Origin of the sequence: Streptomyces sp. TLI_185 (assembly GCF_003814765.1) — a bacterium.
Taxonomy (GTDB): Bacteria; Actinomycetota; Actinomycetes; order Streptomycetales; family Streptomycetaceae; genus Streptomyces.
Genome location: NZ_RKRB01000001.1, coordinates 2517050 through 2974565, shown reverse-complemented (window position 1 = coordinate 2974565; position 457516 = coordinate 2517050). Strand labels below are relative to the sequence as shown.

Annotated in this window: 415 protein-coding genes, 1 tRNA gene, 3 rRNA genes, 8 pseudogenes and 1 riboswitch (2 of these 428 cut by a window edge); of the genes and pseudogenes, 251 read left to right on the top strand and 176 right to left on the bottom strand. The window is 70.3% G+C overall.

All coding sequences use genetic code 11. The features are described 5' to 3' along the window. Window positions 1-965, bottom strand: the 5' portion of a protein-coding gene (locus EDD92_RS13520) for an oxidoreductase (protein ID WP_123964542.1). 622 nt of this gene lie to the left of the window's left edge; the window shows 965 of its 1587 coding nt (coding positions 1-965); its start codon is at window positions 963-965; its stop codon lies off the left edge, out of view. Window positions 966-1123: 158 nt separating this feature from the next. Here EDD92_RS13520 and hisD point away from each other — a divergent pair, with 158 nt between their 5' ends. From hisD to EDD92_RS13475, 10 genes are all read left to right on the top strand, one after another. Continuing rightward, window positions 1124-2467 carry a histidinol dehydrogenase gene (gene hisD / locus EDD92_RS13515; RefSeq protein ID WP_123964541.1) on the top strand — a complete coding sequence of 448 codons (1344 nt, stop codon included), beginning with the start codon at window positions 1124-1126 and terminating at the stop codon, window positions 2465-2467. Continuing rightward, complete coding sequence (locus EDD92_RS13510; protein ID WP_185124004.1) at window positions 2464-3606, top strand: histidinol-phosphate transaminase; 1143 nt, start codon at window positions 2464-2466, stop codon at window positions 3604-3606. Before hisD ends, EDD92_RS13510 begins: the two co-directional genes overlap by 4 nt. Beyond that, the gene (gene hisB / locus EDD92_RS13505) at window positions 3603-4196 is read left to right on the top strand and encodes an imidazoleglycerol-phosphate dehydratase HisB (RefSeq protein ID WP_030932889.1); all 594 of its coding nucleotides are present in this window, start codon (window positions 3603-3605) and stop codon (window positions 4194-4196) included. Before EDD92_RS13510 ends, hisB begins: the two co-directional genes overlap by 4 nt. A 4-nt stretch (window positions 4197-4200) precedes the next feature. After that, complete coding sequence (locus EDD92_RS49810; protein ID WP_030932891.1) at window positions 4201-4365, top strand: hypothetical protein; 165 nt, start codon at window positions 4201-4203, stop codon at window positions 4363-4365. Further along, on the top strand, window positions 4362-5003 hold the full coding sequence (gene hisH, locus EDD92_RS13500; RefSeq protein WP_123964540.1) for an imidazole glycerol phosphate synthase subunit HisH: 642 nt from the start codon (window positions 4362-4364) through the stop codon (window positions 5001-5003). Before EDD92_RS49810 ends, hisH begins: the two co-directional genes overlap by 4 nt. Before the next feature lie 3 nt (window positions 5004-5006). Beyond that, on the top strand, window positions 5007-5732 hold the full coding sequence (gene priA / locus EDD92_RS13495) for a bifunctional 1-(5-phosphoribosyl)-5-((5-phosphoribosylamino)methylideneamino)imidazole-4-carboxamide isomerase/phosphoribosylanthranilate isomerase PriA (RefSeq protein ID WP_030932896.1): 726 nt from the start codon (window positions 5007-5009) through the stop codon (window positions 5730-5732). Next, complete coding sequence (locus EDD92_RS13490; protein ID WP_123964539.1) at window positions 5729-6121, top strand: RidA family protein; 393 nt, start codon at window positions 5729-5731, stop codon at window positions 6119-6121. The genes priA and EDD92_RS13490 overlap by 4 nt, the downstream gene beginning before the upstream one ends. Window positions 6122-6147: 26 nt before the next feature. Next, entirely contained in the window at window positions 6148-6903 is a 756-nt protein-coding gene (hisF, locus tag EDD92_RS13485; protein ID WP_123964538.1) for an imidazole glycerol phosphate synthase subunit HisF, read from the top strand. A gap of 115 nt (window positions 6904-7018) precedes the next feature. Then, window positions 7019-7609 carry a transcriptional regulator gene (locus EDD92_RS13480; RefSeq protein ID WP_123964537.1) on the top strand — a complete coding sequence of 197 codons (591 nt, stop codon included), beginning with the start codon at window positions 7019-7021 and terminating at the stop codon, window positions 7607-7609. A gap of 13 nt (window positions 7610-7622) precedes the next feature. Then, entirely contained in the window at window positions 7623-8873 is a 1251-nt protein-coding gene (locus tag EDD92_RS13475) for an MFS transporter (protein WP_123964536.1), read from the top strand. Between the two features lie 9 nt (window positions 8874-8882). On the opposite strand, the gene EDD92_RS13470 is transcribed toward EDD92_RS13475, so the two are convergent. After that, a complete protein-coding gene (locus EDD92_RS13470) occupies window positions 8883-9518 on the bottom strand; it encodes a TIGR03085 family metal-binding protein (RefSeq protein ID WP_123964535.1) in 636 nt (211 codons plus the stop codon). Window positions 9519-9602: 84 nt separating this feature from the next. On the opposite strand from EDD92_RS13470, the gene hisI reads away from it, so the two are divergent. The 11 genes from hisI to lgt all read left to right on the top strand — a co-directional run bounded on the left by hisI (window position 9603) and on the right by lgt (window position 18500). Continuing rightward, window positions 9603-10004, top strand: coding sequence for a phosphoribosyl-AMP cyclohydrolase (gene hisI, locus EDD92_RS13465; RefSeq protein WP_123964534.1), 402 nt, complete (start codon window positions 9603-9605; stop codon window positions 10002-10004). A gap of 11 nt (window positions 10005-10015) precedes the next feature. Further along, a complete protein-coding gene (locus EDD92_RS13460; RefSeq protein WP_123964533.1) occupies window positions 10016-11494 on the top strand; it encodes an anthranilate synthase component I in 1479 nt (492 codons plus the stop codon). A 72-nt stretch (window positions 11495-11566) separates the two neighbouring features. Continuing rightward, window positions 11567-12208, top strand: coding sequence for a TIGR02234 family membrane protein (locus tag EDD92_RS13455; protein ID WP_123964532.1), 642 nt, complete (start codon window positions 11567-11569; stop codon window positions 12206-12208). A 119-nt stretch (window positions 12209-12327) separates the two neighbouring features. After that, on the top strand, window positions 12328-12585 hold the full coding sequence (locus EDD92_RS13450; protein WP_123964531.1) for an HGxxPAAW family protein: 258 nt from the start codon (window positions 12328-12330) through the stop codon (window positions 12583-12585). Window positions 12586-12665: 80 nt separating this feature from the next. Then, window positions 12666-13115: a DUF2752 domain-containing protein gene (locus tag EDD92_RS13445; protein ID WP_123964530.1), complete on the top strand. Its 450-nt coding sequence runs from the start codon at window positions 12666-12668 to the stop codon at window positions 13113-13115. Window positions 13116-13270: 155 nt separating this feature from the next. Next, on the top strand, window positions 13271-14080 hold the full coding sequence (gene trpC / locus EDD92_RS13440; protein WP_123964529.1) for an indole-3-glycerol phosphate synthase TrpC: 810 nt from the start codon (window positions 13271-13273) through the stop codon (window positions 14078-14080). 21 nt (window positions 14081-14101) lie between these two features. Continuing rightward, a complete protein-coding gene (gene trpM, locus EDD92_RS13435; protein ID WP_123964528.1) occupies window positions 14102-14326 on the top strand; it encodes a tryptophan biosynthesis modulator TrpM in 225 nt (74 codons plus the stop codon). A gap of 79 nt (window positions 14327-14405) precedes the next feature. After that, window positions 14406-15689, top strand: a complete 1284-nt coding sequence (trpB, locus tag EDD92_RS13430; protein ID WP_123964527.1) for a tryptophan synthase subunit beta — start codon at window positions 14406-14408, stop codon at window positions 15687-15689. 11 nt (window positions 15690-15700) lie between these two features. Continuing rightward, entirely contained in the window at window positions 15701-16522 is an 822-nt protein-coding gene (gene trpA, locus EDD92_RS13425; RefSeq protein WP_123970376.1) for a tryptophan synthase subunit alpha, read from the top strand. Between the two features lie 108 nt (window positions 16523-16630). Beyond that, on the top strand, window positions 16631-17404 hold the full coding sequence (locus EDD92_RS13420; RefSeq protein WP_123964526.1) for a thioredoxin domain-containing protein: 774 nt from the start codon (window positions 16631-16633) through the stop codon (window positions 17402-17404). A gap of 82 nt (window positions 17405-17486) precedes the next feature. Next, entirely contained in the window at window positions 17487-18500 is a 1014-nt protein-coding gene (gene lgt, locus EDD92_RS13415) for a prolipoprotein diacylglyceryl transferase (protein WP_123964525.1), read from the top strand. Window positions 18501-18558: 58 nt separating this feature from the next. Here lgt and EDD92_RS13410 read toward each other — a convergent pair whose 3' ends face one another. Genes EDD92_RS13410 through EDD92_RS13380 form a run of 7 tightly spaced genes read right to left on the bottom strand, consistent with a single transcriptional unit; the run spans window position 18559 to window position 26544 of the window. Continuing rightward, window positions 18559-19386 (bottom strand): CoA ester lyase, encoded by an 828-nt coding sequence (locus tag EDD92_RS13410; protein WP_123964524.1) that lies wholly within the window; start codon window positions 19384-19386, stop codon window positions 18559-18561. Continuing rightward, window positions 19383-20573 (bottom strand): CaiB/BaiF CoA-transferase family protein, encoded by a 1191-nt coding sequence (locus EDD92_RS13405; protein WP_123964523.1) that lies wholly within the window; start codon window positions 20571-20573, stop codon window positions 19383-19385. The genes EDD92_RS13410 and EDD92_RS13405 overlap by 4 nt, the downstream gene beginning before the upstream one ends. Beyond that, window positions 20570-21463, bottom strand: a complete 894-nt coding sequence (rbsK, locus tag EDD92_RS13400) for a ribokinase (protein ID WP_123964522.1) — start codon at window positions 21461-21463, stop codon at window positions 20570-20572. The genes EDD92_RS13405 and rbsK overlap by 4 nt, the downstream gene beginning before the upstream one ends. After that, window positions 21460-22896 carry an ADP-ribosylglycohydrolase family protein gene (locus tag EDD92_RS13395; protein WP_123964521.1) on the bottom strand — a complete coding sequence of 479 codons (1437 nt, stop codon included), beginning with the start codon at window positions 22894-22896 and terminating at the stop codon, window positions 21460-21462. Before EDD92_RS13395 ends, rbsK begins: the two co-directional genes overlap by 4 nt. Next, window positions 22884-24050, bottom strand: coding sequence for an ADP-ribosylglycohydrolase family protein (locus EDD92_RS13390; RefSeq protein WP_123964520.1), 1167 nt, complete (start codon window positions 24048-24050; stop codon window positions 22884-22886). Before EDD92_RS13390 ends, EDD92_RS13395 begins: the two co-directional genes overlap by 13 nt. Before the next feature lie 8 nt (window positions 24051-24058). Then, on the bottom strand, window positions 24059-25438 hold the full coding sequence (locus tag EDD92_RS13385; RefSeq protein ID WP_260326525.1) for an ADP-ribosylglycohydrolase family protein: 1380 nt from the start codon (window positions 25436-25438) through the stop codon (window positions 24059-24061). Next, on the bottom strand, window positions 25435-26544 hold the full coding sequence (locus tag EDD92_RS13380) for an ADP-ribosylglycohydrolase family protein (RefSeq protein WP_123964519.1): 1110 nt from the start codon (window positions 26542-26544) through the stop codon (window positions 25435-25437). The genes EDD92_RS13385 and EDD92_RS13380 overlap by 4 nt, the downstream gene beginning before the upstream one ends. Before the next feature lie 275 nt (window positions 26545-26819). On the opposite strand from EDD92_RS13380, the gene EDD92_RS13375 reads away from it, so the two are divergent. The 3 genes from EDD92_RS13375 (at window position 26820) to EDD92_RS13365 (ending at window position 34002) form a co-directional block, all read left to right on the top strand. Next, window positions 26820-27551: a VIT1/CCC1 transporter family protein gene (locus EDD92_RS13375; protein ID WP_123964518.1), complete on the top strand. Its 732-nt coding sequence runs from the start codon at window positions 26820-26822 to the stop codon at window positions 27549-27551. 402 nt (window positions 27552-27953) lie between these two features. After that, window positions 27954-32546: a glutamate synthase large subunit gene (gene gltB, locus EDD92_RS13370; protein ID WP_123964517.1), complete on the top strand. Its 4593-nt coding sequence runs from the start codon at window positions 27954-27956 to the stop codon at window positions 32544-32546. Beyond that, window positions 32539-34002, top strand: coding sequence for a glutamate synthase subunit beta (locus tag EDD92_RS13365; protein WP_123964516.1), 1464 nt, complete (start codon window positions 32539-32541; stop codon window positions 34000-34002). The genes gltB and EDD92_RS13365 overlap by 8 nt, the downstream gene beginning before the upstream one ends. A 114-nt stretch (window positions 34003-34116) precedes the next feature. Here EDD92_RS13365 and EDD92_RS13360 read toward each other — a convergent pair whose 3' ends face one another. Together EDD92_RS13360 and EDD92_RS13355 are read right to left on the bottom strand one after the other, a co-directional pair. After that, window positions 34117-34788 (bottom strand): hypothetical protein, encoded by a 672-nt coding sequence (locus EDD92_RS13360; protein ID WP_123964515.1) that lies wholly within the window; start codon window positions 34786-34788, stop codon window positions 34117-34119. Window positions 34789-34844: 56 nt separating this feature from the next. Next, on the bottom strand, window positions 34845-35756 hold the full coding sequence (locus EDD92_RS13355) for a rhomboid family intramembrane serine protease (protein WP_123964514.1): 912 nt from the start codon (window positions 35754-35756) through the stop codon (window positions 34845-34847). Between the two features lie 134 nt (window positions 35757-35890). Here EDD92_RS13355 and EDD92_RS13350 point away from each other — a divergent pair, with 134 nt between their 5' ends. Further along, window positions 35891-36616, top strand: a complete 726-nt coding sequence (locus tag EDD92_RS13350) for a VWA domain-containing protein (protein ID WP_123964513.1) — start codon at window positions 35891-35893, stop codon at window positions 36614-36616. A 104-nt stretch (window positions 36617-36720) separates the two neighbouring features. Then, window positions 36721-38370 carry a cytochrome bc complex cytochrome b subunit gene (locus EDD92_RS13345; protein WP_123964512.1) on the top strand — a complete coding sequence of 550 codons (1650 nt, stop codon included), beginning with the start codon at window positions 36721-36723 and terminating at the stop codon, window positions 38368-38370. On the opposite strand, the gene EDD92_RS13340 is transcribed toward EDD92_RS13345, so the two are convergent. Further along, window positions 38345-39328, bottom strand: a complete 984-nt coding sequence (locus EDD92_RS13340; protein ID WP_123964511.1) for an acyl-CoA dehydrogenase family protein — start codon at window positions 39326-39328, stop codon at window positions 38345-38347. The two genes, EDD92_RS13345 and EDD92_RS13340, sit on opposite strands and share 26 nt — an antisense overlap. 208 nt (window positions 39329-39536) lie before the next feature. Then, the gene (locus tag EDD92_RS13335) at window positions 39537-40676 is read right to left on the bottom strand and encodes an acyl-CoA dehydrogenase family protein (protein ID WP_123964510.1); all 1140 of its coding nucleotides are present in this window, start codon (window positions 40674-40676) and stop codon (window positions 39537-39539) included. A gap of 48 nt (window positions 40677-40724) precedes the next feature. Here EDD92_RS13335 and EDD92_RS13330 point away from each other — a divergent pair, with 48 nt between their 5' ends. Genes EDD92_RS13330 through EDD92_RS13320 form a run of 3 tightly spaced genes read left to right on the top strand, consistent with a single transcriptional unit; the run spans window position 40725 to window position 43335 of the window. Beyond that, window positions 40725-41516, top strand: a complete 792-nt coding sequence (locus EDD92_RS13330; RefSeq protein ID WP_123964509.1) for an SDR family oxidoreductase — start codon at window positions 40725-40727, stop codon at window positions 41514-41516. 26 nt (window positions 41517-41542) lie between these two features. Further along, the gene (locus EDD92_RS13325; RefSeq protein ID WP_030933001.1) at window positions 41543-42154 is read left to right on the top strand and encodes a TetR/AcrR family transcriptional regulator; all 612 of its coding nucleotides are present in this window, start codon (window positions 41543-41545) and stop codon (window positions 42152-42154) included. 23 nt (window positions 42155-42177) lie between these two features. Next, window positions 42178-43335, top strand: a complete 1158-nt coding sequence (locus tag EDD92_RS13320) for an acetyl-CoA C-acetyltransferase (protein ID WP_123964508.1) — start codon at window positions 42178-42180, stop codon at window positions 43333-43335. A 519-nt stretch (window positions 43336-43854) separates the two neighbouring features. Here EDD92_RS13320 and EDD92_RS13315 read toward each other — a convergent pair. The 5 genes from EDD92_RS13315 to EDD92_RS13295 are packed head-to-tail and all read right to left on the bottom strand — an operon-like array spanning window position 43855 to window position 47894. Continuing rightward, window positions 43855-44496 carry an SIMPL domain-containing protein gene (locus tag EDD92_RS13315; RefSeq protein WP_123964507.1) on the bottom strand — a complete coding sequence of 214 codons (642 nt, stop codon included), beginning with the start codon at window positions 44494-44496 and terminating at the stop codon, window positions 43855-43857. After that, the gene (locus EDD92_RS13310) at window positions 44493-45560 is read right to left on the bottom strand and encodes a nitronate monooxygenase family protein (RefSeq protein WP_123964506.1); all 1068 of its coding nucleotides are present in this window, start codon (window positions 45558-45560) and stop codon (window positions 44493-44495) included. The genes EDD92_RS13315 and EDD92_RS13310 overlap by 4 nt, the downstream gene beginning before the upstream one ends. Continuing rightward, entirely contained in the window at window positions 45557-46276 is a 720-nt protein-coding gene (locus EDD92_RS13305) for a CoA-transferase subunit beta (RefSeq protein WP_123964505.1), read from the bottom strand. Before EDD92_RS13305 ends, EDD92_RS13310 begins: the two co-directional genes overlap by 4 nt. Next, window positions 46273-47109 (bottom strand): CoA transferase subunit A, encoded by an 837-nt coding sequence (locus tag EDD92_RS13300; protein ID WP_123964504.1) that lies wholly within the window; start codon window positions 47107-47109, stop codon window positions 46273-46275. The genes EDD92_RS13305 and EDD92_RS13300 overlap by 4 nt, the downstream gene beginning before the upstream one ends. After that, window positions 47106-47894, bottom strand: a complete 789-nt coding sequence (locus EDD92_RS13295) for an enoyl-CoA hydratase family protein (RefSeq protein WP_123964503.1) — start codon at window positions 47892-47894, stop codon at window positions 47106-47108. Before EDD92_RS13295 ends, EDD92_RS13300 begins: the two co-directional genes overlap by 4 nt. Window positions 47895-47994: 100 nt before the next feature. Here EDD92_RS13295 and EDD92_RS13290 point away from each other — a divergent pair, with 100 nt between their 5' ends. Together EDD92_RS13290 and EDD92_RS13285 are read left to right on the top strand one after the other, a co-directional pair. Further along, window positions 47995-48792, top strand: a complete 798-nt coding sequence (locus EDD92_RS13290; RefSeq protein ID WP_260326524.1) for an SDR family oxidoreductase — start codon at window positions 47995-47997, stop codon at window positions 48790-48792. Further along, window positions 48789-49694 carry an SDR family oxidoreductase gene (locus EDD92_RS13285; RefSeq protein ID WP_123964502.1) on the top strand — a complete coding sequence of 302 codons (906 nt, stop codon included), beginning with the start codon at window positions 48789-48791 and terminating at the stop codon, window positions 49692-49694. Before EDD92_RS13290 ends, EDD92_RS13285 begins: the two co-directional genes overlap by 4 nt. A gap of 6 nt (window positions 49695-49700) precedes the next feature. Here EDD92_RS13285 and EDD92_RS13280 read toward each other — a convergent pair whose 3' ends face one another. Further along, window positions 49701-50225 (bottom strand): MarR family winged helix-turn-helix transcriptional regulator, encoded by a 525-nt coding sequence (locus tag EDD92_RS13280; protein ID WP_123964501.1) that lies wholly within the window; start codon window positions 50223-50225, stop codon window positions 49701-49703. Window positions 50226-50358: 133 nt separating this feature from the next. On the opposite strand from EDD92_RS13280, the gene EDD92_RS13275 reads away from it, so the two are divergent. Further along, window positions 50359-51804, top strand: coding sequence for an MFS transporter (locus EDD92_RS13275; RefSeq protein WP_260326523.1), 1446 nt, complete (start codon window positions 50359-50361; stop codon window positions 51802-51804). Between the two features lie 76 nt (window positions 51805-51880). Here the strand turns inward: EDD92_RS13275 and EDD92_RS13270 are convergent, their stop codons facing one another. Both EDD92_RS13270 and EDD92_RS13265 read right to left on the bottom strand, forming a co-directional pair. Further along, window positions 51881-52762, bottom strand: coding sequence for a hypothetical protein (locus EDD92_RS13270; RefSeq protein WP_123964500.1), 882 nt, complete (start codon window positions 52760-52762; stop codon window positions 51881-51883). Between the two features lie 184 nt (window positions 52763-52946). Beyond that, window positions 52947-54695 carry a beta-galactosidase family protein gene (locus tag EDD92_RS13265; RefSeq protein WP_123964499.1) on the bottom strand — a complete coding sequence of 583 codons (1749 nt, stop codon included), beginning with the start codon at window positions 54693-54695 and terminating at the stop codon, window positions 52947-52949. Between the two features lie 139 nt (window positions 54696-54834). On the opposite strand from EDD92_RS13265, the gene EDD92_RS13260 reads away from it, so the two are divergent. The 6 genes from EDD92_RS13260 to EDD92_RS13230 all read left to right on the top strand — a co-directional run bounded on the left by EDD92_RS13260 (window position 54835) and on the right by EDD92_RS13230 (window position 62733). Further along, window positions 54835-55725, top strand: coding sequence for an AraC family transcriptional regulator (locus EDD92_RS13260; RefSeq protein ID WP_123964498.1), 891 nt, complete (start codon window positions 54835-54837; stop codon window positions 55723-55725). Window positions 55726-55736: 11 nt separating this feature from the next. Continuing rightward, window positions 55737-56087: a chorismate mutase gene (locus EDD92_RS13255; RefSeq protein WP_099928096.1), complete on the top strand. Its 351-nt coding sequence runs from the start codon at window positions 55737-55739 to the stop codon at window positions 56085-56087. Between the two features lie 139 nt (window positions 56088-56226). Continuing rightward, window positions 56227-56778 carry a two-component system response regulator gene (locus EDD92_RS13250; RefSeq protein ID WP_123964497.1) on the top strand — a complete coding sequence of 184 codons (552 nt, stop codon included), beginning with the start codon at window positions 56227-56229 and terminating at the stop codon, window positions 56776-56778. Between the two features lie 56 nt (window positions 56779-56834). Further along, window positions 56835-59330 (top strand): aminopeptidase N, encoded by a 2496-nt coding sequence (pepN, locus tag EDD92_RS13245; RefSeq protein ID WP_123964496.1) that lies wholly within the window; start codon window positions 56835-56837, stop codon window positions 59328-59330. 255 nt (window positions 59331-59585) lie between these two features. Further along, a complete protein-coding gene (locus EDD92_RS13235) occupies window positions 59586-61010 on the top strand; it encodes an aminotransferase class V-fold PLP-dependent enzyme (RefSeq protein WP_123964494.1) in 1425 nt (474 codons plus the stop codon). Window positions 61011-61290: 280 nt separating this feature from the next. Beyond that, complete coding sequence (locus EDD92_RS13230; protein WP_123964493.1) at window positions 61291-62733, top strand: lysine N(6)-hydroxylase/L-ornithine N(5)-oxygenase family protein; 1443 nt, start codon at window positions 61291-61293, stop codon at window positions 62731-62733. 218 nt (window positions 62734-62951) lie between these two features. Here EDD92_RS13230 and EDD92_RS13220 read toward each other — a convergent pair whose 3' ends face one another. Then, window positions 62952-64766, bottom strand: a complete 1815-nt coding sequence (locus tag EDD92_RS13220; RefSeq protein WP_123964492.1) for a bifunctional UDP-sugar hydrolase/5'-nucleotidase — start codon at window positions 64764-64766, stop codon at window positions 62952-62954. A gap of 150 nt (window positions 64767-64916) precedes the next feature. Here EDD92_RS13220 and EDD92_RS13215 point away from each other — a divergent pair, with 150 nt between their 5' ends. Next, window positions 64917-65636: an SIMPL domain-containing protein gene (locus EDD92_RS13215; RefSeq protein WP_123964491.1), complete on the top strand. Its 720-nt coding sequence runs from the start codon at window positions 64917-64919 to the stop codon at window positions 65634-65636. A gap of 143 nt (window positions 65637-65779) precedes the next feature. Further along, window positions 65780-67216, top strand: coding sequence for a pyruvate kinase (pyk, locus tag EDD92_RS13210; protein ID WP_123964490.1), 1437 nt, complete (start codon window positions 65780-65782; stop codon window positions 67214-67216). 8 nt (window positions 67217-67224) lie between these two features. Here pyk and EDD92_RS13205 read toward each other — a convergent pair whose 3' ends face one another. Together EDD92_RS13205 and EDD92_RS13200 are read right to left on the bottom strand one after the other, a co-directional pair. After that, window positions 67225-67983 (bottom strand): helix-turn-helix domain containing protein, encoded by a 759-nt coding sequence (locus tag EDD92_RS13205; protein ID WP_123964489.1) that lies wholly within the window; start codon window positions 67981-67983, stop codon window positions 67225-67227. 106 nt (window positions 67984-68089) lie between these two features. Further along, window positions 68090-68162: transfer RNA gene (locus EDD92_RS13200), tRNA-Leu, on the bottom strand. Between the two features lie 102 nt (window positions 68163-68264). Here EDD92_RS13200 and EDD92_RS13195 point away from each other — a divergent pair. Further along, entirely contained in the window at window positions 68265-68921 is a 657-nt protein-coding gene (locus tag EDD92_RS13195; RefSeq protein ID WP_123964488.1) for an ANTAR domain-containing response regulator, read from the top strand. Between the two features lie 81 nt (window positions 68922-69002). Here EDD92_RS13195 and EDD92_RS13190 read toward each other — a convergent pair whose 3' ends face one another. The 9 genes from EDD92_RS13190 to EDD92_RS13150 form a co-directional block, all read right to left on the bottom strand. Further along, a complete protein-coding gene (locus EDD92_RS13190) occupies window positions 69003-69719 on the bottom strand; it encodes an ABC transporter ATP-binding protein (RefSeq protein WP_123964487.1) in 717 nt (238 codons plus the stop codon). Beyond that, window positions 69716-70594 carry an ABC transporter ATP-binding protein gene (locus EDD92_RS13185; protein ID WP_123964486.1) on the bottom strand — a complete coding sequence of 293 codons (879 nt, stop codon included), beginning with the start codon at window positions 70592-70594 and terminating at the stop codon, window positions 69716-69718. The genes EDD92_RS13190 and EDD92_RS13185 overlap by 4 nt, the downstream gene beginning before the upstream one ends. Window positions 70595-70602: 8 nt before the next feature. Continuing rightward, window positions 70603-72396, bottom strand: a complete 1794-nt coding sequence (locus EDD92_RS13180; protein WP_123964485.1) for a branched-chain amino acid ABC transporter permease — start codon at window positions 72394-72396, stop codon at window positions 70603-70605. 5 nt (window positions 72397-72401) lie between these two features. Continuing rightward, entirely contained in the window at window positions 72402-73334 is a 933-nt protein-coding gene (locus EDD92_RS13175) for a branched-chain amino acid ABC transporter permease (RefSeq protein WP_123964484.1), read from the bottom strand. Between the two features lie 102 nt (window positions 73335-73436). Next, window positions 73437-74663 (bottom strand): branched-chain amino acid ABC transporter substrate-binding protein, encoded by a 1227-nt coding sequence (locus EDD92_RS13170; protein WP_123964483.1) that lies wholly within the window; start codon window positions 74661-74663, stop codon window positions 73437-73439. 295 nt (window positions 74664-74958) lie between these two features. Next, window positions 74959-75528: a Tat pathway signal sequence domain protein gene (locus tag EDD92_RS13165; RefSeq protein ID WP_123964482.1), complete on the bottom strand. Its 570-nt coding sequence runs from the start codon at window positions 75526-75528 to the stop codon at window positions 74959-74961. Beyond that, complete coding sequence (locus tag EDD92_RS13160) at window positions 75525-75983, bottom strand: hypothetical protein (RefSeq protein ID WP_123964481.1); 459 nt, start codon at window positions 75981-75983, stop codon at window positions 75525-75527. The genes EDD92_RS13165 and EDD92_RS13160 overlap by 4 nt, the downstream gene beginning before the upstream one ends. A gap of 52 nt (window positions 75984-76035) precedes the next feature. Then, window positions 76036-76524 carry a PaaI family thioesterase gene (locus EDD92_RS13155; RefSeq protein WP_123964480.1) on the bottom strand — a complete coding sequence of 163 codons (489 nt, stop codon included), beginning with the start codon at window positions 76522-76524 and terminating at the stop codon, window positions 76036-76038. Between the two features lie 51 nt (window positions 76525-76575). Then, window positions 76576-78879: an FdhF/YdeP family oxidoreductase gene (locus tag EDD92_RS13150; protein WP_123964479.1), complete on the bottom strand. Its 2304-nt coding sequence runs from the start codon at window positions 78877-78879 to the stop codon at window positions 76576-76578. 329 nt (window positions 78880-79208) lie between these two features. On the opposite strand from EDD92_RS13150, the gene polA reads away from it, so the two are divergent. Beyond that, on the top strand, window positions 79209-81935 hold the full coding sequence (polA, locus tag EDD92_RS13145) for a DNA polymerase I (protein WP_123964478.1): 2727 nt from the start codon (window positions 79209-79211) through the stop codon (window positions 81933-81935). Between the two features lie 453 nt (window positions 81936-82388). Then, window positions 82389-82769, top strand: coding sequence for a hypothetical protein (locus EDD92_RS13140; protein ID WP_123964477.1), 381 nt, complete (start codon window positions 82389-82391; stop codon window positions 82767-82769). On the opposite strand, the gene EDD92_RS13135 is transcribed toward EDD92_RS13140, so the two are convergent. Next, window positions 82735-83592 carry a DUF4184 family protein gene (locus tag EDD92_RS13135; protein WP_123964476.1) on the bottom strand — a complete coding sequence of 286 codons (858 nt, stop codon included), beginning with the start codon at window positions 83590-83592 and terminating at the stop codon, window positions 82735-82737. The genes EDD92_RS13140 and EDD92_RS13135 overlap by 35 nt on opposite strands. A gap of 343 nt (window positions 83593-83935) precedes the next feature. On the opposite strand from EDD92_RS13135, the gene EDD92_RS13130 reads away from it, so the two are divergent. From EDD92_RS13130 to EDD92_RS13120, 3 genes are all read left to right on the top strand, one after another. Beyond that, window positions 83936-85654 carry a lytic transglycosylase domain-containing protein gene (locus EDD92_RS13130; protein WP_123964475.1) on the top strand — a complete coding sequence of 573 codons (1719 nt, stop codon included), beginning with the start codon at window positions 83936-83938 and terminating at the stop codon, window positions 85652-85654. A 164-nt stretch (window positions 85655-85818) separates the two neighbouring features. Further along, window positions 85819-85953 (top strand): SPW_0924 family protein, encoded by a 135-nt coding sequence (locus EDD92_RS13125; protein ID WP_123964474.1) that lies wholly within the window; start codon window positions 85819-85821, stop codon window positions 85951-85953. Window positions 85954-85974: 21 nt separating this feature from the next. Next, on the top strand, window positions 85975-86967 hold the full coding sequence (locus EDD92_RS13120) for a DUF3068 domain-containing protein (protein ID WP_123964473.1): 993 nt from the start codon (window positions 85975-85977) through the stop codon (window positions 86965-86967). Here EDD92_RS13120 and EDD92_RS13115 read toward each other — a convergent pair. Both EDD92_RS13115 and EDD92_RS13110 read right to left on the bottom strand, forming a co-directional pair. Beyond that, window positions 86957-89857, bottom strand: a complete 2901-nt coding sequence (locus EDD92_RS13115) for an ATP-dependent helicase C-terminal domain-containing protein (RefSeq protein WP_123964472.1) — start codon at window positions 89855-89857, stop codon at window positions 86957-86959. The two genes, EDD92_RS13120 and EDD92_RS13115, sit on opposite strands and share 11 nt — an antisense overlap. 4 nt (window positions 89858-89861) lie before the next feature. Further along, the gene (locus EDD92_RS13110) at window positions 89862-90683 is read right to left on the bottom strand and encodes a class I SAM-dependent methyltransferase (RefSeq protein ID WP_123964471.1); all 822 of its coding nucleotides are present in this window, start codon (window positions 90681-90683) and stop codon (window positions 89862-89864) included. A gap of 398 nt (window positions 90684-91081) precedes the next feature. Between EDD92_RS13110 and rpsA the strand changes: the two genes are divergently transcribed. The 4 genes from rpsA to EDD92_RS13090 all read left to right on the top strand — a co-directional run bounded on the left by rpsA (window position 91082) and on the right by EDD92_RS13090 (window position 94935). Then, the gene (gene rpsA, locus EDD92_RS13105) at window positions 91082-92578 is read left to right on the top strand and encodes a 30S ribosomal protein S1 (protein WP_123964470.1); all 1497 of its coding nucleotides are present in this window, start codon (window positions 91082-91084) and stop codon (window positions 92576-92578) included. A 303-nt stretch (window positions 92579-92881) separates the two neighbouring features. Next, window positions 92882-93820, top strand: coding sequence for a PAC2 family protein (locus EDD92_RS13100; RefSeq protein ID WP_123964469.1), 939 nt, complete (start codon window positions 92882-92884; stop codon window positions 93818-93820). 45 nt (window positions 93821-93865) lie between these two features. After that, window positions 93866-94504: a dephospho-CoA kinase gene (coaE, locus tag EDD92_RS13095; RefSeq protein ID WP_123964468.1), complete on the top strand. Its 639-nt coding sequence runs from the start codon at window positions 93866-93868 to the stop codon at window positions 94502-94504. 50 nt (window positions 94505-94554) lie between these two features. Then, window positions 94555-94935 (top strand): tetratricopeptide repeat protein, encoded by a 381-nt coding sequence (locus tag EDD92_RS13090; RefSeq protein ID WP_123964467.1) that lies wholly within the window; start codon window positions 94555-94557, stop codon window positions 94933-94935. Window positions 94936-95087: 152 nt separating this feature from the next. Here EDD92_RS13090 and EDD92_RS13085 read toward each other — a convergent pair whose 3' ends face one another. Next, window positions 95088-95366 (bottom strand): DUF6343 family protein, encoded by a 279-nt coding sequence (locus tag EDD92_RS13085; protein WP_123964466.1) that lies wholly within the window; start codon window positions 95364-95366, stop codon window positions 95088-95090. A 78-nt stretch (window positions 95367-95444) separates the two neighbouring features. Here EDD92_RS13085 and EDD92_RS13080 point away from each other — a divergent pair, with 78 nt between their 5' ends. Then, a complete protein-coding gene (locus tag EDD92_RS13080; protein WP_123964465.1) occupies window positions 95445-96344 on the top strand; it encodes an acyltransferase domain-containing protein in 900 nt (299 codons plus the stop codon). Window positions 96345-96443: 99 nt separating this feature from the next. After that, a complete protein-coding gene (locus tag EDD92_RS13075; protein WP_123964464.1) occupies window positions 96444-96890 on the top strand; it encodes a DoxX family protein in 447 nt (148 codons plus the stop codon). 52 nt (window positions 96891-96942) lie between these two features. Here EDD92_RS13075 and EDD92_RS13070 read toward each other — a convergent pair whose 3' ends face one another. From EDD92_RS13070 to EDD92_RS13060, 3 genes are all read right to left on the bottom strand, one after another. Beyond that, entirely contained in the window at window positions 96943-97464 is a 522-nt protein-coding gene (locus tag EDD92_RS13070; RefSeq protein ID WP_123964463.1) for an RNA-binding S4 domain-containing protein, read from the bottom strand. Between the two features lie 83 nt (window positions 97465-97547). Next, entirely contained in the window at window positions 97548-97979 is a 432-nt protein-coding gene (locus EDD92_RS13065) for an SRPBCC family protein (protein WP_123964462.1), read from the bottom strand. 60 nt (window positions 97980-98039) lie between these two features. Further along, window positions 98040-98273: a hypothetical protein gene (locus tag EDD92_RS13060; protein ID WP_030933147.1), complete on the bottom strand. Its 234-nt coding sequence runs from the start codon at window positions 98271-98273 to the stop codon at window positions 98040-98042. Window positions 98274-98346: 73 nt separating this feature from the next. Between EDD92_RS13060 and EDD92_RS13055 the strand changes: the two genes are divergently transcribed. Both EDD92_RS13055 and pip read left to right on the top strand, forming a co-directional pair. Beyond that, a complete protein-coding gene (locus EDD92_RS13055; RefSeq protein ID WP_123964461.1) occupies window positions 98347-99039 on the top strand; it encodes a uracil-DNA glycosylase in 693 nt (230 codons plus the stop codon). Between the two features lie 38 nt (window positions 99040-99077). After that, window positions 99078-100046: a prolyl aminopeptidase gene (gene pip, locus EDD92_RS13050; RefSeq protein WP_123964460.1), complete on the top strand. Its 969-nt coding sequence runs from the start codon at window positions 99078-99080 to the stop codon at window positions 100044-100046. Here pip and EDD92_RS13045 read toward each other — a convergent pair. After that, a complete protein-coding gene (locus EDD92_RS13045; RefSeq protein ID WP_123964459.1) occupies window positions 100033-100719 on the bottom strand; it encodes a hypothetical protein in 687 nt (228 codons plus the stop codon). The genes pip and EDD92_RS13045 overlap by 14 nt on opposite strands. Before the next feature lie 127 nt (window positions 100720-100846). Then, on the bottom strand, window positions 100847-101518 hold the full coding sequence (locus EDD92_RS13040) for a GntR family transcriptional regulator (RefSeq protein ID WP_123964458.1): 672 nt from the start codon (window positions 101516-101518) through the stop codon (window positions 100847-100849). A 149-nt stretch (window positions 101519-101667) separates the two neighbouring features. On the opposite strand from EDD92_RS13040, the gene EDD92_RS13035 reads away from it, so the two are divergent. Genes EDD92_RS13035 through EDD92_RS13025 form a run of 3 tightly spaced genes read left to right on the top strand, consistent with a single transcriptional unit; the run spans window position 101668 to window position 104871 of the window. Then, on the top strand, window positions 101668-103143 hold the full coding sequence (locus EDD92_RS13035) for an NCS1 family nucleobase:cation symporter-1 (protein ID WP_123964457.1): 1476 nt from the start codon (window positions 101668-101670) through the stop codon (window positions 103141-103143). A 5-nt stretch (window positions 103144-103148) separates the two neighbouring features. Further along, window positions 103149-103913 (top strand): aspartate/glutamate racemase family protein, encoded by a 765-nt coding sequence (locus tag EDD92_RS13030; protein ID WP_123964456.1) that lies wholly within the window; start codon window positions 103149-103151, stop codon window positions 103911-103913. After that, window positions 103900-104871: an MBL fold metallo-hydrolase gene (locus EDD92_RS13025; protein ID WP_185124002.1), complete on the top strand. Its 972-nt coding sequence runs from the start codon at window positions 103900-103902 to the stop codon at window positions 104869-104871. Before EDD92_RS13030 ends, EDD92_RS13025 begins: the two co-directional genes overlap by 14 nt. A gap of 43 nt (window positions 104872-104914) precedes the next feature. On the opposite strand, the gene EDD92_RS13020 is transcribed toward EDD92_RS13025, so the two are convergent. The 6 genes from EDD92_RS13020 to EDD92_RS12995 all read right to left on the bottom strand — a co-directional run bounded on the left by EDD92_RS13020 (window position 104915) and on the right by EDD92_RS12995 (window position 108430). Continuing rightward, entirely contained in the window at window positions 104915-105385 is a 471-nt protein-coding gene (locus EDD92_RS13020) for a GNAT family N-acetyltransferase (protein WP_123964454.1), read from the bottom strand. A gap of 11 nt (window positions 105386-105396) precedes the next feature. After that, window positions 105397-105996: a gamma carbonic anhydrase family protein gene (locus EDD92_RS13015; RefSeq protein WP_123964453.1), complete on the bottom strand. Its 600-nt coding sequence runs from the start codon at window positions 105994-105996 to the stop codon at window positions 105397-105399. A gap of 8 nt (window positions 105997-106004) precedes the next feature. Beyond that, window positions 106005-106421, bottom strand: a complete 417-nt coding sequence (locus EDD92_RS13010; protein ID WP_123970372.1) for a RidA family protein — start codon at window positions 106419-106421, stop codon at window positions 106005-106007. A 162-nt stretch (window positions 106422-106583) separates the two neighbouring features. Continuing rightward, on the bottom strand, window positions 106584-106808 hold the full coding sequence (gene infA, locus EDD92_RS13005) for a translation initiation factor IF-1 (RefSeq protein WP_010981942.1): 225 nt from the start codon (window positions 106806-106808) through the stop codon (window positions 106584-106586). Continuing rightward, a complete protein-coding gene (locus tag EDD92_RS13000; RefSeq protein ID WP_123964452.1) occupies window positions 106805-107596 on the bottom strand; it encodes an N-acetyltransferase in 792 nt (263 codons plus the stop codon). Before EDD92_RS13000 ends, infA begins: the two co-directional genes overlap by 4 nt. 195 nt (window positions 107597-107791) lie before the next feature. Next, complete coding sequence (locus EDD92_RS12995) at window positions 107792-108430, bottom strand: class I SAM-dependent methyltransferase (RefSeq protein WP_123964451.1); 639 nt, start codon at window positions 108428-108430, stop codon at window positions 107792-107794. A gap of 113 nt (window positions 108431-108543) precedes the next feature. On the opposite strand from EDD92_RS12995, the gene EDD92_RS12990 reads away from it, so the two are divergent. The 3 genes from EDD92_RS12990 (at window position 108544) to EDD92_RS12980 (ending at window position 112687) form a co-directional block, all read left to right on the top strand. Continuing rightward, a complete protein-coding gene (locus tag EDD92_RS12990; RefSeq protein WP_123964450.1) occupies window positions 108544-109320 on the top strand; it encodes a nucleotidyltransferase domain-containing protein in 777 nt (258 codons plus the stop codon). Window positions 109321-109445: 125 nt separating this feature from the next. Further along, window positions 109446-110177, top strand: coding sequence for a hypothetical protein (locus EDD92_RS12985; protein ID WP_123964449.1), 732 nt, complete (start codon window positions 109446-109448; stop codon window positions 110175-110177). Window positions 110178-110788: 611 nt separating this feature from the next. Beyond that, window positions 110789-112687: an FUSC family protein gene (locus tag EDD92_RS12980; RefSeq protein WP_123964448.1), complete on the top strand. Its 1899-nt coding sequence runs from the start codon at window positions 110789-110791 to the stop codon at window positions 112685-112687. A 20-nt stretch (window positions 112688-112707) separates the two neighbouring features. Here EDD92_RS12980 and EDD92_RS12975 read toward each other — a convergent pair whose 3' ends face one another. Then, on the bottom strand, window positions 112708-113334 hold the full coding sequence (locus EDD92_RS12975; protein ID WP_123964447.1) for a response regulator transcription factor: 627 nt from the start codon (window positions 113332-113334) through the stop codon (window positions 112708-112710). Further along, complete coding sequence (locus EDD92_RS12970) at window positions 113331-114536, bottom strand: sensor histidine kinase (RefSeq protein ID WP_123964446.1); 1206 nt, start codon at window positions 114534-114536, stop codon at window positions 113331-113333. The genes EDD92_RS12975 and EDD92_RS12970 overlap by 4 nt, the downstream gene beginning before the upstream one ends. A gap of 167 nt (window positions 114537-114703) precedes the next feature. Here EDD92_RS12970 and EDD92_RS12965 point away from each other — a divergent pair, with 167 nt between their 5' ends. Beyond that, entirely contained in the window at window positions 114704-115477 is a 774-nt protein-coding gene (locus tag EDD92_RS12965; protein ID WP_123964445.1) for a class I SAM-dependent methyltransferase, read from the top strand. Between the two features lie 140 nt (window positions 115478-115617). Beyond that, the gene (locus EDD92_RS12960) at window positions 115618-116586 is read left to right on the top strand and encodes an SMP-30/gluconolactonase/LRE family protein (RefSeq protein ID WP_123964444.1); all 969 of its coding nucleotides are present in this window, start codon (window positions 115618-115620) and stop codon (window positions 116584-116586) included. A 6-nt stretch (window positions 116587-116592) separates the two neighbouring features. Here EDD92_RS12960 and EDD92_RS12955 read toward each other — a convergent pair whose 3' ends face one another. Then, window positions 116593-117546, bottom strand: a complete 954-nt coding sequence (locus EDD92_RS12955; RefSeq protein ID WP_123964443.1) for an endonuclease/exonuclease/phosphatase family protein — start codon at window positions 117544-117546, stop codon at window positions 116593-116595. A 137-nt stretch (window positions 117547-117683) separates the two neighbouring features. On the opposite strand from EDD92_RS12955, the gene EDD92_RS12950 reads away from it, so the two are divergent. The 3 genes from EDD92_RS12950 (at window position 117684) to EDD92_RS12940 (ending at window position 119837) form a co-directional block, all read left to right on the top strand. Continuing rightward, entirely contained in the window at window positions 117684-119036 is a 1353-nt protein-coding gene (locus tag EDD92_RS12950) for an amidohydrolase (RefSeq protein ID WP_123964442.1), read from the top strand. Window positions 119037-119161: 125 nt separating this feature from the next. After that, entirely contained in the window at window positions 119162-119377 is a 216-nt protein-coding gene (locus EDD92_RS12945) for a hypothetical protein (protein ID WP_123964441.1), read from the top strand. 274 nt (window positions 119378-119651) lie between these two features. Further along, a complete protein-coding gene (locus EDD92_RS12940; RefSeq protein ID WP_123964440.1) occupies window positions 119652-119837 on the top strand; it encodes a hypothetical protein in 186 nt (61 codons plus the stop codon). A 21-nt stretch (window positions 119838-119858) separates the two neighbouring features. On the opposite strand, the gene EDD92_RS12935 is transcribed toward EDD92_RS12940, so the two are convergent. The 3 genes from EDD92_RS12935 to EDD92_RS12925 form a co-directional block, all read right to left on the bottom strand. Further along, complete coding sequence (locus tag EDD92_RS12935; protein ID WP_185124407.1) at window positions 119859-121715, bottom strand: ABC transporter ATP-binding protein; 1857 nt, start codon at window positions 121713-121715, stop codon at window positions 119859-119861. Window positions 121716-121987: 272 nt separating this feature from the next. Further along, window positions 121988-122428, bottom strand: coding sequence for a hypothetical protein (locus EDD92_RS12930; RefSeq protein ID WP_123964438.1), 441 nt, complete (start codon window positions 122426-122428; stop codon window positions 121988-121990). Next, the gene (locus EDD92_RS12925; RefSeq protein WP_123964437.1) at window positions 122419-123057 is read right to left on the bottom strand and encodes an ATP-binding protein; all 639 of its coding nucleotides are present in this window, start codon (window positions 123055-123057) and stop codon (window positions 122419-122421) included. The genes EDD92_RS12930 and EDD92_RS12925 overlap by 10 nt, the downstream gene beginning before the upstream one ends. 229 nt (window positions 123058-123286) lie before the next feature. Between EDD92_RS12925 and EDD92_RS12920 the strand changes: the two genes are divergently transcribed. The 3 genes and pseudogenes from EDD92_RS12920 to EDD92_RS12910 all read left to right on the top strand — a co-directional run bounded on the left by EDD92_RS12920 (window position 123287) and on the right by EDD92_RS12910 (window position 125185). Further along, complete coding sequence (locus tag EDD92_RS12920; RefSeq protein ID WP_123964436.1) at window positions 123287-124147, top strand: helix-turn-helix transcriptional regulator; 861 nt, start codon at window positions 123287-123289, stop codon at window positions 124145-124147. Beyond that, window positions 124148-124402 (top strand): DUF397 domain-containing protein, encoded by a 255-nt coding sequence (locus EDD92_RS12915; RefSeq protein WP_030933216.1) that lies wholly within the window; start codon window positions 124148-124150, stop codon window positions 124400-124402. An 87-nt stretch (window positions 124403-124489) separates the two neighbouring features. Further along, window positions 124490-125185, top strand: a pseudogene (locus EDD92_RS12910) (SAM-dependent methyltransferase). An 18-nt stretch (window positions 125186-125203) separates the two neighbouring features. On the opposite strand, the gene EDD92_RS12905 reads toward EDD92_RS12910, so the two are convergent. Beyond that, a complete protein-coding gene (locus EDD92_RS12905) occupies window positions 125204-126676 on the bottom strand; it encodes a PLP-dependent aminotransferase family protein (RefSeq protein WP_123964435.1) in 1473 nt (490 codons plus the stop codon). Between the two features lie 47 nt (window positions 126677-126723). On the opposite strand from EDD92_RS12905, the gene EDD92_RS12900 reads away from it, so the two are divergent. Next, entirely contained in the window at window positions 126724-127203 is a 480-nt protein-coding gene (locus tag EDD92_RS12900) for a carboxymuconolactone decarboxylase family protein (protein WP_123964434.1), read from the top strand. A 16-nt stretch (window positions 127204-127219) separates the two neighbouring features. Here EDD92_RS12900 and EDD92_RS12895 read toward each other — a convergent pair whose 3' ends face one another. The 3 genes from EDD92_RS12895 to EDD92_RS12885 form a co-directional block, all read right to left on the bottom strand. Next, window positions 127220-128707: a glutamate synthase subunit beta gene (locus EDD92_RS12895; protein ID WP_123964433.1), complete on the bottom strand. Its 1488-nt coding sequence runs from the start codon at window positions 128705-128707 to the stop codon at window positions 127220-127222. Window positions 128708-128849: 142 nt separating this feature from the next. Next, entirely contained in the window at window positions 128850-129329 is a 480-nt protein-coding gene (locus EDD92_RS12890) for a DUF1772 domain-containing protein (RefSeq protein WP_123964432.1), read from the bottom strand. A gap of 879 nt (window positions 129330-130208) precedes the next feature. After that, window positions 130209-130904: a DUF2293 domain-containing protein gene (locus EDD92_RS12885; protein ID WP_123964431.1), complete on the bottom strand. Its 696-nt coding sequence runs from the start codon at window positions 130902-130904 to the stop codon at window positions 130209-130211. 122 nt (window positions 130905-131026) lie between these two features. Here EDD92_RS12885 and EDD92_RS12880 point away from each other — a divergent pair, with 122 nt between their 5' ends. From EDD92_RS12880 to EDD92_RS12870, 3 genes are all read left to right on the top strand, one after another. Further along, window positions 131027-131668 carry a uridine kinase gene (locus tag EDD92_RS12880; protein WP_185124001.1) on the top strand — a complete coding sequence of 214 codons (642 nt, stop codon included), beginning with the start codon at window positions 131027-131029 and terminating at the stop codon, window positions 131666-131668. Between the two features lie 98 nt (window positions 131669-131766). Further along, complete coding sequence (locus EDD92_RS12875; RefSeq protein ID WP_123964429.1) at window positions 131767-132180, top strand: PPOX class F420-dependent oxidoreductase; 414 nt, start codon at window positions 131767-131769, stop codon at window positions 132178-132180. Window positions 132181-132323: 143 nt separating this feature from the next. Next, window positions 132324-132752, top strand: coding sequence for a CBS domain-containing protein (locus EDD92_RS12870; protein ID WP_123964428.1), 429 nt, complete (start codon window positions 132324-132326; stop codon window positions 132750-132752). Window positions 132753-132770: 18 nt separating this feature from the next. Here EDD92_RS12870 and corA read toward each other — a convergent pair whose 3' ends face one another. Continuing rightward, the gene (gene corA / locus EDD92_RS12865) at window positions 132771-133898 is read right to left on the bottom strand and encodes a magnesium/cobalt transporter CorA (protein WP_123964427.1); all 1128 of its coding nucleotides are present in this window, start codon (window positions 133896-133898) and stop codon (window positions 132771-132773) included. Between the two features lie 253 nt (window positions 133899-134151). Between corA and EDD92_RS12860 the strand changes: the two genes are divergently transcribed. Together EDD92_RS12860 and EDD92_RS12855 are read left to right on the top strand one after the other, a co-directional pair. Beyond that, entirely contained in the window at window positions 134152-134946 is a 795-nt protein-coding gene (locus EDD92_RS12860) for a methyltransferase domain-containing protein (RefSeq protein WP_123964426.1), read from the top strand. 65 nt (window positions 134947-135011) lie between these two features. Further along, on the top strand, window positions 135012-135440 hold the full coding sequence (locus EDD92_RS12855; RefSeq protein ID WP_123964425.1) for a VOC family protein: 429 nt from the start codon (window positions 135012-135014) through the stop codon (window positions 135438-135440). An 81-nt stretch (window positions 135441-135521) separates the two neighbouring features. On the opposite strand, the gene fdhA is transcribed toward EDD92_RS12855, so the two are convergent. The 3 genes from fdhA to EDD92_RS12840 all read right to left on the bottom strand — a co-directional run bounded on the left by fdhA (window position 135522) and on the right by EDD92_RS12840 (window position 138342). Next, a complete protein-coding gene (gene fdhA / locus EDD92_RS12850) occupies window positions 135522-136748 on the bottom strand; it encodes a formaldehyde dehydrogenase, glutathione-independent (RefSeq protein ID WP_123964424.1) in 1227 nt (408 codons plus the stop codon). 117 nt (window positions 136749-136865) lie between these two features. Continuing rightward, entirely contained in the window at window positions 136866-137420 is a 555-nt protein-coding gene (locus EDD92_RS12845; RefSeq protein ID WP_123964423.1) for a methylated-DNA--[protein]-cysteine S-methyltransferase, read from the bottom strand. Between the two features lie 46 nt (window positions 137421-137466). Next, window positions 137467-138342: a glycerophosphodiester phosphodiesterase family protein gene (locus EDD92_RS12840; protein ID WP_123964422.1), complete on the bottom strand. Its 876-nt coding sequence runs from the start codon at window positions 138340-138342 to the stop codon at window positions 137467-137469. Between the two features lie 280 nt (window positions 138343-138622). On the opposite strand from EDD92_RS12840, the gene EDD92_RS12835 reads away from it, so the two are divergent. The 7 genes from EDD92_RS12835 (at window position 138623) to EDD92_RS12805 (ending at window position 147331) form a co-directional block, all read left to right on the top strand. Then, on the top strand, window positions 138623-139489 hold the full coding sequence (locus tag EDD92_RS12835; protein ID WP_123964421.1) for an MHYT domain-containing protein: 867 nt from the start codon (window positions 138623-138625) through the stop codon (window positions 139487-139489). A gap of 40 nt (window positions 139490-139529) precedes the next feature. Beyond that, entirely contained in the window at window positions 139530-141674 is a 2145-nt protein-coding gene (gene uvrB, locus EDD92_RS12830) for an excinuclease ABC subunit UvrB (protein WP_123964420.1), read from the top strand. Between the two features lie 160 nt (window positions 141675-141834). Further along, a complete protein-coding gene (locus EDD92_RS12825; protein WP_030933261.1) occupies window positions 141835-142413 on the top strand; it encodes a TerD family protein in 579 nt (192 codons plus the stop codon). Window positions 142414-142496: 83 nt separating this feature from the next. Continuing rightward, complete coding sequence (locus tag EDD92_RS12820; protein ID WP_123964419.1) at window positions 142497-144497, top strand: TerD family protein; 2001 nt, start codon at window positions 142497-142499, stop codon at window positions 144495-144497. 227 nt (window positions 144498-144724) lie between these two features. Next, complete coding sequence (locus EDD92_RS12815; RefSeq protein WP_123964418.1) at window positions 144725-145726, top strand: TerC/Alx family metal homeostasis membrane protein; 1002 nt, start codon at window positions 144725-144727, stop codon at window positions 145724-145726. Between the two features lie 131 nt (window positions 145727-145857). Beyond that, window positions 145858-146160 (top strand): hypothetical protein, encoded by a 303-nt coding sequence (locus EDD92_RS12810; protein WP_123964417.1) that lies wholly within the window; start codon window positions 145858-145860, stop codon window positions 146158-146160. Window positions 146161-146230: 70 nt separating this feature from the next. Further along, on the top strand, window positions 146231-147331 hold the full coding sequence (locus EDD92_RS12805; RefSeq protein WP_123964416.1) for a calcium:proton antiporter: 1101 nt from the start codon (window positions 146231-146233) through the stop codon (window positions 147329-147331). Here the strand turns inward: EDD92_RS12805 and EDD92_RS12800 are convergent. Next, window positions 147321-148592 (bottom strand): MFS transporter, encoded by a 1272-nt coding sequence (locus tag EDD92_RS12800; protein ID WP_123964415.1) that lies wholly within the window; start codon window positions 148590-148592, stop codon window positions 147321-147323. The genes EDD92_RS12805 and EDD92_RS12800 overlap by 11 nt on opposite strands. 227 nt (window positions 148593-148819) lie before the next feature. Here EDD92_RS12800 and aroQ point away from each other — a divergent pair, with 227 nt between their 5' ends. Next, complete coding sequence (gene aroQ, locus EDD92_RS12795; RefSeq protein WP_123964414.1) at window positions 148820-149293, top strand: type II 3-dehydroquinate dehydratase; 474 nt, start codon at window positions 148820-148822, stop codon at window positions 149291-149293. A 25-nt stretch (window positions 149294-149318) separates the two neighbouring features. Here the strand turns inward: aroQ and EDD92_RS12790 are convergent, their stop codons facing one another. The 5 genes from EDD92_RS12790 to EDD92_RS12770 form a co-directional block, all read right to left on the bottom strand. Further along, the gene (locus EDD92_RS12790) at window positions 149319-150071 is read right to left on the bottom strand and encodes an amino acid ABC transporter ATP-binding protein (protein WP_185123999.1); all 753 of its coding nucleotides are present in this window, start codon (window positions 150069-150071) and stop codon (window positions 149319-149321) included. Further along, window positions 150068-150985 (bottom strand): amino acid ABC transporter permease, encoded by a 918-nt coding sequence (locus EDD92_RS12785; RefSeq protein ID WP_123964412.1) that lies wholly within the window; start codon window positions 150983-150985, stop codon window positions 150068-150070. The genes EDD92_RS12790 and EDD92_RS12785 overlap by 4 nt, the downstream gene beginning before the upstream one ends. Continuing rightward, window positions 150982-151866, bottom strand: a complete 885-nt coding sequence (locus EDD92_RS12780; RefSeq protein WP_123970371.1) for an ABC transporter substrate-binding protein — start codon at window positions 151864-151866, stop codon at window positions 150982-150984. Before EDD92_RS12780 ends, EDD92_RS12785 begins: the two co-directional genes overlap by 4 nt. A 507-nt stretch (window positions 151867-152373) precedes the next feature. Further along, a complete protein-coding gene (locus tag EDD92_RS12775) occupies window positions 152374-153030 on the bottom strand; it encodes an MBL fold metallo-hydrolase (protein ID WP_123964411.1) in 657 nt (218 codons plus the stop codon). 55 nt (window positions 153031-153085) lie between these two features. After that, entirely contained in the window at window positions 153086-153772 is a 687-nt protein-coding gene (locus EDD92_RS12770) for a maleylpyruvate isomerase family mycothiol-dependent enzyme (RefSeq protein WP_123964410.1), read from the bottom strand. Window positions 153773-154001: 229 nt separating this feature from the next. On the opposite strand from EDD92_RS12770, the gene uvrA reads away from it, so the two are divergent. Further along, the gene (gene uvrA, locus EDD92_RS12765; protein ID WP_123964409.1) at window positions 154002-157031 is read left to right on the top strand and encodes an excinuclease ABC subunit UvrA; all 3030 of its coding nucleotides are present in this window, start codon (window positions 154002-154004) and stop codon (window positions 157029-157031) included. A 109-nt stretch (window positions 157032-157140) separates the two neighbouring features. Here uvrA and EDD92_RS12760 read toward each other — a convergent pair whose 3' ends face one another. The 3 genes from EDD92_RS12760 to EDD92_RS12750 all read right to left on the bottom strand — a co-directional run bounded on the left by EDD92_RS12760 (window position 157141) and on the right by EDD92_RS12750 (window position 160276). Beyond that, the gene (locus EDD92_RS12760) at window positions 157141-158052 is read right to left on the bottom strand and encodes a carbohydrate kinase (protein WP_123964408.1); all 912 of its coding nucleotides are present in this window, start codon (window positions 158050-158052) and stop codon (window positions 157141-157143) included. After that, window positions 158049-159161, bottom strand: a complete 1113-nt coding sequence (locus tag EDD92_RS12755; protein ID WP_123964407.1) for a LacI family DNA-binding transcriptional regulator — start codon at window positions 159159-159161, stop codon at window positions 158049-158051. Before EDD92_RS12755 ends, EDD92_RS12760 begins: the two co-directional genes overlap by 4 nt. Before the next feature lie 158 nt (window positions 159162-159319). Beyond that, the gene (locus tag EDD92_RS12750) at window positions 159320-160276 is read right to left on the bottom strand and encodes a hypothetical protein (protein WP_123964406.1); all 957 of its coding nucleotides are present in this window, start codon (window positions 160274-160276) and stop codon (window positions 159320-159322) included. Window positions 160277-160775: 499 nt separating this feature from the next. Here EDD92_RS12750 and uvrC point away from each other — a divergent pair, with 499 nt between their 5' ends. From uvrC to pgi, 12 genes are all read left to right on the top strand, one after another. Beyond that, entirely contained in the window at window positions 160776-162806 is a 2031-nt protein-coding gene (gene uvrC / locus EDD92_RS12745; RefSeq protein WP_123964405.1) for an excinuclease ABC subunit UvrC, read from the top strand. After that, complete coding sequence (gene rapZ, locus EDD92_RS12740; RefSeq protein ID WP_123964404.1) at window positions 162803-163759, top strand: RNase adapter RapZ; 957 nt, start codon at window positions 162803-162805, stop codon at window positions 163757-163759. The genes uvrC and rapZ overlap by 4 nt, the downstream gene beginning before the upstream one ends. Next, the gene (gene yvcK, locus EDD92_RS12735; protein ID WP_123964403.1) at window positions 163756-164823 is read left to right on the top strand and encodes a uridine diphosphate-N-acetylglucosamine-binding protein YvcK; all 1068 of its coding nucleotides are present in this window, start codon (window positions 163756-163758) and stop codon (window positions 164821-164823) included. The genes rapZ and yvcK overlap by 4 nt, the downstream gene beginning before the upstream one ends. Further along, entirely contained in the window at window positions 164814-165803 is a 990-nt protein-coding gene (gene whiA / locus EDD92_RS12730) for a DNA-binding protein WhiA (RefSeq protein ID WP_030933313.1), read from the top strand. Before yvcK ends, whiA begins: the two co-directional genes overlap by 10 nt. Window positions 165804-165969: 166 nt before the next feature. Then, on the top strand, window positions 165970-168924 hold the full coding sequence (locus EDD92_RS12725; RefSeq protein WP_123964402.1) for a M14 family metallopeptidase: 2955 nt from the start codon (window positions 165970-165972) through the stop codon (window positions 168922-168924). A gap of 228 nt (window positions 168925-169152) precedes the next feature. Then, window positions 169153-170163 carry a type I glyceraldehyde-3-phosphate dehydrogenase gene (gene gap, locus EDD92_RS12720; RefSeq protein ID WP_123964401.1) on the top strand — a complete coding sequence of 337 codons (1011 nt, stop codon included), beginning with the start codon at window positions 169153-169155 and terminating at the stop codon, window positions 170161-170163. 131 nt (window positions 170164-170294) lie between these two features. Then, window positions 170295-171506 carry a phosphoglycerate kinase gene (locus tag EDD92_RS12715; RefSeq protein WP_030933321.1) on the top strand — a complete coding sequence of 404 codons (1212 nt, stop codon included), beginning with the start codon at window positions 170295-170297 and terminating at the stop codon, window positions 171504-171506. 5 nt (window positions 171507-171511) lie between these two features. Then, on the top strand, window positions 171512-172288 hold the full coding sequence (gene tpiA / locus EDD92_RS12710) for a triose-phosphate isomerase (RefSeq protein ID WP_123964400.1): 777 nt from the start codon (window positions 171512-171514) through the stop codon (window positions 172286-172288). A 109-nt stretch (window positions 172289-172397) separates the two neighbouring features. Further along, window positions 172398-172634: a preprotein translocase subunit SecG gene (gene secG / locus EDD92_RS12705; RefSeq protein WP_078912428.1), complete on the top strand. Its 237-nt coding sequence runs from the start codon at window positions 172398-172400 to the stop codon at window positions 172632-172634. Between the two features lie 211 nt (window positions 172635-172845). After that, window positions 172846-173181, top strand: a complete 336-nt coding sequence (locus EDD92_RS12700; protein ID WP_003976875.1) for an RNA polymerase-binding protein RbpA — start codon at window positions 172846-172848, stop codon at window positions 173179-173181. 131 nt (window positions 173182-173312) lie between these two features. Next, window positions 173313-174581 (top strand): MFS transporter, encoded by a 1269-nt coding sequence (locus EDD92_RS12695; RefSeq protein WP_123964399.1) that lies wholly within the window; start codon window positions 173313-173315, stop codon window positions 174579-174581. 56 nt (window positions 174582-174637) lie between these two features. Beyond that, window positions 174638-176293 (top strand): glucose-6-phosphate isomerase, encoded by a 1656-nt coding sequence (gene pgi, locus EDD92_RS12690; protein ID WP_123964398.1) that lies wholly within the window; start codon window positions 174638-174640, stop codon window positions 176291-176293. A 106-nt stretch (window positions 176294-176399) separates the two neighbouring features. Here pgi and EDD92_RS12685 read toward each other — a convergent pair whose 3' ends face one another. Genes EDD92_RS12685 through EDD92_RS12675 form a run of 3 tightly spaced genes read right to left on the bottom strand, consistent with a single transcriptional unit; the run spans window position 176400 to window position 180364 of the window. Further along, window positions 176400-179060 (bottom strand): ABC transporter permease, encoded by a 2661-nt coding sequence (locus EDD92_RS12685; RefSeq protein ID WP_123964397.1) that lies wholly within the window; start codon window positions 179058-179060, stop codon window positions 176400-176402. 39 nt (window positions 179061-179099) lie between these two features. Beyond that, window positions 179100-179852 carry an ABC transporter ATP-binding protein gene (locus EDD92_RS12680; RefSeq protein ID WP_123964396.1) on the bottom strand — a complete coding sequence of 251 codons (753 nt, stop codon included), beginning with the start codon at window positions 179850-179852 and terminating at the stop codon, window positions 179100-179102. After that, window positions 179849-180364 (bottom strand): PadR family transcriptional regulator, encoded by a 516-nt coding sequence (locus EDD92_RS12675; RefSeq protein ID WP_030933343.1) that lies wholly within the window; start codon window positions 180362-180364, stop codon window positions 179849-179851. The genes EDD92_RS12680 and EDD92_RS12675 overlap by 4 nt, the downstream gene beginning before the upstream one ends. Before the next feature lie 121 nt (window positions 180365-180485). On the opposite strand from EDD92_RS12675, the gene EDD92_RS12670 reads away from it, so the two are divergent. The 5 genes from EDD92_RS12670 (at window position 180486) to EDD92_RS12650 (ending at window position 187127) form a co-directional block, all read left to right on the top strand. Next, window positions 180486-181757, top strand: a complete 1272-nt coding sequence (locus tag EDD92_RS12670; protein ID WP_123964395.1) for an ABC transporter substrate-binding protein — start codon at window positions 180486-180488, stop codon at window positions 181755-181757. A 135-nt stretch (window positions 181758-181892) separates the two neighbouring features. Further along, window positions 181893-183530 carry a glycoside hydrolase family 13 protein gene (locus tag EDD92_RS12665; RefSeq protein ID WP_123964394.1) on the top strand — a complete coding sequence of 546 codons (1638 nt, stop codon included), beginning with the start codon at window positions 181893-181895 and terminating at the stop codon, window positions 183528-183530. A gap of 64 nt (window positions 183531-183594) precedes the next feature. Beyond that, window positions 183595-184923: an ABC transporter substrate-binding protein gene (locus EDD92_RS12660; protein WP_123964393.1), complete on the top strand. Its 1329-nt coding sequence runs from the start codon at window positions 183595-183597 to the stop codon at window positions 184921-184923. Window positions 184924-184929: 6 nt separating this feature from the next. Beyond that, window positions 184930-186291 (top strand): ABC transporter permease subunit, encoded by a 1362-nt coding sequence (locus tag EDD92_RS12655; protein ID WP_123964392.1) that lies wholly within the window; start codon window positions 184930-184932, stop codon window positions 186289-186291. Next, entirely contained in the window at window positions 186288-187127 is an 840-nt protein-coding gene (locus EDD92_RS12650; protein ID WP_123964391.1) for a carbohydrate ABC transporter permease, read from the top strand. Before EDD92_RS12655 ends, EDD92_RS12650 begins: the two co-directional genes overlap by 4 nt. Window positions 187128-187349: 222 nt before the next feature. Here the strand turns inward: EDD92_RS12650 and pgl are convergent, their stop codons facing one another. Genes pgl through tkt form a run of 5 tightly spaced genes read right to left on the bottom strand, consistent with a single transcriptional unit; the run spans window position 187350 to window position 194014 of the window. Beyond that, the gene (pgl, locus tag EDD92_RS12640; RefSeq protein WP_123964390.1) at window positions 187350-188132 is read right to left on the bottom strand and encodes a 6-phosphogluconolactonase; all 783 of its coding nucleotides are present in this window, start codon (window positions 188130-188132) and stop codon (window positions 187350-187352) included. Next, complete coding sequence (gene opcA, locus EDD92_RS12635) at window positions 188129-189250, bottom strand: glucose-6-phosphate dehydrogenase assembly protein OpcA (protein ID WP_123964389.1); 1122 nt, start codon at window positions 189248-189250, stop codon at window positions 188129-188131. The genes pgl and opcA overlap by 4 nt, the downstream gene beginning before the upstream one ends. After that, window positions 189247-190770, bottom strand: a complete 1524-nt coding sequence (gene zwf, locus EDD92_RS12630; protein ID WP_123964388.1) for a glucose-6-phosphate dehydrogenase — start codon at window positions 190768-190770, stop codon at window positions 189247-189249. Before zwf ends, opcA begins: the two co-directional genes overlap by 4 nt. 4 nt (window positions 190771-190774) lie before the next feature. Continuing rightward, entirely contained in the window at window positions 190775-191893 is a 1119-nt protein-coding gene (gene tal, locus EDD92_RS12625) for a transaldolase (RefSeq protein ID WP_123964387.1), read from the bottom strand. A 33-nt stretch (window positions 191894-191926) separates the two neighbouring features. Then, a complete protein-coding gene (gene tkt / locus EDD92_RS12620; RefSeq protein WP_123964386.1) occupies window positions 191927-194014 on the bottom strand; it encodes a transketolase in 2088 nt (695 codons plus the stop codon). A 356-nt stretch (window positions 194015-194370) separates the two neighbouring features. Here tkt and EDD92_RS12610 point away from each other — a divergent pair, with 356 nt between their 5' ends. From EDD92_RS12610 to EDD92_RS12600, 3 genes are all read left to right on the top strand, one after another. After that, window positions 194371-195324, top strand: coding sequence for a heme o synthase (locus EDD92_RS12610; RefSeq protein WP_123964385.1), 954 nt, complete (start codon window positions 194371-194373; stop codon window positions 195322-195324). 117 nt (window positions 195325-195441) lie between these two features. After that, window positions 195442-195774 (top strand): hypothetical protein, encoded by a 333-nt coding sequence (locus EDD92_RS12605; RefSeq protein WP_030933377.1) that lies wholly within the window; start codon window positions 195442-195444, stop codon window positions 195772-195774. Window positions 195775-195830: 56 nt separating this feature from the next. After that, a complete protein-coding gene (locus EDD92_RS12600; RefSeq protein ID WP_123964383.1) occupies window positions 195831-196937 on the top strand; it encodes an amidohydrolase family protein in 1107 nt (368 codons plus the stop codon). Between the two features lie 194 nt (window positions 196938-197131). Here the strand turns inward: EDD92_RS12600 and EDD92_RS12595 are convergent, their stop codons facing one another. The 4 genes from EDD92_RS12595 to EDD92_RS12580 form a co-directional block, all read right to left on the bottom strand. Beyond that, window positions 197132-198142, bottom strand: coding sequence for a heme A synthase (locus EDD92_RS12595; RefSeq protein ID WP_123964382.1), 1011 nt, complete (start codon window positions 198140-198142; stop codon window positions 197132-197134). Between the two features lie 78 nt (window positions 198143-198220). After that, a complete protein-coding gene (locus EDD92_RS12590; protein WP_260327298.1) occupies window positions 198221-198937 on the bottom strand; it encodes an ABC transporter permease in 717 nt (238 codons plus the stop codon). 53 nt (window positions 198938-198990) lie between these two features. Beyond that, entirely contained in the window at window positions 198991-199914 is a 924-nt protein-coding gene (locus EDD92_RS12585; RefSeq protein ID WP_123964380.1) for an ABC transporter ATP-binding protein, read from the bottom strand. 10 nt (window positions 199915-199924) lie between these two features. Next, complete coding sequence (locus tag EDD92_RS12580) at window positions 199925-200785, bottom strand: aminoglycoside N(3)-acetyltransferase (RefSeq protein ID WP_123964379.1); 861 nt, start codon at window positions 200783-200785, stop codon at window positions 199925-199927. Window positions 200786-200957: 172 nt separating this feature from the next. Here EDD92_RS12580 and EDD92_RS12575 point away from each other — a divergent pair, with 172 nt between their 5' ends. From EDD92_RS12575 to EDD92_RS12540, 8 genes are read left to right on the top strand one after another with little or no spacing between them, the layout of a single operon-like run. Then, window positions 200958-201710 carry a metalloregulator ArsR/SmtB family transcription factor gene (locus EDD92_RS12575; RefSeq protein ID WP_123964378.1) on the top strand — a complete coding sequence of 251 codons (753 nt, stop codon included), beginning with the start codon at window positions 200958-200960 and terminating at the stop codon, window positions 201708-201710. Then, entirely contained in the window at window positions 201707-203128 is a 1422-nt protein-coding gene (sufB, locus tag EDD92_RS12570; protein ID WP_123964377.1) for a Fe-S cluster assembly protein SufB, read from the top strand. The genes EDD92_RS12575 and sufB overlap by 4 nt, the downstream gene beginning before the upstream one ends. 59 nt (window positions 203129-203187) lie before the next feature. Continuing rightward, window positions 203188-204369 carry a Fe-S cluster assembly protein SufD gene (gene sufD / locus EDD92_RS12565; protein WP_123964376.1) on the top strand — a complete coding sequence of 394 codons (1182 nt, stop codon included), beginning with the start codon at window positions 203188-203190 and terminating at the stop codon, window positions 204367-204369. Continuing rightward, window positions 204369-204686 carry a bifunctional 3-phenylpropionate/cinnamic acid dioxygenase ferredoxin subunit gene (locus EDD92_RS12560; protein ID WP_030933402.1) on the top strand — a complete coding sequence of 106 codons (318 nt, stop codon included), beginning with the start codon at window positions 204369-204371 and terminating at the stop codon, window positions 204684-204686. The genes sufD and EDD92_RS12560 overlap by 1 nt, the downstream gene beginning before the upstream one ends. A 7-nt stretch (window positions 204687-204693) precedes the next feature. Continuing rightward, a complete protein-coding gene (gene sufC / locus EDD92_RS12555; RefSeq protein ID WP_099927979.1) occupies window positions 204694-205458 on the top strand; it encodes a Fe-S cluster assembly ATPase SufC in 765 nt (254 codons plus the stop codon). Further along, window positions 205455-206711 (top strand): cysteine desulfurase, encoded by a 1257-nt coding sequence (locus tag EDD92_RS12550; protein ID WP_123964375.1) that lies wholly within the window; start codon window positions 205455-205457, stop codon window positions 206709-206711. Before sufC ends, EDD92_RS12550 begins: the two co-directional genes overlap by 4 nt. Window positions 206712-206727: 16 nt before the next feature. Further along, window positions 206728-207195 carry a Fe-S cluster assembly sulfur transfer protein SufU gene (sufU, locus tag EDD92_RS12545; RefSeq protein ID WP_030933411.1) on the top strand — a complete coding sequence of 156 codons (468 nt, stop codon included), beginning with the start codon at window positions 206728-206730 and terminating at the stop codon, window positions 207193-207195. Then, complete coding sequence (locus EDD92_RS12540) at window positions 207192-207524, top strand: metal-sulfur cluster assembly factor (protein WP_123964374.1); 333 nt, start codon at window positions 207192-207194, stop codon at window positions 207522-207524. The genes sufU and EDD92_RS12540 overlap by 4 nt, the downstream gene beginning before the upstream one ends. 60 nt (window positions 207525-207584) lie before the next feature. Here EDD92_RS12540 and EDD92_RS12535 read toward each other — a convergent pair whose 3' ends face one another. After that, window positions 207585-208415 (bottom strand): AbfB domain-containing protein, encoded by an 831-nt coding sequence (locus EDD92_RS12535; RefSeq protein WP_123964373.1) that lies wholly within the window; start codon window positions 208413-208415, stop codon window positions 207585-207587. Window positions 208416-208639: 224 nt separating this feature from the next. Between EDD92_RS12535 and EDD92_RS12530 the strand changes: the two genes are divergently transcribed. Together EDD92_RS12530 and EDD92_RS12525 are read left to right on the top strand one after the other, a co-directional pair. Continuing rightward, entirely contained in the window at window positions 208640-208960 is a 321-nt protein-coding gene (locus tag EDD92_RS12530) for a multidrug efflux SMR transporter (RefSeq protein ID WP_399182673.1), read from the top strand. Further along, on the top strand, window positions 208960-209508 hold the full coding sequence (locus tag EDD92_RS12525; protein WP_123964371.1) for a TetR/AcrR family transcriptional regulator: 549 nt from the start codon (window positions 208960-208962) through the stop codon (window positions 209506-209508). Before EDD92_RS12530 ends, EDD92_RS12525 begins: the two co-directional genes overlap by 1 nt. 281 nt (window positions 209509-209789) lie before the next feature. Here EDD92_RS12525 and EDD92_RS12520 read toward each other — a convergent pair whose 3' ends face one another. Further along, window positions 209790-210677 carry a winged helix-turn-helix transcriptional regulator gene (locus EDD92_RS12520; protein WP_123964370.1) on the bottom strand — a complete coding sequence of 296 codons (888 nt, stop codon included), beginning with the start codon at window positions 210675-210677 and terminating at the stop codon, window positions 209790-209792. A gap of 101 nt (window positions 210678-210778) precedes the next feature. Between EDD92_RS12520 and EDD92_RS12515 the strand changes: the two genes are divergently transcribed. The 3 genes from EDD92_RS12515 to EDD92_RS12500 all read left to right on the top strand — a co-directional run bounded on the left by EDD92_RS12515 (window position 210779) and on the right by EDD92_RS12500 (window position 214083). Next, window positions 210779-212053 carry an MFS transporter gene (locus EDD92_RS12515; protein WP_399185401.1) on the top strand — a complete coding sequence of 425 codons (1275 nt, stop codon included), beginning with the start codon at window positions 210779-210781 and terminating at the stop codon, window positions 212051-212053. A 249-nt stretch (window positions 212054-212302) separates the two neighbouring features. Beyond that, the gene (gene dapD, locus EDD92_RS12505) at window positions 212303-213292 is read left to right on the top strand and encodes a 2,3,4,5-tetrahydropyridine-2,6-dicarboxylate N-succinyltransferase (RefSeq protein WP_123964367.1); all 990 of its coding nucleotides are present in this window, start codon (window positions 212303-212305) and stop codon (window positions 213290-213292) included. 362 nt (window positions 213293-213654) lie between these two features. Continuing rightward, the gene (locus EDD92_RS12500) at window positions 213655-214083 is read left to right on the top strand and encodes a hypothetical protein (RefSeq protein ID WP_123964366.1); all 429 of its coding nucleotides are present in this window, start codon (window positions 213655-213657) and stop codon (window positions 214081-214083) included. A gap of 34 nt (window positions 214084-214117) precedes the next feature. On the opposite strand, the gene EDD92_RS12495 is transcribed toward EDD92_RS12500, so the two are convergent. Then, window positions 214118-214621 carry a hypothetical protein gene (locus EDD92_RS12495; protein WP_185123998.1) on the bottom strand — a complete coding sequence of 168 codons (504 nt, stop codon included), beginning with the start codon at window positions 214619-214621 and terminating at the stop codon, window positions 214118-214120. A 116-nt stretch (window positions 214622-214737) separates the two neighbouring features. Between EDD92_RS12495 and EDD92_RS12490 the strand changes: the two genes are divergently transcribed. Then, window positions 214738-215307, top strand: a complete 570-nt coding sequence (locus EDD92_RS12490; RefSeq protein ID WP_123964364.1) for a SigE family RNA polymerase sigma factor — start codon at window positions 214738-214740, stop codon at window positions 215305-215307. Continuing rightward, window positions 215304-216524 (top strand): WD40 repeat domain-containing protein, encoded by a 1221-nt coding sequence (locus tag EDD92_RS12485; protein WP_123964363.1) that lies wholly within the window; start codon window positions 215304-215306, stop codon window positions 216522-216524. Before EDD92_RS12490 ends, EDD92_RS12485 begins: the two co-directional genes overlap by 4 nt. 5 nt (window positions 216525-216529) lie before the next feature. Here the strand turns inward: EDD92_RS12485 and dapA are convergent, their stop codons facing one another. After that, complete coding sequence (dapA, locus tag EDD92_RS12480; RefSeq protein ID WP_185123997.1) at window positions 216530-217426, bottom strand: 4-hydroxy-tetrahydrodipicolinate synthase; 897 nt, start codon at window positions 217424-217426, stop codon at window positions 216530-216532. Between the two features lie 177 nt (window positions 217427-217603). Here dapA and EDD92_RS51070 point away from each other — a divergent pair, with 177 nt between their 5' ends. From EDD92_RS51070 to EDD92_RS12455, 6 genes are all read left to right on the top strand, one after another. Then, the gene (locus tag EDD92_RS51070; protein ID WP_260326522.1) at window positions 217604-217738 is read left to right on the top strand and encodes a hypothetical protein; all 135 of its coding nucleotides are present in this window, start codon (window positions 217604-217606) and stop codon (window positions 217736-217738) included. Next, the gene (locus EDD92_RS12475; RefSeq protein WP_123964361.1) at window positions 217735-218427 is read left to right on the top strand and encodes a hypothetical protein; all 693 of its coding nucleotides are present in this window, start codon (window positions 217735-217737) and stop codon (window positions 218425-218427) included. The genes EDD92_RS51070 and EDD92_RS12475 overlap by 4 nt, the downstream gene beginning before the upstream one ends. Window positions 218428-218499: 72 nt before the next feature. Continuing rightward, window positions 218500-218919 carry a phage holin family protein gene (locus EDD92_RS12470; RefSeq protein WP_123964360.1) on the top strand — a complete coding sequence of 140 codons (420 nt, stop codon included), beginning with the start codon at window positions 218500-218502 and terminating at the stop codon, window positions 218917-218919. Continuing rightward, complete coding sequence (locus tag EDD92_RS12465; RefSeq protein ID WP_123964359.1) at window positions 218916-219440, top strand: DUF3618 domain-containing protein; 525 nt, start codon at window positions 218916-218918, stop codon at window positions 219438-219440. Before EDD92_RS12470 ends, EDD92_RS12465 begins: the two co-directional genes overlap by 4 nt. Window positions 219441-219524: 84 nt before the next feature. After that, window positions 219525-220121 carry a helix-turn-helix domain-containing protein gene (locus EDD92_RS12460; RefSeq protein WP_030933455.1) on the top strand — a complete coding sequence of 199 codons (597 nt, stop codon included), beginning with the start codon at window positions 219525-219527 and terminating at the stop codon, window positions 220119-220121. Window positions 220122-220135: 14 nt separating this feature from the next. Beyond that, a complete protein-coding gene (locus EDD92_RS12455; RefSeq protein WP_123964358.1) occupies window positions 220136-220870 on the top strand; it encodes an SRPBCC domain-containing protein in 735 nt (244 codons plus the stop codon). A gap of 18 nt (window positions 220871-220888) precedes the next feature. On the opposite strand, the gene EDD92_RS12450 is transcribed toward EDD92_RS12455, so the two are convergent. Next, a complete protein-coding gene (locus tag EDD92_RS12450) occupies window positions 220889-222715 on the bottom strand; it encodes an endonuclease/exonuclease/phosphatase family protein (protein ID WP_123964357.1) in 1827 nt (608 codons plus the stop codon). Between the two features lie 278 nt (window positions 222716-222993). On the opposite strand from EDD92_RS12450, the gene EDD92_RS12445 reads away from it, so the two are divergent. Then, entirely contained in the window at window positions 222994-224439 is a 1446-nt protein-coding gene (locus tag EDD92_RS12445; RefSeq protein ID WP_123964356.1) for a hypothetical protein, read from the top strand. Window positions 224440-224498: 59 nt separating this feature from the next. On the opposite strand, the gene EDD92_RS12440 is transcribed toward EDD92_RS12445, so the two are convergent. The 3 genes from EDD92_RS12440 to EDD92_RS12430 form a co-directional block, all read right to left on the bottom strand. Next, window positions 224499-224945 (bottom strand): hypothetical protein, encoded by a 447-nt coding sequence (locus tag EDD92_RS12440; RefSeq protein WP_123964355.1) that lies wholly within the window; start codon window positions 224943-224945, stop codon window positions 224499-224501. A gap of 37 nt (window positions 224946-224982) precedes the next feature. Then, a complete protein-coding gene (locus EDD92_RS12435; protein ID WP_260326521.1) occupies window positions 224983-226143 on the bottom strand; it encodes a S1 family peptidase in 1161 nt (386 codons plus the stop codon). Window positions 226144-226216: 73 nt separating this feature from the next. Then, window positions 226217-226456, bottom strand: a complete 240-nt coding sequence (locus tag EDD92_RS12430; protein ID WP_260326520.1) for a hypothetical protein — start codon at window positions 226454-226456, stop codon at window positions 226217-226219. A 312-nt stretch (window positions 226457-226768) separates the two neighbouring features. Here EDD92_RS12430 and EDD92_RS12425 point away from each other — a divergent pair, with 312 nt between their 5' ends. The 4 genes from EDD92_RS12425 (at window position 226769) to EDD92_RS12410 (ending at window position 232020) form a co-directional block, all read left to right on the top strand. Continuing rightward, window positions 226769-228214 (top strand): alkaline phosphatase PhoX, encoded by a 1446-nt coding sequence (locus tag EDD92_RS12425; RefSeq protein ID WP_123964354.1) that lies wholly within the window; start codon window positions 226769-226771, stop codon window positions 228212-228214. A gap of 454 nt (window positions 228215-228668) precedes the next feature. Next, a complete protein-coding gene (locus EDD92_RS12420; protein ID WP_123964353.1) occupies window positions 228669-230249 on the top strand; it encodes a TROVE domain-containing protein in 1581 nt (526 codons plus the stop codon). Between the two features lie 86 nt (window positions 230250-230335). Further along, complete coding sequence (locus EDD92_RS12415; RefSeq protein WP_123964352.1) at window positions 230336-230983, top strand: GntR family transcriptional regulator; 648 nt, start codon at window positions 230336-230338, stop codon at window positions 230981-230983. Between the two features lie 20 nt (window positions 230984-231003). Next, window positions 231004-232020 (top strand): 1-aminocyclopropane-1-carboxylate deaminase, encoded by a 1017-nt coding sequence (locus tag EDD92_RS12410; protein WP_123964351.1) that lies wholly within the window; start codon window positions 231004-231006, stop codon window positions 232018-232020. Between the two features lie 216 nt (window positions 232021-232236). On the opposite strand, the gene EDD92_RS12405 is transcribed toward EDD92_RS12410, so the two are convergent. The 7 genes from EDD92_RS12405 to EDD92_RS12375 all read right to left on the bottom strand — a co-directional run bounded on the left by EDD92_RS12405 (window position 232237) and on the right by EDD92_RS12375 (window position 239915). After that, entirely contained in the window at window positions 232237-233454 is a 1218-nt protein-coding gene (locus tag EDD92_RS12405) for a TerD family protein (RefSeq protein ID WP_123970368.1), read from the bottom strand. A 269-nt stretch (window positions 233455-233723) separates the two neighbouring features. Then, complete coding sequence (locus EDD92_RS12400) at window positions 233724-234713, bottom strand: zinc-dependent alcohol dehydrogenase family protein (RefSeq protein WP_123964350.1); 990 nt, start codon at window positions 234711-234713, stop codon at window positions 233724-233726. Then, window positions 234710-235558 (bottom strand): carbohydrate ABC transporter permease, encoded by an 849-nt coding sequence (locus tag EDD92_RS12395; RefSeq protein WP_123964349.1) that lies wholly within the window; start codon window positions 235556-235558, stop codon window positions 234710-234712. The genes EDD92_RS12400 and EDD92_RS12395 overlap by 4 nt, the downstream gene beginning before the upstream one ends. After that, on the bottom strand, window positions 235555-236493 hold the full coding sequence (locus EDD92_RS12390) for a carbohydrate ABC transporter permease (protein WP_030933482.1): 939 nt from the start codon (window positions 236491-236493) through the stop codon (window positions 235555-235557). Before EDD92_RS12390 ends, EDD92_RS12395 begins: the two co-directional genes overlap by 4 nt. Then, entirely contained in the window at window positions 236490-237863 is a 1374-nt protein-coding gene (locus EDD92_RS12385) for a sugar ABC transporter substrate-binding protein (RefSeq protein WP_123964348.1), read from the bottom strand. Before EDD92_RS12385 ends, EDD92_RS12390 begins: the two co-directional genes overlap by 4 nt. Before the next feature lie 110 nt (window positions 237864-237973). Continuing rightward, window positions 237974-238753, bottom strand: a complete 780-nt coding sequence (locus EDD92_RS12380) for a DeoR/GlpR family DNA-binding transcription regulator (protein WP_123964347.1) — start codon at window positions 238751-238753, stop codon at window positions 237974-237976. Between the two features lie 352 nt (window positions 238754-239105). Then, window positions 239106-239915, bottom strand: coding sequence for an NAD(P)-dependent oxidoreductase (locus EDD92_RS12375; protein WP_123964346.1), 810 nt, complete (start codon window positions 239913-239915; stop codon window positions 239106-239108). A 231-nt stretch (window positions 239916-240146) separates the two neighbouring features. Here EDD92_RS12375 and EDD92_RS12370 point away from each other — a divergent pair, with 231 nt between their 5' ends. Next, on the top strand, window positions 240147-241088 hold the full coding sequence (locus tag EDD92_RS12370; RefSeq protein WP_123964345.1) for a 5-dehydro-4-deoxyglucarate dehydratase: 942 nt from the start codon (window positions 240147-240149) through the stop codon (window positions 241086-241088). Between the two features lie 13 nt (window positions 241089-241101). After that, complete coding sequence (locus EDD92_RS12365) at window positions 241102-242265, top strand: hypothetical protein (protein WP_123964344.1); 1164 nt, start codon at window positions 241102-241104, stop codon at window positions 242263-242265. A gap of 891 nt (window positions 242266-243156) precedes the next feature. Here the strand turns inward: EDD92_RS12365 and EDD92_RS12360 are convergent. Beyond that, on the bottom strand, window positions 243157-244392 hold the full coding sequence (locus EDD92_RS12360) for an MFS transporter (RefSeq protein ID WP_123964343.1): 1236 nt from the start codon (window positions 244390-244392) through the stop codon (window positions 243157-243159). A gap of 155 nt (window positions 244393-244547) precedes the next feature. Between EDD92_RS12360 and EDD92_RS12355 the strand changes: the two genes are divergently transcribed. The 7 genes and pseudogenes from EDD92_RS12355 to EDD92_RS12325 all read left to right on the top strand — a co-directional run bounded on the left by EDD92_RS12355 (window position 244548) and on the right by EDD92_RS12325 (window position 251619). Further along, entirely contained in the window at window positions 244548-245141 is a 594-nt protein-coding gene (locus tag EDD92_RS12355; RefSeq protein ID WP_123964342.1) for a TIGR03086 family metal-binding protein, read from the top strand. A gap of 211 nt (window positions 245142-245352) precedes the next feature. After that, window positions 245353-246143 (top strand): annotated as a pseudogene (locus EDD92_RS12350) (MBL fold metallo-hydrolase). A 173-nt stretch (window positions 246144-246316) separates the two neighbouring features. After that, a complete protein-coding gene (locus EDD92_RS12345; RefSeq protein WP_123964341.1) occupies window positions 246317-246985 on the top strand; it encodes a GntR family transcriptional regulator in 669 nt (222 codons plus the stop codon). After that, window positions 246982-247893, top strand: a complete 912-nt coding sequence (locus tag EDD92_RS12340; protein ID WP_123964340.1) for a dihydrodipicolinate synthase family protein — start codon at window positions 246982-246984, stop codon at window positions 247891-247893. The genes EDD92_RS12345 and EDD92_RS12340 overlap by 4 nt, the downstream gene beginning before the upstream one ends. After that, a complete protein-coding gene (gene araD / locus EDD92_RS12335) occupies window positions 247890-249620 on the top strand; it encodes an L-arabinonate dehydratase (RefSeq protein ID WP_123964339.1) in 1731 nt (576 codons plus the stop codon). The genes EDD92_RS12340 and araD overlap by 4 nt, the downstream gene beginning before the upstream one ends. 182 nt (window positions 249621-249802) lie before the next feature. Beyond that, window positions 249803-250738 (top strand): carbohydrate ABC transporter permease, encoded by a 936-nt coding sequence (locus tag EDD92_RS12330; protein ID WP_123964338.1) that lies wholly within the window; start codon window positions 249803-249805, stop codon window positions 250736-250738. Further along, window positions 250735-251619, top strand: a complete 885-nt coding sequence (locus tag EDD92_RS12325) for a carbohydrate ABC transporter permease (RefSeq protein ID WP_123964337.1) — start codon at window positions 250735-250737, stop codon at window positions 251617-251619. The genes EDD92_RS12330 and EDD92_RS12325 overlap by 4 nt, the downstream gene beginning before the upstream one ends. Window positions 251620-251825: 206 nt before the next feature. On the opposite strand, the pseudogene EDD92_RS12320 reads toward EDD92_RS12325, so the two are convergent. After that, window positions 251826-252971 (bottom strand): annotated as a pseudogene (locus EDD92_RS12320) (RNA-guided endonuclease InsQ/TnpB family protein). A 107-nt stretch (window positions 252972-253078) separates the two neighbouring features. Here EDD92_RS12320 and EDD92_RS12315 point away from each other — a divergent pair. The 12 genes from EDD92_RS12315 to EDD92_RS12255 all read left to right on the top strand — a co-directional run bounded on the left by EDD92_RS12315 (window position 253079) and on the right by EDD92_RS12255 (window position 268146). Further along, complete coding sequence (locus EDD92_RS12315) at window positions 253079-254227, top strand: Gfo/Idh/MocA family protein (RefSeq protein ID WP_123964336.1); 1149 nt, start codon at window positions 253079-253081, stop codon at window positions 254225-254227. Then, complete coding sequence (locus EDD92_RS12310; RefSeq protein WP_123964335.1) at window positions 254227-255072, top strand: PmoA family protein; 846 nt, start codon at window positions 254227-254229, stop codon at window positions 255070-255072. The genes EDD92_RS12315 and EDD92_RS12310 overlap by 1 nt, the downstream gene beginning before the upstream one ends. 176 nt (window positions 255073-255248) lie before the next feature. Next, window positions 255249-256763 carry a glycoside hydrolase 43 family protein gene (locus EDD92_RS12305; protein WP_123970367.1) on the top strand — a complete coding sequence of 505 codons (1515 nt, stop codon included), beginning with the start codon at window positions 255249-255251 and terminating at the stop codon, window positions 256761-256763. Window positions 256764-256796: 33 nt separating this feature from the next. Next, window positions 256797-258806 carry a pectinesterase family protein gene (locus tag EDD92_RS12300; RefSeq protein WP_123964334.1) on the top strand — a complete coding sequence of 670 codons (2010 nt, stop codon included), beginning with the start codon at window positions 256797-256799 and terminating at the stop codon, window positions 258804-258806. Between the two features lie 67 nt (window positions 258807-258873). Next, window positions 258874-260211 (top strand): sugar ABC transporter substrate-binding protein, encoded by a 1338-nt coding sequence (locus EDD92_RS12295; protein ID WP_123964333.1) that lies wholly within the window; start codon window positions 258874-258876, stop codon window positions 260209-260211. Between the two features lie 113 nt (window positions 260212-260324). Continuing rightward, complete coding sequence (locus EDD92_RS12290) at window positions 260325-261131, top strand: rhamnogalacturonan acetylesterase (protein WP_123970366.1); 807 nt, start codon at window positions 260325-260327, stop codon at window positions 261129-261131. A gap of 17 nt (window positions 261132-261148) precedes the next feature. Then, the gene (locus EDD92_RS12285; protein WP_123964332.1) at window positions 261149-262462 is read left to right on the top strand and encodes a polysaccharide lyase family 1 protein; all 1314 of its coding nucleotides are present in this window, start codon (window positions 261149-261151) and stop codon (window positions 262460-262462) included. A gap of 69 nt (window positions 262463-262531) precedes the next feature. Beyond that, window positions 262532-263698 (top strand): pectinesterase family protein, encoded by a 1167-nt coding sequence (locus tag EDD92_RS12280; RefSeq protein ID WP_123964331.1) that lies wholly within the window; start codon window positions 262532-262534, stop codon window positions 263696-263698. Window position 263699: 1 nt separating this feature from the next. Continuing rightward, a complete protein-coding gene (locus EDD92_RS12275; protein WP_123964330.1) occupies window positions 263700-264725 on the top strand; it encodes a pectinesterase family protein in 1026 nt (341 codons plus the stop codon). A 159-nt stretch (window positions 264726-264884) separates the two neighbouring features. Then, a complete protein-coding gene (locus EDD92_RS12265; RefSeq protein WP_123964328.1) occupies window positions 264885-266039 on the top strand; it encodes a dienelactone hydrolase family protein in 1155 nt (384 codons plus the stop codon). Between the two features lie 77 nt (window positions 266040-266116). Then, window positions 266117-267229, top strand: coding sequence for a right-handed parallel beta-helix repeat-containing protein (locus EDD92_RS12260; protein ID WP_123964327.1), 1113 nt, complete (start codon window positions 266117-266119; stop codon window positions 267227-267229). Window positions 267230-267348: 119 nt separating this feature from the next. Beyond that, window positions 267349-268146 (top strand): HAD family acid phosphatase, encoded by a 798-nt coding sequence (locus EDD92_RS12255; protein ID WP_123964326.1) that lies wholly within the window; start codon window positions 267349-267351, stop codon window positions 268144-268146. 69 nt (window positions 268147-268215) lie between these two features. Here the strand turns inward: EDD92_RS12255 and EDD92_RS12250 are convergent. Beyond that, window positions 268216-269271 (bottom strand): annotated as a pseudogene (locus EDD92_RS12250) (glycoside hydrolase family 43 protein); the annotation flags it as partial. Between the two features lie 240 nt (window positions 269272-269511). On the opposite strand from EDD92_RS12250, the gene EDD92_RS12245 reads away from it, so the two are divergent. Beyond that, window positions 269512-270666 carry a right-handed parallel beta-helix repeat-containing protein gene (locus EDD92_RS12245; protein WP_123964325.1) on the top strand — a complete coding sequence of 385 codons (1155 nt, stop codon included), beginning with the start codon at window positions 269512-269514 and terminating at the stop codon, window positions 270664-270666. A gap of 185 nt (window positions 270667-270851) precedes the next feature. On the opposite strand, the gene EDD92_RS12240 is transcribed toward EDD92_RS12245, so the two are convergent. The 3 genes from EDD92_RS12240 to EDD92_RS12230 form a co-directional block, all read right to left on the bottom strand. Further along, window positions 270852-272534, bottom strand: a complete 1683-nt coding sequence (locus tag EDD92_RS12240; protein WP_123964324.1) for a rhamnogalacturonan lyase B N-terminal domain-containing protein — start codon at window positions 272532-272534, stop codon at window positions 270852-270854. 139 nt (window positions 272535-272673) lie between these two features. After that, the gene (locus tag EDD92_RS12235; RefSeq protein ID WP_123964323.1) at window positions 272674-273513 is read right to left on the bottom strand and encodes a hypothetical protein; all 840 of its coding nucleotides are present in this window, start codon (window positions 273511-273513) and stop codon (window positions 272674-272676) included. Beyond that, the gene (locus tag EDD92_RS12230) at window positions 273510-274076 is read right to left on the bottom strand and encodes a SigE family RNA polymerase sigma factor (RefSeq protein WP_123970365.1); all 567 of its coding nucleotides are present in this window, start codon (window positions 274074-274076) and stop codon (window positions 273510-273512) included. Before EDD92_RS12230 ends, EDD92_RS12235 begins: the two co-directional genes overlap by 4 nt. A gap of 230 nt (window positions 274077-274306) precedes the next feature. On the opposite strand from EDD92_RS12230, the gene EDD92_RS12225 reads away from it, so the two are divergent. Beyond that, complete coding sequence (locus EDD92_RS12225; RefSeq protein ID WP_123964322.1) at window positions 274307-275758, top strand: NCS2 family permease; 1452 nt, start codon at window positions 274307-274309, stop codon at window positions 275756-275758. A gap of 110 nt (window positions 275759-275868) precedes the next feature. On the opposite strand, the gene EDD92_RS12220 is transcribed toward EDD92_RS12225, so the two are convergent. The 3 genes from EDD92_RS12220 to EDD92_RS12210 form a co-directional block, all read right to left on the bottom strand. Then, on the bottom strand, window positions 275869-277317 hold the full coding sequence (locus EDD92_RS12220) for a penicillin-binding protein 2 (protein ID WP_123964321.1): 1449 nt from the start codon (window positions 277315-277317) through the stop codon (window positions 275869-275871). A 78-nt stretch (window positions 277318-277395) separates the two neighbouring features. After that, a complete protein-coding gene (locus tag EDD92_RS12215) occupies window positions 277396-277866 on the bottom strand; it encodes a GNAT family N-acetyltransferase (RefSeq protein WP_123964320.1) in 471 nt (156 codons plus the stop codon). Between the two features lie 18 nt (window positions 277867-277884). Beyond that, window positions 277885-278658, bottom strand: a complete 774-nt coding sequence (locus tag EDD92_RS12210) for an IclR family transcriptional regulator (RefSeq protein ID WP_004002235.1) — start codon at window positions 278656-278658, stop codon at window positions 277885-277887. A gap of 155 nt (window positions 278659-278813) precedes the next feature. On the opposite strand from EDD92_RS12210, the gene EDD92_RS12205 reads away from it, so the two are divergent. Both EDD92_RS12205 and EDD92_RS12200 read left to right on the top strand, forming a co-directional pair. Then, entirely contained in the window at window positions 278814-280343 is a 1530-nt protein-coding gene (locus tag EDD92_RS12205; protein WP_123964319.1) for an aldehyde dehydrogenase (NADP(+)), read from the top strand. A 140-nt stretch (window positions 280344-280483) separates the two neighbouring features. Next, window positions 280484-281092 (top strand): DUF1349 domain-containing protein, encoded by a 609-nt coding sequence (locus EDD92_RS12200; RefSeq protein ID WP_123964318.1) that lies wholly within the window; start codon window positions 280484-280486, stop codon window positions 281090-281092. A gap of 78 nt (window positions 281093-281170) precedes the next feature. Here EDD92_RS12200 and EDD92_RS12195 read toward each other — a convergent pair whose 3' ends face one another. Beyond that, window positions 281171-282538, bottom strand: coding sequence for an MFS transporter (locus EDD92_RS12195; protein WP_123964317.1), 1368 nt, complete (start codon window positions 282536-282538; stop codon window positions 281171-281173). Window positions 282539-282608: 70 nt separating this feature from the next. Between EDD92_RS12195 and EDD92_RS12190 the strand changes: the two genes are divergently transcribed. The 4 genes from EDD92_RS12190 (at window position 282609) to EDD92_RS12175 (ending at window position 286368) form a co-directional block, all read left to right on the top strand. Further along, window positions 282609-283604: a GlxA family transcriptional regulator gene (locus tag EDD92_RS12190; RefSeq protein ID WP_260326519.1), complete on the top strand. Its 996-nt coding sequence runs from the start codon at window positions 282609-282611 to the stop codon at window positions 283602-283604. Window positions 283605-283938: 334 nt separating this feature from the next. Next, window positions 283939-284655 carry a DsbA family oxidoreductase gene (locus EDD92_RS12185; RefSeq protein WP_123964315.1) on the top strand — a complete coding sequence of 239 codons (717 nt, stop codon included), beginning with the start codon at window positions 283939-283941 and terminating at the stop codon, window positions 284653-284655. 100 nt (window positions 284656-284755) lie between these two features. Further along, window positions 284756-285805 carry an aminotransferase class V-fold PLP-dependent enzyme gene (locus tag EDD92_RS12180; RefSeq protein WP_123964314.1) on the top strand — a complete coding sequence of 350 codons (1050 nt, stop codon included), beginning with the start codon at window positions 284756-284758 and terminating at the stop codon, window positions 285803-285805. A 62-nt stretch (window positions 285806-285867) separates the two neighbouring features. After that, the gene (locus tag EDD92_RS12175) at window positions 285868-286368 is read left to right on the top strand and encodes a hypothetical protein (RefSeq protein ID WP_311736763.1); all 501 of its coding nucleotides are present in this window, start codon (window positions 285868-285870) and stop codon (window positions 286366-286368) included. A gap of 285 nt (window positions 286369-286653) precedes the next feature. Here the strand turns inward: EDD92_RS12175 and thpD are convergent, their stop codons facing one another. From thpD to EDD92_RS12145, 6 genes are all read right to left on the bottom strand, one after another. Beyond that, the gene (thpD, locus tag EDD92_RS12170) at window positions 286654-287541 is read right to left on the bottom strand and encodes an ectoine hydroxylase (RefSeq protein WP_123964313.1); all 888 of its coding nucleotides are present in this window, start codon (window positions 287539-287541) and stop codon (window positions 286654-286656) included. Between the two features lie 7 nt (window positions 287542-287548). Beyond that, on the bottom strand, window positions 287549-287959 hold the full coding sequence (locus EDD92_RS12165; RefSeq protein ID WP_030933607.1) for an ectoine synthase: 411 nt from the start codon (window positions 287957-287959) through the stop codon (window positions 287549-287551). Window positions 287960-287989: 30 nt separating this feature from the next. After that, window positions 287990-289261, bottom strand: a complete 1272-nt coding sequence (gene ectB, locus EDD92_RS12160; RefSeq protein ID WP_123964312.1) for a diaminobutyrate--2-oxoglutarate transaminase — start codon at window positions 289259-289261, stop codon at window positions 287990-287992. Between the two features lie 81 nt (window positions 289262-289342). Further along, the gene (gene ectA / locus EDD92_RS12155) at window positions 289343-289849 is read right to left on the bottom strand and encodes a diaminobutyrate acetyltransferase (protein ID WP_123964311.1); all 507 of its coding nucleotides are present in this window, start codon (window positions 289847-289849) and stop codon (window positions 289343-289345) included. Between the two features lie 318 nt (window positions 289850-290167). Beyond that, window positions 290168-290680 carry a DinB family protein gene (locus tag EDD92_RS12150; protein ID WP_123964310.1) on the bottom strand — a complete coding sequence of 171 codons (513 nt, stop codon included), beginning with the start codon at window positions 290678-290680 and terminating at the stop codon, window positions 290168-290170. 201 nt (window positions 290681-290881) lie between these two features. After that, a complete protein-coding gene (locus tag EDD92_RS12145) occupies window positions 290882-291982 on the bottom strand; it encodes an alanine--glyoxylate aminotransferase family protein (RefSeq protein ID WP_123964309.1) in 1101 nt (366 codons plus the stop codon). Window positions 291983-292170: 188 nt separating this feature from the next. Between EDD92_RS12145 and EDD92_RS12140 the strand changes: the two genes are divergently transcribed. From EDD92_RS12140 to EDD92_RS12120, 5 genes are all read left to right on the top strand, one after another. Further along, a complete protein-coding gene (locus EDD92_RS12140; protein ID WP_123964308.1) occupies window positions 292171-293028 on the top strand; it encodes an ABC transporter substrate-binding protein in 858 nt (285 codons plus the stop codon). 3 nt (window positions 293029-293031) lie between these two features. Next, window positions 293032-293868 (top strand): amino acid ABC transporter permease, encoded by an 837-nt coding sequence (locus EDD92_RS12135; RefSeq protein WP_123964307.1) that lies wholly within the window; start codon window positions 293032-293034, stop codon window positions 293866-293868. Further along, a complete protein-coding gene (locus tag EDD92_RS12130) occupies window positions 293865-294656 on the top strand; it encodes an amino acid ABC transporter ATP-binding protein (protein WP_123964306.1) in 792 nt (263 codons plus the stop codon). The genes EDD92_RS12135 and EDD92_RS12130 overlap by 4 nt, the downstream gene beginning before the upstream one ends. 21 nt (window positions 294657-294677) lie before the next feature. Next, window positions 294678-295769 carry an amidohydrolase family protein gene (locus EDD92_RS12125; RefSeq protein ID WP_123964305.1) on the top strand — a complete coding sequence of 364 codons (1092 nt, stop codon included), beginning with the start codon at window positions 294678-294680 and terminating at the stop codon, window positions 295767-295769. Window positions 295770-295946: 177 nt separating this feature from the next. Beyond that, on the top strand, window positions 295947-296858 hold the full coding sequence (locus EDD92_RS12120) for an SCO1860 family LAETG-anchored protein (RefSeq protein WP_123964304.1): 912 nt from the start codon (window positions 295947-295949) through the stop codon (window positions 296856-296858). Between the two features lie 157 nt (window positions 296859-297015). Here EDD92_RS12120 and cobC read toward each other — a convergent pair whose 3' ends face one another. Genes cobC through cobM form a run of 6 tightly spaced genes read right to left on the bottom strand, consistent with a single transcriptional unit; the run spans window position 297016 to window position 303342 of the window. Continuing rightward, entirely contained in the window at window positions 297016-298080 is a 1065-nt protein-coding gene (gene cobC, locus EDD92_RS12115; protein ID WP_123964303.1) for an Rv2231c family pyridoxal phosphate-dependent protein CobC, read from the bottom strand. Further along, a complete protein-coding gene (locus EDD92_RS12110; protein WP_030947978.1) occupies window positions 298070-298996 on the bottom strand; it encodes a sirohydrochlorin chelatase in 927 nt (308 codons plus the stop codon). Before EDD92_RS12110 ends, cobC begins: the two co-directional genes overlap by 11 nt. Continuing rightward, a complete protein-coding gene (locus EDD92_RS12105) occupies window positions 298993-299583 on the bottom strand; it encodes a precorrin-8X methylmutase (protein ID WP_123970364.1) in 591 nt (196 codons plus the stop codon). The genes EDD92_RS12110 and EDD92_RS12105 overlap by 4 nt, the downstream gene beginning before the upstream one ends. Before the next feature lie 5 nt (window positions 299584-299588). Further along, the gene (cobJ, locus tag EDD92_RS12100; RefSeq protein WP_123964302.1) at window positions 299589-301292 is read right to left on the bottom strand and encodes a precorrin-3B C(17)-methyltransferase; all 1704 of its coding nucleotides are present in this window, start codon (window positions 301290-301292) and stop codon (window positions 299589-299591) included. Next, window positions 301289-302527 carry a precorrin-6y C5,15-methyltransferase (decarboxylating) subunit CbiE gene (cbiE, locus tag EDD92_RS12095; RefSeq protein ID WP_123964301.1) on the bottom strand — a complete coding sequence of 413 codons (1239 nt, stop codon included), beginning with the start codon at window positions 302525-302527 and terminating at the stop codon, window positions 301289-301291. Before cbiE ends, cobJ begins: the two co-directional genes overlap by 4 nt. Further along, window positions 302524-303342 carry a precorrin-4 C(11)-methyltransferase gene (cobM, locus tag EDD92_RS12090; protein ID WP_123964300.1) on the bottom strand — a complete coding sequence of 273 codons (819 nt, stop codon included), beginning with the start codon at window positions 303340-303342 and terminating at the stop codon, window positions 302524-302526. Before cobM ends, cbiE begins: the two co-directional genes overlap by 4 nt. 112 nt (window positions 303343-303454) lie before the next feature. Here cobM and EDD92_RS12085 point away from each other — a divergent pair, with 112 nt between their 5' ends. Continuing rightward, complete coding sequence (locus tag EDD92_RS12085) at window positions 303455-304183, top strand: ZIP family metal transporter (protein ID WP_123964299.1); 729 nt, start codon at window positions 303455-303457, stop codon at window positions 304181-304183. Between the two features lie 11 nt (window positions 304184-304194). Here the strand turns inward: EDD92_RS12085 and cobI are convergent, their stop codons facing one another. From cobI to EDD92_RS12050, 7 genes are all read right to left on the bottom strand, one after another. After that, window positions 304195-304938 (bottom strand): precorrin-2 C(20)-methyltransferase, encoded by a 744-nt coding sequence (gene cobI, locus EDD92_RS12080; protein ID WP_123964298.1) that lies wholly within the window; start codon window positions 304936-304938, stop codon window positions 304195-304197. Further along, window positions 304935-306386, bottom strand: a complete 1452-nt coding sequence (locus tag EDD92_RS12075) for a cobyrinate a,c-diamide synthase (protein ID WP_123964297.1) — start codon at window positions 306384-306386, stop codon at window positions 304935-304937. Before EDD92_RS12075 ends, cobI begins: the two co-directional genes overlap by 4 nt. Beyond that, a complete protein-coding gene (cobO, locus tag EDD92_RS12070) occupies window positions 306380-306979 on the bottom strand; it encodes a cob(I)yrinic acid a,c-diamide adenosyltransferase (protein WP_123964296.1) in 600 nt (199 codons plus the stop codon). Before cobO ends, EDD92_RS12075 begins: the two co-directional genes overlap by 7 nt. Further along, entirely contained in the window at window positions 306979-308982 is a 2004-nt protein-coding gene (locus tag EDD92_RS12065) for a putative cobaltochelatase (RefSeq protein ID WP_123964295.1), read from the bottom strand. The genes cobO and EDD92_RS12065 overlap by 1 nt, the downstream gene beginning before the upstream one ends. A 169-nt stretch (window positions 308983-309151) precedes the next feature. Next, a complete protein-coding gene (cobN, locus tag EDD92_RS12060) occupies window positions 309152-312805 on the bottom strand; it encodes a cobaltochelatase subunit CobN (RefSeq protein ID WP_123964294.1) in 3654 nt (1217 codons plus the stop codon). Then, the gene (locus EDD92_RS12055) at window positions 312802-314349 is read right to left on the bottom strand and encodes a cobyric acid synthase (protein WP_123964293.1); all 1548 of its coding nucleotides are present in this window, start codon (window positions 314347-314349) and stop codon (window positions 312802-312804) included. Before EDD92_RS12055 ends, cobN begins: the two co-directional genes overlap by 4 nt. Then, on the bottom strand, window positions 314346-315377 hold the full coding sequence (locus EDD92_RS12050; RefSeq protein WP_260326518.1) for a cobalamin biosynthesis protein: 1032 nt from the start codon (window positions 315375-315377) through the stop codon (window positions 314346-314348). Before EDD92_RS12050 ends, EDD92_RS12055 begins: the two co-directional genes overlap by 4 nt. Before the next feature lie 99 nt (window positions 315378-315476). Further along, window positions 315477-315619: riboswitch (cobalamin riboswitch) on the bottom strand. A 38-nt stretch (window positions 315620-315657) separates the two neighbouring features. Here EDD92_RS12050 and EDD92_RS51065 point away from each other — a divergent pair. Continuing rightward, window positions 315658-316044, top strand: a pseudogene (locus tag EDD92_RS51065) (DUF397 domain-containing protein); the annotation flags it as partial. Window positions 316045-316125: 81 nt separating this feature from the next. Here the strand turns inward: EDD92_RS51065 and EDD92_RS12040 are convergent. The 4 genes and pseudogenes from EDD92_RS12040 to EDD92_RS12025 all read right to left on the bottom strand — a co-directional run. Then, window positions 316126-316665, bottom strand: a pseudogene (locus tag EDD92_RS12040) (helix-turn-helix domain-containing protein); the annotation flags it as partial. Between the two features lie 330 nt (window positions 316666-316995). Continuing rightward, complete coding sequence (locus EDD92_RS12035; RefSeq protein WP_030947947.1) at window positions 316996-317223, bottom strand: hypothetical protein; 228 nt, start codon at window positions 317221-317223, stop codon at window positions 316996-316998. 34 nt (window positions 317224-317257) lie between these two features. Continuing rightward, complete coding sequence (locus tag EDD92_RS12030) at window positions 317258-318508, bottom strand: inorganic phosphate transporter (protein ID WP_123964292.1); 1251 nt, start codon at window positions 318506-318508, stop codon at window positions 317258-317260. 153 nt (window positions 318509-318661) lie between these two features. Next, a complete protein-coding gene (locus tag EDD92_RS12025) occupies window positions 318662-319411 on the bottom strand; it encodes a lysozyme (protein WP_123964291.1) in 750 nt (249 codons plus the stop codon). A gap of 196 nt (window positions 319412-319607) precedes the next feature. On the opposite strand from EDD92_RS12025, the gene EDD92_RS12020 reads away from it, so the two are divergent. From EDD92_RS12020 to EDD92_RS11990, 7 genes are all read left to right on the top strand, one after another. Next, the gene (locus EDD92_RS12020; protein WP_123964290.1) at window positions 319608-320339 is read left to right on the top strand and encodes a class II aldolase/adducin family protein; all 732 of its coding nucleotides are present in this window, start codon (window positions 319608-319610) and stop codon (window positions 320337-320339) included. 111 nt (window positions 320340-320450) lie between these two features. Beyond that, window positions 320451-321569 (top strand): S9 family peptidase, encoded by a 1119-nt coding sequence (locus tag EDD92_RS12015; RefSeq protein ID WP_123964289.1) that lies wholly within the window; start codon window positions 320451-320453, stop codon window positions 321567-321569. Between the two features lie 192 nt (window positions 321570-321761). After that, a complete protein-coding gene (locus EDD92_RS12010) occupies window positions 321762-323162 on the top strand; it encodes a hypothetical protein (protein ID WP_185123994.1) in 1401 nt (466 codons plus the stop codon). 453 nt (window positions 323163-323615) lie between these two features. Further along, entirely contained in the window at window positions 323616-324281 is a 666-nt protein-coding gene (locus tag EDD92_RS12005; RefSeq protein ID WP_260326517.1) for a hypothetical protein, read from the top strand. 90 nt (window positions 324282-324371) lie between these two features. Next, complete coding sequence (locus tag EDD92_RS12000; protein ID WP_123964288.1) at window positions 324372-325970, top strand: ABC-F family ATP-binding cassette domain-containing protein; 1599 nt, start codon at window positions 324372-324374, stop codon at window positions 325968-325970. Between the two features lie 362 nt (window positions 325971-326332). Further along, window positions 326333-326554 carry a helix-turn-helix domain-containing protein gene (locus EDD92_RS11995; protein WP_004002281.1) on the top strand — a complete coding sequence of 74 codons (222 nt, stop codon included), beginning with the start codon at window positions 326333-326335 and terminating at the stop codon, window positions 326552-326554. Between the two features lie 129 nt (window positions 326555-326683). Beyond that, the gene (locus EDD92_RS11990; protein WP_123964287.1) at window positions 326684-327487 is read left to right on the top strand and encodes an enoyl-CoA hydratase/isomerase family protein; all 804 of its coding nucleotides are present in this window, start codon (window positions 326684-326686) and stop codon (window positions 327485-327487) included. Between the two features lie 129 nt (window positions 327488-327616). Here the strand turns inward: EDD92_RS11990 and EDD92_RS11985 are convergent, their stop codons facing one another. Then, complete coding sequence (locus tag EDD92_RS11985; protein WP_123964286.1) at window positions 327617-328330, bottom strand: nucleopolyhedrovirus P10 family protein; 714 nt, start codon at window positions 328328-328330, stop codon at window positions 327617-327619. 88 nt (window positions 328331-328418) lie between these two features. On the opposite strand from EDD92_RS11985, the gene EDD92_RS11980 reads away from it, so the two are divergent. The 5 genes from EDD92_RS11980 to amaP all read left to right on the top strand — a co-directional run bounded on the left by EDD92_RS11980 (window position 328419) and on the right by amaP (window position 330820). Then, window positions 328419-328916 (top strand): Asp23/Gls24 family envelope stress response protein, encoded by a 498-nt coding sequence (locus EDD92_RS11980; RefSeq protein WP_123964285.1) that lies wholly within the window; start codon window positions 328419-328421, stop codon window positions 328914-328916. Between the two features lie 62 nt (window positions 328917-328978). Then, a complete protein-coding gene (locus EDD92_RS11975; RefSeq protein WP_030947919.1) occupies window positions 328979-329164 on the top strand; it encodes a hypothetical protein in 186 nt (61 codons plus the stop codon). Window positions 329165-329169: 5 nt separating this feature from the next. After that, window positions 329170-329589: an Asp23/Gls24 family envelope stress response protein gene (locus tag EDD92_RS11970; RefSeq protein WP_185123993.1), complete on the top strand. Its 420-nt coding sequence runs from the start codon at window positions 329170-329172 to the stop codon at window positions 329587-329589. Then, window positions 329586-330236 (top strand): DUF6286 domain-containing protein, encoded by a 651-nt coding sequence (locus EDD92_RS11965; RefSeq protein ID WP_123964283.1) that lies wholly within the window; start codon window positions 329586-329588, stop codon window positions 330234-330236. Before EDD92_RS11970 ends, EDD92_RS11965 begins: the two co-directional genes overlap by 4 nt. A gap of 5 nt (window positions 330237-330241) precedes the next feature. Next, complete coding sequence (gene amaP / locus EDD92_RS11960; protein ID WP_123964282.1) at window positions 330242-330820, top strand: alkaline shock response membrane anchor protein AmaP; 579 nt, start codon at window positions 330242-330244, stop codon at window positions 330818-330820. A gap of 3 nt (window positions 330821-330823) precedes the next feature. Here amaP and EDD92_RS11955 read toward each other — a convergent pair whose 3' ends face one another. The 5 genes from EDD92_RS11955 to EDD92_RS11935 form a co-directional block, all read right to left on the bottom strand. Next, entirely contained in the window at window positions 330824-331579 is a 756-nt protein-coding gene (locus EDD92_RS11955; RefSeq protein WP_123964281.1) for an SDR family oxidoreductase, read from the bottom strand. Window positions 331580-331584: 5 nt separating this feature from the next. After that, complete coding sequence (locus EDD92_RS11950) at window positions 331585-333372, bottom strand: glycoside hydrolase family 15 protein (RefSeq protein WP_123964280.1); 1788 nt, start codon at window positions 333370-333372, stop codon at window positions 331585-331587. 69 nt (window positions 333373-333441) lie between these two features. After that, window positions 333442-334233, bottom strand: a complete 792-nt coding sequence (locus EDD92_RS11945; RefSeq protein WP_311736762.1) for an SURF1 family protein — start codon at window positions 334231-334233, stop codon at window positions 333442-333444. 49 nt (window positions 334234-334282) lie between these two features. Then, window positions 334283-334516: a hypothetical protein gene (locus EDD92_RS11940; RefSeq protein WP_078912882.1), complete on the bottom strand. Its 234-nt coding sequence runs from the start codon at window positions 334514-334516 to the stop codon at window positions 334283-334285. An 80-nt stretch (window positions 334517-334596) separates the two neighbouring features. Further along, window positions 334597-335586, bottom strand: a complete 990-nt coding sequence (locus EDD92_RS11935; protein WP_123964278.1) for a DEDDh family exonuclease — start codon at window positions 335584-335586, stop codon at window positions 334597-334599. Between the two features lie 181 nt (window positions 335587-335767). Here EDD92_RS11935 and EDD92_RS11930 point away from each other — a divergent pair, with 181 nt between their 5' ends. The 4 genes and pseudogenes from EDD92_RS11930 (at window position 335768) to EDD92_RS11910 (ending at window position 339547) form a co-directional block, all read left to right on the top strand. Then, window positions 335768-336565, top strand: a complete 798-nt coding sequence (locus tag EDD92_RS11930) for an acetoacetate decarboxylase family protein (protein WP_123964277.1) — start codon at window positions 335768-335770, stop codon at window positions 336563-336565. Between the two features lie 220 nt (window positions 336566-336785). Continuing rightward, window positions 336786-337635: pseudogene (locus tag EDD92_RS11920) on the top strand (amidohydrolase family protein). Window positions 337636-337659: 24 nt separating this feature from the next. Continuing rightward, window positions 337660-338373 (top strand): VIT family protein, encoded by a 714-nt coding sequence (locus tag EDD92_RS11915; RefSeq protein ID WP_123964276.1) that lies wholly within the window; start codon window positions 337660-337662, stop codon window positions 338371-338373. A 127-nt stretch (window positions 338374-338500) separates the two neighbouring features. Then, window positions 338501-339547, top strand: coding sequence for a zinc-dependent alcohol dehydrogenase family protein (locus EDD92_RS11910; RefSeq protein WP_123964275.1), 1047 nt, complete (start codon window positions 338501-338503; stop codon window positions 339545-339547). Window positions 339548-339550: 3 nt separating this feature from the next. Here EDD92_RS11910 and EDD92_RS11905 read toward each other — a convergent pair whose 3' ends face one another. The 4 genes from EDD92_RS11905 to EDD92_RS11890 form a co-directional block, all read right to left on the bottom strand. Next, a complete protein-coding gene (locus tag EDD92_RS11905; protein ID WP_123964274.1) occupies window positions 339551-340561 on the bottom strand; it encodes a CopD family protein in 1011 nt (336 codons plus the stop codon). 99 nt (window positions 340562-340660) lie between these two features. Then, window positions 340661-342025: a CoA transferase gene (locus tag EDD92_RS11900; RefSeq protein WP_123964273.1), complete on the bottom strand. Its 1365-nt coding sequence runs from the start codon at window positions 342023-342025 to the stop codon at window positions 340661-340663. Window positions 342026-342110: 85 nt separating this feature from the next. Next, window positions 342111-343637: a S8 family serine peptidase gene (locus EDD92_RS11895; RefSeq protein ID WP_123964272.1), complete on the bottom strand. Its 1527-nt coding sequence runs from the start codon at window positions 343635-343637 to the stop codon at window positions 342111-342113. Window positions 343638-343743: 106 nt separating this feature from the next. After that, on the bottom strand, window positions 343744-345270 hold the full coding sequence (locus EDD92_RS11890; RefSeq protein WP_123964271.1) for a S8 family serine peptidase: 1527 nt from the start codon (window positions 345268-345270) through the stop codon (window positions 343744-343746). Window positions 345271-345522: 252 nt separating this feature from the next. On the opposite strand from EDD92_RS11890, the gene EDD92_RS11885 reads away from it, so the two are divergent. From EDD92_RS11885 to moaA, 3 genes are all read left to right on the top strand, one after another. After that, the gene (locus tag EDD92_RS11885; RefSeq protein ID WP_030947878.1) at window positions 345523-345879 is read left to right on the top strand and encodes a DUF485 domain-containing protein; all 357 of its coding nucleotides are present in this window, start codon (window positions 345523-345525) and stop codon (window positions 345877-345879) included. Next, entirely contained in the window at window positions 345876-347501 is a 1626-nt protein-coding gene (locus EDD92_RS11880; RefSeq protein ID WP_123964270.1) for a cation acetate symporter, read from the top strand. The genes EDD92_RS11885 and EDD92_RS11880 overlap by 4 nt, the downstream gene beginning before the upstream one ends. A gap of 188 nt (window positions 347502-347689) precedes the next feature. After that, complete coding sequence (gene moaA, locus EDD92_RS11875; RefSeq protein ID WP_123964269.1) at window positions 347690-348679, top strand: GTP 3',8-cyclase MoaA; 990 nt, start codon at window positions 347690-347692, stop codon at window positions 348677-348679. A 15-nt stretch (window positions 348680-348694) separates the two neighbouring features. Here the strand turns inward: moaA and EDD92_RS11870 are convergent, their stop codons facing one another. Both EDD92_RS11870 and EDD92_RS11865 read right to left on the bottom strand, forming a co-directional pair. Then, the gene (locus EDD92_RS11870; protein WP_123964268.1) at window positions 348695-348913 is read right to left on the bottom strand and encodes a hypothetical protein; all 219 of its coding nucleotides are present in this window, start codon (window positions 348911-348913) and stop codon (window positions 348695-348697) included. 237 nt (window positions 348914-349150) lie between these two features. Further along, window positions 349151-349549, bottom strand: coding sequence for a DUF3099 domain-containing protein (locus EDD92_RS11865; RefSeq protein ID WP_123964267.1), 399 nt, complete (start codon window positions 349547-349549; stop codon window positions 349151-349153). A 246-nt stretch (window positions 349550-349795) separates the two neighbouring features. Here EDD92_RS11865 and EDD92_RS11860 point away from each other — a divergent pair, with 246 nt between their 5' ends. Next, window positions 349796-350074, top strand: a complete 279-nt coding sequence (locus EDD92_RS11860; protein WP_123964266.1) for a GlsB/YeaQ/YmgE family stress response membrane protein — start codon at window positions 349796-349798, stop codon at window positions 350072-350074. A gap of 112 nt (window positions 350075-350186) precedes the next feature. On the opposite strand, the gene tyrS is transcribed toward EDD92_RS11860, so the two are convergent. The 3 genes from tyrS to EDD92_RS11845 are packed head-to-tail and all read right to left on the bottom strand — an operon-like array spanning window position 350187 to window position 354426. Continuing rightward, the gene (tyrS, locus tag EDD92_RS11855; RefSeq protein WP_123964265.1) at window positions 350187-351455 is read right to left on the bottom strand and encodes a tyrosine--tRNA ligase; all 1269 of its coding nucleotides are present in this window, start codon (window positions 351453-351455) and stop codon (window positions 350187-350189) included. Between the two features lie 56 nt (window positions 351456-351511). Beyond that, on the bottom strand, window positions 351512-352906 hold the full coding sequence (locus EDD92_RS11850) for a metallopeptidase TldD-related protein (RefSeq protein ID WP_123964264.1): 1395 nt from the start codon (window positions 352904-352906) through the stop codon (window positions 351512-351514). After that, window positions 352903-354426, bottom strand: a complete 1524-nt coding sequence (locus tag EDD92_RS11845) for a TldD/PmbA family protein (RefSeq protein WP_123964263.1) — start codon at window positions 354424-354426, stop codon at window positions 352903-352905. The genes EDD92_RS11850 and EDD92_RS11845 overlap by 4 nt, the downstream gene beginning before the upstream one ends. A gap of 256 nt (window positions 354427-354682) precedes the next feature. On the opposite strand from EDD92_RS11845, the gene fabG reads away from it, so the two are divergent. The 3 genes from fabG (at window position 354683) to EDD92_RS11830 (ending at window position 356868) form a co-directional block, all read left to right on the top strand. Continuing rightward, on the top strand, window positions 354683-355387 hold the full coding sequence (fabG, locus tag EDD92_RS11840) for a 3-oxoacyl-[acyl-carrier-protein] reductase (protein WP_123964262.1): 705 nt from the start codon (window positions 354683-354685) through the stop codon (window positions 355385-355387). Window positions 355388-355392: 5 nt separating this feature from the next. After that, the gene (gene fabI, locus EDD92_RS11835) at window positions 355393-356160 is read left to right on the top strand and encodes an enoyl-ACP reductase FabI (RefSeq protein WP_123964261.1); all 768 of its coding nucleotides are present in this window, start codon (window positions 355393-355395) and stop codon (window positions 356158-356160) included. 360 nt (window positions 356161-356520) lie between these two features. Then, window positions 356521-356868, top strand: coding sequence for a hypothetical protein (locus EDD92_RS11830; RefSeq protein ID WP_123964260.1), 348 nt, complete (start codon window positions 356521-356523; stop codon window positions 356866-356868). On the opposite strand, the gene EDD92_RS11825 is transcribed toward EDD92_RS11830, so the two are convergent. Continuing rightward, window positions 356849-357538 carry a FadR/GntR family transcriptional regulator gene (locus EDD92_RS11825; protein ID WP_123964259.1) on the bottom strand — a complete coding sequence of 230 codons (690 nt, stop codon included), beginning with the start codon at window positions 357536-357538 and terminating at the stop codon, window positions 356849-356851. The genes EDD92_RS11830 and EDD92_RS11825 overlap by 20 nt on opposite strands. A 70-nt stretch (window positions 357539-357608) precedes the next feature. On the opposite strand from EDD92_RS11825, the gene EDD92_RS11820 reads away from it, so the two are divergent. From EDD92_RS11820 to EDD92_RS11805, 4 genes are all read left to right on the top strand, one after another. Continuing rightward, the gene (locus EDD92_RS11820) at window positions 357609-358907 is read left to right on the top strand and encodes a CynX/NimT family MFS transporter (protein WP_123964258.1); all 1299 of its coding nucleotides are present in this window, start codon (window positions 357609-357611) and stop codon (window positions 358905-358907) included. A gap of 43 nt (window positions 358908-358950) precedes the next feature. Next, entirely contained in the window at window positions 358951-359067 is a 117-nt protein-coding gene (locus EDD92_RS51055) for an SGM_5486 family transporter-associated protein (RefSeq protein ID WP_097262240.1), read from the top strand. A 170-nt stretch (window positions 359068-359237) separates the two neighbouring features. Beyond that, on the top strand, window positions 359238-359444 hold the full coding sequence (locus EDD92_RS11810) for a hypothetical protein (RefSeq protein ID WP_030947837.1): 207 nt from the start codon (window positions 359238-359240) through the stop codon (window positions 359442-359444). A 65-nt stretch (window positions 359445-359509) separates the two neighbouring features. Beyond that, window positions 359510-360028: a histidine phosphatase family protein gene (locus EDD92_RS11805; protein WP_123964257.1), complete on the top strand. Its 519-nt coding sequence runs from the start codon at window positions 359510-359512 to the stop codon at window positions 360026-360028. 109 nt (window positions 360029-360137) lie between these two features. Here the strand turns inward: EDD92_RS11805 and serB are convergent, their stop codons facing one another. Both serB and EDD92_RS11795 read right to left on the bottom strand, forming a co-directional pair. Then, complete coding sequence (gene serB, locus EDD92_RS11800) at window positions 360138-361352, bottom strand: phosphoserine phosphatase SerB (RefSeq protein ID WP_123964256.1); 1215 nt, start codon at window positions 361350-361352, stop codon at window positions 360138-360140. Window positions 361353-362167: 815 nt separating this feature from the next. After that, a complete protein-coding gene (locus tag EDD92_RS11795; RefSeq protein WP_123964255.1) occupies window positions 362168-364042 on the bottom strand; it encodes a streptophobe family protein in 1875 nt (624 codons plus the stop codon). Window positions 364043-364295: 253 nt separating this feature from the next. Here EDD92_RS11795 and EDD92_RS11790 point away from each other — a divergent pair, with 253 nt between their 5' ends. Further along, a complete protein-coding gene (locus EDD92_RS11790; RefSeq protein WP_123964254.1) occupies window positions 364296-366815 on the top strand; it encodes an FHA domain-containing protein in 2520 nt (839 codons plus the stop codon). 107 nt (window positions 366816-366922) lie between these two features. On the opposite strand, the gene EDD92_RS11785 is transcribed toward EDD92_RS11790, so the two are convergent. From EDD92_RS11785 to EDD92_RS11775, 3 genes are all read right to left on the bottom strand, one after another. Then, the gene (locus tag EDD92_RS11785; RefSeq protein ID WP_123964253.1) at window positions 366923-367666 is read right to left on the bottom strand and encodes a transglycosylase SLT domain-containing protein; all 744 of its coding nucleotides are present in this window, start codon (window positions 367664-367666) and stop codon (window positions 366923-366925) included. A gap of 341 nt (window positions 367667-368007) precedes the next feature. After that, entirely contained in the window at window positions 368008-369051 is a 1044-nt protein-coding gene (locus EDD92_RS11780; protein ID WP_123964252.1) for an S-adenosylmethionine:tRNA ribosyltransferase-isomerase, read from the bottom strand. Further along, window positions 369048-369746 carry an SDR family oxidoreductase gene (locus EDD92_RS11775; RefSeq protein ID WP_123964251.1) on the bottom strand — a complete coding sequence of 233 codons (699 nt, stop codon included), beginning with the start codon at window positions 369744-369746 and terminating at the stop codon, window positions 369048-369050. Before EDD92_RS11775 ends, EDD92_RS11780 begins: the two co-directional genes overlap by 4 nt. A 225-nt stretch (window positions 369747-369971) precedes the next feature. Here EDD92_RS11775 and EDD92_RS11770 point away from each other — a divergent pair, with 225 nt between their 5' ends. The 3 genes from EDD92_RS11770 (at window position 369972) to EDD92_RS11760 (ending at window position 372199) form a co-directional block, all read left to right on the top strand. Beyond that, window positions 369972-371150: a GAF domain-containing sensor histidine kinase gene (locus EDD92_RS11770; RefSeq protein ID WP_123964250.1), complete on the top strand. Its 1179-nt coding sequence runs from the start codon at window positions 369972-369974 to the stop codon at window positions 371148-371150. Beyond that, window positions 371143-371784: a response regulator transcription factor gene (locus EDD92_RS11765; protein WP_123964249.1), complete on the top strand. Its 642-nt coding sequence runs from the start codon at window positions 371143-371145 to the stop codon at window positions 371782-371784. Before EDD92_RS11770 ends, EDD92_RS11765 begins: the two co-directional genes overlap by 8 nt. 169 nt (window positions 371785-371953) lie before the next feature. Further along, the gene (locus EDD92_RS11760; protein ID WP_030947810.1) at window positions 371954-372199 is read left to right on the top strand and encodes a chaplin; all 246 of its coding nucleotides are present in this window, start codon (window positions 371954-371956) and stop codon (window positions 372197-372199) included. Window positions 372200-372434: 235 nt separating this feature from the next. Here the strand turns inward: EDD92_RS11760 and EDD92_RS11755 are convergent, their stop codons facing one another. Continuing rightward, window positions 372435-373223 carry a hypothetical protein gene (locus tag EDD92_RS11755; RefSeq protein ID WP_123964248.1) on the bottom strand — a complete coding sequence of 263 codons (789 nt, stop codon included), beginning with the start codon at window positions 373221-373223 and terminating at the stop codon, window positions 372435-372437. Window positions 373224-373363: 140 nt separating this feature from the next. On the opposite strand from EDD92_RS11755, the gene EDD92_RS11750 reads away from it, so the two are divergent. The 3 genes from EDD92_RS11750 to EDD92_RS11740 all read left to right on the top strand — a co-directional run bounded on the left by EDD92_RS11750 (window position 373364) and on the right by EDD92_RS11740 (window position 375754). After that, window positions 373364-374155 (top strand): ABC transporter ATP-binding protein, encoded by a 792-nt coding sequence (locus EDD92_RS11750; RefSeq protein WP_030947805.1) that lies wholly within the window; start codon window positions 373364-373366, stop codon window positions 374153-374155. 94 nt (window positions 374156-374249) lie between these two features. Then, window positions 374250-374681 (top strand): NfeD family protein, encoded by a 432-nt coding sequence (locus tag EDD92_RS11745; RefSeq protein WP_030947802.1) that lies wholly within the window; start codon window positions 374250-374252, stop codon window positions 374679-374681. A gap of 131 nt (window positions 374682-374812) precedes the next feature. Then, window positions 374813-375754, top strand: a complete 942-nt coding sequence (locus EDD92_RS11740) for an SPFH domain-containing protein (RefSeq protein ID WP_123964247.1) — start codon at window positions 374813-374815, stop codon at window positions 375752-375754. Window positions 375755-375817: 63 nt separating this feature from the next. Here the strand turns inward: EDD92_RS11740 and EDD92_RS11735 are convergent, their stop codons facing one another. The 3 genes from EDD92_RS11735 to EDD92_RS11725 form a co-directional block, all read right to left on the bottom strand. Further along, the gene (locus tag EDD92_RS11735) at window positions 375818-376324 is read right to left on the bottom strand and encodes an HNH endonuclease (RefSeq protein WP_123964246.1); all 507 of its coding nucleotides are present in this window, start codon (window positions 376322-376324) and stop codon (window positions 375818-375820) included. Window positions 376325-376468: 144 nt separating this feature from the next. Further along, window positions 376469-377008, bottom strand: coding sequence for a YbhB/YbcL family Raf kinase inhibitor-like protein (locus tag EDD92_RS11730; RefSeq protein ID WP_123964245.1), 540 nt, complete (start codon window positions 377006-377008; stop codon window positions 376469-376471). A gap of 42 nt (window positions 377009-377050) precedes the next feature. Next, on the bottom strand, window positions 377051-377833 hold the full coding sequence (locus tag EDD92_RS11725) for a sporulation protein (protein WP_123964244.1): 783 nt from the start codon (window positions 377831-377833) through the stop codon (window positions 377051-377053). Between the two features lie 137 nt (window positions 377834-377970). On the opposite strand from EDD92_RS11725, the gene EDD92_RS11720 reads away from it, so the two are divergent. The 4 genes from EDD92_RS11720 to rrf all read left to right on the top strand — a co-directional run bounded on the left by EDD92_RS11720 (window position 377971) and on the right by rrf (window position 384286). After that, the gene (locus EDD92_RS11720) at window positions 377971-378612 is read left to right on the top strand and encodes a DNA-3-methyladenine glycosylase (RefSeq protein ID WP_123964243.1); all 642 of its coding nucleotides are present in this window, start codon (window positions 377971-377973) and stop codon (window positions 378610-378612) included. 498 nt (window positions 378613-379110) lie between these two features. Further along, window positions 379111-380636, top strand: a 16S ribosomal RNA gene (locus EDD92_RS11710). Between the two features lie 306 nt (window positions 380637-380942). Beyond that, window positions 380943-384065, top strand: a 23S ribosomal RNA gene (locus EDD92_RS11705). Window positions 384066-384169: 104 nt separating this feature from the next. After that, window positions 384170-384286 (top strand): 5S ribosomal RNA (gene rrf, locus EDD92_RS11700). The 16S, 23S and 5S rRNA genes sit together here, the layout of an rRNA operon. Window positions 384287-384374: 88 nt before the next feature. Here rrf and EDD92_RS52405 read toward each other — a convergent pair. Then, complete coding sequence (locus EDD92_RS52405; RefSeq protein ID WP_221268306.1) at window positions 384375-385475, bottom strand: hypothetical protein; 1101 nt, start codon at window positions 385473-385475, stop codon at window positions 384375-384377. Window positions 385476-385535: 60 nt separating this feature from the next. Here EDD92_RS52405 and EDD92_RS52105 point away from each other — a divergent pair, with 60 nt between their 5' ends. Then, entirely contained in the window at window positions 385536-386303 is a 768-nt protein-coding gene (locus EDD92_RS52105; protein WP_221268258.1) for a tetratricopeptide repeat protein, read from the top strand. A 53-nt stretch (window positions 386304-386356) separates the two neighbouring features. On the opposite strand, the gene EDD92_RS11690 is transcribed toward EDD92_RS52105, so the two are convergent. After that, window positions 386357-387649, bottom strand: coding sequence for a DUF1015 domain-containing protein (locus EDD92_RS11690; RefSeq protein WP_123964240.1), 1293 nt, complete (start codon window positions 387647-387649; stop codon window positions 386357-386359). Window positions 387650-387721: 72 nt separating this feature from the next. On the opposite strand from EDD92_RS11690, the gene EDD92_RS11685 reads away from it, so the two are divergent. The 4 genes from EDD92_RS11685 to EDD92_RS11670 all read left to right on the top strand — a co-directional run bounded on the left by EDD92_RS11685 (window position 387722) and on the right by EDD92_RS11670 (window position 391821). Next, window positions 387722-388750 carry an HAD hydrolase-like protein gene (locus EDD92_RS11685; RefSeq protein ID WP_123964239.1) on the top strand — a complete coding sequence of 343 codons (1029 nt, stop codon included), beginning with the start codon at window positions 387722-387724 and terminating at the stop codon, window positions 388748-388750. A gap of 118 nt (window positions 388751-388868) precedes the next feature. After that, window positions 388869-389912, top strand: coding sequence for an iron ABC transporter permease (locus tag EDD92_RS11680; RefSeq protein ID WP_123964238.1), 1044 nt, complete (start codon window positions 388869-388871; stop codon window positions 389910-389912). Continuing rightward, entirely contained in the window at window positions 389909-390946 is a 1038-nt protein-coding gene (locus tag EDD92_RS11675; RefSeq protein WP_123964237.1) for an iron chelate uptake ABC transporter family permease subunit, read from the top strand. Before EDD92_RS11680 ends, EDD92_RS11675 begins: the two co-directional genes overlap by 4 nt. Then, complete coding sequence (locus EDD92_RS11670; protein WP_260326506.1) at window positions 390943-391821, top strand: ABC transporter ATP-binding protein; 879 nt, start codon at window positions 390943-390945, stop codon at window positions 391819-391821. The genes EDD92_RS11675 and EDD92_RS11670 overlap by 4 nt, the downstream gene beginning before the upstream one ends. On the opposite strand, the gene EDD92_RS11665 is transcribed toward EDD92_RS11670, so the two are convergent. Next, window positions 391805-392152, bottom strand: a complete 348-nt coding sequence (locus tag EDD92_RS11665; RefSeq protein WP_123964236.1) for an SCP2 sterol-binding domain-containing protein — start codon at window positions 392150-392152, stop codon at window positions 391805-391807. The genes EDD92_RS11670 and EDD92_RS11665 overlap by 17 nt on opposite strands. Window positions 392153-392194: 42 nt before the next feature. Between EDD92_RS11665 and EDD92_RS11660 the strand changes: the two genes are divergently transcribed. From EDD92_RS11660 to EDD92_RS11635, 6 genes are all read left to right on the top strand, one after another. After that, on the top strand, window positions 392195-392491 hold the full coding sequence (locus EDD92_RS11660) for a hypothetical protein (RefSeq protein WP_123964235.1): 297 nt from the start codon (window positions 392195-392197) through the stop codon (window positions 392489-392491). Window positions 392492-392498: 7 nt separating this feature from the next. Continuing rightward, window positions 392499-393314: a TlyA family RNA methyltransferase gene (locus tag EDD92_RS11655; protein ID WP_123964234.1), complete on the top strand. Its 816-nt coding sequence runs from the start codon at window positions 392499-392501 to the stop codon at window positions 393312-393314. Further along, window positions 393311-394216: an NAD kinase gene (locus EDD92_RS11650; protein ID WP_099927840.1), complete on the top strand. Its 906-nt coding sequence runs from the start codon at window positions 393311-393313 to the stop codon at window positions 394214-394216. The genes EDD92_RS11655 and EDD92_RS11650 overlap by 4 nt, the downstream gene beginning before the upstream one ends. A gap of 239 nt (window positions 394217-394455) precedes the next feature. Further along, window positions 394456-396174 (top strand): DNA repair protein RecN, encoded by a 1719-nt coding sequence (gene recN, locus EDD92_RS11645; protein WP_123970360.1) that lies wholly within the window; start codon window positions 394456-394458, stop codon window positions 396172-396174. Window positions 396175-396241: 67 nt separating this feature from the next. Beyond that, window positions 396242-397054 (top strand): hypothetical protein, encoded by an 813-nt coding sequence (locus tag EDD92_RS11640; RefSeq protein WP_123964233.1) that lies wholly within the window; start codon window positions 396242-396244, stop codon window positions 397052-397054. Between the two features lie 186 nt (window positions 397055-397240). Then, the gene (locus EDD92_RS11635) at window positions 397241-398377 is read left to right on the top strand and encodes a glycosyltransferase family 4 protein (protein ID WP_123964232.1); all 1137 of its coding nucleotides are present in this window, start codon (window positions 397241-397243) and stop codon (window positions 398375-398377) included. 10 nt (window positions 398378-398387) lie between these two features. On the opposite strand, the gene EDD92_RS11630 is transcribed toward EDD92_RS11635, so the two are convergent. Next, window positions 398388-400043, bottom strand: coding sequence for a PucR family transcriptional regulator (locus EDD92_RS11630; RefSeq protein WP_123964231.1), 1656 nt, complete (start codon window positions 400041-400043; stop codon window positions 398388-398390). Between the two features lie 393 nt (window positions 400044-400436). On the opposite strand from EDD92_RS11630, the gene EDD92_RS11625 reads away from it, so the two are divergent. Beyond that, on the top strand, window positions 400437-401180 hold the full coding sequence (locus EDD92_RS11625) for an LLM class flavin-dependent oxidoreductase (RefSeq protein ID WP_260326505.1): 744 nt from the start codon (window positions 400437-400439) through the stop codon (window positions 401178-401180). Here the strand turns inward: EDD92_RS11625 and EDD92_RS11620 are convergent. Both EDD92_RS11620 and EDD92_RS11615 read right to left on the bottom strand, forming a co-directional pair. Then, the gene (locus tag EDD92_RS11620; RefSeq protein WP_123964230.1) at window positions 401129-402511 is read right to left on the bottom strand and encodes an FAD-binding oxidoreductase; all 1383 of its coding nucleotides are present in this window, start codon (window positions 402509-402511) and stop codon (window positions 401129-401131) included. The genes EDD92_RS11625 and EDD92_RS11620 overlap by 52 nt on opposite strands. Before the next feature lie 66 nt (window positions 402512-402577). Next, window positions 402578-404380, bottom strand: coding sequence for a glycoside hydrolase family 15 protein (locus EDD92_RS11615; RefSeq protein ID WP_123970359.1), 1803 nt, complete (start codon window positions 404378-404380; stop codon window positions 402578-402580). Between the two features lie 508 nt (window positions 404381-404888). Between EDD92_RS11615 and EDD92_RS11610 the strand changes: the two genes are divergently transcribed. The 15 genes from EDD92_RS11610 to EDD92_RS11540 all read left to right on the top strand — a co-directional run bounded on the left by EDD92_RS11610 (window position 404889) and on the right by EDD92_RS11540 (window position 421901). Further along, entirely contained in the window at window positions 404889-406556 is a 1668-nt protein-coding gene (locus tag EDD92_RS11610) for a CTP synthase (protein ID WP_123964229.1), read from the top strand. 95 nt (window positions 406557-406651) lie between these two features. Next, complete coding sequence (locus tag EDD92_RS11605) at window positions 406652-407278, top strand: NUDIX hydrolase (RefSeq protein WP_123964228.1); 627 nt, start codon at window positions 406652-406654, stop codon at window positions 407276-407278. A 162-nt stretch (window positions 407279-407440) separates the two neighbouring features. Continuing rightward, a complete protein-coding gene (locus tag EDD92_RS11600) occupies window positions 407441-409516 on the top strand; it encodes a tetratricopeptide repeat protein (RefSeq protein ID WP_123964227.1) in 2076 nt (691 codons plus the stop codon). A gap of 144 nt (window positions 409517-409660) precedes the next feature. Beyond that, on the top strand, window positions 409661-410776 hold the full coding sequence (gene ald, locus EDD92_RS11595) for an alanine dehydrogenase (RefSeq protein ID WP_185124405.1): 1116 nt from the start codon (window positions 409661-409663) through the stop codon (window positions 410774-410776). 381 nt (window positions 410777-411157) lie between these two features. Further along, complete coding sequence (locus EDD92_RS11590) at window positions 411158-412333, top strand: ParA family protein (RefSeq protein ID WP_123964225.1); 1176 nt, start codon at window positions 411158-411160, stop codon at window positions 412331-412333. Beyond that, complete coding sequence (locus EDD92_RS11585) at window positions 412318-412902, top strand: hypothetical protein (RefSeq protein WP_123964224.1); 585 nt, start codon at window positions 412318-412320, stop codon at window positions 412900-412902. Before EDD92_RS11590 ends, EDD92_RS11585 begins: the two co-directional genes overlap by 16 nt. 552 nt (window positions 412903-413454) lie before the next feature. Further along, entirely contained in the window at window positions 413455-414453 is a 999-nt protein-coding gene (locus tag EDD92_RS11580; protein WP_399182576.1) for a segregation and condensation protein A, read from the top strand. Then, entirely contained in the window at window positions 414450-415103 is a 654-nt protein-coding gene (scpB, locus tag EDD92_RS11575; protein ID WP_099927829.1) for an SMC-Scp complex subunit ScpB, read from the top strand. Before EDD92_RS11580 ends, scpB begins: the two co-directional genes overlap by 4 nt. Continuing rightward, window positions 415103-416224: a pseudouridine synthase gene (locus tag EDD92_RS11570; protein WP_123964223.1), complete on the top strand. Its 1122-nt coding sequence runs from the start codon at window positions 415103-415105 to the stop codon at window positions 416222-416224. Before scpB ends, EDD92_RS11570 begins: the two co-directional genes overlap by 1 nt. Before the next feature lie 100 nt (window positions 416225-416324). After that, on the top strand, window positions 416325-417287 hold the full coding sequence (locus EDD92_RS11565) for a sigma-70 family RNA polymerase sigma factor (protein WP_123964222.1): 963 nt from the start codon (window positions 416325-416327) through the stop codon (window positions 417285-417287). Beyond that, window positions 417284-417838, top strand: coding sequence for a TIGR03086 family metal-binding protein (locus EDD92_RS11560; RefSeq protein ID WP_123964221.1), 555 nt, complete (start codon window positions 417284-417286; stop codon window positions 417836-417838). The genes EDD92_RS11565 and EDD92_RS11560 overlap by 4 nt, the downstream gene beginning before the upstream one ends. 54 nt (window positions 417839-417892) lie before the next feature. Then, the gene (locus tag EDD92_RS11555; RefSeq protein WP_123964220.1) at window positions 417893-419329 is read left to right on the top strand and encodes an MFS transporter; all 1437 of its coding nucleotides are present in this window, start codon (window positions 417893-417895) and stop codon (window positions 419327-419329) included. A 68-nt stretch (window positions 419330-419397) separates the two neighbouring features. Further along, window positions 419398-420129 (top strand): NUDIX domain-containing protein, encoded by a 732-nt coding sequence (locus EDD92_RS11550; protein ID WP_123964219.1) that lies wholly within the window; start codon window positions 419398-419400, stop codon window positions 420127-420129. Then, a complete protein-coding gene (locus EDD92_RS11545; protein ID WP_123964218.1) occupies window positions 420126-421148 on the top strand; it encodes an ADP-ribosylglycohydrolase family protein in 1023 nt (340 codons plus the stop codon). The genes EDD92_RS11550 and EDD92_RS11545 overlap by 4 nt, the downstream gene beginning before the upstream one ends. Before the next feature lie 3 nt (window positions 421149-421151). Next, window positions 421152-421901 carry a nucleotidyltransferase domain-containing protein gene (locus EDD92_RS11540; RefSeq protein ID WP_123964217.1) on the top strand — a complete coding sequence of 250 codons (750 nt, stop codon included), beginning with the start codon at window positions 421152-421154 and terminating at the stop codon, window positions 421899-421901. Here the strand turns inward: EDD92_RS11540 and EDD92_RS11535 are convergent. From EDD92_RS11535 to EDD92_RS11520, 4 genes are read right to left on the bottom strand one after another with little or no spacing between them, the layout of a single operon-like run. Next, window positions 421833-422570, bottom strand: a complete 738-nt coding sequence (locus tag EDD92_RS11535) for a DNA polymerase beta superfamily protein (protein WP_123964216.1) — start codon at window positions 422568-422570, stop codon at window positions 421833-421835. The genes EDD92_RS11540 and EDD92_RS11535 overlap by 69 nt on opposite strands. 22 nt (window positions 422571-422592) lie before the next feature. Then, window positions 422593-423000, bottom strand: a complete 408-nt coding sequence (locus EDD92_RS11530; protein ID WP_123964215.1) for a Rieske (2Fe-2S) protein — start codon at window positions 422998-423000, stop codon at window positions 422593-422595. After that, on the bottom strand, window positions 422997-423581 hold the full coding sequence (locus EDD92_RS11525; protein ID WP_030947501.1) for a DUF6529 family protein: 585 nt from the start codon (window positions 423579-423581) through the stop codon (window positions 422997-422999). The genes EDD92_RS11530 and EDD92_RS11525 overlap by 4 nt, the downstream gene beginning before the upstream one ends. Window positions 423582-423606: 25 nt before the next feature. After that, the gene (locus EDD92_RS11520; RefSeq protein WP_123964214.1) at window positions 423607-424263 is read right to left on the bottom strand and encodes a hypothetical protein; all 657 of its coding nucleotides are present in this window, start codon (window positions 424261-424263) and stop codon (window positions 423607-423609) included. Between the two features lie 230 nt (window positions 424264-424493). Between EDD92_RS11520 and aroH the strand changes: the two genes are divergently transcribed. The 5 genes from aroH (at window position 424494) to der (ending at window position 428967) form a co-directional block, all read left to right on the top strand. Continuing rightward, window positions 424494-424856, top strand: coding sequence for a chorismate mutase (aroH, locus tag EDD92_RS11515; RefSeq protein ID WP_123964213.1), 363 nt, complete (start codon window positions 424494-424496; stop codon window positions 424854-424856). Further along, on the top strand, window positions 424853-425938 hold the full coding sequence (locus EDD92_RS11510) for a prephenate dehydrogenase (protein ID WP_123964212.1): 1086 nt from the start codon (window positions 424853-424855) through the stop codon (window positions 425936-425938). Before aroH ends, EDD92_RS11510 begins: the two co-directional genes overlap by 4 nt. Before the next feature lie 133 nt (window positions 425939-426071). Further along, window positions 426072-426758: a (d)CMP kinase gene (cmk, locus tag EDD92_RS11505; protein ID WP_123964211.1), complete on the top strand. Its 687-nt coding sequence runs from the start codon at window positions 426072-426074 to the stop codon at window positions 426756-426758. Further along, the gene (locus EDD92_RS11500) at window positions 426716-427408 is read left to right on the top strand and encodes a lysophospholipid acyltransferase family protein (RefSeq protein ID WP_185123990.1); all 693 of its coding nucleotides are present in this window, start codon (window positions 426716-426718) and stop codon (window positions 427406-427408) included. The genes cmk and EDD92_RS11500 overlap by 43 nt, the downstream gene beginning before the upstream one ends. Before the next feature lie 80 nt (window positions 427409-427488). Beyond that, on the top strand, window positions 427489-428967 hold the full coding sequence (der, locus tag EDD92_RS11495; protein ID WP_123964209.1) for a ribosome biogenesis GTPase Der: 1479 nt from the start codon (window positions 427489-427491) through the stop codon (window positions 428965-428967). 67 nt (window positions 428968-429034) lie between these two features. On the opposite strand, the gene EDD92_RS11490 is transcribed toward der, so the two are convergent. After that, the gene (locus tag EDD92_RS11490) at window positions 429035-429385 is read right to left on the bottom strand and encodes a hypothetical protein (protein WP_030947484.1); all 351 of its coding nucleotides are present in this window, start codon (window positions 429383-429385) and stop codon (window positions 429035-429037) included. 61 nt (window positions 429386-429446) lie between these two features. Then, on the bottom strand, window positions 429447-430229 hold the full coding sequence (locus EDD92_RS11485) for a hypothetical protein (protein ID WP_123964208.1): 783 nt from the start codon (window positions 430227-430229) through the stop codon (window positions 429447-429449). 511 nt (window positions 430230-430740) lie between these two features. Here EDD92_RS11485 and EDD92_RS11480 point away from each other — a divergent pair. Together EDD92_RS11480 and EDD92_RS11475 are read left to right on the top strand one after the other, a co-directional pair. Next, window positions 430741-431379, top strand: coding sequence for a transglycosylase family protein (locus EDD92_RS11480; protein WP_123964207.1), 639 nt, complete (start codon window positions 430741-430743; stop codon window positions 431377-431379). A 112-nt stretch (window positions 431380-431491) separates the two neighbouring features. Continuing rightward, complete coding sequence (locus EDD92_RS11475) at window positions 431492-432133, top strand: transglycosylase family protein (protein WP_399182564.1); 642 nt, start codon at window positions 431492-431494, stop codon at window positions 432131-432133. Here EDD92_RS11475 and EDD92_RS11470 read toward each other — a convergent pair. Genes EDD92_RS11470 through EDD92_RS11460 form a run of 3 tightly spaced genes read right to left on the bottom strand, consistent with a single transcriptional unit; the run spans window position 432030 to window position 436145 of the window. Further along, window positions 432030-432743, bottom strand: coding sequence for an ATP-binding cassette domain-containing protein (locus EDD92_RS11470; RefSeq protein WP_123964206.1), 714 nt, complete (start codon window positions 432741-432743; stop codon window positions 432030-432032). The two genes, EDD92_RS11475 and EDD92_RS11470, sit on opposite strands and share 104 nt — an antisense overlap. Continuing rightward, window positions 432740-435658, bottom strand: coding sequence for an ABC transporter permease subunit (locus EDD92_RS11465; RefSeq protein ID WP_123964205.1), 2919 nt, complete (start codon window positions 435656-435658; stop codon window positions 432740-432742). Before EDD92_RS11465 ends, EDD92_RS11470 begins: the two co-directional genes overlap by 4 nt. A 10-nt stretch (window positions 435659-435668) precedes the next feature. Further along, window positions 435669-436145, bottom strand: coding sequence for a hypothetical protein (locus EDD92_RS11460; protein ID WP_123964204.1), 477 nt, complete (start codon window positions 436143-436145; stop codon window positions 435669-435671). A 134-nt stretch (window positions 436146-436279) separates the two neighbouring features. On the opposite strand from EDD92_RS11460, the gene EDD92_RS11455 reads away from it, so the two are divergent. The 4 genes from EDD92_RS11455 to EDD92_RS11440 all read left to right on the top strand — a co-directional run bounded on the left by EDD92_RS11455 (window position 436280) and on the right by EDD92_RS11440 (window position 440126). Beyond that, a complete protein-coding gene (locus tag EDD92_RS11455) occupies window positions 436280-436855 on the top strand; it encodes a hypothetical protein (RefSeq protein ID WP_123964203.1) in 576 nt (191 codons plus the stop codon). After that, a complete protein-coding gene (locus EDD92_RS11450) occupies window positions 436824-438125 on the top strand; it encodes an ABC transporter substrate-binding protein (RefSeq protein ID WP_123964202.1) in 1302 nt (433 codons plus the stop codon). The genes EDD92_RS11455 and EDD92_RS11450 overlap by 32 nt, the downstream gene beginning before the upstream one ends. Window positions 438126-438218: 93 nt before the next feature. Continuing rightward, window positions 438219-439028, top strand: coding sequence for a hypothetical protein (locus tag EDD92_RS11445; protein WP_123964201.1), 810 nt, complete (start codon window positions 438219-438221; stop codon window positions 439026-439028). 54 nt (window positions 439029-439082) lie between these two features. Then, window positions 439083-440126 (top strand): YafY family protein, encoded by a 1044-nt coding sequence (locus tag EDD92_RS11440; protein WP_123964200.1) that lies wholly within the window; start codon window positions 439083-439085, stop codon window positions 440124-440126. Here EDD92_RS11440 and ctaD read toward each other — a convergent pair. After that, window positions 440026-441693, bottom strand: a pseudogene (ctaD, locus tag EDD92_RS11435) (cytochrome c oxidase subunit I); the annotation flags it as partial. The gene EDD92_RS11440 and the pseudogene ctaD sit on opposite strands and share 101 nt — an antisense overlap. A gap of 460 nt (window positions 441694-442153) precedes the next feature. On the opposite strand from ctaD, the gene EDD92_RS11430 reads away from it, so the two are divergent. Next, window positions 442154-442369: an I78 family peptidase inhibitor gene (locus tag EDD92_RS11430; RefSeq protein ID WP_123964199.1), complete on the top strand. Its 216-nt coding sequence runs from the start codon at window positions 442154-442156 to the stop codon at window positions 442367-442369. Window positions 442370-442455: 86 nt separating this feature from the next. On the opposite strand, the gene EDD92_RS11425 is transcribed toward EDD92_RS11430, so the two are convergent. Together EDD92_RS11425 and EDD92_RS11420 are read right to left on the bottom strand one after the other, a co-directional pair. Beyond that, entirely contained in the window at window positions 442456-443478 is a 1023-nt protein-coding gene (locus tag EDD92_RS11425; RefSeq protein ID WP_123964198.1) for a phosphatase PAP2 family protein, read from the bottom strand. A 237-nt stretch (window positions 443479-443715) separates the two neighbouring features. Then, on the bottom strand, window positions 443716-444966 hold the full coding sequence (locus EDD92_RS11420; protein WP_123964197.1) for a glycosyltransferase family 39 protein: 1251 nt from the start codon (window positions 444964-444966) through the stop codon (window positions 443716-443718). A gap of 262 nt (window positions 444967-445228) precedes the next feature. On the opposite strand from EDD92_RS11420, the gene EDD92_RS11415 reads away from it, so the two are divergent. Both EDD92_RS11415 and EDD92_RS11410 read left to right on the top strand, forming a co-directional pair. Beyond that, window positions 445229-446830, top strand: coding sequence for an MFS transporter (locus EDD92_RS11415; RefSeq protein WP_123964196.1), 1602 nt, complete (start codon window positions 445229-445231; stop codon window positions 446828-446830). 176 nt (window positions 446831-447006) lie between these two features. Further along, window positions 447007-448197: an acyl-CoA dehydrogenase family protein gene (locus EDD92_RS11410; RefSeq protein ID WP_123964195.1), complete on the top strand. Its 1191-nt coding sequence runs from the start codon at window positions 447007-447009 to the stop codon at window positions 448195-448197. A gap of 49 nt (window positions 448198-448246) precedes the next feature. Here EDD92_RS11410 and EDD92_RS11405 read toward each other — a convergent pair whose 3' ends face one another. Then, window positions 448247-448687 (bottom strand): cell division protein SepF, encoded by a 441-nt coding sequence (locus EDD92_RS11405; protein WP_030947434.1) that lies wholly within the window; start codon window positions 448685-448687, stop codon window positions 448247-448249. A gap of 321 nt (window positions 448688-449008) precedes the next feature. On the opposite strand from EDD92_RS11405, the gene EDD92_RS11400 reads away from it, so the two are divergent. From EDD92_RS11400 to EDD92_RS11380, 5 genes are all read left to right on the top strand, one after another. Beyond that, window positions 449009-450181, top strand: a complete 1173-nt coding sequence (locus EDD92_RS11400) for a DUF5685 family protein (RefSeq protein WP_185123989.1) — start codon at window positions 449009-449011, stop codon at window positions 450179-450181. Between the two features lie 187 nt (window positions 450182-450368). Next, entirely contained in the window at window positions 450369-452684 is a 2316-nt protein-coding gene (locus EDD92_RS11395) for a nitrate- and nitrite sensing domain-containing protein (protein WP_123964194.1), read from the top strand. Further along, window positions 452681-453109 carry a roadblock/LC7 domain-containing protein gene (locus EDD92_RS11390; RefSeq protein ID WP_123964193.1) on the top strand — a complete coding sequence of 143 codons (429 nt, stop codon included), beginning with the start codon at window positions 452681-452683 and terminating at the stop codon, window positions 453107-453109. Before EDD92_RS11395 ends, EDD92_RS11390 begins: the two co-directional genes overlap by 4 nt. Window positions 453110-453123: 14 nt before the next feature. Further along, window positions 453124-453462: a DUF742 domain-containing protein gene (locus EDD92_RS11385; RefSeq protein ID WP_260326494.1), complete on the top strand. Its 339-nt coding sequence runs from the start codon at window positions 453124-453126 to the stop codon at window positions 453460-453462. Then, window positions 453446-454045, top strand: coding sequence for an ATP/GTP-binding protein (locus tag EDD92_RS11380; protein WP_123964191.1), 600 nt, complete (start codon window positions 453446-453448; stop codon window positions 454043-454045). The genes EDD92_RS11385 and EDD92_RS11380 overlap by 17 nt, the downstream gene beginning before the upstream one ends. A 96-nt stretch (window positions 454046-454141) precedes the next feature. Here EDD92_RS11380 and EDD92_RS11375 read toward each other — a convergent pair whose 3' ends face one another. Further along, complete coding sequence (locus EDD92_RS11375; RefSeq protein WP_123964190.1) at window positions 454142-455092, bottom strand: ABC transporter substrate-binding protein; 951 nt, start codon at window positions 455090-455092, stop codon at window positions 454142-454144. A 412-nt stretch (window positions 455093-455504) separates the two neighbouring features. Between EDD92_RS11375 and EDD92_RS11370 the strand changes: the two genes are divergently transcribed. Beyond that, on the top strand, window positions 455505-456362 hold the full coding sequence (locus EDD92_RS11370; protein WP_123964189.1) for an amino acid ABC transporter permease: 858 nt from the start codon (window positions 455505-455507) through the stop codon (window positions 456360-456362). Further along, window positions 456359-457516: the 5' portion of an FAD/NAD(P)-binding domain-containing protein gene (locus EDD92_RS11365; RefSeq protein WP_123964188.1), read on the top strand. It continues 621 nt past the right edge of the window; 1158 of the gene's 1779 nt are visible here — the first part of the coding sequence; it begins with the start codon at window positions 456359-456361; its stop codon lies off the right edge, out of view. The genes EDD92_RS11370 and EDD92_RS11365 overlap by 4 nt, the downstream gene beginning before the upstream one ends.

Genomic DNA, 457516 nt, shown 5'->3' with positions numbered 1-457516 from the left:
CGCTGCGGACGCTCCCCGAGGAAGCGCAGCTCGGGCGTCTGCACCCGGCGCAGCGACAGCTCCTGGTCGTCGGTGAAGGCGAACCGGGCCCGCTCCAGGTCGACCGCGTCCTCGAACCGCCCGTCGTCCAGGCGCATCCCGCCCTGGCACTCGAACCGCTGGATCCGCGTGCCGCGCGCGGGCGTCGCACCGCTCACCATCGAGGCGCCGACGCCCGCGGGCGTCAGGTACAGCGTGCGTCCCACGCTCAGCTGGGGCGCGTTCAGCGCGAGCCGGCCGTACGGGTTGGCCAGCCGGGCACCGCGCAGGCTCAGCGACACGCCGATCTTCGCGCTGCGCAGGCTCAGCTCGCCGTGCGACTCCAGCAGCTCGGCCTGCAGGTCCTGGCCCACCATCATGCCGTCGCCGGCGATCGAACGGCCGCTGCGGTCGCGGTGGACGATCGCCTGGTTGAGCAGCAGATCCGTACCGATGTGCGCGTCCGTCAGCCGGATGCCGTTGAGGAAGCGGCAGCGCGGGAGGTGCAGATCGCCCTCCGTGTGCATGCGCGCGGCCTCCAGGCGGGGCACCGAGCAGTCCACCATGCGCATGGTCGTGAAGTGGGCCTCCGGCAGCAGCACGTCCCGCTCGAAGCGGCAGCCGCGCATCTCGACGTACGGCACCACCACGCCGCCCGCGAGGTCCAGGGAGCCGCTGATCTGCACCCCGCGCAGCTTCAGCGAGGACACCCGGCCCGCGAGCGCGGGCGGGCCGTCCAGCAGCAGCCAGCACACGATGCGCGCCCGCACGGTCCGCTCGGGCCCCCAGGGGTGCCCGCCGTGCGGATCGTCGGCGACGGTGTCCCCGCTGCTCAGGTCGTACACACTGCCGTTGCGGAAGGCCTGCCACATGCCGGCCTCGGCGGCGGTCAGATCGTCCGGCAGATCTCCCGCGTCTCCGGCACGGAAGCCGGCCCCCTCAGTCACTGCTCCTCCAGTCCCTTTGCTCGCACAACCGTTCATGCCCGCTGGGTAACGCCCGAAGCACAGGACGTGAAGGTGATCTTCCGGGTTCCCGAGGGGTTCTGTATCAGCCATTGATACGCGCGGACGACGCCGGACCTCGGTCTGAGAGAATTGAGTCCGTGATCTCCCGAATCGATCTGCGCGGCGACGCCCTCCCCGAGGGTCCCGCCCTGCGCGACCTGCTGCCCCGAGCCGACTTCGACGTTCAGGCCGCCCTTGAGAAGGTGCGTCCGATCTGCGAAGCCGTGCATCATCGGGGCGACGCGGCGCTGATCGACTTCGCCGAGAAGTTCGACGGGGTCAGCCTGGACCAGGTCCGGGTGCCTGCCGAGGCGCTCACGCGCGCGTTGGAAGAGCTCGACCCGGCGGTCCGTGCGGCCCTGGAGGAATCCATCCGGCGCGCCCGTCTCGTCCACCGCGAGCAGCGCCGTACGACCCACACGACCCAGGTCGTGCCAGGCGGCTCGGTCACCGAGAAGTGGGTACCGGTGGAGCGCGTCGGGCTGTACGCGCCCGGCGGCCGCTCGGTCTACCCGTCCTCCGTGGTCATGAACGTCGTGCCCGCGCAGGAGGCCGGCGTCCAGTCCATCGCCCTCGCCTCGCCCGCCCAGGCCCCCGCTTTTGCAAATGACCCAGCCGGGGGCCTTCCGCACCCGACGATCCTCGCCGCCTGCGCCCTGCTCGGCGTCGACGAGGTGTACGCGGCCGGCGGCGCGACCGCCGTCGCGATGTTCGCGCACGGCACCGAGTCCTGCGCGCCCGCCAACATGGTCACCGGCCCCGGCAACATCTGGGTCGCCGCCGCCAAGCGCTACTACACCGGCAAGATCGGCATCGACGCCGAGGCCGGCCCGACCGAGATCGCGGTCCTCGCCGACGACACGGCCGACCCGGTGCACGTCGCCTCCGACCTGATCAGCCAGGCCGAGCACGACCCGCTGGCCGCCGCCGTCCTGGTCACCGACTCCGTGGCGCTCGCCGACGCGGTCGAGAAGGAGCTGGAGCCGCAGGTCGCGGCCACCAGGCACATCGAGGACCGGATCCGTCCGGCGCTCGCGGGCCGGCAGTCCGCGATCGTCCTCGTCGACGGCATCGACGAGGGCCTCAGGGTCGTCGACGCCTACGGCGCCGAGCACCTGGAGATCCAGACGGCGGACGCCGCCGCCGTGGCCGACCGGGTGAAGAACGCCGGCGCGATCTTCATCGGCCCCTGGGCGCCGGTCTCCCTCGGCGACTACGCCGCCGGCTCCAACCACGTGCTCCCCACCGGGGGTTGCGCCTGCCACTCCTCCGGTCTGTCCGTCCAGTCCTTCCTGCGCGGCATCCACATCGTCGACTACACCAAGGACGCGCTGGCCGAGGTCGCGCACCACGTGGTCACGCTGGCGGAGGCGGAGGACCTGCCCGCGCACGGCGCGGCGATCAAGGCGAGGTTCGGTTGGAAGGTGCCCGAGAGCAAGTGAGCGACGTGAGGATCGACGATCTCCCCGTACGGGACGAGCTGCGCGGCAAGTCCCCTTACGGCGCGCCCCAGTTGGACGTCCCCGTACGGCTGAACACCAACGAGAACCCCTACCCGCTGCCGGAGCCGCTGGTCGAACGCATCACGGAGCGCGTCCGCGAGGCCGCCCGTGACCTCAACCGCTACCCGGACCGCGACGCCGTCGAGCTGCGCACCCAGCTCGCCAAGTACCTGACGGACACCTCCGGCCACGAGGTCGGCCTGGCCAACGTCTGGGCCGCCAACGGCTCCAACGAGGTCATCCAGCAGCTGCTGCAGACCTTCGGCGGACCGGGCCGCACCGCGATCGGCTTCGAGCCCTCGTACTCGATGCACGCGCTCATCTCGCGCGGCACGGGCACGGGCTGGATCTCGGGTCCGCGCAACGCGGACTTCACGATCGACCTGCCGGCCGCCGAGCGGTGGATCGCCGAGAACAAGCCGGACGTCGTCTTCATCACCACCCCCAACAACCCCACGGGCAACGCGGTTCCGCGCGAGACGGTCCTCGCGCTGTATGAGGCCGCTCAGGCGGCGAAGCCGTCCGTGGTGATCGTGGACGAGGCGTACATCGAGTTCAGCCACGGCGACTCGCTGCTGCCGCTGATCGAAGGCCGGCCGAATCTCGTCGTCTCCCGGACGATGTCGAAGGCCTTCGGGGCCGCAGGCCTCCGCCTCGGCTACCTCGCCGCGCACCCGGCCGTCGTCGACGCCGTCCAGCTGGTACGACTGCCGTACCACCTCTCGGCGATCACCCAGGCGACCGCGCTGGCCGCCCTGGAGCACACCGACACGCTGCTGAAGTACGTCGAGCAGCTGAAGTCGGAGCGGGACCGGCTGGTGAGCGAGCTGCGCGCGCTGGGCTACGACGTCGTCGAGTCCGACGCGAACTTCGTGCAGTTCGGGCGGTTCGAGGACTCCCACACCGCCTGGCAGAAGATCCTCGACCGGGGTGTGCTGGTGCGGGACAACGGCATCCCGGGGTGGCTGCGGGTGTCTGCCGGAACCCCGGAGGAGAACGACGCGTTCCTGGACGCGGTACATGACTTGCAGTGTCTTGTGGGGGACACCCCCACACCCCCGAAGGAGTACAGCGCATGAGCCGCGTAGGACGCGTGGAGCGGGTCACCAAGGAGACGTCGGTGCTCGTCGAGATAGACCTCGACGGCAGCGGCAAGGTCGATGTGTCGACAGGCGTCGGCTTCTACGACCACATGCTCGACCAGCTCGGCCGGCACGGTCTGTTCGACCTGACCGTGAAGACCGAGGGCGACCTGCACATCGACTCGCACCACACCATCGAGGACACCGCCCTCGCGCTCGGCGCCGCCTTCAAGCAGGCGCTCGGCGACAAGGTGGGGATCTACCGGTTCGGCAACTGCACGGTTCCCCTGGACGAGTCGCTCGCCCAGGTGACCGTCGACCTGTCCGGCCGCCCGTACCTCGTGCACACCGAGCCCGAGAACATGGCGCCGATGATCGGCGAGTACGACACCACGATGACCCGGCACATCCTGGAGTCCTTCGTCGCCCAGGCCCAGATCGCGCTGCATGTGCACGTGCCGTACGGGCGCAACGCGCACCACATCGTGGAGTGCCAGTTCAAGGCCCTCGCGCGGGCCCTGCGCTACGCCTCCGAGCGCGACCCGCGCGCGGCCGGCATCCTTCCCTCCACGAAGGGCGCGCTGTAAAGCCATGAACGGACTGTCGACCGTCCTGATCGTCGTCGGCCTCTTCCTGGTCGGCGGCATCATCTCCTTCGTCAAGCAGCAGATGCCGAAGAGCCTGATAGTGCTGCTGTCGGTCAGCGCCGCGATGTGTCTGGTCGCGGGTGTCCTGAGGCTGGAGGTGTGGAATTGAGCAACTCCAAGAAGGTCGTGGTCTTCGACTACGGCTTCGGGAACGTCCGTTCCGCCGAGCGCGCCCTCGCGCGCACGGGCGCGGACGTCGAGATCACGCGTGACTTCGACAAGGCCATGAACGCGGACGGCCTTCTGGTGCCGGGCGTCGGCGCCTTCGCCGCCTGTATGCAGGGTCTGAAGGAGGCGCGGGGCGACTGGATCGTCGACCGTCGGCTGTCCGGCGGCCGCCCGGTCATGGGCATCTGCGTCGGCATGCAGATCCTCTTCGCGCGCGGCATCGAGCACGGCGTGGAGACCGAGGGCCTCGACGAGTGGCCCGGCTCGGTCGAGCCGCTGCAGGCCGAGATCGTGCCCCACATGGGCTGGAACACCGTCGAGGCGCCCGCCGACTCCGAGCTGTTCGCCGGCCTGGACGCCGACGCGCGCTTCTACTTCGTGCACTCCTACGCCGTCCACGACTGGTCGCTGGAGACGCACAACCCGGCGATGCTCGCCCCGAAGGTGACCTGGTCGACGCACGGCAAGCCCTTCGTGGCGGCCGTCGAGAACGGCGCCCTGTGGGCGACCCAGTTCCACCCCGAGAAGTCCGGCGACGCCGGAGCGCAGCTGCTCACCAACTGGATCGGAACCCTTTAGACCATGGCCAAGCTCGAACTCCTCCCCGCCGTCGACGTCCGTGACGGCCAGGCCGTCCGTCTCGTGCACGGCGAGTCCGGCACGGAGACCTCGTACGGCTCGCCCCTGGAGGCCGCCCTCGCCTGGCAGCGGTCGGGCGCCGAGTGGCTGCACCTGGTCGACCTGGACGCCGCGTTCGGCACCGGCGACAACCGTGAGCTGATCGCCGAGGTGGCGAAGGCGATGGACATCAAGGTGGAGCTGTCCGGAGGCATCCGTGACGACGCCTCGCTGGCCGCCGCCCTGGCCACCGGCTGCACCCGGGTGAACCTCGGCACGGCCGCCCTGGAGACCCCGGAGTGGGTCGCCAAGGTGATCGCCGAGCACGGCGACAAGATCGCGGTGGGTCTGGACGTACGGGGCACGACGCTCCGCGGCCGCGGCTGGACCCGCGACGGCGGCGACCTCTACGAGACGCTGGAGCGCCTCAACAAGGAGGGCTGCGCGCGGTACGTGGTGACGGACATCGCCAAGGACGGCACTCTCCAGGGCCCCAACCTGGAGCTGCTGAAGAACGTCTGCGCGGCGACCGACCGCCCGGTCGTGGCGTCCGGCGGCGTTTCGTCCCTGGACGACCTCCGCGCCATCGCCGAGCTGGTACCCCTCGGTGTCGAAGGCTCCATCGTCGGGAAGGCCCTGTACGCGAAGGCGTTCACCTTGGAAGAGGCCTTGGAGGCTGTGGCGTCATGACATCCGAAGCCGTACGGCGCGTGCAGAGCGGAAGTCCCTGGGAAGAGTCCTTCGGTTTCGCACGCGCCGTGGCGGCGGGCGACCGTGTGCTGGTGGCGGGCACGACGTCCTTCAAGGGCAGCGTGCTGTACGGGGAGGGCGACCCGTACGAGCAGGCCAAGGTGGCCTTCACCAGCGCGATCGAGGCGATCGGTGAGCTCGGGCTCGGCGTCGAGTCCGTGCTCCGGACGCGCATGTACCTGACGCACGCCCGGGACGTCGACGCCGTGGGCCGGGCCCACAAGGAGCTGTTCGACACGGTGCGCCCGGTCTCGACCCTTCTCGTGGTGGAGGGCTTCGTCGACCCGCGCATCCTGGTCGAAGTGGAACTGGAAGCCTTCCGAGGCTAGAGGCAATACAGAGGAGCCGTGGATTCATGACCCTGGCGGTCCGAGTCATCCCCTGCCTGGACGTGGACAACGGCCGGGTCGTCAAGGGCGTCAACTTCCAGAACCTGCGCGACGCGGGCGACCCCGTCGAGATGGCCAAGGTGTACGACGCCGAGGGCGCCGACGAGCTGACCTTCCTGGACATCACCGCGTCGTCGGGCAACCGCGAGACGACGTACGACGTGGTGCGCCGTACGGCCGAGCAGGTATTCATTCCGCTGACGGTCGGCGGCGGTGTGCGCACGGCCGAGGACGTGGACAAGCTGCTGCGGGCCGGTGCGGACAAGGTCGGTGTGAACACCGCCGCCATCGCCCGTCCCGAGCTCATCCGTGAGATCGCGGAGCGCTTCGGCCGCCAGGTGCTGGTCCTGTCGGTGGACGCGCGCCGTACTGCCCAGGGCACCTTCGAGGTCACCACCCATGGCGGCCGTCGTGGCACCGGCATCGACGCCGTCGAGTGGGCCCACCGGGCCGCCGAGCTGGGCGCGGGCGAGATCCTGCTCAACTCCATGGACGCGGACGGCACGAAGGACGGCTACGACCTGGAGATGATCGCCGCGGTCCGCAAGCACGTGACGGTCCCGGTGATCGCCTCGGGCGGCGCGGGCAGGCTGGCCGACTTCCCGCCGGCCATCGGGGCGGGCGCGGATGCGGTGCTGGCGGCGTCCGTCTTCCACTTCGGTGATCTGCGGATCGGCGAAGTGAAGCGGGCACTGCGGGAGGCGGGGCACCCCGTGCGTTAGCTCTCCGAGCCCCGGTCGCCCTGGGGGCGGCCGGGGCTTTCTCGTCCCCAAATGCGAAAGAGAAGTTGCGCAAAATAAGTTGTGCAACTTTTCTTGTTCATCTAACGTGGGGGCCATGCCAGACAAGAAGAGGGACCGCCGCATCAAGGACGTGGGCACGCTCAAGGCCCTCACGCATCCGTTGCGGGCGCAGTTGTACCGACTGCTGATCATTGCGCGGGCGGCGACGGCGTCCCAGCTCGCCGAGCAGGTCGACGAGGCCGTTGCGCTGGTCAGTTACCACCTGAGAAAACTGGCCGACCACGGGCTGATCGAGGAGGCCGAGCCGCAGAGCGGGGACGGGCGCGAGCGGTGGTGGCAGCCCGCCTCGGACGGCCTGAGCATCCGCGACGAGGACTTCCGGGACGCCCCCGAGAAGGCCGCCGCCCACACCGCGGCCAGCAGGCTCTTCTTCGAGCAACGCGCCGACATGTACCGGCGCTATCTCGACGAACGCGCCCACTGGAGCGACGCGTGGACGACGGCGTCCGACGACTCCGAGTGGCTGCTGCGGCTCACCTCGGACGAACTGGCTGAGCTGGCCAAGGAGATGGGTGCCCTGGTCCGTCGCTACGAAGAGCACGGCCGTGCGGCCGACGCCGCAGGCGACACCGAAGGCCGCGAGAACGTCGCGGTGCACACGTACGGCTTCCCCTTCCGCCTCTGAGAGGACCTCCCGCATGACCACCGCGCTCAACGGCACGGACACGGTCACCGCTCAACGGCCCGCCCACCGCGACGGCAACGTCCTGCGCTGGCTCGCCGCCTACACCTCGTCGATGGTCGGCGACACGGTCTACTACGTCGCCCTGTCCTGGGCCGCCGTACAGACGGGATCGCCCTCGCAAGCAGGCATGGTCATGGCGGCGAGCGCTGTGCCGCGCACTCTGCTGATGCTGGTCGGGGGAGTGATCGCCGACCGGTTCGGGCCGCGGAAGGTCGTCATCGGCAGCGACGCGGTGCGCTGCGCGGCCGTGCTGGCCGTGGCCGCCCTGCTGTTCGTGACCAGCCTCGGTCTGTGGCCGCTCGCCGTGCTCGCCGTGGTCTTCGGCACCGTCGACGCCGTGTTCATGCCCGCCGTGGGCGCCCTGCCACCGCGCATCACCAGCCGGGGCCAGCTCACCCGCGTCCAGGGCATGCGCGGGCTCGCGATCCGCTTCGGTTACGTCGTCGGCGCGCCGCTCGGCGGCCTGGGCGCGGCGATGGGCGGTGCGGCCGCCGCGTTCGGGCTGGCCGGGCTGCTGATCGCGGTGTCGATACCGCTCCTGATCTCCGTACGCATACGGGAGCTGCCTCCGGACGACGCGGTCGGTACACGGCGCACCGCCTGGCGGGACCTGCGCGATGGGCTGGACTACATCCGCCGCCATCGTGTCCTCGCCCCGCTGACGCTGGCCATCGCCCTTGGTGACCTCGGCTTCGTCGGCCCGCTCAACGTCGGCGTGACCTTGCTGGCCGACGAGCGCGGATGGGGCGCCCTGGGCATGGGCTGGGTGGTCGCCGGGTTCGGTGTCGGCGCGGGGGCCGCCTCGCTGCTGCTGGCGGTGCGGGGGCGCCTGCCGCACGCCGGGCACGTCGTCGCCTACACAGTCCTCGCGGGAAGCATGGCCATCGGCGCCCTGGCCCGTGTCCCGGACGTCGTCGCGGCCGTCGGAGTGGCTCTGCTCATCGGCCTGCTCGCCGGGCTCAGCGGGGCCCTGTGCAATGCCCTGTCGCAGACCCAGGCCGACCCGGCCCACCTCGGCCGGGTCACCTCGGTCACCGGAACGGTCAGCCTCGGCATCGCCCCGCTGACCATGCCGCTGTTCGCCGCGACGGCCGGCGCGTGGGGCACCGGTACGGTCTTCGTCGTCAGCGCGGCCGTGTGCGGGCTCGGCGGAGTCGTCGCCCTGTGCGTCCCCGCCCTGCGCCGCGCCGAACTGCCCCGCTGACCCGGGTCCCTAGATCCCCAGCTGCTTCGCCTCGTGCAGCTTCGCGACCGCGTCCTTGTCGCCGTCCAGCTCGACCTTGGCGGCGTTCTGCCGGCCGTAGGAGAACAGCAGCAGCTCCGAGGGCTCGCCGGTCACCGTCACCACGGGGGTGCCGCGGTGGGCGACCGCCGTCTGGCCGTCCGGGCGGCGCAGTACCAGGCCCGTCGGGGCGCTGCGGCCCATCAGGCGGGCCGAGCGTTCGAGGCGGGACCACAGGGTGTCCTGGAAGACCTGGTCCAGCTCGCGGGGCGTCCAGTCCGGCTGCGCGCGGCGGACGTCCTCCGTGTGGACGTAGAACTCGACGGTGTTCGACAGCTCGTCGACCTGCTTGAGCTGGAACGGCGAGAACCGCGGTGGGCCGGTGCGGATGAGCTGGATCAGCTCCTCGTACGGCTTGGCGGTGAACTCCGCCATCACCCGCTCCAGTCGCGGCGCGAGCTGCTTGATCAGGATGCCGCCGGCGGCATCGGGGCGGCGCTCGCGCACCACCACGTGCGCGGCGAGGTCACGGGTCCGCCAGCCCTCGCAGAGGGTCGGGGCGTCCGGGCCCTCGGCCTCCAACAGGTCGGCCAGGAGAAGTCGTTCACGCTTGGCGAAAGTCGACATGCAGGCCAGCCTACGTCCGCCCCGAGGGTCCGCCCAGTGGACACCACCCCGTCACTGTCAGTGGTGCGCGGCACAATGGCCCCTATGACCAGCACGCCGTCCCCCAGCAGCCTCCACCCGGAGATCGCCGCGCGCCTCAAGCGCAGCGCCGACGGGCTCGTCCCCGCCATCGCCCAGCAGTACGACACCGGTGAGGTGCTCATGCTCGGCTGGATGGACGACGAGGCGCTGCACCGCACCCTCACCACCGGCCGCTGCACGTACTGGTCGCGCAGCCGCCAGGAGTACTGGGTGAAGGGCGACACCTCCGGCCACTTCCAGTGGGTGAAGTCGGTCGCCCTCGACTGCGACGCCGACACCGTGCTGGTCAAGGTCGACCAGGTCGGCGCCGCCTGCCACACCGGCGCGCGCACCTGCTTCGACGCCGACGTGCTCCTCAAGGACGGCGAGGGCGCCGATTCCGGCGTACCGGCCTCGGATCAGTAAGGTCAGCCGCCATGGACCTCGAGACCTTCCGCAAGCTGGCCACCGACCGGCGCGTCATCCCGGTCACGCGCAAGCTCCTCGCCGACGGCGACACGCCGGTCGCGCTCTACCGCAAGCTCGCCGCCGAGCGCCCCGGCACCTTCCTGCTGGAGTCCGCGGAGAACGGCCGCTCCTGGTCCCGCTACTCCTTCGTCGGCGTGCGATCAGCAGCGACTCTGACTGCTCGTGACGGGCAGGCCCACTGGCTCGGCGCCCCGCCCGTCGGTGTCCCCACGGACGGGGACCCGCTCGCCGCCCTGCGTGCCACCATCGAGGCCCTGCACACCCCGCACCAGGAGGGCATGCCCCCCTTCACCGGCGGCATGGTCGGCTATCTCGGCTACGACATCGTGCGCCGCCTGGAGAAGATCGGCCCGGGGGAGCGGGACGACCTCCGGCTGCCCGAGCTCACCATGCTGCTCACCAGCGACCTCGCCGTCATGGACCACTGGGAGGGCTCGGTCCTGCTGATCGCCAACGCGATCAACCACAACGACCTCGACACGGGCGTCGACGAGGCCTACGCGGACGCCGTCGCCCGCCTCGACGCCATGGAGGCCGATCTCTCGCACGCGGTCGCCCAACCGCCCGCCGTGCTCCCGCCCTCCGAGCTGCCCGAGTACACGGCCCTGTGGGGCGGCCCCGACTTCCAGGTGGCCGTCGAGGACATCAAGGAGCGCATCAGGGCCGGGGAGGCCTTCCAGGTCGTCCCCTCGCAGCGCTTCGAAACGCCGTGCACAGCAAGCGCGTTGGACGTCTACCGCGTGCTGCGGGCGACCAATCCCTCGCCGTACATGTACCTGTTCCGCTTCGACGGCTTCGACGTCGTGGGCTCTTCCCCCGAAGCCCTGGTCAAGGTCGAGGACGGGCACGCGATGGTCCACCCCATCGCCGGGACGCGGCACCGCGGGGCCACGCCGCAGGAGGACCAGGCCCTCGCCGACGAGCTGCTCGCCGACCCGAAGGAGCGCGCGGAGCACCTCATGCTCGTCGACCTGGGGCGCAACGACCTCGGACGGGTCTGCGAGCCGGGCTCCGTCGAAGTCGTCGACTTCATGTCCGTCGAGCGGTACTCGCACGTGATGCACATCGTCTCCACGGTCACCGGCAAGGTCGCCGAGGGCCGCACCGCCTTCGACGTCCTGACCGCCTGCTTCCCGGCCGGCACCCTTTCCGGTGCCCCCAAGCCCCGGGCGATGCAGATCATCGACGAACTCGAGCCGTCCCGGCGCGGCTTGTACGGCGGCTGCGTCGGCTACCTCGACTTCGCGGGAGACTCCGACACCGCCATCGCCATCCGCACGGCCCTGCTGCGGGGCGGCACGGCATACGTCCAGGCGGGCGCCGGCATCGTCGCCGACTCCGACCCGGTCGCCGAGGACCAGGAGTGCCGCAACAAGGCGGCGGCCGTGCTCCGGGCGGTCCACACGGCCAACCGGCTGGGCAAGTAGGACCCTTCCGGCGACAAGTGGGGCGCTTCTCACGTGAACCCGGGTGACGGTTCGCCCGGGGTTCGGGCGATAGTGGAGTACGTGACTGCTGCTCCTCATCCCCGTTCCGAAGCCGACGGACCCGCACGGTCCGGTCGCCGGAGTCTCGCCCTTGCCCTGCTGTGCGGTGCGCTCGGCGCGGCCCTGGCGTTGCTGGCCACCCGTCAGCGCTGGTCGGAGGGGACCGCGACGGTGGCCGGCGGCGCCTTCCCCCTGACCGCCAAGGGCAGCGACGTCACGGGCGTACCGGCGGCACTCGCCATAGTGGGCCTCGCCGCGCTCGTCGCCGTCTTCGCCGTCCGCAAGGCGGGCCGCCTGCTGGTCTCGGCCCTGCTCGCGCTCTCGGGCGCCGGCACCATCGCCGCGGCCCTGCTGGGCGTCTCCGACAGCTCCGCGCTCGACGAGAAGGCCGCGCAGGCCGCCGGCGACACCTCGGCCACCGTGGACGGCCTCTCCCACACCGCCTGGCCGTACGTCGCGGCCGTGGGCGGCGCCCTGCTTCTCGTCGCAGGCCTGCTCGCCCTGCGCTACGGCCGGAACTGGCCCGCGATGTCCGGCCGCTACGAGCGCGACGGCGCCCCGAAGCCCCGCCGCAGGGCCCCGACCGTGGACCCCGACCGCCCCGAGGACCTCTGGAAGGCACTCGACCGCGGCGAGGACCCCACGGGCGCGTAAGCCCGCTCTCCCGCCGCCACGCGCAAGGAGCCACCCCCGAGCAGCGCACGCGTGCGCGTGCGGGACAATGTCCGTTGAGCGTCCGGCTCAGACACGTACACAGCAACGAGGAGCAAGTCATGGCGGGCAGCAGCCACGGTCACACCCCGGCCGCCTGGACCGGTGTCACGATCGCCTTCATCGGTTTCTGCGTCTCGGGTGCCTTCATGGTGATGGCCGAGCCCGTGGGCTTCTGGGCCGGCATGGCGATCGTGGTCGTCGGCGGCATCGTCGGCTGGATCATGAGCGCGATGGGCATGGGCCAGCCGAAGGACGCGCACGAGACGTTCCAGGACGCGCTCGAGCAGAGCCAGGCGGCCGTGAGCGCGAAGAGCTGACTCACACACGACTGCTGACTGAGGGGCGATCCGGCACCGGGTCGCCCCTCAGGCGTGCGTGGCGCCCGCCCGGGGGGACAATGCGAGACGTGAACGCCGAGAGCCAGCCCGCGACACCGTCCGGCACCGAATCCACGGCACTGGCGCGGCTCGCCGTCCCCGCCGGGGTGCTGGCGGCCGTCGCCGGTGCCTTCGCGTACGTGGGAACGGTCGACCCGTACCAGCCCGGCCACTACCCCGTCTGCCCCCTCTACCGGCTCACCGGCATCTACTGCCCCGGCTGCGGCGGCCTGCGCAGCGCGCACTCCTTCATCCACGGGGACTTCCTCGCGGCACTCCAGGACAACGCCCTCGCCGTCGTGGGCTATCTGGGCTTCGCCGTGCTGTGGACCGTATGGGTGGTGCACGCGGTGCGCGGACGGCGCGTGCGCATCGAGCTCGGGAGCCGGCAGCTGTGGGTGCTCGGGACGTTGTCGCTGGTCTTCACGGTTGTCCGGAACCTGCCGTTCGGTGGCTGGCTGCATCCTTGATCAATGGGCGAATGTCCAGGTACTGGGACCGGCGTCAACCGGATGTGAGGCCTACCCCTCCCTGCGGATACCATCGCAGTGACCATCTGTTTTTCCCTCGGGTCAGCTTGGCTCAACAGCTTGAACAGTCAACCGTCTGGAAGGGGGCCGCTCGCGTGAGTGTGCTCGACGAGATCATCGACGGAGTCCGTGCCGACCTCGCGGAGCGGCAGGCGCGCGTCAGCCTCGACGAGCTCAAGGAGCGCGCGGCGAAGGCTCCCGCGGCCAAGGACGGCCTGGCCGCCCTGCGCGGCGACGGTGTGAAGGTCATCTGCGAGGTCAAGCGCTCCAGCCCCTCCAAGGGCGCCCTGGCCGCGATCGCCGACCCGGCCGGCCTCGCCGCGGACTACGAGGCGGGCGGCGCCGCCGTCATCTCCGTCCTGACCGAGCAGCGCCGCTTCGGCGGCTCGCTGGCCGACCTGGAGGCGGTCCGCGCCCGCGTGGACATCCCGGTCCTGCGCAAGGACTTCATCGTCACCTCGTACCAGTTGTGGGAGGCCCGCGCGTACGGCGCCGACCTCGTCCTCCTGATCGTCGCGGCCCTCGACCAGCCCGCCCTCGAGTCACTCGTCGAGCGTGCCGTCTCCATCGGCCTCACTCCGCTCGTCGAGGTCCACGACGAGGACGAGGTCGAGCGCGCGGTGGACGCGGGCGCCAAGGTCATCGGCATCAACGCCCGCAACCTGAAGACCCTCGAGGTCGACCGCGGCACCTTCGAGCGCGTCGCCCCCGAGATCCCCGAGGGCATCGTCAAGATCGCCGAGTCCGGCGTCCGCGGTCCCCACGACCTCATCGCCTACGCCAACGCCGGCGCCGACGCGGTCCTGGTCGGCGAGTCCCTGGTGACGGGCAAGGACCCGAAGTCCGCGGTCTCGGACCTGGTCGCGGCGGGCGAACACCCGGCACTGCGGCACGGCCGCAGCTGATCACCCGCTAGGCTTACCCCGATGACTCTCACCGTGACCACCGTGGACCGGCACTCCCGCCTCGCGCGCGGCTGCCGGCCCCGTGGCTGCCGCGCGCCCGCACGCAGGGTGCACGGCCGCAGGGTCAGGTATGTCATCGGCGACGAACCGGGACAGGTCAACGGTCGGCGATGGCAGCGGCTTGTCAGGGGCGCGGGGCTCTATTTGATTTGCGGCTACCGCCGCGCGGGCGCGACCAGCCACTGACGGCCTGAAGTCGACCGGCAAATCCCTGCCCCCACGGCGATTAGTGTCTTCATTCACGCACTCACCGTGAGGTTTCCGCATGCCCAGCGAGTTCTTCATCCCCGACCCGGAGGGTCAAATCCCAAGTGCCGAAGGCTACTTCGGCGCATTCGGCGGCAAGTTCATCCCGGAGGCCCTCGTCGCCGCCGTCGACGAGGTGGCCGTCGAGTACGACAAGGCCAAGCACGACCCCGAGTTCGCCCGCGAACTCGACGACCTGCTGGTCCACTACACCGGCCGCCCCAGCTCCCTCACCGAGGTGCCCCGGTTCGCCGAGCACGCCGGCGGCGCGAGGATCTTCCTGAAGCGGGAAGACCTCAACCACACCGGATCCCACAAGATCAACAACGTGCTCGGCCAGGCCCTGCTCACCAAGCGCATGGGCAAGACCCGCGTCATCGCCGAGACCGGCGCCGGCCAGCACGGCGTCGCGACGGCGACGGCCTGCGCACTGTTCGGCCTCGAGTGCACGATCTACATGGGTGAGATCGACACCAAGCGCCAGGCCCTGAACGTGGCCCGGATGCGCATGCTCGGTGCCGAGGTCGTCGCGGTGAAGTCCGGCAGCCGTACGCTCAAGGACGCCATCAACGAGGCCTTCCGCGACTGGGTGGCCAACGTCGACCACACCCACTACCTCTTCGGTACTGTGGCCGGCCCGCACCCCTTCCCGGCCATGGTCCGCGACTTCCACCGCGTGATCGGCGTCGAGGCCCGCCGGCAGCTTCTGGAGCAGGCCGGACGCCTGCCCGACGCCGCCGTCGCCTGCGTCGGCGGCGGCTCCAACGCCATCGGTCTCTTCCACGCCTTCATCCCGGACGCGAGCGTCCGCCTCATCGGCTGCGAGCCCGCGGGCCACGGCGTCGAGACGGGCGAGCACGCAGCCACGCTGACCGCGGGCGAGCCCGGCATCCTGCACGGCTCCCGCTCCTACGTCCTGCAGGACGAGGAGGGCCAGATCACCGAGCCGTACTCGATCTCGGCCGGTCTGGACTACCCGGGCATCGGGCCCGAGCACTCCTACCTGAAGGACTCCGGCCGCGGTGAGTACCGCGCGGTCACCGACGACGCGGCGATGCAGGCCCTGCGTCTGCTCTCGCGCACCGAGGGGATCATCCCGGCCATCGAGAGCGCGCACGCGCTGGCCGGCGCCCTGGAGGTCGGCAAGGAGCTGGGCAAGGACGGCCTGATCGTCGTCAACCTGTCCGGCCGCGGCGACAAGGACATGGACACGGCAGCCCGTTACTTCGGCCTGTACGACACCGACGCCGAGGTCGCGGCCAACGAAGCCGACATCGCGGAGATCGAGGGGGACGCCAAGTGAGCGGCGCTGTATTGAACAGTAAAAAGGGCCAGCTGTTGACGGACACCCTCGCCGCCGCCAAGGCCGAGGGCCGTTCCGCGCTCATCGCCTACCTCCCGGCCGGGTTCCCGACCGTGGACGGCGGCATCGAGGCGATCAAGGCCGTCTTCGACGGCGGTGCGGACGTCGTCGAGGTCGGGCTGCCACACAGCGACCCCGTCCTCGACGGCCCCGTCATCCAGACCGCGGACGACATCGCCCTGCGCGGCGGAGTCAAGATCGCCGACGTCATGCGTACGGTCCGTGAGGCGCACACGGCCACCGGGAAGCCGGTGCTCGTGATGACGTACTGGAACCCGATCGACCGCTACGGCGTCGAGCGCTTCACCGCCGAGCTCGCCGAGGCCGGTGGCGCGGGCTGCATCCTGCCCGACCTGCCGGTGCAGGAGTCGGCCCTGTGGAGGGAGCACGCCGAGAAGCACGGGCTCGCCACGGTCTTCGTGGTCGCGCCCAGCAGCAAGGACGCGCGGCTCGCGCAGATCACCGCGGCGGGCAGCGGGTTCGTGTACGCCGCCTCGCTGATGGGCGTCACCGGCACCCGGGAGTCGGTGGGCGCGCAGGCCCAGGACCTGGTGGAGCGCACCCGCGCCACCGGCTCCGACCTGCCCGTCTGCGTCGGGCTCGGGGTTTCCAACGCCCAGCAGGCCGCCGAGGTGGCCGGCTTCGCCGACGGCGTGATCGTCGGCTCGGCCTTCGTCAAGCGGATGCTGGACGCGCCGGACGACGCGGCAGGCGTCGAGGCCGTCCGCTCACTCGCCGGCGAGCTCGCCAAGGGCGTGCGCGGACAGGCGTAACCGAGCAGTTCATTGCATGCAGGTCCGCTCATTTCAGGTGGGTCCTCCGAACGGGTGGATCTGGGGCCGGGGAGGCGCATTGCGCCTCCCCGGCTTCGTTCTGGGGGTGTGAGCGAGAAGAACCGTGACGGAAAGCGCACCGCCCGGGAGCGGCTGGCGGTCGAGCGTGAGAAGCAGAAGGCTGCGGAGAAGCGACGGCGGACGCTGATTGTGGGCGCGAGCGTCGTCTGCGTCCTGGGCCTCGCGGCGGTGATCGGGGTGGTCGCCGCCAATGCGGGCAAGGACAAGGACAAGAGCTCGGGCCCGGTCGTGGCGCCTTCCGGGGCGCAGGGCAAGGACGGCCTCGCGATTGCCGTGGGCAAGGACGGCGCCAAGCCGACGCTCACGATCTGGGAGGACTTCCGCTGTCCGGCCTGCCAGTCCTTCGAGACGGTGTACCGCCCGACGCTCCATGAGCTGACCGACTCCGGCAAGCTCAGAATCGAATACCACCTGGTCCGGCTCATCGACGGCAACCTCGGAGGCACCGGCTCGCTGCGCGCGGGCAACGCTGCCGCCTGTGCGCAGAACGCCGGGAAGTTCCGCGACTACCACGACGTGCTTTACGAGAACCAGCCCAAGGAGACCGTCGACACCTTCGCGAACAACGCCAAGCTGATCGACCTGGCGGGCAAAGTGGGAGGCCTGGGCACCGCGGCCTTCCGCAAGTGCGTCGACGACGGCAAGCACGACAGCTGGGTCGACAAGTCGAACGCCGCCTTCAAGGCCGGCCGTTTCAGCGGGACACCGACCGTGCTGCTCGACGGCAAGAACATCTACCAGGACCAGACGATGACGCCCGCGAAGCTGAAGCAGATGGTGCTGGCGGCCAACAAGGGGTAAGAGTTTCACGCCCGCCTGTTATGGACCCGTAGCCGGGCTGCCTGCCGTCGTCCGGGCCGGGCACGGTAGCGTCGACCCTGCCATGGAAGAACTTGCCTACATTCCGAGCCCGTCGCGCGGGGTGCTGTACCTCGGCCCCATCCCGCTGCGCGGCTACGCGTTCTGCATCATCATCGGCGTCTTCGTCGCGGTCTGGCTCGGCAACAGGCGCTGGATCGCCCGCGGCGGGCGGGCCGGCACGGTGGCCGACATCGCTGTCTGGGCGGTGCCCTTCGGCCTGGTCGGCGGTCGCCTCTACCACGTGATCACGGACTACGAGCTGTACTTCAGCAAGGGCCGTGACTGGGTGGACGCCTTCAAGGTGTGGGAGGGCGGCCTCGGCATCTGGGGCGCGATCGCGCTCGGCGCGGTCGGCGCGTGGATCGGCTGTCGGCGCCGGGGCATCCCGCTGCCCGCCTACGCCGACGCCATTGCCCCCGGCATCGCCTTCGCACAGGCCATCGGCCGCTGGGGCAACTGGTTCAACCAGGAGCTGTACGGCAAGGAGACCCACCTTCCCTGGGCGCTGCACATCACGTCCTCGGCGGACGGCCGTGTGCCCGGGTACTACCACCCGACGTTCCTCTACGAGTCCCTGTGGTGCATCGGCGTCGCGCTGCTCGTGATCTGGGCGGACCGCCGCTTCACGCTGGGACACGGGCGGGCGTTCGCGCTGTATGTCGCCGCGTACTGCGTGGGCCGGGCGTGGATCGAGTACATGCGCGTCGACGACGCCCACCACATCCTGGGCCTGCGGCTCAACGACTGGACCGCGCTGATCGTGTTCCTGCTCGCGGTGACCTACATCGTGGTGTCGGCGAAGAAGCGGCCCGGCAGGGAAGAAGTGGTCGAGCCGGGTGCCGCGGAGGAAGCGGCCGAGGCCGACAGCGAGGACGCCGTGTCCCTCGACAAGGACGAGGCGGACTCCTCGGCGGCGAAGCCGGATGCGGAGGGCTCCGCATCGGAATCCGAAGAACCCGCGGACGCCGAGAACGAGGCGGTGGACGGCGCGAAGAACAGCGCGAAGGACAGCGCCGAGTCGGCCAAGAAGAGCTGACTGTTCGGCAGTACGTCGACGAGGGCGCCCGGGCCACGAGGTCCGGGCGCCCTCGTCTTCAGTTCCGCCGTGCGAGTGACAGCGTGCGGTGCGCTGCCGCCACCACCGCCGCGTCGATGAATTTTCCGTCCGGCAGGGCCTGGGCGCCCTGCTGGTTCATCGCCGCCTTGACGATCGTCTCGGCCTCCTCGACCTCCCGCTCGGTGGGGAGGTAGGCCCGTTCGATGATGGGGAGCTGGCGGGGGTGGATGGCCGCGCGGCCCAGGAAGCCGAGGGTGCGGCCGTGGGCGCAGGAGGCCGCCAGGCCCTCCAGGTCGCGGATGTCCGGGTGGACCGACTGCGGCGACGGGGGCAGGCCCGCCGCCCGGGCGGCGACGACGATCCGGGAGCGGCACCAGTCGAGGCCGGCGTCCTCGCGTACCCCCAGGTCGGCCCGTAGATCCGCTTCGCCGAGGGCGATGCCGCGCAGGGCGGGGTGGGCGGAGGCGATGGCGTGGGCGTGCTCGACGGCCAGGGCGGATTCCAGGAGGGCGTACAGAGCGGGTGCGCGAACGGCGGGTGTGGAGCGTTCCGCGGTGCGGACGATCTGCTCGGGAGAGGTGACCTTCGGCAGGCGCAGGCCCGAGAGGCCGGGCCGGTCGGCCACCGCCTCCAGGTCGCGGGGCGCCAGCGGACCGTCCAGGGGGTTCACGCGGACGTGGACCGGGACCGGCTGCGGGGCGGAGAGGAGTTCGGCGGTGGCCGCGCGGGCGTACTCCTTGCGGTCCGGGGCGACCGCGTCCTCCAGGTCGATGACGACGACGTCGGCGCCGGCGGTCAGGGCCTTGGCGACCACGTGCGGGCGATCGCCCGGTGCGTAGAGCCAGGTGAGCGGGGGCGCGGTCATACGGCGCCCTCCTCGTGCAGGGTTGTCAGTTCGGCTGGGGTGAGGCCGAGACTGGTCAGTACCGTCTGTGTGTCGGCGCCGTGTGGGCGGCCCGCCCAGTGGATCGTGCCTGGGGTGGCCGAGAGGCGGAAGAGGACGTTCTGCATGCGCAGCGGGCCCAAGTCGGGGTCGTCGAGGGTGGTGATCGTGTCCAGGGCCGCGTACTGCGGGTCGGTCATCACGTCCCGTACGTCCTGGATGGGCGCGACCGCGGCCTCGGCCTTCTCGAAGGCCGCGAGGACCTCGTCGCGGGTGCGCGCGGCGATCCAGCTGCCGACCGCCTCGTCCAGGACGTCGGCATGCCGGGCGCGGTCGGCGCCCGTCGCGAACCACGGCTCGTCGATCAGCTCCGGGCGGCCCACCAGGCACATGACGCGTTCCGCGATCGACTGGGCGGAGGTCGAGACGGCGACCCAGGTGCCGTCGCCGGTGAGGTACGTGCCGCGCGGGGCGTTGTTGGCGGACCGGTTGCCGGTGCGCTGCTGCACGTATCCCAGCTGGTCGTACCAGGTCGGCTGGGGACCCAGGACGGTCAGGATCGGCTCGATGATCGCCATGTCGACGACCTGGCCCTCGCCGGTGCGGTCGCGGGCGGACAGCGCGGTCATCACGGCATAGGCGGTGGCCAGGCCGGCGATGGAGTCGGCGAGGCCGAAGGGCGGCAGCGTCGGGGGTGCGTCCGGTTCGCCGGTGATCGCGGCGAAGCCGCTCATGGCCTCGGCGAGAGTGCCGAATCCGGGGCGGTGCGCATAGGGGCCGAACTGACCGAAGGCGGTGACCCTGGTGAGGATCAGACGGGGGTTGGCGGCGGACAGCTCCGCCCAGCCCAGGTCCCATTTCTCCAGCGTGCCGGGGCGGAAGTTCTCGATGACGACGTCCGCGGTGGCGGCCAGGCGGAGAAGGGTGGAGCGGCCGCCCGGCTTGGAGAGGTCGAGGGTGATGGTCTGTTTGTTGCGGCCGAGGACCTTCCACCAGAGGCCGACGCCGTCCTTGGAGGGGCCGTGGCCGCGGGAGGGGTCCGGCTTCGTGGGGTGCTCCACCTTGATGACCTCCGCGCCGAAGTCGCCGAGCATCGTGGCGGCGAGCGGGCCGGCGAAGAGGGTGGCGAGGTCGAGGACGCGCAGGCCGGTGAGCGGGGCTTCGTTCATGACGCGAACTGCGCTTCGATCTCCGGGCGGCAGGGCATCGACGCCGACGCGCCCGGCCGCTGGACGGAGAGTGCCGCGGCCGCTCCCGCCCAGGCCAGCGCGGACCGCATCCGCCGCCCTTCGGTGAGCGCCACGGCGAGGGCGCCGACGAACGTGTCGCCCGCGCCTGTCGAGTCCACGGCGGTGACCTGCGGCGCGGGCACGACGAGCGGGTCGGCGCCGCGGGCCACGTACAGACTGCCCGCCGAGCCGAGGGTGACGACCACTTCCGGCACCTGGTCGAGCAGGGCCGTGGCCGCGTCGGCCGGGTCGGTGCGGCCGGTGAGGGTGGTCGCCTCGTGTTCGTTGGGGACCAACAGGTCGGTGGCGGCGAGGAGTTCGGGCGGGAGCGGCTGGGCGGGGGCCGGGGTGAGGATCGTACGGATGCCGTGGGCGCGGGCGGCTCGCGCACCAGCCAGCACTGCGGCCAGGGGGATCTCCAGTTGGAGGAGGAGGGCGTCGGCGGAGGCGATGAGGCCGTCGTCGCCGGGGACGAGGTGGTCGACGGTGCCGTTGGCGCCGGGGATCACGACGATCGAGTTGCCGCCTTTGTCGTCGACGACGATGTGGGCGGTGCCTGAGGGACCCTCGACGGTGCGGAGGAGGTCGGTGTCGACGCCCGAGTGCTCGAGGGTGGAGCGGAGGCGGGTGCCGAAGACGTCGTTTCCGACCGCGCCGATCATCGAGACGGTGGCGCCCGCGCGGGCCGCCGCGATCGCCTGGTTGGCGCCCTTGCCGCCGGGGATCGTACGGAACTCCCGTCCCGTCACGGTCTCTCCGCGCTGCGGGGCCTTCTCGACGTAGGTGACGAGGTCCATGTTCGTGCTGCCCAGTACGACGATGTGGGTCATGGGCGGGATGCCTCCCGGTGGGTGAGGTGGGCCAGGGTGTCGAAGCCGATGCCGTTGAAGTCGCCGACGGAGGTGGCCAGTCGGTTCTTGAGGGGGGTGGTCCAGCGGTCGGGGAGGGCAAGGGGGGTGCCGGTGAGGAGGGCGGCGATGCTGCCTGCTGTGGCGCCGTTGGAGTCGGTGTCCCAACCGCCCGACACGGCACGGCAGATGGAGCCGGTGAAGTCGCCGTTCGCGTGGGTGAGGGCGGCGGCGATGAGGGCCGTGTTGGGGATGGCGTGGACCCAGTGGTGGGTGGCGGCGTGGGTGGCGTGGAGCTCGTCCACGACGGTGTCGAAGTCGGTGTGTTTCTCGGCGAGTTGGATGGCGTGGCCGACGGCCTGGGCCAGGCGGGAGCGGGGCGGGATGACCGTGAGGCCGGTGCGGAGGCAGGCGTGGATGTCGTGGGTGGCGGCGGCTGCCTGCGCGATGGTGGCCGCCGTGAACATCGCCGCGTAGACGCCGTTGGCGGTGTGGGTGAGGGTGGCGTCGCGGTGGGCCTGTTCCGCTGCGGCGGCCGGGTTGCCGGGGTTGGTCCAGCCGTGCACGTCGGCTCGGATGAGGGCGCCGATCCATTCGCGGAAGGGGTTGCGGTGGCGGGCCGTGTGGGGTGGCTCCAGGCCGAGGAGGAGGTTGCGGTAGGCGATGCGTTCGGCGGTGAAGGTGCGGCCGGCCGGGAGTTCTGTGAGCCAGAGCTCGGCTACGTCGGTGGGGGTGAAGTGTTTGCCGTGGCGCCTGAGCAGGAGGAGGTTGAGGAGGGGGTAGTTGAGGTCGTCGTCCTCGGGCATGCCGTCGATGTTCTCGGCGAGGGAGGTTGGTGCCGAGCGGCGGTTCCAGGGGTGTGTGGTGAGGAGTTCTGTGGGGACGCCCCTGGCCGTGAAGTAGGTGTTCAGGGGCCAGTTGCCGGTGGATTTGGCCAGTTGGCGGATGGCTTCGAGGGGGAGTTTTTCTACGGGTTTGCCGAGGAGGCAGCCGACGGCTCTGCCTAGCCAGGCGGCTTCCAGGTGCAGGTGCGTGGGGGTGGCTGTGGGGGCGGGATCGCTGGCCCGCGCTTGCGGGGTGCCGCCTCTCTTTGGGTCGGGTGCCGCCCCAAGCGGCACGACTGCCCGCAGGCTGGGCCAGGCTGGGCACAGGGATTTGATCCTTGCCAGGTCCGTGGGTTCGGCGTCCTGCAACTTGCTTGGCAGGTCTGCCAGTTCGTCCAGCAGGTCCTTTGCCAGCAGCCGTAGGTAACGCGACGCCGGTTGTGGTGATGCGCCCGCCCGCAGAGGGGCCTCTGTACCGCCCGCCGCCCTCCACCTCGCCGCGATCGCCGACGGTTCGCGGCCGTCCAGGGCCGCCTGGCGCAGTTCGTGGCCGATCAGGTCCTCCGGCTGGACCCAGGTCAGTCGGAGCAACGTGGGCCTCCGATGTTCATGAAGGCCGACTCGTGGGTCCTGCGGCGGTGTACGTCCCGTTCGAAGATCTCGCGGGTTACGGCGGTGAGGGTCGTCGCCGGTTGCCACAGGTCCAGACGGCTTGCCTCCGCCACCTGCTTCGACCAGTCCTCCGGGACCGGGGAACCCAGGGCCCCGGCGAGCGCGCCGGTCATCGTCGCGATGGAGTCGCAGTCGCGGCCGTAGTTCACCGCGCCCAGGACCGCGTGGCGGTAGTCGCCGCGGGACACCAGCAACATGCCCAGGGCGACGGGGAGTTCCTCGATCGAATGGAGACGGGACGGGCGGCGGGCCCCGAGAGACGGGGCGCGGTAGTCCGGGCCCACCGTGTCGTAGGGGGCGACTGCTTCCCGTAGCGGAATCAGGGCCGATTCGAAGTCCGTGTGGTGGGACGCCGCTTCGCAGACCTTCTCGATCGCCGTACGGGTGCCGTCCTTCGCGAGGGAGAGGGCCGTGGTGACGATCGACTCCGGGGTTGCCCCGGGGGTGGTCGCCGCGGCCACCGCCGCCGCGAAGACGCCTGCCGCCTCGCGGCCGTACGACGACTGGTGGGCGCCCGCGATGTCGATCGCCTCGGTGTAGGCGGCCGTGGGGTTGGCCGCGTTCACCAGGCCCACCGGGGCCATGTACATCGCCGCACCGCAGTTGACGATGTTGCCGACGCCGGCCTCGCGGGGGTCGGCATGGCCGTAGTGGAGGCGGGCCACCAGCCATTTCTCCGCGAGGAAGATGCGGTGCAGGGGGAGGGCTTCCTGCTCCAGCTCCGGGATCCAGCGTGGGGTCGTCATCAGGTCGGGGACCAGGTGGTCCGCGATCGCGTAGGCGTCGAGGTGGTCGCGGACCTGGGCGTAGACCCGGATCAGGGCGTGCGTCATCAAGGTGTCGTCGGTGACGTGGCCGTCGCCCTTGTGGTACGGCGCGATGGGCCGGGCCGTGCGCCAGGCCTCGCCGTTCCAGGGGCCGACGATGCCGTGGACGCGGCCGCTGTGGCGTTCGAGGATCTGGTCGGGGGAGTAGCCCTCGACGGGGCCGCCGAGGGCGTCGCCCACCGCCGCGCCCACGAGGGCCCCGGTGATCCGGTCCTCGAGGCTGGTTTTGGGGTTTTTGGGCCTCATGGCCCGAATCATCCTCCTGGTGGGGCCGGTTGTGTGGCTTCCAGGAGTTCGGCGAGTTCCACCAGGTCGGTGCCGGTGAGGCGGGGGAGAGCGCAGCCGGAGAGGGTGCGGCAGGCCTCCCGCCAGGACGGCGGGATCGACGCGCCGCCGCCCAGCGCTCCGGTGAGGGCGCCCGCCAGGGCGGGGGCGGAGTCGGCGACCCGGGAGAGGCAGGCCGCGGCCGGTACCGCTTCGGCGATACGGCCGTGCGACGCGGCGGTCAGGGCCAGGGCCACCGGGACCGTTTCGGCTGCGGCGATGCCGTAGCTGTAGACGTGGTCGACGATCTGGTGTTCGAGGAGAGGGATCAGGGTGAAGGCGGTCTCGGCGTCGGCGGCCAGCTTGAGTGCGAGGCGGGCGTTGCGGCCGATCTCCGTGGTCTCGGGGAGTTCGGTGAGGGCCGCATTGACGCAGGTCTCGACGTCCGCGCCGGCCAGGGCCAGGGCGAGTGCCGCCGCCATGGCCCGGGCGCCGTGCACGCCGTCGCCGTCCTGGGTGTAGCGGGCGTCGAACTCGGCCAGGTCGGCGGCGAGTCGGGGGGCGCCGGGGTGGGCCACGGCGAGTACGCAGGCCCGTACGCAGGCCGCGTCGTCGAAGTAGTGGGGGTTGTCGTGGCCGGTGGCGGGCGGGCGCAGGCCGGTGGCGAGGTTGCCGAGGCCGGCGCGGACGGAGATGCGGGCGCGCAGGGGGAGGACGGCGGATTCCACCTCCGGGGCGCGGTTCGCTGCGGCGGCGACTTCGGCGGCGACGGCGTTCCAGGTGAGGTCGATGGCGGCGCGGGTGCGGCGGTCGCGGGGGAGGTCGCCGAGGGCGGTGTCGTCGCCGGCGCGCAGGAGTGCCTCTGCGGCGAAGGCCGCCCACTCGGCGTCGTCGGAGGGGCCCAGGCGGAGGGGCTCGGGGGGTTGGTTCAGGGCGATGGGGACGGGGAGGGTGGTGGTGGCGTTCTGTTCGGCGAAGGTGTCGAGTTCGCGGGTGAGACGGCGGGTCCAGTCGGGCATACGGGCGGCTCGGTGGCGGGCGGCGGGCCAGCCGGCGGCGTCGCCCGCGGCGAGGCCGAGCAGGAGCCCGACGGTTCTTCCGGCCCTGGCGGGCCCGTGCGGGAGCCTGGCGCCGGACGCCTGGGCGAGCCCCTGCGGGGGCCTGGCGCCGGACGCCTGGGCGAGCCCCTGCGGGGGCCGGGCGTCGCCGACCGCCTCGGCTTCGCCATCGGCGGGTTCGTTCCCACCCGCACCACCCGTGCGACTTTCGTCGTCGGGTGCGGGTGGCCCCTCCGGGAGGTGCCCGGTGTCGGCGGCCGCTGGTTCGGTCGGCTCTGCCTTTCCCTCGTCCCAGGGAGCGGGCGGGCTCATCGGGATGTCTCCGTCTCGTCGGTCGTGGCCAGGGTGAAGGCGGTCGGATCCGGCAGCGGGCAGGCCTCGCGTGCGAGCACGTCCGGGGCGGGTTCCCGCGCGGCCGCGCGCTCGACCGGCACCAGCAGGTCCGCCACCTCCAGCACGTGGTGGCCCGCCATGGCCGGCAGGCAGCTGCCCCGTGCCGGGCCGATTGCCGTTGCCCAGTCCGGTGGGATTGCCGAGACCCCGTGGGTGGCCCCGGCCAGTGCGCCCGCCACCGCTGCCGTCGTGTCCGCGTCCCGGCCCATGTTGACCGCCGTGAGGACCGCGTCACGGAAGTCGCCGTCCGCCGCCGCGTAGGCGCCGAAGGCCAGGGCGACCGCCTCGGGGGCCAGGTCGGTCCAGGGGTAGCCGCCGATGACGACCGCCGAGCGGACCGCCCGTTCGCCGCGGTGGGCCACCGCGACGGCCCGGCGCAGCGAGCGGGCCGTCCAGGAGTCGTCCGGGACGACGGCCAGTGCGGAGGCCACGACGGCGAACGTCGGTGCGCCCGCCATCGCCGCGGCCACGCCCGCCGCGACCGCCTGGCCGCCGTAGATGCCCTCGCCGTCGTGGCTCACCGAGCCGTCGATCGCCGCCAGCCGGGCCGCCTCGGCGGGGCGGCCCGCGGCGAAGACGCCGAAGGGGGCCGCGCGCATGGCCAGGCCGTCGCTCCAGGCGTGGCGGTGCTGCGCCGAGATGGGGGCGGCGAGGCCGCGGCGGAGGTTCTCCAGGGTGCCGCGTTCGCTGAAGCCCGCGCCCCGGAAGGGACCTTCGTCGCGGTCCGCGATCCACTTGTGCCAGGCCGCGTCCACGTGCGCCGGGGTGAGTGCCGAGCCGTGCCGGGCCAGCAGCAGGCCGGAGAAGATCGCGTACTCGGTGTCGTCCGTGCCCGCCGGCTTGTCGGTCACGTAACCCGTGATGCGGCCCCAGCGGGCGCGGATCTCCGACGGCTTCAGGTTCTCCGCCGGAGCCCCCAGGGCGTCGCCGACGGCCAGGCCCAGCAGCGCGCCCCGGGCCCGCTCGCGGAGGTCGGTGGCGTTCCCGGGCGACGGGACCGAGGGAGTGCAGGCGATCGATGCCATACGCGGCCTCTCCGGGAGGGGGCTCGCACAGGGCGCGAACCCTTTGCCCATGTGTCCCACCGTCGGCGGTTGACCTGCGCCTCGGGCGGAGCCATGTCACCCGGTCGACATCTGTGCGCAGCCGCGCACGAGTGAGCACAGAGAGGTAAAGGTGCAGGTTAGCCGAGCCTTTCCTTGCTGGCGGGAGGGGAATTCGGAGCGTAGGTTCTGCTGTTGTCGAAGAGTAGAACTTGTCCAAAGTTAGCTTTGGCTTAGCTTCCCTGGGGGACCCCGCAATGGCGATCATCGAGACCGAGGCCGCGCTGCACGTGGCGCACCGCGACAACCACACGCACCGGGACGTCAACGGTGGTTGGCTTCGGCCCGCCGTGTTCGGGGCGATGGACGGGCTGGTCTCCAATCTCGCGCTGATGACCGGTGTCGCGGGTGGGGCCGTGGGGCAGCAGACCATCGTGCTGACCGGGCTTGCGGGGCTCGCCGCCGGCGCCTTCTCCATGGCTGCCGGGGAGTACACCTCCGTCGCCTCGCAGCGTGAGCTCGTCGAGGCCGAGCTGGACGTGGAGCGCAGGGAGCTGAGGAAGCACCCGCAGGACGAGGAGGCCGAGCTCGCTGCGCTCTACGAGGCCCGCGGCGTCGAGCCCGAGCTGGCGCGGGAAGTGGCCAGGCAGCTGTCGAAGGACCCCGAGCAGGCCCTGGAGATACACGCCCGCGAGGAGCTCGGCATCGACCCCGGGGACCTGCCCTCGCCGCTCGTCGCCGCCGTGTCCTCGTTCGGTTCCTTCGCGCTGGGCGCCCTGCTGCCCGTACTGCCCTATCTGCTCGGTGCGACCGCGCTGTGGCCGGCTCTGCTGCTCGCGTTCTTCGGGCTGTTCGCATGTGGTGCCGTGGTGGCCAAGGTGACCGCGCGGACCTGGTGGTTCAGCGGCCTCAGGCAGCTCGCCCTGGGGGCTGCGGCGGCCGGTGTGACGTACGCCCTGGGCATCGCGTTCGGAACGGCCGTAGGATAGGGCGGCTGCAAGTTATGCGATGGGCCGCATAAGTAGCCGTTACTCGCTGGTTTCGAATGCTTAACCACCGGGCATGAGCCGTAAGCGCTGTGGGCAATGAGGCCTGCCGCGCACCCGCGGGAAGAGCGACGCAGCCCTCCCCGTCTTTCGGGCCGACGGACATCGATCTGTCCCGCTCGGTCCCCATAGCTTCCACCGCAGGCGCGGTACCCGCACTGCAGCCGCGCGGTGTCCGCATGTTGGAACGGAATATCCCGGTTCCCGAGAACCGCTCCATCATGTAACCTGCACGAAATTTTGCACCCAGCAGAGGGCCAACGTCGTCCCTCGGCACTTGCGCCCCCAGAGCTTTAAGAGCCTGGGAGGTGCCCCCAGCCACTTGAGACGACGACGGGAGAGCCGATGCGTACGCCGCGCCAGCCGTCCCAGCACTCCGCGGATGGCCAGAACTGGTCCTTCATGGATGCTCGCCCTGCTGCGCAGGGTATGTACGACCCCCGCAACGAACGCGACGCGTGCGGCGTCGGCTTCGTGGCGACCCTCACCGGCGAGGCGTCCCACACCCTGGTCGAGCAGGCCCTGACGGTGCTGCGCAACCTCGAGCACCGCGGCGCCACCGGCTCCGAGCCCGACTCGGGTGACGGCGCCGGCATCCTCTCCCAGGTGCCCGACACCTTCTTCCGTGAGGTGGCCGGATTCGAGCTGCCCGAGGCGGGCGCCTACGCCGTCGGTATCGCCTTCCTGCCGGAGGACTCCACCGAGGACGCCGTCTCGCAGATCGAGACGATCGCCGCCGACGAGGGCCTCACCGTCCTCGGCTGGCGCGAGGTGCCGGTCGCGCCCGAACTGCTCGGTGCCACCGCCCGTTCGACGATGCCCGCCTTCCGGCAGATCTTCGTCACCGACAACGCCTCGGAGGGCATCGCCCTCGACCGCAAGGCCTTTGTGCTGCGCAAGCGCGCCGAGCGCGAGGCCGGTGTCTACTTCCCGTCGCTCTCCGCTCGCACCATTGTCTACAAGGGCATGCTGACCACCGGCCAGCTGGAGCCCTTCTTCCCGGACCTCTCCGACCGCCGCTTCGGCTCGGCCGTCGCCCTGGTCCACTCGCGCTTCTCCACGAACACCTTCCCGTCGTGGCCGCTCGCGCACCCGTACCGCTTCGTCGCGCACAACGGTGAGATCAACACCGTCAAGGGCAACCGCAACTGGATGGTCGCCCGCGAGTCGCAGCTGGTCTCGGACCTGTTCGGGGACAAGGGCCTGGAGCGGGTCTTCCCGATCTGCACGCCCGACGCCTCCGACTCCGCGTCCTTCGACGAGGTGCTCGAACTCCTGCACCTGGGCGGGCGTTCGCTGCCGCACTCCGTGCTGATGATGATCCCGGAGGCGTGGGAGAACCACGACTCCATGGACCCGGCCCGCCGCGCCTTCTACAACTTCCACTCCACGATGATGGAGCCCTGGGACGGCCCGGCCTGCGTCACCTTCACCGACGGCAAGCAGGTCGGCGCGGTCCTCGACCGCAACGGCCTTCGCCCCGGCCGCTACTGGGTGACCGACGACGGCCTGGTCGTCCTCGGCTCCGAGGTCGGCGTCCTCGACATCGACCCCGCCAAGGTCGTCCGCAAGGGCCGCCTGCAGCCCGGCAAGATGTTCCTCGTCGACACGGTCGAGCACCGCATCATCGAGGACGACGAGATCAAGGCGACCCTCGCGGCCGAGCTGCCGTACGCCGAGTGGATCGAGGCCGGTGAGATCGAGCTGGGCGACCTGCCCGAGCGCGAGCACATCGTCCACACCCACGCCTCGGTCACCCGCCGTCAGCAGACCTTCGGTTACACCGAGGAGGAGCTGCGCGTCATCCTCGCGCCGATGGCCAAGGCCGGTGCCGAGCCGATCGGTTCGATGGGCACGGACAGCCCGATCGCCGCTCTCTCCGAGCGTCCGCGGCTGCTCTTCGACTACTTCACCCAGCTGTTCGCGCAGGTCACCAACCCGCCGCTGGACGCGATCCGCGAGGAGCTCGTCACCTCGCTGCGCAGCTCCCTCGGTCCGCAGGGCAACCTGCTCGACCCGACGGCCGCCTCCTGTCGCAGCGTCGTCCTGCCCTTCCCGGTGATCGACAACGACGAGCTGGCCAAGCTCATCCACATCAACGCCGACGGCGACATGCCCGGCTTCAAGGCCGCGACTCTCTCCGGCCTGTACCGGGTCTCCGGCGGCGGCGACTCCCTCGCCGCGCGCATCGAGGAGATCTGCGCCGAGGCCGACGCCGCCATCGACAACGGCGCTCGGCTGATCGTCCTGTCGGACCGCCACTCGGACGCCGAGCACGCGCCGATCCCCTCGCTGCTGCTCACCGCGGCCGTCCACCACCACCTCATCCGCACCAAGCAGCGCACCCAGGTGGGCCTGCTGGTCGAGGCCGGCGACGTCCGCGAGGTCCACCACGTCGCCCTGCTCATCGGCTTCGGCGCCGCGGCCGTCAACCCGTACCTGGCGATGGAGTCCGTCGAGGACCTGGTCCGCGCGGGCACCTTCCTCTCGGGCATAGAGGCCGAGCAGGCCATCCGCAACCTGATCTACGCCCTCGGCAAGGGTGTTCTGAAGGTCATGTCCAAGATGGGCATCTCGACGGTCGCCTCCTACCGCGGCGCGCAGGTCTTCGAGGCCGTCGGTCTCGACGACGCCTTCGTCGAGAAGTACTTCAACGGCACGGCCACCAAGATCGGCGGCGTCGGCATCGACGTCATCGCCAAGGAGGTCGCCGCCCGCCATGCGAAGGCGTACCCGGCGAGCGGCATCGCGCCCGCCCACCGCGCCCTCGACATAGGCGGCGAGTACCAGTGGCGCCGCGAGGGTGAGCCGCACCTCTTCGACCCGGAGACGGTGTTCCGCCTCCAGCACTCCACGCGCACCGGCCGCTACGACGTCTTCAAGAAGTACACCGAGCGCGTCAACGAGCAGTCCGAGCGGCTGATGACGCTCCGCGGTCTCTTCGGCTTCAAGTCCGACCGCCCGTCGATCTCCATCGACGAGGTCGAGCCGGTCTCGGAGATCGTCAAGCGCTTCTCGACCGGTGCCATGTCGTACGGCTCCATCTCGCGCGAGGCGCACGAGACGCTCGCCATCGCCATGAACCAGTTGGGCGGCAAGTCCAACACCGGTGAGGGCGGCGAGGACCCGGACCGTCTCTACGACCCGGCCCGGCGCAGCGCCATCAAGCAGGTGGCCTCCGGCCGCTTCGGTGTGACCTCCGAGTACCTGGTCAACGCCGACGACATCCAGATCAAGATGGCCCAGGGCGCCAAGCCCGGCGAGGGCGGCCAGCTGCCCGGCCACAAGGTCTACCCCTGGGTCGCCAAGACCCGGCACAGCACCCCGGGCGTGGGCCTCATCTCCCCGCCGCCGCACCACGACATCTACTCCATCGAGGACCTGGCCCAACTGATCCACGACCTGAAGAACGCGAACCCGCAGGCGCGGATTCACGTCAAGCTGGTCTCCGAGGTCGGCGTCGGCACGGTTGCGGCGGGTGTGTCCAAGGCGCACGCGGACGTGGTGCTGATCTCCGGCCACGACGGTGGTACGGGTGCCTCGCCGCTGACCTCCCTGAAGCACGCGGGTGGTCCCTGGGAGCTCGGCCTCGCCGAGACCCAGCAGACGCTGCTGCTCAACGGCCTGCGCGACCGCATCGTCGTCCAGACCGACGGCCAGCTGAAGACCGGCCGTGACGTCGTCATCGCCGCGCTGCTCGGCGCCGAGGAGTTCGGTTTCGCGACCGCGCCGCTCGTCGTCTCCGGCTGCGTCATGATGCGCGTCTGCCACCTGGACACCTGCCCGGTCGGCATCGCCACCCAGAACCCGACCCTCAGGGACCGGTTCTCCGGCAAGGCCGAGTACGTCGTCAACTTCTTCCAGTACATCGCCGAAGAGGTCCGCGAGATCCTCGCCGAGCTGGGCTTCCGCACCATCGAGGAAGCCGTCGGCCACGCCGAGGCGCTCGACGTCACGCGCGCCGTCGACCACTGGAAGGCACAGGGCCTGAACCTGGAGCCGCTGTTCCACGTGCCCTCGCTGCCCGAGGGCGCGGTGCGCCACCAGGTCATCGCGCAGGACCACGGCCTGGAGAAGGCGCTCGACAACGAGCTGATCAAGCTCGCCGCCGACGCCCTGGCCGCGGACTCCGCGACCGACGCCCAGCCGGTGCGCGCGCAGGTCGCGATCCGCAACATCAACCGCACGGTCGGCACGATGCTCGGCCACGAGGTGACGAAGAAGTTCGGTGGCGCGGGCCTGCCCGACGACACCATCGACATCACCTTCACCGGCTCCGCGGGCCAGTCCTTCGGCGCCTTCCTGCCGCGCGGTGTCACGCTGCGCCTGGAGGGCGACGCCAACGACTACGTCGGCAAGGGCCTCTCCGGCGGCCGTGTGATCGTCCGCCCGGACCGGGGCGCCGACCACCTCGCCGAGTACTCGACGATCGCGGGCAACACCATCGCCTACGGCGCGACCGGCGGCGAGCTGTTCCTGCGCGGCCGTACCGGCGAGCGGTTCTGCGTCCGCAACTCCGGTGCCACGGTCGTCTCCGAGGGCGTGGGCGACCACGGTTGCGAGTACATGACCGGCGGTCGCGCGGTGGTCCTCGGCGAGACCGGCCGCAACTTCGCGGCCGGTATGTCCGGCGGTATCGCGTACGTGATCGACCTGGACGTCGACAACGTCAACGTCGGCAACGTCAGCGCCGTCGAGGCCCTCGACGACACCGACAAGCAGTGGCTGCACGACGTGGTGCGCCGCCACCAGGAGGAGACCGGCTCCACGGTCGCCGAGAAGATCCTCGCCGAGTGGGACACCGCGGTGGACCGCTTCAGCAAGATCATCCCCAGCACGTACAAGGCAGTGCTCGCCGCCAAGGACGCCGCCGAGCAGGCGGGACTCTCCGAGTCCGAGATCACCGAGAAGATGATGGAGGCGGCGATCAATGGCTGACCCGAAGGGCTTCCTGAACCACGGCCGTGAGGTCGCCAAGTCCCGCCCGGTCGACGTGCGTCTGAAGGACTGGAACGAGGTCTACGTCCCCGGTTCCCTGCTGCCGATCATCAGCAAGCAGGCCAGCCGGTGCATGGACTGCGGCATCCCCTTCTGCCACAACGGCTGTCCGCTGGGCAACCTCATCCCCGAGTGGAACGACTACGCCTACCGCGAGGACTGGTCGGCCGCGTCGGAACGCCTGCACGCGACGAACAACTTCCCGGAGTTCACGGGCCGGCTGTGCCCCGCTCCGTGCGAGTCGGCGTGTGTGCTGGGCATCAACCAGCCGCCGGTGACCATCAAGAACGTCGAGGTCTCGATCATCGACAAGGCGTGGGAGACCGGTGACGTCGCCCCGCAGATCCCCGAGCGCCTGTCTGGCAAGACGGTCGCGGTCATCGGCTCGGGCCCGGCCGGCCTGGCCGCCGCCCAGCAGCTGACCCGGGCGGGCCACACCGTCGCCGTCTACGAGCGCGCGGACCGCATCGGAGGCCTTCTCCGGTACGGCATCCCCGAGTTCAAGATGGAGAAGCGGCACATCAACCGCCGTATCGAGCAGATGCGCGCGGAGGGCACCCGCTTCCGTACCGGGATCGAGATCGGCCGCGACCTCAAGGCGACCGACCTGAAGAAGCGCTACGACGCGATCGTCATCGCCGCCGGTGCCACCACCGCCCGTGATCTCCCCGTCCCCGGCCGGGAGTTGAAGGGCATCTACCAGGCGATGGAGTACCTGCCCCTGTCGAACAAGGTCCAGGAGGGCGACTACGTCACCTCCCCGATCTCGGCCGAGGGCAAGCACGTCGTGGTCATCGGCGGCGGCGACACCGGCGCGGACTGCGTGGGCACCGCCCACCGCCAGGGCGCGGCCTCCGTCACGCAGCTGGAGATCATGCCCCGCCCGAACGACGAGCGGAACAACGTCACCCAGCCGTGGCCGACGTTCCCGATGCTCTACAAGGTCACGTCCGCGCACGAGGAGGGCGGCGAGCGGGTCTACTCCGTCTCCACCACCCACTTCGAGGGCGACGAGGACGGCAACGTCCAGTGGCTGCACCTCACCGAGGTCGAGTTCATCGAGGGCAAGCTGACCCCGAAGCCGGGCACGGAGCGCAAGATCCCCGCCCAGCTGGTGACGCTGGCGATGGGCTTCACGGGCACCGACCGGGAGAACGGCCTGGTCGAGCAGTTCGGCCTGGAGCTCGACGAGCGCGGCAACATCGCCCGTGACGCCGACTTCCAGACCAACGTGCCCGGCGTGTTCGTCGCCGGTGACGCGGGCCGCGGCCAGTCCCTCATCGTGTGGGCGATCGCGGAGGGCCGCTCGGCCGCCCGCGGCACCGACCGCTTCCTCACGGGCGCCAGCGACCTGCCGGCCCCGATCCGCCCGACGGACCGGGCTCTGATGGCCTGACGGTCCCTCATATACGTCCCGTACAAAGGCGTACGGAACACTGACGGCGCCTGCCCGACTGTCCCCGACCGGACGCCTGGGCAGGCGTCGTTTCATGTCCGCCTCCGGCCGGGCCTACTCGTACCAGACACCCTGAAGCGGGCCGCGCTGGGTGACGGCCCGTGCCCCGGGTGGTACGACGGCCCTGCTCCGGTCGCCGCGGACGTGCTGGTAGAGCGTGGGCGTGGGCAGCCCGACGGTCTGGATCCAGCCCTTGCCGTGCACATGGCCGACCGCGATCAGCTCCTCCGCCTGACCTGCCGGAGCCAGGTCCTTGCGGTACAGCTGGCCGATCGTCTGGTCGTCGTCGGCATAGGCGAAGCGTGCCGCGTACGCGTATCGGTCGTCGTTCAGCCAGACGTACAGCACGACGGGCTTGTCCAGCACCGACCGGAACCACCCCGCCGACCGGTCGGCCAGCTCATCGACCGTGCCGGTGGCCTCCAGCGCCCAGACGGAGGGGCGGTCGGGCAGGAAGAACAGCTGGTTGTGCAGACGGTCACCGCGGACGCGGCCGCCGTAGAAGTGCAAGCCGACGTCGATCAGATGGAGTGGCGCCTCGGGGTCGCCGAAGGACAGGCAGGCGACCAGCGCATCGTCGGTCCGATCGAGCCAGCCGTCGACGCCGGCCTCGGCCCAACCGGCGGTGCGCTCGCGCAGCGCGGCCGCGAAGGCGCGGTCCTCGTCGGTCAACTCGAGCTCATCGTCGTCTTCCGGTTCGATGACGAACCACGGATGCTCAGGCATGGCCCGAAGCGTACGGTCGGCCCCGCCGGCCGGACACCCGGTTTTCCCGTGCCCCGTCAGGCCGCCAGTTCCGTGGCCTTCGCGACCGTCAGGATCACCAGGAGCGCCAGCAGGGCGACGCAGGCGCCCGCGTGGACGAGGTTGCGGCGCCGGTCGCGGGGCGCGTACGCGTAGGCGAGGGTCACCACGCCGCCGGCCAGCAGCCCGCCGAGGTGGCCCTGCCAGGACGTGACGAACGCGGAGATCACCAGCCACAGCAGCAGGCCGCCCATGAACTGGTTGACGGACCTCATGTCGGCGCCCAGCCGCCGGGCCATCACGTAGTACGCGGCACCGAGCCCGAAGATCGCGCCCGAGGCGCCGACCGCGGCCTGGTCGGGGGCGATCAGCAGGACCAGCACGGAGCCGCCCAGCGCCGACAGGACGTAGAGGGCGATGTAGCGGATCCGGCCGAGCTGGGACTCGACCACCCGGCCGATGTTCCACAGCGCGACCATGTTCATCACGATGTGCGCGATCCCGAACGTCCCCCCGGTGGGCGGCAGATGCAGGAACGCCCCGGTGAGCAGGCGGTACCACTCGCCGCCGACCACCCCTTCGAGGTGGAAGTCGGCGGGGTAGTTGGCCACCCATACGTAGTGGCCGCCGTCGGGTCCGAGCAGTCCTCGGCCCAGCATCTCGAACCTGTCCACGATCGACGGACGCACCAACTCGCCCAGGTAGGCGAGGACGTTCAGCGCGATGAGCACATACGTGACCATGGGCGCCGAGGTGATCCGGCCGCCGAAGGCCGTCCGCGCCTGCCGTACCGACCGTGCGCCCTCCTTCACGCACTCCACGCACTGGTGGCCGACGGCCGCCTCTCGCATGCAGTCCGGGCAGATGTACCGGTCGCAGCGGGTGCAGCGGACGTGGGACTCCACCTTGGGATGGCGGTAGCAGGTGGTGACGGTGGACTCGGATTCCACAGCCGGCTCCTCGGAGGGGGTGGGACGGGCGGCGAGCCGGTGGGGACGGCGGCGAACAAAATAGCGAACGCCTGTGGGTGGTGGGAGGAGTGGGGTCGGTGTGACGTAACCTCGGCACGAACGAAGGGGGGAGCATGGCCGCGATCAGTCTCCGCAAGATCGAAGAAACCGCGCCCGCGCTGGTCAGCCTGTACAAGAGCGCCGGGGTGTCGCTCCAGAAGCACGGGCTGGACGGGCTGCGGGCGGCGGTGTACCTCGTCGTCGACTACTCCGGCTCGATGAAGCCGTACTACACGGACGGCAGTGTGCAGGCACTCGCCGACCGGGTGCTGGGGCTGTCCGCGCATCTCGACGACGACGGTCGCGTGCCGGTGGTCTTCTTCTCGACGGACGTCGACGCCGAGACCGACATCGCGCTCGCCGGTCACGAAGGCCGGATCGAGAAGATCGTGGCCGGGCTCGGGCACATGGGCAAGACCAGCTATCACCTGGCGATGGACGCGGTCATCGACCACTACCTGGACAGCGGTTCGACCGCCCCCGCCCTCGTCGTCTTCCAGACCGACGGCGGCCCGATCAACAAGCTCGCCGCGGAGCGCTATCTGTGCAAGGCGGCCAGGCTGCCGCTGTTCTGGCAGTTCGTGGGCTTCGGGGATCCGGGCAGCAAGCAGTTCGACTTCCTGCGCAAGCTCGACGAGCTGGCGGTGCCGCACAAGCGGGTCGTCGACAACGCAGGGTTCTTCCACGCCGGATCGGATCCGGGGCAGGTGACCGACGCGGAACTGTACGACCGGCTGGTCGGGGAGTTCCCGACGTGGCTGGCCGCCGCGCGGGCCAAGGGGATCGTGCGGTCGGTCTGAGAGCCCGTGAGGGGCGCAAGTCACTCGTACGGCTGCTCTCACAGTTGGCTTACCCGGGACGCCGTGCCACCCTGAGGATGATCCGACGGGGAGGCGACGAACGTATGGACGGCGCACGATCGGGGAACCAGGCGGCAGGAGCCACGCGCAGGGAGCCGGCGGGCACGGGTGAGAAGCTGGCGGACTGGGCCGACGGGCGGCTGGGTCTGTACGGGCTGGCCAAGGCCAACATGCGCAAGGTCTTCCCGGACCACTGGTCCTTCATGCTGGGGGAGGTCTGTCTCTACAGCTTTCTCATCCTGATCCTCACCGGCATCTATCTCACCCTGTTCTTCGAGCCGAGCGGCGTCGAGGTGATCTACCACGGCTCGTACGTCCCGCTCAACGGCGTCCCGATGACCCGGGCCTACGAGTCCACGCTCGACATCAGCTTCGATGTGCGCGGCGGGCTGCTGATCCGGCAGATCCACCACTGGGCGGCGCTGGTCTTCGTCACCGGCATGCTCGTGCACATGATGCGGGTGTTCTTCACCGGGGCGTTCCGCAAGCCGCGCGAGCTCAACTGGCTGTTCGGCTGGACCCTGCTGTTCCTCGGCATCATCACCGGTCTGACCGGCTACTCGCTCCCCGACGACCTGCTGTCCGGCACCGGCATCCGCTTCGCCGACGGTGCGATCCTGTCCGTCCCGATCGTCGGCACGTACCTGTCGTTCTTCCTCTTCGGCGGGGAGTTCCCGGGGCACGACATCATCTCGCGGCTCTTCCCGGTCCATGTCCTGCTGCTGCCGGGGATCATGCTGGGCCTGGTCGTCGCCCATCTGATCCTGGTCTTCTACCACAAGCACACCCAGTACCCGGGGCCCGGACGCGACCAGAAGACGGTCGTCGGCATGCCCTTCCTGCCGGTCTACATGGCCAAGGCGGGCGGCTTCTTCTTCCTCGTCTTCGGCGTGCTGGCCTTCATGGGCGGCATCGCCAGCATCAACCCCGTGTGGGCCTTCGGCCCCTACCGCCCGGACCTGGTGACCACGGGAGCCCAGCCCGACTGGTATCTCGGCTTCTCCGAGGGCCTGATCCGGGTGATGCCGGGATGGGAGCTCAACTTCTGGGGCCACACCCTCGAGCTCGGCGTCTTCATCCCCTTCTCGCTCTTCCCGCTGCTGCTGCTCGCCCTCGGTCTGTATCCCTTCCTCGAGGCATGGATCACCGGCGACAAACGCGAGCACCACATCCTGGACCGGCCGCGCAACATGCCGGTCCGCACCGGGCTGGGCGCGGCCTGGCTGGCCCTGTACGTCGTGCTGCTGATCGGCGGCGGCAACGACATCGTGGCCACCCATCTGCATCTGTCCATCAACTCGATCACCTGGTTCGTGCGGGTCTCCTTCTTCGTGGCGCCGGTCGTCACGTTCCTCGTCACCAAACGGGTCTGCATGGGCCTGCAGCGCAAGGACCGGGACAAGGTGCTGCACGGCAGGGAGAGCGGCACCATCAAACGGCTGCCGCACGGCGAGTTCGTCGAGGTCCACGAGCCCCTCGCGCAGGACCAGCTGTTCACCCTCACCCAGCACGAGCAGAACCCGCCCTACGAGATCGGCCCGCTCGTCGACGCGAACGGCGTACGGCGGCCGGTGAAGCCGGGGCAGCGGGCACGCGCCCGGCTGGCCCGATTGATGTTCGGTTCGGAGTCGCACATCCCGAAGCCGACGGTGGAGGAGTTCCGGGAACTCACCAGCGGCGATCACCACCACTGAGGACCAGGGCCCGGCACTCCTGCGGCCCGCCCCACGCGGTGCGCAGGGCGCGGGCCTTGGTCAGCCACAGGGACAGGTCGTACTCCGCGGTGTAGCCGATCGCGCCGTGCAGCTGCAGTGCGGTACGCGCGGTGGCGTACGCCGCCTCGGATGCGGTGACCTTGGCGGCGGCGACATCGGCGGGAGCCATGGTGAGCGCGGCCCCGAACAACAGGGGGCGGGCGAACTCCAACGCGATCTTCGCGTCGGCCAGGTGATGCTTGACGGCCTGGAAGGAGCCTATGGGGACGCCGAACTGGGTGCGCTGCCCGACGTAGGCGACGGTTCTGTCCAGGAGCGCCAGTCCGACGCCGAGGCACTGGGCGGCAGCGGCGAGGCGACCCCAGGTCAGGCCATGGGCGGCGGCCTCGGCGACCTGCGGACCGACAGCGAGCAGTTCCCCTCCGTGCGCCGGCGCGAAGAGGCGGCGGGCGGGGTCGAGGGAGGGGTGCGGGCGGCCGGGCGGGGGAGCGAGGCGCAGTTCGGCGTCCCTTGCCGCCACGGTCAGCCGTACGTCCGCCATGTCCGCGTCCAGCGCATACGGTCCCGTCGCGAGCGTCGCCGCCGACTCGCCGGAGGCCAGCGCGGGCAGCAGGCGTTTGGCCGGACCCGTGTCGTCCAGCGCGGCGAGCAGGGCCGCCGCCGCGACCGTCTCCACCACCGGTCCCGGTACCGCATGCCGCCCCAACTCGACGAACGCGACGGCGAGTTCGACGGGACGGGGCCCCAGGCCGCCGTACTCCTCGGGGACCGCCAGGGCGAAGACGCCCGCGTCCGCGAGACGGGACCACAGCGCGCGGCCCCTCGTGTGCTCGCCGCGGCTCCAGTCCCGTACGACTGAAGGCGTGTCGGCGGCTGTCAGCATGGCGTCGAGGGAGGCCGCGAACGCGCGCTGCTCTGCGTCAAGGAGGAACCGCATCAGTAGCATCCCTTCGCAACCTCGGCGCAACGTCGGGTGGGCGAATTTGCGCTGCGGATCGGCCGCGCCCCAAAGGGGCGCGGGGCTGTGACATGTGCGGCACCGCCGCGCGGGCGCGACCAGCCACGACGGCGCCGCAGACGATGAACGACCCACCGTGGACCCGCGGCGGAGCCGCACACTGGCACGCCCAGCAGAGGGCAAGGCATCAGCGGCGCCCCTTCGGCAGGCCGAGCAGCCGCTCGGCGATGATGTCGCGCTGGATCTCGTTCGTGCCCGCGTAGATCGGGCCGGCGAGGGAGAAGACATAGCCCCCGGCCCACTCCGAGTCCGCCGCCTCGCCCTGCTCGCCGAGCAGGTCGAGAGCCGTCTCGTGCAGCGCGATGTCGTACTCGGACCAGAAGACCTTGTTCAGGCTGGACTCCGGGCCGATGGAGCCGCACTCCAGGAAGCGGGAGGCGGCGGCGAAGGTGAAGAGCCGGTAGGCCCGCGCGCCGATCAGGGCGTGCGCCACCTGGGCCTGGGCGGAGGGCGGGCATCCCTGCTGTTGCCAGAGACGGCGCAGCCGGTCAGCCGCCGCCAGGAAACGGCCGGGGGAGCGGAGCATCAGCCCCCGCTCGTTGCCCGCCGTCGACATCGCTATCCGCCAGCCCTCGCCGGGCGCGCCGATCACGTCCTCGTCCGGCACGAACACCTCGTCAAGGAAGAGCTCGGCGAACGCCGGTTTCCCGTCGAGGCGGCCGATCGGACAGACCGTGACACCGGGTGCGCGCAGGTCGAACATCAGATAGGTCAGCCCCTGGTGGGGCTTGGGGGCCTCCGGGTCGCTGCGGAACAGGCCGAAGGCACGGTCCGCGAAGGCGGCACGCGACGACCACGTCTTGTGCCCGCTCAGCAGCCAGCCGCCGTCCGTACGCATCGCCTTCGACCGCAGGGACGCCAGGTCCGAGCCCGCCTCCGGCTCCGACCAGGCCTGCGCCCACACCACCTCGCCCGTGGCCATGGGCGGCAGCACGCGCGCTCTCTGCTCCTCGCTGCCGTGGTCGAACAGGGTCGGCGCGAGCAGACTGATCCCGTTCTGGCCGACCCGGCCCGGGGCCCCCGCCGCCCAGTACTCCTCCTCGAAGATCAGCCACCGGATCAGGCCGGAGTCCCTTCCGCCGTACGCCGTCGGCCAGTTGACGACCGACCAGCGGTCCGCGGCCAGTTCCGCCTCCCACGCGCGGTGGGCCGCGAAGCCCTCCGCGGTCTCCAGGGACGGCAGAGGAGCGCGCGGCACCCGGTCCGCGAGCCAGGCCCGGGCCTCGGCGCGGAAGGCCTCCTCTTCCTGCGTGAAGGCGAGATCCATCAGCTGCCATCCTTCCCTAACAAGTGTTTGGTAGGTTAGCGTGGGGCTATGACAGTCGTCGAGAGTCCCGTGTACGAGCCGGGGCACGGGCTGCTGAAGGGGCGCACCGCCGTCATCACCGCGGCGGCCGGAGCGGGCATCGGCGGCGCGACCGCACGGCGCTTCCTGGAGGAGGGCGCGCGCGTGCTGATCGGCGACGCGCATGTGCGGCGCCTCAAGGAGTACGAGGCGGAGCTGGCCGGCGAGTTCGGGGCGGAGTCGGTGGGTGCGGTGGTGTGCGACGTGACCGACGAGTCGCAGGTGCAGGAACTCTTCGACACGGCCGTGCGGGAGCACGGGCGGCTGGACGTCGTGGTCAACAACGCCGGTCTGGGCGGCACTTCGGACCTCGTCGACATGAGCGACGAGCAGTGGACCCGCGTCCTCGACGTGACGTTGAACGGCACCTTCCGGTGCACACGGGCGGCGTTGCGGCTGATGCGGGCGGACGGACGCGGCGGAGTGATCGTCAACAACGCCTCGGTGGTCGGCTGGCGCGCCCAGGCCGGTCAGGCCCACTACGCCGCGGCGAAGGCGGGCGTGATGGCGCTGACCCGGTGCGCGGCGATCGAGGCCGCCGAGTACGGGGTGCGGGTCAACGCCGTCTCGCCGAGCCTCGCCATGCACCCGCACCTGGTGAAGGTGACGACGCCCGAACTGCTGGAGGAACTGACCGCACACGAGGCCTTCGGCCGGTACGCACAGCCCTGGGAGGTGGCCAACGTGATCGTGTTCCTGGCGTCCGGCTACTCCTCGTACATGACCGGAGAAGTCGTCTCCGTCAGCAGCCAGCACGCCTGAGGACCGGAGCGGACGACAATGGACCCGTGCCGACCAAGAAGAAGCCCCAGGTGACCGCCGCACCCGCCCGGCGCCGCGAACTCCTCGACACCGCCGCAGAGGTCTTCGCCGAGCAGGGCTACAACGCCACCACCGTACGCAAGATCGCGGACCACGCGGGCATGCTCGCGGGCAGCCTCTACTACCACTTCGACTCCAAGGAATCGATGCTGGAGGAGATCCTGCGGACCTTCCTCGACGAGCTCTGGGGCGGCTACGACACCGTCCTGGACGCCGAGCTGGGACCGCGGGAGACGCTGGAGGCCCTGGTCACCGAGTCGTTCCGGGAGATCGACCGGCACCGCGCCGCCGTCGCGATCTACCAGAAGGAGAGCAAGCAGCTGCTCGCGCAGGAGCGGTTCGCGTTTCTCGCGGAGTCGCAGCGCAAGTTCGAGAAGGCGTGGCTGTCCACGCTGGAGCGCGGGGTGGCCGCCCAGGTCTTCCGGGCGGACCTGGACGTCCGGCTCACCTACCGGTTCGTGCGCGACACCGTGTGGGTGGCCGCGTCCTGGTACCGGCCCGGCGGGCAGCACAGCCCGGAGGAGATCGCCCGGCAGTATCTGTCGATGGTGCTGGACGGGATCGCGGTACGCGAATAGCCCTTTCTGCTGAGGGAGTTGACATGGCCGAGGCCTACATCGTCGAAGCGGTCCGTACGCCTGTGGGGCGGCGCGGGGGCGGACTGAGCGGCGTCCATCCCGCCGACCTCGGTGCCCATGTGCTGAAGGAACTGATGACCCGCTCCGGGGTGGATCCGGCCGCCGTCGAGGACGTCGTGTTCGGCTGTCTGGACGCGGTGGGGCCGCAGGCGGGGGACATCGCGCGGACCTGCTGGCTGGCGGCGGGGTTGCCCGAGGAGGTGCCGGGCGTGACGATCGACCGGCAGTGCGGTTCCTCGCAGCAGGCCGTGCACTTCGCGGCGCAGGCCGTGCTGTCGGGCACGCAGGACCTGGTGGTCGCCGGCGGCGTGCAGAACATGTCGCAGATCCCGATCGCCTTCGCGACCCGCCAGGCCGCCGAGCCCCTGGGGTTCACCGAAGGCCCCTTCGCGGGTAGCGAGGGCTGGCGCGCACGGTACGGGGACCAGCCGGTGAACCAGTTCGTCGGCGCCGAGATGATCGCCGCGAAGTGGGGGATCAGCCGTGGGGACCAGGAGGAGTTCGCGCTCAGGTCCCATCAGCGGGCGCTGCGGGCCATCGACGAGGGCCGCTTCGACCGCGAGACCGTCGCCTACGGCCCGGTCGCCGTGGACGAGGGCCCGCGCCGGGACACCTCCCTGGAGAAGATGGCCGGGCTCAAGCCGGTTCTCGACGGCGGCACCATCACCGCCGCCTGCTCCTCGCAGGTGTCCGACGGGGCGGCGGCGATGCTGCTCGCCTCGGAGCGGGCGGTACGCGAGCACGGACTGACGCCACGCGCGCGCGTGCACCACCTGTCCGTGCGCGGCGAGGACCCGATCCGCATGCTCTCCGCCCCGATACCGGCCACCGCCCACGCCCTGAAGAAGACCGGCCTGTCGATCGACGACATCGACCTCGTCGAGATCAACGAGGCCTTCGCGCCGGTCGTCCTCGCCTGGCTGAAGGAGACCGCCGCCGACCCGGACAAGGTCAACGTCAACGGCGGCGCGATCGCCCTCGGCCATCCCCTGGGCGCGACGGGCGTCAAGCTGATGACGACCCTCCTGCACGAACTGGAGCGCACGGGGGGCCGTTTCGGCCTGCAGACGATGTGCGAGGGCGGCGGCCAGGCAAACGTGACGGTCATCGAGAGGCTGTGAGGGGGCGGCGAGCGCTCAGCCATCCACTCCGGCGGACGGAGTCCGGCGCAGCTCCCGAAGCTTGTGAGGCCCCTGGGCCGTGCGGTGCGAGGGGTCGTGGGGAGGGTGCCGGTGTGTGAGGGGGTGGTCAGGCGAATGTGATGGTCGTCGAGGGGCTGTGAGGCGGGGGCGAGTGCTCAGCCATCCACTCCGGCGGACGGAGTCCGGCGCAGCTCCCGAAGCTTGTGAGGCCCCTGGGCCGTGCGGTGCGAGGGGTCGTGGGGAGGGTGCCGGTGTGTGAGGGGGTGGTCAGGCGAATGTGATGGTCGCCGGGGGGGGGGGGGGGGCTGTGAGGGGGCGGCGAACGCTCGGCCAGTCACTTGGGTGGAGGGAGTCCGGGCGCGGGTGCCCGACGCCTGTGGTCCTGGGGGCGAGCGGTTCCAGGGGGCCGTCGGAGGGTGCCGGTGTGCGAGGGGGTCAGGTGAACCGGACGGTTGTCGAACGGCTCTGAGTATCGCTCTGCGGCGGCGGTCCGGGGTGTCAGCGGCCGAGCGAGAAGCCCAGGACCACGCCCGCGGACACCTCCACCATGCCCGGCGCGAGATCGCCCGCCGAGCTGCCGCCCCCGCCGCCGTGTCCCCGGTACTGGCGGAACTCGTGCGACTCGGAGTCCACGTCCTGGATGTGCAGCACTGTCCCGAGCGGTACGCCCACGGCCTCCGTGTACACCTCGGCTTTGCGGCGGGCGGCGGTCACCGCCTTGCGGCGCGCCTCGTCCCGCAGCGCGGGCTTGTCGTGCACGTCGAACTCGACGCTGTCGATGTTGTGCGCGCCGGCGTCGACCGCGTCCACGATCAGGTGCTGGAGGTCGTCGAGCGCCTCGGTCTCGATGACATACGAGGCCTGGCAGCTGTACCCGAGGAACTTCCGGTCGGCGCCGTAACCGGAGTACTCCGAGCTCAGCTTGAGCCGAGAGCCCGACACCGACGCGTCCGGTATCCCATGCCCGCGCAACACCTCACGCAGCCGCGCCACCGCGGCACCCGCCTCCTGGAACGCCTTGTCCGGCAAGGGTTCCAGCACATCCACGGACAGCTTCACCCGGACCAGTTGCGGCTCGATCCGCACACTGCCGGCACCAAAAACGCTGAGCCCCCAAGGCTCGCTGATCGTCTCCGTCATGCGCGCATTGAAGCACTGCCCTTGGCCAACTCGCCGATGATTTCCTCCGCTTGGGCCATCACCCCCTCCACGAGCTCCGCACACGACGGCAGATCCCCGATCACCCCGGCGACCTGCCCCGACGCCATCACCCCGAGGTCCGTACGGCCGTCCACCATGGCCGCCTTCAGCAGCATGGGGGTGTTCGCAGCGAGCAGGACCTGACTCCAGGTGAGGTCCTTGCCATGCTTCATGGCGAGCCCGTCGCGCACCATCTGCCGCCAGGTCAGCCCCGACAGCCGACGGAAGCCCGCCGCCCGGCGGACCGCGTGGAAGAGGGCCTTCGCGCGGCCGGAGTTCTCCAGGGAGTCCACCAGGTCCGTGCGGAGCATCCGGTGGGGCAGGCCGTCCACCGCCCTGGTCACCGTGACGTCCCGCACGGTCGCCGCCAGGTACCTCGCCTTCACCGTGTCCGGCACCGTCGAGTCCGCCGTCAGCAGGAACCGCGTGCCCATCGCGATCCCCGCCGCCCCGTACGCCAGCGCCGCGACCAGCCCCCGTCCGTCGAAGAAGCCGCCCGCCGCCACCACCGGTATCCGCACCGCGTCCACCACCTGCGGCAGCAGCACCGTCGTCGCGACCTCGCCGGTGTGCCCGCCACCCTCGCCGCCCTGCACGATCACGGCGTCCGCGCCCCACGCCGCGACCTTCTCCGCATGCCGGCGCGCGCCTATGGAGGGGATGACGATCACGCCCGCCTCCTTCAGCTCCGCGATCAGCTCGGCGGAGGGCGCGAGGGCGAAGGAAGCCACCCGCACGCCCTCCTCGATCAGGATCCGCACCCGGTCGCCGGCATCCGAGGCGTCGGCCCGCAGATTGACCCCGAACGGCGCGTCCGTACGGGACTTGACCTCACGTACCGCCTCACGCAGCCGGTCGACGGTCATGGTCGCGGAGGCCAGGATGCCCAGCGCGCCCGCGTTCGCCGAAGCGGAGACCAGACGCGGGCCCGCCACCCACCCCATGCCCGTCTGCACGATCGGATGCCGGACCCCGACCAGCCGGGTGAGAGCCGTCTCCCTCACGAACCGACCTCCCTGACGCGGCCGCCGGCCGCGTCGATCACCTCACGGATGAGCCGCAGCTCCTCGGCGGTCGGCTCACGCGTCGGCGGCACCTCGTACGGGACGGCCAGATCGAAGCCCGTCGCCTCTGTGACCTGCTCCACCGTGACACCCGGGTGCAGTGAAGCGAGCCGCATCGAGTGGTCGGGGGTGGCAAAGTCGAAGACGCCCAGATCGGAGACGACACACGGGATGCGGTGATAGCGCGCACCGGCCGCACGGTCGTATCCGACACCGCAGACCATGTCGACCTTCTCGACGAAGACGCGCCGCGAATGCCTCGGCACCCAGTAACTCGTCGGATTGTTCAGGGTGTTGACCGGTGCGCCCCGCACCCCGAGCAGCTGCCGTGCGGGCCGTTCCCAGTCGCCGATGCAGGAGATGTTCTGGTTGCCGAACCGGTCGATCTGGCTCGCGCCCATCATCACGTGCCGGCGGCCACTGGACACCAGGGCAAGATGCTGCCGGTACGGCAGCCACCCCTCCGGCGTCCCGTCCGGGCGGACCAGCATCGCCTCACCGTCGGTCAGCAGCAGGTCCGGGGAGAAGGTGAGCCGGGCGAGACGGGCTCCGATGGACGGGATCAGTCCCATGGGGCTGGCGAGCACCTCACCGTTGCCCCGCCAGGCCTCGGCGCAGGCGATCACGCAGTACTCGGCGCGGCTCACCTCGCTCATGTCGCCTCCCCGACCGCCGACTGGTAGGCCTGTTCGTCCCCGGCCAGGAACCGTGCGGCGAACTCCGGCCAGGGAGTGGACGCGTACTGCTTCTGGAAGGCCTCGTCCCGCCCGTAGTCGGGCGCGCAGGAGGTGAAGTGGGCGCCGTTCGGGGCCTCGACGACCCCGGTCACCGTATGGCGCTTGACGAGCAAGGTCTGCGGTGCGGCCTCCTTCGTCAACTCGGCGGTGTCGACGATCCGTTCGCACGACAGGTACGCCGCGTCCGCCGCTTCGCAGAACAGGTCGTCGAAGTACGGGTCGGGGCCCAGATACTGCCCGTTGCCCAGCCGGTCGGCGCGGCCCACGTGGACCAGGGCCGCGTCCATCCGCAGGGCGGGCATCGCCACGAACGTCTCCCCGTCGTCGTAGGGCGAAGTCACCGTCCGCAGCCCGGGGTTGACCCGCATCACGTCCGAGCCGATCCCGGCCCGCACCGGCAGGAACGGCAGCCGGTTCGCCGCCGCGTGCAGCCCCCACATGAACATCGCCTCGTCGATCTCCATCAGCTCCAGGGCACCGCCCTCGCGGGCTGCGCGGTAGTGCGGTTCGAGGGGGATGGAGTCGAGGGTGACGAAGGGCGCCACCAGTTTCCGGATCCGTCCGGCGGCCGCGAGCATGCCGACGTCCGGGCCGCCGTACGAGATGACGGTGAGGCCGTCGATGCCGGACCGCAGCAGCGCCCTGACCAGGGCCATGGGTTTGCGTCGTGAACCCCAGCCGCCGATGCCGAGGGTCATGCCGCTCTGCAGACGGGAGACGACCTGCTCGGCGGTCATCGTCTTGTCACTCACGCCTGTGCACCCTCCCTCTCATCCCTCTCGTCCCTCTCCTTGCCGAAGGCGTCACGCACCCGGTCACCCACCCCGACCGCGTTCGCCTCGTAGGTGAAGCCCTGCTCGAAGCGGTAGCTGCGGCGCACGTCGACCGGGTCGATGCCGTTGATGGCGGCCTTGGCCAGACGCAGCAGCTCCCCGTCCTTGGCGGCTATCTCGCGCGCCAACTCCAGGGCGGCGGCGTGCAGTTCCTCCCGTGGTACGACCCGCCACACCGAGCCGTGCGCGTGCAGCTCGGCGGCGGTCGCGGTGCGGGAGGTGTAGTACAGCGCGCGCATCAGGTGCTGCGGGACCAGCCGGGACAGGTGTGTGGCCGCGCCCAGGGCGCCCCGGTCCAGCTCGGGCAGCCCGAAGGTGGCGTCCTCGCTCGCCACGATCGCGTCCGCATTCCCCACCAGCCCGATCCCGCCGCCCAGGCAGAAACCCTGCACCGCCGCCACCACGGGCACCGCGCACTCGTACACCGCTGCGAACGCCTCGAAGCAGCCGCGGTTGGCGCCGGCCAGCGCGCTCGGCCCGTGTGCCTGTATCTCCTTGATGTCCACGCCCGCGTTGAACCCCCGCCCCCGCGCGGCCAGCACCACGCACCGCACCTGCGGGTCGCGGCCCGCGGCGCGCACCGCGTCGGCCAGGGCGAACCAGCCGTCCACCGGCAGCGCGTTCACCGGGGGGAAGTCGACCGTCACGACGGCGATGCCATTTTTTTCGGGCCCCTTTTCCGGGGGCGAGGTGGAGACACCCATGGGCACATCAGCTACCTTTCCAACCAACGCCTTTCCACCAAACATTTGTTAGGTGCGAGGCTTCGAAGCTAGCAGCCGTCGGATCGGAGCGGGAAGGCCTGTGGATAAGTTGCGCCGGCCGCAGCTGAGCGGCAGGACCGTCGTCGTCACCGGCGGCACCCGCGGCGTCGGGGCCGGGATCGCGCAGGCCTTCGCCGAGGCCGGTGCCGAGGTCGTCGCCTGTGCGCGCCGCCCCCCCGAAGTTCCGGTCGAGGGCGTCGAGTTCGCGCCCCTCGACCTGCGCGATCCACCCGCCGTACGTACCTTCTTCGCCGGACTCCCCCGGCTCGACGTCCTGGTCAACAACGCGGGCGGCGGGCCCTACCGCCTGCTGGCCGACGCGGAAGCCGAGCGGCACGCGCGCGTACTGGAGCTGAACCTCCTCGCGCCGCTGACGGCCTCCCTCGCCGCGTACGAACACCTCAGGCGGGCGCAGGGCGCCGTCGTGATGATCGGCAGCGTCAGTGGCAGCCGCCCCTCACCGGGTTCGGCAGCCTACGGGGCGGCCAAGGCGGGCCTGGAGAGCCTCGCCCGATCGATGGCCGTGGAGTGGGCGCCCGAGGTGCGCGTCAACACCCTCGTCGTCGGCATGGTCCGCACCGAGCTGGCCCACCTCCACTACGGCGGCGAGGACGGCATCGAGGCGGTCGCCCGCACGGTGCCGCTCGGCCGCCTGGCCACACCCGCCGACGTGGGCGCGGCCGCGGTGTTCCTGGCCTCCGACGCGGCCGCCTACATCAGCGGGGCGAGCCTGCTGGTGCACGGGGGAGGGGAGCGGCCGGCGTTCTTGGAGGCGGCAACTGCCAACAAAGACAAGCGAGATGGCCGGACACGTGAGATGGGCGGAGACGTGAGATGAGCGGAATCTGCGACGGGCGGGTCGTGGTCGTCACCGGCGCCGGCCGCGGACTGGGGCGAGCGCACGCGCGCGCGTACGCGGCGGAGGGCGCCCGGCTGGTCGTCAACGACCTGGGGGTCGGCCTGGACGGGGCGCCGGACCCCGGCAGTCCCGCCGGGCGGGTGGCGGAGGAGATCCGGGCGGCGGGCGGCCAGGCGATCGCCCACGGCGGCGACATCGCCACCACCGAAGGAGCGGCCTCCCTGATCGCGACGGCCCTGGAGACGTACGGCCGGCTCGACACTCTCGTCAACAACGCCGGCTTCCTGCGCGACCGGATGCTCGTCAACCTCGACGAGGACGACTGGGACGCCGTCCTGCGCGTCCACCTCAAGGGCCACTTCCTGCCGCTGAAGCACGCCGCCGCGCACTGGCGGGCCGAGGCCAAGGCGGGCCGCATGCCGGTGGCCCGCATCGTCAACACCAGCAGCGGTGCCGGGCTGTTGGGGTCGGTCGGGCAGGGCAACTACAGCGCCGCGAAGGCCGGCATCGTCGGCCTGACGCTGGTCGCGGCGGCCGAACTGCGCCGCTACGGCGTCCAGGTCAACGCCGTCGCGCCCGCCGCCCGCACACGGATGACGGAACGCACCTTCGCCGAGACGATGACGGCGCCCGCCGACGGCTTCGACGCGATGGCCCCCGAGAACGTCTCCCCGCTCGTCGTCTGGCTCGGCTCCGAAGCGAGCGCCGGTGTGAGCGGGCGCGTGTTCGAGGCGGAGGGCGGCCGGATCACGGTCATGGAGGGCTGGCGGCCGGGTCCGAGCGCCGACAAGGGTGCGCGCTGGAATCCCGGCGAGGCCGGCGAGGCGGCGCTGAAGCTGCTGGCGGAGGCGGCGGAGCCGGGCGCGGTGTACGGGGCCTGAGCGCGCTCAGCCGGTGAGACGGGCGGCGGCCTTGCGCTGCTCCTCCGTCATCACCTGCAGGAAGCGGATCACGGTGTCCAGCTCGTCCGTGCTGAACTCCTCGCACGCCGCTGCGATGTCGCGCGCCCACTCCTCGAAGAACGCGAAGAGAGGGGCGATCTTCTCCCGGTTCAGCTCGACGAGCACCCGCCGCTTGTCCGTCGGATGCTTGACCCGGCGTACGAATTCCTTGGCTTCGAGGCGGTCGACCAGGCCGGTGACGGATGCGGGAGCCAGGCCGGTGCGCTCGGCGAGGTCCTTCGCGGTGAGCGGGCCGTGCCGCTCCAGGAGGTCGAGGGCCTTCTCCTCGCTCGGGATCAGGCCCTGCCTGGCGGACACCGCGGAATGGAACATCACGGTGGCCCCACTGTTCTCCCGGCCCACGGCGAACAGCCGCAGCAGCGTCTCGGCCCGCCGCTTGTCGTCCATGGGGACGGCCGCCTCGAGGTTCGGCACCAGGGGCCGTTCGGATCCCGTCTCGCTGCCGTTCATGGCGTCAGCGTAGCAAATATTTCGTTCGGTCGAACTAAGTACTTGCGATCACGGCAGTGTCGGTGCAAGTCTTTCGTTCGTCCGAACGAAATAAATCTGGACTCGACGACATCCGGACCCAACGGGAGACGCCATGACCACCACCCTCGCCATGTCCCCGCCCGCCGAGGCGGATCCGTATCCGCGCCGCTGGGCCGCCGCCGCCGTGATGATGATCGCGGCGCTGATGGACCTGCTGGACGTGACGATCGTGAACGTGGCGATCCCGTCCATCGGCCGTGACCTCCACGCCTCGCAGAGCGACCTGCAGTGGCTGGTCTCCGCCTATCTGCTGGGCTTCGCCGCCACACTGATCGTCTCCGGGCACCTCGGGGACCGCTTCGGGCGCCGCGGACTGTTCCTCGCCGGCACCGCGGGCTTCGGCCTGGCGAGCCTCGGCTGCGGCCTCGCCCAGACGCCCGGACAGCTCATCGCGGCGCGAGCCGTGCAGGGCGTGCTGGCGGCGGTGCTGATACCGCAGGTGCTCGGCTCGTTCCGCACACTGTTCGCGGGCAAGGAGCGCGGCGCCGCATTCGGGATGTACGGGGCCGTCGCCGGGTTCGCCTCGGCGGTGGGGCTGCTGCTCGGCGGCCTGCTGACCGATGCCGATCTGTTCGGCTGGGGCTGGCGCTCGGTGTTCCTGGTGAACGTGCCGGTCGCGGTGGGCACGCTGGTCGCCGGGCTGGTGCTGGTGCCGTCCACGAAGGAGCGGTCGGCCCGACGGCCGGATCTGCTCGGGAGCGCGGTGCTGGCGGCCGGACTGGTGGCGATCGTGCTGCCGCTGGTGCAGGGCCGCGAGAACGGATGGCCGGTGTGGGGCTGGGTCTGCCTCGCCGCGGGTGTCTGCGCCGTCGCAGGGCTCGGGGTGTTCGAGGCACGCCGACGTGGTGCGGGGACGGTGCCGCTGCTGCCGGCGCGGGCCTTCCGGCTGCCCGCGTTCTCGGTGGGCGTGCTGGTGCAGCTGCTGTTCTCGGTCGGCATGCAGGGGTTCTTCCTGGTCTTCGCCCTCTGGCTGCAGGGGAGCGAGCGGTACACGCCGATGCAGGCCGGAGTGGTGAGCGTGGCCTTCTCGGTCGGCAGCTTCCTTACGGCACCTGCCGCCGACGCACTCGCGATGCGGTTCGGGCGCCTGGTGCTCGGGGCCGGTGCGCTGATGATGGCGGCCGGTGTCTGCTGGGTGTGGGCGGCGGTCACCGGAGCGTCCGCCGCGCACACCGGCGCCTGGCCGCTCGTGCCCGGGCTGGTGATCGCGGGGGCGGGGCTGGGCTTCCTGGTGGTACCGCTGGTGAACGTGGTGCTGTCCGCGGTGCCTGCTGAGCTGGCGGGCGGGGCGTCCGGGATCTTCTCCACGGCGCAGCAGTTCGGCGGCGCGCTGGGGGCGGCCACGGTCGGCACGGTCTTCTTCAACCACGCAGGCAACGGTCTGACGGACGCACTGACGGCGGCAATGCCCTGGGTGACCGCGGTGTTCGTGGCATGCTCGGCCCTGTGCGCCGCGCTCCCACGCCGGGCAGGAAATCCAAGCCTGTCCGGCGTTTGAGGACGAGGCCGTTCAGGCCGAACGGGGTCTGGGGGCGGAGCCCCCAGACCTCACTGCACCGCCTGGAGCAGCACCCCTAGGTGTCACATTCCAGCACCGTCCGGCACAGCGCACACCGCGCGCGGACGCGCCCCCGTACCGGCACCCGGATCTTCTGGTGGCAGGTCGGGCAGGGGAACGAGACACGCAGGCGGCCGCCGCCGTCGGGGGTGAAGGTGTAGGGCACACCGGGCTGGGGCCCGGGGGCGTGGCGGCGGTCACGGGCGTAGCGGCGGCGGCCCGCCCAGCCGGCGGCCGTCAGCGGAGGCTGCTGCTCGTCGTGGCGGGCCTGTGCCATACCCCTGGTGTACGCCTCGTAGGCCTGGGGGCTGGTGAACCAGATCGACGGGTCCTCGTGGAAGACCAGTGCGCGTTTCGCCAGGACGTAGCCGAACTCCTCGGGGGTCAGATAGCCGAGTTTCTGGGAGGAGGCCGAGTCCTCCCGGTAGGCGTCCAGCAGCAGCCAGCCCGCGCCCAGGTAGGTCGTCGCCGTGTCCGTGAGGATCTCGTTGTCGCGGGTGCCGGGGAAGGACAGGTCCAGGCGGTGCAGATACACGTGCATGATCTCGTGGGCCAGGGCGGCGCCGATGTCGCGGCGGTGGGTGCGGAAGCGGTCGTTCAGCTCGACGAAGTACTCGGGGCCCGCGGCGAGTTCGACGTTCGCCGCGTGCTGCATCTCCCGGAAGCTGACGATCAGCCGGGCGTCCGGCAGCCGGTAGTGGCGCACCAGCTCGCGGGCCACCCGCTGCGCGCCCAGATAGAGGTCGTCGGTGTCGCAGAAGGCCACATCGGCGGGCAGGACGCTGCTGGAGAAGGTCTGGATGGTGTCGTACGACAACCGTTTGTAGAGCGCGGTGATGGCGGCCCGCACCGTCTCCAGGTGTGGGTAGCCGTGCTCGACCGGTCCGCCGTTCGCCACGCCTGAACCCCCAAGACGCCCTGAACCCGATTCCACTCTACGGGGAGGTGGGCGGAAACTCCCTGGCCGGGTTCCAGCGCGCGTGCATGACCCCCGGCCTCGTCATGCAGGCCCCTTGATCTTCATGCTGTGGGCCGCTCCGCCCGCGCCGCCGGCCCGGCCCCCTGAAGATCGCCGCCGCTCTCTAGAGGGCCTGCAGGAGCGCACCCCCCGCTGACGCCTCCTCGAACTCCAGCAGCCACACCTCGTTGTCGCCCTCGCACAGCACCGGCCCGGGCACGTACAGGGAGCGCTGGGGGCCCGCCGACCAGTAGCGGCCCAGGTTGAACCCGTTGACCCAGGCGAATCCACGGGTCCAGCCCGGCAGTTCCAGCCGAGCGTCCCCGGCGCCCCGCACCGTGACGGTGCCCCGGTACAGCCCCGGCGCACCATCTTCGGCAAGCGGCTGGAAGGGGACGCCCCCGATGTCGTCCAGCGCATCCAGACGCAGCCCACGCGCGCGTACCCCGTGCACATACTGCCGCTCGTGCAGCAGACCCCCGGTGATCCCCTTGGGCTCACCGCTGCGCGGCCCGTAGTTGACGCGTCCCAGGGACTCCACCCACAGCTCCACGCGCGCGTGCCCGGCGACGGGCTCCTTCAGCTGCTCGTCGCCCTCGGCGAGAACCCCGGCCCGCTCACCGTCGACGTACACCACGGCCAGATCCCGCAGACCGCGCGCGGTCAGCGGATAGGGCTGCCGCGGCCCGGGCACCGTCACCGCGTACCGTACGAGCCCCCGGTCCACGTCCAGTTCCTCGAAGGTCGGCGGCACCGGAGCCGAGGTCTCCGGGCCTCCCCGCGCCTCCAGTACGGCGCCCAGCGGCGCCCACCCGTCCAGGCGCACCTCGGCCGGCGCCCCCAACCGTGCAGGCGCGGGCGGCAGTTCGGGCAGCGGCCCGTCGGCGTACTCCGCGAGGACCTCACGCAGCCGCCAGAACTTCTCCGTCGGACGGCCGAACTCGTCGATCGGTGCGTCGTAGTCGTACGACGTCACATCCGGCTCCAGCGGCCCCTCGTGCAGCGCGCCGCCGCCCCTGTTGGCGCCCGCCCAGCCGGCGAAGCTGGTCCCGCCGTGCGCCATGTACAGGTTGACCGAGGCCCCGCACTCCAGGACCTCCCGCAGGGCGGCCGCGGCGTCGTCGGCGCCACGGGTGATGTGCTCGCCGCCCCAGTGGTCGAACCAGCCGCACCAGAACTCCATGCACATCAGCGGCCCTTCGGGACGGTGCCGGCGCAGCGTCTCGAACCCCTCGCGCGCGTGCGAGCCGAAGTTCACCGTGGCGAGCACACCGGGGATGCAGCCGCTGCTGAGCATGTGGTCCTCCGGGCCGTCCGAGGTGACCAGCGGCACCGTGACACCCGCATCCAGCAGCACGTCGGCCAGACGGCGCAGATACGCGGCGTCCGAGCCGTAACTGCCGTACTCGTTCTCCACCTGCACCAAGATCACCGGGCCGCCGCGGTCGATCTGCCGCTCCACGATCCGGGGCAGCAGCACACCGAACCAGCGCTCCAGGTGTTCCAGGAACCGCTCGTCACGGGTACGCGCGCGCGTGCCCAGCTCGCCCGTCAGCCAGTGCGGCAGCCCGCCGTTCTCCCACTCGGCGCAGATGTACGGCCCCGGCCGCACGATCGCCCACAGCCCCGCCCGCCGGGCCGCGTCCAGGAAACGGCCCAGCGCCTGCACGTCCTCGAAGCGCCCCGGCCGCGGCTCGTGCAGGTTCCACGGCACATACGTCTCCACGCAGTTCAGGCCCATCGCCCGCAGCATCGCCAGCCGGTGCCCCCAGTGCTCCTCGTGCACCCGGAAGTAGTGCAGCGCACCGGACAGCAGCCGCACCGGCCGCCCGTCCAGCAGGAAGTCCGCCTCGCCCACCGTGAACTCACTCATGCACCCCAGCCTCACCCCTGGCATCGATCACCGTCCATGGACAAAGATCAGCGCTGCTTGGACGAAAACACGACCGCCGGACGACGGCCCGATCAGGTCCCGGGCACCGGTCCGAACGACGCCGGGAGGAGCGCACGCGATGTACCACACCTGGATGCGGTTCTTCACGCCCGGACCGGTCCACCACCGCCTCGGCCTGGTCTGCCTCGGCGTCGGCCTGCAGTACGGCGCCCTGCCCACCGTCGGCCCCCGCACCCTCGACCACCACGTCGCCGTCGTCATCAGCACCGGCAGCGGCTGGTACCGGCACCCCGACGGCCGCCGCACCACCGTCACCGCACCCGCCCTGCTGTGGCTCACCCCCGGCATACCGCACCACTACGGACCCGACCCCGACACCGGCTGGGACGAGGGGTTCACCGTCTTCACCGGGCCCGCCGCCACCACGTACACCGAACTCGGTTACATCGAACCCGGCCGCCCCGTCGTCCCCCTCTCCGACGCCACCGGCCCGCGCGCCGTCATCGGCCGCATCGCCCGCGCCGCCCGCCGCGGCAACCCCCTCCTGGAGGTGGAGACCGGCGCCGCCGTCCACGAACTCCTCGTCGCCCTGCGCCGCGCCCGAGCCGACCTCGCCCCCGACGGCGACCTCGTCCTCAAGGCCCTCGCCCGCGACGCCTGCCTGCCCCTGTCCGTCGCCGACCACGCCGCCCGGCACGGCATGACCCCCGCCGAACTGCGCACCGCCGTACGCCGCGGCGCCGGCTGCAGCCCCAAGGACTACCTGCTCGGCATCCGCCTCGGCCGCGCCAAGGAACTCCTCGCCGCCACCGAACTCCCCGTCGCCGCCGTCGCCCGCCGCGTCGGCTACGACGATCCCGCCTACTTCTCCCGCCTGTTCACCCGACGCGTCGGCATGCCGCCCGTCCGCTTCCGCGCCCAGGAGTACCGCGCCGTCCCCGGCGGCTGGAGCAACCGCATCCCCGACCCCGACGATCCACCGATGATCGAACCCACGCACGCCACGTAGGCTGGGCGCCCATGACCACCAGCAACACCGGCACCCGCGATGTCGACCCCGCCGTCCGCGAGGAACTTGCCCGGCTGCGCGACAGCATCGACAACATCGACGCAGCCGTCATCCACATGCTCGCCGAACGCTTCAAGGCAACCCAGCAGGTCGGCCACCTCAAGGCCGCACACAGACTGCCGCCCGCCGACCCGGCTCGCGAGGCCCGCCAGATCGAGCGCCTGCGCGCCCTCGCCGAAAGCGCCAAACTGGACCCGGCCTTCGCTGAGAAGTTCCTGAATTTCATCATCGCCGAAGTGATCCGCCACCACGAACGCATCGCGGACGACGCCGTGAACGGCTCTGCAAAAACGGCGAATTGACCTCGGTGGATGCCGCAGAGGACGTGACAGAAGGGCCCGCACGGGGCATGCTGCGCTGTGCACTCCTTGTCAGCTGACGGCCACGGCCCGTCAGTACCTCGGACATAAGCTGGTTGTCTCGCGGGAGGGACGACGGGCCATGCCGGAAGCCAAGATCCTCATCGTGGACGACCACGAGGACACCCTGTACGCCCTGGAGAGCGCCCTGGCCCCGCTGGGCTATCAGCTGGGCCGCGCCACCAACGGCGACGAGGCCCTCAAGCAGGTCCTCCGCGGACAGGTCGGCCTCCTCCTGCTCGACGTCCGCATGCCCGGCGTCAGCGGCCTGGACGTGGTCCGCTACATGCGCCGCGTGGAACAGACCCAGCACATCCCGGTCATCCTCCTCACCGGCTTCGGCCTCGACCAGTTACTGACCTCCACCGCCTTCGCCCTCGGCGTCGCCGACCTCGTCATGAAACCCATAGACCCCTGGTCGCTGCGGACCAAGGTCCGCTACCTCTACGACGCCCACCGCCGCCACCTCGCCCTGGAGCAGGAGGTCCGCGAACTGCGCGCCCTCGTCAAGGACCACACCGACGCCGACGACGACGCCCACCGCCCGGCCGCTCTGCCCCACCCCGACGCCCGCCTCCCCACCCAGCGCATCGGCCAGGCGCACAACGGGGAGCTCGAAGAGGAGCGGACATAGGCCGCGTACCGGTCCGCCCCTGTGCCTTGTCAGCGCCATCGGGCAGCATTACCTGCATGTCCGTTCTGACGCGCGACGAAGCGCAGACCCGTGCCAAGCTCCTCGACGTCCACCGCTACACGATCGACCTCGATCTGACCACCGGCGACGAGACCTTCGACTCCCGCACCGTCATCCGCTTCACCGCGCGCACGGACGCGGACACCTTCGTCGAGCTCAAGCCCGACCAACTGCGCACCGCCACCCTCGACGGACAGCCCCTCGACCCGGAAACCCTCGACGGCAACCGCCTTCCCCTGAACAACCTCACCGCCGGCGAGCACGAACTGCACCTCGACGCGAGCATGCGCTACTCCCGCACCGGCGAGGGCATGCACCGCTTCACCGACCCCACCGACGGCGAGACCTACCTCTACACCCAGCTGTTCATGGAGGACGTCCAGCGCGTCTTCGCCGCCTTCGACCAGCCCGACCTCAAGGCCGTCTTCGACCTGACCGTGAAGGCCCCCGAAGGCTGGAGCGTCCTCGCCAACGGCATGACCGAACACCTCGGCCAGGGCCGCTGGCAGGCAGCCACCACCCCCCTGATCTCCACCTACCTCGTCGCCGTCGCCGCCGGCCCCTGGCACTCCGTGCGCACCGAACACCGCGACCTGCCCTTCGGCCTGCACTGCCGCCGCTCCCTCGCGCCGTATCTGGACGCGGACGCCGAGGAACTCCTCGAGATCACCAAGCAGTGCTACGACCGCTACCACGAGAAGTTCGAGGAACCGTACCCCTTCGACTCCTACGACCAGGCGTTCGTCCCCGAGTTCAACGCCGGCGCGATGGAGAACCCCGGACTGGTCACCTTCCGAGACGAGTTCGTCTACCGATCCGCCGTCACCGACACCGAGCGCCAGACCCGCGCCATGGTCATCGCCCACGAAATGGCCCACATGTGGTTCGGCGACCTCGTCACCCTCCGCTGGTGGGACGACATCTGGCTGAACGAGTCCTTCGCCGAGTACATGGGCTACCAGACCCTCACCGAAGCGACCCGATTCACCGACACCTGGACCGACTTCGGAGTCGCCCGCAAGGCCTGGGGCTACGACGCCGACCAACGCCCGTCCACCCACCCCGTAGCCCCCGAAAACGTCAACGACACGGCCTCCGCCCTCCTCAACTTCGACGGCATCTCCTACGCCAAGGGCGCCTCCGCACTACGCCAACTCGTCGCCTGGCTCGGCGAGAAGGACTTCCTCGCCGGCATCAACACCCACTTCGCCCGCCACCGCTTCGCCAACGCCTCCCTCGCCGACTTCATCGACTCCCTCGCCTCCGCCACCGAACGCGACGTCCACGCCTGGGCCGACGCCTGGCTGCGCACCACCGGCGTCGACACCCTCACCCCCGTGGTGACCCCCGGCGACGACGGCACCTGCACCCTCACCGTCGAGCACACCGGCAGCCGCCCGCACCGCATCGCCGTCGGCCTCTACGACCCGGACGTCGCCGACGAGGGCCGCCACCTCATCCTGCGCGACCGCCTCGACCTCGACATCCCGCACACCACACCCGAGCCCGTCGGCAAACGCCCCGCCCTGCTCCTCCTCAACGACGGCGACCTCACCTACGCCAAGATCCGCTTCGACCCCGAATCCTTCGAAGCCGTCCGCACCAGCCTCTCCGGCCTGCCCGACCCCCTCACCCGCGCCGTCGTCTGGAACGCCCTGCGCGACGCCGTCCGCGACGGCCAGCTCCCGCCGACCGCCTACCTCGACACCGCCCGCACCCACCTCCCGCACGAAACCGACCTCGCCCTCGTCCAGGGCGTCCTCGCCTTCGCCACCACCAAGGTCGCCGACCGCTACCTCACCCCAGAACAGCGCCCGGCAGCCCTGACCACCCTCACCTCCCTGTGCCGCGACCTCATCCGCCGCACCGAGGACGGCGACAACCCCGGCCTGCGCCTGATCGCCGTACGCCACCTCATCGACGTCGCCGCCCACCCCGACACCATCGCCGCCTGGCTCGCCGACGGCACCGTCCCCGGCGGCCCCGAACTCGACCCCGAACTGCGCTGGCGCGTCCTCGCCCGCCTCGCCGTCCTCGGCGCCACCGACGAGCAGGCCATCGCCGCCGAACTCGACCGCGACCCCTCCGCGACCGGCCAGGAAGGCGCCGCCCGCTGCCGCGCCGCCCTGCCCGACGCCGAGGCCAAGGCCAGGGCCTGGCAGGCAATGTTCGGCGGAGACGACCGCACCGACCTGTCCAACTACCTCTTCACCGCCACCGCCCGCGGCTTCTGGCAGCCCGAACAGGCCGACCTGGTACGCGAGTACGTACCCCGCTACTACGAGGACGCCGTCACCGTCGCCGCCCGCCGCGGCCCCGCCATCGCCACCGCCGTCGGCCGCTGGGCCTTCCCCGCCCACGCCGTCGACACCGAGAACCTGCACCTCGGCGAGGAGTGCCTCAACACCGCCGACCCGATCCCCGCCCTGCGCCGCACCCTGGCCGACGAACTCGACGACCTCGCACGGGCGTTGCGAGTGAGGGAGGCGTAGGCACCTTCAGCCCGTCTGGGGGTGCCCCCTCTGGGGGAGTCTGAGGACGAGGCCCCTTAAGGGCCGAAGCGGGGGTCTGGGGGCGGCAGCCCCCAGGCTGCGGCACCACCACCGCCACCAACGCACCCCCGGCCCAAGCCCCGCAGGGACCCGCAGGGCCACCCTTTCGGGTTCCGATCGTTGAACCTCCCGGGCACGCGCACGCATCCACCGACAAGCTGGAACTCCCTCTGCCGCGTGCCCGGGAGGAACCCCATGAGCACACCGAGCCTCGCCTCCGGCCCCCAAGGCCCCCACGCCCTACGGCCGTTGCTCGACACCGTGCTCCAAGCACTCGACGAGGGCGCACACGCACGCGGAGGACCCCTGCCCGCCGGCGGACCCGCCGCCGTCGCCGCACGCCTACGGGCCGCCCTCGGCGACGTACTGCCCAAGCACGGCGACCCCGACGCCCTGCGCACCCTCGTGTACGCCCTCGCCGAAGGCGCCGCCGACCCTGCCGACCCACTGTGCGCCGCCCACCTGCACTGCCCGCCCCTCGCCCTCGCCACCGCCGCCGACCTCGCCGCAAGCGTCCTCAACCCCTCCCTCGACTCCTGGGACCAGGCCCCGGCGGCATCCGAGCTGGAGACCCTCGTCACCCGCGCCCTCGCCGCCGAGGTCTACGCAGGACCCGCCACCCCCGCAGGCCCGCACCGGCCATCACCACACCACGGCGACAAAGCCCAGCCCGACGCCCTGATCACCACCGGCGGCACCGAATCCAACCAACTCGCCCTCCTCCTCGCCCGCGAGACACACGGCCCCGGCCTCCGCCTGATCTGCGGCGCCGGCGCCCACCACTCACTGCCCCGCGCCGCCTGGCTCCTCGGCCTGCCCGACCCCGTGACCATCCCCGCCCCCACGGGCACCCTCGACCCCGCCGCCCTCAACCAGGCCCTCACCACCCTCCCCGGCCCCCACCTCGTCGCCGCCACCGCCGGCACCACCGACGCCGGACTCATCGACCCCCTCCCCGAGATCGCCGCCCTGTGCACCGCCCACCACGCCCGCCTGCACATCGACGCCGCCTACGGCGGAGGCCTCCTCCTCAGCGACCGCCACCGGAAAAAACTCACCGGACTCGAATACGCCCACACCATCACCCTCGACCTGCACAAACTCGGCTGGCAGCCGGTCGCAGCCGGCCTCCTCGCCGTACGCGACCCCCACGACCTCACCGCCCTGAACCAGCACGCCGACTACCTCAACGCCGACGACGACACCGAAGCCGGCCTCCCCGACCTCCTCGGCCGCTCCCTGCGCACCACCCGCCGCCCCGACATCTTCAAGATCGCCGTCACCCTCAAAACCCTCGGCCGCACCGGCCTCGGCGCACTCGTCGACCAAGTCTGCGACCGGGCACAGGAGTTCGCCGCCCTCGTCCACGACCACCCGGGCTTCGAGCTCTACGACCGCCCCACCATCAGCACGGTCCTGTTCCGGCCCGCGCACACCACCGACGACGCCGTCGCCGCCGTACGCCGAAAACTCCTCCACCAGGGCCGCGCCGTCCTCGGCCGCGCCCACCTCGACGGCCGTCTCTGGCTCAAAGCCACCCTGCTCAACCCCCACACCCGCCCCGACGACCTCGCCACCCTCCTCACTCTCGTCGAGAAGGCGGCCGACGAACCCGCCTGAGCGAAGCCGCCCGCGACGGACCCGCCCGAGAGGGGCCCGCCTGAGACCGACCAGCCCATGCGGGACCAGCCCGAGAGGGGCTCGCTCGAGACGGAGCCGCCTGAGACGAACCTGCCCGAGAGGGATCCGCCCGAGAGGGGCTCGCCTGAGACGAACCCGCCTGAGACGAACCCGCCCGCGAGGGACTCGACCGCGAGGCACCCGCCCCGAGACGAACCCGCCCGCGAAGTCGAAGAACTCACCGAAGACTCCGCCGAAGACCCGTGGAAGGAACCACCCGATGAGCACGCCCCCGCACCCACACCCCCCACACCACGAGCCCGACGCACCCCGCGACCTCGTCGGCATCGGCATCGGGCCCTTCAACCTCTCCCTCGCCGCCCTCGCCCACCCCCTCGCCGAACTCGACGCCGCCTTCTACGACCAGCGCCCCTCCTTCGCCTGGCACCCCGGCCTCCTCATCGACGGCGCCCGCATCCAAGTCCCCTTCCTCGCCGACCTGGTGACCCTCGCCGACCCCACCAGCCCCTGGACCTTCCTCAACCACCTCAAATCCCGCGACCGCCTCTTCCCCTTCTACTTCGCCGAGCGCTTCCACATCCAGCGCGCCGAGTACGACACCTACTGCCGCTGGGTCGCAGCGGGCCTCCCCGGACTCCACTTCGGCCACCAGATCGACGCCGTCCGCTGGAACCCCGAACGCGACGTCTTCGAAGTCGACTACACCCAACTCGGCCCCGACGGAGAAGCCGAAGCCCTCGGCCGCACCCACACCCGCAACATCGCCCTCGGCATCGGCACCGAACCCCACATCCCCGAGCCCCTCAAAACCCTCGTCGAAGCCCCCGGCGTACCCGTCGTCCACTCCGCCGACTACCTCGCCCACCGCGACACGATCCTCACCGCCGACCACATCACCGTCATCGGATCAGGACAATCAGGCGCCGAAATCTTCCTCGACCTGCTCCGCGCCCGCCCCACCGGCCGCGAAAAACTCCACTGGCTCGGCCGCACCGAGGCCTTCGCCCCCATGGAGTACTCCAAACTCGGCCTCGAACACTTCACCCCCGACTACACCCGCTACTTCCACGCCCTCCCCGAAACCGTCCGCGACCGCCTCGTCACCAGCCAGTGGCAACTCCACAAAGGCATCGACACCGACACCATCGCCGCCATCCACGACGAGCTCTACAACCGCACCCTGAACGGCGGCTGGCCCGACGTCGTCCTCACCCCCGGCGTCCGCGTCCGCACCGCAGGCCGCCTCGCCACCACCAAAGTCGAACTCCACCTCGAACACACCCAGCAGGACACCCGCTCCCGCCTCACCACCGACGCCGTCATCCTCGCCACCGGCTACCGCGAACGCCCCCTCGACCGCCTCCTCGCCGGCCTCGACCCCTACCTGCGCCGCGACAGCCGCGACCGCCCCCGCATCGACGAACACTTCCGCCTCGCCCTCGACCCCTCCATCAGCGCCTCCAACTGCCACATCTACGTACAGAACGCCGAACGCCACACCCACGGAGTCGGCACCCCCGACCTCGGCCTCGCCGCCTGGCGCTCCGCCACCATCCTCAACTCCCTCACCGGCAAGGAGACTTACCCCCTCCCCACCCGAACCGCCTTCACCACCTTCGGACTCGACCAGCAACAGCACCCGCACATCCCGCGCGCCCGCCAGGCACCCGTCCTCACCCCCCTCGTCGACGACAGGCAATGAGCCACAAAGAGGCAGGAAGAACTCCGGCGGCCTGGCTCCTCGGCACCGACCACCCCTTTCGACGCCGTCATCGGCATCGCCGCCGCCGTCGCCGACCCCGCCCAACCGGACCGGATCCGCCCCGAGTACAACGCCGGCGACGGCCTCCACGTCCACGACGCCGGCGCAAAAGCCATCGCCGACGCCGTGGACCTGTCACTGCTCAAGCTCCAGACGCTCTAGAAAACCGGCACACCACCCCGCGTCAGCCGCCAGTCCACCGACGCGAACTCCTTCGGGTCCAGCACACCCTTCGCCGTCACCCACTCCGCGATCCGCGTACGGATCTCCGTCGACTCCGACCACAGCTCCGTCGCCGAGGCCACATGCGGGAACGCGCCACCACCGTTGGCACGGTAGTTGTTCACCGCGAACACGAACTGCTGCGCGTCATCCAGCGCGGCCCCGTTGTAAGTGAGGTTCTTGATCCGCGACCCGGCCGCCTGGGCGATGTCGATGTCGTACGACAGCCCCGACACGTAGTCGTAGTTGTAGTCCGGGCGGCCGTTCGCATTCGTCAGCTTCTCCACGTCGACGGTGGCGTCCGCCGCCGTCTGCACGAAGTACTCCGCCGAGTACTCCAGGTACGCCCGCAGCTGCGCCCCCGTCATCAGCTTCGCAACCAGCGTGTTGTCGTACACGTACAGGCTGGAGAGATCCCGGATCGTCACCTTGCCGACCGGGATCTCCGAGGTCCGCGAGAACGGCGAGGCCTGCGCGACCACCGGCAGCGAGGCATACGAGGTGCCCGCCAGAGCCGCCTTGACCACATCCTCCTGGACCCTGGTGATCAGATCGATGATCGGGACATCCTTGTAGCGCGCCTCGACCGTCGTCAGCGTCCCGGTCGCCGTACCGACCACCTGGTTGACGTACTCCACCACCTTCGCATGCTCGTCCGACAGCAGTTTGGTGATCTTCGGATCGTCGGCGACCGAGTTGGAGTTCAGCACCTTCGACGACACCGACTCCACCGCCCAGCGGCCCCTCGCGAAAACCAGCTCGACATCGAAGACCGACAGCCGCTCCGCATACGCCAACGGCTCCGACAACACCACCGTCTTCCCCGTCTTGGCGTTGGTGACCTTCAACTCCGGGATCTCCACATGCGCGTGACCGACCAGGATCGCGTCGATGTCCGCCACCTGCTGCGCCACCAGCGCCGCCGAGTTCTCCACGTACGGCAGCTGGTCACCGTACGAAGAAGTGCCCGAGGAGCCACTGTGCGCGGAGACGATGACGACATCCGCACCCATCGACTTCAGCTTCGGCACCCACTTCGCCGCCTGCTCCTCAAGGCCGGGGAACTCCAACTTCCCCTGCACATACGCCTTGTCCCAGATCGCGATACCCGGGTTCGTCAGCCCGAGCACCGCGACCCTGACCGGCGGCAGGCCCGGCACGTGGAACTTCTTGATGAAGTACGGCGGGAACGCGGGCCTCTGCGTCTTCGCATCCACCGCGTTCGCACCCAGCAGCGGGAAACGGCACTGCTGCTCGAACCTCCGCAGCGTCTCGATGCCGTAGTTGAACTCGTGGTTGCCCAGCGCCGCCGCGTCGTACCCGATCGCGTTCATCGCCTGCGCCATCGGATGCACCGGACCGCCCTCGGCGGTGATCGGATCGACCTTCGCGTAGTAGTACGTCAGCGGAGTGCCCTGGATCGTGTCGCCCGCGTCCAGGAGCAGCGTGTTGCACCGCCCCTTCTCCTCACGCAGCTGGTTCACCAGCGTCGAGATCCGGGCCAGGCCCTGCGCGTTGCCCGCCTTGTCCGAGTAGTCCGCGTCCTTGAAGTAGTCCCAGTTGAAGACGTGCCCGTGCAGGTCGGTGGTGCCCATGACGGTCAGCGCGTACCGCTTGGCGGGCCTCTTCGCCGCCGTGACCTCGGCCGCCTGCGCCGCCGGAGCCGCGACGGCGCTCGCCACCGCCACCCCCGCTCCGGTCGCGGCGGACTTCTGCAGGAACTTCCGGCGGTTCAGAGGGTTCAAGGGCATGTCAGGATCTCCTCAGCGAATGGTCAACAACGCGCGTAGATTCTGACCCGGGCATGGCAAGCAGCAACAGGCCTTCCAGGTTGCGATCTGATGACCCAACCCCCGCCCACCGGACGCCGTAACCGGCCAACAACTGACAGAGTGGGACGCATGACCACCCCACCCACAGACGCCACCCACCCCGCCGTCCCCTACGGCACCCCCGACGCCCCCCGCATCGCCGTCCGCGGCGAAGCCCGTCTCGAAGTCGACCCCGAAATCGCCCGCATCGGCATCACCGTCGCCGCCCGCGGCAAAGACCGCCGCACCGCCCTCGACGACCTCACCCGCCGCAACACCACAACCCTCGACCTGATCAAGACATACGGGGAGGCCGTCGAACACCTGGAAACCGGCGCCTTCTCCATCAGCCCCGAACTCAAGGACAAAGGCCGCGGCGAACGCATCCACGCCTACCACGGACGCGTCCACATCACCGCCGAACTCACCGACTTCACCGCCCTCGGCGAACTCACCACCCGCCTCGCCGACCTGGAACTCACACGAGTCGACGGCCCATGGTGGGCCCTGCGCCCCGATTCACCGGCGTACCGGAAAGCCCGACAGCAAGCGGTGAGGGAAGCCGTCCAACGAGCGAGGGAATACGCAGAGGCCCTCGGCACCACACTGGCCGCGCTGGTGGAACTCGCCGACATCGGAGCAGAGGACGCACAGCCCTACCCCCCGGCCCCCGGCACCCGCATGCGCTCCATGGCCTACGGCGCCGCAGCCCCCGAAGACACCGCCGCAGCACTCGACCTCGAACCCGAACGGCAACGCGTATACGCCGCCGTCAACGCCCGATTCACCATGGCCCCACCACAGCTCTGAAACCACACCCCAAGCCGTTCGAATGCTCATCGGAGCATGCGTCTGCACAATTCAATACTTGTCAACGCCCCTTCATCCAAAGGTTGTTGAGTAGTCACGCACGCCCAATTCTCTACCCACCGGTAAGGCCTAGGCTCAAAACCATGCGCCGAGCAAAGATCGTCTGCACTCTGGGCCCCGCCACCGACTCGTACGACCAGATCAAAGCCCTGGTCGAAGCCGGAATGGACGTCGCCCGATTCAACCTCAGCCACGGCACCCACGCCGAACACGAGGAGCGCTACCAGCACGTACGAAAGTCCGCCGACGAAACCGGCCGCAGCGTCGGAATCCTCGCCGACCTTCAAGGCCCGAAGATCCGACTCGGCCACTTCACCGAAGGCCCCGTACTCCTTGAACGCGGCGACACCTTCACTATCACCGTGGAGGAAGGCGCCCAAGGCGACGGCCACACCTGCGGCACCACATACCCCGGCCTCGCCACCGACGTCACCCCCGGCGAACGCATCCTCGTCGACGACGGCAAGGTCTGCCTCGAAGTCACGTCGGTCGACGGCCCCCGTGTCCACACCAGGGTCATCGAAGGCGGCATGGTCTCCGACCACAAGGGCCTGAACCTCCCGGGCGTCGCGGTCTCGGTCCCCGCCCTCTCCGACAAGGACGAAGCGGACCTGCGCTGGGCCCTGCGGACCGGCTTCGACGTCATCGCACTGTCCTTCGTCCGCAGCGGCCGCGACATCGAAGACGTCCACCGCATCATGGACGAGGAAGCACGTCGGCTGCCCGTCATCGCCAAGGTGGAGAAACCCCAGGCGGTCGACGCGATCGACGACATCGTGGCCGCCTTCGACGGCATCATGGTCGCGCGGGGCGATCTCGGCGTCGAAATGCCCCTGGAACAGGTCCCGATCGTCCAGAAGCGCGCCATCAAACTGGCAAAGCGCAACGCCAAGCCGGTGATTGTGGCGACCCAGATGCTCGACTCGATGATCGACAACTCGCGCCCGACGAGGGCGGAGGCGTCGGATGTCGCCAACGCTGTGATCGACGGCACGGACGCGGTGATGCTCTCCGGCGAGACGAGCGTCGGCAAGTACCCCATCGAGACGGTCCGTACGATGGCCAAGATCGTCGAGGCAGCGGAGGAGGACATCCTCGCGAAGGGCCTCCCGCCGCTGACGGAACGGAACAAGCCCCGCACCCAGGGCGGCGCGGTCGCCCGGGCGGCGGCGGAAATGGGCGACTTCCTGGGCGCCAAGTTCCTGGTCGCCTTCACCCAGTCGGGAGACACGGCCCGACGGCTGTCCCGCTACCGGTCGCCGATCCCGCTGCTGGCTTTCACACCGGAGCCGGCGACGCGGTCGCAGCTGAGTCTGACGTGGGGGGCGGAGACGTTCCTTGGGCCGCATGTGGACTCTACGGATGCGATGGTCGACCAAGTGGACGAGCTGCTGTTGAAGTACGGCCGCTGCGAGAAGGGTGACGTCGTGGTGATTACGGCGGGGTCGCCTCCGGGGGTGTCGGGGTCGACGAACATGGTGCGGGTGCATCACATTGGGGAGGACGACAGTCCCAAGTAGGGGCTGGGTTAGTACTTGGGGCCCACGTGGGCGTCGAGGAGGGCGACGGAGGCCTTCTTGGCTACAGAGATGTTGAACGGGATCCCGTTGCGCATGCATTGGGTCCACGCGATGCCGAGTTTGTCGAGGGTGTCGGTGTAGAGCCGGCGGATGTCGACGGAGACATTGGTGAAGAAGTACCGGGGGTATTCGTAGCGCTTGCGCTCACCGCGTACCAGTCGGGTGGTCCAGTTGGTGATGCGACAGCCGTCGGAGTGGATGAGGCCGCGGATGAATTCCCAGGGCTGGGCGTCGACGATTTCCTGTTGCCAGGGCTGGAGAGCGATGGTGCGCTCGTGCTTCTTTCCGGGGCCATGCTGTGGAAAGAGGTGGGGCCACTGCCGGGAGTAGCTCGTCACCGCTGCGCAGCCCTGCCTCTGGAGCGTGTAAACGCCGACGCCCGGGACCACTTTCAGGATGGCCTCGCGGCACTCTTGGAGGAGGCCGGGCCACGCGTCAGCGCACGCGATCCTGAGGTAGTGACCCGTGCCGCGTGGGTGGGCGCTGATGCAACCCTCGCCGAGATAGAGGCCCAACAGGTAGGCGTGCGCGACTTCGTCGGCGGGTGGTTCGGGATCCGGAGGCGCCATGCGAGGTAGGGGTTCAAGACGGTCCTGCCACGAGCGGATCGCTGCGCGGGAGATACCCGTCTCCTTGCTTACGGAGTTCAGGCTGCGCCCTTGGGTGACTAATGCCAGCGCCAGCTTGCGCGTGCTGATGTCGTACATGTGATCACCCTGCGAGAGTGATCGCGACGACGCGCAGCAAAAAGCGGATGTTCACGAGAACGTGGACATCCGCTTTTCAGTGGCGACCTTCGAATCGAAGGAAAAGTGCCCCGGGTGGGATTCGAACCCACGCTGTCGGTGGTTTGAGCACCGTGTCTCTTCCGCTGGACTACCGAGGCTTCCTGTAAAACAAAGGTTGGCGGTCACCCGCCGTGTTCCCACCTTACCGCAGCTAGGTAGGCTCTTGTCAGCAGTACCCCGGCCGTGAACAAGGAGCCCCCGTGACCGCCCCCGAGTCGCCCCAGCCCGTAGACGCGCCCGACGACGACAAGTCGCACGTGCCTCCGCTGACGACCCGTGTCGTCATCGCCGAGGACGAGGCCCTGATCCGGCTCGACCTCAAAGAGATGCTGGAGGAGGAGGGCTACAGCGTCGTCGGCGAGGCCGGTGACGGCGAGCAGGCCATCGAGCTCGCCCGTGAGCACCAGCCGGACCTTGTGATCCTCGACGTGAAGATGCCCAAGCTGGACGGCATCTCGGCGGCCGAGAAGATCGCCGAGGAGGGCATTGCCCCCGTGCTGATGCTTACTGCCTTCTCGCAGCGCGACCTCGTGGAGCGGGCTCGTGATGCCGGTGCGATGGCGTACCTGGTGAAGCCGTTCAGCAAGAGTGATGTCGTGCCCGCGATCGAGATGGCCGTTTCCCGGTTCACCGAGCTCAAGGAGCTGGAGAAGGAGGTCGCCGACCTCACCCTCCGCCTGGAGACCCGCAAGCTCGTCGACCGGGCGAAGTCCATCCTCCAGACGGAGTACGGGCTGACGGAGCCGGCTGCGTTCCGGTGGATTCAGAAGACGTCGATGGACCGTCGGATGTCGATGCAGCAGGTGGCGGAGGCGGTCATTCAGGACGCGGATGAGAAGAAGGCCGCGAAGGGCTGATCCCCGCCACCCAAGACAGACCGAGGCCCGCGTCCCTGATCCAGGGGCGCGGGCCTCGTCGTACGGCCAAGAGGGTCAGCCTCAGTCCTCGCCGAGGTATGCCTTGCGTACGGATTCGTCGTGCAGGAGGTCCTCGCCGGTGCCGGAGAGGACGATGTTGCCGACCTCCATGACGTGTCCCTGGTCGGCGAGTGAGAGGGCTGCCTGGGCGTTCTGTTCGACGAGGAGGATCGTCGTGCCCTGTGCCTTGAGTTCCACGATCGTCGACATGATCTTCTGCATCATGATCGGGGAGAGGCCCATGGAGGGCTCGTCGAGCATGAGGAGCTTGGGCTGGGACATGAGCGCGCGGCCCATTGCCAGCATCTGCTGCTCGCCGCCCGACAGGGTGCCTGCGGCCTGCTTGCGGCGTTCTCCGAGGATCGGGAAGAGGTCGTAGGCCCTCTGTATGTCCTTTTGGATGCCTTCCTTGTCCTTTCTCAGGAAGGCGCCCAGCTGGAGGTTTTCCTCGATGGTGAGCCGCGGGAAGATGTGCCGGCCCTCAGGGGAGTGGGCGAGGCCCAGCGCGACGATCTTGTGGGCGGGGATGCCGGAGAGGGGTTTCCCCTCGAAGGTGATCTTTCCGTGGCTGGGCTTGAGGAGGCCGGAGAGGGTGCGCAGGGTGGTGGTCTTGCCGGCGCCGTTGGTGCCGATGAGGGTGACGACCTGGCCTGCTTCGACCTTGAAGGAGATGCCCTTGACGGCTTCGATCTTGCCGTAGGCGACCCTGAGGTCTTCGACCTCGAGCAGTGCGGTCACTGGGCTTCTCCCTTGGTGGTGCTGGTGGTGCTGTCCGCGGGTCCGGCTTCGGCGGCGGCGATTTCGGCGGCTTCCGCCTCTCCGGGGTCGCCTTCGAAGGGTTCGCCGAGGTAGGCGGCGATGACGCGTTCGTCGGCCTGGACGACTTCGGAGGTGCCTTCGACGAGTTTTTCGCCTTGGACGAGGACGGCGACGCGGTCGCACAGGTTGAAGATGAAGCGCATGTCGTGCTCGATGACGAGGACGGAGATGCCCTTGTCGCGGATGGCGAAGACCAGTTCCTCGGTTGCCCGCGTTTCCTGGGGGTTCATGCCCGCCGTGGGCTCGTCGAGGAGGAGCAGGCCGGGTTCTGACGCCAGCGCGCGGGCGATTTCGAGCTTGCGTTGTTCGCCGTAGGGGAGGTTGCGTGCCAGGTGGTCGCGTTTGTGCTCCAGGCCGATGAACTCCAGGAGTTCCAGGGCCCGTTCCTCGCTGGCTTTTTCTGCCTTCTTGAAGCCGGGGCCGCGCAGGAGGGCCGACCAGAGGCCTTCTTTGGTGCGGGTGTGGCGGCCTACGAGGACGTTTTCCAGGACGGTCATGTTGGCGAAGAGCCGGATGTTCTGGAAGGTGCGGGCCATGCCGGCCTTGGTGACCAGGTGGGGCTTGGCGGGGAGGACGTTGCCCTTGTAGCGGACGGTGCCCTCGGTGGGTATGTAGAGGCCGGTGAGGCAGTTGAAGAAGGTTGTTTTGCCGGCGCCGTTGGGGCCGATGAGGCCGACGATTTCGCCGGTGTTGACGGTGAAGTCGACGTTGCGTACGGCGGTGAGTCCGCCGAAGCGCATGGTGACTCCGGCGGCTTCGAGTACGGGGGTGCCGGTGGTGGTGTTGGTGGTCATCGCGGGTCTCACGCCCCTGCCTTGGAGACGCCGACCGTGCCTTCGGGGAGGGTTGCGCCTTCGGGTACGGCGAGTTGGTCGGTCTCGTGGTATTCGAGCTGCTGTCGTTTGTTGGCGACGATTCCTTCGGGGCGGAAGCGCATCAGGAGGACGAGCGCGATGCCGAAGAAGAGCAGCTGGTAGTCGTTGAGGAACTGCAGCTTGGTGGGGATGACGTAGAGCAGTGTGGCGCCGAGGAGGGGGCCGGTGATGGTGCCCATGCCGCCGAGGATGACGGCGGCGAGGAGGAATGCGGAGCTGGGCGGGACCGGTCCGGCGAAGACGTACATCTCGGGGACGACGGTGTGCTGTACGTGTGCCTGGATGGTGCCGGCGAGGCCGGCGAGGGTGGCGCCGAGGGCGAAGGCGATGAGTTTGACGCGGAAGCCGTTGATGCCCATGGCGGTGGCGGCGGTTTCGTCTTCGCGGATGGCGACCCAGGCGCGGCCGATGCGGGAGTTGCCGGCGCGGGCGAAGATCGTGACTACCAGCGCGGTGCAGATGAGCATCAGCCAGAAGTAGTTGGCGTAGGAGCCGAGGGTGAAGCCGAGGATGGTGTGTTCGGCGCCGAAGTCGAAGCCGAGGATCTTGAGGTCGGGGATGTTGGGAATGCCGTTGGGGCCGTTGGTGATGTTCGGGCCCGAGGTGCCGTCGAGGTTGCCCATGGCGATGCGGAAGATTTCTCCGAAGCCGAGGGTGACGATGGCGAGGTAGTCGCCGCGCAGTCGCAGGGTGGGGGCGCCGATGAGGACGCCGAAGATGAGCGATGCGGCGGCGCCGGTGAGGACGGCGGCCCAGAAGGGGAACTTGACGTCGAAGGTGCTGGCGGTGGTGCCGGAGACGAGGGCTGCGGTGTAGGCGCCGACGCCGAGGAAGGCGACGTAGCCGAGGTCGAGGAGTCCGGCGAGGCCGACGACGACGTTGAGGCCGAGGGCGACGGTGGCGAAGATCAGGATGCTGACGGCGAGGAGGGTGAACTCGTCGGTGTTCTGGGTGAAGGGGAATGCTGCTGCGGCGGCGAAGGCGGCGCCGATGGTGACTTGGCGGTGTTTGGTGGTGAGGGCCTGGAGGCGGGTGGTGAGTCCGGCTCGGGCGACGGCGCCGAAGGCGAATCCGGTGATGATGAGGTAGCCGACGAAGAGTTCGCCGTAGGGGGTTTGGATGCCGTAGGCGGCGACCCAGAGGCCGAGGGCGAAGACGGCGATGATGATGCCGATTTCGGTCCAGGAGTTCAGGGTGGTGGGCTGCTTGAGGCGGCCGTGGGCGGTGCCGAAGAGGGGGGTGGTGGCCCGTTTGACGGGGGTGGTGGTGGGGTCGGTGTCGCGGGGGAGGGGGAGTGCGAGGGCGGCGAGCAGGGTGATGAGTGAGGCTGCTGCCGCGATGAAGCCGCCGGGGTCGAGGTTGACGAGTCCGCCGAGTTCGATGGCGATGGCGATGACGGTGAACCAGGTGGTGGCGAAGGTGCCGAGGGCCATCAGGAGGAGCGGGGTGTTGCTCCCGGCGGGGTTGAGCCAGCCGAAGCCTCGTATGCCGTGGCCTGCGAGGGCGTAGATGAGGGTGAGGATGGCGCCTGCGAGGGTGAGGACCTGGAGGCCGCCGGGGTAGCCGGTGACGGTGAGGTCGCCGGGGAAGTCGGTGGTGTAGGTCCAGGAGAGGAAGGTGCTCGCGAGGGTGGCGATGGCGCCGACGGCGAGTGTGAGGCGTGCGCCTGCTTCGGGGAGCGGGATGACCGGGGTGGTCTCGTGGGTTTCGTTGGTCGTCATCGATATCACGCTCGATCCGCGACGCGCTCGCCGAGCAGGCCTTGGGGCCTGACCAGGAGGACGAGAATGAGGAGGACGAAGGCCCAGACGTTGGCCCAGGCGCCGCCGCCGAGCTTGTCCATTCCGGGGATGTCCTGGATGTACTGGATGGAGAGGGCTTCGGCGAGGCCGAGGACGACGCCGCCGAGCATGGCGCCGTAGATGTTGCCGATGCCGCCGAGGACGGCTGCGGTGAAGGCCTTGAGGCCGGCGATGAAGCCCATCTCGTAGTTGATCTGGCCGTATTTGAGGCCGGAGGAGACGGCGGCGATGGCGGCGAAGGCGGCGCCGATGGCGAAGGCCATGACGATGATGCGGTCGGTGTTGACGCCCATGAGTTTGGCGGTGTCGGGGTCTTGGGCGGTGGCTTGCATGGCGCGGCCGGCGCGGCTCTTGGAGACGAAGACTCCGAGCATGAGCATGCAGAGCGGGGCGGCTATGAGCAGGAAGAGGTCGGCGCGCTGGATCTGCAGGTTGTCGGTGATTTTGAAGGCGTCGCCGTGGAATTCGGGGAAGCTCTTGGCCTGCTTGGCGCCGGGGTAGAAGCCCCAGACGATCTGCTGGAGGGCGATGGAGAGGCCGATTGCGGTGATCAGGGGGGCCAGGCGTGGGGCGGTGCGCAGTGGCCGGTAGGCGAATCGTTCGGCGGCGGTGGCGACGGCCACTGAGGCGATGACACCGCCGATGATCATGAACGGGATGGCGACGAGCAGTGGGGTGCCGCTGGGCAGCCAGATGTAGATCGTGAGGGCGCCGAAGCCCCCGATCATGTAGATCTCGCCGTGGGCGAAGTTGATGAGCTGGACGATCCCGTAAACCATGGTGTAGCCGATGGCGATGAGGCCATACAGGGCACCGAGGGTCAGGCCGTTGGCCAGCGTTTGCGGCAGTTCGTGCACCGCAGGGCCTCCGATGAGCGTGTCGGATATGACTCCGCGCGAGGGCGCTGTTTGCGCCCTCGCGCGGTGGGTTTCAGGTGGTGCGGGGCTTGGTTGTGCGGGTCAGTCCTTGAAGGTGGCGCTCTTGACGGCCTTCCAGGCGCCGCTCTCGACCTTGTAGACGGTCAGCTGCTTGTTGGTGGTGTCGCCGTACTGGTCGAAGGAGACCTTGCCGGTGACGCCGTCGAAGGAGACCTTCTGCATGGCTTCGGTGATCTTGGCGCGGGCGTCGCTGGGGAGCTTGCCGTCGTTGGCTTCGACCACGGACTTGACGGCCTGGATGATGGACCAGGCGGCGTCGTAGGAGTAGCCGCCGTAGGCCGCGTAGGGGTCCTTGTAGCCGGCTGCCTTGTAGTCGGAGATGAAGGTCTTGGCGGTGTCGAGCTGCTCGACGGGGTAGCCGACCGAGGTGGCGAGGTCACCGTCGTTGGGGACACCGGAGGCGGAGATGAAGGCGGGGTCGTAGATGCCGTCGCCACCCATGGTGGGGATCTTGGCTCCGGTCTTCTTGACCTGGTCGGAGATGAGGCCGCCTTCGGGGTACTGGCCGCCGAAGTAGACGGAGTCGGCGCCGGAGGACTTGACCTTGTCGGCGGTGGAGGAGAAGTCGGTCTCCTTCACGGTGATGTGGTCGGTGCCGACGACCTTGCCGCCGAGGCGCTTGAACTCCTGGGAGAAGATCGCGGCGAGGCCGGCGCCGTAGGTCTGCTTGTCGTCGATGACGAAGACCTTCCGCTTCTTCGCGTCGTTGTAGTAGTACTGCGCGGCGAAGCGGCCCTGGATGACGTCCGTGGTGGCCGTGCGGAAGTAGGTCTTGAAGGGGCGCTTGAGGTTGCCCGAGGCCCAGTTGTCGCCCTGGGTGAGGGCGGGGTTGGTGTTGGCGGGCGAGACCTCGGTGAGGTTGGCCTTGGCGAAGTCGCTCTGCATGGACTGGGCGACGCCGGAGTTGAGGGGGCCGACGACGCCGAGGACGTCCTTGTTGCCGACGAGGTTGACGGCGTTCTGGTGGCCGGAGGCGGGCACGGCCTGGTCGTCGAGGGCTACGACCTTGAAGGTGATGCCCTTGACCTCGTTGTTCTTGTTGGCCGTCTTGGCGGCGAGGTCCACGGAGTTCTTGATGCCCTGGCCGAGCGCGGAGAGCGAGCCGGTGAGGGGGGCGTCGACACCGATGACGACGGTGGTGCCGTTGTTGCTCTTGGAATCGTTCTTGTCGCGCGAGCCGCATGCGGTGAGCGTGAGGGCACCAGTGGTGATCACGGTGGTGAGGATGAGCAATGAACGGTTTCGCACGGTCAGTCCTTTCCCAGGCGCGGCTCCCTCTGGTGAGGTGCCGTTGTGCTGGTGGGCCGGAGTCGATGGTTCGAATCCGTTTTCGCGCCCCCGTGGCACAGTGACTGGCCGTGACTTTAGGTCCAGCTGACGGGGTGGGGGACCGGTGAAGGTAAGGATGTGACTTTCTTGTTATGCATGAAAACCGAAGCTTGTGTCTTCAGATGGACAGATCGGGCTTTCCAACCGCGGTGGGATGACCGCATGGTGAGAATCCGCAGTTCCGTTCGGGCGTGACGAGATCTTGTGACTGGGATCACATGCAGAGGGTGCGGAGTGACGCGGAGAGGTCTTGCGCATAGACGGCGCCGAGGATGTAGCTCGGGTTCTGCGTTCCGCGCATGTTACGCAACGTTACGTTCAGGAAAGGAAGTTCGACGCCCTGTGGAAGTCCTGTGCAGTGGCGGACGGCCACCAGGAGGGTGAGGGTGCGCGGTTTTCCGGCATTCAGGGTGAGGGGGGTGGCGGGGCTGATGTTCATGGTCAGACCGTCGTAGGGCTGTGCCAGGCGAGTCAGCGTGGTGGGCGGGCCGGCGTCGAGGAAGGCCCGCAGCCGGAAGGCGAAGGTCCGGGTGCGGGGGTCGGGGGGTTCGCGCAGGCCGGCGTAGGTGAGCTGGGTGACGCTGAGCGGCCAGGGGGTGAAGGTGGCCTGCCGGGCGTCGCCGAGGGGCGCAGTGAAGAGCGTGGCGGTGAGGACGGCGGCCAGGCCTGTGACGGTCACGGCGGCGCGCACCCGCGGGCGGGCCGGAGGGCGGGAGGCGAGGACCTCTCCCGCGTCCCGGGCCTCGGGTCCGGATTCCTCGACCGGGCCGATGCCGCTCGTCATGTCGGCGGGCGCCAGTTCTCCGAGCTCCAGGTGGCACCGTTCTCCTCGGTGCAGCGCTGCTTGGACTGACGGTCGATCAACTTCTTTGCGGAGCCCAGTCCGTGGCGCTTCTGCTCGGTGCGGGCGTTCTTGATGATCGTGTCCATTATTTCGTACTGCTGGTTGGACAGGCCCTTCTGCTCCCAGTCGAGGCCGGCCCATTTCCCGCCGGTGATCGTCTCCTTGGCCCAGTACGAGATCAGCCTGGTGCAGGCGGAGACGGGTGAGGTGTCGTCCGGGCCGGGCGTGGACCCGTGTGCCGAGGGTGAGCCGGAGGAGCAGCCCGCGCCGAGCGCCGCCGCGAGGACGGCGGCGGTGAGGGACAGGGCGCGGGTTCGGGAGACGGCTGGGGTGTCGGCGGTGGCGTGGGTGCCGGTGAGGGTGCGCCGGCCGCGACGGGGAGGGGTTCGCCTCATGCTTTGACGCTAGGGCGGGGGTTGTCCGTGGACAACCCTGGGGCGGGCCCGGTCAGCCTGCGGCGCCCACATGCGCCCCGTCGCCGGGCCGTGCGTCACGCAGCAGGCAGGTCAGGCGTGCGCTGCACACGCGCCGTCCGTCCTCGTCGCTGATCACGATCTCGTACGTGGCGGTGGAGCGGCCGCGGTGGACGGGGGTGGCCACGCCGGTGACCAGGCCGGAGCGTACGCCGCGGTGGTGGGTGCAGTTCAGGTCCACGCCGACCGCGATCTTGGAGCTGCCGCCGTGGAGCATGGAGCCGACGGAGCCGAGGGTCTCGGCGAGGACGGCGGAGGCGCCGCCGTGCAGGAGGCCGTAGGGCTGGGTGTTGCCCTCGACGGGCATGGTGCCGACAACGCGGTCCGCGGAGGCCTCGAGGATCTCCACGCCCATGCGGGTGCCGAGGTGTCCGGCGGAGAAGAGGGCCGGGAGGTCGACGCCGAGTGCGGCGTACTCGTCGATGACCTCCTGCGGGAACTTCACGTACTGCTGCTCGCCCATGGCCCGGCTCCGTTCGTCCTGATCACTCGTCCAGCCTGCCTGAGCAAACGCTCAGTCGGTGGTCGATTGTTCCAGACGCACGACGACGGACTTGCTGGCCGGGGTGTTGCTGGTGTCCGCGGTGGAGTCCAGCGGCACCAGGACGTTGGTCTCGGGGTAGTAGGCGGCGGCGCAGCCGCGTGCCGTCGGGTAGTGCACGACGCGGAAGCCGGGCGCCCTGCGCTCGACGCCGTCCTTCCACTCGCCGACCAGGTCGACGTACGAGCCGTCGGCCACGCCGAGCGTGCGTGCGTCCTCGGGGTTGACCAGGACGACGCGGCGGCCGTTCTTGATGCCGCGGTAGCGGTCGTCGAGGCCGTAGATGGTGGTGTTGTACTGGTCGTGCGAGCGCAGCGTCTGCAGCAGCAGACGGCCCTCGGGCAGCTTCGGGTACTCGACGGGAGCCGCCGTGAAGTTCGCCTTGCCGGTGGCGGTGGGGAAGCGGCGTTCGTCTCGCGGCGCGTGGGGGAGGGTGAAGCCGCCGGGGCGGGCCACGCGCGCGTTGAAGTCCTCGAAGCCGGGGACCACGCGCGCGATGCGGTCGCGGATGGTCGCGTAGTCCTTCTCGAACTCCTCCCAGGGCACCGTGTTGTCCTCGCCGAGTACGCGGCGGGCCAGGCGGCAGACGATGGCCGGTTCGGACAGCAGATGTGTGCTCGCGGGCTCCAGGCGGCCGCGGGAGGCGTGCACCATGCCCATGGAGTCCTCGACGGTCACGAACTGCTCGCCGCTGCCCTGCAGGTCGCGCTCGGTGCGGCCCAGGGTGGGCAGGATCAGGGCACGCGCGCCCGTGACGGCGTGCGAGCGGTTGAGCTTGGTCGACACGTGCACGGTGAGGCGGGCGCGCCGCATGGCCGCCTCGGTGACCTCGGTGTCGGGGGAGGCGGACACGAAGTTGCCGCCCATCGCGAAGAACACCTTCGCCCGGCCGTCGCGCAGGGCGCGGATGGCCTGGACGACGTCGTAGCCGTGTTCGCGCGGGGGTGCGAAGCCGAACTCCTTCTCCAGGGCGTCAAGGAAGGCGGGGGCGGGGCGCTCGAAGATGCCCATCGTCCGGTCGCCCTGCACGTTCGAGTGGCCGCGCACCGGGCACACGCCCGCGCCCGGGCGGCCGATGTTGCCGCGCAGCAGGAGGAAGTTGACGACCTCGCGGATGGTCGGCACGGAGTGCTTGTGCTGGGTGAGGCCCATCGCCCAGCACACGATGGTGCGCTTGGAGGCGAGGATCATCTTCAGCGCGGCGTCGATCTCCGCGCGCGTGAGACCGGTCGCGGTCAGGGTCTCGTCCCAGTCGGCGGCCTTGGCGGCCGCGGCGAACTCCTCGTAGCCGTGGGTGTGTTCGCGTACGAACTCCTCGTCGACTGCGCCCGAGCCCGCGCCGGAGGCGCTTTCATGTTCCGTCAGGACCAGCTTGTTGAGGAGGCGGAAGAGGGCCTGGTCGCCGCCGATGCGGATCTGCAGGAAGAGGTCGTTGAGCGCGGCGCCCTTGAGCATGCCCTGCGGGGTCTGCGGGTTCTTGAACCGCTCCAGGCCGGCCTCGGGCAGCGGGTTGACGCTGATGATCTTCGCGCCGTTGGCCTTGGCCTTCTCCAGGGCGGAGAGCATGCGCGGGTGGTTGGTGCCCGGGTTCTGGCCTGCGACGATGATCAGGTCGGCCTTGTAGAGGTCCTCCAGCAGAACACTGCCCTTGCCGATGCCGATCGTCTCGCTCAGGGCCGAACCGGACGACTCGTGGCACATGTTGGAGCAGTCGGGCAGGTTGTTCGTGCCGAGTTGCCGGGCGAACAGCTGGTAGAGGAAGGCCGCTTCGTTGCTGGTGCGCCCCGAGGTGTAGAAGAGCGCCTCGTCGGGGGAGCCGAGGGCGGCGAGCTCCTCGGCGACGATGTCGAAGGCGCGCTCCCAGCTCACCGGCTCGTAGTGCGTGCCCCCTTCGGGCAGATGCACGGGGTGGGTGAGCCGGCCCTGCTGGCCCAGCCAGTAGCCGCTGCGGGTGGCGAGGTCGGCGACGGAGTGCGCGGCGAAGAACTCCGGGGTGACCCGGCGCAGGGTGGCCTCCTCGGCGACCGCCTTCGCGCCGTTCTCACAGAACTCCGCCTTGTGCCGGTGGTCCGGCTCCGGCCAGGCGCAGCCCGGGCAGTCGAAGCCGTCCTTCTGGTTGACGCGCAGCAGCGTCAGCGCGGTCCGCTTCACGCCCATCTGCTGCTGGGCGATGCGCAGGGTGTGCCCGATGGCCGGCAGTCCCGCCGCCGCATGCTTGGGCCCGGCGACCTGCGGCGCGTCCTGGACCGGATCACCCTTGGGCGGCTTCGTCGCCATCGCGCACTCTCCTTCACAGACACCTGCGTGCTAGCACTTCGATCCTCGCACGCGCGACTGACAGCGAGGGCAGCCGGTTCTGTGCGCGGGGCGTGATCACCGGTTGTGCCGGCGCCGGGCGCCGTTTCTTTCCCCTGTGACGGTGATCGACCGCGACGGCGGCGCCGGGAGTGCCGGCGCCGGTTGTCGTTTCCTTGCGCCTCCTTGCGCCGGGTTGGCGATCGGTTTCGGCGGCGGCGCCGGGGGCCTTCCCGGCTCTCGAGGCGGTGGGGGAGATGCCGATCCGGCGGGGAGCCACGACTGTCAGTGGCACGTGGCAGGATCGGGGCGTGGCAGAAACAGCATCGAAGACGACCGACAAGACCGCCGGCGGCGACACGCGGCCCCGCCTCATGCTCATGGACGGGCACTCGCTGGCCTACCGCGCGTTCTTCGCGCTGCCGGCGGAGAACTTCACGACGGCGACGGGCCAGCCGACGAACGCGATCTACGGCTTCGCGTCGATGCTGGCCAACACCCTGCGTGACGAGGAGCCCACGCACTTCGCGGTGGCCTTCGACGTCTCCCGCAAGACCTGGCGCTCCGAGGAGTTCACGGAGTACAAGGCCAACCGGTCCAAGACCCCGGACGAGTTCAAGGGCCAGGTCGAGCTGATCGGCGAGCTCCTCGACGCGATGCACGCGTCGCGGTTCGCGGTCGACGGATTCGAGGCGGACGACATCATCGCCACCCTCGCCACCCAGGCGGAGGCCGAGGGCTTCGAGGTGCTGATCGTCACCGGCGACCGCGACTCCTTCCAGCTGGTCAGCGAGCACACGACGGTGCTGTATCCGACGAAGGGCGTCTCCGAGCTGACCCGGTTCACTCCGGAGAAGGTCTTCGAGAAGTACGGGCTGACGCCCGCGCAGTACCCCGACTTCGCGGCGCTGCGCGGCGACCCGTCCGACAACCTGCCGGGCATCCCCGGCGTCGGTGAGAAGACCGCCGCGAAGTGGATCAACCAGTTCGGTTCGTTCGCGGAGCTCGTCGAGCGCGTCGAGGAGGTCAAGGGCAAGGCCGGGCAGAACCTGCGCGAGCATCTGGAGGCGGTCAAGCTCAACCGCCGCCTGACCGAGATGGTGCGCACGGTCGAGCTGCCCAAGGCGGTCGCCGACCTGGAGCGCGCCCCGTACGACCGCACGGCCGTCGCGATGGTCCTGGACACCCTGGAGATCAGGAACCCCTCGCTGCGCGAGCGGCTGCTCGCCGTGGACCCGGGCGGCGAGGAGGCCGAGGCGACACCGGTGGCACCCGGCGTGGAGCTGGACGGGACCGCGCTGGGCACGGGCGAGCTGGCCGGCTGGCTCACCGAGCACGGCAGCGAGACGCTCGGCGTGGCCACGGTCGACACCTGGGCGCTGGGCACCGGCTCGGTCGCCGAGGTCGCGCTCGCCACCGCGGAGGGGCCGGCCGCCTGGTTCGACCCGTCCCAGCTGGACGAGGCCGACGAGAACGCGTGGGCGACCTGGCTGGCCGCCGAGGGCCGCCCCAAGGTCCTGCACAACGCCAAGGGCGCCATGCGCGTCCTCGCCGAGCACGGCTGGTCCGTCGCCGGTGTCTCGATGGACACCGCGCTGGCGGCCTACCTCGTCAAGCCGGGCCGCCGCTCCTTCGACCTGGACGCGCTGTCCCTGGAGTACCTGGGCCGTGAGCTGGCCCCCGCCGCCGCGGCCGACGGCCAGCTCGCCTTCGGCGCCGACGACGGCGCGGAGGCCGAGGCGCTCATGGTGCAGGCCCGCGCCATCCTCGACCTCGGCGAGGCCTTCCGGGGCCGCCTGGAGGAGGTCGGCGCCGCGGACCTGCTGCGCGACATGGAGCTGCCCACCTCGATCCTGCTCGCCCGCATGGAGCGGCACGGCATCGCCGCCGACCGCGCCCACCTGGAGGCCATGGAGCAGATGTTCGCGGGCGCCGTGCAGCAGGCGGTGAAGGAGGCACACGCGGCGGCGGGCCACGAGTTCAACCTGGGCTCGCCCAAGCAGCTCCAGGAGGTCCTCTTCGGCGAGCTGGGCCTGCCCAAGACGAAGAAGACCAAGACCGGCTACACCACGGACGCCGACGCCCTGGCCTGGCTGGCCACCCAGACGGACAACGAACTGCCCGTCGTCATGCTCCGCCACCGCGAGCAGGCGAAGCTGCGCGTCACCGTCGAGGGTCTGATCAAGACGATCGCCACCGACGGCCGTATCCACACCACCTTCAACCAGACGGTCGCCGCGACCGGCCGACTGTCGTCGACGGACCCCAATCTGCAGAACATCCCCGTCCGCACGGACGAGGGCCGGGCCATCCGCCGCGGCTTCGTCGTCGGCGAGGGCTTCGAGTCGCTGATGACCGCCGACTACAGCCAGATCGAGCTGCGCGTGATGGCCCACCTCTCCGAGGACGAGGGCCTCATCGAGGCGTTCACCTCCGGCGAGGACCTGCACAACACGGTCGCGGCGCAGGTCTTCTCGGTCGAGAAGGAGCACGTCGACGCGGAGATGCGACGCAAGATCAAGGCCATGTCGTACGGCCTGGCGTACGGTCTGTCGGCCTTCGGCCTGTCCCAGCAGCTGAACATCGACGCCGGCGAGGCCCGGGTCCTGATGGACACGTACTTCGAGCGGTTCGGCGGCGTCCGGGACTACCTGCGCCGGGCCGTCGACGAGGCGCGGGCCACGGGCTACACGGCGACCCTCTTCGGCCGCCGCCGCTACCTGCCCGACCTCAACAGCGACAACCGCCAGCGCCGCGAGGCCGCTGAGCGCATGGCTCTGAACGCGCCGATCCAGGGCACCGCCGCGGACATCGTCAAGATCGCCATGCTGAAGGTGGACGACGCGCTGCGGGCGGCCGACCTCACCTCCCGCATGCTCCTGCAGGTCCACGACGAAATCGTCCTGGAGATCGCCCCCGGCGAGCGCGCCGCCGCGGAGGAGATCGTCCGCCGCGAAATGGCCGATGCCGTGCACCTGAGGGTGCCGCTCGGCGTCTCGGTGGGGGTGGGCTCCGACTGGGAGTCGGCGGCGCACTAGCCTCCGGCCGTGGGGCGGGGGTTCGGTGCCCGGCCGGGTGGCGAGCCAGCCCCCCGGGCCAGGGGGGTGAGGCCTGCGCGCGGTGGGTAGTCCGACGCGTGCGGGTGCGCTGCGGCAGGGCGCGCCCACGCGGCGGAGCCGCATTTCGACACAGCCCCGCGCCCCTTCAGGGCGCGGCCCAACCTTCCGCGCAGTGGGCTGTCGGGTGTCTGGGGCGCGTCGTGGCTGGTCGCGCCCACGCGGCGGAGCGCATCGACACAGCCCCGCGCCCCTTTCGGGGCGCGGCCGAACCGCAGGGACCTCACCAAGTCCGCCTGGCCTCCGGCGATGGGGCAGGTGAGCCCTCTGCGCAAGGGGGAGCCCCGTCGAACCTGTCACCCCCCGCAGGGAACCGTCACTCAGGTGGCCCCCGCGAAAAGGCCCCCACCGCCCTCGTACCGTAAGGATGCGGGCATGGGTATACGCATGCTCAACCGCCGACCGGCGAGAGCACAGGCGAGTGCCGAGAGGGCGCCCGCCGTGCCACCCGCACCGGTGCCGGCCTTCGCCGCTCGTGCAAGCACCGCCCGCATCCCCACCGACCTCGTCGTCGTCCTGCGCCGCACGGCGGCGGACCTTCGGCGCCGGCTGCCCCGGCCCGGGAGGGGACTGCCCCGGCCCGGCAGGGGACCCGCAGAGCCGCCGGCCTGGCGGCTGTGGGCAGGCCTGGGCCGCAGTTACGTCACCGGGCTGCTCGTCCGCGTCCGCCGCAGCCGCCACGCCCGCACCGTCAGGGTGTTCATCGTGACCGCGAGCACCCTCACCGACCGGCCGGACGGCCCTGCTCCACGCTGACCCGCTCAGGCTCTGCGGCAGACGGCACCGGCCGCCACACCCGCACCCCCATCACGTACAGCAGCAGCCCGAGCAGCAGCCCCGCGCCCGCGCCGAAGCACAGGGCCGGAATCAACTCCCAGGGCTTGGCCACCGCGCCCCAGAATGCCCACCACCGCGCGGCCCGCTCCACGGCCCAGACCCCTGCGCACCCGCAGATCACCACACAGGCCCACCACCGGTCCCGCAGCGACAACACGGGGACCGCAGCCGTAACCGGGTGCGCAGACGCCCTCCGCAGCGCCCGCGTCACCCACAGCGCGATCACCACCGCGGCCGCCACCGAACCCCCGTACTGCAGGTACCAGTACAAGGGAGACCCCCACAGCCCCCGGCCCAGCACGGGAAACAGCCGCACCCCCCACCGGTCGTGATGCGTGAAGGCATCCCACACCACGTGGGTCAGGGCGCCGAGTGCCGCGGACGCATACCACCACGCGGCCAGCGACGGCCGTAAGCGTGCGCGTGGCGCCCCGCATCGCAGCAGGGCGGCCGGCCGCGGCTGCCAGGGCCGCGGCAGCAGCGCCACCAGCGGCTCCCGCACCAGCAGCCACAGCCCGACCAAGGCCCAGGCCACCAGCACGTCGACCGAGAAGACGCCGGGGAAGGAGTGCGTGACCTCTCCGAACTCCATCGCACCGGGCACCGCACTTGCCGCGTAATAGGTCATGTCGGGCGCGAAGGAACCGGCCACGAGGGCGGCCGGCACCAGCCGTCCCCGGCCGGTCCCGTCGCTGCGGACGGCGGGCAGGACGGCAGCCGCATGGCTCAGGGTGAACGGCAACTGGGCTCCTCACGCCGGACATTGCCCGAGCGGACGGCCCGGGTGATCGCTCCGGTCCAGTATGCGTGCCGCGATTCCGTACCGGTCGCACATGGCCAACTGGTGAATATCGGGCACGAACGGGTCCCCGTGGAAAGGAAGTTGTCGTAGGGTCGCCTGGGTCACCGTGTCGGGCGGCACGGTCGAACTGGTGAACACAGCAACCCGACAGGAACTCGACAGAAACAAGAGAGCGATACGAGGGCAACCCGCACGCCGGGTCGATCGTCACAACAGGGCGGGCGCACTACGCGCTGGACAGACGAAGGCGGACGCTGGTGCGTCCACGGGAGGGGTTCACTCTATGGCGGCGCAATTCGGCATGAGGCTGCGCAAAGGAGCGGCAACCACAGCCGTGGCAGCGGCCGCGGTCGCTGCCCTGTCCGCGTCCCAGGCCCCGGGGGTCACAGCCGACGACCACGGCAGACAGACCGCCTCGGAGGCCCAGCCCTCGCCCGATGCGTCCGCAGGCGACGGAGCCGCGACCGGCAACTCGCCGTACTACACCGATCTCCCCCCGCTCAACAGCCCGAACCCCTCGCCCACTCCGGGCGCCACCGGCACCCCCGTGGCGCAGGGCGCGGCAGAGGCGGGCATTCCCGCCACCGTCCTCGACGCCTACAAGAAGGCCGAGGCCGAGCTGCGCGAGTCCAAGCCCGGCTGCAACCTGCCCTGGCAGCTGCTCGCCGCGATCGGCAAGGTGGAGTCGGGCCAGGCCCGTGGCGGCCGCGTCAACGCGGACGGCACCACGATCTCTCCGATCCTCGGCCCGCAGCTCGACGGCAACGGCTTCGCGCTGATCAAGGACACCGACGGCGGCAAGTACGACGGCAACAGCAGCTACGACCAGGCCGTCGGCCCCATGCAGTTCATCCCGTCGACCTGGGCGTGGGCGGGCCGCGACGGCAACGGCGACGGGGTCAAGGATCCCAACAACGTCTACGACGCCGCTCTGGCCGCCGGCCACTACCTGTGCCGCAACGGCTGGGACCTGTCCGTCCCGGCCGACGTGAACCACGCGATCCTCAGCTACAACAACTCCCAGGACTACCTGAACCTCGTCCTGTCGTGGCTGGAGTACTACCGCAAGGGCACCCACGAGATCCCGGACGGCAGCGGCAGCGTCCCCTCGGGCCGCAGCGACGACGGCCAGAAGGCCAACCCCAAGCCGTCGCCCACGCCGCCCCCGAAGACCACACCGCCGAGCACCGGCTCACCGAGCCCCAGTGCGCCGCCGTCGAACACGCCCGGTACGCCGAGCACGCCGGGCACCCCGTCGCCCACCCCAACCCCCACCGACACCGTGGACCACCTGGCGGACGCGGGCACCGCGAAGCTCACCGCGATGGCCGGCGACGCGTTCACCAAGAAGATCAGCACCAAGGCCGTGACCAAGTCCGGCAAGGCGGTAGCCAAGGTCCGGGTCCGCTTCACCGTCGTCGGCGACACCGACACCACCTTCACCGGCGGCGAGTCCGTCGCCACGGTCGTCACCAACAGCTCCGGCGTGGCCGTCGCCCCCACCCTGCAGGCGGGCGAGAAGACGGGCAACTTCACCGTCCGTGCCACCGTCGTGGGCCGCGTGGTCACCGGCCTCGACTACACCGCCACCGTCACCGAGCGCGTCGCCGACAGCGTCGTGCGCACCAGCGACACCGCGCTGACCTGCACCCCGGGCGGCGAGTTCGCCGACCAGGCCGAGGTGAAGGCCACCTACAAGGGCGCCGTCGCCGACAAGGTCGCGGTCACCGCAACGCTGATCAAGTCGGTGCTCGACCCGACCGAGAACGACAAGGGCCCCTACTTCAAGGACGCCGACGGCAAGACCGTGCGCACCCTGACCGGCCTGACGACGGACGCCAAGGGCCTGCTGACGCTGCCGAAGCTGTACGCCGACGACAACACCGGCAACTTCATCCTCCGCATCACCACCGCGGGCGGCGCGACCCTCAACATCCAGCTGACGGTCGCGGCGGCCGACTCCTCGGCCAGTCCCAGCCCGTCACCCAGTCCTTCCGCATAATCCTCCGTATCGTCCCTGCGACGGCGGCGGCGCTCCTCGACCAGAGGGCGCCGCCGCCGTCGTTGTGTGTGCAACGTGTTCTCATCTCGCCCGCCCGTTGCTACGGTGCCGGACCTGACGATGTATCAGTTCCAGTCCGTGTTCCCGTCCGCCGGGAGGCAGGCATGCGCGCCCTGATCGCCGCCGCGACCGGTCTCGCCCTCGCCCTCGCGCTGGTCCTCACGATCACGGCCATGGGCAGTCCCACGGGCAAGACGTCCCCGAAACCGCTGCTGACCACGGTGCCCGCACACCCGTAACCGCCCGGGAGGGAGGCCGAGATGCGCCGCAAGGCCAGTCTGGTCCTGCTCGCCTTCGCCGTGTTCTTCGCGGCACTGTCCCCGCTGCTGCGCTGGTACGCCTTCCCGCGCCTGGCCAAGATCCCGGCCGACCAGTACCAGGACATGGTCCTGGAGGCGAAGAACGCGACCCTGCTCGACTACGGCACGATGAAGGCCCGCACGGTCCCCGAGGTCACCATCGTGCAGACCCTCAAGGGAAACGTGGAGGCCGCGAAGAAGATCGAGAAGACGGCCGGCCGGGACGTCGTCGTCTGGGACGGCCTCTCCTACGTCCAGGGCCCCGACGGCAAGATGGTCTCCCGGATCCCCGAGCGCTACATCTTCGACGCCCACAGCCAGGCCCCCGTCCACGCCACCGGCGAGATGGTCGACGGCGACCCGGTCAAGCGGACCGGTATCGAGTTCAAGTGGCCCTTCCTGACGCAGAAACGGGACTACGAGTACTTCGACGCCCAGGCCCGCACCACCAACCCCATCCACTACAAGGGCACCCAGAACTTCCGCGGCCTGAAGGTCTACTACTTCGAGCAGACCATCCCCTGGACCAAGGTCAAGTTCCCCAGGACCATGCCCGTCCAGGGCATCACGCCCGAGTCTGTCGCCAAGACCGGCACCACCCGCTGGTACACCACGGTCCGCAAGTTCTGGGTCGAGCCGGTCACCGGCGCGCCCGTGTACGGCGAGGAGATCCACAAGGAGGAACTCCGCGGCGGCACCCTCCTGGGCGGCCGGGAGAAGGTCACGGCCTTCGCCGGCCACGTCAAGATGCGCGAGGACTACATCAAGCACACGGTCGCCCTGGTCAAGTCCAACCGCACCCTGGTCCTGCTGATGACGTCCTACCTGCCCTGGGGCTTCCTGCCCCTCGGCGTGCTGCTGCTCGCCCTGTCACTGTGGCTGGAGGCCCGCAGCCGCCGCCCCGGCGACCCGGAACCGGCCGAGTCCACCACGCCGGAACCGATTACCGCCTGAGCCGCGCATTGGTGTGCCGGGTCGGCTCCGCGCCGGCGGGATCCTCGGGCCACGGATGCTTCGGATACCGGCCGCGCAGCTCCGCCCGTACGCCCTTGTAGCCGTCCCTCCAGAAGGAGGCGAGGTCGGCCGTGACGGCCGCCGGACGGCCGGCGGGGGAGAGGAGATGCACCAGCAGCGGCACCCCCGCGACGGCGGGCGACTCCTGCAGCCCGAACATCTCCTGCAACTTCACGGCGAGCACCGGCTGTTCGGGGTCGCCGTAGTCGATCCGGATCCTGGACCCACTGGGGACGGCGATCCGCTCCGGGGCGAGCTCGTCGAGCCGACCCGCCTCCCCCGAGGCCCACGGCAGCAGGCGGGTGAGTGCCTGCCCGGCATCGATACGCGCGAGGTCGGCCCGCCGCCGGGCCCGGCCCAGTTCGGGCTCCAGCCACTCGTCCACGCGCGCGTGCAGCGCATCGTCGGAGACCTCGGGCCACGGCTCCCCGAGATGCAGCTGCAAGAAAGCGAGCCGCTGTCGGAGTACGTCGGCATCGGCCGACCACCGCAGGAGGCCCAGCCCTTCCTGTCGCAGCCCGTCCAGAAGCGCATTGCGTACGAGCACGGGGTCGGCGTCCGCCAGAGGCCGCACCGCCAGCTCGATCGCCCCCAGCCGCTCCACCCGCCGCGCCACGACGTCCCCGTCGGCCCAGTGGACCTCCTGGCCCTCGGAGTACAGCGAGGCCGCCGCCGACCGGGCCATGTCCTCGTCCACCGCGGCGGCGAGCTGCACGCGCGCGTGCCCCTTGCCCACGGGACGGTCCGCAACGGCGACGGCGATCCACGGGGCACCGCGCAGGGGACTGCCGTCACGGAGTTCGGCCCGGGTGCCGGAGGCCATGAGGTAGGAGCCACCGTCGGCCTTGGCGACACGCTCGGGGAAGGCGAGGGCCGCCACGAGGCCGACGAGACGGTCGTCACCGCCACCCGCCCGTCCGCCCGCCGTCAGCGGGGCGAGCGCGGGCGAAGTGGCGGCGGGGCCAGGCCGAGGGGGTGCGGCGGCCGCGTTGCTGTCGGTCGTCTCGGGTGAGGTGTCGGTGTCTCCTGCCCCCGGGACAGGTCTTCCGGCGGTTGGTCGCGCGGGCTTCTTCGGGACGGTCGGTGGGCGCTGTGTCTCCTCGGGCCGGGGAGGTGTGGCGGCCGCGTTGCCGTCGGTCGTCTCGGGTGAGGTGTCGGTGTCTCCTGCCCCCGGGACAGGTCTTCCGGCGGTTGGTCGTGCGGGCTCTTTCGGGACGGTCGGTGGGCGCCGTGGCTCCTCGGGCCGAGGGGATGTGGCGGCCGCGTCGCTGTCCGTCGTCCGGGGCGGGGCGTCGGGGCCTCCCGCCACCGGAACGGGCTCCCGGGCCGATGGCGGCGCGAACTGCTTCGCGACGGCCCGCAGGCGCTGCACCTCCGTCCGCCAGCGCTTCGCATAGGCGTCACCGCCGCGGCGCGCGGTGCGCAGAGCGGCGGCCAGGTCGTCGCCGTACTCGCGCGGTGCCTCTTCCGAGAGCAGCGCCACCGCCTCGGCGCCCTCGCCGGCCGTGTCCAGCAGCGCGCGCCCCAACCGCGGATGCACCCCGAGCCGGGCCAGCGCGGCGCCCCGCTCCGTGGCCCGCCCGTCGGCGTCCACCGCCCCGATCGCCGTCAGCACGGCCCGCGCCGCCGCCATCGCCCCGCCCGGTGGCGGATCCAGCAGCGCCAGCCCGGACGCCTCCGGATCGCCCCAGCACGCCGCCTGCAGGGCGAACGCCGTCAGGTCGGCCAGTTTGATCTCCGGTGCCGGGAAACGCGGCAGGCGGGCGTCCTCGGCCTCCGTCCAGCACCGGTACACCGCTCCCGGCGCCTCACGCCCGGCCCGGCCCGCCCGCTGCCGCCCGGCCGCCTGCGAGGCCCGTACCGTGGTCAGCGCACTCAGCCCGCGCGCATGGTCCACCCGCGGCTCCCGCGCCAGGCCCGAGTCGACAACCACCCGCACCCCTGGAACCGTCAGCGACGACTCGGCCACCGAGGTCGCAAGGACGACCCGGCGCCGCTGCCCGGGAACCAGCACCGCGTCCTGCACGGCGGCCGGCGCCCGCCCGTGCACCTGCAGCACCTCCACGCCGCCCAGGTCCCCCAGCTGCCCCGCCACGCGCACGATCTCGCCCACGCCCGGCAGGAAGCACAGCACGTCCCCGTCCCGCTCGGCCAGCGCCCGCCGCACCACCGACGCCACATGCGTCAGCAGCGCCGGATCGACCCGCATGCCGTGCGGCGGCCGTACCGGACGGGCCGGCGGCGACCAGAGCACCTCCACCGGATGCGAGACGCCCTCGGCCTCCACCACAGGCGCCCCGCCCAGCAGCCGCGCCCACCCCTCGGCGTCAGTGGTCGCGGACGCGGCCACCAGCCGCAGCTCCGGCCGCAGCGTCTCCCGTACGTCCCACAGGAAGGCGGCCGTGGTGTCGGCGTCCAGATGCCGCTCGTGGCACTCGTCGAGCACCACCACGTCCACACCGGCCAGCTCCTGATCGCGCTGCAGCCGCTGCAGCAGCACACCGGTCGTCACGACCTCCACGCGTGCGTGCCGCCCGACGACCCGCTCGCCGCGCACGGTGTACCCGACGCTCTCGCCGGCCTTCTCGCCCAGCAGCCACGCCATGCGCCGGGCAGCGGCACGGGCGGCGATACGGCGCGGTTCCGCCACGACCACGCGGCGTGCAGGCCCGTCCCCGAGCAACCCCGCAAGCGCCAACGGCACCAGCGTCGTCTTGCCGGTGCCGGGCGGTGCCACGAGGACAGCCGTGCCGTGCCCCTCCAGCGCGTCGTGCAGAGCGGGCAGCGCACCACGTACCGGCAGCGCGTCCAGGGCGTCGTAACGGATCACGCACTCAGTCTCGTACGCAGACGAAGATCGCCGTCCCCGGGATGAGATTCCCGCGCAACGGCGACCAGCCGCCCCACTCGGAGGTGTTCCAGGCCGGCCACTCCGGCTCGACCAGGTCCACCAGCCGGAAACCCGACGCGACGACGTCCCGGACCCGGTCGCCGAGCGTCCTGTGGTGCTCGACGTAGACCGCGCGGCCCTCCTCGTCCTGCTCGACATAGGGAGTGCGGTCGAAGTAGGAGGCGGAGACGGACAACCCCTCGGGGCCCGGCTCGTCCGGGAACGCCCAGCGGATCGGGTGGGTCACCGAGAAGACGAAACGCCCGCCCGGACGCAGCACCCGCCGCACCTCCGTGAGGACCCGCACCGGGTCGGCCACGAACGGCAGCGCCCCGTACGCCGAGCACGCCAGGTCGAAGGAGCCGTCCGCGAAGGGCAGCGCACCCGCGTCGGCGCACACCAGAGGGAACGTTCCGCCGATGCGCAGCGCGTGCTGCAGCTGACGGTGCGAGATGTCCAGGGCGACCGGGCGGGCCCCCTGGGCGGCCAGCCAGCGCGCGCACTGGGCCGCACCGGCGCCGATCTCCAGGACGTCCCTGCCCTTGAGGTCCTCCGGCGGGCCGAGCAGCTCCGCCTCCACCTCGTCGAGGCCCTCGGGACCCCATACGAAACGGTCGTCGCCCAGGAACGTGCCGTGCTCGACCTGGTACTCGTCCGCGTTCCGGTCCCACCAGCCCCGGTTGGCGCGGGCGCTCTCCGCGACGTCGGACGCGCGGCGGGTGGCTTCCGGCTCGAACGCGGAATCGGAAGATACGGGCTCTTGGATGATCGGCTCCCTCGTCGTACTCTTCCGTCACCCTTATGGCGCAGTCGGCCTCTCGGCAGTGTCACGGAAGAGGTCTCTCAGGCCTGCGCGGCCTCCAGAGACAGTTCTTGTGCCGGGTATGCGGCGATCCGCCCCGGGTGTGCGCGTTCGCGCATTGACCCTGTCCGGCTGCCCCCGTATGCTACAAGTTGCGCTGCGGGCCTGCGCACCTCAGACGTAGCAGGCTGCGCTCGCATCTGTTGTATGTCCCCTCGGTTGTCGAGGCGCCATCACCAGTATCTGGATTTCCAGTTGGCTGTTGGGGCGCTTCCTTGGCTGTCCGGCTTCTTCAGAGCGATACGGGCTCCCGGCGTAGCAGTACCTACGACTTCAATGTCCGTACCGGAGCCCTTTCCCACATGACGAGCAGCACCGAGACCACCGCCACCACCCCGCAGGTTGCGGTCAACGACATCGGTAACGAGGAAGCCTTCCTCGCCGCGATCGACGAGACGATCAAGTACTTCAACGACGGCGACATCGTCGACGGCGTCATCGTGAAGGTCGACCGGGACGAGGTCCTGCTCGACATCGGTTACAAGACCGAAGGTGTCATCCCGAGCCGCGAGCTCTCGATCAAGCACGACGTCGACCCGAACGAGGTCGTCGCCGTCGGTGACGAGATCGAAGCCCTTGTTCTCCAGAAGGAGGACAAGGAAGGCCGCCTGATCCTCTCGAAGAAGCGCGCCCAGTACGAGCGTGCCTGGGGCACCATCGAGAAGATCAAGGAAGAGGACGGCATCGTCACCGGTACCGTCATCGAGGTCGTCAAGGGTGGTCTCATCCTCGACATCGGCCTCCGTGGCTTCCTGCCGGCCTCCCTCGTCGAGATGCGCCGTGTCCGCGACCTCCAGCCCTACGTGGGCAAGGAGCTCGAGGCGAAGATCATCGAGCTGGACAAGAACCGCAACAACGTGGTCCTGTCCCGCCGTGCCTGGCTGGAGCAGACCCAGTCCGAGGTCCGCCAGACGTTCCTCACGACCCTGCAGAAGGGTCAGGTCCGCTCCGGTGTGGTCTCCTCGATCGTCAACTTCGGTGCCTTCGTGGACCTGGGTGGCGTCGACGGTCTGGTCCACGTCTCCGAGCTGTCCTGGAAGCACATCGACCACCCCTCCGAGGTTGTCGAGGTCGGCCAGGAAGTCACCGTCGAGGTCCTCGACGTCGACATGGACCGCGAGCGCGTCTCCCTGTCGCTGAAGGCGACCCAGGAAGACCCGTGGCAGCAGTTCGCCCGCACGCACCAGATCGGCCAGGTCGTGCCCGGCAAGGTCACGAAGCTGGTTCCGTTCGGTGCGTTCGTCCGCGTGGACGAGGGCATCGAGGGCCTGGTCCACATCTCCGAGCTGGCCGAGCGCCACGTGGAGATCCCGGAGCAGGTCGTCCAGGTCAACGACGAGATCTTCGTCAAGGTCATCGACATCGACCTCGAGCGCCGTCGCATCAGCCTCTCGCTGAAGCAGGCCAACGAGGCCTTCGGTGCCGACCCGGCCACGGTCGAGTTCGACCCGACCCTGTACGGCATGGCCGCGTCCTACGACGACCAGGGCAACTACATCTACCCCGAGGGCTTCGACCCCGAGACCAACGACTGGCTCGAGGGCTACGAGACCCAGCGCGAGGCGTGGGAGCACCAGTACGCCGAGGCGCAGCAGCGCTTCGAGCAGCACCAGCAGCAGGTCATCAAGAGCCGCGAGGCCGACGCTGCCGCTGCCGCCGAGGGCGGAGAGGCTGCGGGTGCGGCTCCGGCCGCGGGCGGTGGCTCGTACTCCTCCGAGGGTGCGGACACCTCCGGTGCCCTGGCGTCCGACGAGGCGCTGGCCGCTCTGCGGGAGAAGCTGGCCGGTGGTCAGAGCTGAACGCTGGCTCGCTGAGGCTTAGCCGGTAACTGAGGGGCCGCACCTTTTGAGGTGCGGCCCCTCAGCGTTGCCCAGGCCTTGTCGTTCGGCTGCGGGCCGGTGGGGCTTGTCGCGCCCACGCGGCGGAGCCGCAAATCGATACAGCCCCGCGCCCCTGTCGGGGCGCTGCCCTTCCCCCTTGCCATGAAAGGCCCTCCCCCTGTCATGAAAAGGGCGTAAGAGAGGGCTGATCAGGGGGCTGGGTGGGAATGCCGCTGTTCCAGGGCGTGTTGGAACGTACGAACACGAGGAGGAGCGGTCACTGTGCTTGATCCGCAGGGTTTGTACGCATGGGAGCCGAAGGGGCTGGCTGTCGTCGACATGGCGCTTGCCCAGGAGTCGGCCGGTCTTGTCATGCTCTACCACTTCGACGGATACATCGACGCGGGCGAGACCGGCGACCAGATCGTCGACCGGATCCTCGACTCGCAGCCCCACCAGGTCGTCGCCCGCTTCGACCACGACCGGCTCGTGGACTACCGTGCCCGCCGTCCGCTGCTGACCTTCAAGCGCGACCGGTGGACCGAGTACGAGGAGCCCACGATCGACGTGCGGCTCGTCCAGGACGCCACCGGGGCGCCTTTCCTGCTGCTGTCCGGCCCGGAGCCGGACGTGGAGTGGGAGCGGTTCGCCGCGGCCGTCCAGCAGATCGTGGAGCGGCTCGGCGTGCGCCTTTCCGTGAACTTCCACGGCATTCCGATGGGCGTGCCGCACACCCGCCCTGTAGGACTGACGCCGCACGGCAACCGCAACGACCTCGTCCCGGGCCACCGCAGCCCCTTCGACGAGGCGCAGGTCCCCGGCAGCGCCGAGTCGCTGGTCGAGTACCGCCTCATGGAGGCCGGTTTCGACGTCCTCGGTGTCGCCGCGCACGTGCCGCACTACATCGCGCGGTCCCCGTACCCGGACGCCGCCCTGACCGTCCTGGAGGCCATCACGGCCGGTACCGGCCTGGTGCTCCCCGGCATCGCGCACTCCCTGCGCACGGACGCGCACCGCACCCAGACCGAGATCGACCGGCAGATCCAGGAGGGCGACGAGGAGCTCACCACCCTCGTCTCGGGCCTGGAGAACCAGTACGACGCCGTCGCGGGCGCCGAGAGCCGGGGCAACATGCTGGCCGAGCCCGTCGACATCCCGTCGGCGGACGAGATCGGCCTCGAGTTCGAACGCTTCCTGGCGGAACGGGAGGGCGACAACTGACCTCCGGTGGTCCCGCCGTCAGTGGCAGGCCCTAAGCTGCCGCTCATGCTGACTGTGGGGCTGACCGGCGGGATCGGTGCCGGCAAGAGCGAGGTGTCGCGGCTGCTCGTCGAGTGCGGTGCCGTGCTGATCGACGCCGACCGGATCGCGCGCGAGGTCGTCGCGCCGGGGACACCCGGGCTGGCGGCGGTCGTCGAGGCCTTCGGCGAGGAGGTGCTCGCCGCCGACGGCAGTCTCGACCGGCCGAAGCTCGGCTCGATCGTCTTCGCCGACCCGGAGAAGCTCGCCGTCCTGAACTCGATCGTGCATCCCCTGGTGGGCGCGCGCTCCCGCGAGCTCGAGGCGGCCGCCGCCGAGGACGCGGTCGTCGTCCACGACGTGCCGCTGCTCGCGGAGAACGGCCTCGCCCCGCTGTACGACCTCGTGATCGTCGTCGACGCGAGCCCCGAGACCCAGCTCGACCGGCTCGTACGGCTGCGCGGCATGACCGAGGAGGACGCCCGCGCGCGCATGGCCGCCCAGGCGACGCGCGAAAAGCGCCGGGACATCGCGGACGTCGTGATCGACAACGACGTACCGCTGGAAGAGCTCCAGCGCCGTGTGAAGGACGTCTGGGCGGACCTCGTACGCAGAGCGCAGGCCGCGTCCGGGTCGTCCGGTACGCCACGATCGCCGCAGGAATAGGGCCCCCTGATCGGGGCGTTGAACCCTTCGAGTGAGGGAAGGACTCTGCCGTGCCCGAGACCAGCGGTTCGACCGGACGTACTCCGGAGACGCATGTCATCGACTTCCGTGCCGCCGAGCAGCTGCTCAACGCACGGGACCCGCGGGGCGCGGTGAAGCTGCTCGACTCGGTCATCGCCGCCCACCCGGAGAACACCGCGGCCCGGCTGCTGCGCGCGCGTGCCTTCTTCGCCGCCGCGCAACTGCGGCCCGCCGAGCTGGAGTTCACGATCGTCCTGGAGCGCGAACCGGACAACGCGTTCGCGCACTTCGCGCTCGCCCGGACCTATGAGCGCCGGGGCGAGGCCGAGCAGGCCAAGCGCCATTTCAGACTGGCGGCCGCGCTCGACCCCAACCCGCAGTACCTGAAAGCGGCGCGGTTCGACTCGTGAGCGCTGCGCTCCGCTGGTAGCGCGGTGATGAAGCTGCGGTCCGGTGGGGCTGGTCGCTCCCGCACTCTCGGCTTCGCTCGAGCGGGGGGACCCCCATCGCGGCGGATCCGCGAATTTGATACAGCCCCGCGTCCCTACGGGGCGCGGCCCGCTCAGCGGGGCCGGCTCGGGGGCCGGCTCTCCGGCGGCCGGTACGGGGGTATGTCCCGGCCCGGCTGGTAGTGCGGGCCCTCGCGCATGTGCTTGAGGATGACGGTCATGTCGACCGTGACCACCAGCCACAGCACACCGCACGCGGCTGCCCACCCGGGGCGTCCGACCAGGGCGAACGCGGCTGTGCCGAAGATCGCCCAGACCAGCCCCCACACGCTCAGCCAGAAGCGCGCCCGCAGTGCACTGCGCGCGGTCGTCGGCTCACTGCCCGTACGCATCGGGATCACTACTCCTGTTTGCAACGTACTCTTCGGGACGGACGTTCACCAAGGGGAACGGGACTAGGGGGTCGCCGCGTGCTGCCGGATGCCGATGAGCTCGCCGAGGTGCTGCTGGACCTCGCCGTACCGCACGAGGACATCAACCAACTCGTACGGATGGGCCGACGGGTGATGGACGACCCGGAGCTGTTGCGGGCCCTCGAGGCGTCGGTGGAGGAACTCGTCCGGGGGATGGGGGAGGTCGGCACCGCCGTCGACCTGCCCCAGCTGGACTGGGCGTCGGGACCGCTGCAGCGCTGCTTCCCCGTGTACGTGTTCGTGGCCGCGCTGCCGTACACGCGCGCGTACCACCGTGCGCGGGGCGTCCCGGACGAGGTCTCCCGGCACACCCTCGCCGACCTCGGACGGAACATGGCCGTGCACCGCAGGCGGCACCGCCGGGCGGGCGTGCAGGCGCCGTGGTGGCTGACCCACCACTTCCGGGGCGAGCTGTACCAGCTGGGGCGGCTGCAGTTCGAGCGGGCGCGGCACGGGCAGCGCACGGCGCGGGTCCTCGCGGCGGCCGGCCTGGACGCGGCGCCGGGCACGCCCTGTCTGAACGTCCACATCCCCGACTACCTCGGCCCGCTGTCACCGGCGGCCTGCGAGCGCTCGCTGGCGCTGGCGACGGAGTTCTTCGCGCTGCACTACCCCGAGGAGAAGTACCGGGCCGCGCTGTGCCACTCCTGGCTGCTGGATGCGCAGTTGAAGGAGTATCTGCCGGCGGACTCCAACATCGTGCGGTTCCAGGACCGCTTCCGGGTCGCCCGCGAGGACCGGGAGCCGGCCGACAAGGAACCGGTCCAGTTCGTGTTCGGCGACCCGGAGTTGCCCGTCGAGAGCCTGCCCCGGCGTACGGCGGTGGAGCGGGCGGTCGGCGACCACCTGAGGGCGGGCCGCCACTGGTACATCGGGCACGGCTGGTTCCCGTTGTAGGGAACCCTGCGAAAGTCCGCTCGGCAGCGATGAGTTCCGAAGCGGCGGCCGGTCCATCCCTGTGACAGCACGACGAACCGCTCACCACAGGAGAACCCCATGTCCGAGACCACCGCCCGCGTCGCCTCCGCCCCCGTCGTCGCCGAGTCCGCGACCGCCCGCGGCCGCCGCGCCCGGATCGCCCTGCGCACCCTGCAGGTACTGCTCGCCCTCTTCTACGGCATCGCAAGCGCCCTGCCCAAGCTGATCGGGAACCACTACGCCGCCGACGCCTTCGACAAGATCGGCTGGGGCAGCACGGGCATGTACACGATCGGCGCCCTCGAACTGGCCGGTGCGGTGGCCCTGTTGATCCCGGTGCTGCAGTCGGTCGCGGCGATCGCACTGAGCGGTCTCATGGTGGGCGCGTTCGTCGTCCAGACCACCGTCTTCGACGGTCAGAACGCCGTGACCCCGCTGATCCTGATCGTGCCGCTCGCCCTCATCGCCTGGGCCCGGCGGGGCTCCACCGGGGAACTGCTGAAGCTCGTACGACGACGGGTGTGAGCCCCGAAGCCGCAGGTGGCGTCCGGTCCGAGCCGGACGCCACCGCCGTGTGTCATCGTCCGCTCGGCCTCGGCTTGCCGCCCTCCATGAGCCCCCGCAGGCGTTCCATGTCGCGGCGGTCCCGCTTGGTCGGGCGGCCCGTGCCGCGGTCGCGGATGCCGGCCGGGGCGGCGAAGGGCACGCGAGGCGGCGGGGGCGGCGAGTTGTCTACGTAGCACTGGGCGGCGACCGGGGCGCCCACCCGCTTGCGGATCAGCCGCTTGACGACGACGATCCGCTCCCAGCCCTCCTGCCGCACGCGCACCTCGTCACCGATCCGCACGGTGTGCGCGGGCTTCACACGCACCCCGTTCACCTGCACATGCCCGCCCTTGCAGGCGGCCGCGCCGACCGAGCGGGTCTTGGCCAGACGCACGGCCCAGATCCAGCTGTCGATCCGTACGGCCACGCCGTCCGCCGGGCCCGCGGCCTCTGCGGCGGCGATGGCGGCGGCGATCTTGGGGTCGACCGCTTCGGGCGCCGCCTGCTCGGCGGGGGCCGGCCCGCCCCTCTCCTCGTCAGCTTCGGAAGCCATGGTCCCGACTTTAGCTCCCCGAAGAGGGTGAACCGGGCGGACGCCGAGCGGTACGGCTTCACTGCCCCGGCGGCCGCCGCGCGTCAGCGCCCGCGTTCCACGTACTTCTTGAAGTGCAGCAGATCGGTGCGGACGATCCGCTCGATCGTGCTGGCCTGGGCGAAGCCCCTCGGACCGCCGAAGGCCGCCCTGAGGGCGTCGGGGTCGTACTCGAGGCGTGCCTGGACCCGGGTGTGGTTCCGGTCGATCGGCTGCAGGGAGAAGGAGCCCGTCAGCTCGGGGGTGCCCATGGTGTGCCACTCCATCACGCGTTCCCCGCGGCGGTCGGAGACCTCGGCGTCGAATCCCCGGTCCCGGCCGCCGGCCTCGACGTCCAGATGCGCCCGCCCCTCCGGTTCCGCATGGGCCTCGCGCACTCCCTCCACGAAGCGTGAGTAGTTCTCCACCCGGTGGAGGCTGTCCCAGGCCTGGTCGATCGGAACTCCGACGTCGACGTGTTCTTCGAGGGTGCTCATGGCCCACCTCCAGGTTCGGCTCATGCCGCATGGCCTGTGCCCCCAGTGTGCGCCCGGCGGCTACGTCGTGCCGTTCCACACGTACGGCCCGCCACCCCGCCATTCGATCAGCTCGGGGTCGTCGACGGCCCGGTCCTCCTCGGCGGGCAGGCCAGCACTGTGCAGGAAGTCCAGCACGTCGAAGAGGGTGTAGGCGGTGCCGACGCGCTTGCCGCGGATCGTCACGCGCCGTCCGCCGTCCGACTGCGGCGGAAGCACGACGACAGGAGGGACGACAGGGGGTTGTACGTCCATGACTCCAGCATGGGCCGGGATCGGCGGACCCGCCGCTCGGCGTCCGCCCATCCGGTGGTCATACGGTGGGGGCATGGACAGCCTGGCCGAGCTCGACACCCGTATCGCAGGCTGCGCCGCGTGTCCGCGGCTCGTGGAGTGGCGGGAGGAGGTCGGGCGGACCAAGCGCGCGGCCTTCCAGGACTGGACGTACTGGGCGCGTCCCGTGCCCGGCTTCGGTCCCCCCGACGCCTCGCTCCTGATCATCGGCCTCGCGCCCGCCGCCCACGGCGGCAACCGCACCGGCCGCATGTTCACCGGCGACCGCTCCGGGGACGTGCTGTACCGGGCGATGTACGACATCGGCCTCGCCTCGCAGCCCACGTCGGTGGCCGCAGACGACGGCCTGGAACTGCACGGCGTCCGCGTCACCGCGCCCGTGCACTGCGCCCCGCCCGAGAACAAGCCCACCCCGAGGGAGCGCGACACCTGCCGCCCCTGGCTGGTCCAGGAGCTCACGCTGCTGCGGCCGACCCTGCGTGCGGTCGTCGTGCTCGGCGCCTTCGGCTGGCAGGCCGCGCTGCCCGCGTTCGCAGAGGCGGGCTGGACGGTGCCCCGGCCACGGCCCGTCTTCGCCCACGGCGCACGCGTGCCGCTGGACGGTCTCGATCTCTTCGGCTGCTTCCACGTCAGCCAGCGCAACACCTTCACCGGCAAGCTCACCCCCGAGATGCTGCGGGACGTACTGCGCAGGGCGGGGGAGGCGGCGGGACTGCGCGTGAAATGAGGGGGCGGGGACGGCCGTAGGAGCGTTACGGTGCCCGGATGCCCCTCTACCCGGACATCGAGCCCTACGACCACGGCATGCTCGACGTCGGCGACGGCAACCGCGTGTACTGGGAGACCTGCGGCAACCCGCACGGCAAGCCCGCGCTGGTGCTGCACGGCGGGCCGGGCTCCGGCTGCTCCCCGTTCTTCGCACGCTACTTCGACCCGGACGCGTACCGCATCGTGCTGCTCGACCAGCGCGGCTGCGGACGCTCGACGCCGCATGCGAGCGCGTACGACACCGACATGAGGGTCAACACGACGGCTCATCTCGTCGCCGACCTGGAGCTGCTCCGTGCTCACCTGCGGATCGAGCGCTGGCTGGTGTGGGGCGGTTCGTGGGGCTCGGTGCTCGGGCTGCGGTACGCACAGACGCATCCGGCGGCGGTGTCCGAGCTGGTCCTGACCCTCGTCGCCACCGGCGCCGACGCCGAACACGCGCTGCTGACCCGGGGACTGGGAAAGATCTTCCCGGAAGCCTTCGAGCGGTTCCTGGCCGAACTGCCCGCCGACGAGCGGGACGGCAACCTCGCCGCCGCGTACAACCGCCTCCTCGAGTCCCCCGACCCCGCCGTACGGGAGCGGGCGGCGCGCACCTGGACGGACTGGGAGACGGCGACCATTCCCGCGCCGCCGCGTTCGGTCCGGCGTTTCGAGGACCCGGAGTTCCGCATGGGCTTCGCGCGGACGGTCACGCACTACTGGGGCAACGACTGCTTCTTCGGCGAGGGCAACGACGAAGGCGTGGTGCTGCGGGACGCGTCGCTGCTCAAGGACGTTCCCGGCACCCTCGTCCAGGGCAGTCTCGACTTCGGCAACCTCCTCGGCACCGTCTGGCGGCTCCACCACGCCTGGCCCGGCAGCGAGTTGATCGTCGTGGACGAGGTCGGGCACGACGCGGGGGCGCCGGGAGTCGCCGATGCGCTGGTGGCGGCGACGGACAAGTACGCGGTCACTCGGAGGTGAGCTGCGCGCCGAGCTTCTTGAGCTGGGTGCTGACGACAACGTCCGGTACGGCGGCCGCTTCCTTGCCCCGGCCCGACGTGCTGAACATGGCGACCGTCGCCCCCTGCCGGACGGCCAGCAGCGCATACGGAACCCGGACGGCGTCGTCGTATCCGGCTCCCGTCACCAGCTGCGTCAGCCGCAGGGACACGGACTCGTCGCCGTAACCGGAGTCGGGCTGAACCTTGACGCCTTCGTAGGCGAGGTCCGCGGTGACGTCCTTGAAGCTGCCGCACTTCGCGGCGGCCGTCCGCAGCTGGTCCATCACCCGCACCGCGTCCGCGACGCTGTGCGACGAGAGGGTCAGCCGCGTCGGCCTGCCGGCCTTCTTCGGGTAGACGGACCGGCCGACCCGCGCGGTGGCGGCGAAACCGCTGCCTCCTCCGACCGCGTGCATGACGGGAGCGCACTCCTCGGGATCCGTCGCCTTGTGCGACGAGCCGACGGACGTGAACGAGCGCTCCGCCTCGTAGCCGTCGACGTCGGTCCCCTTGACTGCGGCCTGTTCCAGGGCCGTCGCGGTCAGCGTTCTGGCCTGTGAACCGGACGTCCCGGCCTTCGCCGTCCTGTCCGGCGCGGCGCCTTTGTGCGAGTCGTCCCCGGACCCGCATGCGGCCAGCAGGCTGAAGGTCATGAGCATGGCAATGGAAATGCCACTGAGTCTCGCTGCGCGCGCCACTGTCGTCCCCCGCCTGATTGATCGTCGAGCAGCAGAGTAGAGCGTCCGGGGTCGAGTCGGGGCGGGATTTTCCAGGGCGATGTCAGTCGGGCATCTCGCCCTCGCCGAACAGATGTCGCACCGTCGAGCGGTAGTTGGTGCGCACATGGGCGAGGGCGTGCGTGCGGGCGCGGTCCGGGTCCCCGGAGGCGATCGCCTCGTACAACTCGCGGTGTTCCACGAGGAGTTGGGGCCACTCCTCGTTCCGCCGGGTCATCCACCGCAGTCGCCCGGCGACCGGCTCCAGGGCTTCGGTCAGCAGGCTGTTGCCTGCCATGGCCACGATGCGGTCGTGCAGGCGGCTGTTGACGTCCGTGATCGCTTCCGCGTCCCCCGCCTCGGTCGCGGTGGCCGCGAGGTCGAGCAGCTCCTCGACCTGGGCCAGGTCCTGCGGTGTCGCGCGCGCCGCGGCGAGCCCGGCGGCGTAGACCTCCAGCGCCTCGCGCAGTTCGAAGAGCTCCTGGACGTCGTGCGGGGTGAGGCGGCGTACGACCGTGCGGCGCGGCGTCTCGAAGTGGACGAACCCCTCGGCGACCAGCGCGCGGATCGCCTCGCGGACCGGCACCCGGGAGACCCCGAGCCGTTCGGCGAGCTCCCGCTCGACCAGCCGGTCACCAGGGCGGAGGCTGCCCGCGATGATCTCCTGCCGCAGACTCGCCAGGACCCGCTCGCGGACCGCGCCCAGGGGTTCGATCTTCGTCGTCGTGGAGCTCATGGAGCCATCTTCTCCGACACCGGGGCTGTTTTACCGAGCGTTAACAATGACGACATCGGTCGGAATGCTTGACGGCGGGACCATGTCCGCAGTTTGGTATACCAAACCGTGTGCCGTCTCCACCCTCCGCCCCGTCCCCTGGAGGCCCCGTGTCCCTCGCCGACCGTGCCGAAGCCACCGGCGCACCAGCGTTCGTCCCCGATCCCCGGCTCACCAACGAAGACCTCGCGCCCGCAGAGAAGCGCAACTGGAAGGTCTTCGACCTCTTCGCCATGTGGATGTCCGACGTCCACAACCTCGGCAACTACACCTTCGCCGCCGGCCTGCTGGTGCTCGGCATGAACGTGTGGCAGGTCTTCACCTCCCTGCTCGTCGGCTTCGTGATCATCTACATCGGCATGAACTGGATGGGGAGGATCGGCCAGCGCCACGGCGTGCCCTTCCCGGTCGTCAGCCGCATCAGCTTCGGCGTCTGGGGCGCCAACATCCCGGCCCTCATCCGGGCCGTGATCGCCATCATGTGGTACGGCATCCAGACCTACCTCGCCTCCGTCGCCGTCAACGTGATGCTGCTGGCCGCCTGGCCGGGCCTGGAGTCCTGGACGCACCACTCCTTCCTGGGCCTCAACGCGCTCGGCTGGGTGTCGTTCCTGTCGCTGTGGCTGATCCAGGCGCTGATCATCAGCCAGGGCATGGAGTCCGTGCGCAAGTTCCAGGACTTCTGCGGCCCGGCGATCTGGCTCGTCATGATCGCGCTGGCGATCTGGGTCCTGTCGAAGGCCGACTGGAGCATCTCGCTCACCTCCACCCCGCACCCGGTCTCGACCGGCGAGCAGTGGCGGCAGTGGTTCGGTGCGATCGGCCTGATCCTCGCCACCTACGGCACGCTGATGCTCAACTTCTGCGACTTCTCCCGCTTCGCACCCGACTACCGCACCGTCCGCCGCGGCAACTTCTGGGGCCTGCCCATCAACTCCACGGCCTTCGTGGTCGTGTCGGTGATCGTCACGGCCGGCTCGCTGGAGGTGTTCGGCCAGGCGATCACGGACCCCGCCGAGCTGGTGGCGAAGGTGGGCAACACCTGGGTGCTGGTCGTGGCCGCGTTCACCTTCGCCGTCGCCACCATGGGCGTCAACATCGTCGCCAACTTCGTCTCACCGGCGTACGACCTGGCCAACGTCTGGCCGCAGAAGATCACCTTCAAGGTCGGCGGCATGATCAGCACGGTGGCGGCCCTGGTCGTGACCCCGTGGAACCTGTTCTCCAACCCCACGGTCGTCAACTACTTCCTCGGTGGCCTCGGCGCCTTCCTCGGCCCGCTGTTCGGCGTGATCATGGTCGACTACTACCTCGTCAAGCGCGGCCGCGTCGACGTGGACGAGCTCTTCGACGCCCGCCCCGGCTCCCGCTACTACTACCGCAAGGGCGTCAACCCCAAGGCGCTGGCGGCGTTCCTGCCGTCGGCGGCGGTCGCGGCGGTACTCGCCCTGGTGAAGACCTTCAGCGACGTGGCCCCGTACTCCTGGTTCATCGGCACGGCCCTCGGCGCCGGCCTGTACCTGGTGATCTGCCGGTCCGAGCGAGCCACCGAACGCGCCACCGAACCGACTGCCGTGGAGGTCTGACGAGCGTGCGGATCGTCGTCACCAACTGCAACACCACGCAGGAGATGACCGAGGAGATCGTACGAGGTGCCCGGGCCGCCGCAGGCCCGGGCACCACCGTGTGCGGTCTGACCCCCGCATGGGGACCGGAGTCGGCGGAGGGCTGGCTCGACAGCTATCTGTCGGCCACGGCCGTCATCGACCTGCTGCGCACGTACGAGGGCCCGTCGTACGACGCCGTCGTGATGGCCGGCTTCGGGGAGCACGGGCGGGAAGGCGTACGGGAGTTGGTCGACGTCCCGGTCGTCGACATCACGGAGGCCGCGGCCCATCTGGCCTGCTTGCTGGGGCGCCGGTACGGGGTCGTGACGACGCTGGAGCGGTCGTGCGGCCAGATCGAGGACAGCCTCGAACTGGCGGGGGTCGGGCGCAACTGCGCCGCCGTCGTCGGGACCGGCCTGGGAGTCCTCGACCTGGGCGACCCGGACCGCACGGAGGCCGCTTTCCTGACGGCTGCCGAACGGGCACGGGAGGCCGGGGCCGAGGTCCTGGTGCTCGGGTGCGCCGGAATGACCGGACTGCAGCGGGTGGTGGGGGACAAGCTCGGGCTGCCGGTCGTGGACGGGGTCGGGGCGGCCGTGAAACTGGCGGAGTCGCTGGTGGCGCTGGAACTGACGACCAGCCGGGCGGGGAGCTATGCGAAGCCGGTGCCGAAGAGGAGGGCGTGGGGCGCACCGCCCGCACAACTCGCGATCACCGTCCCCGACAATGAGCGCCATGAACCTTCCTGACGGACTCCTCCCGGTCGCCGACGGACTCCACCTGTGGTCCCCGGGCCACGCGGGCACCTGGGGCTTCGCGAACTGCCTGCTCATCACCTCCGGCGAGCAGGCGGCCCTGGTCGACACCCCCTACGACCAGCCGATGACCGAGGCCCTGCTCGCCGCGGCCCGCCCGGTCCTGCCCGCGGGCGCGGCAGCCGTGACGACGATCGTCAACACCCACGTCAACGGTGACCACACGTTCGGCAACGGCTGCTTCCCGGGTGCCGAGATCATCGCCACGAAGGCGAGCGCGGAGCACCTCTGCCGCGAACCCTCCCCGCAGCAGATGCACTTCCTCACCCACCAGACACCGGCCGACCAGCCGCTGGGCTGGTACGCGCGCGAGCACTTCGGCCGTTACACGTACGAGGGTGCGGAGGCCGTCCCGCCCACCACCACCTTCTCGGGCCGGTACGCCCTGACCGTGGGCGACATCGAGGCCGAACTGATCGAGGTGGGCCCCGCGCACTCGGCCGGTGACCTCATAGTCCATCTGCCCGGGCAGCGAGTCGTGTGTGCGGGGGACGTCCTGTTCGCCGACGACCACCCCGTCCACTGGGACGGCCCGCTCGCCCGGGTCGCCGCGGCCTGCGAGACGATCCTGGCCCTGGACCCCGAGGTGGTGATTCCCGGACACGGGCCGGTGATGAGCGTCGAGGACGTCCGCGGCTACGTCGCCTACCTGCGAGAGCTGGAAGCCCTCGTCCACGCCCACCATGCGGCCGGCGTCCCGGCGGGCGAGGCCGCCGCCGACATCCTCGCCCCCGGCTTCCACGACCACCTGGGCCTGCGCGAACGGATCGTGATCCTCACGGCGGTGGAGTACCGGCACCTGGACGGCGACACGGGAGAGGTGGACGTGGTCGGGCTCGCGGCGCAGGCGGCGGCATGGGCGTACCGGGACCACGGTCCCGGGAGGCCCTGAACATCAAGGGCATTCAAGGGTATTCAGGGGCGTTCAGGAGCGTTCATGGGCGCCACACATACTGCACGTCCGGCTCCTGCTCCTCGTTCCCGCTGCCGTCGGTGTACTCGACGGCGACGAAGCCGTGCCGCTCGTAGAACCGGTGGGCCGGCTTGTTGACCTGGAAGGTCCACAGGTTGAGCCCGCCGGGACTCCGTTCCTTCGCGAGCGCGACGAAACGGTCACCGATGCCGCGCCCACGCCAGTCGGGACGCAGGTACAGCTGGGAGAGCTCGTCGCCGTGGAGCACCATCAAGCCGACGATGCCATCCTCGGCTCCGGCGTCTGCGACCCAGGTCTCGCGCAGGGGTACGACGACGTCCCGGAAGTAGGTGCGCACGTCGTCGGCGGAGCGGGGGCTGACGACCGTGGGCAGGGCGGCGGAAAAGGAGGACAGCCAGACGTCGGCCGCGGCGACGGCATCGGGGCCCGAGGCGGCTCGGCGGAGAATTGTGGGAAAGGCTTCGGAAGGCAAGTGCGATCCCGTCAGTCGTCGAGGGTGAGGTCTTGGTGATGGGCGCCGTAGTAGTCGACCTGGCGCGCCATGATGTCCCGCATGGAGGTTCCGCGCGGGACACCGTAGAGCGTGCCGGGGAAGTCCAACTGCTGCTGCTCGGCCCATAGTTCGTCGTGCTCGCCGGGTGCGAAGAGCCGAGCGGTGGGCGTCCCGGCCGCGATCCAGCCGATGGGTACGACGGTGCCGGGCGGCAGCACCGAGTTGACGTGCAGCACGCTGTTGATCCGCAACTCGGAGCCGGCGCCCGCGACCGCACCCGGGAAGACGGAGGCCCCGGTGGCGACGAACACCTCGTCCTCGATGGTCGCGCCGTTGACATGGGCGTGCGGTCCGACGAGCACGGCGTCACCGATGAAGGCGGGGTGCCCGGCCCGCCCACGCACCAGCGCGTTCTCCATGACGACGACGTCCGAGCCGACGCGGACCTCCCCGTCCTCTGCGGTGAGCACGGCGCCGTGCAGCACCCTGGCCCGCTCGCCGAGGGTCACGGCGCCGCACAGGACAGCTGTCGGGGCGACGTACGCGGAATCGGGGACGACGGGACGCCGCCCGCGATGCTCGATCAACATGCGACCTCTTACGAGACTCGGGAAAGCTCGGGAACTACGGCGGTGGCTGTAATCTCCACCAGCTGCCCCGTGTACCCCAGACACGCCACGCCGATCAGCGTCGAGGAATGCGGCCCGACACTGAGCCCGGACGCCTCGACGACGTCCCAGACGGCGGAGAGCACGGCGGTCTCACTGCTGACGACGTACACGTCGGTGGCCACAACGTGGGCCAAGTCGCTCCCGACCGCGCGTAGTTGCTCTTCCAGGTTCGCCAGCACCTGCTCGGTCTGCCGCACGGGGTCGCCCTCGCCGACCAGCCTTCCCTCGGCGTCGAGGGGGACGGAGCCGGCGAGGAACGCGAGCTTGGTGCCGGCTTCGACGATGGAGGCGTGGGAGTAGCGGGGCGGCGGGAAGAGGGACGGGACGGTGACGCGGCGGACCATGGGGCGGCTCCCGGGGTGGGCGACGGACAACTCACCGATGGTCCAGTCCGGCCGCTGGGAGCGCATCCGAATTTCCCTCCGAGTTCAGGTCGGGCCCCGGTCATGTGGAAACGCCGTGACCGGGGCCCCAGGATCAGCTGCCGTGGTAGGTGCCGGCCGCCGCTAGTTCCGGTACCGGAACACGATCCGGCCGCGCGTCAGGTCGTACGGTGGGAGTTCCACCAGTACCCGGTCCTCCAGCATGATCTTGATGTAGTTCTTGCGGATCTTCCCGCTGATGTGCGCGAGCACCTGGTGGCCGTTCTCGAGCTCCACGGTGAACATGGCGCTGCGCAGGCACTCGACGACCTTGCCCTCGACCTCGATGACGTTCTTGTTCTTCGTCATCGCACCAGCTCCAGGTTGCTGCTCGCGGGCCTGGCGCCGATGCCCTCGAACAGCGCCGAGGCTGCTCGGTTGGACTCGTGGACTTCGGCCCAGGCCGTGGCGAACCCGGAGCGGTGCAGCGTCCCCAGCGCGTGGGCCAGCAGCGCCCGCGCGATGCCGCGGCGCTGCTCGCCGGCCCGGACCGCGACCAGCCCGATGCGCGGCCGGATCGCCGTCACCACCCGGATCAGACCCAGGTAGCGATCCGGCACCGCGGCCACCGCGTACTTCGACGGGTCGACGATGGTGTCCCCGTCGAGGCGGGGAATCACCTCCGCGGGCATCGACTGCCACCCGACGCTCGCCTCGACCTCGTCACGGATCGCGCGGTCCACCGCCCGTAGCAGGCCCTCGTCCGCCTGGCCGGCGGGCACGATCGTCACGCCCGAGGGCGGCAGGACCGCTTCGAGCCCTGTGATCTGCGGGTCGGTCGGCACGACGTACTCCCACTCGCGGCGCCGGATCGTGAAACCGGCCCGCCGCCAGCGGGCCGTCAGTTCGACGTCGGCTTCGTCGACCACCGTGTACAGCGGCGTCGGCAGTTGGGCCGTCATCGCTTCGGCAAGCCGGTCGAAGGTGGCGTCGTGCCAGGCGTCGATACTGACGAACAGGCGTCCGTCGGGCCTGCGCTGCGCATGCCCGCGGCCGACCACCAGGTCGTCCTCCAGTGCATGCCATTGCCTGTCCGCGACGCGCGTGATCACTACCACGTTCTCGCCCAGGCCGGATGTGAAAGGCTTTGTGTTCATCGGAGTCTCCCTCCAGGAGTGCCTCGATCTCAGGCGCTCCTGGCGACACCGAACGTCAGCCGCCGGACCGTGACGGGTTGAGGGAGCACCCATGGGTAACTGTGTTCACGGGTCTCACCTCCATACGACGACTTCACGGTCCATCAGGGAAGTAACAGCGGGTCTCGGCCTCGCTCAAACCATTTTTTCGAGCTCTCAACTCGGTTCCGTGTCCGGGACGTGCAGCACCGCCGTTCCCTTCCGGTGTGCGAGGCGTTCGAGGGACCAGGTGGGATGCTGCTGGAGCCAGCGGGCAACTATGGCCTGCTCATCGGCGCGATCGTGGTCGTCGAGGAGGACCGCGGCTCCGGGGGTGAGGGCGTTGCCGAGCAGGGGGACGGCCGGGTAGCGGGCGAGTGGCGCGGACCATCCGGGAGGACCGTCCACGAACAGCAGGCCACAACCCGTCAGATCGCGCCAGGCCGATTCGGCGTACCACGGCCAGGTCTCGCCCTGGATGGTGAACTGCTCCAGCGGAGCAAGCCGCACCTCGGCGAAGTCACCGAGATCCAGGCGGTCGAGTCCCTGCGCGGTCTGTTCGCGATAGGCCGGATCGTGCTCCAGGCTGACAACGCGGCCTGGTATGCCGAAGGTGCGCAGGGCCGTCGCAAGCCACAACGTGGAGGTGCCGCTGCCCAGTTCGACGATGAGTGCGGGGCGCCGCGACCGTATCTGCTCCACGAGGTACAGCAGCAGATCGGGGGCCGCGGCCCAGTTGTCACCCGGGGGGATGGGGGCGGAGGGCTGGAGAGCCTGCTCCAACTGCGCAAGTACTCGTCCGTCTTCGGTCTGCATGCTGTTCCCCTCGAGGGCGGTCGTCGTCGTACAGGGTGAGAGTGCCGTAGGCGCTGCGGCCGCTGCCCACGTCGATGAGGTGGTGTCGGTCACGCCCTGGCAGGATGGCCGGCATGGTGGAGATGACCAGAGACGACCAGGAGTTCCTCGACACCGTCGCCGACCGCCTCGCCACCCTTCCCACTGTCCGGGCCGTCGCCCTCGGCGGTTCCCGCGCTCAGGGCACGCACCGGCCCGACAGCGACTGGGACCTGGCCGTCTACTACCGAGGGCCTTTCGACCCCGCCGACCTGTGTGCCCTCGGCTGGGAGGGTGAGGTCTCCGAAGTCGGGGGATGGGGCGGCGGTGTCTTCAACGGAGGTGCCTGGCTGACGATCGACGGGCGTCGCGTCGACGTCCACTACCGCGATCTCGATGTCGTCGAGCACGAGTTGGCGGAGGCGGAGGAGGGGCGGTTCAGGGTGGAACCGTTGATGTTCCATCTCGCAGGGATTCCGAGCTATCTGGTCGTTGCCGAACTGGCGGTCAATCGCGTGCTTCGGGGTGAGGCGCCCCGGCCGGCCGGGTATCCGGCGAAGTTGCGGGTCTCCGCCGCCAAGCGCTGGCGGGGCACCGCCCAGGTCACGCTCGCCTACGCGAAGGCCAACCACGCCCCACACGGCCGCCTCACCGAGGTCGCCGGGGCCGTCGCCACGGCGGCCGTACAGACCGGGCACGCCGTGCTGGCCGCACGAGGGGAGTGGGTGACGAATGAGAAGCGGCTGCTGGAGCGGGCCGGGCTGCGGGGGCTTGACTCGGTACTCGAGCAACTGGGCTCGGATCCCGAGGTGTTGACACGGGTGATCGTCGACGCGGAGGCGCTCTTCGGGCGTGCCCTTGCGTCCACGTGAGCTCCCATACGGTGCCCGTACCGGCAAGGCTTGTGCCACGCAGGCGTTCTGGCGGGCGCAACGTCCACTGACAGCGGCGAATAATCCTTCGAGCTGCCCCAGTTGTCGCTGCTAACGTCCCAGACGTGGCGAAACTCAATCAGATCATCGCAGTGGAGAAGGGCATCAAGTCCAAGGCGCACCAGGACCTGACGACCGCTCATCACGGGCTGCAGAAGCCCGCTTTGCTGGCCGGTATCTCGCGTACGTACCAGCCGAAGGACGAGGAGGGCGAGCAGCTGCCGCCCGAGTCGACGCGGGTGCAGGTGCAGGCCGAGGACGTGTTGCGGGAAACCGCGGCGACCCTGACCCGGCTGTTCGACGTGACCGCCACCAAGGACTGGGCCAACTGCACCGCCCGTGCCGACGTGAAGGTGGACGGGCGGGTGCTCGTGGCGGACGTCCCCGTCTCCTATCTGCTGTTTCTCGAGAAGCAGCTCGTCGATCTCAACACCTTCGTACGGAAGCTGCCCGTTCTCGACGCCTCCGAGTCGTGGGTGCAGGACCCCTCCACCGATGCCTGGAAGACGGAGCCGGTGCGGACGCTGCGGACCAAGAAGGTGCCGCGCAACCACGTCAAGGCCGAGGCGACCGAGAAGCATCCCGCTCAGGTCGAGGTCTACTACGAGGACATTCCCGTCGGGTACTGGACCACCGTGAAGTTCTCCGGTGCTCTCCCCGCCCGCCGCGTCAACGAACTCCTCGACCGTGTCGAGAAGTTGCAGCAGGCCGTGAAGTTCGCACGTGAGGAGGCGAACGGCACGGACGTCGTCGACCAGCGGGTCGGTGACGCCGTGTTCGGCTACCTGTTCGGGTAGCCTTTGAGACTCCTCGGTCCTTTGCGGCCGGGGTGCGCGAAGAGCGCAAGCTGAAGCTGAAGCTTGTCGTGACTGCGCGGTTCCAGTGGAGGTTCGAACCCTCCCCGCGGCATCAAGAGCAATTGCAGTGGTCCCCCATTGCAGTGTTCCCCGTGCCGCGGTAGCCCAATTGGCAGAGGCAGACCGCGATCAAACTCAGACTCTCGCTCCAGACTCAGCATTCGCCGTCGATCGCCGGATCGACCGGGCCCAGGCCCCAGCGCGTCGAAATGCTGGTTCAAGTCCAGTCCGCACAGCTCGATGTGCGGTGGTCCAAAGGCAGGACGCGACGACTTAACGACTGATCTGGGTTCTCAAGCGTGCCGGCGTGTGAATGTGGACGGCATCACAGGGCCCGGGGGCAGGCTACGCCCCCGGGCCCGCCTGCGTTCAACGGGGAGTTGCGTTCATAAAGAACGCGGCTTTCCGGCCAACCGTCACATCCCGGTAACACAATCCTCCCGTTCGCTCCAACGACGCGATCTACCGTGGAAACCACAACCCGTAATTCGGCCACCGTCGCCCGAAGGCCCACCCCCGGCCCTCGCCGAGACGACAGGAGCCCAGCCCCCGTGTCCCGCCCCACCGCCCGCACCGGTGATCGCCGCCCCTTCGCCCTCCCGCCCTGGCTCGCCCACACCCTCCGCGCCCAGCGCGGCCCCATCCCCTGGAGCGCAGTCGTGCGCGGTGCTCTCGCCGCCGGGCCGCTCCTCCTCGCGGCGGTGCTCCTCGACCGCACCTCCCTCGGTGTCGTCGCCGCCATCGCCGCCATGCTCGCCGGGATCAACGACCGGCCCGGCAGCCGGCGCGCCTCTGTCAAGCGGCTCGGGGTGCCCGCGCTCGCGGGGGCCGGTGGGCTGCTCGCCGGGACGTATGCCGGGGAGCATGTCGGAGCGGTCGTGCTCACCCTCCTGCTCACCGGCATCGGGCTTCTCGCCGGCGGCATCAGCGCCGTCGGGCCCGTCGCCTCCGGTGCCGGGACGCAGCTGCTCGTCGCCTCCGCGATCGGGGCCGGGATGCCGGTCCCGGAGGCGGGATGGCTGCGGGCCCTTGCCTTTCTCGCGGGCGCCGGGTGGCTGCTCGCCCTGCGGCTGCTGCTCCCCACCCCCGGTGCCACCGCCGGTGACTTCCGGTTCGACGGGGAGCGGGATGCCGTAGCGGCCGTGTACGACGCCGTGGCCGATCTGCTCGATGCGGCGGGCTCGGAGGACGGCATCGCGCGCCGTGCCGCGCTGACCGCGGCCCTCGACCATGCGCAGGACGCCCTCGCCGGCCCCCGGCTGCGGCGTTACGCCTCCTCGTCCGCGGAGCGGCGGCTGCACGCGCAGTACGCCGCCGCCCTCCCTCTCGCAGAGGCCGCGACGGCTCTCGCGTGGGCCGGGGAGGCCGTCAGCGGGCGGGCATCCGAAGGGCCCCGGCGGCTCGCGGCCGCCGTACGGGAGAACACGCACACCGGGCCGCTGCCCGCACCCCACCGCTCGGCTCCCGCCCTGCGCGCCCTCGACGACGCCCTGCTGCACGCCGCCGACGCCTTCGACCAGGGAGAAGGGGGCGACCTGCACACCCGTCGGCGTACGGCCAAGGACCTTTTCCGTATCGCCTTCGGGGCCGGCGGGCGGGAGTACGGGCTGCGGGTCGCCCTGTGCTTCGGGGCCAGCGCGGCCGTGGCGCAGGCTCTGCACCACGCCCGCTGGTACGGGCAGCACGCGCACTGGTACTGGCTGCCCGCCACCGCCGTCTTCCTCGTCAAGCCCGACCTCGGGCCGCTCGTCTCGCGGGTGCTGTGCCGGGCGGCCGGGACGGTGCTGGGGGCCCTCGTCTTCGCCGGGTTCGCCGCCGTGCTGCCCCGGCCCGAGGGGCTCGTCGCGCTCGTGGCCGTCAGCGGGGCTCTCATCCCCGTCGCCACCCGGCACTTCGCCGCGCAGACCGCCGTCGTCACGGTGCTCGTGCTCGCCCTGGTGATGGTCGGCGGGGAGCCGCAGGCCTCCGCCGGCCGGATCGGTGAGACCCTGCTGGCCTGCGTGATCGTCCTCATCGTCGGGCATCTGCCGATGCCGGGGCAGCGGGGCGGGACGGTGCAGGCCCGGCTCGTCGCGGCGGGCAGCGCCGCGCACGCCTACCTCGCCCATGTTCTGCGTGAGGCCCGCGACCCGATGGCCGGCCCCGACTCCCGGGCCACCCGCTGGACCCTCCGCCGTGAGGCCTACCGCACACTCGCCGAAGCCCACACCGCCATCGCCCTCGCCGCCGCCGAACTCCCCGCACTCGCCCGCCACTCGGAGGGCGCGGACGACGTCGTCGCCATCCTCGAACAGCTCGTCGACACGACCACCGCCTGTGCCGTGCAACTGGACGACTCGGGGCGTCTGCCCGCCCGCCACCGGGAGCAACTCGCCGAGCTGCTGGGGCAGTTCGAGAAGGGGCGCGAACGGACGGGGCTACGCCTGCCCGAGCTGCCCCGCGCCGTGTAGGACCCGCGCCGCCACCGCCTTCACGGCAGCAGCCGCCGCTCCTTCGCCACCGCCACCGCCCCCGCCCGCGTCTCCACCCCCAACTTGCCGTAGATCCGTCCCAGATGGGTCTTCACCGTCGCCTCGCTGATGAACAGGGCCCGGGCGATCTCCCGGTTGCCCAGGCCGCGGGCCAGCTGGCCGAGGATGTCGTGTTCGCGTGCGGAGAGGGTGGGGCGCGGGCTGCGCAGCTGGGCCAGGAGGCGGTCGGCGACCGGCGCCGACAGAGCCGTACGACCGAAAGCGGCACTGCGGATCGCCGCGAAGAGCTCGTCCGGGCGTTCCGCCTTCAGCAGATATCCCGTGGCGCCTGCCTCGATGGCGCGGGTGATGTCGGCGTCGGTGTCGAACATGGTCAACACCAGCACGCGTGTGGCCCCTTCAGCGGTCAGCCGCCTGGTGGCCGTCACTCCGTCCATGCCCTCGCCGAGCTGGAGGTCCATCAGGACGACATCGGGGTGCAGGCGTGCCGCCATGGCGAGTGCCTCCTCGCCGCTGCCCGCCTCGCCGACCACCTGGATGCCGTCGGCGCTCGACAGCAGTGCGCGCAGGCCGGCCCGTACCACCGCGTGGTCGTCGCAGAGGAGGAGACGGACGGGAGTACTCACGAGACCGCCTCCTGCACAGTCAGCGGGATCGCGGCCGACACGACCGTGCCCTCGCCCGGTGTCGACTCCACCGTGAGGGTGCCGCCCGACTGGCGGGCCCGGATGCGCATGGCCGGCAGACCGTGGCCGCGTGTCCGGTCCGCGCCAGTGGGGGCCGCGGTCGCATCGAACCCGCGCCCGTTGTCTGCCACATCCAGCGAGATCTGATCGTCCAGGCAGGTCAGCGTCAGCGCGGCACGGGTCGCTGCCGCGTGTTCTCGTACGTTGGCCAGGGCGCCCTGGGCGATGCGCAGGAGGGCGGCCTCCACCTGCTCGGGGAGCCGGTGCGGGTCGCCGTCGAGCCGGAACGCCACCGTCAGGCCGGGGCCGCTCTCCCGCTCGGCGAGCGCGCTCAGCGCCGTGGGCAGCGAGTGCTCCGCGAGGTCGGCCGGGGCCAGGTCGTGGACGAAACGACGGGCCTCGGCGAGGCTGCGGGAGGTGATTCCGGCCGCCTTGCGGATGTGTGCGCCGGCCGCGTCCGGGTCCGTTTCCCATACCCGCTCCGCGGCCTGCAACAGCATCTGCTGGCTGGACAGGCCCTGCGCCAGCGTGTCGTGGATCTCCGTCGACAGGCGTTGCCGTTCCGCCAGCACGCCCGCCCGGCGCTCGGTCGCCGCCAGCTCCCGGCGCGTTTGGACCAGGTCGTCGATCAGCGCACGCTGCCGGGTCGCCTGGCGCTGCAGATGGACGAAGACGGCGGTGGCGACCGCGGCCACGGCCACCGGGGCCACCACCATGTTGGGGTTCAACGGGCCGCCCGCCACCCGGACTTCGGAGACCACGACCAACGTGGTGAGTACGGCGGCCAGCGGCACCGCGATCCTCGGCGGCAACGCGTACAGGCCGGCGAACAGCAGAGGCATCGCACACCACGTGGCGCTCGGCGCGAGGGCCAGAAGCGTGACCCAGACCGCGGACACCGAAGCCAGCCAGGTCAGATGGCGTGTGGTGGGCGCGGTTCCGGCGCGCGGAGGCGGGGCGAGGAAGTGGCCGAGCACGTAGAGCACCCCGAAGGCCGCGAACAGCGCCACCCCCCATCCGGCCCGCGCACCGTCCTGGTCGCGGGACAGGTAACGGACGAACGACGAGCACAGCAGCAGAAAGAACGCGGCATGCACGACCGCGGTCAGCCGGCGCTCGTCCCCGTCGGTGGTGTTCTCCATGCTCCGTGTCTAACGCGGCATGCCGTGGATCGCATCAACCGATCGGCTGACATCGCGATCGCCCGAACGGCGCGCAGAGCAGCACCTCTCGACCGAGCGGGACCCGCCGCCCGCGCCCCGAGGCTTGCATCAGCCCCCGCACCGCCACCTCGGAAAGGCAACGGCCGATGCCCGCCAAAAACCTCACCGCCAACCGCGCCGCCCTCACCCACCGCATCACCTACGCCCTGCGCCACCCCGACCGCGTGCCCCGCCATCTGGCCCGCGCCGCCCGGGACCTGTGGCTCAGCCACCGCCACCCCGACCACATCTCCTACTACCGCGCCGTGATGCGCTCCGACACCCGCGCCGACCCGGACGCGGCCGTCGGCAGCCGCAGCCGGGAGCGCTGGCTGGCGCTCGGCGCGATGCAGTTCGACTACCTCGTCGGCCACGGACTGAAGCCCGAGCACCGCATGCTGGAGATCGGCTGCGGCAATCTGCGCGGCGGCTGGCGGTTCATCCGTCATCTGGAGCCGGGCCACTACTACGGCATCGACATCTCGCCCGACATCCTCGTCGCCGCGCAGGACACGGTCGTGGCCATGGGGCTGGAGAAACGGCTGCCCACCCTCACCCCGGTACGCGACCTGACGCTGCGCTTCCTGCCCGACGCCCACTTCGACGTCGTACACGCGCACAGCGTCTTCTCGCACTCCCCGCTGTCCGTCATCGAGGAGTGTCTGGCCCACGTCGGGCGGGTGCTCGCGCCGGGCGGCTGGTTCGACTTCACCTTCGACCGCACGGAGGGGGAGGAGCACCACGTGCTGCGGGAGGACTTCTACTACCGCACCGAGACGCTCCTCGCGCTGGCCGAGAGGCACGGGCTGCGGGCCCGGTTCATGGCGGACTGGGAGGAGCTGCCGCACGGGCAGTCCAAGATCCGGGTCATGGCGGGCTGAACTCCTCGGGCAACCGGCCCACAGGCCGTGGGCCGGTCGGGCGAACTCCCGGCCGCGACTGCGGCGCCCGTCGGCCGGCGCACCCCAGTCTGCGACTGGCGCCACACCGGTGGCGCATGCCGCAGTCCAAGGAGAGGCTCATGCCCCGACTCCCGCACCTGGCCGGTATCGCCGCGACCGCCGTCGCCCTCGGCCTGCTCGCATCGGCCCCCGCGTCCGGCGACGCACCGATCGTGTCGCAGCCGCGCGTCGTCGCCCACTTCGCCTTCGACGCCGGGGAGACACCCGAGAACATCGCGCTCGAACCCGACGGCTCCGCCGAGCTGACCTTCGCCTTCGCCCGCCAGGTCGCCAACGTCACCCGGCACGGCGGCATCCGCAGACGGGTCACCCTGCCCGCCGTGGCGAACCCGAACACCCCCATCGTCCACAACGCCATCGTCCTCGGCGTCGCCCGCGCCCACGGCGGGACGCTCTACGTCAACTACGCCACCGGCAGCAGCGAGACCGGGATCTGGCGCATCTCACCCGACGGCGGCGCGCCCCGGCAGATTGCGCAGTTGCCGGCGGACGGACTGCCCAACGGCCTTGCCCTCGACGAGCAGCGGGGCGCGCTCTACGCGGCCGACTCGGTGCTGGGAACCGTATGGCGGGTCCCGGTGACGGGAGGCCGGAGCACCGCCTGGGCCAGGTCGACGGCCCTCGCGCCGGTCCCGTCCGGAACCGGCTTCGGGGTCAACGGGATCAAGGTCCATGACGGCGCCGTCTGGGCGTCCAACACCGACCGCGGGACGCTGCTGCGCATCCCCGTACACCGAGACGGCTCCGCGGGCACGGTCGGGATCCGGGCGACAGGGCTCGACGGCATCGACGACTTCGCGTTCACCACACGCCACGGGAACACCGTCCTCGCCGCGTTGAACGGCACCAGCCAGGTCGTGGTGGTGCGCCCGGACGGCAGCCACAGCGTCGTGCTCACAGCGCAGGACGGGCTCTCCAACCCCACCTCCGTGGCCGTGCGGGGCCGGACGGTCCATGTCCCCAGCGCTTCGTACTTCGCCGCGGTGAAGGACCCGAACCTGCTACTCGCCCACCTGAACCACGGATAGGGGCACTCACGGCCCCACGCGCACCCACACCGGCGCATGGTCCGACCCCGGCTTGCCCCGCCGGTCCGCCGGATCCGGCCCCACCGAGGGCAGCCGCAACAACCCCTCGCCCGGCAGGCCCGTCCCCGCCGCCGTCACCCGCTTCACCAGGCGGTGGCCGGCCAGGATGTGGTCGATCAGTTCGCGGCGCCCGGAGTTGATGCGGGAGTAGCGCTGCTCGGCGGGGATCAGCGGGGCCACGTCCCACAGCCGTTCCGCATCGCCCTGGTCGGGATGGTCGTAGCCCGGTGTGCCGATCTCCGAGCCGGGCGGGCCGAGCAGGATCTGCGTGGTCGCGGCCTGCACCTCGTCGTTCAGGTCGCCCAGTACGGCGACGTCCCGATCGCGTCCGTCCCCGGCAAGCAGGGTGTCGGCCAGCGCGCGCAGGGTCGTCGCCTCGGCTGCCCGCCGGTAGAGGGCGTAGGCGCCGTAGCGGGCCCGTTCGCCCTCGTCATGGGGGAAGAAACGGTTTCCCGGATAGGTCAGCAGCTTCGACTTGAGGTGGGCCACGGCCACCCGCAGCGGGCCGAAGTCCGTCGCCACCTCGACCGCCAGGAAGCCACGCCCCGCCGCCGACACCGGCGCACCGGAGTCGTCCTCCTGCACGGGCCGCAGCTTCGCCGGGAACGCGTTCGTGTCGGCCACCACCTCCACCGCCGTACGGCTGAGGAAGCCGACCCGGATGCCCCGGCCGTCCGGATGCCCGGACAGCGCGACATGCCAGTCGCCGTCCAGCATGCCGACCAGGTCGTCCAGCGCCTCGGGCTCGCCGACCTCCTGCACGCCGAGCAGCGCCGGGTCGAGCTCCGTGATCACGGCGGCGAGGGAGGCGAGCTTGGTCTCGTAGGCCGCCTTGTCCTTGGGCCCGAAGGGGCCGCCGGGCCGGTACAGGTTCTCCAGGTTCCAGGTGCCGAGGAGCATGCCGGGCCCCTTCCAGAAGCCGTGCGGCGAGCTGTGGTGAGGACAGGGTCCCCGAGACCGGCCCATTCCGCGACCGGGCGGGACAGGATGCGCGGTTCGGCTCACGCCACCTGACGACGGCGTCGTACGTTGGCGGGATGACCGACTCTCCCGCCGATCTCGTCATCACCGGCTGCACCGTCCTCGTGCACGACGATCGGGGACGGGTCGGGTTCGAGGAGGACGCCGCCGTCGTCGTACGGGACGGGGTCGTCGAGTCGGTGACGGCCGCCTCCGCGGTCGAGCACCTCGCCGCGGCCGAGCGCATCGACGGGTGCGGCCAGGTCGCCATGCCCGGCCTGATCAACTGCCACACACACGCCCCGATGGTCGCGCTGCGTGGTGTTGCCGAGGACCTGCCCACCGAGGAGTGGTTCAACGACGTCGTCTGGCCCGTCGAGTCCAACCTCACCGAAAAGGATGTGGAGTTGGGGGCGCGGCTCGCCTGCGCCGAGATGATCCGCGGCGGCGTCACCTGTTTTGCGGACCACTACTTCGCCATGGACGCGGTCGCCGCCGTGGTCGAGGAGTGCGGGATCCGGGCCCATCTGGGGGAGGCGTACTTCTCCTCCCAGGGGCCCCAAGGGCGGGAGAAATCCCTGGAGTTCGCGCTACGACACCGGGGCGGCGCCGGCGGTCGCATCACCACCGCGCTCGCCCCGCACGCGCCGTACACCGTCGACGACGCCGACCTCACCGCCACCGCCGAACTCGCCCGCACGCACGGCCTGCCCGTCCACCTCCACGCCGCCGAGAACCGCGACCAGACCGACGTCAGCCTCGAACGCCACGGCGTCACCCCGATCGAGGTCCTCGAGCGCACCGGCATCCTCGACACCGACGTTCTCATCGCCCACGGCACCGGCATCACCGAGCGCGACCTGCCCGTGCTCGAACGCGCCGCAGGCCGGGTGGCCGTCGCCACCGCGCCCCGCGGATACCTCAAGTTCGCCTGGCCCACCACCACGCCCATCCGTGCCCTGCGCGCAATCGGCGTCCCCGTCGGGCTCGCCACGGACGGCGCCGCCTCCAACAACTCCCTCGACGTGTGGGAGTCGATGGCGCTCACCGCCCTCATCCAGAAGCAGACCACCGGCGACCCCCGCTGGCTGACAGCCCGTCAAGCCCTGCATCACGCAACACTGCAGAGCGCCCGTGCGGTCGGCCTCGGCGACACTCTCGGCACCCTCGCCCCCGGCCGGCGCGCGGACATCGTCCTCGTCGACCTCACCGGTCCGCACACGCAGCCCGTCCACGACCTCGCCGCCACCCTCGTGCACAGCGCCCGCTCCTGCGACGTACGGACGACGATCGTCGACGGACGGGTACTGATGCGGGATCGGGAGCTGCTCACCCTCGATGTCCCGGCGGTGGTACGGGAGCTGGGGGAGCGAATGCCCGCACTCCTCGATCGCAGCCATGGCCGCCGGATCCAGGATTACAAGACCTAGAAATCGGCCCAGGAGAAGCGTTTTGGCGCCAACCGCGGGTGATCGGGCAGTCGCGCTAAGTGGTTTCACGCTACACAGGAAGGCCGGGACGTACGGGACGTACCCGTCTGACGGGAGGCCGGCCGGTGGAGCTCACGATCGACGTGGCGGTGCTGCTCGCTGTCGTCATCTTCGTGCGAGCACGGCGCAAGCCGCTGGCCCGCAGCCGTTCCGACGCGTGGCTGACCGTCTTTCTCGCCCTGGCCTTCGGCGTTCTGATCGCCCCGACCGCCTTCGGCCAGGGCGTCTTCCACGTCGTCGGCCAACTCGCTCAGGGGGTCACGCGGTCGGCCAACCCGTGAGTCCCGGTGCCCTGCGCTGATCCCATGGATCCCGCTGACACGACGGCGTACGCACGACCCTGGCCGACCGTCCCGTCGGGCACCTCTGTACGCCGAGTACGAGGAATAAAACAGAAAGTAGTCGATATGTGGCCGGGATCTTCACTAAGTGACCGGATCCTCACACTCCGCGGTGAACGAGTGTCAACTACGTCTCAGTCCGGCAACTGAGCGAGGCGTTCAGCCCCTGGAAGGCGTTAACTCCTACAAGTACGACGCTTTCTGGAGGTGCAGGATGGTGAACGGGCGAACAGTGCTCGAACGCTTTCCCGCGGGCGGGCCGCGGGGATCGTGGCCGGCCGAGGAGTTCGCGCATGCGCGGCGCCTGGAAGGGCTGGCCGCGGAAGTCGTCATGGACCTTGCGACGGACATGTTTCTCGTGGTCGTCCGCGGCGAGGCGACCGTCGACGCGGTCGCCTGACCGCTCCGCACCGGCGCCGGCTCAGCCGGGCTTCGGCACCGGCGCCGTGTACTGCTCGGCCTGGAGCGAGTACAGCTCCGCGTAGATACCGCCGCTCGCCAGCAGCTCGTCCGGGGTGCCGGACTCCGCGAGGCGGCCCTGGTCGAGGACGTGCACGAGGTCGGCGTGGCGTACGGACGCCAGCCGGTGGGTGATCAGCACGACGGTCTGTCCGGCCGAGGCCAGGGCGCGGATCTTCTCGAAGACCTCCAGCTCGGCGCGCGCGTCCAGGGCCGCCGTCGGCTCGTCCACGACCAGGATCCGGCCGCGCCGGTAGGCGGCCCGTGCCACGCCGAGCCGCTGCCACTGGCCACCGGACAGCTCGTGGCCGCCGTTGAACTGGCGGGCCAGCAGCGTGTCCAGGCCGCGCGGCAGATCGGCCACCACGTCCTCGGCGCCGGCCTCGGTGAGCGACGTGGTCATGCGCTCCTCGGTGAGGGGCGCGGAGGAGCGGCCGATGGCCACGTTGACGCGGGCCGTGAACGGCCAGCGCTTGAAGTCCTGGGCCACCATCGCGACCCGCTCGGCGAGCTGGTGCCGGTCCGCGGTCGCCGCGTCGACGCCGTCCCACAGGATCCGGCCGCCGTCCGGCTTGTACAGGCCCGCGAGCAGCTTGATCAAAGTGGTCTTGCCGGAGCCGTTCTCACCGACCAGCGCGACGATCCGGCCCAGCGGGAGGGTGAGCGTGATGTCGTCGAGGGCGGGGCGGGTGGACTCTCCCGGGTAGCTGAACGTGACGTTCTCGAAGCGGATCTCCCGCGGGTCCTCGGGCAGCGGGTCGCCGCCGACCGGGATCGCCCGCTCGGCCGCCTCGACGTACAGCTTCTGCAGATCGCCCACGAACAGGGCGTCCTCGTGGAGCGAGTTGACCGCCACGACCAGGTTGTCCAGGCTCGACGAGCCGGTGCGGATCGCGATCACCGCCGTACCGGCCACGGACAGGGCCATCGCCCCGGCGAGCAGGAGTCCGCCGAGCGTCGCATACGTCGCCACGTTCGCCAGGCCCGTCCAGGCCGCGGCGATCAGCCCGGTGCGTGCCGCAAGGCGGGCCAGCCGCGCCTGCTCGGCCTCCGCCGTCTCCGACATGGCGTGATAGTGCCGCAGCAGGAAGGGGCCGACGCCGTGCACCCGGATCTCGGGCGCCGCGGCCGGTTCGGTGAGCAGGCCGCTGAGCAGGTAGCCGGCCCGGGCATGCTGCACCCAGGTGTGCCAGGACTCGTAGCGCCGCCGGGCGTTCGTCAGCGCGCTCCACGCGGTCGGCAGCGTCATCGTCGCCAGCAGCGGGAGCAGCACGGGGTGCAGCACGGTCAGCACCCCCGCCGCCGCGATCAGCGAGATCAGCGCGCTCACCACGCGCGTGGAGTACGAGATCATCCGCCGTGCCGATCCGGCGCCGTACTGCGCGGTGTCCAGCAGCTTGTGGAAGGCGTGGTCCTCGATCGCGGCCAGCTCGACCGCCGCGGCGCGCTCCAGATACAGCTCGGTCGCGACCCGCTCCACCTTGGGCTCAAGGCGTCCGGTCGCATACGTCGACGCACCCCGCAGCAGCGCTCCGAGCAGGGCCACGGCGGCCATCGCGGCCAGCACCGGTACGGCGTCGCGCAGCCGGTCCCCGATCGCACCGCCGCCGATCAGCCGCCCCAGCACGCTGTTCATGGCGAGCAGGCCCACCGCCTGGGCCGCACCCCGGCCCGCCTCGGCCGCCAGCACGATCCGCGCCGCCCGCCGGTCGGCCTGCCAGGCGAGCCGGAAACTGGAGCAGAGCAGGGCCGGCAGCCGCGTCACCATGGCCCGGAAGTTCAGCTCCAAAAACGCGTCCCGGTGCTGGTTCCAGCCCAGGTCGTAGCGCAACGGCCCACCGAAGAGCAGCTGTTCCGACTCGGAGACCTCGGGCGGGCCGTCGCCGCGCTTCTTCTCCCGCCTGCCCGAGCCCCGTGCCTTCCCGCGGCCGCCCGAGTCCCGTGATTCCGCCACGTCGGCCTCCCCCGATCCACGTCGACGAACGGCCACTATCGCGGGACCGGACCCTCCGGGGGAGAGCGCATGCCGCGGTGGGACGAGCGCGCGGGCGTGCGCCCTGCAAGGGCGCGATGTTTACGCAACCACGCGGGTCATGCGACGGCCGGCCGCGACCACGTCGGCGTCGTCCCCGTCACCCTGCACAGCGCCAGATACAGCGGGATCGGCGGGGTGTAGGGGAGTGTGCCGGTCGGCCGGTGGATGAGGTCGGGGACCGCCGGGGCGTCCGGAACTAGCGCCCCGGCGGCGTACTGCGCGGGCGTCGGCCACTCCAGTGCGTAGTCGGAGTCGGACGGGACGAGCCACCACCAGTGCGCCGCATCGGCGTACACGCACCCCACGCGCGGCAGCCGGGACAGCACCAGCGGGCCGAAGCGGGCGGGCACCTCCACCGCGTCACAGCCCATCGGGGCCGTCATGCCGTCCGGCACGGGCAGCCGCCGGGGCGTGCCCGGCGTGCGCACTCCGCGCCGGAGGCGGACCAGCGTGTCCAGGCTCAGCACCCGGCCGCCGGGGGCAGCACTCACCGCCATGCGGCCCCCGTCCCGTGCTGCCCGTGGCGTGCGTCCCCACCGTGCGGTGCGGCCGCCTCGTCCTCGTCGCCCGAACCGCCGGCCGGGCCCGGCTTGGGGCGGGCTCCCCAGCCCAGGTCGTTGCAGGGCCCGCAGTCATGGCGGGGCGTATCGGCCTGGCGCGGCAGCTCCGCCCAGACCAGCAGCCCCGGACCGTGCTCATGGGCGCCCCATGCGTCGCACAGCGCGTCGACGAGGAGCAAACCCCTCCCGTGCTCCTCCTCGGGCCGCGCCCGCGACGCACGGGGCGCACCCGGGGAGCAGCCCTTGTCACGCACGGCTATGCGCACCAGTTCGTCGCCGTCGCGCAGCTCGCAGACGATGTGACTGCTCGCTGTGTGCACGAGGGCGTTGGTGACCAGCTCGGTGATGACCAGAGCCGCGGTGTCGCAGATGTCCTCGCACACCGACCAGACGTTCAGCCGGGCCCTCGTCAGGCGTCTGGCCTGCGCGGGAGAAGCCGGGTGCGCGGCCAGCTCGAAGCGGAACCGGCGCTCGGCAGGGGCCCCCTCGTGGCGTGCACCGAGGCTGTGGGGGCGGCCTTCGGCGGCGTCTGTTCCTAAGGGCGCGGACGGAATCACGCTTGCCACTATCGCCCCGGCGTGAACACTTGGCAAGTGTCACTCTGAAAATTGCAGAGTGCCCTGTGACGGTGTGGAAGGCCGTGGCACACTGCTCGCAACAGCACGTCACACGGCGCCAGTTGGGATCGACGGAGATCCGTACGAAACCGTACAGATCTTCGAAAAGGTCTTCGAATGGCGCCGTATGGCTGTCAGCATGCTTTTTTGGACACTCAGCGGCCACGGGAGGTGGAGGGTGAGCGAACCGCGGTCCGCGCCGACGGTCGGTCAAGTCGTCCTCGGCCGTCGCTTGTTGGACCTGCGGGAGCACGCCGGCCTCAAGCGCGAGGAGGCCGCCCGCATCCTCCGGGTCGCCCCCGCCACCGTCCGCCGCATGGAGATGGCAGAGGTCGCCCTCAAAATCCCGTACCTCCAGCTCCTCCTGAAGTCCTACGGCGTCTGTGACGAAGAGGCCGAGGTCTTCGTGCAGCTGGCCGAGGAGGCCAACAGACCCGGCTGGTGGCAGCGGTTCCACGACATCCTGCCCGGCTGGTTCTCCATGTACGTCAGCCTCGAGGGCGCCGCGAGCCTCATCCGCTCCTACGACCCCCACTTCGTCCCCGGCCTGCTGCAGACCGAGGACTACGCCCGCGGAGTCCTGCGGGCGGGTGCGATCGGCCAGACCAGCCCCGAGGACATCGAGCGCCATGTCGCCCTGCGCATACAACGCCAGGAACTGCTCACCCGTCAGGATGCGCCACGCTTCTGGGCCGTCCTCGACGAGACCGCGCTGCGCCGCCCGGTCGGCGGCCCGGAGGTGATGCGTGCCCAGATCGACAGACTGCTCGAGGCCACGAAGCTGCCCAACGTGACCGTGCAGGTCGCGCCCTTCGCGGGCGGCCCGCACCCCGGCACGTACGGGCCCTTCGTGCTGTTCCGATTTGCCATGTCAGAACTGCCGGACATGGTCTACAGCGAGTACCTGACCGGCGCCGTCTATCTCGACGTGCGCGCCGAGGTGGCGAGCCACCTCGAGGTCATGGACCGCATGGCGGCGCAGGCCGCTACGGCACATCGCACGAAGGAGATCCTCGAGGATCTCCGCAAGGAGCTGTGAATGGATCGCATCAAGCCGCGCAAACACGTCTACAACGGCATGCCCGCGCGGGAGTTGGGCAGCGAGGGCTGGCTCAAGCCGTGGAGCGGCGGCAACGGCGGCAACTGCCTGGAGGCGATGAAGCTGGCCGACGGCCGGATCGCCGTCCGCCAGTCAACCGACCCGGACGGGCCGGCGCTGATCTACACCACCGACGAGATGACGGCGTTCATCGAGGGAGCCAAGGCGGGGGAGGCGGACTTCCTGCTGTCGTGACGTGTTGGTCCGACGCCTGCTCGGACACTTGCTCAACGTCTTGATTGTGAACCAAGGCCTGATTGCGAACTGATGGATCATCAATAAATGGTTGAGATCGACACCAGTAAGCCGTTTCCCGCGCGGATGTACGACGGATACCTCGGCGGCGAGGACAACTGCCCGGCGGACGAGGCCATGGGGCGCCGGATGCTCGCCCTCGACCCACGGGTGCCGGTGATGGCGCGGGTCGACCGGGCGTTCATGCACCGCGCCACGCGGTGGCCGTCCCGGTCTACTGCGCCAACGACCCGATCGTGCTCGCCGACGCCGCCGCCCTGCTGTGTGGCACGGGCGACGGCGTCTCCGAGTATCTGCAGGCCGCCGTTCGCGACCCGGATGCCATCCTCGACGGGGCGAAGAAGATCCTCGACTTCGGCCGCCCCGTGGCCTTTTCGCTGATCGCGCTGTTCCACTTCGTCCCCGACGAGGACGGCGCGCACGAACGCGTCCGCCGGCTGCTGTCCGAACCCCCCTCCGGCAGCTACCTGGTGGCCGGCCACGCGACGGCCGACTTCACCCCCGAGGAGCCGAAGGCCGCGACGACCGAGCAGCTCAAGGCCGTCGGCGTCACCCTGGCACTGCGCTCCCGCGCTGAGTTCACGCGCTTCTTCGACGGCCTGGAGATGATCGAGCCCGGCGTCGAGGCGCCACAGCTGTGGCATCCCGCGCTGGGTGGAGCCGGTTCCCGGTCAGGGACGCGGGCTGGTTCCGGGGTACGGGGCGGTGGGACCCAAGCCCTGACCGCCCCGGCGCGGCGGCTCATCCGGAGGCGGGACCCGGCTTGTCCGTCTCCGGCGGCAGCACCCCGCACAGTGCCTCCAACGCCGCCCCGTACGCATGCTCGGAGGGTGTCGCGTACCCCACGACCAGGCCGTCCTGAGCCGCCATGTCCGTTGCCGGGTGGCGGAATTCGGACAGCCCGTCCAGGGCGACTCCCTGCCAGGCGGCGGCCTTGACGGCGGACCGTTCCGTGCCGGGCGGCAGCCGCAGCACCGCGTGCAGCCCCGCCGCGACCCCTGTGACCTCGATGTGAGGTGCCTGCGCGGCGAGCGCCGCGACGAGGCGGTCGCGACGGCTGCGGTACCGCAGCCGCATGCGCCGCACATGACGGTCGTACGAACCGGAGCCGATGAAGTCGGCAAGGCTCAGCTGGTCGAGGACGCTCGCCCACGCCTCGCGCTCACCCTTGGCCGCGAGCACACCGTCCACGTACCGCCCGGGCAGCACCATCCAGCCCAGCCGCACCGCCGGCGACAGGCTCTTGCTGACCGAGCCCAGCAGGATCACCCGCTCGGGGTCGAGCCCCTGGACCGCCCCGACGGGCCTGCGGTCGTAACGGAACTCCCCGTCGTAGTCGTCCTCCACAACCACGCCGCCACGCGCGCGTGCCCAGTCCACCACCGCGGCCCTGCGCTCCGCGTGCAGCGGCCCCCCGGTCGGGAACTGGTGCGCAGGCGTGAGCAGAACGGCCCGCTCCCGCGCCAGCCGGTCGAGGCGTGCGCCCTGGTCGTCCAGGGGAAGCGGTACGGTCCGCACACCGGCGGCAGCGAGCAACTCCCGGTGAAACGGGAGGCCGTACGCCTCCACGGCCAGCGGTCCGGAGAGGACACGGTCCCGGCCGCCGAAGAGGAGTCGCAGCCCGTGCGCGAAACCGGAGCAGATCACGATCCGGTCCGGCTCGGTGCGCACGCCACGCGCGCGTGCCAGATACTCCGTGAGCGCCTCCCTGAGCTCGATCCGGCCGGCGGGATCGCCCGGACCGAACACCTCGTTGGGCGCCTGCTGCAGGGCCCGCCGATAGGACGCCAGCCAGGCCGCACGCGGGAACGCGGACGCGTCCGGGGTGCCCTGGCGCAGATCGTGGCGAGGGCCACGCGCGCGTGGAGGAGCCATTGACCCACGCGCGCGTGCAGGTGCGTTCCGGGGCGTGCGGGCGGCGTGACGCAGGGGTTCGGCACGTTCGGCGACCCGTGTGCCCGACCCCTGACGTGCGGTCAGCCAGCCCTCCGCCACCAGCTCCGCGTACGCGTCGGCCACCGTGTTGCGGGCGACACCGAGGTCGGCTGCGAGCGAGCGGTAGGGCGGCAGCCGGGTGCCCGGAGCGAGCCGCCCACTGCGCACGGCCTCGCGCAACGCCCCGATGAGCGCCGCCCGCCGCCCACCCGACCCGGCCAGCTCCAGATGCAGGTCGGCCCCGATCCGCTCAGCGGAATTGACCCACGATTTCCCCACGAAAATGCACCCTACAGCCGGTCTTTCCGGCCCGTAGGTTGAAGGACATGACGACGAACACGACGCACATCACGACGGCCCGCCTGGACTTCGCGAAGTCCGCCCCGAAGGTCTTCCGCGCGCTCATCGGCTTCGACGCCGCTGCCCGCGAGGGGCTCGACCCGGCCCTCGTCGAACTGATCCAGATCCGCGCCTCGCACCTCAACCACTGCGCGTACTGCCTGCACATGCACACGGCCGATGCCCGCAAGGCCGGCGAGAGCGAGGACCGGCTGCACATGGTCGCCGTCTGGCGCGAGGCCCGCCACTTCTTCACCGAGCGGGAACAGGCCGCCCTCGCCCTGACGGAGGCGGTGACGCTGGTGGCCGACGGCGGCGTCCCCGACGAGGTCTACGCACAGGCCGCAGCCCAATTCGACGAGCAGGAACTGGCCCACGTACTCGCCCTGATCCTCACGATCAACACCTGGAACCGGGTGGCGCTCTCCACGGGCAAGGTGGCAGGGACGGACGAGCGGCGCCGTTAGGGCGGGCCGAGGGTTCCTACACCGTCATCGGACGGTCGTACGGCCCGATGGGCGCCGGCAGCCGCGAACTCCCGGTCAGATAACGGTCGACGGCCGCCGCCACCGCCCGCCCCTCCGCGATCGCCCACACGATCAGCGACTGCCCCCGCGCGGCATCCCCGGCCGCGAACACACCGGGCACGTTCGTCGCGAACCCTGCATCCCGGGTGATCGTCCCGCGGGTCTCCATCGCCAGCCCCAGCTGATCGACGAGCCCGTCCTCCCGGTCGGGTCCGGAGAAGCCGAGCGCGAGCAGCACGAGGTCGGCGGGGAGCGTCCGCCCGGTGTCGGGCCGTGGGCGTCGGGCCGCGTCCACCTCGACCAGGTGCAGCGACCGCACATGCCCGCTCTCGTCGCCGGTGAAGCGGAGCGTGGACGCAGCGAACAGCCGCGCGTCCGCATCCGCCGCCGGCGCCGTCTCCAGATCCCGCGCCTCCTCGTGCGCGGCCGACAACCGGTAGATCTTCGGGTACGTCGGCCAGGGCTCGGCGTCCTCGTCGCGTTCGGCGCCGGGCTGGGCGTAGATGTCCAACTGCGTGACGGAGGCGGCCCCTTCACGCACCGCGGTCCCCAGACAGTCGGCCCCCGTGTCACCGCCGCCGACGATGACGACGTGCTTTCCGGCGGCGGACATCGGGGAACTCTCCAAGTCCCCCTCGCGCACCCGGTTGGACAGCGGCAGATACTCCATCGCCTGCTGAATTCCGACCAACTCCCGCCCGGGTACGGGCAGTTCACGCCACGCGGTCGCCCCTGTCGCGATCACCACGGCGTCGTACCGGGCCCGCAGCTCCGCCGCGCCGACGTCCTGCCCGACCGCCGTCGAGGTACGGAACTTGGTCCCCTCGGCCCGCATCTGTTCCAGCCGCCGGTCCAGATGGTGCTTCTCCATCTTGAACTCGGGGATGCCGTACCTCATCAGCCCGCCGAGCCGGTCGTCCTTCTCGTACACGGCGACGGTGTGCCCGGCCCGCGTCAGCTGCTGGGCCGCGGCCAGCCCGGTGGGCCCGGACCCGATCACCGCGACGGTCCGCCCGGACAGCCGGTCCGGCGGCCGCGGCGGCGTGAACCCCAGCTCCCAGGCCTGGTCCGCGATGGCGACCTCGACGTTCTTGATCGTGACCGCAGGCTGGTTGATGGCGAGCACACACCCGGCCTCGCACGGCGCGGGACACAACCGCCCGGTGAACTCGGGGAAGTTGTTCGTGGCATGCAGCCGGTCGGCCGCCTGCCGCCAGTCGTCCCGGCTTACCAGGTCGTTCCACTCCGGTATCAGATTCCCGAGCGGACAGGCGTCGTGGCAGAACGGTATGCCGCAGTCCATGCACCGGTCGGCCTGCTTGTTGATGATGGGCAGCAGCGCCCCGGGGACGTAGACCTCGTCCCAGTCCTGGACCCGCTCCGCGACCGGGCGGCGGGGCCAGTCCTGGCGAGGCGTGGTCATGAATCCCTTGGGATCGGCCATGGCCGTGTTCCTTGCCTACGCGTACGACGAGCCGTGCGTCATCGGGCGGCACTCTTTCGGCCACGATACGACTCCACGGCCCCGTGCGCAGAGGGGACGGACAGCGCTTTCCGCCCCGCCTTTCGCAGGATTCCTCCAGCACTCAGGTCAGCGCCAGCACATACGCCACCGCCGAACCGGCCGAGGCGACCATCCGCACGTGATTCCAGAACGTCCACTCGCGTATGTACGACGGCCAGTACGCGGCGGCTTCCGGGGTGCCCGGGTCCAGCTTGGCCAGCGCGTCGTTGCGCGGCACGTTCGCGACCATGGTCACCCCGAAGGAGCCGAACAGATACAGTGCGCTGCCCACCAGCAGCTCCACCCTCCCGTCGTCCGGCCACAGCACGAACGTCACCACGGCGAGCACCGCGCACAGCACCGCCGACCCCACGAACACCAGCATGAACGCCGGCATCACCGCGGTCACGTTGATCGCGTTCATCGCGGCCACGCCCTGCGCGGGCGGCAGCGCGGCGAGCCCCTTCATCACGAACGTCGAGAAGCCGCAGAAAACCCCGGCGACCAGACCGGTCCCGAGCACACCCAGCACCGTCAGCCAGAAATACGGTCCATCGATCATGTCGTCCACTCCCGCATAGAGCCGAGATCTTCCCCGGCACCTCCCGTCACCACAAGTGAATTCCCGTACGAGCACAGTGACCATGGCCGAAGAACGCGGTCACATACGCGCGCGTCCAGCCGTGATCCGGCGGCCGCCGGCCGCGAGCGCGGCGCCGGCGGGCCGCCTGCCGCCCGATCTCCCTTCGGCAAGGGCTCCGTGCCATTCGCCGACGGTTCCGTGTCTTTCGCCGACCGTGCCGGGCCTGTCGCCGGCACATCCGGACCTCTCGCCGGCGTGCCCGGGTTTTCCGCGACTGAGTCACGGCCTTTGGTCGACCGAGCCCGGTTCTTCGCCAACGAACCCCCGTCTCGCGTCAATGGCCCCGCCTTTCGTCAATCGACCTTGGCTTTTTGCCGATGGCCTCCGCCTTTTTCAATGCCCCTCGGCCTGTCGCCGACGGGTCTCGGCCTTTCGTGGAGCTATCTCGGTCTTTCGACCTCGGCCTGTCGCCGACGGCTTCCCCCGTTCTTCCATTGACCTCGCCCTGTCGCCGAGGGGGCTCGGCCTTTCGTGGAGCGACCTCGGCCTTTGTCGATCGGCCTCGGTGTTTGCCGATGGCCTCCGCCCTTCTTGAATTGACCTCGGCTTGTCGCCGACGGCCTCCGCCCTTCGCCGATCGACCTCGGCCTGTCGCCGACGGCCTCGGCCTTTCGTGGAGCGACCGCGGTCCTTCGTGAGCGGACCCGCTTTCCTGGACCGACCCGATCTTTTTCGTCAACGGCCCCCGCCTTTGGCTACGACCCCGGACTCTCGGTGACGGGACGCCGGCCCGTCGCCAACGGGCCCCGGCCTTTCATCGACCGATCCCGCCCCGCACCCGGCGGCCCCCGCCCCGGGTCAACCGACCCCCGCCTCTTCCGATCGCCACCCCCGCAGCACCGTCTCCACCGCCGCCCCGATCCGTCGCCGGGCCTCGTGTCGCGGTACGCCGCTCATCAGCAGCTGGTCGTACCGCGTGTCCACGTGCCGTACGGACGCCACGACCGCCGAGACCACCGCCCCCTCGGACAGGGCCCGCCCCGCCGCACTCCGGCCCACCCGCCCGCTGCCCCGCAACGACGCATGCGCCGCGATCGCCCGGGCCCGCTCCGCCGGGCAGCCGGGAAACATCCGTCGTATCTCCGCCGCGAACGCCTCCGTGAACCGCAGGTCCTCCGTGATCCGCCGCCGGGCGTCCCGCACCCGGCGCCGCCGCCGCGCCTCCGCGTCCGCCAGGCACCGCTCCTCGGCCCGGGCGAGCCCCGCCTCCTCGACCAGGACGCCCTGCCGCTCGTACCGCGACTTGCGCCGGTTGAAGCGCACCACGACCGCCGACAGCGCACTCTCCTCCCGCGACCGCCGGGTCAGCGCGGTGTCACCGCGCGGCAGGAACACCAGATGCCCGAGGTCGGCACAGTCGAGACACCGTGGTGCCCCCTCCTCGAGCACGAGCAGCGGCAACGGCCCCGCATGACACTCCCCGCAGTGCCGTCTCTTGAGCGGCTGGAAGACGACAAGCCCGGTGCGGGGTGCAGGCGTTGCAAGACGTGCCATAAGTGTTTCCTTCCCCCCGACGGCACTCCGGACTACCGCGAAATCGCGCCCACTGCGCCCCTCTCCCTCCGCACTCCCCACGTATTGGGGCGAGGAGCATCCCGGCCGACGGCTGACGCATCATGGGCCATGTGCGACTCGAAGCGATCACCTGGGACCGGCTCGGCGACCTCCTGGCCGAGCGCCTGCTCGACCTCAAGCCGGCCGACGGCAGCCCCTGGCCCCGCATCGCCTTCGACGGAGCCCCGGCAGCCCGCCCGGGCGACCTCGCCGAACGCGTCGCCGAAGCCCTGCGCGTGCGCGGCCGCCCCTCGCTGACTGTCGGCGCGGAGGGCTTTCTGCGGCCCGCCTCCGTCCGCCTCGAGTACGGCCACCACGACGTCGACGCCTATTACGACGGCTGGTTGGACACCGGCGCCCTGTGGCGCGAGGTGTTCGGCCCCCTCGAACCCGGGGGCGACGGACGTGTCCTGCCCGACCTGTGGGATCCGGTCACCGACCGCGCCACCCGCACTCCCTACGCCCAACTTCCGCCCGGCGGCTTCCTGTTGCTGCACGGCCCCCTCCTGCTGCGCCACTGGTTCCCCTTCGACCTGACCGTCCACGTCCTCCTCTCACCCGGCGCCCTCCGCCGCCGCACCCCAGAGGCAGACCACTGGACACTCCCCGCCTTCGAGCGCTACGCGGACGAGACCGACCCGGCCGGCACGGCCGACGTCCTGGTACGGGCCGACGACCCGCGCCATCCCGCCTGGAGGGGCTGATCATTGGAGAGGCCGGTCGGCCATCCCGTTCGGCTGGTCGGTGAGGTTGATCGGCAAACCCCCTTTTATATGCACGCGCATGTAGTTACTGTGGTCCCATGACGACCTCCTCGAGTGATCCCGTCCCCTTCGCCGACTCCGTCCGCACCCTCCTCGACGGCAAGAACTTCGCCAGCGTCGCCACCCTCGGCCCCGACGGCGCCCCGCAGAGCTCGGTGGTCTGGATCAAGCGCGAGGGCGACACCGTGCTCTTCTCCTCCACCGACGGACGCCAGAAGGTGCGCAACCTCCGCCGCGATCCCCGCATCAGCCTCTCGGTCTTCGACCTCGCCGACCCCTACACCTCGGTCGAGATCCGCGGCACCGCCGAGATCCTCCCCGACGAGGGCAAGCGGCTCCCGTACGAGCTCTCGCACAAGTACCTCGGCATCGACCCGCCCGGCGAGAAGGACGACGAGACCCGCGTGATCATCCGCATCGTCCCGCGGAAGATCGTGGGTTTCTCTGCCTGAGGTTTCTGAGACGGCGCTCCCCGGCTGCCCGTCACCGCAGAGTTCCGGGTGCACGGGCCGGGCCGCGCGGCGAGAATGTAGGGCGCCGGGACTAGCGGTGCGTTCCCGCATCGCGCCGGCCGTCCGGCACCGGGAGGTACTCCATGACCACCGCCGGAGACATCATGCACCGTGGTGCCCAGTGGATCCCCGCCCACGAGACCCTGGACCGCGCGGCCCAGCTGATGCGCGAACTGAACGTCGGAGCCCTGCCCATCAGCGACCAGAACGAGCGGCTCTGCGGCATCCTCACCGACCGCGACATCGTCATCGGCTGCGTGGCCATGGGCCACGACCCGGCGAAGGTCACCGCCGGCGAGATGGCCCACGGCACCCCGCGCTGGATCGACGCGAACGCCGACGTCGGTGACGTGCTCCGGGAGATGCAGGACCACCAGATCCGCCGGCTCCCCGTCATCGAGAACAAGCGGCTGGTCGGCATGATCAGCGAGGCCGACGTGGCCCGGCACCTGACGGAGGGGCAGATCGCCGACTTCGCCCACAGCGTGTACGCGCGGAGCACGACGCGCTGACCCGCCCGACGGAGCGCCTCACAGCCAGCCGCTGCGCCGGAAACCGCGGTACAGCACCAGGCAGGCCGCCACCATCACGCCTATGACCAGGGGGTATCCGAACCTCCAGTGCAGCTCCGGCATGTGATCGAAGTTCATGCCGTACACACCGCAGACCATCGTCGGTACGGCGATCACCGCGGCCCAGGCCGTGATCTTCCGCATGTCCTCGTTCTGCGCGACCGTGACCTGCGCGAGATGGGCCTGCAGGATCGAGTTGAGCAGCTCGTCGAAGGAGGCGATCTGCTCCTTCGCCCGCATGAGGTGGTCGAGGACGTCCCTGAAGTAGGCCTGTATCTCCGGGGCGACCACTCGGATCGGCCGGGTCGCAAGGTCCTCGATGGGGCGGGCGAGGGGGACCACGGCCCGCTTCAGCTCCAGGAGTTCACGCTTGAGCTGGTAGATCCGGCCGGGGTCGGCCCGCGCTCCGTTCTCCGCGAACACGTCCATCTCCACCTGGTCGATGTCCGCCTGCACCGAGTCGGTGACGTGCAGATAGTCGTCGACCACATGGTCCGCGATCGCGTGCAGCACCGCGGCCGGTCCCTTCGCGAGCTGCTGCGGGTCGGCCTCCAGCTCCTCGCGCAGCGGGCCCAGCGAACCGTGCATCCCGTGCCGGACCGTGATCACGAAGTCCACGCCGACGAACACCATGATCTCGCCGGTGTTCACCACCTCGCTGGTCGCCGTCAGCTCCTCGTGTTCGACGTAGCAGACCGTCTTGAACACCGCGAACAGCGTCTCGCCGTAGCGTTCCAGCTTGGGGCGCTGATGGGCCTCGACCGCGTCCTCGACCGCCAGCGGATGCAGATCGAAGAGCTCGGCGATGCCCGCGAACTCCTGGTCCGTCGGCTCGTGCAGACCCAGCCACACGAACCCGTCACCGTTTTTCCGCACCCGCTCCACGGTGTCGACCAGATCACTGCCCCCGGGCACCCGTGCGCCGTCCCGGTACGTCACACAGTTCACCACCGAAGAGCCCAGCGGGGACCGGGCCGGGTGACTCAGGTCGACGCGTGGCCGCCGCCTGGCCAGCCGTGCCACCTTGCGCAGGCCGCCGACCCCGCTGAGGTGGGTGACCTTCCGCAGATTCCCTGCCATGGACATCTGGATCTCCTTGCGTGGATCTCCGGGCTCGATGCGCGGTTTGCGGTTCGCCCCCGTGGTGAGCCGCCTGTCTGTGCCTTGGCGCGCCAGTTTGCCAGGTCTGTGTAAGGGGCGGGTGAGCCTGTGGGAGCAGGCCATTCCGTTTGGTTCCCGCCTGTGGACGAAGGGGTTGGACAAGGGAACGTCTGCCCGGCTGGCGCTAGGTGACTCGTCGACCGCTTCCGGCAAGCCGGGCAACTGGGATGATCGCGTCATGAAGCGATCCGACGGCTATCTTCTCGACAACCGGCAGACGGAGGCGGGAGAGCGCTTCGAGGCCTTCGCCACCCTCTTCGACCCCACCACCTTCCGGCACCTGGAAGGGCTCGGCATCGACTCCGGCCGGCGCTGCTGGGAGGTCGGCGCGGGCGGCACCTCCGTGGTGTCCTGGCTGGCAGAGAAGGTCGGCCCGACCGGACAGGTCCTCGCCACCGACATCGACACGTCGCTGCTCGCCTCCGTGGCCCGCCCGCCGGTGGAGGTGCGCGTCCACGACGTGGGCGCCGAGGAACCTCCGGACGAGGGCTTCGACCTGGTGCACGCCCGGCTGGTCCTCGTCCATGTGCCGGACCGCGAACGGGCCTTGCAGTCGATGATCAAGGCCCTGCGTCCCGGCGGCCGGCTACTGATCGAGGACGCCGACCCGGCCCTGCAGCCCCTGGTCTGCCCCGACGAACACGGCCCCGAGCAACGACTCGCCAACCGTCTGCGGCACGGGTTCCGCCGGCTGCTCGCCGACCGTGGCGCCGACCTCTCCTACGGCCGCCGCCTGCCACGCCTGCTCCGCGAGGCCGGCCTGCGCGGCGTCGAGGCCGATGCGTACTTCCCCCTCGCCTCCCCGGCCTGTGCCGCCCTCGAGTCGGCCACGATCCGCCAGATCCGCGACACCCTCGTCACCGCGAACCTCGCCACGAACGAGGACATCGACCGCCACCTGGCGAACATCGAGGCCGGCGGGATGGACCTGGCCACGGCCCCGATGATCTCGGCGTGGGGGAGCAAGGCATAGCCCCGCGACCGGGAGCTCCGGTCACACCCTTGCGGTCCGGGGGAGGCGGTACCAGCCTGAAGAACATGACGGACAACACGACACGTCTCGACCATGTCGTCCTGTGGGTACACGACCCGGTCGCCTCGGCCGACTTCTACGAGAAGGCGGTCGGACTGCGCCCCCTGAGGATCACCGAGTTCTCCGCGGGGAAGGCGTCGTTCCCCTCTGTACGGCTCAACGACGAGACCATCCTCGACCTCATGCCCCACTCCATGGCGGAGCAGATGAAGATGCTCCCCGGTGCCGCCGACAGCGCGGGCCACCCCGTCAACCACGTCTGCCTGGCCCTGCCCGGCGACGACTTCGACGCCCTGCACAGCCGCCTCGAGGAACGCGCCGTCCCCGTCTCCGAGTTCTCCTACGACTCCTACGGCGCCCGCGGAAAGGCCAGGCGCAGCTTCTACTTCCGCGACCCGGACGGAAACGTCTTCGAGGCCCGGCACTACGACTAGCGAGGTGCCCGGGCGGACCAGCGAGGTGCCCACGCGCGCGCGGGCACCCCATATCCCTTGCCCGTCCTGCTGTTCAGGAGTTCAGACGGGACGTACGCCGGTCAGTGCTCCGTGTGGATCGAGCACGTACTTGCGGCTGGCACCCTGGTCGAACTCCGCGTAACCGCGCGGTGCGTCCTCCAGGCCGATGACGGTCGCGTTGACCGCCTTGGCGATGTGCACGCGCCCGTGCAGGATCGCCATCATCAGGCTGCGGTGGTACTTCATCACCGGGCACTGTCCGGTCGTGAAGTGATGACTCTTGGCCCAGCCGAGCCCGAGCCGCACCTTCAGCGTCCCGGACTTCGCGTCCTCGTCGATCCCGCCGGGGTCGTCCGTGACATACAGCCCGGGGATGCCCAGCGCACCGCCCGCGCGTGTGATGCCCATCAGCGAGTTGAGCACTGTAGCGGGCGCTTCGGGGGCGTCCTTGCCGTGTGCCCGTGCCTCGAAACCGACCGCGTCGACCGCCGCGTCCACCTCGGGCTCGCCGAGGATCTGCACGAGCTGGTCCTCGACGCTGCCCTGGGAGACGTCGACGGTCTCGCAGCCGAAGCTCCGTGCCTGCGCGAGGCGTTCGGCATTGAGGTCGCCGACGACGACCACGGCGGCGCCCAGCAACTGCGCCGACGCGGCCGCGGCGAGACCGACCGGACCCGCCCCGGCGACGTACACCGTCGAGCCGACCCCGGCGCCCGAGGACACCACGCCGTGGAAGCCGGTCGGGAAGATGTCCGACAGCATGGTCAGATCCAGCAGCTTCTCGCGCGCCTCCTCCCGGTCCGGGAACTTCAGCAGGTTGAAGTCCGCGTACGGGACCATGGCGTACTCGGCCTGACCGCCGACCCAGCCGCCCATGTCGACGTAGCCGTACGCCGCCCCGGGACGGGCCGGGTTGACGTTCAGGCAGATGCCGGTCTTGCGCTCCTTGCAGTTGCGGCACCGCCCGCAGGCGATGTTGAACGGTACGGAGACGATGTCGCCGACGTCGATGAACTCGACGTCCGGACCCCGTTCGACGACCTCTCCGGTGATCTCGTGTCCGAGCGCCAGCCCCTCCGGTGCGGTCGTCCGCCCGCGCACCATGTGCTGGTCGCTTCCACAGATGTTGGTGGCGAGCACCTTGAGGATCACACCGTGCCGGCACTTGCGGCCGACGTTCTCGGGTGCGACCCCCGGCCCGTCCTGGAGTTCAAGCGTCGGGTAGTCGATGGTCCTGACTTCCACCGCGCCCGGCTTGAGATACGCGACTGCCCTGTTTCCGCTCATGCGTGATCGCCGTCCCTTCGGCTCCGAACCCTCGGATGCCAGTGGCTGTGCGCATGGCGGAGTCTGCTACCGCCTCCGCTTCCCGACCACCCTTCGCGCGCCCCCGGAGCCGGTGTCTCAGAACAGCGGCTCGGGCAGGACCCCCTCCAGCGCGAGCAGCTTGCGCTTGGTCTCCAATCCGCCCCCGAACCCGCCGATGCCCCCGTCGCTCTCCACCACCCGGTGACAGGGCACGACGACCGGCAGCGGATTGGACCCCATTGCCATCCCCACCGCCTGGGCCGCGCCCGGCTGACCCACCCGCCCGGCCAGGTCGCCGTAGCCCACCACCGCGCCGTACGGCACCCCCGAGACCAGCTCGCGCAGCACCTGCCGGTTGAAGCCTGAGATCAGCGACCAGTCCAGCGGCAGCTCGAAGTCGCGCCGCTCGCCCGCGAAGTACGCCTCGACCTGCCGTATCGCCTCGGCCAGCAGGGGCGAGTCGGGTGCCTCGACGGGCTCGCGGCCCAGCCGCGACGCCAGCCGCTCGAGCGCCTTGTCACGCACCCCGTCCGTGGCATGGAACACGACGTTGACCAGGCCCTCGCGGGTCGCGGCAAGCAGCAGCGGACCGATCCCGGTGCCGACCACCGCCCACACGACCTGCTGTTCGTACTGCCCATCGCTGTCCATGCGCCCACCGTACGACCCGCCACTGACAACGCCCGGGGAACGGGGCTCAGGGCGCCTGCAGGGCGGCCCGGACCACGTCGGGCTCGTTGGTGATGATGCCGTTCACGCCGTACCGGGTGACCTGCCGGGCGGTGTCCGCGTCGTTCACGGTCCATGTGAAGACGTTGAGCGGTCTACCATGCGGCCCCGTGAAGTCGTGCGCGGCGGAGACGTAACCCGCCGAGATCGAGCCGAACGAGGGATTGATCCCGTCGGTGAAGCGCGCGTAGGCGGGCAGGTCCGAGAGGTGCGGTGTACCGAGGAAGCCCGTCCTGACGGCGGGCTTCAGGTCGTGGACGATGCGCAGGCTGTCCGCGCTGAAGCTCTGCACGACAAGCCGGCCGGCCAGGTGCTGCGGGTCGAGCCAGCCGTCGTTGCCGAGCACCTTCAGGGTCTGCTGTTCGATGCCCGGGTACAGCTCGGGATTCTTGATCTCGAGCAGCAGCTTCTGGTGGTTGTGCTCGACACGGCGCATGTACGCGTCCAGCGTCGGCACGCGCGCGCCCGCATACCGGCGTCCGAACCAGCTTCCCGCGTCGAGGCGCGCGATCTCGGCGGCGGTGAAGTCCTTCACGTCCCAGGACGTCCGGCAGGGGAAGACCTCCTCGACGTCGGTCGTGCGCTGCAGGCTGTCGTCGTGGATCACGACGAGCTCGCCGTCCTTGGTGCGCTGCACGTCGTTCTCCACCCACGCGATGCCCAGCCGGGCCGCCTTGTCGATGGAGGCCAGCGTGTTCTCGGGCGCATAGGCGGAGGCCCCCCGGTGCCCGATGACCAGGGGCAGTTCGTCGACGTCGCCGGCCCGCGCGGCGGAGCCGGGCAGCAGGAGGCCGGCGGTCCCCAGGAGCGCGGTGGTGATGGCGGCGACTGCGCGCGCGTACATGCGTACTCCTCGTGTCGTATGAACACGGACAGCTCAACTGTGACAGCAGAGCGTCGACGACGGTGGGGTACAGAACGACCACACAATGAATGGAGTCGCCCAAGTCCGCACACTGCGGCCGCACAACTGGGGCAACGACGTGTTTCTTTGCCGGAAAATCGTTCGACCATTCTGGTGGGGGTCATACTCTCTGCCTCAACCCTGACCGCTCGGGCGGTCCTGGGAGGGGGCGCATTTCAGGGAATTCCGGGACGTAAGAGGGCGGGAAGGGCAGCCGCGCATGCAAGGCACGGTCGACGGATTCAGCTACGGACTCGTCACACCGGTGGTGGCCTATCTCATGGCCTCCCTCGGTGGCGCCCTGGGGCTGCGTTGCACGACCAGATCCATGCTCGTCACCCAATCCTGGCGGCCCGGCTGGCTGGCCCTCGGGTCGGCGGCCATCGGCTCCGGCATATGGACCATGCACTTCGTCGCGATGATGGGGTTCACGGTCAAACAGGCGCCGATCCACTACGACAAGGCGACCACGTTCGCCAGCCTCGGTGTCGCCATCGTCATGGTGGGCATCGGGATCTTCATCGTCGGTTACAAGGGGGCGAAGGGAACGGCCCTGTTCACCGGGGGCACGATCACCGGCCTGGGAATCGCCTCGATGCACTATCTGGGCATGGCGGGAATGCGCCTGAACGGAAAGCTGGGGTACAACACGGTGACCGTCGCCGTCTCCGTCGTCATCGCGATGGTGGCCGCCACCGCCGCCCTGTGGGCGGCCGGACAGGTCAGAGGCTTCCTGTGGAGCGTGGGTGCGAGCCTCGTCATGGGGCTCGCCGTCAGCGGCATGCACTACACGGGCATGGCAGCCCTCAGCGTCCACCTCCACGGCACGACCGCACCCGCCTCCGGGGACTCGCCCGCCACACTGCTGTGGCCCATGCTGATCGGCCCGCTCGCCTTCCTCCTGCTCGCCGCCGTGGTCGTGATGTTCGACCCGCTGATGGTCATGGGCAAGCCCGCCCTGGCCCCCGTCGAGAACAAGCCGGGCGTCCCCGCCCACCCGGCCGTCCACCACCCGGCCCACCGCCCCGCGCTCCGCCCGGCCCGGCAGCCAAGCCGACGCAGCTCCCGCACCCCGCAGAACCGCTGATCGGCCCGCGTTGTCAGTGCCGGGTCGTACGGTTGATTCCATGCGGCCCGTTTCCAACATCGAACGCACGGTGGCGCCCTTCGAGGTCGTCAGCCCCTACCAGCCCAGCGGCGACCAGCCGCAGGCCATCGCCGAGCTCGCCCGGCGCATCGAGGCAGGCGAGAAGGACGTCGTCCTGCTCGGCGCGACCGGCACCGGCAAGTCCGCCACCACCGCGTGGATGATCGAGAAGCTTCAGCGCCCCACCCTCGTGATGGCGCCGAACAAGACCCTGGCCGCCCAGCTGGCGAACGAATTCCGCGAGCTGCTGCCGAACAACGCGGTCGAGTACTTCGTCTCGTACTACGACTACTACCAGCCCGAGGCCTACGTCCCGCAGTCGGACACCTACATCGAGAAGGACTCCTCGATCAACGAGGAGGTCGAGCGCCTGCGCCACTCCGCGACCAACTCGCTGCTCACCCGCCGCGACGTCGTCGTGGTCGCCTCGGTGTCCTGCATCTACGGCCTCGGCACGCCGCAGGAGTACGTGGACCGCATGGTCCCGCTCAGGGTCGGCGACGAGATCGACCGCGACCAGCTGCTGCGCCGCTTCGTCGACATCCAGTACACCCGCAACGACCTGGCCTTCACCCGGGGCACCTTCCGCGTCCGCGGCGACACCATCGAGATCTTCCCGGTCTACGAGGAACTCGCCGTCCGCATCGAGATGTTCGGCGACGAGATCGAGGCCCTCTCCACGCTCCACCCCCTCACCGGCGAGATCATCAGCGACGACCAGCAGCTGTACATCTTCCCGGCCACCCACTACGTGGCGGGACCGGAGCGCCTGGAGCGGGCCGTCAACGACATCGAGAAGGAGCTCGGCGAGCGGCTGGCCGAGCTGGAGAAGCAGGGCAAGCTCCTGGAGGCCCAGCGCCTGCGGATGCGCACCACGTACGACCTCGAGATGCTCCGCCAGATCGGCTCCTGCTCCGGCGTCGAGAACTACTCGATGCACTTCGACGGCCGTTCGCCCGGCTCCCCGCCGAACACCCTGCTCGACTACTTCCCGGACGACTTCCTCCTCGTCATCGACGAGTCCCACGTCACCGTCCCGCAGATCGGCGCGATGTACGAGGGCGATGCCTCCCGCAAGCGCACCCTCGTGGACCACGGCTTCCGGCTGCCCTCCGCGCTCGACAACCGGCCCCTGAAGTGGGAGGAGTTCCAGGAGCGCATCGGGCAGACGGTCTATCTGTCGGCAACTCCGGGCAAGTACGAGCTCTCGCGCGGGGACGGCGCCGTGGAGCAGATCATCCGTCCCACCGGCCTGATCGACCCGGAGGTCGTGGTCAAGCCCACCGAGGGCCAGATCGACGACCTGGTGCACGAGATCCGCACGCGCACCGAGAAGGACGAGCGCGTCCTGGTCACCACCCTCACCAAGAAGATGGCCGAGGACCTCACGGACTACTTCCTGGAGCTCGGCATCCAGGTCCGCTATCTGCACAGCGACGTCGACACCCTGCGCCGCGTCGAGCTGCTGCGCGAACTGCGCTCGGGCGAGTTCGACGTGCTGGTCGGCATCAACCTGCTGCGCGAGGGCCTCGACCTGCCCGAGGTGTCCCTGGTGGCCATCCTCGACGCCGACAAGGAGGGCTTCCTGCGCTCCGGTACGTCGCTGATCCAGACCATCGGCCGCGCCGCGCGCAACGTCTCCGGCCAGGTTCACATGTACGCCGACAAGATCACCCCGGCGATGGAGAAGGCCATCGAGGAGACCAACCGCCGCCGGGAGAAGCAGGTCGCGTACAACACGGCGAACGGCATCGACCCCCAGCCGCTCCGCAAGAAGATCAACGACATCGTCGCCCAGATCGCCCGCGAGGACGTCGACACGGAGCAGCTGCTCGGCTCGGGCTACCGCAAGCTGAAGGACGGCAAGGGCGCGAAGGCACCCGTGCCCGCCCTCGGCTCCAAGGCGGCCGGCGTTGCCAAGACCGCCAAGGGCAAGGGCAAGGCCAAGGAGACGGTCCCGACCGACCGTCCCGCCGCCGAACTCGCCGACCAGATCGAGGAGATGACGGCGCGCATGCGCGCCGCCGCCGCCGACCTCCAGTTCGAGATCGCGGCCCGGCTGCGCGACGAGGTCTCCGAGATGAAGAAGGAACTGCGCCAGATGAGGGAGGCGGGGCTGGCCTGACCACCCGCTGCCGCCGCCGGACCTCGGCATACGCGCTCTGTGTTGCAAGACCGACACAAAGTACGGGTCGGGGTGCGGCACTCTCGGCGGCCCTGCGTAGGGTTTTGGTCAACCGCGGACTCTGCGGCAACAGGGGACAGTTCGAGAGGGGAATCAGCGCGTGACCGTCAACATGACCAAGGGTCAGGCCATCAGTCTGCAGAAGAACGACGGAGGCAGCCTGACCGCGGTCCGTATGGGTCTCGGCTGGCAGGCGGCTCCGCGGCGCGGCCTGTTCGGCTCGCGCACCCGGGAGATCGACCTGGACGCCTCCGCCGTCCTGTTCGCCGACAAGCAGCCGGTCGACGTCGTCTTCTTCCGCCACCTGGTGAGCGACGACGGCTCCGTGCGCCACACCGGTGACAACCTCGTCGGCGGTGTCGGCCAGGGCGGCGACGACGAGGCGATCCTCGTCGACCTGGCGCGCATCCCGGTCCACATCGACCAGATCGTCTTCACCGTGAACTCCTTCACCGGCCAGACGTTCCAGGAGGTGCAGAACGCGTTCTGCCGCCTGGTCGACGAGACCAACGGCCAGGAGCTCGCCCGCTACACGCTGGCGGGCGGCGGCGCCTACACGGCCCAGATCATGGCGAAGGTGCACCGCTCGGGCCCGGGCTGGACGATGACGGCCCTCGGCACCCCGGCCAACGGCCGCACCTTCCAGGACCTGATGCCGGCGATCCTGCCGCACCTGTAGAGCCACCGCGCCAGGGCCTGCCGCAAAGACAGGCCCTGGCGGCACACGACACGACACACCAGCGACACAGGGGGACGAGGGCGATGACGGCCGAGCTGGTGCGGGGGCAGAACCACCCGCTCTCCCAGTCCCGTCTCGAGATCCGGGTTGCGGCCGGCACGCCGATCGTGGCCTCGGCCACGCTCAGCGACGAGAACGGCAAGGCCCGCGGCGTCGAATGGGTGGCCCACCCGGGCGCGCCCACCCTGCCCGGGCTCGAGGTCTCCAAGCAGGCGGCCGCCGACCACCGTCTCGCGGTGGACCTGGACGCCATGCCGGAGGCCGTGCACCGGGTCAATGTGCTGCTCGCCCTGCCCACGGCGGGCGGCGGAGGCCCGATCCGCTTCGGCACGGTCACCGCCCCCTTCGTCGCGGTCACCGGCCTCGACGGCACCGAGGTCGCCAGCTACACGATCACCGGCCTGGACGCCGAGTGTGCCGTCGTCGCCCTGGAGCTCTACCGCCGACAGGGCGCCTGGAAGGTGCGTGCCGTCGGCCAGGGCTACGCGGGCGGCCTCGCCGAGCTCCTCGCCGACCAGGGCCTGCCCGAGGCCCACCGCCTCGCGGGCACCATCCACGAGGCAGTGGCGCAGGGCCTGGCCCGCTCGGTGCCTGCACCCCCGCAGCGCAGCGCGGACGGGGACCGCACACGCCAGGCCGCCGCACCGGCGCACGGGCCCGACCAGGGCGTCCCCGCGGCACCCCAGGGCGCCCCCGGTCCCGTACCCCCTCAGCCCACATCTCCGTATGGACCAGAGAGCACCCAGCCCGGATACCCGGCGGATCCTTCCGCGGTCACACAGCCGTCCTCGCCCACCGCCGGAGGCCCGGTCAACTACAGCCATCCGGGCCGGCAGGCCGCCGCGCCGCCACCGCCCCCGCCGACCGCGCCCCCGGCCCCGCCCGGACGGCCCGCGCCGCCGGTCGCGGGCGACGCGACCGGCTGGTCCATGGACGAGCGGTTGTACAACCAGGTCTGGGGCATGTTCGAAGACCTGGCCCGCACCACGGCCGCCTACCGCAGCGCCGTCGACTTCGCCGACTCGCGCATGGAGAAGGAGCTCGACCAGGCCCTTTCCGACCCGCGCAACAGAATCGGCGGACAGGGCGATGCCGCGCGGGAAGGGGCCCGCGCCAAGCACGCGCAGCTCGTCGACCAGGCCAGGGCGGCCCTCGACCGGGACCTCGCCCAGCTCGCCGCCGAGGCCGAGGTCGTCGAGCCCGCGCTGCCGCCCGCGTTCGCGCGCTGGGACAACCCCGTCTGGCACGGCTACCGGGTGCCGATGGAGATCCCCATGGCCCTGCGCCTGGGCGACCTCTCCCTGCCCGAGAGCGAGCTGCTGCGCATCCCGATGCTGGTCCGCCTGCCGCTCGAACGCGGCCTGTGGATCGACAGCGGACGTCCCGCATCACTCGACGACCCCTCCGCAAACGCCCATGAGCCGGGGCGCCTTGCGATGGACACCGCGGTGGCGCTCGCGGCACGTCTGCTTGCCGTCTATCCGGCGGGCGAGTTCAGCGTGTATGTCATCGACCCGGCCGGCTCCGCAGCCCAGGCGCTCGCACCGCTGGTGCACAGCGGCGTGCTGGCGAGCCCACCCGCCCTGGGCGCGGCGGGCGTGACGGACGTCCTGACCCGACTCACCCAGCGCGTCGACCTGGTGCAGATGGCGGTGCGCGGCGGTGCGGCCGACTCGCTCCCGCCCGGCCTGGACACCGCCGAGCAGCTCCTGATCGTCAACGACTTCCCGCACGGCTTCGACGACCGGGCGGTGACCCAGCTGCGCTACCTCGCGGACGAGGGCCCGGCCGTGGGCGTCCACCTGATGATGGTCGCGGACCGCAAGGAGGCCGCCGGCTACGGGCCCCTTCTCGACCCCCTGTGGCATTCGCTGCTGCGCCTCACCGCGCTGCCCGACGACCATCTCGCCGACCCGTGGGTCGGCCATGCCTGGACCTACGAGCCGGCCCTGGTGCCGCCCGGCAGCCAGGTGCTCCAGCAGGTGCTCACCCAGGTGGCAGCGGCTCGCACCAAGTACCGGTAAAGGTGCCCTGAGCAGGCTCTTTGACCTCTCCTTTGCTAATTGCTTTACCTTCCCTTGGTGATTGGGGTACTGTAGTCCTCACGGAGGGGAGTACTCCCTGTCGACTGCGGCGTACCCGTCAATACGGATCAGAACTGATCCCGGGGCGTCGGCCCACCCTGGGTGGAAGAGACCTCCGGCAGCGCGACGACGCTGGTCATCTGCCGTTACGTATTGCCGGAGGCGCAGTGGATGTTTCCCCGACCCTGTGGGTCCTGACCATCGTGGGCCTTGCCGCCCTGATCGCGGTCGACTTCTTCATCGGCCGCAAGCCGCACGACGTCTCGATCAAGGAAGCCGGGATCTGGACGGTCGTCTGGATCGCCCTGGCCGGGCTCTTCGGACTCGGTCTGCTCCTCTTCGGCGGCGGCCAGGCCGGCGGCGAGTTCTTCGCGGGCTTCATCACCGAGAAGTCCCTGAGCGTCGACAACCTCTTCGTCTTCGTCCTGATCATGGCGAAGTTCGCGGTGCCCTCCCAGTACCAGCAGCGGGTGCTGCTCGTCGGCGTCCTCATAGCCCTGGTCCTGCGGGCGATCTTCATCGCCGCCGGTGCGGCGATCCTCGCCAGCTTCGCGTGGGTCTTCTACCTCTTCGGCGCCTTCCTCATCTGGACCGCCTGGAAGCTCATCCAGGAGGCCCGGGCCGATGAGGAGGACGAGGAGTTCGAGGAGAACAAGCTGCTCAAGGCCGCCGAGCGCCGTTTCGGCGTCGCCGACCGCTACCACGGCACCAAGCTGTGGATCCAGCAGAACGGCAAGCGGGTCATGACGCCGATGCTGGTCGTGATGCTCGCGATCGGCACCACCGACGTCCTGTTCGCGCTCGACTCGATCCCCGCGATCTTCGGCCTGACCCAGGACCCGTACATCGTCTTCACCGCCAACGCCTTCGCGCTGATGGGCCTGAGGCAGCTGTACTTCCTGATCGGCGGCCTGCTGAAGAAGCTGGTCCACCTCAGCTACGGCCTGTCGATCATCCTCGGCTTCATCGGCGTCAAGCTGGTGCTGCACGCGCTGCACGAGTCCGGCGTCCACGTCCCGGAGATCTCCATCCCGGTCTCCCTCGGCGTGATCTGCTCGGTCCTGATCGTCACCACCATCACCAGCCTGAGGGCGACAAAGAAGCAGGCGGCGGCCGAGGCGGCGCAGGCGCAGAGCGAAGGCGCTGCGAAGGACAGCATCCAGGCCTGACTGCGACGGACGTAGAAACAACCACCACCGGGAGCGGTGCGCGGCGAATTGCCGACCACCGCTCCCGGTGCTTGCTTGTTTCCTGAGCGCGTTCCCCGGCCAGGGAGCGCCCTGGCCGCGTGGAGGTACCCATGAAGTTCGTACAGATCATCACCTTCGAGACCGAGCGTCTGGAGGAGATGCAGCAGTTGGTGCAGGAGGCGAGGGAGCGCAACGCCGGCCGGGCGGGCGGCCCCACGCACAGCATGCTCCTCAAAGACCGGGACAATCCCCGCCGCTATCTGGCGCTGATCGAATTCGAGTCCTACGAGGACGCGATGCGGAACAGCAACGACCCCGAGACGACCAAGATGGCGGAGCAGATGGGCGCACTGAGCATTGGCGAGCGCACGTTCACCAACTGCGACCTGCTGGAAATGAGCGAGCTCAAATAGCCGCGCACCCCCCGAAGGGGCCCCGCTCCGCCCGGGTGCGGGGCCCGTACGCCTCTGCCACGATCGCTGCATGATCGCTCGGCTCAGGTCGCTCACGACACAGTGGACGTCCGTCGTGCCGGTGCTCGCGATCGTCCTGCTGGCCTTCACCTGGGGGCGTGATCTGCCCGCCGCGGTTGTCGCCGTGGTCACCCTCGTCCTCGCCGGCGCCGTCCTCGCCGCCGTGCACCATGCCGAGGTGGTCGCCCACCGGGTCGGCGAACCCTTCGGCTCGCTCGTGCTCGCCGTCGCCGTCACGGTCATCGAGGTCGCCCTGATCGTCACCCTGATGGCAGACGGCGGCGGCAAGAGCTCGACCCTGGCCAGGGACACGGTCTTCGCGGCGGTGATGATCACCTGCAACGGCATTGTCGGCCTCTGTCTGCTGGTCGCCTCCGTGCGTCACGGCACCGCGGTCTTCAACCCCGAAGGCACCGGCGCCGCGCTCGCCACCGTCGCCACCCTGGCCACGCTCAGCCTGGTGCTGCCGACGTTCACCACCAGCAAGCCGGGCCCGGAGTTCTCGGGCGTACAGCTCACCTTCGCCGCGATCTCCTCGCTGATCCTTTACGGCCTGTTCGTCGCGACCCAGACCGTGCGGCACCGCGACTACTTCCTGCCCATCAGCCGCCAGGGCGGGGTGATCACCGCCGACGACCACGCGGACACCCCGACCGTCCGCACCGCGTGGATGAGCCTGGCCCTGCTCGGTCTCGCGCTGATCGGCGTGGTCGGACTGGCCAAGGGTGTGTCGCCCACCATCGAGTCCGCAGTGGAGGCCGCCGGACTGCACCACGCGGTCGTCGGCGTGATCATCGCCCTGCTGGTGCTGCTCCCCGAGACCATCGCGGCCCTGCGCTCCGCCCGCCGCGACCGGGTGCAGACCAGCCTGAACCTGGCCCTCGGCTCCGCCATGGCCAGCATCGGCCTGACCATCCCCGCCGTCGCCCTGGCATCCATCTGGCTCTCCGGCCCGCTCGTCCTCGGCCTCGGCTCCACGCACATGGTGCTGCTCGCCCTGACCGTGGTGGTGAGCTCCTTGACCGTGGTGCCTGGCCGGGCCACGCCGTTGCAGGGCGGGGTCCATCTGGTGCTGTTCGCGGCGTACTTGGAGCTCGCCGTCAATCCATGACCGGCTCCGCAACGGCCACCGCCACCGGCCGCGTCTCCGGCAGCAGCGCGAAGCACCCCAGGCTCAGCAGCGCGATCCCCGTCAGATAGGCCCCCACGCCCCACGGGACCCGGCCGCCGTGCCCGGCCAGCGCCGTCGCCGCGATCGGCGTGAGCGCGCCACCGAGTACCCCGCCGAGGTTGTAGCCGACAGCCGCTCCCGTGCAGCGCACCCGCGGCTCGTACAGCTCGGGCAGATACGCGGCGATCACCCCGAACATCGTGACGAACGCGAGCAGCGCCCCCAGGAAGCCGGCGAACATCAGCAGCGGCTCACCGGTCGCGAGGAGGTAGACCGTCGGAAACATCCAAGCAGTGGCAGCGGTGCACCCGGCCAGGCACATCGGCCGCCGCCCGTAGCGGTCCCCGAGCAGCGCGGCCGGCGGGGTGAGCGCGCCCATCACCACCACCGCGGCCATGATGCAGGTCAACATGACCGTACGGCTGACCCCGAGCCGCTCCGTCGCGTACGCGAGGGACCAGGTCGTCACGGTGTAGAAGATCGCGTACCCGACGGAGAGCGCCCCGGCCGTCAGCAGGACGAGCCGCCAGTGGCCGCGCACGACCTCCGCGAACGGCACGCGCGCGTGGTTGTCGATCTCCAGGAAGCTGGGGCTCTCGGCGAGCGACGACCGCAGCCACAGCCCCGCCGCGGCCAGCACACCCGCCGCCCAGAACGGCACCCGCCATCCCCACTGGGCGAACTGCGCGTCGGACAGCGTCGCCGACAGCGCCAGCACCACACCATTGGCGAGCAGGAACCCCAGGGCCGGCCCGACCTGCGGGAAGCTCGACCACAGGGCACGCCGTTCGGCGGGCGCGTGCTCGGCGGTGAGCAGCACGGCCCCGCCCCACTCCCCGCCCAGCCCCAGCCCCTGCAGAAAACGCAGCACCAGGAGCAGCGCGGGGGCGGCCACACCGATCGACTCGTACGTCGGCACACAGCCGACTGCGACCGTGGCAGCGCCGGTCAGCAGCAGCGAACCGACCAGGACCGGCCGGCGTCCGCGCCGGTCCCCGATGTGCCCGAACAGCACCGAGCCCAGCGGCCGCGCCACGAACCCCACGCCGAACGTGACGAAGGCGGCCAGCATCCCCGCCACCGGTGAGAACGCCGGGAAGAACAGCGGCCCCAGGACCAGCGCCGCAGCGGTCCCGTAGACGAAGAAGTCGTAGAACTCGATGGCCGTCCCGGCGAGCGAGGCGGCCGCGAGCCGCAGCATGGAGGGTCTCATTACGGTGCGTACGTCGTGCATGCCGCGTCAACTACCCACGGTGACAGCGGGTTACGGGGGCGCACAGGCGTGATCGGGCCTCGCCGGTACGGGACGGTGATGCGCCGGGCGGGCCGTCGGGAGTGCGGGCCGTCCCGCCGCGAACGCACCGTGATAAACCGGGTGCGAACAGCGGTCCTCGACGGATCGCCGCAAACCACCGGACCGGAGGAACCGTGCCCCGCACCCTGGCCAACGCCCCGATCATGATCCTCAACGGGCCCAACCTGAACCTGCTCGGCCAGCGCCAGCCGGAGATCTACGGCAAGGACACCCTCGCCGACGTCGAGGCCCTGTGCGCCAAGGCGGCCGCCGCGCACGGCGGCACGGTGGACTTCCGGCAGTCCAACCACGAGGGCGAGTTGGTCGACTGGATCCACGAGGCGCGGCTGAACCACTGCGGGATCGTCATCAACCCCGGCGCGTACTCCCACACGTCAGTTGCGATTCTGGACGCTCTCAACACCTGTGACGGACTGCCCGTGTTGGAGGTGCACATCTCCAACATTCACCAGCGCGAGTCGTTCCGGCACCACTCGTACGTCTCCCTGCGCGCCGACGGCGTCATCGCCGGGTGCGGAGTGCAGGGATACGTGTTCGGCGTGGAGCGAGTCGCGGCGCTGGTGGGGGCCGCTCAGGGCGACGCGTAAGCCCCGGTCACCAGGCGCACGAGTCTTACAGCCGGCCCGCCTCCACGATCCGCCGCAGGAACCGCTGCGTGCGTTCCTGCTGCGGGTCGCCGAAGACCTGCTCGGCGGTTCCGCGCTCCAGGACCACCCCCGAGTCCAGAAAACAAACCTGGTCGGCGACGTCCCGGGCGAAGCCCATCTCGTGCGTGGCAAGCACCATCGTCATGCCGTCGTCCTTCAGGTCCCGCACGACGGTGAGGACCTCGCCGACGAGCTCGGGGTCGAGGGCGGCGGTGATCTCGTCGAGCAGCAGCAGCCGCGGCCGTACGGCCAGGGCGCGCACGATCGCCACCCGCTGCTGCTGACCGCCGCTCAGCCGGTCCGGGTACTCGCTCGCCTTGCCGCCCAGCCCGAGCCGCTCCAGCAGCTCCCGGGCACGCTCCCCGGCCTCCGCACGGGAGGCGCCGTGCACCCGCCGCGGGGCAAGGGTGATGTTGTCCAGGACCGTCATGTGCGGGAACAGGTTGTAGGCCTGGAAGACCACGCCGATACGGCGGCGAACCGCGTCCTGGTCGGCGCGCGGATCGGTGATCTCCTCGCCGTCCAACCAGATCGCCCCGTCGTCGATCTCCTCCAGGAGGTTCGCGCACCGCAGCAGCGTCGACTTGCCCGAGCCGGAGGCGCCGATCAATGCGGTCACCGTGTGCGGCGCGACCTCCAGGTCGACATCGCGCAGGACGACCGAGTCGCCGAAGGTCTTGCGCACGGACTCCATGCGCAGCACGGGCGCGTCGCTCATATCGATCCTCCCTGGGCCCGCCGGCGGTCCATCCGTGCCGTCACCCAGTCCGTGAACCGGGTCATCGGGATGGTCAGCGCCACGAAGACCAGGCCCGCGACGATGTACGGCGTGTAGTTGAGGCTGCGCCCCACGATGATGTCCGCGGCCCGTACGGCGTCGATCGCGCCGCCGATCGAGACGAGCCCGGTGTCCTTCTGCAGCGACACCAGGTCGTTCAGCAGGGGTGGCACCTGGCGGCGTACGGCCTGCGGCAGGACGACGTAACGCAGGGCCTGCCGGTTGGTGAGGCCGAGCGAGCGGGCCGCGGCGCGCTGCGAGGGGTGCACAGATTCGATGCCGGCACGGAACACCTCGGCCACGTACGCCGAATACGTCAGCGTGAGCGCCGTACCGCCGAGGAGCACCGGGTCCACGGTCACGCCCTGCAGCCGCAGCGCGGGAACACCCAGGACCACGATCATCAGGTTGATGATCAGCGGCAACCCGCGGAAGAAGTCGGTGTAGGCGGCCGCCAGCGCCCTCAGCGGGAAGAACACCGGACCGCGCAGGGTACGCGCGACGGCGATCAGCATGCCGAGGACCAGCACCGCCGCGCCGCAGATCAGCAGCAGCCGGACGTTGAGCCAGAGCCCTTCGAGGACCTTGGGGAACGCCTCGCGCGCGTACTGCCCGTTGAAGAACGTCTCCTCGGTACGCGGCCAGCCGGGCGCGTTGACGACGATCAGGTAGAGGACGACGCCCGTGACGAGGGTCGACAGTGCGGCGATCGCCGTCGCGCGGCGGGCACGCGCGCGCTTGAAGGCTTCACGCTCGATGCGCCGCTGCGACGGGACGTAGCCGTCGCCCCCGCCGGGCATGTCACCCTTGTCGTCCGCGTCCTCCCGGCCGGACTTTTCCTTGGCGACGGTCACTTGAGCACCGGGGCGTCGACGGCGTCCGAGAGCCACTGCTTCTCGATCTTCGCCAGTGTGCCGTCCTTGCGAAGGGCGTCGACGGCGCCCGTCACGCACGAGGTGAGGGCGCTGCCCTTGTCGAGTACGAGCCCGAACTGCTCCGGCGTACCGCCCTGGTTCTCGAACTGCCCGACGATCCTGGCGTCGGTCACCTCGGCCGCGGTGATGTAGAAGGCGGTCGGCAGATCGGTGACGATGGCGTCGACCTGGCCGTTCTTCAGCGCGGACTTGGCCTGGTCGTTCTTGGCGTAGACCGCGGCCTCCTGCTTCGGCTTCACCACGTCGTCGATGTAGTCGAGGCTGGTGGTGCCGACCTGGGCGCCCAGCTTGAGGCCCTTGAGATCCGCGATGCTCGTCGCCTTCGCGGCCTTGGAGCCCTTCAGCGCGATCACGGCCTGGCGCACGTCGTAGTAGCCGGAGGAGAAGTCCACGGCCTTCTTGCGCTCGTTGCTGATCGACACCTGGTTGATGTCGAAGTCGAAGGTCTTCACGCCGGGCGCGAAGGCCTTGTTGAAGGGCACGCTCTGCCAGACGACGGCGCTCTTGTCGTAGCCGAGCTGCTGCGCCACCGCATAGGCGACCGCCGACTCGAAGCCCTTGCCGTTGGCAGGCTTGCCGTCCTTGAACCACGGCTCGTACGCGGGCTCGTCCGTGGCGATGGTCAGCTTGCCGGACGTCTTGGTGGCCAACTTGCCCTTGGCGCAGGTCTTCGAGGCCGAACCTGACGGTGTGGCTGCCGCCTTGTCCTCCGGCTGCGGAGCGCAGCCGACAGCGGTGGCGAGTAGGCCTATGGTTGCCGCGGCGACGGCGCGGCGCAGTGCGCGAGGGGCAAGGTGCATGGCGGGAGAGTGGCAGTCCAGCATCCCGTTTGTCGAGGTCACGACGGGAATTGTCCGCATAGTGGGAACGCGTGTTGCGACCTTGTGAACACTTCCTGAGAGAACGCCGGGGCCGCCGGTCGAGGGCGGGGATCGAAAGACCGGCGGCCCATACCGCGCAGGAGCCGTCATCCTGTGCGGGGCTGCTTCCAGTTGACTGCGCAACCAGGTGCGCGGGGAGCGCGCGCAGGACTTCGGCTCGTGTGAATGGTTCACACGGGGCACGTGAGCCAAGTCGGCCCGGGCGTACAGGGAGTTCACGCCGGAGCGAGCGCCGAAAGCACGGGGCGCGGCCTTCGCGTCACACGTGTGTGCGCCGCCGGGATGTGACGCATCAGCCGCTCTGTGCGCTGTAGGGCATGACTCCCATGGGTCAGGGCCCGTCCTCTCGAGGCGGCAAGCGGGCCGACGCGTACAGGGGCGGCCAGGTCGTGGAACCTGACCGCCCCTGTGTGCCGTTCGGCGTTCTCACCACCCGCGCGCGTGCCACTCCGGCAGATGCGGCCGCTCCGCGCCCAGGGTCGTGTCGTTGCCGTGTCCGGGGTAGACCCAGGTCTCGTCCGGCAGCACGTCGAAGATCTTCGTCTCGACGTCGTGGATCAGACTGGCGAACGCCTTCGGATCCTTACGGGTGTTGCCGACACCGCCGGGGAAGAGGCAGTCCCCCGTGAAGACATGGGGGTGCCCGTGCGGGTCGTCGTAGACGAGGGCGATCGAGCCCGGGGTGTGCCCGACCAGGTGGCGCGCGGTGAGCTCCACGTGCCCCACCCGGATGGTGTCGCCGTCGTCGACGAGGACGTCGGTCGGCACCGGGATGCCCACGGCGTCCTCCCGGCCCGCGTACGTGCGGGCGCCGGTGGCCGTGACGACCTGGGCGAGCGCCTGCCAGTGGTCGCCGTGCTGATGGGTGGTGACGACGGAGGCGATGCCGTCGTCACCGATCATGCCGAGCAGCGTGTCCGCGTCGTTGGCCGCGTCGATCAGCAACTGCTCATCGGTGGCCCGGCAGCGCAGCAGATAGGCGTTGTTGTCCATCGGGCCGACCGCGATCTTGGTGATCATCAGGTCCTTCAGCTCGTGCACATCCGCCGGGCCGCCGACCGTCACCTGTCCGCTGTACGTCATGGCGGCAGCCTATAGCGGGGGAGCGTGCCAGGGTCCCCCGCCATGGGCCGCGCGGTCACAACGGGGGAAGCGCCGGCAGCGGGCCGCCCTGCACGGTGAGTCCGGAGCCGTCGCGGCGTCCGGCCAGCCAGCCGAGCAGCTCGGGCGCCGAGCCCGAGACGGTGACCTCCGGCTGCGTCGCCTCCCGGCCCGTCCGCCACGCGCGCGTGCCGTCCGTCAGCCGGGTGGGGGGCACATCGGGGTGCCCGGAAAAGCGCGCGGCCAGGAAAGCGATCTCCCGCTCCGAGAACTCCGCCGGCAGATCCTCCAGCTCGTACCCGATGCCGAGATCCACGTGGTGCAGCTCCACCTCGACCCACCGGCGGAACGGCACCCTGGACGCCGAGTCGGTGACCCCGTTGCGCAGCTCCACCGTGCGCGACCAGTCCGCCGGCGCCGCTCCCGTCTCCTGGAAGCGGGCCGCGCTGTCGCGCAGGTCGGCGAGCTGGACGTCGAGGGGGCGCGGGGCGTCCCGCTCGATGTCGGCGTCGCGGGCCTCCCCGGACTGATACATGGGACGGCCCTCGAGGACGTTCACGAGCGCGTCCGCGTTGCGGGCGAGGTGGGCGAGGACGTGGCCACGGGTCCAGCCGGGGAGCCGTGACGGCTCGGCCACCGACGCGTTGTCCAGTTTGGCGGCTGCGGTGAGCAGCCGGTCCGTTGCGTCACGTACGGACGCCAGGTCATGACCGTGATCAACCATGCTGCTGACCCTAGCTCCGCCACACCTTTGGGTGAAGGTGGTGAAGCCGTGCCGTAAATCGAATGCGCGTGCTATATGGTCGGGAGCGGCGTCGGGCATGCTGGAGGGCCGGGGATTGTTATGCAACCCGGGAATCCGACCGGCGTTGTCAGTGGCTCCCCCTAGTCTGAGATTGCACGGGGGCCTCGCCCCTGTCACTCCTCTCAAGCCAAGAAAGGTGCGGACCGGCGTGGCCGACCGTCTCATCGTCCGTGGCGCGCGCGAGCACAACCTCAAGAATGTCTCGCTCGACCTGCCGCGCGACTCGCTCATCGTCTTCACGGGCCTGTCGGGGTCGGGCAAGTCCTCGCTGGCCTTCGACACCATCTTCGCCGAGGGGCAGCGGCGCTATGTGGAGTCGCTCTCCTCGTACGCCCGTCAGTTCCTCGGCCAGATGGACAAGCCGGACGTCGACTTCATCGAGGGTCTCTCCCCGGCCGTCTCCATCGACCAGAAGTCGACCTCGCGCAACCCGCGCTCGACGGTCGGCACCATCACCGAGGTCTACGACTACCTGCGTCTGCTCTTCGCCCGTATCGGCAAGCCGCACTGTCCCGAGTGCGGCCGCCCGATCTCGCGCCAGTCGCCGCAGGCCATCGTCGACAAGGTCCTGGAGCTGCCGGAGGGGAGCCGCTTCCAGGTGCTGTCGCCGCTGGTGCGCGAGCGCAAGGGAGAGTTCGTCGATCTCTTCGCCGATCTCCAGACCAAGGGCTACTCACGCGCGCGTGTGGACGGCGAGACGATCCAGCTCTCCAGCCCGCCCACGCTGAAGAAGCAGGAGAAGCACACCATCGAGGTGGTCGTCGACCGCCTCACGGTGAAGGACTCCGCCAAGCGCCGCCTCACCGACTCCGTGGAGACCGCCCTCGGGCTGTCCGGCGGCATGGTCGTGCTCGACTTCGTCGACCTCCCCGAGGACGACCCCGAGCGCGAGCGCATGTACTCGGAGCACCTGTACTGCGCGTACGACGACCTGTCCTTCGAGGAGCTGGAGCCGCGCTCCTTCTCCTTCAACTCGCCCTTCGGCGCCTGCCCCGACTGCACCGGCATCGGTACGCGCATGGAGGTCGACCCCGAGCTGATCGTCCCGGACGAGGACAAGTCCCTCGACGAGGGTGCCATCCACCCGTGGTCGCACGGCCACACCAAGGACTACTTCGGCCGCCTGATCGGCGCCCTCGCGGACGCCCTGGGATTCCGGACCGACATCCCCTTCGCGGGCCTGCCGCAGCGCGCCAAGAAGGCCCTGCTGCACGGCCACAAGACGCAGATCGAGGTCCGCTACCGCAACCGGTACGGTCGCGAGCGCGTCTACACCACCCCCTTCGAAGGCGCCGTCCCCTTCGTCAAGCGCCGGCACAGCGAGGCCGAGAGCGACGCCAGCCGCGAGCGCTTCGAGGGCTATATGCGCGAGGTGCCCTGCCCCACCTGTGAGGGCACCCGCCTGAAGCCGATCGTGCTCGCGGTCACGATCATGGGGAAGTCGATCGCCGAGGTCTCCGGCATGTCCATCAGCGACTGCGCCGACTTCCTGGGCGAGCTGAAGCTCAACGCCCGCGACAAGAAGATCGCCGAGCGGGTGCTGAAGGAGGTCAACGAGCGGCTGCGCTTCCTGGTCGACGTCGGCCTGGACTACCTCTCGCTGAACCGCGCGGCCGGCACCCTGTCCGGCGGCGAGGCCCAGCGCATCCGCCTGGCCACCCAGATCGGCTCGGGTCTCGTCGGCGTCCTGTACGTCCTGGACGAGCCGTCCATCGGTCTCCACCAGCGCGACAACCACCGGCTGATCGAGACCCTGGTCAGGCTGCGCGACATGGGCAACACACTCATCGTCGTCGAGCACGACGAGGACACCATCAAGGTCGCCGACTGGATCGTCGACATCGGCCCCGGCGCCGGCGAGCACGGCGGCAAGGTCGTGCACAGCGGCTCCCTGAAGGAGCTCCTCACCAACGCCGAGTCCATGACCGGCCAGTACCTGGCCGGCAAGAAGTCGATCCCGCTGCCCGACATCCGCCGCCCGCAGGACCCCTCCCGCAGGCTCACGGTGCACGGCGCCCGCGAGAACAACCTCCAGGACATCGACGTCTCCTTCCCGCTGGGCGTGTTCACGGCCGTCACGGGCGTGTCAGGCTCCGGCAAGTCGACGCTGGTCAACGACATCCTGTACACGCACCTGGCCCGTGAGCTGAACGGCGCGAGGAGCGTTCCCGGCCGGCACACGCGCGTGGACGGCGACGACCTCGTCGACAAGGTCGTGCACGTCGACCAGTCGCCCATCGGCCGCACCCCGCGCTCGAACCCGGCCACGTACACCGGTGTCTTCGACCACATCCGCAAGCTGTTCGCGGAGACCACCGAGGCGAAGGTCCGCGGCTATCTGCCCGGCCGCTTCTCCTTCAACGTCAAGGGCGGCCGCTGCGAGAACTGCGCGGGCGACGGCACCATCAAGATCGAGATGAACTTCCTCCCGGACGTGTACGTCCCCTGCGAGGTCTGTCACGGCGCCCGCTACAACCGGGAGACCCTGGAGGTCCACTACAAGGGCAAGTCCATCTCCGAGGTGCTGAACATGCCCATCGAAGAAGCCATGAACTTCTTCGAGGCGGTTCCGGCGATCAACCGCCACCTCAAGACGCTCAACGACGTCGGTCTCGGCTACGTCCGGCTCGGCCAGTCGGCCACCACCCTGTCCGGCGGTGAGGCGCAGCGCGTGAAGCTCGCCAGCGAGCTGCAGAAGCGCTCCACCGGCCGCACGGTCTATGTCCTGGACGAGCCGACCACCGGTCTGCACTTCGAGGACATCAGCAAGCTGTTGACGGTGCTTGCCGGCCTGGTCGACAAGGGCAACACGGTCATCGTCATCGAGCACAACCTCGACGTGATCAAGACCGCCGACTGGGTCGTCGACATGGGCCCCGAGGGCGGCGCAGGCGGCGGACTCGTCGTAGCCGAGGGCACGCCCGAGGAGGTCGCCGGGGTTCCGGCCAGCCACACCGGCAAGTTCCTGAGGGAGATCCTCGGCGCCGACCGGATCAGCGACGCCAGCTCGGTGCCCGCCCCGCGCAAGACCGCGGCCAAGAAGACGGTCGCGGCCGGGGCGACGGCGAAGAAGACGGCGACGGCCAGGACCGCCAACAGCACGGCCACGAAGAAGGCGGCCGGCGCCACGAAGAAGGCCACGCCCGCGAAGAAGACGACGCGGGCACGGAAGGCCTGAACAGTCCGGAACAGTTCGGCGCCCCCGCGGGAGAACCTCCCGCGGGGGCGCCGCTCGTTGCCAACCAGGTTGCCGGGCTGCCGGGCCCGCGCACAGGAGAGAACGGTCTCTACACCTCGTCCACTTCGGACGCGTACGGCGGCTCCGCGCCCGCCCGGGAGCAGGTGATCGCGGCTGCCCGCGCCGCGAAGCGCAGCAGCCTGGTCCAGCCCTCGGCGCCCAGGCCCAGGAGCGCTTCGGAGGACAGGGCGTCCTGGGCGGCCAGGCCGTGCAGGAGAGCCGCGTTCACCGTGTCGCCTGCGCCGATGGTGTCGACGACGTCGACCTTCTCGCCCGGCACGGGGTACACGGCCCCGTCCCGGGTGAAGGCGCTGAGGCCGTCGCCGCCGTGGGTGATCACGACAGCCGCGGGTCCGGCGGCCAGCCACTCCCGCGGGGAGCCGCCCAGCCACAGGGCGTCCTCCTCGGACATCTTGAGCAGCGACACCGAGGGCAGCCAGCTCCGAAAACGCGCCCGGTAGGCGTCCGCGTCGGGAATCAGGCCCGCCCGGATGTTGGGGTCGAGCGCGGTGAACACGCCCTGCGCGGCCGCGCTCCGCAGCACGCTCTCGTAGGCCGTCGCCCCGGGCTCCAGGACGAGCGAGCAGGTGCCGAAGGACACGGCCCGCGTCCCGGCGGGGAGCGCCTCGGGCGCCGCGAACAGCCGGTCGGCGGTGCCCTCGACGTAGAAGGAGTAGGCGGCGGATCCGTTCCCGTCGATCGTGGCGACCGCGAGGGTGGTCGGCTCCGCACCGCGCTGCACGGCCGAGACGTCCACGCCCGCTGCACGCAGCCCGTCGAGCAACGCCTCGCCGAAGGTGTCGCGGGAGGTGCGGGAGCAGAACGCCGTGGGGGAGCCGAGACGGCCGAGGGCCACGGCCGTGTTGTACGGGCCGCCGCCGAGCGCCGGCTTCAGGCCCGCGAGGGCACCCGTGCCCTGCGGTACCAGGTCGATCAGAGCCTCACCGGCGACGACGATCACGAGGCGGTTCCTTTCTCGCGCTTCCCGAACTTCTCGGGCTTCTCGAACTTCTCGAACTTCTCGGTCTGTTCGGGTTGTTCCGACCGCACCGGTCCGTCCGGGCAGCCGCACGAGGTCCGGTGGACGAAGGTGCAGGGGAGCCGCAGGGTGCGGGCGGGGCGTTCCGGGGAGGCGAGGCGTTCCAGGAGCACCCGTACCGCCTGGGCGCCGATCTCCCGGCTGGGCTGGGCGACGGCGGTCAGCCGGGGCGAGAACAGGTCTGCCCAGGCGAAGTCGTCGTAGCAGCACAGGGCCATGTCTTCGGGCACGGACAGACCGCGGTCGCGCAGGGCGCGCAGGGCACCGATGGTCATGGCGTTGTTGGCGGTGACGAGTGCGGTGGGCGGGGCGGCAAGGGAGAGAAGAGCCGTGGTGGCGCGCTCGGCGTCGGCGGACTCCGAGTTGCCGTGCACCAGAAGGCGTTCGTCGTGGGGGAGCCCGGCGGCGGCGAGGCCGTGGCGGTACCCGGCGACGCGTTCGCGGGTGGTGCTGAGCCCGGGCCGGCCTGCGACCAGGGCGATCCGGCGGTGGCCGAGCTCGGCGAGATGGGTGACCAGCCGGGTGGTCGGTTCGACACTCTCGGCGCAGACCTGGTCGTAGGCGGGCGTGCCGTCGGCCGGGGTGGCGACGAGCCGGTCGAGGAAGACGGCCGGCACGCCGTGGCGGCCGAGGTAGGCGAGGAGGTCGCCCGGGTTCGCCGAAGGGGCGACGATCATGCCGTCCACGCGTCGCTCGTGCAGCAGCTGGACGACCTTGCGCTCGTGCTCCGGGTCGTCGTGCGGATCGGCGATGAGAAGGCTGTAGCCGTGTTCCAGGGCGCCCGCCTCGACGCCCTGGAGGATCTCCGTGAAGTACGGGTTGCTGATCGCCGACACCGCGAGCCCGATGGAGCGGGTGCGCGAGGTCACCAGGGAGCGGGCGAGGGTGTTCGGGGTGTAGCCGAGCCGGTCGACGGCGTCCAGGACCGCCTGGCGAGTGTGGGGCAGGACGGGCCGGGTGTCGTTCAGGACATGCGAGACGGTCGCCACGGAGACCCCGGCGCTTCGAGCGACGTCGGCCATGGTCGCCATCGCGTCCCCCTTCCTGGGCCCGGCCTCATTCGACGGCACGGCGTGCCTTCCGGCCGGGACGGTATCCCATCCAGCGCCCGACGTAAACGCTTGCGCAAACGTTTACGTCCAGTAATGAGGAAGAAGTGCGGCGAACCGGCCGGTCCGTCGCGCAGGGCTCACTCCCAGTCCCACCCGATGCCCACGATCCCCGTCCGCACCCGGGGCTCGACGAGGTGGACCGAGCGGTGGCGGCCGCTGAGGGGCAGTTCCTGGCGGCCGCTGCGCGGGGCCGCGGGCGAGTGCTGGGCGAAGCGGTGGCAGCGGGAGGGCAGGGCCTGCTCGTCGAAGCGCACCTGGAGCGCGTACTGCCCGCCGGCCGGCCCGAAGCCGCGGATGTACTCGCGGGACACGTCGGCGGTGCCGTCCTCGATGCCGTAGCGGAAGAGGAAGGTGTCCCCGGCCCGCAGGCGGGTGTCGAAGAGGAGCTCGGCCACGAGCACGCCGGTCTCGTGGTGCACGCGCACGCGTCCCGTGCGGCAGTTCTCCAGTGCGTGCACCCGCATGCGTTCCGGCGCGCACCCCGGGTCGCCGTGGTGGACGGCCACGAAGCGGTCGACGCCGTCCTTGTGGGCGCGCACTATGTGGTGGGACTCGCGCCCCGCCAGTTCGCGGTGCGCGCCGATGCGTACCCGCTCGTGGTGCCCGAGGGTGTGCAGGCCGCCGTCCAGGGGCGAGCCCAGTTCGGCCAGCAGCCGCTCCAGGACGCCCGAGGCCTCCACCAGGGAGCGGTAGGAGCGGCCCGTGGGCCGCCCCGTGCACGAGGGTTCGTCGGTCTCGGCGAGCAGCCGGATCAGGGACTCCTCCGGCAGCTGGAGGATCTCCTCCAGCGCGCGGACGGCCCGCAGGGACTCGGGGCGCTGCGGGCGTCGGGCACCCTGCTGCCAGTAACTCAGGCTCGTCACACCGACCTTGACCCCGTAGCGCGACAGATGGTGCTGCACGCGCTGCAGCGGCAGTCCGCGGGCGGCGATCGCGGCACGCAGTGCGACATGGAAGGGGCCGCCTCGCAGGGCCGAGTCCAGTTCTGCGGTCGCGACGACGGCGACGTCCGCGTGCTGTGTGGCGTGCGGCATGCAGGGGCCTTTCTGTGAATGCTCGCTACGGCTGGTCGGGCCGGGTTTTGCGTGGTGTCGGGGCCACCCCGTCGGCGCCGTGGAGTCTTCACATCCGTACGCCGTCGTTCCCGGTCCCGAGTTCCCCCGCATTGAAGCGTGTTGACCTAGTCCCGACAACACCTGAGACCCAACAGCGGTGTACTCCTGGCCGAGACCCGATCGGTGGCCCCAAGTCGGTGCGCCGGTCCCGCCGTTGCCGAGCACCTTTCCGGCGGGGCAGGCGGGAGACGCCGCCCGCCCCCCCGGCACTGGCCTCGCACACGGGCACGGCCCGCAGAGTGTGGGGCGCCGAAGGCACGACACGTCCGCAGCAGCCCGGGCAGACGCCACCTCACCCAGGCGGGCGACGATCACCATCGTGTCCTGGCTTCGACGTTCCTCGAGTCCCGGTGGCCCGCGCGGCGGCGTTGTCCACAGGCCCGCCGCACTGTCAGCCCCCGCCAGTAGGGTGTGAGACATGGCCGATCCCTCCAGCTACCGCCCCAAGCCGGGACAGATCCCGGACTCGCCAGGGGTGTACAGGTTCCGCGACGAGCACCGCCGGGTGATCTACGTCGGAAAGGCGAAGAGCCTGCGCCAGCGCCTGGCGAATTACTTCCAGGACCTGGCCGGCCTCCACCCCCGCACCCGCTCCATGGTCACCACCGCTGCGTCCGTGGAGTGGACGGTGGTGTCCACGGAGGTCGAGGCCCTGCAGCTGGAGTACTCCTGGATCAAGGAGTTCGACCCCCGGTTCAACGTCAAGTACCGCGACGACAAGAGCTACCCGTACCTCGCGGTGACGATGAACGAGGAGTTCCCGCGCGTCCAGGTGATGCGCGGCCACAAGCGCAAGGGGGTGCGCTACTTCGGGCCGTACGGGCACGCGTGGGCGATCCGCGACACCGTGGACCTCCTGCTGCGCGTCTTCCCGGTGCGGACCTGCTCGGCGGGTGTCTTCAAGAACGCCGCCCGCACCGGCCGCCCCTGTCTGCTCGGCTACATCGGCAAGTGCTCGGCTCCCTGCGTCGAGCGCGTCTCCGCCGAGGAGCACCGCGAACTGGCCGAGGAGTTCTGCGACTTCATGGCCGGCCGTACGGGGACGTACCTCCGCCGCCTCGAGAAGCAGATGACCCAGGCGGCCGAGGAGATGGAGTACGAGCGGGCGGCCCGCCTGCGCGACGACATCGAGGCCCTGAAGAAGGCCATGGAGAAGAACGCGGTCGTGCTCGCCGACGCGACCGACGCCGACCTGATCGCGGTCGCCGAGGACGAGCTGGAGGCGGCCGTCCAGATCTTCCACGTGCGCGGCGGGCGGGTGCGCGGCCAGCGCGGCTGGGTCACCGACAAGGTCGAGGAGATCACCACCGGCGCCCTGGTCGAACACGCCCTGCAGCAGCTGTACGGCGAGGAGAAGGGCGACTCCGTCCCCAAGGAGGTCCTCGTCCCGGCCCTGCCCGACCCGGTCGAGCCCGTCCAGGAGTGGCTCGCCGAGCGCCGCGGCTCGGGCGTCTCGCTGCGCATCCCGCAGCGCGGCGACAAGAAGGCCCTGATGGAGACGGTGGAGCGCAATGCCCAGCAGGCGCTCGTGCTGCACAAGACCAAGCGCGCCTCCGACCTGACCACGCGCTCGCGTGCCCTGGAGGAGATCGCTGAGGCCCTCGACCTGGACAGCGCACCCCTCCGGATCGAGTGCTACGACATCTCGCACCTCCAGGGCGACGACGTGGTGGCCTCCATGGTCGTCTTCGAGGACGGCCTGCAGCGCAAGAGCGAGTACCGCCGCTTCCAGATCAAGGGCTTCGAGGGACAGGACGACGTCCGCTCCATGCACGAGGTGATCAACCGCCGCTTCAAGCGGTACCTCGCGGAGAAGGAGAAGACGGGGGAGTGGGCCGACGGCGAGAGCACGCTCACCGAGGAGGACGGCCGCCCCAAGAGGTTCGCCTACCCGCCCCAGCTCGTCGTCGTCGACGGCGGGCAGCCGCAGGTCGCGGCCGCCAAGAAGGCCCTGGACGAGCTCGGTATCGACGACGTCGCCGTGTGCGGCCTCGCCAAGCGCCTGGAGGAGGTGTGGCTGCCGGAGGACGACGACCCGGTGGTCCTGCCCCGCACCAGCGAGGGCCTCTACCTGCTGCAGCGCGTCCGCGACGAGGCCCACCGCTTTGCGATCACCTACCAGCGCACCAAACGGGCCAAGCGCTTCCGCTCGAGCCCCCTGGACGACGTGCCGGGACTCGGGGACACACGCAAGCAGGCACTCCTGAAACATTTCGGTTCTTTGAAGAAACTACGATCCGCCACCATCGACCAGATCTGCGAGGTTCCCGGCATAGGCCGCAAGACGGCCGAGACGATCGCCGTGGCGCTCGCCCAGGCGGCCCCGGCCGCACCCGCTGTGAACACGGCGACTGGAGAGATCATGGAGGAGGAACCCGGAACAATGGGTTCCAGCGGGCAGTCCGTAACCATGGGCGCCCGGGACGAACGACGGGGGCAGGAGACATGAATGTGAACGAGCACGACGGGCAGGAAAGCCAGACCGGAGACGGAGCACAGGTGAGTACGGGCAGCGACACACCCGGGACGGTGCCCGAGGCCGCCATCCCCGAGCTGGTGATCATCTCGGGTATGTCCGGTGCGGGCAGGTCGACCGCCGCCAAGTGTCTGGAGGACCTCGGCTGGTTCGTCGTCGACAACCTGCCGCCCGCGCTGATCCCCACCATGGTGGAGCTCGGCGCCCGCTCGCAGGGCAACGTCGCCAGGATCGCGGTCGTCGTCGACGTCCGCGGCCGCCGCTTCTTCGACAACCTCCGCGAGTCCCTCGCCGACCTGGAGGCCAAGCACGTCACCCGGCGGATCGTGTTCCTGGAGTCCTCCGACGACGCCCTGGTGCGCCGCTTCGAGTCGGTGCGCCGCCCGCACCCCCTGCAGGGCGACGGCCGCATCGTCGACGGCATCGCCGCCGAGCGCGAGCTGCTGCGCGAGCTGCGCGGCGACGCCGATTTGGTGATCGACACCTCCAGCCTGAACGTCCATGAGCTGCGCGCCAAGATGGACGCCCAGTTCGCCGGCGAGGAGGAGCCCGAGCTGCGGGCCACCGTCATGTCCTTCGGCTTCAAGTACGGCCTCCCGGTCGACGCCGACCTGGTCGCGGACATGCGCTTCCTGCCCAACCCGCACTGGGTCCCCGAGCTGCGCCCCTTCACCGGCCTGAACGAAGAGGTCGCCGCGTACGTCTTCAACCAGCCCGGCGCCAAGGAGTTCCTCGACCGCTACGCGGAGCTGCTCCGCCTCATCGCGGCCGGCTACCGCCGCGAGGGCAAGCGGTACGTGACCATCGCGATCGGCTGCACGGGCGGCAAGCACCGCTCGGTGGCCATGTCGGAGAAGCTCGCCGCACGTCTTGCGGCCGAGGGCGTGGAGACGGTGGTCGTGCACCGGGACATGGGACGCGAATGACGGAGCGTTCTCCGCGGCTGAGCAGACTGCGCCGGGTCGTGCCCGAGTCCCGCGCGGGCCGGCCCGTCGAGGCCCGCGGCGCCCGCCCGCGCCGCCGCGGCGCCCAGCCCAAGGTCGTCGCCCTCGGCGGCGGCATGGGCCTGTCCGCCTCGCTCGCCGCGCTGCGCCGGATCACCGGCGACCTCACCGCCGTCGTCACCGTGGCCGACGACGGGGGCTCCAGCGGCCGCCTGCGCGACGAGCTGGGCGTGCTGCCGCCCGGCGACCTGCGCAAGGCGCTGGCCGCGCTGTGCGGCGACGACGACTGGGGCCAGACCTGGGCCCGGGTCATCCAGTACCGCTTCCAGTCCAAGGGCGACCTGCACGAACACGCGGTCGGCAACCTGCTGATCGTCGCCCTGTGGGAACAGCTCGGCGATCATGTCCAGGCCCTCGACCTGGTCGGCAAGTTGCTCGGCGCGCACGGGCGCGTGCTGCCCATGTCCGCCGTACCCCTGGAGCTGCAGGCACTGGTCAAGGGGCACGACCCGGAGCGGCCCGAGGACGTCGACACCGTGCGGGGACAGGCGAACGTGGCGCTCACGCCGGGCGAGGTGCAGTCCGTGCACCTCGTGCCGCACGACCCGCCCGCCGTCCCCGAGGCCGTCGAGGCGGTGCTGGACGCCGACTGGGTCGTCCTCGGCCCGGGCTCCTGGTTCTCCTCGGTCATCCCGCACCTGCTCGTTCCCGAACTCCTGGACGCCCTCACCGAGACGAAGGCGCGCCGGGTACTCTCGCTGAACCTCGCCCCGCAGCCCGGAGAAACCGAAGGCTTCTCCCCGCAGCGTCATTTGGAGGTTTTGGGACGACACGCCCCTAAACTCGCCCTGGACGTGGTGCTGGCCGACGAGGCCGCCGTGCCTGACCGTGAGGTGCTCACCGAGGCCGCCAAGCGGTTCGGTGCCGCGGTCGAGCTCGCGCCGGTGGCCCGGAGGGACGGAACTCCGCGGCACGACCCGGAGCTGCTGGCCGCCGCGTACGACCGTATTTTTCGGATGCATGGAAGGATCGGCCCATGGCGATGACGGCAGCGGTGAAGGACGAGATCTCCCGGCTCCCCGTCACCCGGACCTGCTGCAGAAAGGCGGAGGTCTCCGCCATTCTGCGGTTCGCCGGCGGCCTCCACCTGGTCAGCGGGCGCATCGTGATCGAAGCGGAGCTGGACACCGCGATGGCGGCGCGGCGCCTGAAGCGGGACATCCTGGAGATCTTCGGTCACAGCTCCGAACTGATCGTGATGGCGCCGGGCGGGCTGCGTCGCGGTTCGCGCTATGTCGTACGGGTCGTCGCCGGCGGAGACCAGCTGGCCCGGCAGACCGGTCTCGTCGACGGCCGCGGCCGCCCGATCCGCGGTCTGCCCCCGCAGGTGGTCTCGGGGGCCACCTGCGATGCGGAGGCCGCCTGGCGCGGCGCCTTCCTGGCGCACGGCTCGCTGACCGAGCCCGGCCGCTCCTCCTCCCTGGAGGTGACCTGCCCCGGCCCGGAGGCCGCGCTCGCGCTGGTCGGCGCCGCCCGCAGGCTGTCGATCGCCGCGAAGGCGCGCGAGGTGCGCGGCGTGGACCGCGTGGTCGTGCGCGACGGCGACGCGATCGGCGCCCTGCTCACCCGCCTCGGCGCGCACGAGTCGGTGCTGGCCTGGGAGGAGCGCCGGATGCGCCGCGAGGTGCGGGCCACGGCGAACCGTCTCGCCAACTTCGACGACGCCAACCTGCGCCGCTCCGCACGCGCGGCCGTCGCCGCCGGCGCCCGCGTCCAGCGCGCCCTGGAGATCCTTGGCGACGAGGTCCCCGAGCACCTCGCGGCCGCCGGGCGGCTGCGCATGGAGCACAAGCAGGCCTCGCTGGAGGAACTGGGCGCGCTCGCCGACCCGCCGCTGACCAAGGACGCCGTCGCCGGCCGTATCCGCCGACTCCTTGCGATGGCCGACAAGCGCGCCTCCGACCTCGGCATTCCGGGCACGGAGTCCAGCATCACCGAGGAGATGGCCGACAACCTGGTCGGCTGACGCCGTAGAAGTACACCTGAAGATCGCTCAACATGCCGGTGCCGGCGCCCACTTGGGACGCCGGCACCGGCATTTGTCTGTCCGTGAGGCACTCTTGACTCGATCATGAAGTGTCATGAGCCTGGCAACAGTTCGCTGCTGTGGCGGACCATTGCTAGGGGGGTTCATGAGACACAGAGCGAGATCGATCCTCGCTGTCGGCGCGCTCCTGCTCGGCGGAGCGAGCCTCGCACCCATAGCCCAGGCGCAGAACGGAAGTTCGCAGGGATCCGACCCCAACGAGGTCAAGGTCTACCGCGCCGACGTCACCGCCAAGCAGGTACCCCTGCTGCTGGCGGCCGGACAGGACGGCCACGAACTCGGCGAGCAGATCCCGGAGAAGGGCACCGCCTCGGTCGAGGTCTACCTCACCGGCCAACAGGCCCACAAACTCGAGAAGCAGGGCGTCGCCCTCACCGAGCACACTCTTTCGGCCAGGGCCGAGAAGCGCGTGGACGCCGCCGCCCAAGGAGTGTTCCGCCCGTACGGCGGAAGCGGCGGCCTCAAGGAGGAGATCGTCCGGACCGGGCAGGAGAACCCCGGTCTCACGAAGGTCGTCTCCATCGGCAAGACCGTCAACGGACAGGACATCCTCGCCCTCAAACTGACCAAGGGCGCGAAGAAGTCCAAGGACGGTTCGAAGCCCTCCGCCCTCTACCTGTCCAACCAGCATGCGCGCGAGTGGATCACGCCGGAGATGACCCGCCGGCTGATGCACTACTACCTGGACCACTACAGGACCGACAAGCGCATCAAGAAGATCGTCGATTCCACCGAGCTGTGGTTCGTGATCTCGGCCAACCCCGACGGCTACGACTACACCTTCAAGGACACCAACACCCGCCTGTGGCGCAAGAACCTGCGTGACGTCAACGGCGACGGCGTCATCTCCACCGGTGACGGCGTCGACCTCAACCGCAACTTCGCCTACAAGTGGGGCTACGACGACGAGGGTTCGTCCCCCAACCCCACCAGCGAGACCTATCGCGGCGCGAGCCCCGCCTCCGAGCCCGAGACCAGGGCACTGGACGCCTTCGAGAAGCGCATCGGCTTCAGGTACGCCATCAACTACCACTCCGCCGCCGAACTCCTCCTCTACGGCGTCGGCTGGCAGGTGGCCACCCCGACCCCCGACGACGTGGTCTTCAAGGCCCTTGCCGGTTCGCCGGACCACTCCGCGATCCCCGGCTACCGCCCGCAGGTCTCCTCCGAGCTGTACACCACCAACGGCGAGGCGGACGGGCACGCGGGGAACGTCAACGGCATGTCGATGTTCACCCCTGAGATGTCGACGTGTCAGACGGCGTCGAACATCGACCCCAACGACCAGTGGAAGGCGGCCGACTGCCAGTCCGTCTTCAACTTCCCGGACGACGAGAAGCTGATCCAGCAGGAGTTCGAGAAGAACATCCCGTTCGCGCTGTCCGTCGCCGAGACGGCCCCGCACCCCGACACACCGTCCTCCTCGCTCGGCCTGACCGCCGCCGACTTCACCCCGGCCACGTTCGCCACGTCGTACTCGCGCGGCGCAGACCAGGAGGTCTCCGTCGTCGTACGCAAGGCCGTGCGCGACAAGGAGCTCAAGTACCGCGTCAACGGCGGCCGTACGGAGGACCTGGCGCTCAAGGCCTGGAAGGGCGGCGAGACGTACGGCGGCGACGACAACCTGCACTTCGACGAGTACCGGGCCAAGGTCAAGGACGGCGATCCGGGCGACAAGGTCGAGGTGTGGTTCACCGGCAAGGGCCGGAGCGGCAAGAAGGTCTCCAGCGAGCACTTCACCTACACCGTCGCCCAGCGGCCCAAGGCCGACACACTCGTCGTCGCCGAGGAGGGCGCGGCCGCCACACAGGCGCAGACCTACGTGGACGCGCTGAAAGCCAACGGCCGCAAGGCGATCGTCTGGGACGTCGCCACCCAGGGCGCGCCCGACGCGCTCGGCGTGCTGAAGCACTTCAGGACGGTCGTCCACTACACCGGCGCGAGTGTCCCGGGCAATGCCACCCAGCTCCAGCTGCGCGCGTACCTCAACGAGGGAGGCAAGCTGATCGAGGCGGGCGAGCAGGCCGGCGGCAGCGTCGACCTCGGCGGCGGCACCCTGTCGAACGACTTCAGCCAGTACTACCTGGGCGCCTACTCCCGTACGTCGACCCCCGGGGCCACCGGCTTCACCGGCTCCGGCAAGCTCGACGGCGTCACCGGGGCGCTGGGTGCCGCCACCGGCAATCCGCTCGACAAGGCGGGTACCTACAGCGTCACCTCCGACTCGCTGCCCGCCGACAAGTACCCGCAGTTCGCCAGTGCGGGCGCGGGCCAGTTCGCCGGCACCGTCAACCCGTACGGGCCGTACTCCGGCTCGTACATGGCGGCCGCCGTCCACACCGACGACGCCTACAAGCGCCTCACCCGCACCATCGACCTCACCGGTGTCACTGCGGCCCAGCAGCCCACCCTGCGCAGCCAACTGCTGTGGGACACCGAGCCCGGGTACGACCACGTCATCGTCGAGGCCCACACCACCGGCGCCGACGACTGGACGACCCTCCCGGAGAAGGGCGGCGCGACCAGCCAGACCGTGCCGAGCGAGTGCGGGGCGGGCTTCTTCGTGAACGAGCACCCGTGGCTCAAGCACTACCTGACCATCGCCGACAACAACTGCACCGCGACCGGCACGAGCGGCGCCTGGAACAGCCTCACCGGCGCCTCAAACGGCTGGCAGCAGGTCAACTTCGACCTGAGCGCGTACGCCGGCAAGTCCGTGGAGGTCTCCGTCAGCTACGTCACCGACCCGGGTACCGGCGGCCACGGCGTCCTCGCCGACGACGCCTCGCTCGTCGTCGGCGGCACCGCGACGCAGACCGAGGGTTTCGAGACGTCGCTCGGCGCCTGGAGCGTGTCCGGACCGCCCGCGGGCAGCCCGGCCGTCCTCAAGGACTGGACGCGCACCGGAGCCCTGTTCAGGACATACGGAGCGATCACCACCGACCGGACCGTGCTGCTGGGCTTCGGCCTGGAGCACGTCACCGCGGCGGCAGACCGCAACGCCCTCATCAAGAAGGCCCTCGCGACCCTCGAAGGGTGAACACCCTGGTCAACGATGACCAGCTCTCCGTAGTCAAAAAGAGTGAGTAGATCTTTCGACCCGGGCGGTCCGTACCCCTACTGGCGGGTACGGACCGCCTGCCCGTGTATGCGGCATCTCGATGTCACTCCGGGGCCCTCAGGGAGGTAGGGTCGGGGGTGGTCGGGGACATCCCAAACAGAGCTCGCCGGCACCGCATGGCCGGCGTACCAACGAGGAGATCGGTTCGTGACGATCCGCGTAGGCATCAACGGCTTCGGTCGTATCGGTCGCAACTACTTCCGCGCACTGCTGGAGCAGGGTGCAGACATCGAGATCGTGGCTGTCAACGACCTGGGTGACACCGCGACCACCGCCCACCTGCTGAAGTACGACACCATCCTGGGCCGCCTCAAGGCCGAGGTGTCGCACACCGCCGACACGATCACCGTCGACGGCCACACCATCAAGGTTCTTTCCGAGCGCAACCCCGCCGACATCCCGTGGGGCGAGCTGGGCGTCGACATCGTCGTCGAGTCGACCGGCATCTTCACGAAGAAGGCCGACGCCGAGAAGCACATCGCCGGCGGCGCCAAGAAGGTCCTCATCTCGGCTCCGGCCAAGGACGAGGACATCACCATCGTGATGGGTGTCAACCAGGACAAGTACGACGCGGCCAACCACCACGTCATCTCCAACGCCTCCTGCACCACCAACTGTGTGGCGCCGATGGCGAAGGTCCTCGACGAGAACTTCGGCATCGTCAAGGGCCTGATGACGACGGTCCACGCGTACACCAACGACCAGCGCATCCTGGACTTCCCGCACTCGGACCTGCGCCGCGCCCGCGCCGCCGCCGAGAACATCATCCCGACCACCACCGGTGCCGCGAAGGCCACCGCCCTGGTCCTGCCGCAGCTCAAGGGCAAGCTGGACGGCATCGCCATGCGCGTCCCGGTCCCGACCGGTTCGGCCACCGACCTGGTCGTGACGCTGCAGCGCGAGGTCACCAAGGACGAGGTCAACGCCGCGTTCAAGAAGGCCTCCGAGGACGGCGACCTGGCGGGTTACCTGTCGTACACCGAGGACCCGATCGTCTCCTCGGACATCGTCAGCGACCCGGCCTCCTGCACCTTCGACTCCTCCCTGACCATGGTCCAGGAGGGCAACTCGGTGAAGATCCTCGGCTGGTACGACAACGAGTGGGGTTACTCGAACCGCCTCGTCGACCTGACGGTCTTCGTCGGCAACCAGCTCTGATCTGATCCACAGAGCAGGCAACTCGATGTGAACGCAGGGCTCGGGCAGCGCAGGGACGCGCCGCCCGGGCCCTGACTCACGTACGGATCAGCCCTCGTACGATCAGAGCAGCCCTCACCAGGAGTCCTCACATGAAGACGATCGACGAACTTCTCGCCGACGGCGTGGACGGCAAGCGGGTCTTCGTCCGCGCCGACCTCAACGTGCCGCTCGCCGACGGCCTCATCACCGACGACGGCCGCATCCGCGCCGTCCTGCCCACCGTCAAGGCCCTCGCGGACGCGGGCGCCAAGGTGGTCGTGGCCTCGCACCTCGGCCGACCCAAGGGTGCGCCGGACCCGGCGTTCTCCCTCCTTCCGGCCGCCGAGCGCCTCGGTGAACTCCTGGGCGCCCCCGTGGCCTTCGCCCAGGACACCGTCGGCCCCGCCGCCCACGCCGCCGTCGACGGCCTCGAGCCCGGCCAGGTCGCGGTCATCGAGAACCTGCGCTTCAACGCGGGCGAAACGTCCAAGGACGACGCCGAGCGCGGCGAGTTCGCCGATCAGCTGGCCGCCCTCGCCGACGTCTACGTCGGCGACGGCTTCGGCGCGGTGCACCGCAAGCACGCCTCGGTCTTCGACCTCCCGGCGCGCCTGCCGCACGCCGCCGGCTACCTCATCGCGAACGAGGTCGCCGTACTGAAGAAGCTCACCGAAGAGGTGCAGCGGCCCTACGTCGTCGCCCTCGGCGGCGCCAAGGTCTCCGACAAGCTCGCCGTCATCGACCAGCTGCTCGGCAAGGCAGACCGCCTGCTCATCGGCGGTGGCATGGCGTACACCTTCCTCAAGGCCAAGGGGTACGAGATCGGCAAGTCCCTCCTGCAGGAGGACCAGATCCCGGCGGTCCTGGAGTACATCGAGCGCGCGGAGAAGACCGGCGTCGAGCTGGTGCTGCCCGTCGACGTGCTGGTCGGCCCCGAGTTCCCGGACCTGAAGACCAAGGCCCCGGCGAACCCCACCGCCGTCGCCGCGGACGCTGTGCCCGCCGACCAGATGGGCCTGGACATCGGTCCGGAGTCCCGCAAGCTGTACGCCTCGAAGATCACCGACGCCGCCACCGTCTTCTGGAACGGCCCGATGGGCGTCTTCGAGCACCCCGATTTCGCCGAGGGCACCAAGGCGGTCGCCCAGGCCCTCCTCGACTCCCCGGCCTTCACGGTCGTCGGCGGCGGCGACTCCGCCGCGGCCGTGCGCCTCCTGGGCTTCGACGAGAACGCATTCGGCCACATTTCGACCGGTGGCGGCGCCTCCCTCGAATACCTCGAGGGCAAGACGCTCCCCGGCCTCGCCGCACTGGAGGACTGACCTTAATGAGCACGCGCACGCCGCTGATGGCGGGCAACTGGAAGATGAACCTCAACCACCTCGAGGCCATCGCCCACGTCCAGAAGCTCGCCTTCGCCCTCGCGGACAAGGACTACGAGGCCGTCGAGGTCGCCGTCCTGCCGCCCTTCACCGACCTGCGCTCCGTGCAGACCCTGGTCGACGGCGACAAGCTCAAGATCAAGTACGGCGCCCAGGACCTCTCGGCCCACGACTCCGGCGCCTACACCGGCGAGATCTCCGGCTCGATGCTGGCCAAGCTCAAGTGCACGTTCGTGGCGATCGGCCACTCCGAGCGCCGCCAGTACCACAACGAGACCGACGAACTGGTCAACGCCAAGGTCAAGGCCGCATACAAGCACGGCCTGACCCCGATCCTGTGTGTCGGCGAGGAGCTGGAGGTCCGCGAGGCGGGCAACCACGTCTCCCACACGCTCGCCCAGGTCGAGGGCGGTCTGAAGGACCTCCCGGCCGAGCAGGCCGAGACCATCGTGATCGCCTACGAGCCCGTGTGGGCCATCGGCACCGGCAAGGTCTGCGGCGCCGAGGACGCCCAGGAGGTCTGCGCCGCCATCCGTGGCAAGATCGCCGAGCTGTACACCCAGGAGCTGGCCGACCAGGTCCGCATCCAGTACGGCGGCTCCGTCAAGGCCGGCAACGTCGCGGAGATCATGGCGCAGGCCGACATCGACGGCGCCCTGGTCGGCGGCGCCTCGCTGGACGCGGACGAGTTCGTCAAGATCGTGCGCTTCCGCGACCAGTGACACGAGCTGGGAGTATGCGGTAGCGGCGATACGTCGTACCCTTGCGGGGGCACAGCTTGGTTTGCTGTGCCCCCGTCGTTCATCCGAATCCGAGGAAGTTGGTCCAGCCGTGGTTTTGGGGTTCTCGATCGCCCTGATCGTCTTCAGCCTGCTGCTGATGCTGCTGGTGCTGATGCACAAGGGGAAGGGCGGCGGCCTCTCCGACATGTTCGGTGGCGGCATGCAGTCGTCCGTCGGCGGCTCCTCGGTCGCCGAGCGCAACCTCGACCGCATCACCGTGGTGATCGGTCTGCTCTGGTTCGCGTGCATTGTCGTACTCGGCATCATCATGAAGTCGAACAGCTGAGCAGCGACGCACACAGCACGTACATTCCGCACGTAAGGCCCCATGTTCGGTACGCGCAGCTGAGCGCGGCCTATCATGGGGCTTGCGTCTAGGTGTGGGGGGTGTAACTCCAATCACTGGACGCGCGTTGGGCCTTACGTAGACTGAGGCGCTCGCAACGAAGCGAAACGCCGACTCGCTTCGCGGCACCATCACGCAGGGAGTTACGACCGTGGCAAGTGGCAACGCGATCCGAGGAAGCCGGGTCGGGGCGGGGCCGATGGGCGAGGCCGAGCGCGGCGAGTCCGCGCCGCGTCTGCGCATCTCCTTCTGGTGCTCGAACGGGCACGAGACGCAGCCCAGCTTCGCCAGCGACGCGCAGGTTCCCGAGACCTGGGACTGCCCGCGCTGCGGCTTCCCCGCCGGACAGGACCGGGACAACCCGCCGGACCCGCCGCGCACCGAGCCCTACAAGACGCACCTCGCGTACGTACGGGAACGGCGCAGTGACGCGGACGGCGAGGCGATCCTCGCCGAGGCGCTCGCCAAACTGCGGGGCGAGATCTAGGAGTTGAGAGCCGGCCGGGCACCGAGGGGTGTCTGGCCGGAGCTGTTTCGTACCCGGCCCCGGCCGCCTCCGGACCGATTGTCAGTGGTGCCCTCTACGGTTTGTGTATCGGCAGATCGTGAGGGGGAGTTGTGGCGACGGTCGAGGAGGCGGGCAGTCTTGCGCCCGCGTGGCGCGGGGGATTCGGGCGGCTGTGGACGGCCGCGGTGGTGTCCCGGTTCGGAGACGCGCTGCGGGGTGCGGCGCTGCCCCTGCTCGCCGCTTCCCTGACCGACCGCCCCCTGCTCATCGCGTCCGTGACCGCCTGCGGCTATCTGCCCTGGATCGTCTTCGGACTGCTCGGCGGCGCGGTCGCGGACCGGGTGGACCAGCGGCGCGCGATGTGGACGGTGGATGCGGTACGAGGAGTGCTCGTCGCCGCCTTCGCCGTGGCCGTCGAGCTCGGCCAGGCCTCGATCGCGCTTCTCATCGCGCTCGCCTTCGTGCTGACCACTCTCCAGACGCTCTTCGACAACGCTTCCACGGCCCTGCTGCCCGCCCTGGTGGACCAGGAGGCGCTCGGCAGTGCCAATGCCCGGCTGATGACGGGACAGCAGATCGCGGGCGGCCTGATAGGGGCACCGGCGGTGCCCCTGCTGCTCGCCGCCGGGGCCGCCGTTCCCTTCGCGGCCGACGCGGGGACCTTCCTGGTGGCCGCCGCGCTGGTCGCCTCGCTGCGCACCGCGGCACCCGAGCGCGGGCCGAAACCGGCGGGAAGCACCCTGCGCCGAGAGATCGCGGAGGGGCTGCGCACCCTGTGGCGCGACCGGGCCCTGCGCGGACTGTGCGCCGCGACCGCCCTGTGCAACATCGGCATGGGCGCTCTCATCGCCACCCTGGTCGTCCTGGTGACCGGCTGGCTGGACGCCGGCACCACCGGATACGCGGCGGCCACCACCGCCTACACCGTCGGCGGCCTGGCCGGGGGAGCCGCGAACCGGCAGATCACCGCCCGACTCGGGCCCATGCGGGCCGTACTGCTCGCCGGCCTCGTGCAGATAGGCGCCCTCGTCGTCATGGGCAGCGTGCGCAGCCTGACCGCGATGGCGGCAGCACTCGCGGTGTTCGGCTTCATGGGAATGGTGTGGAACGTCAACACGACCACGCTGATGCAGCAGCGCACCCCCGCCGACCTGCTCGGCCGGGTCAGCTCCGCCTTCCGTACCCTGGCCGTCGCCGGGGCACCGCTGGGCGCGCTGCTCGGCGGGGTGGTCGCCACCGCCTGGGGGCTGAACACGCCGGCCCTGCTCACCGCCGCCTTCTTCGTTCTGTCGGTCCTCGCCCTGATACCTGCCCGCAAGCCGGACGTACCTGTGGTTGCGCCGCACGGCGACACCACGACCGCTCATGTCACGCGCTGATCAACTAGGTTGGGACCGGCAGCGGGGCAAGGCAGGAAAGAAGGCTGAAGTCCGAAATGAACGCAGACGTCCGTAACAGGCTCAACCAGACGCCCGAGTGGACCGCGCTGGCCAAGCACCGTGAGGAGCTCGGCGAAGTGCGGCTGCGGGACCTGTTCGCCGCCGACCCGGGACGCGGCGCCGGGTACACACTCCAGGTCGGCGACCTGTACATCGACTACTCCAAGCACCTCGTCACCGACGAGACGCTACGGCTGCTGCGCGAGCTGGCCGCCGCCACCGACGTCTTCGGCCTGCGGGACGCCATGTTCCGCGGCGAGAAGATCAACACGACCGAGGACCGCGCCGTACTGCACACCGCGCTGCGCGCCCCGCGTGACGCGGTGATCGAGGTCGACGGGGAGAACGTCGTCCCGGGTGTGCACGCGGTGCTCGACAAGATGGCCGACTTCGCCGAACGGGTCCGCTCCGGCGCCTGGACGGGCCACACCGGCAAGCGCATCAAGAACGTCGTCAACATCGGCATCGGCGGCTCGGACCTGGGCCCGGCGATGGCGTACGAGGTGCTGCGCAGCTACACCGACCGCGATCTCGCGGTCCGCTTCGTGTCCAACGTCGACGGCGCCGACCTGCACGAGGCGATCCGTGACCTGGACGCGGCGGAGACCCTGTTCGTCATCGCCTCCAAGACCTTCACCACCATCGAGACGATCACGAACGCGACCTCGGCGCGCGAGTGGCTGCTCGGCGAGCTGAAAGCCGGTCAGGAGGCCGTCGCCCAGCACTTCGTGGCGCTGTCGACCAACGCCGGGAAGGTGTCGGAGTTCGGCATCGACACGGCCAACATGTTCGAGTTCTGGGACTGGGTCGGCGGCCGGTACTCGTACGACTCGGCGATCGGGCTGGCGCTGATGATCGCCATCGGCCCGGATCGCTTCCGGGAGATGCTCGACGGGTTCCGGCTGGTGGACGAGCACTTCAGGTCGGCGCCCGCGGAGTCCAACGTGCCGTTGCTGCTCGGCCTGTTGGGCGTCTGGTACGGCAACTTCCATGACGCCCAGTCGCATGCGGTGCTGCCGTACAGCCACTACCTCTCCAAGTTCACCGCCTATCTGCAGCAGCTGGACATGGAGTCCAACGGCAAGTACGTGGGCCGGGACGGGCAGGAGGTGGACTGGCAGACGGGGCCGGTGGTGTGGGGCACGCCGGGCACCAACGGGCAGCACGCCTACTACCAGCTGATCCACCAGGGCACGAAGCTGATCCCGGCGGACTTCATCGGGTTCGCCGAGCCGGTGGCCGAGCTGAGCGACGGGCTCAAGGCGCAGCACGACCTGCTGATGGCGAACTTCTTCGCCCAGACGCAGGCCCTCGCCTTCGGCAAGACACCGGACGAGGTGCGGGCCGAGGGCGTGCCGGAGGAACTGGTGGCGCACAAGACGTTCAAGGGCAATCACCCGACGACGACGATCCTCGCGCGCGAGCTGACGCCGTCCGTGCTGGGCCAGTTGGTTGCGCTGTATGAGCACAAGGTGTTCGTGCAGGGTGCGGTGTGGAACATCGACTCCTTCGACCAGTGGGGCGTCGAGCTCGGCAAGGTGCTGGCCAAGCGGGTCGAGCCCGCACTGACCGAGGGGGCGGAGGTGGCGGGCCTGGACGAGTCCAGCAAGGCGCTGGTCGCCAAGTACCGGGAGCTGCGGGGCCGGGCGTAACACCGCCGCTGCGGCCAGGGGAAGCGAGCGGCGCGTGACCGTCCGCTTCCCGTCGCCGTACAACCCGCAGGATTTCTACGGCAGTTGATGCGCCCGGCCGCCCCGGTCAGGCCACCGCGCTGAGGGTGTCCGCGAGCCGTCGTCTTGCCGCGCGTGCCGCCGGGAGGGCGGCGAGTGCGGCCGCGCCGAGCACCGCGGCGGCGCCGAAGAGCACGAGCAGTACCGGCGACGGGCTCTGCGCTATCCCCGCGCCGATGCCGCTCGATCTGCCCTGGGAGTCGATCAGCCAGTGTGCGAGGGGGGTGCCCAGGGCCGTACCGGCGAGGACGGCGGCCAGGGCCGTGCTGCCGGTGGCCGTGACGGTGATCGCGGTGATCTGGCGCGGGGACAGCCCGATGGCCTTGAGGGCGAGCAGGTCGCGTTCGCCCTCGCGGACCGTGCCGCCGATCGCGGTGAGCAGTTCGACGAGCCCGATGAGGGCCAGGACGGCGATCAGGCCGACGACGACCGAGCGCAGGGGCGAGAGCCCGTCGGCAGGGTTAGGCACGGCGTGCACGTCGAGCCGGCCGTGCCCGGCGGCGGCCAGCCGGCCGGCGACCGCGTGCGGGTCGGCTCCGGGGCGCAGGCGGAGCTGGTAGAGGGTCGAGGTGAGACGCGGGTCGTTCTCGCGGAGGGTGTCGAGCGAAGTGGAGATGACCCGGCCGGCGTTCTCGGGTTCGATGCTGCGGCCCACGATGTGCAGGATCTGCGGCTGGTCGCCGACCGTCATCCGCACCCAGTCGCCGACGCGGACGTCCAGCAGGTCCAGGAGGCCCTGTCCGGCAACCGCCTCGTCGCTGCCGCGGGCGGGGCGGCCCTCGGCAAGGGTGTACGGGTAGGGGTTCTGGCCGGTGCCGAGGCCGCGCAGGGCGATCGTGGCCGTCTGGCCCGGCACCAGGGCGGCGACCTCGACACCCGGGTAGGCGGCGGCGACCTGCGGGTCGCGTTGCAACAGGGCGCGGGCGGCCCCGTCGCTCAGACCCGCGTCGGCGTGGACGGTGAGCGCGGCCGGCAGCCCGATCTGCTCGGGCCTGCTGTGGAAACGGTCGATGGTGGTCCAGGCACTCATCGCCACGACGATCAGCAGCAGCGGCAGTGCCAGTCGGGCCACGGTGGCCAGGGACCGCAGCCGACGGACAGAGGCCGTGTGCCAGCCCAGCACCAAGGCGGGCGGCACGCCCAGACCCAGAGCCCGCCGGGCCATGCCGGAGAGGTGCCCGCCGGAGGGCGCGCTCTGCTGCAGGCTCGTGGCGCGGCGCGTGGGCTCGCCGGCCCGCCCGGTCACCGCAGCCGCGGCCCGACGACTGAACACCCCTCGCGCCGGACCCGAAGGCGCATGACCCGCCGAAGCGACGGTCCGCGGCTCCAGCCCCAGGACCCGCCGGGCCATCCCCAGTAGCCCCCTGCCTTCCGTGACCGCAGGTCGGGGGGTGGCGGAGTGCTGGGCTGGGGATCCGTGTGCCGGGTGGGTGGGGCGGCTGTCGGTGGGGGCTTGGGGTTGGGGGTCGGGTGTCTGTCGGGCGTCGTGTGGCAGTTGGTGGGCCGGGGGAGTTGCGGCTTGCGGGTCAAGCGCTCGGCGAGCCAGGAACAGCCCTGCACGCCCCGCACCCGCAGGCCGGGCGACCGGGACCGGTGGTACGCGGCCCGCTCGCCAGGCTGCGAGGGCCGTTGTTGCGCCGATGAAGAGCACCGCGCCCGCCGGGATGGCGATCAGGGTCGGTGTGTGGCCGGGCAGGCCCTGCCATACGCCGAGGGCGTCTCCGAGGCGGCCGGGGAAGTGGCTGCCCACGGCCTGGATGAGCGTTGCAGCGGCTGCGGCGCCGAGGACGGCGTAGGCGATGTGCTGGAAGAGGAACACGCGGACGACCTGGGCCGGGGTGAAGCCGATCGCCTTCAGGACCGAGATGTCGCGCAGGTGGCCGCGGATGCGGGTGGCGATCGCGCCGTGGACGGCGAGACCGGCGGCCACCAGGGCGCCCAGGCCGAACAGGCCCAGGACCTGGCCCAGCAGCCTGTTGTCGCCCTGTGCCTCGGCGCGGGCCTGCTGCCAGGTGGAGACCTCGCCGATGGCGCCCGCACCCAGGACGGTGACGGCGCGCTGGACGGCGTAGTCCGTGTCGTCGGGGTCGGTGAGGCGCAGGCCGATGACCTGGCCGGTGGGGTGGGGCACGGCGGAGGGGAGGGCCCAGACCAGGCCCGGCTGCTCGTTCGCGCGGTAGCGGGGCTCCGCGCTGTCGGCCACGCCCACGACGGTCACCGTCCGTGCCGTGCCCGGCAGGGTGAGCGTGTCGCCCGGTTCGGCGAGCAGGGCGCGGGCGAGGCGGCTCTCCAGGACCACGCCGTCGGGGGTGGCGGAGTCCAGCCAGTGGCCGGCGTCGAGCAGCGGGCGGCCGACGGAGGGGCGCTCGGGCGTCGCGCGCAGTTCCACAGCGGCGCGGGTGCCGCGTGAGGTGAGGGTGGCGGCGGCGATGGGGTAGGGGCCGGCGACGGATTGCACCCCGTCCAGGCCGGCCAGCTTCCCCACCTGGGCGGACTTGTCCGTGTGGATCCAGACGTGCGCGCCGCGCTCCTGGGTGAAGATCCGCTGCCAGGGGTTGGTGGCGTACCCGAACAGGGCCGTCGCCAGCAGCAGCGACACCACGATCCCGGCGGTGGCGAGGACCAGGAACAGCGCCTCGCCGCGGTGCGTGCGCAGATCGGAGTGCGCCCAGCGCAGTGTTGCTCGCATACGGCTCAGGCCTTCCGGGGATCGTCGTACACCCGCATGTCAGTCCCTGAGCTCCAGCACCCCGGATATCCCGCTCCTGCGGGACGCCCCGGTGCCGTCCAGTTCCGCGTCGTCGGCGATCCGGCCGTCGAAGAAGCTGATCACACGGTCCGCGGCGCTCGCCAGCCGGGCGTCATGGGTGACCAGCACGATCGTCTGGCCGCGCTGGTGGAAGCGGGACAGCAGCCGCATCACCTCACGGGTGCCCTTGCTGTCCAGGCTGCCCGCGGGCTCGTCGGCCAGGAGGAGGGGCGGGTGGTTGACCAGGGCCCGGGCCAGTGCGACGCGCTGCTGCTCACCGCCGGACAGCTCGCCCGGCATGCTCCGCTCCTTGCCGCCAAGCCCCAGTTCGCCGAGCAACTGCTCCCGCTCGGCCCGCGCCTGCTTCGGTGCGACCCCAGCGAGCAGGGCCGGCAGTTCCACGTTGTCGGCGACCGACAGATTGGAGACGAGATTGAAGAACTGGAAAACGATCCCGATCCGCTTCCTGCGTTCCACCGCCCAGCGCGCCTCGCTCCATGCATCCGTGCGCTCACCGTCCAGCCGGATGCTGCCGCCGTCGGGCCGCTGCAGCCCGCCCAGCAGATGCAGCAAGGTCGACTTGCCGGCGCCGGACGGGCCGGTGACGGCCACGAACTCGCCCTGCCGGACGCACAGGTCGACCCCGCGTACGGCATGCGCCGGCGCGCCCTCGCCGTAGTGCGTCTTGACCAGGCCTTCTGCGTGCAGCACGGGAGCGGGACTGTCGCTCACTCCAGCTCCTCCAGCTCTTCCTGGCACCGTTCCAGCCAGTCGAGGTCGGCCTGCAGGTGCAGCATCGCGCCCTCGATCAGCAGATGGGCGATGCGGTTGTCGCGGTCTTCGGCGGCGGCCAGCTTCGACAGGTCGCGCATGGTGTTGAGGTACTGGCGCCGCTGCTTGTTGATCAGGGCGATCTGCTCGGCGAGACCGGTCTGCGGAGCGAGCGCCAGCTTCATGAAGAACTCGTCCCGCACCCGCGGCTCGTCCTCGGGCTCCTCGAACCAGGCGCGCAGCGCCTCCCGCCCGGTGTCGGTGAGGTGGTAGACCTTTTTGTTGGGCCGGCTCGACTGCTCGACGTCCTCGCCCTCGATCAGCCCTTGCTTCTCGAGGCGGCCGAGGGTTACGTAGATCTGGCCGACGTTCGGCTGAGGGTACGCGGAGCCCAGCAGTTGCTCAAGGTCCTGCTTGAGCTCGTAGCCGTGGGCCGGACCGCGTGCCAGGAGTGCCAGGAGGGGCAGGCGCACTCGTGCTGTCCTCCTGTCCTCGTAATGTGCTCCAGGCCCTAGTATCGCGCATACCTAACAGGTATACATGGCCTCTGACTCCGGGCGAAGATGCCCGGCGCCGGTGTACAGGGAGGAACCTATGCGGTGGATCCATGCCGCGGGTAGGGGCCTCCTTGTTCTCGTCGTGGTCATGACCGGGTACGTCGCCTCCGGCGCCCGCGCCGAGGAGGGCACGGCGGGCGGCCGCGGACCGTTGACGCTCGCCACCGCCGGAGACCTCACCAACTACCTCGACCCCCTCCTGCAGGGGTGGAACCGCACCCACCCCGGTGAGAAGGTCACCCTCGTCGAGCTTCCGGACTCCGCCGACGAGACCCATGCGCAGATGGTCACCGACCTGCGCGGCGGCGACCGCAGCCGCTTCGACGTCCTCAACATCGACGTCAGCTGGACCTCCGAGTTCGCGGCCGCGGGCTGGATACGGCCGCTGCCCCGCGACCGCTTCCCGATGAAGGGCTTCCTGAAGCCGGTCGTCGACACGGCGACCTACGACGGCCATCTGTACGCCGTCCCGTACGTCACCAACGCCGGACTGCTCCTCTACCGCAAGGACATCCTCGCCAAGGAGGGCGTCCCGCCGCCGCGCACCTGGGCCGAGCTGGAGTACGACGCGAAGACCATCGCGCCGAAGTACGGACTCGACGGCTACGCGGGGCAGTTCCTCCCGTACGAGGGCCTCACCGTCAACGCCGCCGAGGCCGTCTACTCCGCGGGCGGAAGCATCCTCGGCGACGAGGGCGCACGCGTCACCGTCAACTCGGCGGCCGCCCGCGAGGGCATCGGCTTCCTCGCCCGGGGTGTGCGCGAGGGCTGGATCCCGAAGAAGGCGCTGATGTACAAGGAGGAGGAGTCCAAGCAGGCCTTCCAGAACGGCCGTCTGCTCTTCCTCCGCAACTGGCCCTACGCTTACGTCGGCGCCTCCGCCAAGGGCTCCCCGGTCGCCGGCCGGATCGGCGCCGTACCGCTGCCCGGCCCGGACGGGCCCGGCAGGAGCGTCCTCGGCGGCTCCAACCTGGCCGTCAACACGCACGCACAGCACCCCGACTCCGCCGCGCGCCTGCTCGCGTACCTCACCAGTGAGCCCGTCCAGCGCCAGGTCCTCACCCGCGGCGCGCTGCCGCCCGTACGGGCCGCGCTGTACCAGGACCCCGAGCTGATACGGCGGTTCCCGTATCTGCCGACCCTGCGCACGAGCGTCCTGCACGCCGCGCCGCGCCCCAAGAGCCCGCGCTACGACCAGGTCAGCCTGGTGGTGCAGGCGGTCGTGCACGACGCCATGACCGGGCACGAGACCCCGGCCGCGGCGGTGCAGAGGCTGGCGCGGGAGCTGGCGGCCGTCTCCAGTCGCTAGTTACTTGTTAAGTAACGCGGAAGTCTCATCTGACCTCAGAATGCCCCTCTAAGTCCGCTTTTGCCATGCTGACTCAGCAGTAGCTTCCGTTTCTTTCATTGACACCCTCACGACACGCCTACCTAACATGCATGCATGTTGAGTAAGTACCCGCCGCAGGGTCGCTGGTGGCGTGACGCGGTGATCTACCAGGTGTACGTCCGCAGCTTCCTGGACAGCACCGGAGACGGCATCGGCGATCTGGCCGGGGTCCGCGCCGGACTGCCGTATCTGAAGAAGCTGGGCGTCGACGGGATCTGGCTGAGCCCCTTCTATCCGTCCCCGCAGCACGACCACGGCTACGACGTGGCCGACTACTGCGATGTCGACCCGCTCTTCGGCGACCTCGCCGAGTTCGACCTGCTGATGGCGGCCGCCCGGAAGCTCGGCGTCAAGGTGCTGCTGGACGTCGTGCCCAACCACTGCTCCAGCGAGCACCCGTGGTTCCAGGAGGCGCTCGCCTCGGAACCCGGCAGCGCGGCCCGCGCCCGCTTCCACTTCGCCGACGGCCGCGGCGCCGACGGCTGCGAACCGCCCAACAACTGGCACTCCATGTTCGGCGGCCCCGCCTGGACCCGGGTGACCGAGCCGGACGGCCGCCCCGGCCAGTGGTACCTGCACATGTTCGCGCCCGAGCAGCCCGACTGGAACTGGCGCAACCCCGAGACCGGCGCCGAGTTCGACCGGGTCCTGCGCTTCTGGCTCGACCGTGGCATCGACGGCTTCCGCATCGACGTCGCCGCCGGCCTCTACAAGCACCCCGAACTGCCCGACTCCGACGACCCCGAGGCCGACGCCCGCACCCGCGACTCCGTCAACCCGCTCGCCTGGAACCAGCCCGAGGTGCACGACGTGTGGCGGCACTGGCGGGCGGTGTGCGAGGAGTACACGGCACGCGACGGCCGCGAGCGGCTGCTGGTCGGCGAGGTGTCGGTCCCGACCGCACGCGAACACGCGCAGTACGTCCGCCCGGACGAACTCCACCAGGCCTTCTTCTTCGACTTGCTCAGCGCACCCTGGAACGCCGACGCCTTCCGCAAGGTCATCACCGAGGCCATGCAGGACATAGCCGGCACGGGCTCGACGGTCACCTGGGTGCTCAACAACCACGACCAGGTCCGCACCGTCACCCGCTACGGCGAACCCGCGCCGGAGGGCAGCGGCCTGGGCACGGCCCGCGCCCGCGCCGCCGCGCTGCTGATGCTGGCGCTGCCCGGAGCCGCGTACATCTACCAGGGCGAGGAACTGGGCCTGCCCGAGGTCGTCGACCTGCCCGACGACGTGCTCACCGACCCGATCTTCCGCCGCACCGGAAGCCGCGCGCGCATCCGCGACGGCTGCCGGGTACCGCTGCCGTGGTCCGGACAGGCCTCACCCTTCGGCTTCACCTCCGGCGCCGAAAGCGCGCGGCCGTGGCTGCCGCAGCCGTCGTACTTCGCCGAGTACGCCACCGACCGCGCCCTCGCCGACACCCGCTCCTTCTGGCACCTGTACCGCGACGGCCTCCAACTGCGAGCCGCACTGCCCCAGTTGGGCGAGGGATCGCTCGACTGGCTGGACACCCCGCCGGGCGTCCTCGCCTTCACTCGCGGCGACGGCCTCGTCTGCGCCGTCAACTTCGGTACCGCGCCCATGCCCGCACCGGTCTCCGGAACCCCGCTGCTGTCCAGCGGCCCCTGCACGGCAGGGGTGCTGCCCGGTTCGACGGCGGCCTGGTGGATCAACGACCTCTGACCACCACCGCCCCACCACCCCCTGATTGTTCGTCAGTTTCCCACCCCTTGAAGGGACATCAACGATGATGCGACGACGCACGACCCTGCTCACCAGCTGCACCGCCCTTGCCCTCGCGCTCGGCGCCACCGCCTGCGGAGGCGGCGGCCCGGTCTCAGCCGGCGGCGGCGACAAGTCGCTGGGCGGCCAGACCGTCACGGTGGCCGGCGTCTGGACCGGCAGCGAGCAGAAGAACTTCCAGAAGGTCCTCGACGCCTTCAGCGCGAAGACCGGCGCCAAGACGCAGTTCATCTCCACCGGCGACAACGTCTCCACCGTCGTCGGCAGCAAGATCGAAGGCGGCAACGCGCCCGACGTGGTGATGGTCCCGCAGGTGGGTGTGCTTCAGCAGTTCGCCAAGAAGGGCTGGCTCAAGCCGCTGTCTTCCACCACGGAGAAGGCCGTGGACGCGGGCTACGCCCCCGTCTGGAAGAAGTACGGCAGCGTCGACGGCCTCCTCTACGGTCTGTACTTCAAGGCCGCCCACAAGTCGACGGTCTGGTACAGCCCCGAGGCCCTCACCCAGGCCGGCGTCAAGCCGCCGACCACGTACGACGCGATGCTGAAGGCCGGACACACCGTCTCCGACTCCGGCCTCGCCGCCTTCTCCGTCGCCGGGCAGGACGGCTGGACCCTCACCGACTGGTTCGAGAACATCTACCTCTCCCAGGCGGGCCCCGAGAAGTACGACGCCCTGGCCGCCCACAAGCTGAAGTGGACCGACGCCTCGGTGGTCAAGGCGCTCGGCACCCTCGGCAAGCTGTTCAAGGACAGGCAGCTGATAGCCGGCGGCCAGAAGGAGGCCCTCAACACCGACTTCCCGGGCTCGGTGCAGAAGGTGTTCGGACCCAAGCCCGAGGCCGGCATGGTCTACGAGGGCGACTTCGTCGCCGGCGTCGCCCACGACCAGTTCGGCAAGACCATCGGCAAGGACGCGAACTTCTTCCCCTTCCCCGCCGTCGACGGCGGCAAGGCGCCGGTGGTCAGCGGCGGTGACGCGGCCGTCGTCCTCAAGGACGGCAAGAACGCCAGCGCCGGCATGAAGCTTCTGGAGTACCTGGCGACCCCGGAGGCCGCCGCCGTATGGGCCAAGGCCGGCGGCTTCCTGTCCCCGAACAAGAAGCTGTCTCTCGATTCCTACGGCGACGACGTCACCCGTGCCACCGCCAAGTCCCTTGTCTCCGCCGGGGATTCGGTCCGCTTCGACATGTCCGACCAGGCGCCGGCGGCGTTCGGCGGCACGAAGGGCGCGGGCGAGTGGAAGCTGCTCCAGGACTTCCTGAGCGACCCGTCGAACCCGAAGGGCACCGCGGCACAGCTGGAGGCCGCGGCGGCCAAGGCCTACAAGGGCTGACGCGCCATGACCGCGACTCTGGTGAAAGAGACAAGTCCGCCCGCCGTCGCGGGCGTCGAGCGGGCCCGGCGCTCCCGCCGCCGGGCCCGGATCATCGCCCTGCTCTTCGTCTTCCCGGCGCTGCTCCTGCTCGGCGCGCTCGTCGTGTACCCCGTGCTGTTCTCGATCGGCCGCAGTTTCTTCGACGCGTCCGGGACGCGCTTCGTGGGCGGCGAGAACTACACCGAGATGTTCCGGGACCCGGCGACCCTCAAAGCCGTACGGAACACGGCCATCTGGGTCGTCGTGGCGCCTGCGCTGCTGACCGGTCTGGGGTTGATCCTCGCCGTACTGGTCGAGAAGGTCCGCTGGGCGACGGCCTTCAAACTCCTGCTGTTCATGCCGATGGCGGTGTCCTTCCTGGCGGCGGGCATCATCTTCCGGCTCGCCTACGACGAGGACCCGAACAAGGGCGTGCTCAACGCGGCCGTGGTCTCAGTGCACGACGCCTTCAAGGGCACGTCGGAGTACCCGACCGCACGGGCCCGCGTGGGCCAGGGGCTGAAGGCGGGACCGGACGGCTCGTACCGGACGAGCGGGAGCGTGTCATCGGGGCAGTCGGTGACGCTCGGGCTGGTGGGCGTCGCCCCCAAGGACCTGCCGGGCGGTGCCGAGCCCGCGTACGGCGCCGCGCACCGCAAGGCCGCGGCCGACGAGGTGAGCGGGGTCGTCTACCTGGACTTCACCCCCGGCGGGGGCGGGAAGCAGGGCAAGGTCGACCCGCGGGAGAGCGGGCTGCCGGAGATGAAGGTCGAGGCGGTGGGGGACGACGGGACGACGGTCGGGCGTACGACGACCGCGGCTGACGGCTCCTTCCACTTCGCGGGACTGAAGTCCGGCTCGTACACCGTGGAGTTGCCCGCGTCGAACTTCGCGCAGCCGTACCAGGGTGTCTCGTGGCTCGGGCCGCTGCTCGTCACGCCGGCGATCATCGGGGCGTATCTGTGGATCTGGACCGGGTTCGCGATGGTGCTGATCGGTGCCGGGCTCGCGACGCTGCCGCGCGATGCGCTGGAGGCGGCGCGGATGGACGGCGCCAACGAGTGGCAGATCTTCCGGCGGATCACGGTGCCGCTGCTGGCGCCGGTGCTCACGGTCGTCTTCGTGACCCTCGTGATCAACGTGATGAAAGTGTTCGACCTCGTCTACATCATCGCGCCCGGACCGGTGCAGGAGGACGCGACCGTGCTCGCCACCCAGATGTGGCTGGTGTCCTTCGGCGGCGGCAACAACCAGGGGCTGGGGAGTGCGCTGGGCGTGCTGCTCCTGCTTCTCGTGGTCCCTGCCATGGTCTTCAACGTCCGTCGTTTCCGGAGGAGTCAGCGATGAACGCGGTCAGGCGTGGCCTGGGGAACGGGCTGGTGCAGGCTTTCCTGGTGGTGATCGGTCTGGTGTGGCTGACGCCGCTCGCGGGGTTGTTCCTGTCGTCGTTGCGGACCTCGCAGGACTCGGCGAGCAGCGGCTGGTGGACGGTGTTCAGCAGCCCGGGTCAGCTGTCCTTCGACAACTACTCGGCGCTGCTGAAGAACTCCGGGATGACGCAGGCCTTCTGGAACACGGTACTGATCTCCGTGCCGGCGACCGTGCTGGTCGTGGTGCTGGCGGCGCTGGCCGGATATGCCTTCGCCTGGCTGGACTTCCCCGGGCGGGAGGCCGTCTTCCTGGTCGTGGTGGCCCTGTTGGTGGTGCCGGTGCAGATCGGGTTGCTGCCGGTGGCCAAACTCTTCGGTGAGCTCGGGCTGTTCGGGACGATTCCGGGGGTCGTGCTGTTCCATGTGGCGTACGGGCTGCCGTTCGCGGTGTTCCTGCTGAGGAACTACTTCGCCGAGATGCCGAAGGAGATGCTGGAGGCCGCTCGTATGGACGGCGGGAGCGAGTGGCGGATCTTCACGCGGCTGGTGCTGCCGGTGGGGCGGCCGGCGATTGCCTCGCTGGCGATCTTCCAGTTTCTGTGGGTGTGGAACGACATGCTGGTGGCGTTGTTGTTCGCGGACAGTTCATCGCAGCCGTTGACGGTGCAACTTCAGTCGCAGATACGGCAGTTCGGGAGCAACATCGATGTGCTGGCGCCGGGGGCGTTTGTGTCGCTGGTGGTGCCGGTGGTGGTGTTCTTCGCGTTTCAGAAGCACTTTGTGCAGGGGGTTATGGCGGGGTCTGTGAAGTGAGGGGTGCGGCGGAGGGTTTTTCGCCCCCGCCGCCCCTACCCGTCCGGACCCGGGGGCCAGCCCCCGGACCCCCGCTCCTCAAACGCCGGAGGGGCTGGATTTGGCTCAGCCCATCTCAGCCCGTCCGGCGTTTGAGGACGAGGCCGTTCAGGCCGAAAGCGGGGTCTGGGGGCGCAGCCCCCAGGGACGGGAATGGGTAGGGGCGGCGGGGGCGAAAACCGCTTAGGCCGAAGCCGGCGGATACAGCGAGCGGGGCAGCTGTGACGCCGCCGCGCCGTCCAGCAGCCACAGCGTGCGGGAGCGCCCACGAGCCCCCGCCGCAGGCGCCTGCACCTCACCCGCGCCCGACAGGGCGATCGCAGCCGCCTGCGCCTTGTCCTCCCCGGCTGCCAGCAGCCAGACCTCGCGGGCGGCGCGGATGGCCGGCAACGTAAGCGTCACCCGCGTCGGCGGAGGCTTCGGCGCGCCGTGGACACCCACGACCGTGCGGTCCGTCTCCCGGACCGCGGGCAGCTCCGGGAACAGCGACGCCACATGCGTGTCCGGGCCCACGCCCAGCATCAGGACGTCGAAGGTCGGCACGGCACCGTGGTTCTCGGGACCGGCCGCCCGGGCCAGCTCCTGCGCGTACCCCTCCGCCGCCGCCTCGACGTCGGCACCGTAAGGACCGTCCGATGCCGGCATGGCGTGCACCCGCTTCGGATCCAGCGGGACGGAGTCCAGCAGGGCTCCGCGGGCCTGCGTGACATTGCGGTCCGGGTCGCCCTCGGGCAGGAAGCGCTCGTCCCCCCACCACAGGTCGAGGCGGCCCCAGTCGATCGCGTCCCGGGCCGGTGCGGCAGCCAGCGCGGCCAGCAGGCCGTTGCCGTTGCGGCCACCCGTCAGGACCACGGACGCATAGCCCCGGGAGGCCTGTGCGTCCACGATCTTCGTGATGAGACGGGCCGCGGCGGCCTGCGCCATCAGTTCCTTGTCGTGGTGCACGACCAGCTGCGGAGTGCTCACTGCGCCGCCGCCTTCGTCGCCTCGTCCTTCGTCGACTTGTCCTTCGCCCCGTCGTTCACCGACGCCTCCGCCTCCTCCTGCGCTGCGGAAGCTTCCGCAGCAGCTTCGACGGCGGCCGCTTCTCCTTTGGGGGCCACCTCCGGTTCGGCGGCCGCTTCCGGCGCGGGCGCCGAAGGACCCGGCGCGGGCAGCGACGGGTTCAGCCGGTCCACACCGAACCGCAGCGCCGACGCATACGTGTCGTCCGGATCCAGCCGCCGCAGCTCCTCCGCGATCAGCTCGGCCGTCTCACGCCGCTTCAGCGCCACCGCACGGTCCGGCTGGCCCTGGATGGAGAGAGTGGCCAGCGAGCCGTCCGCACGGTCCAGGACTATCTGGCCGGTGTTCGTGGCCATACGGACCGCCGTCAGACCCGGCCCGTTCGACAGCGACCGCTTCACCGGCACGTCCAGCCGGTCCGCCAGCCACATCGCCAGCAGCTCGCAGCTCGGGTTGAACTCCTCGCCCTCCACCTCGACGGCCTCCACCTCGCAGGTGACCTGGTCGAGCGCGGCGGCCAGCATCGAACGCCAGGGCGTGATGCGGGTCCAGGACAGGTCGGTGTCGCCGGGGGTGTAGGTGTCGGCGCGGGACGTCAGCTCCCGTACCGGCTGCTCCGCGGCGTACGTGTCCGTCACCCGGCGCTGGGCGAGTGCGCCCAGGGGGTCGTTCGCCGGGTCGAGGGGCGCGTTCACCGGCCACCAGACCACCACCGGGGCGTCCGGCAGCAGCAGCGGCAGGACCACCGACTGCGCGTGGTCCACGATCTCGCCGTACAGGCGCAGGACGACCGTCTCGCCGGTGCCCGCGTCCGCGCCCACCCGCACCTCGGCGTCCAGCCGGGACTGCGTACGGTCGCGAGGCGAGCGGGAGACACGCTTGATGACCACGAGGGTGCGCGAGGGGTGCTCGTGCGAGGCGTCGTTCGCGGCCTTCAGGGCGTCGTACGCGTTCTCCTCGTCCGTCACGATGACCAGCGTGAGCACCATGCCGACGGCCGGCGTGCCGATGGCACGGCGGCCCTGCACCAGCGCCTTGTTGATCTTGCTGGCCGTGGTGTCCGTGAGGTCTATCTTCATGGCCGGCGCCAGCTCCGTCCGTCTCGCTCGAGCATTTCGTCCGCCTCGACGGGCCCCCACGTGCCGGACGCGTACTGCGCCGGCCTGCCGTTCTGGTCCCAGTACTGCTCGATCGGGTCGAGGATCTGCCAGGACAGCTCGACCTCCTCGGTGCGCGGGAAGAGGTTCGAGTCGCCGAGCAGGACGTCCAGGATCAGACGCTCGTACGCCTCCGGGGAGGACTCGGTGAAGGACTCGCCGTAGGCGAAGTCCATCGACACGTCCCGGATCTCCATCGAGGTGCCCGGCACCTTCGAGCCGAAGCGCACCGTCACGCCCTCGTCCGGCTGGACGCGGATGACGATCGCGTTCTTGCCCAGCTCCTCCGTCGCCGTGTGGTCGAAGGGGGAGTGCGGGGCCCGCTGGAAGACGACGGCGATCTCGGTGACGCGGCGGCCCAGGCGCTTGCCGGTGCGGAGGTAGAACGGCACGCCCGCCCAACGGCGGTTGTCCACCTCCAGCTTGATCGCCGCGTACGTGTCCGTCTTCGACTTGGCGTCGATGCCCTCCTCCTGGAGGTACCCGACCGCCTTCTCCCCGCCCTGCCAGCCCTCCGCGTACTGCCCGCGCACGGTGGCCCGGCCCAGGTCCTTCGGCAGCCGAACGGCCCCGAGCACCTTGGTCTTCTCGGCGGCCAGCGCGTCCGCGTCGAAGGAGGCGGGCTCCTCCATGGCCGTAAGAGCCATCAGCTGGAGGAGGTGGTTCTGGATGACGTCACGGGCGGCGCCGATGCCGTCGTAGTAGCCGGCGCGGCCGCCGATGCCGATGTCCTCGGCCATGGTGATCTGCACATGGTCCACGAAGGACCGGTTCCAGATCGGCTCGAACATCGTGTTGGCGAAGCGCAGCGCCAGGATGTTCTGGACGGTCTCCTTGCCCAGGTAGTGGTCGATGCGGAAGACCTGGTCCGGGGCGAAGACCTCGTGGACGACCTTGTTCAGCTCCTCGGCCGACTTCAGGTCGTGACCGAACGGCTTCTCGATGACCGCGCGGCGCCAGGAGCCGCCTGTCTGGTCGGCGAGACCGTGCTTCTTCAGCTGCTGGATGACGACCGGGAAGGAGCGCGGTGGAACGGAGAGGTAGAAGGCGAAGTTGCCGCCCGTGCCCTGGGCCTTGTCGAGCTCCTCGATGGTGCCGCGCAGCCGCTCGAACGCGTCGTCGTCGTCGAAGGTGCCCTGCACGAAGCGCATCCCCTGGATGAGCTGCTGCCAGACCTCCTCGCGGAACGGCGTACGGGCGTGCGCCTTGACGGCGTCGTGGACCTCGGCCGCGAAGTCCTCGTGCTGCCACTCGCGGCGGGCGAACCCGACCAGCGAGAAGCCCGGCGGCAGCAGACCCCGGTTGGCGAGGTCGTACACGGCGGGCATGAGCTTCTTCCGTGACAAATCGCCCGTGACGCCGAAGATGACCAGGCCCGACGGCCCCGCGATACGCGGGAGCCGTCGGTCTGCAGGGTCACGCAGCGGGTTGCTGCTCGACAAGGTTTCAGCCCTCCGAGGGGGCGAGGCGCTCCAGCTCCGCCTCGGTCGACTTGAGCAGGTCGTTCCAGGACGCCTCGAACTTCTCGACGCCCTCGTCCTCCAGGACCTGGACCACGTCGTCGTACGAGATCCCGAGCTTCTCGACGGCGTCGAGGTCCGCGCGGGCCTGCTCGTACGTACCGGCAACGGCGTTGCCGGTGATCGAACCGTGCTCCTCGGTGGCCTGCAGGGTGGCCTCCGGCATGGTGTTGACCGTGTTCGGCGCGACCAGGTCGTCGACGTAGAGGGTGGGCTTGTACGCCGGGTCCTTGACACCCGTCGACGCCCACAGCGGACGCTGCTTGCGGGCGCCCGCGTTCTCCAGCTTGCTCCAGCGGTCGGAGGAGAAGACCTCCTCGTACGCCTGGTAGGCGAGGCGGGCGTTGGCGACGGCGGACTTGCCGCGCAGCGCCTTGGCGTCGTCGGTGCCCAGGGCGTCGAGCCGCTGGTCGATCTCGGTGTCCACGCGGGACACGAAGAAGGACGCGACCGAGCGGATCAGCGAGAGGTCCAGGCCGCGCTCCTTGGCCTTCTCCAGGCCGGAGAGGTAGGCGTCCATGACCTCGCGGTAGCGCTCCAGCGAGAAGATCAGCGTGACGTTGACGCTGATGCCGAGGCCGATGACCTCGGTGATCGCCGGCAGGCCCGCCTTGGTGGCCGGGATCTTGATGAGCGTGTTCGGACGGTCGACCAGCCAGGCCAGCTGCTTGGCCTCGGCGACCGTCGCCTTGGTGTTGTGCGCCAGACGCGGGTCGACCTCGATCGACACGCGGCCGTCCTGGCCGTCGGTGGCGTCGAAGACCGGGCGCAGGATGTCGGCGGCGTCGCGGACGTCCGCCGTGGTGATCATGCGGACGGCCTCTTCGACGGTGACCTTGCGGGCGGCGAGGTCCTCGAGCTGCTGCTCGTAACCGTCGCCCGACGAGATCGCCTTCTGGAAGATCGTCGGGTTGGTGGTGACGCCCACGACGTGCTGCTGGTCGATCAGCTCGGCGAGGTTGCCGGACGTGATCCGCTTGCGCGACAGGTCGTCCAGCCAGATCGCGACGCCTTCTTCGGAGAGGCGCTGGAGTGCGTCTGTCATGGAATTACATCTCCTACGTGTCGTATGTGAGCGTCAGCGCTGGGCGGCGGTGAGGGATTCCCGCGCCTTGGCGGCCACGTTCTCCGCAGTGAAGCCGAACTCGCGGAAGAGGACCTTGCCGTCGGCCGAAGCACCGAAGTGCTCCAGGGAAACGATGCGGCCGGCGTCCCCGACGTACTTGTGCCAGGTGAGACCGATACCCGCCTCGACCGCGACCCGCGCCTTCACCTGCGGCGGCAGAACGCTGTCCCGGTACCCCTGGTCCTGCTCCTCGAACCACTCCACAGACGGCATGGACACGACCCGGGTCGGCACCCCGTCGGCCTGGAGCTGCTCGCGCGCCTCGACGGCGACGTGCACCTCGGAACCGGTGGCGATCAGGATGACCTGCGCCTCGCCGCCTTCGGCCTCGAACAGGACGTAACCGCCCTTGGCCGCGTCCTCGTTGGGCTCGTACACCGGCACGCCCTGACGGGTCAGCGCCAGGCCGTGCGGGGCGCCCTTGCCGAAGACCTTGGTGTAGCGCTTGAGGATCTCGCGCCACGCGATCGCGGTCTCGTTGGCGTCGGCCGGGCGGACCACGTTCAGACCCGGGATCGCGCGCAGCGAGGCCAGGTGCTCGATCGGCTGGTGCGTCGGGCCGTCCTCGCCGAGACCGATGGAGTCGTGCGTCCACACGTACGTCACCGGCAGGTGCATCAGCGCCGACAGCCGCACCGCGTTGCGCATGTAGTCGGAGAAGACCAGGAACGTACCGCCGTAGATACGGGTGTGGCCGTGCAGCGCGATGCCGTTCATCTCCGCGGCCATGGAGTGCTCGCGGATGCCGTAGTGGATCGTGCGGCCGTACGGGTTCGCCTCCGGCAGCGGGTTGTCCGCCGGCAGGAACGAACTGGTCTTGTCGATGGTGGTGTTGTTCGAGCCGGCCAGGTCGGCGGAGCCGCCCCACAGCTCGGGGATCACGGCGCCGAGCGCCTGCAGCACCTTGCCGGACGCGGCACGCGTGGCGATGCCCTTGCCCGGCTCGAAGACCGGGACCTTCTCCTCCCAGCCGGCGGGCAGCTCGCCCGCGTTGATGCGGTCGAACTCCGCGGCGCGCTCGGGGTTGTTCTGCCGCCACAGCTGGAACGACTTCTCCCACTCGGCCTTCGCCTCGCGGCCCCGCTCCAGCGCCTGGCGGGTGTGCTTGATGACGTCGTCCAAGACCTCGAAGGACTGCTCCGGGTCGAAGCCCAGGACGCGCTTGGTGGCCGCGACCTCGTCGTCGCCGAGCGCCGAGCCGTGCGCGGCCTCGGTGTTCTGCGCGTTCGGGGCGGGCCAGGCGATGATCGAGCGCATCGCAATGAAGGACGGCTTGTCCGTCACCTGCTTCGCGGCCTCGATCGCGTTGTAGATCGCGTGCGGGTCGAGGTCGCCGTCGGGCTTCGGGGCGATGCGCTGCACATGCCAGCCGTAGGCCTCGTACCGCTTGACGGTGTCCTCGGAGACGGCGGTCTCGGTGTCGCCCTCGATCGAGATGTGGTTGTCGTCCCACAGCAGGATCAGGTTGCCCAGCTTCTGGTGGCCGGCCAGCGAGGACGCCTCGGCGGAGATGCCCTCCTGGAGGCAGCCGTCACCGGCGATCGCGTAGACGAAGTGGTCGAAGGGAGACTCGCCCTGCGGGGTCTCCGGGTCGAACAGGCCGCGCTCGTAGCGGGCGGCCATCGCCATGCCCACGGCGTTGGCGACACCCTGGCCCAGCGGGCCGGTCGTCGTCTCGACGCCCTTGGTGTGGCCGTACTCCGGGTGACCAGGGGTCTTCGAACCCCACGTCCTGAAGGCCTTCAGGTCGTCCAGCTCCAGGCCGAAGCCGGCCAGGTAGAGCTGTGTGTAGAGGGTCAGGGACGAGTGACCGGCGGACAGCACGAAGCGGTCGCGGGCAACCCAGTCCGGGTCGGCCGGGTCATGCCGCATCACCTTCTGGAAGAGGGTGTAGGCGGCGGGCGCCAGGCTCATCGCCGTACCCGGATGGCCGTTACCGACCTTCTGTACGGCGTCGGCGGCCAGGACGCGGGCGGTGTCCACGGCCCGCTGGTCCAACTCGGTCCACTCGAGGTCTGTGGTGGTCGGCTTGGTGCTCACCCTGGGTCAGGGCTCCTCTCCACATGTCACGCATGTCGAATGCCGGCGCACTGGACGCCCACCGGCCGCTGTCGAGCCTACCCCCGTGAGAACGCGCATTTTTTCGAGTCATTCCAGACTGCCGGGCCCACGGGGGATCCGCCTCCCGACTGGGCAGATCGCATTCGGCAACTGAATACGGAGCGGCTCATCCGAGTGCTCAATCGAGCTCTCGATCGAGCTTCTGTACGACCCCTCCCAACACGACCCCACCCCCGCGAAGGTCGGGGTATGGGCAACGTCTACAGTGGCGTGGTACGCGCGAGCCTTTACCGGGACTTCACAGGGATGGGGCTTGCTGGGATGTCTCTGTAGGGGTGTGCGTGACGGCCGTCGAATCCCGTCCAGCCGGGGTGCTGGGGGAGAGCAGGAGCTCGAGTCACCGGCCGTTCGGGGCCCGTGTCAAGGCGTTCGTGGCGCTCACCAAGCCGCGGATCATCGAGCTGCTGCTCATCACCACCGTTCCGGTGATGTTCCTGGCCCAGCAGGGTGTGCCGGACCTGACGCTGGTGCTGCTCACCTGCGTCGGCGGCTACCTCTCGGCGGGCGGCGCCAACGCGCTGAACATGTACATCGACCGTGACATCGACGCCCTCATGGACCGCACCTCGCAGCGCCCGCTGGTCACCGGCATGGTCAGCCCGCGCGAGTGCCTCGTCTTCGGCATCACCCTCGCGGTCGTCTCGACGCTCTTGTTCGGCTTCACCGTCAACTGGCTGAGCGCCTGGCTCTCCCTCGGCGCACTCCTCTTCTACGTCGTCGTCTACACGATGATCCTCAAGCGCCGTACTTCGCAGAACATCGTGTGGGGCGGCATCGCCGGCTGCCTCCCGGTCCTCATCGGCTGGTCGTCCGTCACCAACTCCATGTCGTGGGCGCCGGTCATCCTCTTCCTCGTCATGTTCTTCTGGACGCCGCCGCACTACTGGCCGCTGTCCATGAAGGTCAAGGAGGACTACGCGCGCGTGGGCGTGCCGATGCTGCCGGTCGTCGCCTCCAACAAGGTGGTCGCCAAGCAGATCGTGATCTACAGCTGGGTGATGGTCGCCGTCTCGCTGCTGCTGACGCCGCTCGGCTACACGGGCTGGTTCTACACGCTCGTGGCCCTGCTGGCCGGCGGCTTCTGGCTGTGGGAGGCGCACGGCCTGCAGAACCGTGCCAAGGCGGAGGTGACGGGCGCGAAGCTGAAGGAGATGCGCCTGTTCCACTGGTCCATCACCTATGTGTCGCTCCTGTTCGTGGCGGTCGCGGTGGACCCGTTCCTGCGCTAGTCCTTCTGTTTCTCCGTACGTCCTCTTTCTCTGTACGTCGTCCCGGGCGGGGCGCGTGGTCAAGGCCACGCACCCCGCCCGTCGCCGTTTGATCTACTCGTCGGTAGCATCCTGGCCATGGCAGAGACTCAGCAGGTTGACCCGAAGGCCGAGCGCAAGGTGGCGCGGCTCGCCAAGCAGATCGGCGCCTTCTCCAAGGCGCACGGCGGGGCCGAGGGCCAGGTGGCCTACATCGGCGAGCGCGGTGCGCGCATCGTCCTCGTCGGCGAGGACGGCGGCTGGGGCGACCTGGTGGCGCCCTCGTACGAGCTGGCCGAGAAGGCCGTGGAGAAGGCCGGCATCACCGTCCACGAGGACTTCGACGGCGAGTTCGCGGCCAAGGTGAAGACGGGCCGGTACGAGTGGACGCGCATGGCCGGGATTCAGGTGGGCGGTCCGAGCAACACCTAGTGCTGGGTTCACCCGTTAGGCCCTGTGACAACAAGGCCAGCACACGGGGAGTCCGGATGATCGAAACGCCGTCCCTCGTGGACCAGTACTGCCATGGCGTACTGAGGACGGAGCTGGGCCTCGGCACCTTCGAGGCCCAGCTGTCCCGCACCGAGGGCCCGCCCGCCGCCGGCACGACCCTCTTCGACACCCAGACCGGTTTCGCCGTACGCCGCTGGTGCCCTCCGCTGCTCGGCCTGGAACCGCACTGTGCGCCCGCCCGCTATCTCGCCCGCCGTCGTGAACTGGGCGTACTGGAAACGGGCCGCAGGCTGCTGCGCGGCAGCGGCATCACGACGTATCTGGTCGACACGGGGATGCCCGGTGATCTGACCGGCCCCGCCGAGCTGGCGTCCGCCGGGGCCGCCGAGGCCCGTGAGATCGTCCGCCTGGAGTTACTGGCCGAACAGGTCGCCGACACCTCCGGCACCGTGGAGTCCTTCCTCGCCAACCTCGCCGAGTCGGTGCACGCCGCGGCCGCGAACGCCGTGGCCTTCACCTCGGTCGCGGGCCTACGACACGGTCTGGCACTCGCGCCCGAGCCGCCCGGGCCGGGGGAGGTGCGCGGCGCCGCCGGCCGGTGGCTGGCCGGCCGCCGGGTGGGCGGCGAGCTGACCGACGCCGTACTCCTACGGCATGTGCTGTGGATCGCCGTCGCCTCCGGCCTGCCGCTCCAGCTCCACGCGGGCCTCGGTGAAGCGGGCCGGCGCATCGACCGCACCGACCCGGTGCTGCTCACCGACTTCGTCCGCGCGACGGCAGGGTTGGGCACCGACCTGGTCCTGCTGCACGGCTACCCCTACCACCGCCACGCCGCCCACCTGGCCGGCGTCTTCCCGCACGTCTACGCCGACTCGGGCGCAGCCCTGGTCCGCACCGGTGCCCGCGCCGCAACCGTCCTCGCCGAGATCCTTGAACTGGCCCCCTTCGGCAAGATCCTCTTCTCCAGCGGGGCTCACGGCCTGCCCGAACTGCACGTCGTGGGGGCGCGACTGTTCCGGGAGGCCCTGGGGCGAGTGCTGGGCGGCTGGGTCGCCGAGGGGGCGTGGTCGCTGGGGGACGCGCAGCGGGTGGCCGGGATGGTGGCGTCCGGGAACGCGCGCAGGGTGTACGGCCTGGACTGAGCCGTACCGGAATGCGGCCCTGAGCGGGCCGGACGAAGTCCGCCGCCCGCGGCGGAGCCGCCTACCGACTCGGCGGTAGCGCTCTGAAGGGGCGCGGGGCCGTGACATCGGCGGCTCCGCCACGGTACGCGACCAGCCACGACGGTGCCGCAGACGACCGGCGGCAGGTCCCCGCACTTCTCCCAGCGCAGCGCTTACGCGCGCGTGCCCACCGTCACCTCGGCCGAAGGGCCGGGCAGGTCGGCAACAGCCTCCGGCCGCTCCCGCAGGGCCAGCAGTACCCGCAGCACCCAGATCCAGATCAGGCCGGAGCCGAGCATGTGCAGACCGACGAGGATCTCGGGCAGGTGCGTGAAGTACTGGACGTAGCCGATGACGCCCTGCGCGAGCAGGACCAGGAACAGTTCGCGGGTGCGGGCCAGCGGGTCCTTGGGGGCGTCGACCGCCTTGAGGACGAACCACAGGGCGAAGGTCAGCGTGACCACGATCCACGCGAGCACCGCGTGCAGCTTGGCGACCGTCTCCCAGTCGATCGGGATCCGCTCGACCTCCGTGGAGTCACCCGCGTGCGGTCCCGCCCCGGTGACCACCGTGCCCACCGCGATCAGCAGCACGGTGGCGAGGACCAGGAACCACACCATCTGCTGCACCGGCTTGCCGACCAGCGGACGGGGCGCCCCGTCGCCCTCGCGGGTGCGCTGCCACATCACGACGGCGACCGCGATCAGCGCGGAGGCGAGCAGGAAGTGGGCCGCGACCGTGTACGGGTTGAGGCCGACCAGGACCACGATGCCGCCGAGCACCGCATTGCCCATGACCAGCCAGAACTGCGCCCAGCCCAGGCGGGTCAGGCTGCGGCGGTGCGGCTTCTCGGAGCGCGCCGCGACGATCGCCCAGCCGATGGCGGCGCACAGGACATACGTCAGCATGCGGTTGCCGAACTCGATGGCGCTGTGGAAGTTCATCTCGCCCGTCGGCGCGAGCGAGTTCGCGGTGCACTTGGGCCAGGTCGGGCAGCCGAGCCCGGAGCCGGTCAGCCGCACCGCACCGCCGGTGACCACGATGACCACCGACATGACGAGCGCGGAGAGAGCCGACCGCTGGACCGTCCGGGGCGCGGGGGTCCAGCGTGCGGCGATGAAGGAGAGCGGGTTGCGCAGGGCCGCCACGGCGTCGGCGCGGGTCACGTTTGGCACGCGTTCCATCGTAGGGGGCTGCTTGTGCACGCTTTCACGAGGGTCCATGACGCGCCCGTCCTCCGGACTGCTCCCAGCTGCGCCCGGCTACTCCCAGCGGAAGAACTTCCCGGCCACCGCCAGCCCGACGACCGCCCACACCCCCAGAATCCCCAGGTCCCCCCAGGGCATTCCGGCTCCGTGCTGCAGTACGTCCCGCAGCCCGTCCGACAGGGCCGAGATGGGCAGCAGCCCCAGCACGTCCTGCGCCCCCTGCGGGAACTTGTCCATCGGCACGATCACGCCACCGCCCACGAGCAGCAGCAGGAAGACCAGGTTGGCGGCGGCCAGGGTCGCCTCGGCCTTCAGCGTGCCCGCCATGAGGAGACCGAGGCCCGAGAAGGCCGCCGTGCCCAGGATGAGCAGGAGCAGGACGGCTGCCGGGTTGCCGTGCGGGGACCAGCCCAGCGTGAAGGCGATCACCGTCAGGAGGATCACCTGAAGGATCTCCGTGACCAGTACCGACGCCGTTTTCGCCGTCATCAGGCCCCAGCGGGGGAGCGGCGAGGAGGCCAAGCGCTTCAGGACGCCGTAGCGGCGCTCGAAGCCCGTGGCGATCGCCTGGCCGGTGAACGCCGTCGACATCACGGCGAGCGCCAGGATGCCGGGGGCGAGGAAGTCGACGGCCTTGCCCGCGCCTGTGTCGACGATGTCCACGGAGCTGAACAGGACCAGCAGGAGGGTCGGGATCACGACCGTCAGGAGGAGCTGTTCGCCGTTGCGCAGCAGCATCCTCGTCTCGAGCGCGGCCTGGGCCGCGATCATGCGGGGGAGAGGGGCCGCGCCGGGCTTCGGCGCGTACGTACCGGTGGCCGTGGTCACGAGCGCAGCTCCTTGCCGGTGAGCTCCAGAAACACGTCTTCGAGGGTGTGCCGTTCGACCGAGATCCTGTCCGGCATCACCCCGTGCTGCGCGCACCAGGACGCCACCGTCGCCAGCAGCTGGGGGTCGACCTTGCCGACGACCCGGTACGAGCCCGGGGTCAGCTCCGCCGCCGAGCAGTCCGCGGGGAGCGCCTTCAGCAGGGAACCCACGTCCAGGCCGGGGCGGCCGGTGAAGCGGAGCGTGTTCTCGGCGCCACCGCGGCACAGCTCCTCCGGGGAGCCCTGGGCGATGACCCGGCCGGCGTCGATGATCGCGACGTCGTCGGCGAGCTGCTCGGCCTCGTCCATGTAGTGCGTGGTGAGGATGACCGAGACGCCGTCGGCGCGCAGGTCGCGGACCAGGTCCCAGGTGGCGTGCCGGGCCTGCGGGTCGAGGCCGGCGGTCGGTTCGTCCAGGAACACCAGTTCCGGGCGGCCGACGACGGCCATCGCGAGCGCGAGCCGCTGCTGCTGGCCGCCGGAGAGACGGCGGTACGTCGTACGGCCGCAGGAGCCGAGGCCGAGCCGCTCCATCAGGGCGTCCACGTCCAGCGGGTCGGCGTGCAGTTTCGCCACGTGCCGCAGCATCTCGTCCGCCCGCGCGCCCGAGTAGACGCCGCCGGACTGCAGCATCACGCCGATGCGCGGATGCAGTTGACGCGCCTGCCGCACAGGGTCGAGCCCCAGGACGCGCACGGTGCCGGAGTCCGGTCTGCGGTATCCCTCGCAGGTCTCGACGGTCGTGGTCTTGCCCGCGCCGTTCGGGCCGAGTACGGCGGTCACGCCCGCCTGGGCCACCAGGTCGAGGCCGTCCACAGCGGTTTTGGTGCCGTACCGCTTCACCAGGGCCTGAACCTGGACCACGGGCTCACTTCGCATGGGCCAGAGTCTAGGTACGGGGTCCGCGGCCCGGACGGGCGGGTGCAGGATCTCCACTCCCGGGGAGTGCGGGGATCTCTTCCTCCCGGGACCGGTGCAGCGCCAGCCACCGCTCCGCGTACGCCACCGCATCCGCCACGGGGAACAGCCGGACGTCGGCGGCGCCCGCCTTCCCGCGTACGACGGCACGGTCCCGCTCGAAGTCGTGTCCCAGCTCGTCGAACCGCTCGGAGGTGATCGACACCTCCGTCACCGTCTCCCAGCCGCCACCGGGCGCGGGGCGCCCCACCGTGACGAGCGGCGACGGTATCCGGTACTCGGCGAGGTGGAAGCTGGTGCACGAGCCGTACCCGGCGCCGAGCAGGAGCACCCTGGCGCCAAGCTCTTCCAGCCGCGCGAGCGGGCTTCGCTCGCCGAGCCGGCAGTCGGTCGCGTGGTCGTCGAGGATCTGCGCCGCGCGCGGGCCGAGTGCTGCGAAGGACGTCTGCGGGTGCGCGCTGCGCCGGGCGCCCGGCCAGGTACGCACGGTCTCCGGGATCACGCCGACCCCGCGCGAGGGTGTGATCAGTGGATCGTAGGCGGGCATGGTGGCCCGTATCCGCTCCCACCACTCCTCGGGAACCGGCGGGTTCGCCCACAGCGCCGGGTCAGAGAGGTCGCCGGTCTGGGTCGGGACGACCAAGGTGCCTTCCGGACCGAGCGCGTCGAGCAGCCCTTGGACGACTGCGACGGCCCCTCCGCAGACCCAGCCCAGCGAGCGGAGCGAGGAGTGCACGAGGAGGATCTCGCCGGACTCGACGCCCAGTGCTCCCAGCTGTGCGGCGAGTGTGTCGCGGGTGACAAGAGGGCCGGTGGGAGGGGGTGTCGACATGGTTGGGGAGTGTCCCGGAAGGGGGCTCCGGGCGCCACCGAATTGGCCCGGCTCTGATCGATCAAAGATCGTTTCCGCAGGTCAGGTTAGGTGTGCCTAAGTGACGCAGGGCACCGTCCAGCAGCCGGGACGCGGGTTGCCCGGCCCTGAGGAATTACGCAACAATGGCGTTGTGAAAAACGTCGGCGAGGCTCTGGAGACCCCTACGGGGACCCAGCAGGACGAGCACGCGACCGGTGAGCGCTCCACGCGCAACCGGGTCGCGCGGTCGATCCTGGACCACGGGCCGTCGACCGTCACCGAGCTGGCCGGGCGACTGGGGCTCACCCCCGCGGCCGTACGACGGCATCTGGACGCGCTGGTCGCGGACGACGTCGTCGAGGCGCGGGAGCAGCGGGTGTACGGCGCGCGCACGCGCGGCCGTCCCGCCAAGGTCTTCGCGCTCACCGACTGCGGCCGCGACGCCTTCGACCAGTCCTACGACAAGCTCGCCGCGGACGCCCTGCGCTGGATCCAGGAGCGCTTCGGCGGGGACGAGGCAGTGGTGGCCTTCGCGCGTGCGAGGATCGCGGAGCAGGCCGCCGCCTACCGCGCGGCGATAGAGGCCGCCGCCCCCGAGCAGCGCACCGAAGCCCTGGCCAAGGCCCTGAGCGCGGACGGGTACGCTGCTACGGCGCGCAGCGCCCCCCTCCCGCAAAAAGGTGAGCAGCTCTGCCAGCACCACTGCCCGGTGGCCCATGTCGCGGAGAAGTTCCCGCAGCTGTGCGAGGCGGAGACCGAGATCTTCTCCCAGCTGCTCGGCACACACGTCCAGCGGCTGGCGACCATCGCGCACGGCGACGGCGTCTGCACGACGTTCATCCCAAAGATTTCCAAGACCACTGACAACGCAACCGCAAGCACGGCCGGGAGGAACCCCGCATGACTCTCCCCACGGAGACTGCCCACCCTGAGCTCGAGGGCCTGGGCAACTACGAATACGGCTGGGCCGACTCCGACGAGGCCGGTGCCTCTGCCAAGCGCGGTCTCAGCGAGGACGTCGTCCGGGACATCTCCGCCAAGAAGAACGAGCCGGAGTGGATGACCAAGCTCCGTCTCAAGGGCCTGCGCCTGTTCGAGAAGAAGCCCATGCCGAACTGGGGCTCCGACCTCTCCGGCATCGACTTCGACAACATCAAGTACTTCGTGCGCTCCACGGAGAAGCAGGCGGAGTCCTGGGAGGACCTGCCCGAGGACATCAAGAACACGTACGACAAGCTCGGCATCCCCGAGGCGGAGAAGCAGCGCCTCGTCGCCGGTGTCGCGGCCCAGTACGAGTCCGAGGTCGTCTACCACCAGATCCGCGAGGACCTGGAGGAGCAGGGCGTCATCTTCCTGGACACCGACACCGCCCTGAAGGAGCACCCCGAGCTCTTCAAGGAGTACTTCGGCACGGTCATCCCGGTCGGCGACAACAAGTTCGCGTCGCTGAACACCGCCGTGTGGTCCGGCGGCTCCTTCATCTACGTGCCGAAGGGCGTGCACGTGGAGATCCCGCTCCAGGCCTACTTCCGCATCAACACGGAGAACATGGGCCAGTTCGAGCGGACGCTGATCATCGTCGACGAGGACGCCTACGTCCACTACGTCGAGGGTTGTACGGCCCCGATCTACAAGTCGGACTCCCTGCACTCCGCGGTCGTCGAGATCATCGTCAAGAAGGGCGCCCGCTGCCGTTACACGACCATCCAGAACTGGTCGAACAACGTCTACAACCTGGTCACCAAGCGCGCCGTGGCGTACGAGGGCGCGACCATGGAGTGGATCGACGGCAACATCGGCTCCAAGGTGACGATGAAGTACCCGGCCGTCTACCTGATGGGCGAGCACGCCAAGGGCGAGACCCTGTCCATCGCCTTCGCGGGCGAGGGCCAGCACCAGGACGCCGGCTCCAAGATGGTCCACATGGCGCCGAACACCTCCTCCAACATCGTCTCCAAGTCGGTGGCGCGCGGCGGCGGTCGTACCTCCTACCGCGGTCTCGTGGAGATCGGCGAGGGCGCCCACGGCTCCAAGTCGAACGTGCTGTGCGACGCGCTGCTCGTCGACACCATCTCCCGCTCCGACACGTACCCCTACGTGGACGTCCGCGAGGACGACGTGTCCATGGGCCACGAGGCGACCGTCTCCAAGGTCTCCGAGGACCAGCTCTTCTACCTGATGAGCCGCGGCCTCAGCGAGTTCGAGGCGATGGCCATGATCGTGCGCGGCTTCGTCGAGCCCATCGCGAAGGAGCTGCCCATGGAGTACGCCCTCGAGCTCAACCGGCTGATCGAGCTGCAGATGGAAGGTGCGGTCGGTTAAGACCCGCACCCGACAGCAGCCAGCAATTTCTGACGTAGGAAGAGAGCAGACCGACAGCCATGGCTGAGGCTCAGAACATCCCCGTGGGGTCCACCACCGCGGGCCAGATCGCGGTGGCCGCCGAATCGACCGTCGCCACGCGCATGAGCGCGCCCCCGTCCTTCGACGTGCAGGACTTCCCGGTCCCGCACGGCCGCGAGGAGGAGTGGCGGTTCACCCCGCTGGAGCGCCTGCGCGGGCTGCACGACGGCACCGCCGTCGCGACCGGTGACGGCGTGAAGGTCGACGTGCAGGCCCCCGAGGGCGTGACCGTGGAGACCGTCGGCCGTGACGACGCCCGGATCGGCAAGGCCGGCACCCCGGTGGACCGCATCGCCGCCCAGGCGTACTCGGCGTTCGAGAAGGCCGGCGTGGTCACCGTCCCCAAGGAGACGGTCCTCACCGAGCCGATCCGCATCGCCGTGCACGGCGAGGGCGGGGTCGCCTACGGCCACCAGGTGATCGAGCTGGGCGCCTTCGCCGAGGCCGTCGTCGTCATCGACCACACCGGTGACGCCGTGCTCGCCGCCAACGTCGACTACATCCTGGGCGACGGCGCCAAGCTCACCGTCGTCTCCGTCCAGGACTGGGACGACAAGGCCGTGCACGTCGGCCAGCACAACGCGCTGATCGGCCGGGACGCCACCTTCAAGTCGTTCGTGGTCACCTTCGGCGGCGACCTCGTACGCCTGCACCCGCGCGTTGCCTACGCCGGGACCGGCGGCGAGGCCGAGCTCTTCGGCCTGTACTTCACGGACGCCGGCCAGCACCAGGAGCACCGACTCCTGGTCGACCACAACACCCCGCACTGCAAGTCGAACGTCGCCTACAAGGGCGCCCTGCAGGGCGACAACGCCCACGCCGTGTGGATCGGCGACGTGCTCATCGAGGCCAAGGCCGAGGGCACGGACACGTACGAGATGAACCGGAACCTCGTCCTGACGGACGGCGCCCGGGTCGACTCCGTGCCGAACCTCGAGATCGAGACCGGCGAGATCGTCGGCGCGGGGCATGCGAGTGCCACCGGCCGTTTCGACGACGAGCAGCTCTTCTACCTCATGGCCCGCGGCATCCCGGCCGACGAGGCCCGCCGCCTGGTGGTCCGCGGCTTCTTCGCCGAGCTGGTCCAGCAGATCGGCGTCGACGACATCCAGGCGCGGCTGCTCGAGAAGATCGACGAGGAGCTGGAGGCCACGGTCTGATGACCTTCGTACGCGCCTGCGGGCTGAGCGAGCTGGAGGAGGACACCCCGAAGCGGGTGGAACTCGACGGCACGCCCATCTCGGTCGTGCAGACCGAGGGCGAAGTGTTCGCGATCCACGACATCTGCTCGCACGCGAACGTCTCGCTCTCCGAGGGCGAGGTGGAGGACTGCCAGATCGAGTGCTGGCTGCACGGCTCCAGCTTCGACCTGCGCACCGGCAAGCCGTCCGGCCTCCCCGCGACGCGCCCCGTCCCCGTATACCCCGTAAAGATCGAAGGGGACGACGTTCTCGTCTCCCTCAACCAGGAGTCCTGAGGCACCCATGGCAACGCTTGAAATCCGCGACCTGCACGTCACCGTCGAGGCCGACAACGCCACGAAGGAGATCCTCAAGGGCGTCGACCTGACCGTGAAGCAGGGCGAGACGCACGCCATCATGGGCCCCAACGGCTCCGGCAAGTCGACCCTCGCCTACTCCCTCGCGGGCCACCCCAAGTACACGATCACCGGCGGCACCGTCACCCTCGACGGCGAGGACGTCCTGGAGATGTCCGTCGACGAGCGCGCGCGTGCGGGCCTGTTCCTCGCGATGCAGTACCCGGTCGAGGTTCCCGGCGTCTCCGTGTCGAACTTCCTCCGTACGTCCGCCACGGCCATCCGCGGCGAGGCCCCCAAGCTGCGTACCTGGGTGAAGGAGGTCAAGGAGACCATGGAGCGCCTCTCCATGGACCCGTCCTTCGCCGAGCGCAACGTCAACGAGGGCTTCTCCGGCGGTGAGAAGAAGCGCCACGAGATCCTCCAGCTGGAACTGCTCAAGCCGAAGATCGCGATCCTCGACGAGACCGACTCCGGCCTCGACGTCGACGCCCTTCGCGTCGTCTCCGAGGGCGTCAACCGCGTCCGCGAGACCGGCGAGGTCGGCACCCTGCTGATCACGCACTACACGCGCATCCTGCGCTACATCAAGCCCGACTACGTCCACGTCTTCTCCGGCGGTCGCATCGTCGAGTCCGGCGGCGCCGAGCTCGCCGACAAGCTGGAGGACGAGGGCTACGAGGCATACACGAAGGGTGGCGCATCCGCGTGACACTGCTGCCGGGCCTCCTCGACACTGAGGCGATCCGCAAGGACTTCCCCATCCTGGACCGCCAGGTCCACGACGGGCAGAAGCTCGTGTACCTGGACAACGCGGCGACCTCGCAGAAGCCGCGCCAGGTGCTGGACGCCCTGAACGAGTACTACGAGCGCTACAACGCCAACGTCCACCGCGGTGTGCATGTGCTCGCCGAGGAGGCCACGGCGCTGTACGAGGGCGCGCGGGACAAGGTCGCGTCGTTCATCAACGCGCCCAGCCGCGACGAGGTGATCTTCACCAAGAACGCCTCTGAGTCGCTCAACCTCGTGGCGAACATGCTGGGTTGGGCCGACGAGCCCTACCGCGTGGACCACGAGACCGAGATCGTCATCACGGAGATGGAGCACCACTCCAACATCGTGCCGTGGCAGCTGCTCTCGCAGCGCACGGGCGCGAAGCTGAAGTGGTTCGGCCTGACCGACGACGGCCGTCTCGACCTGTCGAACATCGACGAGGTCATCACGGAGAAGACGAAGATCGTCTCCTTCGTGCTGGTGTCGAACATCCTCGGCACGGTCAACCCGGTCGAGGCGATAGTCCGCCGTGCCCAGGAGGTCGGTGCGCTGGTCTGCATCGACGCCTCGCAGGCCGCCCCGCACATGCCGCTGGACGTGCAGTCGCTGCAGGCCGACTTCGTGGCCTTCACCGGCCACAAGATGTGCGGTCCGACCGGCATCGGCGTGCTCTGGGGCCGCCAGGAGCTGCTGGAGGACCTGCCTCCCTTCCTGGGCGGCGGCGAGATGATCGAGACGGTGTCGATGCACTCCTCGACGTACGCCCCGGCGCCCCACAAGTTCGAGGCGGGTACGCCTCCGATCGCCCAGGCGGTCGGCCTCGGTGCGGCGATCGACTACCTCCAGTCGATCGGCATGGACAAGATCCTGGCCCATGAGCACGCGCTGACGGAGTACGCGGTGAAGAAGCTGGGCGAGGTCCCGGACCTGCGGATCATCGGCCCGACCACGGCCGAGGACCGCGGCGCGGCGATCTCCTTCACGCTCGGCGACATCCACCCGCACGACGTGGGCCAGGTCCTCGACGAGCAGGGCATCGCGGTCCGCGTCGGCCACCACTGCGCGCGGCCCGTCTGCCTCCGCTACGGAATTCCTGCGACCACGCGAGCGTCGTTCTATCTGTACTCCACGCCGGCCGAGATCGATGCTCTGGTCGACGGACTGGAGCACGTACGGAACTTCTTCGGCTGAAGGGCGTGCTGAAACCGTGAAGTTGGACTCGATGTACCAGGAAGTCATCCTGGACCACTACAAGAACCCGCACGGGCGTGGTCTTCGGGATGGCGACGCCGAGGTGCACCACGTGAACCCGACGTGCGGCGACGAGATCACCCTGCGCGTGAAGTACGACGGCACGAAGATCGAGGACGTCTCGTACGAGGGCCAGGGCTGCTCGATCAGCCAGGCCTCGGCCTCCGTCCTGAACGAACTGCTGGTCGGCAAGGACCTGGCGGACGCCCAGAAGATCCAGGAGACCTTCCTGGAGCTGATGCAGTCCAAGGGCCGGATCGAGCCGGACGACGCGATGGAGGAGGTGCTGGAGGACGCGGTCGCGTTCGCCGGCGTCTCCAAGTACCCGGCCCGGGTCAAGTGCGCCCTCCTCAGCTGGATGGCGTGGAAGGACGCGACGGCCCAGGCCCTGGGCGGAGCCGACGCCGAAAGGAAGACGGCATGAGCGAGACCGTTGAGACGAAGCCGGCCTCGGAGGAAGAGGTCCGTGAGGCGCTGTACGACGTCGTCGACCCCGAGCTGGGCATCGACGTCGTCAACCTCGGCCTGATCTACGGCATCCACATCGACGACGCGAACATCGCGACGCTCGACATGACCCTGACGTCGGCGGCCTGCCCGCTGACGGATGTCATCGAGGACCAGGCCAAGTCCGCCACGGACGGCCTCGTCAGCGAACTGCGCATCAACTGGGTGTGGATGCCGCCGTGGGGCCCCGACAAGATCACGGACGACGGGCGGGAGCAGCTCCGGGCGCTCGGGTTCAACGTCTGAGGTCCACCCACCGGTTGAAGGCAACGGCGACGTCCTGAGGGCGTCGCCGTTGCCGTGTTTTCAGGCCAGTCCGGCCACGAACCGGAACGCCGAATCCGCCAGATACAGCGAGCTGTTCTGGAACGGATCCAGCTTCAGCCGGAAGTTCTGATGCCGCAGGAAGCGGCCCGGGTAGTTCACCGACTCCAGCATCACGGCACCCGAGTACGCCGACGTCCGCGGGCAGAAGGTCGCGTCCTGTCCGAACACGGAGGAACCGTCGTTGCGTTCGGAGCGCAGGAGGAAGTTGCGGTGGCGGAGGTAGGTGCCGTCGGACGTGGTGAAGGAGTAGCAGGACGAGTTCGCCAGGCCCTTGACCACCTTGAAGGTGGCGTCCCGCCGGCCGGCGGCAGAGGCGATCGGGTCGAGCTTCACGTAGTCGCCGCTCACGTGCCAGTAGCGGTCGGGGTAGTTCACCGACTGCACGGACCTGTAGGTGGCCGACGGTTTCGAGTGGCTCGGCGAACTCGCGTCGGGTTTGGGCGACTTCGACGGCTTGCTGCCGCCGGCCGCCGAGTCGTGCGGGCCGGGCGAGGGGGACGTACTGGCCTGCGCGGACGACGGGCCGCCCTTCCCGGCGGGCGTCGTGACGCCGTCCGTGGACGGAGTGGCGAAGGAGATCAGGCCGGGGGGCGTTTCGGCGACGGCCGACGGCGGGGTTCCGGACGCCTGTGACGGACGGTCGGAGTCCCTGTCCATCACGGCTATCGCCGTGGCGCACGCGACGATCGTCGACAGGGCCAGCGCGCCGGCCAGCCAGAGTCTTCGGGTTCCCGGGGCTCGGGAGGTGTCGGGGGTCCAGCCGTTCTCCCAGGGCTGGTTCCGGGGCGGCTCGGGGGTGGTTTCTGGCATGCGCTGTTTCTCCAGCGGCGCCCGAGGCGGCGGCCGGGGGTGAGGTGAGGGTGAGGTGTGTGAGCGGTGAAACCCTAGTGGAGCGGAGAGATCGCGGGGAGTCGTTTCAGCGAGCGATTTCCATGAAAATTGAACCTCCTCATGTGGAATGAGGGGCTACGGATCCTCCGGTGTCGGTGCGCCGTTGTGTACGGTCGTACGCATCATTGTGTACGCTAGTACACATGGCATTCCTGATGCTCCTCGCGGCCATCGCCGCCGAGGTGGGCGGTACCACCGCCATGAAGTTCAGCCACGGCTTCACCAGGCTGTGGCCGTCCGTGCTGACGCTCGCCGGATACGGCGTCTCGTTCTGGCTGCTCGCCCAGACGCTGAAGAGCATGTCGGTCGGCACGGCCTACGCGATCTGGGCCGGCCTGGGCACCGCGGCCATCGTGGCCATCGGCATCCTCTTCCTCGGCGAGGGGATGACCGTCCCGAAGGCCGTGGGAATCGGGCTGATCATCGTCGGGGTCGTGGTGCTCAACCTGGGAGGCGCGCACTGATGCCCCGCCGCTACGACCCCGACCGGCGGCAGCGGATCATCGACGCGGCGATCCGGGTGGTGGGCGAGAAGGGCCTGACCGGGCTGAGCCACCGCTCCGCCGCCGCCGAGGCCGACGTGCCGCTCGGCTCGACGACGTACCACTTCAAGACCCTCGACGAGCTGATGGTCGCCGCGCTACGGCAGGCGAGCGAGGGCTTCGCCGAGGTGGTCGCCTCGCGGGGCGGTCTGGAGGATCCGCAGACCGACCTGGCCGCCGAACTCGCGGGCTGTCTGGGCGAGTGGCTCGCGGGTGACCGCACCGGCGTCGAGCTGGAGTACGAGCTCTATCTCGCGGCCCTGCGCCGCCCCGCCCTGCGCCCGGTGGCCGCCGAGTGGGCCGAGGGCGTGGCCGAACAGATCGCCCGGCACACCGACCCGGTGACGGCCCGGGCCCTGGTCGCGCTGATGGACGGCATCTGTCTGCAGGTGCTGCTGACGGGGGCGCCCTACGACGAGGGGTACGCGCGCGAGGTGCTGGCGCGGATGATTCCCCCGCCCCGCTCATGAGCCGGCGCCGCCCGTGCTCGTCTGCGGTGCGCATGCCTTCCTGGACACCGTGAACCCTCCGGCTCCCCAGGAACCGGCCTCGTTCCACCGTGCCCTCGAGCTCCCGCCGGGCGGGAACCCCGCCGGCCATCCCGTCGAGACCGCTGCCGGGCGCTCCCGCCCGTCCTGCCCTCGCCGGGCCGGTCGCGGTTCAAAGCGATCCCCCACGTGTCTGGTCGAGGGCGACAAGGTCCTCGGCGGCGACTCGCTCCGCGTCACGAGGGGAGCGCGGGCCGCCCGAGTCATTCCTCCGAGGCGAGACGCCGGACCGTGGTCAGGGCGGCGGCCACGCTCCCGGCGATGTCCGTCACCGGATACTGCACCTCCCGCACGACCCGCTCCCGGTCGACGACCAGCGTGAGCCGCTTCAGCCGGCTGGCCCCCGCCGCGCGGAACGTCGGCAGCCGCAGTGCGGCGATGAGCGACAGGCCGGCGTCCGACAGCAGCGGGAAGTGCAGCCCCTCCTTCTCCGCGAACGCCCGCTGCTCGTCCGGGCGCTGGGTGGAGACACCGTGCACGGCAGCCCCCGCGGCGGTGAACTCGGCCAGCCGGTCGCGGTAGGTGCAGGACTCCAGGGTGCAGCCGGGCGTGCCGGGGATGTCCGTCCAGCCCGGCGGATAGGAGTCGGCGCGGGCATAGGCGCCGGGGAAGCAGTACAGGACCGTGTACGGGCTGTCGGCGGCGACCGGGTCCAGCAATCCGCCCGTGTGGCCCGGGAGCAGGAGCTCGGGGATCCGGTCGCCGACCAGTTCGTGCACCCGCTGGGCTTCCGCGGACGCCTCCGCCGTCGTGGCCGTCGTACTCCCGTCGCCCAGGACCCAGGCATCGCCCCAGTCCTGGAGGGCGATCAGGACGGGGAGCAGGGCACGGCCGCGCGGGGTGAGGCGGTACTCGTGGCGGACCGGGCGCTCCTGGTACGGCACCCGGGAGAGCACGTCCGCCTCGACGAGAAGGCGCAACCGCTCGGTCAACACCTTTCTGGACACGCCGAGTTCGGCCTGCAGCGCGTCGAAGCGGTGCACCCCGCGTGCCGCGTCCCGGACGATCAGCAGCGTCCACCAGTCGCCGACCACGTCCAGGGCCTGTGCGATGGCGCAGGTGGCGTCCTCCAGGCTCGTCCTGCGGGCCATGGCTTCCCGTCCCTTCGTGCACAGGTCGTGGTTGACCTGAGATTGTCATGCCTTCATAGTAAGTTCCTAAAAGGAACTCACTGGGGGGACGAGTGCGAGGTCTGCGAGAAGTGCCGCGGACGGTCTGGCTGCTGGCCGCCGGGACCTTCGTGAACATGGTCGTGAGCGTGAGCTTCGCCTATACGTTCCTCTATCTCACCGGGCCGCGGGGGCTCAGCACCGGCCAGGCGGGCCTGCTCAGCGGCGTCGCGGGGGCCGGGCTGGTCGCGGGGAACTTCACCGGCGGCTGGTACGGAGACCGTTTCGGGCACCGACGGGTGCTGCTCGCGGGCGCCGCGGTGTCCGGGCTGGTCCTGGCCGCCGTACCGCTGCTGCCGACCTCCCTGCTGTTCGCCGCACTGCCGCTGTCCCAGTACGCGTCCGGGGTGCAGCGTGCGGCCAACTCCGCGCTCGTCGCGGTCATCGTGCCGGAGGGGGCGCGGCGGCAGGCGTTCGCGGTGGTGCGGGCCGCGGCGAACGGGGGGTTCACGCTGGGGCCGGTGCTCGGGGCGCTGGTCGCCACGCGCTTCTCGTACGACTGGCTGTACGTGGCGGAGGGGCTCGGGAGCCTTGGGCTGGCGTGCTGGACGGCGCGGGTGGTGCCGGCGCGAGGGGCCGCCGGGCGGGGGCGGGCGGGGCATTCGCAGCGGGGCGGGGTGTGGGCGGCGCTTCGGGCTCGGCCCGCTGTGCTGGTGCTGCTGCCGGCGATCCTGGTCGTCGACGTCGTGTACCGGCAGCAGTACTCCACGTTTCCCGTCTTTCTCGCCGACCACGGGATGGATGCGCGGGTGTACGGGGCGCTGCTCGCGATCAACGGTGGGGTGTTGCTGTGTCTGGAACTGCCGGTGGCGGTGGTACTGCGGCGGCGGTCGCCGTTGCGGATCGTGGGGAGTGGGCTGCTGTTGGTCGGTGCGGGGTACGGGGTGTTGCTGGTGGGGGCCGGGGTGGGGGCGGCGGTGGTGATGATGGGGCTGCTGACGTTGGGGGAGGTGCTGTACAAGACGACCGCTACGGCTTATGTCGCTGATCAGGCGCCGGAGCATGTGCTGGGGCGGTTTCAGTCGCTGTATGCGGGGGTGTCGATCAGTGGGGTGGTGTTGGCTGCGCCGTTGGGTGGGGTGCTGTATGAGGCGGCGCCGGGGGTGTTGTGGCCGGTGTGTGCGGGGGTGGGGGTGGTGGCTGGGGGTGCGGTGCTGCTGGCCGGGGGCCGGGCTGGTGGCCCTGTGTCCGCCGCCGCAGAGGTTTCTCGCCCCCGCCGCCCCTACCCGTCCCGTCCCAGGGGCGCTGCCCCTTCGGCCCCGCTGGGGGCTGCGCCCCCAGACCCCCCTTCGGCCTGAACGGCCTCGTCCTCAAACGCCGGACGGGCTGGGTGGGGCGTTCGTCCGTTGTCCGAGGCGGGCTGGGTGGGGCGTTCGTCCGTTGTCCGAGACGGGCTGGATAGGGGCACCCGGCCGATGTCCGAGGCGGGCCGGACGGGGTGCCCGTGTGTTGTCCGAGACCGGCTGGATGGGGAGTACTCGCCCGTTACCTGAGACGGGTGGGGCATCGGTTGGCCTGGGTGGGGTCTGGGCGGTTAGGTTGCCCTCATGACCGACACGACTGCTCCTCGCACCACCGGCGCCGTGGCCGCCGGGCTCGCCACGATTGCCGCCGACGGCACTGTTCTCGACACCTGGTTCCCCGCGCCCGCGCTGAGCGAGCAGGCCGGTCCGGCCGGGACCGAGCGGCTGTCCGCGGAGAAGGCCGTGGAGCTGCTCGGGGACGGTGCGGCGAAGGCGATCGGGACGGACACCCGCCGGGGTGTCGAGGTCGTCGCGGTGCGCACGGTCATCTCCTCGCTCGACGAGAAGCCGATCGACACGCACGACGCCTACCTGCGACTGCACCTGCTCTCGCACCGCCTGGTCCAGCCGCACGGCCAGAGCCTGGACGGCATCTTCGGCCTGCTGCCCAACGTCGCCTGGACCTCCCTCGGGCCGGTCGCCGTCGACGAGATCGAGAAGGTGCGGCTCAACGCCCGCGCCGAGGGCCTGCACCTCCAGGTGACCTCCGTCGACAAGTTCCCGCGCATGACGGACTACGTCGCCCCCAAGGGCGTCCGTATCGCCGACGCCGACCGGGTGCGGCTCGGTGCGCACCTCGCCGCGGGCACCACCGTCATGCACGAGGGCTTCGTCAACTTCAACGCCGGCACGCTCGGCACGTCGATGGTCGAGGGCCGTATCTCCGCGGGTGTCGTGATCGGCGACGGCTCCGACATCGGCGGCGGCGCTTCCACCATGGGCACGCTGTCCGGCGGCGGCAACGTCCGCATCACCATCGGCGAGCGCTGCCTGATCGGCGCCGAGGCGGGCGTCGGCATCGCGCTCGGCGACGAGTGCGTCGTCGAGGCCGGGCTGTACGTCACCGCGGGCACCCGCGTGACGATGCCCGACGGGCAGATCGTCAAGGCCCGTGAACTCTCCGGCGCCTCCAACATCCTCTTCCGCCGCAACTCGGTCACCGGCACGGTCGAGGCCCGCCCGAACAACGCGGTCTGGGGCGGTCTGAACGAGATCCTGCACAGCCACAACTGATCACCGGCGGCAGCCGCCGCCCGGTTTGCAGACCCCATAGGGGGGCGTAACGTCGTTTACGCCCCCTTACGGGGTATTTCCCCGGGTCATTCCCGGGACGCCTCCGTGACCCCGAGGCGCTGCCAGGGGAGGTGGCGGACTTGATCGGGAACGGCGTCGCGGGGCTGCGCACGGGCACCTGCAGGGGTACGCCGAGGCCTCTGGCGCCTCGGCGTCCCGTCGTGCCCCGGCAGCGCGGCCCTCCGCAGCGCGCGAAGCAGCCAAGGGCGGGGTTCATGTGGCCGGACATCCGGCCGACGCCTTCGGGCACATCCACACTTCGAGATGCACTGCGAACGAGGCGATTCCCCATGCGACGAAGCATGCGACGGAGTGCACTGTTCCTGCTTCCCGCGGCGACGGCGATGACCGCCGTGTCGCTGCTTGCGGGGCCCGCTTATGCGGACAGCCCGCACTTCATCAAAAACGCAACCACCGCGACTCGCTCGGGCGACACGCTCACCGTCAGCGGCAAGGAGGCCGGGCTCGGTGACGAACTCACGGTCACGGACACCCTGAGCGCCACTGCGCTCTGCATCAACGGTGGCGGCCACCACCCGCACGCCGTCAACAAGGAGTCCGTGAGCAGCTCGGGTTCGTTCCAGGTGCGGAACGGCTTCGCCGAATTCACCCTGTCGGTGACGGCCACCTTCAAGCCCGAGTGCAGCCCGCCGATGACCGTCGAGTTCACCAACGTCTCGGTCACCGACACCACCAACGGCATCACCCTCTCCATCCCCGGCACTTTCTGACAGTGCCGCAGGCATGAGGCCGCCCCGTCAGGCCTCATGCCCTCATGGCCGCCGCGAACTCCGCCAGCGCGGCGAAGTCCCCCTCGCGCAGCCCCAGCCGCGGGCTGACATGGTGCAGAAGCGCGGGGCCCGTGTGGTGCGCGGCCACGTACTCCTCGTCCGCCGGGCTCTGTTCGTCGTCGACCCAGGCGAACGGGCGGTCGTCGGCGTACGCCACGATCGCCTCCGTCTTCCAGTGCACCCCGTCCGGCCTGAGCGCGAACAGGCCCGCGCCGAAGTCCACATAGGGCAGCTCGGGCAGGCCGACGACCGGGGCGATCCAGCGGTTGGCGGCGTCCATCCAGGTCGTCGCCCAGCACAGGTCGTAGTCGAGGGCGAGCAGGGCCGGGCCGTGGGACGGGTTCAGCCAGACCCGCAGGGGCCGGCCGGGGTGCAGGGCCACCCTGATCGTCGTATACCCCTCGGGACGGCGTTCCGGCTGTGCGGCCCACGGGTTGAGCGGGCCGTCGACGTCGAGGAACAGCAAAGGGCGGCTCACAGCAACAACGTACGGAAAAATTCTTCGTCCGGCAGGCATAGCCGCGGGCGGCCAGAGGCGTCACAAGGGGTACGGGGGCGGGCACAGAGGCAGCCGCCGGGGAAGAGAAGGTGACGATGAATGCCGAAGGGCTGGACAGCTTCCGCGAGTTCGTGGACAGCAGGTCGTCGGCTCTGCTGAAGACGGCCGTGCTGCTCTGCGGGGGAGACCAGCACGCCGGCGAGGACCTGCTGCAGAACGCGCTCGTCAAGGCGGCGGGGAAGTGGCAGCGGATCGACGAGCCCGAAGCGTACGTACGCCGGATCCTGTACCGCCAGCAGGTCAGCCGCTGGCGGCTGAAGTGGCGCAGACGGGAGGTCAGCGTCGCCGAACCGCCCGAAGGGGGAGGGCAGTTGGCGCATTCCGGTGACACGGCCGCCGCGGCCGAGCTGCGCGTCGTGATGCGGGAGGCGCTCGCCCGGCTCACCGCCCGTCAGCGCACCGTGCTGGTGCTGCGCTACTTCGAGGACCTGCCGGAGGCCGACGTGGCCCGCCTGCTGGGCTGCTCCGTCGGCACCGTACGGTCCACCACCCACCGCTCCCTCGCCCGCCTGCGCGCCCTGTCGCCCGAGCTCGCCGCCCTCGGCCCGGCGGACGCCGGACAGCAGCCGTCCCGTGACTACTCACCCGTGGAGGTGCGTCCGTGAACGTCGACGAACTCGTACGCGACGCCCTGCGCGAGCAGGCCGCCGAACAGCACCCGGCGGCAGCGGGGTTCGCCGACCGTGTCCTGGCCGTCCGCCGGCGCCGCCGTACCCGCAGGATCGCGGCCGCCGCCCTCACCACTGCGGCCGTGGTCGCCGTAGGGATTGCGGTACCGCTGCTCGACTCCGGCAAGAAGGACGTCCGTCCGTCGGACGTCGTGGACCAGAAGAAGACCAGGGCCCACCCCGACCAGTCGCCGCCGCGTGATCTGATCTCTGCCGGGGGAACGACCCTGGCCGCGTACTACAGTTCGCAGACGGTCAAGAAGACCAGGACTACCGCCGTCAGCGAGCGGACCTACTACCTGCTGAACCCGAAGACCGGCAAGTACGAGAAGTCCCCGAAGTGGTCCTGGGTCGCCGTCGCGCCCGGCTCGGCGACCGCTGCCGTCCTGGAGCGTGATCTGCCCGCCTCGCGCATCGGCCTGCTCGACCTGGCCTCCGGCGAGGTGAAGCGATGGGTCCAGGTCGACCACGGGGTCGGCGGGCTCGGGTTCTCCCGCGACGGCCGGAAGCTCGTCGCGACGACCTACAGCGAGAACCCGGACCTCCAGCCCATCCCGAAGAAGCTGAAGGGGGGCGGCGAAGTGACCGTGGAGACGGGTTCGCGCCGTACCGGCTTCTACGTCGTCGACGTGGCGTCCGGGAAGGCGCGGTGGAGCCAGGTCGACGCGGGCGGCGGTCCCGGTTCCCTCGACATGATCAACTCCCGCCAGGACTTCGCCCTCACCGACGACGGCCGGCATGTCTGGGCCGGTAACCCCAGCGGTGAGATCGGCAAGGAGTTCTGGGACCTCACGGGCAGGAAGGTCTCCGCGCCGGCCGGCTACAAGTACCTGGAGTGGTTCGTCGACGCCGGGAAGTCGCCGAACGGCAGGCTGGTCGCCGGGGACTTCGCCGGCGAGGGATGGAAGACCGCCTCCTGGATCGTCGACGCCTACACCGGCAAGAAGACCAAGGTGCGCGGGCAGCAGCTGCTCGCCTGGGTCGGCAACGACCGGCTCATCGCCTGGGACATCGACAAGGACGTCAAGAACGAGTTCCACAACCGGCTGGTGCTGGTCACCATCGGCAGCAACAAGGAGGTGCCCCTCAGTGGCTTCAGGCTGGGCAACGACGGGGGCGCCGGACGCTGGGAGCCCGTCTTCGCCCAGCGCTGACCTGGTCAGCCGGCCACGCACTCCTCGTAGGCGGCCAGCAGCCCGGCCACCGCCTCGCGGCCGGCGGGCCGCAGCGGGGCACGGACGGTTCCCGCCGGCAGGCCGAGCTCGTTGAGGAGCGCCTTCGTGGTGACGGTGCCGGGCAGACCGGCCGACATCATCAACTCGATGAGCGGTGCGGCGCGTTGCTGGAGGCGGGCGGACACGGGGGTGTCGCCCGCCTCGAACGCGTCTATGACCGCGCGGAGTTGCTCCGGAACCACGTTCGCGACCGTGCTGATGTAGCCCGCGCCGCCCACCGCGTACAGCGCGAGGTTGTGCTCGTCGCAGCCCGCGTAGTACGCCAACTCCGTGCGGGCCAGCACCTTCTGGGCGGCGAGGAAGTCGTAGGAGCAGTCCTTGACCGCCACGATCCGGGGGTGCTCGGCGAGCCGGATCATCGTGTCGGACTCGATACGGGTACCGGTGCGGCCCGGGATGTCGTACAGCACGACCGGCAGCCCGGACGCGTCCGCGACCGTCCGGAAGTGCTCCTCCAGCGCGTCCTGCGGGGGCCTGCTGTAGTACGGACTGACCACCAGCACGCCGTCCGCGCCCGCCTTTTCGGCCTCCCGGGCGAGCTCCACCGTGTGCCGGGTGTCGAAGGTGCCGACGCCCGCCACGACCGACGCCCGGCCGCCCACCGCCTCCCGCACCGCCTCGACCAGTGCCGCCTTCTCGGCGTCCGTGGTGGTCGGCGACTCGCCCGTCGTACCGGAGAGCACCAGACCCTCGCACCCCCGGGAGACCAGGTGGTCGGCGAGCCGCTGCGCCCCGTCGAGATCGAGCGCGCCCTCCTCGGTGAAGGGGGTGATCATCGCGCAGAGGGCACGGCCGAAGGCGGCGGGGGCGTCAGTTGTCATGTTCTCAGTCTCGGCGGGCCGATAGTGAAGCTCCACTTAATTCTTCTACGAGATATTGATAAGTGTTGCTGTGGTGCGGCTGGTGAGGCGCCATGACCCTCCAGGCCCTATGTCCATTTCGCCCGCCATGGGTCAGCATGGTCGTGACGGTCATCGGCATCGGCCCATGGAGGCGTCATGAAGCTCGGCAAGGCACTGGCCACCGGCGTCGCGGAGGAACAGCCGCAGACCCATGAGGAAGAGCTCGAACTGCCCGAGGAGACCAAGGACGTCGAGGCGTCCGCGCGCGAAGAGGTTCCGGCGGCCCGATGAGACTGCGGCTTCCGGAGGAACGCCCGACGGAGCCGCCGACCGGATACAAGATCGCCCACCCGGTGCTGTCCCAGGACGGCACCCGGGCCGGGTTCACCGGTGTGTCGCTGGGCGGCGCGCTGCCGTACGGAGTCCTGGCCGACGCGTCCTGTGTCTACGGTCTGAGCCACCGGGCACCGCACCGCCGCTGCGACTGCGGCTTCCACTGCGTGCACGACCGCACGGCGGCCGAGGCGCTGCTGTGCACGGCCGAGCACCGGGCGGCCGTCCTGCTGGAGGTCCTGGTCCTCGGCCGCTACATCCGCTTCGAGCGCGGCTTCCGCTGCGCCCGCCAGCGGGTGCGGACCGTCACGGTCGGCCCCTGCGTGTGCGGCACGGTCGCCGCCGCCCTGGCCGACGCGGGCTGGGGCCGGCCCGGCTGGCGCGCGCTGGCCCCTTCCTGCGCGGGCTGCGTCCGCGGCCGTACGTCCGTCTCGCTCGCCTCCTTCGCGCGGCTGGCCGGGGAGGGGCTGCGGGTCGTGGCGGGCAGCGGCGCCGCGCTGCCGGCGGCGGACCTCGCGGTGCCCGAAGGGCTCGGGGTGCCCGAACTCGTCGCCGAGGCAGCCCTGTTGCAGGCCCGGCTCGACTGGTTCCAGACCCAGCTCGGCCGGCTCGGCGAGCGCGGGCCGGGCGGTGGCAGGCAGGGGTAGCGGAGGTCGGCAGGGGTACCCGGAGTGTTCCGAACGGAGGAAGCCGAGAGGAACGCGAGAGGAGGCGACCCCGTGACCGGGACCATGCACCCCCAGCCGGTGCGCGACGGACACCGCTCGGTGGGCGAGCTCGTCGGACAGGCCACTGAACAGCTTTCCCTGCTCGTACGACAGGAAGTGGCCCTCGCCAAGGAGGAGCTGTCCGCCAAGGGCCGGCGCGCCGGGCGCGGTGGCGGACTGCTCGGCGCCGCGGGCGCGTTCGGCTACGCCGGGCTGCTCGCCCTCGCCGGCACGGCGGTCGCCGCCCTCTCGCTGACACTGCCGGTCTGGGCGGCGGCGCTGATCGTGGCCGCTGTGCTGTTCGTGATCGCGGGCGTGCTGGCCGTGACCGGCCGCGCCCAGCTGCGCCGCGCTGTGCCGCCGACGCCCGAGGAGACGCTCGTCAGCGTCCGGGCCGATGTCGAGGAGATCAGGGAAAGGGTGCACCGATGACGGACAGGGCAGGGCCGACCGGCGCCAAGGGACCCGATGAGCTGAGGCGGCAGATCGAGCAGACGCGCAGTCAACTCGGCGCGACAGTGGAGGAGTTGGCGGAGAAAATGGATGTGAAGGGACGCGCCCGGGCCCGTGCGGCCGACCTCAGGGACAAGGCGAGCGCCATGACCGTGCAACTGCGCAGCACGGCCGCGCACGCCGGCCATGCGGTCCAGGACCGGGCCACGCAGACGGGGCACATGGTGCACGACAGGGCCGCGCAGGCGGGCCACCAGGTGCAGGACAGGGCGACGAGGGCCAGTCACCAGGTGCACGACCGGGCTCTGACGGCGGGCCATGCCGCCCAGGACAGGGCCACCCGGACGGGACACACGCTGCAGCACAGGGCGGAACACGACGTCCCCTGGCCCGCCGGCCCCGTCGTCAGGGCGGCAGTACGGCATCCGCGGCCCGCGCTGGTCATCGGAGCGGCGCTGGCCTTTGTCGTGGTGGTGGGCTGGAGGTACCCCAAGCGGTAAAGAGAACCGTCCTGCCCCTGGCCCCGTCCCACCGAAAATCTGAGTCTTCTGGACAAAAAAAGTTTTCGGTGGGACGGTGGACGCATGCTGGACGTCACCGTGATCGAGGACCCCGAGGCCGCCGCCGTCTCACTGGACCCCATCAGGGCCAGACTGCTCGCCGAGCTGGCGGCCGGACCCGCGTCGGCGGCGATGCTGGCCGGCCAGGTCGGCCTGCCGCGGCAGAAGGTGAACTACCACCTCAAGGCGCTGGAGCGGCACGGCCTGGTCGAGCTGGCCGGTGAGCGCCGCAAGGGCAATGTCACCGAGCGGCTGATGCAGGCGACCGCGGCGTCGTACGTCATCTCACCGCTCGCGCTCGCCGCCGTACAGCCGGACCCGGACCGCTTCCGGGATCAGCTGTCCGCGCGCTGGCTGCTCGCGCTCGGCGCCCGCCTCGTGCGGGACGTCGGCTCGCTCATCACCGGTGCCGCGAAGGCCCGCAAACGGCTGGCCACGTATGCGCTGGACGGTGAGGTGCGCTTCGCCTCCGCCGCCGAACGGGCCGCGTTCGTCCAGGAGTTGACGGCCGGCGTCACCGCACTGATCCGCAAGTACGACGCTCCCGACGCCGAAGGCGGGCGCGATCACCGGATCGTCGTGGCCGTCCATCCCACCCTGAAGGCAACCGAGCAGGACTAGGCAGGAGCCCCACCATGTCCAAGGAATTCGAGATCGCCCGCGAGTTCGAGGTCGACGCCACTCCGGAGGAGGTGTGGGAGGCGATCACCACCGGGACCGGTGGGTACCTGTGGCCGATGGAGCCGCCGGAGCCCCGGGTCGGCGGCAAGGGACCCTTCGGGTCCAAGGTCACCGCCTGGGACCCGCCGCACCGCTACACCAACCGCGTCGAGGACGTCGAGGGCATCTCCGAGCAGACCCTCAACCAGCTCGACTACACCGTGGAACCACGTGACGAGGGCCGCCGGGCCTGGGTGCGGTACGTGCACAGCGGCATCTTCGTCGACGACTGGGACAACCAGTACGACGGCGCCGCCAAGCACACCGACTTCTATCTGCACACCCTGCGCGAGTACCTGGTCCACTTCGCGCCCCGGCCGGCCGCCTTCGCCACCTTCGACGGGCCCGAGACCTCGAAGGCCGCCGACGCCCTCACTGTCGTCGGGCAGGCGCTCGGTGTCGGCGAGGACATGGCCGCCGGCACCCGGGTGACGGTCCGGGGACCCGACGAGTTCGACGCCGTGGTCGACTTCCGCAACCCGTACTTCATCGGGCTGCGCACGGACCGCGGCCTCACCCGCATCTTCGGGCGCAACCACTGGGGTCACCCGGTCGGCATCTCCCTGCACGACTTCACCCCGGGCGCCGACATCAAGGAGTGCGAAGCCGCCTGGCAGGACTGGCTGAACGGCGTGTTCAGCCAGTCCTGAGCAGGGGCGGCCCGCCCGTTACGGGCGGAAGCGGAGCACCTGCGGGTCGTGGTCGCTGATCTGGTCGTTGAACTCCGAGTTGACGTGCACGCTGTCGTACTCGAATTTGCAGGACCGCCGGATCGACGGGCTGATCAGGATCTGGTCCAGGACCTGCTGGTTGCCCTGGTAGTCGTAGGTGTAACGCTCGCTCTTCGGCAGCGACTTGATCGCCGACCAGAGCTCGCCGTCACCCTCCAGGATCTTGGCCGTGTCGGAGAACTCGAAGTCGTTCATGTCGCCGAGGGCGATGACGTCCGCGTTCTTCTGGACGTCCAGGATGCTCTTGACGAACGCGTTGACCAGCGTCGCCTGGGCGTGGCGCTGGGTCTCCGAGCTGCGCGTCGGGGGCTGGTACTGCGAGGTCAGCCCCTGGTCGCCGCCCTTGGAGTTCAGGTGGTTGGCGATCACGAAGACCGTGCGGCCACGGAAGACGAACTCGCCGGCCAGCGGCTTGCGGCTGGACTTCCAGGCCTCGTTCGCCGGGTCGATACGGCCGGGAGAGGCCGTCAGCTGCGCCCTGCCGTGCACCTTGGTGACGCCCACCGCGGTGGTGGAGTCGCCGCCCGCGCGGTCCACGAACGACACGCGCTCCGGGTTGAACAGGAGCACCTGGCGGATGTTGCCGCCGGGCTCGCCGCCGTCCTGGTCGTTGACCGGGTTGATCGAGCGCCAGTCGTACTTCGGGCCGCCCGCCGCGACGATCGCGTCGATCAGCTTGTTCACCGTCGCGTCGGCGGCGACCGTGCCGTCGTCCGTCGCACCGTTGTTGTCCTGGATCTCCTCCAGGGACACGATGTCGGGCGACTGCAGGTTGTTCACGATCGCGGCGGCGTGCGCGTCGAAGGTCTTGTCGGACGGGTCGAGGTTCTCGACGTTGTACGTCGCGACCGCCAGCTCCCCGCGCGACTGCTTCTGCGTCGTCTCGCGCTGCAGACCGCCGCTCTTCAGCGTGCCCAGCGAGCTTGCCACCAGCGTGTAGCCGCCGAACTGGTTGAAGTCCAGCGGGCCGGCCGTGGCGCCGGTCAGCGTGTCGCCGACGTTCGCCTTCGGGAAGTCGGCCGTCGCACCCAGCGACTGGATCTGCAGGCGGCCGGTGTTCTGCGCGTCGTAGGAGCCGTACAGCGTGCCACCGCGTTGGGTGCGGTGCTCGTGCGGCTTCACCGTGACCCACAGCTCGGAGTACGGGTCGGTGGCCGTGACCACACGGGCGTCGGCGACCTGGACGTTCATGCCCTCCAGGGACTCGTAGTAGTCCAGGGCGTACGTCGACGGCTGCAGCGCCAGGCCGTTGATCGAGCCGCTCGCGGCGGTGTCGCCCGCCGGGGTGTAGCGCACGGGCACCGACTTGGCGTCGATCACCGTCGGCGCCGGCACCGCGTTGCCGGTGGAGACGGTGGTGATCGTCGGCTTGGTGATCTCGGTGACCGACTGGTTGCCGGACGAGGCGCCGCCCGGGACGTACTCGGAGACCGTGCCGGTGACCGTGACGGAGTCACCGACGGTGGCCTTCGGGGTGGAGCTGGTGAAGACGAATATGCCCTCACTGGTGGCCGGGTTGTCGTCCGGGTTCGGGTCCTGGATCCAGAAGCCTCTGGAGGAGCCGTAGGTGCGCACGCCGGTGACAATTCCGGCCACGTCCGTGACCTTCTGGCCGGCGTACGGAGAAATGCGCGTACTGCCCTGGATGTCATGGATGCGCACGGAGTCGGCGTGCGCCGGCGAGGTCAGGGCGACGGCGGACGCCGCGGAACAGACGGCGGCGACAGTGAGCGCGGCGAGACGCGCGGAAGACTTGCTCGGCAACGGGATCCCTCCGGGGACGTGCGTGGGCGCCGGGACGAGGGTGGTGCGTGGGACGGTCGGAGGCCGCGACCTGTGGGGCGGTGGCGACGCGCGTAGAAAATACAGTGAACATGTGTCCGCTTCGTTTCTACGCGCGTCAATCTCCTGCGTACTCACGCCAGTTGTCAAGGTTTCGGCCATGTACGGACCGGGTCCGGGAGATGAACCGGGCGGCATGGGTGGAAATCCGTCTAGGCTGAGCGGTTGAGTGGTACGACACGCCCTAGGAGAACCAGCCGATGTCAGACAGCTCCCCCCTGCCGCCGGTGCGGCTGCATCCCGAAGCGGAGCTGGCGCGGGACGCGTTGGCCACCCCGTTGCTCTCCCGGGCCGCGCGCCTCGCCCGCTGGGCCGGGCCGGACACCCGGATCGACGCCGGGGGCGGGCTCGTCGAGGAGCAGCTGCCGGCCGCCGCCGAGCTGCTCGGGCTGAGCGGGGACGACGCCGCGGCCTTCGCGAGCGAGGCCTGGCGGGTCGCCGTGGACACCGGGCTCGTCGAGATCGCGGACTCCGAAGGTGACGACGAGGGCACCGTCGCCGCCGGGCAGGACCTGGCACTGCTCACCCAGGGCTCGCCGCACGAGGTGCTGGCCGTGTGGCAGGAGGCCCTGGAGATGGTGCTCGCCGACGCGAGCGTCCCCGACCTCGACGACCTGGAAGGAGCCCTCGACGAGACCGGCGAGATCGACTTCTCCCGGCTGGAGTGGGACCCGGAGGCGGAGGCCGAGTTCCTCGACGGCGTCCTCGGCAACCTGTACCTGCTCACCGTCAGCGAGGACGGCCCCGGCGACGGGCCCGTCCCGCTGCCCGCCCTTGCCGCGTCGATGATCGTCCCCAGCGACATGGGGGAGCCCACCAACGACGTCCTGGAGCAGGTCTCCGACGCGATGATGCGGCTCGACGACCAGTTCCGGCTGCTGGAGCCGGTGGGACTCGTCGAGTACCAGCCGGTCGACGAGGCACTGATGGCGGAGCCCGAAGACGCTGCCGAGGAACCCGCCGCCCGGGCCGACGACACCGACGTCTCGCGCTACGGCATGGTGCGGCTGACCCCCCTCGGCCTGTACGGGCTGCGGGCACGGCTGCTGGAGGCCGGGGTCACGGCGCCCGCGGTCGGCGACCTCGTGGACAAGGGTGCCGATGCGCTGCTCGACGGCACGGCCGCCTTCCCCCAGGCCGCCGCGCAGGCCGAGACCGAACAGTGGCTGGCCCGCCGCGAACCCCTCGCCGCCGCACGGGAGTTGCTGGCCGCTGCGCGCGGCGCGGACGCCGGCGCGCCCCTGCGCCGGCTGCGCTGCCAGCAGGCGCTGTCCCTGGTCGGCACCGAGGCCGAACCCGCCCTGCGCGAAGTCCTCGACGACCCGGAGCTGGGCGGACTCGCCCGCGTCTGGCTGACCGAGCACGGCGCACCGGACGTGCCGGCCCCGTCCGAGGCGATGATCTTCTGGCTGACCATCGACACGATCGCCGCCCAGCTGGCCGCCGAGGGCAACTCCGAGGAACTGCGGGCGCTGGTACAGGGCTTGGCCGCCCAGCACGGCGGCTTCTTCGCGGCAGCCTGGCGGGTCGACCACCCCGCGACGGCGGACGTACTGGAGGCCATGGGACGGCTGCACCCCGACAAGCGCATCGCGAAGGAAGCACGGAAGGCTGCCTTCAAGGCACGTTCGCAGCAGGGGAGTTGACGTCGTTGTGGCGGGGAGGTCGCTGACCTCCCCGCCACAACGCTCAGTCGTTCACCGCCTCAGCAGTGGTAGATCGTCGTGTGCTTGAACGACGACGTCGCACCGTTGAAGCCGTACGTTCCCCGGTACGCCGGCGGGTTCTGGAACTCGCCGACGATGGTGATCGTGTTGGCGCATGTGCCCGAGCCCGTCCGCTTCGCGTCCAGGCGGAACGTGTCACCGACGAAGCCGCCGGTGATGTCCCACGGAGCACCGCAGATGCCGGAGGTGATCTGGCCACCTGTCACTACGTACGGATGGGTGTTGGGGTTGAACTTCACCTCGATGCCGAAGGTGACGGCGCCGTTGTGCAGCTCAAGCTTGGCGGACGTGGAGACCGCCTCGTCGGACACGTCCTGCTGTGAGGCGAACGCCTCGTCGCGCGTCTTGACTTCCGCGCCCTGGGGATTGTGGAAGCGGTGTTCGGAGCCGGCTTGGCTCTTCTGCCGCTTGGCCTGGGTGGTCATGCTGATTCCCTCTTCCCGTGCGGGTGTTGAGTGACCGTCAGGCCAGCTGCTCGGCGATTTCCACCCGCAGCAGGGCGCGAACGTTCTCGATGTGGTTGGCCACGGTGACGACCGAGGAGCCCGCGAAGAGCAGCCCCGTCGCGACGTTGTCGAGGGAGGTCACCAGCGAACCGGAATCGCCGCCCGCCGAGATGCTCGTGGTCAGGACCTGGTCCTTGAACCGGGCCGTTCCCGCCGTGCCGTAGTTGACGTCGATCGTGGCGTCGACCGCGATGATCCGGCCGAAGCTGATGTTCGTCGTACGGCCGGTCTTCTTCACCAGGTCGCCGACCGCGACGTTGGCCTTGCGCCGCCAGGCGCGCGGCGTACCGCTGAAGTACTGCTCACGGGTGGCGTCCTGGAACTCCACGGCGCCGAGCGCGCAGTCCACCACGTTGTTGTGGCGCTCCACCGGGATCTGCGGCGCGAACTGGATCGTGATGAACCGGTCCAGGGTCGCGATGCGGTCCGCCGGGTCCGTGCCGCCGTCGAACACTCCGGGCTGCAGGATCGGGCTGCCCAGCTGTGCTCGGTTGGAGTCGGCCAGCACGTGGTTGTTGGAGAGGATATAGAACTTCGACGGTGTGCCGAGGCCGGGCCCCGGGGGGTCGACGGTGGCGCCCGGCAGGAAGTCGTACACCACGCTGCCCAACGTGCCGGCCGTCACCCGTACGTTGCCGACCGAGAAGCCGGAAGGGGACGGGCGCATACGGCGCTTGAGGAGCTGCGGCTCGAACTGTCCGAGTCCGCTGAGCTCTTCCAGCAACGGCTGCGAGAGGCCCGCGAGTTGCTCGGCCACACTGCCGTCGGGCTGGTAGGAGGCACCGCGGTCCTCGGAGCGGCCCGAGGTCCTGCGCTGCTGCTGACGCTGCGCGGCGACATGACCGACCGCGACTACGTCGGTGGGGGTGCCGTCGTCCATCACCCGCGGGATGACATCCCGCTCGGGAAGCTGGGACTCCGGAACCTTCTGGGTCACGAACACCAGCACGGCTGCCTCGCCCGTGGCCTGTCCGTCGATCCACTTCACGCCGTGGCCGAAGCCGACGACGTTGGCCAGCGGCGACTGCGGCCGCAGGAAGTCTGAATTCGCTTGCTGGCGGGAGCTGTCACTCAGCTGACCACCAGTCGGTCCTCGCATCATTTCGGGCTGGCTCACGCCAGACCACCTCTTCAGTTTTCGGCTCTGGGTTCCTTACGGGCCGCGGCGCGGTGACTCAGCGCTCAGCGGCTCACAAGTCGCCTTCCTGAGCGCTCACTTCACCGATCGCGAGCACGCGCACCGGTACGCCGTCGAGCTCGTCCGGAACCACGTCTTCTTGAAGGAGCCGGTCACGGGGCACTTTCCGGGTGACGAAGACGATGATCACGTCCTGTCCCGAGTGCTCGTCCCTCCCGGTGCCGACTCCGCTCACATGGGCCAGCTTCATGAGCCGGCCTTCGTGGAGGCGACTCACCCGCTTTGCGTCCATCGGGCTCGCCTCCCCTTCGGGTGGTGTGCTCTTCCTGTCTATGTCCCGGGGCAGGCAGAGTCAAGGCAATCTGAAATGAATCACGAATTTCGACCCGATCCGTACCTATTGACCTTGTTTACGAAGAATTTTCCGACCAATTTCCCGGACCCCAGGGATTTTTGACGCTGCTGGGCGAGTGCATACGGATTCATGGAAGAGGGCCCGGTGACGTCGCCCCGTGTTCAACTCCCGTTCAGGCACGGGCGGGACGGTGACGCCGACCCGAGGTCCGCCACCCTCCACGGCACACCCACCGTCACAGGAGACACCATGTCGCTCACCCGCAGGGACTTCGCCAGAAAATCCGCGATCACCGGTGCCGGTGTCGCGCTGGCGGGCAGCGTCGGCGCCCTCGCCACCGCCCCGAACGCCCTTGCGTCCACGGACACCGAGGAAGCGGGCGAGGAGTCGGCCGGCGCCCACGGCGGCGTCGGCTACGGACCGCTGATCCCCGACCCGGACGGCATCCTCGCCCTCCCCGCCGGCTTCAAGTACCGGATCATCACCTACAGCGGCAGGACCAAGCTGGAGTCGGGCGAGTTCACCCCCTCCAACCACGACGGCACCTCCACCTTCGACGGCCCCCGCGGCGCCACCCTCCTCGTCAACAACCACGAGCTCAAGGGCCCGCGCGCCAACTGGAAGTACCCCGTCCCCCTCACCGAAGGCCTTGTCTACGACCCCGCCGCATCCGGCGGCTGCACGGTCGTCGAGGTGCGCCGCGACCACGTCGCCGAGTGGGTCGGCATCGCCGGCACCGCCACCAACTGCGCGGGCGGCAACACCCCTTGGGGCACCTGGCTCACCTGCGAGGAGACCGAGGACAAGGCCGGCCAGAACGGCATGACCAAGGACCACGGCTACGTCTTCGAAGTCGACCCGTCCGACCGCCGCGCCAACCACGACCCCAAGCCCATCAAGGCGCTGGGCCGTTACGCCCACGAGGCGGTCGTGGTCGACCCGAAGCGCGGCCACCTCTACCTCACCGAGGACGCGGCGACCCCCAACGGCCTCCTCTACCGCTGGACCCCGCCGGAGGGCTTCTGCCACGGCCGCGGCAAGCTCCGCACCCTCGCCGACGACGCCGGCGTCCTCCAGGCCTTCAAGTGCTTCGACTCCGGCGGCAAGTTCGTCGACGACCTCTCCCGCGCCACGAAGATCGGCACCGTGTACGGCGTCGACTGGGTCGACGTCCCGGACCGCGACGCGAAGACGACCTCCGTCCGCAAGCAGTTCACCGCCGGCCAGGTCACCCGCGCCCGCAAGCTCGAGGGCATGTGGTGGGGCGACGGCGGCACCTACATCGTCTCCTCCTACGCCCGTGACGAGAGCCCCGTGCAGCACGACGGCGCCGTCTGGTTCTACGACCCCAAGCGCCGCACCCTCACCCTGAAGGTGCTGCTGGGGGTGAACCCGAACCCGGACGCGGACGGCAACTTCGACGGCCCGGACAACATCACGGTCTCCCCGTACGGCGGCCTGGTCATCGCCGAGGACGGCGAGGGCATCCAGCACCTGTTCGGCGCGACCGACAGCGGCCGCACGTACCCGATCGCCCGCAACGAACTCAACATCGGCACCGAAGAGGAGCCCGAATACAGCGAGTTCACCGGCGTCACCTTCTCACCTGACGGCCGCACGCTGTTCGCCAACATTCAGGAGCCGGGGATCATGCTGGCGATCACCGGGCCGTGGAAGCGCCAGAAGCGCGGGTAATTAATTCGGTCGCTCACCCCGCGGCACGCCTCCTACAGTGATGAACGTCCAGGTGCGAAGGCAGGACCTACTTCCACTCATAATGGGGCGGCCGCGGGTTCGAGTCCCGCCACCGGTACAACGCGCCGGTGTAGCTCAGGGGTTAGAGCACCTACGTCGGTTCCGCCGACCTTGAACTCTGGACACCACAACTTCATTGCACCTCCCGGTGCGAACCATTTGATCTCGGGGAGGCGCAGCTCAAGGTGGGTGCCCGGTGCGCAGGCAGCGGATACTTCAGGGGACTGGTGGGGGAAAGCCCTCATGCGGGTTCGAATCCCGTCATCGACCCGGGTTCGGTGTGGCGGAACGGAAGACGCGCCAGTTGACAAGCACCGCAGCCGAATTCGACCTCGGACACCTTCCTTCTGCTGCGCCTCCCTCCGAAACGGAAGCGAATTCGGGGGAATTCACCATGGCGCGATTCAACACCAAGGCGGCGCGGGCGCAGCCCACTTCGCGTATCACCTCGACGGGCCGAGTGCTCCGTTCGTACGAGGGCGGCCGCGGCCGTGAGCGGGACGCGCGCTCCGAGCTCTTTCTGCTCGCGGTCGCCAACTTCGTGTCGCAGCAGACCTTTTACGAGTCCGGCGCCGCCCGCGACGACCGCTTCGCTCGACTCGTACGGCAGCTGGCGGTCGAGGACCCCACCTGGACCGCCGCTCTGCTCGGCTGGCTGCGCGGGGAGGGCAACCTCCGTACGGCCTCGCTCGTCGGCGCCGCCGAGTACGTGAAGGCGCGCCTCGACGCGGGCGCCACCGACGGCCCGTCGAACCGCCAGGTCGTCGCCTCCGTACTGCAGCGCCCGGACGAGCCCGGCGAACTGCTCGCGTACTGGACCACGATGTACGGCCGCAGCGTCCCCAAGCCCGTCAAGCGCGGGATCGCCGACGCCGTCCGCCGCCTCTACAGCGGCAAGTCGCTGCTGAAGTACGACACCGCGTCCAAGGGCTACCGCTTCGGCGACATCCTCAACCTGGTGCACGCCGCGCCCGATCCGGACAGGCCGTGGCAGGGCGAGCTGTTCCAGTACGCCCTCGACCGCCGGCACAACCCGGACAGCGCGGTGCCGCCCGCCTCGAACCGCGTGCTGACCGCGCACCGTGAGCTGATGGCGCTGCCGGTGGCCGAGCGGCGCGCGGTGGTGACCTCGCGCCGCGGAGCGGAGCGGCTCGCGGCGGCCGGGATGACCTGGGAGGCGCTGGCCGGATGGCTCCAGGGCCCGATGGACAAGGCGGCCTGGGAGGCCGTGATCCCGTCCATGGGGGTGATGGCGCTCGTGAGGAACCTGCGGAACTTCGACCAGGCCGGCGTGTCCGACAAGGTGGCGGCCCAGGTGGCCGCGCGCATCAGCGACCCGGCCGAGGTCGCGCGCTCGCGGCAGTTCCCCTTCCGGTACCTCGCCGCGTACCAGCACGCGCCCTCGCTGCGCTGGTCGTACCCGCTGGAGCAGGCGCTCGGCCACTCGCTGGCCAATGTGCCCGCACTGCCGGGACGGACGCTCGTGCTCGTCGACCGTTCCGGCTCGATGTGGGCACCGCTGTCGGACCGCTCGGAGCTCAACCGGGCCGACGCGGCGGCGATCTTCGGCACGGCGCTCGCGCTGCGGGCGCAGGACGCGGATCTCGTCGAGTTCGGCACCACGAGCCGGCGGCTGTCGTTCGAGGCCGGCGAGTCTGTGCTGAAGGTCCTCGGCCGCTTCGGCGACCTGGGCGGCACCGACACCACCAGCGCCGTCCGTGCGCACTATCGGGGGCAGGACCGGGTGCTGATCGTCACCGACGAGCAGTACACCTACAGCCGCCACGGCGATCCGACCGAGCAGGTCCCGGCGCACGTGCCGGTCTACACCTGGAACCTCGCCGGGTACCGCGCGGGCCACGGCCCGTCGGGCAAGGCGAACCGGCACACCTTCGGGGGCCTGTCGGATGCGGCTTTCCGCATGGTTCCGTTGCTCGAGGCAGCACAGAGCGCCGACTGGCCCTGGGCGGCCTGAGCCGCACGATCGTGGCCCGCACCTCCACGGGGGGTGCGGGCCACACCCTTGCCCGCGCGCCCGATTGACATCTAACATTTCAATTCATGGAGGCCATACGACCCGTCGAGCGCACCCTCCTCAGGGACCGCGCCTACGAATCCATCCGCGACGCCATCGTGGCCGGGGAGCTCGAACCCGGCGCCGTCGTGCGGGACGCCGAGCTCGCCGAGCGGCTCGGGCTCTCCCGGGCGCCGGTACGGCAGGCCTTCTCCCGGCTGGTGGACGAGGGGCTGCTGGAGAGCAAACCGCAGAGCTACACGCGGGTGACCCCGGTCGTCACCGCCGAGGTGCGGGACGCCGCCGCCGTGGTCGGCTCCATGCACGAACTGGCCACGCGCATCGCCGTGCCCCGGCTGTTCGCCGCGGACGTCCAGGCGATGCGCGCGGCCAACGAGCGGTTCGCCGCGGCCGTCGGTTCGGGCGACGTCGACGGTGCCCTGCGCGCCGACGACGAACTCCACGACGTGCTCGTCCGCGTCGCCGGCAACCAGGCCGCCGCCGCCACCATCGCCCGCTACACCCCGCTCATCCGCCGCCTGGAGCGACGCCGCTTCGGCGAGAGCACCTGCCGTTCGGCCGGTCTGCACGAGCAGCTGATCCATGCCTGCGCGGACGGCAGCGTGGCTGAGGCGGTCCGCGTCACCGCGGAGATCTGGCGCACCCTCGCCGACGACCTCGCCGACGGCGACTGATCCCGACCCCGGGAGGACCCATGTCCCTTTCCTCGTACGAGCGTTACCCGCTGCTCTTCGGCCCTTCGCCGGTGCACCCGCTGGAGCGCCTGACCGCCCACCTCGGCGGCGCCTTGCTCTGGGCCAAGCGCGAGGACTGCAACTCCGGTATCGCATACGGCGGCAACAAGACCCGCAAGCTGGAGTACCTGGTCGCCGACGCGCTGGCCAAGGGCTGCGACACGCTCGTGTCGATCGGCGGCGTGCAGTCCAACCACACCCGCCAGGTCGCTGCCGTCGCCGCCCGCGCCGGGCTCAAGTGCGTGCTGGTGCAGGAGAGCTGGGTGGAGTGGCCGGACTCCGTGTACGACAAGGTCGGCAACATCCTGCTCAGCCGGCTCGCGGGGGCGGACGTACGGCTGGTGAAGGCGGGCTTCGACATCGGGTTCAAGGACAGCTGGGAGCAGGCGCTCAGGGAGGTCGAGGAGTCCGGCGGCACACCGTACGCCATTCCGGCCGGCGCCTCCGACCACCCGCTCGGCGGCCTCGGCTTCGCCGGATGGGCGTACGAAGTCGCCGAGCAGGAGCGGGAGTTGGGGGTCTTCTTCGACACGGTGGTCGTGTGTTCCGTCACCGGGTCGACCCAGGCCGGCATGGTCGCCGGGTTCGCCGCCCTGGAGGAGGCGGGCGGCCGGCCGCGCCGCGTGCTCGGCATCGACGCCTCGGCCAAGCCCACCGCCACCCGGGAGCAGATCGCGCGGATCGCCCACAGCACCGGGCAACTCATCGGCGTGAAGAAGGAGTTGACCGAGGAGGACGTCGAGCTGGACGAGAGGTACCACGCGGGGGTCTACGGCATCCCCGACGAGACCACCCTGGCCGCGATGCGGCTCGCGGCCCGCACCGAGGGGATGGTCACCGACCCCGTGTACGAGGGGAAGTCGATGGCCGGGATGGTGGACCTGGTCGAGCGCGGGGAGATCGGCCGGGACTCGACCGTGCTCTACGCCCACTTGGGCGGGCAGCCCGCGCTCAACGCCTACAGCGCACTGTTCTAGGCGCGGTTCCGGGTGGCTTCATGCCGTGCCGGGTGTTGAGCCGCACGAAGCTCAGGGCGACACCGATGCCCATCAGCAGCAGCGGGCCGAGCGGGCCGGTCAGGCAGCAGGCGCGCAACTCGGCGGGGCAGGGCGCCGGTGCGCCCACCCGCGCCTCTTGGGGTCCCCCAGGCCCTTAAGGCACTGGGGGAGGCACGATTGCCCGCAGCTACGTGGCTAGAGAGCCTGCGCGGCCGGCTTCACCATGTTTCGGACCGTGCGGGCCTTGACGAACTCACCCATTGCCGTCATTTCCCACTCGCCGGAGAACTGGCGGATCAGCTTCGCCATCATCACGCCCGTCTGCGGCTCGGCGTTGGTCAGGTCGAAGCGGACGAGTTCCTCGCCGGTGGCCGCGTCCAGGAGGCGGCAGTAGGCCTTGGCGACCTCGGTGAACTTCTGGCCGGAGAAGGAGTTGACCGTGAAGACCAGGCCGGTGGCGTCCTGCGGGATGCGGCCGAGGTCGACCACGATGACCTCGTCGTCGCCTCCGCCCTCGCCCGTGAGGTTGTCGCCGGAGTGCTTGATCGCGCCGTTCAGGATGGACAGCTTGCCGAAGTAGCAGCTGTCGATGTGGTTGCGTTGCGGGCCGAAGGCGATGACCGACGCATCCAGGTCGATGTCCTTGCCGCCGTAGGCGGGCTCCCAGCCGAGGCCCATCTTGACCTGGGAGAGCAGCGGGCGGCCGCCCTTGACGAGGGAGACCGTCTGGTTCTTCTGGAGGTTGACCCGGCCCTTGTCGAGGTTGATCTTTCCGGTGCCCGGGGCGGGAGGGCCTGCCGCGGGGGCGGGCGTGGCCGGGGGAGGCGGAGGGGTGGTGGACAGAGGCGGGGCCGGCGGGGTCACGGGGGGCTGCATCGTGGGCGTCGGGGCGACCGGCTGGGGCGGGGCGGCCGCGGCCGGCTCCTCCACGGTGACGCCGAAGTCGGTGGCGATGCCCGCCAGGCCGTTGGCGTAGCCCTGGCCGACCGCGCGGGCCTTCCACTGGCCGTTGCGCAGATAGATCTCCACGACCACCAGTGCCGTCTCCGTACCGAGCTGCGGGGGTGTGAACGTGGCCAGGACGGTGTTGTCGTCCGCGCCTCGGATCGTGGCCGTCGGTTCGATGCCCTGGAAGGTCTGGCCCTGGGCGTCCGCGCTCGCGGTGACCACGATCTTCTCGATGCCCGGGGGGACGGCGGCGGTGTCGACAACGATCGCGTCGGGCGCCGTGCCCCCGCCCGACCGGTACGTCACGCCCGGGCCGACCGGCTGGTTGTAGAAGATGAAGTCGTCGTCGGAGCGCACCTTGCCGTCGCCGGTGAGCAGCAGGCCCGATACGTCGAGCCGTACGGGGGCGGCGACGTCCACCGTCACGCGGGCGGTGGAGAGTGGGATGTTCGAGCCGGGGGTCATAGCTGTCATGCCGGGTGAACGAGCGGGGGCGCTTTACCGTTCCCTTACCCTCCGCCCAATTGGCCGGCCTTTTCTTTCGTCCCCGCCGTCCCTTCCCACTCCCGTCCCTGGGGGCTGCCGCCCCCAGACCCCCGCTTTCGGCCTGAACGGCCTCGTCCTCAAACGCCGGACGGGCTGAGATTGGCTGAGCCGAATCCAGCCCCTCCGGCGTTTGAGGAGCGGGGGTCCGGGGGCTGGCCCCCGGTTCGGGACGGGTAGGGGCGGCGGGCCTACGGCACCACCACGATCTTGCGGCCCACCCCCGCCGCGAACTGCTCCAGCGCCTCCGGATACCGCTCCAGCGGAATCCGGTCGCTGATGAAGATCTCCGGGTCGAGCACGCCGTTCGCGAACAACTCCGCCGCCCGCTCGAAGCTGTGCAGGACCGCCATCGAACCGGTGATCGTGATCTCCTGGTTGTAGATGCGGTACGGGTCGATCGTCACGCGCGTGGCGTAGTCCGCGACGCCGAACTGCAGGAACGTCCCCGCCTTCGCGACCCGCCCCAGCCCGTCCTGGATCGCGGCCGCGTTGCCGGTGGCGTCGACCACGACGTCCCACCCCTGTGGCCGCTCCAGCTCGTCCGCGTTCGAAGCCGACCCCGAAACCCCCAGCCGTACCGCCGTCTCCAGCCGCGCCGCGTTGAGGTCGACCACGTCCACGCTCGCCGCCCCCGTGCGCTTGGCGAGCTCCAGCATCATCAGGCCCATCGTCCCCGAGCCGTAGATCAGGACGTGTGCGCCCAGGCGTGACTGCAGTACGTCGTAGCCGCGCACGGCACAGGAAAGAGGCTCCACCAGGGCCGCGTCCTCCGTGCGTACGTGCTCGGGCAGTTTCACGCAGTTCGCCACCGGCGCCACCGCGAACTGCGCCGCGCCGCCGGCCGTCGTGACGCCGATCGCGGCCCAGCGTTCGCAGAGGTTGTTGTGGCCGGTACGGCAGTAGCGGCACTCGTAGCAGTAGAGGGACGGGTCGACCGCCACCCGGTCGCCGACCGCGACCTCCGTGACCTGGGTGCCCACCCCGACGACCCGGCCCGCGAACTCGTGTCCGGGCACGATCGGCAGCTTGGGTGCGAATTCGCCCTGGAGGATGTGCAGGTCCGTACCGCACAGGCCGCAGGCGGCGACCTCGACGACGACCTCGCGCGGCCCTGGCGTCGGGTCGGGGACCTCGGTGACGACGGCGCGGCCCACGGACTCGATGACGGCGGCCTTCATTTGACGGCTCCCAGTGACAGGCCCTGGACCAGCTTGTCCTGGGCGGCGAACCCCGCGGCGAGCACCGGCAGGGAGACAACGAGCGACGCGGCGCACACCTTCGCCAGGAACAGGCCCTGGCTGGTGATGAAGCCGGTCAGGAAGACGGGCGCCGTTTCGGCCACCACGCCGGTCAGGACTCGGGCGAAGAGAAGTTCGTTCCAGCTGAAGATGAAGCAGATCAGGGCCGTTGCGGCGATGCCCGGCAGGGCGATGGGGGCCACCACGCGCGCGAGGATCGTCGGCAGCCGGGCGCCGTCGATCTGCGCCGCCTCGATCACCGCCACCGGCACCTCGGCGAGGAACGACTGCATCATCCACACCGCGATCGGCAGGTTCATGGAGGTGTAGAGGACGACCAGCAGCCAGATGTTGTCCAGCATTTCGGTGTTCTTGGCGAACAGATAGATCGGGAGCAGGCCCGCCACGATCGGCAGCATCTTCGTGGACAGGAAGAAGAACAGGACGTCCGTCCACTTCTTCACCGGGCGGATGGAGAGGGCGTATGCCGCCGGGAGGGCCAGCAGCAGGACCAGGACCGTCGAACCCACCGATGCCACCGCGGAGTTGACCAGCGCCGGCCAGGGGCTCGCGCCGCCGCCCGTGCCGAAGAACTCGCGGTAGCCGTCGAGGGTGAGGGCGGCGTCGAAGGACGGCGGGTTGGTCGCCGCGTCCGACTCCGAGTGGAAGGACGTCAGCGCCATCCAGGCGATGGGCAGGAAGAAGACGACGCCGAGCAGCCAGGCCACCAGGCCCAGGCCGACTCCCTTGCGGCGGGGGCTCGTTCGTACGGCGACCGTGCTCATGCGCGGGACACCTCCTCGCGGAACAGGGACGACACCACGCGCAGGGCGAAGGTCGCGATGATGATCGAGCCGATGACCACCAGGACGCCCGCGGCCGAGGCGAGGCCGTTCTCGTGGGCCTGGTAGAAGCTCTGGTAGACGGTGTAGGGGAGGTTGGCGGTGCCCAGGCCGCCGGAGGTGATGGTGAAGACGGCGTCGAAGTTCTGGACGATGTAGATCGAGCCGAGCAGGGCGCCCAGCTCCAGATACCTGCGCAGGTGCGGGAGCGTCAGGTGGCGGAAGATCTGCCAGTCGTTCGCGCCGTCCACCCGTGCGGCTTCGAGTTGCTGGCTGTCGCGGCTCTGCAGGCCGGCCAGCAGGATCAGCATCATGAACGGCGTCCACTGCCAGATCAGGGAGGCCTCGACCGCGAGCAGCGGAGTGTTGGAGATCCAGTCCGGCTGCGGGCCGCCCACGTAGTGCAACAGGCCGTTGAGCAGGCCGTATTCGGGGTTGTAGAGGACGTGCTTCCACAGGAGGGCCGCTGCTACCGGGACCACCAGGAAAGGCGCGATCAGCAGGGTGCGGACCACTCCTCGGCCCCGGAACCTCCGGTCGAGGAGCAGCGCAAGGACCAAGCCCAGGACCAGGCTGACCAGGACGACCGTCACCGTCAGCAGGATCGTCGTCCACACCGAGTGGCGCAGGTCGGCGTCGGTCAGCACTTCCTGGTAGTTGTCGAAACCGGTGAAGTGGCGGGCCTTGGGGTAGAGGGCGTTCCAGTCGAAGAACGAGATCACCAGGGTGGCCACGAACGGCAGCTGGGTCACCACGATCATGAAGACCAGGGCGGGCAGCAGCGGGGCCCGGGTGGACCAGGCGCGCAGCCGGGCGGAGGGCCGGCGTGTCATGCGTACGGGAGTTGCGGTGATGGGGGCGGTTGTCGTGGCGCTCATCGTCCCTCGTACTCCTTCGAGATCTTCTCGGCGAGCTGCTGGGACTTCTTCAGCGCCGAGTCGACGGACTGACGTCCGGCGATCGCCGCGCTGATCTCCTGGGAGACCTTGGTGCCGAGATCGGTGAACTCGGGGATGCCGACGAACTGGATGCCGGGCGCGGGGCGCGGCTGCACCCCCGGGTTGTTGGGCTTGGCGCCCTCGATGGCCTCCCTGGTCATCTCCTGGAAGGCGCCTGCCTCCTTGCGGTAGTCGGCGTTGGTGTACGTCGACGCACGCTTGCCGGCGGGGACGTTGGACCAGCCGCTGGTGTCGCCGACCAGCTGCTCGTACTGCTTGCTGGACGCCCAGGACACGAACTTCCAGGCCTTGTCGGGGTTGCGGGAGGCCTTCTGGATGCCCCAGGCCCAGGTGTAGAGCCAGCCGGAGGAGTCGGTCTTCTCGACGGGCGCGGGGGCGTAGCCAAGCTTGCCCTTGACGGGGGAGCCCTTGGCCTCCAGGGAGCCGGCGGCGGACGTGGCGTCGTACCACATGGCGACCTTGCCCTGGGTCATGTTGTTGAGGCACTCGGCGAAGCCGGACTGGGCGGCGCCGGACTCACCGTGCTTGCGCACGAGGTCGACATAGAACTTCGTCGCCTTCTCGAAGGCGGGGGAGTCGAGTTCGGCCTTCCAGTTCTTGTCGAACCAGGTGCCGCCGAAGGTGTTCACGACGGTGGTGAGCGGTGCCATGACCTCGCCCCAGCCGGGCAGGCCGCGCAGACAGATGCCGCGCATCCCGGACTTCGCCCCGTCGACCTCGGCGGCGAGCTTCGCCACTTGGTCCCAGGTGGGGTGGGCCGGCATCGTCAGGCCCTTCTCGGCGAAGATGTCCTTGCGGTACATCAGGAAGGACGACTCGCCGTAGAAGGGCTGGCCGTAGAGCTTTCCGTCGTCGGCGGTCAGCGACTGGCGCATCGGCTTCAGGACGTCCTGCTCGTCGTAGCCCGGGTCCTTGGTGACGTACGAGTTCATCTCGTGCAGCCAGCTGTTCTTGGCATAGATCGGGATCTCGTAGTTGCTGAGCGTCGCCACGTCGTACTGGCCCGCCTGGTTGGCGAAGTCCTGGCTGATCTTGTCGCGGACGTCGTTCTCCGGCAGGACGGTGAAGTTCACCTTGATGCCGGTCTCCTTGGTGAAGTGCGCGGCGGTGAGTTTCTGCAGCTCCACCATCTGCGGGTTGTTGACCATCAGGACGTTGACGGAGTCGCCGCCGGAACCGGACCCGCCCGCCCCGACCCAACAGCCGGAGAGCAGCGGGGCGAGCAGCGTCCCTGCGGCGGCCATGGCGAGCGTGGCTCGCGGTGGCCGTCGTCGGCTCTGGGTGCGCATGGATCGCTCCTGAACATATGGGGAGATAAGGGGCAGTTGTGGGCGCAGGAGTGCCCTGGGGAGGGTGAGTTGGGTTTTCAGACGCGCAGATGCGGGCGCGAACGGGTTCTCTAGACGCGGATGACCTGTGGGCCCAGAAGCGAGTAGCGGTGGGCCTCGGCCGAGGGGAGCAGGGTGCTCGTCACGATCGTCTCCAGTGCGCCGATCTCCGCGAACCGGCAGAAGCTGACCGCCCCGAACTTGGTGTGCACGCCCGCGAACACCGTGCGGCGGGCGGCCCTGATGGCCTGCGCCTTGACCTCGCTGACCGCGGGGTCGGGGGTGGTCAGGCCGTGCTCGCGGGAGATGCCGTTGGCGCCGATGAAGGCGAGGTCGATGACGAACCCGGCCAGCATCTTCGTCGTCCAGTGGTCGACGGTGGCCAGCGTGCCGGAGCGGACCCGGCCGCCGAGCAGCAGGACGGAGATGCCGTCGGCCTCGGCAAGGGTGCCCGCGACCGGCAGGGATGCGGTGACCACGGTCAGCGGCCGGTCCCTGGGCAGTGCCTCGGCGATGAGCTGTGGGGTGAAGCCCTCGTCGACGAAGACCGTCTCGGCGTCCCCCAGCAGCTCGGCCGCGGCGGCCGCGATCCGGCGCTTCTCGGGTACGTGGCTGGTGGCGCGGAACTCGAGCGTCGTCTCGAAGCCGGCGCTCTCCACGGGGTAGGCGCCGCCGTGGGTGCGGCGGATCAGGCCGTGGTCCTCCAGGGCGCGCAGATCCCGTCGTACGGTCTCCTTGGCCACGCCCAGTGCGGCGGCGAGCGCGGTGACGTCGACCGAGCCGGTGGCGCGCGCGGCCCGCACGATCTCCCGCTGGCGCTCTTCTGCGGTCTTCGCAGTGTTCGCCGTCATCGCCGTCACCTGCTCCCGTGCCTGCTGCCCGTTCGGGCCCGGTGGGGCCCACGCAGCAAGTTCTACCCTCGGTGTGCGGCACTGACCAGGCCTGTTGCAGGGCCGATGCTGCCCGTGTGTGCCCGTTTGCAGAGCGGAGTGCCCGCCTCGGACCTGCGTGGCTGTGAGTGGGGGCGTGAGATCGGGCAGGTGCGGTGCCCGAATGCGGGGGCGGGCGGGCCCGTTCCGTGCCCGGGCGCTCCGCTGGGAGGGCGCGCGTTGGGGCGATGTTCTTCTGACGCGCCGTCGTGGCTGGTCGCGCCCACGCGGCGGAGCCGCATATGGATGCAGCCCCGCGCCCCTTCGGGGCGCGTCAGTACGGCCAGATCGGCGGGTCGCTCACGAAGTGGCCGCCCAGGTAGGCGTGGGCGATGTTGTCGGGGTCCAGGTCGCCCTGGGCGGCGATCAGCTTTTCCGCGTACGGCTCGGAGTCGTCCTGCGGCTCGTAGCCGAGCGCCCGTGCCGTGGACAGGTCCCACCAAAGGCGCGTGTTGGCGGAGGAGCCGTAGACGACGGTGTGGCCGACGTTCTCGGCGGTCAGGGCCGCGTGGAAGAGGCGGGCGCCGTCGGCCGGACTCATCCAGATGGACAGCATGCGCACGCTGGTGGGCTCGGGGAAGCAGGAGCCGATGCGTACCGACACCGTCTCCAGACCGTGCTTGTCCCAGTAGAGCTGTGCGAGGTCCTCGCCGAAGGACTTGGACAGGCCGTAGAAGGTGTCCGGGCGGCGCGGGGTGTCGATGGGGATCAGCGGGTCGTCTGCCAGCGGGCGCGGGGTGAAGCCGACGGCGTGGTTGGAGGAGGCGAAGACGATACGGCCCACGCCCTCCTCCCGCGCGGCCTCGTACAGGTTGTACGTGCCCTCGATGTTCGCCGAGAGGATCTTCTCGAACGGGGCTTCCAGGGAGATGCCGGCCAGGTGGATGATCGCGTCGACGCCCCGCACGGCCTCGCGCAGGGCCTTCTTGTCGGCGAGATCCGCGGTGACGGCGTCCGGGTCGCCCTCGATCGGGCGTACGTCGAGGAGGCGCAGCTCGTAGCCGAAGGCCGGCAGCAGGTTCCGCATCAGGGTGCCGAGCCCGCCGGCGGCGCCGGTGAGCAGAACGGTGCGGGGGGCTGGCATCCTCGCTTCTCCTTCGGTTGGCAGGCGCATGCGTGCACGTTATTCACATCCATGGACACGCTAGGGAGCCGCGCCGTACCCCGTCAAGTGCTCTGCGAAATGCGGAAATCCGCTGATGTGATGCCGGTGGGCGCGCTTGACCGGCCGCAAAGGGGCACCTTAGCGTGGTGGCGTTCAGAAATGTAGACACAGATCATGAACGTGGAATCAACATCGGAATCGGGAGTGCCCGTGACGCCAGTCCCTCTCGCCGCTCGACTCAGCATCCCCAGCGGGCCGCTGTTCTTCCCGGTCACCGCCTACGGCCCCGACGGCTCGGTCGACCTCGACGTGTACCGCGCCCATGTGCGCCGCGGGGTCGAGGCCGGGGCCGCCGCGGTCTTCGCGTGCTGCGGCACCGGCGAGTTCCATGCGCTCACGCCCGAGGAGTTCGAGGCGTGCGTGCGGGTGGCGGTGGAGGCGGCGGACGGGCGGGTGCCGGTGGTGGCCGGCGCCGGGTACGGCACCGCGCTGGCCGTCCGGTACGCGCGCGTGGCCGAGACCGCCGGGGCGGACGGGCTGCTCGCCATGCCGCCGTACCTCGTTCTCGCCGGTCAGGAGGGGTTGCTGCGGCACTACCGGGAGGTGGCCGCCGCGACCGCGCTGCCCATGATCGTCTACCAGCGTGACAACGCCGTGTTCACCCCGGAGTCCGTCGTCGAACTGGCCCGCACGGACGGCGTCATCGGCTTCAAGGACGGCCTCGGCGACCTCGACCTCATGCAGCGCATCGTCAGCGCCGTCCGCACCGAGGTCCCCGGCGACTTCCTCTACTTCAACGGCCTGCCGACCGCCGAACAGACCCAGCTCGCCTACCGAGCCATCGGCGTCCCGCTCTACTCCTCCGCCGTCTTCTGCTTCGCCCCGGAGATCGCGCTCGCCTTCCACCGGGCGCTGGAGGCCGGCGACATCGCCACCGCCCACCGCCTCCTCGACGGCTTCTACCGGCCGTTCGTCGAGCTGCGCGCACAGGGGCGCGGTTACGCCGTCGCCCTGGTCAAGGCGGGCGTACGGCTGCGCGGGCTCGACGTCGGGGAGGTCCGGCCGCCGCTGCACGAGCCCACCGAGGATCATGTCAAGCAGCTCGCCGAGCTGATCGAGCGTGGGTATGCCCTGTTGGAAGAGAACAAGTGAAGGCGGAGAGCAAGTGAAGGCGTCGACTTTCGTCTACCCCTGGGACGTCAACGGGGACCCGGAGGCCGCGGGCCGCATCGCCGCGCTCGGTGTGCAGCAGGTGACGCTCGCCTCCGCGTACCACTCCACGCGTGCGCTCACGCCCCGCCACCCGCGCCACCGCATCGTCACCGCCGAGCACGCGGCCGTGCTGTATCCCACCGACGGCCGCTGGGAAGGACGTGCGCTGCGGCCGTACGCGGCGGGGGACTGGGCGCCCGGAGACGCCTACGGCGAGGCGGCCGCGGCTCTCACGGACGCCGGCCTGGAGGTGCACACCTGGGTCGTCCTCGCGCACAACTCCCGCCTGGGCGCCGAGCATCCGGGCACCTCCGTCGTCAACGCCTACGGCGACCGTTACCCCTGGGCCCCGTGCATCGCGCAGCCCGCCACGCGCGCGTACCTCGTCGACCTGGCCGTCGAGGCGGCCGTACGGCCGGGAGCGCGCGGCACCGAGCTGGAGTCGCTGGGCTGGTACGGGCTGCAGCATCTGCACGCCCACGACAAGACCGGCGGGGTAGGTCTCGGCGACGCCGGAATGTACCTGATGGCCCTCTGCTTCTGCCCCGCGTGCCGGGCCGGATACGGCGATCAGGGCTTGGACGCCGACGAGTTGGCGGCTGCCGTACGCGAAGCGCTGGAGCCGCTGTGGCAGGGTGCACCCGACGACGGAGGCTGGGCGGGGGTCGAGAAGCTGCTCGGGGAGGCGAAGGCGGCCGCCACGCGCGCGTGGCGCGACGACACCGCCCGCACGCTCCAGGAGACCGCGGTCCGGGCGGTGCGCGCGGCGGCCCCCGACGGCTTCCAGATCCTGCTGCACGCCGACCCCGTGACGTACCACGTCGGCGCCAACCCGGGCGTGGACCCCGCCCACATCCTGTCCGTCGCGGACGGCGTGGTCGTACCGTGCGCAGGCGGTACGGACCTGCTGACACCCTTCGCCGAGCAGGGCCGGGAAGGCGCGGTCATCGCCGCCAACTTCCCCGTGGTCGCGGGAATGGGCGGCAGCCCGGACGCGCTGTCCGCGGACGCCGCGCAGGCAGGTCGGCGGGGAGCAACCGAACTGCGGTTGTATCACGCCGGGTTGGCGTCGGACGGGGACCTGGAGGCGGTGCGTTCGGCGCTTGCCGGGCTTTGAGGGGGCTGGGCGGCGGTGGCCGCGGGGCTGCGGCAGGGGGCTTCTGGCGCCGTTCGCCGGGGATGGGGGGCAGCCTGGACTCGCCGGCCGCGGGTGCAGGCAGGGCGGCGGGGGCGGGTGAACTGCGGTGGCGTAACGCCGGGTTGGCGTCAGGACCTGGAGGCAGTGCGTTGGGCGCTTGCCGGGCTTTGAGGGGGCTGGGCGGAGGTGTCCGGCTGCGGCAAGGGGCTGCTGGCATCGTTCGCCGGGGATGGGGGGCAGCCTGGACTCGCTGGCCGCGGGAGCGGGCGCGCCGGTGGGGGCGGGTGAACTGCGGTTGTGTCACGTGGGGTTGGTGTCGGACCGGGACTTGGAGGCGGTGCGTTCGGTACTCGCCGGGCTTTGAGGGGGCTGGGCGGAGGTGTCCGGCTGCGGCAAGAGGCTGCTGGCATCGTTCGCCGGGGATGGGGGCAGCCTGGACTCGCTGGCCGCGGGAGCGGGCGCGCCGGTGGGGGCGGGTGAACTGCGGTTGTGTCACGTGGGGTTGGTGTCGGACCGGGACTTGGAGGCGGTGCGTTCGGTACTCGCCGGGCTTTGAGGGGGCTGGGCGGAGGTGTCCGGCTGCGGCAAGAGGCTGCTGGCATCGTTCGCCGGGGATGGGGGCAGCCTGGACTCGCTGGCCGCGGGAGCGGGCGCGCCGGTGGGGGGCGGGTGAACTGCGGTTGTGTTACGTGGGGTTGGTGTCGGACCGGGACTTGGAGGCGGTGCGTTCGGTGCTCGCCGGGCTTTGAGGGGGCTGGGCGGCGGTGTCCGGCTGGGCTGGGCCAGGTGGCGCCGTTCGCCGGGGATGGGTGGTAGCCCGGACTCGCGGGAGCGGGCACACCGGTGGGGGGCGGGTGAACTGCGGTTGTGTTACGTGGGGTTGGTGTCGGACCGGGACTTGGAGGCGGTGCGTTCGGTGCTCGCCGGGCTCTGGAGGAGCCGGGCGGTCGTGGTCAGCAGGACTGCGCCGAGGGTGAGCAGCAGGGGGCGGTAGCCGGTGAGTTCGACCAGGGCCGCCCCCGCGGCCAGCCCGAGCACGTTCGGTGCGAAGAGCAGTGTGTTGGCCGTGGCGGCCGTACGGCCCAGCAGGGCGTCCGGCGTCTCGCGCTGTACGGCGGTCAGTGCGGTGATCAGGACGCAGGGCAGCCCGGCCCCGATCGCCGCGCTGCACACCAGGGCCACTGGGTCCGAGGGGACGGCTCGCGCGGCGACCGCGACGCCCGTGAGGGCGATTCCGCAGGCCGCGAAGCGGTGTCCGCCCAGGCGGCGCAGGGCCGGGCCGGAGGCCAGACCGATCGCGACCGAACCGAGGCCCTGGACGGCGTACAGGACACCGGCGTAGGCGGGGGAGTGCCCGAGGCCGTCGATGACGGCGTAGAGCAGCGCCCCGGACAGCCCTGCGCAGAACATCGTGGTGCCGCCCGCCAGGACCAAGGGGCGCAGGCGGGCGTGCGTCCACAGGTACCCGATGCCCTCCGCCGTCCGTGCACGTCGGCCGCTCGTGGGCTGCTGCGGCCTTTCCTCGCGGACGCGCAGCAGGGCGTACACGCCGGTGGCCAGCACGAACGTGACGGCATCCAACAGGGCGACGCTCGGGCCGCCGTACGCCGCGAAGAGGGCCGCACCCGCGAGCGGGGCCACCAGCTTCATGCCCTCGGTCGCCGTCATGCGCAGCCCGTTGAAGTCGCCCAGCAGCGACCCGTCGACTGCGGCCGCGACAAGGGCCGACTCGGCCGCGTCATGGACGACGCCCGCGGCGCCGTACACGAACAGGACCGTGTAGAGCAGCCACAGCCGGCTCGGGGAGTCGACGGTGAAGAGGGTGAGCAGGAGGGCGGCCAGCAGGAGGTTCGCGCCGATGAGAAGGGGTTTGCGGCGGACCCGGTCGGCGAGGGTGCCGAGCAGAGGGCCGGCGAGCGTGGGCGCCCACATCGCGAGCAGGCACAGCGCGGCCAGTCCGTCCGAGCCGGTCAGCTCCTTGACCCACACGCCGGACGCCAGCCACAGCGCCGACGTCCCGAAGCCGGAGATCACCACGCCGGCGAGATACAGCCCCGCGTTGCGGTCCCGCAGAACCCGCACGACTGCCCATGTCGATGTCGTCATGCCTGGCCATCGTGGGTCTAAGGCCCCTGGCCGGGGATCAGGCAAGTGCCCTATCAGCGAGCCCGGCCGAGCCGTACTGGTGGAGAACGGGCTGCGATGAGTTTCGGAGGCGCGGTCGGTCTACATCGAAGAGACACGACTGTGAGGAGCAGTGCATGAGTGACCCGACCCTCGACCTCGGACCCCAGACCCGCGTCATCGCGCGGCTCGCGGAGGGCGTGAGCGACGAGCAGCTGGCGGACCCGACACCCTGCCCGGACTGCGCGGTGCGCAACATGCTGGGCCATCTGCTCGGACTGTCCGTCGCCTTCCGCGACGCGGCCCGCAAGGACCTGGGCGTCACGACCGACACCAACCCCGGCGCCGCCGCCCCGGACCTCGACCCCGACTGGCGCGAGGCCCTGCCCAAGGTCCTCGACGAACTGGCCGAGTCCTGGCGCGACCCGGCCGCCTGGACCGGCATGACCAGGGCCGGCGGTGTCGACCTGCCCGGCGAGGTCGCCGCCGTCGTCGCCGTCGACGAGCTCGTGATCCACGGCTGGGACCTGGCCCGCGCCACCGGCCAGGACTACACCCCCGACCCGGCCGCACTCCAGGCCTCCCACGACTTCCTGCTGGCTGCGGCCAACGACCCGAGCCGGGGCGGCGGCATCTTCGGGCCCGTGGTGCCCGTACCGCCCCGGGCTCCGCTGCTCGACCGGGCGGTGGGGCTCAGCGGGCGGGACCCGGGGTGGGCACGCACGCCGTGACCGGCGGGGCGATGGCGTCCGTCACCGGGTCGGCCGCAGGTGCGCCGGCCGGGCGTACGCGGGCGCGGGCAGCGAGCCGACCGCGGATTCGGTCGTCGCGCCGCCGGGCCCGGACACGGATCCAGGCGACCGGCACCCGCGTCGGCGCGAACCGGGTGGGCGTCCCGTGAACGAGGGGCGTGGCGTACGGGCGGGACCGTACGCTCCCCGCATGCCCCTCACCCTCACCGTCCTCGGCACCGCCTCCCCGCACCCGCAGCCCGGCCGCCCCTGCTCCGGGTATCTCCTGCGCGGCGGGGGTGCCGAGGTGTGGGTGGACGCCGGCCCCGGCACCTTCGCGGAATTGCAGCGGCACACGGACCCGGCGCGGCTGAGCGCCATCTGGATCTCGCACCTGCACGCAGACCTCCCCCAGTCTCGAACTTCGCTCGACCGGGCGGTGCCCCCATCGCCGACCTGCTGTCCGCGGTGTACGGACTGGCGTACGGGGGACTCACCCCGCCCGCGCCCGTCCCGGTGTACGCACCCGGCGACTGCGCCCAGCGCCTGGCCGGGTTCTTCGGACAGTCCGACACCGGTTTCCTGAGCGGCATCCTCGACTTCCGTCCCCTGCATGACGGCCACATCGCCCGGTACGGCGACCTGCACCTCACCTCCCGCGCCGTCGTCCACGACGTCGAGGCGTACGGGCTGCGGGCCGAGTGCGAGGGGCGGGTGCTCGCGTACTCCGGGGACAGCGGGCCGTGCGACGCGCTTGGCCAACTCGCCGCCGACGCCGACCTGTTCCTGTGCGAGGCCGACATCGACGCCCGTCACGAAGGCGAACAGGTGCACCTGACCCCTGAGGATGCCGGCGACACGGCCCGCGCGGCCGCCGTGAGCCGGCTGCTCGTCACCCACGTCGGACCCACGCTCACCAGCGAGTCGGCGACGAAACGGGCCGCCGCGGCCTTCGGCGGCCGCACCGCCACGGCCCGCGAGGGCGACACCGCGACCGTCTGAGCCGCCGACCGTCGCAACCTCAACTCCCTTTGTCAGAAGCATTGACGAAACATGCGCCCCCTCCTACCTTCAACGCGTCGTACTTCGTACGTCATATATGAGACGCGATACGCGAGATCAGATACGCGAGATCAGATACCCGAGATCTGATACGTGACTTCCGAGAGGCGCGCATGACCTCTGTGCCCACCCCGATCCCGTCCCGCACGCAGTACGTGCTGGACGCGATCAAACACCGCATCCTCACCGGCCAGTTGACGCCGGGTCAGGCCCTGGTCGAGACCGAGCTCGCCGCACAGTTCGGGGTGTCCAAGACCCCTGTGCGCGAGGCGCTCAAGACCCTGGCCGGCACCGGGCTGGTCGTGATGAGCCAGTACAAGGGCGTCACGGTGCGCATGGTGGACGCGGACATGGCGCGCGAGGTGTACGACGTGCGGCTGCTGCTGGAGCCCGAGGCGCTCAGGCGGGCGGTGCGGCGAGGGGCCTCACTCGACTCCGCCCGCACCGCGCTGACCAGGGCCGACGACGCCACCGACACCGCCGAACGGTCCCTCGCCAACCGGGAGTTCCACCGCGCCCTGTACCTGCCCTGCGGCAACCCGCTGCTCGGCCGCATGCTCGACGAGGTCCGCGACCAGGCGGCCCTCGTCTCCGCCGTGGCCTGGGCGGCCTCACCCTCCTGGGAGCGGGAGGCCGGCGAGCACCGGGAGATCCTGCGGCTCGCCCTGGAGGGCGACGCCGACGGCGCGGCACGCGCCCTGCACACCCATATCGCGTCCTTCGTCGAGCGAGCGTTCCCCCAGGCAACCGGCCAGGCAGCGAACCAGGAAGGCACCGCATGAGCAGCGTGACGTTCGAGACCCAACGGGCGGCCCTGGCCGACGTGGTGGCGATCCCGGTGACCCCGTTCGCCGAGGACGGCACCGTCGACCAGGACGCCCACCGGGCCCTGCTGCGTCGGCTGCTCGAGGGTGGTATCGGCATCCTCACTCCCAACGGAAACACCGGTGAGTTCTACGCCCTCGCCCCCGAAGAGCGCCGTCTCGTCACGGAGTTGACCATCGATGAGACCGGCGACCGCGCCGCGATCCTCGTCGGCGTCGGCCACGACCTGCCCACCGCCATCGCCTCCGCACGGCACGCCCGCGAGCACGGCGCCCAGATGGTGATGGTCCATCAGCCCGTCCACCCGTACGTCTCCCAGACCGGCTGGGTCGACTACCACCGCGCCATCGCCGAGGCCGTCCCCGAACTGGGCGTCGTCCCTTACATCCGCAACGCCCAGCTGGCCGGAGCCCGCCTCGCCGAACTCGCCGACGCCTGCCCGAACGTCATCGGCGTCAAGTACGCCGTCCCGGACGCCGCCAGGTTCGCCGCCTTCGCACGGGACGCGGGGCTCGACCGCTTCGTGTGGGTCGCCGGTCTCGCCGAGCCCTACGCGCCCTCCTACTTCTCCGGGGGCGCCACCGGCTTCACCTCCGGACTCGTGAACGTCGCCCCGTCCGTCTCGCTGAACATGATCGAAGCGCTTCGATCCGGCGACTACCCGGCAGCCATGAAGGTCTGGGAGCAGATCCGCCGCTTCGAGGAACTCCGCGCGGCGCACGGCTCCGCCAACAACGTCACCGTCGTCAAGGAGGCCCTCGCCTCCCTCGGCCTGTGCCGCCGCGACGTCCGCCCGCCGAGCAGCACCCTTTCCGAGGACGAGCGCGCCGAGGTCGCCGCCATAGCCGCCGGATGGTCGATATGACCGACAGAATGCGTCCCGAGGAACTCAGAAGCCATCAGTGGTACGGCACCGAGGGCCAGCTGCGCACCTGGTCGCACAACGCCCGCATGCGCCAGCTGGGGTACGAGGCGGAGGAGTACCGGGGCCGCCCGGTGATCGCGGTCCTCAACACCTGGTCCGACATCAACCCCTGCCACGTCCATCTGCGCGAGCGCGCCGAGGCGGTCAAGCGGGGCGTGTGGCAGGCCGGTGGCTTCCCGCTCGAGTTCCCCGTCGCCACGCTCTCGGAGACGTACCAGAAGCCCACCCCGATGCTCTACCGCAACCTCCTCGCGATGGAGACGGAGGAGCTGCTGCGGTCGTATCCGGTCGACGCGGCGGTGCTGCTCGGCGGCTGCGACAAGTCGACGCCGGCATTGCTGATGGGCGCGGCCTCGGCCGACGTACCGTCGGTCTTCGTGCCCGCGGGACCGATGCTGCCGGGGCACTGGCGCGGCGAGACCCTCGGGTCCGGCACCGACATGTGGAAGTACTGGGACGAGCACCGCGCCGGCAACCTGACGGACTGCGAACTGCGGGAGCTGCAGGGCGGGTTGGCGCGATCGCCCGGTCACTGCATGACCATGGGGACGGCGTCCACGATGACCGCGGCGGCCGAAGTCCTCGGTATGACGCTGCCGGGCGCCTCCTCGGTCCCCGCCGTCGACTCCGGGCACGAGCGGATGGCCGCCGCCTCCGGCCGCCGCGCCGTGGACCTCGCCTGGACAGGGCTCAAGCCGTCCGGGATCCTCACCCGCGAGGCCTTCGAGGACGCCGTCACCACGGTGCTCGGGCTCGGCGGCTCCACCAACGCGGTCATCCATCTGATCGCGATGGCGGGACGCTGCCAAGTCCCGCTCACCCTCGACGACTTCGACCGCATCGCGCGCACCGTGCCGGTGCTGGCCAACATCCGTCCCGCCGGACAGACGTACCTCATGGAGGACTTCTACTTCGCCGGCGGCCTGCCCGCCTTCCTCTCCCGGATCACCGACCTGCTGCACCTGGACCGGCCGACGGTCAACGGCACCCTGGGCGAGCAGATCGAGGGCGCCGTCGTCCACAACGACGACGTCATCCGCACCCGCGAGAACCCGGTCGCCGCCGAGGGCGGAGTCGCCGTCCTGCGCGGCAACCTCTGCCCCGACGGCGCCGTCATCAAGCACATCTCCGCCGAACAGCACCTGCTCAAGCACACCGGCCCCGCGGTCGTCTTCGACGACTACAAGACCATGCAACGCACCATCAACGACCCGGAGTTGCACATCACCGCCGACAGCGTGCTGGTGCTGCGCAACGCCGGACCCAAGGGCGGCCCGGGCATGCCCGAGTACGGCATGCTGCCCATCCCGGACCACCTGCTCAAGCAGGGCGTGCGGGACATGGTCCGCATCTCCGACGCACGGATGAGCGGCACGAGTTACGGCGCCTGCGCACTGCACGTAGCGCCGGAGTCGTACGTCGGCGGGCCACTGGCCCTCGTCCGCTCCGGCGACCTCATCACCCTCGACGTCGAGGCACGCTCCCTCCATCTCCACGTGGCTGGCGAGGAGTTGGAGCGACGCAGGGCGGACTGGACACCCCCGCCCGCCCGCTACGAGCGAGGCTACGGCGCGCTCTACAACGACCAGATCACCCAGGCAGACACAGGCTGCGACTTCAAGTTCCTGGCCGGGCAAGGCAAGGCCCCAGTCCCGTACGCCGGTTGACAGCAGCCCGGTGAGGGGCGCGGGGAACTGCGCGACAAGCCACATCACACCCGCACTCGCCACACAACACCAAAGGCACCCCGTACCGCGAAATCCAGGCGGACCCCTGCACATCGAGAAAGCGCTTCCTGCACCACAAGAGCAAGCCGCACGCACGATGTACCGAGAACGGAGACCCGCTCATGGCCCAAGCCGCAGCCGTGGCGAACCCGCCCGCGCCACCCCGGCGGCGCCGTGCCTCCGCCACCCCGCGCAGGCTGCCGTATCTGCTGATCGCCCCGGCGGCCCTGCTCATGCTGGGCTTCATCGCCTACCCGGTGATCAGCGTCTTCTACTACGGCCTGCAGAACTTCAACCCCACCAAGCCATGGCGGAACGGCTACGCGGGCTTCGACAACTTCGTCCAGATCTTCACCAAGGACACCCAGTTCTGGGACACGCTGACCTTCAGCGCCAAGTGGGTCGTCGTCGAGGTGGGCCTGCAGCTGCTGTTCGGTCTCGCACTCGCCCTCATCGTCAACCAGATCTTCGTGGGGCGGGCGGTGGGCCGCGCGCTCGTCTTCTCCCCGTGGGCCGTGTCCGGTGTGCTGACCTCCGCGATCTGGGTGCTGCTCTACAACTCCCAGACGGGCGTCACCCGTTACCTCGCGGACATGGGCATCGGCTCGTACGGCACCAGCTGGCTCTCGGACACCTCAACTGCCTTCCCGGCAGCGGTGGTTGCCGATCTCTGGCGCGGTGTCCCCTTCTTCGCGATCCTCATCCTCGCCGACCTGCAGTCCGTCTCGAAGGACCTGTACGAGGCCGCCGAGGTCGACGGCGCGAGCCGCATCAAACAGTTCTGGCACATCACGCTGCCGCATCTGAAGGACGCGATCGTGCTGTCGACGCTGCTGCGCGCGGTGTGGGAGTTCAACAACGTCGACCTGCTCTACACCCTCACCGGTGGCGGACCGGCGGGAGAGACCACCACCCTGCCCCTCTACATCGCCAACACCAGCGTGGACGGCCACAACTTCGGCTACGCATCGGCCCTGACCACGGTGGCGTTCGTGATTCTGCTCTTCTGCTCGATCGTCTATCTGCGCCTGAGCAAGTTCGGAGGTGAGGAGAAGTGATCACCGAGATCGCACCCGCGCCGGAGCGCGTGGCCACCGAGCCCGCCCGGCCGAGGAGGAAGCGCCGCGCCTGGGACGACGTCCCCCGCTGGCAGATCTACGTCCCCCTGTCGATCTACCTCCTCTTCACCCTGATCCCCTTCTACTGGATCCTCCTCTTCGCTCTGCGCCGGCCCGGCTCGACCTCGCTGGTGCCCTGGCCGATGACCTTCGAACACTTCGAGAAGGTCTGGAACGAGCGGGCCTTCGGCACCTACTTCCAGAACAGCGTGCTCGTCGGCATCGCCACCCTGGGGATGACGACGCTGGTCGCGCTGGCCGGCGGCTACGCCCTCGCCCGGTTCAACTTCCGGATCAAGAAGGCCTTCATGCTGGCCCTGCTCTGCACGCAGTTCGTGCCGGGCGCGCTGCTCCTGGTGCCGCTGTTCGAGATCTTCGCCAACCTGCGGATGATCAACTCCCTTGTGAGTGTCATCATCGCCGAGACCGTCTTCCAGCTGCCGCTTTCGATGATCCTCATCAGCGGGTTCATCCGGAACGTGCCGTACTCGCTCGAAGAGGCCGCCTGGGTCGACGGCTGCAACCGGTTCACAGCCTTCCGCATCGTCGTACTCCCGCTGCTGCGGCCCGGGTTGATCGCCGTCGGCTCCTTCGCCTTCGTGCACGCCTGGAACCACTTCCTGTTCGCCCTGATGTTCCTGAGCGACCAGAGCAAGCAGACCATCCCCGTCGGACTCAACACGCTGATGAGCGCGGACAGCGTCGACCTCGGCGCGCTCGCCGCGGGCGGCATCATCGCGGCCGTACCGGTAGTGATCGTGTTCGCCTTCATTCAGAAGTGGCTGATCACGGGGTTCAGCGCAGGGGCGGTAAAAGGATGAGGAGACGTCAGATCACGGTAATCGCATCGGCGTTGGGACCGCCGAGCGTCCCTTGGCACTCCGAGACCGGCGGCATCAGCCCCGACACCCCCGCCCTGGGGGGCGGCTGGGCGGATACCGAGGGCGGCACCGGTCACGACGCCGCGCGCGGTGCGGCGCAGGGAGGATCCCTTGACATCTTCCCTCTCCACGAGGAGAGGGAATTCCTACAGCTCGCGCCGCGGGGTTTCCTGCTTCGTCGTCGACTGCCCCTTTCGGGAGAACTCCCGTTGAGGTCTTACGTCGGCTCCACAGGCCGACACCGCCAGTCCGGCGGCCTTAAGGTTCTTCGCCGCGTTCACGTCCCGGTCGTGGGTCGTGCCGCAGATGGAACACAGCTTGGAGGAGGGGAACCAGCGGTCGACTGCGATCACTTCGCGGCCGTACCAGGTGGCCTTGTACTCCAGCATGCTGCGGAACTCTCGCCGTGCCGCGTCGCTGATGGCGCGGGAGAGCTTGCGATTCTTCACCATGTTGCGGACGGTGAGGTCCTCGATTACGAGCGTTTGGTTTTCACGCACGAGTCGAGTGGTCAGCTTGTGCAAGTGGTCACGGCGGCGATCGGCGATGCGGGCGTAGATCTTGGCGACCTTGCGGCGGGCCTTGGCGCGGTTGGCGCCGTCGCCCTTGGCCTTGCGAGACAGTTCCCGCTGCGCGCGGGCAAGACGGGTTCGGTCGCGCCGCTCGTGCCGTGGGTCGGCAATCTTCTCACCGGTCGAGAGGGTCAGCAGATGGCCGAGCCCGGCGTCAACGCCGACCGCCCGGCCGTTTGCGGGGAGCGGCTGGACGGCAGGGTCTTCGACGAGGAGAGAGACGAACCAGCGTCCGGCTGCGTCCTGGGACACCGTCACCGTGGACGGGGCCGCACCTTCCGGGAGGGGACGCGACCAGACGATGTCGAGCGGCTCGCTCATCTTCGTCAGCGTCAGTTTCCCGTCCGAGAACCGGAACGCGCTGGACGTGTACTCGGCGGACTTGCGGGACTTCTTCCGCGACTTGAAGCGCGGGCATTTCGCGTGCTTGCCGAAGAACGCGGTGAACGCGGCCTGGAGGTGCCGCAGCGCCTGCTGGAGCGGGACCGAAGAGACGTCGTTGGGGAACGCCAGCTGCTGGGTCTTCTTCCACGCCGTCAGCATGGCCTACGTCCCGTTGTAGTTGACCCGCTCCTGTCGGAGCGTCCAGGCCTCGGTGGGGGCCGCGAGCGCCAAGTTGTAGACCTTCCGCACGCATCCGAACGTGCGCGACAGCTCAGCTGCCTGCGCATCGGTCGGGCAGAAGCGGTACTTGAACGCCCGCTTCACGTGAGTGGTCATGGCTCACAAACCATCACCTCAGCCTGTGGACGTCTGACGGGTTGTTGGCGCGGGACGCCGAATCGCCTTGCAGGCGCTTCGCTGTTCGGAGGTGTCCAATGAGCCTCATGAGCATCGCTGTACCCATCGTTCTCGCGGGCGCGCGCGGCCACGGCCGCTGGCACCTGGACAACATCCGCCGGCTCCAGGACAAGGGGATCGTACGGCTGGCAGGCATCTGCGAGCTGACCCCGCTGACCGGGGACGAGATCCCGGACGGCCTCGGCACGCCCGAGCAGTCCGCCGACTTCGGCGCGCTCCTGGACTCCACCGGCGCCCGGGTCGCCGTCGTCTGCACACCGATCCCCACCCACACCGACCTGGCGCTCACGGCCGCCCGCAAGGGCGTGCACCTGCTGCTGGAGAAGCCGCCCGCGCCGTCGTACGCCGAGTTCCGGCGGATGGCCGACGGGGTCGCCGAGGCGGGCGTGGTCTGCCAGATCGGCTTCCAGTCGCTGGGCTCGCACGCCGTCCCGGCGATCCTCGCGATGGTCGCCGAGGGCGCCGTCGGCGAGGTCGTCGGGGTCGGCGGGGCCGGTGCCTGGGTGCGGCCCGAGGCCTACTACCGGCGGGCTCCCTGGGCGGGCAAACGGCGCCTGAACGGCGTCGACGTGATCGACGGCGTGCTCACCAACCCCCTGGCGCACGCCGTGGCCACCGCACTCGCCCTCAACGGCACCACACTCGCCGAGGACGTCACCGCCATCGAGCTCGAGCTGCTGCGCGCCAACGACATCGAGTCCGACGACACCTCCTGCGTCCGTGTCACCACCGCACAGGGCCGAAAGGTCACCGTCGCCGCGACCCTGTGCGCCGAGCGGGACGACGAGCCGTACGTCGTCGTGCACGGCACCCGCGGCCGGATCACCTTCTGGTACAAACAGGACCGCGTCCTGCTCCAGCGCGCCGACCACGGCCCCGAGGAGTACGAGTACGGCCGCACCGACCTGCTGGAGAACCTCGTCGACCACCTCACCGACGGCGCCGACCTCCTGGTCACCCCGGACGCAACCGGCGCCTTCATGAAGGTCGTTGAAGCGATTCGGCAGGCCCCCGACCCGGCCCCGCTGCCGGCCGGCGCCTGGCACCTGATCCCCGACGAGGGCCGCAGGGTCGTGGACGGCATCGACGGACTCGTCGCGGCCGCCGCCGACACCCTCTCCCTCTACTCCGAGCTCGGCGCCACCTGGGCCCCACCGAAAGAGGTGAGCACTTGATGACGACCAACGACTCGCCCGTCCTGCGCGTCGCGGGCCGCCCGGTCGGCCGCTACGTCACCCGGCCCGAACTGCCGGCCCGGCTCTCCCCGCGCCCCTATCTGCACCCCGTCACCACCCTGGCCGGCACGGCGGTCACCGAGCTGAGCCCCGCCGACCACACCCACCACCTCGGCGTCGGTGTCGCCGTTCCCGACGTCGAGGGGCACAACTTCTGGGGCGGGCGGACCTACGTCCGCGACCAGGGTCCCACCGAGCTGGACAACCACGGCGCCCAGCGCCACAACTCCTTCCAGCTGCGCGACCCCGACGGCTTCGTGGAGGAACTGCGCTGGGTGGCGTCCGGCGGCGAGCTGCTGCGCGAGCGCCGCACGGTCGCCGCCACCGAACTCACCGACGCCGCCTGGGCGTTGGACTTCACGTTCTCGCTCACGAACGTCACCGACGGACCACTGTCGATCGGCAGCCCGGCCACCAACGGACGCCCAGGGGCGGCCTACGGCGGCTTCTTCTGGCGCGCCCGCAAGGAGCACGACACCCCGCATGTCTTCACCGCCGAGCGCGACGGCGAACCGGAGGTGCACGGCTCCCGCGCCGACTGGCTCGCCCTCGCAGGCACCACCTGGACCCTGGTCTTCGCCGGCGCCACGGCCACCACCCGCCGCGACCCGTGGTTCGTGCGCACCGCCGAATACCCCGGCGCGGGCTCGTCCCTGGCGCACACCGAACGGCTCCCGATCCCACCCGGAGAGACCGTCGTACGGCGCATCGTCACCGTAGTCGCCGACGGCCGCCTGAGCCGGCACGAGGCGGCGGCACTGGTCCGGAAGGCGGTGAGCCAGTGACGCACGACGCCAACACGAATCCGGCCGTCGACTCCCATCCGGTTGTCGATACCGGCCCGGCCGTCGACACCGACCCGGTCGTCCGCACCGACCCGGCCGCCGATTCCCATCCGGTTGTCCGCACCGGCCCGGTCGTCTACACCGACCCGACCGTCTACACCGACCCGACCGTCTACATCAACCCGATCCTCAACGCCGACTGGTCCGACCCGGACGTCGTCCGCGTCGGCGACGACTTCTACCTCACCGCCTCCAGCTTCGGCCGCGCCCCCGGCCTGCCCCTCCTGCACTCCCGCGACCTTGTCAACTGGACGCTCGTCGGCCACGCGCTGGAACGCCTCGAACCCGCCGTCGGGTTCAGGACCCCGCGCCACGACTGCGGTGTCTGGGCGCCCGCGCTGCGCCATCACGACGACCGCTTCTGGATCTTCTGGGGCGACCCCGACCAGGGCATCTTCCAGATCAACGCGCCACAGATACGCGGCCCGTGGACCCGCCCGCACCTGGTGAAGGCCGGCAAGGGGCTCATCGACCCCTGCCCCCTGTGGGACGAGGAGACCGGTGAGGCATATCTCGTCCACGCCTGGGCCAAGTCCCGCTCCGGCGTCAAGAACCGCCTCACCGGCCACCGTATGCACCCCCACGGCACCGAACTCCTCGACGAGGGCAAGCTGATCGTCGACGGCGATCGCATCCCCGGCTGGTTCACCCTCGAAGGCCCCAAGCTCTACCGGCACGACGGCTGGTTCTGGATCCTCGCTCCCGCCGGGGGAGTGGAGACCGGCTGGCAGGGCGCCCTCCGCTCGCGCGGCTTCTTCGGGCCGTACGAGGAGAGGATCGTCCTGGAGCAGAAGGACACCCAGGTCAACGGCCCCCACCAGGGCGGCTGGGTGCGCACCCCGTCCGGCGAGGACTGGTTCCTGCACTTCCAGCAGAAGGGTGCCTACGGCAGGGTCGTGCACCTCCAGCCGATGAGCTGGGGCACGGACGGCTGGCCGGTGATCGGCAACGAGGGCGCCCCCGTCGCCGTACACCGGAAGCCCGATCTCCCGCCGCAGCCGCCCGCCGCGCCCGCCACCGACGACGACTTCCCCGGCGGCCGCTTCGGCCGCCAGTGGTCCTGGACCGCCAACCCTCAGGACAGCTGGGCCACCCAGCACTCCGGCGACGGGCTCCGGCTGACCTGCGTCCGCTCGGCCGACGCACACGACCTGCGCAGACTCCCGAACGTCCTCACGCAGCGGCTGCCCGGTACGCCGTCGGTGGTCGAGGTGGAGCTGAAGCTGCACAGCGAGGAACCGGGGGCGCGGGCCGGGCTCGCCGTCCTCGGGGACGCGTTCAGCTGGATCGGGCTCCAGCGGGGTGCGGACGGGGCGGTCCATCTCGTGCACCGGTTCGCCGAGGGGGTCGCCGAGCAGGAACGGGACGCCGACCATCCGCGGATCGCCCGCGAGGGGCGGGTGCGGGTGCGGCTGCGGATCGAGATCGGGGCGGGCGCCCGCTGCTGCTTCTCCTACGACCTCGGAGAGGGCCCGCGCCCGTCCGGCCCCGTCTTCGCCGCCACCCCCTGGCGCTGGGTCGGCGCCCTGCTCGGCCTGTTCGCGCTCGCGCCCGTCGGCTCGGGGCACGCCGGGGCGGCAACCTTCACGAACTTCAGGATCGACCCCTTGCCGCCCGTCGCACCCGAGTAACCCACCGCACCCGTACGCCTGTTGGGAGCCGCAATGACGCAGCACCTCCATAGCAAGCGCTTGCTGAGACCGGGGGCCGGCAAGGTCCTGGCCGCCGTGATCGGTTTAGCGGCCGCGTTGAGCCTCGGGACGATCGGACAGGCCAGGGCTGCGACCCCGGCAAGCGCTTCGGCCTCGGCCTCGGCTTCGGTCTCGGCCGAAGCCGACCGCTTCAGCGACCGGCCGCACGGCTTCGCCTCCCTCGCCGGGGGCACCACCGGCGGCGCGGGCGGCAAGGTCGTGACGGTCACCGACCAGGCCTCGCTTGCCACGTACGCGGCGGCCGAGGACCCGTACATCATCCGCGTCTCGGGATCGATCGCCGTCGAACCCTTCGGGTCGAACATCGTCGTCGGCTCGAACAAGACCATCATCGGCGTCGGCGACACGGGCGAGATCGTGCACGGGGAACTGCACCTCAACCCCGGCACGCACAACGTGATCATCCGCAACCTGACGATCCGGGACTCCTACGTCGAGGGCGACTGGGACGGCAAGACGCAGGACTTCGACGCCATCCAGATGGACACCGTCGACCACGTCTGGATCGACCACAACCGCCTCACGCACATGGGCGACGGGCTGATCGACCTGCGCAAGGACAGTCAGTACATCACCGTCTCCTCCAACCGGTTCAGCAACCACAACAAGGCGTTCGGGATCGGCTGGACGACGAACGTCAAGACCCAGGTCACCATCGACCACAACTGGTTCACGGGCACCAAGCAGCGCAGCCCTTCCGCGGACAACTGCGCCTACGCCCACCTCTACAACAACTACCTGTCGGCCCAGGTGTCCGACGGCGACCCGGTGTGGACGTACGGGAACTGGTCGCGCGGCCACACCAAGATGGTCATCGAGAACAGTTACTACGACGGCGTCCAGCACCCCTACCAGGCCGATGCCACCGCCGAGTTGGTGCAGCGCGGGTCGATCCTGAAGAACACGACGGGGCGCACCGACGAGTGGGGTGCTGCTTTCGACCCCCGGAAGGTCTACGACTACCGGCTGGACCCGGCAGCTTCCGTGCCGGCGCTGGTGACGCGGTTCTCGGGCCCGCAGAAGCGGATCGGTGTGACCCTGCACGTCCCGGGTGACTACCCGACCGTGCAGGCCGCCGTGGACGCAGTGCCCGACGGGAACACCGTGCCCGTGACCGTCGCGGTTGCGCCGGGAACGTACCGTGCCAAGGTCTACATCCCCGCGACCAGGCCGAACATCGTGCTGCAGGGGACTGGACACGACCGCTCCGACACCGTCATCGTCTACGACACGCCTGCCGCGTACGGCGGTTCGACGGGCAGTGCGACGGTGCGGATCGCCGCGAACGACGTCACTGCCCGCAACCTCACCTTCAGCAACGACTTCGACGAGGCCGCGGTCGAGCTGAACGGCGAGCAGGCCCTCGCCATGAAGACGACCGGCGACCGGATCGTCTTCGAGAACACCGCCTTCCTGGGCAACCAGGACACGCTGATGACCGACAGCCCCAAGCTGACCACCGTCAGCCGGGTATACCTCCGCGACTCCTACATCGAGGGCGACGTCGACTTCGTCTACGGGCGGGCCACGACCGTGGTCGACCGGTCCGTGATCCGGCTGCTGAGCCGGGGATCCACGACCAACAACGGGTACATGACCGCCGCTTCGACCTGGACCGGCAACCCGTACGGCTTTCTGATCACCCGGTCGAAGGTCGTGAGCGACGCACCCGAGCAGTCCTTCCACCTCGGGCGGCCGTGGCACCCGGGCGGCGAACCGGAGGCCGTCGCCCAGGTGCTGATCCGGGACACCGAGCTGCCGGCCGCGATCAAGTCCTCGCCGTGGACCGACATGAGCGGGTTCTCGTGGAAGGACGCCCGGTTCGCCGAGTACCGGAACTACGGGCCGGGAGCGGGTGTGACCGCCGACCGGCCGCAGATGAGCGTCGCCGACGCGAGAACGCACACCGTCGCCGACTACCTCAAGGGAAACGACAACTGGGCGCCGTACGCCCGCCGTTGATCAGCTTCCCGCAGCAGCCCCCCACAACTTCATATCTCCGTTGGATCCAGAAGAAGAGAGCCGACCAATGAAGAGCAGCATCCGCAGAAGCAGGCGCGCGGCCGTCGCCGTCGCCCTGGGCTCCGTGCTCGCGCTGACCGCCACCGCCTGCGGCGACGACGGCAGCGGCAGCGCGGGGGACAAGGGCAACGAGGGTTCCGGCAAGGGCGAGATCACCTTCTGGGACAACAACGGCGGGGTCCGGACCGACATCTGGAAGCAGATCATCGCCGACTTCGAGAAGAAGAACCCGGACATCAAGGTCAACTACGTCGGCATCCCGGCCGCGAGCGCCCAGTCCAAGTACGACACCGCGATCCAGGGCGGCGGCCTGCCGGACGTCGGCGGCGTCGGCACCGCGATGCTCGCCGAGGTCGCCGTCCAGGGCGCGCTGGAGCCGCTGGACAGCCGCCTGGCGAAGAGCTCCCTGAACGGCAAGCTGAGCCAGAACCTGCTCGAAGGCAGCAAGGCCGCGGGCGGCGGCGACAAGCTGTACCAGATACCGACCTCGTCCAACAACGGCACGCTGTGGTACCGGACCGACCTGTTCAAGAAGGCGGGCCTGGACGCGCCGACGACGTGGTCGAAGTTCTACACGGCCGCCGACAAGCTCACCGACAAGAGCAAGAACGAGTTCGGGTTCACCATTCGGGGTGGCGAGGGCTCCATTGCGCCGGCGCTCGACGCCTCGTACAGCCAGAGCGGCATCACCTCGTTCTGGAACGGCGACAAGACGACGGTCAACGACCCGAAGAACGTTGCCGCGCTGGAGAAGTACGTCGCGCTCTACAAGAAGGACACCCCCTCCGCCGACGTCAACAACGACTTCACCAAGATGGTCGCCCAGTGGGACAGCGGCACGATCGGCATGCTGAGCCACAACCTGGGTTCGTATCAGGACCATCTGAAGGCGCTGGGCCCGGACAAGTTCCGCGGGCTGCCCAACCCGACGCAGGACAACGGCACCCGGGTGCAGATCTCCAACCCGGTCGACGGGCTGAGTGTCTTCAAGTCCAGCAAGAACAAATCGGCTGCCTGGAAGTTCATCGAGTTCGCCGTCTCGCACGAGGAGAACTCCAAGTTCAACGAGTCCGCGGGGCAGATTCCGGCGAACACGGAAGCGGCGCAGGACGCGTGGATCCAGAAGGCCGAGCCCACGAAGCTGGCCGCTGCCGCGCTGAACGGGGCCGACACCAAGATCGTGCAGTTGCCGTACTACCTGCCGGACTGGAACACGATCTCCAAGGCCGACAACGAGCCGAACTTCCAGAAGGTGCTGCTCGGGAAGATGAGTGCGAAGGATTTCCTGGACTCGCTTGCCGATCAGTTGAACAAGGCGCAGGCGGACTGGAAGAAGAACCACTGAGAGCTCGGGTGGTTTCGGTTTGTGGGGGGCTGCCGGTTGGTCGTGGCTGGTCGCGCAGTTCCCCGCGCCCCTAAAGGGGCGCTTCCCCTCATCCCTGTTTGAAAGGCACCGTTGTGTTCCTTACCCGCAGACAGGTCAGCCTGGCGGCTGTTGCCGCCGTTCCTCTCGCCCTCTCGGGCATCGGCACCGCGCAAGCCGCGCAGCGCCATCGCATCCTCTACATCGCCGGTGATTCCACCGCCGCCCAGAAATACGCCGACGCCGCTCCCGAGACCGGGTGGGGTATGGCGATTCCCTTCTTCCTGAACAAGGGTCTGTCCGTCGCCAACCATGCGGTGAACGGGCGCAGTTCGAAGAGCTTCCTCGACGAAGGCCGGCTCGACGTGATTCTCGGGCTGATCAAGCCCGGTGACCTCCTGCTCATCCAGTTCGCGCACAACGACGAGAAGAGCGACGACCCCACCCGCTACACCGAGCCCTGGACGACGTACCAGGAATATCTGCGTCAGTACATCGAGGGCGCACGGTCGCACGGGGCCCGGCCCGTGCTCGCGACCCCCGTCGAGCGCCGCAGGTTCGACGCGGACGGGAACGCCGTGCCGACCCATGGCGAGTACCCGGCGGCGATGCACGCGCTCGCCGTGCGGGAGCGGGTGGCGTTGCTCGACGTCGAGGCGCTGTCGCTCGCGCTGTGGCAGCGGCTCGGGGTCGAGGAGACGAAGGTCTACTTCAACTGGACCGCCACCGAGCAGGACAACACGCACTTCAATCCGCCGGGCGCGATCGCCGTGGCGCGGCTCGTGGCACGGGAGTTGCTGCGCACGCGAGTGCTCGCGCCGCGGGACGTCATCCGGCTGAACGACGAGATTCCGACGTCCTGGATCACCTGGCCCGAGGCGAGCAGCGCCTCGGTCGCGTAACCAAGGAGAGCCGCACAGTGCGTATACAGAAATGTCATGGACGCGTCATAGCGTCCGTCGTGGGGTGCACCGCCCTGGTGCTCGGCGTCACGGGAACCGCCTCGGCCCACGCCCAGGCCCGGGACCTCGGCCGGCAGACGCTCGGCGCGAACGACGGCTGGGGCTCCTACGGCACCGGCACCACCGGCGGCGCGGCCGCCGACGCCGCGCATGTCTACACCGTCACCGACTGGGCCGGATTCAAGCGAGCGCTCGTGGAGGGCGGCAGCGCGCCGAAGATCATCAGAGTCAAGGCGACGATCGACGCCGACGGGCCGAGCTGCGCCTCCTTCGAGGCACCGGGGTACGACTTCGCCACCTATCTGAAGACGTACGACCCCGCGGTCTGGGGCCACGACAAGAACCTGGACGGCGAGCCCGACGACAGCCCCGAGGGCCTGCGCCGCGCCTCCCAGGCCAACCAGGACGCCTACATCAAGGCCGCCGTACCCGCCAACACCACCATCATCGGCGTCGGCAAGGACGCCGGGTTCAAGGGTGCCAGCCTGCAGATCAAGGCCGTCGACAATGTCGTCGTCAGGAACCTGACCTTCGAGAGCCCTCTCGACTGCTTCCCGCAGTGGGACCCGACCGACACCGCCGACGGCAACTGGAACTCCGAGTACGACAGCGCGGTGATCTACGGATCCACGCATGTGTGGATGGACCACGACACGTTCACCGACGGCGACCACCCGGACAGCACGCTGCCCTACTACTACGGCCGGATCTACGAGCAGCACGACGGCGAGCTCGACATCGTCAAGGGCGCCGACTACGTCACGGCCTCCTGGAACGTCTTCGAGGACCACGACAAGACGATCCTGATCGGCAACAGCGACAGCGCCTCGACGGCCGCCGTCGACCGGGGGCATCTGAAGGTCACCTTCCACCACAACCTGTTCTCGAACCTGGTGGAGCGTGCCCCGCGCATCCGCTTCGGGCAGGTCGACTCGTACAACAACCACTTCGTGGCCGAGGACGGCTACTCCTACAGCTACGGCATCGGCATGGAGTCCCAGCTCGTCGCCGAGCACAACGCGTTCACGCTGCCGGACGGGCTCGGTGCCGGGAAGATCCTGAAGAAGTGGAAGGACTCGCCGCTCACCGCCGACGACAACTACGTCAACGGTGAGCCGGTCGATCTGATCGCAGTCCACAACGCCGAGGTGCCCACCGAGATCCTCCGCTCGGGTGCCGGCTGGACGCCGACCCTGCGTACGAAGGTCGATCCGGCCAAGGCGATCTCCGGGATCGTCGACCACTGCGCGGGCGCAGGCAACCTGCACTGACGCCCCCGGCCGGGGCGTCCGGCGCCCCGGCCGCTTCTCTCATGAGCCGCACTGCGAAGGAGTACCCGCATGCCCTCGCCTTCAGTTTCTCCTCAACTCCCTTTGTCCAGAAGGGGATTCCTCGTCGCGAGCGCCGGGGCCGCCGCCGCGCTCGGCCTCGCGTCGACGCCCGCGCGGGCCGGCTCGGGGGCGCGCCCGTTCGGCCGGTACGGTTCCCCGGACCGCCGCCTCACGCCCGGCACCCTCTACGTCGACCAAAAGGGCCGCGGCGACTTCGCGAGTGTCCAGGCCGCCGTGACCGCCGCTGGGGGTACCTCCCAGGCGTTTAGCACTGGGGGAGGTAGCGGCCGGACGCTGGTGCTCGCCCCCGGCGTGTACCGGGAGACGGTGGCCGTCGACGTCACCCGCACGGAGGCGACCTGGATCGGCGCCTCGGAGGACCCCCGTGACGTCGTGATCGTGTACGACAACGCGGCCGGCACCCCCAAGCCCGGCGGCGGCACCTATGGCACCACGGGTTCAGCCACCACGACCGTGCAGGCCGACGGCTTCACCGCCCGCTGGATCACCTTCGCCAACGACTGGCTGCGCGCCGACCACCCCGACATCACGGGCACGCAGGCGGTGGCCATCAAGGTGCAGGGCGACAGGAGTGCGTTCACCCACTGCCGCTTCCTCGGCCACCAGGACACCCTGTACGCCGACTCGATGGCGCTCGGCACCTTCGCCCGGCAGTACTTCGCGCACTGCTATGTCGAAGGCGACGTCGACTTCGTCTTCGGCCGGGCGACCGCGGTGTACGAGGACTGCCACTTCCGGACGCTGAACCGCACCGACCTGGCAGCCGCCCCGTACGGCTTCGTCTTCGCGCCCTCCACGGCGGTCGCCAACCCGCACGGCTACCTGGTGACACACAGCCGGGTGAGCAGCGAAGCCCCGGACGCCTACTACAAGTTGGCCCGGCCCTGGGTGCCCGGCTCCGACACCACCGCCCGCCCGATGCTCACCGTCCGGGACACCCGCCTCGGCCCCGGCATCGATGCGGTCGCGCCCTACACCAACATGTCGGACACCTATCCGTGGCAGAACCAGCGGTTCGCCGAGTACCGAAACACCGGGCCCGGCGCCGAGATCACCGTCCCCGAGAACCGGCCCCAACTCACCGACACCCAGGCGGAGTCGGCGACCCGTGAGGCCTACCTCGGTGACTGGAGGCCGTGGAAGGAGGGGTGCTGACATGCGCCGGCGCACTCTTCTGGCGGGCATCACCGCAGGCCTGGTCGCCGTCGAAGCCGGTCCCGCCTTCGCGAGCGCCCGCCGTCCTGTCCTGCACGTCCGCCCCGGCGACTCCGTCCAGGCGGCCGTGGACGCGGTGGACGGGCCCGGCCGGACGATCGTCGTGCACCCGGGAACGTACCGCGAGGTCGTCAACATCCCCGTCGACAAAGGTGAGTTGACGATCCGCGGGGCCACCTGCGACCCCCGCGACACCGTCATCGTCTTCGACCGCGCGAACGGCACGAAGAAGCCCGACGGCACGACGTACGGGACGCCGGGCTCCGCCACCTTCACCTCCGCGGCCCCCGGGCTGACCCTCCGCGACCTGACCCTCGCCAACGACTGGCTGCGCGCCGACCACCCGGACATCACCGGCACCCAGGCCGTTGCCGCGTACGTGACGGGTGACCGGTCGAGCTTCGAGAACGTCCGGCTCCTGGCCCACCAGGACACCCTCTTCGTCGACACGACCGCACTCGACGCCTTCGACCGGCAGTACTTCCGCCACTGCTACATCGAGGGCGACGTCGACTTCGTCTTCGGGCGGGCGACCGCCGTGTTCGAGGCGTGCCACTTCCACACGCTGCAGCGGGACGTGACCTTCACGCCCAAGGGCATGGTCTTCGCCCCCTCCACCGCCCGCGCCAACCCGCACGGGATCCTCGCCGTCCGCTCCCGCATCACCTCCGGCGCCGAGGACGGGGCGTACAAGCTGGCACGGCCCTGGGTGCCGTCGTACGAGACGACAGCCTGGCCGTCCCTCGTCGTCCGGGACACCCGGATCGGGTCCGGCATCGACCCGGTCACGCCCTACGTCAACATGCGGGACGCCTATCCCTGGCAGACCATGCGGTTCAGGGAGTACCGCAACGCGGGCCCGGGAGCAGTGGTCACGGTTCCGGAGAACCGCCCTCAACTCACCGGGGACGAGGCGCGGTTGCACACCCGGGAGGCATACCTCGGCGACTGGCGGCCCTGTGCGTAGGCGCTGCGCGGGCTGTGCCGGTGTGCGGCTCGGCCACGGGGCCGCAATGGGCTGTCGATCGTCTGTCGGCCCGTCGTGGCCGATCGCGCCCCGCGGCGGAGCCGCATATCGATACAGCCCCGCGCCCCTTCGGGGCGCGGCCGCGCGCCGGGAGGCCGTATGCCTGAGCCGCTGAACCGCCGCACCTTCGCGACGGGAGCCGCCGCCGCGGCCTTCTTCGGCGCAGCCCCGCAGGCCGCGGAGGCCACCGACCTCGTCGACGGCAACCTTCCCGACTTCCACCAAGCCCTCAAGGACGAGCTCGACTTCCCCCTCGCCTGGGGGACTTCCCCCCTCCGCGACTTCCGGGCCTGGCGCCGCACCGCCCGCGCCAAAGTCGAGGAGCACCTCCTCGTCGCACGGCAGGACGGGACACCGTACGCGCCAGAGTTCGGTGAGAGCAGCCAAGGGGACGGTTTCACACGGGAGTTGGTCACGCTCTCCCTCACGCGCTACGACCGCGTCCGCGCCGCGCTGCTCACCCCGCACGGCACCGGCCCCTTCCCCGCCGTACTCCTCCTGCACGACCACGGAGCCAGGTTCGACATCGGGAAGGAGAAACTCGTCCGGCCCTGGTACGACGGCACCCGTCTCGCCTCGGCGCAGGCCTGGGCCGACAAGTACTTCAGCGGCCGCTTCGTCGGCGACGAACTGGCCCGTCTCGGCCATGTCGTCCTGTGTTCGGACGCGCTCGGCTGGGGCGACCGCGGTCCGGTCGCCTACGACCAGCAGCAGGCCCTCGCCTCCAACGTCTACAACCTCGGCTCCTCCCTCGCCGGACTCATGGCCCGCGAGGACGCCCGGGCGGCCGGGTTCCTGGCCTGTCTCAACCGTGTGGACGCGCGGCGGGTCGCGGCCGTCGGGTTCTCCATGGGCGCCTACCGCGCCTGGCAGACGGCCGCACTGACCGACGACATCGCCGCCGCGGCCTGCGTCTGCTGGATGACCGGCCTGAAGGAAATGATGGTGCCCGGCAACAACACGCTGCGCGGGCAGTCCTCGTACTACATGCTCCATCCCGGGCTCGCCCGGTATCTCGACATCCCCGACGTGGCGAGCATCGCCGCACCCCGGCCGATGCTGTTCTTCAACGGCGGGCTCGACCCGCTCTTCCCAGCCGACGGCGTCCGCATGGCTCACGAGAAGCTGCGCGCCGTCTGGCGCTCCCGCCACGCCGAGGAGCGGTTGCACCTCAGGACCTGGTCCGACCTGGGCCATGTCTTCGTCGACCGCATGCAGGACGAGGTCTTCAGCTGGCTCGACACCGTGCTCTGAACCACCGTCCTGTGCACCATCCCCCCACCCGCACGAGAACCCGCACGACAGCCCGCACGAGAAAGGAACCGCTCTCCATGTCTCGTCGTACCGCACTCGCCGCCCTGGCGGCCCTCGCCCTGGGCGCCGGTCTCGCCGTACTCCCCACCCAGGCCCAGGCCGCCACCGTGGTCGTCAGCAACTCGACCGACCTGTCCAACGCCATCAAGAACGCCACCGCCGGCACCGTGATCCAGGTCCGCGGCGGCACCTACTACCCCACGGCCACCCTGCAGTCCACGGCCAACGGCACCTCCTCCTCGCCGGTCACGCTCACCGCGTACGGCTCGGAGACGGTCAAGATCGACGGCTCCTCGCTGCCCTCCGGCTCCTGGATCTTCAAACTGACCGCGGACTACTGGAACGTCTCCGACATCACCTTCCAGAACTCCCCGGACAGCGCGGTCGTCTGCCAGTCCTGCACCGGCACCAACTGGAACAACATCAAGACCATCAACGGCGGCGACTCCGGCTTCACGCTCACCGGCGACGGCACCGTCAACAACACCGTGAAGAACCTGGACAGTTACGGCAACTACGACGCCGCGGGCCACGGCCAGAACGCGGACGGCGTCGCCATCAAGTTCGGCTCCGGCACCGGCAACCTGGTCACCGGAGCGCGCCTGTACAACAACTCGGATGACGGCATCGACCTGTGGTCCTTCTCCTCGCCGGTCACCATCGAGCACTCCTGGTCCTTCGGCAACGGCGTCAACCGCTGGGGCGACTCCGCCTTCGAGGGCAACGGCAACGGCTACAAGCTGGGCGGCAACGGCAAGGTCGTCGCCCACGTCGTCAACAACTCCGCCGCCTGGGGCAACGCAGGAAACGGCTTCACCGAGAACTCCAACACCGGCTCGATCGTCATCAACCGCACCACCGCCTACGCCAACGGCAAGTGGGGCTACTACTTCGCCACCAGCTCCGCCAAGCTCGGCAAGAACCTCGCGGTCAGCAACGGCAGCGGCTCGGTCACCAAGGGCTCCGCGGTCACCTCGTCCGGCAACAACTGGGACTCCGGGATCTCGACACCGGCCTTCAGGTCGACGGACGCGAGCAGCACCTACAACGCCCGCAGCTCCAGCGGCGCCCTGCCCGCGACGACGTTCCTGACGACGGGGAGCACGACCATCGGGGCGACGATGAACTGAGCGATACCGATCCGGAACCGTCCCGTCCAGGGCGCTTGACCCGTTTTTTGCCCGTCGAAGAGATATCGATCAGGCAACGGGTCTCGCGCCCGCCGGGGTGACGCGCGTAGAAACCTGTCATGCATAAGCCACTGCGTATCGCGGCGATCGCCGCAGCGTGTGCCCTCGCCGGCGGCGCCCTGTACGGCGCCGGTGCGGCCACGGCCGGCCAGACCACGGCCAACTCCACCCACGAGCCGTACAACATCGGGCTCCTGGTGAAGGACATCGACACCTACTACGGCACCACGGCCGATGCGGGCGGCGTGTACCAGGCGTCCCCGGACAGCCCGTACGCCAAGGACCTGGCGCGGATCGACTCGGCCGCCCGGAAGTACATAAACCAGGCCGCCCGCAAGGCGCACCACCGGGGCGAGAAGCCCGCGGTCGTCTTCGACATCGACGACACGCTGCTGCTCAGCCTCGACTACGAGAAGCGCTACAACTACACGTACAACCCGACCACCTGGGCCGACTACGTGAACAAGGCCGACCGCCCGGGCGTGTTCGGCAGCGCCGAGCTGGTCCAGTACGCGGAGAAGAAGGGCGTCGAGGTCTTCTACAACTCCGGTCTGAGTGAGGCGCAGCGCACCGCCGCCGTCGCGAACCTGAAGAAGATCGGCGCCGACGTGAATCTCGACGCCGACCACATGTTCCTCAAGGACAAGGCCAACCCTCCGGCCTACCTGAGCGCCTGCGCCACGCCGGGCACCTGGACCTGCACGACCGTGCAGTACAAGTCCGGCACCCGCAAGCACATCGAGGACGACCTCGGGTACGAGATCGTCGCCAACTTCGGCGACCAGTACTCGGACCTGGACGGCGGCTACGCCGACCGCACGTACAAGATCCCGAACCCGACGTACTTCGTCAGCTAGGCGGCACCGGTCCGACAGAATCGTCCCCCGCCCCCTCCACGGGGCGGGGGACGATCCCGTTGTCTAGGCAGCGGGATACGCGGCCAGCAGCCGGTCGTACTCGGCCTGCGTCACCGGCATCACCGTGCCGTGCCTCGGGCTGGCGGGCAGCTGGTAGTTCGTGGACATCGTCCACCTGCCGGAGTCCAGGTCGGTGGTCTCGAAGGGGACGTAGCCGCGCTCGCCGTACTCGTCGATGAAGAGGTACCACTTCTTCTCGGTGTTGGACTTGAAGACCGTGGGCCCCTCGCCGCGGTCGATCGAGCCGCTGCCGATGCAGTCGGAGACGAAGTCGTACTTGGTCGAGGTGAGGGTCTTCGACTTCTCGCCGGTGATGAACTTCGAGCACGGCGAGCTGGACGACGGGTCGCGCTCGTCCTTGGTGTAGCGGTAGTAGGTGTCCTTGTACTTCACGACCGTCGAGTCGATCACCGAGTAGCCCGGGTCGTCCCAGACCTTCGGCTTGCTGAAGGTGCGGAAGTCCTTCGTCGTCGCGTACAGCATCTTGTTGTACGTCGATCCCGTGTGGTCCGGGTCGTCATCGGCGTACAGCTTCGACGCCCAGAAGACGACGTACTCATGCAGCGCGTCGTCCCAGTACGCCTCCGGGGCCCAGGTGTTGCCCGCGTTGTCGGGGGCCACCTCGACCAGGCGCTGGTTGGTCCAGTGGACCAGGTCGGTGGAGTCCCAGATCATGATCGACTTGCTGCCGTGCCGCTGGACGTAGTCCCAACTGCCGCTGCTGTTCTGGTACATCCGCAGGTCGGTGGCGATCAGATAGAACCTGTCGCCCTTGGGGGAGCGCATCACGAACGGGTCGCGCAGGCCCTTCTCGCCGATCGTCGACGTCAGGACCGGCTTGCCCTGGTTCAGCTCGCGCCAGTGCAGCGGGTCGTTGCCGCGGCTGAGGGCGTAGCGGATCTGCTCGCCGTCCGCGGTGCCCTCGCCGGTGAAGTAGGCGAAGAGATACCCGGCGTACTTGGGGTGCTTCACGGGTGGGGCTCCTGAGTGCGCGGTGCTGGGCGGTGCGGTGAACAGGCCGAGGAGGAGAGCGAGGCAGGCGACGAGCACGGCTCTGGGGCGCATGGGCAGTCCTGTCGGAGTGTGGGGGTTTCTGTTGGGGGTTGCGGCGCCTTCGGAGTTTCACCAGCGGGAAACAGCACGTCAACAGGTGAGTGGGGGGCGGAAGTCAGCGAAAGTTTCGCTTCTTTTCGACGGGGAGCGGCAACCTCTTCCGGCCACGGCGGCGACTGGCTTTCAGAAACCGGCCGGGGAGGGGCCCCTCCGGCCCCGTTTCGCTCCCACTCCCTAGGAAAGGAACGCCCAGTGCGACTCAGCACCGGACGCCACCGCAGGACACGCACGCTCTCGATCGCCGCGGCGGTGGCCCTCTCCGCCGGGGCCGGCGGCGTCTACCTCGGCCTCTCGGGCGGCGGCGCCGAGGCCGCCACGACGACGGTCACCGTGTCCTCCACGGCCCAGCTGGAGTCGGCCGTGAAGAGCGCCGCCGCGGGCACCGTCATCCAGGTCCGCGGCGGCACGTACTATCCGACGGCCACCCTCAAGTCCACGGCCGGCGGCACCGCTTCGAACCGCATCACGCTGCGGGCGTACGGCAGCGAAAAGGTGAGGATCGACGGCTCCAAGCTGCCCGCCGGGTCCTGGCTCACCGGGATCTACGGCAGCTACTGGACCGTCCAGAACCTCACCTTCCAGCACTCCCCGGCCCAGGGCTTCGTCGTCACCTCGTCCACCGGCGGCGTCTTCAAGAACCTGGTCACGGCGGACAACGGCGACTCCGGGTTCACGCTGAGGGGCGACAACACGGTCGACAACCTCGTACAGAACCTGGACAGTTACGGCAACTACGATCCCGCCGGGCACGGCCAGAACGCGGACGGCATCGCCATCAAGTTCGGCTCGGGCACGGGCAACAAGGTCACCGGCGCCCGCCTGTACAACAATTCCGACGACGGGCTCGACCTGTGGCAGTTCTCCTCGCCGGTCACCATCGAGCACTCCTGGTCGTACGGCAACGGCAGGAACCGCTGGAACGACTCCGCCTTCGAGGGCAACGGCAACGGGTTCAAACTGGGCGGCGGGGGCGTCGCCGTCGGGCACGTCGTCAACAACAACGCGGCCTGGGACAACACGCTCAACGGATTCACCGAGAACTCCAACACCGGGGCGATCGTGCTGAACCGCAACACCGCCTACGCCAACACCGAGGCGGGGTTCTACTTCGCCACAGGCAAGGCCCGGCTTGCGCGGAACCTCGCGGTGAGTGACAAGGGCGGGTTGGACAAGCTCGGTTCGAAGACCGTCTCCGCTGCGAACAACTGGGACGGCGGGGTGGGTACGCCGGCGTTCAAGTCGACGGATGCGTCCACTGCGTATGCCTCGCGGCAGGCGAACGGGGCTTTGCCGGTGACGGCGTTTTTGACTACCGGGTCCACGAGTGTCGGATCCACCATGAACTGAACGCGGTTCTCGGGCTGCCGGTCGGCTGTGGCTGGTCGCTCCCCCACTCTCGACTTCGCTCGAGCGGGGGGAGCGCCATCGCGGCGGAGCCGCATATCGATACAGCCCCGCGCCCCTTTCGGGGCGCAAAGCGCCCCCGTCGGTCGTCACCGGCGGGGGCGCTTCTTCTGCTGACCGAGGGGGGCTCAGGTCAGCAGGTCCAGGCAGTCGAACGACGTGCCGGCGCTGAGATAGGCCGTGCCGCCCGAACCGCTCACGATGTTGATCTTCAGCACGTTGTACTGGGAGGTGTCCGTCTTCCACGCACTGGTAGGGACGTTGAAAGTGAAGGCGTGGTTGTTTCCACGGTACGAACCCGTGGTGAGGGAACGAGTCGAGGGCTGTGTGGGTGCTGTGGGAATGGCCGAAACCCAGTCGTTCACGGTCACCCGCGGTCGCCCGCCGGCGAACGCGTCCGTCACCCCGACCCGCAGCGTGTGCGCGGCCCCGGCCTGTGCCTTGGTCAGCTTGAAGTAGACCAGGATGCCGTCGTTGACGTCCTTCCACATGTACGCCGGGAAGGACGCGGCCTCGCCGCCGCTGCCGATGGTGACGTTGCCGGTCCACTTGGCCGCGCGGCCGTCGGAGGGATGCGCGTACGTCATCAGCTTGGCGTTCTTGAACTCGCCGGGCGTGCCGTCCCAGTCGCCGAGCCGCCAGACGGCGGAGGCGGCGGACGGGTCACCGGTGATGCTCAGGGTGTGCAGGGACGTCGTACCGCCCGCCGTCACCTTCACCGACTCGGTGTGCACGGCGAGTTCGCCCTTGTAGACGGTCAGGGTGTACGTCCCCGGGAGCATCCCCTTGCAGGAGAAGGCGCCGGTGCCGGCCGCGGCCTTCGCCCAGTACTGCGCGTCCGCGCCCGCGAAGCCCACGGTGTAGGGGTACTTGGCGTCCATGCCCTTCAGGCCGACGCCCGCCACCTTGCCGCGGCCCGCCCTGCCGACCCAGCCGGTGATGCCGAGCCCGTCCACCCATGAGGTGTCCAGGTTCGCGTGGAAGAGCGAGGCGGAGGGGGCGCCGCCGTCGGTGAGCGCGATGACGTAGGGGCCCTGGAGGCCGAAACGCTCCGCCTCCGTCTGGGCCTCGTTGTAGTGCAGGATCTCGTACAGGCCCGCGCCGCCGTCGTTCGAGTGCCGCAGAAGCGAGCGGTAGAAGGGGCCGCCGGAGGCCTTCTCGTGGTTGGAGCGGACCATCCAGAGGCCGACCGAGCCGGTGGTGAAGCCGACGTGGTCGTAGTCGATGGTGCGCTTGCCCGAGTAGTGCTTGGAGTGGGTCGTGCCGTCCGGATGCCGCCAGACGTCACCGGCCTCGATGATCTTGTCCGTGGTCGAGTTCCAGGCGTCCGAGCCCGTGTTGGGGAACATCCCCGGCTTGAGACGGACGATGTAGCGGGTCGCGGTGAAGGAGGCGTCCTTCTTGTCCGTCCACAGGTAGACGTTGTTCTGGCCGCTGCGGGCCGCGTACCACTGGGTGATCGCACCGTGCACGACCTTGATCAGGATCGTCGGACCCGACTGCCTGATGGTGACGTCGGATGCCCCGAGCCCCGACTCGACGTGCGAGTGCTTGCCGCCGTAGCCCTCGTACTCCTTGCCCTTGTAGACGAGGGACGTGAGGTCGCCGGTCGTCTTGGAGACCTTGAAGACGAGGGAGGCCCCGGTGTCGACGACGTAGCTCCTGCCGTCGTCCTTGTAGCCGAAGGCCGCGGCGGACGCGGACGACAGCAGGCCGGCGCCTCCCGCCACGGCGGCGCCGGCGGCGCCGACGCCGAGCGCGGAGGCCCCGAGCACCCGGCGGCGGGTGAGGTGTCTCTTGTGCGTGCTCAAGGGGCGAAATCCCGTCGTACTTGAATGTTCACTCAGCTGCAGGTGAAGAGGAAGTCTTCTGCTTCCTGGTTGCCGCCGCCGAGGAACGGGTTGCCGCCCTCTTCAAGATTTTTTGCGCGAGATTTCTGCGCAAGCCCTTCTACGAGTCGCCCGCGTCGTTCGTGAGGGCCGCGAAGGCGCCGCCCACCGCACGCTGTGTGCCCTTCGCGGTGGCCGTGATCGCGTAGGTGTCGTCCTTCGCGTCCCGGCCGCCGCGCTGGTGGTTGTACTGCCCGGCGAACACCCACTCGCCCTTGGGGACCGTACGGCCCGCCTTGAGCGTCCAGGTGTAGACGAGGAAGCCGTTCTGCTCGCCGACCGTGAGGTCGAAGTCCTGCTCCGGCAGCGAGCGCCAGGCACCCGTGTTACTGACCCCACCGGTCTGCGCGACCTTCAACTGCACTGTCAGGGCGGTGAGTTGTTCGCTCGTCTTGAGCGTGATGTCGCTCTGCGCCCAGAAGTCGTTGCTGTGCGGGTCCACCGAGGCGTCCGACCACAGCGGTCCGTCCTGGGCGCCGGCGGCGGGCGTCAGCACGGAGGCGGAGGGCTTGTCGGCGGGGGCGTTGCTCGGGTTGTGGGGCTGCGGCGCGGTGCTCGGCGTCCGGTCCACCGGGGGGACGGGCGCCCGGCTCGTCGCATCGGGCGACGGCGTGGGCGTCGGGGAGACCGAGACCGTCTGCTGCTGCGGGGGAGTGTCGTCCTTCACCGCGGACGCCACCGCGTAACCGCCGACCGCGAGCATGCCCGCGACCGCGGCCGTCGCACTCACCACGCGGGCCCAGCCCCACACCGGCGGACGAGTCGCCCGGTGGTCGGGGCGGCCGTGCTCGCTCATGCCCCGCTCGATCCGCGCCAGGATCCTGGCCCGGTCCGGCTCGTGCGCCTCGGCCGTCTCGTGCAGCCGGGCGCGCAGCTCGCCGTGCACGTCCTGCTGCCTCATCGGTCCGTTCCTCCGGTCTCGCCGCCGCGCGCCATCGCCGCGTGCACCTTCTGCGGTACGCCCTGGGAGCCGAGGATCTTCTGCAGCTCGGCCATCCCCTTGGACGTCTGGGACTTAACCGTACCCACGGAAACACCCAGAGCGAGAGCGGTGTCCTTCTCCGACAGGTCGAACGCGTGCCGGAGCACCACACACGCCCGTTTCCTGAACGGCAGTCTGCGCAGAGCCTCCTGGACGTCGACAATGCCCGCTATATCGGGATTCTCGGTTTTCTCCTCGCGCTGCGACCAGAACAGCGAGATCCGCCGGCGCTCGCGTACGGCGCTGCGGATCCGGGTGCGGGCGAGGTTGGCGACGACTCCGCGGGCGTAGGCGGCCGGATGGTCCGCGGCGCGCACCCGGTCCCAGCGGTGCCACAGAGCGAGCAACGCGTCGGCGGCCAGATCGTCGGCGGCGTCCGCCTCACCGGTCAACAGATGGGCGAGCCGGGACAGTTCGGCGTAGTGCCGCTCGAAGAAGGCATGAAACTCCACGGAGGCTGCATCGTCGACGACCGTGCCCACGGGCGACCTCTCTGTGCGTGGCATGTAGATGACATGTGATCATCCGGAGGAGGCCCGGATGAGATCCGGAAGCGTAGCAGTGATGAACACTCGGTTCGTACGGGGCTTCGAACGCAGTCTGGCGGGCCGACCGATTCCGTAACACGGAGAAAACCTGAAACGGGTTCATCGCGGGAACAATCCAGCCAGCATCCGCACACTGATCAATCAGGCACCTAGGAGCACCCGCCATGTCCGACACCAGGAAGACGGCCGACCGGCAAAGTGCCGCACCACCAGGGGCGAACGGCGTCGACCGGTTCTTCAGGATCTCCGAGCGGGGATCCACCTTCGGCCGGGAGATACGCGGCGGCTTCGCCACGTTCTTCACGATGGCCTACATTCTTGTCCTGAATCCCATCATCCTCGGCAGTGCGAAGGACAAGTTCGGCCACAGCCTCGACACCGGCCAACTCGTCACCGCCACCGCTCTGGTGGCCTGTGTGATGACGATCATCATGGGCGTCGGCGGCAACCTCCCGCTCGCCATCGCCGCCGGCCTCGGCCTCAACGCCGTCGTCGCCTTCCAGCTCGCCCCGCTGATGAGCTGGTCCGACGCGATGGGCCTCGTCGTCCTAGAGGGCATCCTGATCTGCGTCCTGGTCCTCACCGGACTGCGCGAGGCGATCATGAACGCCATTCCGCAGCAGCTCAAGCAGGCGATCGGCGTCGGCATCGGTCTGTTCATCGCCTTCATCGGCTTCGTCGACGCCGGCTTCGTCAGCCGTATCCCGGACGCGGCGCAGACCACCGTGCCCGTGCAGTTGGGAGCCGTGGGCCGGCTGACGGGCTGGCCGGTCCTCGTCTTCTGTCTCGGCGTGCTGCTCACCATCGCGCTGCTCGCGCGCAAGGTGAAGGGCGCGATCCTGATCAGCATCGTGACGATGACGATCGTCGCGATCGTCATCGACGCGGTGGCGGACATCAAGAGCTGGGGGCTGACCACCCCGCATGTGCCCGACAAGATCGTCTCCACGCCCGACTTCGGCCTCATCGGTCACTTCAGCCTGTTCGGCGGCTTCGCGAAGGCGGGCGTCCTCACCGCCGTCCTGCTGGTGTTCACCCTCATCCTGTCGGACTTCTTCGATGCCATGGGCACCATCGTCGGCATCAGCGCGGAGGCCGGGCTGCTCGACGAGCAGGGGCAGGTACCGGGCATCGGCCGGGTGCTGTTCATCGACGGCGCGGCGGCCGTGGCCGGCGGTCTGGGGTCCGCCTCCTCCAACACCGCGTACATCGAGTCGGCGGCGGGTGTCGGTGAGGGGGCGCGCACTGGCTTTGCGAACCTGATCACCGGTGGGTTGTTCGGGCTCGCGCTGTTCCTGACGCCGCTGCTGACGATCGTGCCGCTGCAGGCGGCTGCGCCTGCGCTGATCGCGGTCGGGTTCCTGATGATGACCCATGTCAAGCACATCGACTGGGACAAGTACGAGATCGCGATTCCGGCGTTTCTGACCATCGCTGCGATGCCGTTCACGTACTCGATCACCGATGGCATCGGGGCGGGCTTCGTCGCCTACGTCCTCATCAAGGCAGTTCTTGGCAAGGCCAAGGAGGTGCACTGGCTGCTGTGGGGTGTGTCTGCGCTGTTCCTGGTGTACTTCGCCATTGACCCGGTTGAGCAGATTCTCGGGGTGAAGTGAGGGACGCTGCGCGATCGGCTGCGGGTTTGCTGTGGCTGGTCGCGCACACGCGGCGGTAGCCGCATATCGATACAGCCCCGCGCCCCTTGGGGACGCTCCCCTGAGGGGCGTTACTTCAGCGCCGCTTGCATGACCGCCTTGGCCACCGGGGCGGCCAGGCCGTTGCCGCTGACCTCCGAGCGGGCTGCGTTCGACTGCTCGACCACGACCGCCACGGCGACCTCCTTGCCGCCCTCCTTCGCGTAGGACGTGAACCAGGCGTACGGCGTCTTGCTGTTGTTCTCGCCGTGCTGGGCCGTACCGGTCTTGCCGCCCACGGTGGCGCCCGATATCTGGGCGTTCGTGCCGGTGCCCTTCTGCACCACCGTCTGCATCGCCGACTGCAGTTGTTCGGCGGTCGAGGAGCTGACGATCTCCTTGGTGCTCGTGCTGTCGTCGTAGTTCTTCAGCACGTCACCGCCGCTGTCGGTGATCTGCGAGACCATGTGCGGCGAGACCAGCTTGCCGCCGTTGGCCAGGGCGGCGGACACCATGGCCATCTGGAGCGGGGTCGCGGTGACGTCGTACTGGCCGATGCCGGTCAGCGCCGTGGAGGACTTGTCCATGTCGGACGGGTAGACGCTGGTGTAGGCCCGCACCGGAACGTCCTGCTTCGTGTCGTTGAAGCCGAACTTCTCGGCCATCGCCTTCACCTTGTCCTGGCCGAGGTTGACGGCCATCTTCGCGAAGACGTTGTTGCAGGAGTACTGCAGCGCGGTGCGGATCGTGGCGTTCTCACAGGGCGCGTTCGGGTTCTCGTTGGACAGGTCGCGGGTGGTGCCGGGCAGGGTGTACGGGTCGGGGCCGTCGGTCTTCTCGTCCACGCTCGAGTACAGCCCGTCCTCCAACGCCGCGGCCGCGACGACCAGTTTGAACGTCGAACCCGGCGGCAGCGGCTGGCGCAGCGCGCGGTTGGTCAGCGGCTTGTCGGAGTCCGCGTTGAGCTGCTTCCAGGCCGTGCCCGCGGTGTTGGCGTCCGTCAGCGACGACGGGTCGTACGACGGCGTCGACACGACCGCCAGGATCCTGCCGGTCTTCGGGTCGATCGCGACGGCAGCGCCCTTGTTGTCGCCGAGCGCGTCGTACGCCGCCTTCTGCACGTCCGGGTCGATGGTCGTGACCACGGTGCCCGGGTCGGCCCGCTTGCCGGTGATCGTGTCCATCACGGTCTTGAGGCGGCTGTCCGTCCCGTCCAGGAGGTCCTGGTAGATGCCCTCCAGCTGGGTCGGCGCGTAGGCCTGCGAGGCGTAGCCCGTCACCGCCGCGTACAGCTTGCCGTCCTTGTACGTGCGCTTGTACTTGAGGTCGCTGTGCTTCGTCGCCGCGGAACCGGTGATCGAATCGCCGCCCACGATGATGTTCCCGAGCGGCTCCGCGTACGTCTCGATCGCGTTGCGCCGGTTGTCCTTGTCGTCCGCGAGGGCCTTGCCGTCGTAGAACTGCACCCAGGTCGCCCTGGCCAGCAGAGCGAGCACGAGCAGCAGTGTGAAGACGGAGGCCCGCCTGATCGTCTTGTTCATCCCACTCGGAGGACGATCAGGAGGCAGTGAATCGTTCCCGTGCGTCCGCTTTTCTCATCGGACGCTCATTCACGGCGGTCAGGCGTCCAGCGCGAGCACGAACTCGTCGATCTCCTCGCCCCGCGCGTTGGCGAACCCGGAGGCCTGGGCGGTCACCCGGAACCCGCACTTCTGCAGGACGCGCAGCGAGCCGGCGTTGTCGGCGGCCGCCCGGGCGTACAGCGGACGCTCGGGCACCTGGGCGACCAGCTCCCGCAGCGCGGCGGTGGCGATGCCCCGGCCCCAGTGGGCGCGTTCGATCCAGTAGGTGACCTCGCGCTCGCCCGGCTCGCCGTACACCGCGGCGCTGCCCACCACGTCACCGTCGACCAGGACCGTGCGCAGGACGTCCGCCGAGGCCCGGATCCGTTTCCAGTGGGCGTCGAACGCGTCCCGGTCGGCCGGGTCCTTCGGGGTGAACGCGGCCATGCGCAGGGCCTCGGGATCGTTCATCTGCCGGAAGAAGACGGGCAGATCACTGTCATGCACTTCACGGAGTACGACGTCCATGACGTCGAAGCCTAGGAGTCAGAGCCTCCGCGTCGCCAGGGTCAGCCGGTCGCGCGCGTCGAACAGAGCGTCCTTGACCATCTGTTCGTGGGCCGGGGTGAGGCGCGCCACCGGCACCGAGCAGCTGATCGCGTCACGCGCCGGAGTGCGGTAGGGAATGGCGACACCGAAGCAGCGCAGGCCCAGCGTGTTCTCCTCGCGGTCCACTGCGAAGCCCTGCTCCCGGACCTGGTGCAGCTCTTCGATGAGCTTCTCCCGGTCGGTGATGGTGTTCTCGGTGAGTGCCGGCAGGGTCTCCGGGAGCATCTTGCGGACCTGCTCGTCCGTGTACGTGCTCAGCAGCGCCTTGCCCAGCGAGGTGGAGTGCGCGGGAAGCCGGCGCCCCACCCGCGTGAACGGGCGCAGATAGTGCTGCGACTGGCGGGTGGCCAGGTACACGACGTTCGTGCCGTCCAGGCGGGCCAGGTGAATGGTCTCCGTGGTGTCGTCCGACAGCCGGTCCAGGGTCGGGCGGGCCGCCGCGACCACCTCGTCGCCGTCGATGTACGACGTGCCGACCAGCAGCGCCCGCACCCCGATGCCGTACCGCGTGCCCGTCGCGTCCGTCTCCACCCAGCCCAGCTCCACCAGCGTGCGCAGCAGCATGTACAGACTGGACTTGGGATAGCCGACGGCCTCCTGGACCGACGCCAAGGAGTGCATACCGGGCCGGCCTGCGAAGTACTCCAGCAGTTCCACCGTCCGCACCGCGGACTTGACCTGCGCCCCGCCGCCTGTCTCGCCTGCCGACATCGCCCTTGACCCCTTCGTTCGACGGGAAATAGTCTCCAACAGCATATTCATCATCAGAGACAGCGTTCAGTATATCGAACGACCCTGGTGGATGACCCAGATACTGCGGCAATACAAGCAGGACATACCGCAAGACAAACGTGGAGGGACCCGCGGTGGCAGCAGCACCAGTCTGGAGTGTCGACCCCCGTACCGGGAAGCAGCGTGAACAGGTTGCGGTGGAGGCCACAGCCCAGGAGGTGGACGCCGCCGTCCGCGCCGCGCACGCCGCGCGCGGCGCACTCGCCGACCGAGCGGTCCGCTCGGCCTTCCTGCGCACGGCCGCCGAGCAGCTCGAGGCGGCGAAGGACGGGCTCGTCGAGACCGCCGACGCCGAGACCGCGCTCGGCCCGGTCCGGCTCACCGGCGAACTCGCCCGCACCTGCTACCAGTTGCGGGCCTTCGCGGACATCGTCGACGAGGGCGCCTTCCTCGACGTGATCATCAACCACCCCGACGACACCGCGACCCCGCCCATCCCGGACCTGCGCCGCTACAAGGTGCCGCTGGGCGTCGTCGCCGTCTACTCGGCCTCCAACTTCCCCTTCGCCTTCTCGGTGGCCGGCGGCGACACCGCCAGCGCGCTCGGCGCGGGCTGCCCGGTCGTCGTCAAGGCCCACCCCGACCATCCGGCCCTGTCCGAGCTGGTCGCCAAGGTGCTGCGCCGGGCCGCCGCCGCGCACGGCATCCCCGAGGGCGTCGTCGGCCTGGTCCACGGTTTCGAGGCGGGCGTGGAGCTGGTCAAGCACCCCCTCGTCTCGGCGGCCGGCTTCACCGGTTCCGTACGCGGTGGCCGGGCCCTCTTCGACGCGGCTGCCGCGCGCCCGACCCCGATCCCCTTCCACGGCGAGCTGGGCTCCCTGAACCCCGTCGTCGTCACCGAGGCCGCGGCGGCCGAGCGTGCCGAGGCGATCGGCACGGGTCTCGCCGGGTCGATGACGCTGGGCGTCGGCCAGTTCTGTGTGAAGCCGGGCCTGGTGCTCGCACCGAGCGGTGCGGCCGGTGACCGCCTGGTGAAGTCCCTCACGGACGCGGTCAGCGACACGAACGCCGGAGTCCTGCTGGACCACCGCATGCGCGACAACTTCATCGCCGGGGTCGCCGAGCGTGCGGAGCTTCCCGAGGTCGAGTCCCCGGTGACGCCGGGCGCGGGCGGCGAGCACACGGTGAGCGCCGGGTTCCTGACGGTCTCGGCGGACAAGCTGGCGGAGGAAGGCCAGTACGACCTGCTCCTCGAGGAGTGCTTCGGGCCGGTCACCGTGGTGGCCCGCTATGAGGACGAGGCCCAGGTGCAGGGGGTGCTGTCGCGGCTGCCGGGCAATCTCACGGCGACGGTTCACCTGTCGGCGGAGGAGGCGGCCGGGGAGGGCCGCGGCGCGGAGCTGCTGGCCGAGCTGACGCCGCTCGCCGGGCGCGTGCTGGTGAACGGCTGGCCGACGGGTGTTGCGGTGGCTCCCGCCCAGCATCACGGCGGCCCGTACCCGGCGACCACGTCCACCTCGACGTCGGTCGGCGGCACGGCCATCGAGCGGTGGATGCGGCCGGTGACGTACCAGACGGCGCCGGAGGCGATCCTTCCGCCGGAGCTGCGGGACGCCAACCCGCTGGGGTTGCCTCGGCGGTTCAATGGGCGCCTCGAGCGCTAGCCGCTTTGCGGGGTGCGGTGGCGCTCCGCGGGGTGCGCCATAGGGGTGCGGGTTGTCTGCGGACTGCGGCTGCGGTCATGGCTTGTCGCGCAGTTCCCCGCGCCCCTTAGGGGCTTCACCGGGCCTGCGACAATCAGCTGATGGACGTGGAACTTCCCGAACTGCCTTTCGCTCTCCGAACCTACGGCCCCGACGGGCACTGGTTGTACGAAGACGGGATCCTCAGTGGATGGGCCGGATCCCGGCAGGACCGGTTCGTGCCGCCCACCGGGGAGGCGTTGGAGCCCGCTTCCGACGCGCCCCGGCTGCTCGGGGCGCCCGAGGGGGACTTCCAGCTGATCGCGCGCGTCACGGTCGGGTTCGGCTCGGCCTTCGACGCGGGGGTGCTCTACGTCCATGTCGGGGAGCGGGCCTGGGCCAAGCTCTGCCTGGAGTACTCCCCGGACGTGCCCACCGTCTGCACGGTGGTCACCCGGGGACACTCCGACGACGCCAACTCCTTCACCGTGGACGGCAGTTCGGTCTGGCTCCGGGTGAGCCGCACCGGCCGCGCCTTCGCCTTCCACGCCTCCCGCGACGGCAAGCGCTGGACCTTCGTCCGCCTCTTCACCCTGGGCGACGAGAAGGAGACCGGCGACGCCCTCGTCGGCTTCATGACCCAGTCACCGATGGGAGAGGGCTGCGTGGTCACCTACGACCACATAGAGTTCCGCCCCACTTGGCCCGCAGATCTGAGAGACGGCAGCTGACACATCAGCCCGTCCGGCGTTTGAGGACGAGGCCCCTTGAGGGCCGAACGGGGGTCTGGGGGGCGGAGCCCCCAGCGCCTACCGCAACCGAGACGTAGCCGCACCCGTCAGCGCGAGCGCCCCCGCACTGATCACCAGGCTCACCCGCATCCCCTCCGCGAACCCGTCGGAGACCAGCGTCCCGAACACGGCGATCCCCAAACCCCCCGCCACCTGCCGCGCAGCATTGAGCACGCCGGCCGCGAGCCCGGCCCGCTCCGCCGGCACCGCGTCCATCATCGCGGCCGTCAGCGGTGGCACCGTCAGCGCGCATCCCAGGGCCAGCGGCACGAGGAGCGCGGCCGCCAGGACGGAGGACGTGCCGGCGTCGACGTACAGCAGGACGACCAGTCCCGCGACGGCCAGCGCCTGCCCCACGAGCATCGGCAGCCGCGGCCCGTACCGCCCCGCGAGCTTGCCCGCCACCACGTTCGTCACCGCGATCAGGCCCGTCATGGGCAGGAACGCCAGCCCGGCGTGCAGCGCGGACAGGCCCTGGACCTGCTGGAAGAAGAGGGAGAAGACGAACACCACGCTGTAGAAGGCCACACTCACCGCCGCGCCCGCCGCGACGGCCACGGCCACCGTCCGGTTGCGGAACAGCCCGAGGGGGACGACGGGGTGCGGGCTGCGGGTCTCCACGCGGAAGAAGACCACGGCCGCCAGGACGGCGACGGCCAGGGCCGCCCACCCCGCTGTACCGCCCTCGATCACCGCGAACGTCAGACCGGTGAGCGCCAGCACCGCCGTCGCCTGCCCCGGCAGGTCCAGCGGTGAGGGGCGGCGTTCGGAGCGCGGGGCGCGCACGAGCAGGGCCACGATCAGCGCCCCCACCGGCAGGTTCACGAAGAAGATCCCGCGCCAGTCCCACGCCGTGGTCAGCAGACCGCCCGCCACCGGACCCAGCGCCACCGCCACCGAACCGCCGGCGGCCCACGTCGCCACTGCCCGCGCACGCCGCTTCGGCTCCGGATACGCCTGCCGCACCAGCGCCAGCGAGGCCGGGAGCACGACGGCCGCCGCAGCGCCCTGCACCACCCGCGCGCCGATCAGGGACGGCAGGTTCGGCGCCAGCCCGCAGGCCGCCGAGGCAAGCGTGAAGACCGCGGTGCCGAGCGCGAACGCGCGGCTCGCCCCGGTCCGGTCCGCGAAGGCGCCGGTGGACAGCATCAGCGCGGCGAAGGGAAGGGTGTAGGCGTCCACCACCCACTGCAGGCCGGACATCCCCGCGCCGAAGGAGGAACCGATCGCGGGCAGGGCCACGTTCACCACGGACGCGTCGAGGCAGATCAGCGCGAAGCCGAGGAGTGCGGCGGTGAGGGTGAGCCCGGGGGAGGGCCGCTTGGGCGTCAACACCGCCTCGGATTGGGCGGGTTGTACGGCCTGGAGGATCCGGTCGGTCGACATGACTCCATGCTGCGGAGCTCCGCCGTCGTACAGTAGTGGCCCGAATGCCATGCACCCGGAGGTTCTGGCCATGTCCGACCGGCTCGCCCCGCACCGGATCGCCGTGATCGCGCCCTCGCCCGTGTCGATGTTCAACCTGGCCATCCCCGAGCTGCTGTTCGGCAAGGTCGAGGTGGACGGGCGGCCGGGCTATGACGTCGTCATCTGCGCCGCCGAGCCCGGGCCCGTGCCCACCAGCGGAGGGCTCGACCTGTACATACGCGACGGGCTGGAGGCCGTGCAGCAGGCGGACACGGTGGTCGTCGCCGGCACCGGCGCACCCTACGAGCCGGACCCGCGGATCGTGGCCGCCGTCCGCGAGGCCGCCGACGCCGGCAAGCGGATCGCGTCCCTGTGCACCGGCGCCTTCCAACTCGCCGAGGCGGGCCTGCTCCAGGGCCGCAGGGCCACGACGTACTGGGCGCACGCCGAGGAACTGCGCAGGCGCTACCCGCAGGTCGACCTCCAGAGAGACGTGCTCTACGTCCAGGACGGCCCGTACGTCACGGCCTCCGGCTACGCCGCCGGCATCGACCTCTGCCTGCACATCATCCGCACCGACTACGGCGCTGCCGTCGCCAACGAGGTCGCCCGGCTCGCCCTCGTCGCCCCCGTACGGCCGGGCGGCCAGACCCAGTTCACGCACACCCCGCTGCCGCCCGAGCGCGGCACCGTCTGCGCCGACACCCGCGGCTGGGCCATGCGCAACCTCGACAAGCCGCTCACCCTGACCGACCTGGCCCGCCACGCGGGCGTCTCCGTCCGCACCCTCACCCGCCGCTTCCACGCCGAGAGCGGCGTCAGCCCCCTGCAGTGGCTGCTGCACCAGCGCATCGAGCGGGCCAGGGAACTCCTGGAGACCACCACCCTCCCCATGGACCAGGTCGCTCGCGCCTGCGGTCTGGGCACGGCGGACTCCCTCCGGGCCCACGTGGTCAGGCGCACCGGACTGACGCCGAGCGCCTACCGGGTGCAGTTCACCAGGCTGGGAACCGCGACCGCGGCGGACACGTCCTCCGCTGCGTGACGGTGCGCGGCGCGGCCTGAGCCGTGCCATCGGACGTGCCACGCGGTGCCGTCGGGCGGCTGCGGATTCGTCGTGGTCGTTCGCGCAGTTCCCCGCGCCCCTCAGGGCGTTGGTCCGAGCCGCGGGCCACCACGGACCGTTGGCCGCGGACGGCGGAAAGGGGACGGGGCGGGGGGTGTCCGCCCGCAGCGGCCGGCGTCACCTCTTCCTGCGGTATGCGGTGACCTGGGATCGAAGCACGACCGGGGAATGATCCCCGCTGCTTGAACGTTCATCTTCTCGGCGGAGGGTGTCTCCGTCTCCGTACCCGTACGAGCTGGAGAGAGCCGAGAACATGAAGGTCGAGATCTGGTCGGACATCGCATGCCCTTGGTGCTATGTCGGGAAAGCCCGATTCGAGAAGGCGCTCGAGGCCTTTCCGCACCGCGACCAGGTCGAGGTCGTGCACCGCTCCTTCGAACTGGACCCCGGCCGCGCCAAGGGCGACGTCCAGCCGGTGATCAGGATGCTCACCAAGAAGTACGGCATGAGCGAGGCGCAGGCCCAGGCCGGCGAGGAGAACCTGGGCGCGCAGGCCGCCGCCGAGGGGCTGGAGTACCGCACCCGCGACCGCGACCACGGCAACACCTTCGACATGCACCGCCTGCTGCACTTTGCCAAGGAGCAGGGCAAGCAGGACGAGCTGATCCAGAACCTCTACAAGGCGAACTTCGCCGAGGAGCGGTCCGTCTTCACCGAGGGCGACGAGCGGCTGGTGGAGCTGGCCGTCGCGGTGGGTCTGGAGGCCGACGACGTCCGCAAGGTGCTCACCGACCCGACCGCCTACGCCGACGCGGTCCGCGCCGACGAGCGCGAGGCTGCCGAGCTCGGTGCGAACGGCGTGCCGTTCTTCGTGCTCGACCGCAAGTTCGGCGTCTCCGGCGCCCAGCCCGCCGAGGTCTTCACCCAGGCGCTGACCCAGGCCTGGGGCGAGCGCTCGCCGCTGCAGCTCCTCGACCAGGGGGACGCGGACGCCTGCGGTCCGGACGGATGCGCGGTGCCGCAGCACTGAGGAAAGTGTGCAGGTCGGGGCGGACGTATAAGCGTTGCTTAGCGGAACCACGTAAAAATAGGCAATGGACTATGGGTTCTCCTGGGCTCACAGTGGATCCATGGAGACCTTCGAGAGCCTCGTCCGTGCCGAGTTCGCCGCGAAGAACACCTATCTGAACACCGCCAGCACCGGGCTGCTGCCGGCGCGCACCGTGACCGCCATGCGCATCGCCGTGGAGGCTGCTGCAGCCGGTGATCCGACCGACATGTTCGCGGACGTCGAGGCGAGCCGCGCCTGTTTCGCGCGGCTCGTCGGGGTGCCCGAGCACCGGGTGGCGGCCGGGGCCTCGGTCGCCGTCTACAGCGGGCTGATCGCCGCCTCCCTGCCGGAGGGCGCCGAAGTCCTCACCGCCGAGGGCGACTTCAGTTCCGTGGTGAACCCCTTCCACGTCCGCTCCGACCTCAAGGTGCGCAGCGTCCCCCTGGAGCGCGTCGCCGAGTCCGTGCGGCCCGGCACCGCCCTGGTCGCGGTCAGCGCCGCGCAGTCCGCCGACGGGCGGGTGGCCGACCTGCCCGCGATCCGGGAGGCGGCGCGCGAGCACGGGACGCGTACGTACATCGACGCGTCCCAGGCCGCCGGATGGCTGGACTTCGACGCGGACTCCCACGACTACTCCGCCTCCGTCGCCTTCAAGTGGCTCGTCTGCCCGCGGGGTGTGGCCTTCCTCGTCGTCCCGGAGGACCTCGGCGGACTCACCCCGCTGTTCGCCGGCTGGGTGGCGGGGGAGCGCCCTTGGGACGCGTGCTACGGCCCCATCGACGAACTCGCCCACTCCGCAAGGCGGTTCGACGAGAGTCCCGCCCTTTTCTCCTACGCCGGCGCCCGGCGCTCCCTCGAACTCCTGGAGGAACTGGGCACGGACGCCGTACGCGCCCACGACCTCGCCCTCGCCGACCGCTTCCGCGCAGGCCTGGCCTCCCTCGGTCACGAGCCCGTCCCCTCGCCCGGTTCCCCGATCGTCTCGGTCCCCGGACTCGGCCGCCGCCAGGGCGAGTTGAGCAGCGCCGGAGTCGAGGTCTCCGACCGCGCGGGCAACCTGCGTGCCGCCTTCCACCTGTACAACACCGCGGCCGACGTCGACCGGCTGCTGGACGTCCTGTCCGTCTGAACCTCTGGCGCGGGCCCTGCGGGCGCTCCGCGGGATGTGCCGTTGTTCATTGCGGCGCCATCGTGGCTGGTCGCGCCCGCGCGCCGGAGCCGCATATCGATGCAGCCCCGCGCCCCTTCGGAGCGCGGCCGAACTCGGGCCAACCGCGGCCGTCAGAGAGGGGCGCCGACTGGGCGGCACAGGCGGCCCCGCTGCTCGCCACCCCTGAGGCCGGCGAGCCCGAACTCGCCGCGCGGGCAACGGTGTTGATGGGGGCAGGGCTGCCCGTCGCCGACCACTTCGTAGTGCGCGCCTTCGAGACCTGGATCCACAGCGACGACATCGGCCGCGCCCTGGGCCTAGCCGTCCCGCCGCCCCGCCACCCGCTGGGCACCTGTGCCAGCTGGTACGGCTGCTGGGCTCGGAGGGAAAGCCGGTCCGCGCTGAACTCGCCCTGGATCCGGTCGACTTCTGCCACCTGGGCCGCGGCTCGCACACCGCCGACAAGGCTCCGCGCCGTGCCACCGGAGACGAGGGCGCGGTCCAACGTACTGGAGCGGGCGGCGTCACTGTCCTGGCTGTGACGCCGCCCGCTCCAGAATGAGTTCCTCCAGGAGGAGTCACCGCACGGGAGTGAAGTCCCTCGCCCCGATGCTGTGTCCGATTGCCGCTGCGCGGCGGGCCGGCCGCGGGGCAGCGGCGGTCACCGCACGGGAGTGAAGTCCCTCGCCCCGATGCTGTGTCCGATTGCCGCTGCGCGGCGGGCCGGCCGCGGGGCAGCGGCGGTCACCGCACGGGAGTGAAGTCCCTCGCCCCGATGCTGTGTCCGATTGCCGCTGCGCGGCGGGCCGGCCGCGGGGCAGCGGCGGTCACCGCACAGGCGTGAAGTCCCTCGCCCCGATGAACTCCGGGCGCCGAATCGGCGCCGCGAAGGGCTCAACGGCCGCGTTCTCCACGCTGTTGAACACGATGAACACGTTGCTGCGCGGGAACGGCGTGATGTTGTCGCCCGAGCCGTGCATGCAGTTGCAGTCGAACCAGGTCGCCGAACCGGCCCTGCCCGTGAAGAGCTTGATGCCGTACTCGCTCGCCATCTTGGTCAGCGCCTCGTCCGAGGGCGTGCCCGCGTCCTGCATCTGCAGCGACTGCTTGTAGTTGTCCTTGGGCGTGGCTCCCGCGCACCCGAGGAACGTGCGGTGCGACCCCGGCATGATCATGAGGCCGCCGTTGGTGTCGTAGTTCTCGGTCAGTGCGATCGAGACGGACACCGTCCGCATGTTCGGCAGACCGTCCTCGGCGTGCCAGGTCTCGAAGTCCGAGTGCCAGTAGAAGCCGCTGGCCCCGAAGCCCGGCTTGACGTTGATCCGCGACTGGTGGACGTACACGTCCGAGCCGAGGATCTGCCGCGCCCGGCCCACGACCCGCTCGTCGCGCACGAGCTTTGCGAACACCTCGCTGATCTTGTGCACTTCGAAGACGGAGCGGATCTCTTTGGACTTCGGCTCGATGATCGAGCGCTCGTCGGCCCGGATCGCCGGGTCGGTGACGAGACGCTCCAACTCCTGCCGGTAGACGGTGACTTCGTCGTCGGCGATGAGCTGGTCGATGGCCAGGAAGCCGTCCCGCTCGAACGACTGGAGGTCGCCGGACGTGATCGGGCCCGGTGTGTCGGGGGAGCCCCACACGACGGGGTCCTGGCGCGGGGTCGACACCTCGGTGGTGCCGCGGCTGGGGTAGAGATCGGTGACGGTGGTCATGGTGATGTCACACCTCCTCGGGCTCGGGCTCGGTGAGCAGCGGGTAGACGCCGTTCTCGTCGTGGTCCTCCCGACCGGTCACGGGCGGGTTGAAGACACAGATGCATCGGAAGTCCTCCTTGATCCGCATCGTGTGCCGCTCGTGGCCGTCGAGGAGGTACATGGTGCCGGGCGTGATCGTGTACTTCTGCCCGGTCTCGTCGTCGGTGAGCTCGGCCTCGCCCTCGACGCACACGACGGCCTCGATGTGGTTCGCGTACCACATCGACGTCTCCGTACCCGCGTACAGAATCGTCTCGTGCAGGGAGAAGCCGACCCTCTCCTTGGCGAGGACGATGCGTTTGCTCTCCCACGTGCCGGACGCGGCCTTCACATGCCGGTCGGTGCCTTCGATGTCCTTGAACGAACGGACGATCACGGTGCTTGCACTACTCCTTGCTGGTCGTGGCTAGATGGTTTCGCGTACGGCGCGGGCGAGGATGCTGAGCCCCTCGTCCATCTCGTCGGCCGTGACGGTGAGCGCCGGGAGGAGCTTGACGACCTCGCTCTCGGGGCCCGACGTCTCGATGAGCAGCCCGAGTTCGAAGGCGCGCTTGGCGACCCGCCCCGCGCGCTCCTTGTCGTGGAACTCCAGGCCCCACACGAGGCCGCGGCCGCGGTACTCCTTGACGTCGGCGCGGTTCTCCTCGGTGATGGCGGCGAAGGCCTGCTCGACCTGTTCGCCGCGCGCCCGGGTCTGCTTCTCCATCGCGGACCCGTCCGCCCAGTACGCCTCCAGGGCGGCGGTGGCCGTGACGAAGGCGGGGTTGTTGCCGCGGAAGGTGCCGTTGTGCTCGCCCGGCTCCCAGATGTCCAGCTCGGGCTTGAACAGGCACAGCGACATGGGCAGTCCGTAGCCGCTGATCGACTTGGACACGGTGACGATGTCGGGCGTGATGCCGGCCTCCTCGAAGGAGAAGAAGGCACCCGTACGACCGCAGCCCATCTGGATGTCGTCGACGATGAGCAGCATGTCCTGGCGCTCGCACAGCTCGGCCAGCGCCCGCAGCCACTCGGGCCGCGCGACGTTGATGCCGCCCTCGCCCTGCACGGTCTCGACGATCACGGCGGCGGGCTTGTTGAGCCCGGACCCCTGGTCCTCCAGGAGCCGCTCGAACCACAGGAAGTCCGGCACCTTGCCGTCGAAGTAGTTGTCGAACGGCATGGGCGTGCCGTGGACGAGCGGGATGCCGGCCCCGGCCCGCTTGAAGGCGTTCCCGGTGACGGCCAGCGACCCCAGGGACATCCCGTGGAAGGCATTGGTGAACGACACGATGGCCTCGCGCCCCTTCACCTTCCGCGCGAGCTTGAGCGCGGACTCCACGGCGTTGGTGCCGGTCGGGCCCGGGAACATGACCTTGTACGGCAGGTCACGGGGCCGCAGCACCAGATCCTGGAAGGTCTGCAGGAAGGAACGCTTGGCGGTGGTCGACATGTCGAGCCCGTGCGTGACGCCGTCCCGCTCCAGGTAGTCGATCAACGCCCGTTTCAGGACGGGGTTGTTGTGGCCGTAGTTCAGCGAGCCCGCTCCGGCGAAGAAGTCCAGGTACTCATGGCCGTCCTCGTCGTACATGCGGCTGCCCTGCGCACGGTCGAAGACGGTGGGCCAGCCGCGGCAGTAGCTGCGCACCTCGGACTCGAGTGTCTCGAAGACGCTGAGGTCGGGCTGGGTGATGGTCACGACGAATCGCTCCTCGTTGCGTGGGGGGAGTGCGTGTGGGTCGTCAGTGGGGTGGGTCATGGGTGCCGTCATCGGTGTCGGTCAGAGGGAGAGGGGACCGATCCGGTACAGGACTTCGGGGTCGTGCGGCCCGTCGGGGAACAGGCCCTCGTCGAACAGCACCTCGCGCTCCACGAGGGCGCCGTGCCGCTCGGCGAACGAGGTGAACAGGCGCTCGGAGCCGGTGTTGCCGGGTGTGATGGTCGTCTCGACGGCGGTGATCCGGTGCGCGGCACCGGCCCGCGCGACGAGCCCGTCGAGCAGTGCGGCGGCGAGCCCGCGCCCGCGGTACGCCTCGTCCACGGCCACCTGCCACACCAGCAGGGTGCGCGGGCGGTCCGGCCGTACGTAGGCGGTGACGAAGCCGACCGGCTCCCCGCGCCCGTCGCGCGCCACGGCCGAGGTGGCCGCGAAGTCGCGACACCACAGCAGATAGCTGTACGACGAGTTCAGGTCGAGGGCCTTCGAGTCCTTGGCAATCCGCCACAACGCGGCTCCGTCCGCGACCTGCGGACGGTCGATGTGCAGATCTGCTTGAGCGGCAGTCATGCGGATTGAATTTACCGAGGGAAATTCGAAATTGCATCGCCGGTGAGGGTTACGCACCGCGGGCTTGTGTGTTATCGCGCGGGCGCGGACGGTCGCACGGGGTGGGGATGTTATCGGCGGTATTGTCCGGAAAATACGGGGCAAATCGACCGCGATGTGTAACGCGTCACAAGCATGTAACCCCCACGAGATCTGCCCGAATTCCCCCGGTTGGTGTTCGCGAAATCTTTGCGTTTAGGTCGGGGAAAAGCGGGCAGAAGAATACGGGAAGCTGTGCAGAAGTGAATTCCTGAATTACACCCGGAGTTTGGCCTGGAATTAGTAGCCGGTTACTCCGTCGATCCGTTCCCGCAAGATATCCGCGTGCCCGTTGTGCCGGGCGTACTCCTCGATCATATGAATGAGCACCCACCGCAGGCTGACCTGCAGCCCCGTCATGGGGCCGTCGACGATCCGCCCGGTGTAGTCCAGCGACCGCCCGGCACACAGCTCCCGCCCACGCGCGATCTCCCGCCGCCACACGTCCAGAGCCTCGTCGAGCCCGCGCGCCGGGTCGAGCACGTACCCGGTCTCCTCGCCGTACACCGGCGGCACGTCGAGCCCGCCGATCACCCGCTGGAACCAGTTCCGCTCGACCTCGGCGAGGTGCTGCACCAGCCCGAGCAGCGTGAGCGCCGACGGCTCGGCGGACGGCCGCCGCACCTGCGCATCGTCCAACTCCGCACACTTCAGGGCCAAGGTGCCCCGATGGAAGTCGAGCCAACTGTCGAGCATGGGCCGCTCGTCGCCGGTGAGGTGGGGGACGGGACGGCCGTCGGGGAGAGTGTCCATGGCCCGAGCATGACACCCGCGGGGCGCGCTTTGGGGCTGCAGCCCCGGACCAAAAACCAGCCCCTTGGGGGTCCCCCCACGCCCTTAAGGCAGTGGGGGAGTTTGAGGAGCGGGGGTCCGGGGGCCGGCCCCCGGGTCGGGACGGGTAGGGGCGGCGGGGGCGAGGCCGCATCCATCAGCGGCTCCGCCGCGGGCCGGCGGTCACCCCCAGCTGTGCTCCACAGCCCGCCGAGCCCCCGCAAGGTCAACCGTCACCCCCCGCTCCGCCAGCGCAGCGCCGAGCGCCGCAAGGCACCCCTGCACCACCCCCACCGAAGCATCCACCCCATAGTGATTGACCCGAACCATCTCCTTGGCCAACGCACCCCCACCCGCCGCCAACGGCAGCGAAGGATCACCCTCCAGCGCCCGAGCCACCAGCTCCGATGCCACAACCCCGGCAGGAACCCTCAGCGTCGTCGCAACCGGCGCAGCCTCCCGCGCCTCGTACACATACGGCGCCAGCTCCCCGCCCAGAGCCACCGCCCCCGCCCGGGTCGCCGCCGCGGCCGCCGCATGCCGGGCCATGACGGCATCCAGCCCCGCCCCTTCGATCCGGTCGAGGCACGCCTCAAGCGCCAGCATCTCCAGCTGCGCCGGCGCATGCAGCAGCGCCTTGCGCCCGCCGTCGACCCATCGCTCCTTCCAGTCCAGCAGCGACAGATACGACCACCGCGGGGCCCTCGGATTGGCGGCCATCCGCGCCCACGCCCGCTCGCTCACCGACACGGCCGACACCCCGGCCGGCCCGCCCATCGCCTTCTGCGCCCCGATGACGCACAGATCCACACCCCACGCGTCCGGCAGCACCGGCTCGGCCCCGATGGAGGCGACGGCGTCCAGGTAGAACAGTGCCCCCTGCTCCCGTACGACCTCCCCGATCTCCGCGACGGGGTTGGTGTTTCCGGTCGCCGCCTCCGCATGCACCAGCGACACGAAGTCGATCTCAGGGCGCTCGGCGAACGCGGCCCGGATCTGCTCGGCGGTGACAGCCGTGTGGAAGGGCACGGCCAGGTCGACGACCGTCGCCCCGCAGTCCCGCAGCCAGTTCCCGAAGGTCTGCCCGTACGGACCCGTGACGACGTTCAGCGCGACGGTCCCCGGCCCGGCGGCGGCGCGAATCGCCCCCTCCAGCGGCAGCAGCGCCTCGCCCTGCATGATCACGACGTCCTGCTCGGTGCCGAGCAACCGCGCCACCCGGTCCTCGATCGACGCGAAGTGCGCGGCGCTCATCGGGGGCAGATCGAGGAAAGGGTGGGTCACGACGGTGCTCTCTTCGCTCACGAGTGGTCGGCTCGGTCGAGGGTATCCACCACCCGTGACCCCACTCGTGCCCCTCCCGCCACTTGCGACTTCTTAGGCCGGACAGCCCCGCAACCATCGGTTTGATTTGAGAGACCCAAACATCTCCTTATAATCGGAACCCACAGTTCCCACACAGGAGGCCACCCGTGAAGACGTTCTCCGGGCGCCGGACCCGCATTCTGGCCGCCACCACCGCGACGGCCGGGCTGGTGCTCGTGGCTGCCTGCACGTCCACCGACAACGGTGGCAGCGGGAGCAAGACCGCCGCCGGCGGCGTCGAGCTCGTCAAGGCCGGACAGCTCACCACCTGCACCCACCTGCCGTACCCGCCCTTCCAGTCGGAGATCAACGGCAAGGTGCAGGGCTTCGACGTGTCCTTGATCGACCTCGTCGCCAAGGACCTGGGCGTGAAGCAGCAGATCCTCGACACGCCCTTCGAGAACTTCAAGACCGGCGCGTTCCTCAACTCCGGCGAGTGCGACGTGGCCGCGGCCGGCATGACGATCACCGCCGAGCGCAAGAAGAACGTCGACTTCTCGGACCCCTACTTCGACGCCACCCAGGCCCTCCTGGTCGACAAGAACAGCGGCATCACCTCGCTCGCCGACGCGAAGGCCAAGAAGGTCAAGCTCGGCGCCCAGGCACAGACCACCGGCGAGGACTACGCGAAGAAGCAGGGCTTCGACCCGGTCTCCTTCGAGTCCTCCGACGCCGTCCTCAACGGCCTGCGCACCGGCCAGGTCAAGGCCGTCATCATCGACTACCCGGTGGTCCAGGGCTGGCTCAAGGACAAGGCCAACGCGGACAAGTTCAAGGTCGCCGACAACCTCAACACCGGTGAGCAGTACGGCTTCACGGTGAAGAAGGGCAACACCAAGCTCCTCGCCGCCGTCAACAAGGCGATCAAGGACGCCAGGGCCGACGGCACGTACAAGAAGCTGTACGAGAAGTGGATCGGCCCGTACAACCCCTCCGCAGCCTCCCCGTCCCCCTCTGCGTCCTGACCCATGACCACCGACACGGACGTACAACTCCAGCCCAGGAAAAAGGGACTGACGCGTAGTCAGAAGCGGCGCCTGTCGCGCGGGGCCCAGTACGTCGTCTTCGTCGCCGCCGTGATCGCCTTCGCGGTCTCGGCGGACTGGGGGCGGCTGAAGAACCAGTTCGCGCAGGGCAGCATCGCCCGGCAGATGTTCCCGGACATCATCACGATGGCGCTGAAGAACACCGTGCTGTACACGGTGTCCGGGTTCGTCGTCGGACTGGCGCTCGGCATGGTGATCGCTCTGATGCGGCTGTCGTCCGTGGGCCCGTACCGCTGGCTGGCCGGCATCTACATCGAGATCTTCCGCGGTCTGCCCGCCCTGCTGATCTTCATCTTCATCGGGGTCGCCGTCCCGTTGGCCTTCCCCGGCACGGAGATCGTCGGCGGCACCTACGGCAAGGTGGCCCTGGCGCTCGGTCTGGTCGCCGCCGCCTACATGGCCGAGACGATCCGCGCGGGCATCCAGGCGGTGCCCAAGGGGCAGATGGAGGCGGCCCGTTCGCTGGGCTTCTCACCGGGCCGTGCCATGGTCTCGATCATCATCCCGCAGGCGTTCCGCATCATCCTCCCGCCGCTGACCAACGAGCTCGTCCTGCTCTTCAAGGACTCCTCGCTCGTCCTGTTCCTCGGCGTCACGCTGGAGGAGCGCGAACTGTCCAAGTACGGCCGTGACCTGGCCAGTACGACCGCCAACTCCACGCCGATCCTCGTCGCCGGCCTGTGCTACCTGCTGATCACGATCCCCCTCGGCTTCGTCGTACGCCGTATGGAGGCGAAGGCCCAGGAGGCCGTCAAATGAGCCGTCCGGAAATCGAAGTACGCGGCCTGCACAAGTCCTTCGGCGACAACGAGGTGCTGCGCGGCATCGACCTGGAGATCGGTCAGGGCGAGGTCGTCTGCGTCATCGGTCCGTCGGGCTCCGGCAAGTCCACCCTCCTCCGCTGCGTGAACCTGCTGGAGGAGCCCACCAAGGGCCAGGTGTTCGTAGGCGGCACCGAACTCACCGACCCCGATGTCGACATCGACGCCGTACGCCGCCGTATCGGCATGGTCTTCCAGCAGTTCAACCTCTTCCCGCACCTCACGGTGACCGAGAACCTCACGCTGCCGCAGCGCCGGGTGCTCAGGCGGGACAAGGCGAAGGCCGCGCAGGTCGCCGCCGAGAACCTGGAGCGCGTGGGCCTGTCGGAGAAGGCGGACGCCTACCCCGCCTCCCTCTCCGGCGGCCAGCAGCAGCGGGTCGCGATCGCGCGCTCGCTGTCCATGGGCCCCGAGGTGATGCTGTTCGACGAGCCGACCTCGGCGCTCGACCCCGAGCTGGTGGGGGACGTACTGGCCGTGATGCGCATGCTCGCCGACGAGGGCATGACGATGATGGTCGTCACCCACGAGATGACCTTCGCCCGCGAGGTCGCCGACCGGGTCGTCTTCATGGACGGCGGCACGATCGTCGAGGACGGCACCCCCGGCCAGGTCATCGGCGCCCCCACCCACGAACGCACCCGCCACTTCCTGTCCCGGCTCCTCGACCCGGCCATGGCCCAGGTGGAGGAGGAGACCTCGGACCAGGTGGGCAAGGCCGACTAGGCGGTCATTAGGGTGCGGTACATGAGCGATCGCGCGGTGCTGCATGTGAAGGGCCGGGTCCTGGCCGGACCCGAAGACGTCCGGGACGAGCTGTGGGTCGTCGGCGGCCGGGTCTCGTACGACCGTCCCGCCGGCGCCCGCGACATCCGTACCGTCGAGGGCTGGACCCTCCCCGGGCTCGTCGACGCCCACTGCCATGTCGGCCTCGGCCCGCACGGCCCGGTCGAGCAGGACGTCGCCGAGAAGCAGGCGCTCACCGACCGCGACGCCGGCACCCTCCTCATCCGCGACGCCGGCTCGCCCTCGGACACCCGCTGGATCGACGACCGCGAAGACCTCCCGAAGATCATCAGGGCGGGACGCCACATCGCCCGCACCCGCCGCTACATGCGCGGCTACGCGCACGAGATCGAACCGGAGGATCTCGTCGCCTACGTCGCCCGGGAGGCGACCCGCGGCGACGGCTGGGTGAAGCTGGTCGGCGACTGGATCGACCGCGACCTCGGCGACCTGGCCCCCAGCTGGCCCCGAAAGGCCGTGGAGGCGGCCATCGCCGAGGCCCACCGCCTGGGCGCCCGTGTCACCGCGCACTGCTTCGCGGAGAACTCCCTGCAGGACCTGGTCGAGGCCGGCATCGACTGCATCGAGCATGCGACGGGCCTGACCGACGACCTCATCCCCCTCTTCGCCTCACGCGGCGTCGCGATCGTCCCGACCCTCGTCAACATCGCGACCTTCCCACAGCTCGCCGACGGCGGCGAGACCAGGTTCCCGCGGTGGTCGGCCCATATGCGCCGGCTCCACGAACGCCGCTACGACACCGTGCGCAACGCCTACGACGCCGGCATCCCGGTCTACGTCGGCACCGACGCCGGCGGCCACCTCGCGCACGGCCTGGTGGCGGGCGAGGTGGCGGAGCTGGTCACCGCCGGCATCCCGCCCGTCGAGGCGCTGTCGGCGACCACCTGGGGCGCGCGGAAGTGGCTCGGCCGCCCCGGCCTGGAGGAGGGGGCCCCGGCCGACCTCGTGGTGTACGAAAGCGATCCACGGGCCGACGTACGTGTACTTGAGACCCCCCGGCGGGTAGTGGTGAACGGATACGTCGTCGGCTAGCCGACGCGGGCACGAGGCGATACGGCGGTGAAAGAGTGGAACGCCTGTGCCTGGCGATTCGAAAACGTTCACGGCGAACGCACGATGGGGTGAAGTGGCGCCGGAATGCTGTCAGGGCACCCCTCGTGCGCAATTCTTGACGGGTCCCGAGCAAGAATCCTCTGAGGGGTCCCCACCTTGAACGGCAAGAACTTCCGCATGCCCGCACGCCGTCTCGCCACCGTCGCGACGGCCACGGCCCTCGCCGCCGGTCCCGCGGTGCTGGCCGGCGCGGGCGCCGCGCACGCGAGCGGCGACCAGGGCCGGGCGAGCGCCGTCGTCCTGCGCACCGGGCTCGACGTGTCCCTGCTCAACAAGACCGTGAACGTCCCCCTCGCGGTCTCGCTCAACCAGGTGGACGCGCCCCAGAGCGCCGAAAAGACGGCGCTGACCGCCAAGCTGGACGGCGTGAACGGCGGCCGGGCCTTCAGCGTGCTGGACGCGAAGACGGCGAAGTCCGCGGCGAGCGTCACCTCCGCCGGGGCCGAGGGCTACACCAACCTCGCCGACGCCAGCGTCCATGTCCCGGGCCTGCCGCTGCTGTCGCTCATCGAGCTGGAGCAGGTCACCTCGAAGGCGGTCTGCGAGGCCGGCAAGAAGCCCGTCGCCTCCTCGAACCTGGGCGGCTCGGTGACCGTCCTGGGCAAGAAGGTCACCCTGACGACCGGCGGCACCACGGAGGTCAAGGCGGCCGGCATCGGTGAGGTGCACCTCGCCCTGTCGAAGACGGAGACGACGTCGCGTACGGCGGCCGCCACCGCCCTCGAACTCAAGGTCTCCGTCAACCCGTTGAAGCTCAACGTGGCCGAGGTCGAGGGCACCCTCACCCTGGCGAAGGCGACCTGCGAGGCCCCGGCAGCGGCGGCGCAGTCGGCGACGCCGAGCACGGACCCGGCGGGCGGCTCCGGCGGCACCAAGGCGCAGGGCGGGGAGAGTGGTCTCGCCGAGACCGGTGGCAGCTCCATGACGCCGTACATCGCGGGTGGGGCGATCGCCCTGCTGGTGGCGGGCGGCGGGGCGGTGGCGCTGGCGCGGCGCGCGCGGAGCTGAGCGCTCCGCGGGTTGTGCCGAATTGCGGCTCCGCCGCGGGGGCGCGATTGGCCGTCGATCGTCTGCGGCGCCGTCGTGGCTGGTCGCGCAGTTCCCCGCGCCCCTTTGGGGCGCGGCCGAACCGCTGCGGATTACGCCCGACGGCGTTCGCAGGCTCTCAGCGACCCGCCGACGCCAGTGTCAGCGCACGGTCCAGTGCCTGGAGGAAGGTGTTGACCGTCGTGCGGTCCCGTACCGCCAGGCGCAGCCACTCCTCGCTCAGCCCCGGGAACGTGTCCCCGCGCCGCACCGCGAATCCCAGGTCCCGCAGATGGCCGCGCACCGCGGCCGCCCGGGGCAGGCGTACGAGGACGAAGGGGCCCTCGGCGGGTTGTGCCACCCGCAGCCCGTCCGAGGCGAACTCGCTCAGTCCGGCGACGAGATGGGCCCGGTCGGCGGCGATGCGGTGCGCCGCGTGTGCCGCCTCCGCCAGGGCCTGCGGTCCCATGCAGGCCTCGGCGGCGGCCAGCGCCGGCGTGGACACCGGCCACAGGGGCTGGGCGCGCTCCAGTTCGGCGATCGTCTCGGGGGCGGCGAGGACGTAGCCGATCCGCAGTCCGGCCAGCCCCCAGGTCTTGGTCAGGCTGCGCAGGACGACGAGACCGGGCACGTCCGTCCGGCAGGCCAGCGCCTCCCGCTCACCCGGCACCGCGTCCATGAAGGCCTCGTCCACGACCAACGTCCGCCCGGGGCGGGCGAGTTGGGCAACGGCCGCGGCGGGGTGCAGGACGGACGTCGGGTTCGTCGGGTTGCCGATCACCACCAGGTCCGCGTCCTCGGGGACCGCCGCCGGGTCCAGCCGGAACCCGTCCTCCTCGCGCAGCAGCACCCGGTCCACGGTGTGGCCGGCGTCCCGCAGCGCCGCCTCCGGCTCCGTGAACTGCGGGTGCACGACGACAGGCCGGCGCACCTTCAGGGCGCGGGCGAGCAGCACGAAGGCCTCGGCGGCACCCGCCGTCAGCAGCACCCGCTCCACCGGGAGGCCGTGCCGCGCCGCCACCGCCGCCCGCGCGGCCCGTCCGTCCGGATAGGCCGCGAGGGAGCCGAGCGAGCCCGCGATGCGCTCGCGCAGCCAGGCGGGGGGTGTGTCCGCGCGGACGTTCACCGCCAGGTCGACGAGGGCGGAGCCGTCGTCGCGCACCTCGGCGTCACCGTGGTGACGGAGATCGTGCTCAGTGCGCATGGGCGTGCCCGCCGTGGTGGTGACCGTGGTGGTGATGGTGACCGTCGTCGTCCGGGTGGAAGTGCGGCTGCTGCGGCAGCCCCACCTTGTCCTCGAAGCCCGGCAGCGCGATCCGGTACACGCACGAGTCGCAGTTCATGCGCAGATCGCCCTTGACGGCCTCCTCGTAGCGCTCCATCACCAGGTCCAGCAGCTCGGGCTCGGGCCCGATGACATCGGCCGACCGCACCTCGACCTCCGGGTGCGCGGCCGCCCAGCCCTCGGTCTGCTGCCGCACCCGGTCCGGCAGGATGCCGGTGAACAGGAAGTAGGGGAGGACCACGATCCGCTTGGCGCCCAGCCTCGCGCACCGGTCCAGGCCGCTCGGCACGTCCGGCGCCGCCAGCGACACGAACGCCGTCTCGACGCCCGCGTACCCGCGCCCCTCCCACAGCAGCCGTGCCGCCTTGTACACCTCGGCGTTGGCGTCCGGGTCCGTCGACCCGCGCCCCACCAGCAGCACGGTCACGTCGGCCCGGTCCTGAGGCGTCCGCGCGGCCTGGCCGAGCGCCTCGTCCAGCCGTCGCTCCAGGACCGACAGCAGCGAGGGGTGCGGGCCCAGCGGACGCCCGTACGTGTACGAGATCCCCGGGTGGCGCTCCTTCTCGCGGGACAGGGCCGCCGGGATGTCGCCCTTGGCGTGCCCGGCGGACACCAGCATCAGCGGCACGGCGGCGAAACGCCGTACCCCCCGCTCCACCAGTTCGGCGACCGCCTCGCCGAGCGGCGGCGGCGACAGCTCGATGAAGCCGCCCGCGACGGGCAGGTCGGGGTGGCGGTCCCCCAGCTGCCGTACGAAGTCGCGGAACGCCTCGGCTCCGGCCTCGTCCCGGGTGCCATGACCGGCGATGAGCAGGGCGGGCGGCGGGGTGGTCACGATTTCTCCTCGGAGTACGAAGTGGGGTGGTACAGCAGGGCGTTCAGTGCGGCCGACGCGACCGCCGAGCCGCCCTTCTCGGACACGTTGCTCACGGCGGGCAGCCCGCTCTCGCGCAACGCGGCCTTGGACTCGACCGCGCCGACGAAGCCGACGGGCAGGCCGATGACGAGTGCGGGGGAGACGTCCAGGGTCAGCAGCTCCTCCAGGGCGGTCGGCGCGTTGCCGATCACCCAGAGGGCACCCGGGCCGACCTGCTCGTAGGCGAGCCGTATCGCGTGCGCCGAACGGGTCAGTCCGGGACCGGCCACGGCGTCCCTGAGCCGGCACACCGTCTCGCGCCGGGTGATCCCGGCCGCGACCATCTCCACGTCCACGACGACGGGCGCCCCGCCGTGCAGGGCGGCATACGCCTTTTCCAAGGCGCCCTCGTCCATGACGAGATCGGTCGCGTAGTCGAGGTCGGCGGCGGAGTGGACGACCCGCTCCACCACCGCCCGCGTCAGCGGCGGGAAGTGCGAGGTGTCCAGACGGGCACGCAGCCGCCGGTAGGACTCCTCCTCGATCGGGTGAACGACACGGGCCACACCGGTCACTTGGCACCCTCCTGCCAGCGGTAGCCGCGCGGCGTCACCATGCGCCCCGCGATCTCACGGGTCGCCGTGTTGCCCACGGTCACGACCGTCATCATGTCGACCGTCGCCGGGTCCAGGGAGCCCAGATCGGTCACCCGGCTGGATTCGTCCGGCCGCGACGCGTTCCGTACGACACCGACCGGCGTCGTCGGCTCCCGGTGTTCCGCGAGGATCGCGAGCGCCTTCGGCAGCTGCCAGTCCCGGCCCCGGGAACGCGGGTTGTAGAAGGTCACCACGATGTCCGCCTCGGCCGCCGCGCGCACCCGCCGCTCGATGACCTCCCAGGGCGTGTGCAGGTCGGAGAGGCTGATGGACACGTGGTCGTGCCCGAGCGGCGCGCCCAGGATCGCCCCGGCCGCGAGTGCGGCGGTGACGCCCGGTACCCCGATCACGTCGATGTCGTCGGAGGCCTCGGCGAGCGCGGGGGAAGCCATGGCGTACACACCGGCGTCCCCGCTGCCGATCAGCGCGACGGCCTGCCCCTTCCGGGCCTCGGCCACCGCGGTCCGCGCCCGCTCCTCCTCGGCGCCGAGCCCGGACTCCAGGATCCGGGTGCCGGGCCGCAGCAGGTCGCGGATCTGGTCGACGTACTGGTCGAGGCCGACGAGTACGGAGGCGCGCCGCAGTTCGGCCGTGGCGCGCGGGGTGAGCAGGTCGCGGGCGCCGGGGCCGAGCCCGACCACCGCGAGCCGCCCGCGCCCCGCACGCCGTACGACGGCGCAGGTCGCCATTGAGGCGTGCCCGTCCGCACGTGCCGACTTCCGCTTGGGGACGAGGAGTTCACCGCCCCGGACGAGCGCGGAGGCCTCGGCGACGGAGGGAGTACCCACGGCGGTGAGCGGGGCGTCGGAGGGGTTGGGGACCTCGACCTTCGCCAACTCCTCGGCGGAGTACGTCACCAGGGGCACCCCGAGCCGCGCGGCCGCCTCGACGATGCCGGGCTCCTCCCGCTTGGCGTCCACGGTGACGAGCTCGGCGAGGCTACGAGGAGACAGTCCCGCGTCCCGCAACGCGCCCTCGACCAGCCCGAGGACCTCCTCGACGGGGGCACCCTTGGACGCGCCGACGCCGACGACGAGGGACGGCGGACGGAGCAGCACCTCCCCTTCGGCGGGCTCGGCCGCACGGTCCGTCAGCCGGACGGTGTACGAGCCCTGCGTGCTGCCCTCCTCGGCGAACGGCACGGGCGGCAGCGGCCACGCCACCTCCGCGTCCAGTGCGACCGGCTCACCGTCCAGCAGAGCCCGCGTGACACCCGCGACGTCGCCCTCGACGGGGAGGCCAAGCGTGTCCAGGCCGGGAATGCCGACCGCGTCCGTCGCCGTGGTCACCACGGGCTCGGCACGCAGCAACTCGCCCACCCGCTCCGCGAGTTCATTGGCGCCGCCCCCGTGCCCGCCCACCAGCGACACGGCGAACCGCCCGCCCTCGTCGACGCACACCACCCCGGGGTCGCTCTTCTTGTCCCCCAGCAGGGGCGCCACGAGCCGAACCACCGCCCCCGTGGCCAGGAAACACACGAGCTGCTCGCACTCCGCGAACGCGGCCCGTACGGCGTCCCCGACGGGACCCTCGTACACCCGCGTGCGGTCCGGCCACGCCGCGGCCAGCCGGTCGCGCGCCGCCGCCCCCGCCGCGGTGGCGGAAATGAGGCCGATCACAGGGCAACTCCTTCACGAGAAACGGGGGTTCTGGCCCCCCACAGCAGGAAAACCGGATTGGTCGCCGCCAGCCGGGTCACGTCCCCCGGCAGCGGCGCCAGCCGCGAGGACTGCAACAGCACCCCGTCGCAGCCGAACCCGGCACCGTTGAGCGCGGAACGCACCGCGGGCACCCGGTCCAGTGCGGCCATGGCGACCACGACCGTCCGCCGGGCCCGCCGCGCGCACGCACGCACGATGTCGGGCAGCTCGCGCCCCCCGCCGCCGACGAACACGGCGTCGGGATCGTCGAGTTGATCCAGCGCTTCCGGCGCCGTCCCGTGCACCACGTGCACGTCGACGCCGTGCGCGCCCGCGTTGGCGTGGATCCGCTCCACCCCGTCCGGCGCCTTCTCGACGGCGCTGACGGCGGCGCCCAGCCGCGCGCACTCCACAGCGACGGAACCCGAGCCGGAGCCGACGTCCCACACCAGCTCGCCGGGCCGCGGCCCGAGCCGGGCCAGGGCCAGCGCCCGTACCTCGAACTTGGTGATCATCGAGTCGCGGTGCGCGAACTCGCCCTCGTCCAGCGCCCATCCGGAGGGGCGTACGGCCGCTCCCGCCAGCGTCCGTACGCGACCGAGCGCCCGCGTCTCGTCCAGGCACAGGACGACACTCACCGCCGTACCCCAGTCGCGGCCCGCGGCCTCGGCGGGGGAAACCCGCTGCAGGCCCTCCTCGTCGGAGCCGAGCGCGGAGGCGACGACGAGGACCCGGCCGGGCGCGGTGCGGGCGAGCGCGGCACCCAACTCGGCCGGACCGGCGCCGGGCCCGGTCAGCACGGCCACCTTCGGGTGCGCCCGGCACACGTTGACCGCAGTCCGCGGATCCCGCCCGTGCGCACTGACGACGACCGCGTCGTCCCAGGTCAGCCCCAGCCGGGCGAAGGCGGTGGCGACCGACGAGACACCCGGCCGTACGTCCAGACGCTCCGCACCGAACCGCTCGGACAGGGCCCGCACGATCCCGAAGAACCCGGGGTCGCCGGAGGCGAGCACGACCACGCGCCGGTCCTTGCCGACGTACTCCTCCATGGCGTCCAGGGCAGGTGCCAGCGGCCCGAGCACGATCCGCTCGGCGGTCTCGGGCAGCCGCACGGCGTCCAGGTGCCGTCGCCCGCCCACGACGAGCTCGACCCCCGCCACCGCTTCGAGGGGAACGGGTGCGCCCGTCCCCGTACCGACGACCGTGATCACGTACTGGCACCCCGCGTGCGCAGGGCCCTGCGGGCCTCCGGGTCGGCCTTGCGGTAGCCGTGGAAGTGGCCCGGGTGGTACAGGTGCGAGCGCGTGCCCTCGGCGTCCAGCGCCGGGCCGACCAGGAAGAGGGTGTGCTTCCAGAGCTTGTGCTCCTTGACCGTCTCCTCCAGCGTCCCGATCGTGCACCGCACGACCAGCTCCTCCGGCCAGGTCGCCTGGTAGGCGACGACGACCGGGGTGGACGTCGGATAGCCGCCCTCCAGCAGCTCCCGCACCAGCTGACCGCTGCGGGCGGCGGACAGGAAGATCGCCATGGTGGTGCCGTGCTTGGCGAACTCCCGCACCTCCTCGCCGGGCGGCATCGGCGTCTTGCCGCCGCCGAGCCGGGTCAGCACGACGGACTGCGCGACCTCCGGGATGGTCAACTCGCGCTGCGCGAGCGCGGCGACGGCCGAGAACGCGGACACACCGGGCACGATCTCCGTCTCGATGCCGATCCGCGCACACCGGTCGAGCTGCTCCTGCGTACCGCCCCACAGAGCGGGGTCCCCGGAGTGGATGCGGGCCACCTTCAGGCCGGTGTGATGTGCGCGCTCGTAGACGTCGACGACGTCCTCGAGGGACATCGTCGCCGAGTCGAGGATCTCCGCGTCCTCGCGCGCGTGCCCGAGGACCTCCGCCTGCACCAGGCTCGCGGCCCAGATCACGACGTCGGCCTCGGCGATGGCGCGGGCGGCACGGAACGTCAACAGGTCGGCGGCGCCGGGGCCGGCACCGACGAAGGTCACCTTGCCGGTGGGGGCATCGGCCATGGGAACGGTCCTCTCTAGCAAAGCTCTGGTCTGGCTCTCGGTCTTACAAGCAGCGGTGTGGTTATTGCCGTCGGACGTGCGTGAACGGGGGTTGATCGGATAGCAAGGGCGTATGGCGGTCTTCGTCGCGCTCGGCGCGTTCCTGATGACGCTGGCCGGCGGCTGGACGGCACAGCGTGTGACCGACCGCCGCCACCTGGTTCTGGGCCTGGCCGGCGGACTGATGCTCGGTGTCGTCGGTCTGGACCTGCTGCCGGAGGCGCTCAAGGCGGCGGGCGAAGAGGTCTTCGGCGTACCGGCGGCCCTGCTCCTGTTCGTCACCGGATTCCTGCTGGCCCATCTGGTGGAACGCCTGCTGGCGGCCCGCCAGGCCTCCCACGGAGGGGAGGAGAACAACGGCCGCGTGCCCGAGGTGGGTCTGACGGCGGCCGCGGCGATGGTCGGTCACAGCGCCATGGACGGCGTGGCGATAGGCGCGGCCTTCCAGGTCGGCGACGGCATGGGCGCGGCTGTCGCGCTGGCCGTCGTCGCCCACGACTTCGCGGACGGCTTCAACACGTACACGATCACCAGCCTGTACGGGAACGCCCGCCGCAAGGCGCTGACCATGCTGTTCGCGGACGCGGTGGCCCCGGTGGCGGGCGCGGCCTGCACGGCCTTCGTCAGCATTCCGGAGGGCCTGCTCGGCGGCTACCTCGGCCTCTTCGGCGGCGTACTCCTCTACCTCGCCGCCGCCGAGATCCTCCCCGAGGCGCACCACGAACACCCCGCCCGCTCGACCCTGCTGTGCACGGTGGCGGGGGCGGCTTTCATCTGGCTCGTGGTGGGCCTGGCCGGATGAGCCGACGCCGGTCACAGCTTGCCGCCGCGCCCGCCGTCGCGCGGCGCGGGCGCGATGAGCGTGGAGAGGTAGGGGAGAGGCTCGCCGTCGAGCTGGGACGCCGGCCGGATGGACTCCGACTCCAGCCCGAGCGCGGAGCCCCACACCGCATCGTCGAGCCGCCCGGTCTCGCGCAACGCCTCGGCGACCTCGCCGGCCTGCCGCCCGAACTTGTAGGCGACGACGGTGCCGGGCCCGCTGAGGGCGTCCTTCAGCACGGCGGCCCCCGCGGTGACGGGCACGAGGGTGAGCGGCTCTGTGCCTTCGGTGAGCACGGCACCCGAGCGCGCCGCGAGATCCTGCATGGCGGTGATCCCGGGCACGGTCTCGACCACGGTCCCCGGGACGAGCTCGGCAATGGTCTGCGCGAGGTAGGTGAACGTCGAATACACGTTGGGATCACCGATGGTGGCGAACGCGACGACACCCCGCTCCCGCAGCAGCTGCGCGACCCGCTCCCCGGCCGCGTCCCAGGCAGCCTCCCGCCGCCCGCGATCACTGCGCTCGTTCAACGCGAACACGACCCGGACGACCTTCTCAGCGGGCACGTAGTGCAGCACGGTGGCCTCGGCCCGCCCCCGCTCCAAGGTGTCCATGACGGGCACGACAACAACATCGGCGGCCCGCAGAGCGTTGACACCCTTGACGGTCACCAGCTCGGGATCACCCGGCCCCACCCCGACCCCGATCAACCTACTGCTGTTGCTGCTGCTCATGACGTCCGGCACCTCTCCACGAACCGACGGGCGACACCGGGCTCGGACGCCCAGTGCGTGTGCAGATAACTGGCGTGCACACCTTGTTGTACGAAACCTTCGACCCGCGGCACAGGGGCGCGCACGCCCCAGGCGGGAGCCGCCCCCGCCCCCGGCTCGACGACCGTCCGGTGAAACTCGTGCCCCCGCATCCGGGTCCCGGCGGGCGCCAGCACACTGTCGCCGACGGCCACGGCATCCCGGTACCCGAGGGTGAGCCGCCCGCTCATCCGCGCACGCGCATCGAGCACCCCGCACATGGGCTGCCCGTCGAGCTCCCGGCACAGGTACAGCAGCCCGGCACACTCCGCAGCAACGGGCCCACCGCCCTCCGCGAGCGCGGCAACGGCTTTGCGCAGCGGTTCGTTGGCAGACAGCTCACTCGCGTACACTTCGGGAAACCCACCCCCGATGACCAACCCGCGTGTCCCATCAGGCAGTTGCTCATCACGGAGCGGATCGAAGAGAGCAACTTCGGCGCCTGCGGCAGCAAGCAGTTCGGCGTGCTCGGCATAGGAGAACGTGAAGGCCGACCCACCGGCAACGGCAACGACCAGCCCGTCCGGCGTTTGAGGACGAGGCCGTTCAGGCCGAAAGCGGGGGTCTGGGGGCGCAGCCCCCAGGGTCGGGACGGGAAGGGGCGGCGGGGGCGAGGAATCCAAGACCTCAGCCGCATCCCAGGCCGCACACGACAACGCTCCCGCACTCCGCGCCAGCCCCAGCAACCCTTCCAGATCGCACCCGGCAGCCACCTGCGCAGCCATCGCGGCAACCGCCTCCACGGCCTCCGCCCGCCGCTCGGCAACAGGCACCAACCCCAGGTGCCGAGAAGGCGTGTCCACCCGAGCCACCCGCCGCAGCACCCCCAACACAGGCACCCCCGCCGACTCCAACGCCTCCCGCAACAACTCCTCATGCCGATCAGAAGCGACCTTGTTCAGGATCACCCCCCCGACCCGCACCTCCGGATCCCAGGACGCAAACCCATGCACGAGCGCCGCCACGGACCGAGACTGCGACGACGCGTCGACCACCAGCACCACCGGTGCCCTGAGCAGCTTCGCCACATGAGCGGTGGACGCGAGTTCACCCTCCCCCGCGGCCCCGTCGAACATCCCCATCACACCCTCGACGACGGCGATGTCACATCCACGAGCCCCGTGCAGGAACAACGGCCCGACCAGCTCCGGCCCGCACAGGTACGCGTCGAGGTTCCGCCCCACGCGCCCGCTGGCGAGTGCGTGATACCCGGGATCGATGTAGTCCGGCCCGACCTTGTGCGGGGACACGGCGAGCCCCCGCGCGGCGAACGCGGCCATCAACCCCGTGGCAACGGTGGTCTTGCCGCTGCCCGAGGAGGGCGCGGCTATGACCAGCCGAGGGACGGACACGGAGGAGGACTTCACCACTCGATACCCCGCTGCCCCTTCTGCCCCGCGTCCATAGGGTGCTTGACCTTGGACATGTCGGTCACGAGATCGGCGAACTCGACCAGCTTCTCGGGCGCGTTCCGCCCGGTGATCACCACATGCTGGGTCCCCGGCCGGTTCCGCAGCACGTCCACGACCTCGTCGGTGTCCACCCACCCCCAGTGCATGGGGTAGGCGAACTCGTCCAGCACATACAGCTTGTACGTCTCCGCGGCGAGGTCCCGCTTGACCTGCTCCCAGCCCTCCCGGGCCTTCTCCTCGTTGTCCATCTGGGAGTCCCGCTGCACCCAGGACCAGCCTTCGCCCATCTTGTGCCAGTCGACGGTCCCGCCCTCGCCGGAGGCACCCAGCACCCGCAGCGCGTTCTCCTCGCCGACCTTCCACTTCGCCGACTTGACGAACTGGAACACCCCGATGGGCCACCCCTGGTTCCAGGCCCGCAGCGCAAGCCCGAAGGCCGCCGTGGACTTGCCCTTCCCGATGCCCGTGTGCACGACGACCAGCGGCCGGTTACGACGCTGACGAGTCGTCAGCCCGTCGTCCGGCACCACACTCGGCTGCCCCTGCGGCATTACGCGGCCCTCCTCTTCGTCACACCCTGTACATCCCTGACCAGCCCGGCGATCGAGTCCGCCCGCAACTCGTCGAGCGTCACCGCCGTCCCCCCGAGCTCACCCGCGAGCTGCCCGGCGAGCCCCAGCCGCACGGGCCCGGACTCACAGTCGACGACCACGGAGGCGATCCCCTCGGCCGCGAACAGCCGAGCAGCCCGCCCGGCCAGCGCGACCGGCTCGGGGCCGCCGGTGGCCCGCCCGTCCGTCACCACCACGACCAGCGCCCGCCGCGCCGGATCCCGCAACCGCTCCACCCGCAGCACGTCGTGCGCGCGCAGCAGCCCGGCAGCAAGCGGCGTACGCCCACCCGTCGGCAACGACTCCAGCCGCACCGCGGCCGCATCCACGGACGAGGTCGGCGGCAGCGCGACCTCGGCGGCCGCCCCCCGGAACGTCACCAGCCCCACCTTGTCCCGCCGCTGATACGCGTCCAGCAGCAGCGACACCACGGCCCCCTTCACGGCACTCATCCGCTGCCGTGCCGCCATCGACCCGGAGGCGTCGACCACGAACAGCACGAGGTTCCCCTCGCGCCCCTCCCGGGTCGCCTGCCGCAGGTCGTCCCGCCGCACGACCAGCCCCGGCCCCGACCGCCCCCGCGCCCGCTGATGCGGTGCAGCAGCCTGCACGGTCGCCGCCAGGTGGAGCTTGGTCAACGCCCCTTGGGGTCGCCGCGCCCCCGTCGTCCGCCCATGCTCCGTCCGCGCCCGCGAACGCCGCCCGGCGGCCCCCTCACCGATCCCGGGCACGCTCAGCACCTTGGTACGGAAGGGCTCCGAGGCCCGTACGGCGGACTGCTCGGCAGCCCCCGAGGCCTGCGGCTGACCGCCCTCCCCGGCTTCGGGGCGCGCATCGGTGCCGCCGCCCTGCGGACCGTCCGAGTCGTCGGAGGGCGGCTGCCCGCCACCGCCCGGTCCGCCGCCGTCCGGGTCCGGGTCCGGGTCGTCGTCGCCGGAGAACTCCTCCAGCGTCTCGTCGAGCTTGTCCTCGTCGAGCCCCGGTGCGTCGAAGGGGTTACGGCGCCTGCGGTGCGGCAGCGCGAGCAGTGCCGCCTGCCGTACGTCCTCGGCGAGCACATCGGTCCGCCCGGCCCAGGCGGCCAGCGCGGTGGCCGTGCGCGCCATCACGATGTCGGCGCGCATGCCGTCCACCTCGAAGGCGGCGCAGGTCGCCGCGATCTGCCTGAGCGCCCCGTCGCCCAGCCGCACCGACGGCAACAACTCCCGTGCGGCAACGATCCGTTGACGTACGGAAGCCTCCTCGTCCGCCCAACGGGTCACGAAACCGGTGGGATCGTCGTCGTAGGCGAGCCGCCGCCGCACGACCTCCACCCGCTGGTCCGGTTCCCGCGAGGCCGCGACTTCCACCGTCAACCCGAACCGGTCGAGCAACTGCGGCCGCAGCTCACCCTCTTCGGGGTTCATGGTGCCGACGAGCAGGAAACGCGCGGCATGCCGTACCGAGACGCCCTCGCGCTCGACGTACGACGCACCCATCGCGGCCGCGTCCAGCAGCAGGTCGACGAGGTGGTCATGAAGAAGGTTGACCTCGTCGACGTAGAGGATCCCGCGGTGCGCATCGGCGAGGAGGCCGGGCTCGAAGGCCTTGACGCCCTCGGCGAGCGCCCGCTCGATGTCGAGGGCGCCCACGAGGCGGTCCTCCGAGGCGCCGACCGGCAACTCGACCATGCGGGAAGGGCGTTGAGCCCCCGGTCCCGGCTCGTGCGGTCCGTCCGGGCAGGACGGGTCCGGCGCCGCGGGGTCGCAGGAGAAACGGCACCCGGCGACCACCGCCACCTCGGGCAGCAGCGCCGAGAGCGCCCGCACCGCGGTGCTCTTCGCGGTGCCTTTCTCACCCCGGACGAGGACGCCCCCAACCGCTGGACTTACCGCGTTGAGGAGGAGCGCGAGCCGCAGGTCGTCCTGACCGACCACGGCAGTGAAGGGAAAGGGCGTGCTCACGCTTGGATCACTCCTTCGAGTGGCTGCCGCCGGAGTCGGGCGGAGTTGTGGAACCTGCTTGTCAGGCTGTGGCACAGTTCCCCGCCGACGCGGGGGTGAGCCGGGCACTGCCACGTCGACAGCGGTCCGCGCGCTGTGGTCCCCGCCCACGCGGGGGTTCTGAGGACGCTCATTCGTCGCCCTCCAGTTCGCCCTCAAGCTCGAGGTAGGTCGCCCGGAGCCGGTCCAGGGTCTCCTGATCCGGCTCCGCCCAAAGCCCGCGGTCGGCCGCCTCCAGCAGCCGCTCCGTGATGCCGCGCAGCGCCCACGGGTTGGACTGCTTCATGAACTCCCGGTTCTCCGGGGCGAAGACGTACTCGGCGCTGAGCTTCTCGTACATCCAGTCGTCCACGACGCCGGCCGTGGCGTCGTAGCCGAAGAGGTAGTCGACGGTCGCCGCCATCTCGAAGGCGCCCTTGTAGCCGTGCCGCCGCATGGCCGCCATCCAGCGCGGGTTGACGACACGCGCGCGGAAGACGCGGTGCGTCTCCTCGCCGAGCGTCCGGGTCTTCACCTGGTCGGGGGTGGCGGAGTCACCGACGTACGCCTCGGGGCTCTCGCCCGTCAGATGCCGCACCATGGCGACCATGCCGCCGTGGTACTGGAAGTAGTCGTCGGCGTCGACGAGGTCGTGCTCGCGGGTGTCGACGTTCTTCGCGGCCACGGCGATCCGCTTGAACGCGGTCTCCATGTCCCCGCGCGCCGCCCGTCCGTCGAGCCCGCGGCCGTACGCGTAACCGCCCCAGACGGCGTACACCTCGGCCAGGTCGGCGTCGGAGCGCCAGTTGCGGGCGTCGATCAGCGGCAGCAGCCCGGCCCCGTAGGCGCCCGGCTTGGAGCCGAAGATCCGGGAGGTCGCGCGCCGCCGGTCGCCGTGCTGTGCCGTGTCCTCGTCGGCGTGGGCGCGCACGAAGTTCTGCTCGGCGGGCTCGTCCAGTTCGGCGACCCTGCGGACGGCGTCGTCGATCAGCCCGACGACGTGCGGGAACGCGTCCCGGAAGAACCCGGAGATACGGACGGTGACGTCGATGCGCGGGCGTCCGAGCTCCGCCAGGCCGATCACGTCGAACCCGGTCACCCGGCGCGAGGCGTCGTCCCACACCGGCCGGCAGCCCAGCAGCGCCAGGATCTCGGCGATGTCGTCGCCCTGCGTGCGCATCGCGGAGGTGCCCCAGACCGTCAGGCCGACGGACTTCGGGTACTCGCCGGTGTCCTGCAGATACCGCTGGACGAGGGAGTCCGCAAGGGACTGCCCGACCTCCCAACTCAGCCTGGAGGGAATGGCCTTGGGGTCGACCGAGTAGAAGTTCCGGCCGGTCGGCAGGACGTTGACCAGCCCGCGGGTCGGGGAGCCGGACGGACCGGCGGGGACGTAACCGCCGTCGAGTGCCTTGAGGATGTGGCCGATCTCGTCCGTCGTACGCGCCAGCCGCGGCACCACCTCGGTGCAGGCGAACTCCAACACCGCGACAGCGTCCGGGAGTTCGGTGCCCAGCACTCCACGCACGAGAGCCGGGGCGAGCGCGACGTCCCAGTCCCGTGCCTCCATGCCCTCCGCGATCCGCCGGCACAGCTGCTCCAGCAGGTCGATGGCGTCGGCGGCCGTACGGGCGGGGCCCTCGACGAGATCGGTCAGCTCGACCGGCACCTTCACCGGAGCACCGGGCTCGGCGAGCAACTCCTTCTCGACCAGCCCGAATTGAGAGGCCAGCGAAGCCCTGAGCCCCGGCAACGCGTTCGCCTGCCCGCCCCACACCTGCGAGGCGCGCAGCACGGCGAGCACCAGGTTCACCCGCGGCTCGCCGACCGGCCCGCCGCCCAGGATGTGCAGGCCGTCCCGGATCTGCACGTCCTTGATCTCGCACAGATAGCCGTCGATGTGCATGACGAACTCGTCGAAGTCGCCCTCGTCCGGCTGCTCGTCCACATGCAGGTCGTGGTGGAGCTCGGCCGCCTTGACCAGCGTCCAGATCTGGGCGCGGACGGCCGGTGCCTTCGTCGGGTCCAGGTCGGAGACCAGCGCGTACTCGTCGAGCAGCTGCTCCAGCTTGGCCAGGTCGCCGTAGGTGTCGGCACGGGCCATCGGCGGTACGAGGTGGTCGACGACCGTGGCATGCCCGCGCCGCTTGGCCTGGGTGCCCTCGCCGGGGTCGTTGACGATGAACGGGTAGATCAGCGGCAGTTCACCCAGCACGGCGTCAGGCGCGCATCCGCTGCCGAGCCCGAGTCCCTTGCCGGGCAGCCACTCCATCGTGCCGTGCTTGCCCATGTGAACGATCGCGTCGGCGCCGAAAGTGTTGTCGAGCCAGCGGTAGGCCGCCATGTAGTGGTGCGAGGGCGGCATGTCGGGGTCGTGGTAGATCGCGATGGGGTTCTCGCCGAAGCCGCGCGGCGGCTGGATCATCACGACGACGTTCCCGAACCGGAGGGAGGCGAGGACGATGTCCTCCCCGTCGACGTACAGATTGCCCGGCGGCTCGCCCCACGCCTGAAGCATCCCGTCCCTGAGCTCCGGGTCGAGCTCGTCGAACCACGCCCGGTAGTCGGCGAGCGGCACCCGCGCGGGCGCGGCGGCCAGCTGTTCCTCGGTCAGCCACTCCACGTCGTGACCGCCGGCCGCGATGAGCCGGTGGATCAACTCGTCGCCGCCGGAGGGGTATTCGGTGAGCGAGTATCCGGCGGCCTTCAGCGCGTCCAGCACCTGTACGGCCGATGCGGGCGTGTCCAGGCCGACCGCGTTGCCGACCCGCGAGTGCTTCGTCGGGTACGCGGTGAAGACGAGCGCGAGCTTCTTGTCGGCGTTCGGCTTGTGCTTCAACTGCGCATGCCGTACGGCGATCCCGGCGACCCGCGCGGCCCGCTCCGGGTCGGCGACGTACACGGGAACGTCGTCGGGGCCCTGCTCCTTGAAGGAGAACGGGACGGTGATGAGCCGCCCGTCGAACTCGGGGATGGCGACCTGCATCGCCGCGTCCATGGGGGAGAGGGCGGCGTCCGACGCGTCCCAGGCCTCACGGGACGACGTCAGGCAAAGGCCCTGCAGGACGGGGACGTCGAGGTCGGCGAGCGCGCCGATGTCCCAGGCCTCCTCGTCACCGCCGGCCGACGCCTGCGAGGCGTGCGTGCCGCCGGCGGCGAGGACGGTGGCGACCAGGGCGTCGGTCCGGCCGAGGATCTCGTACAGTCCGGCGTCCGCACCGCGCAGCGAACCGCAGTACACCGCAAGGGCGTTGGCGCCCTTCGCCTCGATCGCGTCGCACAGGGTGTCCACGAAGGCGGTGTTGCCGCTCAGCTCATGGGCCCGGTAGAAGAGCACACCGACGGTCGGCCGGCCCTCGACGTGAGCACGCTCGCCGTGCACCCCGTACTCGGGCATCTTCTGCGGCTCGACGAAGCCCTCGCCGGTCAGCAGCACGGTGTCGGACAGGAACCGGGCGAGCTCGGTGAGGTTGGCGGGCCCGCCCTCGACGAGGTACCTGAGCGCCTCCGCCACGACGCCGGCGGGCACGGACGACTCGGCCATCAACTCGGCGTCGGGGACGGCCTCCCCGCCGAGCAGCACGGTCGGGATCCCGGACGCCCTGAGCGCGGCGAGCCCGTCCTCCCAGGCCCGCTTCCCGCCCAGCAGCCGTACGACGGCGATGTCGGCGCCGTCGAGGAGGCCGGGCAGCTCCTCGGCCACGTCCACCCGGGTCGGGTTGCCGATCCGGTAGTCGGCACCGGAAGCGGCCCGAGCCGCCAACAGATCCGTGTCGGCGGTCGACAACAACAACACTGTGCTCATGCGGGTGCTCCCGGTGGAATGAAAGGCAGTCCTTGCGGCGCGCCCGACTCGATGAGCCGCCACAGCGCGTCCGTGTCCGCGTGTTGTTCGATCAGGTCGCCGAGCCGGTCGAGCTGCTCCTCGCGCAGCGCGGCGAACGAGGTGTCGGGCGCCGGCACGAAACGACGGCCCGCGGCGGCCGCCACCTCGCGCAGAAAGGCCCGCCGGAACCCGTCCGACTCCAGGGAGCCGTGCCAGTGCGTGCCCCAGGTCTGTCCGACCCGGATGCCGTCCAGGAAGGCTTCCCCTCCGCCTATGTCGGCGACCCCGTGATGGATCTCGTACCCCTCGACGTGCTCGCCGAGGGCTTCCCCGACCGGCCGGGTGAGGGTCTTCTCGCGGGCGAACCGCACCCGCACGGGCAGCACTCCGAGCCCTTCGACATGCCCGCGCCGGCTCTCGACCTCGTCCTCGATGTGCTCGCCGAGGACCTGGAAGCCGCCGCAGATGCCGAGGACGGGCCGCTGCTCTGCGGCCCTGCGGACAAGGGCGTCCGCAAGTCCCCGCTCCCGCAGCCACTCCAGGGCCTTCACGGTCCCCCGGGTCCCCGGAACGACGACCAGGTCGGCGTCGGCGAGCTCCTCCGGGCGGTCCACGAACCGCACCACCACACCCGGTTCGGCGGCCAGGGCGTCCACGTCGGTGAAGTTGGACATGAGCGGGATCGCGCACACGGCGACCCGCAGCACGTCCTCGCCGACGGGCGGCGCGAGGTTCGACTCCCGCACCGTCCCGCGCAGAGAGACCCTCCCCCACGCTCGGCTTCGCTCGCGCGGGGGGACCCCCATCCCGTCCTCCTCGTCGATGCCGAGGCCGTGCCGGAAGGGCAGGACGCCGTAGGTGTGCCGTCCGGTGAGGCCGTGCAGCATGTCCAGCCCGGGCTCCAGGAGGCTGACGTCCCCCCGGAACTTGTTGACGAGGAACCCGGCGACAAGCTCCTGGTCCTCGGGCGAGAGCAGGGCGACGGTCCCGAAGAAGGAGGCGAATACCCCGCCGCGGTCGATGTCACCGACCACGAGCACGGGAAGCCGCGCGTTGCGGGCGATCCCCATGTTCACGATGTCGGTCCGGCGCAGGTTGATCTCGGCGGGTGAACCCGCCCCCTCACAGATCACGGCGTCATACGTGCCCCGCAACTCGGCGAGACAGTCGAGCACGGTCCCCAGAAGCTGCTGCTGCCGCCCCCCGTGATACCCGCGCGCACTCAGCTCGCCGACGGGCTTGCCCATCAGCACGACCTGGCTGCTCTGCTCGCCACCGGGCTTGAGCAGCACGGGATTCATCAGCGCGGTCGGCTCCACCCGGCAGGCCTGCGCCTGCATGGCCTGAGCCCGCCCGATCTCGGCACCCTCGCGCGTCACAAACGAATTGAGGGACATGTTCTGCGCCTTGAAGGGCGCAACCTTGACCCCCTGCCGCACCAGCCAACGGCAGATCCCGGCCGTGACAACACTCTTACCGGCATCGGAGGTGGTACCGGCAACGAGGAGACCTCCACCGCTCATGACGCCCACCCCGACCGGCAGCCGCCAGCCGCTGTGGGCAGTCGTTCCGCCAGGGCGGAACGCGTGGGCACAGCCCCCACCGCCGGTCTCCGTGCGACCCGGCCTCGCAGCACCGCCCCAGCCGCACCGACCCCCAACGCCAACCACCCCACCCGCCGCGACAACCGCACGGCCCGCTCGATGTCCCCGACCTCCACAGCCCGCCCCTCCCCATTCAGCACAGGCCGATGCTCGACCCGCCCCCCGTAAGACAAGGTCCCCCCGAGCCGCACCCCGAGCGCCCCCGCGAACGAGGCCTCCACGGGCCCGGCGTTGGGGCTCGGATGCTTCGAGGCGTCGGCACGCCAGGCGCGTACGGCCCCCCGGCCGTCACTCCCGGCGACGGCGGCCAGGACTGCAGTCACGCGCGCCCCCGGCCACCCCGCCACGTCGTCCAGCCGCGCCGAAGCCCACCCGTACCGCCGGTACTTGGCCGACCTGTGCCCCACCATGGCGTCGAGCGTGTTGACGGCCCGGAACCCCAGCAGCCCCGGCACCCCGCCCACGGCCCCCCACACCAGCGCCCCCACGACGGCGTCGGACGTGTTCTCGGCGACGGACTCCACGACGGCCCGCGCGATCCCGTCGGCGTCCAGGGCCTGCGGATCCCGGCCGCACAGATGCGGCAGCCTGGCCCGGGCAGCCTCGACGTCCCCGGCCTCCAGCGCACGCCCGATGACTCGGGCCTCGCGCGCGAGTGAAGTCCCCCCGACGACGGCCCACGTGGCGGCCGCGGTCAGCGCGAGGGAGGCGGTACGGGACGGACGTACGGCCCTCTGCGCCACGGCACCGAGCGCAATGGCGCTCCCGGCGCACACGGCGGTGTGCAGCGCGCCCCACCCCCGATGGTCCCGCCACAACACCCGCTCAACGGCCCCCGCGGCCCGCCCGAACGCGGCGACCGGATGCCCACGGCGCGGATCGCCGAGCAGATGGTCACCGAGGAGGCCGGCGGCGGCGCCGTACGCGAAGACGCGATCGGCACGCATCGGCTCAGCCGGCCGTGGGGTCGGGCAGGGACCTGGTGCTGTACCTCAAACGGCAGGCGAGCATGGCGATATGTCCTCACTCAGGGTGTCCGCGCCCTGGTTCGACGAGACCGGCGGTGAGAGTTCCTGGCTCCCGGGGCTTACTACCCCGGTGACAGTGGCGGGACCGCGCCGGACTTTCACCGGCTTCCTCTCTTGCCGCCGTACATGGCTTCGGCAGTCCACCACGGCCTGGAAGGGCAGTCAACTTGCTGTTGACCTGGGACGGAGGAGTGTGCTGATGCCCACACGAGGGCTGGTTCGTGCTCTGGTCGACCGAATCCGGCATCTCTGGACTGAAAAGGAGAATTCGGGGAGCGGCAGGGCGAGCGGTGCGGGGCGTTTGCGTCCCATTCTTCGGGGGGGGGCCTGCGTGGTCGAGGGCAGCGACGCTACGGTTTTCGGGCGCAGTGGACACCTCCGAGGCACCAGCCCTCGACTCGAGGAGGTCTGTGTGGTCGACGGGGGCCCGTCCGCAAGTGCGTGGCGCATCAGCAGCCATTCGTTGAACGGGGACACCTGCGTGGCGGTCGCCGTCGTCGCGGAGGGGGTGTTGGTCCGCGACACGAAGAAATCGGCAGGAGAGGCACGCGTCCATCTCACGCGCAGCCCGTGGCAGTTGTTTCTCACAGGGCTGAGATCCCAGGGGTTGGCCCAGCAGCAGGAAGCTGCCGAGGGTGCTGTAGTGGGCGCCTGCACCGAACGGCAGGACCTTCAGGGACACGCGGGGGAGCCTCATCAGGCTCTTGATGTGCTGCAACTGGTGGCGCATGACAGCCGGTTCGCCGATTCTGCGGCGCAGTGCCACTTCGTCCACCACGAACGACAGCTCGGGAGCGTGGTCCCCCTCGAAGATCCGTTCCTGGCGCGCGGTGCACAGCTCGACCACGCGCCGCACCCGCTCCGCAGGGGCGACAGGAGCCAGCAGCGCCTCCGCGTAGTCCTCGGTCTGCAGGAAGCCCGGGAAGACGATGGGGTGGTACGTCTGCACGGAGTTCGCGGCGCTCTCGTTTCCCAGGTACTGGGCGAACGACGGGTTCAGCACGTCGCTGAAGTCCGTCCACCAACTCTGCCCCTTCGAGCCCCGGGCGGCTTCCTCCAGCTCGGAGACGAGCTGCGGGTCCGTCACGTCGTACCGCTGGAGTAGCGCCCGCAGATCGGTCACCGAGAGGCTGACGGCGCCGGCCTCGATGCGAATGATCCTCGAGAGTGACCACTCCAGCGCTTCTGCGGCCTCACGCTGGGTCAACTGCGCCTTTTCGCGGGCCTTGCGCAACTCGATGCGTAGTCTGCGCCGGCAGACTCGGATCCACTGGCCTTGGCATCCTGCTCCTTCTTCCGTCCGCCTCGTCCGTCCGCCTCGCGGCTGGAAGGTGGCGATGGGCCACGCTCCTTTGTGACCCTGTCAGCTCGCTCTGCGCACAGCCATGTGTCAGACAGCTAGTCGCGGCGGAACTCGCAGTCCGACACGTGTCCATCCGGCGTGGTCTGATCCGGGCATGCAAAACGCGGGGCGGGAAGGCACGCTTGGTGCTTCCCGCCCCGCGTTACGGCGTGGGCCGGCGGCTCGCCCGCCGCCTCAGGCCTTGGCCACCACCAGGTGGATGCCGTACGCCACGGCCGCCGCGCACCCCGCGAAGGCCACGTACGCGCCGGCCACGGCGAGGGACGCCGAGTTGCCCTGCGCAACGGCCCGCTCGCGGCGAGACAGGCCCATGATGCCGAGGGTGAACAGGGCCACGAGGCCCACCGTGACCGCGAGGCTGACGCCGAAGACGGAGCCCAGGGCTGCCCAGTCGATCTTCATGCTGCTTCTCTTCCTTCGTACCGGGTGGGCGGGCTCAGACGGCCGCAGCAGGCGGGGTCGCCGGATCGGGGGCGGCGGTCACAGGGGCCGGGGCGGGGATCGTGGCCGTCAGGCCCTCGGTCACCGTGCCCGTGGGGGGCGGGGTCACGGCGGCGATCGCCGTGGTCACCACGCCGGCCGGCTCCTCGCTCTCGTTGACGTTCGACGCGTCGACGACCTCGCGCCGGGAGATCTTCCAGATGGCCGCGCTTGCGACGATCAGGAAGACGGCGACGACGGCGGTGCCCCAGTCGCCCAGGTCCGTCACGGACTCCGCGCCCGCACCGACCAGGGCCGCGGCCGGCAGCGTCAGGCACCAGGCCACGAGCATGCGGGTCGCCGTCGACCAGCGGACCACGCCACCCTTGCGGCCGAGGCCCGCACCCATCACCGAACCGGAGACCGAGTGGGTGGTGGAGAGCGAGAAGCCGAGGTGCGAGGAGGCCAGGATGACCGTGGCCGCACTGGTCTGGGCGGCGAAGCCCTGCTGCGGCTGGAGCTCGGTCAGGCCCTTGCCCATGGTGCGGATGATGCGCCAGCCGCCGAGCCAGGTGCCGAGCGCGATGGCGAGGCCCGCGGAGAGGATGACCCAGGTGGGCGGGTCGGAGTCGGGGGAGACGGCGCCGCCGGCGACCAGGGCGAGGGTGATGATGCCCATCGTCTTCTGTGCGTCGTTGGTGCCGTGGGCCAGCGAGACCAGGCCCGCGGAGGCGATCTGGCCGACGCGGTAGCCCTTCTCGGCGGCCTTGCCGTCGGCCTTCTTGCCGAGGGTGTACGACAGCCGGGTCGCGAGCAGCGCTGCCAGGCCCGCGACGATCGGGGCGGCGAGCGCCGGGATGAGCACCTTGGTGACGAGCACGTCGCCGTGCACCGCGCCCATGCCGGCCGAGGCGATGGTGGCGCCGATCAGGCCGCCCATCAGGGCGTGCGAGGAGCTGGAGGGAAGTCCGACGAGCCAGGTCAGCAGGTTCCAGAGGATCGCGCCGACCAGGGCCGCGAAGATGACCTCGGGACGTATGCCGGTCTCGTCGACGAGACCCTTGGAGATCGTGTTGGCGACCTCCACGGAGAGGAAGGCACCCGCAAGGTTCAGCACGGCGGACATGGCCACCGCGACCTTGGGCTTGAGCGCGCCGGTCGAGATGGTGGTGGCCATCGCGTTGGCGGTGTCGTGGAAACCGTTCGTGAAATCAAACGCGAGTGCGGTTACTACCACAATCGCGAGGATCAGCGAGAAGTTTTCCATTTACCCAGGCAATCGTTCGAAGTCAACGGTCGGTTGACCGTAGGCAATCTGGGTGAACGGAAGATGAACTGAGGGCGGCCGCGCGATGTCCGGATGAGGGGGTCGCTGCTCCGTCCGGACCCGGCGGCCCCCTCATCCCTCGGCGCCCCTTGGTCAGTAGCCCCGGGCGAACTTCCTCAGCTGGGTCTGCGACCCGTTGAAGAGATTCTGGTCACCCGGCAGGCCGCCCCTGTTGCCGTACTGCCAGAAGGTCCAGAACGACCAGCCGGCCGGCAGGGAACCCGCGGCCCCGGACCCGTGACGGGCTATCCACAGTGCGTGGTTCGAGGCGAACGCGCCGCTCCCGCCGGTGCACGTGTTCCACCAGTGGGTGGTCGTGTAGATCACGGGGTGGCGGCCGGTGAGCCGCTTCACCTCGTTGCTGAACGACTTGATCCAGCTGACCATGCTCGCCTTGCTCAGGCCGTAGCACCGGTGCTTGGCGCTGTACGGGTTGTATTCGATGTCGAGCGCGGGCGGCAGCGTCCAGCCGTCCGAGCTCCACCTGCCGCCGTTGTTCACGAAGTACGCCGCCTGCATCCTGCCCGACGACTTGTCCGGCAGCGCGAAGTGGTACGCCCCGCGGATGATGCCGGCGCTGCGGGCGCCGTTGTACTGCTGGCTGAAGTACGGATTGCGGTAGTTCGTGGACTCGGTCGCCTTGACGTAGACGAACCTGGCGCCCTTGGCCTTCGCGCTCGGCCAGTTGACGTTCTTCTGGTGCGAAGAGACGTCGTGCCCCTTCGGCAGGCTCGCCGCCGAGGCCGGAAGCCCGGCGAGAGCTGCCCCTGAGACGGTGAGTGCCGCCACGGAGACCGCGATGACGCGGGCGCGGCGGCGCAGCGGTTTGCGATCACGAGCCATATTTCCCCCCGGAATGGCGACGTGCACGACAAAACAACGGGAGATTACTGGAAGGTCGTCGAATGCTCGGTGATCTCAGGCCAAGCACGGAGAGAGACGGATATGTCCCTATAAGGGGTCTTTCGGAGGCGTGGCTTCCGCCCTAAAGTGCCCCCGCCCGGCGGCCGGTCGTAGGTGTGCCTGGCAGGATCGCGGCATGGCTGAGCAGCGGCGGGACCAGCGAGGTGAACGGGATGCGCGAGAAGGCGTGCCGGGTGTGCCGGAGCGGTGGGGGAGGGGCGTGAGTGCCGAGGTGGCGCACGCCTGGGAGGCACTCGTCGCGACCGCCCGCCGCACGGTCGCCGACGGCCTCGTCGTCGGCACCTCCGGCAATGTCTCGGTGCGCGTCGGGGACATCGTGCTGGTCACACCCTCGGGCGTGCCCTACGACCGGCTCACGCCCGAGGACGTGACCGGCGTCGGCCTCGACGGCCGCCAGCTGCTCGGCACGCTCGTCCCGACGAGCGAACTGCCCATGCACCTCGCCGTCCACCGCACCACCGACGCCCGCGCCGTCGTCCACACCCACGCCGTGCACGCGACGGCCGTCTCGACGCTCGTTCCCGAGCTCCCCACGATCCACTACATGTCCGCCGCGCTCGGCGGCCCCGTCCGAGTTGCGCCCTATGCGACATACGGCAGCGAGGAGTTGGCCGAGAACATGCTCCGCGCCCTCGCCGACCGCACCGCCTGCCTGCTGCAGAACCACGGCACGATGGCCTACGGCACCACCCTCGACCAGGCCTACGACCGCACCGCCCAGCTGGAATGGATGTGCCGCCTGTGGCTGACGGCGTCCTCGGTACCGGGTATGTCCCCGACGCTGCTGTCCCGGGAGCAGCTGGCGGAGGTGGGCGAGAAACTGCGGGGCTACGGGCAACGGGGGTGAGACCCGGGGAAGCACGGCCGGGGTGAGCGGAGCACACCGCTGCCGCAAACCGCATCAGCCCGCCCCGTCCTCCCGCTGGCCGGTGGCGTGGTCCGCCGGGACACTGGACGGGTGCGCACAGTCAAAGCGACGGCTGCAGCCGTCACCGTAGCCCTGGCGGCCGGCGCGGCAAGCGTGGCCGCCGGCCGGTACGCGAGCGACGCGGCGCTCAAGGCGCCGCCGGGCCGGCCGCTGCCCACCGAACCCCGGCTCACCGTGCACGCCACGGCCGCCGGCCAGATCGCGCTCACCCGAGACCTGGCGGCCATGCGCCCCGGCACCTACGGCCTCGCCGGCGACGGCACCCACGCGGTCGTCGGCCCTGTCCTCGCCACGGCGACGCACTCCGCCGACACCGTCGTCCGGCGCCTGGAACGGGTCACCCACGGCACCCTGGAGCCGGGCGACAAGGTGTGGCTGACCCCGAACGTGCACAGCGGCGACCCGGGCACCGCCCTCGGCCTGCGCCACACCGACGTGGACATCCCCGGCGAACTCGGCTCCCTGCCCGCCTGGTTCGTGCCCGGCGTGCGGGACACCTGGGTGATCGCCGTGCACGGTCTGGGAGCCACCCGCGAACTCCCCATGAACATCATGGAGTTCCTGCACCGCCAGCGCTTCCCGGTGCTCGCCCTCGCCTACCGCGGCGACCTCGGCGCACCCCGCTCCCCGGACGGCCTGTGCCACCTCGGCGAGACGGAGTGGCGCGACGTGGACGCGGCGATCCGGTACGCCGTCAGCCACGGCGCCAAACAGGTCGTCCTGCACGGCTGGTCGACCGGCGCCACCATGGCGCTGCGCGCCGCCGCCCACTCCGGGCTGCGCGACAGCATCTCCGGACTGGTCCTGGACTCCCCGGTGCTCAGCTGGGCCACGACGCTGCGCGCCCTCGCCGCGGCCCGCCGCACACCTGGCGCACTGCTCCCGCTCGCGGTCCGGGCAGCCCAGGGACGTACCGGCATGGAGCGCGAGCGCACCGCCGAGGCCGCGCAGCTCACCGTGCCGACGCTGATATTCCACGGCCCGGACGACACCCTGGCCCCCTGGGAGTACTCCCGCCGTCTCGCCCACGCCCGTCCCAACCTGATCGCTCTGCGCACGGTCCCGAACGCCCCGCACTCGGCGATGTGGAACGCCGACCCGGAGGCCTACGAAGAAGCGCTGCGCCGCTTCCTCACCCCTCTCATGTGATCCCTGCGTCGGCCCTTTCCGCGCCGCCGGGCCCGAGCGGAGCTGAACAGCCGGCACGATTCCGTTTAAGGCCGTACCACTGGCCTGTTCCCGTCCCCGAGCCGCCCGCCGGACCCCGTGCGTTGGCCAGTCCCGTCGCCCGCCGTGACATTCCGTTTGGGTTTTCGGACCGTCAACCGGAAGACTGCACCCGTGACGTCCCGTATCCCGCGCGACTCCAGGCTTCGACTCGTCGGCCCGCGATCCCTGTCCGCCGCCCCCAGAGCCGTGAACCAGCGCCGCCCGCGCCGCGCCGCACCCCGCCCCCCGCAGGGCACACCGGCACCCGCGGAGCTGGCCGGAATGGCTCGCTCCCAGCTGGCCGCCGCAGCCCGCGTCGCCCGCTGGGCCGACGCCGCGCTCGGCCCGGGCAGCGACGGCGCGACCGCCGACGGCAAGGCCACCCTCGCCGACGCGACCGCCGAACGGGCCGCCCGGGACCTCGGCCTGACCGTGGCTCAGGTCCGCGCCGACTGGGACACCGCCCGCCTCGCCGGCCTCGTCGAGGTGCATGGCGACAGCGCCCGCCCCGGCTGGCGGCTCCGCGCCTGGAACCGCGACGACAGCGCTGTCCTGCGCGGCTGGGTCGCCCTCTTCGACGCCTGGTCCCTCGCCCACGCGGAACCCGCGGACCACGAGCCCGCCGCCGTCGCCGAGGTCGTCTCGGCCATGCCCCAGGTGCTCTCCTTCCTCCAGCTGTCCGCAGGGCCCGTCCCGGTCGACCAACTCCTGGACCTCCTGGAGCAGCGGGTCACCGAACTGCGCACCGAGCGCTGCGAGATCCCCTACGGCCCGCAGCCCGAACCCGCCCAGCAGCCTGAGGCCGTCGACGCCCCGCTCGCCCCCCTCCTCGACTGGGCCCTGCACGCCCTCGCCTCCGTCGGCGCCCTCACCTACGGCAGTGGGCAGGCCACCCTCACCCCGCTCGGCAGCTGGGCCGTCTGGGTCAAGCTGGAGCAGATCTGCGTCGCCGCGCAGAGCCCCGCCGGGAACATCGAGGTCGCCGCCGACGAGATGCTCCGCGGCTGCGCCCAGCTGCGCCCCAACGCCGCCCGCGCCGAATACCGCGCCTGGCTCGCCGCCCGCCCCGTCGGCAGCGCCGTCACCGAACTCATCGCCGCCGCCCGCGGCGACGACGCCCTGCTGCGCGGCCTCGCCTTCGAGGCACTGCGTGTGGTCGGCGCGCCCGCCGAGCCGGACGTCAGCGCCGTCGCCGACGAACCGACCCTGCGGCCGTACGCCCTGCTGTGGCTGGCCGAGCACGACGGCGTCGACCCCGAGGACGCCCACGAGGTCCTCACCCGCGAGGAGGCCACCTGGCTGTGGGTCGACACCGCCGCCGCGGTCGCCGACCACGGCGAGGCCCCGATGCTCGTACGCCACCTGGAGTCGGCCGTGCAGCCGACGGTCCCGCTGCTCCTGGAAGAGGTACAGGCCGTCGGCCACCCCCGCACGGTCCAGGTCCTCGTCGCCCTCGCGGCAGCCCACCCGGACCCGGCTTTGGCAAAGGCCGTGCGCCGCGCCGCCTTCCAGGTACACACGGGCGGTAGCTGAGCAGGGGGCGAAACCCTCGGCGGTGCGGCAGCAGCTTTCGGGTCGGCGGTGCGGCAGCAGCTTTCGGGTCGGCGGTGCGGCAGCAGCTTTCGGGTCGGCGGTGCGGCAGCGGCTTTGGGGGGCGCCGGGATGGGCTGGGGCTTTCAGGGGCGCGGGGATGGGCAGCGGCTTTCGCGCCGGCGGTGCGGCAGCGGCTTTGGGGGGCGCGGGGATCGGCAGCGGCTTTCAGGGGTGCCGGGATGGGCAGCGGCTGTTAGGGGCGTGGGGAACTGCGCGACCAGCCACAACGCAGCCGCAGCCGCGCAACGGCATATCGCGGCACATGATCAGGCGCTCGGGGCGGGGCCGAACGGGGGACACCCCCGCTCACCCACCGCCGTATCCCCCGCCCAGCCCGCGCACGCGACTACGCTCTGCGCCGGATCCGAGCCAATGGGCACAGAAGGGGGCAAGATGGTCGTTCAGCCGGTCGAGGTGACGGAGCCGAACCCTGCAGCCCCGAGCCGCACCCGGCCCCCGGCCCTTCGCCGCCGCCTGCCGACCGCCCTCGCCCTCCTCGTGGCGGCGCCCGTCCTGGCGGCCCTCCACGCGGTCCGCCCCGCCCCCTATGGCGACCACTTCGCCGCCCACGCCTCCTACGCCCGCGAGGGCCACCGTCCGCTCGCCGTGCTCCCCGCGCGCGGGGACACCGTCACGCTCTGGGACGACGGGGTGGTCACGGCGAACGACGGCGCCTCCGTCCGCTGGCACCGGGCGCTCCCTGCGGCCGACGACTGGCTGCCCGCCCACGGCGGCACCGGAGTGCTGCGCCCCCTGGGCCGGGGAATCCTCGCCGTCGTCACCCCGCCCCGCATCGCCGGCTACCGCCTCGCCGACGGCGACCTGCGCTGGGTGGTGCCCGCACGCGAAGGGTGCGTGTTCACGCCCGAGCGTGCCGTACGTCACGCCGGAGCGCTGATCGTCGCCCAGCCCTGCCCGGCGGTGGCGTGGACGTCCCAGCTCATCGCCGTCGACGACCGGGGGCGGATCACCCCGCACCGCACCCCCCTCGGCAACGACGTTCCCGGCAGGCGGCCCGAACACCCGAACACAGAAAAAGTGCTTGCACGGCCCCGTTAGACTTGGCCCATGGCCATTCTCCTCGCGCATTAGACGGCGGGAACGCCTCAGCCGCCCACCCGTCAACCCTTTCTGCCCTGGAGCCTGTCCGTGATCTCCGCCTCCGGTATCGAGCTGCGCGCCGGTGCCCGCGTCCTCATCGAGTCCGCCTCCTTCCGTATCGCCAAGGGCGACCGCATCGGCCTGGTCGGCCGCAACGGCGCCGGCAAGACCACCCTGACCAAGGTCCTGGCCGGAGAGGGCATGCCGGCCGGCGGCACGGTCACCCGCTCCGGCGAGGTCGGCTACCTCCCGCAGGACCCCCGCACCGGCGACCTCGACATCCTCGCCCGCGACCGGATCCTCTCGGCGCGCGGTCTCGACGTACTGATCCGCAAGATGCGCGACAACGAGCAGCGCATCGCCAACGGCCAGGGCGCGACCCGCGAGAAGGCGCTGAAGCAGTACGAGCGCCAGGAGACCGAGTTCCTCACCAAGGGCGGGTACGCCGCCGAGGCCGAGGCCGCCACCATCGCCGCCGCGCTCAACCTGCCCGACCGGGTGCTCGGCCAGCCGCTGCACACGCTCTCCGGCGGTCAGCGCCGCCGTATCGAACTGGCCCGCATCCTGTTCTCCGACGCGGACACCCTGCTGCTGGACGAGCCGACGAACCACCTCGACGCGGACTCGATCGTCTGGCTGCGCGACTACCTGAAGACCTACCGCGGCGGCTTCATCGTGATCTCCCACGACGTCGACCTGGTCGAGACGGTCGTCAACAAGGTGTTCTACCTGGACGCCAACCGCGCCCAGATCGACATCTACAACATGGGCTGGAAGCTCTACCAGCAGCAGCGCGAGTCCGACGAGAAGCGCCGCAAGCGCGAGCGGGCCAACGCCGAGAAGAAGGCCGCCGCCCTGCATTCGCAGGCCGACAAGATGCGCGCCAAGGCCACCAAGACGGTCGCCGCCCAGAACATGGCCCGGCGCGCGGACAAGCTGCTCTCCGGCCTGGAGGCGGTGCGCCAGAGCGACAAGGTCGCCAAGCTGCGCTTCCCCGAGCCCGCACCGTGCGGCAAGACGCCCCTCACCGCCGAGGGACTGTCGAAGTCGTACGGCTCACTGGAGATCTTCACCGACGTCGACCTGGCGATCGACAAGGGCTCCCGCGTCGTCATCCTCGGCCTCAACGGCGCCGGCAAGACGACCCTGCTCCGCCTCCTCGGCGGCGTCGAGAAGCCCGACACCGGCCAGGTCGTCGAGGGACACGGCCTCAAGCTCGGCTACTACGCCCAGGAGCACGAGACCCTCGACCCGGAGCGCACGGTCCTGGAGAACATGCGCTCGGCCGCCCCCGACCTCGACCTCGTCGAGGTGCGCAAGACGCTCGGCTCGTTCCTGTTCTCCGGCGACGACGTCGACAAGCCGGCCGGAGTGCTGTCCGGCGGCGAGAAGACCCGCCTGGCGCTCGCGACCCTGGTGGTCTCCTCCGCGAACGTCCTGCTGCTGGACGAGCCGACCAACAACCTCGACCCCGCCAGCCGTGAGGAGATCCTCGGCGCCCTGCGCACCTACAAGGGCGCCGTCGTCCTGGTCACCCACGACGAGGGCGCGGTCGAGGCACTGCAGCCCGAGCGGATCATTCTGCTGCCGGACGGCGTCGAGGACCTGTGGGGCGCCGACTACGCGGACCTCGTCGCCCTCGCCTGAGAGCGCTGGAGAGTCAGCACAGCTTGATCGAAGGCGTGATCCACAGCGTATGGATCATTCGGCCGATCCGTGATCCATCATCTGTGTGAGATCTCCTCGTACCGAGGTGTGTCCTACATCCATTTCGCGGCCGAGCCCTTTATCGACAAGGGCTCGGCCGTCGTACGTCTCTGACCTGGCACTTCATAAAAGAACCCGTTCGGCGGTACGAACGCAGTCGGGGGGAATTACTGATTCCACTTGTGGGGATGCGCTCCTGTCGTCAAAACCCTGTCTCACGGACCTTGCCGAATGGGTGGCCATGAAAGCCCGGAGGGGTGATCATGAGGGGACCAGAGCGCACTTCCCATGAGGAGGCACGGGTGGCCGAGACTCTGAAGAAGGGCAGCCGGGTAACCGGCGCCGCGCGCGACAAGCTCGCGGCAGACCTGAAGAAGAAGTACGACTCCGGTGCGAGCATTCGGGCGCTGGCCGAGGAAACCGGCCGCTCGTATGGCTTCGTGCACCGGATGCTCAGTGAGTCGGGCGTCACGCTGCGTGGGCGTGGCGGGGCGACGCGGGGCAAGAAGGCCGCCTCGTCCTGATCCCGGGCGGCCCATCGGCTTCGATGGTGGCCACCCGGTCGGTCGGCAGATCGGCCGGGTGGTTACTGTGCAGTCACTTAGCTTTGCGCTTTAGCTTGCTCTGCTGACCGCACTCATCGGAGGCACTCCATGGCTTCGCCTGCCCAGGACCTCGGTCCGGTACTCGACAAGGACGGCGTACGGCTCACCGTCGACGACGCGATCGCCACGGTGACGCTGACCAACCCGGCCAAGCGCAACGCGCAGAGCCCCGCCATGTGGCGTGCGCTCGCCGAGGCCGGGCGGGTCCTGCCGGGGTCCGTCCGCGTCGTCGTGCTGCGCGCCGAGGGGCAGTCCTTCTCGGCCGGGCTCGACCGGCAGATGTTCACGCCCGAGGGAATCGAGGGCGAGCCGACGTTCATCGACCTTGCGCGCAGCAGCGACGGTGAACTCGACGCGAGCATCGCCGAGTTCCAGGCCGGCTTCACCTGGTGGCGGCGGAGCGACCTCGTGTCCATCGCCGCCGTCCAGGGCCACGCCATCGGCGCGGGCTTCCAGCTCGCGCTCGCCTGTGATCTGCGCGTCGTCGCCGACGACGTGCAGTTCGCCATGCGCGAGACCAGCCTCGGTCTGGTGCCGGACCTGACGGGTACGCATTCGCTCGTCGGGCTGGTCGGCTACGCCCGCGCGCTGGAGATCTGTGCGACCGGGCGCGCCGTCCTGGCCGAGGAGGCCGTCAGCACGGGCCTCGCCAACCTCGCGGTGCCGGGCGACCAGCTCGACGGTGCGGTGCGGGATCTGGCGTCGGCGATTCTGGCTGCGCCGCGGGATGCGGTGATCGAGACCAAGGCGCTGATCCGTGGGGCGCAGGGACGGTCCTACGACGAGCAGCGTGCCGCTGAGCGGGCTGCGCAGGCGCGGCGGCTGCGGGATCTCGCCGGTCTCGGGGAGTGAGCCTCCGGCGGTGCCGCGGTGTGTCGTCTTTTGCCTGCAGCGCCGTCGTGGCTGGTCGCGCCCGCGCGGCGGAGCCGCAAATTGACGCAGCCCCGCGCCCCTGAAAGCCGCTGCCGAACCGCTGGAGAGTCAGCTGACCGCTGTCACCAGCACCGCCACCGTCGGGTGATCCGGTAGCGACTCGGTGACCGCCGCGCGGACCTGCCGGGCCACGTCCGATGCTCGGTGGTTCGCGCTCACCGCGAGCTCCACGCGCGCGTGGCGGTGCGGGAGGCTGCCCTCCTCCTGGAGGGTCGTGATGTGCACCGCCGCCCGGCCCAGGCCGCCCGTCAGATGGGTGACGCCGGGGACCATCAGGGCTGCGGTCGCCGCGCGCAGTTCGTCCGCGTCGTCGGGCTCCGCGGCGGGCGGCGGTGCCGGTGCTCGTACCGGGGCGGGTTCCGGGTCCGCGTCCAGCAGGGCCGTGACCCGCAGGTCGACCTCGGCCACCGCCAGGCCCAGGAGTTCTGTCGCCGCGGCTTCCAACGTCGTACGCACCAGGGCCGCCGTCGTCGGCAGCGGCTCGGACGCCGTCGCGGCGAAGTCCGCCGTCACGCGCAGCGGTCCGGGCGGCAGGGCGCTCGGCGGCGGCGGTACGGCGGGGTCGTGAGCGGTGTCCGGGTCGGCGAGTGCGATGCGGAGCGCGTCCAGCCGTACCCCGCGCAGTTCCCCGGCCGTGCGCCGGAGCACCGCCTCGGCTGCCTCCTCCGAGATCCACGCGCCGTCGTGCGGCCCGCCCAGGGGCAGGAGCCTGCCGAGGCCCAACTGATGCCGTACTGCCTGTGCCCACCGTTCCGTCGTCATTCCTCCAGCCTGCCGCATCCCCGGCGCGCGGCGGCGCAACCCCGCTTACCGTGGTCGTAGGACGACGAACCGAAAGGGACGTGCGGCGATGACCGACATGACGGAGCAGAACCGGACGAGGAACCCCCAAGGAACGAGCGAGGCGACGGACCCCCCGACGATGCGCAAGGCGCAGCCGACGCGGCGCGGCGGAGGAGACCCCGCCACACGGGGGCGGACGACGATCGCCGACGGGGTCGTGGAGAAGATCGCCGGGCTGGCAGCCCGGGACGTGGTCGGCGTACACGCCCTGGGCAGCGGGCTCAGCCGCACCTTCGGAGCCGTGCGCGACCGGGTACCCGGAGGGTCGAAGTCCGTGACACGGGGTGTGAAGGCCGAGGTCGGCGAGGTGCAGACCGCGCTGGACCTGGAGATCGTCGTCGACTACGGCGTCTCGATCTCCGACGTCGCCCACGCCGTGCGGGAGAACGTCATCGCGGCGGTGGAGCGGATGGCGGGCCTCGAGGTCGTCGAGGTCAACATCGCCGTGAGTGATGTGAAGCTGCCGGAGGAAGAGGACGAGGAGCCGGAGACCCGGCTCCAGTGACCCGCCGGCGACCGGACAACCACCACCGGACCGGACAACCGCACCACTGAGGGGAGCGCACGATGAGCAGGGCCATGGTCGGCATGATCGCCGGAATGGCGCTGGGCTTCGCCGGATACTTCGGCGGCTTCGGCGCCTTCGTGCTGGTGGCCGCCCTGGGCGCCATCGGGTTCGTCGTCGGCCGGTTCCTGGAGGGGGATCTGGAGATCGGCGACTTCTTCCGTACGCGTGACGACCGTCGGCGGTGAGCACGGTGAGCACGGTGAGCGACGGTGTCGGTGAGCTGCGCAGACCCACGGCCACCGTCGCGCCGGGCGAGCGCGGGGCCACCAGGATCGCCGACCGGGTGGTCTCGAAGATCGCCGCCCAGGCGGCCCGGGAGACCCTCAGCGACCAGTCCGAGGACACCTCACCCCCGCACGCCACCGTCGTCATCCGCCCCCACTCTCGGCTTCGCTCGAGCGGGGGGACCCCCATTGCGGCAGCCCACGTCCGCATCCACATCGACCTCGACTACCCCTGCGACATCGGTGCCCGATGCGCGGATGTGCGTCGACATGTCGCTTCGCGGGTAGGCGCGTTGGTGGGCATGGAGGTGCCGGAGGTGGCCGTCCACGTGGAGCGGCTGCATCTGACCCCGGCACACGGCGTGGCACAGGGGAGGACGCGATGAGCGAGCCCCAGGGCTCCGAGGGCACCACACAACGACTGCCGGTCATCGAGAAGGCACCCGCGGACGAACCGGCCTACGGGCCTGCGCCGTCCGGCCACGACGGCGATCAGGGCCGCTTCTGGTCCGCGCGCCGCATCCCCGCAGGCATCGTGGCGCTGCTGGTCCTGGCGGTCGCGGGCCTGTTCCTGTACGACATCGCGGCCGTACGGGCGCACCGGCCCGCGATGGCGTGGCGGCGCGAACTCGCCCGTGGGCTCGCCGAGCACCACCTCGACGACACCTGGGTGCTCGTCGGCGCCGGCGTCGCCGCCGTCCTCGGCCTCTGGCTGGTCGTGCTGGCGGTCACCCCCGGTCTGCGCGGGGTCCTGCCGATGCGGCGCACCCACGCCGACGTCCGCGCCGGACTGCACCGCGAGGCGGCGGCCTTCGTGCTGCGCGACCGCGCCATGGAGGTCGCCGGCGTCCAGTCGGTACGGGTCCGGATGCGCCGCGCCCGTGCCGACGTGTACGCCGTCTCGCACTTCCGCGAACTGGGCGACGTACGCGCCGACCTGAACGCCACGCTCGACGACGCGATCAGGGGTCTGGGGCTCACCCACCCGCCCGCGCTGTCGGTGCACGTACGGCGTCCCGGACGGAAGGGGTGAGGGCGATGCTCAGGATCGTCAACCGGGTACTGATCGGGATCGTCGGACTCGCCCTGCTCCTGCTGGGCGGCTCCGTCCTGGCAGTCGGGCTCGGCGCACCGCCCCCGTCCTGGTGGATCCATGACGGCCGGCACGACGTCCTGCTCAGCGACGCCGAACGCACCCGCTGGCAGGGCTCCGGCTGGTGGTGGCCGACCGTCATCGCCGTACTGGCCGTCCTGGTCCTGCTCGCCCTGTGGTGGCTGACCGCGGTCCTGCGCCGGCGCCGCCTCGCCGAGGTCCTGGTGGACACCGGCGACGGCGAGGGCGCGCTGCTGCGGGGCCGGGCCCTGGAAGGCGTACTGGCGAGCGAGGCGGGCGAGTTGGAGGGCGTGGCGCATGCCCGTGCCCATCTCACCGGCCGCCGTACCGCCCCCGAGGCGCGCGTGCGACTCCTCCTGGAACCGCACGTGGACCCGGGAACGGCCCTGCACGAGCTCACGACCCGGGCCCTGATGCACGCACGCAATTCCGCGGGTCTCGCCGCATTTCCCGCCGAGGTGCGGATGAAGGGCGTCAAGCACCGTGCCGAGAGGGTCAGTTGACGGTCAGAACCCGTGCCGCATTCCGCCGTCGACGGGGATCATGATTCCCGTCAAATAGGAAGCGGCGGGCGACAACAGGAAAGCCGCCGTCCGCCCGAACTCCTCCGGTGTGCCGTAACGCCGCAGCGGAATACGGGATTCGTTGGCGGCACGGGTGGCTTCGGGATCGGCGGACAGTCCGTCCAGTTCACGGACCCGGTCGGTGTCGATACGGGAGGGGAGCAGGCCCACGACCCGGATGCCCCGGGGCCCCAATTCGTCGGCGAGGGACTTGGCGAACCCGGCAAGGCCGGGGCGCAGCCCGTTGGAAATGGTGAGCGCGGGAATCGGCTCGTACACCGAGGCCGACAGCACGAACCCGATGACACCGCCCTCCTCCAGCTGCGTGGCGGCCTCCCGGGCAAGCCGCACGGCCCCCAGGAAGACGGACTCGAACGCCGTACGCCACTGGTCGTCCGTGTTGTCCGCGAGGAACCCGGCCGGAGGCCCGCCCACGCTGATGAGGATGCCGTCGAAGCGGCCGAACCTCTCACGGGCCGCCGCGATCAGCCGCGCCGGGGCCTCGGGGTCGGCGTTGTCGACGGCCACCCCGTGGGCATCGGGCCCCAGCTCGGCCGCCGCGTCGGCGACCCGCTTCTCGTCCCGCCCCGTCACGACCACCTTCGCGCCGTCCGCGACGAGCTCACGCGCGGCGGCGTTGCCGAGGCCCCGCGTGGCCCCGGTGACGACGTACACCCGGTCCTTCAGTCCAAGATCCATGGCCCCTATCCTGCCTCGTCGTCCCCGAACAGGGCGAGGGCGGTGTTCACCAGGCCGACGTGGCTGAAGGCCTGCGGGAAGTTGCCGAGCTGGCGTTCGTCGGCGGGGTCGTACTCCTCGGACAGCAGACCCACGTCGTTGGTGAGCCCCACCAGCCGTTCGAACAGCTCCCGTGCCTCCTTCTTTCGGCCCGTCATGTGCAGTGCGTCCGCGAGCCAGAACGAGCACACCAGGAACGTGCCCTCGTCGCCGGGCAGCCCGTCGACCGTCGTCTCGTCGGTGCTGTAGCGGCGCAGGAAGCCGTCGTGGCCCAGCTCCTCACGGATCGCGTCGATGGTGCCGACCACGCGCGGGTCGTCCGGCGGCAGGAATCCGACGCGCGGGATGAGCAGGAGCGCGGCGTCGAGTTCGCGGGAGCCGTAGGACTGCGTGAACGTGTTCCGCTCGGTGTCGAAGCCCTTCTCGCACACCTCGCGGTGCACCTCCTCGCGCAGTGCGCGCCAGTCGTCGACATCGCCGCTGAGCTTCGGGTTCTCCTCCAGTGCTCGCACGGCACGGTCGGCGGCCACCCACACCATGATCTTGGAGTGGACGAAGTGGCGCCGGCCGCCGCGCACCTCCCACAGCCCCTCGTCGGGCTGCTGCCACTGCGCGTGCAGCCAGTCCATCAGGGAGGCCTGGATCGCCCACATGTGCGGCTTGGTGGACAGGCCCGAACTCCGGGCCAGCGACAGCGAGTCCAGGACCTCGCCGTACACGTCCAGCTGCAGCTGGTTCACGGCCTCGTTGCCGATCCGTACGGGCGTCGAATCCGCGAAGCCGGACAGCCAGGACAGCTCGAACTCGGGCAGCCGCCGCTCGCCCGCCAGGCCGTACATGATCTGCAGGTCGGCCGGGTCGCCCGCGACCGCACGCAGCAGCCAGTTCCGCCACGCCTCGGCCTCCTCGTGGTAGCCGCACGCCAGGAGTGCGCCGAGGGTGAGGGTGGAGTCGCGCAGCCAGCAGTAGCGGTAGTCCCAGTTGCGCACCCCTCCGAGCTCCTCGGGCAGGGAGGTGGTGGGGGCGGCGACGATGCCGCCGGTCGGGGCGTAGGTGAGGGCCTTGAGAGTGATCAGGGAGCGCAGCACGGCGTCGCGGTGGGGACCGTCGTAGCGGCATGCGGCGGACCACTTCTGCCAGTCCTTCACGCTGGTGCGCAGCGCCTTGTAGGGGTCGATCTGGGGCGGACGCGGGTGGTGCGAGGGGTGCCAGGTGAGGACGAACGCGACCTTCTCGCCCTTCTTCACGGTGAACTCCGAGTGTGTGCCGTAGTCCTCGCCCCAGGTGTGCACCGGGGGTTCGGTGCGCAGCCACACCGAGTCCGGGCCGGCGATCGCCACCCGGTGGCTGTTGGTTTTGCGCATCCACGGCACGATCGAGCCGTAGTCGAAGCGCAGCCGCAGCGTGCTGCGGACGGTCACCTTGCCGTGCAGGCCCTCGACGACGCGTACGAGGTCGGGGGCGCGATCGCGCTGCGGCATCAGGTCGGTGACGCGCACCGCCCCCTCGTCGGTCTCCCACTCGGTGTCCAGAACGAGGGTGCCGGGGCGGTAGGCGCGGCGGGTGCAGTGGCCCTTGGCGCCCTTGGGTGCGATGCGCCAGTGGCCGTTCTCCTTGTCGCCGAGCAGCTTGGCGAAGCAGGCAGGCGAGTCGAAGCGGGGCAGGCACAGCCAGTCGACCGAGCCGTCCCGGCCGACCAGGGCCGCGGTCTGTTCGTCGCCGATGAGGGCGTAGTCCTCGATACGGGGGTGCACGGAGTTGCGGGTTCCCACAAGGGCCGCAGGGCAATCCGGGGCGGGGCCGGGGGAGTGACCGGCGCGTGGCTACACCGCCGCAGGTTCCGCTTCCTCCGCCTGTTCCTTGGCGGCCGCTTCCTCCCGGTCACGGCGCTCGCGTCGTACGAGCACCCACCAGCCCACCGGGACACCGGCGGCGAACAGCCACCACTGGATCATGTACGCGTAGTTCAGCGGGGCGTCCTCGCTGCCGGGGTCGGAGATCTGCTCGGGGCTGTTGCCCTTCGCCTCCGGCGCCGTCTGCTCGATGTAACCGCCGAGGACCGTGGCCCCGAGCCGCCGGGCCTGCTCCTCACTGTTGATCAGCATGACCTGCCGGTCCGGCAGCCCCTTGATCTCCTTGATGCCGCTCGCCGCGGTCGTCTCGTCGGCCTTCAGCCGCCCCTTGATGGTGACCTTGCCGGCGGGCGGCGCGGGGATCTTCGGGAAGGTGGTCTGCGCCCCGTTCGCCGGGATCCAGCCGCGGTTGACCAGCACCACCTTGCCGTCCGTCAGGACGAACGGGGTCAGGACATGGAAGCCGACCTCGTCGTCGGAGTTGGTGCGGCGCCTGACGACTTCCTCGCGGGCGGTGTCGAAGGTGCCCGTCGCGGTGACGGTGCGGTATTTGTCGGCGCTGGTGACCGCGTGTCCGGGGGAGGTGAGTTGCTGCACGGGGACCGGCTTCGCGTGCAGCGCCGCGGAGACCAGGTCGTTGCGGGCGGTGCGCATCTCGTAGCGGTGCTTCTGCCAGATGCCCAGCCTGATCATCGTGGGGATCAGGAGGAGGGCGATCAGGGTGAGGATCACCCACTGCCGGGACAACAGGAAGCGGTACACCCCACGACCGTACAACTCGGTCGTGGGGTGCATTCGGGCGGGTAGCGGGTTACACCTTGTCGACGATGCCCACCTTGCCCTCCTCGCGGGCGCAGTGCGCTCCGCAGAACCACTGGCCGTCGACCTCGACTCCCTGCCCGATGATCGACACACGGCAGTGCTCGCACACGGGTGCCATGCGGTGGATCGCGCAGGAGAAGCAGTCGAAGACGTGCACTGCTCCCTGCGCATGCACCTCGAAGGTCATTCCGTAGTCATTGCCACATACTTCACAGGTCGCCATGCGCCACAGGGTGAGCCGTCGCCGCCGCGCGGGCGAGCGGGCGGCGGGCGAGTCGCGCGGCAATCACCCGTCCGTACGGGTCATCCGTCGGCGGGCTCCACATCCCTGAGCAGCTGTCCGAACGCCGCCTCGTCCACCACCGGAGTCCCGTACTGCCGGGCCTTGACCACCTTCGACGTACCCGAGTCAGGGTCGTTCGTGACGAGCAGGCTGGTCAGCCGGGACAGGCTCGTCGCGACATGCAGCCCCGCCTCGACCGCGCGGTCCTCCAGCAGCTCCCGCTCCACGGAGGTGTCCCCGGAGAAGGCGATCCGCATGCCCTGCTTGAGAGGTTTGCCGTCTTCATAACGGCCTGGGTTGGGATATGGACATACGGGCCTTTTGCGGGAGGGGCGCCAACTGCTCGGCCGATAGCTGCCGTAGCCCCCGCTCTGCTGTCCGATCCGGGGCGCGGGCCGGTCCGCCCACTCCGTCAGCGGCCGGCACTCGTGCAGCGGCAGCCGTACGCCCCCGGCCGCCGCGGCCGCGAGGCTCGGCCGGAACGCCTCCGCCAGCACGCGCGCGTCGTCCAGCGCGTGGTGCGCGCGCTGCTGTACGACGCCGAAGTGGGCGGCCAGCGACTCCAGCTTGTGGTTGGGCAGCGGCAGACCCAGCTCCTTGGAGAGCGCGATGGTGCACAGCCGCTGCCGCACCGGCGCCTCGCGCTCCGCGCGCGCGTACTCCCGCGCGATCATCTGCCAGTCGAAGACCGCGTTGTGCGCGACGAGCACCCGGCCCTCCAGCCGGGTCGCGAAGTCCTCGGCGATGTCCTGGAAGAGGGGCGCGCCCTCGAGCGCCTCGCTCGTCAGACCGTGGATCCACACCGGTCCCGGGTCCCGCTCCGGGTTGACCATCGTGTACCAGTGGTCCTCGACCTCGCCGCGCGCGTCCAGCCGGTAGACGGCCGCGGAGATTATCCGGTCGTCCCGGGCCAGGCCGGTGGTCTCCACGTCAACGACCGCGTATCCCTGCGGATACGCGGCCGGCCACGCTGTGGGCGAGGACGCTGCGGTCGGAAGGTCTTCGAGCATGGTCCCTGAGGATACGGGCCGGCACTGACAGTCCTGTCCGTCAGGTGGCCTTCCACGACGGTCTGTTCGAGTGCCGCGAATGGCGCGAATGTCTGTGCCCACGGCTATGGACCCTTTCGGCAGCCGGTACAAGCGTGCTGCCCGCCCGGCGTGTGACGGTCGACGGAAGGGCGGTACGGCTATGGCACGCGTACGGTACGGGGCACGGACCGAGGCGGAGATCGCCGCCGCGCGCACAGCGGCCGCGAAGCTTCCCTACATCTGGTCCACCGGGCTGGTGGCCCAGTGGGAGACCGACCCGGACGCGCTCGCCGCGGTGCTGCCGGCGCCCCTGAAGCCCACGGGCCGGCCCCTGGTCCGGGTGAACATCAGCAGGGTCGACCTGCCCGGACACCCGCTCGGCGCGGGCTCGTTCGCGGTGGCCGCCTCGCACGCGGGCGTCGACGGCTGGTACCCGCTCGTCATGCCGATGACCCACGAGCGGGCGCTCATCTGCGGCCGTGAGGTGTTCGGGGAGCCCAAGAAGCTGGGCGAGGTGACGGTCGAGCGCGACGGCCTCGTCGTCCATGCCTCGCTCGCCCGGCACGGCATCGCCTTCGTCGAGGTGCGCGGTGCGGTGAGCGGACAGCTGCCGCTGCCGGGGCCGGGCCGGAAGACCGACTTCTACTTCAAGTTCCTTCCCGCGGTGGACGGTTCGGGCTTCGACGTCGATCCGGTGCTGGTCCACTGCCTGCGCAACGAGAAGGTGCGCCGGCTGGAGCGGGTCACCGGGGAGGTCGTCCTGCGCGAGTCCATGCACGACCCGGTGACCGACTTCCCGGTCCTCCGGCTCGTCGACATCACCATCGGTGAGAAGACCGGCGACCAGCGCGGCAAGGTCGTCGAACGGGTCAGCGCGGAAGACCTGTTGCCGTACATCCACCAGCGTTACGACGATCCGCGGCAGATCCTCGACGCGCCTCCCGAGGGGCGGGCGTGATGCTGTGTCTGCCCGGGGACAACCCCCGGACCCCCGGCAGGGAGAGGCGTGACCGTGGAGCTGACAGCTGGACAGGTCGCCGTCAGACATCCCGGTGACCGAGACCCGCCGCATGCCAGCCCGACGACCAGGCGGCCGTGACGGCGTCCTGGGCGCGCTCGCGCGAGGTGGGCCGGCACTGGCTGACCGACCACGACTTCCCGGTACTGGGGGTGGACCGATGAGCACAGAGGATCGCTACACCGTCATTTCCGCCGTCTGCCACGCGGGCGCCGACCTCCTCGACTACAAGCCCTACTTGGAGAAGCGCTGTCACGACGAGTTCGACGCGTGGGCGGCGACGTACGTCAACCCGCACGAGAATCTGCTCGCCGACACGGCCGACAAGAGTCTCGGCGTCCCCGTGAACCACCACGGAGGCTCGGCCTCCCCGCCGCTCGGCGACGAACCGGCCGCCCGCGGTCTTCATGGTCGAGGCGACCTGGTTCGCCCACCGCGCACTGTGGCACCTGGTCTTCGGCGGCGCCTTCCGCCGTCATCCCGAGCTGAAGCTGGTGCTGACCGAGCAGGGCTCGGGCTGGATCCCCGGGGTGCTCGACATGCTGGACTACTACCACGGCCGCCTGGTCGCCGCCGCGGCGAAGGCGACCACCGCCGAGTCCAGGTTCGGCGCGGGCCTCGCCGCCCGCATGGGCAAGCCGCCCTCCGAGGTATGGCGCGACAACTGCTTCGTCGGCGCCAGCTTCATGCGCCCCCACGAGGTGCCCCTGCGCGACCGCATCGGCGTCGACAAGATCATGTGGGGCAGCGACTACCCGCACGACGAGGGGACCTACCCGTACTCCAGGGAGGGCCTGCGCATCGCCTACGTGGGCGTGCCGCGCGACGAGGTCGCCGCCATGATCGGGGGCAACGCGGCCCGCGTGTACGGCTTCGACCTGGACCTGCTGGACCCGATCGCGGCGAAGGTGGGGCCGACGGTGGCGGAGCTGGCGCAGCCGCTGACCGAACCGCCGGCGGACGCGACGAGCCCGGCGTTCGCCCGGGGAGCGTCGGTACGGGTGTGGTGACGCCCGCAGTGGGATCCTCCCGGTGTGACGGAACCAACGCATGCCGGCGAGGCCCACGGGCGCGCACTGGGTGAGCGGCTGAACTGGCTGCGCGCGGCCGTGCTGGGCGCGAACGACGGCATCGTCTCCACCGCCGGCCTCGTCGTCGGGGTGGCCGGCGCGACGGACCACCGCTCGGCCCTGCTCACCGCCGGGCTGGCGGGCCTGCTGGCAGGGTCGATGTCGATGGCCGCCGGGGAGTACGTGTCCGTCTCCACCCAGCGGGACTCCGAGATGGCCGCACTCGCCCTGGAGCGGCGGGAGTTGCGCGAGCAGCCCGAGGCCGAACTGGAGGAACTCACCGGGCTGCTGCAGGAGCGGGGCATGTCCCACGAGGTGGCCAGAGAGGCGGCCGAGCAGCTGACCGAACGGGACGCACTCAGGGCGCACGCGCGCGTGGAGCTCGGTATCGACCCCGACGAGCTGACCAATCCCTGGCATGCGGCGTGGGCGAGCTTCCTCGCGTTCACCGTCGGCGCGCTGCTGCCGCTGCTGGCGATCGTCCTGCCGCCCGCCGACTGGCGGCTCCCGGTCACCGTGGTCTCCGTTCTGGCCGCCCTCGTCCTCACCGGCTGGACCAGCGCACGCCTCGGCGGCGCCCGACCCGGGCAGGCCGTGCTGCGCAACGTGGCGGGCGGCGCCCTGGCCATGGGGGTCACCTACGCGGCGGGGGCGCTGCTGGGGGCGGCCGGGGTCTAGCAGGCCCGGTTACTGCTGGTCCGCGGCGCCCTCGGCGAGCGGCGGGTGTCCGCGGCGACGTACGGTGAAGTGCGCTCGCCCACCCCCCCGAGCGCACCCATGACACCGCACGAGAAGGACCCTCGCCATGCGCGCCACCACCATCCACGGCCCGTACGACATGCGTGTGGAGGACGTGCCCGAGCCCGTGGTGCAGCTGCCCACCGACGCCGTGGTGCGGGTGCTGCGCGCCTGCATCTGCGGCAGCGACCTGTGGGCGTACCGCGGCGAGGCGGCCCGGCAGCCGGGGCAGCGGATCGGGCACGAGTTTCTCGGTGTCGTGGAGGAGACCGGCAGTGAGGTCTCGAACATCCGGCGAGGTGACCTGGTCGTCGCGCCCTTCATGTGGTCCGACGGCGTCTGCGACTACTGCCGCGAGGGCCTCACCACCTCCTGCGAGCACGGCGGCTTCTGGGGCTCCGTAGGGCACGACGGCGGCCAGGGCGAGGCCGTGCGCGTGCCGTTCGCCGACGGCACCCTCGTCCAGCTCCCCAAGGACGCCGCCTCCGACGACCACCTGCTGTCCGCCCTGCTGACCCTCTCCGACGTCCTCGGCACCGGCCACCACGCGGCCCTCGGCGCGGGCGCCCGCCCGGGAGCCACGGTCGCCGTCGTCGGTGACGGAGCCGTCGGCCTGTGCGCGGTGCTCGCCGCCAGGCGGCTGGGCGCGGAGCGGATCATCGCCCTGGGCCGCCACCAGGTCCGCACCGACATCGCGCGCCGCTTCGGCGCCACCGACGTCGTCGCCGAACGCGGCGACGCGGCCGTCGAGGCCGTACGCGAACTCACCCGCGGACAGGGCGCACACGCCGTGGTCGAAGCCGTCGGCACCGAACAGTCCATGCGTACGGCGGTCAACATCACCCGCGACGGCGGCGCGATCGGCTTCGTCGGCGTGCCGCACGGCAGCGGCACCGGTGTCGACCTCGGTGTCATGTTCGACCGGAACATCGCACTGCGCGGCGGCGTCGCACCGGTCCGCGCCTACATCCCGGAACTGCTGCCCGACGTCCTCGACGGCACCGTCGACGCCTCACCGGTCTTCGACCTGGCGGTCGGTCTGGAGGGCGTCCCCGACGGCTACAAGGCGATGGACGAGCGCACGGCCCTCAAGGTGCTCGTCACCAACGACTGACCGTCACGACCAGCGGATCGGCAGCGGCAGCGCCGTCAGCAGCCCCGACACCAGGACCACCACGCCCAGGGCGGCGACCTCCATGCGCGCGGGGAAGCAGGCGGTCAGCGGGTCGGCGGCGCGACGCAGCCGGATCCGTGCCCACAGGGCGAGCAGCGCGACGGTGACCACAAGGATCACCTTGGCCAGCAGGGTGCGCCCGTACGCCGTTGTCGTCAGCTGGTCCAGGATCGTGTGCGACGGCATGCGGCGCAGCGAACTCCACACCCCGGTCGCGGTGATGGCGGCGAGCAGAACGGCCGCCACGCGCGCGTAGAGACTCAAAAGGGCCGCACCCGTCTCGGAGGGGCCCCATCGGCGCAGCGTCCGCAGCGTGTGCAGCAGACTGCCCGTCCACAGCGTCGCGCACGTCAGGTGCACGAACGTCAGCCCCGACCCGAGCAGCGGGCTGTGTTCGGTCGTGGGATGCGCGCGCAGGGCCTCTGCAACGATGATCGCGGCCAGCGGGCAGACCTGGGTGGCCGGGCGGCGCGAGAGGGCGCAGAGGCCGAGCGCGAGAAAGGCGTTGACCTCGACCAGCGCGAGCTTGCCGTCCCGCGAGTCGTAAAGGCCGCCGACGTTGATGTCGGCAAGGCTGTGCGGCACCAGGTTGCCGGTGGACACGACCGAGGCGAGACCCAGTGCGGCGACGAAACCGGCGGCGGCCGCGTACGGCGCCCAGCTTCGGGGTGCGGATTCCGGAGCGCCGGGCAGCGAACGGGCCAGACGCTTCACGAACAACTCGCCCACCGGCACGCACAACGCGGCGAACAGCACCGCCCGCAGCAGCCCGATGCCGCCGACGCCGGGCGCGGCGGCCTCCCCCGTGCCGTGCAGCGCGGCGGCCGGGCCGAGCAGCGGTATCAGCGCGGCCAGGCCCAGAAGGACGAGTACGGCGACGGTTCGGCCGGCACCGGGGCGCCGTGCGGGCTCCCCGGTCTCGGCTTCCCCGGCCGCGGGTCTTGTCAAAGTCACCTCCCGATGGTTGCCAGCCGCCGCAGAACCGGGCAAGTGGAGTAAGACAACTGGCGTACGGCATTCTGCGCATGGGTACGGTTTCGGGCGTCCCGTGACTCAGACCCAGCGCGCGGGATCCGTGCCCCAGGGGACCGGCGGCCGCGCCCAGTCGGCCGGCCCGCCCGCGAAGGACACCGGCGGCAGGGTGTACCGCAGCCGCCCCAGCGAGCTCTCCGTCTCGGCGAGCCAGGGACCGGGCCCGTCGTACGCGTCGTCGCCCACAGCGCCGGCCCCGATGCCGTTCACGAGCCACTCGGCGGTCCGCGCCAAGGCCAGCCGTACGAACCGGCTGCCGCCCTCGTACGACTGCTCGGTCAGCGCACGCAGCACCGCTGCCGCCAGCAGATAGCCCGTCCCGTGGTCGAGGGCCTGCGCGGGAAGCGCACCCGGCTGCTCCGGGGAGCCCTCGACGGCGGCGATCCCCGAGGCCACCTGCACCAGGCTGTCGAAGCCCCGCCGCTCCTTCCACGGCCCGTAGGCGCCCCATGCCGACACCTGCGCCACGACCACGCCGGGCCGCCGTTCCGCCAGCGCGTGCGGCGACAGCCCGAACCGGTCCAGGGCGCCCGGTCGGTAGCCCGTGACGACCACGTCCGCCGCCGCGAGCAGCTCCTCGAAGGTGCGCCGGTCGGCCGCCAGGTCCAGCGTCGCCGACCGCTTCCCGAAGCCGGTGTCGGCGTGCTGATCGGACAGCTCGGGCAGCTGCGGGGGGTCCACGCGCAGCACGTCCGCGCCCAGCAGGGCGAGCGTGCGGGTGGCGACCGGTCCGGCCAGGACCCGGGTCAGGTCGAGGACCCGCAGTCCGGCCGCCGGCAGCAGCGGGGACCCGTCCACAGGGGCGAGCACGCGCGCGTGCGCGGAGTCGAGCCGTTCGCGCTCCACCAGGGGGCGCGCGGCCACCGCGACGGCCTGTTCGTGCGCGGCCCACTCCTCGGGGCTCCGCAGTGCCACGGCCAGACCCCCGGCCGCGTACACCGCTTCCTCGACCTCCCGCGCGGATCGCTCGGCCAACGCGGTTTCGACGGCGGCCACGTCGTCCGGCGCGCCCAACGCTTCCAGCAGCCGCGCCCGGTGGTGCGGATAGTTCGCGTGCGTCCGCACCCAGCCGTCCGCCGTCCGCCAGAACCGCGACAACGGGGCGAAGCTGACCGGCGCCCGCCCGTCGACCAGCAGATGCCGCTCACTGTGGAAGGCCGCGGCGACGGCGCCGTCGTCCACCCGCACCCCGGGCACCTTGGGGATCCCGCTCCGCCGTGCCCCCAGCTCGGCAGCGGCCAGCGCGCACGCTCCGACGCAGGCCCGCGCCAACTCCCGTACGGGAAGGCGCCCCTGGAGAGCGCCCTCCCGCACCACGGTCGACACCCGCGGGAGAAGGGCGGCATCGCCGCCCAGAGCGGACCATGCGAACTTGATTGCAGTCATGACTGCACTATGCATTATTGACTGAATCAATATGTGGACGGCGGCCCGGAGGCCGCGTCCTGTTTTCTGCCCCGCTTCTTCCGCGCTACTTCGTCACCGCGTCCAGCGCGTCCACCGTGCCCCAGCCGTAGAAGCCGTTGTAGTTCCTCGGCCCCTCGCACACCGCGTCGACCTTGCCGTCCCCGTCGAGGTCGTACGGGTCCGTGCACGCCGTGCCGTCGGCCTCGGCGTACAGCAGGGCCTTCACCAGGCCGGGCGAGGCATGTCGATGGGTTGACTTGATCAATGCGGCGACCGCTGCCACATGCGGCGAGGCCATCGACGTACCGGCCATGTAGCCCCACTTGCCACCCGGCAGAGTGCCCAGGATCAGGCCGCTGGTGGCCGGCGGGGCCGGTGCCTGGTACCGGGTCGAGTCGCCGCCCGGAGCGGCCACGTCGATGATGCCCAGACCGTAGTTGGAGAACGACGACTTGATGCCCTTCGCGCCGGTCGCCGCCACGGTGACCACACCCGGCAACTGGGTCGGTATGTCAAGGCAATTGGACGGGTCGATCACCCGGTCGGAGGGGGTGCCGTCGTTCGGCGAGGACGGATCGGTGATCGAGTCGGACGCCAGGTCGTAGTTCTCGTTGCCGGCCGCCGCGACGTTGACCGTGCCCTTCCTCTCGGCGAACCGCGCGGCCCGGGTGACGGCGTCCACGAGCGCCTTCTGGTCCGGGTCGTCGGTGCAGTTGAAGTACCAGGGATCGGTGTAATAGCTGTTGTTGGTGACGTCCACGCCGTGCTCGGCCGCCCACACGAAGCCGCAGACCACGGCCTCGGTGTAGAAGTAGCCCTTCGGGTTCGCCACCTTGATGCCGGCCACCTTCACGCCCGGAGCGACACCGGTCATGCCGACGCCGTTCTTCGCGGCCGCGATCTCGCCCGCGACGTGCGTGCCGTGCGGGCTCTCCGAGGCGCTGGGGCGCCAGGCGCCGTCGGTCGTGTCCGGCTTGCCCGACACACAGTTGACCGAGGCGCTCCGGTTGAAGTTCGGCGCGATGTCGGGGTGCGTGTCGTCGACGCCGGTGTCGATCACACCGACCGTGACCTTCGGGCTGCCCAGCGACTTCTCGTGCGCCTTGTCCGCCTTGATGGCGGCGAGATCCCACTGCAGGGGCTCCAGTGGGTCCTGCCCGTCGGCGGCCTGAACGCCCCTCAGCTCCTCGGCCGTGAGCGCCTTCGGCGTGCCCATGCCGGTCGTCGACTGGGCGGGCAGCGGCGCGTTGCGGGTGTTGCCGGCCGACTCCACCCCGTGCACCGTGCGGATGGCCCTGGCGAAGCCGGGGTTCGCCGAGTGGACGACGATCACGCCGATCTCGTCGTACGACGTCACGATCGTGCCGCCGGCCTCGGCTATCGCCTTCTTCACATGCGCCGAAGCGCCGTGCCCGGGGAGTACGTTGACGACGTAGCTGAGCGAGCTCGCGTCGTCGGCGGCGGTGGCGGCCGCCGGCGCGCTGTCCGCCGCCGCGGCCGTGCCGTTCGGCAGGAACGCGAGGGCCGTCGCCATCGCCATCCCGAGCGGGATCGCGATCGCGCGGCGGTAGCGCGGGTGAGGCGCTGTCATGTGTCGGTGTCTCCAGTTCGTTCGCGGTGCGAGCGGGGGGCGGACCGTGCGGGAGGTCCGGGGCGGCGCGGTCCCTGTCACCGCGCCGCCCGTGCAGGCACTGGATCTACTTCACCGCGCGCAGCGCGTTGACGATACCGAAACCGTAGAATCCGTTGATCCGTTTGCCGCCCACGCAGGTGGCGTCCACGACGCCGTCGCCGTCGCCGTCGTACGGGCCGGTCGGGCAGCCCGGATTGTCGGCCTGGGCCTTGAGGAGGGCCTGCAGCTGGGCCGGAGTCGCCCACGGATGCGTCGACTTCAGCAGGGCGGCGACGGCCGCGACGTGCGGTGTGGCCATCGACGTGCCCTGCAGGAAGCCGTACGAGTTGTTCGGCATCGTGGAGAGGATGCGGCCGTTCTTCGACGGCGTGTCGGGGATCTTGTACTTGTCGCCGCCCGGTGCCGCGACGTCGATGACACCGTCGCCGTAGCTGGAGTAGTAGGACTTGGCGCCCGTGACACCGGTCGCGCTGACCGTGACCACACCCGGCAGCTGGGTCGGCACGTCGAAGCACTTGTGCGGGTCGACCGTCCGGGTGACCGGCGTCGAGTCGTCGGGGCTCGAGGCGTCGACGAGGGCGTTCGAGTCGAGGTCGTTGTTGGAGTTGCCCGCAGCGGCGACATTGAGCGTGCCCTTGCGCTGTGCATACAGCTGGGCCCTGTTGACCGAATCAACAATTGCACGTTGATCGGGGTCGTCCATGCAGTTGTACTGCCACGGATCAACGTAGTAGCTGTTGTTGGTCACCTCGACGCCGTGGTCGGCGGCGAACACGAAGGCGCACACGACGCTCTCGGGGAAGAACAGCTGGTTCGCGTCCGGCTGGGCCACCGTGATGCCGGCGACCTTCACGCCGGGGGCGACCCCCGCGACACCGATGCCGTTGCGTGCCGCGGCGATCTCGCCCGCCACATGGGTGCCGTGGTAGTGATCGGCGTCCACCGGCCGCCAGGAGCCGTACGTCGTGTCCGCCTTGCCGCTCACACAGTTCGCGGACTGCGAGGCGGAGAAGTTCGGGGCGATGTCGGGATGGGTGTCGTCGACGCCGACGTCGATCACGGCGACGGTCACCTTCCTGCTGCCCGGGTCGACCTTGGCCGCCTTGTCGGCGCCGATCGCCCTGAGGTCCCACTGGTCGGCCTCGAGCGGTTCCTCCCCGGCCGTCGAACTGCCCGCGATCTTCGCGGCCTCGGCCTTGGAGAGGTACTGGACCGCCCCCTCGTCCGTCGTACCCGCCGCGGTCACCGGCGAGGTGCGCGAGGCCCCCGCGGACTGCACGCCGGGCGCCTTGCGTATCTGCTGGGCGAAGGCGGGGTTCGCGGAGTGGACGACGATCACGCCGATCTTGTCGTACGCCACGACGACGGTCCCGCCGGCCTTGGCTATCGCCTTCTTGACCGACTCGATCGTGCGATGGTCCGTCTTGGTGTTGACGAGATACGCGAAGTCTGCCGCGTCGGCCGCCTGTGCCGTGGACTCCGCGCGCGGGGCGGCCTGTGCGGCCGCCGGCAGGAAGCCGAGCGAGGCGGTCAGCGACAGCACGACGGGTACGGCGAGTGCGAGCCGACGTCTGGAACGCAGATGAGCCATGGGATCTCCACATCATCCGGAAACGAAACCGCCCGAGACGCAGGTGCTGCTCGGGCAGGTACATGACGGGCGGTGCAGGCCGAAGCTATCTCCCGAATGCGCTGGCCAGCAATGAGTTGCCCAAGGTGAGTTCGGAAACAGGTCAAGGGAGTTGAACCTGTCCTCGCGTGGCGCCGTGACCTTGGACAGGGAGCACGAGGACACTCGCCCCCGATCCCCGTCACAACCGCATCCGCAACGCGAGGAGACTCCGTGGCCACCGAGACACCGCCCCCCTCGAAAACCCAAGCCCGACTTCCCTCCACCGAGGAGTTCGTCGCGGAGCAGGAGAGTGCGGAGTTCGGTGAACTGCGCCGCTCCCACCGCTCCTTCGCCTTTCCGCTCACCGTCGGCTTCATCGCCTGGTACCTGCTCTACGTCCTGCTGTCGAACTTCGCGGACGACTTCATGGGGACCAAGCTGTTCGGCAACATCAACGTCGCCCTGGTGCTGGGCCTCGCCCAGTTCCTCACCACGTTCCTCATCGCCTGGTGGTACTCGCGGCACGCCGCGACCAAGCTCGACCCCAAGGCCGAGGCGATCAAGTCCCGTATGGAGGGCGACGCATGAGCATCGCGCAGCAGACCGTGCTGGCCGCGGGTGAGGCCAGCGAGCACCGGCCGCTGATCATCACCCTGTTCTCGGTGTTCGTCGCCGCCACCCTCGTCATCACCATCTGGGCGGGCCGCCAGACCAAGGACGCCGCCGACTTCTACGCGGGCGGACGGCAGTTCACCGCCTTCCAGAACGGCCTCGCCGTCTCCGGCGACTACATGTCCGCCGCGTCCTTCCTGGGCATCGCGGGCGCGATCTCGCTGGCCGGATACGACGGCTTCCTGTACTCCATCGGCTTCCTGGTCGCCTGGCTGGTCGCGCTGCTCCTGGTGGCCGAACCCCTGCGCAATTCGGGCCGGTACACCATGGGCGACGTCCTCGCCTACCGGATGCGCCAGCGGCCCGTCCGCACGGCGGCCGGCACGTCCACCATCGTCGTCTCGATCTTCTACCTGCTGGCGCAGATGGCGGGCGCGGGCGTCCTGGTCTCGCTGCTGCTCGGCATCACCAGCGACGCCGGCAAGATCGGGATCGTCGCGCTCGTCGGCGTCCTGATGATCGTGTACGTCACCATCGGCGGCATGAAGGGCACCACCTGGGTCCAGATGGTCAAGGCCGTGCTGCTCATCGCGGGCGCCCTGCTGCTGACCTTCCTGGTGCTGCTGAAGTTCAACTTCAACATCTCCGACCTGCTCGGCAAGGCCGCCGACAACAGCGGCAAGGGGTCGGCCTTCCTGGAGCCCGGCCTGAAGTACGGCCTCACCTCGACGTCCAAGCTGGACTTCATCTCCCTGGGCATCGCCCTGGTGCTGGGCACCGCGGGCCTGCCGCACATCCTGATCCGCTTCTACACGGTGCCCACCGCCAAGGCCGCCCGTAAGTCCGTGAACTGGGCGATCGGCCTCATCGGCGCCTTCTACCTGATGACCCTCGCGCTGGGCTTCGGCGCCGCGGCCCTCATCAAACCGGACGAGATCATCGCCTCCAACAAGGCGGGCAACACGGCGGCACCGCTCCTGGCCCTCCACCTGGGCGGTGTCGACTCCAACTGGGGCGCCATCCTGCTCGCCTCCATCTCGGCGGTCGCCTTCGCCACCATCCTCGCGGTGGTCGCAGGCCTGACCCTCGCTTCCTCCTCGTCGTTCGCCCACGACATCTATGCCAACGTCATCAAGAAGGGCGAGGCCACCGAGAAGCAGGAACTGCGGGCGGCCCGCTGGGCGACGGTCGCGATCGGAGCCGTCTCGATCTGCCTCGGCGCCCTGGCCCGCGACCTGAACGTGGCCGGCCTCGTCGCCCTCGCCTTCGCGGTCGCGGCCTCCGCCAACCTGCCGACCATCCTCTACAGCCTCTTCTGGAAGCGGTTCACCACCCAGGGAGCCCTGTGGTCGATCTACGGCGGCCTGGTCACCGCAGTCGGCCTGGTGCTGTTCTCGCCGGTGGTCTCCGGCAAGGAGACGTCGATGTTCCCCGACGCCGACTTCCACTGGTTCCCGCTGGAGAACCCGGGCATCATCTCGATCCCGGTCGGTTTCCTGCTGGGCGTCCTCGGCACCTACCTGTCCAAGGAGGAGCCCGACAAGGGCAAGTACGCGGAGCTGGAGGTCCGGTCCCTGACCGGCACCGGCGCCCACTGAAAACCCGGTGAACCCACTGAATACCCACTGAACACGCCCCCTGAGCGGCCGCGTCGTAGGGATCTACGACGCGGCCGCGCCATACCTCGTGGGATCGGGCCGCTGTCGTTGTCGGTGGCGTCACGTAGGCTCGCAGGTGACGGGAAATGATGGAGCCGTACTGATCCGTTACGAGGGAGGGGGCCCACGTGCTCATCGACACCTACGGCCGAGTGGCCACCGACCTGAGGGTCTCGCTGACCGACCGGTGCAATCTGCGATGTACGTACTGCATGCCCGAAGAGGGCCTGCAGTGGCTGGCCAAGCCCGACCTGCTCACCGACGACGAGATCGTCCGACTGATCGACATCGCCGTCACCTCCCTGGGCATCAAGGAGGTCCGCTTCACCGGCGGCGAACCCCTGCTGCGCCCGGGCCTGGTCGGTATCGTCGAGCGGGTCGCCGCGCTGCAACCCCGCCCTCAGATGTCACTGACGACGAACGGCATCGGACTCAAGCGCACGGCGACGGCCCTGAAGGCAGCGGGCCTGGACCGGGTGAACGTCTCCCTCGACACGCTCCGCCCCGACACCTTCAAGACCCTCACCCGCCGGGACCGGCACAAGGACGTCATCGAGGGCCTTCAGGCCGCGCGCGACGCAGGCCTGACCCCGGTCAAGGTCAACACGGTCCTGATGCCGGGACTGAACGAGGACGAGGCCCCGGACCTGCTGGCCTGGGCGGTGGAGCACGACTACGAACTGCGCTTCATCGAGCAGATGCCCCTGGACGCCCAGCACGGATGGAAGCGCGAGGGCATGGTCACCGCGGGCGACATCCTGGCCTCGCTGCGCACCCGCTTCGCCCTGACTCCGGAGGGCACGAACGAGCGCGGCTCGGCCCCCGCCGAGCGCTGGATCGTGGACGGCGGCCCGCACCGCGTCGGCGTCATCGCCTCCGTCACCCGCCCGTTCTGCGCGGCCTGCGACCGCACCCGCCTCACCGCCGACGGCCAGATACGCACCTGCCTGTTCGCGCAGGAGGAGACGGACCTGCGCGCAGCCCTGCGATCCGACGCCCCCGACGAGGAGATCGCCCGCATCTGGCGACTGGCCATGTGGGGCAAGAAGGCGGGAGCGGGCCTGGACGACCCGTCGTTCGTCCAGCCGGACCGCCCGATGTCGGCGATCGGCGGCTAGGGGCCGCCAGGGAACCTAGGCTCCTTGGGAGGACTCCCATTCCTTCAGCAGGACCACGTCCTTGAGGAAACCCCGTATTCCGAGGAACTGGGAGAGATGCTCCCGGTGCTCCTCACAGGCCAGCCACGTCTTGCGCCGCTCCGGCGTGTGGATCTTCGGGTTGTTCCACGCGAGCACCCACACGGCGTCGGTACGGCAGCCCTTGGCGGAGCAGATCGGGTTCTCGTCACTCACAGGTTCGTCTCACAACCGGGCTGAACGAGGCGCTGAAAAAGGCGCCGAACAAGGCGACGCCGAGCAGCCACGGGGGGAGCTGCCCGGCGTCGGTCTGTCGCTCCGACGGGGGATGCGGAGCGCCTACGAAGTATGTCACGGGTAACCCGTCGCCCGGCACTGGAACAACATGATTGATCTGAGCTTTTCTTGAGCTTTGTGCGGAGCCGACTTCCGTTTGCGACCCTTTCGACGTGGTCACGCCCGGTCGTGCGGCTCGCTTCGTGCGCCCGGTGCGGGCTCGGCCGCGACATCTTCCGGGAACGGTTCCGCGAAACCGTCGTTCGTCCGCGGTGGCGCAATCATCGGACGCATCGGGGCACTCACGAACGTCGACGGAAGCGACGGCGCGTTCTCCCGGCCCGCGTTCGCGATCACCACGGCGATGTAGGGGAGGACCGCTCCGAGGACCAACGCCACGATCGCGACGTGCCGTTCGACGTTCCACAGCGAGGCCGCGAGGATCACCGACACCGTACGGATCGACATCGAGATGACGTACCGGCGCTGCCGCCCGCGCACGTCCTCGTCGAGGCTCGCCCGAGCCCCGGTGATCCGGAACACCTGGCTGTTGCCGACGCCATGCTGCTTCCGCATCACATTCCACCATCCGCCCGCATCGGACCGTCCCCGTCCCCGTGCCCGATCCGCCCCCGGTCGGGGGACGGCACCCGGACACCTCCAACGTTACGCCGCGCCTGCGCCGCCTACGAGACCGGGGCACCTCCTGCCTGGCCGAACGGCCTCGGCCGTAGCGCGTACAGCCGCACCCGGAATGCGTCGTACGGTGCCCGGGCCGACACTGGGCGCAAGGCTCATATCGAGCCGTACGAGGAGGCAGCCATGGGCTGGTTGTGGGCCATCATCGTGGGATTCGTACTGGGCCTGATCGCCAAGGCGGTCATCCCCGGCAAGCAGCACAGCCCGCTCTGGCTGACCACCATCTGCGGCATGCTCGGCGCGATCGCAGGCAACGCCCTCGCACGTGGCTTCGGCGTCGAGTCAACCCGCGGCATCGACTGGAGCCGCCACGCCTTCCAGCTGGTGGCCGCGATCATCATCGTCTTCGTGGTCGACATGGCGTACATGGCAACGCTGGGCAAACACAGACAACGAGCGTGAGCTGCAGCGCGCCCAGAGGGGCGCGGGGATGTGTCGATTTGCGGCTCCGCCGCGTGGGCGCGACAAACCACAACGAAGCGGCAGCCGCACATCACCCGCACCCCTACGGCGATTAGGCCCCAGTCACGTCAACGGCGGCAAGATTCTTCTTGCCCCGCCGCAGCACCAGCCACCGCCCGTGCAGCAGATCCTCCTTGGCGGGAACCGCGTCCTCGGAGGCGACCTTCACGTTGTTCACGTAGGCCCCGCCCTCCTTCACCGTCCGCCGCGCAGCCGACTTGCTGGCGACCAGGCCGACCTCGGCGAACAGATCCACGACCGGGCCGAGCTCGGCGACCTGGATGTGCGGCACCTCGGACAGCGCGGCCGTCAGCGTCGCGTCGTCCAGCTCCGCCAGCTCACCCTGCCCGAACAGGGCGCGGGAGGCGGCGATCACCGCAGCCGTCTGGTCGGCCCCGTGCACCAGCGTCGTCAGCTCCTCCGCCAGTGCGCGCTGCGCGGCCCGGGCCTGCGGACGCTCCTCGGTCTGCTTCTCCAGCTCCTCGATCTCCTCGCGGGACTTGAAGCTGAAGATGCGCAGGAACTTGGAGACGTCCCGGTCGTCCGCGTTCAGCCAGAACTGGTAGAAGGCGTACGGCGTGGTCATCTCGAGGTCGAGCCAGACCGTACCGGACTCCGTCTTGCCGAACTTGGTGCCGTCGGCCTTGGTGATCAGCGGCGTGCCCAGCGCGTGCACCACGGCGTCGGGCTCGACCTTGTGGATCAGGTCCGTGCCCGAGGTGAGGTTGCCCCACTGGTCGCTGCCGCCGGTCTGCAGGGTGCAGCCGTACCGCCGGTACAGCTCCAGGAAGTCCATGCCCTGCAGGATCTGGTAGCTGAACTCGGTGTAGCTGATGCCCTCCTGGGACTCCAGGCGCCGGGCCACGGCTTCCTTCGCGATCATCTTGTTCACGCGGAAGTGCTTGCCGACGTCCCGGAGGAACTCAATGGCCGACAGGCCCTGGGTCCAGTCCAGGTTGTTGACCATGACCGCGGCGTTCGGACCCTCGAAGGCCAGCAGCGGGGCGATCTGCGCGCGCAGCCGCTCGACCCACTGGGCGACGATCTCGGGGGCGTTGAGCGTGCGCTCGGAGTTCGGCTTCGGGTCACCGATCAGGCCGGTGGCGCCTCCGACCAGGCCCAGCGGACGGTTGCCGGCGTCCTGGATCCGGCGCATCGTCAGGATCTGCACGAGGTTGCCGAGGTGCAGGCTGGGCGCGGTCGGGTCGAAGCCGCAATAGAACGTGACGGGACCGTCCGCGAACGCCTTGCGCAATGCGTCCTCGTCAGTGGAGAGGGCGATCAGCCCGCGCCACTTCAGTTCGTCGACGATGTCCGTCACGGTTCTCGTATCTCCTTGATGATCTTCGGGCAGTCGAGCGACTACCGGCTACGAGGTTATACGCCCTGACTGACAGAGCTCATATTGAAGTCGGGCACCCGCAGCGCAGGCATCGCAGCCCTAGTGAACCAGTCGCTCCACTCCCTCGGCAGCGTCTTTTCCGTGCGCCCGGCCTCCGTCGCCCGACCGAGCAGGTCGACCGGCGACTCGTTGAAGCGGAAGTTGTTGACCTCGCCTCTCACCTCGCCGTTCTCGACGAGGTAGACGCCGTCCCTGGTCAGGCCGGTGAGCAGCAGCGTGGCCGGGTCGACCTCGCGGATGTACCAGAGGCAGGTCAGCAGCAGTCCCCGCTCGGTGTCCGCGACCATCTCCTCCAGGGAGCGGTCGCCCCCGCCGGTCAGGACGAGGTTGTCGATCGCGGGAGCCACCGGCAGCCCGGTCAGGCCCGCGCTGTGCCGGGTGGTGGTCAGGTGGGCCAGCTCGCCCTGCCGTACCCACTCGGTGGTCGTGAGCGGCAGGCCGTTGTCGAACACCGACTGGTCGCCGCCGGAGGAATGCGCGATCACGAAGGGTGCCGATTCCAGGCCCGGCTCGTTCGGGTCGCTGCGCAGGGTCAGCGGCAGCTCGCTGAGCTTGTCGCCCACGCGCGTGCCGCCGCCCGGTTTGGAGAACACCGTGCGCCCCTCGACCGCGTCCCGGCCGGACGCCGACCACATCTGGTAGATCAGCAGGTCCGCGACGGCGGTCGGCGGCAGCAGGGTCTCGTACCGCCCCGCCGGCAGTTCGATCCGCCGCTCCGCCCACCCGAGGCGTACGGCGAGTTCCGCGTCCAGCGCGGCCGGGTCGACGTCCTTGAAGTCGCGCGTGGAGCGGCCCGCCCAGGCCGAGCGTGTACGGTCCGGCGACTTGGCGTTGAGCTCCAGCGTCCCGTTGGGCTGGTCGTGCCGCAGGCGCAGGCCCGTCGACGTACCGACGTAGCTCGTCACGAGTTCGTGGTTGGCGAAGCCGTACAGCTCGCGGCCGCCTGCACGCGCGCGTGCGAACGCCTCACCGAGCGCCGGCGCGAAGTCGGCGAACACGGTCGAGGAGGTCTCGGCGGGCGCGTCCACGAAGTCCGGCGACTGTGCGACGCCCGTGACCAGCGGCTGCGCGTCCTCTGCCGGCCCGGCGCCGCGTGCGGCGGCCTCGGCGGCCCGCACCAGGGGTTCCAGCTCGTCCGCGGTCACGGCCGAGCGGGAGACGACACCCGAGGCGGTGCCTTCCTTGCCGTCGACCGTCGCGACGACCGTGAGGGTACGCCCGCGCGTGACGCCGTTCGTGGTGAGCGCGTTGCCCGCCCAGCGGAGGTTGGCGGTGGAGTGCTCGTCGGCGATGACGACACAGCCGTCGGCGGTGGACAGCTCCAGCGCCCGCTCGACGATCTCGTGCGGCTTGTTGCTGCGGGCGCTCATCGACCGGCCTCCTGCGTGGTGTTCAGAATGTTGACGCCCTTGAAGAGGGCCGACGGGCAGCCGTGCGAGACGGCGGCGACCTGGCCCGGCTGGGCCTTGCCGCAGTTGAAGGCACCCCCGAGGACATACGTCTGCGGGCCGCCCACCGCGGCCATCGAGCCCCAGAAGTCGGTGGTGGTCGCCTGGTACGCGACGTCCCGCAGCTGTCCGGTGATCCGCCCGTTCTCGATCTTGAAGAACCGCTGACCCGTGAACTGGAAGTTGTAGCGCTGCATGTCGATCGACCATGAACGGTCGCCGACGACGTAAATGCCCCGGTCCACCCCGCCGATCAGGTCCTCGGTCGCCATGCCCGCCGGATCCGGCTGCAGCGACACATTGGCCATGCGCTGCACCGGCACGTGCCCGGGGGAGTCGGCGAACGCGCACCCGTTGGACCGCTCGAACCCGGTCAGCTTCGCGATCCGCCGGTCGAGCTGGTAGCCGACGAGCGTGCCGTCCTTCACCAGGTCCCAGGACTGGCCCTCGACGCCCTCGTCGTCGTAGCCGACGGTCGCAAGGCCGTGCTCGGCGGTGCGGTCCCCGGTGACGTTCATCAGCTCGGAGCCGTACCTCAGCTTGCCGAGCTGGTCGAAGGTGGCGAAGGAGGTGCCGGCGTAGGCGGCCTCGTAGCCGAGGGCGCGGTCCAGTTCGGTGGCGTGGCCGATGGACTCGTGGATGGTCAGCCACAGGTTGGAGGGGTCGACGACCAGGTCGTACAGGCCCGCCTCGACGCTCGGCGCGCGCATCTTCTCGGCGAGCAGCTCCGGGATCTGCTCGAGCTCGCTCTCCCAGTCCCAGCCGGTGCCGGTGAGGTACTCCCAGCCGCGCCCGACGGGCGGCGCGATCGTCCGCATCGAGTCGAACTCGCCGCTCGACTCGTCGACCGACACGGCCGTCAGCTGCGGGTGCAGCCGCACGCGCTGCTGCGTGGTCACGGTCCCGGCCGTGTCGGCGTAGAACTTGTTCTCGTGCACGGTGAGCAGGGAGGCGTCGACGTGGTTGACGCCGTCAGCCGCCAGGAGTTGCGCGCTCCAGTCCGCCAGCAGCGCCGACTTCTCCTCGTCGGGCACGGAGAACGGGTCGATCTCGTACGACGAGATCCAGGTCCGGTCCGCGTGCACGGGCTCGCCGGCAAGCTCCACCCGCTCGTCCGAACCGGCCGCCTTGATCACCTGGGCGGAGAGCTTCGCCATCGCCACCGCCTGCGAGGCGACCTTGGCGGCGGCGTCGAGGCTCAGGTCCACCCCCGACGCGAAGCCCCAAGTGCCGCCGTGCACGACCCGCACCGCGTACCCGAGATCAGTGGTGTCCGACGAACCGGAGGGCTTGGCGTCCCGGAAGCGCCAGGACGCGCTGCGTACCCGCTCGAACCGGAAGTCCGCGTGCTCGGCACCCAGGGCACGCGCGCGTGCCAGCGCCGCGTCGGCCAGGGCCCGTAGCGGAAGTGCCGTGAAGGCTTCGTCGATGGTATGAGGCACCGAGGTCTCTCCTTGTTGTCGTGACCTGTGATCGGACCGGCGGTTGCTCCGATCATTTCGCGTGACCGGGCCGCGGACCACAGGTTTAGAGCTGCTACCGGGAACTTTCTGTAGGGACCCGACAGTGAGTCCCGTAAGCCACTGTCGGTGCCCGATTGTCCGCAGGAGCACCGGGACCGATAGGTTTTCGAGGAAGCCGCCTGTCATCCAGGTGTTCGGGCGGGGGGTATCAGACCGCTATCGAAAGGGTGATCCGTTGAGCCGCTCGGTTCTCGTCACCGGAGGCAACCGGGGCATCGGCCTCGCCATCGCCCGCGCATTCGCCGACGCCGGCGACAAGGTCGCGATCACGTACCGCTCGGGTGAGCCGCCGGCCGGCTTCCTGGCGGTCAAGTGCGACATCACCGACACCGAGCAGGTGGAGCAGGCCTACAAGGAGATCGAGGCCGAGCACGGCCCGGTCGAGGTCCTGATCGCCAACGCCGGCATCACCAAGGACCAGCTCCTGATGCGCATGTCCGAGGAGGACTTCACGTCCGTCCTCGACACCAACCTCACCGGCACCTTCCGCGTGGTCAAGCGTGCCAACCGCGGCATGCTGCGGGCCAAGAAGGGCCGCGTCGTCCTGATCTCGTCGGTCGTCGGGCTGTACGGTGGCCCCGGCCAGGCCAACTACGCCGCCTCCAAGGCCGCCCTGGTCGGCTTTGCGCGCTCCCTCGCCCGTGAGCTGGGCTCGCGCAACATCACCTTCAACGTCGTCGCGCCCGGCTTCGTCGACACCGACATGACCAAGGTGCTCAGCGACGAGCAGCGCGAGGGCATCGTCAAGCAGGTGCCGCTCGGCCGTTACGCGCAGCCGGAGGAGGTGGCCGCGACGGTGCGGTTCCTCGCCTCGGACGACGCCTCGTACATCACTGGAGCCGTCATCCCCGTTGACGGCGGACTGGGAATGGGTCACTGATCACCATGAGCGGAATTCTCGAGGGCAAGCGCGTCCTGATCACCGGTGTGCTGATGGAGTCCTCCATCGCCTTCCACGCCGCCAAGCTGGCCCAGGAGCAGGGTGCCGAGATCATCCTGACCGCGTTCCCGCGGCCCACGCTGACCGAGCGCATCGCCAAGAAGCTGCCCAAGCCCACCAAGGTCATCGAGCTCGACGTCACCAACGACGAGCACCTGGGCCGCCTGGCCGACCTGGTCGGTGAGGAGCTCGGCGGCCTCGACGGCGTCGTGCACTCCATCGGCTTCGCCCCGCAGGACGCGCTCGGCGGCAACTTCCTCAACACGCCGTTCGAGTCGGTGGCCACGGCCATGCACGTCTCGGCGTACTCCCTGAAGTCGCTGACCATGGCCTGTCTGCCGCTGATGCAGAACGGCGGCTCGGTCGTCGGCCTCACCTTCGACGCGCAGTACGCCTGGCCGCAGTACGACTGGATGGGCCCTGCCAAGGCCGCCCTGGAGGCCACCAGCCGCTACCTCGCCCGTGACCTGGGCAAGCAGAACATCCGCTGCAACCTGATCTCCGCGGGCCCGATCGGCTCCATGGCCGCCAAGTCCATCCCGGGCTTCAGCGACCTGGCCGCCGTGTGGGACGAGCGCTCCCCGCTGGAGTGGGACCTCAAGGACCCGGAGCCGGCCGGCAAGGGCATCGTCGCCCTGCTGAGCGACTGGTTCCCGAAGACCACGGGCGAGATCGTCCACGTGGACGGCGGTCTGCACGCCATCGGCGCCTGACGCTGCCGCTGAGCCTCGGCCGACACTGAGGGCCCGCACCCCGCCGGGTGGGGGCCCTCAGCGCGTCCGCCGTACTCGGCGCGAGGGCGGGAAGCACCGTGGCGGTGCCGGATGTCTGCGGATCGCGCGTTGTCCGTGGCTGGTCGCTCTCCCACTCTCGACTTCGCTCGAGCGGGGGGGGACCCCCATCGCGGCGGAGCCGCACATCGATACGGTTTCGCGCCCTTGGGGAGCGCAGCCATCGCCGGGATGTCACCCGTTCGGCCTATCCGGCCGGGCGGAGCCGGGACTCAACTGCGCACTCTGGATTACGTGTTCAGTATGTGATTCCCTCCCGAGCACGGCCGAGGAGGTCCCCTTGTGCGCACCTTCCGCAACCTGGCCTCGGTGACCGTCGCCGTCGCTCTCGTGATGACCCTGCCGTACGAGGCGATGCCCCACGCGCGCGTGAAGCCCGGGAAACCACCGGTGCCGCAGCTCTTCGGCGCGGAGTGCCGCACCAGGGTCACCGGCTCCCACGTGACCGGGTACTGCCACAACCCCTATCCGCAGACCGACGGCGTCAGCCTGCATGTCGAGTGCGCCCGCTGGTGGGACCTCGACACCGACGGCACTCCGGTCGACACCGGGCCGGCGATGACCGTACGGCTCACCGGCCGGTGCTGGAAGGAAGTCGGCTCGGTGTGGATCAGTCACCAGAGGCGGTGAACCGGCCGGGACGGCACAGGAACGGATAGCTCGCCGCCTCCGCACCGGCCGCCTCGGCGTCGCCCGTGCGGATCGCGTCGACGAGGCGCGTGTGCTCCATGTACGTCTCCGGGGTGAGCTCCTGGCCGACGTCCTCGCGCAGCCAGTCCCGCAGTACCTCGCCGAGGTCCGCGTACATCGCGGTCATCACATCGTTGTGCGAGGCCGCCACCACCGCCATGTGGAAGGTCGCGTCCGCCGTCACGAAGGTCTCCGTGTCGCCCGACTCCCAGGCCTCCTCACGCCGCACGAGCAGCGCGTCCAGCTGCTTGAGGTCCTTCTCCGTGCGCCGCCCGGCGGCGAGCCTGGCCGCCGCCGACTCCAGCGTGGAGCGCAGCTCGGCGATGTGCCGCGGGTCCGCGTCGGCGAAGCGGCGGTGCATCACGCCCGCCAGCTCACTCGTCGCCACGACATACGTGCCCGAGCCCTGACGGATGTCCAGCAGACCGTTGTGCGCGAGGGCGCGAACGGCCTCACGGACCGTGTTCCGGGCCACGCCGAGCTGCTCGACCAGCTCGGGCTCCGTCGGGATGCGGGAGCCGACCGGCCACTCGCCCGAGGTGATCTCGTGCCGCAGCGCGGCGATGACCTGCTCGGACAGCGCGGAACGGCGGGGATGACTCAGGGGCATGGCACACCTTCGCACGCGGTGGGCGGGTCCGGTCGACCCGGGGATGGACAACCAATCATCCTATGATTCTATGATGGACGGCATGGCACGTGAGGAAACCCGGACGACGACGTTCACGACCGTGGCCATTTCGGCCGCGGGAGAGCCCCGACGACCCGCCACGCGCGCGTGGACGACGAGACTGCTCGTGCTCGGCATCGTCCTGTCGGCCCTGAACCTCCGCCCCGCCATCACCAGCCTGGGCGCGCTCCTCGAAGAGGTCCGCGACGGGCTCGGCATGAGCGGCAGCGTGGCCGGCCTGCTCACCTCCGTGCCCCCGCTCTGCTTCGCCGTCTTCGGCGTCACGGCCCCGCGCCTGGCCCGCCGCTTCGGACCGGGCGCGGTGGTGTGCGCGGGCATGGTCGCCATCACCGCGGGCCTGCTCATACGGCCGTACGCGGGCGGCACGGCCGGCTTCCTGGCCGCCAGCGCACTCGCCCTCATGGGCATAGCGGTCAGCAACGTCCTGATGCCGGTCATCGTCAAGCGCTGGTTCCCGGACCGGGTCGGCTCCATGACCGGCCTCTACTCGATGGCGCTCGCCCTGGGCACCGCCGCAGCGGCCGCGGTGACGGTGCCCATGACCGAGGTGCTGGGCGGAAGTTGGCAGTCGGGACTCACGGTGTGGGCGGCCCTCGCGGCGGCTGCCGTACTGCCGTGGATCCCGTTCGTACGGCAATGGGGTGCGGTGCCCGCCGAGCAGCCGGCCGGGCGGCAGGAGCACGCGCGCGTGGAGGCGCCCGCGCTGCGGATCACCCGGAGCCGCACCGCCTGGGCGCTCGCCGTCTTCTTCGGGCTGCAGGCCACTGCCGCGTACATCACGATGGGCTGGATGGCGCAGATCTTCCGGGACGCGGGCGTGCCCGCGGGCACGGCGGGGCTGCTGCTCGCCGTCACGATGGTGATGGGCGTGCCGCTGGCCTTCGTCATCCCGCGCGTCGCCGCCAGGCTGCCGCACCAGGGGCCGATCGTGATCGCGCTGGGCGCTTGCGGTCTCGCCGGTTACGCCGGCCTGTACCTCGCACCGGCCGCCGGCGCCTGGGCCTGGGCGCTGCTGCTCGGCGTCGCCAACTGTGCCTTCCCGCTGGCCCTCACCATGGTCGGCATGCGGGCCAGGACCGGCGCGGGCGTTGCCCAGCTGTCGGCGTTCGCGCAGAGCACCGGCTATCTGATCTCCATTCCCGGCCCGCTCCTGGTGGGCGTGCTCTACCAGCACAGCGGCGGCTGGGGACTGCCCATCGCGCTGATGGCCGCCCTGATGGTCCCGCAGATGGTCGTCGGCGTCCTGGCGGGGCGCAATCGCACGGTGGAGGACGAGGCGGCCCGCTGACCCCGGCCGAACCGTCGCGGGCGCCGGGTGCGAGACTTGCCGTATGCCAGTGCTCGACCCGAACCCCCAGAACGGCCAGAAGAAGATGCTGCTCGTCTTCGGCTCGTTCCTCGCCATCTTCGTGATCATCGCCGTCATCGCGACGATCGCGTCGCCGTGACCGTCCGCCGGCGGCCCGATGGTGGGGCTAGCACCACCATCCCCTAGGGGGTGAGTGTCAGGGTCAACTGGGTGGATCTCCGGATGGGTTGAGGGGTCCGGATTCCGTAACTTCGAAGTGTGACCGCGAGAGGCGGATCACCGCAGACTCGAAGACCAGCGGAGGCACCCATGTCGGCCCAGTCGCACACCCGGCCCCACCCGGCGACCACGGCCGGCGTCGACATCCGGCTGCCCTGGTGGGCCCTCGCCCTGCCGACGCTCGCCTTCATCGTGCTGCTGGCACTGATGCTGAACCCGTCGGACGCGCAGGCGGCGGCGGGCGACCCGGCGATCACCCACCTCTTCGAGCGGGCACAGCAGCTCATAGGCCGCTGAGCACCGGTTCGGCCGCCAGTCAACTCCCTGCGCCCCATGGCCTGTTTCATGCGAAGCTGGGACCCATGAGCGTCGCAGAACCCCGCAGGATCGTCCTCTTCCGGCATGCGAAAGCCGACTGGCCACAGGTGACCGACCACGAACGCCCCCTCGCCGAGCGGGGCCGCACGGACGCCGCAGTCGCCGGACGCAAGCTGGCCGACACCGGTATCCCCTTCGATCTGGCCCTCTGCTCCACCGCGGTCCGGACCCGCGAGACCTGGAAGCTCGCCGTCCATGAGTTCCCGCACCGGCCGAAAACCGTCTACGAGGAGCGGATCTACGAGGCCTCACCCGGCGAGCTGATCGCGCTGCTCAACGAGACCCCCGACGACGTGCAGAACGCCGTACTCATCGGCCACAACCCGGGCGTGCAGGGCCTTGCAGAGATCCTGGCCGGCTCGTCCGAGGGGGACGCCGGCGAGCGGATGAACCGCCGCGGCTTCCCGGCCGCCGCCTTCGCCGTCCTGTCCTTCGAGGGCCCCTGGAAGAGCCTGGAGCCGGGTGTGGCCACGCTGCTGGAGTACTGGGCGCCGACCGAGTAGACGACCCGACGGAACCAGCAGGCGACCGACGAAGCGAGCAGGCGACACGACGACCGAGGGGCCCGGCACCACCACGGTGCCGGGCCCCTCGACGTGCGGATATGGGCGACTACTGCTCGTCGTGCGTGTCCGCCGCCTCGACCTCTTCGCGGGTGACGCCCAGCAGATACAGGACCGTGTCCAGGAAGGGCACGTTCACCGCGGTGTGCGCGGCCTCCCGTACGACCGGCTTGGCATTGAAGGCGACGCCGAGACCGGCCGCGTTGAGCATGTCCAGGTCGTTGGCGCCGTCGCCGATCGCCACGGTCTGGGCGAGTGGTACGCCCGCCTCAGCGGCGAACCGGCGCAGCAGGCGCGCCTTGCCCGCGCGGTCGACGATCTCGCCGGTGACCCTGCCGGTGAGCTTGCCGCCGACGATCTCCAGGGTGTTGGCCTGTGCGAAGTCGAGCCCCAGCCGCTCCTTCAGATCATCCGTGACCTGGGTGAACCCCCCGGAGACCACGCCCACTTGGTACCCGAGCCGCTTGAGCGTACGGATCAGAGTCCGCGCCCCCGGCGTCAGCCGCACCTCACTGCGCACCTTGTCCACCACGGACGCGTCGAGCCCCTCCAGGAGCGCCACGCGCGCGTGCAGCGACTGCTCGAAGTCCATCTCCCCGCGCATCGCGGCCGCCGTCACCTCGGCGACCTTGTCCTCGCAGCCTGCGTGCGCCGCGAAGAGCTCGATCACCTCGTCCTGGATGAGCGTCGAGTCGACGTCCATGACGACCAGCCGCTGCGCCCGCCGGTGCAGCCCTGCCGCGACGACCGCCACATCGACACCCAGTGCCGCGGCGTCCGTCACCAGGGCGGTGCGTAGCGGTTCGGTCTCGACGCCGGACACCGCGAACTCGACCGCCGTGACGGGGTACTTGGCGAGGCGGAAAATGCGGTCGATGTTGCCGCCGACGGAGGCGATCTTCGCGGCGATCCGGGCGGTCGCCTCCGCCGTGAGCGGGTGACCGAGGACCGTGACCAGTGAGCGTCCGAGGCCGCGCGGGCGGTTGTCGCCGCGCCCGGAGATGATCTCCGCCTGCATCTTCATCGACTCCGCCCAGCTGTGGACGGTGGCCCGCAGATCTCCCTCGAGCCCGTGGAGCGGCGGGGTCACGAGCGCGCACAGCGTGAGCCGGCCACGGGTGACGACCTGCTCGATGTCGACCACGTCGACGGAGTAGGCGGCGAGGGTGTCGAACAGGCCGGCCGTGATGCCCGGCCGGTCCTTGCCGAAGATCTTGACGAGGAGGGTGGGGACGTCAGAGGTCGAGGTCTGCGATGCGCTCATGGTGTACCCACCGTATCCGGCACCCAGTGCCGCCCGCCGCCGCGGTCCGCCTAGCGGACACGGAACAGTGGGTGTCCAACGAATGGCGAAAGCTTTACGAGCCGGCCACGACTGCACCGGCGGCCTCGACCGCCCCGTCCGGTTCGGCTGCCGGGGTGCCTCGGGTGCCTCGGGTGGCGCACGTGTGTGGGGGGTCCGGTTTGGTCGGGGCCGGTATCTGGCTGTGCGGTCTGCCTTTGGCTGGTGGGAGTCGTAGGGGGCGGTGGCGCCTGATCGGGCCCGTTCGGCTGTCAGGGGCGCCTCGGGTGCCTCGGGTGGCCCTCGTGTGCCGGAGGGGTCTTTCGTCGGGGCCGGTGTATTCGGCTGAGCGTCTGCCTCCGGATGGAGGAAGCCTTGGGGTTGGTCAAGGCAGCCCTGACGGCTCCTCGGGCCGGCGGCTACTTCCGCCCCGGGAGCCTCGGCCGCGCGGACACTCGGCGGACATCTCAGAGCGGCCCCCGCACGTCGGACAGCTCGGTTCCGCCAGGGGGCGATGCGTCCGGCTCAGCGCCTCCCTTCGGCCGGCGGGCGGCTTACGCGGCGGTCACGACTGCACCGGCCGCTTCGGCCGCATCCACCGCACCGGCTCTCGGCGAGTGCCGCTCGCCCGCGCTGTGCCCGACGGCCCGGTTGCGTCGGGGGGGGCGGTGTATCCGGCCCTGCGGTCTCCCGCCGGCCGGCGGGAGTCGTCGAGGTCGATCCCGGCCGCATCGGCGGTCGCCGCGAGCGGCACGCGCGCCGGACGGCCCGTTTCGGCGCCGGCCGGCGCGTGCGGTTCAGCGGTCGTCCCTCGGCCTCCCCGGAGGAGGTGGTGGGGGCGGTGGGGGCGGGCCCTCGTTCGGACCGGGCTTCGGCCGGTTCCCGCGTCGGGGCCGCGGTGTCCGGGGCGGCGGGCTGCCCATCGGGCGGACCACCGTCGGTGCGCCATACATGTCGCTGTTGCCGGTAGCGGGCGGTGGTGAGCCGCCGGGGTCCTGGGCGTCGGCGGGCGGCCGTCCGCGACCGGGGGCACCCGGCGGACCCTGCCGGGCCCCGTCCTGCGGCCGCGCGTCCTCCGGCTCCCGCAGCTCGTCCGGCAGCTGCAGATACGGATTGGTGGTGGGGTTGGGCGCCCGGTACGGCGTACTGGGCGTGTACGGCCCCGACGCGCCCCCGGCTTCGGGCACGTACTGCTGATACCCGGCATCCCCGGCCGGCACCCCCGCGACCCCGCCGCTCAGCGCCAACGGCGCCGCCCGCCGCCCCGCCGCGCCGGTCGCCCACGCCAGCAGCGCCCCGGCAGCCCCCGCTCCCGCGCCCCACAGGGCGCCCAGCAGCAGCGCCATGCCGAGGTGCCCGTGCAGCTCGATCCCGGCGCCGAACGCATCGAAGCCCAGCACCGACAGCGAGGCGTCCACCGACACCTCCGTCAGCCACGCGAGCAGCGGCAACGTCAGCGCCGTCCCGACCCCCAGCCGCACCGCACAGAGCCCGGCGAACCCGAGGGCCCCCGGACCTCGTACGCCCGAAGGACCCGCAGCCGGCGAAGCCCCGGCCACCACCGGCGTCCGCACCGCGGCCAGTACCCCCGCCAGCAGCATCATCACGGCCGCCGCCACCCCCAGCAGCCACACCCGCCCGTCCAGGTCCGCCAGCCGCCCCAGCGTCACCGACCGGTCGGTCTTCGCCGTGAGCAGGCCGTCCAGCGGATGCGGCAGGAACCTGGTCAGTACGCCCGTCGCCCTGCCGTCGAACGGCACGAACAGGCCGATGGGGATGCCCAGCCAGGTGCCGTTGGGCGCGCCCAGCAGCGCGGCCCCGAAGATCCGCTTGGGATGGTCGTCGCCGATCGCCGCATACGCCCCCGCCGCGAGGCCCGCCGCCACCGCCACCAGCATCACCGTGACGATCGCCGACGCCGCCGGCCGTACGACCCGGTGCACGGCCTCCCAGCCGCGTGGCAGGGGAGTGCGGCGCGAGGCCAGCAGGGCGATCAGCAGGATGCCCGCCGACCAGCCGAGCCCGCCCAGCAGCGTGGGCGCCGTGTCGACGGTGAAGCCGACCGCCGCCTTCGCCTGGATGAGGTTGCCGATGTTGTCGGGCAGCAGCCCGCCGATGTTCCCGATGTCGCCGAGACCGGGGATGTCGACGCCGCCTCCGCCCCCGCCGCCTCCGCCGGGCAGCTTGTCGAGCCCCAGCGAGCCGCCGTCGATCGTGATGACGTCGTGCCCCGCCCAGGCCAGCCCGCCCAGCGTCGCCACGAACAGCGCGACCACCGCGCCCGCGCGCGCGAGGAGTTCGGCCGGTGCGATCACAACTCCCGCCGCCCGCAAGGACCGTAGGAAGAACCAGGAGAGCAGGAGTGCGCCGACCAGGCTCACCCCCAATGGCGTGATCGTGACGGCCGTATGCGCCTGAGCCCCTTTCAGGCCGAACGCGGAGACGTCCCCGGACGGTGTGACCGAACCACCCGCCCCAAGTGCCACCACCGCCGCGGTCATCGGCCCGAGCGAGCCCGACGCGTCAGCCTCCAGCAGATGCAGGCCGAGCGCCGCCGTGCCCGCCATCCCGATCAACGCCCAGCTCACAGAGGCGATCGCGGACAGCAGAACGTCCCCCCACGGCACCCTCGTGGCACTCCTGACGGACTCGGCACTCGACGACGTGCTCATGGACGCGCTCATGGCAGACCCCCCGATCCGCGTAGCGGCACGGTGGCCGCGCATGTCCCCCTCGCGTGGATTACCACTCTCCGGGGCGGTTTCAACCCCGTCAACGGAACCAGCCGATGCGTATGTGCGTGGTGGTTCGCAAGGCCCGACTTTCGGTCAGGGGGGCGAGCCTGAAATAGTTCCCGACGATGTTCGACATCCCTAGACTCCCTGTGTTGGGGGTAACTCGGGGGACTACTCAGTGGGGCATGGAGTGCCGGAACTCGTACTGGAATTGAATGGACGTACCTGGACGCTCGACCCGTCCAGGCCGTACACCCTCGGACGCGATCCGCAGGGGGACATCGTGCTCGACGACGCCAGAGTGTCCTGGCGTCACGCCACGATCAGCTGGGGCGGCCGCAGTTGGGTCATCGAGGACCAGGGCTCCACCAACGGCACGTTCGTGCAGGGGCAGCGGATCCATCACATGGAGATCGGCCCCGGCTCCGCGGTGCACCTCGGCAACGCGACCGACGGCCCGCTGGTCAACGTCACCGGCGCGGCGGCCGCCGTCGCGCAGCCCCAGCAGCAGCCGTACGCCGCCCAGGGCGCGGGCCCCGGCTGGGCCCAGCAGACACCGCCGCAGCAGCAGGCCCCGCAGCCCGGCTGGCAGCAGCCGCAGCAGGCCGCACCGCAGCAGGCAGCCGCGCCGATCCCGCAGCAGCAGGGCCCCGGTGGTGGCGCGGGGGCGCCGCCGGTCTACGGCGACCGCAGCCCCACCACGTTCCACCAGTTCTCCATCGGCCGCGTGATGCGCATCGGCCGTGCCCTGGAGAACGAGCTGGTCGTCTCCGACCTGCAGGTCTCCCGGAACCACGCCGAGTTCCACTCGACGCCCGACGGCCGCATGGAGATCCGCGACCTCGGCTCGCACAACGGCACCTACGTCAACGGCCAGCCGATCCCCAAGGGCGGCTCGGCGCTGCTCGGCCCGACCGACATCGTCGGCGTCGGCCACTCCACGTTCCGGATCGTCGGCGACCACCTCGAGGAGTTCGTCGACACCGGCGAGGTCTCCTTCTCGGCCCGCCACCTGACCGTCACGGTCGACGGCGGCAAGCAGATCCTCAAGGACGTCTCCTTCGGCGTCCCGGAGAAGTCCCTGATCGCGGTCATCGGCCCGTCCGGCTCGGGCAAGTCGACCCTGCTCAAGGCCCTGACCGGCTACCGCCCCGCCAACCAGGGCGACGTCCTCTACGACAACCGCAACCTGTACAAGCAGTTCGCCGAGCTGCGCCAGCGCATCGGTCTGGTCCCGCAGGACGACATCCTGCACAAGGAACTGACCGTCAAGAAGGCCCTCAAGTACGCGGCCAAGCTCCGCTTCCCGTCCGACACCACGGGCGCCGAGCGCGAGGCCCGCATAGACGAGGTGCTGCGCGAGCTGAAGCTGGACATCCACAAGGAGAAGAAGGTCACCTCCCTCTCCGGCGGCCAGCGCAAGCGCGTCTCGGTGGCCCTGGAGCTGCTCACCAAGCCGTCGCTGATCTTCCTGGACGAGCCGACCTCGGGCCTCGACCCGGGCATGGACCGCGACGTCATGCAGCTGCTGCGCGGCCTCGCCGACGACGGCCGTACGGTCCTCGTCGTCACCCACTCCGTGGCCGAGCTGGCGCTGTGCGACAAGCTCCTGGTGATGGCCCCGGGCGGCGCGGTCGCCTACTTCGGCCCGCCGGAGGAGGCGCTGAACTTCTTCGGCTACGACACCTGGGCCGACGTCTTCTCCGCCTTCGAGAACTACCGCGACTACGACTGGGCGGGGCGCTGGAAGGGCTCGCAGCACTACCAGATGTACGCCGCGGACATCGACGCCGTTGCACCACAGTCCGTACAGATGCCTCCGATGCAGGCGATGAAGCCGCCGAAGCCACAGGGCTGGATGAGCCAGTTCGGCACCCTGGTGCGCCGCTATGTCTCCGTCATCGCCTCCGACAAGGGCTTCCTCGCCCTGACGGTGATCCTCCCGCTCGTCCTCGGCTCGGTGAGCCTGCTCATCGACTCGGGCAAGGACCTGCTGGTCAACACGGAGATCAACCCGACGACCCAGCAGCCGGTCCCGAACGGCACGGCCACCACGGTCCTGCTGATCCTCGCGGTCGGCGCCTGCTTCGCCGGCGCCGCGAACTCCGTCCGTGAGCTGATCAAGGAACGGGTCATCTACGAGCGGGAGCGCGCGACCGGTCTGTCCCGCTCCGCGTACCTGATGTCCAAGGTCTTCGTGCTCGGCTTCATCACGGTGCTGCAGGGGCTGATGGTCGGCATGATCGGCTTCGCCAGCCGGACCATCCCGACGGAGGGCCTGGTTCTCAAGAATCTCCCGCTGCTCGAGCTCACCATCCCGATCATGGCCCTGGGCTTCACCTCGATGATGTTCGGCCTGATCATCTCCGCGCTGGTGAAGACATCCGAGAAGACCATGCCCCTGCTGGTCATGTTCGCGATCGTCCAGGTCGTCTTCACGGGCTGCCTCTTCGCCCTGAACGGCGCGATCGGCGTCAACCAGTTCTCGTACCTGATGCCGTCCCGCTGGGCCGTCGCCGCCGCGGGCGCCACGCTCGACTTCAACAGGATCAGCCCGCCCGGCAAGGGCAAGCCCAACGACCCACTCTGGGAGCACACCGTGGGCGCCTGGAGCATGGACATGATCGCCCTGATCGCGCTCGGTGTGATCTGCGCGTTCTTCGTGGCCCGCTTCCTGCGCCGCCACGAGCCGGAGGTCATGCGCAAGTAGTCGCAGTCCTACGACGCTCTCGCAGGGCGTTCTCGTACGGCGCGAAGGGCGGCACCCAGCAAGGGGTGCCGCCCTTCGGCGTTCACGTGCAGAGGTCCGCGCCGACCTCAGTACGCGCTGTTGACGTTGTCGATCGAGCCGTACTTGTCGGCCGCGTAGTTGGCGGCGGCGGTGATGTTGGCGACCGGGTCGTAGATGTTCCAGGACGTGCCGGCCACGTGGTAGGCGCTGAAGGTCGGCGGGATGACCTGCAGCAGGCCCTTCGACGGGATGCCGTTGATGGCGTTGATGTCCCAGTCGTTGATGGCGTTCGGGTTGCCCGAGGACTCCCGCATGATGTTGCGGTACAGGCCGTTGTAGCTGCCCGGTATGCCCTTGGACTGCATGATGTCGAGCGCGTTCTTGATCCAGCCGTCGAGGTTGTTCGCGTAGGTCTTGGCGACCGGCTTGATCGCGGCACGCTGGGCGGACCGGCTCGCGGCCTCCTTCGCCTTGCGCGCGGCCTCGGCCTTCTTCTTGGCGGCGGCCGCGGCGGCCGCCTTCTTCGCTGCGGCCTCGGCGGCGGCCTTCTTCTTGGCCTTGGCCTCAGCCTTGGCCTTGATGGCCTCGGCCTTCAGGCTGGCACCGGCGAGCTGGTCGGTGACGCTGGCCTTGACGTCCTTGATCTGGTCGGAGCCGTACTCCACCTTGGCCGTCGAGACGGTGGCCTCGTTCGTGGTCGTCTCGGCGTTGCTGGGCACCGCGGAGAACGCGAGAGCGGCGGCACCGAGGGTGGCGACACCGGCCATCGCGACCTTCTGGTGACGGGTCAGCGAGCGACTGAGACGGCGAATGTTGGTGTTCTTGAGCATGGCAGACGGACCTCTTCGAATAGCGCGGAGGTCGCTCTACGTCCGGCGGGGGACACGGGTCCTTCCCGCACAAACGCCGCGGGGGGAACCCGCGGCGCTGAGCGACGACAGCCATTCTTAGCGGCCGCAAAATGTTGTGGCAAAGGTGTGACGTACGATCCCCGGTAGTGGATCGGGTAAGGGCAAAAACGGACAGACTGGAACGTTCGCCCCGCTCATGAGGGGAGGGTCTGTCTCCTATCGTCCTTCGTAGGTGATCTGCGCCCTATGCGCGGGCTCACATCGTCGCCGCAACGGTCTCACCATGAGTTGCTTGAGCAATGCACTGCGTGAGGGGCCTCCTACGGGAGGATGAGGTGGACGTCCCCGAACTCGTGCCACAGGTAGAGCCCGCGCAGCGCCTCCTCGTAGCTGCGGTCGATCGCGGCCCGCCCGGCGATCGCCTCCAGCATCAGCAGATGCGAGGCCTCCGGCTCGTGCAGCCCGGTCAGCAGCCCGTCCACCACCCGCACCCCGCGTTCCGGGGCGACCACGAGATCCGTCCACCCTTCACGCGCGCGTACGACGCCGTCCGGCCCCGCCGCCGACTCAACGGCCCGCACGGCCGTCGTCCCGACCGCGACCACCCGTCCGTCGCCCGCCTGGACGGCATTGATCAGCCGCGCCGAAGCCTCCGGCACCGAGAACCGCTCCGGATACGGCGGCTCGTGCGCCTCCGCCGAGGCCACCCCCGTGTGCAGAGTGATCGGTGCGAACTGCACACCCCGGCTCACCAGCTCCGCCACCAGCCGCGCCGTGAAGGGCCGCGCCGCACTCGGCATCTCCGCACTGCCCGTCCCGTCGGCGGACGGCAGCGCGAACACCGTCTGGTACACCGACAGCGGCTGGTCCCGCTCCGTATAGGAGTAGCGAATGGGCCGCCCGTGCTCCCGCAGCAGCCCGAGCACCCCTGCCCCCGACACCCGCGCCCACCACAACCGGTCGCCGCGCGCGCTCAGTGGCTCCTCCAGGACCAGCCGCACGCCGCCGGGCAGCCGCACCTCCAAGCCCGCGGGTCCTCCCGCACGCGCGCGCGTGGCGCCCTTCCCGTCCGGATCCCGCAGCTCGACCGCCCACCGCCCGTCGTCCCCGCGCGTGGAGAAGTGCACCACCACGCGCGCGTGCCCGACCCGCCCGTCCACGGCGGCGGCCAGCGTGGGCGAGGTGTTCACGACAAGCAGGTCCCCGGCCCGCAGCAGCCGCGGCAGCTCCACGAACGCATGGTGCGACACCTCGCAGCCGCGCGACACGAGCAGCCGTACGGCATCCCGGTCGAGCCCCGCCCCGCGCTGCTCGACAGGGACCCGGGCCGAGAGTTCCTCCGGTACGTGCACCGCCACCGTCATCGCTGCCCCTCCAGCAGCGCCGGAGCCGCATACCGGCCGCTCACCGGCCGCTCGTCCAGCAGCCGCAGGAACGCCGGCACCACACTCGCCGGTGCCGGCCGCGGATCACCGTCGTCCGGTACGGCCGCCGCATACAGGTCCGTGGCCATGTCCCCGGGGTCGACCGCCCAGACCCGCAGCGCGGGCTCCTCCTCGGCGAGCACCGCCGCGAGATGGTCGAGGGCCGCCTTCGAGGCGCCGTACCCACCCCACGTCTCATAGGCCTCGGCGGCCGCGTCCGAGCTGACCGCGATCACCGTGCCGGCCTCGGACGCCCGCAGCAGCGGCAGCGCCTCCTGGACCAGGCCCAGCGCGGCCACCACGTTCACCTCCAGCGCCTGCCCGAACCCCTCAAGAGACAGCTCCTCCAGCCGTACGAGCGGCTCGGCGCCCAGCGCGCTCGCGTTGTTCACCAGCAGATCGATGCCGCCCAGCTTCCCCGCGGCCGCCACCAGCTCGGCCCGGTGGCCGACGTCCGTGACGTCCCCGGGGACGGCGCTCACGCGCGTGCCGTACGCGGACACGGCCGCCGCCGCCTCGGTGAGAACCCTCTCCGTCCTTGCGTCGAGCACCAGATCCCAGCCGCGCGCGGCCAGGGCCTCGGCCAGCGCCCGCCCCAGCCCCTTCGAAGCCCCCGTGATGATCGCTACCGGCATGACACGTCCCCTCGTCTCGCCCGCCCGTCGATCGGCGGTGACCTCAACGTAGGAACCGCGCCGCCCGCCCCGCCTCGGACGCGGGCCGCAACAAGCCGGGGCCCTTCGGACTAAGCCGCCCGTCCGGGACCCCGGACCTAGTCCGCCCGGCCTAGGCCCACCGGCGCAGGCCGCGCCGTCACAGGTCCGATCCGCGTTGTCACACCCCGCCGGTACCTTGAGGGCATGAGTCACGGCCCCCGGTCCGGCCTCACCGCGGTGAGTTCCGCGCTGCTGGCCATGAGCAGGCATCTCGAGGTGCGCGACGTCCTCAAGACGATCGTCGCCTCGGCCCGCGAACTGCTCGACGCGCAGTACGCCGCCCTCGGCGTCCCCGACGATCACGGCGGCTTCGCCCAGTTCGTGGTCGACGGCGTGAGCGACGCGCAGTGGAAGGCCATCGGCCCGCTCCCGCGCCAGCACGGCATCCTCGCCGCGATGCTGCAGGAAGCGAAGATCGAGCGCCTCGCCGACGTCCGCAAGGACCCCCGCTTCGAGGGCTGGCCATCCGCCCACCCCGACATGTCCGACTTCCTGGGACTGCCCATCAGGGACGGCGACGAGGTCATCGGCGCGCTGTTCCTCGCGAACAAGCTGCGCCCTGTGGGGGGAAACCCCCCACACCCCCCGTGCCCGAAACCGGAAGGCAGCTGCGGCTTCACCGAGGAGGACGAGGACCTGCTCGCCATCCTCGCCCAGCACGCCGCGATCGCCCTCACCAACGCCCGCCTGTACGAGCGCAGCCGCGAGCTGACCATCGCCGAGGAGCGCTCCCGCCTCGCCCACGAGCTGCACGACGCGGTCAGCCAGAAGCTCTTCTCCCTGCGCCTGACCGCCCAGGCCGCCGCCGCCCTCGTCGACCGCGACCCGTCCCGCGCCAAGGGCGAGGCGCAGCAGGTGGCCGTGCTCGCCGCCGAGGCCGCCGACGAACTGCGCGCCGCCGTCGTGGAGCTGCGCCCCGCGGCCCTCGACGAGGACGGCCTGGTCGCCACCCTGCGCACCCAGATCCAGGTCCTCGACCGCGCCCACAGCGCGCGCGTGACCTTCGACAGCCGCGGCGTGCGCGCCCTGCCCGCCGCCCAGGAGGAGGCCGTCCTGCGCGTCGCCCAGGAGGCCCTGCACAACGCCCTGCGGCACTCCGGGGCGCGGCACGTGGACGTGACCCTGACCCGGCGCGACAGCGGGACGGCCCTTCGCGTCACGGACGACGGCAGCGGCTTCGACCCGAAGTCGATACGCCGCGCGGGACGCCATCTGGGCCTGGTGTCCATGCGTGACCGCGCAAGCGGGGTCGGCGGCGTGCTGACCGTGGAATCGGCGCCCGGAAAGGGCACCACGATCGAGATGGAGGTCCCCGGTGGCTGACGCAATCAAGGTGCTGCTCGTCGACGACCACCAGGTGGTCCGCCGTGGCCTGCGCACGTTCCTCGAGGTGCAGGACGACATCGAGGTCGTGGGGGAGGCGGCCGACGGCGCCGAAGGAGTCGCCCGCGCCGAGGAACTGCAGCCCGACGTGGTGCTGATGGACGTCAAGATGCCCGGCATGGACGGCGTCGACGCGCTGCGCAGGCTCCGCGAGCTGAACAACCCCGCGCGCGTGCTGATCGTCACCAGCTTCACGGAACAGCGCACGGTGGTCCCGGCCCTGCGCGCGGGGGCCGCCGGATACGTCTACAAGGACGTGGACCCGGACGCCCTGGCCGGCGCCATCCGCTCCGTCCACGCCGGGCACATCCTGCTCCAGCCCGAGGTCGCCGGCGCCCTGCTGTCCCAGGAGGAGGCCAACTCGGGCCAGGGGCGGGGCGGTTCGCTCACGGAACGGGAGCGCGAGGTGCTGGGCCTGATAGCGGACGGCCGCTCGAACCGCGAGATCGCGCGCGCCCTCGTCCTGTCCGAGAAGACCGTGAAGACCCACGTCTCGAACATCCTGATGAAGCTCGACCTGGCGGACCGCACCCAGGCGGCGCTGTGGGCCGTCCGCCACGGCGTGACCGGCTGAAACACGCCGCGCGCCGGGACGCCGCGGCAATACGGAGGGTTCCCTTCCGGGCTGAGATTCATACCGTCGTGGGAATGTCCCCCAGATGGCGCATCCTCCGTGGATCTCCGCCGTTCTTCAGTGCGTGCTGCGGCGATTGCCGTGGCAACCACTAGGGAGGGCTTGGAAAGTGAAGAACCTGAAGAAGGCAGCGGCCGTGACGATGGTGACCGGCGGTCTGCTCGCCGCTGGAGCCGGCATGGCCTCCGCCACCGGCGGCGCGCACGCCGACGGGACGGCCGTGGGCTCGCCCGGCATCGTCTCGGGCAACGTGGTCCAGGCCCCGGTGCACGTCCCGGTGAACGTCTCGGGCAACAGCGTGAACGTCGTCGGCGTGCTGAACCCCGCCTTCGGCAACCTGGCCGTCAACCACTGACGCAGCCCACACGGCATGCACTGCCTCCGGCCTCCCGGGCATCCCGGGAGGCCGGTCTTTTGTGACGGTAGTTGCTCTTTACGGCTTTTCGAGGGCAGTCGCCTTGCAGCGCCGGTCGGGGTTTGTCTTTCAGCCCGTCCGGCGTTTGAGGACGAGGCCGTTCAGGCCGAAACGGGGGCCTGGGGGCAGAGCCCCCAGACGCGACGACAACCGCCGGCCACCAAAACGCCGACGTTCACCGCACCCCCCGCTCCCGCTCCTCCACAACGGAGTTGTACGCGGCGACCTGCGCCCGCCGAGCCGTCCGCTCCACCGGCCGCAGAGCCTCGGCCCGCGCCCCCATCTCGCCGGCACTCACCGCACCCCCCTGCCCGTTGCCGTAGGCGAGGGAAATCAGCAGCCCCACCCGCTGAGCCAGCTCCAGCACCCGCACCGCCCGCGGCGGATAACCCGGCGCCAGCACCTCCCGCCCCCGCTCGGCCCGCGCCCGGTACGCATCGATCGCCGCCTCCGCCACCGGCCCCGACCCGGCGACGTCCAGCCGCGACAGAACCTCCGTCGCCTCCCGCAACGCCTCCGCCAGCTCCCGCTCGGCCTCGCCCAGCGAGGGCACATCCGCGGGCGGAGCCTCCCGCACCGGCAGGCAGCGCCACACGACCTCCACGTGCACATCGCCGTCGGGCCCGGCCTCGTACACCTCCGGCACCAACCCGAACGCGGCGCCATGACAGACCACCGCCTCCTCGGCGTCCATCGCCCGCGCATTGAACTCCGGCGGCCCGCTCAGCCCCAGCGGATGCCCCGGCGCGGGCAGCGCGACCCGCAATCCCGTGGCGCCGAGCGCCCGCAGCCGGCCCAGCGCCAGCGTGAGCCCGACGGGCGCCGACTCGCCGGGCAGCCCCTCCATGCGATGCACGGCATCGTCCCCGACGATCGACAGCACAGCGTCGTCCGGCGAGACAAGTCCGGCCAAAAGGGCGTTTCCCCAAGCGGCAAAGCGTCCTGAACGCGGTTCCGAGAGCATGCCTCCACCCTAAGGACCGGACCGATGGAATGGGCCGGGCGGCCGGTGGCGTAGATTTCATCGAGGGCTGCGCCCGAAAGCGCGCACGCGACAGCCGAGACGCCGAGACCGGTCACACTGCAAGGGGAGACAACGCGCTCATGAGCGATGTTCTGGAGCTTCAGGACGTATCCGTGGTCCGGGAGGGCCGGGCTCTGGTGGACCAGGTCTCCTGGTCGGTCAAGGAAGGCGAGCGCTGGGTCATCCTCGGCCCCAACGGCGCCGGCAAGACGACCCTTCTGAACGTCGCCTCCAGCTACCTCTTCCCCAGCAACGGCACCGCCACCATCCTCGGCGAGACCCTCGGCAAGGTCGACGTCTTCGAGCTGCGCCCCCGCATCGGCATGGCCGGCATCGCCATGGCCGACAAGCTCCCCAAGCGCCAGACCGTCCTGCAGACCGTCCTGACCGCCGCCTACGGCATGACCGCCGGCTGGCACGAGGACTACGAGGACATCGACGAGCAGCGCGCCCGCGCCTTCCTCGACCGCCTCGGCATGACCGAGTACGCGGACCGCAAGTTCGGCACCCTCTCCGAGGGCGAGCGCAAGCGCACCCTCATCGCCCGCGCGCTGATGACCGACCCCGAGCTCCTCCTCCTCGACGAGCCCGCAGCCGGCCTCGACCTCGGCGGCCGCGAGGACCTGGTCCGCCGCCTCGGCCGCCTCGCCCGCGACCCGATCGCCCCCTCGATGATCATGGTCACCCACCATGTCGAGGAGATCGCCCCCGGTTTCACCCACGTCCTGATGATCCGCCAGGGCAAGGTCCTCGCCGCCGGACCGCTGGAGCTCGAACTCACCTCCCGCAACCTTTCCCTCTGCTTCGGCCTCCCGCTCGTCGTCGAACAGGTCGGCGACCGCTGGACCGCTCAGGGCCTGCCGCTGTCCTGACGGTGTGAAGCCCGCGCGAAAACACGGGTAAGAAGCCCGTCCCAGCCACATCGCGCCCTGTCGGAGGCAGGACCCGCGGTCCTACCATGACCATGTGAACGACATCGACGCATGGGTGTGGTGGCTCGTCGGCGCGGCTGCGCTCGGAATCCCGCTCGTGGTGACCGCGATGCCGGAGTTCGGCATGCTCGCCGTGGGCGCCGTGGCCGCCGCCGTCATGGCCGGAGTGGGCTTCGGTTCAGTGGCCCAGGTGCTCGCCTTCGTCGTCGTCTCGGTCGCCCTCATTGCCGTCGTACGTCCCATCGCGGTCCGGCACAGCGCGCAGCGCCCCCAACTCGCCACGGGAGTCGAGGCGTTGAAGGGCAGGCAGGCCGTCGTGCTCGAGCGCGTCGACGGCTCCGGAGGGCGGATCAAGCTGGCCGGCGAGGTCTGGTCGGCGCGCTCGCTCGACGCCGGCAGCGCCTACGAAGTGGGGCAGGAAGTGGATGTCGTGGAGATCGAAGGAGCCACCGCGATCGTCATCTGACCTCGTAGGACTCAACTGAACCGAACAGCCCACGAGTTGTGCGACGGTCTGACAGACTCGACCAGCAAGATCTTCAACAACCATAAGATCTTCCGAAAGCGCCGAGGCGGAGAAGGGTACGGGGAACGACGATGGAACCGGTCATCATCGTCCTGATCATTCTGGTGGTGTTGGTCTTCATCGCCCTGATCAGGACAATCCAAGTCATCCCACAGGCCAGCGCCGCCATCGTCGAGCGCTTCGGCCGCTACACGCGGACACTCAACGCGGGCCTCAACATCGTGGTCCCGTTCATCGACACGATCCGCAACCGCATCGACCTCCGCGAGCAGGTCGTGCCGTTCCCGCCGCAACCGGTGATCACCCAGGACAACCTGGTCGTCAACATCGACACGGTCATCTACTACCAGGTGACCGACGCCCGGGCCGCGACGTACGAAGTCGCCAGCTACATCCAGGCGATCGAGCAGCTCACCGTCACCACGCTCCGCAACATCATCGGTGGCATGGACCTCGAGCGGACCCTGACATCCCGTGAGGAGATCAACGCGGCCCTGCGCGGCGTCCTCGACGAGGCCACCGGCAAGTGGGGCATCCGCGTCAACCGCGTCGAGCTCAAGGCCATCGAACCGCCCACCTCCATCCAGGACTCGATGGAGAAGCAGATGCGCGCCGACCGTGACAAGCGCGCCGCGATCCTCACCGCCGAAGGTACGCGCCAGGCCGCCATCCTCACCGCCGAAGGTGAGAAGCAGTCCCAGATCCTGCGCGCCGAGGGTGAGGCCAAGGCCGCCGCCCTGCGCGCCGAGGGCGAAGCCCAGGCGATCCGCACGGTCTTCGAGTCCATCCACGCCGGCGACCCCGACCAGAAGCTCCTCAGCTACCAGTACCTCCAGATGCTCCCGAAGATCGCCGAGGGCGACGCCAACAAGCTCTGGATCGTCCCCAGCGAGATCGGCGACGCCCTCAAGGGCCTCTCCGGGGCAATGGGCAACTTCGGCCCGTTCGGCGGCAATTCAGGCGGCGGCTCGGAGAAGGCCCCGGAACGCCGAGAGAAGCCGTCGATCGACTGACGCGTCCTGTACGACACCGGGGCTCACCTCCGTCCGAGGTGAGCCCCAAGTTCTGCGTACGGTCTAGGCGGCAGGCTGGGCCAGCCAGTCCGGCAACGCCTCGAACTCGTCACTGCCCAGCGTCAGCAGCATCGCGTCCTGCGGCGTCGGCTCGAACGGCTGCCGCAGCAACGGCATACCCGCCTGCTCCGGAGTCCGGTCCGCCTTGCGGTGGTTGTCCTCCGCGCACGAGGCCACCGTATTCAGCCACGAGTCCTGACCACCCTGCGCCCGCGGCACCACATGGTCCACAGTGGTCGCCCGGCGGCCGCAGTACGCGCACCGGTGCCGGTCCCTGACCAGCACACCCCGCCTCGACCACGGAGCTTGTCTTCGGAACGGCACCCTTACGTACCGGCACAGCCGGATCACCCGGGGCACGGGTATGTCGACCGCGGCTCCACGCATGCGCAGCTCGGGGTGGGCCTGCTCGACAACGGCCTTGTCCTGCAGCACCAGAACGACGGCTCGATTCAAAGTCACCGTCGACAGCGGCTCAAAGCTCGCGTTCAGCACCAGCGTGTCCCGCATCCAGCCCACCTCCCATGCGCACCGGCCCACCCCCTGGCGGGCTTGGATCAACTCTGGCCGGGCACGCCGAGATGGACAACGCAATAAAAACTGCCCGCCCCTGATCAATTCCAAGACCAGAGGCGGGCAAACGTTCCATGAACGTCAGTCTTCGGCGGGTACCTCGTACTCACCGATCAGCTGGGCACGCGCGATCGCGTGGAACCGCAGATTGAAACCGATGACGGCGGGAGAGGCATCGGAATCCGGGCCCAACTTCTCCTGATCCACGGCGTACACCGTGAACACATACCGGTGCGGCCCGTCCCCGGGCGGCGGAGCAGCCCCGCCGAAGTCCTTGCTGCCGTAGTCGTTGCGCACCTGCACGGCACCCTCGGGCAGCCCCTCGAACTTGCCGCTGCCCGCACCCGCCGGCAGCTCGGTCACCGAGGCCGGGATGTCGAACACGGTCCAGTGCCAGAACCCGCTGCCCGTAGGGGCGTCCGGGTCGTAGCAGGTCACGGCGAAGCTCTTGGTCTCGGCAGGGAAGCCCTCCCACCGCAGCTGCGGCGAGGTGTTGTCGGCCGCGTAGACCTGAGCGTCCTTGAGCGTGGCGCCCTCCTGGACATCCTCGCTCGTGACCGTGAACGACGGCACGGGCGGATGGAAGTCATGGGGGAGCGGCCGCCGCTTGAGCTCGGTCACCTCGGTACCTCCTGATCGATGACGGAATCAGCAGTTCCGAGCCTAGAACCAGTTGCGCTTGCTGCCGACCTCGGACAGCCACTGGTTGAGGTACGCCGCCCAGTCGGTCCCGTGGAAGTCGTGCAGACCCACCTGGAACGACCGGAACGTGTCACTGCCCTCGCTGAACAGACCGGGCTTCTTGTCCATCTCCAGGATGACGTCCATGGCGTGCTCGTCGGCCACAAAGCTCAACTCGACCTGGTTCAGCCCGCGGTACTGGGACGGCGGGAAGAACTCGATCTCCTGGTAGAACGGCAGCTTCTGGCGCGTCCCCCGGATGTGTCCGCGCTCCATGTCCGCGTTCTTGAAGCGGAAGCCCAGCTGGATGAACGCGTCCAGGATCGCCTTCTGTGCCGGCAGCGGGTGCACATTGATCGGGTCCAGGTCACCGGAGTCGATGGCCCGCGCGATCGCCAGCTCCGTGGTCACCCCGATGTTCATCCCGCGCAGCGCCTGCCCGTCGATCATCGTGACCGGCGTCTCCCACGGGATCTCGAGCCCGAACGGCACCGCGTGCACGGCCCCGGCCTGCAGCTCGAAGGCGCCACCGAGCTGCACCTTGGTGAACTCGATGTTCTGCTTGTACTCCTCGTCGCCGCTCTCGACCTCGACCTTGGCCTGCAGCCCCACGGACAGGCCCTCGATCTCCTGGTTCACGGACCCGCCCTGGATCCGGACCTCACCCTGGACGACGCCGCCCGGAACGACGTTGACCTCGGTCAGCACCGTCTCGACCGAAGCCCCGCCGGCACCCAGGCTCGCGAGCAGCTTCTTGAACGCCATGTCTCTCCCTATACGTGTGGACCCTTGATCCCTACAAACGCGATCCGGGTACGGCCGGTTCCGCCCCACACCCTGGCAAGGAGAGGGAACCTTGACCACCCCTTGGTCTCCACCCGTCTGGACTAGGCTCGTGCTCCATGATCGCGCCACCGGACCGTACGCCACTCCCCAGGGAGTTCTTCGATCGCCCCGTCCTGGAAGTCGCCCCCGACCTCCTGGGCCGCGTCCTCGTGCGTACGACACCGGACGGTCCGATCGCCGTGCGCCTCACAGAGGTCGAGGCCTACGACGGCCCGAACGACCCCGGCTCCCACGCCTATCGCGGCCGCACGGCCCGAAACGGCGTGATGTTCGGTCCGCCCGGGCACGTATACGTCTACTTCACCTACGGCATGTGGTTCTGCATGAACCTGGTGTGCGGCCCCGAAGGAAAGGCGAGCGCGGTCCTGCTCCGGGCCGGCGAGGTCGTCGAGGGCGCCGAGCTCGCCCGTAAACGTCGACTCTCGGCCCGAAACGACAAGGAACTGGCCAAAGGGCCCGCACGCCTGGCCACAGCGCTGGACGTGGCCCGCGATCTTGACGGCACGGACGCGTGCGCCCTGGGCGACACCCCCTTGCGGATCCTGACGGGCACCGCCGTCGCCCTCGACCAGGTACGCAACGGTCCACGCACCGGCGTGGCAGGTGACGGGGGCGTGCATCCGTGGCGCTTCTGGATCGCCGACGACCCGACGGTGAGCCCTTATAGGGCCCACGTCCCGCGGCGCCGCTCAAGTTGACGCACCCCTGGAAGGTGCGTAATGTAGCCCGAGCCGCTGAACCGGGTACGGCAATCGCCAGCAGCCGGAAGCGACCAAACCACTACCTACGATCACCCCTCGACGGGGTCGAATTCGGCGTGCCCGCATGCCCGAATTCGGACTCGCGGAACTCGATTATGAGTTTGCCGGGGGAATCGGTTAACGTAGTGAATGTCGAAAGGCCCCGCCGACAGGGAATCAGGCCCGAAAGGATCTGATAGAGTCGGAAACGCAAGACCGAAGGGAAACTGCCCGGAGGAAAGCCCGAGAGGGTGAGTACAAAGGAAGCGTCCGTTCCTTGAGAACTCAACAGCGTGCCAAAAATCAACGCCAGATATGTTGATACCCCGTTCTCGGCCGTCATGGCCGGGGCGAGGTTCCTTTGAAAAAAACACAGCGAGGACGCTGTGAACGGCCGGGCTTATTCCGCCTGGCTGTTCCGCTCTCGTGATGTGTGCACCCGATTACGGGTAAACATTCACGGAGAGTTTGATCCTGGCTCAGGACGAACGCTGGCGGCGTGCTTAACACATGCAAGTCGAACGATGAAGCCCTTCGGGGTGGATTAGTGGCGAACGGGTGAGTAACACGTGGGCAATCTGCCCTTCACTCTGGGACAAGCCCTGGAAACGGGGTCTAATACCGGATATGAGCCTGGGAGGCATCTCCCGGGTTGTAAAGCTCCGGCGGTGAAGGATGAGCCCGCGGCCTATCAGCTTGTTGGTGAGGTAACGGCTCACCAAGGCGACGACGGGTAGCCGGCCTGAGAGGGCGACCGGCCACACTGGGACTGAGACACGGCCCAGACTCCTACGGGAGGCAGCAGTGGGGAATATTGCACAATGGGCGAAAGCCTGATGCAGCGACGCCGCGTGAGGGATGACGGCCTTCGGGTTGTAAACCTCTTTCAGCAGGGAAGAAGCGCAAGTGACGGTACCTGCAGAAGAAGCGCCGGCTAACTACGTGCCAGCAGCCGCGGTAATACGTAGGGCGCAAGCGTTGTCCGGAATTATTGGGCGTAAAGAGCTCGTAGGCGGCTTGTCACGTCGGGTGTGAAAGCCCGGGGCTTAACCCCGGGTCTGCATTCGATACGGGCAGGCTAGAGTGTGGTAGGGGAGATCGGAATTCCTGGTGTAGCGGTGAAATGCGCAGATATCAGGAGGAACACCGGTGGCGAAGGCGGATCTCTGGGCCATTACTGACGCTGAGGAGCGAAAGCGTGGGGAGCGAACAGGATTAGATACCCTGGTAGTCCACGCCGTAAACGGTGGGAACTAGGTGTTGGCGACATTCCACGTCGTCGGTGCCGCAGCTAACGCATTAAGTTCCCCGCCTGGGGAGTACGGCCGCAAGGCTAAAACTCAAAGGAATTGACGGGGGCCCGCACAAGCAGCGGAGCATGTGGCTTAATTCGACGCAACGCGAAGAACCTTACCAAGGCTTGACATACACCGGAAACATCCAGAGATGGGTGCCCCCTTGTGGTCGGTGTACAGGTGGTGCATGGCTGTCGTCAGCTCGTGTCGTGAGATGTTGGGTTAAGTCCCGCAACGAGCGCAACCCTTGTCCCGTGTTGCCAGCATGCCCTTCGGGGTGATGGGGACTCACGGGAGACCGCCGGGGTCAACTCGGAGGAAGGTGGGGACGACGTCAAGTCATCATGCCCCTTATGTCTTGGGCTGCACACGTGCTACAATGGCCGGTACAATGAGCTGCGATACCGTGAGGTGGAGCGAATCTCAAAAAGCCGGTCTCAGTTCGGATTGGGGTCTGCAACTCGACCCCATGAAGTCGGAGTTGCTAGTAATCGCAGATCAGCAGTGCTGCGGTGAATACGTTCCCGGGCCTTGTACACACCGCCCGTCACGTCACGAAAGTCGGTAACACCCGAAGCCGGTGGCCCAACCCCTTGTGGGAGGGAGCTGTCGAAGGTGGGACTGGCGATTGGGACGAAGTCGTAACAAGGTAGCCGTACCGGAAGGTGCGGCTGGATCACCTCCTTTCTAAGGAGCATCTAGGCCGCCGGGCATGTCCTGGTGGTCCAGGGCCATTACGTCGGCAAACGTCCGACGGTGGTTGCTCATGGGTGGAACGTTGATTATTCGGCACTTTCAGTCATCTCGGGCTGCCAGTACTGCTCTTCGGAGCGTGGAACGCTGATCACGAGTGGCGGGAGTGCCGGGCACGCTGTTGGGTGTCTGAGGGAATGAACCCCCTCGATGCCGGCCCCAGTGAACTCCAGCTTTTGGTTGGGGGTGATGGGTGGCTGGTCGTTGTTTGAGAACTGCACAGTGGACGCGAGCATCTGTGGCCAAGTTTTTAAGGGCGCACGGTGGATGCCTTGGCACCAGGAACCGATGAAGGACGTGGGAGGCCACGATAGGCCCCGGGGAGTCGTCAACCAGGCTTTGATCCGGGGGTGTCCGAATGGGGAAACCCGGCAGTCGTCATGGGCTGTCACCCTTGCCTGAACACATAGGGCAAGTGGAGGGAACGCGGGGAAGTGAAACATCTCAGTACCCGCAGGAAGAGAAAACAACCGTGATTCCGGGAGTAGTGGCGAGCGAAACCGGATGAGGCCAAACCTACGACGTGTGAGACCCGGCAGGGGTTGCGTCGTGGGGGTTGTGGGATCTCTCTTCTGTCGTCTGCCGGCGACAGGACGAGTCAGAAACCGTTGATGTAGGCGAAGGACATGCGAAAGGTCCGGCGTAGAGGGTAAGACCCCCGTAGTCGAAACGTCAGCGGCTCGTTGGAGAGACACCCAAGTAGCACGGGGCCCGAGAAATCCCGTGTGAATCTGGCGGGACCACCCGCTAAGCCTAAATATTCCCTGGTGACCGATAGCGGATAGTACCGTGAGGGAATGGTGAAAAGTACCGCGGGAGCGGAGTGAAATAGTACCTGAAACCGTGTGCCTACAAGCCGTGGGAGCGTCGGACATCAAGCTTGCTTGGTGTCTCGTGACTGCGTGCCTTTTGAAGAATGAGCCTGCGAGTTTGCGGTGTGTTGCGAGGTTAACCCGGGTGGGGTAGCCGTAGCGAAAGCGAGTCCGAATAGGGCGTTTTAGTAGCACGCTCAAGACCCGAAGCGGAGTGATCTAGCCATGGGCAGGTTGAAGCGGAGGTAAGACTTCGTGGAGGACCGAACCCACCAGGGTTGAAAACCTGGGGGATGACCTGTGGTTAGGGGTGAAAGGCCAATCAAACTCCGTGATAGCTGGTTCTCCCCGAAATGCATTTAGGTGCAGCGTCGTGTGTTTCTTGCCGGAGGTAGAGCACTGGATAGGCGATGGGCCCTACCGGGTTACTGACCTTAGCCAAACTCCGAATGCCGGTAAGTGAGAGCGCGGCAGTGAGACTGTGGGGGATAAGCTCCATGGTCGAGAGGGAAACAGCCCAGAGCATCGACTAAGGCCCCTAAGCGTACGCTAAGTGGGAAAGGATGTGGAGTCGCACAGACAACCAGGAGGTTGGCTTAGAAGCAGCCACCCTTGAAAGAGTGCGTAATAGCTCACTGGTCTAGTGATTCCGCGCCGACAATGTAGCGGGGCTCAAGCGTACCGCCGAAGTCGTGTCATTGCAGTAATACTCCCAACGGAGGCTGTGATGGGTAGGGGAGCGTCGTGTGCCGGGTGAAGCAGCGCCGGAAGGCAGTTGTGGACGGTTCACGAGTGAGAATGCAGGCATGAGTAGCGATTCACACGTGAGAAACGTGTGCGCCGATTGACTAAGGGTTCCTGGGTCAAGCTGATCTGCCCAGGGTAAGTCGGGACCTAAGGCGAGGCCGACAGGCGTAGTCGATGGATAACCGGTTGATATTCCGGTACCCGCTGTGAAGCGTCAAACATCGAACCAGGCGATGCTAAGTCCGTGAAGCCGCCCCGGAGCCTTCGGGCAAAGGGGAGTGGTGGAGCCGACGGACCAGACCTGTAGTAGGTGAGTGATGGGGTGACGCAGGAAGGTAGTCCAGCCCGGGCGGTGGTTGTCCCGGGGTAAGGGTGTAGCCCGAGTGGTAGGCAAATCCGCCACTCATATGGGGTGAGACCTGATGCCGAGCCGATTGTGGTGAAGTGGATGATCCTATGCTGTCGAGAAAAGCCTCTAGCGAGTTTCATGGCGGCCCGTACCCTAAACCGACTCAGGTGGTCAGGTAGAGAATACCGAGGCGTTCGGGTGAACTATGGTTAAGGAACTCGGCAAAATGCCCCCGTAACTTCGGGAGAAGGGGGGCCACACCTGGTGATGGGCTTTACGTCCTGAGCTGGGGGTGGCCGCAGAGACCAGCGAGAAGCGACTGTTTACTAAAAACACAGGTCCGTGCGAAGCCGTAAGGCGATGTATACGGACTGACGCCTGCCCGGTGCTGGAACGTTAAGGGGACCGGTTAGCTCCATTTCGGTGGGGCGAAGCTGAGAACTTAAGCGCCAGTAAACGGCGGTGGTAACTATAACCATCCTAAGGTAGCGAAATTCCTTGTCGGGTAAGTTCCGACCTGCACGAATGGCGTAACGACTTCTCGACTGTCTCAACCATAGGCCCGGTGAAATTGCACTACGAGTAAAGATGCTCGTTTCGCGCAGCAGGACGGAAAGACCCCGGGACCTTTACTACAGTTTGATATTGGTGTTCGGTTCGGCTTGTGTAGGATAGCTGGGAGACTGTGAAGCTTGGACGCCAGTTCAGGTGGAGTCGTCGTTGAAATACCAGTCTGGTCGTGCTGGATGTCTAACCTGGGTCCGTGATCCGGATCAGGGACAGTGTCTGATGGGTAGTTTAACTGGGGCGGTTGCCTCCTAAAGAGTAACGGAGGCGCCCAAAGGTTCCCTCAGCCTGGTTGGCAATCAGGTGTTGAGTGTAAGTGCACAAGGGAGCTTGACTGTGAGACCGACGGGTCGAGCAGGGACGAAAGTCGGGACTAGTGATCCGGCGGTGGCTTGTGGAAGCGCCGTCGCTCAACGGATAAAAGGTACCCCGGGGATAACAGGCTGATCTTCCCCAAGAGTCCATATCGACGGGATGGTTTGGCACCTCGATGTCGGCTCGTCGCATCCTGGGGCTGGAGTCGGTCCCAAGGGTTGGGCTGTTCGCCCATTAAAGCGGTACGCGAGCTGGGTTTAGAACGTCGTGAGACAGTTCGGTCCCTATCCGCTGTGCGCGCAGGAGTCTTGAGAAGGGCTGTCCCTAGTACGAGAGGACCGGGACGGACGAACCTCTGGTGTGCCAGTTGTCCTGCCAAGGGCATGGCTGGTTGGCTACGTTCGGGAGGGATAACCGCTGAAAGCATCTAAGCGGGAAGCCTGCTTCGAGATGAGGACTCCCACCCACTTGATGGGGTAAGGCTCCCAGTAGACGACTGGGTTGATAGGCCGGATCTGGAAGCACCGCAAGGTGTGGAGGTGACCGGTACTAATAGGCCGAGGGCTTGTCCTCAGTTGCTCGCGTCCACTGTGTTAGTTCTGAGGCAACGACCGTTGCCGGCTTTGAGCAGAACGCATAACAGAAAAGTGTGCTTGTTCGCTCGAAACCATTAGGGTTTCGGTGGTTATAGCGTGAGGGAAACGCCCGGTTACATTCCGAACCCGGAAGCTAAGCCTTACAGCGCCGATGGTACTGCAGGGGGGACCCTGTGGGAGAGTAGGACGCCGCCGAACAATCTTTGGAAGGACCCCTGGTCCCAGCGTTCAGCTGGGACCAGGGGTCCTTTTGTTTTTACAATGCTTGCGGTACCGAAGACAGGAGTCACCCATGTCCACCAACTCTCCCGACGACCGACCGGAGCGCGACCAGCGGCGACGGGACAGTGGGGACCGCGGCGACCGTGGTGGTTCCCGCGGTGGTTTCCGTCGGGACGACCGGCGCGATGACAACCGCGGTGGTGCCGACCGCGGTGGCTACGGTCGCCGCGACGACAACCGTGGCGGACAGGGCCGGCGTGACGACCGCCCGCGTGACGACCGCGGGGACCGCGGTGGCTTCCGTCGGGACGACAACCGGGGTGGCGGGTACGGCCGTAGGGACGACCGGCGCGAGGGTGACCGTGGCCCCCGTCCGGCATTCCAGCGCGACGACCGCGACCGCGGTCCGCGTCGGGACGACCGGGACCGTGACCGCGGTCCGCGTCGGGACGACCGCGGAGACCGTGGGGACCGTCCCTCCTTCCGGCGTGACGACCGCGGTGGCGAGCGGCGCGACAACGACCGCGGTGGCTTCCGTCGGGACGACAACCGCGGCGGTGGGTACGGCCGTCGGGACGACCGCCGGAGCGATGACCGCGGCGACCGCGGTGACCGTGGCGGTTTCCGTAGGGACGATCGTCGGGACGACCGACGTGACGACAACCGCGGTGGTGCCGACCGCGGTGGCTACGGTCGCCGCGACGACCGCAGGGATGACCGCGACCGTGGCTTCCGTGGCGACGACCGTGATCGTGGCTTCCGGCGCGACGACCGTGGGGAGCGCGGGGAACGTCCGTCCTTCCGGCGTGACGACCGTGGAGAGCGCGGGGATCGTCCCTCCTTCCGGCGTGACGAGCGTGGAGACCGTGGAGAGCGCGGGGATCGTCCCTCGTTCCGGCGTGACGAGCGTGGAGACCGAGGAGAGCGCGGGGAGCGTCCCTCCTTCCGCCGTGACGAGCGTGGAGACCGAGGAGAGCGTCCGCCCTTCCGGCGTGACGACCGTGGCGAGCGGCGGGAAGGCGACCGCGGCGGCTTCCGGCGGGACGAGAGCCGGGGCGAGCGCGGTGGGTTCCGGGGCCGTGATGACCGTGGTGGACGCGGGGGCCCCCGTCGGGACGACCGTGGTGGCCGTCCCGGAGGCTTCCGGGGGCGGGACGACCGGCACGGCGGTGGCGGCGGCCGGTTCCGTGACGAGCGGGACCGCGACCGCGAGCCGATCAAGCGGCTGCCCATCCCCGAGGACGTCACCGGCGACGAGATCGACAAGGACGTACGGCAGGAGCTGTTGAGCCTGCCGAAGACGCTCGCGGAGGACGTCGCCAAGAACCTGGTGATGGTCGCCCGGCTCATCGACGAGGACCCCGAGCGCGCCTACGCCTACTCCAAGATCGCGCTGCGGCTGGCGTCGCGCGTCGCCGCCGTACGCGAGGCGGGCGGGTTCGCCGCGTACGCGAACCAGAAGTACGCCGAGGCGCTTGCCGAGTTCCGGGCCGCGCGGCGGATGACCGGCAGCGCGGAGCTGTGGCCCGTCATGGCCGACTGCGAGCGTGGGCTCGGGCGGCCGGAGAAGGCACTGGACATGGCCGGGGCACCGGAGGTGCAGAAGCTCGACAAGGCAGGGCAGGTCGAGATGCGGCTCGTCGCGGCCGGCGCCCGGCGCGACATGGGGCAGCTCGACGCGGCCATCGTGACGCTGCAGAGCCCTGAGCTGGCCTCCAGCTCAGTGCAGCCGTGGACCGCGCGGCTGCGGTACGCATACGCCGACGCGCTGCTCGCCGCCGGTCGCGAGGGTGAGGCGCGGGAGTGGTTCGCGAAGGCCGTCGAGGCCGACAAAGACGGCAGCACGGACGCCTCTGACCGGCTTGCCGAGCTTGACGGTGTGGAGTTCGTCGACGCCTTCGACGAGAGTGACGAAGGTGACGAGGGAGAGGGCACGGAGGCCGAGGCCGAGGCCAAGGCCAAGGCCGACGATGACGAGGACGACAAGGACTGATCTGTGAGAAGGGCGGGACCGTGAGGTCCCGCCCTTTCGCATGTCAGAGGTCCTCAGAGGTCCAGCGCGCGCAGCACCAGTCCCGACGCCGGCTTCGGGCCGAACGACGTCGACTTGCGGGGCATCGTCACGCCCTGGCGGGCCAGGTCGCGGACGACCTCCTCGCGGACCGGGTGCATCAGCACGGCCGTACCGCCGTCGCGTTCCGCCTTCTCGACCGTGGCCGCCGTGTCGTGGATGTAGGCGATACGGGCCGGGTCGTCCTCGGGGATGTGCCAGACGTGGTCGAGGAGCGTGGCGTGCAGGACCGTGGCGTCCAGGGTGCGCCAGGCGGCGGGGCGGTCGGCGGGGATCGTACGGGCCAGGAGGTCCGGGTCCGGGTGGTCGATCAGGTGGAAGGCGCCGTCGCCGGAGAGCAGGAAGGCATTGCCGGCGCAGGCGGCGTCCGCCAGTGCGTCCAGGGCCTCCGGCAGGGGTACGGGCAGGTGCCGTATGCGGAACAGGCCGTCCAGGGCGGAGAGGGCGTCGGCGACCGGCAGGCCGTGCAGGAGGCGGTGGATGGCGCGGACGCGCAGCGGGTAGCGGGCGGTGTCGACCAGGAGGACGAGGCCGTAGTCCCAGGGGCTCGGCGAGGTGTGCTCGGTGCGGAGCCGGCGATATGTCGCCCAGCGGTGGTGGCCGTCGGCGATCAGGGCCTGGTGCCGGGCCAGGTCGGACTGGACGCGGGCGAGGTCGGCCGGGTCGGTGATCGACCACAGGCGGTGGCTGAATCCGTCCTCCGTGGTGGTGGCCAGCAGCGGAGGATGCCCCGCGACGCGTTCCACGACCTCGATCGCCGACGATGTCGAGCCGTTGCCGCGGTAGGTCAGGAGCAGGGGCTCGAGGTTCGCTGAGGTGGCGCGCATCAGGGCCGCGCGGTCGGCGACCACGTGCGGCATGACGTCCTCGTGCGGCAGGACCACGCCCTCCGACGGGTCCGAGACGCGCAGGGCGCCGATGATGCCGCGCTGCAGCATTCCGTCGCCGTCGCGCTGCTCGTAGACGTACAGGCCGGGTTCGGGGTCGGTGGTCAGGACGCCCTCGGAGAGCCAGCGGCGCAGGGTGTCGGCGGCCTGTTCGTTGCGGGCCGTGGGGGTGGTGGCCTGCGGCAGGATCAGGCGGACGATGTTGTGCGGGTCGGCGGACTGGAGGTGGTGCAGGCCGTCGGGGCGCACGACGACGTCGTACGGCGGGGACGTCACGGCGGCGAGGCTGCCGACCCGGTCGGGGTCGTAGCGAAGGCCTCGGAACGGGGTGAGTTCCAGGCCTCGGCGCGCCGTTGCTTCCGAGTGACCTGCTGTGTTCATCCCGGCATCGTACGTGTGTCAGTGGCGTGAGGGATGATCGGGGGAAAGCCGTCGAACGAGGAGCGATGTGGAATGAGCCAGAGCGTCAGGACGAGGCCCGAGGGCAGTGGCCAGGCCCTGAGCGAGGCGTACGACACGGCGCTGCTCGACCTCGACGGTGTGGTGTACGCGGGGGGCAATGCCATTGCGTACGCGGTCGAGTCGCTGGCCACGGCTCGGGCGGGCGGGATGCATCTCGCCTACGTCACCAACAACGCGCTGCGGACGCCGGACACGGTGGCGGACCATCTGACCGAGCTGGGGATACCGACCGGGGCCGATGACGTCATCACCTCCGCGCAGGCGGTCGCACGGCTGATCAGCGAGCAGGTGCCGGCGGGGGCTGGGGTGCTCGTGATCGGTGGGGAGGGGCTGCGGGTCGCGCTGCGGGAGCGGGGGCTCGTGCCCGTCGAGTCGGCGGAGGACGATCCGGCGGCGGTCGTGCAGGGGTACGGCGGGCCCGAGTTGCCCTGGGGGCGGTTCGCCGAGGCCTGTTATGCCATCGCGCGGGGTGTGCCCTGGTATGCGTCCAACACCGACCTGACGATTCCGAGTGCGCGCGGGATCGCACCGGGCAACGGTGCCGCGGTGGAGGTGGTGCGGATAGCGACCGGTGCCGAACCGCAGGTCGCGGGCAAGCCGTTGCCTCCCATGCACCGGGAGACGATCCTGCGGACCGGCGCCGAGCGGCCGTTGGTGGTCGGGGACCGGCTGGACACGGACATCGAGGGCGCGTTCAACGGGGAGGTCGATTCGCTGCTCGTGCTGACCGGCGTCACCGACGCCGCGCAGCTGCTCGCTGCGCCGCCGCAGCACCGCCCGACATACGTCGACGCGGATCTGCGCGGGCTGCTCACGGGACAGCCGGAGGTCGTCGAGGCGGGGGACGGCTTCCGGTGCGGCGGTTGGACGGCGACGGCGGGTGTGGACCGGCTCGAACTGGACGGTGACGGCGAGGCCTTGGACGGACTGCGGGCGTTGTGTGCGGCGGCCTGGACGGCGGCCGGCGAGGGTGTGTGCGCGCTCGATGCGGGGAAGGCGCTGGCGCGGCTGGAGTTGTGAGGCGACGGGCGCGGCGGGTGGCGGACGGGGAACCTGTGAATGGCTCGGCGACCGCGACCGCGACCGCGGTCGCGACCGGGGATCGAGAGGGTGAGCTAGGGTAGGCTAACCTAACTGCGTGTTGGTCGACAGTCCTCCAGAACAGCGCGCGGAGACCGCCCCCGCGCCCCCAACCCGCCGGGCGATACGTGCCTTTGGGCTCGTTGCATCCGTCGCCGTCCTGGTGCTCGTCGCGCTGGGGAGCATCGCCATCGGTGCGAAAGAGCTGTCCCCCGAGCAGGTCTGGCACGGGCTGTTCCAGGACACGGGGACGTACGGCGACGTCGTGGTCGACGAGCGGCTGTCGAGGACCGTGCTCGGGCTGCTCGCCGGCGCGGCACTCGGCCTGTCCGGGGCAGTGCTGCAGGCGCTCACCCGCAATCCGCTGGCCGACCCCGGACTGCTCGGCATCAACGCGGGCGCGTCGGCCGCCGTCGTCACCGCCATGACGTACTTCGGTGTCACGAGCCTGGGCGGCTATGTCTGGTTCGCCTTTTTCGGGGCGGCTGCCGTCGGGGCGCTGGTCTGGTTCCTCGGCGGCAGCCGGGGCGCCACGCCGGTGCGGCTCGCGCTCGCCGGTACCGCCATCAGCGCCGCGCTGTACGGCTATCTGCAGGCCGTGATGATCACGGACGACGCGGCGCTGAACAAGATGCGCTTCTGGACTGTCGGTTCGCTCTCCTCGGCGACCGACTCGACCATCCTGCAGGTGCTGCCGTTCCTCGCGGTCGGCACGGTCCTGGCCCTCCTGCTCGCCCGGCCGCTCAACGCCGTGGCCATGGGCGACGACACCGCCAAGGCCCTGGGCGCCAACCTGAACCGGACCCGGGCGCTGTCCATGCTCGCCGCCGTGGTGCTGTGCGGCGCGGCGACCGCGGCCTGCGGGCCGATCGCCTTCGTCGGGCTGATGGTCCCGCATGTCGTACGGTCCTTCACCGGCCCCGACCTGCGCTGGATCCTGCCGTACGCCACGATCCTGTCGCCCGTGCTGCTGCTCGGTGCCGACGTCATCGGCCGGGTCGTCGCCCGTCCGTCGGAGCTCCAGGTCGGCATCATCACCGCGATCATCGGCGGGCCGGTCTTCATCTTTCTGGTACGACGTCGGAGGACGGCGCAGCTGTGAAGAGCATCCGTGTGCTGAGGACGCCGGGCGGACTTTCCCTGCGCCTGGACGTCCGGGCCGTCACCGTCGTCGCCCTGTTGCTGCTCGCCGCGCTCGCCGCGAGTGTCCTGCTGATCGGCACCGGCGACTTCCCGATCTCGGCCGGCGACGTGCTGAGGACCCTGGCCGGGGGCGGGAACGCCGGGCAGGAGTTCATCGTCAATGAGCTGCGCCTGCCGCGTGTCCTGGTCGGGCTGCTCGTCGGGGCCTCGCTGGGGCTCGGTGGGGCGCTGTTCCAGGCCGTCACCCGCAATCCGCTGGGCAGCCCGGACGTGCTCGGTCTCGGGCAGGGGGCGACGGCCGGGGCGCTCGTGATGATCGTGCTGTTCTCCGGGAGTGCGGCCCAGGTCACCATGGGTGCGCTCGTGGGTGGTCTGGCGACCGGGCTTGCCATCTATCTGCTCTCCTGGAAGCGAGGCGTGCACGGTTATCGACTGGTTCTGGTAGGTATCGGAGTGTCCGCGATCGTCACGGCGGTCAACAGCTATCTGCTCACGGTGTCCGACCTCGTCGACGCCGCCCGGGCCGTCGTCTGGATGACCGGGTCCCTCAGCGGCCGTGACTGGGACCAGGTCTGGCCGCTGCTCGGGCTGTGCGCCGTACTCGTACCGCTGGTCCTCGCCAATGCGCGCGGGCTGAGGATGATGGAGATGGGCGACGACGTCTCGAACGCCCTCGGGGTGCGGGTGGAGCGCGTACGGGCGCTGCTGCTGGTGGCCGCCGTACTGCTCACCGCCACCGCCACGGCCGCCGCGGGGCCCGTCAGCTTCGTGGCGCTCACCGCGCCCCAGCTCGCCCGTCGGCTGACCCGCTCGCCCGGCCCCAACCTGGTGTCGTCCCTGTGCATGGGCGCGGCTCTGCTGGTCAGCGCCGACTGGATCTCGCAGCGGGCCTTCGGCGCCGACCAGCTGCCCGTGGGTGTGGTCACCGGAGTCCTCGGCGGTGTCTATCTGCTGTGGCTGCTGGTCACCGAGCGCAGGGCGGGCCGGATATGAGCGACCCCGCGAAGCCGGACATGAGCGGCTCGAAGAACACGCACACCCGAAGGAGCACCGTGAACCGGCTGTCCGCCGAGAACGTCACCCTCGCCTACGACCAGCGGGTCATCGCCGAGCAGCTCTCGGTGGAGATCCCCGACAACTCGTTCACCGTGATCGTCGGCCCGAACGCGTGCGGCAAGTCCACCCTGCTGCGGGCCCTGTCGCGGATGCTGAAGCCGAGCCGGGGGCGGGTGCTGCTGGACGGGCAGGCCATCCAGTCGATGCCGGCGAAGAAGGTCGCGCGGACGCTGGGCCTGCTGCCGCAGTCGTCGATCGCGCCCGACGGCATCACCGTCGCCGACCTGGTGGGTCGCGGCCGGTACCCGCACCAGGGCATCCTGCGCCAGTGGTCGGCCGAGGACGAGCGGGTCGTACAGGAGTCGATGACACAGACCGGGGTCGCCGGACTCGCCGATCGCCATGTCGACGAATTGTCCGGCGGTCAGCGGCAGCGCGTGTGGATCGCCATGGCGCTCGCCCAGCAGACCCCGCTGCTGCTGCTCGACGAACCGACGACATACCTGGACATCCAGCACCAGATCGACGTCCTTGACCTGTGCGCCCAGCTGCACGAGGAACAGGGCCGCACGCTCGTCGCCGTACTGCACGACCTCAACCACGCCGCCCGGTACGCCACCCACCTCATCGCCCTGCGCGACGGGCAGGTCATCGCCGAGGGTGCGCCCGGCGACATCGTCACGGCCGAACTGGTCGAGGAGGTCTTCGGGTTGCGCTGCCAGGTCATCGACGACCCGGAGACGGGGACGCCGCTGGTGGTGCCCGCGGCGCGGCAGGCACGCGCGCGCGTAGCGGCTACAGAAGCTTCCTGAGCTGGAACAGGTCACGCAGGCCGGCCTCCAGCTTGACCCGGCCCGAGCCCCAGGCCTTGGCGAAGTTCAGCTCGCCATTGACCATCGCCACCAGGTCGTCGCCCTTCAAGGCCAGTCTGATCTGGGCCTTCTCCCGTGGTGGACCCTGGATCGTGTCCTGCACCACGATCCGGCCGCCCGTCATCCTGCCGACGAACGTGACGTCGAGGTCGGTGATCCAGCAGCTCACCGAGCGGTCCAGGGCCGCGGCCGTGCGGACGTCCCCTTCGGCGTTCTGCATGTTGTCCGAGAGCTTCTCGAGTGCGGCGCGGCACTCCTCGATCGTGGCCATCGCGATCGACGGTACCCCAGCGGTTCGGGGTAGCGTCTGGGCATGAGCGACTCTGTGCCCGAGGCCACGTCGGGGGACGAAGCGGTCGAAGTCGAACCCGAGCAGGAACCCGAGTACGACCCCGCCGCCCCCGCGCCGCTGAACGTGCCCCGCACCCCGACAGGCAACGCCGACGTGGACGCCCAGCTGGAGCGCCTCGGTGACGCCGACCACCTCGCCACCGACGGCCACCTCGAGGTGTACGAGGATGTACACCGGGGGCTGCGCGACGCGCTCACCGCGCTCGACGCCCGCCCGGGACCTCCGGCGCCCCCACGGCCGTACGAGCACAGGAGCTGAACCGAACGTGGCAGGAGTCGCACGTCGCCGTCTGGACGCGGAGCTGGTCCGCCGGAAGCTTGCGCGCTCGCGCGAGCATGCCAGCCAGCTGATCGCGGCCGGGCGGGTCACCGTCGGCAAGACCGTCGCGACCAAGCCCGCCACGCAGGTGGAGACCGCGGCGGCGATCGTCGTCACGGCCGACGACAGCGATCCCGAGTACGTCTCCCGGGGCGGGCACAAGCTCGCGGGCGCGCTGCAGGTGTTCGTGCCGCAGGGGCTCGCGGTGGAAGGGCGGCGGGCGCTGGACGCCGGCGCCTCGACCGGCGGTTTCACCGATGTGCTGCTGCGCTCGGGGGCCGCGCACGTCGTCGCCGTCGACGTCGGATACGGACAACTTGCCTGGACTCTTCAGAGCGATGAACGCGTCACCGTCAAGGACCGTACGAACGTACGCGAGTTGACGCTTGAAGAGATCGATGGTGAGCCTGTGGATCTTGTCGTGGGGGATCTGTCCTTCATCCCGCTCGGGCTGGTCCTGCCCGCCCTGGTGCGGTGTGTGAAACCGGACGCCGACCTGGTGATGATGGTCAAGCCGCAGTTCGAGGTGGGGAAGGAACGGCTGGGCAGTGGGGGAGTCGTACGGAGTCCGCAGCTGCGGGCGGAGGCCGTGCGGGGTGTGGCCCACAAGGCGTGGGAACTCGGGCTCGGGGTGAAGGGTGTCACCGCCAGTCCGTTGCCCGGACCATCCGGGAATGTCGAGTACTTTCTGTGGCTGCGGACCGGAGCACCCGAACTGGACCCGGCCGACGTTGACCGTGCAGTGGCGGAGGGGCCGCGTTGACCCAGAACCGAGCTCGTACAGTTTTCCTGCTCGCCCACACCGGGCGGCCCGCGGCCATTCGCAGCGCCGAACTCGTGGTCAAGGGGCTGCTGCGCGAGGGCATCGGCGTGCGCGTCCTGGAGTACGAGGCCGCCGATCTGCCGCTGCCCGAGGAAGTGCAGCTGGTCAAGGAGGCCACCCCGCAGTGTCTCGACGGGTGCGAGCTGCTGATCGTGCTCGGGGGTGACGGGACGCTGCTGCGGGGCGCCGAGTTCGCCCGGGCGTCCGGGGTGCCGATGCTCGGCGTCAATCTGGGGCGGGTCGGATTCCTCGCCGAGGCCGAGCGGGATGATCTCGACAAGGTCGTCGACCGGGTGGTGACGAAGGCGTACGAGGTCGAGGAGCGGATGACCGTCGATGTCGTCGTTCATCAGAACGGCAACATCGTGCACACGGACTGGGCGCTGAACGAGGCGGCGGTGCAGAAGGCCGGCGCCGAGAAGCTCCTGGAAGTCGTGCTGGAGATCGACGGGCGCCCGGTGACCGGGTTCGGGTGTGACGGCATTGTGCTGTCCACTCCGACGGGGTCGACCGCGTATGCGTTCTCGGCAGGTGGGCCTGTGGTGTGGCCCGAGGTCGAGGCGCTGTTGATGGTGCCGATCTCGGCGCATGCGCTGTTTGCGAAGCCGTTGGTCACCTCGCCGGATTCCGTGCTGGCGGTGGAGGTGCTGCCTCATATTCCGCCCGGGGTTTTGTGGTGTGACGGGCGGCGGACTGTGGAGCTGCCGCCGGGGGCCAGGGTTGAGGTGCGGCGGGGGGCCGTGCCGGTGCGGCTGGCTCGGCTGCACCATGCGTCGTTCACCGACCGGCTTGTGGCGAAGTTTGCGTTGCCGGTTTCCGGGTGGCGAGGGGCGCCTCACTAACCGGCTGCGGGGGTGGCCGGGGAGCTTTGGCGGCTGCGGGTTGTCTGTGGTTGCTCGCGCCCACGCGGCGGAGCCGCATATCGATACAGCCCCGCGCTCCTGAAGCCAGAGCCGTGCACTCGCCCGGGTGACAATGTGCCGTCGATGCGGATTCGTCACCTGCACCTTCACACAACCGGGACAGGGGGCGTCGCACTCGGCGCCCCCGACCTCGTAAGGTCGTGTTCGTGTTGGAGGAGATGCGGATACGGTCGCTCGGAGTCATCGACGATGCGGTCGTCGAGCTGTCGCCCGGGTTCACTGCCGTCACCGGTGAGACCGGTGCGGGTAAGACCATGGTGGTCACCAGCCTCGGGTTGTTGCTCGGTGGGCGGGCGGATCCGGCGTTGGTGCGGATCGGGGCCGACAAGGCCGTGGTCGAGGGGCGGATCGCCGTTCCCCCAGGCGCCTCGGCCGTCGTACGCGCCGAGGAGGCCGGGGCCGAGCTCGACGACGGGGCGCTGCTGATCAGCCGTACCGTTTCCGCCGAAGGGCGGTCGCGGGCGCATGTGGGCGGGCGGAGCGTGCCCGTGGGGCTGCTCGCCGACCTTGCCGACGATCTCGTGGCCGTGCACGGGCAGACCGACCAGCAGGGGCTGCTGAAGCTGTCCCGGCAGCGGCAGGCGCTCGACCGGTACGCCGGGGATGCCGTCGCGGGGCCGCTCGCCAAGTACGGCGAGGCGTACCGGCGGCTGCGGGCCGTCTCCGTGGAGCTGGAAGAGATCACCACGCGCGCGCGTGAGCGGGCCCAGGAAGCCGACATGCTGCGGTACGGGCTCGACGAGATCGCGGGTGTGGAGCCGCGGGCCGGGGAGGACGTGGAGCTGGCGGAGGAGGCCGAGCGGCTCGGCCACGCCGAGGCCCTGTCGTCCGCCGCCACGGCCGCTCATGCTGCCCTCGCCGGCAATCCGGAGGATCCCGAGGGCATCGACGCCGCAATGCTCGTGGCGGGGGCCCAGCGGGCGCTGGACGCCGTGCGGTCGCACGATCCGGCGCTGTCCGCGCTCGCCGACCGGATCGGGGAGATCGGGATCCTGCTGGGTGACGTGGCAGGGGAGCTGGCGGGGTACGCCGACGACCTGGACGCGGATCCCCTGCGGCTGGCGGCGGTTGAGGAGCGGCGGGCGGCGCTCACCGGTCTGACCCGGAAGTACGGGGAGGACATCGACTCCGTGCTCGTGTGGGCCGAGCAGAGTGCCGCGCGGCTGACCGAGCTGGACGGCGACGACGAGCGGATCGACGAGCTGACCGCCGAGCGGGACGCGCTCAGGATCGAACTGGGCGGGCTGGCACAGGCGTTGACGGATGCGCGGGCGGAGGCGGCGGAGCGGTTCGCGGCCGCCGTGACCGCGGAGCTCGCCTCGCTCGCGATGCCGCACGCGCGCGTGTCCTTCGACATCCGGCAGACCGAGGACCCGGAGGGCGTGGAGGTCGGCGGACGTGCGGTCGCCTACGGGCCGTCCGGCGTCGACGAGGTCGAGCTGCTGCTGGCCCCGCATCCGGGGGCGCCGCCGCGGCCCATCGCCAAGGGCGCGTCCGGTGGTGAGCTCTCGCGCGTGATGCTCGCCGTTGAGGTCGTCTTCGCGGGGACGGATCCCGTGCCGACGTACCTCTTCGACGAGGTCGACGCCGGTGTCGGCGGCAAGGCGGCGGTCGAGATCGGGCGGCGGCTGGCGAAGCTCGCGAAGAGCGCGCAGGTCGTGGTCGTGACCCACCTTCCGCAGGTGGCGGCCTTCGCCGACCGGCAGTTGCTGGTCGAGAAGACCAACGACGGGTCCGTGACACGGTCCGGCGTGAAGGTGCTCGAGGGCGAGGAGCGGGTGCGGGAGCTGTCCCGGATGCTCGCCGGCCAGGAGGACTCCGAGACCGCTCGGGCCCATGCGGAGGAACTGCTGGCGACTGCCAGGGCCGACGGATAGCGACGAGGGCGGGGCGCTCGCCCTTTGCCCTGAAGGTGCGCTGACAACGGCCTCGTAGGGTGAAGCCATGATCAGTCGTACGAGCAGGAAGGCCGCGTTCGCCTCGGCGGCCGGCGTCACGCGCGCGGGAATGGCCGCCTTGCGGAAGGCGGCACCCGGTGACGCCGACCGGTGGCGGCGGAAGAACTACGCCGGCCGTACGGTCGAGTTGTACGCGGGACCGGCGGCCGCGGCGGGTGTCGCGCTCGCGGCCGGGCGGGTCCGGCCCGCCGCCGGGTTCGCCGTGCTGGCCGCCGGCGCCTGTGGGGCCTACGACGACGTCGCCGGTGCCGGTGACCCCCGGCGCGGGTTCAGGGCGCACCTCACCGCGCTCCAGGACGGCGAAGTCACCAGCGGCGTCGTCAAGTTGTTCGGGATCTCGGCGGCCGGGCTGGCTGCCGGGGCAGTGCTCAAGGAACGGCCGTTCGACAAGCTGCTCGCGGGAGTCGTGATCGCCGGGGCCGCGCACTTCGTCAACCTCGTGGACGTGGCTCCGGGGAGGGCTGCCGGAGCAGTGATCGCGTTCGGGGCGCCGGGACTGCTGCGCCCGGGGCCCGGTGCGGAACTGGCGGCCGCCGCGATGGGCGCCGCCGCGGCCGTCCTGCCCGACGACCTCGGTGAGCGCGCGATGCTCGGCGACACGGGCGCGCACGCCCTGGGTGCGGCCCTGGGGGCGGCCGTGGTCGCGGGCAACGGGCGCACCGGGCTGCTCGCCCATGCTGCGGCCCTGGTGGCTGCTGCGGTGTACGGCGACAGGGTGAGTGGGGCGGCGCGGTCGTCGGGCAGGGGTGTGCGTGTGCTGGGCGCCGGCTCCGGAACCACCGCTTCCTCACCCGTGTGAGTGACTCCTCACCCTGTTCCGGGGCGCTTCCTGTGGTTTCCCGCCACTTCCGCGTTGTCGGAACACCCGTACGTCCTGGCATCCTTGGCGTAGTACGTGGAGGAAACCGCGCGGTACACCCCCTCCGCTGGATCCTTCTGTACTTTCTTCGTGACCGCCCGACGCCGAACCAGGAGCCCCGGCCACGTGAGCCCCGTGAGCAGCCACTCTCCGCACGGCCAGGCGCCGCTGCGCACCGTGCAGGTGCTCGGCGGCGGCAACGCCGGCAGCAGCGCGCATGTGCGTTCGCTGGCGGCGGGGCTTGTCGCGCGGGGCGTGCGGGTCACCGTGTGCGCCCCCGTCGAGGCCGATCGCGCCTACGACTTCACGGGGACCGGCGCCGGACACGTGCACGTGCCGCGCAGCAGCGACCCGGGAGCCGTGACCGCGCTGCGGGAGGCGTGCAAGGACGCCGACCTGGTGCACGCGCATGGGCTGCACGCCTCCTTCCGTGCCGCGCTGGCCCTCAGCGGCCGGCGCACCCCCCTCGTCGTCACCTGGCACAACCGCGCGCAGGCCGAAGGAGCCCGCGCCCATCTGCTGCGCCTCCTGGAGCGGCGGGTCGTGAAGGCCGCCACCGTGGTGCTCGGCACCTCCTCGGACCTCGTGGACCGGGCCCGCCGGACCGGGGCGCGGGACGCGCGGCTGGCCGCCGTGGCGCTGCCCGGGCTGCGCCCGGCCGCGGAGCCGGAGGATCCCGACCGCCAGAGCCCCAAGATCCGGGCCGAACTGGGCGCCACCGGCCGCCCGTTGCTGATGGCCGTCGGCTCCCTCGACCGGCACCGCGGTTACGACACCCTGCTGGACGCCACGCGCGCGTGGCGGCGATTCGACCCCGTGCCGCTCGTCGTGATCGCGGGGGAGGGGCCGCTGCGCGCCGCTCTGCAGCGCCGGATCGAGGACGAAGGGCTGCCCGTCCGGCTCATCGGGCGGCGCGACGACGTGCGGGCGCTGCTCGCCGCCGCCGATCTCGCACTGCTGCCCAGCAGCTGGGAATCGCGTTCCGTGCTCGCCCAGGAGGCGCTCCACGCGCGCGTGCCGCTCGTCGCGACCCATGTCGGCGGCATCCCCGAACTCGTCGGCGACGCGGCCGAACTCGTTCCGTACGGGGACGCGGAGGCCCTCGCCGACGCCGTCACCGGGCTCCTCGGCGACCCGGAGCGCCGTGAGCTGCTCAGGGAGAAGGGCAGCCGGCAGGCCGCCACCTGGCCGACCGAGGACGAGACCGTCGCCCAAGTGCTCAGCGTCTACGACGAGTTGACCCAGCACCGGCCGCTCGCCTGAGGGACTGGCCCTACGGGGTGTGCCGACGGGCTCGCAGGGCCAGGCTCAACGCCAGTACGGTCTGCGGGTCGTCGAGGTCCGTGCCGAGCAACTCGCCGATCCGGGCCAGGCGGTTGTAGAGGGTCTGCCGGTTGAGGTGGAGCTCGCGGGCCGTTTCCGCCTTGCGGCCCGCGTGCGCCAGGTACGTCTCCAGGGTGGGCAGCAGGGGCGGCTTGGAGCGGTTGTCGTGGTCGCGGAGCGGGCCGATGGCACGGTCCACGAAGGCCGCCAGGTCCGGGTGGTCGCGCAGCCGCCACAGGAGCAGGTCGATGTCGAGGCGGCGGGCGTCGTACCAGGGGCGGTCCCTCAGGCCCTGCGCCGCCGTCGCCGTCTCGGCCGCGTGCCTGAGGCCCGCCGACGCCGCCGCCCAGCCGCCCGCGACCCCGACGACCACCACGGGCGGCTGCGCCCCCGGCCGGTGCATCCCGGCCCGCTCCACGCCCGCCCGCAGCGCCGCCGCGACCCGGTCCGCGAGCGCCGACCGTTCCGCCTCCGCACGCAGGCCCAGCAGCAACGGCACCCGGCCCTCGACAGGCCGTACACCCAACAGGACCGGAACCCCCACCGAGGCCAGCTCCTCGGCGACCGCGCGCGCCAGCACCGCCCAGCCCCCGCCCGGCGACAGCGTGTCGCCCAGCCGCATCACCACCGGCAGCAGCGGGCTGTTGCCGGGTTTGAAGCCCAGCACGCGCGCCTGCGCGGGCGCGTCCTCCGCGGCGATACGGCCCTCGGCGAGGTCGGTGAGGAAGTCCCCGCGGCCGCGCGCCGCCAGCTCCTCCTCCTGGCGGGCCTGCATCAGGACGACGGCCAGGATGCCCGCCGCCCGCTCGGCCGCGATGCGGTGCACCGGGGCCAGCGGGGCCCGTACCGGGAGGAGGACCAGGCGGGCCCGTACCGAACCCGTGCCCGGCCCGCCGCCGGGCACGTCCACGAGGACCGACCCGGCCGGCGGCGGGGTGTCCTTGTGGTGGCCGCGCAGCCCTTCCCACACCTGGAGCGGGTCCGCGCCCTCGGGGCCGGCCCCGGCGGCGTACAGCAGCTGCCCGTCCGTCGTCTCCAGGAAGACCGGGTTGCCGCTGAAGTCGGCCAGGATGCCCAGCACCTGGGGCACCCCGCCGCCGCCCAGCAGGGCCTCCGTACAGCGGCGGTGTACCTCTTCGGCACGCTGCAGCAGCGCGTAGTGGCCGTTGACGATCTCGGTGTGGACCTCCTCCGTGACCGCCACGAAGGGCACCTCGCGGTGCAGTTGGACCAGCGGGAGCCCGGCCGCGCGTGCCGTGTCGACGAGCGCGGCGGGCAGCCGCGTGAAGCGCGGGCCGAGCTCCACGACGAGGGCCGCGATACCGCGCTCGGCCAGGGTGCGGACGAACGCCCGCTGCTCGGCCGGCCGGGTACCGAGGCCGTAGCCGGTGGTCAGCAGCAGCTCGCCGCCCTTCAGCAGCGAGGCGATGTGCGGCACCTCGCCCGCGTGCACCCAGCGCACGGTGCGCTGCAGCCGGTCGGCGCCCGCGAGGACCTCCGGCAGCCCGCTGCGCAGACCGGGCAGCTCCAGTGCCCGCTGCACGGTGATCCCGGCCCCGTGCGTGTCGAATCTGCTGCTTGTACCGCTGTCCGTACTGCTGTCCATGAGCCGGACGCTACCCGCGCGGGTGCCTCCGGGACATCTCCGGGCGGGGTTGGGGCCCCGACGGCCGGGTTACTCGGGTTTGCCTCGCGATGTCCGCACCGGTCATGTCGGCCGACCTGCTTTTCTGCTGGGGTCCGGGGGCCCGCGGCGGAGCCGCTGATGTCACAGCCCCGGAATGATGCAGTACCGAACCGGCCGCGCCGACCGCCGGGCCCGTCCCGTTGTCGGTGCGCGACTCGTACACCCGCGCCCGCGGTGCCGCGTGGGTCGCCGCCGCCACCGGACGGGCCGTCGGCGTGGCGCTGGGCACCTCCAGCAGACGGGTCGTCGAGGGCGTACACGGGCGGCCCCGGGCGGGCCCCGCGGCCGTACTGGAGGAGGACGGCAGCGGCGGTGCGGGGGCTGCTCCACGCCCCGCCGGGCGAACCCGTCGTGCCCGGCAGGACCGTCCGGCGCCGTCTTCCGCCGCCCGGCGGCCCGCTCACCGTCGCCGCGTTCGGCGACCGTGCGATCGCCACCGCCGCCGCGCACGCCGACCGCATGCTGCTCGACATCGTCACCCCCGAGCAGGTGCGCGCACTGCGCGCCAAGCTGCTCGCGGCGGACGAGAAGGCGGGCCGTACGCCGCCCACGCTCGCCGCCTGGCTGCCCGCCGCCGTCGACCCGAAGGCGGAGACCCACACTCAGGTCCTGCGGAGTGTGGCCGGGTATCTGACCGTGCCGGGCTACAGCGACGTGTTCACGGCTGCGGGCTTCGGGGAGGCGGTGCAGCCGGCCGCGACCGGCGCCGATCCCGTCACCCCGGTGCGCGCCCTGCCGCCCGCAGAGGCGGGCGCGGTCGCCTGGTCGGCGATCTCGATGCCGTACGCGCCCGCATCGACGCCTATGCCGAGGCCGTCCTGGACGAGATCGCCCTCGTGCCGGCGACGGCCGGTGATCCGGCGGGGGAGCGCACGCGCGGGGCGCTCAGGGCGTGGGGTTGAGCCGGAGCGAGGGCGCGGCCTGGCGCGCGTCCGCCGTCGCACACGCTCCACGCTCGGCTTCGCGTGTCGGGGACTCCCACGACGGCGTTCGGCCCCGGGCCCTCAGGCCGGCCTGATGTTGTGGTTGAAGCGGAAGACGTTGTCCCGGTCGTAGCGCCGCTTCAGCTCGGCCAGCCGCCGGGTGTTCTCGGCACCCATACCGGCGACCACCCGCTCGGGGCCCTCGTCGCCGATGAAGTTGAGATAGACGGCGCCGGTGCTCCACGGCCGGACGTCGTCGCGCACGTCCCGCACCCACTGCAGGCACCGCTCGTCGTCCGCCGGGTCCTGCCAGATGCCGAAGGGGTGCACCGCCCACGGCGCGTCCCGATAGGGCACGGGGTACTCGTGCGGACCGTCCGCGATCGCGCCGCCCTGCGGGAGCAGCACGTACTGGACGCCCGTCGGAACGGGTATCGCCTCGCCGCGGGCGCAGTAGACGTCCACCAGGTCGTCGGGCAGGCCCGTCAGGTAATCCGCGGACCAGTAGTTCCGCAGGCCCGGCGGATCGTCGAGCAGGCACTGCACCTCGGCGTATGGCATGGCGCCGACGACCTCGGCCTCGTGCGGCAGCGCCAGCAGCGGCTCGGCGAGCTTGCGCAGGTCCTCCTCGGGACCCGCGTACGTCAGCAGCGCGCCGCACATCAGACGGCCGACCAGCTGGGGCGGCACGAAATCGGCCGGCGGGCCGGTGACGTACACGGCCATCCCGGACGCCTCGACCGGGGCGGCTGTGATGATCTCGCGGTACGTGCGCACCACCTCGCGGCCGAAGGCCGGCAGGTACATCACGAACGCGACGGAGAACACGGGCAGTTCGTGCAGCTTCAGGGTCAGCGCGGTGACGACGCCGAAGTTGCCGCCTCCACCGTGCAGGCCCCAGAACAGCTCCGGGTTCTCGTCGGCGCTCGCGTGGACCCGCTCGCCGTCGGCGGTGACCAGCTCGACGCCGAGCAGATTGTCGACGGCCAGTCCGCACCAGCGGTCCAGCCAGCCGGTGCCGCCGCCGAGGACGAAGCCGCCGACGCCGGTGGTGGAGGCCCGGCCGCCGGTGGTCGCCAGGCCGTACGGCTCGGTCGCGCGGTCGAGGTCGCTCATGGTGGCGCCGCCCGCGATGCGCACCGCCTCGGCCGCGGGGTCGACGCTGACGGCGCGCATATGGCGCAGGTCCACGACCAGCCCGCCGTCGTTCACCGCCATGCCGGCCACGCTGTGCCCGCCGCCCCGCACGGCGATCTTCAGGTCCAGCTCCCGGCCGAAGCGCACGGCCCGCACGACGTCGGCCTCGTCCACGCACTGTGCGATCACCGCCGGCCGCCGGTCGATCAGCGCGTTGAAGACCGCCCGGGCCTCGTCGTAGCCGACATCCCCCGGGGCGAACACATCGCCGACCAGATCCTCGCGCAGCGCGGCGAGGGCCGCGCCCGCCTTCGATGGGGAAGCCATGGGGCGCCCCCTTCCGTGCAGGGGCTGTTGGCTCCAGCCTAGGCGGGCCCGGCTCGGCGGTCCTGTTCAGCCGCCGTACGCCCCGGATGCCGTCAGGCGCAGCGCCGTGTCGATGAGCGGGACGTGGCTGAACGCCTGCGGGAAGTTGCCGACCTGGCGCTGGCGGCGCGGGTCCCACTCCTCGGCGAGCAGCCCGAGGTCGTTGCGGAGCGCGAGCAGCTTCTCGAACAGCTTGCGGGCCTCATCCACGCGGCCGATCATCGCCAGGTCGTCCGCCATCCAGAACGAACAGGCCAGGAACGCCCCTTCGTCACCGGGCAGGCCGTCGACGCCCTCGCTGGAACCCTCCGTCGGGTAGCGCAGGATGAAGCCGTCCGGCGTGGACAGCTCGCGCTGGATCGCCTCGATGGTGCCGATCACGCGCTTGTCGTCGGGGGGCAGGAAGCCCATCTGCGGGATCAGCAGCAGCGACGCGTCCAGCTCCTTCGAGCCGTACGACTGCGTGAAGGTGTTGCGCTCCTTGTCGTAGCCCTTCTCGCACACGTCCCGGTGGATGTCGTCGCGCAGCTCGCGCCAGCGCTCCAGCGGGCCGTCCGCGTCGCCGGACTCGATGAGCTTGATCGTGCGGTCGACGGCGACCCAGGCCATGACCTTGGAGTGCACGAAGTGGCGGCGCGGGCCGCGCACCTCCCAGATGCCCTCGTCCGGCTCGTCCCAGTGCTGCTCCAGGTAGCGGATCAGCTTGAGCTGGAGCAGGGAGGCGTAGTCGCTGCGGGCCAGGCCGGTCATGTGGCCCAGGTGCAGGGCCTCGGTGACCTCGCCGTACACATCCAGCTGGAGCTGGTGGGCGGCGCCGTTGCCCACCCGAACCGGCGCGGAGTTCTCATAACCCGGCAGCCAGTCCAGCTCCGCCTCGCCGAGCTCGCGCTCGCCCGCGATGCCGTACATGATCTGCAGGTTCTCGGGGTCGCCGGCCACCGCGCGCAGCAGCCACTCGCGCCAGGCGCGGGCTTCCTCGCGGTAACCGGTGCGCAGCAGCGAGGACAGGGTGATCGCTGCGTCGCGCAGCCAGGTGTAGCGGTAGTCCCAGTTGCGGACGCCGCCGATGTCCTCGGGCAGGGAGGTGGTGGGGGCGGCGACGATGCCGCCGGTCGGGGCGTACGTCAGTGCCTTCAGCGTGATCAGGGAGCGGATCACGGCCTCGCGGTACGGGCCGTGGTACGTGCAGTGCTCCACCCACTCCCGCCAGAACTCCTCCGTCGCCTCCAGCGAGGCCTCCGGCTCCGGCAGCGGCGGCGGCTCCTTGTGCGAAGGCTGCCAGGAGATGGTGAAGGCGATGCGGTCACCGGGAGCGACCGTGAAGTCCGAGTACGTGGTCAACGACTTGCCGTAGGTCTCGCACTCGGTGTCGTACCAGACCGAGTCCGGGCCGGCCACGGCGACCGTGCGGCCGTCGTGCTTGTGCACCCACGGCACGACCCGGCCGTACGAGAAACGCATCCGCAGGGCCGAGCGCATCGGGACGCGGCCGGAGACGCCCTCGACGATGCGGATCAGCTGGGGGGCGCCGTCACGAGGGGGCATGAAATCGGTCACTCGGACCGTTCCGCGTGGGGTGTCCCACTCCGATTCCAGGATCAGGGAGTCGCCGCGGTAGGTGCGCCGGGCCGCGGTGGGGGGCTCGGCGTCCGCCGCGTGCGCGGGGCCGAGCCGCCAGAAGCCGTGTTCCTCGGTGCCCAGCAGGCCGGCGAAGATGGCGTGCGAGTCGAAGCGGGGCAGGCACAGCCAGTCCACTGTGCCGTCCCGGCAGACCAAGGCGGCGGTCTGCATGTCTCCGATGAGTGCGTAGTCTTCGATGCGCCCGGCCACGTGCAACTCCAGTCGAACGGCCACGTCACCCCCGCGAAAAGGGGGCTGTCGCTAGTGCGGTCAAGGGGTCGTTGTAATGCGTCGTTGAGCGGTGAAGCAAAGCAGTCGTTCTGGCCGTGTGGCAAAACGACAATTGATACTCAACGAACTGACGAGCTCTCGTTGTTCCGGTCATCACGTGCGGGGGTGGTGACGTGTACCCGGCCGGGCTCGGCAGCGAGTGTCCGAGCAGGATACGACGCACGTAGATGATCTGCGTGCCGCTCCGGGCAACCCGAATAGGCCGAACGGGTGAGCAACGGGTGAGAAACGCGGAGGACCGTGCGGGTCTGTGGTGACTCGTGTGCGGTGCGTGGTCGGAAGCCATCTCCTCCGGGCGCTGATACCCTGGTAGCCCGTGGACCGGTGGGCACGAAACCCCCGAACCGCAGCGACGGCACCCCCGGAAATCTCCGGTCGGCAGCCGCACAGCACCCCAGACCGCGACCACGGGAGCCCCCCTTTGGCCATGCCGCCCGCTGCTTTCCGAAGCAGCACAGCCACGACGACCAAGCACATCTTCGTCACCGGGGGTGTCGCCTCCTCCCTGGGCAAGGGCCTCACCGCCTCCAGCCTGGGCATGCTCCTCAAGGCGCGGGGCCTGCGGGTCGTGATGCAGAAGCTCGACCCGTACCTGAACGTCGATCCGGGCACGATGAACCCCTTCCAGCACGGTGAGGTGTTCGTCACCAACGACGGCGCCGAGACCGATCTGGACATCGGACACTACGAGCGTTTCCTCGACCGTGACTTGGACGGCTCCGCCAATGTCACTACAGGCCAGGTCTACTCGACGGTGATCGCCAAGGAGCGGCGCGGCGAGTACCTGGGCGACACCGTGCAGGTCATCCCGCACATCACCAACGAGATCAAGCACCGCATCCGGCGTATGGCGACCGACGAGGTCGATGTCGTCATCACGGAGGTCGGCGGCACGGTCGGCGACATCGAGTCGCTGCCGTTCCTGGAGACGGTCCGCCAGGTCCGCCACGAGGTCGGCCGTGACAACGTCTTCGTCGTCCACATTTCCCTCCTGCCGTACATCGGCCCGTCGGGAGAGCTGAAGACGAAGCCGACCCAGCACTCGGTTGCGGCCCTGCGCAACATCGGTATCCAGCCGGACGCCATCGTGCTGCGCTGCGACCGCGAGGTCCCCACCGCGATCAAGCGCAAGATCTCGCTGATGTGCGACGTCGACGAGGCCGCCGTGGTCGCCTGCCCCGACGCCCGCTCGATCTACGACATCCCCAAGACCGTGCACGGCGAGGGCCTGGACGCCTATGTCGTCCGCAAGCTGGACCTGCCGTTCCGTGATGTGGACTGGCGGACCTGGGACGACCTGCTCGACCGCGTCCACAACCCCGACCACGAGATCACCCTCGCGCTGGTCGGCAAGTACATCGACCTGCCCGACGCCTACCTCTCGGTCACCGAGGCGCTGCGCGCGGGCGGCTTCGCCAACAAGGCCCGCGTCAAGATCAAGTGGGTCACGTCCGACGACTGCAAGACCCCGGCCGGCGCCAAGGCGCAGCTGGAGGACGTCGACGGCATCTGCATCCCGGGCGGCTTCGGCGACCGCGGTGTGCTCGGCAAGGTCGGCGCGATCAAGTACGCCCGCGAGCACAAGATCCCGCTGCTCGGCCTCTGTCTGGGCCTGCAGTGCATCGTGATCGAGGCCGCGCGCAACCTGGCCGGCATCACCGACGCCAACTCCACCGAGTTCGACTCCGCCACCGGCCACCCGGTCATCTCCACCATGGCCGAGCAGCTCGACATCGTCGCCGGCGAGGGCGACATGGGCGGCACGATGCGGCTGGGCATGTACCCGGCCAAGCTGGCCGAGGGCTCGATCGTGCGCGAGGTCTACGACGGCAAGGAGTACGTCGAGGAGCGCCACCGGCACCGCTACGAGGTGAACAACGCCTACCGCGCGGAGCTGGAGAAGAAGGCCGGCATCCTGTTCTCCGGCACTTCGCCCGACGGCAAGCTCGTCGAGTACGTGGAGTACCCGCGCGAGACGCACCCTTACCTGGTGGCGACCCAGGCGCACCCCGAGCTGCGCTCCCGCCCGACCCGGCCGCACCCGCTGTTCGCGGGTCTGGTGAAGGCATCGGTCGAGCGGAAGAATTCCAAGTAACACACCAGTTGTACGGTGGCCGGGGCGCTCGCATTCAAAAGGTGAGCGCCCCGTTTCAATCGGCGTGTGTGGCACAGCGTGCGGAAGGACAGGGCATGACGATCAAGGACACTCCCGAGGAGTGGGAGATCCGGGCGACGGAGACCCCCTTCGTGGGCAACAAGACCTCCGTGCGCACGGACGACGTGGTCATGCCCGACGGACATGTGGCCCGCCGCGACTACCAGGTCCACCCCGGCTCGGTCGCCGTCGTCGCCCTCGACGACGAGGGCCGGATCCTGGTCATCCGCCAGTACCGCCACCCCGTGCGCCACAAGCTGTGGGAGATCCCGGCCGGCCTGCTCGACGTGCCCGGCGAGAACCCGCTGCATGCCGCCCAGCGCGAGCTGTACGAGGAGGCGCACGTCAAGGCCGAGGACTGGCGTGTGCTGACGGACGTCTACACCACCCCCGGCGGCTGCGACGAGGCCGTACGCATCTTCCTCGCCCGTGACCTGTCCGAGGCCGAGGGCGACCGCTTCGAGGTCGAGCACGAAGAGGCCGACATGGAACTCGAGCGGGTGCCCGTCGAGGAGCTCGTACGCGGCGTCCTCGCGGGCGAGCTGCACAACAACTGCCTTGTCGTGGGCGTCCTTTCGCTGATCGCCGCACAGCAGGGGGACGGGCTCGACGCACTGCGCCCCGCCGAGGCGCCGTGGCCCGCGCGTCCCTTCGAGTCCTGAACGCAGCCCTTACCGCACCGGTGTGACGATCGGCTGATCCGATCGGGGGACGTGCCCGCCGCGCTCCGCCAGGATCGTTGCAGAGCGTGAACTAGGCTCTGTTGATGCCCGGTACCGGAGTCCCGGCGGGCTTGCGCGTGCGGTGGGACGGGAGTGTGGCCCGTGACGGATCAGACGGTCAACACAGACGGTGTACGGCTGTCGGGGCACGCTGCTGACGAAAAGAGCCGGTTCCTGGGCCGTACAAGGGAGTTGAAGGAACTCCGCGCCGACATCGAGCGTGCGGGCCTGGACACCCTCTCCGGCCGCAAGGCCCCACGCGCGCGCGTGCTGCTCATCGCGGGCAGGCCCGGTTCCGGACGCACGGCCCTCGCCGAGGAACTGGTGCGGCAGGTTGCGGACCGTTACGACGACGGGGTGCTCCGGGCGCGGCTGAGCGAGCCCGACGGCACGCCCGTCCCCCTCGGGCACACCGCCCGCGAACTGCTCGCCGCGCTGAAGCTGCCCACCCCCGCCGGGGCCGCCGCGGACGACCTGGCCGAGGCGCTGCGCACCGCCCTCGCCGACCGCCGGGCCCTGGTGCTGCTCGACGACGCGGCGGACGCCGAGCAGGTCGACGCCCTGCTGCCGGACACGCCGGACTGCCTGGTGGTGGCCGTTTCGAGCGGTCCCCTCACCGGTATCTCCGACGTCCGCCCCTGCACCCTCGGCGGCCTCGACACCAAGTCCGCCCTGGAACTGCTCACCCGGCACACCGGATCGGTCCGCATCACCGTCGACCCCCGTGCCGCCGAGGGCCTGGTCGAGGAGTGCCAGGGCCACCCCGCCGCGCTGACGCTGGCGGGCGGCTGGCTCGCCGCCCGCCCCAAGGCGGCCGTCGCCGATCTGGCCAAGCATCTGCACACGGAGGGTGAGGGCACCCCCCTCAGCCGGGTCTTCGGGCTCGTGTACACGTCACTGCCCGCGCCGTCCGCCCGGATGCTGCGACTGCTCGCCCTCGCCCCGGCCGGCCTGGTCGACCCGCACACCGCGGCCTCGCTCGCCGGCTGCTCGGTCGGCGACGCCCACGCCGCGCTGGACGAGTTCGTCGCCCTCGGCCTGCTGCGGGCCGCGGACTCGCCGTTGCCGCAGTACGAGGTGCCGGGCTGTCTGCACCCCCTGCTGAAGGCGCTCGCCCAGAGCCAGGACCGCCCCGGCGAGCTGCAGCTGGCCCGCGCCCGCATGCTGGAGCGGACGGTACGGCTGCTGCAGTCGTGCCGGGTGATCACCGAGACGGACAGCCCCGAGGCGCGCGAGAAGCTCCAGGGCATGCCGCGCGCCGTGCGCTTCCCGAGCCCCCGGGCCGCCGAGGAGTGGCTGCGCCTGCGCAGGCCCGCACTGCTGGCCGCGGCCCGGCTGGCCGTCGCGGACGGGGAGCTGGACACCCTCGCCCGCCGTCTGATGTCCCAGCTGGTCAAGGCCATGGTCGCGCACTTCGGCACCCGGGCCGCCGCCCCCGACCTGTACGGCATCCACCGGCTCGTCCTGGACGTGGCCGAGCGGCGGGATCTGCCCCGCGAGAAGGCCGCCGCACTGCTGAACCTCGGCGACCTGGACGCCCAGACCGGCCGCACGACGGAGGCGCTGGCGCGCTATCGGGCCGCGCTCGATGCCGGACGCGAGGCAAATGACCCGTACGCGAGCGGCCGCGCAATGGAATCCGTAGGCGGTGCGCATCTGGAGCTCGGGGACTACGACCGGGCCGCCGACTGGTTCGGCCGTGCTCTCGCCGAGTGCCTGGCCCGGGACGAGCGTGCGGCCGCCGCCCGGCTCTACGGCCGTATCGCCGCGGCCCACACCTATGCGGGCCGCTACGGCGAGGCCCAGCGCGGCTGGCGCACGGCGATCGCCCGGCACCGCAAGAACGGCGACATCGCCTCCCATGCACGGGCGTTGAGCGAACTCGCGCGCGTCCAGGAGTACGCGGGACGGCCCGAGGAGTCGCTGCGCACCTGCCACGAGGCGGTGGAGTGGGCCCGGCGCGCCGAGGACGTACGGCTGCAGGCGGCGCTGCAGCTGCGCCTCGCCGACACGCTGGAACGCCTGGGCGATCCCGCCTCCGCTCAGCTGCACCGGGGCACGGCCGAGCGGCTGCTGGGGGAGGAGCGCGAGGAGGGTGAGCCGGAGCCGAGATCCCTTGATCCCTTGGCGCAGGACGCTGATACCTGCGAAATCCGTAGTGCTTCCGACGAAGATTGATGCAATGAAAGGCTAGACAGAGAGAACGCCTTCATTAGACTGGCTCTGCCGCACCTTCTCCTGCGGTGTCTCCCGGTGTGCTCATGCATGCCTGGGTATGTGTTGTATTGCCCCACATCCACTGAGCCAAGGACCGTGATCGACGTGAAGGTCGGCATCCCCCGCGAGGTCAAGAACAACGAGTTCCGGGTGGCCATCACCCCCGCCGGTGTGCACGAGCTCGTGCGCCACGGCCACCAGGTCGTCATCGAGCACGGCGCCGGTGTCGGATCGTCGATCCCGGACAGCGAGTACGTCGCCGCCGGAGCGCAGATCCTGCCGACCGCCGACGAGGTGTGGGCCGCCGCCGACCTGCTGCTGAAGGTCAAGGAGCCCATCGCCGAGGAGTACCACCGGCTGCGCAAGGACCAGACGCTCTTCACGTACCTGCACCTGGCCGCCTCCAAGGAGTGCACCGACGCGCTCATCGAGTCCGGCACCACGGCGATCGCCTACGAGACCGTCGAGCTCCCGGGCCGCGCGCTGCCGCTGCTCGCGCCCATGTCCGAGGTCGCGGGCCGCCTCGCCCCGCAGGTCGGCGCCTACCACCTGATGCGCTCGGCCGGCGGCCGTGGCGTGCTGCCCGGCGGCGTCCCCGGCACCCAGCCCGCGAAGGCCGTCGTCATCGGCGGTGGCGTCTCCGGCTGGAACGCGACGCAGATCGCGGTCGGCCTGGGCTTCCACGTCACGCTGCTCGACCGCGACATCAACAAGCTGCGCGAGGCGGACAAGGTCTTCGGCACCAAGGTCCGGGCGATCATGTCCAACTCCTTCGAGCTGGAGAAGGCCGTCCTGGACGCCGACCTCGTCGTCGGCGCGGTCCTCATCCCCGGCGCCAAGGCCCCGAAGCTGGTCACCAACGAGCTCGTGTCGCGCATGAAGCCCGGCAGTGTCCTTGTCGACATCGCGATCGACCAGGGCGGCTGCTTCGAGGACTCCCGTCCCACCACGCACGCCGAGCCGACCTTCAAGGTCCACGACTCGGTCTTCTACTGCGTCGCCAACATGCCGGGCGCGGTGCCCAACACCTCCACCTACGCGCTCACCAACGCGACGCTGCCCTACATCGTCGAACTCGCCAACCACGGCTGGGTGGAGGCGCTGCGCCGCGATCCCGCGCTCGCCAAGGGTCTCAACACCCATGACGGCAAGGTCGTTTACCGCGAGGTCGCAGAGGCGCACGGTCTGGAGCACGTGGAGCTCGAGAGCCTGCTCGGCTGAGCCTCGGCCGAGCGGGGGAGTCGTCGAGCCGCTAAGTCACCATTCGGTAAAAGGCGATACGTCAACACAGGTCGTCAACAGCACACATCCGGCCGGACCTTGCCCGACGAGGTCCGGCCGGATGTGTGTATGGTCACTTTGCGGCTCTAGGTCAACTCGCCTCGAACGTAACCCTTCGACCGATTCGCACACCCGCGAAACCTGCCGTGCGACGGCCGTACGCCCTTGACAGAGGGATGTTTCATTGCCGACACATCCTGCCGGGTCCGGCGGATTGTGTTGCTGCGGACGCCCGACACGCCATAGAGTCGCCAACCGTCGGCATGGTGCCACGCTGACCTGTCTAGAAGTTTCCTGGTCACCAAGGAGGTAAGACGACTTGTGAATGAGTCGACATTTTCTCCCGGGGGTGGTCAACCAGGAGCGCCTGTAAGGGACCAGGGTCCCGCGGGGTTCGAGGCTGTCGGCTCCGTAGCTGTGCGCACCTTCGCAGCCCACCAGAGCCCGGGTCCACAGGTGATCCGGACTGCACACCAGAGCATGGATGGCCATCACGTGAACGCCATGGCCGGCGACGGAAGTGGCGCGCCCCACAACCACCTCGCCGACTACGACGAACTGCCCGAAGGGCACTTCTACGACCCCGACGCGGAGTACGAGCCGGACCCCGAGTACGCGGCCACCCTCGCACCCGACGCTGCCCGGCAGCGCCGTGAGCGCATCGGCCCGACCGGACGTCCGCTGCCGTACTTCCCCATCCCGGGCCCGCTGACCGACCACGGGCCCGCGAAGATCATCGCGATGTGCAACCAGAAGGGCGGCGTCGGCAAGACGACGTCGACCATCAACCTGGGTGCCGCGCTCGCGGAGTACGGACGCCGCGTGCTGCTCGTGGACTTCGACCCGCAGGGCGCGCTGTCGGTGGGCCTCGGCGTCAACCCGATGGAGCTCGACCTCACCGTCTACAACCTGCTCATGGAGCGGGGCATGGCGGCCGACGAGGTGCTCCTGAAGACGGCGGTCCCGAACATGGACCTGCTGCCCAGCAACATCGACCTGTCCGCCGCCGAGGTGCAGCTGGTCTCGGAGGTCGCGCGCGAGTCCACGCTCCAGCGCGCCCTCAAGCCCCTCATGGCCGACTACGACTACATCGTGATCGACTGTCAGCCCTCGCTGGGTCTTCTGACCGTGAACGCGCTGACGGCCGCCCACAAGGTGATCGTGCCCCTGGAATGCGAGTTCTTCGCGCTGCGCGGTGTCGCGCTGCTGACGGAGACGATCGAGAAGGTCCAGGAGCGGCTCAACCCGGAGCTGGAGCTCGACGGGATCCTGGCCACGATGTACGACTCGCGCACGGTCCACAGCCGCGAGGTCCTGGCCCGTGTGGTCGAGGCGTTCGACGATCACGTCTACCACACGGTCATCGGACGCACGGTCCGCTTCCCGGAGACCACGGTCGCCGGTGAGCCGATCACCACGTACGCCTCCAACTCCGTCGGCGCCGCCGCCTACCGTCAGCTCGCCAGGGAGGTGCTCGCCCGGTGTCACGCCGAGTGAGTCTGCCGGGGGCCGACGAACTCTTCCGTACGACAGGGGGAACGGCGCTCCAGCCGTCCACTCCGCGGCGGGGGGCCAACGGCGAAGCCCGTGTGCCCGCGCCCGCGGGGGAGAGCGACCCGGCCGCGGCCGTGTCGCCCGAGGACGCACCGCAGTCGGTGCCCGCGCAGGGCGGCGACGGCGAGGGCCCGGAGCACGTGGCCGCGGAGCCGGAGCCGGCCGACGCCGGTGAGTCCCGCAGCCGCGCCGCGGGCCAGGAGCGCTCCGGGCGACGTCAGGGGGCGCAGGAAGGTTCTGCCGCGGCCTCCGGCAATGCCCAGTCCCGCAAGCGCGCACGGAACCAAAACCGTCGGCCCAGTGGGCGTGAGCGCCACGACGAGAAGATCACGGTCTACGTGTCCGCCGAGGAGCTCATGGACCTGGAGCACGCACGCCTGGTGCTCCGCGGTGAACACGGTCTTGCGGTCGACCGCGGGCGGATCGTCCGCGAGGCGGTCGCCGTGGTGCTGGCCGACCTGGAGTCCCGCGGGGACGCGAGCATCCTCGTACGCCGGCTGCGCGGGCGGTAGCGGTAGCCTGCGGGGGCCATGACCTCGAACGACGCTCCCACTCCCGGCGCCCCCGGCGGCCGTCGTCGCGCGCTGGGCAGGGGCCCGGGCGCGGGCGCTCCGCGGGTCGAGCGGCCAACACCGCCCACGGAGGAGTCGCCCGCCGCGGACCTTTCGGCGGCGGAGCAGGTCTCCCCTGAGCAGGCCGCCGGGCGTGAGGCTGCAGTCCCGGAACCGATCCGTGAACCCCGGCCGGAGGCAGTGTCGTCCCCGGAGTCGGCCCGTGCCCCTGAGCCGGATGCCGTGGGACTGGAGCAGGTTCCCGCACGGGAGGTCCTGGCTTCGGGGCCGGATCGTGAGCCTGAGTCGGGTGCCGTGCCACTGGAGTCGAGTCCTGGCCGGGAAGCCGTGGCCGCGGAGCCGCTTCGTGAGCCTGTGCGGGAGGCTGCGACGCCGGAGTCGGTTTCTGAGCCGAAGTCTGCGGGCCGGGTGTTGGTCTCCGGGCCCGTGCCGGAGGCTGTGGCCCCAGAATTGGCCCCGGAGCCGGAGAGCCTGGCCTCGGAAGCGGTTCCCGTGCCGGACGCTGCGGGCCGGGCATGGGTCCCCGAGCCGGAAGTCGGCGCCCTGGAGCCGGCCCCCGCGTCGCAAGCTGCACTCCCGCAGCTCTTTGCCGCACAGCACGGAGTGGCCGTTGCCCCCGAGTCCTTCGCCGCGGCGGGCACCGTCGTCCCGGAAGCGGAATCCGTACCCGAAGACGCTCCCGGTGACGGTGTCTTCAAAGTCAGGCTCTCCAACTTCGAGGGGCCCTTCGATCTGCTGCTTCAGCTGATCTCCAAGCACAAGCTGGACGTCACCGAGGTTGCGCTGTCCAAGGTGACCGACGAGTTCATGGCGCACATCCGGGCGATGGGGCCGGACTGGGACCTGGATCAGACGACCGAGTTCCTCGTGGTCGCGGCCACCTTGCTCGACCTCAAGGCCGCCCGGCTGCTGCCGTCCGCCGAGGTCGAGGACGAGGCCGACCTCGCGCTCCTGGAGGCGCGGGACCTGCTGTTCGCGCGGCTGCTGCAGTATCGCGCCTACAAACAGATCGCCGACATCTTCAACCGGCGGCTGGACGAGGAGGCCCGGCGCTATCCGCGTACCGTCGGACTCGAGCCCCATCACGCCGAGCTGCTGCCCGAGGTCGTCATCAGCATCGGGGCGGAGGGTTTCGCGAAGCTCGCCGTGAAGGCGATGCAGCCCAAGCCCAAGCCGCAGGTGTACGTGGACCACATCCACGCACCGCTGGTCAGCGTGCAGGAGCAGGCCCAGATCGTGGTCGCGCGGCTCAAGGAACTCGGCGAGGCCAGCTTCCGGGCCCTGGTCGAGGACACCGACGACACCCTCACCGTCGTGGCACGATTCCTCGCCCTGCTGGAGCTGTACCGGGAGAAGGCCGTCGCGCTCGACCAGGAGACGGCGCTCGGCGACCTGATCGTGCGCTGGACCGGCGGCGAGGGCGAAGACCGGCCGATGGTGACCGACGAATTCGACCGACCGCCCGAGCCGCCCAAGGAGGACAAGGCGTGAGCGAGGACACCACCGGCCTCCCGGCAGGCCTGCGCACCGTCGCCGACCTCGACCTCAAGCCCGCCCTGGAGGCCGTCCTCATGGTCGTGGACGAGCCTGCGACCGAGGAACATCTCGCGAAGATCCTCCAGCGGCCGAAGCGGCAGGTCGGGGACGCACTGCGGGAGCTGGCCGACGAGTACGCCGTGCAGGGCCGCGGATTCGAGCTGCGGCTGATCGCCGGCGGCTGGCGTTTCTACTCCCGGCCCGAGTACGCGGCGGCCGTCGAGGGCTTCGTCCTGGACGGCCAGCAGGCCCGGCTCACCCAGGCCGCCCTGGAGACCCTCGCCGTCGTCGCCTACCGTCAGCCGGTCAGCCGCAGCCGGGTCTCGGCCGTACGAGGAGTCAACTGCGACGGGGTCATGCGCACGCTGCTGCAGCGGGGTCTGGTCCAGGAGGCGGGCACGGAACCCGAAACAGGTGCGATCCTGTACACGACGACGAACTACTTCCTGGAGCGGATGGGCCTGCGCGGTCTGGACGAGCTCCCGGAGCTCGCGCCCTTCCTCCCGGAGGCGGAGGCGATCGAGGCCGAGACACTGGAAGGGGTTCCGTCGTTCGATCCGGACGCTCCGGATTCCGAGGACGCAGACGACAAGACGGAACTTTGATGCGAAGCAGCAGCGGCAGGAACAGCAGCGGAAACAACGGCGGGAGCCGTGGTGGCAACAGCGGCGGCCGCGGCGGGAGCAGCGGTGGCCGCGGTAATTTCCGCGGCGCCGGTAACAACCGCGACGACAAGCAGGGCGGCCGGCCGAAGAAGCCCCGCCCGGAGGAGCGGCGCTACGACGTAGGCCCAGGCGCCACCCAGGACGGCCCGAAGTCGGGGCGCGGCGCCTCGGCGCGCGGCGGCGCCAAGGGCGGTCCCAGGCAGGGCCAGGGCACCGGTCGGGGCCGTACGGCTCCGGCGAGCTCCCGTGAGTACGACGCCCGGGCCGAGGAGCGCAACCGCGAGCGGTACGCGGGCAAGAAGGACGTCAAGCTGCCCAAGACCTTCCCCGGCGCCGAGCAGGAGGGCGAGCGGCTGCAGAAGGTGCTCGCACGCGCGGGCTACGGCTCCCGGCGTGCCTGCGAGGAGCTGATCGAGCAGGCCCGCGTCGAGGTCAACGGCGAGATCGTCCTCGAGCAGGGCAAGCGCGTCAACCCGGAGAAGGACGAGGTCAAGGTCGACGGGCTGACCGTCGCCACGCAGACATACCAGTTCTTCTCGCTGAACAAGCCGGCGGGCGTGGTCTCCACCATGGAGGACCCCGAGGGGCGTCAGTGCCTCGGTGACTACGTCACCAACCGCGAGACCCGGCTCTTCCACGTGGGGCGGCTCGACACCGAGACCGAGGGCGTCATCCTGCTCACCAACCACGGCGAGCTGGCGCACCGTCTGACCCACCCCAAGTACGGCGTGAAGAAGACCTACCTCGCCGCGATCGTCGGCCCGATCCCGCGCGACCTGGGCAAGAAGCTGAAGGACGGCATCCAGCTGGAGGACGGGTACGCGCGCGCGGACCACTTCCGGGTGGTCGAGCAGACCGGCAAGAACTACCTGGTCGAGGTGACCCTCCACGAGGGCCGCAAGCACATCGTGCGCCGCATGCTCGCGGAGGCCGGCTTCCCGGTGGAGAAGCTGGTGCGCACCTCCTTCGGTCCGATCACCCTGGGCGACCAGAAGTCGGGCTGGCTGCGGCGGCTGTCGAACACCGAGGTCGGCATGCTGATGCAGGAAGTCGACCTCTAGCAGCCATGTGCAACGGCCGGTTCCGGATCCTCTCCGGGGCCGGCCGATTCGTTTTCGGTCCCCCGCCGGTCTGTATTCGTGACCGGCGAGAGGAATGGCCATGCCTGCTACGACGACGGACCGCGACGAGTTCGTCCGGCTGACGGACCCGTACCGGCGGGAGCTGCTCGCGCACTGCTACCGGATGCTGGGCTCGGTCGACGAGGCCGAGGACCTGGTGCAGGAGACGTATCTGCGGGCGTGGCGGTCCTACGAGGGCTACGAGGGCCGCGCGTCCCTGCGGACCTGGCTGCACCGGATCGCCACCAACACGTGTCTGACGGCGCTGGAGAGCCGCGCGAGGCGTCCGCTGCCCGCGGGGCTCGGCGGGCCGTCACAGGCGCCTGAGGAGCCGCTGAGGGCCCCTGCGACGGATGTTCCGTGGCTGCAGCCGCTGCCCGACTCGCTGGTCGACCCGGCGACCGTCGTGGCCGCCCGCGGCAGCCTGCGGCTCGCGCTGGTCGCCGCGCTGCAGCACCTGCCCGCCCGGCAGCGGGCCGTGCTCATCCTGCGGGACGTGCTGGCCTGGCAGGCGCCCGAGGTCGCCTCGCTGCTCGGGACCTCGACGGCTGCCGTCAAGAGCAGCCTCCAACGCGCGCGTGCCCGGCTCGACGAGGTCGCCCCCGACGAGGACCTCGTCGTCGAGCCCGAGGGCGCCGCGGACCGCGAGGTGCTCGACCGGTACATGGCCGCCTTCGAACGCGCCGACATGGACGCGCTGCTCGACCTCCTCCAGGACGGCGTCGAACTGGAGATGCCGCCCAACCTGGAGTGGTTCCGCGGCAAGAAGGACGTGCTGCTGTTCCTGCACGCCAGGGGCCACGGGGAGGGCAGCTACCGGATGCTGCCCACGCGCGCGAACGGGCAGCCGGCCGTCGTCATGTACGTGCGCGGGGTGGACGGCGTGCTGCGGGCGCACTCGGTGCAGGTGCTCACCGTGCAGGGCGGCACATTGGCCCGCATCACGGCCTTCATCGACCTGGCGCAGGTCGCCCGCTTCGGGTTCCCGCGGGTGCTGTCGTGAACGGCGGGGAGCTGCTGGAGCGTTCGCTCGCCTACGCGCTGGGCAGCATCGCCGGGGTCGGGCCCGGGGGCCTGGAGCGGGGCACCCCGTGCGCGGAGTGGGACCTGGGGGAGCTGCTCGGGCACCTCGACGACTCGCTGGACGCCCTGCACGAGGGGCTGACCGGCGGGCGGATCGGGCTGACGCCGGGGCGCCCCGGGGGAGATCTCGCCTGCGCGTTCCGCACGCGCGCGTGTGCCGTGCTCGGCGCCTGGGCGGCCGGGCCTGGGGAGCGGGTGCTGGTGGGCGAACTGGCGCTGGACGTACGGGTGATGGCCGCCGTGGGGGCGGTGGAGATCACCGTGCACGGATGGGACGTGGCGCAGGCCTGCGGGCGGCCCCGGCCCATACCGGGCCCGCTGGCGGCCGAGCTGCTGCCGGTGGCGCAGTGCGTGGTGGCGCCGGCGGACCGGGGCGTGCGGTTCGGCGCGCCCGTGGCCGTACCGCTGCACGCGGGGCCCGAGGCGCGCCTGCTGGCCTTTCTGGGGCGGCGCGATTCCTTTCCGGGGTGAGGGTGGTCTGCCTTCCGTGAGCGACCTCAAGAGCTCATGGAAGGAACCCCCGTCATGACCGACACACTGAGTGTCTCCGTACGCAAACCACCCGCAGGACAGGCCCCGCACCGACGCGTGTGGACCGTCCTCCTCGCCGGACTCGGCGCGCTGCTGTGCTCCCTGGACGTCGTGGTCGTAGCGACCGCGCTGCCCGCCCTGCGGGCCGATTTCGGGGCGAGCCTGTCGGACCTGGAATGGACGATCAACGCCTACAACCTGGTCTTCGCCTGTCTGACCCTGACCGGCGCCGCGCTCGGCGACCGGTTCGGGCGGCGGCGGATGTACCTCGCCGGGCTCGCCGTCTTCACCCTGGGCTCGGCCGCCTCCGCCCTGGCGGGCGGCCCGGGCCAGCTCATCGGCGCCCGCGTGGTGCAGGGCGCCGGCGCGGCCGTACTCCTGCCGCTCACCCTGACCCTGATCAGCGAGGCGTTCCCGGCTGAGAAGCGGGGCGTCGCCATCGGTGTGTGGGGCGGGGTGACCGGCCTCGGCGTGGCGGCCGGACCGGTGCTCGGCGGGGCCGTCACCGAGGGCCTGTCCTGGCAGTGGATCTTCTGGCTGAACGTGCCCATCGGGCTCGCGATGCTGCCGTTCGCCGCCACCAAGCTCCGCGAGAGCTACGGCACACGGCCCCAACTCGATCTCGTGGGACTGGTGTTGGCGGCCGTCGGGCTGACCGGGCTGGCCTGGGCGCCGGTTCGGGCGCCGCAGGCGGGCTGGGGGAGCTTCGAGGTGCTGACCGCGCTCGCCGCCGGGATCGTGTTCCTGGCCGCCTTCCTCCTCTGGGAGCGCAGGGGAGCCCGCTATCCGATGCTGCCGCTCGCGCACTTCCGTAACCGCGGGTTCTCCGTCGCCAACGCGGCCGCCTTCCTGGTCTTCGGGTCCCTGCTGGGCGCCCTCTTCATGATCACGCAGCTCTTCCAGACCGGGCTCGGCTACTCCCCGCTGGAGGCGGGCGTGCGCGTCCTCGTCTGGAACGCGATGCCGCTCCTGGTCGCCCCGGTCGCTGGCGCCCTCGCGGACCGCTTCGGCACCCGGCCCTTCATGTTCGGCGGACTGGCCCTGCAGGCGCTGGGCCTCGCCCTGCTGGCCTTGCAGGTCGAACCCGGTGTCGGCTACGGGCAGTTGGTCGTCCCGCTGATCATCGCGGGCATCGGCATCTCCATGGTCTTCCCGAGCGTGGCCAACGCCGTGACCTCCGCCGTCCCCCTCGGTGACGCGGGCGTCGCGGCCGGCGTCAACAACGCCCTGCGCGAACTGGGCGGCGTCTTCGGCATCGCCGTCGCCGCCCTGGTCTTCACCCAGTACGGCGGCTACGGCTCACCCGCCTCCTTCCTGGACGGCTGCGCACCGGCGCTGTGGGTGTCGGCCGGGGCGGCGGGAGCCGGAGCGGTGGTGGCGGCCTTCGCGCCGTCGCGGGCCCAGGAGACAGCGCTCGCCCGGGAGCTGTGACGCGGGGGTTGTGTCAAAGCACCCACCCTCTTTATAGTCGTACTGACTATTAAGGGGGTGGGTTGCGTATGGCCTTCGACAAGGCGGGCTACGACAAGTACGCCTACGAGCCCTTCGCCGTCACCGTCGACCTCGCCGTCCTCACCATCCGCGCCGGCGCCCTGCACGTGCTGCTCGTCGAGCGCGGACAGGAGCCGTACGCCGGTCACTGGGCGCTGCCCGGCGGCTTCGTGGAGCCGCGGGAGTCGGCGGAGACGGCCGCCAGGCGCGAACTCGCCGAGGAGACCGGTCTCGCGGACGTCACGGGGCTGCATCTGGAGCAGCTGCGGACCTACAGCGAACCCGACCGCGATCCCCGGATGCGGGTCGTGTCCGTCGCCTTCACCGCGCTGCTGCCCGACGCGCCCGAGCCGCAGGCCGGCAGCGATGCGGCGCGGGCGAGCTGGCTGCCGTACGACGCGGTCCGGCCGCTCGCCTTCGACCACGACACGATCCTGGCCGACGCCCACGAACGGGTCGGCGCCAAGCTCGAGTACACCTGCCTCGCCACCGCCTTCTGTCCGCCCGAGTTCACGCTCGGCGAGCTGCAGCACGTCTACGAGACGGTGTGGGGCACCTCCCTCGACCGGCCCAACTTCCGCCGCAAGGTGCTCGCCACGCCCGGCTTCGTCGAGGCCGTGCCGGGCGCCGCCCGGCTGACCGGCGGCCGCGGCAAACCCGCCGCGCTGTATCGCGCCGGACCGGCCACCGCACTGCACCCGCCCCTCCTCCGACCGTCCCGGGAAGGACGCCCCGCATGACCGCAACCATCGTCGACAAGCGCGCCGCGACAGGGGCGTTGATCGGGCTCGCCCTCGGGGACGCGCTCGGATTCCCGACCGAGTTCCACGACGTGCCCGGCATCCTCGCCAAGTGCGGGCCGTGGCGGGAGATGCGGCTGCCGACGCCGGCGATCGTCACCGACGACACACAGATGACGCTGGCGCTGGGCCGGGCTCTGCGCACGGCCATGGACCGCGGGGTGCTCGCGCCGAAGCGGCTGGAGCGGCCGCTGCGCGAGGAGTTCGTGGACTGGTACCAGTCGCCGGAGAACAACCGTGCGCCGGGAAACACCTGCCTGCGCGCCTGCAGCCTGCTCAAGGACGAGAGCCGCCTCTGGCAGGACGCCAGCCAGATCGGCTCCAAGGGCTGCGGCGCCAACATGCGCGTCGCGCCCCTCGGCATCGTCCCCGGCCTGAGCGACGAACAGCGCGCGGGCGCCGCCCAGTTGCAGTCCGCCGTGACCCACGGGCATCCGACCGCTCTCGCCGCGTCCGACCTCACCGCCCGCGCAGTACGCCTGCTCGCGCAGGGCGCCGAACCCACAGGACTCGTCGGCCTGCTGCGGTCGTACGCCCTGGAGAACCGCAGCCGCTACCACCACGCCTGGCTCGGCGACCTGTGGACCCGCAGCCAGGACCCGAGCGCCGAGCACTTCATCACGCGCGGCTGGGACGAGTGCCTGGAGATCCTCGACCGGCTGCAGCACGCCGTGCGCACGGCCTCGCCCGAGACCGACCCGTGCCTGGCCACCGGCGCGGGCTGGATCGCCGAAGAGGCCTTCGCCACCGGCCTGTTGTGCTTCCTGCAGTTCGTCGACGAACCGGTCACGGCCCTCCGCCGGGCCGCCTGCACCTCGGGCGACTCGGACTCCATCGCCTGCCTGACGGGCGCCTTCGCGGGCGCGTACCTGGGCGCCGACGCCTGGCCGACGGACTGGGCCGACCGCATCGAGTACCGGGGCGACCTGATGACCCTCGGCGCCCTCTGGGACGCTTGAGGGATGATCGACGCCCTCGACATCGACCTGGCGCCGGTGGTCGCCGAACAGCCCGACCCGGTGCTGTTCGCGACCGTCTCCGGCGCACACCTCTACGGTTTCCCGTCGCGCGACTCGGACGTGGACCTGCGGGGCGTGCACCTGCTGCCCACGGCGGACCTGCTGGGGTTGCGGGAGCCGGACGAGACCCGGTCCCGGATGTGGGACCGGGACGGCGTCGAGCTGGACCTGGTCACGCACGACCTGCGCAAGTTCGTACGGCTGATGCTGCGCCGCAACGGCTATGTGCTGGAGCAGCTGCTCTCGCCCCTGGTCGTGCACACCACCGACGCGCACGGCGAGCTGGCCGCGCTCGCACCCGGCGTGCTCACCACTCATCACGCCCACCACTACAGGGGGTTCGCCAACACTCAGTGGCGGCTCTTCGAGAAGACCCGTGAGCTCAAGCCGCTGCTCTACACCTTCCGGGTCCTGCTCACCGGCATCCACCTGATGCGCAGCGGCGAGGTGCAGGCCCATCTGCCCACGCTGCTGGGCGAGTTGGACGCCCCCGCCTACCTGCCGGAGCTGATCGCGGCGAAGGCGGAGCAGGAGCACGGGGGTGCCGAGGTCGACCACGCGCGCGTGCAGGCGGACGTCGAGCATCTGCACGGCGTGCTCGACGCGGCGCAGGAGACCTCGGCGCTACCCGACGCCCCGACCGTGTACGACGCCCTGCACGACTTCGTCATACGCATCCGGCTGGAGCGCTGAGGCGCGGCGGACGCGGACGAGGAAGGCCTCGACGCGGGCCCGGTCCGGCTCCTCGGGGAGGGGACTGTGACGCGATGCCTCGTCGGCCTCCGCGGCCAGGCGGTTCATCCAGGACTCGACCTCCGGCCACGGGACCTCGCCGCGCTTCACGGCCAGGAGGGGCTCGCGCTGGTCGCCCACGTCGATGCTGAGGGCGCCCGTGCGCAGCAGGTCGCGGGAGCTCATCAGCAGGCGCAGCAGGTGCATGGCGTGCTTCCAGCGCGGGGCGCCGTGGGTGCGGACATCCGCCTCCAGCTTCTTGCGCTGGCCGAGGGCATAGCGCGTGAACGTCTCGTGGGCCCGGCGGGAGAGGAACGCCCCGCGCAGTGCGAGGAGTTCGCGGCCGGTCTCGTCGACGTACTCCACGAGCGGGGAGTGCAGGCACTCCAGGATGTTCGGGTTGGCGCGCAGGGCGAGCTCGCAGAAACGCTCCAGCTCCCAGCCGAACTGCTCCTCGGCCGGGCCCTCGACATGCGTCGGCGGCTTGTCGAAGCGCCAGAACAGGGGAGTGGGGGCCACGAACACGCCCCGGCGGTCGGTGTCGCTGCCGTCCGTCGCCAGACCGAAGGCGCGCGAACCCATCACGCAGGCGTAGATCGTGTGGTCGCGCACCAGCGCCTCGGGAAGCATGTCTCGGAGCGTACGCGGCGCCTCACACCCGGCGGATCGAATTTCCCTCCACCTTGATCTGCTCCGCGGGCAGCGGCTTCGGCGCGGGGCCGCCGGCCACCGAGCCGTCGGCGATGCGGAACTCGCTCTTGTGGCAGGGGCAGTGGATGATGCCGTCCGCGATGCTGCCCACCGTGCAGCCCTGGTGCGTGCAGACCGCGGAGAAGGCCTTGAACTCGTCCTTCTTCGGCTGGGTGACCACGACCTTCTCGTCCTTGAAGATCTTGCCGCCGCCGACGGGGATCTCGGAGGTCTTCGCCAGTTCCTGTCCGCCGGAGGCGTTCGCGGAGGACCCGGAGTCGCTGTTGTCGCCGTACTTGCTGCAGCCCGCGGCGAGCGTCGCCGCGCCCGTCGCGAGGAGAACCGTGCGCCGCGTCGAGCGGTGGGTCATGTCGTCACTCCGAACGTGCGGAAGAACCAGAGGGCGGACGTCAGCCAGATGAGGGTGAGAACGGTGAAGACCAGCCCGCCGACGAGCGGCAGCAGCCAGCCGGGGAGTCGCTGGGAGCGAAGCAGCAGCATCTTGGCACTGAAGGCACCGAAGAAGAAGCAACCCAGGGCAGAGTGCCACATCACGCGCGTTTCGTAGGTCTGGTAGCCCAGCGCGTACAGGCAGTGCACGGCGACCGGGACCGCCACCAGGAACGCGATCCGGCCCGACCAGCGGTGCAGCGCCGACGCCCAGCGCGGCCCCGGCAGCTTGCCGTACACCATGAAAGCGCTGACCAGCTGGACGAGCGCGAAGAAGAACGCGGTCGACGCAAGCCACGACTTCACCGCGCCTGTGCTGCTGAACCCGGCCAGGTTGAAGGCCGTCCCGGTGGGGTCGTGGACCTTGCCGTACACGCCGAGGCCGACGGCCACCGCGGCGGCGACCAGGGCCGGGACGAGATAGCGGGCGGGGCCCGGGGCGCGATGGGCGGGTCCGGAAGGCGGGAAACTCTGGGTCGCGGCGTTCGGGTCGACGGTCATGGTGTCGTCTCCCAGGTCAGGAGCATCAAGGAGTTACGGGATGTGCCGTCAGCCGCTGTCCGTCGACCGTCACCGCGCCCGTCTCGGGGTCGATGGCCGGCGCGGCCGAGGGTGCTCCGTCGCGGGTGACGATGCCGACCTGCTTGCCGCCCGGCAGGACGATCCAGCCGCCGACGATCCTGGCGCCGGCGACCTGGCTGTTCGCCCGGTAGATACCGGACGGCTTCTTCGCCTTGTCGATGGTGAAGGCGTAGTGCCCGCCGCCGACCTCGGCCGTGCCCCGGATCTGCTTGCCCCGCACCGTGCCGTTCAGCTTCGCGCCGTGGTCACCGCTCAGGCGCAGGCTGCCGTCGTCCTTCACCGTGCCCTTCAGCCACGACTCGATGTTGTGGCCGTCGCAGAAGTACGCGATCGCCTTGCCGCCGCGCAGCGAGACCGCCACGGCGGACGAGTCGTCGTCGGTACGGCCGGTGTAGACACCCTGGGGCGCGGCGGCCCGCGACGGCGACGGGCTGGGCGACGTGGTGGTCCTCGAGGGAGTCGGCGAGGCCGTGACGCCGGGCGACTTCTCCTTGTAGGTGGACGAGGCGCTCTTCGTCCCCGTCGTCGCGTTCAGTGACAGCATGAACAGGCCGAGCAGCAGTCCCGCGAGCAGGGTCAGCAGCGGTCCAGGGCGCTTCATTCGGGCCTCCCCCGAGGCGAGTGTCCTGCCATCAGAGCGGACCGGCGGCCCCGACGTAAAGAGGCGCACAGGGGCGAGCCATCCCAAGTAGCGAAATTGGGGCGATTCAGTGACATTGGCAGGGCATCGGAGCCGCCGTCTCAGCGGGCGGGCGGCGCACACCCGCCCGCCGCGGGCTGACTAGGCTGGAGGGTCGAAAGCCGATCCGTACATCAGCGAGGAGCACAGCCGTGGCGGTACGAGCGGTCCGGGGAGCCGTCCAACTGGAACGGGACGAGGCCGGGCACATGGACGAGCAGGTCGGGGCCCTGCTCACCGCCATTCTCGAACGGAACGCCCTGAGCGCCGACGACCTGATCAGCATCTGGTTCACGGCCACGCCCGACCTGCACAGCGACTTCCCCGCGGCCGCCGCCCGCAAGCTCGGCATCGTCGACGTACCGCTGATCTGCGCCCAGGAACTGGACATCGCGGGCGCCATGCCGCGCGTCGTGCGCGTCCTGGCGCACATCGAGTCGGACCGCTCCCGCGCCGACATCGCCCATGTCTACCTCGGCGCCGCGGCCGCCCTGCGCAAGGACATCGCCCAGTGAGAACCGCGCTCGTCATCGGCACCGGGCTCATTGGTACGTCCGCCGCCATCGCCCTGTCCCAGCGGGGCGTCGTCGTGCACCTCGCCGACCACGACCCCGAGCAGGCGCGTACGGCCGCCGCGCTCGGCGCCGGCACCGACGCGGCCCCCGACGGACCGGTCGACCTCGCGATCATCGCCGCGCCTCCCGCCCATGTGGCCGGGGTGCTGGCCGACGCCATGCGCCGGGGCGCGGCCCGCGGCTACCTCGACGTGGCCAGCGTCAAGGGCGGCCCGCGCCGCGAGCTGGAGGCGCTGGGCCTGGACCTGTCCGCGTACATCGGCACCCACCCCATGTCGGGCCGCGAGAAGTCCGGCCCGCTGGCGGCGACCGGTGACCTCTTCGAAGGCCGCCCCTGGGTGCTGACGCCGACCCGGGACACCGACACCGAGGTGCTGAACCTCGCCCTGGAGCTGGTCTCGCACTGCCGGGCCGTCCCGGTCGTCATGGACGCCGACGCCCACGACCGCGCGGTGGCGCTGGTCTCGCACATGCCGCACCTCGTCTCCAGCATGGTCGCCGCGCGTCTGGAGAACGCCGAGGAGGCGGCCGTACGACTGTGCGGTCAGGGCATCCGCGACGTGACCCGGATCGCCGCCTCCGACCCCCGGATGTGGATCGACATCCTCTCCGCGAACCCCGGGCCGGTCGCCGACCTGCTCTCCGACGTCGCCGCCGACCTGGACGAGACGGTGCAGGCACTGCGGTCCCTGCAGTCCTCCGACGAGGCCAAGCGCGGTGAGGGTGTCCTGGGCATCGAGGACGTCCTGCGGCGCGGGAACGCCGGACAGGTGCGGGTCCCCGGCAAGCACGGGTCCGCTCCACGGGCGTACGAGGTCGTGGCCGTCCTCATCGACGACCAGCCGGGCCAGCTGGCGCGGATCTTCGCCGACGCGGGCCGGGCCGGGGTCAACATCGAGGACGTACGCATCGAGCACGCGACCGGCCAGCAGGCGGGTCTGGTCCAGCTGATGGTGGAGCCGCAGACGGCACCGGTCCTCACGGCTGCCCTGCGGGAGCGAGGGTGGGCGATCCGGCAGTGACCAACCGCACCCCTGCACAGTGATCCCCGGGATCATCCGCCTGTAAGAAGGGTTCCGGCGAGCCAGTAACCTTGTTCAGGGCACGATCGCGGCCCCACCTACCCACCACACCGCACCAGGAAGGTGTCCCCCCGTGGAAAACGGCGTCGCCAAGCCCGTGATTGTCGCCATCGACGGCCCGGCCGGCACGGGCAAGTCGAGCACGTCGAAGGCCGTCGCCGCGCAGCTCGGTCTGAGCTACCTGGACACCGGCGCCCAGTACCGGGCGATCACCTGGTGGATGGTGAACAACGGGATCGACATCGACGACGCCTCCGCGATCGCCGCCGTGGCGGGCAAGGCCGAGATCGTCTCCGGCACGGACCCGGCCGAGCCGACGATCACGGTCGACGGCATCGACGTGTCCGGCCCGATCCGCACCCAGGAGGTCAGCTCCAAGGTCAGCGCGGTCAGCGCGGTGCCCGAGGTGCGCGCCCGGATCACCGAGCTGCAGCGCTCGCTGGCCACCTCCGCGGAGCACGGCATCGTCGTCGAGGGCCGTGACATCGGTACGACCGTGCTGCCCGACGCCGACCTGAAGATCTTCCTCACCGCCTCGCCGGAGGCCCGCGCCGCCCGCCGCAGCGGTGAGCTCAAGGGCGCCGACGTGCACGCCACCCGTGAGGCGCTGATCAAGCGCGACGCCGCTGACTCCAGCCGTAAGACCTCGCCGCTCGCCAAGGCGGACGACGCGGTCGAGGTGGACACCACCGACCTCACCCTCGCGCAGGTCATCGAGTGCGTCGTCACCCTCGTCGAGGAGAAGCGGGCCGGGAAGTGACCGCACCCTCCGTTCCCTCCGAACGCGGCGCCGAGGTCGGGCGGCGGATCGGCGTCGGCCTGATGTACGGGCTGTGGAAGCCGCGGGTGCTGGGCTCCTGGAAGGTGCCCGCCACCGGCCCGGTGATCTTCGCCGTCAACCACTCCCACAACATCGACGGACCGATGGTCATGGGCGTGGCGCCCCGGCCGACGCACTTCCTGATCAAGAAAGAGGCGTTCATCGGCCCGCTCGACCCGTTCCTGCTGGGTATCGGCCAGCTGAAGGTGGACCGCTCGGTCGCCGACCGCGGGGCGATCACGCAGGCCCTGGGCGTCCTGTCCGCCGGGGGAGTCCTCGGCATCTTCCCGGAGGGCACCCGCGGCGAGGGCGACTTCGCCTCGCTGCGCGCCGGCCTCGCCTACTTCGCCGTACGCAGTGGAGCACCGGTCGTCCCGGTCGCCGTACTGGGAAGTTCCGGGCGGCGGAGCCGGTTGACCAAGGGGCTGCCTCCGCTGCGCAGCCGCATCGACGTCGTTTTCGGCGACCCCTTCGAGGCGGGCGACGGCAGCGGACGGCGCACGCGCAAGGCGCTGGACGAGGCGACCGAACGCATTCAGAAGCAGCTCACCGCGCACCTGGAAAACGCCAGGCGACTGACCGGTCGCTAGGCGACACTTGAGTAGTGGATCAGCCGGAAGAAGCCGGATGTTCCACCGATCACCACGATGAACGACGAGGTACGGACTTCATGAACGACCACATCCACTCCGACGGCTCGGGCGAGGAGCACGACCACGGAGCACTTGGCGACGCCGAGTACGCGGACTTCATGGAGCTCGCCGCGGAAGAGGGCTTCGACCTCGAGGACGTCGAGGGTGCCATCGAGGAGGCCGGTCACGGCCCGCTGCCCGTCCTCGCCGTCGTCGGCCGCCCGAATGTCGGCAAGTCGACCCTCGTGAACCGCATCATCGGGCGGCGCGAGGCAGTCGTGGAGGACAAGCCCGGCGTCACCCGCGACCGCGTCACCTACGAGGCCGAGTGGTCGGGCCGTCGCTTCAAGGTCGTCGACACCGGCGGCTGGGAGCAGGACGTCCTCGGCATCGACGCCTCCGTGGCCGCGCAGGCCGAGTACGCGATCGAGGCCGCCGACGCCGTCGTGTTCGTGGTCGACGCCAAGGTCGGCGCGACCGACACCGACGAAGCGGTCGTACGGCTGCTGCGCAAGGCCGGCAAGCCGGTGGTGCTCGCGGCCAACAAGGTCGACGGGCAGAGCGGTGAAGCGGACGCGGCCTACCTGTGGTCGCTGGGTCTCGGTGAGCCGCACCCCGTCTCCGCCCTGCACGGCCGCGGCACCGGCGACATGCTGGACGCCGTCCTCGAGGTCCTGCCGGACGCCCCCGAGCAGACCTTCGGCAGCGCGATCGGCGGCCCGCGCCGCATCGCCCTGATCGGCCGCCCGAACGTCGGCAAGTCCTCCCTCCTGAACAAGGTGGCGAACGAGGAGCGCGTCGTCGTCAACGAGCTGGCGGGCACCACCCGCGACCCGGTCGACGAGCTCATCGAACTCGGCGGCGTCACCTGGAAGTTCGTCGACACCGCCGGCATCCGCAAGCGCGTCCACCTCCAGCAGGGCGCCGACTACTACGCCTCGCTGCGCACCGCGGCCGCGGTCGAGAAGGCCGAGGTGGCGGTCATCCTGATCGACGCCTCCGAATCCATTTCCGTGCAGGACCAGCGGATCGTGACGATGGCCGTCGACGCCGGACGCGCGATGGTCATCGCCTACAACAAGTGGGACACCCTCGACGAGGAGCGCCGCTACTACCTGGAGCGGGAGATCGAGACCGAGTTCGGCCAGGTCGCCTGGGCGCCCCGGGTGAACGTCTCCGCCCGCACCGGCCGCCATATGGAGAAGCTGGTCCCGGCGATCGAGACCGCGCTGGCGGGCTGGGAGACCCGCGTCCCGACGGGCCGTCTGAACGCCTTCCTCGGCGAGCTGGTCGCCGCCCACCCGCACCCGATCCGCGGCGGCAAGCAGCCCCGCATCCTCTTCGGCACCCAGGCCGGCACCAAGCCCCCGCGGTTCGTGCTGTTCGCCTCCGGGTTCATCGAGGCGGGCTACCGGCGCTTCATCGAGCGCCGGCTGCGCGAGGAGTTCGGCTTCGAGGGGACGCCGATCCATATCTCGGTGCGGGTGCGCGAGAAGCGCGGCAACAAGAAGAAGTAGGCGACACATGGGGGAGGGCGGTCCCGATCGGGACCGCCCTCCCCCATGTGTCAGCTGCCTCAGCCGTTCAGCGAACGCCGCGCGGGCCGGGTGGCAGTGCGGCCGGCACACGCTGCCACTGCGACTGCTGCCGGGCGCTGTACGCCCCGGCGCTGTAGGCACTGTACGAGCTGCTGAACGACCCCGGCCGGTGACCTCCGTGCGGCTCCGCACTGGTCGGAATGTTCCCGAAGGCGGTGAACCCCAGGTTCTCCTCGCCACTGCGGTCACCCGGCAGCGTGCGGAAGGACTTGACGTACTCGGACCAGAGCGCGTCGTAGATGGGCGTGGCCGAGTGGCTGCCCGAAATGTCCTGGGCCGAGCGGGCGGAGGGAATCGGCTGGTAGGACTGGCGGCGGGGAATGTCGTATGCGTGCACGTATGTCCAAACGACCCCGAAGTTCAAGGGATGCGGTTGGTATCCGCCTCTTTGGGTGTTCTCACGTCCCCGCGAGCGGCATGGCGACGCCGACCAGCTGCCCGTTGGCCGCCGCCTTGTCCAGTGCGTCCCTCAGCAGGTCCTCCCGGGGCTGACGCCCGATGGACCCCACCGGTGCGGCGAACATGAGCACCTGCTGATGCTTGTTGGCGGCGGCCCGCCAGCCGTCGGTCACCTGCAGCGGCTGATGCGCCTGCCACCACGCCACCGGCTGCCCGCCGTTCGTGCCGGGCTGCAGTACGGCGTGCAGCTGTCCCATGGCGAGCAGCACCGACCAGCCGTGCAGTACGGGCGGCACCTCGGACAGTTCCATGAGCGGCATGAACCCCTGCTCGATCAGCAGCGGCAGGAAGTCGTCGCCGAGCCCGGTCGTGCCCGGCCGCACGATGGGCCCGGTCGGCTCGACGACCAGCGCCGGGTGCAACTCCCCGGCGATCAGGACGAGTCCGCTGGTCACACCGAGCACGGCCTGCTCGGGGACGACCTGGTCGGGGTCCAGGTCCACGGTGTCCCCGGAGATGGACCGCACGGCGCCCTGGAGCTGCTCCTCGGTGACCTGGACGACCTGCGAGGGCAGGCAGGTGGCGTGGGCGAAGGCGAGGACGGCGGTCTCCTCGCCGACGAACAGGACGGTGCTGGTGCGCTCCTGTTCGGAGTCGCCCGGGGTGCGGCAGGAGGTGCAGTCGTAGCTGCCGGGGGCGTTCTCTCCGGCGAGCAGCCGGTCGGCCTCTTCGTCGCCGATCTCGGCGCGTACCTCGTCGCTGACGTCGAGCATGCGCGGCACGGGTGGCTCCCCTCGGGAAGTGTGAACCGGGCGGGTCCCGGGCTCATGAAGGAGACAACGGGCGATCTGTGGCGGGAGTCACGCTCCAGGGCGAACGGAATCGAACCATCCACAGCGCAGGGTCACCGCGGGTGCGGAATCGGGCACTCACTGTCAATTCCTTGGAAATCCAAGGAAGTTGGTTGCGTGAAGTGAGTCACAGATCCTCGGGCGTCATGGTCGACAAATCGTGAAATCGGCGAATTAAGTGGGTGGCCGGAAATTGCCGATACCCACGGTAACGGCGAACTGGCCTGGAATGACAAGCAGTTGGTTGCTGACGCCTCGACAGGCTCCTTAGATTCCTCCGCCGTGTGCAACGAGCACCGCTCGGGAACGTCCGCCGACCGCACCAGCCAGCAGTACCAGCACGACGCGATCACCGGCGGACGGGGCGGAGCGCGGCGACCGGCCCATGTGCCGTGAGCGCGCCCCGCCTTGGGGGAGCCCGGGTGTTTCGAGAGGGAATTACATGTCCGAGTGTGCCGATACCACCCGTGACAACGTCCGCAGGACCCGTACGACGGCGCTCCTCGCCGGGGCGGCACTGCTCGCCCCGCTCGGGCTGCTGGCCGCGACCGGCAACGCCGCGGCGGCGGACGGCGGGGTGTGGGACCGCATCGCCCAGTGCGAGAGCGGCGGCAACTGGCACATCAACACCGGTAACGGCTACTACGGCGGGCTGCAGTTCTCCGCCGGCACCTGGCGCGCGTACGGCGGCACGGCCTATGCGCCGACGGCCGCCGGGGCCTCCAGGGAACAGCAGATCGCAGTGGCCACCAAGGTCCAGCACGCCCAGGGTTGGGGCGCCTGGCCCGTCTGTTCGGCACGGGCCGGAGCGTCCGGCAGCGCACCCGCGGCCTCCTCCGGTTCCGCCACCACCAAGTCCTCATCGGTCGTCAAGTCGAAGCCGTCGAAGACGCCGGCACGTTCGACGGGCCACACGGCGCGCGGTGCCTCCCGCGGCGACTACACCGTCCGCGAGGGCGACACCCTGAGCAGGATCGCCGCCCGGCACGGGACCACCTGGCAGCGGCTGTACGCCGCCAACAAGGCCGTCATCGGCTCCGACCCCGATGTGATCGTGCCCGGGCAGCAGCTCGACCTCTGAGCAGCTCCCCCTCACCGAGTGGGCCCCGCCCGGTCGTCCGACCGGGTGGGGCCCTTCGGCCCGCCGGACGCGCCGGAGCGGTCGCAGGCCGCCCACTGCTTACGGTGGCCCGATGTTCCGCATGCACCGTACGCAGTTCGCACTCGCGCTGGCCGCCGCCCTGTTCGGCGCCCTCGTCCCCGTCACGGCGCAGGCGGCACCGCCGCCCCCGCTGCCGGGAGCGCTTCCGGTGCGCGTGTCCTACAGCTGCGCCAAGGACCACTGGCCCTGGGGCTGCATCGCGGACTGCGAGAGCGGCGGGCGATGGGACATCAACACCGGGAACGGCTTCTATGGCGGGCTGCAGTTCCGGCAGTCCACCTGGAAGTACTTCGGCGGGCTGAAGTACGCTGCGCGCGCGGATCTCGCCACCCGCGAGGAGCAGATCGCCGTCGCCGAGAAGGTGCTGGCCGCCCAGGGGTGGGAGACCTGGCCGGCCTGCTCCCAGCGCTACCGGCTCCAGGGGCGTGTGCACGCCGTCCACGCCGGAGAGACGCTGGTGTCGATCGCGGACAGGTACGGCATCGACGGCGGCTGGCTGACGCTGTACCGGGCCAACAGGGACATGGTCGGCGAGCATCCGAAGCGGCTGAACGTCGGCACGCAGCTGCTCATCCCGCGGAGCCCGGCCCGCGCCCAGGAGCCGTACCAGGACTTCGAGGAGGCCGGCCCGCCGCTGTCCGGCGACGTTCCCGTTCGCCCGCCTCTCCGCTGAACACGACGGTGCCGCGGCGCAATTCGTACACGATGACCCCCGTCCGGTCCTGAAGCCCGGGCGGCAGCCGCTGCTCGGCGATGACGACGCATGCGTCGACAGCGCCCAGCAGGTCGTAGGTGCGGGCCGCGACCGCGGGCGACATGCCCTGCGCGGGCTCGTCGACGAGCAGCACGCGTGCGCGTGCCAGCAGGGCGCGGGAGAGGGCGAGCATGCGCTGCTCGCCGCCGGAGAGGGTGCCGGCGCGACGCGTGAGCAGGGGTTTCAGCTGCGGGTAGGCCTCCAGGGCGAAGCCGTAGTCCCTGGCCGCCAGTTCGAGGTTCTCGTGCACGGTGAGGGAGCCGAACACGGCCTGCCGCTCGGGAACCAGACACAGGCCCCGCCGGGCCCGCTCGTACGCCGGTGTCCGGCTCACGTCGACGCCGTCCCACACCACCGCGCCGCCGGACAGCGGTACGAGGCCGGCCAGCGCGCGCAGTGCGGTCGTACGGCCGGATCCGTTGCGGCCGAGCAGGACGGTGAGGCCCGGGCCGGGGGCGGCCAGGGTGACGCCGTGCAGGGCCTCCAGGGGGCCGTAACGCACGCGCGCGTGGCGCAGGGAGATGGTCATGCGCCCGCCTCCCCGGTGCCGAGGGCGTCGAGTACGTGCGCGGGTGGGCCGGAGGCGACGATGCGGCCCGCCGTCATGACGTGCACGACGTCAGCGAGGTCGGCGACCAGGTCGAGGTCGTGCTCGACCACGAGGAGGGCGGTGCCGTCGGCCGCCAGGGCCTTCAGCACCCGTGCCAGAGCGGCGACTTCGGTGTTGTCGAGGCCGGCTGCGGGCTCGTCGAGCAGCAGCACGCGGGGGCTGCCCGCCAGGGCCCGGGCCAGTTCCACGCGGCGCAGCGTGCCGGTGGGGAGGCCGGCGGCGGGCAGTGCGCGTACCGGGCCGTCGAGCGCCAGCAGCCGCAGGGTGCGCTCCACGGCTTCCGGGTCGGGCACCCGGCCCTGCTCGGCGCCCACGCGGACGTTTTCGGCCACGGTCAATGACGGGAAGACGGCGAGTTGTTGGAAGGTTCGCGCGATGCCGAGGCGGGTGCGGGCGTGTGCGGCCAGCCGCGTGATGTCTCTTGCGCCTAGGCGCACTTGACCGTGCGTGGGGCGCACGGTGCCCGCCAGGCAGTGGAACAAGGTGCTCTTTCCGGCGCCGTTGGGACCGACGATGGCGGTGACCTGGCCGGGGCGGACGTCCAGGTCGACATCGTCGAGGGCGGTGAAGCCGCCATAGCGGGCGCGGAGGTGGCGTGCTTCGAGGGTGGGTGCGGGTGGGGTGTGGTGCACCCGGCCTTCTGCCGGGTTCGGCTTCCCACCCGCACCACCCGTATCCCTTTCGTGGTCGGGTGCGGGTGGCCCTTGTGGGGGTGGAGCGCCGTCGGCGGCTGCCGGTCGATCTCGCGAGGATTCAGCGCCTCCGGCGGCTGCCGGTTGCTTCCGTGAGGTTTCCGTGTCGCTGGCGGCTGCTGGTTGCTTCCGTGAGGTTTCCGTGTCACTGGCGGCTGCCGGTTGCTTCAGCCGGGTTTTCGCGGCACCGGCGGTCTCGCTCCCCGTTTTCCCGAACCGCCCCGTCGCCTCGGCACGCGGCGCCGTGGTTGCCCCCGCCAGGGCCGGGCGGGGTGCGAGCCCTTCCTCCGCAGGCCACAGCCTCCGCCGTACCCGTGCCCCCACCTCCGTCAGCCGCGCACTCCGCCGTGGCCGCAGGCGGGCCCCCGCCGTCCGCAGCGCCTCGTAGGGCCCCCCGGGGAACCGCCCGACCAGCACCGCCAGTACGCCGATCAGTGCTGCCGCCACGCCGCCGCGGGCGCCCGCGTCGAGGCCCACCAGGAGGGCGGCCGCGGCCAGGGCACCCAGGGTGCTGTCGGCGCCCAGCACCACGACGGCGGCGAACCACAGCAGGCCGCGCACCGGGTCGTAGGCGCCCGGGTCGAAGGCCCGCAGGCCCATGCCGAGCATGCCGCCGCCGAGCGCGGCCAGGGCGGCGCCCGAGACGAAGGCCAGGAGCTTGAGCGAGGGGACCTGGACGCCGGCTGCCGAGGCCCCCGACTCGTGGTCCCGCATGGCGGCCAGGGCCCGGCCCGTGCGGCCTCGGCGCAGCGCCCGAGTGGCCAGCAACGCGGCTGCCAGCAGGGCCAGTTCGAGGACGTAGTAGGCGCGGTCGCCGTCGAAGCCCGCCGGGCGGTCCAGGGAGAGGCCCGAGGTGGCGTACGGCTGCGCGAACACGAAGCGGCTCACGCCGACGCCCACCGCGAACGTCGCCAGTGCGAGGGCGAGGCCTTGTCGGCCGATCGCCGGCCAGCCCGTCAGCAGGCCCAGCGGGGCGACCAGGACGACCGCCACTGCCAGGGCGGCCAGTTCGGGCAGGCGCGGCAGCCCCGGCAAGCGGCCCGCTGCGAGGAGGGCCGTGAACAGGGCGCCCAGGCCCGCGTAGGCCGCCTGTCCGAGGGAGATCTGGCCGCCGCGGCCCGTCACCACCACCAGGGATAGCAGGACCACACCCAGCGCCGGCACCTGGACCGAGGTGTGCAGGTCCGAGCCCGCGAAACCCAGCGGGAGCAGGAACAGGACGACGGCCACTATCCAGGCGCCCGGCGGCGTCGGCACGCGCGCGGTGGCCGTGCGGGGGAGCGCGTCGCGGGTGCCGATGCGGGGCAGCACCAAGGACGCGACGAGCAGCGCCACCACGAACAGGTTCGCGCCCACCGCCTGCAGCAGAGGCTCGCCCCACCCGGAGGGATGCAGCCGCGTCAGCTGGCTCTGCGCGATCCCGATGCCCAGCGCCACGACGACGGCCACCGGCAGGTTCCGCATCCGCGCCGCCACCGCGACCGCCACCACCTCCATGACGAGCAGTGGCAGCCCGTACGGGTCGAGGCGCACGTACGGCGCCAGCAGCGCGCCCGTCAGGCCCGCCGTGAACGCACCGAACGCCCAGCCCGCCGCCGCCACCCGGTCCGCGTCGATCCCGCCGAGCACCGCGAGCTGTCGGTCGTCGACCACGGCCCGCAGCTCCCGCCCGAACCGCGTCCATCGCATCACCGCCCCGACGCCCACGGCCAGGACGAGCATCACGGCCAGCTGGCCCCACGGGTCCTCCGACACCAGTTCCGGGGCGTCGTCCCGTGCCCCCTGCCCCCACACCAGCGCGGCCCCGCCGACCAGCAGCACGAAGACCCCGATGGACGCGACGAGCGTCTGCGCCGGGTCGCTGCCCAGGACGGCGAGCGGCCGGAAGACGAACCGTTCCAGGGCCACACCGATCGCCGGGGCCAGGACGACGAGCGTCACCGTCGCCGCCAGCCACAGCGGCCAGCCCCACTCGACCACGCACTGCCGCAGCACATACGCGCACACCATCGCGATCGCGCCGTGCGCGAAGTTGAGCACGCCGGTCGCGCGGTACGTCACGATCAGGCCGATTCCGGTGAGCGCGGCCGCACTGCCGACGGAGAGGCCGGCGAGCGTGAGGTCGTACGTCAGGGAGGACATCGGGAGGACTTCAGTCGGTCTCGTCGGCGGGTTCGCAGATCGGGCACGGGCCCAGCTCGCCGCTCTGCAGCAGTTTCGCGTCGACCGGTACGGCCTCCACCTTCCCGGAGACCAGCGGGCAGTCCGCGCGGTGCCACAGCGTGCCGCCCGGCACCATCAGCAGGTCACCGCTGACCGCGAGAGGCAGGGCGGCCGCCTGCCGGGACTCGTCGGCGTCGGCGGACTCGGCGGCGGCCAGGAGGCCGTAGAGCTCCTCCACACGGGCGGCGGCGAGCGCGTTGCGCCCGTGGGTGAGCAGCATCGACCCGGCGATGATCAGTGCGGCGCCGGGGACCGTGCAGGAGGCCAGATAGGGCAGCTGACGTTCGGCGTAACGCTCACCGGAGATGCCGTACCAGCCGATGACGCACAGCACCGCACCCGCGGCGAGCGCGGCCCAGCCGGCCCACAGGACGGGGTGCACGGTCCGCAGTCGGCCTGTCCGCATCGCTGGCTCCCACAGTCGCGAGTCTGTGCATGTGCCTGTCCATGTCAGCCAATGGCTTGCACTATGCCTCCTGGAAGCTGACCCTGAAAGCACCGGGCGCACCTTGCCCGGACCGACACCCGGTGGTGAGCCAGATGGTTCTCGGGAGCGACCTCAGGCGGGGGAACACAGGCAGGGGGCGCGGCCCAAGGGCGGCGGGACGGGGTACGGCGTTCGCGGCCGCCCTTGTTCTCATCTTCGCCCCGGTCCTCGCGGCGTGCAGTGACGACAACGGCGGCGGCAGCGCGAGCACACCCCCCACTCCGTCCGTGGAGAAGACGACGAGCGCACCGGCCACCGCGCCCGCCGACCCCGCGGCGGCCAAGCAGGAGATCAGCAAGAACTGGCAGACGTTCTTCGACCCGAAGACGTCCCTGGCGGAGAAGCAGAAGGTCCTGGAGAACGGCGAGCGGATGGCGCCCGTCCTGAAGGCCTTCAGCGGTGACAAGCGCGGCGGCCAGGTGCAGGCGAAGGTCCAGAAGATCGAGTTCACCTCGCCGACCCAGGCGACCGTGACCTACACGCTGACCCTGAACGGCGCCACCGCCCTGCCGAACGCCTCCGGGACCTCGGTCGAGCAGAGCGGCACCTGGAAGGTGTCCGTCAACACGCTGTGCGCGCTGGTCAAGCTGAGCGGCGATGCGTCGCAGTCGCCCGCACCGGGCTGCTGAGGGCGCAGCTGCCGCGGCGCTGCTGCTCGTCCTGGGCACGGCCTGCGGCAGCCGCCTGCCGGAGAGCGACTTCGAGCACGGCGGCCGGTCGAACGCGCCCGCGCCCAGCAGTGGCACGCCCGTCCGCGTCGGAATCATCACCAGCGCCACCAGCCCGGTCGGCGGCAACACCTTCACCGGCCCGCGCGACGGCGCCAAGGCCTACTTCGACCGGCTGAACGCGCGCGGGGGCATCGGCGGGCGCCCTGTCGAGGTGCGGGAGTGCGACGACGGAGGCAGCGGCGTCGGCAACAACACCTGCGTGCACCGGCTGATCGACGAGGACCAGGTCGTCGCCCTGGCCGCGACCACCGCCCTGGACTACGCGGGGGCCTCCCGCGTCTCCCACGCGCGCGTGCCCGACATCGGCGGCCAGCCCATCGGCGCCGCCTACGACACCTGGCCGCACTTCTACGGCATCTACGGCAGCCTCGCCCCGAGGAACGGCACCCCCGGCTGGAACGGAAAGCTCTACGGCGGCACCGAGGTCTACCGCTACTTCAAGCGCGAGAAGGGCGCCCGTACGGCCGCCGTCGTCTCCTACAACCAGGCCGCGTCCGCCGCCTACGCCCGCCTCGTCGAGCAGGGCCTGAAGGCCGAGGGCTACAAGGTGGTCACCGAACAGGTCGACTTCGCGCTGCCCAACTTCCGTGCCGCCGCGGCCGACTTGAAGGAGCAGGGCGCCGACCTGGTCTTCGACGCCGTCGACACCCACGGCAACGCCCAGCTGTGCAAGGCGATGGACGAGGTCGGCGCCAAGGTCACCGCGAAGGTCACCAACGTACAGAACTGGACGTCCACCGTCCCCGACGACTACAAGGACTCCCCGCGCTGCCGCAACGCCCTCTGGGCGACCGGCTCCAGCCGCAACTACGAGGACACGGGCAACGCGGCCGTACGCCGGTTCCGGGACGCCACCAAGGGCCTGAAGACGCACTCCCAGTGGCAGTTGGAGGGCTGGGCGGCGGCCATGTGGTTCACGGACGCGGCGAAGTCCTGTACACAAACGGGCATCACGCGCGCGTGCGTCGACGCCTTCATGAACCGCAGCGAGGACTACACCGCGGGCGGGCTGCTGGTTCCCGTCACCTTCGAGCGGCTGGCCGACCCGCCGAAGGACCGCAGAACCTGCCTGTCGGTGGCCCGTTGGCAGGACGGCCGGGGCTGGGTGTCCCAGGGCGACATGAACAGCAACTGCTTCGACGTGCCGCAGCTCTCCTACCGGCCGTAGTACGGAATCGGCCGTAGTCCGGGTAAAGGGCAACCAAAGCGCCTGTTCGCGGGTCTAACCGAGAAGCACAGGCCGAGAGGGGATCCGTACCGCATGACGACGGTGGCTCCGCAGTCCACACCGCTGCGCGCCGACTGCATCGCCGACTCCGCGGGCGGCCTGACCTTCGACGTCCGAGCGGTCGGCGAGACGGCAACGGCCCTGCTCGTGCTGCGCCGCCGCGACAGCCACGACGAGGTGTACCTGCCGCTGACCCCCGCCGCGGACGGCCGGCTGCGCGCCGCGCTGCCCAGCATCGTCGCCCTCCCCGAGGGCCGCTGGGACGCCTACGCGCGCGTGGACGCCGGCGATCCGCGCCGCCTGGCACCCGGCGTCACCGACCTGCGCTCGCTCGCCGCACGGACCCCCAGCGGCTCCCGCGGCCACGTCGCCGTCCGCATCCCGTACGCGACCCGGCAGGGCAACCTCACCGTCCGCAGCTGGCTGCGCGCCCCGCACGCCGAGGCGGGCGAACTGGGCATCAAACAAGGTGTGTTGACGGTGCCGGGGCGGGTCTACGGCATCGGGCTCGGCCCGGACGCCCATGCCGAGCTCCGCGGCCGGCACGCATCCGTCCCGGTGCGGCGGACCGAAGTCCTCGCCGACCGCACCGAGTTCCGCTTCAAGGTGGTCTACGGCGCCCTGGAGCCGGGCCTGTGGGACCTGTGGCTGCGGCCCGCGGGGGAGGCGGGACCGGCGGTGCGGGTCGCGCGGCTGCTCGACGACGTGGCCGACAAGAAGCCCGTGTTCACCTATCCACGCGTGCGCGTGGACGCGCCGTACGGCCCCGTGGAGGCCGGGCCCTACTACACACGGGATAACGACCTGTCCGTGTCCGTCACCGCGGTGAGCGCTCCTCTTTAGGACAGCAGCTCTTCAGGACAGCAGCGGTCCGCAACGGCTGGCAGACTCGGACCCATGTTGGAGACCTCGGCACGACTGCTGCGTCTGCTCTCGCTCCTCCAGGCCCACCGCGAGTGGTCCGGCGCCGACCTCGCCGACCGTCTCGGTGTCACCCCGCGCACCGTGCGCCGGGACGTCGACCGGCTGCGCGAGCTGGGCTATCCCGTCAACGCCAGCCCCGGCACCGGCGGCGGCTACCAGCTGGGCGCGGGCGCCGAGCTGCCGCCGCTGCTCCTGGACGACGACGAGGCGGTCGCCGTCGCCGTCGGGCTGCGCACGGCCGCCGGGCAGGGCATCGAGGGCATCGGCGAGACCTCCGTACGGGCCCTCGCCAAGCTGGAGCAGGTACTGCCGAACCGGCTGCGCCGCCGCGTGGGCGCCCTGAACGCCTTCACCGTGCCGATGCTGCGCGGCCCCCAGCCCTCCGCCGTCGACCCGGCCGTCCTGACCGAACTGGCCAACCTGTGCCGGGACTGCGAACGCCTGCGCTTCGAGTACAGCGACCACGGAGGTGCTCCGAGCCGCCGTACCGTCGAACCTCACCGCCTGGTGTGCTCCGAGCGCCGCTGGTATCTGGTCGCCTGGGACCTCGACCGCGCGGACTGGCGTACGTTCCGTGTCGACCGCATCACGCCGAAGCCGCCGCACGGCCCGCGCTTCGCGCCGCGCACCCCGCCCGCCGAGGACCTCGCCGCGTACGTCTCGAAGGGCGTCTCCACGCGCGCGTACGCCACACATGCGGTCGTCCGGCTGCTGGCGCCCCTGGAGGAGGCCGCGGAGCGCATCTCGCCCTCGGCGGGGCAGCTGGAGGCGGACGGCCCCGGTGCCTGCATTCTGCGCACCGGGGCCGCGAGCCTCGACGTCATGGTGATTCACGTGATGATGACGGGCTTCGACTTCGAGGTTCTGGAGCCCACCGAGCTCACCGAGGCGATCAGGACGGCCCGGGACCGGCTGTCCCGCGCTCTTCTCCGAGAGGCTCCTCGGGCGTCGCCGCGAACTCGGGATGGTGCAGATCGAATGCCGGGGACTCGGAGCGGATCTTCGGCAGCATCGTGAAGTTGTGCCGCGGCGGCGGGCAGGAGGTCGCCCACTCCAGGGAGCGGCCGTAGCCCCAGGGGTCGTCGGTCTCGACCTTCTCGCCGTACTTGGCGGTCTTCCAGACGTTGTAGAGGAACGGCAGCGTCGACATCCCGAGCAGGAACGCGCCGATCGTCGAGATGGTGTTGAGGGCCGTGAAGCCGTCCGCCGCGAGATAGTCGGCGTACCGCCGTGGCATGCCCTCCGCGCCCAGCCAGTGCTGCACCAGGAACGTGGTGTGGAAGCCGACGAAGAGCGTCCAGAACTGGATCTTGCCCAGCCGCTCGTCGAGCATCTTGCCGGTGAACTTGGGCCACCAGAAGTAGAAGCCGCCGAAGATCGCGAAGACGACCGTGCCGAACACGACGTAGTGGAAGTGCGCCACGACGAAGTAGGTGTCCGAGACGTGGAAGTCCATCGGCGGCGACGCGAGGATCACCCCGGTCAGACCGCCGAACAGGAACGTCACCAGGAAGCCGCACGCCCACAGCATCGGCGTCTCGAAGGACAGCGACCCCTTGATCATCGTGCCGATCCAGTTGAAGAACTTCACACCGGTCGGCACGGCGATGAGGAACGTCATGAAGGAGAAGAACGGCAGCAGCACCGCGCCGGTGACGAACATGTGGTGCGCCCACACCACCACCGACAGCCCGGTGATCGCCATCGTCGCGCCGACCAGCGTGAGATAGCCGAAGAGCGGCTTGCGGCTGAAGACGGGGAGGATCTCCGTGACGATGCCGAAGAACGGCAGCGCGATGATGTACACCTCGGGATGGCCGAAGAACCAGAACAGGTGCTGCCACAGCAGCGCCCCGCCGTTGCCCGCGTCGAAGACCTGCGCGCCGAAGCGCCGGTCCGCCTCCAGACACAGCAGCGCGGCCGCGAGCACCGGGAACGCCATCAGGATCAGGATCGACGTGAAGAGCGTGTTCCAGGTGAAGATCGGCATCCGGAACATCGTCATGCCGGGGCAGCGCATCCCGATGATGGTGGTGATGAAGTTGACCGCGCCGAGGATCGTGCCGAAGCCGGCCAGCGCGAGCCCCATGATCCACAGATCGGGTCCGACACCGGGGGAGCGCACCGCGCTGTTGAGCGGCGCGTAGGCGAACCAGCCGAAGGCGGCGGGACCGCCGGGCACGATCAGCGAACCGAGCACGATCAGGCCGCCGAACAGGAAGAACCAGTACGAGAGCATGTTCAGCCGCGGGAAGGCGACGTCGGGGGAGCCGATCTGCAGCGGCATCAGCTCGTTGGCGAAGCCCGCGAACATCGGCGTCGCGAAGAGCAGCAGCATGATCGTGCCGTGCATGGTGAACAGCTGGTTGAACTGGTTGTTGTCCATGATCTGCAGCCCCGGCCGGGCGAGTTCGGCGCGCATCAGCAGCGCCATCACCCCGCCGGTCAGGAAGAACAGGAACGAGGTGATCAGGTAGAGGTGCCCGATCTTCTTGTGGTCGGTGGTCGTCAGCCAGTCGACGATCACCCGCCCCTGACTGGTCCGCACGGGTCGCGCCGCCGCCTGCACGGTCTGGGTCCCCATCGCTCGCTCGCCCCTTCGCTCGTCGCGCCCCGGGTCCGCTGAAGCCCGCGCCACCCCCGTCCGCGAGCTCACGTCATGATGCGCGCGCTGTCGCGCGCTCCGACAGGGGGCGTACGGGGGTTCTGTGCTGGAACCGTGCATTTCCTACGCGGTGTCAGCCCTACGAACCCGCCCGGAATCGGACCGGAAAGAAGTCCGGGATCGGTTCTCACGGCACTTTCCGACGGGCTATTCGGAGAGCGGCCGCGACACGCGGGAATTACGTTCGATTGCCTGCAGAAGGCCTACGGAACTGGTACGGAACCGCTCGTACGTGTGACGCCCGCAACGCAGTGGTTGATGTCGCGTGAGCCGAAACACGTGTCGTGATCCTGTGACAGAAGTGTGACCGGAGGGGGATATGGGCCGAGTGGGACCGCCCCGCCTTCCCTGGCCGGGGGACAGGGCCTAGCGTGGCGGCATGGCACCGATTCCCACTCCGCAGGCGGAACCCCAGGACAGTCCGGAGGCGTATCTCGGCCTCGATGCGGCAGGCGCCGAGCGGCGCGCGCGGGAGCGCGGCTGGTCCACGGTGCGCTCGCTGCCGCCGGGGGCGATCATCACGATGGAGTACCGCACGGGCCGGCTGAACTTCGAGGTGGAGGACGGCCGGGTGGTGCGGGCCTGGAAGGGCTGATACGTGACGAAGGCCCCGGTTCCCGTTCGGGAACCGGGGCCTTCGCTGTGCGGGGGTGGTTGTGCGTACCGACCCCGCTGTCCGTGTCAGCCGCCCGTCAGCGGGCGGGCCGTGGAGGCCGTCGCGCCGCGCGGGATGCGGTCCGAGTGCGGTGGGCGGCGGCTGCCGGCCGGGGTGACCGGTGTGCGCTCCGAGCGGGTCGTGTGCGGGCCCGGGGCCAGATAGACGGGCGCCCGGGCCGGGCGGGCCCCGGAGGTGACCGTCTCGCGTGCCGCGGCCTCGTCCTGCACGGCCGTACGGGGCTTGAGCTGCACGGGGGCGGCCACGGGGGCGGCCGGTGCAGTGGCCCCCTTGCGGGCGCGCCAGCGGTCGCGCAGGTCGAAGAGGGCGACCTCGGCCTTGGCGATCCCCGGCTCGCACCAGGGCAGGGCCAGCATGATCAGCAGGCCGGCGGCCCAGCCGAGGAGCACGTCGCTCAGCCAGTGCGTACCGAGGTAGACCGTGGCCATCCCGACGCCCAGCGAGGTCACCGCGGAGACGGCGGACAGCCAGCGGCGGGCTCTCGGGGTGGAGGCGAGGTAGGCCAGGATTCCCCAGGTCACCACGGCGTTGGCGGTGTGGCCGCTGGGGAATATATCGCCGCCCCCGCCCATCTCGTTCGAGCCGATCACGGTCGCGTAGTGGGGACCCAGGCGGCCCATGCCGTACTTGGCCGCGCCGACCGTGATGTTCAGCAGCAGCAGCGAGGCGCCCAGTGTCAGCAGGGGGCGCAAGGTGTGCTGCCGCCAGGAGCGCCAGCCCAGCCAGGCCGCGACCATCACCGCGGTCGGGCCGCGCTGGCCGAGGACGACGTAGTAGTCGACGAACCAGTGGATGCCCTGCCACTGCTGGTACGGCCGGAAGAACATGACCTGCCAGTCGAAGCGGACCAGCCACGACGTGGTCACGACGAGATACACGATTGCCAGGTAGAAGGCCAGGGTCCCGGTCAACAACGCGACCCGGTGCCGGCTCATCCTCGGCACATCGATGTGGGCCGGTCGTTCCGGCTCCCTGTCCAGCCTGGCGAACACCCGGTCCAGACGGGTGAGGTTTCGTTCGGTACGCACCCAATCGACGTTACAGCGAGTGAGGTAAGTTCTCCGTCTCTTCAGCTGCTTTGTGATGACGATGTGATGTGGGATTCCTCTCAGGAGCGGGTTTATTTCCAAGGAATCCGCAATGTCCGGGGACTGCTCCCTTCAATTCCTTTGATCATTCTGCGAATCAGTTTTATGGGACTTATGAATTCGTTCACCGAATGATGGGGCTGATTTCTCCGGACGCTCACCCGTTCCCCGAGTCGATCATGGGGGACCGGAGCCGTTCAGCCAGAACGCTCCGTACACGGCCGATGCCGCCGCGACACCGCCCACCACCAGCGCCGACCTGGAGGTACGCAGCCGGGACAGGGCCAGGGCGAGGGGCAGCAGCAGCGGGAAGGCGGGCAGCAGCAGGCGCGGTTTCGAGCCGAAGTAGCTCGACGCACACAGGGCGAGCGCGGTGACCACACCCGCGTAGACCAGCAGCGGGAGCGGCTGGCGCTGCCGTACGCAGACGGCGTACAGCCAGACCACCAGTCCGACCCCGACGACGATCCCGGCGGCCGCGAGAGCCGAGGGGAACGACGTGAACTTGTCGGCGACGAAGCGGGCGAAGGCCAGGCCGCCGTCGAAGCCGTTGCGCCAGCCCGCCTGGACGTCCAGATAGCCCAGCGGGCCCCTGCCGGTGTGGTGGCCGACCCACAGGACGTAGCCGGCGGCGCCCAGCGGGGCCAGGAGCATGGCCAGGGCGCGTCGTATGGCGGCGGGGGCGCGCGGTGTGTCCAGCGCGCCGCTGGATGACCCGACGCGCTGCGTGGAGCCGACTCCGGGCGGCGCGGGAGCGCGCTCGCCCGCGCGCGCGTCCGCCGCGCTCCGCTCTCGCACGAACGAGACCGTCGCGGCCGCCCACACGGCCGCGACGACGGCGAGCCCGACCGGCCGGGTCAGCCCCGCCAGCGCGGCCAGCGCGCCCGCAGTCAGCCAGCGGCCGGTCAGGACCGCGTACAGCGACCAGGCGGCGAGCGCCGTGAACAGCGATTCGCTGTACGCCATCGACTGCACGATCCCGACGGGCAGCACGGCCCACAGCAGGACGGCGCAGACGCCCGCCCTGCGGCCGTACACATGCTCCGCGACCGCGAAGATCCCCCAGGCCGCCACGAGCGAGGCGAGCAGGCTGACGGCGAAACCGGCGTCGGCGTACGACAGCGGGCCCACCGCCGCGAGGCCGCGCTCCAGCCAGGGCAGCAGCGGGAAGAAGGCCAGATTCGAGTGCACGTCGCCGTTCGGCAGCCGCACCTCGTAGCCGTAACCGAGCTCGGCGACCCTCGTGTACCAGAGCGCGTCCCAGCGGGCCGTCAGCAGCGTGTACGCGCTCTTGCCGCGCGCGGCGCTCCACAGGGCCAGCGCGAGCAGGCCCAGCGCGCGCACCGCCACGTACCCGAGGAGGGCCGGGGCCGCGCGGCGCAGGGCCGTCTCGCGAGGCGGCGCAACGCGTGTCACAAGGTCGGTCACGGGCTCGATTATCGACGGCCGCCGGAACCGGAGGGCCCGGCGGGGGCGTGGCCGGGAAGGATGGGGAGTGGCGTACGCCACACCGGTCTGTGCGAAGTCTGAGAGGTCCGCCACGTGACCTGTGCACGAACTCGCGTACGCTGACGTGTCACTCGCCTTCGTTGCGCGGGCCGGAGACCACCGCTCCTCTCCGGCCGAGATCACGGGGAGTCCCCACCCCGTGTGCCCGCCGACCGCGAGGGAACATCTGGGAGGTACGTACATGTCCGGGACGACCACGGCCGCCGCTGCGCTGCGCCGTCGGGCGGCCGGGGCCGGTGCCAACCGCTGGGTCGTCCTCTTCGTCCTCTGTACGAGCCTGCTGCTGGTCGCGGTCGACGCGACCGTGCTGCACGTGGCGGTCCCCGCCGTCAGCGAGGACCTCAGGCCCGGCGCGATAGAACTGCTCTGGATCGTCGACGTCTACCCCCTCGTCTGCGCCTCGCTGCTGATCCTCTTCGGCACGCTCGGCGACCGGGTCGGCCGCAGAAGGATCCTGCTGCTCGGCTACGGCCTCTTCGGCGTCGCCTCCGGCCTCGCGGCCCTCGCCCATGACCCTCAGGTACTGATCCTCGCGCGGGCGCTGCTCGGCGTCGGCGGCGCGATGATCATGCCCGCGACGCTCTCGATCCTCCGCCAGGTCTTCCCCGACCGGCGTGAGCGTGCGCTCGCGATCGGTGTCTGGAGCGCGGTCGCCGCGGTCGGCGCGGCGGTCGGACCGCTGCTCGGCGGTTTCCTGCTGGAGCACTTCTGGTGGGGTTCGGTCTTCCTCGTCAACATCCCACTGATGCTGGTCAGCCTGCCGGTGGGCCGGCTGCTGCTGCCCGAGTCGCGGGGCGCCGGTGACGGCCCCTGGGACGTGGTCGGTGCACTGATGGCGGCCGCCGGGCTGTTCGGCCTCGTACTGGGCGTCAAGCGGCTGGGCGGCGGCGAGGTGGGTCTCTTCACTGTGGCGCCGCTCGTCGTGGGCGCCCTCCTGCTGGTCCTCTTCGTACGACGGCAGCGGCGCCGTGCGCATCCGCTGGTGGACCTCGGGATGTTCGCGCGGCCCGCCTTCAGCACCGCCGTGGGCTGCATCGTGCTGGCGATGCTTGCCCTGGTCGGTCTTGAGCTGATCGCGGCGCAGTATCTGCAGCTGGTGCTGGGGCTGTCGCCGTTGGAGACGGGGCTGCGACTGCTGCCGCTGACGTTCGCGGCGATGGCGGCGGGGCTGGCGGGTGCGCGGATGCTGCGCCGCTTCGGCCCGCGCCGGATGGTGTCCTTCGGGTTCTGCCTCACCGCCGGGGCCGTGGTGCTGCTGACGGTGATGGGCGGGTCGGACAACGCGGGGCTGATGGTGGCCGCGTTCATGCTGCTGGGCTTCGGCCTGGAGACCACGCTCTTCGGGGCGTACGAGTCGATGCTGAGCGAGGCGCCGCCGGAGCAGGCCGGTGGGGCGGCGGCGATCGGCGAGACCTCGTACCAGCTGGGGGCGGGGATCGGTATCGCGCTCCTCGGGAGCGTGATGAACGCGGCGTACGCGCCCGGACTGGCGTCCGTTCCGGGGGTTCCTTCGTCGGCCTCGGCCGCGGCGGGGCATTCGCTGGGCGAGGCGTACCAGGTTGCCGCGCAGCTGGGCGGGCCGGTGGGTGTTGCCCTGCGGCGGGCGGCGCGGGACTCGTTCGTGCACGGGCTGCATGTGACTTTGCTGGTCAGTGCGGGCTTGCTGCTGCTGGGTGCGGTGATGGCTCTGCGGTTGCCGCGGATCATGCAGTGCGGGGAGCCTGCGGTGCCTGTGGAGTTGCCGGCGCCTCGGGAAGTCGCCGACTCCCGGGTCTCGGCCTGACCGATTTTGCGGCTCCGCCGCGGGGTCGTTGGTTGTCTGCGGCGCCGTGGGGGCTGGTCTCGCAGTTCCCCGCGCCCCTTAAATGCCGTTGTACTGGACGTGGAGGACACCGCACCGTAACGTCGGTCCAGAAGTCCTAACTAGCGGTGCTAGTTTTTCATCTGCCGGAGGGTCCTATGTCCGCGTCCTCGAAGCTGCCCCCCTTCGATCCCACCGACCCGCTCGGCATCGATGACCTGCTCGAACCCGAGGACCTGGCCATCCGGGACACGGTTCGCGGTTGGGCTGCGGACCGCGTGCTGCCGTATGTCGCCGAGTGGTACGAGAAGGGGGAGCTGCCCGGTATTCGCGAGCTCGCGAAGGAGCTCGGCAGTATCGGGGCGCTCGGTATGTCGCTCAGCGGGTACGGGTGTGCGGGGGCCAGTGCCGTGCAGTACGGGCTGGCCTGTCTGGAGCTGGAGGCCGCCGACTCCGGGATCCGGTCGCTGGTCTCCGTGCAGGGGTCGCTCGCGATGTACGCCATCCACCGGTTCGGCAGCGAGGAGCAGAAGCAGCAGTGGCTGCCGCAGATGGCCGCCGGTGAGGCCATCGGCTGCTTCGGGCTGACCGAGCCCGATCACGGGTCCGACCCTGCCTCGATGCGCACGCACGCCAAGCGGGACGGCGGCGACTGGGTCCTCAACGGGCGGAAGATGTGGATCACCAACGGGTCCGTGGCGGCCGTCGCCGTGGTCTGGGCCCAGACGGAGGACGGGATCCGCGGGTTCGTCGTGCCCACCGACAGCGCCGGGTTCTCCGCGCCGGAGATCAAGCACAAGTGGTCCCTGCGGGCCAGTGTCACCAGCGAACTCGTCCTCGACGACGTACGACTGCCCGCCGACGCCGTACTGCCGGAGGTCGTCGGCCTCAAGGGGCCGCTCAGCTGTCTCTCGCACGCCCGTTACGGGATCGTCTGGGGCGCCATGGGTGCGGCCCGCAGCTGTTTCGAGGCCGCCGTCGACTATGCGAAGTCACGGGAGCAGTTCGGGCGGCCCATCGGGGGGTTCCAGCTCACCCAGGCCAAACTCGCCGACATGGCGGTCGAACTGCACAAGGGGATTCTGCTCGCCCACCATCTGGGGCGGCGCATGGATGCCGGCCGACTGCGTCCCGAGCAGGTCAGCTTCGGCAAGCTCAACAACGTACGAGAGGCCATCGAGATCTGCCGTACGTCACGGACGATCCTCGGTGCCAACGGGATCTCGCTCGAATACCCCGTCATGCGGCACGCCACCAACCTCGAGTCGGTGCTGACGTACGAAGGCACCGTCGAGATGCACCAGCTGGTGCTGGGCAAGGCGCTCACCGGACTCGATGCGTTCCGGTAAAGCCTTCCGGTGAACCCTGCTTGGGGCAGGGCCGGTGAGCGGCCCTGCCTCAGCTCTGGTTGAAGAAACCGTCCGACCGGTGCTGTGCCGGCTCCCCGCTGACGATTTCCGTGTCGGCGGGCGTGAGCAGGAAGACCCGGTTGGAGACGCGGTCGATCGAACCGCGCAGACCGAAGATGAGCCCCGCCGCGAAGTCGACGACGCGCTTGGCGTCCGACGCCTCCATGGCGGTGAGGTTCACGATGACCGGAACACCCTCGCGGAACAGCTCGCCGATGGCGCGGGCGTCCCGGAAGCTGTCCGGGGTCACCGTGCCGATACGGCGGCCCTTGTCCTCGGCGGTGTCCGAGGCCACCTTGACCCGCGGGTCGGTGACCCAGGCATCCCCGGGCTGCTCGGTCCCTTCGGAGTAGTCGTCGTCGTAGTAACGCTCGTCATCGTTGTCGTCAACGAGGCCAAGCCAGGCACTCGCCTTGCGTACCGATCCCATGGACGCCTCCTCTCACAGCGGTCCTTCTTGCTTTCCGCATCCCTATGGTCATCCATGATGCGGTTGGCGCGCCAAGTGGATAGACGCCGCGCGGGGGGTTTGTGACGGTACTGGTGCAGAGCGAATCCGTCGAGAGCCCGCGTTTCCCAAGGGTCGTGCTGTACACAGATGCTGACTGTGAGTGAAATATGATTCTTCACGGCGTACGGGTGACGATCAGTGCGTACGGGTGAACGCAGTGGTCGATACGATGCGGCAGTTCAACGCCGTATCAGAAGCAGCAGTGGTACCGGATGTCACACGAGCCACGGGGGGATCGTCGTGTTCGGAATCGTCAGGCCTTGTCGGCATCGGCTGGGTGAGAACCTCAAGTCCCAATGGGTTGCGCATTTGTGCGGACTGTGTCTCGCACTGCGCAAGGATCACGGTCAGTTCGCGCGGGTCGTGACCAACTACGACGGGCTGCTCATATCCGTTCTGACGGAGGCTCAGGCCGAGAGGACGGCCGGGTGGCGACGTACGGCCGGGCCCTGTCCGCTGCGCGGGATGCGTACCGCGTCCGTCGCGCAGGGGGAAGGGGCGCGGCTCGCAGCCGCCGTATCGCTGGTGCTCGCCTCGGCCAAGGTGCGGGACCACCTCGCCGACGGGGACGGGCTGCTGAGGCGGAAACCGGTGGCGCTCGCCGCGCGCCGGGTGGCCTCGAACTGGGATGCGGCGGGGGCCCGTACCGGATCCGCCGTCGGGTTCGACACCGCAGTGCTCTTGGACGCCGTGGACCGGCAGACAGGTATCGAGGCCCTCGCCGGGCCCGGGACGCCGGTTCTGACGGTCACCGAACCGACCGAGACGGCGACCGCCGCGGCCTTCGCGCACACCGCGGTCCTGGCCGGGCGGCCGGGCAACGCGGAGCCGCTCGCCGAGGCGGGGCGGCTGTTCGGGCGGCTCGCACATCTCCTGGACGCCGTGGAGGACCGGGAAACTGACGCCGCGTCGGGTGCCTGGAACCCGCTCACCGCCACCGGAACCCCGCTCGCCGAGGCCCGGCGGCTCGCCGACGACGCCCTGCACGGGATCCGGCTCGCGCTGCGTGAGGTGGACTTCGTGGACAGCGGGCTCGCCCACCGGCTGCTCGTGCACGAACTGCGCACCTCCGTCGACCGCGCCTTCGGTACGGCCTCCTGCGCGCACGGGTCGGCACCGTCGCTGTCGGGGCCGTATGCACCGCCCGGCGGTCCCGGTGGGCCGTTCCTGCCGCCGGAGCCGCCCAGGCGCGACCGGCGTGGACTGCTGGCGGGCTGCGCGGTGTGGGCCGGGCTGGCCTGTACGTGCCAGATGTGCTGCGGCGAGTACGAGGACCCGTGGAGCCGTCAGCGCAAGGACGGCCTCTGCAAGGGCACCGACTGCGGCGACTGTTGCGATTGCTGTGACTGCGGCTGCGATTGCTGCGATTGCTGTGACGGGTGCGACTGCTGCGACTGCGGCTGCGACTGCTGATCCGGTACCGCAGGTGTCGTATACGGAATGCGCCGCACGGAATGGCCACCTGGCGCTTCCCGAAGATCCTGTGTCCGTAACGTAAAAGAAGAAGATGATCTGGTGACCGGTGCCCCGTGAGGTCGTTGGGCGGAAGCAGAACCATTTCTGTCCCTTGCCCAACTCGCCACCCACATAAGGCACTTCAGTGGACGTCACAGCAAAAGCGACCACCACCATTCGTACCAGGCTGCTGCGGATCCTGATCCTCGCCCTCGCGGTCCTGCTGGCGCTGCTCGGCGTCGCGGCCGCCGAGCAGATCTCCGCCTACCGCAACGCATCCGCCACCGACGGGAACGCACGGCTGGAGATCACCCTCCAGGGCCTGGTCCACGAGTTGCAGAAGGAGCGCGGACTCACCACCGGATACGTGGGCGGAGTCGGGCAGTTCAAGGCCAAACTGCCCGCCCAGCGCAAGGCCACCGACACCGCCCGCGCAGCGCTCGACAAGGCACTGAAGGGGCGCGACGACGCGGCCGCCGACTCCGTGCGCGAGTCCCTCGGACGGCTCGACGGCCTCGCCGGCATCCGCCGGCACGCCGACGACAGGACCGGCGTCGTGAAGGACACCTTCAACTACTTCACCACCACGATCACCGTCCTCGACCGGCTCGACCTCGGCCTCGACGCGGTGCGCGACGGTACCCTGCGCGACGCCTACCAGGCGCTCCAGATCCTCGGCAACGCCAAGGAGTTCACCGGCGAGGAACGCGCCATCGTGCTCGGCTCGGTGCGCGCGTCCGGCGGCCGGTTCCGCGGCGACGACTACAGCCGCTTCATGCAGATCCGGGCCGGCCGGCAGGCCGCCCTCGCCGCCTTCCCTCGCTCGGCGACCACCGGGCAGGAACGGCGCCTGGACGAGGCCCTGACCACTCCGGACGCCGAACGCATGCTGGCGTACGAGAGCGTCGCCGTGCACGCGGGCGGCAAGCTGAACTCCTCCGACCTCCCGCCCATGGCCTGGTGGGACACCACGACCTCGACCATCAACGGGCTGCGGGCCGTGCAGATCTCGCTCGGCGCCGATGTCGAGAACCGCGCCGCCGGACTGGAGAGCACCGCCCAGCGCGACCTGCTGCTGTTCCTCCTGCTCGCACTCGGCACCGTCGCCGCCCTCGGTGCGCTCGCCCTCGACTGCGTACGCTCCGTCTCCGCCCCGCTCGCCGAACTCGCCCAGCAGGCACGGGAGGTGGCGGGCGAGGGCCTTCCGCGCGCCGTCACCGCCGTACAGGACGCGGACTCCGGGGAGAGCCCCGAGCCGCCCGCCCCACTCGCGGTGCCCCGCCGGGCGGGAGCCGAGGTCCGGGAGGTCGCCGAGGCGTTCGACCGCGTCCAGCGCGTCGCCTTCGACCTCGCCACCGAGCAGGCCGTGCTGCGCCGCAACGCCACCGACTCGCTGGTCAGCCTCGGCCGCCGCAACCAGAACCTGGTACGCCGTCAGATCAGCTTCATCAACAAGCTGGAGCACGAGGACGCCGACCCGGCCACCCTCGCCAACCTCTTCGAGCTGGACCACCTCGCCACCCGTATGCGCCGCAACGCCGAAAGCCTCCTCGTGCTCGCCGGGGAGTCCAGCCCCCGCCCCTGGGCCACCCCGCTGGCCGTCACCGACGTGCTGCGCGCCTCGCTCGCCGAGGTCGAGGAGTACCGCCGGGTCACCCTGCGCCGGATCGAACCCGCGCACATCAGCGGCTCCGTCGTCGCCGAAGTCGCCCACCTGCTCGCCGAGTTGGTCGAGAACGCGCTGAGCTACTCGCCGCCGGACTCCGACGTGGAGATCGAGGGGCGCCGCACCAGCGCCGGCTATCTCGTCGCGATCGTCGACAACGGCCTCGGCATGGACACCCAGGCGCTCGCCGAGGCGAACGTACGGCTGTCCGGCACGGCCAGCTTCATGGCCGAACCCACCCGGTTCCTGGGTCACTTCGTCGTCGGCGCCCTCGCCCGCAAGTGCGGGATCGAGGTACGGCTCGGCGAGGCACCGGCGGCCGGAGTGGTCGCCCGGGTGCTGATTCCGGTGCACCTGCTGACGGAGGCTCCGCAGGGCAAGGCCGCGGACAAGCCGGTGCTTCCCGCTCCGCGGAAGGAGAAGGAGGTGGACGTTCCCCCCGAGGAGCTGGTGACCGTTCAGGCAGGGGCGAAACCCGCCGAGAACGCCGGTGACAAGGCCACGGGCGGCAAGGGCACCTCCGCCGCACGGACCCGCAACGGGCTCGTCAAGCGTCCGCAGCGCAGCGCCATTTCCGACGCCGTCAGCGAGACCGACCGCCCGGAGCGCCCCGCCCCCGCCGAGCCCATGCCCGACCGCAGCCCCGAGGAGATCTCCGGGATGCTCTCCACTCTGCGCAGCGCCCATATGCGGGGCGGGATCAGCGTCGAGAAGGAGAAGACGAGCGAGAAGGAGAAGGCGAGCGAGAAGGAGAACCAGAAGGGCGCCGAGCAGAAAGAGGGTGAGGGCAAGTGACCGCCGTCGACGCCCACAAGGACTCGCAGGCCTTCAACTGGCTGCTCGCCAACTTCGTCAAGAGCACCGACGGGGTACGGGACGCGGTCGCCGTCTCCTCCGACGGTCTGCTGATCGCCGTGTCCGACGGGCTCGGGCGGACCGAGGCCGACCATCTCTCCGCGATCGTCTCGGGACTCAGCAGCCTGGCGCGCAGCGCGTCCAAGCGGTACGGCTTCGACGGGGTCAAACTCATCATGATCGAGATGGGGCGGGGTTTCCTGCTCGTCTCCGCGATCCGCGACGGCAGTTGTCTCGGCGTGCTTGCCGACAGCAGCGGTGAACTGGGGCTCGTCGGCTACGAGATGGCGGTCCTCGCGGAGCGTGCGGGCGATCTGCTCACGCCGACGCTCATCGCCGATCTGCGGCAGGCGTTGCCGCGGTGAACGGCGAAGAGCCCATGGACGTAGAGCCTGTTGAGGACGTGACGTTCGTCCGGCCGTTCATCATCACCGGCGGCCGGGCCGAGCCGCTCCAGGCCGACCTGCGGCTGGAGACGCTGGTCGTCGCCGTCGGCGTCCCCGACGACTCGCTGACGTTCGAGCGACGGCACATCGTCGCGGTGTGCGAGCAGCCGACGACGGTCGCCGAGGTGGCGTCGCGGGTCGGTGTCCCGCTGGGCGTCGCCAAGGTGCTCGTGTCCGACCTCGTCGTCGCCGGCCGGCTCGAGTGCCGGGAACCCGAGGAGCTGCCGCTCCAGATGCTCGAAAGGATCAGGGATCATGTCCGGGCGCTCTGACAGGATCGTGCCGCTCGCCGTGAAGATCGTGGTGAGCGGCGGACTCGGTGTCGGCAAGACCACGTTCATCGGGGCGATCTCGGAGATCGAACCGCTGGACACGGAGGCTGCCATGACGCAGGTTTCCGTGGGGGTGGATTCGCTCGACGGGGTCGAGTCGAAGACGACCACGACCGTTGCGCTGGATTTCGGACGGATCACTCTTGATCCGACGATCGCGCTCTATCTGTTCGGGACGCCCGGGCAGGACCGGTTCTCGTTCCTGTGGGACGACCTGGTGGAAGGGGCGCTGGGGACGGTTGTCCTCGCGGACACCCGGCGGATCGAGGAGTGTTTTCCGGCGGTTGACTACTTCGAGTCGCAGGGGGAGCCGTTTGTGCTGGCTGTGAATCGCTTCGACGGTGCGGAGCGGTTTGAGCTGGATGAAGTGCGGGAGGCGCTTGGCCTGGGGGCCGATGTGCCGGTGTTGGAGTGTGATGCTCGGGAGCGGGGGTCGGTGCGGGATGTTCTGGGGGCGTTGATGGATCGGGTGATCGGGGTTCGGGCTGCTGCGCCTAAGAGGCGGGTGGCTATGGTGCGTTAGCGGGTGCGGGTTGTATGTGGCTGGTCGCGCCCAGGCCGCGTTAGCCGCAGATCCAGCACAGCCCCGCGCCCCTTCAGTGGCGCGGGGTACTTGCCGTCAGCTCTTCAGTTCCGGGGGTGAGATCTGGGACTTCGTGATCGCCGAGCCCGTCGTGCCCCACTTCTTGAGGATCTTCTTGTACGTGCCGTCTGCTATCAGCTTGTTCACTGCTGACTGGAAGGCGGGGGCCAGTTTCGTGCCCTTCTTGAAGGCGAAGCCGACGTCCAGGCGGTGGTACTCGTTGAGGAACTTCACGCCCTGCTGCTGGGCCACCGCGTAACGCAGGCCGTTGATGGTGGACATCACCACGTCGCTGCGGCCCTGTTGGAGGGAGGACCAGATGGCGCCGGTCTCGTTGTAGGTCTGCACCTTGTACGGCTTCTTGCCGGCGGTCGTGCAGAGCTTCTTGTTCTCCTCCAGCGTCGCCTCGAAGGTCGTTCCCGCGCCCGTTGCGACGTTCAGGCCGCACAGCTGCTTCAGGTCCGTGACCTTGGAGAGCTTGCTGTCCTTGCGGGTGGCGAAGCCCTGGCCGTCGTTGATGTAGGTGACGAAGTCGATGGTCCTGCGGCGTTCGTCCGTGACGCCGAAGTTGCTCGCGCCGAAGTCGTACTTGCCGCTGTCGAGGGCCGGCAGGATCGCCTCGAAGCCCGCCTGTTCGGACTTGAGCCGGAGGCCGAGCACCTTGGCGACCGCGTTGGCGAAGTCGACGTCCTGGCCGGTCAGGGTTCTGCCGTCGTCCAGGTAGGTGGTGCCGGGCGGAGTGCCGCCCACGCTGTAGGCGACGGTGAGGCTTGTCGTGCCCGACGGGAGGAGCTCTGCCGACGCCTCGTCCTTGTGGACACCGGAGACCACGTCGGTCGTGGGGTTCTTGTCGGCCTTCGCCGAGGTGCCCACGGTGCCGGTCGAGCCGTCCGAACCGGAGCCGCAAGAGGTGAGCAGCAGAGTAGCCGAAGTAATCAGGGCGAAAGGTGCAAAAATTTGTCTACGGGTACGCGTGAGCGTGCGCATCGTGTGCGGTCTCCTGGAAGCAGGGAGGAGTGAAGAGAGCGCGAGGGGAGGGGTGCGTGCGCGTGTGAAGGCGAAGAGGGAGAACGCTCAGAGCGCCCGGTTCAGGGCGCGCAGTGGGGTCGGCTCAACAGGAACAGGACCACACTCGACCGAAGTCGATGTGGGAGCGCGTGACCAGCCACTGCTGTGGATGCATGGGCCAAGTGGAACAGGCATCCGGTTCTGCGTCAACTGACTTGAGACGTGTCGCTCACATGCCGGACAGCCTTGACAGTGAGGGGAAACGGCCCCGTACAGTCGATGGACGGCCCTGCTGAGGGGCTCGGCCGTATCGCGCTGTCGCTGTGCCCAGCCCGGCGCGTCCGTGTGAAGGCATCCACCGTGTTCGACCTCTGCGTCACGGAGCCTTCCCATGTCTTCCGACACCATCGCCAAAATCCCGGCCGCACCGGACATACCCGAGCGCGCGGACGCCTTGCGGATCGTTCCGCAGCGCCGGTTCGGCCAGTGGGCCGCCGCTGTCGTCGTCCTGGCCCTTCTCGGGCTCGCCGTCAACTCCGTACTGCGCAACAAGGCGTTCCAGTGGGACGTCGTCGCCGACTACTTCACCTCGGACTCGGTGCTGCGCGGGCTGTGGCTCACCCTGTGGCTGACCGCGGTCGTGATGGTGCTCGGCTTTGCGCTGGGCACGCTGCTCGCCGCGTTCCGCCTGTCCGCCAACCCCGTGCTGCGGGCGGTGAGTTGGGGCTACGTCTGGCTCTTCCGGTCGATTCCGATCCTGGTGCAGCTGTTGTTGTGGTTCAACATCGGGGCCCTGTATCCCGAGTTGTTCGGGATCAAGACCGTCAATCTGCTGGGGCCCGTCGAGGTCGCCGTCATCGGACTCACGCTGCACGAGGCCGCCTACGCTGCCGAGGTCGTGCGCGGCGGGATCCTCTCCGTCGACCGCGGACAGATCGAGGCCGCCCAGGCGCTCGGACTGAGCCGGTGGCGGCGCCGGCGGCGGATCGTGCTGCCGCAGGCGATGCGCTCCATCGTGCCGCCCGCCGGGAACATGCTGATCGGCACCCTCAAGGGCACCTCCATCGTCAGCGTCATCGCCGTGAACGACCTGCTCTTCTCGGCGCAGCTGATCTACCACCGCACCTACCAGGTCATTCCGCTGCTGATGGTGGCCACCCTCTGGTACACCGTCGTCACCTCGGTGCTCGGCGTCGGCCAGTACTACGTGGAGAAGCACTACGCCCGCGGTTCGGAGCGCGCGCGATGAGGCCCTCCCTGGTGATCGTCGGGGCCGGTCCGCGGGGGACCGGTCTCATCGAGCGGATCGCTGCCAACGCGCCCGAGCTGTACGCCGGTTCGGGCTTCGACATCCATCTCGTCGACCCGCATCCGCCGGGCGCAGGACGCATCTGGCGTGCCGCGCAGTCGCCACTGCTGTGGATGAACTCCCACGCCGAGGACGTCACCATGTTCACCGACGAGACGGTGGCCATGGAGGGCCCGGTGCGGGAGGGGCCCACGCTGCACGAGTGGGCCGGTATCGACGGCCGTACCTTTGCGGACCGTCAGCTCCAGGGGGCCTATCTGCGCTGGGTGCATGAACAGGCCGTCGCCTACCTGCCCCCGGGCGTCGTCGTCCACCACCATCCCCGGCGGGCCCTGCGGGTCACCGGCCCGCGCGAGGGCCGTCAGCAGGTCTGGCTGGAGGGCCGCCCGCGCCCGCTCCTGGCCGACCTCGTCGTGCTCGCGCTCGGCCACCTCGACGCCGAACTCGACGACCAGCAGGCCGAGTTGGCCGAGTATGCACGTACTCATGGACTGGTCCACCTTCCGCCCGACTTCACCGCCGACAGTGACCTGTCCGCGCTGAAGGCCGGTGAGCCCGTCCTCGTGCGCGGGTTCGGGCTCGCCTTCGTCGACCTCATGGTGCTGCTGACCGAGGGGCGGGGCGGACGGTACGAGGGCGACACCTATGTGCCGTCGGGGCAGGAGCCGGTGCTGTACGTCGGCTCGCGGCGCGGAGTGCCGTACCACTCGAAGATCGGCTACGACTGGAGCGGTGAACGGCCGCCGCTGCCGAGGTTCTTCGGGCCGCCCGAGGTCGAGGCGCTGCTCGCGCGGTCGGAGGGTGTCGCCCGCGGGGGAGCCGCTGTCGGATACAGCCGGCGGGATGTGTGGCCGCTGGTGGAGAAGGAGCTGGGGTTCGCGCACTACCACCGGCTGTTCACCGTGCATCCGGAGCGGACCCTCATGTCCTGGGCCGATTTCGAGGAGAAGTACGCGGCCGGGAACGGCGCGGACATCCAGGCCCTCGTGGCGGCCGCCGTGCCGGACCCCGTGGACCGGCTGGACCTGGCCGCGCTCGACCACCCGCTGGACGGGGTGCGGTACGGCTCGTTCGAGGAGTTCCAGGACGGACTG

Excerpts from the sequence above, each read along its gene's own strand:
- EDD92_RS12665 (WP_123964394.1), top strand. The coding sequence starts at position 181,893 with ATGTTGAGTAAGTACCCGCCGCAGGGTCGCTGGTGGCGTGACGCGGTG.
- EDD92_RS13350 (WP_123964513.1), top strand. The coding sequence starts at position 35,891 with ATGGCCGCGATCAGTCTCCGCAAGATCGAAGAAACCGCGCCCGCGCTG.
- EDD92_RS13235 (WP_123964494.1), top strand. The coding sequence starts at position 59,586 with ATGAGCACACCGAGCCTCGCCTCCGGCCCCCAAGGCCCCCACGCCCTA.
- EDD92_RS13365 (WP_123964516.1), top strand. The coding sequence starts at position 32,539 with ATGGCTGACCCGAAGGGCTTCCTGAACCACGGCCGTGAGGTCGCCAAG.
- EDD92_RS12360 (WP_123964343.1), bottom strand. The coding sequence starts at position 244,392 with ATGACGACATCGACATGGGCAGTCGTGCGGGTTCTGCGGGACCGCAAC.
- EDD92_RS12880 (WP_185124001.1), top strand. The coding sequence starts at position 131,027 with ATGGGCCATGTGCGACTCGAAGCGATCACCTGGGACCGGCTCGGCGAC.
- EDD92_RS13260 (WP_123964498.1), top strand. The coding sequence starts at position 54,835 with ATGTACCACACCTGGATGCGGTTCTTCACGCCCGGACCGGTCCACCAC.
- EDD92_RS11445 (WP_123964201.1), top strand. The coding sequence starts at position 438,219 with ATGACGACGGTGGCTCCGCAGTCCACACCGCTGCGCGCCGACTGCATC.
- pyk (WP_123964490.1), top strand. The coding sequence starts at position 65,780 with ATGCGCCGAGCAAAGATCGTCTGCACTCTGGGCCCCGCCACCGACTCG.
- EDD92_RS12875 (WP_123964429.1), top strand. The coding sequence starts at position 131,767 with ATGACGACCTCCTCGAGTGATCCCGTCCCCTTCGCCGACTCCGTCCGC.
- EDD92_RS13025 (WP_185124002.1), top strand. The coding sequence starts at position 103,900 with ATGAACCTTCCTGACGGACTCCTCCCGGTCGCCGACGGACTCCACCTG.
- EDD92_RS12410 (WP_123964351.1), top strand. The coding sequence starts at position 231,004 with ATGTCCCTTTCCTCGTACGAGCGTTACCCGCTGCTCTTCGGCCCTTCG.
- EDD92_RS11755 (WP_123964248.1), bottom strand. The coding sequence starts at position 373,223 with ATGCTCTCGGAACCGCGTTCAGGACGCTTTGCCGCTTGGGGAAACGCC.
- EDD92_RS12560 (WP_030933402.1), top strand. The coding sequence starts at position 204,369 with ATGACCTTCGTACGCGCCTGCGGGCTGAGCGAGCTGGAGGAGGACACC.
- EDD92_RS13330 (WP_123964509.1), top strand. The coding sequence starts at position 40,725 with ATGACAGTCGTCGAGAGTCCCGTGTACGAGCCGGGGCACGGGCTGCTG.
- EDD92_RS12130 (WP_123964306.1), top strand. The coding sequence starts at position 293,865 with ATGAGCCGTCCGGAAATCGAAGTACGCGGCCTGCACAAGTCCTTCGGC.
- EDD92_RS13075 (WP_123964464.1), top strand. The coding sequence starts at position 96,444 with ATGTCCGAGACCACCGCCCGCGTCGCCTCCGCCCCCGTCGTCGCCGAG.
- EDD92_RS13335 (WP_123964510.1), bottom strand. The coding sequence starts at position 40,676 with ATGGATCTCGCCTTCACGCAGGAAGAGGAGGCCTTCCGCGCCGAGGCC.
- EDD92_RS12840 (WP_123964422.1), bottom strand. The coding sequence starts at position 138,342 with ATGTACGCGCGCGCAGTCGCCGCCATCACCACCGCGCTCCTGGGGACC.
- EDD92_RS12835 (WP_123964421.1), top strand. The coding sequence starts at position 138,623 with ATGCAAGGCACGGTCGACGGATTCAGCTACGGACTCGTCACACCGGTG.
- EDD92_RS12940 (WP_123964440.1), top strand. The coding sequence starts at position 119,652 with ATGGTGAACGGGCGAACAGTGCTCGAACGCTTTCCCGCGGGCGGGCCG.
- EDD92_RS12790 (WP_185123999.1), bottom strand. The coding sequence starts at position 150,071 with ATGAGCGACGCGCCCGTGCTGCGCATGGAGTCCGTGCGCAAGACCTTC.
- EDD92_RS11455 (WP_123964203.1), top strand. The coding sequence starts at position 436,280 with ATGGTTCTCGGGAGCGACCTCAGGCGGGGGAACACAGGCAGGGGGCGC.
- cobC (WP_123964303.1), bottom strand. The coding sequence starts at position 298,080 with ATGCGCACTGAGCACGATCTCCGTCACCACGGTGACGCCGAGGTGCGC.
- der (WP_123964209.1), top strand. The coding sequence starts at position 427,489 with ATGAACGACCACATCCACTCCGACGGCTCGGGCGAGGAGCACGACCAC.
- EDD92_RS12475 (WP_123964361.1), top strand. The coding sequence starts at position 217,735 with ATGAGACTGCGGCTTCCGGAGGAACGCCCGACGGAGCCGCCGACCGGA.
- EDD92_RS13040 (WP_123964458.1), bottom strand. The coding sequence starts at position 101,518 with ATGAGCTCCACGACGACGAAGATCGAACCCCTGGGCGCGGTCCGCGAG.
- serB (WP_123964256.1), bottom strand. The coding sequence starts at position 361,352 with ATGAGCGCATCGCAGACCTCGACCTCTGACGTCCCCACCCTCCTCGTC.
- EDD92_RS13380 (WP_123964519.1), bottom strand. The coding sequence starts at position 26,544 with ATGGCATCGATCGCCTGCACTCCCTCGGTCCCGTCGCCCGGGAACGCC.
- hisB (WP_030932889.1), top strand. The coding sequence starts at position 3,603 with ATGAGCCGCGTAGGACGCGTGGAGCGGGTCACCAAGGAGACGTCGGTG.
- EDD92_RS13060 (WP_030933147.1), bottom strand. The coding sequence starts at position 98,273 with ATGGACGTACAACCCCCTGTCGTCCCTCCTGTCGTCGTGCTTCCGCCG.
- EDD92_RS12970 (WP_123964446.1), bottom strand. The coding sequence starts at position 114,536 with ATGGAGAACACCACCGACGGGGACGAGCGCCGGCTGACCGCGGTCGTG.
- EDD92_RS11565 (WP_123964222.1), top strand. The coding sequence starts at position 416,325 with ATGCCTGCTACGACGACGGACCGCGACGAGTTCGTCCGGCTGACGGAC.
- EDD92_RS11770 (WP_123964250.1), top strand. The coding sequence starts at position 369,972 with ATGAGTCACGGCCCCCGGTCCGGCCTCACCGCGGTGAGTTCCGCGCTG.
- EDD92_RS11440 (WP_123964200.1), top strand. The coding sequence starts at position 439,083 with ATGTTGGAGACCTCGGCACGACTGCTGCGTCTGCTCTCGCTCCTCCAG.
- EDD92_RS11805 (WP_123964257.1), top strand. The coding sequence starts at position 359,510 with ATGAGCGTCGCAGAACCCCGCAGGATCGTCCTCTTCCGGCATGCGAAA.
- EDD92_RS11415 (WP_123964196.1), top strand. The coding sequence starts at position 445,229 with ATGTCCGGGACGACCACGGCCGCCGCTGCGCTGCGCCGTCGGGCGGCC.
- EDD92_RS13305 (WP_123964505.1), bottom strand. The coding sequence starts at position 46,276 with ATGAGCGAGGTGAGCCGCGCCGAGTACTGCGTGATCGCCTGCGCCGAG.
- EDD92_RS12445 (WP_123964356.1), top strand. The coding sequence starts at position 222,994 with ATGTCAGACAGCTCCCCCCTGCCGCCGGTGCGGCTGCATCCCGAAGCG.
- EDD92_RS11380 (WP_123964191.1), top strand. The coding sequence starts at position 453,446 with ATGTCCGGGCGCTCTGACAGGATCGTGCCGCTCGCCGTGAAGATCGTG.
- EDD92_RS13460 (WP_123964533.1), top strand. The coding sequence starts at position 10,016 with ATGGACCTCGAGACCTTCCGCAAGCTGGCCACCGACCGGCGCGTCATC.
- EDD92_RS12530 (WP_399182673.1), top strand. The coding sequence starts at position 208,640 with ATGGCATTCCTGATGCTCCTCGCGGCCATCGCCGCCGAGGTGGGCGGT.
- EDD92_RS12500 (WP_123964366.1), top strand. The coding sequence starts at position 213,655 with ATGCGACGGAGTGCACTGTTCCTGCTTCCCGCGGCGACGGCGATGACC.
- EDD92_RS13220 (WP_123964492.1), bottom strand. The coding sequence starts at position 64,766 with ATGCCCTTGAACCCTCTGAACCGCCGGAAGTTCCTGCAGAAGTCCGCC.
- trpM (WP_123964528.1), top strand. The coding sequence starts at position 14,102 with ATGACTCTCACCGTGACCACCGTGGACCGGCACTCCCGCCTCGCGCGC.
- EDD92_RS12810 (WP_123964417.1), top strand. The coding sequence starts at position 145,858 with ATGAAGTTCGTACAGATCATCACCTTCGAGACCGAGCGTCTGGAGGAG.
- EDD92_RS13315 (WP_123964507.1), bottom strand. The coding sequence starts at position 44,496 with ATGACGGAGACGATCAGCGAGCCTTGGGGGCTCAGCGTTTTTGGTGCC.
- EDD92_RS11990 (WP_123964287.1), top strand. The coding sequence starts at position 326,684 with ATGGCTTCGCCTGCCCAGGACCTCGGTCCGGTACTCGACAAGGACGGC.
- sufC (WP_099927979.1), top strand. The coding sequence starts at position 204,694 with ATGGCAACGCTTGAAATCCGCGACCTGCACGTCACCGTCGAGGCCGAC.
- EDD92_RS11890 (WP_123964271.1), bottom strand. The coding sequence starts at position 345,270 with ATGGCTCATCTGCGTTCCAGACGTCGGCTCGCACTCGCCGTACCCGTC.
- EDD92_RS11735 (WP_123964246.1), bottom strand. The coding sequence starts at position 376,324 with ATGCGGGACACGCTGGTGCTGAACGCGAGCTTTGAGCCGCTGTCGACG.
- fabI (WP_123964261.1), top strand. The coding sequence starts at position 355,393 with ATGAGCGGAATTCTCGAGGGCAAGCGCGTCCTGATCACCGGTGTGCTG.
- EDD92_RS13360 (WP_123964515.1), bottom strand. The coding sequence starts at position 34,788 with ATGCCTGAGCATCCGTGGTTCGTCATCGAACCGGAAGACGACGATGAG.
- EDD92_RS12220 (WP_123964321.1), bottom strand. The coding sequence starts at position 277,317 with ATGAACAAGACGATCAGGCGGGCCTCCGTCTTCACACTGCTGCTCGTG.
- EDD92_RS12265 (WP_123964328.1), top strand. The coding sequence starts at position 264,885 with ATGCCTGAGCCGCTGAACCGCCGCACCTTCGCGACGGGAGCCGCCGCC.
- tpiA (WP_123964400.1), top strand. The coding sequence starts at position 171,512 with ATGAGCACGCGCACGCCGCTGATGGCGGGCAACTGGAAGATGAACCTC.
- corA (WP_123964427.1), bottom strand. The coding sequence starts at position 133,898 with ATGTCCATGGCAGGGAATCTGCGGAAGGTCACCCACCTCAGCGGGGTC.
- EDD92_RS12725 (WP_123964402.1), top strand. The coding sequence starts at position 165,970 with ATGAGACACAGAGCGAGATCGATCCTCGCTGTCGGCGCGCTCCTGCTC.
- uvrC (WP_123964405.1), top strand. The coding sequence starts at position 160,776 with ATGGCCGATCCCTCCAGCTACCGCCCCAAGCCGGGACAGATCCCGGAC.
- yvcK (WP_123964403.1), top strand. The coding sequence starts at position 163,756 with ATGACGGAGCGTTCTCCGCGGCTGAGCAGACTGCGCCGGGTCGTGCCC.
- EDD92_RS12455 (WP_123964358.1), top strand. The coding sequence starts at position 220,136 with ATGTCCAAGGAATTCGAGATCGCCCGCGAGTTCGAGGTCGACGCCACT.
- EDD92_RS12345 (WP_123964341.1), top strand. The coding sequence starts at position 246,317 with ATGACCTCTGTGCCCACCCCGATCCCGTCCCGCACGCAGTACGTGCTG.
- EDD92_RS13295 (WP_123964503.1), bottom strand. The coding sequence starts at position 47,894 with ATGGGTGTCTCCACCTCGCCCCCGGAAAAGGGGCCCGAAAAAAATGGC.
- EDD92_RS11410 (WP_123964195.1), top strand. The coding sequence starts at position 447,007 with ATGTCCGCGTCCTCGAAGCTGCCCCCCTTCGATCCCACCGACCCGCTC.
- EDD92_RS12125 (WP_123964305.1), top strand. The coding sequence starts at position 294,678 with ATGAGCGATCGCGCGGTGCTGCATGTGAAGGGCCGGGTCCTGGCCGGA.
- EDD92_RS13405 (WP_123964523.1), bottom strand. The coding sequence starts at position 20,573 with ATGAACGAAGCCCCGCTCACCGGCCTGCGCGTCCTCGACCTCGCCACC.
- EDD92_RS12405 (WP_123970368.1), bottom strand. The coding sequence starts at position 233,454 with ATGACCCCCGGCTCGAACATCCCACTCTCCACCGCCCGCGTGACGGTG.
- EDD92_RS13070 (WP_123964463.1), bottom strand. The coding sequence starts at position 97,464 with ATGGCTTCCGAAGCTGACGAGGAGAGGGGCGGGCCGGCCCCCGCCGAG.
- lgt (WP_123964525.1), top strand. The coding sequence starts at position 17,487 with ATGGAAGAACTTGCCTACATTCCGAGCCCGTCGCGCGGGGTGCTGTAC.
- EDD92_RS13120 (WP_123964473.1), top strand. The coding sequence starts at position 85,975 with ATGCGCCGCAAGGCCAGTCTGGTCCTGCTCGCCTTCGCCGTGTTCTTC.
- EDD92_RS13450 (WP_123964531.1), top strand. The coding sequence starts at position 12,328 with ATGGCGGGCAGCAGCCACGGTCACACCCCGGCCGCCTGGACCGGTGTC.
- sufD (WP_123964376.1), top strand. The coding sequence starts at position 203,188 with ATGGCTGAGGCTCAGAACATCCCCGTGGGGTCCACCACCGCGGGCCAG.
- EDD92_RS11530 (WP_123964215.1), bottom strand. The coding sequence starts at position 423,000 with ATGACCCACCGCTCGACGCGGCGCACGGTTCTCCTCGCGACGGGCGCG.
- EDD92_RS11550 (WP_123964219.1), top strand. The coding sequence starts at position 419,398 with ATGGCCTTCGACAAGGCGGGCTACGACAAGTACGCCTACGAGCCCTTC.
- cobO (WP_123964296.1), bottom strand. The coding sequence starts at position 306,979 with ATGCCGCAGGGGCAGCCGAGTGTGGTGCCGGACGACGGGCTGACGACT.
- ectA (WP_123964311.1), bottom strand. The coding sequence starts at position 289,849 with ATGACTGCCGCTCAAGCAGATCTGCACATCGACCGTCCGCAGGTCGCG.
- EDD92_RS12310 (WP_123964335.1), top strand. The coding sequence starts at position 254,227 with ATGACGACCAACGACTCGCCCGTCCTGCGCGTCGCGGGCCGCCCGGTC.
- araD (WP_123964339.1), top strand. The coding sequence starts at position 247,890 with ATGACCGACAGAATGCGTCCCGAGGAACTCAGAAGCCATCAGTGGTAC.
- EDD92_RS11540 (WP_123964217.1), top strand. The coding sequence starts at position 421,152 with ATGATCGACGCCCTCGACATCGACCTGGCGCCGGTGGTCGCCGAACAG.
- EDD92_RS13165 (WP_123964482.1), bottom strand. The coding sequence starts at position 75,528 with ATGACGAGCGGCATCGGCCCGGTCGAGGAATCCGGACCCGAGGCCCGG.
- EDD92_RS12395 (WP_123964349.1), bottom strand. The coding sequence starts at position 235,558 with ATGAGCACGGTCGCCGTACGAACGAGCCCCCGCCGCAAGGGAGTCGGC.
- EDD92_RS13410 (WP_123964524.1), bottom strand. The coding sequence starts at position 19,386 with ATGACCGCGCCCCCGCTCACCTGGCTCTACGCACCGGGCGATCGCCCG.
- EDD92_RS12780 (WP_123970371.1), bottom strand. The coding sequence starts at position 151,866 with ATGCACCTTGCCCCTCGCGCACTGCGCCGCGCCGTCGCCGCGGCAACC.
- EDD92_RS11670 (WP_260326506.1), top strand. The coding sequence starts at position 390,943 with ATGAGCGACCCCGCGAAGCCGGACATGAGCGGCTCGAAGAACACGCAC.
- trpB (WP_123964527.1), top strand. The coding sequence starts at position 14,406 with ATGCCCAGCGAGTTCTTCATCCCCGACCCGGAGGGTCAAATCCCAAGT.
- EDD92_RS12605 (WP_030933377.1), top strand. The coding sequence starts at position 195,442 with ATGGCAGAGACTCAGCAGGTTGACCCGAAGGCCGAGCGCAAGGTGGCG.
- EDD92_RS11820 (WP_123964258.1), top strand. The coding sequence starts at position 357,609 with ATGATGGACGGCATGGCACGTGAGGAAACCCGGACGACGACGTTCACG.
- EDD92_RS12380 (WP_123964347.1), bottom strand. The coding sequence starts at position 238,753 with ATGACGGCGAACACTGCGAAGACCGCAGAAGAGCGCCAGCGGGAGATC.
- EDD92_RS13045 (WP_123964459.1), bottom strand. The coding sequence starts at position 100,719 with ATGACCTTCAGCCTGCTGGCCGCATGCGGGTCCGGGGACGACTCGCAC.
- EDD92_RS11470 (WP_123964206.1), bottom strand. The coding sequence starts at position 432,743 with ATGACCATCTCCCTGCGCCACGCGCGCGTGCGTTACGGCCCCCTGGAG.
- EDD92_RS13470 (WP_123964535.1), bottom strand. The coding sequence starts at position 9,518 with ATGTCGACTTTCGCCAAGCGTGAACGACTTCTCCTGGCCGACCTGTTG.
- EDD92_RS11665 (WP_123964236.1), bottom strand. The coding sequence starts at position 392,152 with ATGGCCACGATCGAGGAGTGCCGCGCCGCACTCGAGAAGCTCTCGGAC.
- EDD92_RS12215 (WP_123964320.1), bottom strand. The coding sequence starts at position 277,866 with ATGGACGTCGTACTCCGTGAAGTGCATGACAGTGATCTGCCCGTCTTC.
- EDD92_RS11910 (WP_123964275.1), top strand. The coding sequence starts at position 338,501 with ATGCGCGCCACCACCATCCACGGCCCGTACGACATGCGTGTGGAGGAC.
- EDD92_RS12005 (WP_260326517.1), top strand. The coding sequence starts at position 323,616 with ATGGTCGTTCAGCCGGTCGAGGTGACGGAGCCGAACCCTGCAGCCCCG.
- rapZ (WP_123964404.1), top strand. The coding sequence starts at position 162,803 with ATGAATGTGAACGAGCACGACGGGCAGGAAAGCCAGACCGGAGACGGA.
- EDD92_RS13345 (WP_123964512.1), top strand. The coding sequence starts at position 36,721 with ATGGACGGCGCACGATCGGGGAACCAGGCGGCAGGAGCCACGCGCAGG.
- EDD92_RS13230 (WP_123964493.1), top strand. The coding sequence starts at position 61,291 with ATGAGCACGCCCCCGCACCCACACCCCCCACACCACGAGCCCGACGCA.
- EDD92_RS13250 (WP_123964497.1), top strand. The coding sequence starts at position 56,227 with ATGCCGGAAGCCAAGATCCTCATCGTGGACGACCACGAGGACACCCTG.
- EDD92_RS13480 (WP_123964537.1), top strand. The coding sequence starts at position 7,019 with ATGCCAGACAAGAAGAGGGACCGCCGCATCAAGGACGTGGGCACGCTC.
- EDD92_RS12955 (WP_123964443.1), bottom strand. The coding sequence starts at position 117,546 with ATGCTCCTCGGCACCTGGAACCTGGAGAACCTGTACCGGCCCGGCGGC.
- EDD92_RS11475 (WP_399182564.1), top strand. The coding sequence starts at position 431,492 with ATGTTCCGCATGCACCGTACGCAGTTCGCACTCGCGCTGGCCGCCGCC.
- EDD92_RS11430 (WP_123964199.1), top strand. The coding sequence starts at position 442,154 with ATGGCACCGATTCCCACTCCGCAGGCGGAACCCCAGGACAGTCCGGAG.
- EDD92_RS13150 (WP_123964479.1), bottom strand. The coding sequence starts at position 78,879 with ATGGCGACGAAGCCGCCCAAGGGTGATCCGGTCCAGGACGCGCCGCAG.
- opcA (WP_123964389.1), bottom strand. The coding sequence starts at position 189,250 with ATGAAGATAGACCTCACGGACACCACGGCCAGCAAGATCAACAAGGCG.
- EDD92_RS12655 (WP_123964392.1), top strand. The coding sequence starts at position 184,930 with ATGACCGCGACTCTGGTGAAAGAGACAAGTCCGCCCGCCGTCGCGGGC.
- EDD92_RS11865 (WP_123964267.1), bottom strand. The coding sequence starts at position 349,549 with ATGCGGAAGCAGCATGGCGTCGGCAACAGCCAGGTGTTCCGGATCACC.
- EDD92_RS11980 (WP_123964285.1), top strand. The coding sequence starts at position 328,419 with ATGACCGACATGACGGAGCAGAACCGGACGAGGAACCCCCAAGGAACG.
- EDD92_RS51070 (WP_260326522.1), top strand. The coding sequence starts at position 217,604 with ATGAAGCTCGGCAAGGCACTGGCCACCGGCGTCGCGGAGGAACAGCCG.
- EDD92_RS11520 (WP_123964214.1), bottom strand. The coding sequence starts at position 424,263 with ATGAAGCGCCCTGGACCGCTGCTGACCCTGCTCGCGGGACTGCTGCTC.
- whiA (WP_030933313.1), top strand. The coding sequence starts at position 164,814 with ATGGCGATGACGGCAGCGGTGAAGGACGAGATCTCCCGGCTCCCCGTC.
- EDD92_RS11720 (WP_123964243.1), top strand. The coding sequence starts at position 377,971 with ATGATCGCGCCACCGGACCGTACGCCACTCCCCAGGGAGTTCTTCGAT.
- EDD92_RS13475 (WP_123964536.1), top strand. The coding sequence starts at position 7,623 with ATGACCACCGCGCTCAACGGCACGGACACGGTCACCGCTCAACGGCCC.
- EDD92_RS12200 (WP_123964318.1), top strand. The coding sequence starts at position 280,484 with ATGGACGTGGAACTTCCCGAACTGCCTTTCGCTCTCCGAACCTACGGC.
- gltB (WP_123964517.1), top strand. The coding sequence starts at position 27,954 with ATGCGTACGCCGCGCCAGCCGTCCCAGCACTCCGCGGATGGCCAGAAC.
- EDD92_RS12660 (WP_123964393.1), top strand. The coding sequence starts at position 183,595 with ATGATGCGACGACGCACGACCCTGCTCACCAGCTGCACCGCCCTTGCC.
- EDD92_RS12595 (WP_123964382.1), bottom strand. The coding sequence starts at position 198,142 with ATGGAACGCGTGCCAAACGTGACCCGCGCCGACGCCGTGGCGGCCCTG.
- EDD92_RS12210 (WP_004002235.1), bottom strand. The coding sequence starts at position 278,658 with ATGTCGGCAGGCGAGACAGGCGGCGGGGCGCAGGTCAAGTCCGCGGTG.
- pgi (WP_123964398.1), top strand. The coding sequence starts at position 174,638 with ATGAACGCAGACGTCCGTAACAGGCTCAACCAGACGCCCGAGTGGACC.
- EDD92_RS12415 (WP_123964352.1), top strand. The coding sequence starts at position 230,336 with ATGGAGGCCATACGACCCGTCGAGCGCACCCTCCTCAGGGACCGCGCC.
- EDD92_RS12930 (WP_123964438.1), bottom strand. The coding sequence starts at position 122,428 with ATGGCGGTGAGTGCTGCCCCCGGCGGCCGGGTGCTGAGCCTGGACACG.
- EDD92_RS11405 (WP_030947434.1), bottom strand. The coding sequence starts at position 448,687 with ATGGGATCGGTACGCAAGGCGAGTGCCTGGCTTGGCCTCGTTGACGAC.
- EDD92_RS11605 (WP_123964228.1), top strand. The coding sequence starts at position 406,652 with ATGACGATCAAGGACACTCCCGAGGAGTGGGAGATCCGGGCGACGGAG.
- EDD92_RS12900 (WP_123964434.1), top strand. The coding sequence starts at position 126,724 with ATGACGACGAACACGACGCACATCACGACGGCCCGCCTGGACTTCGCG.
- EDD92_RS11850 (WP_123964264.1), bottom strand. The coding sequence starts at position 352,906 with ATGAGCGCCCGCAGCAACAAGCCGCACGAGATCGTCGAGCGGGCGCTG.
- EDD92_RS11985 (WP_123964286.1), bottom strand. The coding sequence starts at position 328,330 with ATGACGACGGAACGGTGGGCACAGGCAGTACGGCATCAGTTGGGCCTC.
- EDD92_RS11785 (WP_123964253.1), bottom strand. The coding sequence starts at position 367,666 with ATGCTCAAGAACACCAACATTCGCCGTCTCAGTCGCTCGCTGACCCGT.
- EDD92_RS13285 (WP_123964502.1), top strand. The coding sequence starts at position 48,789 with ATGAGCGGAATCTGCGACGGGCGGGTCGTGGTCGTCACCGGCGCCGGC.
- EDD92_RS11535 (WP_123964216.1), bottom strand. The coding sequence starts at position 422,570 with ATGCTTCCCGAGGCGCTGGTGCGCGACCACACGATCTACGCCTGCGTG.
- dapA (WP_185123997.1), bottom strand. The coding sequence starts at position 217,426 with ATGACAACTGACGCCCCCGCCGCCTTCGGCCGTGCCCTCTGCGCGATG.
- EDD92_RS12420 (WP_123964353.1), top strand. The coding sequence starts at position 228,669 with ATGGCGCGATTCAACACCAAGGCGGCGCGGGCGCAGCCCACTTCGCGT.
- EDD92_RS11975 (WP_030947919.1), top strand. The coding sequence starts at position 328,979 with ATGAGCAGGGCCATGGTCGGCATGATCGCCGGAATGGCGCTGGGCTTC.
- EDD92_RS11895 (WP_123964272.1), bottom strand. The coding sequence starts at position 343,637 with ATGACAGCGCCTCACCCGCGCTACCGCCGCGCGATCGCGATCCCGCTC.
- EDD92_RS11810 (WP_030947837.1), top strand. The coding sequence starts at position 359,238 with ATGTCGGCCCAGTCGCACACCCGGCCCCACCCGGCGACCACGGCCGGC.
- EDD92_RS13275 (WP_260326523.1), top strand. The coding sequence starts at position 50,359 with ATGACCACCACCCTCGCCATGTCCCCGCCCGCCGAGGCGGATCCGTAT.
- EDD92_RS12800 (WP_123964415.1), bottom strand. The coding sequence starts at position 148,592 with ATGCTGCGGCTCGCGGCCGCCTCGCTCGCCGGGACGGCCATCGAGTTC.
- EDD92_RS11930 (WP_123964277.1), top strand. The coding sequence starts at position 335,768 with ATGGCACGCGTACGGTACGGGGCACGGACCGAGGCGGAGATCGCCGCC.
- EDD92_RS11460 (WP_123964204.1), bottom strand. The coding sequence starts at position 436,145 with ATGCGGACAGGCCGACTGCGGACCGTGCACCCCGTCCTGTGGGCCGGC.
- EDD92_RS11570 (WP_123964223.1), top strand. The coding sequence starts at position 415,103 with ATGCGAAGCAGCAGCGGCAGGAACAGCAGCGGAAACAACGGCGGGAGC.
- EDD92_RS12425 (WP_123964354.1), top strand. The coding sequence starts at position 226,769 with ATGTCGCTCACCCGCAGGGACTTCGCCAGAAAATCCGCGATCACCGGT.
- EDD92_RS11630 (WP_123964231.1), bottom strand. The coding sequence starts at position 400,043 with ATGGACAGCAGTACGGACAGCGGTACAAGCAGCAGATTCGACACGCAC.
- priA (WP_030932896.1), top strand. The coding sequence starts at position 5,007 with ATGGCCAAGCTCGAACTCCTCCCCGCCGTCGACGTCCGTGACGGCCAG.
- EDD92_RS12995 (WP_123964451.1), bottom strand. The coding sequence starts at position 108,430 with ATGCAGACCGAAGACGGACGAGTACTTGCGCAGTTGGAGCAGGCTCTC.
- EDD92_RS12315 (WP_123964336.1), top strand. The coding sequence starts at position 253,079 with ATGAGCATCGCTGTACCCATCGTTCTCGCGGGCGCGCGCGGCCACGGC.
- EDD92_RS11375 (WP_123964190.1), bottom strand. The coding sequence starts at position 455,092 with ATGCGCACGCTCACGCGTACCCGTAGACAAATTTTTGCACCTTTCGCC.
- EDD92_RS11860 (WP_123964266.1), top strand. The coding sequence starts at position 349,796 with ATGGGCTGGTTGTGGGCCATCATCGTGGGATTCGTACTGGGCCTGATC.
- dapD (WP_123964367.1), top strand. The coding sequence starts at position 212,303 with ATGACCGACACGACTGCTCCTCGCACCACCGGCGCCGTGGCCGCCGGG.
- EDD92_RS12235 (WP_123964323.1), bottom strand. The coding sequence starts at position 273,513 with ATGAGGCAGCAGGACGTGCACGGCGAGCTGCGCGCCCGGCTGCACGAG.
- EDD92_RS12280 (WP_123964331.1), top strand. The coding sequence starts at position 262,532 with ATGCCCTCGCCTTCAGTTTCTCCTCAACTCCCTTTGTCCAGAAGGGGA.
- EDD92_RS12025 (WP_123964291.1), bottom strand. The coding sequence starts at position 319,411 with ATGGCTCGTGATCGCAAACCGCTGCGCCGCCGCGCCCGCGTCATCGCG.
- EDD92_RS13130 (WP_123964475.1), top strand. The coding sequence starts at position 83,936 with ATGGCGGCGCAATTCGGCATGAGGCTGCGCAAAGGAGCGGCAACCACA.
- EDD92_RS12750 (WP_123964406.1), bottom strand. The coding sequence starts at position 160,276 with ATGCCGCACGCCACACAGCACGCGGACGTCGCCGTCGTCGCGACCGCA.
- pepN (WP_123964496.1), top strand. The coding sequence starts at position 56,835 with ATGTCCGTTCTGACGCGCGACGAAGCGCAGACCCGTGCCAAGCTCCTC.
- EDD92_RS13215 (WP_123964491.1), top strand. The coding sequence starts at position 64,917 with ATGACCACCCCACCCACAGACGCCACCCACCCCGCCGTCCCCTACGGC.
- pip (WP_123964460.1), top strand. The coding sequence starts at position 99,078 with ATGCCCCTCTACCCGGACATCGAGCCCTACGACCACGGCATGCTCGAC.
- EDD92_RS12050 (WP_260326518.1), bottom strand. The coding sequence starts at position 315,377 with ATGCGTGCCGATCGCGTCTTCGCGTACGGCGCCGCCGCCGGCCTCCTC.
- EDD92_RS11780 (WP_123964252.1), bottom strand. The coding sequence starts at position 369,051 with ATGACGGTGGCGGTGCACGTACCGGAGGAACTCTCGGCCCGGGTCCCT.
- EDD92_RS12520 (WP_123964370.1), bottom strand. The coding sequence starts at position 210,677 with ATGGCCCGCAGGACGAGCCTGGAGGACGCCACCTGCGCCATCGCACAG.
- hisI (WP_123964534.1), top strand. The coding sequence starts at position 9,603 with ATGACCAGCACGCCGTCCCCCAGCAGCCTCCACCCGGAGATCGCCGCG.
- EDD92_RS13320 (WP_123964508.1), top strand. The coding sequence starts at position 42,178 with ATGGCCGAGGCCTACATCGTCGAAGCGGTCCGTACGCCTGTGGGGCGG.
- EDD92_RS13160 (WP_123964481.1), bottom strand. The coding sequence starts at position 75,983 with ATGAGGCGAACCCCTCCCCGTCGCGGCCGGCGCACCCTCACCGGCACC.
- amaP (WP_123964282.1), top strand. The coding sequence starts at position 330,242 with ATGCTCAGGATCGTCAACCGGGTACTGATCGGGATCGTCGGACTCGCC.
- EDD92_RS11690 (WP_123964240.1), bottom strand. The coding sequence starts at position 387,649 with ATGAACACAGCAGGTCACTCGGAAGCAACGGCGCGCCGAGGCCTGGAA.
- EDD92_RS12525 (WP_123964371.1), top strand. The coding sequence starts at position 208,960 with ATGCCCCGCCGCTACGACCCCGACCGGCGGCAGCGGATCATCGACGCG.
- EDD92_RS12715 (WP_030933321.1), top strand. The coding sequence starts at position 170,295 with ATGAAGACGATCGACGAACTTCTCGCCGACGGCGTGGACGGCAAGCGG.
- EDD92_RS13085 (WP_123964466.1), bottom strand. The coding sequence starts at position 95,366 with ATGCGTACGGGCAGTGAGCCGACGACCGCGCGCAGTGCACTGCGGGCG.
- cobN (WP_123964294.1), bottom strand. The coding sequence starts at position 312,805 with ATGAGCACAGTGTTGTTGTTGTCGACCGCCGACACGGATCTGTTGGCG.
- hisF (WP_123964538.1), top strand. The coding sequence starts at position 6,148 with ATGACCCTGGCGGTCCGAGTCATCCCCTGCCTGGACGTGGACAACGGC.
- EDD92_RS11660 (WP_123964235.1), top strand. The coding sequence starts at position 392,195 with ATGAGCGACTCTGTGCCCGAGGCCACGTCGGGGGACGAAGCGGTCGAA.
- EDD92_RS11685 (WP_123964239.1), top strand. The coding sequence starts at position 387,722 with ATGAGCCAGAGCGTCAGGACGAGGCCCGAGGGCAGTGGCCAGGCCCTG.
- EDD92_RS13445 (WP_123964530.1), top strand. The coding sequence starts at position 12,666 with ATGCGAGACGTGAACGCCGAGAGCCAGCCCGCGACACCGTCCGGCACC.
- EDD92_RS11450 (WP_123964202.1), top strand. The coding sequence starts at position 436,824 with ATGCGTCGCAGTCGCCCGCACCGGGCTGCTGAGGGCGCAGCTGCCGCG.
- EDD92_RS13185 (WP_123964486.1), bottom strand. The coding sequence starts at position 70,594 with ATGACCACCAACACCACCACCGGCACCCCCGTACTCGAAGCCGCCGGA.
- EDD92_RS12490 (WP_123964364.1), top strand. The coding sequence starts at position 214,738 with ATGAATGCCGAAGGGCTGGACAGCTTCCGCGAGTTCGTGGACAGCAGG.
- EDD92_RS13340 (WP_123964511.1), bottom strand. The coding sequence starts at position 39,328 with ATGCGGTTCCTCCTTGACGCAGAGCAGCGCGCGTTCGCGGCCTCCCTC.
- EDD92_RS12035 (WP_030947947.1), bottom strand. The coding sequence starts at position 317,223 with ATGAAGATCGACTGGGCAGCCCTGGGCTCCGTCTTCGGCGTCAGCCTC.
- cobM (WP_123964300.1), bottom strand. The coding sequence starts at position 303,342 with ATGGCCGATGCCCCCACCGGCAAGGTGACCTTCGTCGGTGCCGGCCCC.
- EDD92_RS12685 (WP_123964397.1), bottom strand. The coding sequence starts at position 179,060 with ATGCGAGCAACACTGCGCTGGGCGCACTCCGATCTGCGCACGCACCGC.
- EDD92_RS11940 (WP_078912882.1), bottom strand. The coding sequence starts at position 334,516 with ATGGCGACCTGTGAAGTATGTGGCAATGACTACGGAATGACCTTCGAG.
- EDD92_RS12400 (WP_123964350.1), bottom strand. The coding sequence starts at position 234,713 with ATGAAGGCCGCCGTCATCGAGTCCGTGGGCCGCGCCGTCGTCACCGAG.
- EDD92_RS13015 (WP_123964453.1), bottom strand. The coding sequence starts at position 105,996 with ATGTTGATCGAGCATCGCGGGCGGCGTCCCGTCGTCCCCGATTCCGCG.
- EDD92_RS12770 (WP_123964410.1), bottom strand. The coding sequence starts at position 153,772 with ATGGTTGATCACGGTCATGACCTGGCGTCCGTACGTGACGCAACGGAC.
- EDD92_RS12255 (WP_123964326.1), top strand. The coding sequence starts at position 267,349 with ATGCATAAGCCACTGCGTATCGCGGCGATCGCCGCAGCGTGTGCCCTC.
- EDD92_RS11725 (WP_123964244.1), bottom strand. The coding sequence starts at position 377,833 with ATGGCGTTCAAGAAGCTGCTCGCGAGCCTGGGTGCCGGCGGGGCTTCG.
- EDD92_RS11545 (WP_123964218.1), top strand. The coding sequence starts at position 420,126 with ATGACCGCAACCATCGTCGACAAGCGCGCCGCGACAGGGGCGTTGATC.
- EDD92_RS13010 (WP_123970372.1), bottom strand. The coding sequence starts at position 106,421 with ATGGTCCGCCGCGTCACCGTCCCGTCCCTCTTCCCGCCGCCCCGCTAC.
- EDD92_RS11935 (WP_123964278.1), bottom strand. The coding sequence starts at position 335,586 with ATGCTCGAAGACCTTCCGACCGCAGCGTCCTCGCCCACAGCGTGGCCG.
- EDD92_RS12755 (WP_123964407.1), bottom strand. The coding sequence starts at position 159,161 with ATGGCGACCATGGCCGACGTCGCTCGAAGCGCCGGGGTCTCCGTGGCG.
- EDD92_RS12340 (WP_123964340.1), top strand. The coding sequence starts at position 246,982 with ATGAGCAGCGTGACGTTCGAGACCCAACGGGCGGCCCTGGCCGACGTG.
- EDD92_RS11740 (WP_123964247.1), top strand. The coding sequence starts at position 374,813 with ATGGAACCGGTCATCATCGTCCTGATCATTCTGGTGGTGTTGGTCTTC.
- recN (WP_123970360.1), top strand. The coding sequence starts at position 394,456 with ATGCGGATACGGTCGCTCGGAGTCATCGACGATGCGGTCGTCGAGCTG.
- EDD92_RS12055 (WP_123964293.1), bottom strand. The coding sequence starts at position 314,349 with ATGAGCGGTGGAGGTCTCCTCGTTGCCGGTACCACCTCCGATGCCGGT.
- EDD92_RS11385 (WP_260326494.1), top strand. The coding sequence starts at position 453,124 with ATGGACGTAGAGCCTGTTGAGGACGTGACGTTCGTCCGGCCGTTCATC.
- EDD92_RS12990 (WP_123964450.1), top strand. The coding sequence starts at position 108,544 with ATGGTGGAGATGACCAGAGACGACCAGGAGTTCCTCGACACCGTCGCC.
- EDD92_RS13180 (WP_123964485.1), bottom strand. The coding sequence starts at position 72,396 with ATGACGACCAACGAAACCCACGAGACCACCCCGGTCATCCCGCTCCCC.
- EDD92_RS13265 (WP_123964499.1), bottom strand. The coding sequence starts at position 54,695 with ATGAGTGAGTTCACGGTGGGCGAGGCGGACTTCCTGCTGGACGGGCGG.
- EDD92_RS12180 (WP_123964314.1), top strand. The coding sequence starts at position 284,756 with ATGGAGACCTTCGAGAGCCTCGTCCGTGCCGAGTTCGCCGCGAAGAAC.
- EDD92_RS12440 (WP_123964355.1), bottom strand. The coding sequence starts at position 224,945 with ATGACCACCCAGGCCAAGCGGCAGAAGAGCCAAGCCGGCTCCGAACAC.
- EDD92_RS12460 (WP_030933455.1), top strand. The coding sequence starts at position 219,525 with ATGCTGGACGTCACCGTGATCGAGGACCCCGAGGCCGCCGCCGTCTCA.
- EDD92_RS11640 (WP_123964233.1), top strand. The coding sequence starts at position 396,242 with ATGATCAGTCGTACGAGCAGGAAGGCCGCGTTCGCCTCGGCGGCCGGC.
- EDD92_RS11775 (WP_123964251.1), bottom strand. The coding sequence starts at position 369,746 with ATGCCGGTAGCGATCATCACGGGGGCTTCGAAGGGGCTGGGGCGGGCG.
- EDD92_RS49810 (WP_030932891.1), top strand. The coding sequence starts at position 4,201 with ATGAACGGACTGTCGACCGTCCTGATCGTCGTCGGCCTCTTCCTGGTC.
- infA (WP_010981942.1), bottom strand. The coding sequence starts at position 106,808 with ATGACGAAGAACAAGAACGTCATCGAGGTCGAGGGCAAGGTCGTCGAG.
- EDD92_RS13490 (WP_123964539.1), top strand. The coding sequence starts at position 5,729 with ATGACATCCGAAGCCGTACGGCGCGTGCAGAGCGGAAGTCCCTGGGAA.
- EDD92_RS12820 (WP_123964419.1), top strand. The coding sequence starts at position 142,497 with ATGACGGCCGAGCTGGTGCGGGGGCAGAACCACCCGCTCTCCCAGTCC.
- rbsK (WP_123964522.1), bottom strand. The coding sequence starts at position 21,463 with ATGACCCACATCGTCGTACTGGGCAGCACGAACATGGACCTCGTCACC.
- cobI (WP_123964298.1), bottom strand. The coding sequence starts at position 304,938 with ATGAGCAGCAGCAACAGCAGTAGGTTGATCGGGGTCGGGGTGGGGCCG.
- EDD92_RS12775 (WP_123964411.1), bottom strand. The coding sequence starts at position 153,030 with ATGACGTACAGCGGACAGGTGACGGTCGGCGGCCCGGCGGATGTGCAC.
- uvrB (WP_123964420.1), top strand. The coding sequence starts at position 139,530 with ATGCGGCCCGTTTCCAACATCGAACGCACGGTGGCGCCCTTCGAGGTC.
- EDD92_RS11525 (WP_030947501.1), bottom strand. The coding sequence starts at position 423,581 with ATGACCGTCGACCCGAACGCCGCGACCCAGAGTTTCCCGCCTTCCGGA.
- EDD92_RS11750 (WP_030947805.1), top strand. The coding sequence starts at position 373,364 with ATGAGCGATGTTCTGGAGCTTCAGGACGTATCCGTGGTCCGGGAGGGC.
- EDD92_RS12385 (WP_123964348.1), bottom strand. The coding sequence starts at position 237,863 with ATGCGCACCCAGAGCCGACGACGGCCACCGCGAGCCACGCTCGCCATG.
- EDD92_RS12870 (WP_123964428.1), top strand. The coding sequence starts at position 132,324 with ATGACCACCGCCGGAGACATCATGCACCGTGGTGCCCAGTGGATCCCC.
- thpD (WP_123964313.1), bottom strand. The coding sequence starts at position 287,541 with ATGACCACCGTCACCGATCTCTACCCCAGCCGCGGCACCACCGAGGTG.
- EDD92_RS12085 (WP_123964299.1), top strand. The coding sequence starts at position 303,455 with ATGGCGGTCTTCGTCGCGCTCGGCGCGTTCCTGATGACGCTGGCCGGC.
- EDD92_RS12185 (WP_123964315.1), top strand. The coding sequence starts at position 283,939 with ATGAAGGTCGAGATCTGGTCGGACATCGCATGCCCTTGGTGCTATGTC.
- coaE (WP_123964468.1), top strand. The coding sequence starts at position 93,866 with ATGCTGACTGTGGGGCTGACCGGCGGGATCGGTGCCGGCAAGAGCGAG.
- EDD92_RS12535 (WP_123964373.1), bottom strand. The coding sequence starts at position 208,415 with ATGCCAGAAACCACCCCCGAGCCGCCCCGGAACCAGCCCTGGGAGAAC.
- EDD92_RS12465 (WP_123964359.1), top strand. The coding sequence starts at position 218,916 with ATGACGGACAGGGCAGGGCCGACCGGCGCCAAGGGACCCGATGAGCTG.
- EDD92_RS11555 (WP_123964220.1), top strand. The coding sequence starts at position 417,893 with ATGACCGACACACTGAGTGTCTCCGTACGCAAACCACCCGCAGGACAG.
- rpsA (WP_123964470.1), top strand. The coding sequence starts at position 91,082 with ATGACGAGCAGCACCGAGACCACCGCCACCACCCCGCAGGTTGCGGTC.
- EDD92_RS12375 (WP_123964346.1), bottom strand. The coding sequence starts at position 239,915 with ATGCCAGCCCCCCGCACCGTTCTGCTCACCGGCGCCGCCGGCGGGCTC.
- EDD92_RS12275 (WP_123964330.1), top strand. The coding sequence starts at position 263,700 with ATGCGCCGGCGCACTCTTCTGGCGGGCATCACCGCAGGCCTGGTCGCC.
- EDD92_RS12030 (WP_123964292.1), bottom strand. The coding sequence starts at position 318,508 with ATGGAAAACTTCTCGCTGATCCTCGCGATTGTGGTAGTAACCGCACTC.
- EDD92_RS12300 (WP_123964334.1), top strand. The coding sequence starts at position 256,797 with ATGACGCAGCACCTCCATAGCAAGCGCTTGCTGAGACCGGGGGCCGGC.
- EDD92_RS12150 (WP_123964310.1), bottom strand. The coding sequence starts at position 290,680 with ATGGACACTCTCCCCGACGGCCGTCCCGTCCCCCACCTCACCGGCGAC.
- EDD92_RS11900 (WP_123964273.1), bottom strand. The coding sequence starts at position 342,025 with ATGACTGCAATCAAGTTCGCATGGTCCGCTCTGGGCGGCGATGCCGCC.
- tal (WP_123964387.1), bottom strand. The coding sequence starts at position 191,893 with ATGACAGACGCACTCCAGCGCCTCTCCGAAGAAGGCGTCGCGATCTGG.
- EDD92_RS12965 (WP_123964445.1), top strand. The coding sequence starts at position 114,704 with ATGCCCGCCAAAAACCTCACCGCCAACCGCGCCGCCCTCACCCACCGC.
- fdhA (WP_123964424.1), bottom strand. The coding sequence starts at position 136,748 with ATGAGCGGAAACAGGGCAGTCGCGTATCTCAAGCCGGGCGCGGTGGAA.
- EDD92_RS13140 (WP_123964477.1), top strand. The coding sequence starts at position 82,389 with ATGGGTATACGCATGCTCAACCGCCGACCGGCGAGAGCACAGGCGAGT.
- EDD92_RS12590 (WP_260327298.1), bottom strand. The coding sequence starts at position 198,937 with ATGATCGCGGCCCAGGCCGCGCTCGAGACGAGGATGCTGCTGCGCAAC.
- EDD92_RS12540 (WP_123964374.1), top strand. The coding sequence starts at position 207,192 with ATGAGCGAGACCGTTGAGACGAAGCCGGCCTCGGAGGAAGAGGTCCGT.
- EDD92_RS11610 (WP_123964229.1), top strand. The coding sequence starts at position 404,889 with ATGCCGCCCGCTGCTTTCCGAAGCAGCACAGCCACGACGACCAAGCAC.
- EDD92_RS13155 (WP_123964480.1), bottom strand. The coding sequence starts at position 76,524 with ATGGGCGAGCAGCAGTACGTGAAGTTCCCGCAGGAGGTCATCGACGAG.
- EDD92_RS13375 (WP_123964518.1), top strand. The coding sequence starts at position 26,820 with ATGGCGATCATCGAGACCGAGGCCGCGCTGCACGTGGCGCACCGCGAC.
- EDD92_RS12860 (WP_123964426.1), top strand. The coding sequence starts at position 134,152 with ATGAAGCGATCCGACGGCTATCTTCTCGACAACCGGCAGACGGAGGCG.
- EDD92_RS11825 (WP_123964259.1), bottom strand. The coding sequence starts at position 357,538 with ATGCCCCTGAGTCATCCCCGCCGTTCCGCGCTGTCCGAGCAGGTCATC.
- EDD92_RS12650 (WP_123964391.1), top strand. The coding sequence starts at position 186,288 with ATGAACGCGGTCAGGCGTGGCCTGGGGAACGGGCTGGTGCAGGCTTTC.
- EDD92_RS12805 (WP_123964416.1), top strand. The coding sequence starts at position 146,231 with ATGATCGCTCGGCTCAGGTCGCTCACGACACAGTGGACGTCCGTCGTG.
- EDD92_RS13055 (WP_123964461.1), top strand. The coding sequence starts at position 98,347 with ATGGACAGCCTGGCCGAGCTCGACACCCGTATCGCAGGCTGCGCCGCG.
- EDD92_RS12915 (WP_030933216.1), top strand. The coding sequence starts at position 124,148 with ATGGATCGCATCAAGCCGCGCAAACACGTCTACAACGGCATGCCCGCG.
- EDD92_RS12890 (WP_123964432.1), bottom strand. The coding sequence starts at position 129,329 with ATGATCGATGGACCGTATTTCTGGCTGACGGTGCTGGGTGTGCTCGGG.
- EDD92_RS13280 (WP_123964501.1), bottom strand. The coding sequence starts at position 50,225 with ATGAACGGCAGCGAGACGGGATCCGAACGGCCCCTGGTGCCGAACCTC.
- EDD92_RS12020 (WP_123964290.1), top strand. The coding sequence starts at position 319,608 with ATGGCTGAGCAGCGGCGGGACCAGCGAGGTGAACGGGATGCGCGAGAA.
- EDD92_RS12670 (WP_123964395.1), top strand. The coding sequence starts at position 180,486 with ATGCGGTGGATCCATGCCGCGGGTAGGGGCCTCCTTGTTCTCGTCGTG.
- EDD92_RS11795 (WP_123964255.1), bottom strand. The coding sequence starts at position 364,042 with ATGAGCACGTCGTCGAGTGCCGAGTCCGTCAGGAGTGCCACGAGGGTG.
- EDD92_RS13390 (WP_123964520.1), bottom strand. The coding sequence starts at position 24,050 with ATGAGGCCCAAAAACCCCAAAACCAGCCTCGAGGACCGGATCACCGGG.
- EDD92_RS12895 (WP_123964433.1), bottom strand. The coding sequence starts at position 128,707 with ATGGCCGATCCCAAGGGATTCATGACCACGCCTCGCCAGGACTGGCCC.
- EDD92_RS11880 (WP_123964270.1), top strand. The coding sequence starts at position 345,876 with ATGAGCATCGCGCAGCAGACCGTGCTGGCCGCGGGTGAGGCCAGCGAG.
- EDD92_RS13000 (WP_123964452.1), bottom strand. The coding sequence starts at position 107,596 with ATGAACACAAAGCCTTTCACATCCGGCCTGGGCGAGAACGTGGTAGTG.
- EDD92_RS12430 (WP_260326520.1), bottom strand. The coding sequence starts at position 226,456 with ATGGACGCAAAGCGGGTGAGTCGCCTCCACGAAGGCCGGCTCATGAAG.
- EDD92_RS12355 (WP_123964342.1), top strand. The coding sequence starts at position 244,548 with ATGAGTGACCCGACCCTCGACCTCGGACCCCAGACCCGCGTCATCGCG.
- EDD92_RS11465 (WP_123964205.1), bottom strand. The coding sequence starts at position 435,658 with ATGTCCTCCCTGACGTACGACCTCACGCTCGCCGGCCTCTCCGTCGGC.
- EDD92_RS11370 (WP_123964189.1), top strand. The coding sequence starts at position 455,505 with ATGTCTTCCGACACCATCGCCAAAATCCCGGCCGCACCGGACATACCC.
- EDD92_RS12885 (WP_123964431.1), bottom strand. The coding sequence starts at position 130,904 with ATGGCACGTCTTGCAACGCCTGCACCCCGCACCGGGCTTGTCGTCTTC.
- EDD92_RS13255 (WP_099928096.1), top strand. The coding sequence starts at position 55,737 with ATGACCACCAGCAACACCGGCACCCGCGATGTCGACCCCGCCGTCCGC.
- EDD92_RS12190 (WP_260326519.1), top strand. The coding sequence starts at position 282,609 with ATGTCCGACCGGCTCGCCCCGCACCGGATCGCCGTGATCGCGCCCTCG.
- EDD92_RS11480 (WP_123964207.1), top strand. The coding sequence starts at position 430,741 with ATGTCCGAGTGTGCCGATACCACCCGTGACAACGTCCGCAGGACCCGT.
- EDD92_RS12600 (WP_123964383.1), top strand. The coding sequence starts at position 195,831 with ATGATCGAAACGCCGTCCCTCGTGGACCAGTACTGCCATGGCGTACTG.
- EDD92_RS13065 (WP_123964462.1), bottom strand. The coding sequence starts at position 97,979 with ATGAGCACCCTCGAAGAACACGTCGACGTCGGAGTTCCGATCGACCAG.
- EDD92_RS11955 (WP_123964281.1), bottom strand. The coding sequence starts at position 331,579 with ATGGATCTTGGACTGAAGGACCGGGTGTACGTCGTCACCGGGGCCACG.
- EDD92_RS12195 (WP_123964317.1), bottom strand. The coding sequence starts at position 282,538 with ATGTCGACCGACCGGATCCTCCAGGCCGTACAACCCGCCCAATCCGAG.
- EDD92_RS13125 (WP_123964474.1), top strand. The coding sequence starts at position 85,819 with ATGCGCGCCCTGATCGCCGCCGCGACCGGTCTCGCCCTCGCCCTCGCG.
- EDD92_RS12950 (WP_123964442.1), top strand. The coding sequence starts at position 117,684 with ATGACCGACTCTCCCGCCGATCTCGTCATCACCGGCTGCACCGTCCTC.
- EDD92_RS12260 (WP_123964327.1), top strand. The coding sequence starts at position 266,117 with ATGTCTCGTCGTACCGCACTCGCCGCCCTGGCGGCCCTCGCCCTGGGC.
- EDD92_RS12845 (WP_123964423.1), bottom strand. The coding sequence starts at position 137,420 with ATGGACAGCGATGGGCAGTACGAACAGCAGGTCGTGTGGGCGGTGGTC.
- EDD92_RS51055 (WP_097262240.1), top strand. The coding sequence starts at position 358,951 with ATGCCAGTGCTCGACCCGAACCCCCAGAACGGCCAGAAGAAGATGCTG.
- EDD92_RS12225 (WP_123964322.1), top strand. The coding sequence starts at position 274,307 with ATGTCCGACACCAGGAAGACGGCCGACCGGCAAAGTGCCGCACCACCA.
- EDD92_RS12960 (WP_123964444.1), top strand. The coding sequence starts at position 115,618 with ATGCCCCGACTCCCGCACCTGGCCGGTATCGCCGCGACCGCCGTCGCC.
- EDD92_RS12580 (WP_123964379.1), bottom strand. The coding sequence starts at position 200,785 with ATGTCGACACCCCCTCCCACCGGCCCTCTTGTCACCCGCGACACACTC.
- sufB (WP_123964377.1), top strand. The coding sequence starts at position 201,707 with ATGACTCTCCCCACGGAGACTGCCCACCCTGAGCTCGAGGGCCTGGGC.
- EDD92_RS12330 (WP_123964338.1), top strand. The coding sequence starts at position 249,803 with ATGGCCCAAGCCGCAGCCGTGGCGAACCCGCCCGCGCCACCCCGGCGG.
- EDD92_RS12135 (WP_123964307.1), top strand. The coding sequence starts at position 293,032 with ATGACCACCGACACGGACGTACAACTCCAGCCCAGGAAAAAGGGACTG.
- EDD92_RS12855 (WP_123964425.1), top strand. The coding sequence starts at position 135,012 with ATGACGGACAACACGACACGTCTCGACCATGTCGTCCTGTGGGTACAC.
- EDD92_RS11620 (WP_123964230.1), bottom strand. The coding sequence starts at position 402,511 with ATGGCTTCCCCATCGAAGGCGGGCGCGGCCCTCGCCGCGCTGCGCGAG.
- EDD92_RS11965 (WP_123964283.1), top strand. The coding sequence starts at position 329,586 with ATGAGCGAGCCCCAGGGCTCCGAGGGCACCACACAACGACTGCCGGTC.
- EDD92_RS12390 (WP_030933482.1), bottom strand. The coding sequence starts at position 236,493 with ATGAGCGCCACGACAACCGCCCCCATCACCGCAACTCCCGTACGCATG.
- EDD92_RS13385 (WP_260326525.1), bottom strand. The coding sequence starts at position 25,438 with ATGAGCCCGCCCGCTCCCTGGGACGAGGGAAAGGCAGAGCCGACCGAA.
- EDD92_RS13205 (WP_123964489.1), bottom strand. The coding sequence starts at position 67,983 with ATGTACGACATCAGCACGCGCAAGCTGGCGCTGGCATTAGTCACCCAA.
- EDD92_RS12295 (WP_123964333.1), top strand. The coding sequence starts at position 258,874 with ATGAAGAGCAGCATCCGCAGAAGCAGGCGCGCGGCCGTCGCCGTCGCC.
- EDD92_RS12585 (WP_123964380.1), bottom strand. The coding sequence starts at position 199,914 with ATGCGAAGTGAGCCCGTGGTCCAGGTTCAGGCCCTGGTGAAGCGGTAC.